We start from the raw sequence: 397,113 nt of genomic DNA, 5'->3' as shown, positions 1-397,113 counted from the left end.
CTGAGATTCCGTCAGTAGCGGCGAGCGAAAGCGGAGCAGCCCAATTAAGCCGGCAACATCTAGTAGAACACGTTGGGAAACGTGGCCATAGCGGGTGATAGCCCCGTATACGAAAGACAAGTTGGTGAATCGAGTAGGGCGGGACACGTGAAATCCTGTCTGAACATGGGGGGACCATCCTCCAAGGCTAAATACTCGTTGTCGACCGATAGTGAACCAGTACCGTGAGGGAAAGGCGAAAAGAACCCTGGTGAAGGGAGTGAAATAGAACCTGAAACCGTGTGCATACAAGCAGTCGGAGCATATGTAGATATGTGACGGCGTACCTTTTGTATAATGGGTCAGCGAGTTACATTCAGTGGCGAGGTTAACTGATTAAGGAAGCCGAAGCGAAAGCGAGTCTGAATAGGGCGTTGAGTCGCTGGGTGTAGACCCGAAACCGGGCGATCTATCCATGGGCAGGTTGAAGGTTGAGTAACATCAACTGGAGGACCGAACCCACGCATGTTGAAAAATGCGGGGATGACCTGTGGATAGGAGTGAAAGGCTAAACAAGCTCGGAGATAGCTGGTTCTCCCCGAAAACTATTGAGGTAGTGCCTTGTGGATTGACTTACGGGGGTAAAGCACTGTTTCGGCTAGGGGGTCACACCGACTTACCAAACCGATGCAAACTCTGAATACCGTAAAGTTTTACCACAGGAGACACACGGCGGGTGCTAACGTCCGTCGTGAAGAGGGAAACAACCCAGACCGCCAGCTAAGGTCCCCAAATTACAGTTCAGTGGGAAACGAAGTGGGAAGGCGAAGACAGCTAGGAGGTTGGCTTAGAAGCAGCCACCCTTTAAAGAAAGCGTAATAGCTCACTAGTCGAGTCGTCCTGCGCGGAAGATTTACCGGGGCTAAACTGTATACCGAAGCTGCGGATGCACGCGAAAGCGTGTGTGGTAGGGGAGCGTTGTGTAGGCTGATGAAGGTGTTTTGAGAAGAATGCTGGAGGTATCACAAGAGCGAATGCTGACATGAGTAACGATAATGCGGGTGAAAAACCCGCACACCGAAAACCCAAGGGTTCCTGCGCAACGCTAATCGGCGCAGGGTGAGTCGGTCCCTAAGGCGAGGCTGAAAAGCGTAGTCGATGGGAAACAGGTTAATATTCCTGTACCGAACAATATTGCGATGGGGGGACGGAGAAAGCTAGGCCAGCACACTGTTGGACGTGTGTTTAAGCGCATAGGTTGAATACCAAGGAAAATCCGGGTATTTAAGACTGAAACGTGATGACGAGTCTCTACGGAGACGAAGTGGTTGATGCTCTGCTTCCAGGAAAAGCCTCTAAGCTTCAGATATTGTTTGACCGTACCCCAAACCGACACAGGTGGGTAGGATGAGAATTCTAAGGTGCTTGAGAGAACTCGGGTAAAGGAACTCGGCAAAATGATACCGTAACTTCGGGAGAAGGTATGCCTCTGACGGTGAATAGCTGTTGGAGGCCGCAGAGAATAGGCCGCTGCGACTGTTTATCAAAAACACAGCACTCTGCAAACACGCAAGTGGACGTATAGGGTGTGACGCCTGCCCGGTGCCGGAAGGTTAATTGATGGGGTGCAAGCTCTTGATCGAAGCCCCGGTAAACGGCGGCCGTAACTATAACGGTCCTAAGGTAGCGAAATTCCTTGTCGGGTAAGTTCCGACCTGCACGAATGGCGTAACGATGGCGGCGCTGTCTCTACCCGAGACTCAGTGAAGTTGAAATCGCTGTGAAGATGCAGTGTACCCGCGGCAAGACGGAAAGACCCCGTGAACCTTCACTACAGCTTGACACTGAACATTGAAATACGTTGCATAGGATAGGTGGGAGGCTATGAAGCAAGAACTCTGGTTTTTGTGGAGCCAACCTTGAAATACCACCCTGCGTATTTTGATGTTCTAACGACGGTCCCTGAATCGGGATCTCAGACAGTGTCTGGTGGGTAGTTTGACTGGGGCGGTCTCCTCCTAAAGAGTAACGGAGGAGTGCGAAGGTGGGCTCGGTACGGTCGGAAATCGTACCAAGAGTGCAAAGGCAGAAGCCCGCTTAACTGCGAGACAGACAAGTCGAGCAGATACGAAAGTAGGTCTTAGTGATCCGGTGGTTCTGAATGGAAGGGCCATCGCTCAACGGATAAAAGGTACTCCGGGGATAACAGGCTGATTCCTCCCAAGAGTCCATATCGACGGAGGAGTTTGGCACCTCGATGTCGACTCATCACATCCTGGGGCTGTAGCAGGTCCCAAGGGTATGGCTGTTCGCCATTTAAAGTGGTACGCGAGTTGGGTTCAGAACGTCGTGAGACAGTTCGGTCCCTATCTGCCGTGGGCGTTGGAGATTTGAAGGAAGCTGTTCTTAGTACGAGAGGACCGGAATGGACGAACCTCTGGTGTACCAGTTGTCATGCCAATGGCATTGCTGGGTAGCTATGTTCGGAAGGGATAACCGCTGAAAGCATCTAAGTGGGAAGCCCCTCCTAAGATAAGATCTCCCTAGACCTTAAAGGTCTCTAAAGATCCGTTGAAGACGACGACGTTGATAGGCTCCATGTGGAAGTGCAGTAATGTATGCAGCTAAGGAGTACTAATTGATCGTGAGGCTTGATCATACAACGCTCAAGTTATTTTGAAGCTTAAAGAATTACGTTGAAGTATCGGTAAGAAAGTGATCGATACATAAATTGAAGTAACCGGTTTTCCTGACATCCATAGAGCTGTGGTCCCACCTGAATCCATGCCGAACTCAGAAGTGAAACGCAGCATCGCCGATGGTAGTGTGGGGTCTCCCCATGTGAGAGTAGGTCAATGTCAGGTTTTTATTCGAAGCCCCTGTAGTAATACAGGGGCTTTTTTATTTATTGCTTTTTGTTAAGTTTAAAATCTCTTACGTTTATGTTCTAATTTTTAGAGCTTAGAGCTTAGAGCTTAGAGCTTAGAGCTTAGAGCTTAGAGCTTAGAGCTTAGAGCTTAGAGCTTAGAGCTTAGAGCTTAGAGCTTAGAGCTTAGAGCTTAGAGCTTAGAGCTTAGAGCTTAGAGCTTAGAGCTTAGAGCTTAGAGCTTAGAGCTTAGAGCTTAGAGCTTAGAGCTTAGAGCTTAGAGCTTAGAGCTTAGAGCTTAGAGCTTAGAGCTTAGAGCTTAGAGCTTAGAGCTTAGAGCTTAGAGCTTAGAGCTTAGAGCTTAGAGCTTAGAGCTTAGAGCTTAGAGCTTAGAGCTTAGAGCTTAGAGCTTAGAGCTTAGAGCTTAGAGCTTAGAGCTTAGAGCTTAGAGCTTAGAGCTTAGAGCTTAGAGCTTAGAGCTTAGAGCTTAGAGCTTAGAGCTTAGAGCTTAGAGCTTAGAGCTTAGAGCTTAGAGCTTAGAGCTTAGAGCTTAGAGCTTAGAGCTTAGAGCTTAGAGCTTAGAGCTTAGAGCTTAGAGCTTAGAGCTTAGAGCTTAGAGCTTAGAGCTTAGAGCTTAGAGCTTAGAGCTTAGAGCTTAGAGCTTAGAGCTTAGAGCTTAGAGCTTAGAGCTTAGAGCTTAGAGCTTAGAGCTTAGAGCTTGGAGCTCATAACCATCATAATTTGGAAAATAATTGAGGAGTACATTATGTTGTTTAAAAAAACTTTAACTAAAGCAGTGGGAGTGTTGGTCTTATTGGGCTTATCGGCTGCGGTATCTGCTAAGGTCAATATCAATACGGCTACGGTAGAAGAACTGTCTCAGCTCAAAAATATTGGCGAGGTTAAAGCTAAAGCAATTGTAGAGTATCGTGAAGCTAATGGAGATTTTGCCAAAATTGAAGATATCGTTTTGGTTAAAGGAATAGGTGAGGGCATTTTTTCTGCACTGAAAGAGGATTTAAGCGTTGAAGGCGAAACTTCTTTCGAGGATGTTCAAAATTTAAAATAGTTTTAGGCTACTAACCTAAGGCACAAAAAGTTTTCTAAAAGACTATCTGATCCTTATCAGATAGTCTTTGATTTTTTGGGAGGCAGATTCAAGTGTGAAGTGCAACGCGTCCAAAGCTAGCTTTAACCTCCAATGGCGTCATAAAACCTATAGTCAAGGAAATAAAAAAGAGCTTAGATTCTCAAGCTTGAAGTGCAACGTTTATATAGACAAGAGAGAAGATGTAAGATGTGCAGTGTTGCACTTGCTCATCAACTCTTATCTATCAGAACGTTATGAAACACTATACATATCTTACACAAGAACAAAGGTATAAATATCCGTGCTTAAGAAAAGCGCTTATTCATATAGCGAAATAGCCAATATCGTGGGCTGCCATAAATCTATAGTCGGAGAAGTGAAAAAGTAGTACAAGGCGGCGAGCTGCAGACAGTACAAGAGCGTACGGCAAGGCGAGCCAACGCCGTAATACTTTTTCACTTCTTTGACTATACCATCAGCCGAGAGATTAAACGCAATACAGGTAAAAGAGCTTATCGACCGCTGCAGGCTCAAGAAATGGCACAAGATCGTAAAAAGCAAAACGCTTATCAACTCAGTGATTTTGCCAAAGCCTACATCAATCATCTGATTGAGAGAAAATATTCTCCCGAACAGATGACAGGGCGTCTTAAACGACTGGGTTGGCAACATGTTCCCAGTCATGAAAGCATTTATCGCTATATTTATGCAGACAAGAAATCAGGCGGAGACTTATATCGTCATCTGCGTAGTCAGAAAACCTACCGCAAACGTGGCTTCAAAGCTCATGACAGACGCGGACACATTCCCAACAGAGTAGATATTTCAGAACGCCCGGAAATAGTAGAACAGCGTAGGCGCTTAGGGGATTATGAAGGTGATACGGTCATTGGTTATAAGCACAAAGGAGCATTAGTGACTCTTGTAGAAAGAACAACAAGAGAAGTCAAACTCAAAGCATTGAAGCATCGTAAAGCCGAACAAGTGGCACAAGCTTGTATAGAGATACTTAATGCTGAAAAGGTTTGCACGATTACTTTTGATAATGGCAAAGAATTTTCTCAGCATGAACAGATAGCTGAAGCACTCAATGCCGAGATATTTTTTGCCGGACCTTATCACTCTTGGGAGAGAGGGAGTAATGAGAACCTCAACGGATTGATTCGGCAATTTTTGCCGAAGTCTGTGAGACTCGATAATCTCTGCGCTGAATACATCAAAGAGATAGAGGACAATTTGAATAATCGTCCTCGTAAGGTGCTAGGCTTTATGACGCCATTGGAGGTTAAAGTTAGCTTTGGGTGCGTTGCACTTCATATTTGAATCTGCCCTATATGAGTAAGCGCTTTTCTTGAGCACGAATATTTGATACCTTTGTCTTGTGTAAGATGTGTGTAGTATTCATGACGTTCTGATAGGTGAGAGTTGATGAGCAAGTGCAACACTGCGCCTCTTACATCTTCTCTCTTGTCTATTAAATGTTGCACTTCAAGCTTGAATCTAAGCAGCTTATTTATAGCATAAGTCAGCGATGAGATTTTATTTTGAAGTATAGAGAGCAGAAGATAGCTTTGATATTTAAAAATTTTGAAGGAATAGATATGAGTACACCTATGCAAAAACTGCATAAGCATGGTCTGAATTCCGCGGTTTTTCTGATTTCGGCAGGATTGATTGCATGTATTAGTTTATTTGCAATTTTATTGCCTGAATTAGCGGATAAGACTTTTAAAGCACTACAAGCGATGATTGTAGATAATGCCAGCTGGTATTATGTGTTAACGGTTGCTTTAATTTTATTATTTAGCGTTTATTTAGGATTGTCTCGTTTAGGCAATATCAAATTAGGACCGGATCATTCACGTCCGGATTACAGCAATCTCTCTTGGTTTGCGATGCTGTTTTCTGCCGGTATGGGAATTGGTTTGATGTTTTTTGGTGTCGCTGAACCTGTCATGCACTTTTTAACGCCTCCGCATGGTGAGGGCGGCACGATATATGCGGCACGTCAGGCGATGCAGTTGACGTTTTTCCATTGGGGTTTACATGCTTGGGCGGTGTATGCGGTAGTGGCTTTAATTTTGGCTTTTTTTGCTTACCGTCATAATTTGCCGCTGACTTTACGTTCGGCTTTGTATCCGCTGATTGGCGATAAAATTTACGGACCGATTGGCCATGCAGTGGATATTTTTGCTGTGGTAGGTACGCTCTTCGGTTTGGCAACTTCTCTTGGTTACGGCGCTTTACAGGTGAATACGGGAATTAATCATCTGTTCTCTTTTGTTCCGGTCGGAACGGCAAGTCAAGTGATTTTAATTGCAGTGATTTGTGCTTTGGCAACGATCTCTGTGATGTCGGGTTTGGATAAGGGAGTGAAATTTTTATCCGAGTTAAATTTGGGTTTGGCAGTGGTATTGATGCTGTTTGTGTTGCTTGCCGGATCAACCGTATTTTTATTACAAGCCTATGTACAGAATGTAGGTTCTTATATTTCCAGCATTGTGAGCATGACGTTTAATCTTTATGCTTATGATAAAACCGATTGGTTTGGCGGTTGGACGATTCTCTATTGGGGCTGGTGGGTAAGTTGGGCACCATTTGTCGGTTTGTTTATCGCGCGTGTTTCACGCGGTCGGACTATTCGCGAATTTGTGTTAGGTGTCTTATTTGTGCCGGCGGGTTTCACTTTCTTATGGATGACCGTGTTTGGCAATTCCGCGATTGATATGATTTTAAATCAAGGGAATGCTATTTTGGGTCAAGTAATCGAGCAAGATGTTTCGTTGTCGCTGTTTGCCTTTTTAGAGCAATTACCTTTATCCGGCATATTTAGCTATGTGGCACTGTTGATGATTGTGGTGTTTTTCATCACTTCCGCGGACTCGGGTGCCTTGGTTATGGATATGCTTTGTTCGCATGGTAAAGGAAGCAAGGGCGTGCGCTATCGCCTATTTTGGTCTTTAGGTGCGGGCATGGTGGCAATTGCCTTGTTATTAGCCGGCGGACTCGGTGCTTTACAGACAATGGCGATTGCTAGCGCTTTACCTTTTGTTACTGTGTTGATGGTAGCGCTGTATGGTCTGCTGAAAGCTTTGAATATTGATGCGCAGAAGCAGGAGATTTTGCAGCAGAATTTAAGTATGCCTTTGCCTGCTCAAGGAGACGGTGTGTGGCGCGAGCGTTTGCAGCTTATTATGGATTTTCCGAGCCGCCAAACGGTCAGCCGTTTTATTGATACGACGGTTAAAAAAGCCTGTGATAATGTTGCGGCAGAATTACGTAATTTAGGCGTGGATGCGCGAGTGCTGAATGAAAAAAGCGGCAGCGTAGTGTTGCAGACTAATCATGGCGATGAAATCGATTTTATCTATAAAGTGCGTGTGGCAGGACATGCGCAGCCCGGTTTTGTGCAAAATGAAGATGAAGACAGCGAAGCTGAAATCAATGATACGCAGACCTACTATCGTGCTGAAGTACATTTGGGTGAAGGCGGTCAGGATTACGATATTATGGGATGGAGCACTGAAGGCGTTATTAATGACATCGTCGCTCAGTATCATCGCCATATGCACTTTTTACATAGCCTGCGTTAAGAAAATATCTATATTATTTCATTTGTAACAATGGCGTGAAATAATATGACTTGCCTATAAATCAACCGCCGATTAGGCGGTTGATTTTTTTGGAGGTGTTATTTGAAAGTATCGCAGCTTTGCATATCGCCACTTTGCAAGCCTCGAGCAAACCATTCCATACGTTGCTGCGCGCTGCCGTGGGTAAAATTTTCGGGATTGATGCTGCGTCCTGCCGAAGCCATGATGCGATCATCGCCTACTGCGGACGCTGCTTGCAAACCATGTTCCAAATCCGCACGACTGACATTAATATTATACTTGCTTAAATTTGCCGCCCAAACGCCGGCATAGCAGTCTGCCTGCAATTCAAGAGCAACGGAAATAGCATTGGCTTGTGCTTTATTGCCTGCTTGGCTCATCGCTTTGTGCGCTTGCGGCAATACGCCTGTCAGGTTAGAAATATGATGACCGAATTCATGGGCAATGACATAAGCAAGGGCAAAATTGCCGACGACTTCCGTATTATTGCTTGCTCCCATGCGGCGCATGTCTTGAATAAAATTCAGATCAATATAAATACCCTGATCGGCCGGGCAGTAGAAAGGACCGGTCATACTGCTTGCAGTGCCGCAGGCGCTTTGTGTTTGATTGCTAAACAATACCAGTGTGGGTGCGCGAAATTGAATGCCGTAACGGCTAAATTGCTGCTGCCAGTGATCTTCATTGGCGCCAAGCACCACTTTTACAAATTGTGCCTGTTCTTGGCTTTTGGCGTCGCTAGGAGCGCTTTGTTCGTATTGCGAAGTACCGCCGGTATTTTGAACTAAGCCTAACATGGTGTTTAAATCCACACCAAAGAAGAGACCGATTAAAATGATAACGATGCCACCTAAGCCGATGCCGCCGGCTTTCATACCGGCGCCGCGTCTGTCTTGCACATTATTGCTGCGTCTGCCGCCTTTCCAGTCCATATGTTTTCCTTTTTGATGAAAAGGCTTAGTGTAGCATAGGCTTGCTGAATCAAAGACTGAGTTTTGCGGTAGAAGATTTATGCCCGCACCGCTTTACCGATGAATAGGACTTAAGAAAGATTTTTAGCTAAAAGGGTAAAGGTATCCACTTCGCCGATGTCGGTTTGTACCTGCCAGCCGCTGCCTTTTGCCGCCGGAACGATTTCGCAGTTTTTGCGGTCAAAAAGACTGCCGATGGTGATTTCGCGGTTGCCGCCGGGGCTGATGATTTCCACACGGTCGCCGCTTTGGAAATGGTTTTTGGCTTCAATGGTCGCCAAGCCTTTTTCCGCATCATAGGCGATAACTTCGCCGACAAATTGCTGAGTGGCGGCATTGGACGAGCCTGTGGCGTAGTTTTGCTGGGCTTTGATTTGGCGGCGCACGAAAAAGCCGTCCGTATAGCCGCGGTTCGCCAGCCCTTCCAGTTTTTCATTCAGATCGGGATTAAAATCGCGCCCCGCATAAGCGTCGTCAATCGCTTGGCGGTAGAGTTGAGCGGTGCGGGCGGCATAGTAATGGGATTTGGTGCGCCCTTCAATTTTCAGGCAGTCCACGCCGATTTTTACGAGTTCGCCGACGTGTTCAATCGCGCGCAGGTCGCGGCTGTTCATGATGTAGGTGCCGTGTTCGTCTTCGGTGATTTCCATATATTCGCCGGGGCGATTTTCTTCTTCCAGATAATAAACGCCGTCAGCCAAAGGGTGGCGTTCACGGCTGTCCGTGATGCCACTCAACGAATCGGGAGAGAAGATTAAATCGGGGGTGGGGATGAATTCGCCTTCTTCTTCCTCGGTGCTGGCATGGGTTTTGTATTTCCAGCGGCAGGCATTGGTGCAAGTGCCTTGATTGGGGTCGCGGTTGTTGAAATAGCCTGAAAGCAGACAGCGTCCGGAATACGCCATACATAAGGCACCGTGGACAAATACTTCCAGTTCCATATCGGGGCAGCGTTGGCGGATTTCGGCAATTTCTTTCAGCGAGAGCTCGCGCGACAGAATGACGCGGCTGACGCCGTTTTGCTGCCAAAATTTCACGGTCGCCCAATTCACGGTATTGGCCTGCACGGAGAGATGAATGGACATATCGGGATAGGCTTCTTTGACAATCATAATCAGCCCGGGGTCGGACATAATCAGCGCATCGGGCTTGGCGGCAAGCGAAGGCGCAAGATCGCGCAAAGCGGTATCGAGTTTGTAATTATGCGGCTGGGTATTGACCGTGAGATAGAAATGCTTGCCCAAGGCATGCGCTTCGTCAATGCCTTGTTTGAGGTTTTCATCCGTGAATTCATTGCCGCGCATGCGCAAGGAATAGCGGGCGGAGCCTGCGTAAACAGCGTCGGCGCCATAGGCAAAAGCATAGCGCATGGTTTTGATTGAGCCGGCTGGGGCAAGGAGTTCAACGGTTTTAGTCATGATGTGTGTCTGTGATTAAAAAAATGGCGACGGTGTGCGCGAGGTCTGCTGTTCGGCGGCAAACAGCGCTTGCATGGCTTGAAAGTAAGCGGTGATGCGGCTGTCGTCAAAGCCGGCGCCATAGGCAAGGAAAGGTGGATTTTGCAGATGTTCGCGCGCGCCATACTCAATGGCGGCGAGCTGCGGAAAGTAGCGAAGACCACCGCCGGCTTCGCTAAGCAAAATATCGCCCGCCGCAATATCCCATTCGCTGCCGCCGAGCGACAGTTTGACGTAAAAATCGGCATCGCCTTCCGCCATTCGGCAGAATTTCAGCGCGCTGGCTTGGCTGACATGCCGATATTCGCCAAATTGCGATTGCAAAAAATGATGCACGCGCTTGCTGACATTGATGCCGGCAGTCAATAGACGCGGTTCTGCGGGATTGAAACGGCGGCAGTGCAGGCGTTGCGGCGCTTGATTCGGGCTTACTTTATACGCGCCCATGCCTGCGCCGGCATACCAATAGCAGCGCTGAGTGGGAGAATAAATCAAGCCTAAAATCGGTCGGTGCCGGTAAATGCGCGCAATCGCAATGCAAAATTGATCGCTTTGGCGGATAAATTCCTTTGTGCCGTCAATGGGGTCAATCAGCCAATAGTCTTCAAATGACTGGTTTTGGCTGGAAAGATTTTCTTCGCTGACGACGGGAATGGACGCAATCTTGACCAAGCCTTCGTTGAGAATGCGGTCGGCGGCAAGATCCGCCTGCGTTAAAGGGGATTTGTCGTCTTTAATGACAATGCCCATATGATCTTGATGACCATAGAATGACAAAATCGCCGCAGAAGCGTTTGCACACAATGCGGCGATTTGCGAGATACAGTCTTGAAATTCAAGTGCCTGCATGTTTTCCTTATTCAGCGGCTTTTTTAGTATCAAGTTTTTCTTTGATACGCGCTGCTTTGCCTTCCAATCCGCGCAGATAATATAATTTCGCACGGCGTACGTCGCCGCGGCGTTTGACGCTCACGGAATCAATCAAAGGACTGTGCGTTTGGAAAACGCGCTCGACGCCTTCGCCGTGAGAGATTTTGCGCACAGTAAAAGATGAACCTAAACCACGGTTTTTCTTAGCGATAACTACGCCTTCAAAAGCCTGCAAACGTTCACGGTTGCCTTCGCGTACTTTGACTTGTACGACAACGGTATCGCCTGGATTGAATTCAGGTAAATCGGTTTTAAATTGTTCTTGTTCAAGGGTGTCGATGATGTTGCTCATGACGGCTCTCCAGAAAAATGGGTTTCAGCTAAAAATTCATTTAATAAATTTTGCTGCGTCCGGCTGAGATTAAGTTCAGCAAAAATATCAGGACGCAGTAAAAACGTTCTGCCCAGTGCCTGTTTCATGCGCCAACGGGCGATAAGCGCATGATTGCCACTGAGCAGTATTTCAGGGGCGCAGATTTTATCAGCAATTTCAGGGCGTGTATAGTGGGGGTGGTCTAAAAGTTTATCGTGGAAGGAATCCTGACAGGCGGATTGTCCGTCTCCCAAAACGCCGTCAATCAAGCGGCAGACCGCGTCGGTAATGACCGCAGCGGCGATTTCGCCGCCGGATAAGACAAAATCGCCCAGAGAAATTTCCGCATCAATATGCTGATCGATAAAGCGTTGATCAATACCTTCGTAGCGTCCGCACCAAAAGGCAAGGCGGGGTTTGCCCGCTAATTGCGCGGCGACTTCATGCGTAAAAGGCATGCCCTGCGGGCTGAGATAGACGTGAAAAGGGCGTTCTGCTTGCGCGTTTAACTGCGCCGCCATTTGCGCTAGCGGCACATATTGCATCACCATGCCGGGGCCGCCGCCAAAGGGGCGGTCGTCAATTCTTCCGTGGCGGTCTGCGCTGTATTGGCGCGGATTATGATAGGAGAATTGCAGGATTTGCTTGTCAATGGCGCGCCCGATGACGCCTTGGCTGAACCAATGCGCAATTAATTCGGGAAAAATGCTGATGAAATCGATGTGCATCGTTGTTTATTGGGCGGGATTGTCGTTTGACCAATCGCTTTCCCAGTCCACATGCAGGATTTGCTTGTCAAAGTCGGCGGAATCCACATAGATGCCCACTACCAGCGGAATCAGGAGTTCGGCGATTTTTTTGTCTGCGCCTGTTTTAATGACGAGGACGTCGTTGGCGCCTGTTTCGAAAATTTCTGCGACGCTACCTAAGATTTGCTGCTGGCGATTGACGACGGTCAGTCCGATTAAGTCCGTCCAATAAAATTCGTTTGCCGCAGTCGCAGGCAGTTGCTCGCGTTTGATGCTTAGATTGAGACCGATAAGCTGCATGGCGGCATCGCGGTCGTTATAATTGGTGAAATGCGCGACAATCGATTTGCCTTGCTCGCGCCCGGTATTGAGCTTGAGGGTAAAGCTGTCGCCATTGGGGCGGGTGGCGATGAATTCGCGGTAGCCTAAAATGGCTTCACGGGGTCGGCAGTCTGAGTGCAGTTTCACCCAGCCGCGAATCCCGTGAACACCCACAATACGCCCCAATGTAATTTGAGCGTGATTGTGTTTCATTAGGCTTGGTTAGCCGCTTTGTATTGTTTGACTAAGCTTTTGACGCGATCGCTTAATTGCGCGCCGCGCGATTGTAAGAATTCGATGCGCTCAACATCTAGGCGCAGTTCAACTTCTTGACCGCGCGCAATAGGGTTGAAAAACCCAAGACGCTCGATGAAACGGCCGTCACGAGCATTGCGGCTGTCAGTTGCAACTACATGGTAGAACGGACGTTTTTTAGAGCCGCCACGCGATAGTCGGATTGCTAACATAATATTTTCCTTGTATGGATTGTGTAAAAAGAGGGCGTATTATACGGAAAAGAGATGAAAAATAAAGTTTTTCAGGCATAAAAAAGCGAATATCCGAAGATATTCGCTGCGGTTTTCAAATCAGCTCAGCTTATTTAACTTGTGATTTAGTGAAAACGCGGTCGATTTTAGCTGCATTTTGTTGCGCTAAAGCCAAAGCTTGTTGTGAAGTTTGGTTAGCTTGGATAGCAGCGGCACGAGCTTCTTCAACTGAAGCGCGAAGTGCAGTCAAGTCAGCATTTTTTTCAGGTTTACTGGCGCAACCAGCGAAAACAACGGTAACAGCAGCTAAAGCGGCAATTTTCATAGAAGTTTTCATGTTCATTCCTTTTAAAATTTGTTTGAGGTGTCAGTAATGACGTTTGATATTCTACACATAATTTTTTTGGCTTCCAAGTTTGTCCAATAAATTTTTTTTAATTTTAGGCGCTAAGAGTGCGGAAACGTCGCCGCCCAGCTTGGCGGATTCGCGCACCAGACTTGAGGATAAAAAAGCGAAGCGTTCGGAGGGCAGCATGAACAGGGTTTCGATTTCATCGGCTAAATGATGGTTCATGGCGGCGAGGCGGTATTCGTATTCGAAATCGCCGACACTGCGTACGCCGCGAATAATTAAGGAGATGTTATGTTTACGGCATAAATCGACGAGCAGACCTTCATAGGGCAATACTTTGACGCGCGCGCTTAAGCCCAGTTCTTCAATGATGTCCTGCGCCATGGCGCTGCGTTCTTCAAGAGAAAAAAGGGTCTGTTTGTGATGCCCCGCCGCGACGCCGATATAGAGTTCTTCGCAAAAGGCGGCGGCACGTGTGATGATGTCTTGATGCCCGAGGGTCATGGGGTCGAAGGTGCCGGGATAGAGGGCTTTAGTCATCGCTGCGTCCGAGTAGTCCGAAATATACTTGTCCCGCACGGGCGGATTTCAGCCATTGCCAGCCTGTTTTGAGGCTCAGGTTTTCGAGTTTTTCCGCGCTTTCCACATAAATTTTGCCATAGGGTTTGAGCCAAGCGTCGCCGGCGAATTTGTCTATCGCAGCTTGATGAAGATGGGCGTCAAAGGGCGGGTCTAAAAAGATTAGGTCGTAACGCGTGGGGCTGTTGCTGAGCGTGAGAGCATCGCTTTGCAGGGTGCGGGCGTGTCCGATATGCCATTCTTGCAGGCAGTTGCGGATGGCGGCGAGGGTTTGGCTGTCGTTGTCGCAAAATAAGGCGCTGCCTGCGCCGCGCGATAGGGCTTCCAAGCCCATGGCGCCGCTGCCGGCAAAGGCGTCGAATACCGCCGCGCCGGCGATTTCGTTTTGCAGCCAATTAAAGACGGTTTCGCGGACGCGTTCCGGACTGGGTCGCAGACCGGGGCGGTCGAGAATGGGAATCCGGCGGCCGCGGTGGCTGCCGGCGATGATGCGGATTTTATTAGTGAGCGGACGTTGATTAGGCATGATGTTCCTGTAAGAGTTGGCGGGCTTCGCGGATGCAGGCGGCGGTAGTTTCCCAATCGATGCAGCCGTCGGTAATCGAGATGCCGTAGGCAAGTGCGGCGGGGTTGTCGCCGAGTTTCTGCGTGCCGCCGTGGATATGGCTTTCGAGCATGACGCCCAAGATGTCTTGGTTGCCGGCGGCGATCTGCTGGATGACGTCTTTCATGACCAGCGGTTGGCGTTGCGGGTCTTTATTGGAGTTGGCATGCGAACAGTCGATGATGAGATTGGCGGGCAAGCCTTTTTGATGCAGGGCGGCGGTGCATAGCGCGATGTTGACGCTATCGTAATTCGAGCCTTGATTGCCGCCGCGCAGCACGATGTGTCCGTGCGGATTGCCTTTGCTGCGCGTAATCGCGATTTGTCCGTTGGCGTCGATGCCTAAGAAGCTATGCGGACGCGAGGCGGATTCGATGGCATTGATGGCGACATCCAGCGAGCCGTCGGTGCTGTTTTTAAAGCCTACGGGGGTGGATAAGCCGGAAGACATTTCGCGGTGGGTCTGGCTTTCGGCGGTGCGCGCGCCAATCGCCGTCCAACTAATCAAATCGCCGATATATTGCGGCGAAATGGGATCGAGCGCTTCCGTGCCGGCAGGCAAGCCCATTTCATTGATGTCGATCAGCAGTTTGCGCGCGATATGCAGTCCTTTTTGCATGTCGAAGCTGTCGTTTAAATCGGGGTCGTTAATTAAGCCTTTCCAGCCTACCGTGGTGCGCGGTTTTTCAAAATAAACACGCATAATGATAAGAAAGGTGTCTTGCACTTCATCGGCGAGGGCTTTTAGGCGGCGGGCGTAATCCAGCGCCGCCTCGGGGTCGTGAATCGAACAGGGCCCGACGACGATGATTTTGCGCTTGTCTTTGCGGTCTAAAATATCGCAGACGGCTTGCCGTCCTGCTAAAACCGTTTGGCGGCAAGTATCGCCGGCCGGATGTGCGGCGTATAAATCATTGGGCGAAAGCAATGTTTCGTGACTGCTGATGCGGAGATTGTAAAGAGATTTGTCCATAATTTATGCGTGATGAAAAAAGTGTTTAGTGTAGGGAAAAGCGGCAAAAATGCAACGCGCAGTGCGCAATGCGGATGCGGAAATGGTAAATAAGCGGCGGTGCGATGCGGCGAACTGCTAAAATAGCGGCTTTTGCTAAATTGGGGCAAGCCATGGAAAATATCGTCATTCGCGGTGCGCGCACGCATAATTTAAAGAATATCGATGTGGAGCTGCCGCGAGATAAATTGATTGTCATCACGGGTTTGTCCGGCTCGGGCAAGTCTTCTTTGGCTTTTGATACGATTTATGCCGAAGGGCAGCGCCGCTATGTGGAGAGTTTGTCGGCCTATGCGCGGCAGTTTTTATCGGTGATGGATAAGCCCGATGTCGATCATATCGAGGGTTTGTCGCCGGCGATTTCCATCGAGCAGAAGTCCACCAGCCATAATCCGCGTTCGACGGTCGGCACGATTACCGAGATTCACGATTATTTGCGGCTGCTGTTTGCCCGCGTGGGCGTGCCGCATTGTCCGCATCACGGGATTGCTTTGAATGCGCAGACGGTGTCGCAGATGGTGGATCAGATTATGGCTTTGCCCGAGGGTAGCCGTCTGATGTTGTTAGCACCGCTGGTGCAGGGACGCAAGGGCGAGCATACGGAATTGCTGGCGGAGATGCGCCAGCAGGGCTTTGTGCGATTGATGATTGACGGCAAGGTCTATGATATGGACGCTTTGCCGGGTATTGATGCCAAGCGTAATCATGATATTGCGGTGGTGGTGGATCGTTTTTCCGTTAAGGCGGGGATTGAGCAGCGCGTGGCGGAGTCTTTGGAGACGGTTTTATCTTTGTCGGAGGGGATTGTGCAAGTCCTGCCGATGGAGGGGACGGATTTGGCACCGCGCACTTTTTCCGCACGCTATGCCTGTCCTGAATGCGGTTGGTCGCTGAAAGAGTTAGAACCGCGGATGTTTTCTTTTAATAATCCGCATGGCGCCTGCCCCGATTGCGATGGTTTGGGTGTGAATGTGTTTATTGATCCGGCGAAGGTGGTGGCGCACCCCGAATTGTCGATTGCCGCCGGTGCGGTGCGCGGCTGGGATCGGCGCACGCCTTATTTTTATCCGCAAATGCAGGCACTTGCCGCGCATTATCAGTTTGATATCGAAGAGTCCGCATTTCAGGATTTGCCGCAGAAAATCCGCGATGTCGTTTTATACGGCAGCGGCAAGGAGAAAATCCGTCTGCCTTCTTTGGGACGCTATGGCACAAAGAAAGAGCGCGAGGCGGTATGGGAAGGCGTGGTAGTGTCGATGAACCGCCGTTACCGCGAAACGGAAAACAGCCAAGTGCGCGATGAAATCGCCCAATATTTGAATAATCGTCCTTGTCCTACCTGCGGCGGCGGGCGTTTGAATGAAGCGGCGCAGCATGTTTTGGTGGAAGGCGTGTCTTTGCCGCAGATTAACCGCCTGTCGATCGGCGAGGCTTTGGATTGGGCGCAGAATTTGCAATTAAGCGGCGCACGCGGCGAAATTGCGGAAAAGATTTTAAAAGAAATCCGCGAACGCTTGGGTTTTTTGGTCAATGTGGGGCTGAATTACCTGACGCTCGCACGCAGTGCGGAAACGCTTTCAGGCGGCGAGGCGCAGCGCATTCGTCTGGCATCGCAAATCGGCGCGGGTTTGGTCGGCGTGATGTATGTGCTGGACGAACCGTCTATCGGCTTGCATCAGCGCGACAACGAACGCCTGCTCAATTCCCTTTTGCGTCTGCGCGATTTGGGCAATACCGTGATTGTGGTCGAGCATGACGAAGACGCGATTCGCGCAGCGGATTACGTCATCGATATCGGGCCGGGGGCGGGCGTGCATGGCGGCGAAATCATGGCGCGCGGCACGCCGGCGCAAATCGCCGCCAATCCGCAATCGCTGACCGGACAATATCTCAGCGGCGCGCAAAATATCGAGATTCCCGACAGCCGCCGCCCGATAGACCCCGAGAAAGTCGTGCGTCTTGAAGGCGCAAGCGGCAATAATCTGAAAAATGTGGACTTGCTGCTGCCGGTCGGTCTGTTTACCTGCATCACGGGCGTCTCCGGCAGCGGCAAATCCACCCTGATTAATGACACCTTCTATAAAGCCGCCGTCCAAGCGATTAACCGCAGCCTCGAAGAGCCGGCGCCTTATCGCCATATCAGCGGCTTGGAGCATTTCGACAAAATCGTCAATATCGACCAAAGCGCCATTGGGCGTACACCGCGTTCCAATCCCGCCACCTATACCGGCATTTTTACCGGCATCCGCGAACTCTTTGCCGATACCCAAGAAAGCCGTGCGCGCGGTTATCAAGTCGGCAGATTTTCTTTCAATGTTAAAGGCGGACGCTGCGAAGCCTGCCAAGGCGACGGCGTGATTAAAGTAGAAATGCACTTTCTGCCCGATATCTTCGTTGCCTGCGATGTCTGCGGCGGCAAACGCTACAACCGCGAAACGCTGGATATTACTTACAAAGGCAAAAACATTCATGAAGTGCTGGAAATGACTGTCATCGAAGCGCATGAATTTTTCGCCAATATCCCCGCCCTGCAACGCAAACTGCAAACCCTGCTCGATGTCGGTCTGTCCTACATCAGCCTCGGGCAAAATGCCGTAACCCTCTCGGGCGGCGAAGCGCAAAGAATCAAACTTGCCAAAGAACTCTCCAAACGCGACACGGGACGCACCCTCTATGTGCTAGACGAACCCACGACGGGGCTGCATTTCCATGACGTCAAACAACTGCTTGCCGTCTTGCACCGCCTGCGCGACGGCGGCAATACCGTGGTTGTCATCGAACATAATTTGGACGTCATCAAAACCGCGGATTGGATAGTCGATTTAGGGCCGGAAGGCGGCAGCGGCGGCGGAGAAATTATTGCCGCCGGCAAACCTGAAGCCGTAGCGAATCAAGCCGTCAGCCATACGGGACGTTTTTTAAAGCCCATATTGGCAAAAGCGGGGCGCAATAAACACCGATAAGCCGAAGAGGAATTCATCAAAATTTCCTTACTGGTTGAAACCCCTCCTTTAGGGAGGATAATCTTGTGGGAGAGGTGTAACCTCTTCCAATTCAGGGCAACACACAGAGCGACGCTTTATGTGTCGCTCTGTGTGTTGAAACATATGATGCTTTATGTTCTTAAGACAGCATGGTCGGTGATATTTGGTGGCTCATACCTTTTTACGACCGTACTTTTTCGCTCTTCAGCGTGTCTGCGGTCTATCTGCTTAGCATTGGACGTTTGCCTTTGAAACGGCGGTTTGGTTCTGGGCGCTGTATTTGGCGATGCGCGGCAAAGACGGTCGGAATAAATAGTGAAAAGAATTTATCTCACTGTTTTGTATAATGATTTGATTATACGGCGAAGCGCCGTCACTCCTTATTTATCTGAAACTATTGGGCATAAATTCTTATAAGTACATGAGAAAATATGCCATAATGCTGTTTTTTTCAATGAACAAGAGGAGAAAAGATGAGTAAAAACACAATTATCTACACCCACACCGATGAAGCCCCTGCTTTAGCCACCCAGTCTTTTTTGCCGATTATTCAGGCTTTTGGCAAGCAAGCCGATATTGAATTCAAACTGGCGGATATTTCTCTGGCAGGGCGGATTGTCGCCAATTTCCCCGAATATTTGACCGAGCAGCAGCGGATTAGCGATGATTTGGCGATGCTGGGCGAATACGTTTTGAAGCCCGAAGCCAATGTGATTAAATTGCCCAATATTTCTGCGTCCATGCCGCAACTGAATGCAGCAATTGCCGAATTGCAATCAAAAGGTTATGCCGTACCCAATTACCCTGCCAATCCGCAAAACGATGAAGAAAAAGAGATTCAAGCGCGTTATGACCGCATCAAAGGCAGCGCGGTAAACCCTGTTTTGCGCGAAGGCAACTCCGACCGCCGCGCCCCCAAAGCCGTGAAAAATTTCGCCAAAAAATACCCGCACAGCATGGGCGCGTGGGCAGCAGACAGCCAATCTCATGTATCCACCATGTCAAGCGGTGATTTTTTTCATAACGAACAATCGGTTACTGTAGAAGAACCCACCACTGTGAAAATCGTGTTTACCAATGCTTCAGGCAGTCAAGCCGAATTGCGTAAACCTTTGAATTTGAAAGCCGGTGAAATCATTGATGCCACATTCATGAGCAAAAAAGCCTTGGTGCAATTTTTGCAAGAACAAGTGGCTGATGCCAAAGCCCGCGATGTGTTGTTCTCATTGCACATGAAAGCGACCATGATGAAAGTGTCCGACCCGATTATTTTCGGACACGCGGTTAAAGTGTTTTTCGCGCCCGTGTTTGAACAATTCGGCGACAAACTGGCTGAAATCGGCGTGAACGTGAACAATGGTTTCGGTAATTTGTTGGCAAATTTGGAAAAATTGGACGAAAACACCCGTGCCCAAGTTCAGGCTGCCATTGATGCGGCTTTTGCGGCTGCGCCCAGCTTGGCGATGGTGGACAGCGATAAAGGCATTACCAATTTGCACGTGCCCAGCGATGTGATTGTGGACGCGTCCATGCCCGCCATGATTCGCAATTCAGGCAGAATGTGGGACAAAGAAGGCAAAGCGGTGGACACCAAAGCCGTGATTCCCGACAGCTCTTACGCAGGCATTTATACCGCCACCATCAATTTCTGCAAAGAAAACGGCGCATTTGACCCGACCACTATGGGTTCTGTGCCGAATGTGGGCTTGATGGCGCAAAAAGCCGAAGAATACGGTTCGCACGACAAAACCTTTGAAATTGCGGAAGCAGGCAAAGTGGAAATCATTGATGAAAACGGCAAGGTTTTGACTTCGCACCATGTGGAAGCAGGCGACATTTGGCGTGCTTGCCAAACCAAAGATGCGCCAGTTAAAGATTGGGTGCAACTGGCGGTGAACCGTGCGCGTTTGAGCAACACACCGGCCATTTTCTGGTTGGACGAAAACCGCGCCCACGACGGCGAACTCATTAAGAAAGTCAACACTTATTTGGCGGATTTGGATACCAATGGTTTGGATATTCAAATCCTTGCGCCCGAACAAGCCTGTTTAGCCAGCCTGAAACGCATGAAAGACGGCTTGGATACCATTTCCGTAACAGGCAATGTTTTGCGCGATTACAACACCGATTTGTTCCCGATTTTGGAATTGGGCACCAGCGCGAAAATGTTGTCCATCGTGCCATTGATGAATGGCGGCGGTATGTTTGAAACAGGCGCGGGCGGCAGCGCCCCGAAACACGTTCAACAATTCAACGAAGAAAACCATTTGCGTTGGGATTCTTTGGGCGAATTTTTGGCCTTGGCGGTGTCTTTGGAACATTTGGCGCAAAAAACAGGCAATGCCAAAGCGCAAGTATTGGCAGACACTTTAGACGCAGCCACCGAGCAATTGTTGCTAAACGACAAATCGCCCAAACGCAAAGCAGGCGAATTGGACAATCGCGGCAGCCATTTCTACATTGCCCTATACTGGGCGCAAGCCTTGGTAGCGCAAGACAAAGATGCCGAATTGAAAGCAACTTTTGCGCCTGTTGCCGAAAAATTAGCAGCGCAAGAAAGCAGCATTTTGGCGGAATTGGCAAGCGGCGCAGGCAAAGCGGTGGACATCGGCGGCTACTATTTTGCCGATGCCAAACAAGTTGCCCAAGCCATGCGTCCAAGCGCGACTTTGAATGCCGTCATCGACGTGCTCTAAATCCGCTCAAACTTCGCAAGCAGCCTGCATTCAGGCTGCTTTACTTTATTCCGAACGAAAGAAACGCCATGCCGCAAATCCAATGCCCCCACTGCCACACCGCTTTTACCATTGACGAAAGCGGCTACAACCACATCGCCGCACAAATCCGCAATCAGGAATTTCAAGCCGAAGTGCAGCAAGCCCTTGCCCGCGAACAGCAGCGCCATCAAGAGCAATTGCAGTTGAGTCAAGAACGCGCCCAAAGCGGCTTCGCGCAAACGCTCGCCGATAAAAATCAGGAACTGGCGGTCTTGCAAGAACAATTGAAACAACTCAACGCGCAACTTGCCGCCGCCCAGCAGCAGCAAGCCTTGGCGGTCGAGCAAGTGCAGCAGCGTCAGCAATTACACATTCAGGAACTGCAAGCCAAACTCGCCCAAGCCGAAAGCGAAAAAAACCTCGTCCGCAAAGATGCCGAACAGCAAATGCAGATGCAACTCAATGAAAAAGAACGGCAAATTTGGGCATTGCAAAGCCAGCAGCAAAATACCGCCGCCGAACGTCAACAAGCCCTGCTGGCATTGGAAAACCGTCTACAACTGCAAGAAAAAGAACACGAACTCGCCCAAAGCAGCCTGAAAGAACGCCACCGCGACGCGCTGCTGCAAAAAGACCAAGAAATCGCCTTTTACAAAGACTTCAAAGCTCGCCAATCCACCAAAATGATCGGCGAAAGCCTCGAACAGCATTGCGAAATCGAATTCAACAAACTGCGCAGCACCGCCTTTCCGCTCGCCCAATTCGGCAAAGACAATGACGCACGCTCGGGCAGCAAAGGCGATTACATCTACCGCGAATACGACAGCGAGGGCATCGAAATCGTCTCCATCATGTTTGAAATGAAAAACGAAAACGACGCAACCGCCAGCAAAAAGAAAAACGAACACTTCTTCAAAGAACTGGACAAAGACCGGCGCGAGAAAAACTGCGAATACGCCGTCCTCGTTTCCCTGCTCGAAGCCGACAGCGAACTGTATAACAGCGGCATCGTCGATGTCTCCTACGCCTATCCGAAAATGTACGTCGTGCGCCCGCAATTCTTCATTCCCATCATCACCCTGCTGCGCAACGCCGCCGCCAATGCCCTGCAATACAAACGCGAAGCCGCGCAAATGCGCAGTCAAAACATCGACATCAGCAATTTTGAAAACGATTTGAACGACTTTAAAACCGCCTTTGCCCGCAACTACGACCTCGCCAGCCGCAAATTCCAAACCGCGATTGAGGAAATCGACAAAACCATCACCCATCTGCAAAAAACCAAAGACGCGCTACTTTCCTCCGAAAACAATCTGCGTTTGGCGAACAACAAAGCAGAAGAATTGAGCGTGAAAAAACTGGTGCGCAAAAACCCGACCATGAAAGCCAAGTTTGCGGCATTGGTGCAGCCGCAAGAGTCGGAAGAGGATGAAGAATTGTCATGACCCGAATTAACCTCGTGCCGCCCGAAGAATTATGCGATCAACATTTGCTGGCGGAGCATCGCGAGCTGACGCGGATTCCCAATGCGGTGGCGCGCGGCAAATTCAGTCTCAAAGGGCAGCCCGAGGATTACAAACTCGGCAAAGGGCATGTGCGCTTTTTCTTCAATAAACTCGACTTTTTGCACAAACGATACGCCGCCTTGCATGCCGAATGTCTGGCACGCGGTTTCAAAGTGCAGAATTTTTGGCCGCAAGATTTACCGCCGCAGGCGGATTTATGGCAGGACTACGTGCCGACCGATGCCGCATTAGCCGCCAGTCGCGCCAGAATCCGCGAGCGTATGCCGGCGCAAGCGCGCTTTACGCCGCATAGGAACAGCGATTGACGGATGTTTCCCTATTAAGCGCACTGGCATTATCCGCCTTTACTTCCGCCACCATTTTACCCGGCACCTCCGATGCCGCCTTCGCCGCTTTGCTGTGGCAAAAGCCTGAATTGGCTTGGGCGGCTTTGCTGATTGCGGGTGCGTTCAACAGCTTGGGTTCCATCACTTCTTATGCTCTAGGGCGTATCGCCGCCCGTCATTACCGCGCGCGGATTTCGCCTAAGGCATTGACGATATTGAAACGCTACGGCGCCAATCTGCTGTTTTTCTCGTGGCTGCCCGTAATTGGCGATGCCTTGCCGCTTGCCGCAGGCTATTTGCGCCTGTCTGTATGGCATTGCGTTTTGGCGATTACGGCGGGCAAGTTTTTACGCTACGGCATTATAATGACGGCTGTTTATTAGTGTGGCAGGCTGAGGATGAGGGCTTTGCCATTTACGCGACGGCAGGGCGTTTGCAGGCGGGCGAAGCATTGCTGCTGTGCAGCGACGGTTTGACAGATGGTATTTCAGCAGCGGATTTGCCACTTCTGTGGCAGGAGCATGAGGCGCTGTTGGACAAGAGGCATTGCGTTTGGCGGTAAGAAACAGCAGATTGAATCCGCATTTTGACGATTGTTCGGTGGTCTATAGTCGGAGAAGTGAAAAAGTAGTACAAGGCGGCGAGCCGCAGACAGTACAGATAGTACGGCAAGGCGAGCCAAGTCCGTAATGCTTTTTCAATTCTTCGACTATACGTGACGCTGTCTTAGATTGTCGCACGGTGGCATAAGGCGGTAGAATGGCAGCTCATTTCAAATAGGAGGACAGCGATGAAAAAATGTGTATTAATAGGTGCATTATTGGCAGGATTGGCGGCGCAGGCGGAAACTGTCATGCCTACTGCTATGCTGCGCGAAGATATTATCGTGCCGATGGCTTTGTTGGACGTGGAAAACGGCAATAAAATCGTCGGCGAAGTGCGCATCAGCTACAACAATTACGGCGCGCTTTTCCAGGCTGAGATCGAAGGGCTGCCGCAGGGGATTTACGGTTTCCATGTGCATGAAAATCCCAGCTGCGACCCTGCGGAAAAAGACGGCAAAATGGTGGCGGGTTTGGCTGCCGGCGGCCATTGGGATCCCCAAAATACCGGCGCGCATTTAGGTCCTTGGAATAATGGCGGGCATTTGGGCGATTTGCCGGCTTTGGCGGTAGATGCCGAGGGCAAGGTGCAGCCTGTGCTTGCGCCGCGCATCGAGGATATTGCGGATTTATACGGACGTTCTTTAATGATTCATGCCGGCGGCGATAATTACAGCGATCATCCTGCTCCTTTGGGCGGCGGCGGTGCGCGCAAATATTGCGGCGTGATTGCAGAGCCGACAGCTAAGTCTGAATAAAACTTAGCAATTAAGAGGGCATAAAAAAACGGGCGTATTGCCCGTTTTTTGTTTGATAGGAAATTTCCGATTACAGCGGAAGCGCTTGTCCGTTAAGCGTGGCTTTGCCGTTTTTGAGGCTAAAGTCCAGCACATAATGTCCGTCTTCTTTTTTCAAGAAGCCTTTGGCTTGCATTTCCATCATTGCCGCCATGCCGGTGGCTTGCGGAATGGTTTCAGGCACGCGTACAAGGGCTTCGATGTCGAAATCTTGCAAAAATGATTCGTCGCTCATACTGCTGCGGTTTTTATGACTGCCGTTATCGGCGGCAGCGGCAACGGCTTTGATGTCGATTTTCGCGGTTGCTGTGCCGGCTTCCGTCTCCACGGCGGTATTGAGGTGCAGTTCGGTTTGGTTTTGCGCGGCATTGTCTATCAGGCTTTGCAGGAAGGCTTCGTCAATGATGCTGTCGTCATAGCCGGCGGCTTGCAATTTCTCTAAGGTATCGGCGCTGATGTTGTTGAAATCCACAGTTAGGGTGCTTTTGTTGATTTTCACGCCCGAGATGCCGGCAAGGTCTTTCAGGAAATCGGTAATCGGCTCAATGCCGGCGCTGATTTGCACATTGTACAAATCGCCGTTCTTCATGGTATTGGTGCCGAGATAAGCCTGTTTGAATTCAAAAACGTGAGTCTCGTCGGAGGTGATTTTGATGTCGTTCAAACGATGGTCGATTTTGCCGAGATATTGGGGGAATTGCGGATCGAAGCTGAGTTTTTCGCCGAGTGTTTCCGTATTGCCGATGTGCAGCGTGACGCCGTCAGGCGTCGTTAAATGAATGGCGCCGGTTTTGAAGTTCATATCGCCGTCGGCGCTGATGTTGCCGCTGCCGCTAATCGGCTCCAGTTTTATTTGCTCGACGCCGTTTTCTACAAAGCGCAATATGCCGGATTGCAGTTGGATGTCCGCAGGGTAAATAGGATTGTCTTTCAAATCTTCCTGCAGGAAGGTGGCGGTGTAGCTCAGACCTTCATAATGGAATTCTGTGCCGTCTTCTACGAGCGCAACCGGCTTGATGCCGATTGTTTGTTCGACTTTATTATCGGCAAATAACACGGTATTGAGTTCCAGATGATCTAGGATTTTCGCTACGTGCGCGCTTTCTTTATCGCTGAGTTCGAGGCGGGCTTTTAAGGCGTCATCCACAATGAATGTGCTTGTGATTTTCGCCACAATGCCTTGCTCGGCAAGCGCGTCCGAGTGGTCGATGCTGTTTTTAGCGCTAACTGTTATCGGCGAGCTCAGGCTTTCTTCTTCCGCAATGAGGACGTCGCCGAATTCAATCGTGATGTTTGTGTCAGCGCTGGAGCTTTGTTCGCCGCGCTGGTAGCTGAGAAATTCGCTTTTCAGGCTTTTGAAGATGGGGTTGGCTTTACCGAGGCTGGCTGCCAGTATTTGATTAGTGCGAGCATTGAGGTCTTTGAAGCGGCTTTCTGCGGCTTCGGCTTGGGCGGCGCCGGTTAAGGCTTTAAGGGCAGCTTTTTGTTCTTGCTGTACGGCAGGCGTGCTGCTGCCGCTGTTGTTACTGTCGTTTTTGCTGTTGTTGTCGCAGGCGCTGAGGGCGGCGATAAGCGCGGCGCAAAGTAGGGTTTTTTTCATTGGTTTTCCTTAATAAAAAATGCCGCAAGCGGCGAAAATGTTTCTCAATGTTGAGAAAAACAATAACTCGCGCCTAGCTTAGCAGATTGCCTTGCTAAGGCAAGCGGATTTAGGGGATTTCTGCCAAATAGTCACGCAAAGTATACAGCAGTTCGTGGGCGGCTTTGGGGCTGAGATTGTCGGGGTTGACGGCTTGCAGTTTGTCGATGACGCATTGTAGGGCTTCGGGGATTTCGGCAGGCTCGGGCGTTTCGAGGCTGCTGAAGAGTTGTCCCTGCATTAAGCTGCGCTGGGCGCGTTCGCGCTCGCCTTCCAATTGTCTGAGTTTGCTGCGCGCTTGATGTAAGACGCTGCTGGGGACGCCTGCCAGCCGCGCCACTTGTATGCCGTAGCTTTTGCTTGCCGCGCCGTTTTGCACTTGATGTAAAAAGGCGATGTTGTCTTGCTCTTCAATCGCGCTGAGGTGGATGTTGTGAATGTTGCGGTGTTCTTCGGCTAATGCGGTGAGCTCGAAATAGTGGGTGGCAAAGAGGCAGAGGGCGTGATTGTGGCAGGCAAGATGCAGGGCGCTTGCCCATGCCAGCGAGAGTCCGTCGAATGTGCCGGTGCCGCGCCCGATTTCGTCCATGATAACAAGGCTGTGTGCATCGGCGTTGTTGAGGATATTGGCGGTTTCGCTCATTTCGACCATGAAGGTGGAGCGTCCGCCGGCCAAATCGTCGCTGGCGCCGATGCGGCTGAAGATGCGTTCGATGCGTCCGATGAGGGCGGATTGTGCCGGCACGAAGGCGCCTGCGCAGGCAAGCAGCGTAATCAGTGCGGTTTGGCGCATGTAGGTGCTTTTGCCGCCCATGTTAGGGCCGGTCAGCATGAGTAATTGGCGGCGTGTGTTGAGTGCGGTGTCATTGGCGATAAAGGGCGCGTCACTGAGGATTTCCACCACGGGATGTCGTCCTGCTTTAATCGTCAGGGCGGCTTCTTCGACAAATTCCGGACGGCAATAGTGTTGTTCGGCGGCGATTTCGGCAAAGCCGCCGAGACAGTCGATTTCAGCAAGGGCTTGGGCGAGGCGGTAGTGCGCTTCGCGTTGTCGGTCGAGTTCGGCAAGCAGGGCGGCGTATAGGGTTTTTTCCAATTGCAGGGCTTGTTCGCGGGCGTTTAAAACGCGGTCTTCCAAGGTTTTGAGTTCGTCTGTGATGTAGCGTTCGCTGTTTTTCAGGGTTTGACGGCGAATCCAGTGGGCAGGGGCAAGAGCGGCTTGGCTGCGCGGAATGTCGATGTAAAAGCCGTGGACGCGGTTAAAGCCGAGTTTGAGCGTGTTGATGCCGCTTTTTTCCCGTTCGGCGATTTCCATATCCGCCAAAATGCTTTCGCTGTGGGTGGTGAGATGATTGAGTTCGTCTAATTCGGCACTGAAGCCGGGGGCGAAAATACCGCCGTCTTTAAGCGTCAGCGGCGGTGTTTCTACCAATGCCTGTTGCAGTTTTGCGGCGCTGTCTGTGTGTTGCAGCAGTTGCTGATGATGGGCTTGCAATAGGGCGCTGCGGCTTAGGGCAGGCTGAATTTGCTCGGCAATGGCAGGCAGTTGCAGAAAGGTGTCGCGCAGATGGGCGAGTTCGCGCGGTCTTGCACTGCCCATGGCGATACGCGTGGTGATGCGTTCGATATCGGCGCTGTGTTTGAGTTGTTTGCGCAGGTTTTCGCGCGATTGCTGCATCAGGGCTTCGACGGCGTCATGGCGAGCGATAAGCGGTGCGCGTTCGGTTAAGGGCTGATTCAGCCAGCGTTTGAAGGTGCGGATGCCGGCGGCGCTTTGGCAGCGGTTGAGTACGCCGATAAGGCTGCGTTTGCTGTCGCCGCTTAAGGTGTATTCGATTTCCAGATTGCGTCTGGTGGTGGCGTCAATCAGGATATGGCGGCGGTCTTGCTGTTTTTGCGGCGGATTGAGCGGCGGCAGGCTTTGTTTGTGGGTGTCGTGCAGATATTGCAGGAGACAACCGGCGGCAGGCAGGGCGGGGTCGCTCGCCTGCAAGCCGAAGCCGTCCAGATTTTGCAGCTGATAATGCGCGAGCATAAGACGCAAGGCGCTGTCGGCGTCAAAATACCAGTCGGGCTGGCGTTGCAGGCGCGCCAAATGCGCTTGCTGCGGCAGACGGCTGCGTTCTTCAATCAGGATTTCCGCAGGGCGCAGGCGTTCTAGTTCGCTCAACAGCGCGGCTTCGTCCAGTGTGTCGCTCAGATAAAAATCGCCGCGCGTAATATCGGCGGCGGCATAGTAATAAGTACCGCTTTTAGGCTCTTGAACGATGGCAAGCAGGGTATTGTCGCGGCTGTCGTCCAACAGCGCTTCATCGGTTAAAGTGCCGGGGGTAATGATGCGGGTTACGGCGCGTTCTACCGGCCCATTGCTCTGTGCAGGGTCGCCGATTTGCTCGCAAATCACCGCCGATACGCCGAGTTTGACCAATTTGGCGAGATAGTTTTCCAAAGCATGCACCGGCACGCCCGCCATGGGAATCGCTTCGCCGCCGCTTTTGCCGCGTGCGGTCAGCGTAATACCGAGCAGACGGCTGGCTTCTTTGGCGTCTTCGTAAAACAGTTCGTAAAAATCGCCCATGCGATAAAGCAGCAGGGTATGCGGAAAGTCTTTTTTAATACCAAGATATTGCTGCATCATCGGGGTGTGGTCGCTCATGACAGTCCTTAAAAACGCTGAAGGGATAAGCGCGGCATTGTATAAGAATGCCGGCGTATGAGGCAAAGGCGCTTTTTAGCGCGGCTCGAGATGTTCGGGCAGAGAGAGAATGCGGATGTGCCCGCCGATCCAGCTGTTACTGCGGGTTTCTAATACATACAGCGCTTTGCCGAAAGAGGGATAAGTGGGACAGGGCTGATGCAGGCAGGGTTGGGCATGGGAATAGCGGACGAGCAAGACGCCTTGAGCATCGTAAAAGCGGATGTCGAGCGCGGTAATGGTGTTTTTCATCCAAAATGAGGTGTCATTAGGTCGCGGAAACAGAAAGAGCATACCTTGCCAAGGCGCCAGCCAAGGGCGGTGCATCAGACCGCGGTTGCGGGAGGGGGTGTCGGCGGCAATGGCGACCTGCCATATACGCTCGGCTTCATCAATGATGAGTGCTTGAGGCGGTTGCGCAATCAGGCTTCGAAAACAGCCGAGCAGTATCGTCAGCAGTATGACGGCGCCTCGGTATGGTAGAAAAGTTGGCATAAATGAACCTGTCAAATGTGGGAGACGGCATTATAGTGCAATGCCTGCGGATGAGTTGTGCTGCATGATGTGGCGGGCGGTGCGTTCGTCGCTGACCAGGCGGTTGGCGTAGCCGTATTTGAGGGTGGTGTGTATGGCGGCGGCTTTGTGGCTGCCGCCGGCAATGAGCAGGCGTTCTTCTTTGTGGCGCAGGTCGGGTAGTCGGATGCCGATGGTGCGGTTATTGAGATCGGGGAGGCAGATTTGTCCTTCGCGGTTGACAAAGCGGGCGCAGATGCTGCCGACGGCATGTTGCAGCAGGTGGGCGATTTCCGTATCGCTGAAGAGTCCCGAGCTGAAGAGGGGACTGTCGGCTTCGGCGGCGCCGACGGTAAAGACGGCGATGCGGCATTGTTTGCCGCTTTCCAGCACGCGGCGGATCGGGTTTTCTTTTTCCATCAGGTTTTTGGTGTGCAATTGGTCGAAAACGCAGGGCAGATTGAGGGTTTCGCCTTCGGCTTGAAAGGCTTGGCAGATGCGGTGGATGCTTTGGGCTTCGTTGAGGTTTTGCTGCATTTGGGTGTCGCTGCCGCGCAGTTGCACGACTTTGACCTGTTTGCGGTTTTGTCTGACGAGGGCTTTCGCCATGGCTTGTATGGTGTTGCTCCATTCGATGCCGATGCAGTCGCCGTCGCGCACCAGTTTTTCCAGCATGCGGGCGGCGGCTTTGCCGAGTTCTTGGCGCAGGCGGTCGAGGTCGTGCTCCGGCGGGCTGGGAATTAGGCGGACTTCGTCTAAGCGGTAGCGCTCTTGAATACGTTCGGCGAGTTCGTCCGTGTGTTCGCGCGGGTCGCAGATGCGGATTTGCACGAAGCCGAGGTCTTGCGCATGTTGCAGGAGTTTGGCGATGGTGGGGCGAGAGAGTCCCATAATGGCGGCAATGTCCTGCTGCGATTTGCCGCTTTGGTAGTAGAGTTTGGCGACATCCAAGGATTGGATGTCGCGTTTGCTGAGAGAATGCTCTTTAGCCATGCTCAGACGATGGCGGCTAATGCGGGATAGTCGGCAACAAAGGCGGCGCGCTCGTGGTAGGAGCTTTGCGTGCCTAGGCGGGTAACGGAGTCCGCGGCATAGCGGTTGGCGGCTTCGATGGCTTGCGCAATATCGCCCGTTTTCACATAAACATGGGAAAAGCAGCCGATAAAGGCATCGCCTGCGCCGGTGCTGTCCTGCGCTTTGACCGTGACGGCGGCAAAACGCCGTTCCTGCCCCTGTCCGTCAATCCATAAAGCGCCTTTTGCGCCGAGGGTAACGATGACGTTTTTCACGCCGGCGCGATGTAGGGCATGGGCGGCGTTTTTGATGTCGTCTTCATTATCGACCGGCATGCCTGTGAGCAAGGAAAGTTCGCTTTCATTGGGAATGATGAATTCGCAGCTTTTGACTTGTTCCAGTATCAAATCCGGTTGGGCGGGAGCGGGATTGAGCAAGACGGGGATGTTGTGCTTTTGCCCGAAACGAATCGCGGCATAGACGGTTTCCGTAGGAATTTCCAGTTGCAGCACAATCAGTTTGCATTTGAGGATGTCTTCTTCCGCGTTTTCGATATCCGCCGGACTGAGCAGATTATTCGCACCTTTTACGATGATAATCGCATTGCGCGATTCCGGATCGACAAAGATAGGGGCGACACCGCTGGAGGCTTCGCTTTTTAAGATGTAGCGGGTATCGATACCGTGTTTGCGAAAATTTTCAATGGTATTGTCGGCAAAAACGTCATTGCCGACGCGGGTCAGCATCAGAACTTTTGCGCCTAATTTGGCGGCAGCAACTGCCTGATTGGCGCCTTTTCCGCCGCAGCCCATTTTAAAATCGGGGGCTTCGATGGTTTCGCCCTCCGCCGGCATACGCGTGATGTAAGAAATGAGATCGACCATATTCGAACCGATAACGGCAATATCCATGATTACTCCTTAATTCCGGTGTTAACGCTGAAGCGGCGGCTTTCGCCGGCTTCGAGCCATTGCAATGTGCCTGCCGCTTCAGCGGCTTTGTAGCCTTCGGGGCGTGCGGTAGCAGGCAGCACAAAAGCGGCGACTTTTTGATCGGGATTGTGCAAAATCCAGCGTGTGGCGTGTGGGAATTCCCGGCTGGAAAAGCGCGTGCTAAAGGCAGTGCCATTGTCGGGATACTGCAATTCAAATTCCATCATCTCGCCGTATTGCGGCAGATTATCGGCGAAATAGACGATTTCCGGATCGTAGCATTGCGTTTTGTCCAACACATTGGCATCAATGCCGCCCTGCAAAATGGCTTCGTTGAAGGCTTGCCATTCAGGAGTCGGATGCAGGTGCGCCGGAATGCTGCGGCGCAATTGCAGGGCGTCGTCGGGAATATTTTGCCGCATGACGGCCTTGTCGATATAGGCGTAGTTCATATGGCACATATAAATCAACGGCATTTTTTGATAGGCAGAGAGGTTTTCTACCTGCATATTGATGTCGAAGCGCGCGCAGTCGGCGGCAAGACTGACGGAGGGACAGGCGCGGTAATGGTGCCCGAAACCGCGTACATATTCATATTCGCTGACTAGCTTGATGCGCTCGCCGTCGATGCATAAATAGGCGCAGTCCATTGCCGCGCAGGGAAATTCTCCGTGCAGCGGATGGTTGTCTTCGGGGGCAGGGCAGCCGCCGCTTAACAAGCCGGAATGGAAGGCAAAGCAGCCGTAAGTATCGACGATTTCCTGAGCGCGCTGCGGTTTATCAAACATATTGCCCATGCGCAGAGAATGTCCGTCAAAGACCGCATTCCAAATCATTTGTCCCATAAAGGGCAGGATTTCGATGTAACCGCGCGAATTTCGAATGGTCAAGCCGGCAATGTCTTGCGGGTAACGTTTTGTGCTGACGGAAAATTTTTCCGATTGCACAATGATTTGTTCTTGTGTTTTGAAGAGTTCCGGATACAGGTGCAAACGATACATGATTCACTCCTTTTAATTCAAAGCAGAACGGCTGAGGCGGTATTCTTGGTAAAAATATAGCCCTACCGCGATAAAACACAGCAAAGATACGGCAAATGCCAATTGCATTGAGCCTAAGCTGTCGGAAACAAAACCTTGAACTACCGGCACGACCGCACCGCCGATAATCGACATCACGATAACCGCGCCGCCGGTTTCCGTATGGCGTTTGTCGCTGATGGCATCCAAAGAGCGGGCATAAATAGTTGCCCAGCAAGGTCCGAACATGGCGGAAACGAAAATCGCCGCCCATACGGCGCTCATATTAGGCACGCAAATCACATAGAGCAAAGCTAAAGACCCTAAGAGGGAATAGCTCATTAAGACTTTATCTTCGTTGAATTTGGTCATCAGAATATTGGCGAGGAATTTGCCGAGGAAAAAGCCGACGAAAGCCCACACCATATAATTGGACGCCACGCGCTCATTCAGGCTGCTGTCGATTTGCAATGCCAATCGAATGGTAAAGGACCATACGGCTGTCTGCATGCCCACATAAAGGAATTGCGTCATAATGCCGCGTTTAAAGCGGCGGTTGCCGGCGAGATAGCTTAAGGTTTCGCTGATGCTGGCTTTGGATTCATGCGCGTCATGATCCAAGGGTTTGCAACGCGGAAACTGCGTAATCGCCACCACCGCCAACAGCAGCAGCAAGACCATGATGATAAATTGATAAGGCTGCAAAGTGCGTTGCAACATCTCGGCGGCAAATTGGCGCTGCGCCTCGCCTTCTAAAGCCTCCATTTGTTTGTGCAGGGCATCGCCGTCAGTGAAGATCAGATATTTGCCGAGCAAAATGCCACAGATAGAGCCGATGGGATAGAAAGTTTGCGAGATATTGAGGCGCAAAGTAGCTTTTTCTTTGGGTCCGATCATGGAGGAGTAGGTGTTGCAAGAGGTTTCCAAGAAAGACAAGCCCACTGCGATGGCAAATAAAGCCGCTAAGAAAACGGAATAAGTCGCCATATGCGAGGCGGGGAAAAAGAGCATGCAACCGCCGATATAGCAACTTAAGCCGATTAAGATACTGAGTTTATAGCTCCATTTGCGAATTACCCGACTGGCGGGAATGGCGAGCAAGAAATATCCGCCGTAAAAAGCGCTTTGCACAAAAGCGGAAGCAAAATCCGACAGGGTAAAAATCGATTTGAACTGCGTAATCAAAATATCGTTCAAACTCGCGGCAATACCCCACATCGGAAAACAAATCGATAACAAAATGTATTGAAACAATGGGGTGCGATTGAGATAGCCGTCCGGTAATTGCTCAACATTAGCTCTAATAATCATGACCTGTTCCTCCTTCTCCGCCCAATAATGCCACGCCGGCAGATGCACCGATGCGGTTCGCACCAGCCGCAATCATTGTCGCGAAATCTTCTGCGCTGCGAATGCCGCCGGAGGCTTTAACGCCGATGTCCGCGCCCACGCATTCGCGCATCAATTTCACTGCTTCGACAGTAGCGCCGCCGCTGGAAAAGCCTGTGGAGGTTTTGACGAAATCGACTTTCGCCGCTACCGCCGCTTGGCAGGCGCGACGGATTTCTTCTTCGCTGAGCAGGCAGGTTTCTAAAATGACTTTCACCAATGCGCCGTTAGCGGCTTGTACGACGGCTTTCATATCCGCTTCAACGCCCGCCCAATCACCGGCTTTTGCCAAGCCGATATTCATGACCATATCGACTTCGTCCGCGCCGTTTTTGACGGCTTCTTCCGTTTCAAAGGCTTTGAGGCTGCTGGTGTTCGCACCCAAAGGAAAGCCGATGACCGTGCAGACTTTTACATCGCTGCCTTGCAGACGTTGCTTGGCAAAGCTGACCCAAAAGGGATTGACGCAGACGGAACAAAAATCATGTTGCAGGGCTTCTTGGCATAATTGCTCGATTTGGGCTTGAGTGGCTTTGGCTGCCAGCAGGGTATGGTCGATGAATTTGCTTTTGCTCATAATTTTCTCCAGATAAAACGTGTGCTTAGGGTTGATTTTTACATATGTAAAAGATTACTCTTAAACATATGTAAAAAATATAAACTGCCGTAGGATTTTTCGCAAGCGCTTTGATAAAAATTTGTGTGTTTCAGAATAGAAATTGCCGCGCGATAAACCCTGCTTTATTACGGCGAATGCGCTAAGATGCCCTTTTCCACCATCCATGAAGAGCCAATGAAAACCTTAGCGGAACTACGGGCGCAGATTGATGCGCTAGACCAAGAGATTCTTGCCAAATTATCGCAACGCGCCCAATGCGCGCAGGCGGTGGGTGAGGTGAAAAAAGCCGAAGAGGGCGATAATATCGTCTTTTACCGCCCCGAGCGCGAGCGGCAGGTGCTCAACCGTTTGCAAGCCTTGAATCAGGGGCCTTTGCCCGATGCGGAGGTGGCGCGCCTGTTCCGCGAGATTATGTCCGCCTGCTTGGCATTGGAATTGCCGCTCAATATCGCTTATCTCGGGCCGGAAGGCACGTTTACGCAGGCGGCGGCTTTAAAACAATTCGGGCATTCCGTGACGACCAATGCCAAGCGTAGCATTGAGGAAGTGTTTAAGGCGGTGGAGACGGGCGATTGCCAATACGGCGTGGTGCCGGTGGAAAATTCTACCGAAGGCATGGTAACGCATACCTTAGACACGCTGGCACTTTCGCCGCTCAATATTTGCGGGGAAGTGCTGCTGCGCATCGAGCAGAATCTGCTCACGCATGAGGAGCATTTGGAGGCGGTGAAAGTGGTGTATTCCCACAGCCAATCTTTGGCGCAATGCCGCGTATGGCTGGCGGAGAATCTGCCCAATGTGGAAACCGTGATGGTGGGCAGCAATGCGGAGGCGGCGAAACGCGCGGCAAAAGAACGCCATAGCGCAGCGATTGCAGGGAAAATGGCGGCGGAATTGTATGAATTGCCTGTCCGCTATACCCATATTGAAGACAATAGCAGCAATACCACGCGCTTTTTAGTCATCGGGCGGCAATTTATCGAGAGCAGCGGCAATGATAAAACCTCGATTTTGGTTTCCTCGCATAACCGCCCTGGTTTGCTGTACAAATTGCTTGAACCGATTGGGCGGCACAATGTCAATATGACGCGCATCGAATCCCGCCCCAGCAAGCAGGGCATGTGGGAATATGTTTTTTTCATTGATTTGGAAGGGCATCAGAATGCGCCCGAAATGCAAGCATTGTTTGCCGAAATCCGCGATCAGGCGAGTTTGTTTCGGATTTTGGGCAGTTATCCGAAGGCGGGATAGATGGAAAAACAGCAAAAGTTAGCGGTATTAATTGATGCCGATAATGCCTCTGCCGCAGTAGCGGAGGAAATGTTTGCCGAAATTGCTAAATATGGCATCGCCAGCGTAAAGCGCATATATGGCGACTGGAGCAGCCCCACACTTGGCGGCTGGCAGAAAATTCTATTGAAATATGCCATTGTTCCTATGCAGCAATTTGCCTATACCAAAGGTAAAGATGCTACCGATATGGGGCTGATTATTGATGCGATGGATCTGCTTTATAGCGGGACATTTGACGGATTCTGTTTGGTATCGAGCGACAGCGATTTTACACCCTTGGCATCGCGTATCCGTTCAGCGGGGCTGACGGTGTATGGCTTGGGTAAAAAATCAACTCCCGAGGCGTTTCGCAATGCCTGCGATAAGTTTGTTTATGTGGAAAATTTGCAGCCAACACTAAATTCTGTCGCACAGGCGGTAATAGCGCCCCCAGTATTACCGGAAACTGCTGCCAATGCACCGATCACTCGGCAACCTATTGAAGGCGGATTAAAATCCTTGCTTTTTCAGGCTCTAAAAAATACTGCCGAAGACAGCAGCTGGTCATCAGTAGCACGGATCGGCAACTATTTAAATCAAACACATAGTGATTTTGATCCGCGCAGTTATGGCTATGTAAAGCTCTCTTCTATGCTAAAAGCCTTGGAAGGGGTGCAGCACCGCTATGATGATAATAACCGCAGCCAGATGTATTTCCGAAAAATTCCTTGGTCGGATTTTATTCCTAAAATTATCGAAGCACATCAGAAATTTGCAGATAAGAACGGGCGGGCGGATATCGCCACTATGGAAAAATACCTTCAGCCGCGTCTGGATATTGCCGCCTACGGCTTTGCGGATTTAAACGAATTGCTTGAAAAAATGCATCGCGCCAAAGTGGAAAACGGCAGAGTCAGCATATCGTTAGAAGAGAAAAAAGATGAGCAATAATGGTAATTTAGGCACGGTTGCCTTTATTGGTATCGGCTTAATCGGCGGTTCATTGGCTTTGGCATTGCGTCAGGCGCAGGCGGCGGAGCGGATTATCGCTCTGGATAATGATGCGCGAGCCTTGGCGGCGGCACAGAATTTGGGCGTGATTGATGCGCCGGCGCAGTGGGCGGATTTGGCGGCGGCAGATGTGATTGTCTTGGCAACGCCGGTCGATGCTTTGTTTGCCGTCTGTGAGCAATTGGCGGCATTGCCGCTGAAAGAAACCGTCGTGATGACCGATGTGGGCAGCACCAAGGCCTCTGTCTTGAGCGCGGTGGAACAGGCATTCGGCACCGTGCCGCCCTTTTTCGTGCCGGCACATCCGATTGCGGGACGGGAAAAAAGCGGCGTTGCGGCGGCAAGCGGCGATTTGTTCCTGCGCCGCAAAGTGATTTTAACGACCTTGGCGCAGACCGATAACCGCGCTTTGGGCGTGGTCAGCCGTTTATGGCATAGCGCAGGGGCTTTGATTAGCCAAATGTCGGTGGCGGAACATGATGCGATTTTGGGCGCGACCAGCCATCTGCCGCATGTTTTGGCGTATCTGTTGGTCGATATGCTCGATCAGGATTTGCAGCATGAGGCGATTTTTTCCTATGCGGCGGGCGGTTTTCGCGATTTTACCCGCATCGCTTCCAGCAGTCCCGTGATGTGGCGCGATATCTGCCTGCACAATCCGCAGGAAATCGCCGTCTTATTGCAGCAATACCGCCAGCGTTTGCAGCAATTCGAGCAACTCTTGGCGGCAGGCGACGGCGAGGCAATCGAGCGGATTTTCGGCCGCGCCAAAGCCGCGCGCGATGCGCATTATTTGTCGGAAATATAGCGGCGGATAATGGTTTGCAAGATGTCAGCCGCTCGGTCATAGGCGGCTTAAGCTATAGCTTCTTCAGATTAAAATGAGACAATAAAAATTTTCAACATATTGAAAAACATTTCAATATGTTGTGTTAAGGCGTATCATTTTAATCTGAAGAGACTATACAATGCCGCTTTTTTCACAGGGACACTATGCAACAGACCACTATCGCGCCTTGGCGCGGCAACTCGGCGCTTTTATTTTCGCGCCCAAGGTTTAGCTCTTTATTCTCATTGGCTCTTCTCAATGAAAGTAGCGCTGGCACGATTGAAGATCCGCAGCCCGTCATCACGCCTAGTGTAGAACCGCTTTCCCTGACGGCGCAAGACATCGCCCGCCTGCATCAGGAGCTGGCGGAAATCAAAGCCCTGCTCAAAGAACGACAGGCGTGATTGATATGTTGAGTGAAGCGCTTCAATATGGGAATCTTGCATTCGCAGTTGCCGATAACATAAGATGCCGCTTCTATTTCCCACAGGAGCACATATGAACCCTTCGACTATTCTGCAATACATCAAAAAAGAACTCTGCGACGGCTGGAAACCCTTTGAATTGTTTTGGTTAGCCGTCTTTCTCATCGCGCAAATCGTCGCCTTTATCCTGCAGCCCGACTCATGGCTTGCCATGATTTCGGGCATTGCCGGCATATTGTGTGTCGTATTTGTCAGTAAAGGCAAAATCAGCAATTACTTCTTCGGGCTTATCTTTGCCTACACCTATTTCTATGTGGCGTGGAAAGCCAACTATCTGGGCGAAATGAACACTGTGCTTTATGTTTATATCCCCGCGCAATTTATCGGCTATTTTGTCTGGAAAGCCAATATGCAGAAAGACGGCGCGGGCGAAGCGGTTATCGCTAAAAAACTCGCTCTCAAAGGCTGGCTTATCCTGATTGCTACTCTTGCCGTCAGCACCTTCTTATTCGTGTTGGCGCTGCGGGCGGCGGGCGGTAGCTCCACAGGACTGGACGGCATGACTACCATGATTACCGTCGCCGCCCAGCTGCTGATGATACTGCGTTACCGCGAACAATGGATTTTATGGATTACGCTCAATATTTTATCCATCATTCTCTGGGCGGAAAATCCGGCTATGTATTTAATGTACATCGCCTATCTGCTGAACTCCGCCTACGGCTACTATAATTGGACGAAACTGCAAAAAGCCTAAATCGACAAGCGGAATTTCTACGGTGTAAACCGTATTAAGAAGAAATCGCTGCCAAAACGGCTTAAGCCGATGCTGCATTCAGATTGCCTGAACAGCCGCGATAAATGCGGCATCGGCGGCGCAATTTTTTTCGTGATGCGTTATGCTGCACGTTTTTCATCAAAATTTCCTTACTGGTTGAAACCCCTCCCTTTAGGGAGGATAATCTTGTGGGAGAGGTGTAACCTCTTCCAATTCAGGGCAACACGTAGGGCGACGCTTTATGTGTCGCTCTGTGTGTTGAAACATAAAGATAGGAAGAAATGGCTTTAACATGGAAAAGTTCGCCGGTAGCGGCGCTTGAGGGTGCATTGCGCGTGCCGGGGGATAAATCAATTTCGCATCGTGCGATTATGCTCGGCGCTTTGGCGGAGGGACGCACGGAGGTCAGCGGTTTTTTGGAGGGCGAGGATTGTTTGGCGACGATGCGCGCTTTTCAGGCGATGGGCGTGCCGATTGCGCATCATGGTCAGGGGCGCGTGAGTATTGACGGGCAGGGTTTGCATGGTTTGAAAGCACCGGCTCAGGTCTTGGATGTGGGCAATAGCGGCACGAGTATGCGTTTAATGGCGGGGGTTTTGGCAGGGCAGGCTTTTGACAGCGTTTTGGTCGGCGACAACTCTTTGATGAAGCGTCCGATGCGCCGCGTGACCGAACCTTTGGCTTTGATGGGGGCGTCGATTGAAACGACGGAGAGCGGCACCGCGCCTTTGCGGATTCAAGGTCGCCCTTTGCAGAGCATTGATTACACTTTGCCGGTGGCAAGCGCGCAATTGAAATCTTGTCTGTTGCTCGCCGGTTTGTATGCGGAGGGCGAAACGCGGATTACGGAAATCGGTATCAGCCGCGATCATAGCGAGCGGATGTTGGGCGGTTTCGGTGTGCAGATTGCCCAATCGGGCGCAACCTTGAGCATTCGCGGCGGGCAGACTTTGCGCGGCTGCGAAGTGGTCGTGCCGGGCGATGTGTCTTCGGCGGCGTTTTTTATTGTCGCCGCTTTGATTGCCGAGCGCGGCGAGGTTTTGATTGAAAATGTGGGCATGAATCCGACGCGTTCGGCGGTTGTGGAGATTCTGCAAATGATGGGCGGCAAGATTCTGATTGAAAATGCACGCGAGGCGGGCGGCGAGCCGGTGGCGGATTTGCGGGTCTGCGCTTCCGCTTTGCAAGGAATTGAAATTCCAAAACATTTAGTGCCGATTGCCATTGATGAGTTTCCGATTTTATTTGTCGCTGCCGCTTGTGCGGAGGGTGAAACCCTTGCCGGCGATTTGGCGGAATTGCGCGTGAAAGAGAGCGATCGTTTGGCGGCGATGGAGGCAGGGCTGAAAGTTTTGGGTGTGGATTGCCAAGCAGGACAAGACAGTATGCACATTCGCGGCAAAGGGGGCACGGCATTTTCAGGCGGCGTGATTGACAGCTTGGGCGATCACCGCATTGCCATGAGTTTTGCGGTGGCGGCTTTGCGTAGCGCGGCGGCGATAGAGATTCGAGATTGCGATAATGTAGCGACTTCTTTTCCGAATTTCCGCGATTTGGCGCAGGGTATCGGTATGCAGATTGAGGTAAGCGATGCGTAAGATTGTAACGATTGACGGCCCGAGCGGCGTCGGTAAAGGCACAATTTGCCAGCGTTTGGCGCAAACCCATGATTTGGCGTATTTGGATAGCGGCGCTTTGTATCGTCTGAGCGCTTTGTTTGTGCAGGCGGCAGGTTTGACTGCGGCAGGCGAAGCGGAGCAAGCGGCTTTGCTGGCGCAGATGAAGGTACATTTTGAAGTGCAGCCCGACGGCGTGGCGGCTTTTTTAGACGGGCAAGCTGTGGGAAGCGAATTGCGTTTGGAAAGCACGGGGCAATTGGCTTCGCAATTGGCGGCAAAACCGGCGATTCGCGCCGCTTTGCTGGGCTTTCAGCGCCAATTTGCCGCCGATAAGGATTTGGTGGCGGACGGTCGCGATATGGGTACGGTCGTCTTTCCCGAGGCGGCTTTGAAGATTGTTTTGGAGGCGAGCGCGGAAGCGCGTGCAAATCGTCGTTATAAGCAGTTGATAGCGAAAGGAGAAAGTGTTACTCTAGCCGCCCTCAAAAATGAGATTGCCGAGCGCGATGCGCGCGATCGCAATCGTGAGGTAGCGCCGTATGTGCCAGCTGCTGATGCGGTGCTGATTGATACTACCGATTCATCGGTAGATGCGGTGTTTGAACAGGTCAATGCCCTGTTTCAGGCGCGTTTTTTTTAATTTAACATTGATACACAGGTCCAGATTACATGGCAGAATCATTTGCAGAACTTTTTGAAAAAAGTATTGAAACAACCGAGCTCAAGCCCGGTGCGATTATTAAGGCGGAAGTCATCGAAATCGGTAAAGAATTCGTGGTACTGAATGCCGGTTTGAAATCGGAAGGTTTCATTCCCGTCGCGCAATTTACAAACGACAAAGGGGAAATCACCATCAATATCGGTGATGAAGTCGAAGTCGCTTTAGAGGCATTGGAAAATGGCCACGGCGAAACCCAAATTTCTCACGAAAAAGCGCAACGTATCCGTACTTGGGAAATCCTTGAGCAGAAATTCCGCGATGAAGAAACCATTACTGGCGTGGTATCTAGCCGCGTGAAAGGCGGCTTTACCGTTGATGTGGAAAGCGTTAAAGCCTTCCTGCCGGGTTCATTAGTCGATGTGCGTCCGGTTAAAGACCCCAGCATCATCGAAGGCAAGGAAATTGAGTTCAAGATCATCAAACTGGATCAAAAACGCAACAATATCGTGATTTCTCGCCGCGCAGTACTGGAAAAAGAGTACAAAGAAGAGCGCGAAGAAGTCTTGAAAAATCTGCAAGAAGGCGATGTGGTCAAAGCAGTGGTTAAAAACCTCACTGACTACGGTGCATTCTTGGATTTGGGCGGCGTTGACGGCTTGCTGCATATCACGGATATGGCATGGAAACGTGTGAAATATCCTTCCGAAGTGGTAGAGATCGGTCAAGAAGTGGAAGTTAAAGTCCTGAAATTTGACCGTGAGCGCGGTCGCGTTTCTTTAGGTATGAAGCAATTGGGCGACGATCCTTGGGCAGATATTGCACAACGTTACCCGGCCAACTCTACTTTGAGCGGCAAAATCACCAATATTGCCGATTATGGCGCTTTCGTTGAAATCGAAGACGGCGTAGAAGGTTTGGTACACGTTTCTGAAATGGATTGGACGAACAAAAACGTTAACCCGCGTAAATTCGTTTCTGTCGGTCAAGAAGTGGAAGTGATGATTTTAGAAATCGACGGCGAACGCCGCCGCATCTCTTTAGGCATGAAACAATGCCAGCCGAATCCATGGGAAGAATTCGGCAAGCATCATAATCAAGGCGAGCATGTCAAAGGTCAGATTAAATCGATTACCGATTTCGGTATCTTTATCGGCTTAGACGGCGGCATTGACGGTTTGGTGCATTTGTCTGATTTGTCATGGGACGAAAGCGGCGAAGAAGCCGTGCGTGCTTATCAAAAAGGTCAGGAAGTCGAAGCGATTATCCTCGGCATCGATGCTGAGCGCGAACGCATTTCTTTAGGCGTTAAGCAATTGAAACAAGACACCTTCTCTCAATTCACCTCAGCCAATGGCCGCGGTGCGATTGTCAAAGGTAAAGTTATTGAAGTCGATGAGCGTCAAGCAGTTGTTGAATTGGCAGAAGGCATTAACGGCATTCTCAAAGCTTCCGAAGCCTCGATTGAGCGTGTGGAAGATTTAAGCAAGCTCTTAAGCGTCGGTGATGAAGTAGAAGCTAAAGTGTTGAACGTTGATCGTAAAAACAAAAACTTAAGCCTCTCTGTGCGTGCCAAAGACGTGGCGGAAGAAAAAGCGGTCATTCAAGACTATACGCGCAAAGAAAGCCAAGCCGGCACTTCTTTGGGCGATATTTTCAAAGAGTTGGAAAACTCTGATAACTAATCTCATCGTGGCAAAGCGCTCTATGGCGCTTTGCTTTATATAAGGAAATCGCATGACCAAATCCGAGCTGATTGAACGCTTGAGTTTGAAGCATCCGCAGCTAAAAGCGCAAGATGTGGAAGAAACAATCAAGCTGATTATTGAAAAAGTATGCCAAAGCCTTGAAAAAGGCGACCGCGTAGAAATCCGTGGTTTTGGGAGCTTTTCTTTGCATTATCGTGAGGCGCGCACTGGCCGTAACCCTAAAACGGGCGAATCAGTGAAAGTGCCTGCAAAATCTATTCCTTATTTCCGTGCAGGCAAAGAACTGCGTGAGCGGGTAGATGAAAGCTAAGCGAGGAATGAAAAAACCATCGCTTTCTTTATGGCAACGCCTTTTTAAGGCGTTGTTTTTATTTTGGCGGCGGACAAACGGCAGTGCAAGAAAACAAAGCGGCAGTTGGCCGATTTTTGTGTTTAGCGGCATCGGGCTATTGCTTATCAATGCCTGTTTTCCGAGTGCGAAACCTTATGATCAAGCCTTTGAGGCATCGCCGCAGAACATTGATTGCCGTCTAGATCGCGTGTTAGACGGCGATACGGTCACTGCTTATTGCCAGAACCGCTATCTTTCTATTCGATTGCTGGGCATTGATGCGCCGGAAAAAGGGCAAATCCCTTGGGGCGAGCAATCACGACAAGCCTTGCAAAGGCTGATGAGAACAGAATTTAGCCTCTTGTCGCAGGGCAAAGACATTTATCAGCGGCAATTGGGCGTGATTATGGTGCAAGGGCGGGATATTAATTTGGCGATGCTTGCGCAAGGACAGGCGGTGCTTTATCGCAGCAAAGAGACGCCGACAGCTTATGCGGCGGCGGAAAAAGCCGCGCGCACGCAGAAAATCGGCGTGTGGGCGCAAAAAGGTGCGCAGCAAAATCCTAGCCGTTGGCGGAGAGAACATCAGTAGCATAGGTTTTAAGCATTTTTGTATAGTCGAAGAATTGAAAAAGTATTACGGACTTGGCTCGCCTTGCCCTACGCTCTTGTGCTGTCTGCGGCTCGCCGTCTTGTACTATAGTCGATTCATGATAAATACGAACATTATATTTTTAACCTTAGCTTAGGTGTTTATGCCGGAAAGCACACGCCATGATAAATTGTGTTGGGTGTAAATATCTAAACCACTAATTTATAAGGAAGTAGGTCGGATTCTTGAATCCGACAAATTGATATTTTAAGTAATGTCTAATACAAGTATCTGACCTACCCGATTGAAAAATGATTGATTTTGCCATGAATTGACTATACTTTTTCGCTTCTCCGCCTATAGTCAATTCATGACAAAGGCGAATGCTTGAACTCAGATTCTCTATTTTTAATCCGATAGCTAAGTCGAGAGCTGTTCTGAATAGGCGATAATTGATTATTTCTCCGCTTTTCCGACCATATCGTCTAACCATACGGCAAGACGGGCGTATACAGGCTCAGGATTAATTTCATGAAAAATCTCATGATAATAACCCTCAAAACAATGCGCCTGCACCAGCGGAGGACTCTTGCGGGCAAATTCCGTACTGCCTTTGGCATCGACCAAAAAATCCGCGCCGGCATAAAGCAGCAAAGTCGGCACTTGCCAATCTTGGGCATGCGCTCTCGCCGCCTCGCCGGCAGCCAAAATAAAGCCCGACAGACTGCCGCTGATTTTTTTATGGCACAAAGGGTCGTTTTTTAATTGAGCATTGACCTCGTCGCGATGGCTGACTTTCATCGACAAATGATGCGTAATCACCAAATGCGGCGCCAGCGCCTGCAAAGCGCGGCTACCCAGCTTTGACAACACCGTCATATGCGTTTTCAAAGCCGGCGAGGACAAGACGGCATAATCCGGCGCTTCTTCGCCGCCCTGATATTGCACCAGATAATCCGCCACTACCGCACCGCCCATACTGTGTCCGAACAAAATCAGCGGCAAATCGGGTGCTAAGCGGCGCAGCTCCTGCCGCATACTGCGCAAATCTTCCACCAGCCGTTGAGGAGTATCGAGATCGCCGCGCCTGCCTTCGCTTCTGCCATGCCCGTATTGGTCATAAGCAAAAACATTCAGCCCCATGCGCAGAAAATGCGAAATAATATCCTCATACCGCCCGCTATGCTCGCCGATACCGTGCACCAGTAAAAGCTGCGCGCGCGGATGCGTCGCCTGAAACCGCCGCCAATACAGACGATGCCCCGCCGCTTGCGGCAAATAGCCGCCATCTGAATCATGATTCATAAAACTATCCTTGCAATCTCACGACAAACGCCGCACTATAAGCCCAGACAATTATTGTATAGGAGAAATCATGGCGAATTTGCGCATTTTTCTTAATCTATTATGGGTCATTTTAGGCGGTCTGATTATGGCGCTCGGCTGGGCATTCGCAGGCGTATTGATGGTAATCACCATCATCGGACTGCCTTGGGCACCCGCCTGCTTCCGCATCGCGCGCTTTACACTCTGGCCTTTCGGCTATCAAGCCGTAGCGCGCGAACAGCATATTGCGGCGGAAGCCGTGGGCTGCTTGGGCAATATCATCTGGCTGATATTGGCAGGCTGGTGGCTGGCATTAGGACATCTGACACTGGCAATCGGCTATTTCGTCAGCATCATCGGCATACCCTTCGGCTGGCAGCATGTCAAAATGCTGCGCATCTCCCTCGCCCCCATCGGCATGAAAATCGAAGCCATACCCGAGCAAAATTAGGAAAACAGCATAATGCGACAGCTCTTGTTCGACACAGAGACTAATTAAAAATTCTCTCAATATGAGTTGAAAACAACCATAACACCAAAACAAAACCATTAAAATGATTATTTTTACTACAAAAACAGGATAGTGCGAGGCAAAAACCAATACCCTAAAGCATCTTGAATTTCGGTTGGTAAATGCGCTAAAATAAGCTTCCTTTTGATTTAGACTCTGATAATCAAGATAAGCAAATCAAAATACAGTATCATGAATCATCTTTTCCTTATAATGATGGAAGGGGGTTCATAAAAAAATAAAGATTTATATTGGAGAATACTTTTTTATTATAGTCTTTGTACATAGTATAAAAATTAGATTTAGGTAAATGGATACATAATCTACAATAAAAATGCTTAAATATAGTATTTCTAGCTTATATATATAAGCTGGAAATCAAAATATAATCATTATAAATTAAACTAAGTTAATTTTATCTACCTTTGATAGAAATGACAAAAGTTTTTTATTTCGATATTAGTAACGATTATCGTGGTTCATTGATGTAGTTTATGACAAATAGCACTGCACTAAATCATAAATTTTTATGGAGTATTTTATAACATATACCCTATTGTCTTTTAAAAAATATTAACTGTATTTATGACACAAAATTATCTTCTTTATTCCTTTAAATTGAAATATCTTTTTAATAGTAATTTAGGAACCATTCATGCACAAAAATGCCTTAATTTTTCTAATGTTAATATTAGTAGGTTGTTCGCCCGAATCAGAAAGCAATGTTGAACCTTCTAAACAAACTCAAATAAATCATAATATTGTGCCGACAGATAATGCTGATTGGGCTTTAAAAAATGCAGATATTATTTTTTCCAGCACAAAAATAGATAGCAAAGGAAATCACATTGAAGAAATGGGAAATTTTACTGAATACTCTGCCTTTTTTAATAAAAAAGGGCAATTTAAATTAGAAATTGATTTAGCAAGTGTTAATACAAATATTATTATCCGTGACCAAAGAATTAGAGACTGGTTATTTGAAACAGAAACTTTTACAACAGCCTCTATTACATCCAATTTAGATGCGGAACAGATAAATCAATTAAAACTTAACGAGTCAATTCAAATTACACAGCCAATTACATTAGATTTACATGGTATACAATCTAATTTAGATGCAGATCTAATAATCACTAGAATTGAACCATCAATATTATCAGTAAAAACGAACCAACCTGTTATACTAAGCGTAGCAAATTTTGGCATGAAAGATGGTCTACAAAAAATGACAGAAGTTATGAATTTATCTGAAATACTTCCCGACATTCCCATTACATTTAAAGGTGAATTTTTTCGTCCATTATGATTAATTATCAATGTGATTATTCTACGCAAGGTTAAATTTTATGAAAAAAATTATTTTTATATCTCTAATTGCTTTAGTGTTTAGTTCTTGTAAAGATAAAAACATAGAGAAGAATGCTACTATCCCAGAAAGAGAAAACTTATCTACGCAGGAGATAATTAAAGTTGGGTTTATTTCATCTGCAACAGATAATGCACCGTTAAATTATGTTGATGAGCATGGTAAGATTCAAGGGTTTGAATATGATATTTTACAGGAAATTGCAAAAAGAAACAGTTATAAGTTTGAATATAGGTATCAACCAAAAAGTCATTTATTTGATAGCTTAAGAAATAAGCAATATGATATTTTATCAGGGAGTATCGGCATTACTGAAGAAAGAAAAAATCAATATGCAATGACTATTCCTTATTTAGATGCATATCCAATTACAATTATTAGCAAGGATAGAAAAATTAAATCACTTAAAGACTTAAAAGACAAATCTGTTAGTATAAAAAACAGCCCTATGGATGGTTTTTATAATATATTACACACCTACAAAGAAAGTGAAAAATTAGACATCCACTATACAGGTAGTGATTGGCTTGCTATTAAAAATGTAATCAAAGATGAAACAATTGCAGCAATTAGCAACTCTTTTGTAATACCTTATTTTGTTGAGAAATATTCTGATAAAAACACTCCTTTGTATTTTTCAATTGATTATAATTACCCACAGGAATATTATGGGTTTTTATTGAATAAAGAAAATTCTCAATTAGTAGAAAATATAAACAAAGCCTTGACAGATATGAAAGCTGATGGAACTTATCAAACTATTTTTAAAAAATGGTTTTGAACATTCTGACCCCATATATTATTTATAATTAATCATATAGTCGGAGAAGTGAAAAAGTACAAGGCGGTGAGTCGCAGACAGTACAAGAATGTACGCGCCTTAGCGCGTAGCTAATTGGAAAATCATGGCTTCCGCTTGGCAGGCAAAGGCGAAACCGGCTTTCAATCGGTAGCCTTCCTCTGTGGCTTGAATCTCGCTGCTGATTTGGCAAGGCTCGCTTTCGGCGGCTCTGGCTTTTTGGGTGAGAAAATCGAGCGCAGCTTGCGCCTGCGCCTGTTCGGCAAAATGCTGATCGATTTCTACCAGGCATTCGCTGCCGTCAATGATGCTGCCGATTTCTACGCAGCAGCAGCAGTTAATCACTTCTTCCGGATTGCTAGTTTCGCTCATTGTATGCTCCATGATGTAAAAATGTGCTCCGAGGGCTGATTATACTACTTTTCAGCACCGATTGCGGAAATATTTTATGAAATATGAGACTGTTTTCATCCTTATTGATAAATCATTGTTATTGATTAAAGATTTCAAGACAAGGATTTTTCGCGCAAAAAATTTTTTGTCTGGTGTTTGACAAGGCTTTTTTTAGCCATAATAATTTAAATACGATAAATATTTTACTTTATGGTTTTCGGCATGATGCCGATTTTTTTCTTTCGAAAGAGTGCCGTAATTGCCATGATTACGACAGCATGGATTTCTCAAAAATGCGGGTGACTTCGCAGATGGTGATGCGTCGCGCGGCGGAAAACAATACCAGCTGTATCGATTGCCATAAGGGCATCGCGCATCAATTGTCCGATATGAAAGGAGCGCATAATCCTTTGTTTGATACTTTGGTGTCTGCCGCACACGGGTTGACGCTTGAAAATCAGCAGTAATATTACAACGTCTCGCCGCAGGATTTGTTTGCCGACGAGGCTTTAGGCAAGAATATCGGCGCTTTGGAAATCGCTACGCCGGTGAAGGTCTTGCAATCCAAAGGCGATGCGGTGCAAATCGAGCTGGATTTGTGGCGTAAAAACAAAGGTTTCGGACGGGTGTTGTACAGCAATTTCGGTTTAAATATTACCGCAGCAATTTTGGATAAGGATTTCGCCACCGCTGACGGCAATATCCGCATCAATGAGAGCAAAGAAGACGAGCTGACCGGTTTGGAATGGCAGCAAGACGCAAACCGCGCCACGATAATAGCAATTACCAAGGCTACAGCGCCACCATTCCTGTGGCGCGCGTGATTGATGCCTTGCTTGAACCGGGCAAAGAAATCCGTTTCAACGGACATACCGTCAAACTGCCGCCGTATAAAATGGCAATTTTTTCCGGTTGTAACCAATGGCATCGCCATCAAGACCGCAACCGCATGAAAAAAGCCTATTTGGAACTGGAAACCGTCGTCGCGGTGGACTACAACTGGACGGCAACCTGCCGCTTTGCGGATTTGGTTCTGCCTGCCTGCACGCCCTACGAGCGCAACGACATCGACGCCTACGGCTCTTACAGCAACCGCGGCATCATCGCCATGCAAAAACTGGTCGATCCGCCCTACCACTCGCGCTCCGACTTCGACATCTGGCGCGAATTCTGCAAACGCATGGGACGCGACGAAGAATACAGTCGCGCCATGAACGAAATGCAATGGGTCGAGCATCTTTACGAAGAATGCCGCGCCGACAACGGACGCAAAGACTTCCACATCCCGCCCTTTGAGGAATTCTGGCAAAAAGGCTACGCCCTATTCCCTGAAGGCAAACCTTGGGTACGCCATGCCGACTTCCGCGAAGACCCTGAAGTCAATGCCTTGGGTACGCCTTCGGGATTTATCGAAATCTACAGCCGCAAACTCGCCTCATTCGGCATGAGCGACTGCAAAGGACACCCCATTTGGATGGAAAAAACCGAACGCTCGATGGGCGGACGCCAATCCGACAAATACCCGCTGTGGCTGCAATCCGCACACCCCGACACCCGCCTGCACTCGCAAACCTGCGAATCGGAAACACGCCGCGCCATTTATACCGTGCAAGGACGCGAACCCATCTACATCTCGCCTGAAGACGCCACAAAACGCGGTATTCAAAACGGCGATTTGCTGCGCGTCTTTAATGACCGCGGACAATTGCTTGCCGGCGCAGTCGTCTCGGACGACTTCCCCGCTAATGTCGTGCGGATTCAAGAAGGCGCTTGGTACGGGCCGACAGGCGCGGAAATCGGCGCTTTGGATACCTCGGCGACCCCAATACCCTGACCATCGACATCGCCGCCTCCGAACTCTCGCAAGGACCGAGCGTCAACACCTGCCTCGTGGAAATTGAAAAATACACAGGCGAAGCGCCGACAGTAAGCGCATTCGGCGGGCCGACGTATGTGAATTTACAAGGCGAGGTTGTAGAACCGCATTAATCGCAACATAACAGCGGGCATCTGCCCGCTGTTTTCTGTCAAAATCCAATCCACTCACATGAACGACAATAAACCGTACACAACATTTGAAGACAGCTTTTCCCTCATCGCCGCGCAACGCGCCCTCATCTACCAATGGTTTGCCGACTGGCTAGCCGTCGAACGCAGCGCGGCGGACTTAGCCCGCTACCAAAGCCCTGCCGCCGCCCAACTCTGGGAATATTTCGCAGCCTGCGGACTGGAGCAAGAAAGCCGACACATGCAGCAAGCGCTTAATGAAGCCCTCAGTTTTCCGGACCGCCGCTTGGAAATCGCGGCGGATTTTGCCGCCGCCTTCCTACTCGCCGCCGACTACTGCGCCACACCTTATGCCTCTTGGTATGTGGAAGCCGATAAAAAACTCTACGGCGATGCGGAAAAGCGCATGCGTGCATTTCTACGAGAACAGCAACTGCAAATTCATAGCGATTTCAAAGAACCTGCCGACCATTTGGCGGTCTTTCTGGCGGTCTTCGCCCATTGGCTGCAAACAGAACGGCAAGCGCCGACAAACGCCGCCGCAGAACAAGCCCGCTTTCTCGAAGAAGCCCTGCTTAATTGGCTGCCGCTATGGGAAGTGCGCTGCCGCCAACTGCACTTGAAAACCAAAGTCTATCCCGCCCTTGCCGCGCTTTTGCTCGCCTTTGTGCAAGCTGACAAAGCCTATTTGCGCGGAGAATAAGGGCTGTTTTGGAGAGTTAAAAACTACTGAGCATAGTCTTGTTTTGTATGTTTTTTCGGCTTCTCTGAGGATAGTTTATGCAAACATGAAAAATGCTGCGCTTAAGCTTTCTCTGATATGAGATATGCTTAAGCGCAGCAGTAATTAAGTCTTTGGGCTAGAGAGCGTCGAAGAATTGAAAAGTATGAAGGACTTGACTCGCCTTGCTGTGCGCTCTTGTACTGTCTGCGGCTTGCCGCCTTTACTAATTTCCACTTCTCCGACGATAGTTTGCGTCTTATTTCTGCAGGGCAGATACTTTTATCTCTACCTTCCACTCGGGTTTGGCAATTAGGGCTTGCACGCAGGCACGCGCAGGCGCATTGTTTGAATCCACCCAAGCATCCCAAGCAGCATTCATTTCATCATAATCTGCCATATCCGTTAAAAAAATAGTGGCTTCCAGCAGATGGCTTTTATCCGAACCGCATTGTTCAAGCCATTGATCAATTTGTGCTAAAACTTCTTCTGTCTGGGTTTTGACGCTTGCATCCAGACTTTCCGGCACCATGCCGGAGAGAAAAATAAAACCCTTTGCCACTACGGCTTCCGATAAACGTTGATTGCTGCCGAGTCTTTGAATTGTGCTCATACTTACTCCTTATCTTTAGCGCTTAGCGGGGGATTTCTGCTTCGCGCTTAAACCATTGCTGATAAATTTTCTGATAACTGCCGTCATCAATCAATTGCTGCAATCCGGCATTGATTTTATCGCGCAAAGGAGCGTGCTGCGGCGAAATAATGAAATACAGTTTGTATTTTTTATAACGCGCACCTTCTAATTCATGAATACTGAAAGTCAAATTAGGAAATTGTGCGGCATAATATTCGCTTGTTTCACGGCTGCCTAATAAAGCCTCCGCTTTGCCTCTTGCAAATTCTCTAAAGGCGAGAAAACTGGTTTTTTGCAGATTGAGTTTGCTTTTATCATCGGCGAATAAAGTCAGCAAATCTTCGGCATAACTTGTGTCATCTTGCGTGGTGACGGTTAAATGGCTTAAATCGGCAAGATGAGCGATTTTTTGCGTATTAGTTTGAGTCATGACCACATCATGACCATAAGCATAGGGGGCAGAAAGTAAATTATTTCCTTCTTCATCTTCACCAAAACCCGCCGCGCCGATATGATGGTTGCCTGCCTCAAGACCTGAAATAATTTCATTCGTAGGTCTAGCAATAAACTCTATAGTAAAGCCTTGTTTTTCGGCAATTGCTTTTAAAATATCTACGTCAAAGCCGATGGGAATGCCATTTTCATCGGAAAAATCAAAAGGCGGATAATTCGGCTCGACGAGTGCGGTGTAGCTTTCACCTGTCGTCTGCGCCGATAAGGAAAACAGGCTGAAAGCCAAGGAAGTTGCCAGTAATCTCTTAAACATATTCATTCTCCATATTAAATTTGAAATTAATAATCAATAATATTTTTAGCATTCTAAAAAAGAAAAGTCAATCGATTAGACGGTGGATTTATTATTGTCAAAATAATATAGTCTTTAAAAGGTTTTTATTTCAATAAAAATAATTTGAATCTATTTTGCACTTGATATAAATCAAGTGCTGAAAAACCTGTTATCATTTATGATAAATCGACTTATTTAGCTTAGGATTGTCATGATTATCGAGCGCGGACAGATTCAGCAGGGCGGCAAATGGCGCGGCGCATTGTCTTATGTGTGGGGGATTTTTCCTGCCCTTGCCACGATTGCCGGCGTGTTTGCGCTGTGGCATTTGTCTTACGAGCATTTGGGCGCGCTGATTTTGCCGACGCCTTTGGACGTATTGCGGCGCGTGTTCGGCATTTTGCAGGAAACCTTAGGGCGGGAAACCATTGCCACAACGATGTATCACGGCGCTTACGGCTTGTCTTTGGCAATCATATTAGGCATTAGCGGCGGTTTATTGGCGGGCATGAGCCGCACTTTAGCGCTCTTGCTGCGTCCTTTGATTACGCTGTTACTGGGTATGCCGCCGATTGTCTGGATTGTACTGGCGATTTTCTGGTTCGGCATGGGCTCGACCAGCGCAATTTTCACGGTAGCGATCACGGTTTTGCCGATGCTCTTTGCTGCGGCGATGATGGGCATGATGAGCATGAGCGAAGAATTGAAAGAAATGCTGAAAGTGTATCGTCTGCCTTTTGCGGCACGCCTTAAGCAATTGTATTTGCCGCATTTAAGCCAGCAATTGCTGCCGGCTTTGATTGTTGCCACCGGTTCGGGTTTGAAAATTACCGTGATGGCGGAGCTTTTGGGCGGTAATCAAGGCATCGGCTCGGCATTGGCAAGTGCGCGCGCGATGTTGGACACCACCGACGTCATGGCTTATGTGATTATCATCATCTCATTGATTATGTTTGTAGAATACGCGCTCTTAGAACCGCTGAAGCGTTGGATTCTGCCTGTCCGCAGTCGGGGAAATTAAGATGCTTATCGCTAACGCTATTAGTATAGAACTCATGACCGCGCCGATTATCGACAATCTGTCGTTTCAGATTGCGCGCGGCGAATGTCTTTGCTTTGTCGGGCCGTCCGGCTGCGGCAAAACCACCGTCTTGCGCGCGATTGCCGATTTGCAAACCCTGAAAAACGGCAGTATCAGCCATGATTTTCAGCGGCTTGCCTTTTTATTTCAAGAACCGCGCCTATTGCCTTGGCGTAATGCGCTGGAAAATGTGGCGATTGTCGCGCCCGAACGGCAAGCCGAAATTGCGCCCTTATTGCAGCGTTTGGGCTTTTCCGCATCGGATTTTGCCAAATATCCGCATGAACTTTCGGGCGGTATGCGTCAGCGCATCGCCTTGGCGCGGGCGCTGATTATCGAACCCGATTTGCTCTTAATGGACGAACCCTTTTCCGCGCTTGACCATCAATTGCGTCGCCAATTGCAGCAGCTGATTGCCGAAAAAATCAGTGCCGGCATGGCGGTCTGTTTGGTCACCCATGACCGCGACGAAGCCGTCTTGCTGGGCAGCTGCATTCTGCGTTTGGACGGCAAACCCGCCACCGCGCTGCAAAGCCTGCATTTGGATATGCCCTATGCCGCGCGTGATGAAGCATGGATACGCCGCCAAGTGCAAAGCCCCTTTTTCGCCCATATCCGCAGCGGTGAGGAAATTCCCCTGCTATCCGATGCCGAGGATAAATCATGAATCATTATTGGCAGAAAAGCCTGCAACACCCTTTCCGCCTGTTTTTCCCCTTGATTAGCTTTGCCGTGCTGATTGCCCTGCTGCCTTGGCTGGCACTCAGTTTTCTACCGAGTCAGGCGGCACATTTTCCCCTGCATTGGCACGCCTTTGCCTTTGTTCATCTGACAGGCGGCGCGGCATTTACGGGGTTTCTGCTGACCGCCTTGCCCGAATGGACGGACGACCGCCGCAAATTGCACGCGCACAGCATCCGACTGCTCGTTTTATGGGGCATCGCTTTGTGCGGACTGTGGCAATTAAGCATCGGCGCATGGCTGATTGTGCCCTTTTGGGTTTATCTCTTCGCCTTAACCGCTTCTTTTGTTTGGCGTAATAAAGACAGCCGCCAGCTTAGCCTCTTATTCTGTCTCAGTCTGATTATCGCGCTGGCGATAGCTTATGCCGCTAACGGCGAAGGACGCTATCTGCATGCCGGCGTGGACGCCATGCTGCTGGCGGTCGCGATTATCAATTTTCGCGTGGCGCGGGCAATCGGCAACCAAGCCCTGGAAGACGGCGGACGGCTGGACGAACGTTTTATCCCCAATCCTTATTATAAAAATCTTTCCTGTTTTTGGCTGGCGGCAGCGACCGCATCCGGCCTAGCGGCAAGCCATAGCGTGCAAGGCTGGCTGTATCTGGCGGCAGGCACGGCATTTGTCGCGCGTCTGCATGATTTTCATCATCTGCGCCTGCTGCGCTTTGCCTATGTGCGCGCGCATTATGCCGTCAGCCTAAGTTTGGCACTGGGTTACAGCGCTTTGGGCGCGGTACTGCTTTTGGCACCGGCTTACAGCAGTTTTGCGCGGCATTTTTTGGCAATCGCCGTCTATCTGTTGATGATTTTGACCATTATCAGCATTGCGGGACAGCGACACAGCGGCGTAAAACTGCATTTTCATAGCGATATCCGCCTTGCGCTCACGCTGCTGCTTATCGCCGCCTGCGCGCGCGGCATCTATTCCGCCTTTGAGCCGAATATAAACGGCATCTACCGCCTGCCTGCCGTGGCGATTGCTGTCGCTTTTATCGTTTATTGCCTGCGCTATCTGCGTATTTTTGCCCGCAATGAACCGCGTTAGTAAGGATTGCCTGGGCAACTTATTGTCCAGGCAGTTTGATACACGCCGCGTTATTTTATTTTTTCAGGTCGGATTGAATCCGAGAACTATGGTTTAAGCAATGTCGGATACGAGTATCCGATCTATAGTCGGAGAAGTGAAAAAGTGAGCAAAGGGACATTTTAGGTGCTGTTTTCGAGTTCTTTAGCCCTAAGGGACAAAATAGGTGCTATCTAGCGTTTTTTAAGCAAAATAATCTTTTATAAACTTAACCTTATTGTCCTTTCCCATGCCGCAATGACAAGCTAAAAGTCTTTTCAGATCACCAAATTTTCCTTCAAGCAAATTGGTGGTTTTTGGCAGGTTTAACTCCGGATAATCTTCAAAGGTAAAAAGCCAATGCAGATTGCGCCTCAGACTGTTATAAGCACTTCTTAAACGTTTGTGCCTATAGTGTGATTTACCTGTTTCGGGATTTGAGCTACGTTCGTTGAGAAAGTCTTTATGCTGCTTATGCCAGTTATTCAAATGCTCTTCAAATGCCGCTTTGCTGCTGTTTTTTAGGCTTAAGGCAAGTTGTTTTAAATCTACTGCCACTGCTGTTTGAGGTTTTCTTGTCAGATAACGGTTAATGGTTTTGACTTGGTGGAATTGACAAAGCTGTATGGGAATATCGGGAAATAATGAGGTTAATCCTCTTCTGCCATCGCAGATAATACTCTGAATATGTATTCCTTTTTCTTGTAGCTCTCGTATGGCTTGTCGATACAATGCATTGCTTTCTGATTTAACCTCGCTGACCGATAAGGCTTGTCGGCTGATGCTGTCATACAGCACCATCACACCAAATTTACGTCCAAAGTAGGTAGTATCCATGATGATATTGACTGATGAAAAATGCCGTTGTTCAGGCTCTCTAAGTTGGGCTTGTTTGAGATATCTAGCAATGGTTTTACGGCTGCAGGAAAAACGTTGGACGAGCTCTTGCATGCTTTGTTTGCCGCTACTATAAAGTGTCCACAACTCTTGAGGGTTAAGACGCTTTTTGCTGCTAAAACGCTTACCGCATTGCCGGCATTTGTATCGTTGCTGATGATTTTGTCTGCCGTCTTTTTTGACCTGTTTTGAGCCACAGAAAAAGCATTTTTTGTGTTCAAAGCTTTTGACCTCGCTAAAAGCCTTACAGAATAAGGTTTTTCAAACTTTTTAGCACCTAAAATGTCCCTTTCCCCGAAAAAGTAGTACAAGGCGGCGAGCCGCAGACAGTACAAGAGCGTACGGCAAGGCGCGCCAACGCCGTAATACTTTTTCAATTCTTTGACTATACTATAGTCTCTTAAGGTCAACATGAGATTATGCCAAGCACTTCTCCTGACGAAATGTGCATCTCTAAATCCCATTTTGACCTTAAGGTACTGTATTTATTGCATCGCTATTTCTTTGTTTGCCAAATAGGCGCTAAAGTCTTTGGCGCGCATTTCGCCGATGATGCGCCCATTATCGGCGGCGAGGCTTTGGCTGTGCGGCGGATAGAAGATGACTGCCGGCGGCGCGACAAGGTTCATTTCGCGAAATAGGGCTTTGTGTTCTTCGGTATAGGCGGTAACGTCTATTTTTAGCAGGCGGTAGGGGGCGAGGCTTTGCGCAAATTCGGGATTTTGCCAGATGTCGCGTTCCCAGACTTTGCAGGCGACGCACCAGTCGGCATAAAAATCCACTATCACGGGCTGGTTGCTGTCCGCCATTGCTTGTTTGAGCGCGGCGGCATCGTTAAGCTGCACAAAGGGTGCATGATAGTTTTGCGGATTGCCTTGATGCGCAGATGAGGAGGGCGCAAGGGCGTTTTGTGCGGCGATAAAGGCGGCAAGCAGGGCGAGATAGCGTAAAAAAGCAAAGAGATGTCGGGCTTTGCCGGCGGCACTGCCTTGCTGCACCTCAAAGAAGACGGCGAGTGCCAGCGCGAATAATGCCCATAAGCCCCATGCCCACAGTGCCGGCAGGATGCGAGTAATCAGCCATAGAGCGATGGCAAGCATCATAATGCCGTAGATTTGTTTGATGACAATCATCCAATTGCCTGCTTTAGGCATAAAGCGGCGCAGCATGCCGGCAAAGAGCAGCAGCGGTAAACCGGTGCCGATACCGAAGACAAAGAGGGCAAGCGCGCCGTGGGCGGCGGTGGTTTGTGTGGTGTAGATGAGTAAGGCGGTGAGTACGGGGGTGGCGCAGGGGCTAACGATTAAGATGGATAATGCGCCTAGGATAATTGCGCCGAGGGCGGAGCCGCTCTCTTGTTTGCGGCTGATGCGGTCGATTTTTTTCTGTAAGAAGCGCGGGGTTTGCAGGGTATAGACGTCGAACATGGACAGCGAGAGCAGCACGAAAAATGCCGCGACGATGAGGATGACCCAAGGTTTTTGCAGGGCGGCTTGCAGATTGAGTTGGTTAAACAGTCCGAATACTGCGCCGAGCAATGCCATTGCCAAGCCCATGCCCAACACGTAGAGACTGATGAGAGCGTAGCTTCTGGCGCTGCTGCTGTTTTTGCCGACTACAAGGCTGGTCACAATCGGAATCAGCGGATATACGCAGGCGGTAAAGCTCAGCCCGATGCCTAAGAGCAGCAGCCAAGGCAGGGTTTGCCAATAATTGGCGGCAAGGCGTTGTCCGAGCGCGTCTTCTTGACCGGAGGGCGGGACGGCGGCAGGCGTTGCGGCGGCAGCGGGGTTTGCCGCGCTTGAGGACGGAGTAGTCGGAGCAGCTGCGGTGGAAGCTGAGTTGGCGGCGATTTGTTGCTGCAAAAAGCCTTTATTGCTGACAGGTGCGGCGGCAATGTCGCTGCCGGCGGCAAGAGAGAGTTGCCATTTGTCCGGCGGATAGCAGATGACGCCGTCTTGGCAGCCTTGGGCGTGCAGCGTGAAACTGTCTTGCGGATGGGGGTGCTGAATTTCAATCAGAACAGGATGTTGCTCGTCATAGATTTGTACCAGTCCGAAGAAGGGGTCTTGTTTTTCCTTGCTCGGGCTGAAGTATAGCTGCATGTCATCAAGCGCAGGATCTTCAAGGCGCAATTTGTCGGCATAGAGATAGTAGCCTGTAGGAATATCAATGCGGATATCGGTTTGATAGCCTTGTTCCAGCGGTGTTTGGCTAATCTCGGGAATGAATACGGATTTAAAAGGGGCGATGTCCTGCGCCCAAGCGCCGAAAGCAGACAAAATATAAAAGACGATTAGCAAAAAAGTATGGCGAATTAGATGCATGGCAGACTCATCAAGATAATAATAAAGGCAGGGTTTCAGCCTGCGAGGGGTGGCTATGATAGCACAAGGCTTTTGCGGCAATTGGTGAAAAGAAGACTTTCATAAACACAAAAAGGGCTAAACGCCCTTTTTGTATCATTGCTGTAAAGCTTGTTAATTGGCTTTTTGCTGCACGAGGCTTTGGGTTGCCGCCGGATCGACTGAGCAATCTTTGAGCATGATGTTGTCTACTTCTTCTTGTTTGCCATTGACTTCGATCATTTGGCGGCGAGTAAGCATGATACCTTGTGCTTGTCCGATGTTTTGCAAAGTGGCGCGTTCGGTCGTCCAAGTCACGCCGTTGCCGAAAAAGGTGTTGATGGTATCGGTATTCGGCGCGTCTTTCACTAATGCTAAGGCAGGAGATGTAGATTCGCCAATTGTCAGCTGAGCGGCAACCGGCTCGCCATTCACCATGCCGTAACCCGCGACTAATAAAGGCGCTACTTTGCCGTCGCTGCCCCTGCATTGATAAGCTAAATGTATGACTTGTTCAAAAGTAGGAACCTGCTGATTCGGGCTTGCCGCATCGGCAGGTGTGACTACTCCTGCTTTGTCATCATGATTGGATGAAGCACAGCCGGCTAAAGTCGCAGCAATGGCTGAAGCGAATAAGAAAGAATATTTCATATCTTGTTTCCTTTATTAAATTGGGCTTTACATTATAGCGGCATTTGCCTATTTGCAAAGCCGGAATTGCTATTTGCTCATGCCTGATTTGCCCTGCATTTCAAGCAGCAGCATCAGGCAGGTTTGCGGCGGCTCGGAGCGCGGTTTCGGCGCTGTCGGTTTTGCCGGCTTAGGATTAAGAATGGCATTACTTTGGTCGCGTATCCATTTGTCTAAGCCCTCATTGCAGCCGTCGCCCGCCGGTACGGGTTTTTGACTTTGACACAATTCATTGTTTGCCGGACAGCGCAGACGCACATGAAAATGCCCGTCATGTCCGCCCCAAGGACGGATTTTGCGCAGCCAATCTCGGTCCGTTTCCGTTTGGCAAAGATGCTGTTTGATAATGGAATTGACAAAAATGCGGTCGGTATCGGGATGCGTGGCGATTGCATACAGAGCTTGGCGGTAAGCGGGTTTCCAGCGTTCTAATCTCATGATGCCTTTGGCTTTATCGACCACAGTCGGGGCTTCATAGTCTTTATCGGGAATTTGCCCTTGTTGTACGCTGGCGAAATACACATCAACATCCAGCCCGTTTTGATGACTGACATGGGCATAACTCATCAATCCGCCGATCGGCTGGCTTAAATCGCCGATCAGCATGGCTTCGCCGGTCGTTTGATAGACAAATTGCCCCATGCTTTGCACCAAGGCAATGGTTGAGGGCTGACCGTAGAAACGGTTGCGAAAACGGCGGATATCGAAATAGCCGATGCCTTGCTCGGGCAGAATTTGCGCACCGAATTGGCAGCCGTTGGAAGCACTGCCGACCGCCATCGGCGCATGAGAACTGGGGATTTGAATGCGGCTCCAATCATTAGGAACTTCTTTATAAGCGGCTTGGGCTTGCAAAATATAGGCGGCAGCGAAGAGGAGGGCGGTTTTTTTCATGATATTTGTCTTAAACTGTTAGGATGAGTGAATAAAGAATAATCGCGTTTGTCGACGATTGCCAGAGAAAGCATAGATTGGCGGCATAAGATATAGTTAAGCAGTCTGTATGGATTAGTCTTTTGGGGATAATGCGGTAGATCAAAATTTCCTTACCGGTTGAAACCCCTCCCTTTAGGGAGGATAATCTTGTGGGAGAGGTGTAACCTCTTCCAATTCAGGGTAATACGTAGAACAACGCTTTATGTGTCGCTCTGTGTGTTGAAACATTTTTGGGCTAGGATATACTTTATTTGAAAGCGGGTTTTCTGCTTAAATTTCGGACGTTTTTTAATTCTCTTGGGAAACATTGGAGATCATTATGGCGGCAATTACTGTCAATATTCGCACGGACTCATCAGTAGTCAATTCATTATCTATCACAACAAAAGTGGCCGCAGCTTCTGTGGTTCAGGCACAAAAAGGTATGCAATATGAATTGTTGGATCAAACGACAGGTTTGGCGCCAAAACATATCGTAACCATGCGTTCGGGTAATGATTTGCTGATTACATTTGAAGGTAGCGATGTGTCTCAGCCTGATTTGATTATCCGTGATTATTACGATCCTGCCGTATATTCATCGGAGAGCGCCATCATCGGACGCTTAGAAGACGGCAATTTTTATCCGTTTACGCCGGAAAGCGGGCAGGTTAATGATTCTGTAAACCTATTGGCAGAACAAGTGGCAAAAACCCAGCAATTGACAACTATACAAACTCCTATGGTCGCTGCGAGTTTTAATCCTGCTTGGATTGCCGCGCCACTATTGGCTGGCGGCATTGCTCTTACCGTGAAAGATAAAAATAACAATGATAATGCAGTGTCAGATAGTCTACAAACACAAATTGCCACCGCTAAGGCAGCGGTTCAAGCTGCGCAGGCGGCACAAAATACGGTAGAAAAAGTGCTTTTAGATGCTCAGGCGGACGGATTAATCACAATAGCGGAAAGACAAGCCATTGAAAATGCAAATAAGGCACTTGTCGATGCAAGTAAAATAGCGGCAGATGCGGTGCGTAAATTGCCAAATGATGCAATAAACGGTGCGGATAGCAAAGACAGTTTGAGTGCACAAATTAATAAAATTACTCCTGTCGCTTTGCCTGAGGTCAATGACGCTAACGATAATGGCATCAAGGATGCAGACGAAAGCGAAGCGGAAAAACTCCAAACAGCACAAGAAGCGATATTAGCCGCCGAGCAAGCTATGCAGGAAGCGCAAGCAATGTTTGCTCAAGTCAATAGGGATAATCTGATCAATCCAGATGAAAAAGCAGCGGTAAAAGCAGTAAATGCTAAAGTTACAGAAGCCAAAGATAAAGCCCAAGCTGCGATAAATCTTCTAGCAGACAGTACAGAGAAAACCGCCTTGCGAGAACGTACGGATAAAGTTGCAACAGTAACTGTTCCTGCGATCAATGACCAAGACAGCAACGACAAAGATGACGCAGCAGAAGCGGCGGAAAAACTGCTGCAAACAGCAGAAACAGCAGTAGCGGCTGCCGAACAAGCGGCAAAAGAAGCACAAACAAAACTGACTGAAGTCAGTGCCGACAATTTGATCAATCCAGATGAAAAAGCGGCGGTAGAAGCAGCGAACGCTAAAGTTGCAACAGCTAAAGCGGAAGCACAAAAAGCAATAGATGCTCTAACAGACAGTGCAGAGAAAACCGCCTTACAAGGACGCGCAAATGCAGTCAAAACAGTAACTGTTCCTGCGATCAATGACCAAGACAGCAACGACAAAGATGACGCAGTAGAAGTGGCGGAAAAACTGCTGCAAGAAGCAGAAACAGCAGTAGCCGCTGCCGAACAAGCGGCAAAAGAAGCAAAAGATAAACTGACTGAAGTCAGTGCCAACAATTTGATCAATCCAGATGAAAAAGCGGCGGTAGAAGCAGCAAATGCCAAAGTTACAGAAGCCAAAGATAAAGCCCAAGTCGCGATAAATCTTCTGGCGGATAATGCAGAGAAAACTGTCTTACAAGAACGTATGGATAAAGTTGCAACAGTAGCGGTGCCGAGTGTCAATGACCAAGATGGCAACGACAAAGATGACGCAGCAGAAGCGGCAGAAGCGGCGGAAAAACTCCAAACAGCAGAAACAGCAGTAGCCGTTGCCGAACAAGCGGCAAAAGAAGCAAAAGATAAACTGGCTGAAGTCAGTGCTGACAATTTGATCAATCCAGATGAAAAAGCGGCGGTAGATGCAGCAAATGCTAAAGTTGCAGAAGCTAAAGATAAAGCCCAAGTCGCGATAAATCTTCTAGCGAATAGCGCAGAGAAAACCGCCTTGCAAGAACGTGCAAATGCAGTCGAAACAGTAACTGTTCCTGCGGTCAATGATGCTAATAATAATGGCATCAAGGATGCGGACGAAAGCGAAGCGGAAAAAATCCAAACAGCAGAAACAGCAGTAGCCGCTGCCGAACAAGCGGCAAAAGAAGCAAAAGATAAACTGGCTGAAGTCAGTGCCAACAATTTGATCAATCCAGATGAAAAAGCGGCGGTAGAAGAAGCAAATGCTAAAGTTGCAGAAGCTAAAGATAAAGCCCAAGTCGCGATAAATCTTCTAGCGAATAGCGCAGAGAAAACCGCCTTGCAAGAACGTGCAAATGCAGTCGAAACAGTAAGTGTTCCTGCGATCAATGACCAAGATGGCAACGGCAAAGATGACGCAGTAGAAGCGGCAGAAGCAGCGGTAGCGGCTGCCGAACAAGCGGCAAAAGAAGCAAAAGATAAACTGACTGAAGTCAGTGCCAACAATTTGATCAATCCAGCTGAAAAAGCGGCAGTAGAAGCAGCAAATGCTAAAGTTGCAGAAGCTAAAGATAAAGCCCAAGTCGCGATAAATCTTCTAGCGAATAGCGCAGAGAAAACCGCCTTGCAAGAACGTGCAAATGCAGTCGAAACAGTAACTGTTCCTGCGGTCAATGATGCTAATAATAATGGCATCAAGGATGCGGACGAAAGCGAAGCGGAAAAAATCCAAACAGCGCAAGACGTGGTATTAGCAGCCGAACAAGCTATGCAAGAAGCGCAAGCAATGTTTGCTCAAATCAATAGTGATAATCTGATCAATCCAGATGAAAAAGCGGCGGTAGAAGCAGCGAACGCTAAAGTTGCAACAGCTAAAGCGGAAGCACAAAAAGCAATAGATGCTCTAACAGACAGTGCAGAGAAAACCGCCTTACAAGGACGCGCAAATGCAGTCAAAACAGTAACTGTTCCTGCGATCAATGACCAAGACAGCAACGACAAAGACGACGCAGCAGAAGTGGCAGAAGCAGCGAAAAAACTGTTGCAAACAGCAGAAACAGCAGTAGCCGCTGCCGAACAAGCGGCAAAAGAAGCAAAAGATAAACTGGCTGAAGTCAGTGCCAACAATTTGATCAATCCAGATGAAAAAACGGCGGTAGAAGCAGCGAACGCTAAAGTTGCAACAGCTAAAGCGGAAGCACAAAAAGCAATAGATGCTCTAACAGACAGTGCAGAGAAAACCGCCTTGCAAGAACGTACGGATAAAGTTGCAACAGTAAGTGTTCCTGCGATCAATGACCAAGACAGCAACGACAAAGATGACGCAGTAGAAGCGGCAGAAGCAGCGGTAGCGGCTGCCGAACAAGCGGCAAAAGATGCAAAAGATAAACTGACTGAAGTCAGTGCCAACAATTTGATCAATCCAGCTGAAAAAGCGGCAGTAGAAGCAGCAAATGCTAAAGTTGCAGAAGCTAAAGATAAAGCCCAAGTCGCGATAAATCTTCTAGCAGACAGTGCAGAGAAAATCGCCTTGCAAGGACGTATGGATAAAGTTGCAACAGTAACTGTTCCTGCGATCAATGACCAAGACAGCAACGACAAAGATGACGCAGCAGAAGCGGCAGAAGCGGCGGAAAAACTGCTGCAAACAGCAGAAACAGCAGTAGCCGCTGCCGAACAAGCGGCAAAAGATGCACAAGCAATGTTTGCTCAAGTCAATAGTGATAATCTGATCAATCCAGATGAAAAAGCGGCGGTAGAAGCAGCAAATGCCAAAGTTACAGAAGCCAAAGATAAAGCCCAAGTCGCGATAAATCTTCTGGCGGATAATGCAGAGAAAACTGTCTTACAAGAACGTACGGATAAAGTTGCAACAGTAGCGGTGCCGAGTGTCAATGACCAAGACAGCAACGGCAAAGATGACGCAGCAGAAGCGGCAGAAGCAGCGGAAAAAATCCAAACAGCAAAAGCAGCAGTAGCCGCTGCCGAACAAGCGGCAAAAGAAGCAAAAGATAAACTGACTGAAGTCAGTGCCAACAATTTGATCAATCCAGATGAAAAAGCGGCAGTAGAAACAGCAAATGCTAAAGTTGCAGAAGCTAAAGATAAAGCCCAAGTCGCGATAAATCTTCTAGCGGATAGCGCAGAGAAAACCGCCTTACAAGAACGTATGGATAAAGTTGCAACAGTAAGTGTTCCTGCGATCAATGACCAAGACGGCAATGGCAAAGACGACGCAGCAGAAGCGGCAGAAGCAGCGGTAGCGGCTGCCGAGCAAGCGGCAAAAGATGCACAAGATAAACTGACTGAAGTCAGTGCCAACAATTTGATCAATCCAGATGAAAAAGCGGCGGTAGATGCAGCGAACGCTAAAGTTGCAGAAGCTAAAGATAAAGCCCAAGTCGCGATAAATCTTCTAGCGAATAGCGCAGAGAAAACCGCCTTGCAAGAACGTGCAAATGCAGTCGAATCAGTAACTGTTCCTGCGGTCAATGATGCTAATAATAATGGCATCAAGGATGCGGACGAAAGCGAAGCGGAAAAAATCCAAACAGCGCAAGACGTGGTATTAGCAGCCGAACAAGCTATGCAAGAAGCGCAAGCAATGTTTGCTCAAGTCAATAGTGATAATCTGATCAATCCAGATGAAAAAGCGGCGGTAGAAGCAGCGAACGCTAAAGTTGCAACAGCTAAAGCGGAAGCACAAAAAGCAATAGATGCTCTAACAGACAGTGCAGAGAAAACCGCCTTACAAGGACGCGCAAATGCAGTCAAAACAGTAACTGTTCCTGCGATCAATGACCAAGACAGCAACGACAAAGATGACGCAGCAGAAGCGGCGGAAAAACTGCTGCAAACAGCAGAAACAGCAGTAGCCGCTGCCGAACAAGCGGCAAAAGATGCACAAGATAAACTGACTGAAGTCAGTGCCAACAATTTGATCAATCCAGATGAAAAAGCGGCGGTAGAAGCAGCAAATGCCAAAGTTACAGAAGCCAAAGATAAAGCCCAAGTCGCGATAAATCTTCTGGCGGATAATGCAGAGAAAACTGTCTTACAAGAACGTATGGATAAAGTTGCAACAGTAGCGGTGCCGAGTGTCAATGACCAAGACAGCAACGGCAAAGATGACGCAGCAGAAGCGGCAGAAGCAGCGGAAAAAATCCAAACAGCAAAAGCAGCAGTAGCCGCTGCCGAACAAGCGGCAAAAGAAGCAAAAGATAAACTGACTGAAGTCAGTGCCAACAATTTGATCAATCCAGATGAAAAAGCGGCGGTAGAAGCAGCAAATGCCAAAGTTACAGAAGCCAAAGATAAAGCCCAAGTCGCGATAAATCTTCTGGCGGATAATGCAGAGAAAACTGTCTTACAAGAACGTATGGATAAAGTTGCAACAGTAGCGGTGCCGAGTGTCAATGATCAAGATGGCAACGACAAAGATGACGCAGTAGAAGCGGCAGAAGCAGCGGTAGCGGCTGCCGAACAAGCGGCAAAAGAAGCAAAAGATAAACTGACTGAAGTCAGTGCCGACAATTTGATCAATCCAGATGAAAAAGCGGCGGTAGAAGCAGCGAACGCTAAAGTTGCAACAGCTAAAGCGGAAGCACAAAAAGCAATAGATGCTCTAACAGACAGTACAGAGAAAACTGTCTTGCAAGGACGTGAAAATGCAGTCAAAACAGTAACTGTTCCTGCGATCAATGACCAAGACAGCAACGGCAAAAAAGACAGTGAAGAAACCACCACATCAACTAGAGTGGTCGGCGATAGCACTGGAGATGGACAGGCTGATGAAGCTGGCAAGCCAGTGATAGAGATTCTAGACAGCAAGCTAGACAGCAAGGAAGGAAAAATTCATAAAGTACATTTAGTGTCAGGGACTGAAGATCAAGCGCAGGTGAAGATTAGTTTCCCTGAGAATGCAGGTTATGCCGCCGGGCAAACAATTATAGTGACACGAGATGATACGAAAATTGTCAAGCGCCCTTTAACTAAAGAAGAGGTGGAGAAAGGACTTTCTATTCCTTTCGAGCTGAGAGGTAACGCTCAGGAAGGCCTGACTAATAAGATTGCTGTAAAAGTAATTGATGCCGATGGTAATGAATCACTGAAAAGCGAAGCCAAGACGATCGTGGATATTCATGTGCCGGGTGATAGCACAGGAGACGGTCAGCCTGATGAAGTCGGCAAGCCGAAAATTGAAATTCTGGATGGTGGTGATGGCTTAATTGAAAATTCAGATGTTAAAAATGGAAAAGTGACTATTAGAATTACATTGCCGAAAAATGCCGGTTATTCAGTCGGTGATAAAATTAAATTGACTGATGAAAATGGCAAGCCATGGGAAGGAAGGAATGAATATGGCAAAAAAGGACCTGTTCTTAATAAAAGCTTAAAATCTGAGGATTTAAAAAAAGATGTTATTGAAGTGCAATATGAAGCAGCAACGGGTGATACAAAATATGTTTTTAAAGTAGAAGTTACTGATGAACAAGGTAATAGTACCCATGCTCAAAGTGAGTCCGTGCGTTACGCGCAAAAGAGCAGCGGTTCGCCTAGTGTCGTTATTCAAGATAATATAGGCAAAACGGATGAAACGAGTATGGAAGGTAAGATTAGATCAACAGATCTGGAGAACGGAAAAGCTATTGCTAAGATCAGTTTCTCGCATATTAAAAAGTTGACAGACTGGGATTATAAGGTGGGAAATAAAATAGTTGTCAAACATCATGGTGGTGATGTTTTACTTGAAAAACAACTAAGCGAAGAAGATTTCAGAGACGGACTTAAAGTTGAATTTACTCCGCATGCGAAAGGAAAAAGCAATACGATAATTGCTGAAGTGACGACTGTTGATGCTTCAAACATGAAGCCATATGCTAGAATTGGGGTTGATAAATCCGTGACTGATTATGACCCTTCTAGCTTAAGCGACTCCGGTATGGGAAATCGTTTATCTGGGAAAGCCGTTTATCTGTCATATAGCGCCGATAAAAATAATGCTCTAGAAGATGATGCGCTAAGTATCGGCGAAAATTTTGATAATAATGCTGCTATTGATATGGGCAATAAACAGCATATGACCAGTTTTGAAGGCAATATCCTTGGCGGCTCACCGATTGACTCTAGTTCAAAAAATCACAACGCAATAAGTTTAAATACACACGACAAGGCTGTTGATACTATTTTGCTTGGTGCAAAAGCGTTAAACGGCGAAACCCTTATAGGTAATGAAACCTCATTTAGCCGTTCGACCTCAGATAAAGCCTTAGCAGCTAATTCGGTTAATATAGATAAAGCAAAAATGATTGATTTGGCAGAGATGAGCGATAAGGATTTATCAGCTGAAGCAGATGATATCAATGCCATATCTTATACGGCATTATTGAATAAAGGCAATGATGCTTTTGCTTTGGCTGAGTTTAAAGATAATTCCGGAGAAAGTATCACAAATTACCATGCTTACTCAAATAATGCAGGTGGTAATATTTTGGATATTCAAACAGGTATTAATATTATATAAATCTATTAAAAGCTTAAAAATAATCCGCCTCTAAGTAGGCGGATTTTTATAGGCGAGATAATCATGTATTTGCTTATGATATAGTCCAAGAGTTCAAAAAGAGTCACAGTTTTGATTCACTTTACCGTACTCTCTATCGTCGAAGAATTGAAAAAGTATGACGGACTTGGCTCGTTTTGCCGTACGCTTTGTATTGTCTGCGGAGCGTCGTCTTGTACTATTTTTCTACTTTTCTGAGGATATTTTCACAGGATTTTGGAATGGAGTTTTCCTTTTTGCACCTGCCAATGCGCTTGCCAAGCGGCATTTTTTTCCTCGAATGCGCCCTTCAAGAGCAGGGGCGGGCGGGCAAGGAAGTCGAGGACGGCCTGCGGGTTTGCATGCTCAAGCGGCAGTTGCAGGCTGAGGCTGGAGTCTTCCAGCAAGGTTATCAGGCTGCCGCGTTGGCGCAGGGCAATCAGTTGCAAGGCATTGTTAAATTGTTCTTTCAGGATTAGGCGCGCTTGGATTTCCGCTTGGGGCTGGGTGGGGTAAAGGATAAGGTCGGCGTCGAGTTGCCAGTCTTGCGCGATGAGTTTTTGCAGCGCTGGCGGCAGGTTTGCAGGGGCGCTGTTTGGTCTTTGGCGGTTTGTGCTGTGCAGATGTGCGTTTAGGCGCAAAGGCGGCAGTTCGCCGCGCATCATAAGGTTTTCGGCTTGCAGATGCGCTTCTTGCGGCTGGAGCACAGAAAGGCGCAATACGGCGCTGCCGGACTGCTGTCCTGCTTGGCTGCGGATATCGGCAATCAATTGCGCTTGCAGGTTGATACGGATATGTCCCTGCACAGGCTGGCGGATGAGATCTTCGGGCATGGCTTCATGCTGCCAGTCGAGGCGGATAAGGTTGGCGCCGGCGCTGGAGAGTGCACCGTGGCGAATGTGCATGCGGATGTGGCTTAGCGATTGTCCGCGCTGCGAAATCTGCCACAGGGCTTGCGATTGCCAGTAGCCGCGCTGGTAGCTGTGCAGCTGTAGCTCGATGCCTTGGCGGGCAAGTTGCTGCTGCCATGCAGGCAGTTGCGCGGCGATGCGTTTTTCGATGAGGATACCGGCAAGCGGCGGCGAGACGAGCCAGATACCGAATAGGATAAAGACGAGGACGAGCAGACAGCGACGCAAGATTTTCATAGGCACGGCTCGCAGCATTGTCCGGCGGCGATATTGGCAAAGGTTTGGCGCAGGATATGCGGGGCGTAGCGGCTGATTTCCTGCGGCGTGATGGCAAGGGGTTTGACGAATAGGTCAATCAGCCCCGAAAGGGTGCAGCCGATTTGAATAAGAGCTAGGGCTTGATTGGTATTGTCGGGGATTTCCGCTTTAGCGCAGGCGCGCTCGATGAGTTCGCGCAGTTGCTTTTCCCAGATATTGCCGTAGTGCTGCATCATTTGGTAAATATCGCTGTTTTCCGCAGCAATGCCGCGTTGGGTATGGCAGAGATGCACCAAGCGCAGGCGTTGCGGGTCGTGAAAATGGCTGAAAAGCACGATGAGGGTTTCGCAGCTTTCCTGCCAGCTGTTTTCATGGTGCAGGGCTTGCGCCATTTTTTGGATGTGCGGTTGCAGATAATATTCGCCCAAGGCACGCAGAATGTCGCTTTTGTCTTTGAAATGCCAGTAGATTGCTCCTCTTGTCAAGCCGACTTGCTTGGCGATTTGCACGAGCGTGGTGGCGGTATAGCCCTGCTCGTCAAAAAGTTGCAGGGCGGTATGCAAGATGTCTTGGCGGGTTTGCTCGGCTTCGGCTTTGGTACGGCGCATGGGGTTTCCTAAAAATTTTGGCGCATTATAGGGATTTATCAGAAAAAAGCCATACTAACATACAAGAATGAATGTATAATAGCCGCCGTTTTTCCGTCGGCTGCGGAATTTTCTTTTTTACTTGATTGTTTTCTTAGGGGAAGTTTATGAGATATGGGCAGAAACCGTCTATTGCGGCATTGGCTTTAAGCATTATGTTGGCGCTGAATTCAACGCAGGTTCTGGCGCAGGGCACGCCGCCACCGCCGATGGTGGATGTATTGACAGTGGCGCCGCAAACGGTGGTGCTGACGGAGAATCTGCCCGCACGTTTGGAAGCCTCGCGCGAGGCGGTGATTGTGCCGCGCGTTAGCGGTATTGTGCAGGAGCGATTGTTCCAAGAGGGAGCTTTTGTGCGTACCGGCGAGGTGTTGTACCGCTTGGACAGCGGCACCTTTGATGCGGCTTTGAATACGGCGAAAGCGGGCTTGGGTCAGGCGAAGGCGGCTTTGGGACAGGCGCAGGCAAGCCGCGATCTGTATCGCGCCACGGTTAACCGCTATGCGCCTTTGGTAAAAGCCAATGCGGTATCGCGGCAGACTTATGACGAGGCGAAAGCCAATTTGCAGGTGCAGGAAAGTAATATTGCCGCCGCGCAGGCCCGTATTGCCGCCGCGCAGGCCAATATTGAAAGTGCGCAAATCAATTTGAGCTATACGGAAATCAAATCGCCGATTAGCGGTGTTATCGGACGTTCGGCGGTAACAGAAGGCGCTTATGTGGTGGCTTCGCAAAGCCAAATGGCGGAAGTACGCCAGTTGAATCCTCTGTATGTGAATATTACGCAATCCGCCGGCACTCTGATGAATTTGCGCCGTAATCTGCAAAGCGGCGCGGTGCAGTCCGGCGGTACAAATGAAATCGAGATTTTGCTGGAAGACGGCAGCACTTATGCGCATAAAGGGCGTTTGCTGTTCGTCAATCAGACGGTGGATCAAAACACGGGCGAAATCAGTATCCGTGCGGAAGTACCCAATCCCGAGGGCGATTTGCTGCCGGGGCTGTATGTGCGCGTCAGCGTGCCGCAGTCGAGCATGAATCATGCCTATTTGCTGCCGCAGCAGGCGGTAACGCGCGGCGCTACCGATACGGTGCTGGTGGTTAATGAAGACGGCAGTTTCCGTCCGCAGCTGGTCAAAATCGCCGGACAGCAGGGTAGCAGCTGGATTGTCAGCGAGGGCCTGGAAAGCGGCATGAAAGTGATTGTCGAAGGTCAGGCAAAATTGATGATGGGCGCGAAAAGCGTGCAAACCCGCGAATGGGGCAGCACTGATAAGCAGCAAGAAGCAGCACCTGCAGCGGATGCTGCGCCCACAGAGAATGCCCAAGCGGCTGAAGCTGGCGAACCTGCTGCGCAAGCGGTTTCAGGTGGCAGTTTGCCTAAGGCGCGCGATTTAAGCGCTGAGTAGGGCAAAAAGTAAGCAAGGATTATCATGGCTAGATTTTTTATTGACCGCCCTATTTTTGCTTGGGTATTGGCGATTTTCATCATGTTGGCGGGACTGTTTTCCGTCACTAAATTACCGATTGAGCAGTATCCTAGCGTTTCCGCACCTACTGTGAATATTTCTTTCTTTTATACGGGGGCAAGTGCGCAGACGATTCAGGATTCGGTAATTTCCATCATCGAAGAACAGATGAACGGCGTGGAAGGCTTGGATTATATGGTTTCGCAGGCCTATTCCAGCGGCGCCGGCTCGATTGCCCTGACTTTTAAATCCGGCACGAATGAGGATTTGGCGCAGGTCGATGTGCAGAACAAGCTCTCGCAGGTTGAGGCGCGTTTGCCGCAGTCGGTGCGCAATACGGGGATTACGGTCGAAACCAGCGGTTCTTCTTTCCTGCTCTTTACGATGTTGTTCGCCGAAGAAGGCAGCAATAAAGACATTAAAGAAATTTCCGATTATGCGGTGCGCACGGTCAAGCCCGATTTGCAGCGTACCGAAGGCGTGGGCAGCGTGCAGGTTTTCGGCTCCGAGCAGGCGATGCGCGTGTGGGTCGATCCGCAAAAACTGAAAAATTACGGCCTGTCTTTTGCCGATGTGTCCGCCGCGATTGCTTCGCAAAACGTGCAAATCAGCGCCGGCAGTTTGGGTGCTTTGCCGGCGGTGGAAGGACAGCAGTTTACCGCCGCGATTAACGTTTTCGGGCAATTGGAAGATGTCGATGCCTTTGAAAATATCGTGGTGAAATACGAGGGCAGCGGTGCCGCAGTGCGGATTAAAGACGTGGCGACGGTGGAAATCGGCAATCAGTCCTACTCCACTGTCGCGCGTTTGAACGGTCGACCGGCAGTCGGTATCGGCGTGCAGCTGACTTCCAGCGGTAATGCGGTGGCGGTAGCTCAGGAAATCCGTCAGAAAATGGAAACGATGGCGCAGTATTTTCCCGAAGGCATTGCTTGGGATATTCCTTACGACACCTCGCTGTTTATCAATCTGTCTTTGAAAAAAGTGTTCTACACGCTGCTTGAGGCGGTGGGCTTGGTATTTGTTGTGATGTATCTGTTCTTGCAGAATATCCGCTATACGATTATCCCGACGGTTGTGGTGCCGATTTCGCTTTTGGGTGCGGTGGCATTGATGTATCCGCTGGGGCTGTCGATTAACGTGCTGACGATGTTTGCGATGGTACTGGTTATCGGGATTGTGGTGGACGATGCAATTGTGGTGGTGGAAAACATCGAGCGTCTGATGGTGGAAGAGGGTTTGACGCCTTATCAAGCCGCGCATAAGGGTATGACGCAAATCACCGGCGCAGTTATCGGCATTACCTTGGTATTGGTCTCGGTCTTTATTCCGATGGCGTTTTTGACCGGTGCGCAGGGCGCGATTTACCGCCAGTTCTCTTTGGTCATGGCGGCATCGATCGGCTTCTCCGCTTTCATGGCATTGTCTTTGACCCCTGCGCTCTGCGCCACCCTGCTCAAGCCGGCGCGCGAAGACCATCACGAGAAAAAAGGCTTTTTCGGTTGGTTTAACCGCGTGTTTAAAAAGATTACCCGCGCCTATCAGGCCAGCGTGGGCAAGATGATTCGCCTCAGTTATTTCATGATGCTGGTCTTTGTGGGACTCACCGCAGGAGCTTTGTTCCTCTTTCGCATGATTCCGACTTCTTTCCTGCCGACCGAAGACCAAGGCAACGTCTTGGCAACCTATCAATTGCCTTCGGGGGCGACGCAGGAACGCGCGCGCGCCATGTTGGAAAAAGCTGAGAGCATGATTAGAAGCGAACCGGCGGTGAAAAATATGGTGTCGGTATTGGGCTTTAGCTTTTCGGGGCAGGGACAGAATATGGCGCTGAGCTTTATGACGCTGAAAGATTGGAGCGAGCGTACCGGCGAGGGGCAGGACGCTATGTCTTTGTCCGGCAAATTCAACGGCATGTTCCAGCAAATCAACGAAGCCTTTATTTTTGCTCTGACGCCGCCGGCGATTCCGAGCCTGGGCGTGTCTTCAGGTTTTAGCATGTATTTGCAGGATCGCAACAACCAAGGACATGCCGCTCTGCTTGCCGCGCGCAATCAAATGCTGGGCATGGCGGTGCAAAGCGAAGTTTTGACGGGCGTGCGTCCCAGCGGTTTGGCGGATGCGCCGCAATTGCGCATCGATATTGACCGCGACGCCGCTTTCGCACAAGGCGTGCCGCTCTCTGCCATTGCCAGCACCTTGGGCAATGCGCTCGGCTCGAATTATGTGAATGACTTCCCGAATCAGGGACGTATGCAGCGCGTCTATGTGATGGCGCAAGCCAAATCGCGGATGCAGCCGGAAGATATTTTGGCGCTTACCGTGCCGAGCAGCACCGGCAAACTCGTGCCGCTGTCCAGCGTCGCCAGCTTGCATTGGATTACCGCCGCCGAGCAAATGACCCGCTATAACGGCTTCAGCGCCATGGCGATTGAAGGCGGTGCCGCTCCCGGCAAATCGACGGGCGAGGCGATGGCGGAAGTCCTAGCCTTGGCGCAGAAATTGCCGCCCGGCTTTGCTGTGGAATGGACGGGGCAGTCTTTAGAAGAAGTGCGCGCGGGTAATTCCGAGCTTTTTATCTACGCCTTCTCGGCGCTGGCGGTCTTCCTCTGCTTGGCGGCATTGTATGAAAGTTGGTCGGTGCCTTTTGCGGTATTGCTCGTGATTCCCTTGGGGATTTTAGGTGTGGCGGTGGGTAACTACTTTCGCGGCTATGAAAACGACATTTATTTCAAAATCGGCATGATTACCGTGATGGGACTGTCAGCGAAAAATGCGATTCTGATTATCGAGTTCGCCAAAGACTTGCAATTGCAGGGTATGACCAAAGTTCGCGCGGCGATGTCGGCAGCGGCGTTGCGTTTCCGCCCGATTATCATGACCTCTTTCGCCTTTATTGCCGGCGTCGTGCCGCTGTATTTCGCCAGCGGCGCCAGCTCCGCCAGCCAACGCGCCATCGGTACGAGCGTATTATGGGGTATGTTGATCGGCACCGTTCTCGCCGTCTTCCTCGTGCCGATTTATTATGTAGTGGTGCGCAAAGTCTTTGGCGGCGGTCATGATGTGAAAGACAAATATGTCAAAGCGGCGCTTGATGTAAACAAAGGACAAACAGCATGAACAGCTTATTAAAAACCCTGCCTCTGGCGGTCTTTCTGAGCGCCTGCTCATTTATTCCCGCCTATGAACAGCCCGAAGTCGATCTGGCTTCGGCTTGGATGCAACTGTCGATTGAAGAACATGGCGGAGAAAACGTGCAGGCCCTAGGCTGGCGCGAATTCTTCCAAGACGCGCAATTGCAATCTTTAATCGAAACCGCTTTGGCACAAAACCATGATTTGCGCAAAGCCGCCTTGAACGTGCAATTGGCGGCGGAACAATACGGCATCGCCGAAGCCAACCGCCTGCCGGTGGTCGGCATCAGCGGCAATGCCAACCGCAGCCGCACAGGTTCGGGCGCATCACCGACAGGACAAGAAGTCTATGCCGACAGCTTCCGTGCCGGCATCGGCATTAACAGCTTTGAGCTGGATTTCTTCGGACGCGTTCGCGCTCTGTCGGAAGCCGCCTTGCAGCAATATTCGCAAACTCGGGAAGCCCGCGATGCGGCGCAATTGTCCATCATCAAAGCCGTGGCGCAAGCCTATTACGGCGCGCGCATCAGCAAAGCCTTGATGGACTTGTCGGAGCAAGTATTGGCGGCGCGCGAAGAAACCGCCAAACTCGCCAAAATGCAATTTGACGTCGGCTTGATTACAGGCGTGACCCTGCACAGCTATGAAAACGCGATTGAAAGCGCGCGCGCCGACTACTACGGCTACCAGCGCAACTATCAGCAAGCCCTCAATGCCTTAAGTCTGCTAGTCGCCCAGCCTTTGGAACGCCTGCAATTGCCGGCAGCCAATGATTTGTCGGCGCAATTTGCCGCCGTGCAAATGCCGGCAGGCATCCCGTCCGCCGTCTTACAGCAACGCCCCGATGTACGCCAAGCCGAATTCGCCCTCAAAGCCGCCAATGCCAATATCGGTGCGGCGCGCGCGGCATTATTCCCCGTCATCAGCCTCACAGGCAGTGCCGGCTACGCCTCTGCGGAACTCAATCAGCTGCTGCAAGGTCCTAACAGCGTGTGGAGCATCGGACCGGCGATCAGTCTGCCGATTTTTAACCGCGGGCAACTCAATGCCAATGTACGCATCAGCGAAATCAGTCAGCAAATGGCGGTGGAAAGCTATCAATCCGCCGTGAAAACGGCATTCCAAGAAGTCGCCGATACTTTGGTGGCGCGCGAATCCTACGCCAAGCAATTTGCCGCCACCCAACGTGCGGTCAAAGCGCAAAATGAAGTGCTGCGCTTGGAAAAAATGCGTTTTGAAGCGGGCGTCACCGACGGACTGACCTTGATTGATGCCGAACGCACCAATTTCACCGCCCAACAGGGACTCTTGGCAGTGCAACTCAGTCTGCTGCAAAACATGGTGAATTTATATACCGCCATGGGCGGCGGCTTGCAGGAATACGGCGTACAAATGCCGGTCGCCGAAGGCGAGAGCGCTGCGCCGATTATCGACCCCGTTCAATCGCTTGCGCCGATGGAGCAAAGCGCAATACCGGTGCAGACGCAGCAGCCCTCTGCCGCTGAAACCGCCGTGCCGCAGGGCGCAGTTAGGATTAAACTCTAATCTCTCGGCAAAAACGCGCTTCGGCGCGTTTTTTTATGTCTGCGGGTTTGTTATACTGCTCATCTTTTCAGAAACCTTTTATTCTTATGCGATTTATTACCGCTTTTTGCCTTTGCGCACTCTCCTTATTCATGCTCAATCCCGCTTGGGCGCAAAGCGCCGCCGCTGACAATAAAGAAGCCCTGTCTGTATTGGCGAATGTCTTGGAAAATCCTCAGCAGCGCGAGGAATTAATCAAGCAATTAAGGGCGGTTGCTAAAGAAGAGATACAGACAGAGGATGTTGCGCAAACGGCGGAAAATGAGCCGAAAAGCGGCAAAGCGGAACCGACACCCTCGACAGATGCCGAACAAAGCGCGGAAGAACAAAGCAGCGAGGCGGCTACTGCCGAAGCCGAAGCCTTGGTTAAAGTGACCGAAAACACGCGTGCGGCTTTGAGCAAGGCGGCGAGTCTGCCCAGCCGCATTGCCGATTACACGGGCGAACTGGCCGGACAAATGGGCGCCCGCGTCAAGCGCAGCTGGGAGGGTTTTCGCGATATTTTCAGCGGACGCGATTATCGTTTGAGCAATTTGGATTGGTCAGCTTTCAGCGCGGCTTTGCGCAATGTGGGGATTGTGATTGTTTCGGTGCTGTGCATTTACCATGGTTTACGTAATCTGACGCGGGGCTTGCGGCGAAAGCTCAATGACTGGGCTTTGCGCAGCGAATGGTCGCAGCTCTTGGTGCGCAAATTGCTCGCGATCGGTGCGATTATCTTGGGCGACGGTTTGCTGCTCTTAATCACTTATGCAGCGGGCAATGCGATTGCTTTGTATGCGGTGGGCGAAACGGGGCGTTTGTCGATACAGGCGGCTTTGTTTATGAATGCTTTTGTGATTATCGAATTGCTGAAAATCGGCATCCGCGTGATCTTTACGCACCGTTTTGCCGGACTGCGTTTGCTGTCGGCGGAAAATCAAACGGTGCGTTTTTGGTATCACTGGATTGCAACCCTGCTGAATTTGCTAGGCTATGGCTATTTGGTCGGCATTCCATTGATTGAAGCGCATTTGAGCTACAATCTCGCCCAACTTTCTTCTACCATCATCGCGATTGCCGCGTTTTTATACGGCGTCTGGGTAGTGATTTCGCGGCGTAAAAGCGTACGCGCCGAGTTGCTCAAAACAAGCGAGCAAGTAGAATTTCCGATTACGGCTTTCTTAATCCGCCTTTTGGCTTATCTCTGGCATTGGTTGGCGGTGGCATATTTTGTGATGCTTTTGGTGGTGACGCTGCTGCGTGCGGAAAAATCTCTGCCCTTTGTGCTGCAAGGCACGCTGAAAACCCTGCTGATTGTCGGCGGCTGCGGCTTGATTGCCAATTTAATGACGATTTACATGAAGCGCGGCATTCGCTTGCCGCAGCATATTCAGCGCAGTTTGCCGGGCATTGAGCGGCAGATAAATGCCTTTGTGCCGCTGATTTTGCGGATTGCGCGGACGGTGGTCTTTGCGGTGGCTGTGCTGAGCGTATTGGGCGCATGGAATTTGATTGCCTTCGATGCTTGGTTGGCCTCTGATGCGGGGCGGGTTTTTGTGGACAAATGGCTGGGTGTGGTCTTGATTTTATTATTCATGCTGCTGCTGTGGATTGTCTGTTCCGCCTTTATCGAACACCGCCTCAGCCCGAATACGGGGCGCGGCGCGCCTTCGGCTCGTGAGCAAACCCTCTTGTCGCTGCTGCGCAATGCCTTGGCTTTGTTCTTTTTTGCGATTAGCCTGATGATGGTCTTATCGCAAATCGGCATCAATATCGGACCTTTGATTGCCGGTGCGGGGGTCTTGGGTCTGGCGGTGGGCTTTGGTGCGCAGACCTTGGTTAAAGACGTGATTACCGGCATCTTTATCCAAATCGAAAACGCCATGAACGCCGGCGATTTCATCATGGTCAATAATATCTCCGGCACGGCGGAAAAAATCTCCATCCGTTCCGTGTCCCTGCGCGATTCGCAGGGCGTTTATCATCTCATTCCCTTTTCCAGCGTGACCACCGTGTCGAATTACACGCGCGGCTATTCCTTCCACGTTAATGATTACGGCATTGCCTACAATGAAGACATCGATCATGCCTGTGAAGTGCTTAAAGCCGCCTTTGACGAACTGGCAAAAGGCGAACATAAACGCAGCATCTTGGAGCCGATTAATATTCTGGGCGTGAGTGAGTTAGCGGAAAGCTCGGTCAATATTCGTGTACGCATCAAAACCCTGCCGGGCGAACAATGGGTCATCGGACGCGCCTATAACCGTTTGGTCAAACTCTATTTCGACAAAGCCGGCATTGAAATGCCTTATCCGCATCAAACTATTTACTGGGGCGAAATGAAAGACGGCAGCGCGCCGCCGCTGCACATCGTGCGCGAACAGGCACAAATGCGCAAAAGCGAAGCCGAAATCGAAGCCGAGCAGAAACGCATCGAAACGCCTGAAAATGCCGAGCCGCCCGCCGTGCTCAAACATCAAAAAGCAGAAGACAGCATTCCGGATGTGGACGGGAAAATGTAATGAGGCAACATGCGCTCAGCATTTGGCTTGCCGAAGGACAAGCCAGCCAACGCGATATGCTTGCCAGTCTGCAAGCACTGAAAAGCCATGCGCCGCAAGCGCTGAAGATTATCGCCTCGCACCGTCATCATCGCCCTGAAATCACCGATATGGCGGATATTGCCTACCAAGAACCGGAAGCTGAAGCCGAACGCATCGATTTTGTTCTGCAACAAGCCCGGCGGCATCAAACGCGCGTATTACTCAGCGGACGCAACGGCAAAGCCTATGAAGCACAGCGTGCGGCATTTGCCCAAGCCGGCATTCGTCTATTCACAGGCGCGCAGAATGAAGACAGTCTACATCTGATGGACAATAAAGCCGCCTTTGCCGCCTTCTGCCAAGCGCGCCATATTCCGGTCGCCGGCGGCTGGGAATTTCACAACATAGAAGAATTGCAAGAACTACTGGCGCAACACGGACAGCAAGCCCTATGCGTAAAACCCGTTTCCGGTATTTTCGCGCAAGGCTTTTGGCGGCTGGATAGCGGCGATGAGACTTGGGATAGCTTTAGCCATCTCTATCATACGGAAGCGAAAAAAATTCATTTGCCGCAATTCATCCAAGCCTATCAAGACAGCCTCATGGTGCAAACCCGTCCCATCCCCATGCTGCTCATGCCCTATCTTTCAGGACGCGAATACTCGATTGACGTACTGTGCGAGCGCGGCGAAAGCCTGTTGGCGATTAGCCGCTACAAAGAAGGCAGCGTACAACATATCGGCGCCGACGAAAGCGTCTTGCCTTTAGTCGAAGCCGTCATTGCCGCCATCGGCTGCGACGGCATTGTCAGCGTGCAAAGCAAAGGCGATGCGCAAGGCAGGCAGCATATTTTGGAAATCAATGCCCGTCCCTCGGGCGGCATTAGCTACGGCAATCATAGCAGCGTGGATATCACGCAAACCGCCTTTGCCTATTGGCTGGGCTGGTTGAGCAAAGCGGAAGTCAAGGCGCGGCAGGAGCAAATCCAAACCTGCTGCGTCCGTCCGATTAGCGGCAGCGTTAAGATTTCAGGCTGAAGAAAATAGCTCCCGCTTAGCACTGCTTGTATAGTCAATTCATAGAAAAATTAATTTATTTTCAATCGGGTATAGTCGGAGAAGTGAAAAAGTAGTACAAGGCGGCGAGCCGACACTGTAATACTTTTTCAATTCTTCAACTATGCAGTTCTCTACAGGCAAGTTTGGACGTATCAACTGGAGAATATAATACCTTAACTTCAAAATGAGACTTAGAGATACACATTTTGTCAGGAGAAGCGCTTAGAATAATCTCATTTTGAAGTTAAGAGACTATAAATTGGCATCGCGCGGCAGAAAAGACGGCTGCGGATGGGGTGTTGTGTTTATACCCGCACTAAATTCATCAAATGTTCAAAGGAATAACGTGTTGATTTTCTACCGCTACTTTCTTCGGTAACCGTCAAAAGCCCTTTTTCATGTAAGGCTTTGCTCAAGCGATTGGCAGTTGCCGGCGGCAAATCGGTTTTTTCCGCCAAACTGCTGTTGCGAAATACGGGATAGGTGAAGATAAAATCCAATACCGTCAGCGCATGTTTGCTGGCTAAAACTTGGCTGAATACCTGCTTCATTTCTTCATAAAGCTGGCGGATATTTTCCGAGATGTGCAGATTACGCATCGACTGGCTTTCTACCGCCTGTAAAAAGAAAATTATCCACTCATTCCAGTCGCCCGTCTGCGATACCTGCCGCATTAAATCCACATAACGGTTTTTATGTTCTTCAAAATATCCGCTGATATAAAAATGCGAGCAAAGGGACATTTTAGGTGCTGTTTTCGAGTTCTTTAGCCCTAAGGGACAAAATAGGTGCTATCTAGCGTTTTTTAAGCAAAATAATCTTTTATAAACTTAACCTTATTGTCCTTTCCCATGCCGCAATGACAAGCTAAAAGTCTTTTCAGATCACCAAATTTTCCTTCAAGCAAATTGGTGGTTTTTGGCAGGTTTAACTCCGGATAATCTTCAAAGGTAAAAAGCCAATGCAGATTGCGCCTCAGACTGTTATAAGCACTTCTTAAACGTTTGTGCCTATAGTGTGATTTACCTGTTTCGGGATTTGAGCTACGTTCGTTGAGAAAGTCTTTATGCTGCTTATGCCAGTTATTCAAATGCTCTTCAAATGCCGCTTTGCTGCTGTTTTTTAGGCTTAAGGCAAGTTGTTTTAAATCTACTGTCGCTGCTGTTTGAGGTTTTCTTGTCAGATAACGGTTAATGGTTTTGACTTGGTGGAATTGACAAAGCTGTATGGGAATATCGGGAAATAATGAGGTTAATCCTCTTCTGCCATCGCAGATAATACTCTGAATATGTATTCCTTTTTCTTGTAGCTCTCGTATGGCTTGTCGATACAATGCATTGCTTTCTGATTTAACCTCGCTGACCGATAAGGCTTGTCGGCTGATGCTGTCATACAGCACCATCACACCAAATTTACGTCCAAAGTAGGTAGTATCCATGATGATATTGACTGATGAAAAATGCCGTTGTTCAGGCTCTCTAAGTTGGGCTTGTTTGAGATATCTAGCAATGGTTTTACGGCTGCAGGAAAAACGTTGGGCGAGCTCTTGCATGCTTTGTTTGCCGCTACTATAAAGTGTCCACAACTCTTGAGGGTTAAGACGCTTTTTGCTGCTAAAACGCTTACCGCATTGCCGGCATTTGTATCGTTGCTGATGATTTTGTCTGCCGTCTTTTTTGACCTGTTTTGAGCCACAGAAAAAGCATTTTTTGTGTTCAAAGCTTTTGACCTCGCTAAAAGCCTTACAGAATAAGGTTTTTCAAACTTTTTAGCACCTAAAATGTCCCTTTCCCCAAAAATGCGGTTCGGAAATGATCTGGTTCTGCCATAGCATCAAGGTAATCAGCATTCTGCCAATCCGTCCGTTACCGTCTTGAAAAGGATGTAAAGCTTCAAATTCCAAATGGCTAACGGCTGTTTTCAGCAAAATCGGATTGCTGTCTTGATTGATATAATCAAATAAACGCTGCAAACCATCGGCTAATTTTTCAGGGGCAATAGGAATAAATAGAATTTTTTTGTTCAGCGTATCGGCTAAATAATTCTGCTCGGTTTTAAATTGCCCCGGCGATTTTTTGATTAGCAAATTATTGCCGGGCGCTTTTTTTCGTAGTCGGCGCTGTCATATGTTTCAAAGGCGCGGATAATCGCCGATTGGCTGTCTTGGTCGCGGCTGCTGTTAATCGCTTCGCGTTGCTGAAGATAATGCGGGTGGCGGGCGAAGTACCAATGCAGGTGTTTGCGGGCAATCAGTGCGCTGATATGTTCGGGGTAGAGTTGGTGCAGGTCGCGGATGTGTGCCTGAATATCTTGATAAGGCTGATAGGGTGGCGCTTGCCATTTGGGATCGACTTGGCGGCGGATTTCGGCAAAAAGCCAAGGATTGCCTTGTGCGGCGCGCCCGATCATTACGCCGTCAAAGCCGTAGTCTTGAATCAGCTGCTTGGCTTGTGCGCTGCTGCCGATGTCGCCGTTGACAATAACCGGCAGGCGGTTTTGCGCTTTCAGGGCGGCGATTTCCCGATATTGCGCCTGCCCTTTGAAGCGTTGCGCGCGGTGGCGTCCGTGTACGCTGATGGCGGCAATGCCGCAGTCTGCGGCTATCGCGCCGACGGTAAGCAGATTGATGTTATTGGCATCAAAGCCGATGCGCGTTTTCAGCGTTACCGGTATGGATACGGCTTTGACGGTGGCGGCAAGGATTTTTTCGACCATCGGTAAATCGCTGAGTAAGGCGGAGCCTGCGTTTTGCTGTCCGACTTTTTTGGCGGGGCAGCCCATATTGATGTCGATGACGTCTGCGCCGCGTGCCTGCATGAGTTGCGCCGCTTCCGCCATAAACAACGGATCGCCGCCTGCCAATTGCACGATTTTGGGGAAGGCGGGATTGTCGTCGAATTGCATACGGGTCTGGCTTTGTGCGCTGTTGAGCAATTCAGGACGCGCATTGACCATTTCCGCGACCGTGAAATGGCAGCCTTGCTGCTGGCAGAGGCGGCGAAAGGGTAGATCGCTGATGCCTGCCATGGGTGCGAGGACGACAAGCGGGGCGGTAAAGGTAAATTTGCCGAGAGTGATCATGAGTTTATCGGTGTTGATGGAGTGGATAATGGCGGCGGAGGCTTACATTTTGCATGATGGGTGTTTTCATGCCGCGCAGCCGTTGGCGCTGTAGAGTTGCGTGGCAGCCGGCAAAAAGCGTGTCGGCTGCCGCGAGCAAGATTGCGCATCAGACGGTTTGCCGCAGTTCCAGCAAAATCCAGCCTTCGCGCTCGTCCACGCGCCGCACGCTGTAAGCGTCGCCGTAGCGAGCTTCGATATCGGCTTGTTGGCGTTCCAGTAGTCCCGCAAAATACATGACTGTATTGCTTTGCAGATGTTGCTGGAATTGCGGGCGCAGCAAGCATAGTGGCTCAAGCAGGATGTTGGCGATTAATATATCCACGGCGGGTGCGTCGGCAGGATTGGCGCAGAGGTGTATTTTCTCGCCGACGTGGTTTTTTTCCGCATTATCGGCGCTGGCAATCAGGGCTTGTGGGTCGATGTCGGTTTGATAGACGGCTTTTGCGCCCGCCAATGCCGCTGCGATGCCTAAGATGCCGCTGCCGCAGCCGTAGTCATAGACGGTTTTGCCTTGCAGATCGGCTTTATTGACGAGGTAGTTAAGGCACATGGCGGTGGAGGGGTGTGTGCCTGTGCCGAAGGCTAGACCGGGGTCGAGACGCAGGACAATGGCATTATCGTCTTCTATTTCATGCTCGGTGGCGGCGACCCAAAAATGTTCGCCGAAGCGGATGGGTTGGAAATAATCCAGCCAAGCGCGCACCCAATCGCTGTCTTTCACGAGGTGTTCGGCGATGGGATAGTCTTCGCCCAAGCTGCTGCGCAGGGCGGCAAGCACGGCTTGGCGGTCGGCATTAAGGTCATAAAGTCCGGTAACTTTGGTGCTTTGCCATAGGGGCGTGCTGCCGATCGGCGGTTCAAAGATTTCTTCTTCGTCTGCCGCTTGATAGGTAACGGCAAGTGCGCCGCTGAGTTCTAAAGCGGTTTCCAGTAAAAAAGCTTCGTCTTCGCTGTGTGCGGTAAGGCTGAGTTCCAGCCATTGCGGGTCTTGCATTATTGTCCTTTATGTGTGGCGATCGGCTCGCCTTTGCCTTCTTCAATGAGTTGTCCGGATGCGTCAAAGTGCTGCCAGCGGATAATGCGTCCGTCTTGATAGAGCAGGCGGCTCATACGGCTGCCGTCAATGCGGTAGCCGTCCGACCAACCTTGGGCGATGCTGGTTTTGAGCGCGGTGTGGGAATGGAGTTGTCCGTTGGGATAATAAACATCGGCATAGTCGTCTAATATGCCCTTACGGATGACGGTTTTCATCAAAATTTCCTTACTGGTTGAACCCCTCCCTTTAGGGAGGATAATCTTGTGGGAGAGGTGTAACCTCTTCCAATTCAGGGCAACACGTAGAGCGACGCTTTATGTGTCGCTCTGTGTGTTGAAACATATAAGATTTTTTCAGAGCGATGAGTAAAAAGCCCCTGCAAGCAGGGGCAGTCAATCAGGCAAGCCCGAGTTTGTGTTCCAAATAATGAATGTCCATGCCGCCTTGTTTGACGGTGTCGTCATTGAGCAAATCTTGGTGCAGCGGGATATTGGTTTTGATGCCTTCAATCACCGTTTCGGAGAGGGCGACTTGCATGCGCGCGATGGCGGTGTCGCGGTCTTCGCCCCAAGAGATGATTTTGCCGATCATGGAATCATAATGCGGCGGCACGCTGTAGCCGCTGTACAGATGCGATTCTACGCGGATACCCAAGCCGCCCGGCGCATGAAATTCTTTGATTTTTCCCGGCGAAGGAATGAAGCTGCGCGGGTCTTCGGCATTGATGCGGCATTCAATCGCATGGCTTTTGATGCGGATGTCTTCTTGCCGATAGGAGAGCGGCAGCCCTGCGGCGATGCGCAATTGTTCGCGCACAATGTCCACGCCGGTAATCATTTCCGTGACGGGATGTTCGACTTGCACGCGCGTATTCATTTCGATGAAATAGAATTGTCCGTTTTCATAGAGAAATTCAAAAGTACCTGCGCCGACATAGCCGATGCGTTTGCAGGCATCGGTGCAGATTTTGCCGATTTCGGCGCGCTGTTCGGCGCTGATGCCGGGTGCCGGCGCTTCTTCCAAGACTTTTTGATGGCGGCGTTGCAAAGAGCAGTCGCGCTCGCCCAAATGGATAGCGTTGCCGTGTTTGTCCGCCAAGACTTGGATTTCGATATGGCGCGGGGTTTCAAGGAATTTTTCCATATATACCATGTCGTTGCCAAAGGCTTGCTTGGCTTCGGCTTTGGTCAGCTTGACCGCTTCCACGACTTCTTCTTCGCTGCGCACCACGCGCATGCCGCGTCCGCCGCCGCCGCCCGCCGCTTTCACAATCACGGGATAGCCGATGCTTTTGGCGATGTGTTTGATTTCGGCGGCGTCATTGCCCAAAGGCCCGCCCGAACCCGGCACACAGGGAATGCCGGCGGCTTTCATGGCTTTAATCGCTTCGACTTTGTCGCCCATCATACGAATGGTTTCGGCTTTCGGGCCGATAAAGGTAAAGCCCGATTCTTCGACGCGTTCGGCAAAATCGGCGTTTTCCGATAAGAATCCGTAGCCGGGATGAATGGCTTCGGCATTGGTCACTTCAGCAGCGGCGATAATGCTCGCCATATTCAGATAGCTTTCCGATGAGGCGGCAGGACCGATGCAGACCGATTCGTCGGCAAGCAGCACGTGTTTTAAATCGGCATCGGCTTTGGAATGCACGGCGACCGTTTCAATGCCTAATTCGCGGCAGGCACGCAGTACGCGCAGCGCAATCTCGCCGCGGTTTGCGATCAAGACTTTGTTAAACATCTGCGCCTCCTTATTCAACAATGAATAGCGGCTGGTCGTATTCTACGGGTTGACCGTTTTCCACCAAGATTTCTTTGATTTTGCCTGAAAATTCCGCTTCGATGCGGTTAAACATCTTCATGGCTTCGATAATGCAGACGGTATCGCCGGCTTTAACCGTTTGTCCGACTTTGACGAATACATCGGCATCGGGAGAGGACGAGGCATAGAAAGTGCCGACCATCGGCGAACGGATGGCTTTGCCTGTCATAGCAGGTGCGGCTTTGCTGTCTTCAGCGGCGATGCTTGGCGTGCTGACGGCGGCAGCCTGCGTGCCGGCGGCGATGATTTGCGGCGCGGCGGCATATTGCACGGGCATGCTTTGCATTTGATTGACGTAGCGGCTAATACGCACGCTTTCTTCACCCTCGGTAATTTTGATTTCGGCAACGTCCGAAGCCTCTAGCATTTCGATCAGTTTTTTAATTTTACGGATATCCATGATGCCTCCTATTCGGCAGACTGTGTGAGATGTTGGTGAGCGGCGATGAGGGCCAATTCATAGCCCGTCGCGCCGAGACCGCTAATCGTTCCGACGGCAATATCGCTGAAATAGCTGTGCCGGCGGAATGCTTCACGGCGATGAATATTGGAAAGGTGCACTTCAATAAAAGGAATATCGACGGCTTTGAGCGCATCGCGCAGGGCGACGCTGGTATGCGTGAAAGCGGCGGGATTGAAAATAATGAAATCGACTTCATGCCGTCCCGCTTCGTGAATCAAATCAATCAGCGTACCTTCGTGATTGTGTTGAAAAAATTCGATGTCGAGCTCAAAGGCTTCTGCTAATTCGTCCAAGCGTTTTTCAATGTCGGCGAGCGTTACGCTGCCGTAGTGCTGCGGCTCTCGCGTGCCGAGCAGGTTTAAATTCGGGCCGTTTAAGACCAATATTTGCGCCATAAATGCGGTCGCTCCAAAATTATCGTTATCAAGAAAAGCGCCGCATTATACCTGAAAGGCAGAGCGGCATGGGTTATCTTACTTGTTTTTTATCTGTTTTTTTTACAGCCCTCTAGGCAAAATATGATGAGGACTTGAGCGGAGGGGGGATAGTCGCAACTTTGTATCATCATGCCCGAATGTGAAAAATCGCGGCTTAAACCTTGGGCATAAAGTGCTAAGCGAAGCTATGAAAAAGACGGAGCTTTGGAGTAAGATAGTCCGCCGATTTGAGCCGAGATGTTTATGTCCTCTTCCCTTGAGCAAGCGATTTCCGATAGCGTCCGCCAATATTTAGCCACCCTTGAAGGCGAGGAACGCGCGGAAAACCTGCACGCCCTCATCATCGGCGAATGCGAACGCCTCCTCATTCAGCAAGCCCTGTATTACAATCAAAACAACCAAAGCCATGCCGCGCTATGGCTGGGCATTACGCGCAACACCTTAAAAAAGAAAATGTTGGAATACGGACTCTACGAAGCGCCGCTGCAAAGCCTGCCGAGCAAAAAACGCGGACGTTAGCGTAAAATACGCTTTGCTATACAGAAATCTAGCTGTTTAAAGATAATCTATGAAAATCAAATAAGTACTTATGGATTATTTATCAAGTATATATATAGTCAATTCATGGCAAAATTAATCATTTTTTCAATCGGATAGGTCGGATACTTGTATCCGACATTACTTAAAATATAAACTTGTCGGATTCAAGAATCCGACCTACTTCCTTATAAATTAGTAGTTTAGATATTTATATCCAACACAATTTGTCATGCGAGTGCTTTCTGGCATAAACGCCTAAGCTAAGGTTAAAAATATAATGTTCGTATTTGTCATGAATTGACTATAGTTTCTTCAGATTAAAATGAGACAATCAAAATTTTCAACATGTTGTTTTAAGGCGTATCATTTTAATCTGAAGAGACTATATTTTTCTCTCAAGCAAAAATTAGGCTAAAATTTATATTTTCTGTTATCTGATAACATCAGCCATATCCGGCATATCGATACGGTATTTTAATCAGTCATATATTCTGAACTAAGAGGTTTCCATGCTATTGAGCGACATGATTTCCAAACAACGCGTCATCTTTGCCGAGCAATTTGCCGATTGGCGGAGCGCTGTCCATCATGCCTGCAGCGTACTGTTGACCGACGGCAGTATTCAGCCCGCCTATGTGCAAGCCATCATCGACAGCATTGAAAAGCACGGCGCCTATATCGTGATTGCCCCCGACATCGCCATGCCGCACGCCCAAGGCAATGCGGAAACGGTTGCACGCAGCGTGGTAAGTTTTATGAAAGTCGAGCGACCTGTCATTTTTGATGCCGATGACCGCAGCAAAGACGCCAGACTGTTTTTCACGCTTGCCGCACAAGATTCCAACAGCCATTTGGAAAACATGGCTGCTCTTGCAGAAATGCTGGATAATGAAGCCCTGATTGCGGATTTACTCGCCGCCAATCAGATTGACGATTTGCGCCGCATTTGCGCGCAGTATCATATTTAGGAGAACGTATGAACCAACTCGAAGCCCTGAAACAAATGACCGTCGTGGTTGCCGATACCGGCGACATCGAAGCGATTAAGCAATACCAGCCGCAAGATGCGACTACCAATCCCTCGCTGATTTTAAGCGCCGCCGCACTGCCGCAGTACGCCGCGCTGATCGATGAAGCCGTCGCCTACGGCAAAAGTCAAAGCAATGACTTTGAAGAACAATTAGCCCATGCGCAAGACAAATTGGCGGTCAATATCGGCTTGGAAATTCTTAAAATCGTACCAGGGCGCGTTTCTACCGAAGTGGATGCCCGTCTTTCTTATGACAGCGACAAAACCGCTGCCAAAGCGCGCCAATTAATCCGTTTATACAATCAAGCCGGCATCAGCAATGAGCGTATTTTGATTAAAATCGCCTCCACATGGCAGGGTATTCGCGCGGCAGAAATCTTAGAAAAAGAAGGCATTAACTGCAATCTCACTCTATTATTCTCGCAAGCCCAAGCGCGTGCCTGTGCGGAAGCCGGCGTTTATCTCATCTCACCTTTTGTCGGGCGCATTTTGGATTGGTACAAAGCCAATACCGGCAAAGAATACAGCGCGGAAGAAGATCCCGGCGTCTTATCCGTCAAAAGCATTTATGATTACTACAAAGCGCATGGCTACAAAACCATCGTCATGGGCGCCAGCTTCCGCAACCGCGGCGAAATTACCGCCATTGCCGGCTGCGACCGCCTGACCATTGCCCCGCCCCTCTTGGCAGAATTACAAGCCAGCGAAGAAACCCTGCCGCGCCAATTAGAAGACAAAGGTGCCTATCAGGAAAAACCCGCAGCTTTAACGGAAGCGGAATTCCTGTGGCAGCACAATAGCGATGCAATGGCAGTGGAAAAACTTGCCGAAGGTATCCGTAAATTCGCCGCCGACCAAGAAAAATTAGAAAACTTGCTGCGTGCAAAATTCTAATTCTCTCAAAACCCAGTCTCCGTTATCGAGCGATAGCGGAGGCTGTTATCGTATATTCAAACTCGCAGCCACAGAATTTGTGCATACATACCGATTCTTTATATCCTTTTACCGCACAGAGAGGAAATCATGTCTTTTTTCGAACAGTTAAAAACACAAGCCCAGCAAGAATGGCAAGCCTATACCCAACATGAATTTTTACGGCAATTGGCGCAGGGGACGCTTGCCGAAGAAAGCTTTCAACATTATTTGAAACAGGATTATTTATTTCTGCGACACTTTACCCGTGCATGGGGGTTGGCAATTTACAAAAGCCGTCGTATTGAGGATATGCGCTACGCGCAAGCAGGTATCAATGCCATGTTGGATACGGAAATTGCCTTGCATATCGAATATTGCAGACAATGGGGTATTAGCGAAGAGCAGCTGCATCAAGAACCGGAAGCCAGTGCCTGCGTGGCATATACGCGTTACGTACTGGATTGCGGCGCAAGCGGCGATTTGCTGAGTTTGCATGTTGCTTTGCTGCCCTGTTTGATTGGTTATGCGGAGTCGGTCGACTGGATATTGGCGCAAGCTTTCACTGTCTTAGAGAATAATCCTTATCGTCCGTGGATTGAAATGTATGCAAGTGCCGAATACCGAGAAGCGGTGGATTATGCCAAACGGCATTTGGACAAACTGGCTGCGGATATCACAGCGGCGCAGCAGCAATCTCTGCTTACGGTGTTTAAAACGGCAACACGCATGGAAGAAGCTTTTTGGGAAATGGGATTGCAGCGTTTGATGTGAGTGATATAGCCGGGGAACTGAAAAAGTATCGGGGGCGGTTTGTTTGACTTTGTGCTCTGTACGGTCGGTGCCTTGTATAGTTGTTCACTTCTCCGGCTATAGCGATTATTTGATTAGCTGTTTTCTTCATCCTTCTGAAAACGCTTTTGATTAAATAAAAAAGTGTCGATGACGTTTTGAATATGCAGGCGCATGGCTTCTCGCGCTTCGTTTGGATTACGCTTTTGCAGTGCGATTAAAATAGCCAAATGTTCTGCTTGGGAACGCAGCGGCATATCTTGCGGTGTGAAAAAATGCTGCAAACGTGAAAACATCGCACCATAGCCATGCCCTAAAAATATTCGCAAAATAGCCGCATAGGCATCGTTCCCGGAGGCTTCGGCGATGCGTATGTGGAATAAGCGGTCGCCAATGTGGATAGTCGAACCGTCAAAATTATCACGCACATTCAGTAAATAAGCATCTTGAATTTGGCTTAAATCCTGCTCGCTCATATTTTCTGCCGCCAAAGCAGCGGCTTCGGGCTCAATCAATAATCTTGCATGTAATAAAGAAAAGGGTGAAATCTCTTCTTCTTCATTCAGATAGGGGGCGATGTCTGGGTCGGTAGCCGTTTGTATATGCGGTATTTTTTCTTCTTCCGCCATTTGCACATAAATGCCGCTTCCGAGTTTGACTTGCACCCAACCTTGTATTTCTAAGGCAATGACGGCTTCTCGAATGGATGTACGGCTAACGTTGAGTTGCTTGGCCAATTCACGTTCAGGCGGCAGGGCACTGCCTACAGGATAGATGCCTTGTCTAATGTTTTCCTTGAGTTGCCGAGCAATATTTTTATAGAGACGCATAGTGCTACCTTTGGTTTGACCGCCTGCATTATATCTTGAGATATTGGTCTGATAAAAAAATATTGTACAGACCAAATTTTTTGTTTATATTAAGCCTCATCAAATATCAGCAGAGGTAAATGATGCGTCTTGAAAATAAATTTGCCCTTATCACCGCTGCAGGACAAGGGATTGGTCGCGAAACAGCCTTAGCTTTCGCGCGTGAAGGAGCAACAGTGATTGCCACCGATATTAACCAAAGCGCCTTGGAAAGTTTGGTCGCTGAAGATAGCACAGGGCGCATTCAAAGCGCTTTCTTAGATGTGACCGATGTCGCCGCCATTCAAGCATTTTGCCAGCAATATCCGCAGACTAATGTCTTATTTAACTGCGCGGGCTGGGTGGCGGCAGGCGATGTTTTGCAGGCGAGTGCGGAAGATATGAACCGCTCATGGCAGATTAATGTGATGTCGCAATTTCATTTAATCCAAGGCTTATTGCCGCATATGCTCAAAAATGGTGGTGCTTCGATTATTAACATGGCTTCGGCGGCATCGAGTGTGAAAGGGGTGGTCAATCGTTTGGCCTACAGTACGACTAAGGCAGCTGTAATTGGTCTGACCAAAGCCTTGGCGGCAGATTATGTGACACAGGGTATTCGGGTGAATGTGATTTGCCCCGGTACGGTGGAATCGCCATCTTTGCATGAACGTATTGCCGCGCAAGCCGTACAACAAGGGCGCAGTGCTGATGAGGTGATGAAGGATTTTGTGGCGCGTCAGCCGATGGGCAGAATTGCTAAAACCGCTGAAATCGCCGCGCTGGCGGTGTATTTGGCTTCAGATGAGTCGGGATTTACGACAGGGGCGCAGCATATTATTGACGGCGGTTGGTCAAATTAAAGGAGTTTTAAAATGAAATTAGTGCGCTATGGTGCAGAAGGTCAAGAGAAAGCAGGGCTGATTGATGAGAACGGTCAATTGCGCGATTTATCCGCCATTGTGGCAGATATTGATGGACAGGCTTTGGCGCGGCTTGAGGAATTAAAGCGCTTAGATCAAAGCGCTTTGCCCTTTGTTGAAGGCAATCCGCGTTTGGGTGCCTGTGTGGATAAGGTCGGTAAATTCATTTGCATTGGTTTGAATTACTCCGATCATGCCGCCGAAACAGGTGCGACGGTACCTGCCGAGCCTGTGGTATTTAACAAATGGACAAGCGCCATTTGCGGACCCAATGATGATGTGTGGATTCCGCGCGGTTCGGAGAAAACCGATTGGGAAGTGGAATTGGGCGTTGTAATTGGAAAAACGGGTAAATACATCAGCGAAGAAAGCGCTTTGGATTATGTGGCGGGTTTTTGTGTGATTAATGATGTTTCCGAACGCGAATATCAGCTGGAGCGCGAAGGTACTTGGGATAAAGGCAAAGGCTGCGACCGTTTCGGTCCGATGGGGCCTTATTTGGTGACCAAAGATGAGGTGAAGGATTTTAATAATTTAGCTATGTGGCTCGAGGTTGATGGCGTTACTTATCAAAACGGTAACACCAACACCATGATTTTTAAAGTGCCCTATTTAATTCATTATTTAAGCCAATTCATGACCCTAAATGCAGGCGATGTGATTTCAACAGGCACGCCGCCGGGAGTGGGCTTGGGGCAAAAACCGCCTGTGTATTTACGCGTAGGACAAACCATCCGATTGGGTATTGAAGGCTTGGGCGAGCAACGCCAGAAAGTGGTCAATGACCCTGCCGCCGTCTAAAGGCAAAGCAAAGCGCTTTGGGCATTTTTGAGGAAAAATTATGAGCATAATTATTGATTTGGAAGTATTTGATATTCGCTTCCCCACCTCGCAACACTTAGATGGCTCTGATGCCATGAACCCAGATCCCGATTATTCCGCCGCGTACGTCATTTTAAAAACCGACGGTCAGCATCATGGGCATGGCTTAACCTTCACCATTGGACGCGGTAACGATATTTGCTGCGCCGCGATTTTAGCGATGCGCCATTTGGTGGTGGGTTTGAGCTTAGAGGAATTCAAACAAAGTCCTGCGGCGGTGTGGCGCAAATTAACCTCAGACAGCCAATTGCGTTGGATTGGCCCCGACAAAGGCGCCATGCACTTGGCAACAGGGGCTGTGGTCAATGCGCTTTGGGATTGGTACGGCAAAGAAGCAGGCAAACCCGTCTGGCAGCTGGTTTCTGATATGAGCGCGGAAGAATTGGTTAATTGCATTGATTTTCGATACTTAAGCGATTGCATCACGCCTGATGAAGCGCTTTCATTGCTCAAACAGCGTGACAACGGCAAAGCCGAACGCCGCACCACTTTGCTCGAAGAAGGCTATCCCTGCTACACCACGTCTGCAGGTTGGCTGGGCTATCCCGATGACAAACTCCGCCGTTTGTGCCAAGAAGCCATTGATGCAGGCTTTAATTATGTGAAACTCAAAGTCGGGCGCGATTTGGAAGACGATAAACGCCGCGTGCGCATTGCGCGAGAAGTTTTGGGCGAACAGCGCCATTTGATGATTGATGCTAACCAAATTTGGGAACGTCAGCAAGCCATTGATTGGGTGAAGGAATTGGCATTTGCCAAACCTTGGTTCATTGAAGAGCCGACTAGCCCCGATGATGTGGAGGCGCATCGTGCAATTCGTCAAGCCGTGGCGCCGATTCAAGTGGCAACGGGCGAGATGTGCCAAAACCGCATTTTGTTCAAACAATTTATCATGCGCGAGGCGATTGACATTGTGCAGATTGATGCTTGTCGCATTGGTGGCTTGAATGAAGTCTTGGCAGTGCTGTTAATGGCGGCGAAATATGGCTTGAAAGTCTGTCCGCACGCAGGCGGAGTCGGGTTGTGTGAATATGTGCAACATCTTTCCATGATTGATTATCTCTGCTTCTCGGGCGATAAATCAGGACGCGTCACCGAATACGTTGACCACCTACATGAGCATTTTATCGAGCCATGCCTGATTGAAAACGCCGCCTATATGCCGCCGAAATTGGCAGGTTTTTCGATTGAGATGAAAGCGGAGAGTTTGCACGGACAGTATTCAAAGCGCTTTGGGCAGTAAGTCAGGATTGGCGCCATGAAACTCGATGCCCATCGCCATTATTGGCGTTATAACGCGCAAGAATACAGCTGGATTACGGATGCTTTGGCGGCGTTTAAGCGTGATTTTTTACCTGAAGACGCTGCCGAGTTGGACAAAGCGCTTGCGTTGGACGGCGTGATTGCGGTGCAAGCGCGTTCTAGTGAGCGTGAGAACGATTTTTTGCTGACCTTAGCGCAACAAGGCTCAATTCAACATGACACGGTTCGGGCAGCGCCGATTATGGGCATTGTCGGCTGGGTGGATTTGTGCGCGGCGGCGGTGGGCGAGCGTTTGGACGTTTACCGCGCCCAGCCGTTAATACGCGGTTTTCGTCATTTGGTGCAAGATGAAGCCAATCCTAGCGCGTTTTGGGCGCAGGCGGATTTTAATCGCGGTCTGCGTGCGCTTCAGCAGCGCGGTTTTGTTTATGACGTGTTGGTCAAACAGGCGGATTTGGCGGCGGCGGTGGCATTTTGTGCGCGCCATGACCAAGCGCTTTTGGTGCTTGATCATCTTGGCAAACCTCAGTTTCCAAATGGACGCCAAGATTTACGCCAAGATTTCCCTGCTTGGTATCGGCAGATGCAAGAATTGGCGCAAATGCCGCATGTGGGCGTGAAGATTTCGGGTTTGTTGCTAGAGGCGGGTGCGGGTTCGACTTGGGAGACGGTCAAGCCTTACGTTGAAAGCGCTTTGACATTGTTTGGCGCGGCGCGTTGTATGTTGGGCAGTGATGACCCTGTGTGTTTGTTAAGCCATAGGCGCGGCGAGGTGCTTGAATTTTGGCATAGCGCTTTGGCAGGCTTGAGCGCTGCTGAGCAAAACGCTTTGAGCGGAGAAACGGCGGCACGGTGGTATGGCATTGGCGGACTGGGAGATTAGCGATGGATTTGTTTTTAAAAGATAAGGTTTTTATTGTCACGGGCGGCGGCGCCGGCATTGGCGGCGCGATTACGCAAACCTTGATTGATGAGGGCGCGAAGGTGGCGGTGGTGGCGCGTTCGGCGATTCATGAGGACGTTGCCAAGCGCTTTGGCAATCATTTCATTCATGTTGTTACCGAGTTATCCGATGATGAGGCCTGCGCAGGGGCGGTTGCGAAAAGTATTAAACACTTTGGGCGGTTGGACGGTTTGGTCAATAACGCAGGGGTGAATGATAACGTGAGTCTTGAGCATTCGGTGGCTGACTTTCGCGCCTCATTGGAGAAAAATTTGACCCATTATTTCGCCATGATGCACCACGCTTTGCCACATTTGCGTGCCAGCAAGGGCGCGGTGGTCAATATCGGCTCAAAAACGGCATGGACAGGGCAGGGGCAAACCAGCGGTTACTGTGCCGCCAACGGCGCACGCGCGGCGCTTACGCGCGAATGGGCGGCGGCGTTGTTAGATGACGGCATTCGGGTGAATATGGTGGTGCCGGCCGAGGTGATGACGCCGCTTTATCGGCGCTGGATTGATAGCTTTGAGAATGCCCAAGAAAAGTTAGACAGCATTATCTCGAAAATCCCACTGGAAAAACGCATGACCACGCCTGAGGAGATTGCGGCAATGACGGTGTTTTTACTCTCTAGCCGTTCAGCGCATACCACAGGGCAGCAGATTTTTGTTGATGGCGGTTATACCCATCTCGACCGCTCATTAACGTAATTTCAACCACAATAGAGGAGAATAATCATGAAAAAATCCGCTCTTGCATTGGCATTAGTCGCCAGCTTGGCACAGGCTGAGGTCACTATCGGCTTGGACCAACCGCGCAACGATACCGATTTCTGGACGGCGTTTGCACATTATGTGCCGCAAAAAGGACAGGAATTGGGCGTAAAATTGTTTAATACGTCGTCCAACAATGATGCGCAAAAAATGATTGCCAATACCCAGCAGATGTTGCAATCCAATGTGAATGCGATTGTGCTGGCGCCGCAAGATACCGCCGCCACCATCAGCGCTTTGAACAGCGCCGAGCAAAAAGGCGTGCCGGTGGTGACGGTAGATACCCGTCCTGATGCGGGCAAAGTGTATATGGTCGTGCGCGCCGATAATAAAGCCTATGGCAGCAATGCCTGCATTGTCTTGGGTGAAAAATTAGGTGGTAAAGGCACGGTGGTTGAGTTTCAAGGTGCGCTCAATTCCATCAACGGGCGCGACCGCTCCGAAGCCTTCGCTGCGTGCATGAAAGAAAAATATCCGCAGATGAAAGTGATTGAAGTGCCGACCGATTGGAAAGCCGAACCTGCGATTGCAGGTTTGCAAACCGCTTTGGCAGGCGGCGAGGTCAATGGCATTTATATGCAGGCGGGCGGTGTGTATTTGCAGCCGACTTTGGCATTTTTGCGTCAGCAAAACAAACTCGTACCCGCAGGGCAGGCAGGGCATATTGTGATTGTTTCCAATGACGGCATTAAATCGGAGCTGGAGGCGATTGCGCGCGGCGATATTGATGCCACCATTTCCCAACCTGCCGATGGTTATGCGCATTGGGCGATTTTCTATGCCAAAGCCGCCGCTGAAGGCAAAACCTTCCAAGTAGGTCCCACCGAGCACGGCTCCAATATCGTGCAGCCGCGTGAAGGTTTGTTGGAGGACCAAATCGCCGCGCCTGTGGTGAGCGCAGATGGCGCGACCTTGGGTGAATTGCAGACGGTGAAGTTTGATGATAAATCGCTGTGGGGTAATAACTAAGTCCTAAAGTTCAAGCGCTTTGTGCTTTTCACGCAAAGCGCTTTTTTGAATCAATAACAAAGGAAGCGATATGACAACGGAAAACTCTCAAACTGCCGCAGTGCCTTTAGTTGAAGTGCAGGGGGTGGTCAAGCGCTTTGGTAAAACGACGGCTTTAAACGGCGTAGAATTAAGGGTTCATGCCGGCAGAACTCATGCCCTTGTCGGGCGCAACGGAGCCGGCAAATCCACCTTGGTTTCCATTTTGACGGGGCTGAATGCGCCCGATGAGGGTTGGGTGAAATTCAGCGGCGAAGCCGCACCCGCACTTAATGATGTTAATGCTTGGCGATCGCGGGTGGCTTGTGTCTATCAAAAACCGACCATTTTCCCTAATCTGACGGTAGCGGAGAATCTGCTTATTAATCGGCAAGACTTGGGCAAACGCCTGATTTCTTGGCGTGAAGTAAATCGTGAAGCGCAAAAAATTCTTGATGCTTGGGATATTTCTGTTGATGTGCATTTGGAGGCAGGACTCTTGGATGTGGAAAACCGGCAATTGGTAGAAATCGCGCGTTCTCTCTCTTATGGCGCGCGTTTTATCATTTTGGACGAACCCACCGCCATGCTCGAGGGCAAAGCCATTACGCGTCTTTTTGAGCGGATGCGCAAATTGCAGGAGCAGGGCGTCACTTTCTTATTTATTTCCCATCATTTAACCGAAGTATATGACATCTGCCACGATGTGACCGTATACCGCGATGCAAGGCATATTGTGACGGCACCGGTCGCCGAATTTCCGCAAAAACAGATGATTGAAGCCATGACGGGTGAGCGTTATGAAGACAAAGTGTATACGCCGCGCGAATTACCTGATGAGCGTGTATTGGAAGTGTCGAATTTAAGTCATCGGTTCCGTTTTAACAATCTGAATTTTGCAGTGAAAAAACGCGAAATGGTCGGTTTGGTCGGCTTGGGCGGCTGCGGCAAAGTAGGCTTGGCGGAGACTATTGTCGGCTTGCAAAGTGCGGTCGGCGGCGAGATTTATATCAATGGCAAAACATATGCGCGTGACAGCGTGCGTGCCGCGCTTGATGCGGGTATTGGTTTTGTGCCGCAAGACAGGCATCACGGCGGTTTTGTGCCGGAAATGAGTATTGAAGAAAATGCCACCATGACCATTTTGCCTGAGCTTTCCAGTGCTAAATTGGGCATCATTGACCGCCAAAAACGCTTCAATTTGGCTTCGCAATGGATTAAAGCCCTTGATGTGAAAACTTATGGCGCTGAGCAGGAAGTGGCAGGATTGAGTGGTGGCAATCAACAGAAAGTCGTACAGGCGCGTGCCATGGCAAATGAACCGCAGCTGCTTGTGATGATTAATCCTACCGCCGGTGTGGATATTAAAAGCAAACATACGCTGCTTGACTATGTGGCGCAGGAAGCGGAGCGGCGCGAGATGGCAGTGATTATCGTCTCTGACGATTTAGACGATGTGCGCGGCTGCGACCGTGTGATTGTAATGCAGCATGGCAAAATGGCGCATGAATTCAAGCAAGGCTGGAACGATAATATGCTGATTGCCGCGATGGAAGGCATGCTCGAAGCAGACGAAGCACCCTATCAATTTGTGCCGCAGGCGGCGCAAGAACAAGCACAACACATATAGAGGAAAATGTATGAGTACCACAACCCCGAATCAAAGCAGTCCATCAAGCGGATTTCGTTGGAGCAGTTTGCGCGATTTTGTCTTAGTTCCGCCCATTTTGCTGATTTTGCTGATTGGGCATTTGACCACGGATAATTTTCTGACATGGGGTATTTTGAAAATTCCCATTGAACAAGCCACGCAAATTGGCATTTTAGTATTGGCGCAGGCGATGGTGATTATCATCGGGCGTATGGATTTATCGCTGGAATCGACCTTTGGACTGGCGCCGGCGATTGCCGTTTGGGCGGTTGCCGGCATTGGCTTTGCGCCGAATGTAAGCGGTGCTTTTTTGCCGGATTTTTTGGCATTGCCGGTCGTATTATTGGTCGGCGCAGCGGTGGGCTTGATTAATGCAGTGATGATTGTCAAATTCCGCCTGAACGGTTTTATCGTCACATTGGGTATGCTCACCGCTTTACGTGGTCTGCAAACCTTCTTAACTGGCGGTGCAAGCTTATACCAATTGCCCAAATCGATCGCAGGCTTGGCGCATTTTAGCTTTTTAGGCATGTCGCTGTCGTTTTGGGTATTTGTGAGCTTGGCGGTGGTATTGATTTTGTTTATGCAGTTCACGCGCCACGGTCGCGCACTCTATGCCGTCGGCGGCAATGCGCCGGCAGCAAAAGCCGCCGGCATTCAAAGTGAAAAAGTGATTATGGGCGTACTCATTGCCGCCAGTCTCATGGCGGCATTGGCAGGCGTACTGTACACCTCGCAATATGCTTCCGTAGGGCAGTCGCAAGGATCGGGCTACATTTTCACGGTCTTTGCCGCATGTGTGATCGGCGGCATTTCTTTAAACGGCGGTCGAGGCTCAATCTTTGGCGCAGTCACAGGCATTTTACTGCTTAAATTTATCGACCAATTATTGCGATCATTGCAAGTCTCAGGCACGGTGATTGAGTTTATTACGGGAACATTTATCTTATTTGCATTGATTATTTCGCGTATTGCTTCAGGCAAACCGCAGGATTAATGTGCTAAGCGCTTTGAGAATGCTCAAAGCGCTTTTTTTATGGTTAGGAAACAGCTATGCAAGAATTTGTCTTATTACTAGATTTAAAAAACGATCCGCAATTAATCGCCGAATATGAGCATTATCATCAAAAAATTTGGGCACAAGTATATGCCCATTTACGCAGTGCAGGCATTGAAAGCATGAGCATTCACCGCTTTCAAAATCGTTTGGTGATGCTTGTCACAGCGAAACCGGCGTTTACTTGGGAGCGTTTACATCAAATGGCGGAGCATAATCCTGATGTTCAAGCATGGGAAGAATTAATGGATACCTATCAACAGCGCTTTGATGGTGTGGCTGGTAAATGGCAATTGGCGGCAGAGATTTTTGATTTGGAGAAAAATCATTAGTCTAATTCAGCTGTTTATGAATGGTCTGAAGTTTTAGGGCAGCCAATCTAATAATGTTCTTTTATTTTCCGAGCCGCGTGGAGGTACTGCGTTTAAACATTCGCCGCTTAATACGCGTTCATATTTTTCCAGATAGTCTTTTGTCATACGCATGGCGCTGAATTTTTCTCGCGCATAGTCATGGCAATGTTGCCGATTAAAATCTCCCCAATATTGCATGGCATGGCGTAATTCGCTTTGGCTGTTAGATAAAAATCCCATTTCAGGAGATACGATTTCAGGTAGTGAGCCATAGGGCGTAGCAAAAACAGGTGCGCCGTAATATAGGCTTTCCACTACAGCCAAACCAAAAGGCTCATGCCACAAAACGGGAAATAGCAAGCCTTTAGATTGTGGTAAATAACGCGATTTTTCCGCATTACTGACCATACCAAAAAATCGGGCTTTAGGCGTAAAGGTAAAGCGCAACCCCATTTTGAGGTTAAATCGATAACCGCCGAGTACATATAATTTTTCATCAGACAAAGATTTAACCAAATCAATTGCGCCGCGAACGTTTTTGACTTTCCATGCAGCTTTTGCAAGAAAATGGAAAAATTTTTGTGATTGCTTTAAATCGGGTTTGTCATAATCTTCCCAATCCAAACCGTTATGGACAAAGCATTGTCCGCCGAAGCGTTGCGCATGATTTTGGGATATAAAAATGGTGTTGCGCTGCAATTTAGCATCATTGTTGTATATATTGCCGTGTAATGTGAACACATAAGGCGTAGTTAATTTTTCCATACCGACTGCACCGCTATGAAAATGCACTATGTCAATATCTTGTGGTAAATCTTGACTGATATCGTGAATGCTGTCATAGGGAATAATTGGTGCGAATGGACAATGAGAACCTTGTTTGACGATAAAAACTACTTCATGTCCTAATTGGACTAAAGCTTTTCCCAAGCCCCAAATAACGCGCTCTGTACCGCCATATTGATGAGCAGGAATAAAGCTGTTTTGTACAATTGCAATTTTCATTTTGTAACATCTTTTTCAAATAATTTAAAAGTCTAGCTTATATAATAGACATCTCAAAATCAATTTTTAGAAACTTGCCCATCTGCCACTGATGGTTCTGATAGTAACCGTCAGTGGCAGATGGTTTTTTATTGCGCCGCGAGAGCGATGGTTGCCAAGGTCAGGCGGCAGGAGAGCAGCATGATGCCGAGGGTCAGCGAGGCGCAGCGGAAGGCTTTGATGTCTTGCACGCTCGGCGGCGTGATTTGGGTATTGTGCGGGTCGATGTCATTGTCTAATTGCCATATCACCCTCTACTAGACTAAACAACAACACAAAAACGCGCTATTTTATACCAATTGCAGACAAGTATTTACGTTAGAAAAATAACAAAAGCGCTTTATCTAAATTCTATCTTTGTAGATTGGCAATGTTTGGGTATACTAGCGCGCATATTTTCAATATGCCTTCAATACTATGAAATCTTTTTCCCCCGTTCTCACTTTATCTGCGGCATTGATTATTGCCTTTACCATTATTGGATTTTTCTTCCCTACCGCCTTTGGCAACGTTGCTGCCAGCACCTATGATTGGGTTGCAAGCACATTTGGCTGGGTATTTATGCTATCGGTATTCGTATTTGATGTCTTTTTAATTGCGATTATCTTTACACGCTACGGCAAACTCAAACTCGGGCGCTTTGATGAAGAACCAGAATTTGACACCATCTCATGGATTGGCATGTTATTTTCAGGAGGTCTTGGTGTGGGGATTGTTTTTTGGGGCGTCGCTGAACCAATGACCCATTATCTAAATCCACCCATGGTTGGCATTGAGCCTCAATCTATAGAAAGCGCGCGCCTTGCTATGGGCTATACCTTTTTCCATTGGGGCGTTTCCCAGTGGTCAATTTTTGCCATTGCAGGTTTAATTATCGGTCTGTTTCAATTTCGCATGAAACAAGATGGCTTGATATCCACTTCGCTCGAATCTGTTTTTGGTAAAGACTATGGCGGTAAAAAAAGATATTTTATTGATATTTTAGCTATTTTCGCCACAGTTGTCGGAATTGCCATTTCACTAGGATTAGGCGTTTTGCAAATTAATGGTGGTTTATCACAAGTGTTTGGACTCCCTAAAAATACTTTGGTTGAAATCATCATCACCATTGTGCTGGCTATTATTTTTATGATTTCTGCAACCACTGGCTTGCATCGTGGCGTCAAATTTCTATCTAATCTAAATATCTTTATCGCCTTTGGATTGACCGTTTTTGTCGTTATTCTTGGACCAACCACAGTTATCTTCAAAGCATTTGTAACAGGCATTGGAGACTACCTCAGCCACTTTATCGAATACAGCCTACGTCTAGACCCATACCAAATCAAACAAAACTGGGTTGAAAAATGGACCGTATTTTATTGGGCATGGGTTATTTCTTGGAGTCCTTTTATTGGCGCTTTCATCGCACGTATCTCGCGCGGGCGTACCATTAGAGAGTTTGTTATAGGCGTATTGATTGTCCCGCCAATGATTTCCTTTATTTGGATTGCAGCTTTTGGCGGCAGCGCCATCTTCATGGATTTATATGAAAGTGGACAAATCGCACAAATTGTTGCTCAAGATAACACCCAAGCGATGTATGCATTTTTGCATGCTTTACCTATACCGCTAATCACCTCAACAGCAACTATCATTTTAATTGCAACATTTTTGATTACCTCTGCCGATTCCGCCACCTATATTTTGGCGAGCATGAGCAGTGGTGGGTCGTTACAGCCTAAATTTAAAATCAAAATGTTTTGGGGCGTATTGCTTGCTTTAATTTCTTTGGCTCTATTGGCTTCCGGCGGACTCAAAAGCTTACAATCTGCCGCGATTGTTGCAGGGCTACCTTTCACCATCATTCTAATCATCATGCTTATGGCGATTATCAAGGTGTTAAAATTTGAAGCAGATATGGTTATTCCAATTCAAATGCCCACACAGCGCCCAAATCAAGATGAAGTGGATAAAATTGCTGCCGAGCTACTCAAACAGCAACAAGAGAAAAACTCTAATTAAACCCATAGAAAAGATGAGCTGGTAACCTCCAGCTCATCTTAATTTTAAAATGTCTATTTATACCCAAACCTATACCTCCCCTGTGGGCGAACTTCTATTAGGGGAATATAACTATCAGCTTTGTTTATGTGATTGGCACAATCGCCCTAAGCATAACGCCTTTATCAAGCGTTTAAGCGAGCGCGCACAGCAAAGCATCATTAATCAAGACACCCTGCTCTTACAACATGTCAGACAGCAATTAGAGGAATATTTTACTGGCAAACGTCATAAATTCATTTTACCTCTACGCCCTATCGGCACAGCTTTTCAACAGCAAGTCTGGCAAGCGCTACGCTATATTGACTACGGGAAAACCAGTTATTATCAGCAAATTGCCTATAATATTGAGCGCCCCAATGCAATTCGTGCTGTTGCCAATGCTATTGCTGCCAATCCGCTTGCCATCATTATTCCTTGTCATCGCATCATTGCTAAAAACGGACAGCTGCAAGGTTTTGCTGGCGGAATAAATACCAAAGAGCAACTCCTAAATCTTGAGCAACAATACTGCGCCTCTTAAATCGTTGCTTTTATCTCCATAAAAAAAACCCCTAAAACAAATATTGCCTTAGGGGTACAAGCATAATCAACAACTTTTTATTCTAAACAACTTACAATAGAGGGCGTTCAGAAATCTGTGTCAGTTCAATCAAAGGCTCATCACCTTATCTAAGCACCCGGGGAAATGGATAGACAACTGCATCATAGTTTGTCCCCAATTGTTGATAGGTCATGTCCATTTCTCACCGGCATTTAGCATAGCCACATACAGTAATCTAAGCAAGCTGTTTTCATTGGGGAAAGCCCCTTTAGTTTTAGTCAACTTACGAAACTGGCGATGCAGCGCTTCAACCGTATTGGTGGTATAAATGGGTTTCCTGACTGCCTCAGGGTACTTAAAATAAGCCGATAGTAAATGCCATTTCTCTCGCCAAGAAGCTATCACCGCAGGATATTTACTGCCCCAGAGTCTGTCGAGTTCATCAAGGGCCAATTCGGCAGATTCTTTATTAACCGCCTTATACACAGGCTTTAAATCACACATAAAGGCTTTTTGCTCCTTGCTGGCTATGTAACGAATACTGTTACGGATTTGATCAATCACGCACAACTGTACCTCGGTATTAGGAAATATCGCCTCAATGGCTTCAGGGAAGCCTTTTAAACCATCAACACAGGCAATAAGAATATCTTCTACGCCACGATTGTGTAAATCCATCAGCACAAACAGCCAATAATTGGCGCCCTCACTTTCAGAGCAGTAAAGTCCAATAAGCTCTTTATGCCCCTCAGTATTGAGGGCTAACAGTGTATAGACTGCTTTATTGACATAGCGTCGCTCATCTTTGACCTTATAGTGAATAGCATCAAGCCATACGATACGATTGTCTATTTCAGGGCTGAGCTTAGTTTGGTGTTTCTTGACTAAGACAGGCTCAAATTCTCCATTGCGGTCACGAGGAGTTTCAAGTTCGAAGCTGCCAAGTGCCGATTTGACCGTCTTTTTACTGTAACCGTTACGGCGGTTATTACTATTGAGATTCTGCCCAAGATAACTTTCTATTTCAGCTGATAAAGCTGCTTCAGTAAGTTGTTTAATAAGCGGGGCTAGGACCCCATCACTGCCTGTGATGGGCTTACCTGATTGAATGGCTGTTAAAGCTTCGTTAAAGTCAAAGTGTTGCATAATGTCATTCCTTGTTTTCTGGATAGTTTATGGGAGTGACACAGTTTTTTGAACACTACCTGAAAAAACATAAAACATCAAAACCAAAGCTACTGGCACAAAACCAGTAGCTTTGGTTTATCTTTAATGCACACTCATCAAAACGAATACCCCACCTGAAACCCCGTTACCCATTTCTTCGTCTGAAAATATTCAGGTTTCTTCACTGCACGACTGGCAAATAAATCATAGTGTAAATTCCCACCCACTTTCATTTGCCCACGCACACCAATCGTTGCACCGGCCAAAGTTTGTCCCAACAACCATTTTGCCGATTGTCCCGAAACATGTCCCACATCTGCGCCTACATACAGTTGATGCCCTTGTTTAAACCGCCAACTCAAATCATTGCGCCAATACCAACCACGTTCCGCAGCCAAACTCATTTCACCATCAAAACCACGCACGGTGTAACGCCCACCAATGGCGATTTTATCTTGTGGTGTTAACGGCGTTTTATTCCATTGTGCTTGAATGGTTGTGTCGTAAGCAAAAGATTGTTTGCCGATTTGAAAGGGGATATTCACATCCGCGTTGGCTGTCCAAATCTTCATACGCGAAGTGCCTTCGCCAAATAATTCCTCAGGCGCACGCAGAGCATCACTCATACCTGTCCCGCGTTTGTAAGCAATCTTAAATTGAGCCGTACTGTTACCAATGTATTCTTTATGGCTTAACTCGGTCAACCAACCTGCCGTTCTACGGCGTTGCACCGTAATCTCCGCATCGTCAATATAGCTTTGTGTTTCGCGTGTCCATAATTTCGCACCAACATGTGTTTTGCGTTTGGCATCGCGGTAGATTAGGCGGTTGAAACCCAAATCGGTGTTGTAACTTTTGCCGTTGTAATCATACGCTGCGCTTAATCCTGCTACGGCTTGATGATAACGGTAGCCGCTGTGATTGAATGCCCATGTCCATTTGCCAAACGGAACAGAGTAATGCAGCGCATAATTATGTGTACCACCTTTTTTCAGGCTGCCTGAACTGTCTGCTGCATCGGGCACATTACCAATGGAACGTCCATAGTTCACATAAAACAAATCGCTTAATCCCAATGGATTATCCGCCGAGAAAGTAATATTGCCTTGATATTTACCTGTTGCCTTTGTACCCGAATCATCTATCCCCACACTCAAACGATAAGGCAACAATCTTTGCTGCCATTTCACCAGTACCGTACTTTGATTGGGTACCCCGTCCACCGGCACAATTTGAATATCCGCTTCTGCTGTCGGAATGCGTTTTAAATTCTCCAAACCCTGTTCCAAATCACGCAAATTCAAGATGCCGTCTGAACGCGTGGGAAATTCATTTTGAAACGCCGCAATGCGTCCAGCATGAGTTTGATTCGCTTGCGACATATCCACTTCAATATTTTTAAGATAACCTGCCAACACCGTTAAAACCAGCTTACCGCTATTTAAATCCTGTGGCGCAGCCAAAATGCGCGTGGTGGTGTAACCCCGTCCAATCAAAATATTTTGCGCAACCGTCATAATGTGATTGATGTCGCCCGCATTCAAACACTTGCCAGCCTGAAAACCTGTTTCGCGCAAGGCACGTTTTAGGGCAAACTGAAACCGAGCATGGTGTTCGCCTTCCAAAATCACTTCATTAATGGCAAAACATGGTTGGTCGTCTGCATCGCCGATAGATTGACTCACTGATTCATTAAAGCGTCCGCCATTCAAACGCACATCCGTTTCAGGCTGCATGGTTTGGCGCAACTGCTCTTCGCGTTGGCGTTGCTGAATATCTTGCTGCATACGGATTTCGGCGGGGTTGGGGGCGGCCAACAAAGCCGCAGGAGCCATCATGCCTGCCGATAAGCAGCACCAAGACAAAAAGCGAATATTAGGCAAATAGGATAAAGGAAGTTTCATGGCATGGTCGCAAAATCAATAAAATCATCAATGGGCATTCAATACACGATTGCATCAAGTTTTAAAAGTTAAAATTCTCAAACCCTTATCGCTCCCTTTATGATACAAGGCGCGTACAGTCGTATTGGGAAATAACCGGCGTACCGCTAAGCGCATTTGATGACTGTGTCCCAATGGCGCAAACCATTGAATCAGCCAAATATTGTCGCCACAGTTCCAATCGCTGTTGTCGCGCAAATGGCGGTCGGATTGCAAATAATGCGCCTGTGCCACTTCATCAAAATAGGCCCACGAAATATAACCGATTGGTTGAGAACCCTTGCAAAACAAAGCGAATTGCCCGTTTTTTAACACAGGCAACACATACGTCATCATCTCCACAATAGGCACTTGGCGATGCGTAGGCGACTGATACCATAACCAAGTGATGGCACCAAGTGCTTCGCTTTCGTTCCATTGTTCATTGGGGTAGAGTTTAGGGGAGATGATGTTTAAGGGTGGAGTGATGGGCATATTTTAAGTTAGGGTTAGTGTTGGTTAAAACAAAAAATGGTTTCAGGCAGTCTGAGATGAAATATTTCACGTTAAAACATAGCCTTAGCATATGAGACTGAACTGCGTGAGCAACGAGTTGCCCATCCTTGTATCTTTCCAAATGTGTGGATAAAAACGTATTATGCACACAAAAACCAAACAGAGCAGGAAATTGAGTCCAACCTAAGCGCAATGACGCTGTAACGTAGATGAACCTGCTCTGTTTCCCATCAGTTTAATCTGAATAGTATCCAAGTGCGCGATTTGGCTCGCAGACACTGCATGAACAAGGAAAGACACCATGGTGGACAGCATTCAACATATCATAGGCGTTGATGTTTCTCAACAAAAATGGGACATTGCCTACCTTAAAGACATCCGCAAACGCAGCATCCGCAGCAAAATTTTGGACAACAATCCCGATGGCTGCCTGAAATTCATTGAATGGATTGAGAAAAACATCACCACTGATTTATCTACCGTTCATGTGATTATGGAAGCAACAGGCGTTTATCACGAGTTGTTGGCATATTTTTTACACGATAAAGGCATCAAAGTCAGCATCGTTAATCCCAAGTACATCCTTGATTTTGCCAAATCTCTGGGTACGGTGCACAAAACTGACAAAAGCGACAGCAAAGTGATTGCCTTATACGGTGCAACGCCCACCATAGATATTGAACTGTGGCAGCCTGAAGCGACCCACATTCGCCAGCTTAAAGCCAAATTGGCTCGTTTGGACGCTTTGAAAGCCGATTTACAACGTGAAAATAATCGCTTACATTCAGCCCAAATCGCCAATACACCCGAGAAAGTGTTGTTGTCATTGAACCAAATGATTGCGGCTTTGGAACAAAATATTGCCGACTTGCAAAACGATGTGGATAATCACATTGACCAACACCCTGATTTAAAAAACGATATTAAGCTATTGCAAAGTATTCCTGCTGTGGGTAAAGCAACTGCCTTAGATATGGCGGTATTGTACCGCAGCCGACAATTTACCGGCGCAGCACAAATGGCAGTCTTTTGGGGCTTAATTCCCAAAGAAAAACAATCGGGTCAATTCAAAGGCAAAGTCATGTTGAGCAAACGTGGCAACAGCAGAATGCGGGCTTTACTGTATATGCCAGCCATTGTTGCCAAGCGTTACAATCCTGATATTCAAGCCCATTATGAGCGCTTGTTGGCGCGTGGTAAAACAAAAATGCAAGCGATTGGGGCGAGTATGCGCCGATTGGTACACATTTGTTTTGGTGTACTTAAACATCAAACCGTTTATCAAGCCCAAACTGTGTGAATTTTTTTACAATATAGGCTTGACTGGGAAGATAGTATCTACCATTTACCATTTTGTGTTAATTGCACAGGCTACGCTGGCTATAACACATCGGCGTAATCATTTTGCAAACAAATGCCCATACTGTTTATCTTTATGAATATCATATTTACCGCTATGGTAAATACATTGAGAAGAAATATGTTGCCCAATTTCACTAAATGAGACTTCGGTAATAGATTTATATCCTAATTGGTTGCCTAATTCATGCAAAACAAAGGTGCGATTTTCAGTTGTGCATGTATCAACTGCTTTTACCCAGCGTGGATTAAGTTTGGAGCAATTCCAATTTGCACAACTGCCAAAAAAGCAACTAGAAAGGATTATTGAGCAAAATAATATTAACATTAGATTAGAAATGTTTTTCTTCATATTTTTCTCCATTTGGTTTATTGGGAACTACTAACTTGGGAACTGCATGATTGATATATTTCCCATCATTACCCATTTTAGGAACTCCCCACTTTTCCGTATAATCTTTCCAAGCTTCCGTTAAAACAGGTTCGCCATTTTTCTCAACAACATTTCCATTTTCATCCCTTTGATACTGTTCAGGCACTTCCGCAAAATAACTGCTGTGTGAATAGCAAGGTAGGGTGGGCAACTTGTTGCCCACCCTACCTTGCTCCAACGAAAAAAAATTATGTCCATATCAATGACCACTAATTTTCATAATTGCTTGGATAAAATCATGATCGACTATATCAGCAATAGCAAACGGTGCAGCGACAGGAATGGCGACAGCAGTTACCTTGTCGGAAATAGTTTCATCATTTTTAGATTTTACTAACTTATTCATAATCTTTATCTTTCGTTACCAATGGTCTTTTTGAATATCCTTTATTTTCCATACAAAAATAACTATTTCTTAAACAATTGTTAGCAACAGGTGAATTATTCAATATTTTTCTAATTTCTTGTATATAGTTTCCCTTTTCATTTGGAAAATTATATTTTTTTATTTCTTCTGGACAGGAGATAGAAAGACAGTATCGAATGTCTTCAATTTTTGTTTTATCATCTACATTGTTTTTAATATAAAAATCAACATCATATCCTTTATGGTGTGTATATCCTTTCGGAGTGCAACTGGTTACTGCAAATAAACAAGGATTACAAGAAGTTGTCATTACCATTATAAAAACAATAATGACAACTTTAAAACAACGCACAAACATAACTGTTAATCTAATAACCTTTATCCAAAAAACAACACTTATATCCTTTATTTTCTACCATACAATTATAAACAGATTGCACGCAATTATTCATTGCATCATCATATTTTTTTGTTTTTCTATAATTAAGTTTTTGTCTTTCATCAACATACTGTGCAAAATGACCAGTATCATCTAATAAATTACCATTTTTAATTTCATAAGGACATACAGATTGTGCAATACAACTTTCAAAATCCTTTCTTTTTTCTATTTCATTTTTCTCATTATGGCTAAACATTTCCAAGTCAGAACCCACATATTTTGAACACGAGACTACTGGCATTGGTCCGCAACTTTCACAAGAACATAGTGTAATCATTGAAAAAATGATTACATTCCAACGAAAAAAAATTATGTCCATATCAATGACCACTAATTTTCATAATTGCTTGGATAAAGTCGCTATCAACTATATCGGCAATAGCAAATTTAATGGTTTTTATTTAACAATTTCTCCATTTCTTTTTTATAATCTATTTTCTGAAATTCTGCGGTTTTTTGATAATAATCATAACCACCCAAAGAACTCAAACAAATAATGTGCATATTTCTAACTGCATTATAAGCCAATTCCTTATCATTTCTTGGAATACCTTTTTCTTTAAGTATGAAAATGTAATTATCAAAATCTTGCGGAATATTTAATTCCCGTATATTGGAAAAATACATATTAGCACAATATTTAATATCACTCCTAACTTGATTTATGCTTTTATTAGGATTTTTTCTAATAACATTTTCAATATCAGAACTTACAGGACAATGAACGCTTTGTGGGGCAACAAAGCATTTTTCATTATCAATAGTTGTGTAATAACAGCCCTGCATTATCAACAATACAAGGGCTGTTGATAATAATCGATACATAAGCTAAACCTTAATGACCGCTTATTTTCATAATTGCCTGTATAAAGTCGCTATCGACTATATCGCTAATGGCAAACGGAGCGGCAACTGGAATTGCTGCAACGGTAATTTTACTTGACCAATATTCATCTTTTTTATTGTATGTATCTCGACCTGGCGTAGTATTACCGTCTTTGTCATAAAAGCCCCACATTTGACCGCCAATATAATCATGAGTGCCAGCAAAACCTTCTACGACTGTATCTCTCATGCTTCCAATATTATATTCACCGAAAAATGTTCCTTTTTTTCCTTGAATACCACCAGTTGCACCAGAAATCTTTTTAAATCCGTCTGGATTATCAGTCGGACTTATAACATTTTCAAATTTTGGAAACTTCTCATCACCTACATAGGTTAATGTTCCATTTGGGTTTTTTACACATCTCGTATCACCACAAATAACATCTAAATCAACTCGAACACCGCCCAACTTCACGCCGTCAAAGTAATCGCTATCGTAAGAAACATTGCTTAATAAGACTTTGCCGTTTTTATCGACAATGCCAGGAAATTTGCGTGAATTATCCAAAGTTTCTCGGCGTAATTTTGTAGCAACGCCTTGCAATAAGCCCTGCGTAATCGCCGTATCAGGGTCTAACGCCACAATACCAACAACGGTTTCCAAAATCCGTTTTTGATATTGCAGGTTATAAATTTTGTCATAAAGTTTATCTTGTTCCGCCTGATAAATTTCCCATTCTTTTGAATTAGGGTCAGAAAAGTCTTTTTTCTTCTCCAATTCTTTGATTTCTTCTCGCAATTTCGCTTGCTTGGGTTCATAAACTTGGGCAATCGTGGCTTTGGCGTTTTCGCTGAAATCTTTGGTAACTTCGACTTGAATGTTCAGTTCTTTCAAAACTTTTTCTTTGTCGAAGTTATTTTTCAGGCTGCCTATATGCTCTGCGTAGTTTTCCACAGTTACATCGGTTTTGATTGCACCGATTGTTTCATCGGCAGTTTTGCCTGTGAGTTCTTTTTGCTTATTCTCATCAGCAATCACAATATTGGCGGTGTTAATGCCTGAATGTGTTACTGAATGCTGGCTTTCACTGTCGTGTCCGATACCTGTTTGAGTTTTCAGCGAACCCATAGCAACGGTTTTGCTTTCGCCAGTCGGCGTGCCATCAGGTTCGGTTAGGTCAAAAGTTTTATTGCTACCCAAAGTCATCAGTTTTTGTCCGCCAATTTCTTTGGGCATACTCTCACCGCCGCCCATTGAGCCGCTTAAACCAACGCCAAACGAACTGCCCGAATATTCCGACTTATTCGCCAAGTCTTCAAAGGTGAGCGTACCCGTTGTAAAACGGTTTTTGCCATCGTCTTCCGATTTTTGGGTGGAAGTAATCAAACCGCCTTTCAAATCGGTGTGGTTCTGCACATTGATTTGATAACCGTCTTCTCCGGCATAAATACCGCTTTGTTCGGTGACGGAAGCGTGGTCGGCGTTGATTTTGCTTTGGCTGTAATTGCCGCCGGCACTGAAGCCGTAGCCTACGGTCACTTGGGCACTGGCGTTTTGTTGTTTGCTTTGATAGGTTTCGCTATCTTGTACGCTTTGAATACTTAGGTTTTTGGCATGAACTTGTACGCCTTTGCCGATGACTTGCGCGCCTTTTAGTGTGGTATCGCCACCGCTTTGGATAATGGTTTGGCTGCCTTTGTCGCCAATATGGCTATGGTGGTGTGTTACGCTGTCGCCATTGCCGTAGCCTTTGCCGACATTGCCACCTGCGGTAATGCCTAATGACCAGCCTCCTTGTCCGAATGATACGGCGACACCTGCATTCCAGCCGCTGCTTTTGTTGTTGCTGCGTTCTCTGCTGCTTTGTTCGGCGGATTGGAGTGTGATGTTGTTATCGGCAATCAGGGTGGTACCTGCTTTACCCGCTACATCTGAACCTGTTATGTTGATGTTGGATTGTTCTGCTGCACCTGCGGCGATTAATGTGGTTTTACCGCCTGCTTGAATTTGACTTGCTTGGGCTTGGCTTGCTTGAATTTGGGTGGTTTGTTGGTTTTTTTGCTCGCCATAGGTAATGGAGATGCTGACTTGGTTGGCATTGGTTGTCCCGTTGGCTAAGTTTTGTGCACTCTTACCTGTTTGATAGGCTTGCCAGCCTGCATTGGCAGCTGCCATGGCATTGACACGACCATTTTTGCTTTGTCCGACTTGTTTGCTGCTTTGTGCGACGGCAATAGCTTGTTGTGCCAAATCGGTAACGGGCGAACTGAATGCCACCGTTAAGCCTTTTTGTTCATAGGTTTGGGTGGTATTGCTGTTTAATTGGTTGTGTGCTGCTTGAATGTCTATGCTTTGGGCATGGATGGTGTTGTTGCCTTCCGGGCTGGAAACGGTACTGCCGATTTGTTGATAGTGTTTACCTGCCATAATGGCGGTATCGCCTTTGATGCTGCCTATGGTGCTGCCTGTATGTTCGGTGCTTTGGGATTGGTTTTCTTGTGTGTTTGTCTTGCTGCCAATCGTGAAGCCGATACCTGCACTCATCAATCCTGATTTTTTGGTTTGATGATAGGTTTCGCTTTGATTATGGGTTAGGGTTGTGCCAATGTGAACATGATTGCCTGCTTGGATATGGGTGCCACTGTCAGAAATGACATTGCTGCCCTTTATGTTGGCGTCGTTTCCTGCCTGCAATACAACTTGTTTGCCGTCAAAAGTGCTGCTTTGAGCGGTTTCGTTGTGGCTCTGGGCTTTGTCGGTAATAACCAATTTATTGCCACCGCCACTTCTGCCTTTGTGTTTGGACGCATCATCAACATGGGTCGTATTGATGCCTGCGCTGATGTTGATGTCATTTTTGGCAGACACAGCGAGTGTACCGTTTGCGCTGCTGACTTGGGCAGCTTTGGCATTGAGGTTGTTGCCTGCTAACAGGGTAACATCACCTTGCGTTTGAATATTGCTACCAATTTCGTTAGTTGAACCGCGAATAACATGGTTATCAGCATCAAAATGGGTTTCTTGATGTTTGCCGGTTTGTACGGTATCCAGATTGATGTTGCGCCCTGCTTGCAGCTGGGTTTGTCCTTGCTCTGATTGATTGCTGATTTGACTGGCAATGATGTTGATGTCCTTACCAGCTTGTGCTGCTAAAACACCTTTTTCTGTGCCCGTGATGTAAATACCTGCTATTCGGTCTAGCAAGCGTAGGGTGGGCAACTTGTTGCCCACGCGGTTTGATGCACACCACATCATTTTATTTTTCAGGCAGCCTGAAATCAAATATTTCACATTAAAACATCATTTTATGTGTATCTGATTGAACTGCGTGGGCAACAAGTTGCCCACCCTACGCTTGCTGTGTTGCGGTTGAAGATGACTTTGTGTAAGCGGTTGTTCATTTTTGGAGCTTTCCTTGTGGTTTTAGGCTTTCAGGCTGCCTGAAAGTTATCATTAACGCGTGGGCAACAAGTTGCCTACACTATGTTTGCTTTGTTATTTATTTTCGTTTTTGTTTTATCCATTTTTCGTAATAAGGATTAGCGGATTCTTTGGGGAAATTGTGTTTATTTTCTTCTGTCATTTTAATTGCGTTACCGTGACTATCTCTAATTAAATCACCTTTTTTATTCATATAAAAACCGTGTTCGTTAATTAAGTATGGTGTAGGCGGTTCAGCAAAATAATCATCATTATTAACCACGCAAGCAGTTAATAAAAAAGAAAAAATAATAAAATAAATCGATTTCATTTTGTTGCTCCTGTATTGTCAATTTTCAAGTTACATTTCAATTAAAATAAAACGATATAACTACGCATAACATTATCGCATTGTTTGGGTTCATCTTTTGTGCAAATACTACCTTTTTGAGTTATTGTATGTCCATTCAATATAAAAGCAGTTTCAGATTGATAGCCTTGTTCATTAAAACACCTAACGATATTTGCCATTTGTGTAGCGTAATCATATTTTGTTCTATCTGAATACTTATGTTCGCATTTATCCTTAATAGGCTTAAATTTTAGATAGCGTTTTCTTTGTTCAAGCGACAAACTTTCGTAATAATGCAAGTCAGTATCCGAAGTTTTATAAATTCCATCACTTGCTATTTCTTTGTCTGGAAACAAAAAATAACCGCCATTCCAAAATCTTGTTAGTGGGTCATCAAACAAAACCCCACAGCCTGTTAATAACAAGCAGACTGAAAAGAAGTATTTTTTCATTATCGCTCTCCCTGTTGTTTTTTTGTTCTAACTGGAACTGGAAGAGACGGATTATCACCTGACACCTTGTTATGAGTTTGTCCTTTTATCCATTTCTGTTCAAAATCATCTAAATATGGATTTGGAACTTTTGTTGAATATTCCAATTTATTTTCTTCCGTCATTTTTATAGGATTTCCTGAATTATCTTTTATCAGGTCGCCATTTTTATCCATATAAAAACCGTGTTCATTTACAAGGTATGGGGTTGGTTTTTCTGCAAAATAACTGCTGTGCGAATATAAGAACCATTTATCTTCAACTCCGCCTGTTGGTTCATTTCCACCAACAATATGCTTACTACGCAATGCAACTAATGGAGTTCTACCAACAAAATCTGTGTAATGTGTTGTGGCAGAAATATTAAAATCTTTCCTACCATATTCGTTCATGTAGTTTGTATAATCATCTACATTTGCCGCACTACCGAAGAATTGAACATTGTTATACGGTAAAGGCAGATTATGTCTGACTGAATATTTATCAGAAACACTTCGAGTTAAACCGCCACGACTATGATTGTTACTATCAATCTTATAACCTTTACTTTCTGCATATTGATTTAATTCAAGGTTCGCTTTTTGTGCAGAAGTTAAAGGCAAACGACCGCCTAACAAATCGTTAGTTTTATCATAAGCGGCATACAAAAGTTCAGAAATAGAATTGCCTGTTGGCGGATTGTAGATAAGCAAAATACCTTCCTTATCTACTTCCCATTTTTGTTGCTTAATCCCATTTTTTAGAGCGTCATTTCGTGGGTTCAATATACCGTCATTTGTAGTAACGATGCTTCCAGTTACTTTGTTAGGTTCAATCTCATTTAAATCAGAGATTTGCCGTTTATCACCAATCTCAACCATTCCAGTGTAATTTGGATCTTTAGTGTCAATTTCTTGCCCGTTTTTATCATAAATTTTTCTATCCGCCGTATCGTCATAATTTCTATTAGAACAATACAAACTATCGCCGTCACATTTCTCAAACCAAAACTGTCTTGGTCTTGTACCCGCTCGAATGGCTGGATTAGCCACTGCACTACCTGTTACATAAGTTAAAGCCGTGCTATCGCCAATTCCATACAATCCACCTAATGCCAAATCAGTGTAAAAAGCGACTTTTTCCAATTTGTCGGCAGACTTATCCAAAGCCAAAGATTCTGCGGTGTTATAACCGTTTTTGCCGTCAATATAATTTTCTCTTCTTATATCTTCGGCTTTTTGTCTTTTTTCATCTGCTGCTTTGTTGATTTCTGCACGCAAGGCTTTGCGATTACTATCAAACTCCTGTGTAACCTTAACCTGCAAATCAATCTCTGATTGCACTTTGTCTTTATCGAAATTGTTTTTCAGGCTGCCTGAATGTTCGGCGTAGTTGTCGGTTGTTACATCGGCTTTAACAGCCCGTTTCGCTTCTTCCGCCGATATTCCTGTGATTTGCTGTTGTTTTTCGTTATCACGAATGGTGATATTGGCAGTGTTAATGCCTGAATGGGTTGTGGCGTATTGTTTGTCGCTGTCTTTGCCATAGCCCATTGTGCTACTCATACCGCTTTGATTAACGGTATAAATACGGCTGTTTTGATTTGGATTATCGCCCGCAACGCTGCCTGAAACACCCAAACCAATCGCTTCACCCTTATATTCGGCGTGATTCGCCAAGTCTTCAAAGGTGAGCGTACCCGTTGTAAAACGGTTTTTGCCATCGTCTTCCGATTTTTGGGTGGAAGTAATCAAACCGCCTTTCAAGTCGGTGTGGTCATTGATTTGATAACCGTCTTCACCCGCAAATATGCCGCTTTGTTCATTCACAGACGCATAATCGGCGTTGACTTTCGACTTGCTATAACTCGCACTGCCTGAAACGCCGTAACCCATTATTACCATTTTGTTGAATATCCTTTATTATTAAGCATACATCTTGCATTATCCCCAATACAATTTGTCGATTTGACTGCATTATCATTGTATTTATTATCATAATATTTTTTTATAATATATTGATAATTACCCTTTTCATCAGGTAATTGATATAATTTATATATTTCAGGACAAGCAACGGAAAGGCAACTTCTGAAATCATCAATTCGTTGTTCGTAGTCGTATTATTTTTAACAAAATATTCAATATCGTTGTTTGCTCTTATCGTCATATCATCAAAAGGATAATTACAAGACGAAGTTGCAAATAAACAAGGATTACAAGAAGTTGTCATTACCATTATAAAAACAATAATGACAACTTTAAAACAACGCACAAACATAACTGTTAATCTAATAACCTTTATCCAAAAAACAACACTTATATCCTTTATTTTCTACCATACAATTATAAACAGATTGCACGCAATTATTCATTGCATCATCATATTTTTTGTTTTTCTATAATTAATTTTTGCCGTTCATTAACATACTGTGCAAAATGACCAGTATCATCTAATAAATTGCCATTTTTAATTTCATCAGGACATATAGATTGTGAAATACAACTTTCAAAATCTCTTCTTTTTTCCATCTCTGATTTTCCCTTATGGCTAAACATTTCCAAGTCAGAACCTATATATTTTGAACACGAGACTACTGGCATTAGTCCGCACCTACCGCAAGAAGTCAGTGTCATCATTAAAACAATGATGACACTCAACCGATAACAACACATATCAATGACCAATAATTTTTTCATTATTACCATTTTGTTGAATATCCTTTATTGTTAAGCATACATCTTGAATTTGCACCAATACAGTTTATATATTCTATGTTATTCGTTTTTTCTATAACATACAGATAATTACCTTTTTCATCAGGTAATTTATACAACTTATGTATTTCAGGGCAAGTAACAGCAAGGCAACTTCTAAAATCTTCAATTCTTTGTTTATCAGTTGTGTTATCTTTTACATAATATTCAATATCGCTATTTATAGAATATTTATCAAACGGATAATAACAATACGAAGTTGCAAAAAAGCAAGGATTACAAGAAGTTGTCATTACCATTATAAAAACAATAATGACAACTTTAATATAGCATTTCATAACAACTACCAATATATAGATAATCAATGACCAGTAATTTTCATAATCGCTTGGATAAAATCATGATCGACTATATCAGCAATAGGCTGCCTGAAACGGTAATATCTTCTTCTGATTGGATATTCAACTTGCCTGCGGCTTGAATTTCACTGCCAACACTGTAATGGCTGTGGTTTGGGATTGTAGTGCATAAGCCACTTTAAGGGCGTTTGTTGCGGCTATTTTTATGCAATCATATTGATTGAATAATCCGCATAAACTAACCGCTATACCATTATCCGTAGCACTTGATTTGCCGTTGTTATGGGAATTTTCTGCAACAACAGCCATTAAGCCTGTGTTGCGGTTGAAGATGACTTTGTGTAAGCGGTTGTTCATTTTTGGAGCTTTCCTTGTGGTTTTAGGCTTTCAGGCTGCCTGAAAGTTATCATTAACGCGTGGGCAACAAGTTGCCCACCCTACGCTTGCTTGTACATCAGCTTGTTCCATTTGTTGGGCAATTCTGTTCAAAACCGAAGCATGGAAGTCATGGGGCATATCTTGGGCTTGGTAGTTTGGGTTTGCCATGCGTTCTAGCGAGTGGATTAATTGTTGGTTAATCATATCGCGGTAATTTTGCTCGGCTCGTCTTGCCAATGCATAACTGCTTTGCATGGAAGTGGGTTGTTTCGGATAGGTTTGGAGTTGGCTCATGGCTTTGTTCCTATTGGGTAAATTTTATTAAAACAAGTGGTTAGCAAACGGACGTTTTATTCATTAAGTGGAATGCTTACTTAATGGGATTGTTTCAGGCAGCTTTTGATTACTTTTTATCATGAAGAATTCAATGTAACAAAAGTTGATTTGAATGAAAAAGTATTTTAGGCAGCCTGAAATGAAATTTAATAAGAATGCGTGGGTGCGAGCACCCACCCTACGCTTGCTTGCCGTTACCGCAATCATTGTAAACGTTTAGGGTTACGGCTTAATTTGATTGCTTCCATTGTAAATTGGGAAGCGGGATTTTAAGTTTCGCAGGAAGTCTAATCATATTTATTTGAATTGAATTCTTTTATTCTGTTGTTGGATGAAAATAGTATTTTTGATGAAAAACCCATGACTAATATAGTATATTCCTTATCATTATTTATGAAGTAGCAATTACCATATCCTGCAATGTTTTTATCCCAAAAATCACAATATGATTCAGTAGTAAAATCAGTTTTTTTTGATATGAAGTCAAAATTATTTGGGTAATATCCATATGCAAGGTAATATTTATCCATGTTCCATATTAAGAAATCAATCCTTTTTTCTAACATTTTCAGATTAATTTGCAATAGTGAGATGTATAAAACCATACTAATGGTTATTATTTTAAAATATATCATTTCATTTCCCAATGAATAGAGGTTTAGTTGTTTTATTGACTATGCCTGAATGTACACCTAAATCTTCTGTTGGTAATGATGAATAATTAGGTGCTGTTTTAGGGTCTTGTGCTTTTAGTATATGGGTGAAGTAATGATTTATTTGTTCTCCAAAAGTTTGTTGTGTTTTAGGATTAAAATATTTTGCTCCAAAAATTGCACCATACTTATCTGATGGTAAATCTTCATATGAATAAGCAGAGTGTTGTGATTTAAAAGAATCCATTTTTTCCTGAATATATCCATATTGGATTGCCTCGTTAATGGCTTTATTTTGGATTTCTTCTGATGATATGCGTCTTACTTGTCCATAATTAGATGGTAATGTCCAATCTATGTCATTCTTTCTTTGTAAGTTGATTTTTTCTTTATATGCCACAGATGCATAAAATAGGAAATGTACCATATCAATCCACCCACCTTCACTTGTATATATATATCTGCCTTCTAATAAGTTAAAATAAGGAGTAACATTGGGAGTATAGTCCCAATCAGTATTACTTAATCGTAACATAGCATTATGAGCAGCTTCTCCTTTGGTCTGTCCCATTTTTGAAGGGGTATTGTTGAATACATTGATGAATGTATTAATTGTACCTGTTTGTTTTTGATTGACTGCATTATTCTCCACCGCATTTTCCGCATTCAGTCCACCTTGCACCGCATTGACTGTTGAGTTGCCAACAACTGCCCCTGTTGCCGCCCCCAGCAAATTTGTAATCGCTGAAACAGTCTCTTTCTGCTCGGCTGTCAATTCATTGGCTTTGCCTGTTCCATATAAAAATTGACTTATTCTCGGTGCAGCCACTTCTGCCCCACCTGCGCTAATCGCTCCTGCTAGGGCGTTATTGTCTCCTGCTGCTGCAACCGCCGCTCCCAATACCGCATGGGCAAGAATATGTGCGCTCGTTCCTTCTGCGTTTTTTCCTTTAAAGTGTTGCCCAATTTCATACGACAACGCTGGCGATGCGGTCGCTGCCACAATACCTGTTGCACTTTGGGTCGGCGCAGTTAAGCCTGAGGCAATGCTGTTGAGCAACACTTGCCCTCGTTGCCAGTTGGCTACTTTGCTGTCGTATTCCGTTTGGCTGATTTCGCCTTTTTCCAGTTGTGTTTTGAGTTGGTCAAGGTGGCGGTTGATTGCGGTATTGGCTGCCTGAACATTGCGGTTGAAGTCTTGGCTGACTGTTCTTTGTAAATCCAGCTCGCTTTGCACTTTGTCTTTATCAAAGACGTTTTTCAGGCTGCCTGAAAGTTGTTCGGCGGTGTCTGTATTGGTGTCGGTATAAATATCGACTTTGCTTTGCTCTGCCGTTTTGCCCGTCAGCCGGATTTGTTCGGCTTCATCGGTAATGTGAATGTTTCGGGTGTTGATGCCGCTGCGGGTAACACTGCTTTGGTTGTCGCTGTCTTTGCCGTAACCGACAGACGAACCGGTGCCGTTTTTATCGGCTACGGTTTTCAGGCTGCTTTGGGTGTTTTGTTCTCCTTGCCCCAATGTTTTGCCGCTTACGGCAACGCTGGCACCCAATCCGAAACTTTTGCCTTGGTATTGGCTGTGGTTTTTGATGTCGCTGTGGGCGAGTGTGCCGGTGCTGAATCGATTTTTGCCTTTGTTTTCTGCGCTTTGGGTACTGGTAACAATGCCGCCTTTGAGGTCGGTGTGTTGGGCGATGTTGATTTGATAGCCGTCTTCTCCTGCATAAATACCGCTTTGCTCGGTTACCGAAGCATGATCGGCTCGGATTTTGCTTTTGCCATAACTGCCGCCAGCACTGGCGCCGTAGCCTACGGTCACTTGGGCACTGGCGTTTTGTTGTTTGCTTTGATAGGTTTCGCTATCTTGTACGCTTTGAATACTTAGGTTTTTGGCATGAACTTGTACGCCTTTGCCGATGACTTGCGCGCCTTTTAGTGTGGTATCGCCACCGCTTTGGATAATGGTTTGGCTGCCTTTGTCGCCAATATGGCTATGGTGGTGTGTTACGCTGTCGCCATTGCCGTAGCCTTTGCCGACATTGCCACCTGCGGTAATGCCTAATGACCAGCCTCCTTGTCCGAATGATACGGCGACACCTGCATTCCAGCCGCTGCTTTTGTTGTTGCTGCGTTCTCTGCTGCTTTGTTCGGCGGATTGGAGTGTGATGTTGTTATCGGCAATCAGGGTGGTACCTGCTTTACCCGCTACATCTGAACCTGTTATGTTGATGTTGGATTGTTCTGCTGCACCTGCGGCGATTAATGTGGTTTTACCGCCTGCTTGAATTTGACTTGCTTGGGCTTGGCTTGCTTGAATTTGGGTGGTTTGTTGGTTTTTTTGCTCGCCATAGGTAATGGAGATGCTGACTTGGTTGGCATTGGTTGTCCCGTTGGCTAAGTTTTGTGCACTCTTACCTGTTTGATAGGCTTGCCAGCCTGCATTGGCAGCTGCCATGGCATTGACACGACCATTTTTGCTTTGTCCGACTTGTTTGCTGCTTTGTGCGACGGCAATAGCTTGTTGTGCCAAATCGGTAACGGGCGAACTGAATGCCACCGTTAAGCCTTTTTGTTCATAGGTTTGGGTGGTATTGCTGTTTAATTGGTTGTGTGCTGCTTGAATGTCTATGCTTTGGGCATGGATGGTGTTGTTGCCTTCCGGGCTGGAAACGGTACTGCCGATTTGTTGATAGTGTTTACCTGCCATAATGGCGGTATCGCCTTTGATGCTGCCTACGGTACTACCTGTATGTTCGGTGCTTTGGGATTGGTTTTCTTGTGTGTTTGTCTTGCTGCCAATCGTGAAGCCGATACCTGCACTCATCAATCCTGATTTTTTGGTTTGATGATAGGTTTCGCTTTGATTATGGGTTAGGGTTGTGCCAATGTGAACATGATTGCCTGCTTGGATATGGGTGCCACTGTCAGAAATGACATTGCTGCCCTTTATGTTGGCGTCGTTTCCTGCCTGCAATACAACTTGTTTGCCGTCAAAAGTGCTGCTTTGAGCGGTTTCGTTGTGGCTCTGGGCTTTGTCGGTAATAACCAATTTATTGCCACCGCCACTTCTGCCTTTGTGTTTGGACGCATCATCAACATGGGTCGTATTGATGCCTGCGCTGATGTTGATGTCATTTTTGGCAGACACAGCGAGTGTACCGTTTGCGCTGCTGACTTGGGCAGCTTTGGCATTGAGGTTGTTGCCTGCTAACAGGGTAACATCACCTTGCGTTTGAATATTGCTACCAATTTCGTTAGTTGAACCGCGAATAACATGGTTATCAGCATCAAAATGGGTTTCTTGATGTTTGCCGGTTTGTACGGTATCCAGATTGATGTTGCGCCCTGCTTGCAGCTGGGTTTGTCCTTGCTCTGATTGATTGCTGATTTGACTGGCAATGATGTTGATGTCCTTACCAGCTTGTGCTGCTAAAACACCTTTTTCTGTGCCTGTGATGTAAATACCTGCTATTCGGTCTAGGTGGGTGCTGCTGCCTTGTGTATTTTGACTGCCGGCGGTGGTGCTTTGGCTGTTGATGTTGTTGCCTGCTTTTAACCATAATGCCTGTTCAGCAGAAAGGTTACCGCCAATATTGTTGATGTCTTGTGTGGCAGAAATGGCTGCTTTTTGTGCATGAACATGCCCAGCGATATTGTCCAGTGTATCGGTGTTGATGATAAGCGCATTGCGCCCTGCAATCGTGCCTGAGTTTTTCAGGTTGCCTGCAACGTCTATTTGTGCATTGTTGCCCGAGAGCAATGCACCTTTACCGTCTATGTCGCCATTTTTCACACGCACATAAACCTGTGGCACCAATACGGTTTGCGTACTGCCATCAGGGAGCTTAACTTCTTTGTGTACCAACCAAACGATGTCGCTGGTCAGCTGTGCAACTTGCTCGGCACTTAATGCAATGCCAACCGTGAGGTTCATTGTTTGAGCAGCAGTGACACTGTTATCCATCAGGGATTTGAATTGTTCTTCGTCGTTTTGATAACCGTCTAAACGACGATGTCCTGTTAGCTCTGTGATTTGTTCATTGATTAAGCGTTGCTCGTAATAACCATCACCCAAACGTTTATGTAGGTTGTTGGGGTCCAGTTTAAGACTACCCAACATGTAGTCGCTCCCTAACCATTGACGGTAGTTGGCAAAGCAAGCGTAGGGTGGGCAACTTGTTGCCCACGCGTTTTAATTTGGGTTTTAAGTGCATTGTTGTTTTCCTTAACCAACTTGGATAAATTTTCGCCACATAAAATAGTTTATTGACAAACCCAATAAACTGATTTCAGGCTGCCTGAAATTGATTAAACGCGTGGGCAACAAGTTGCCCACCCTACCTTGCTGATAAAGCCAAGAACCATAAAGCGTCCGTTTGCCGTGCCGCTTGTTGTGCCAAGCGTTCCGTTGCTTCTTCGGTGCTAATACCTTGTTGTTCGGCAAATTTTTCTGCATTTTGTTTAATCCAACGCCGTTCATCAGGGTGCAACTGCCGATTATTCCAATCCGCATTAGCCCCAGTAAAAGCACCAGCAGTGCCGCCTGTGGTGTAGCCAATCGCTAAACCGCTAACGGTATCCACAACAGGTTTCAGGCTGCCTGAATTATCGGCAACTTGGGCAATAATCGGAGCAGATAGCGAAGTTACCCCAGCACCCACTGCTCCGCTTATATCGCCCGTTAAACAAAAATTGCTATTTTCATCTCAATTCATAAGTGAATTTTTTGTCAGAAGGATATTGTGGATTATTTTTGCAAATTTCTTCAAAGAAAATTCGTGTTCTTTCAAAAATTTCAATAATCATTTTATATCTTTCTAATATTTTTGCAGATATATCAGAATCATACCAAATCAAATGTACTGGCATATCCAACATACCAGTTAAAACATCCCACAGAGCATCTAAATTATGTCCATAAAATGAACAATCTGCATATTTATTAAATTGACGATGAAAATCCATTTCATCTTTAATTTCTTTACCAAAAATTTCTATTTTCATCATTATTTCCATTTACCAATAAAAAGTGGAGCGGATTGATAATGGTCAGAAGTAACATACAACAATCCATCATTGGAATACAAGATTCTTGAAGATTGATTTTTACGAGAACGACTATAATCAACACCAATATCAGCTTCATACCAAACTCGTCCTGCCGCATTTGGTAAAATATTTTCGTTATTATGAAAAAGATCACCGCCGATTGCTTTGCCTGGGTTCGTGTTATTTAATGCTTTGCCACCAGACCAACCATTCGTGATTGCTTGTTGTTTCGTAATATAATAATTCGGCAACTGTCCAGTTGTTCGCAAACTTTCCACCACTTCATTTGCCGCTTGTGTAGTTTTCAGGTCAAGGTTCAATTTTGCCCCAGTAGCAATATTCGCCGCACCGTTTGAAGTTACAGGCGGCGTAGTTGCCACACTTTGCGAATTGTTCGCTTTTCCTGCCGAATGACTACCAGTTGTAATTTCAGGTTGCCCTACCATTTCCCCGTCAAGCCCTGCATTGATTTCCGCCTGTTTGGCTTTTCTTGCATTTTCAGCGGCTTCTTGTGCGGCTTTTTTCTCGGCTTGTTCAACAACGGCTTTCTTGGCAGTTTTAACCGTCGCACCGCCTAATTTACCTGCACCTGTTGCAGTTAAAGCACCTTCGGTTAAATTGCCAGCAAGAATAAATCCTTGTGCAGTTCGAGTATCTTGACCATACAAGCGTTGCAAGTCGTGTCTTTATTGCTTTTACTCTTTCAGGCTACCTGAAAGAGTAAAACAGCGAAAGTTTTTAGGTTTTCGCTGTTTGTTTTTAATTTAATTGAATTTTCCTAATGGTATATGATCCCAATTAAAAGGAGTAAATAACACTGAACGATTGTTATCAATAGCAAATTGCAATAAATTCAAAAGTTCTTGCATATCTTTTTGAGTAACTAATTGTTTTTCAATTAGTTCATTAATTTCCTTTTGAATCTTTGATAACTCGTCATTTGAATATTCATCTTGATCAACAAGACTTAATTGAGATAGTAATACATCATCTATTTCGTCATCATACATAATCCTTTTAAAAACATCCAAAGGAATATCTATACGCATAGAACCATTATCAGAATTAAAAATTCCGTATGGATTAGAAACGATTATTGAATACGAAGACACCGTTATTCTCCTATCTAACTTTTGTGCGACCTGGATAGGTATTTACCAAATTACCTTTACTATCAGTAATAACAGTTAAGGTAGTTGTCAGAGCAGGACCACCTTGTGCGTATCTATCTATACCAATAGTTCTGCCTGTATCAACATTCCGAATATAGTTACCAGAACTTGGTTCAAAATAAGCAGGAGTTCTAACGGTATTTTTATCACTTAATATACCGATAACTTCATCTTTTGAAATGGTAAATTTTGATTTATTTCTTGTCGAATCATTACCATGATTTTTCCAAGCATAATTCAATCCACTACTATTTGAACCGTCCCCATTTCTAACATTGATACGAGTAGCAACAGCCCCCTGACCAATCACAGGCTGCGTAGTTGCCGCACTTTGCGGATTGTTCGCTTTTCCTGCCGAATTACTACCAGTTGTAATTTCAGGTTGCCCTACCATTTCAGCATCTTTGCCAAAATTGATTTCCGCCTGTTTGGCTTTTCTTGCATTTTCAGCGGCTTCTTGTGCGGCTTTTTTCTCGGCTTGTTCAACAACGGCTTTCTTGGCAGTTTTAACCGTCGCACCGCCTAATTTACCTGCACCTGTGGCGGTTAAACCTGCTTCGGTTAAATTGCCAGCAAGAATAAATCCTTGTGCGGTTCGAGTATCTTGACCATACAAGCGTTGCAAGTCGTTTTCTTTCATCGAAGCCGCACCTGTGCCGATTGCCGTTGCATTCTCTACAAAACCGTCTTTCACGCCAACAGCACAATTTATTGGGTGTAAAACACAATCCACTGTGCCAGTAACAACCGCTTTACCAGTGTTATACGCAAATTTCCCTGTGTTTTTCGCCGCTTGTTTCGGGTCATTTATCAGCGTATCCGCCGCCGATTTCGCTTTGTCCGCAACAATTTGTTTGGCTCTGTCGTTGATTTTGTTGTTGTCGCCTTTGATTAAATACTTATCGTAATAATCCAAGTCCATTCTTGCGTCAGGTGCATAGCGTTGTGGCATTGTGAAATCTTTGCCTTGCGTGGTAAAGAATTGTTGTTGCTTACCGCTCTCGTTGCTGAATGTTTGATTGGCTGTTGCTAAAAAATCCCTTGCAACTTGGTCTTCACCACCTGATAAAGCCAAGAACCATAAAGCGTCCGTTTGCCGTGCCGCTTGTTGTGCCAAGCATTCCGTTGCTTCTTCGGTGCTAATACCTTGTTGTTCGGCAAATTTTTCTGCATTTTGTTTAATCCAACGCCGTTCATCAGGGTGCAACTGCCGATTATTCCAATCCGCATTAGCCCCAGTAAAAGCACCAGCAGTGCCGCCTGTGGTGTAGCCAATCGCTAAACCGCTAACGGTATCCACAACAGGTTTCAGGCTGCCTGAATTATCGGCAACTTGGGCAATAATCGGAGCAGATAGCGAAGTTACCCCAGCACCCACCGCTCCGCTTATATCGCCCGTTAAAACACCACCGCCCACAGCGTGTAAGCCCGCTCTGTCTAAACCGCCTTCTTTGAATAAATCATAACGGGCTTTGTTTTCCGTTAAATAACTATCCACTTCGTTTAAGGCTTGATTTAAGCGAAGAATTTCTTCTGGGTCATTGCTTTGGTTAATTGCTTGTTCTAACAAATCCTTTTGCAGTAATTTGTTTTCATACTGTTTAACTTTACCCAAATAATCAGACGCAAAAGCAACACCTTGTGCAATCATCGGTGCGGCTTGTTTGGTTACTTCAACCTGCAAATCAATCTCTGATTGCACTTTGTCTTTATCGAAATTGTTTTTCAGGCTGCCTGAATGTTCGGCGTAGTTGTCGGTTGTAATGTCGGTTTTAACCGCTTTAAGCGTTTCTTCCGCTGTTTTGCCTGTGATTTGTTGTTGTTTGGCTGTATCGGTAATCACAATATTAGCGGTGTTAATCCCTGATTTGGTTACGGAAGATTGGCTATCAGAATCGCTTGCATAGCCAATACCGTTGTGCGATACGCCTGTTTTATTCGACACTTGCATAATATGGCTATTATCAGGTGCATTGCCTTTAACGCTGCCTGAAACGCCAATACCAAAGCCACTGCCGCTATATTCCGACTTATTCGCCAAGTCTTCAAAGGTGAGCGTACCCGTTGTAAAACGGTTTTTGCCATCGTCTTCCGATTTTTGGGTGGAAGTAATCAAACCGCCTTTCAAATCGGTGTGGTTCTGCACATTGATTTGATAACCGTCTTCTCCTGCATAAATACCGCTTTGTTCGCTTACGCTTTGGTGGCTTGCGTTGATTTTGCTTTGGCTGTAATTGCCGCCGGCACTGAATCCATAACCTACGGTCACTTGTGCGCTGGCGTTTTGTTGTTTGCTTTGATAGGTTTCGCTATCTTGTACGCTTTGAATGCTTAGGTTTTGGGCATGAACTTGTACGCCTTTGCCGATGACTTGCGCGCCTTTGAGTGCGGTATCGCCGCCGCTTTGGAGAACGGTTTGGCTGCCTTTGTCGCCAATATGGCTATGGTGGTGGGTGATGCTGTCGCCATTGCCGTAGCCTTTGCCGACATTGCCACCTGCGGTAATGCCTAATGACCAACCGTCTTGTCCGAATGATACGGCGACACCTGCATTCCAGCCGCTGCTTTTGTTGTTGCTGCGTTCTCTGCTGCTTTGTTCGGCGGATTGGAGTGTGATGTTGTTATCGGCAATCAGGGTGGTACCTGCTTTACCCGCTACATCTGAACCTGTTATGTTGATGTTGGATTGTTCTGCTGCACCTGCGGCGATGAGTGTGGTTTTACCGCCTGCTTGAATTTGACTTGCTTGGGCTTGGCTTGCTTGAATTTGGGTGGTTTGTTGGTTTTTTTGCTCGCCATAGGTAATGGAGATGCTGACTTGGTTGGCATTGGTTGTCTCGTTGGCTAAGTTTTGTGCACTCTTACCTGTTTGATAGGCTTGCCAACCTGCATTGGCAGCTGCCATGGCATTGACACGACCATTTTTGCTTTGTCCGACTTGTTTGCTGCTTTGTGCGACGGCAATAGCTTGTTGTGCCAAATCGGTAACGGGCGAACTGAATGCCACCGTTAAGCCTTTTTGTTCATAGGTCTGGGTGGTATTGCTGTTTAATTGGTTGTGTGCTGCTTGAATGTCTATGCTTTGGGCATGGATGGTGTTGTTGCCTTCCGGGCTGGAAACGGTACTGCCGATTTGGGTGAATTGTTTGCCTGCAACAATGGCGGTATCGCCTTTGATGCTGCCTACGGTACTACCTGTATGTTCGGTGCTTTGGGATTGGTTTTCTTGTGTGTTTGTCTTGCTGCCAATCGTGAAGCCGATACCTGCACTCATCAATCCTGATTTTTTGGTTTGATGATAGGTTTCGCTTTGATTATGGGTTAGGGTTGTGCCAATGTGAACATGATTGCCTGCTTGGATATGGGTGCCACTGTCAGAAATGACATTGCTGCCCTTTATGTTGGCGTCGTTTCCTGCCTGCAATACAACTTGTTTGCCGTCAAAAGTGCTGCTTTGAGCGGTTTCGTTGTGGCTCTGGGCTTTGTCGGTAATAACCAATTTATTGCCACCGCCACTTCTGCCTTTGTGTTTGGACGCATCATCAACATGGGTCGTATTGATGCCTGCGCTGATGTTGATGTCATTTTTGGCAGACACAGCGAGTGTACCGTTTGCGCTGCTGACTTGGGCAGCTTTGGCATTGAGGTTGTTGCCTGCTAACAGGGTAACATCACCTTGCGTTTGAATATTGCTACCAATTTCGTTAGTTGAACCGCGAATAACATGGTTATCAGCATCAAAATGGGTTTCTTGATGTTTGCCGGTTTGTACGGTATCCAGATTGATGTTGCGCCCTGCTTGCAGCTGGGTTTGTCCTTGCTCTGATTGATTGCTGATTTGACTGGCAATGATGTTGATGTCCTTACCAGCTTGTGCTGCTAAAACACCTTTTTCTGTGCCTGTGATGTAAATACCTGCTATTCGGTCTAGGTGGGTGCTGCTGCCTTGTGTATTTTGACTGCCGGCGGTGGTGCTTTGGCTGTTGATGTTGTTGCCTGCTTTTAACCATAATGCCTGTTCAGCAGAAAGGTTACCGCCAATATTGTTGATGTCTTGTGTGGCAGAAATGGCTGCTTTTTGTGCATGAACATGCCCAGCGATATTGTCCAGTGTATCGGTGTTGATGATAAGCGCATTGCGCCCTGCAATCGTGCCTGAGTTTTTCAGGTTGCCTGCAACGTCTATTTGTGCATTGTTGCCCGAGAGCAATGCACCTTTACCGTCTATGTCGCCATTTTTCACACGCACATAAACCTGTGGCACCAATACGGTTTGCGTACTGCCATCAGGGAGCTTAACTTCTTTGTGTACCAACCAAACGATGTCGCTGGTTAGCTGTGCGACTTGCTCGGCACTTAGTGCAATGCCAACCGTGAGATTCATGGAACGTGCAGCGCTTAAGCCCTTATCCATTAAGGCTTTGAATTGTTCTTCGTCGTTTTGATAACCATCTAAACGACGATGTCCTGTTAGCTCTGTGATTTGTTCATTGATTAAGCGTTGCTCGTAATAACCATCACCCAAACGTTTATGCAGGTTGTTGGGGTCCAGTTTAAGACTACCCAACATGTAGTCGCTCCCTAACCATTGACGGTAGTTGGCAAAGCGTGGGTCGGTTTCAACAAGGTAACCTTTATTGGCTGGGTTAATGATGTACAGACTGCTGCTGGGCAATTGGGTAAAAGGATTGGGCGAATGAGGTAGCGAAATACCGTTGTTTTGTGCGGTACGGATATTATTCCAGTTGCTTTTCGGCAGAGCTGTACCTTGGCTGGGCGCATGATGGCTTAATGCTTTGCTGTGCGATTCATAGGCAAACGAACCCAGTGAAATGTTGCGGGTGATTTCTTCTGGTAAAGTGTAATTTTGTACGCTATGGCCTGTTCTATCCCGTCCTTTACGACGCGCACGCCAGTAGTTGTGCAATTTGCCGTTTTCACTGAAGACTTTCTTTTCGCCAAAAGTTTGCTCATTGTGCAAACCGTCTTTATCTGTTTGTACCAGCAGATTGCCGCCTGAAATGATTTGGCTGTCGGTATTGAAGACTTCTTTACTGTCAATGGTTAAGTCGCTGCCTGAAATGATTTTGGCAGGTGCAGTTTGGGTAACTTGGGTTTCTTGGGTTACTTTTTCATAATCGTATTTGTGCCAATTTTCATGTGTTGCCCCATCGGGGGTGCGCAAGTGGTCTGATTCATCGTTATAAACAAACCAGCCTAATTCATGTTGCGTGCCTTCGCGCAATAATTCGTGTCGTCCAAATGCTTCGTAATCCACAATATGCTCACGCCCTGTTTCTACCAATTGCGTTTGCAAGTGTTCATTGGTATTGCGCAGTGTTGCTACGCCTAATCGCATTTTGCCTGCTGATTCAATGGTTGCGCTGGCATTGTGTATGCTTTGGGCTTTCCCTGTGGCTTGACCTTGAGCATCCAATGCACCGCCAATTGCCATGTCATTACCGCTGTAAATCAGGCTGTTTTCACGGTTATTTAATTGACGGATGCCTAAATTCAGGTTTTCTCGTGCAGCAATGGTGGCACCTGTGCCGTTTTCATCTTGATTGTCTAAACGCGTGGCAGTAATGGCAATATTGTCGCCATAAATCCGACCTGTGCCGAGATTATGTACTTGTCCAGTTTGGATTTTGGTTTGTTGTCCGTCAATCAAGCCGCGGTTGGTTAAATTGTGCTGCGCGGCGATGTCTGTTGTACCGCCTGATTGGATGCTGCTTTGCGCTGTATTATCAAGGTTATTTGCTTGAATCTGAATGCGTTTGCCAGCTTGTAAGGTGTGTAAATTTTTCAGGCTGCCTTGTGTGCTGAATGAAAGTTCATTGCCCGCTATGATGTTGCGCTCTACATGGAAATCATCTTTTAGCGCAATATCGAGCTTATTATCCGCTGCAAGCGTGCCATTGTTGGATAAAGATTTTGCCTGAATAGCAACATCACGACCTGATTGAATCTTGCCATTCGTATTATCAATGGCAAGGGTATGCTGCTGGTTATCGTTAATGCTCAGTTGTTGATTGCTTGCGATTTCGCCATTTTGGTTATTCAGGCTGCCTGATACGGTTAATTGCGCATTTTCAACAGACAAAAGTTTGCCTTGTTGGTTTTCTACCTTTTGGCTACGGACAGTCAGTTGTTCTGTGCTTGTAATATTGCCGTTTTGATTGAGCAGTTGCTGACTTTGGATATCGGCTTTATCTACGGCAATTTGACCTTGGGTATTGTCTAAAATCTGCCCTTTTGTTGCCAGTTCTCCAACAGCAATATTGCCCGAGTTGCGTAAGCTGTTTTGACTGGCAATACGACCACTTTCGCTAAGAATATGACCTGCATTATCTAAATGACCGACATCAAGATTTAAATGCTTGGCTTGAATTTCTGCTTTCTGCGTATTATTCAGGCTACCTGAAACCGCTAAATCTGCTTTTCCTGCCGACAACAATTGACCATTGGCATTATTCAGCTGAGCGGTTTCAATCGCTAATTGTTGGCGTGTTGTGATGTTGCCGTTTTGATTATTGAGATTGTCGGTTTGAATATGGGCTTTATCACTGAGAATCGTCCCATTGTGATTGTTAAATGCCGAACCTTTGGCGTTTAACTGATGAATATCTATTTGCCCTGCATTGTGCAAATCTTGCTGAGCGGTAACATTTGTTTGACCATTGGCAATGATGCTGCCTGAATTATTCAATGCACCACGAGTTTGGATTGCCCCATCAGCAAAGATAGGTGTATTTATAGTTGAAGAAGTAGAAATGCTTGCGCTACCCGTACCTGTTGCCGTTGTCGGTGCGGTAGCGGATGAGTGAGAAGGTGTATTGTGGTGATTGCCTGTATGGTTGCTTGAGCCATTTGATGCAGTCGGTGTTGTATCCGGCAAACCGATTTTGCCGCTGTTGCTTAATTGACCATTGGCTTGAATATGAAGTTTTTGCGAACCTGTTTGTGCAATCGTCCCTTGATTATTCAGTGTATCGGTATAAACAGCCAAACGCGCTGCCTGAATATGGCCTGATGTTTCGTTTTTCAGGCTGCCTGCATTGTGAATGTCTAATTCACCAGAAGATAATACTGTGCCGGTGTTTTGAATGGATTGGCTTTGAATTTGTGTGCGTTGTTGTGAAGCAATCGTACCGCTGTTGTGCAGTGTTTGACTGTTGAGATGGATTTGATGTTCGCCGTTTGGGTTATCGGCATTATTGGCGGCAATCGTACCGCTATTAACCAACTGCCCTTTGGCATCTATCGCCACATTGCCTGCTGTGGCAAACAATTGCCCTTGATTGCGAATACCAGCTTGTTCAGCCGTACTGATTAAAGTGATTTTGTTGGCATACATCCCGCCCAATGCGCTGGTATCAATGGCAAATACGGGAGAGGTTTGAGATGCTGAACCAGTTGGCGCATGTGATACAACTGTATGCGTATCACCCGTTGCCGCCACATCATTTTGTCCCGCAATAACACGAATATCTTGTCCCCATACGGGCGCATCAATTTTGGCATGTTCACTGAGTATGCGTGTGTAATCCGTATCCCGTGTATCCAAACCTTGCCCATGAACGGCCACTTCGCCCGAACGGACTTGAAAGCCTGTTAATGCACCTGCTTGATATTGCGGTACACCTGTCGTCAAAGTCGCACGAGACGCATTGATAAAACCGCCGCCATTGACCGCAATACCGGCAGGATTGGCCATCACCACTTCAGCACGTTTACCGCCGACTTCAATATAACCATTCAATTGCGAAGGATGGCTGCTGTTGATTTGATTGACAATCACCCGAGCCTCGCCGGTTGCCAACCAAGGATTACCTTGTATCCAACCGCCCAGTTTTGTTTGTACATTGCCACGACTGTTGTTTAAAATCGCCCCTTTGCCGTTCACATCAAACTGCTGGTACTGATTGACAGAAACCCCTGCCGAAGTAGGGGTTTGAATATTGATTTGCGGTGTGCCGTTGCCTGTTTGCAAAATCGTGGCTTGTTGGGTTTTGGGCGCATGTTTATCAGCAACAATGCCTTGCGCATGGGTGATGCTTGCTGTACCTAAAGCCAAAAATAGGGAAAAGCTCAATAGGGAAATAGAGAATGCGCGAGAACGAAGGGCAATACTGCCAATAGGATTGGTTTCAATATGAACGCTGCTTGAATCGCTATCAGCACAGCTTTTACCCTTGCGCTTGGCGGTTTCGGCAACAACCATCATACAGCCGCGTTTGCGGTTGAAGATAACGCGATAAAGGGTTTTATTCATGATGAAACTCCTTAAATAACTTAAATTAGTTCAATATTGAGAACATGGCTAGAACATTACGGTTGTCATTCAATTAAGCAATTGGACTTTCTGTTAAACATGTTTTATAAACAGCAAGCGTAGGGTGGGCAACTTTGTTGCCCACGCGTTTTAATTTGGGTTTTAAGTGCATTGTTGTTTTCCTTAACTAACTTGGATAAATTTTCGCCACATAAAATAGTTTATTGACAAACTCAATAAACTGATTTCAGGCTGCCTGAAATTGATTAAACGCGTGGGCAACAAGTTGCCCACGCTACCTTGCTTGCTATATTGTTTCAATAAAATTCCAAGTTTCTTCTTTTAGTTTCATCAGAGTTGCACATTCTTTAATGATTTCTAAATCTTCTTGAAAAATTTTTACATTAAATTCATATAAATTTGAACAGAAATTTTCCAATGCTATTGCATATTCACCATACTCAACCAATTCTATTTCATCATTGATGAAATAAGGTAAATCTGTTTTTGAAAATTGTTCTTTATATTTATCAAAAATAAAAAGTAACTTGTTTTTTATTTTTAAGTTCCTAACTATGCGGGCAATCATCATTCTCCCCTTTTCCATTCAATCATTTGTCTTACCAAGCTTAGCAACTCAATTCGTTCTTCTTCTGCCAATTCCTGCAACAAATCTTCCAATTCCCTAGCTTGGTCGCGCACCCGAGTGCTGCCTTCATGCAATAAATCTACCGTTTCACAACCAAAAATTTCCGCTAGCTCAACCATTCGTTCCACCGTCAAACCAATATTGCCACGCTCCAAACGTGATATGGCATCAAGGCTTAAATTCAAACGTTCTGCCAACTGCGCTTGCGTCAAACCGACCGCTTTGCGTTGCTTGGCAACCGCTTGACCAATGCTTTGTTTGATAGTGGATTTCACGAGCCATTCCTCTGCTTCTATTAAATCTCTTACTATCCAACATTCAAATCGCCACAAGAACGGCTTTATATTCTTTTAAAAGAACATAAAGCCTAAAAATCGTGTATCATAATGACATTTTTTTTACAAAATAAGTTTGGAATGCGACACAACCGCGCAAGCTGCCTGAATATACTGTTGTTACCTTAATAAGCAATTGGAACATCATGAGCAAACACGAAAAACTTGCCTACCGTCTATCCATCATTCTATGCCGTCTGAATACAGGCGAACGTTTAGACTACACCAACTTGCCGAAGAATTTCAAATCAACATCCGCACCATTCAGCGCGACCTCAATGAACGGCTGGATTTTTTAGCATGGAACGAACACGGCGGACGCTATTACAGCTTGGACAAAGCCAAACTCGGGCATCTTTATCCGCAAGACATTGAACGTTTTGCCCGCTTTTGCAGCATACAAGACCTGCTGCCTGAAATAGACCGCACCTTTTACCAAGAACACTTAACACAAAGCATACAAATCAAAGGTTTCCAATACGAAGATATTAAAAACAGGCAGCCTGAATTTGATTTAATTCGCCAATCCATTGAAAACCGAAACACCATTGAATTTCACTACCGCAAAGCAGGACATGAAAAAGGTAAATATTACACACTGGAACCTTATTCATTGCTCAACCGCAACGGCATTTGGTATGTCATCGGCATAGATTGTGAAGCAGGCAAGCAAAAAACATTCTGTTTCACACAAATGACCAGCATAAATAGGCAGCTTGAAACCTTTGAACCCACAAGCCCCATGATAAGAGCCAGCAAATGGCGAGGGCATAGACAAAGAGTATCGTAATGTCGGGCAGTTTGTTGCCGATATATTCGATTTTTTGCAGCCAATCGCGCTGAGATTTCTGTTCCATTTGTTTTCCTCCTGAAAAATGGTGGCGGAAAACTATAACAAAATGGATATAATTTTTTAATGTTTTTTCTAGTTCATTGTTTTGTTTCTGTTTATGCAGATAATTGCGGGGCGAGATAGTATTGCTGCGTGCTGTCGCAGTAGCGGCAGCGCATCTGCATGCCGTAAAGCGCGTCCAAGGCTTGGCTGCGCGCCAGCTCGGCGGCAGGGCATTCGCCGAAGACTTGTCCTTCTTTGAGCATCACAATGCGGTCGGCTTGGTTTATCGCCAAAGCAGGGTCGTGCAGAATGGCGATGATGCTTAAGCCGCGCATTTTCAATTGTTGTAAGAGGGCAAAGAATTGATATTGATGATGAATATCGAGATGGTTGGTGGGTTCGTCCAAAAGCAGCCATTTGTCGCTTAAATCAGCATCGAGGACGGGCAGCAGTTGTGCGAGGACGCGCGCAATATGGGCGCGGTGCTGTTCGCCGCCCGAGAGTTCGGCGCTGCTGCGCTCTCGCAATGTATTGAGCGACATGGCGTTCATTGCCCAGTCGCAGACGGCTTGGTCTTGTTGCTGTGCCGCCTGTGTGCGGTAGGGTTCGCGTCCCAAGCGCACCAGTTCGGCAACCGAGAGCGGAAAGGCGATGCTGCTGTGTTGGCTGAGCATGGCGCGTTTTTGCGCCAGCGCCAGTCCGCCGAATTGAGCAAGGCTGTGTTCTTGATGAAAAATCTGCGCGGCGCTGTGGCTGTGGTTGCCGCTTAGGGCATTGAGCAGAGTGCTTTTGCCGGCGCCGTTCGGCCCGATGATGGCGGTTAATTGTCCTTGTGCAATATGTAGTTGCGGTACGCAGAGCACTTCGCGTTTGCCTTGTGTGATGCGAAGATGATGAAGTTTCAGGATAGTGTTCATAGGCGTTTTCCGCTTTTCCAGACCATGAGCGCGAGGAAGGGCGCGCCGAATAGGGCGGTAAAGATGCCGACCGGTATTTCCGCAGGCGCGGCGAGACTGCGTGCGAGGGTGTCGGCAATCACTAATAAGATAGCACCGCCGAGCAGGCTGCTCGGCAGCAGGTAGCGATGATTGCCACCGCCGGCAAGGCGCATCAGATGCGGAACGACTAAGCCGATAAAGCCGATTGCGCCGACGCAGGCGACGCTGCAGGCGGTCAGCAGGGCGACATGGAAGACGAGGCGGCGTTTGATGTGTTTGACGGCAAAGCCGATATGTTCGGCATCGGCTTCGCCGAGCGTGAAAGCATTAAGCGCGCGGTGTTCGCGCCAAATCAGGGGCGCGGAAAAGGTGAGGGCGGCAGCAAGCAGCGCCACCATCGACCAGTTAATGCCCGCCAGTGAGCCCATGCTCCAAAATGTGAAGCTGCGCAATTGGTTGTCGTCGGCGATATAGACCAAAATACCGGTCATGGCGCCCGTGAAGGCGGCAATGGCGATGCCGATGAGCAGCATGATGGCGATATGTAATTGCCCTTGGCGGCGCGAGAATTGATAGAGCAGAAAGGTAACCGCCCAACCGCCGACAAAAGCGGCGATCGGTAAGGCGTACAGCATCAGGGATTTGGGTATCAGCGGTTGAAGGATGACTAAATATAATGCCGCCGCCAGTCCTGCGCCGGAGGATACGCCGATAATGCCCGGCTCGACTAAGGGATTGCGGAACAGTCCCTGCATGGTCGCGCCGCTAATAGCTAGGGCGGCGCCGATTAAGACGGCCGCCAAGAGTCGCGGCAGGCGGATTTGCCAGAGGATATAGGCGGCGTTTTGGCAGGATGCCTCGCCGCACCACCACGCCTCAAGCGGCAGTCGGCTGGCGCCGATATGGGCGCAAATCACAAGGCTGATGAATAATAAAGCAAGCAGGCTACAGAGGAATTTCACGGCGTTTTCTCATAGTAAATGCGCTAGGCTTTTGCCGAACATCATCAGGGCGAGAAGGGCAAGTATGCCTAGGCTTAAGCGGCGGAACAGGGTAAAGGGCATGCGTTTGCGCAGGCGGATGCCGCAGAGCAAGGCGGCAACGGCGGCGAGGGTGGGCAGAAGCAGGGTCGCGGCGATATGCGGCAGCGCGATAATCTCGTGCCATAAGAGGGCGATTTGCACGATTTTCGCCAGTCCGAAACAGAGATTCGCCGCCTGCGCGATTTCGTTTTTATCCTGACTGAGGGCGAGCAGATACATCATCAATACCGAGGACATGGCATTGGTCGCGCCGCCGATGATGCCGGCAAACAAGCCGTAGGCAAGGGTAAATGACTGCGTATTCGGCATTGCCAAGACGATGTTGCGCCGCGCGCAGAAGATGTAGAGCGCAATCAGCAGCGAGAGCAGGCATTGCAGCCATGCGGAAGGCAGAATCAGCAGTAATTTGACGCCGGCGAAACTGCCCAGCGTGGCTGCCGCTGCCAGCGGCGCATAGCGGCGCAGTATGGGAAGCAGCGCGCCGCCGCTGAACATGCTGATGAGATTGACGAGCAGGATCGGCAGGGCGCTGAGTACCACCGTCTCTTTCATACTGAGGGACAGGCTGAGTATGGCGGTCAAGACAAGGGGAAAACCGATGCCCGCCGCGCCGTGCAAAAGGGCGGCAAGGGCAAAAATGCTGGCGAGGATAAGCGGCGGCATGGCGAAACATCACGCGGCAAATACCGCATGGTTTTGCTTTTCGGCTTAGTCGCGATGCGCTTGTGCCAAGGCGACCAGTGCATCGCGCACGGCATTGGCATCGGTGGCAGGCTGCTCAAAGGGCTGGAAATACAGTCCGTCGCCGTATTTGAGGGTGCAGCCGTAAGGATTGACCGCCGTCATCAGCACCTGCGCATCGTCGGGAATATTTTGCGGCGCATCAGGCAGATGGCGGAGATAGCCGCGCATGGCATCGTGATGGTCTTCGTTCATATGCGTGATGATGCGTTCGCAAATATCGGGCGCTAAGGCGGGGTGGCTGAAAGGTGCATCGGCGCTGACCCAGCGAATATCGCCGAATCCCATGATGATGCGGAATTTTTTGCTGTGCAGACGGAAGAAGCTGAAATGGTGCGTGGCATCGTAATCCTGTGCCTGCGGATAGTGGGCGAAATAGCGCGCGCTAATGGCGGGGATTTCCGCTTCAGGCACGGGCAGTAAATCGCCGATGGCGCTTAAGCGCCACTGGTTTTGCACATCGCCATGCGGACGATGTTCGCGCATAAACAGACAGGCTTTAGGATTGTGCAGGGCGTTTTGCGTATGCTCGGCGATATGCCCGATGAGTAGCACAGGGCGGTAGGCATCGTCTAAAACATAGGGCACGACCGAAGCGGCAGGATAGCTCGCCAGCGGCAGTTCGTCGCGGTAAATGGTGGAAAGGGTGCCGGCAAATTGCGAAAACCAGATGTTGCGTAAATCCTGCATGGCTTTGAGTGTGGTGTAGCGGTCTTCGGGCGCACGTTTGATGCCTTGTGCGGCTTTGGCTTGCGCCTGCGGGCTATGGGTAAAAAAACGGTCGTTCATAGGCTTATCCTTTAATGTGTGATGTCGGTGCGCAAACAAGGTGCGGCGGTTTTCAACATGGCGGCGGCATAGCGGGCAGTATAAGCGCTAAAGCCCAGCGCATCTAAGATATTGACCGCAAACACGCAGCCTTTGCGCCCTGCCGCCGTGTTGCTGAGTAGGGCATATTGCGGATGCTCAACGGCAAGCGGCTCAATCGTGATGGATTTGCGCGCCCCTTCGCGGCTGGCAAGGAAAATCACATCAGCATCTAAGGCGACTAATGCTTCGTTTGCCAAAGGTTTGTTGCCTTCGGCATCAAAGCGGTTTTCTAGCCGCAAAATCTCTAAAAGATGCGCACCTGCACTGTTGCGACCTTGCCCGAATACGCCTTGCGTGCCAGTGTCGATAAGCACCAATGCACTGTTTCCCGCATATTGTGCGGCAATGGCGGCAAGCGCTGTTTCATCGGCAAGAATCTCGGCAATCAATTCTTCGCCGGCAGCTTGTGCGTCTAAGGCTTCGGCAATCAGGGCAATATCGGTGCGAATCCCTTCAAGACTTTGCTCGTCTTTCAGGGCTAATAGGCGTACGCCGCTGGCTTTGATTTGCTCGGCTACCGCCGGCGGGCCGGCATCGGGCGCCATCAGAATTAAATCCGGCTGCAAGGATAAGATGCCCTCGGCGGATAATTGGCGGCGGTAGCCGATTTTGGGCTTGTCTTCCATGACATCGAGCGGACGCATGGAAGTAGTATCCACGCCGACCAATACATCGGCTTTGCCTAATAAGGCGACCACTTCCGAGGCATTGCCGGCGGTGGAGACGACGCGCTGCGGCATCTCGGCTTGGGCGGCAAAAACGGCTGCCGCCAATAAGGAAAATATTAAGTTTCTCATGAGATTCTCCAAAATATAATTAAGTAAATTAAAAATCCTATTATTTCATAAGCTTAACTTCTTTCTTTGTAAATTTTTGCCTTGCCAAAAAAGTAACCAAAAAAAGCAACCCCGTTGCGGCGGTTCGCTTTGCGAACTGCCTTCGCCAATTTGAATTTTTCGGCGCGTGCCAGACTCGCTGGCTCAAACATGGTACGCTGATTCCCGAAAAATTCTGCATTGTCTCAGCGCCGCAAAGGGGATGTGGGAGGCTTCGTGAAATCATTTCGTTTACTTGTTCTTGCTTGTTTCTTTGCTAATTGGAGATGTATAGCCTCTTAAGGTCAACATGAGATTATGCCAAGCACTTCTCCTGATGAAATGCGCATTTCTAAATTTCATTTTGACGTTAAGGTACTATATAGATAACTGCCTGAAAAAGATTATTGCTAAGTTGTTTATGATAAATCATGGCAAAAAGCCGAAACTTTTTGCCATTGAGTTCAAATAATAGTTGTTTGCTTAGAAATCATAGCGAATCGAAGCACCGAACCAGCGACCGGGGGCGGAGTAGATTTGCTGATCGCGGCTGTTGCTCAAGGTTTTGGCATCGCTCCAAGGGATGTAGGCTTTGTCAAAGGCATTGAAGATGCCGGCGCGGACAGTCAGGTCCGGAATCGGGCGGTAGTAGCCTGTGAGGTCAAAGACGCCGTAGCCGCCTGTGGGTAGATAGCCGCTGCTTGGCAAATCTTTACTTTTTTTCGCACTAGCGAAATGCCATTTGCCTGCCACGCCCCAGATATCGCTAGGCGCATCGTATTGCAGACCGAGATGACCGGAAAGCGGTTCGATATTCGCCAGCGCTTCGCCGCTTTGACGGTCTTTGCCTTTGGCATAAGCCAGCGCCAATTGGGTGGACAGTCCGTTTAAAGCTTCGCTGATGGCGCCGAAATCCATTCCTGCGGCAAGCTCGGCACCGTAAATTTCCGTGCTGGGCAGATTGATGCTCTCATATTCGCCCAAGCCGGCTTTATTTCTGCCTTTGAAATGCTCGGTTTTGATGAAGTTTTTATAGCGGTTGTAAAATAGGCTTAAATCATGATGGAAAATGCCGTTGTCGCTGCGCCAGCCCAGCTCGATACCGCGGCTTTTTTCAGGTTGTAAAGAAGGATTGGCAATGTAGGAATATTTTTGGCGTAAGTTTTCAAAGCCAAGATTGGTTTCTTTGAAACTAGGTACGCGAAAGCCCTCGGCATAGTTGGCATACAGGCTGTGTTGCTCGTTAATGTCATATAAAGCGCCTAAGCGGAAGGAAAATTCTCCTTCGTTAAATTCTTTCAGCTTGAAATTGCTGCCCGCGCTATTCCAGAAAATCGCATCGGGCTTGGTTTTGAGGCGGTAATAGTCGTAGCGGATGCCGGGGATTAAAGAAAAGCCGCTGTCGCCGAAACTCAGGCGGTTTTGGGCAAAGACGCCGATTTGGCTAATCTCGCTATCAGGCGCGTTTTTATCATGTTTAATAGAGGGGGGTGTTGCACCAAATTTGTCGTAGCCGTAACGCAGCATCGAAACGTCTTTTCGATTGATATTCATGCCGTACACCCAATCTTGGCTGATATTGCCTGCAATATGTTTATGCAATTGCAATTCGCCGCCGATTTCTTTGACTTCATAATCGGATTGACGGAAACGGTCGCCTAAAATATTGCCCGCATTTCTGCCGTTCATAATACTGTTTTGCTGCGATGCTTGTTTTTGGGCGAAAATCTGCCAATGTCCGCTATCCGCCCATGCTTGATGAATTGTAAAATCATGGCGCAAAGCCAGTGATTGGCGTTTTTGTTCGTCTTCTGCGCGATTGCTGTTGTAGTTATACAGATTAAACGTCGCCATATTGACAGGATTGCCCGTATCTTTCAGGAGATTGCTATCATGCTCAAAGCGGTAATCCGAGACTTTGAGGCTGAAGGTATGATTTTCATTGGGTTTAAAGCGCAATTGTCCTTGAATATTGCGGCTTTTATTGTCTTCAGGATTCGGGCTGCTGCGGCTGGCGCCGATGGCGTCATTACCATGATGATTCTCGCGTTCATGTCCCTGCGAAAAACCGAGACTCACCAAGCCGTCCCATTGCGGCGATAGGGCGAAAGCCAAGGTTGCGTCTTGGGCGAAAGTATTGCTGTCGCCGTGATAGCTTGCCCCGACGCTGCCGCCGAAACGTTTGTCTGCTTGCAGATAATCATCCGGCGTCTTGCTTATAAAACTTACTACGCCGCCCACGGCATCAGAGCCGTGCAAAGAAGAAGCGGGGCCTTTGATGATTTCCACCTGCTTCATATTGTTTAAGTCCAAATATTGGCGACCGGCGGTTTGAAAAGGCCCGAAGCTGAAATAATTGGCGATTTCCTGACCGTCAACCAAGAGTTTGACGCGGTTGCCGCTCACGCCGCGAATCGTCACATCGCTTAAACCGTAGCGACCTTGTCCGTCAAAAGACACCCCCGGCACGCTTTCCAAGGCATCTTCCACGCTTAATGCCAGATGATTCTCCAGCGTTTTGTCGTTGATCACCGTAATGTTATTGGCCAATTTGTTCAGCGGCGAATATTCCCGCGAAGAACTGACGGTAATCGGATTCAGCTCGATGGAGGTGGTAGTATTAGTTTGTTGAGAAAAAGCAGGTGTATAGAGTGCTGCGCACACAGCGGCGGTCAATAAAGAAGGGCGAAACATGGCAGTCCTTTAATGGTTTGGAAATGAGAAGTGAATTTTAAATCAAAACCCTAATGCAATTCAATCCTATTATTTATTTATTTGGGATGTCAATATAGCAAGCCTAGGTTGGGTAAGGATTTGCTCATCTTATAGTCTCTTCAGATTAAAATGATACGCCTTAAAACAATAAATTGAAATATTTTTCAATATGTTGAAAAATTTTATTGTCTCATTTTAATCTGAAGAAGCTATTATAGTACCTTAACTTCAAAATGAGACTTAGAGATACACATTTTGTCAGGAGAAGCGCTTAGAATAATCTCATTTTGAAGTTAAGAGACTATACTTTGTGTGATTATTCCGCTTCTCTGGCTGTAAATGATGTGCGACCGCCGTTTGGGCGGTCGTTTTTTAGCGCAGATGGAAGTTAATCGGTACGGTGATGGCAACGGCTTGTCCGCTCGGTGGGGCTTTGTAGCTGCCGACGGCTTGTACGGCTTGCACGGCGGCTTGGTCAAGGTCGCTGTTGCCCGAGCTGCTGCTGATGCGTACGTTGTTGATGGCGCCGTTGGCTTGCACGGTAAAGGCGACGCGAGCGGTGCCGGTTTTGCCGGCTCTTTGGGCGTTGCGCGGATAGCGTTTTTTGCGTTCGATGGCGGCTTGCAGTCCGCCTTGCCATGAGCCCATGCTTTGTCCGCCACCGCTGCTTTTGCCGCCATGATTACCGCCGCCGTTGCTTGCTTGTGCGGCTTTGGCTGCTGCTGCGGCAGCGGCTCTTGCATTTGCTTCTGCTTGAGCGCGTGCGGCGGCTTCGGCAGCTGCTTGCGCTGCGGCACGTTGTGCGGCTTCAATGCGGCGGCGCTCTGCGGCGGCTTGTTCTTTAGCCGCTTGTTCGGCACGTTCGCGTTTTCTGGCTTCGGCTTGTTCGCGTTTGCGTTGGGCTTGCGCTTCGGCTTGGCGTTGGCGGCGTTCTTTTTCTCTTTGTTCGGCAATGCGTTTTTCGCGTGCAATCTGTTCTTGGCGCTGTTTTTCGGCAATGCGTTTTTCGCGTGCAATCTGTTCTTGGCGCTGTTTTTCGGCAGCGGCTTTTTGGCGTGCCGCTTCTTCCGCCGCCGCTTTTTCTCTTGCGGCTTGTGCTGCGGCTTCTGCGGCGGCTTTTTCTCTTGCCGCCTGTTCGCGTGCGGCTTGTTCGGCGGCAGCCTGTGCCGCTGCCGCAGCGGCGGCTTCGGCTGCTGCTTTTTCGCGGGCGGCGGCGACCGGATCGACGGAGGTAAATTGGATTTGCGCGACTTGATCCCAATCTATGAGGCTGGGCGGCGAGGGAATAATGACAACAATGGGTTTTGTATTGATAAAAAAATAATAAAAAATTCCAAAATGTAAGGTTAAAGCAAAAGAAAAAGTTAGAAAGTTACGCATAATTAGTGATTTTCGGTCAGTACGCTAATATTTTTGAGGTCGTATTCTTTTAGCCGGCTGCTGAGCTGCACAAAGAAATCAAATGATGCATTGCGGTCGATTTTTAGCAGGATAGGCTGGTCTTTTGGCCAGTCCGCCATGTTTTTTTCGATGCTGTCTAAATTGCTTTCGCTGTCGTCTAAATATAGTTGACCGTTTTCGCTAACGCTGATGATGCGTGGCAGGCTGTCGGTGGCGACTTCTTCGGCATTGTCCGCCGCCGGCAGACTAACGTCGATTTTGCCGTTTTTGCTGAAGCTGGCGGTGAGCAGGACGATGGCGAGCAGCACCAGCATGATGTCGATAAAAGGGATGACGTTGATTTGGTCGAATTTTTTCATGGTCTTTCCCTAGGCAATCAGGATTGCTGCGCCTGCAGGGAGAGCCATTGCAGGCGGCGGACTTGGGCTTTGCGCGTGAGGATGTTGTAAAAGACGATGGCGGGGATGGCGACTAAGATGCCGAGGGCGGTGGCTTTGAGGGCGAGGGCGAGTCCGACCATGATTTGGGCGATGTCGATTTGTCCGCCTTGTTGTCCGATTTCGTAGAAGGTCAGCAGGATACCGACGACGGTGCCGAGGAGTCCGACGTAGGGGGCGTTGGAGCCGACGGTATAGATGGGGGTCAGTCCTTTTTCAAGGGCGATGTCGAGTTGGTGTTCGTCGGCATAGTCTTTGAGGTTCATGCGCCAGTAGAAGATGGCGCGTTCTAAGGTTTTCCATAGCATGATGAAGCTCATTAGGCCGAGAATGGCGAAGATGATGTGGTCGATGTGGGTTTTTAGGAAGTCGAAGTAGTTTACATTGTGAAAGTTCATGGCTTTTCCTATTAGTAGTAAAGACAAAGGCGTTGCGCTTGGTGTTCAAGCGTGTCAACGGGGATTTGGTAGAGCGCCGAGAGCCGCTCTGCGGTCAGGACTTCGGCGGTGCTGCCGTGGTGACGGATTTGTCCTTTCGCCATGGCGACGACGTAATCGGCGTAGCGGGCGGCGTAGTTCACATCATGCAGGACGAGTACGACGCGTTTGCCTTGTTCGTCGACGGCGCGGCGCAAGATGAGCATGAGTTCTCTGGCATGGCGCATGTCGAGGTTGTTCAGCGGTTCGTCCAGCAGGATGGTGGGGGTGTCTTGGGCGAAGACCATAGCGGCGAGGGTGCGTTGGCGTTGTCCGCCCGAGAGGGTGTCTAAAAAGCGGTCGGCGATGTTTTCAAGGCTGAATTCTTGCAAGATGCGCGCGCAGATGTCGCGATCTTGGGCTTTGGGCCAGCCGCGATGGTAGGGAAAGCGTGCCATGATGAGGAGTTCGCGTACGCGCAGGCGGCTCATGATTTGCGTGTGTTGCTGGAAGATGGCGATGTGTTTGGCGAGTTCGCACGTGTCGGTGTGGCGGATGTTTTTGCCGTCAATGATGATGTCGCCGTTTTGTAGCGTATTGAGGCGGGCAATGAGCGAGAGCAGGGTGCTTTTGCCGGCGCCGTTCGGCCCGATGAGGGCGATGAGTTGGCGCTCGGGCAGGTCGAGGGAAATGGGCTGTAAAATGGGTTTTTTGTCGATGTGGTAATCGACGTTGCGGATTTCAATCATGTTTGTTTCGCCTTGCGCAGAATGAGGACTAAGAAGAGCAGTCCGCCGATAAATTCCACGGCGATGCTGAGTGTGCCTGCCATATTGAGCAGACGTTCGAAAACCAGTTGTCCGCCGAGTAAGATGCAGAAGGAGATAAGGGCGACGGCAGGAATGAGTATGCCGTGTTGTACGCAGGGGAAGAGGCGGTAGGTCAGGGCGCTGGCAAGCAGTCCGAAAAAGAGCATTGGTCCGACGAGTGCGGTGGCAATGGCAACGAGGAGCGAGAGCGCCAACATGGCGAACATGACGCAGCGTAAATAGGGCAGACCGAGATTGATGGCACTGTCGCGGCCTAATGCCAGCACGTCCAATTCATGGCGCATTTTCCAGAGAAAGGCGCAGCTGAGCAGGCAGGGCAGGGCGGCAATGCCGATGAGTTCGACGCGGGCTTGGCTGAGTTGGGCGAAACTGGCGCTTTGATAGACGGCATAGGCAAGCGGGTCGAGCATGCGCCCGATAAAGCCGCTCATGGCGCGGCAGAAGCCGGAAAAAATCACGCCGATAAGCAGGAGACGGAACAGGTCGCCGCGCAGTCTGTCCAGTAGATAAATGAAGAAAAAGCTGGAAACGAGCATGGAGATGATAGCGCTGAGTCCGAATTTGGCATAGGGCGAGAGTTGCGTGTACAGCGGTGCGCCGACCAACAGGATTAGCGAGGCTTGCAGGAGGCGGTAAATGCCGTCGATGCCCATGAGTTGCGGCGTGAGCAGGCGGTTGCCGCTGAGGGTTTGGAAAACTAAGGTGGATACGCCGCCGCAAATCGAGAGTAGGGCAATCACGGCGAGTTTTTCCGCGCGGATTTGCAGGGCAAAGAGGCTGAGATTTTTAGGATAAAGCCAAAACAGCAGGGCGAGCAGCAGGGCTATCGCGGCGCAAATCCATAGGCGACGGTGTGATGCCGGCATTATGCGCCTCGCTTTAAGAGTAGGAACAGGAATAAGCCCGAGCCGAGGGTGCCGTAAATCAGGCTGACGGGGATTTCATAGGGCGCATTGACGGTGCGCGCCAGTAAGTCGCATAGTAATAATAAAGCCGCGCCCGTCCATGCCACCCAAGGCAGGGCTTGGCGCAGATGGTCGCCGCAAAAACGCCGCACGATATTAGGTACAAGTAAACCCAAAAAGGCAATCATGCCGACGGTGGAGACGATGAAAGCGGTCATCATGGCAACCAGTAAGATGCCGATGACTACTAATTGGCGGTAATTCAAACCGAGGGAATGGCTGGCTTTTTCGCCCATGCCGATGATACTGAGTTGATCGGCAAGCAAATAGAGCAATGCGATGAGCAGGGCGCAGCCCCACAGCCATTCATAGCGTCCGTTTAAGACGGCGGAAAAATCGCCGTTCGTCCAGACTTGCAGGACTTGCAAGAGTTCGTATTGATAAGCAAAAAAAGTCATGCCAGCTTCGAGAATGCCGGCGTAAATCATGCCGACCAGCGGCAGCAGCAGCGGGTCTTTAAAAGGTAGGGCGCGGGCAAGGCGAATAAAGGCAAACATGCTGAGCATGGCGCAGAGGCTGGCAAAGCCCATGCGCGCGAATAAAGGCCATTGATTAAAGAAGATCATGCTAATCAATAGTCCGATTGCCGCGCCCTCGCTCGTGCCAGTGGTATTGGGTTCGACAAAGCGGTTGTGCACAATCATTTGCATCACTAAACCGCCCACCGCCAAGCCCGCGCCGCTTAATAATACGGCAAGGGTGCGCGGTAGGCGGCTGATGAAAAAGACTTCGTCGCCGAAACGGCTGTCTTGAACCACGCCTGTATGCACAGACAGATAAACCAGCACCGCTAAAGCGACAATCGCTGAAGCGACGGCGGCTCGCGGAGCGGCGATAAATTTACGCATCGATGGGCAATGCCTTATTTGCCGCCTTTGGCTTTCAGGGCATCACGGATTTCAGTCAGGCTTTGTTCTAATGCGCTGATGCCACCGACGGAAATATAGATGTTGCGCGGATTTAAATACACGATACGGTCGTTTTTGCCGGCATTGGTATTCTTAACCAAAGGCGTGTCTAAAACTTTTTGTGCCGGTTCAAGGTCTTGCGCGCCGATTGCTGCCGCGCGGTCAATCACGAAAATCCAATCGGGATTGTTTTCGGCGATGTATTCAAAGGAAATAGGATTGCCGTGCCCTTCGGTGGTTTTAACTTTATCTAAAAGTTCCAAGCCCAAAGTCGGTTCAATCCAGCCGATACGTGAATCTTTGCCGTAAATGGAAAGTTTCGGACCGTTGACTAATACCGCTAAAACTTTACCCTGACCTTTCGCCAATGCTTTGGTTTCATCACGCAGGGCATGGAGTTTTTCCGTCAGGGCTTGGGCTTCTTCCTGTTTGCCGAACAATTCGCCCAAATTCTGCATCCGTGCAATCGCTTGTTCGTAAGCGTTTTTATTATCTAAGGTTAAATCCACGGTCGGGGCGACGCGGCTGACGTCGTCGAATTTTTTAGCGCTGCGCACGCCGACAAAAATCAAATCCGGCTTGACTGCCGCCAAGGCTTCCAAATCCGGCTCGAATAATGTGCCGACGGTTTTGGCGTCTTTGAGGGTGTCTTCTTTCATGTCGGGCATGGCATCGACTTTCACGCCCAAGGCGGTCAAGGTATCGATAATGCCGGGATCGTAGGCGGCAATGACTTTCGGCATTTCGCTAATCTCAACGTCGCCGCGCGCGGTATGTACAGGCAGGGCAAAGCTCGGAATGGCTGCCGCTAAGATGACGGCGGCAAGGCTTTTACGCAACATAGTAACCTCTTATCGGTCTAAAAAAGAGAGCTAATGATATTGGCTCGCATTATCTAAAGCAAGTAAAACCTATCTTGGAAATTATTTTTAAATGATTTTTCCTGACAAGAAAAAAGCCGCTGTATCAGCGGCTTTCCTTATTGATAAGACCATTCGCAGCCTGTCGGGCTGTCTTTGAGTATCACGCCCTGTTCGGCAAGCTGCTGACGGATTTCGTCCGCGCGGACATAGTTTTTAGCGGCTTTGGCGGCGGCACGCTCGGCAATCAATGCTTCGATGGCGGCGGCATCTAATGCGCAGCTACTCGCTTCGCCTTTTAAAAAGACGGCGGCGTCTTCTTGCAAAATGCCCAGTCTTGCGCCCAAGTGTTTTAGGGTGGCGGCAAGCGCGTTTTCGCCGCTGTTGATGCGGCGCGCCAGTTCAAAGAGGACAGAAAGGGCTTTGACGGTGTTGAGGTCGTCGTTCATCGCGGCGCAGAAGGCGTTCAGGCTTTGCGCATCGATTTCCGCTTCGCAAGTTTTGCCGTCTAAGGCGGAATACAGGCGCGTCAGGGCTTTTTTGGCTTCGTTCAAGCCGGCATCGGAATAGTTGAGCGGTGCGCGGTAGTGGGTTTGCAGCATGAAAAAGCGGATGACTTCGCCTTTGTATTGCTTTAATACGTCGCGCACGGTAAAGAAATTGCCCAGCGATTTGCTCATTTTTTCATTGTCGATTTGCACAAAGCCGTTGTGAACCCAATAGTTGACGTGGCGGTGTCCGCAAGCCCCTTCGCTTTGCGCGATTTCGCATTCGTGGTGCGGGAATTTCAAATCCATGCCGCCGCCGTGAATGTCGAAATGTTCGCCGAGACTTTGGTTGCTCATGGCGCTGCATTCGATATGCCAGCCGGGGCGACCTGCTCCCCAAGGGCTGTCCCAACTGGGTTCGCCGGCTTTGGCGGCTTTCCACAGCACGAAATCCAGCGGATCTTCTTTGGCTTCGTTGATGGCGATGCGTTCGCCGGCGCGTAAATCTTCAAGGCTGCGGTTGGCAAGTTTGCCGTAATCGGCAAATTGGCGGACGCGGTAATACACGTCGCCGTTTTCCGCCGCATAGGCATAGCCTTTTTCAATCAGCGTAGCGATTAATGTCTGCATGGCGGCAATGCTCTCGGTGGCTTTGGGTTCAAGATCGGGACGTTGGCAGCCGAGCGCGGCTTCGTCCTCATGCATGGCGGCAATAAAGCGGGCAGTTAATTGCTCGATGCTTTCGCCGTTTTCCGCCGCACGTGCGATAATTTTGTCGTCGATATCGGTGATATTGCGCACATAGCGTAAATCGTAACCGCTGGCGCGCAGATGGCGGGCGAGGGTATCGAAGACGACCATCACACGCGCATGCCCGATATGGCAGAAGTCATACACCGTCATGCCGCAGACATACATGCCGGTTTTGCCTGCAACCAGCGGTTGATAGAGTTCTTTTTCTCGAGTGAGACTATTATATAAGCGCAGCGCAGCGTGCATATTCATTCCTGTTCTTAAGCGATTTTGATAGTATAAGCGGTCATTTTAACAAAGACAGGTTCGATTATGCGTAAGGTTTGCTTATTGGTATTGGCTTTATCGGCGGCGGCGCATGCCGCGCCTTGGGTGGAAATGCGCACCACGGAAGGGACTATCCTTTTGGAATTAAATGAGAATGAAGCGCCGAAGACGGTGGCGAATTTTCTGCAATATGTCAAAGACGACTATTATGCCGGCACGATTTTTCATCGCGTGATTAAAGGTTTTATGATTCAGGGCGGCGGCTACGACAGCGATTATGCCAAACGTCCTACGCGCGGCCCGATTGCCAATGAAGCGCAGAACGGTTTGAAAAACCTGCGCGGCACGATTGCTATGGCGCGTACGCAGGACCCACATTCCGCCACTTCGCAATTCTTTATCAATCAAGTGGATAATCATTTCTTGAATGCCGGCGGCACGGATAATTACGGCTATACCGTCTTCGGACAAGTCGTGGAAGGCATGGAAGTCGTGGATAAAATCGCCAATACCGCCACGGTGGCGGCAGGACCTTTTGCGCAAGATGTGCCGACCAAGCCGATAGTGATTGAATCGGTCAGCATCATCGAACAATTGAACGCTGAGGAAGCAAGCGCCGCAGACAGCAGCAAAACACCGTAATTTTTTAAAGGAGCATATATGATTCGTTTTCATACCAACAAAGGCATTATCGATATCGAGCTTGATTTCGAGCAGGCGCCGAAAACCGCGCAAAACTTCCAACAATATGTAGAAGAAGGTTTTTATAACGGCGTGATTTTCCACCGCGTGATTCCCAATTTTATGATTCAGGGCGGTGGTATGGAGCCGGGATTGAAAGAGAAAGCTACGCGTCCTTCGATTGAAAATGAGGCGGATAACGGGCTGAAAAATGACCGCGGTACCATTGCTATGGCGCGTACCCAAGACCCGCATTCTGCCAGTGCGCAATTTTTTATCAATCTGAAAGACAATGATTTTTTAAATCATAGCGACAAATCTCTGCAAGGCTGGGGCTATGCGGTGTTCGGCAAAGTCGTGGCAGGCATGGACGTAGTTGATGCGATTGCGACCGTGAAAACAGGGCGCATGGGCTATCACAGCGATGTGCCGACAGAAGATATCATCATCGAACGCGCAGAAGTGCTGTAAATATGGCGGTGTTTTTTCTTGCCGATGTGCATTTGAGCGAAAAAACACCGGACATCACGGCGGCTTTTCAAGCCTGCCTGCACCGCCTCAAAGCAGATAAGCCTGAGGCGGTGTTTATTTTGGGCGATTTATTTGATGCTTGGTTAGGCGATGCGCTGGCAGATGAATTGGCTTGTCGCATTGCCGAGGAAATTCGCGCTTTGAGTCTTCTCTGTCCGGTCTTTTTCCAACGCGGCAACCGTGATTTTCTTTTGGCGGCAGCATATTGCACGCGTTCGGGCATGAATTTATTGCCTGATGTGTATTGTTTTGAATACGCAGGAAAAACACTTTTGCTCATGCACGGCGATTTGCTATGCACGGACGATATCGCCTATCAGAAAATGCGCCGCATTCTGCGTCATCGTTATTTTTACCGCTTTGCGGCTTGCGTGCCGCGAGCATTAGCGCGGCGGATTGCCGCCTTTTTGCGCCGCCAAAGCCGTGAGCGTACCGCGGCAAAAAGCGCAGAGATTATGGACGTAAACGCTGCCGCCCTGCAGGAAATGATGCAGCGTTATCAGGCGGATGTTTTGATTCACGGACATACGCACCGCCCTTGCGTGCATGCGCTTGAAAAGGGGCGACAGCGCATTGTTTTGGGCGACTGGCGGCCGCAGGGCGAAATATTAAGATTGCAAGCCGATGAGGAAGAACTGCAAATGGATTTTGCCATGTGCGAGCTGATACTTTGAAATCATTCTTTATCACCGAAGAAGTACTATGGACGCATTTATGAATATCAAAACGATGGCGGTGCTGTTGATTGCTATTGTTTTGTGTATGGTTTTTATTGCTAAATCCCTAAAAGGGAAGAAGGATTTCTATGCCTTGCAAGCACAACGCGTGCAAGGCGGCGGTTATCGGAAACAGTCTTTATTAAATGAAACGGAAAAACAAGCCTATAAAGCCATTTTAGATGCCGGAGCCGAGAGAAAACTGCGTGTTTTTGCACAGGTATCGCTTGGCGAAATTCTTAGACACCAAGATTATCGGCTTTACAAAGATATTATGTCCAAACGCGTGGATTTTCTGCTGACGGATGCGCAATTTAATCCTGTCATGGCAATTGAAATCCACGGCTCAGGGCATTATGGCAATCATGCGGAGCAGCGCGATCAGATTAAACAATCGGCGCTCGGCAGCGCAGGTATTGAGTATGTGTCTGTCATTACGAACGGCGCGCGAGTCTATCAAGAGGTTTTTCAAGTCTGTCAGCAACATTTTAGTCGTTTATAAGCAATGAAAAACAATAAGATGTAAAAAATCATGCCGAGAATATGCGCCTTAAACGGCACAATATCTATACTTTCACTTTTCACACTATGGAGAACCTCATGATTACTGCTCAAGTATTACGCGACTGGCTGAACCATTGCGACCAAGACCTGCACGCCGCCCAAGATCTCTTAACCGATCTCGACCGCGAAATCGGCGATGCGGATCACGGCTTGAACATGGCGCGCGGCTTCGGCAAAGTTTCGGAAAAACTAGCAAGCGCAGGCGAACTCGGTCTTGCCGACGTTCTGAAAACCACAGGCATGACCCTGCTCTCCAGCGTCGGCGGCGCCAGCGGCCCGCTCTACGGCACCTTCTTCATCAAAGCCGCGCAAGCCGTCGGCGATAAAAGCAGCCTCGCCCTAGGCGATCTCGCCGCCCTCTTCCAAGCCGGTACACAAGGCATCATCAGCCGCGGACGCGCCGAAGCGGGCGACAAAACCATGTGCGACGTCTGGCTGCCGGTCAGCGACTATTTAAGCGGACTGCCTGCTGAGGGCGACCTCACAGAAGCCCTAAAACAAGCGCAGCAACGCGCCGAAGCCGCCGCCGAAGCCACCATTCCCCTGCTCGCCAAAAAAGGACGCGCCAGCTATCTCAACGAACGCAGCATCGGACACAAAGACCCCGGCGCCGCTTCCACCGCCATCATCATTGCGGCATTAGCCAAAGCGGTGCAGGCATGATCGGCATTGTCTTAGTCTCGCACAGCCCTAAAATCGCCGAAGGCTTGGGCGATTTAATCCGCGAAATGGCGCCGAATTGCCCGCTTGCGCTTGCCGCCGGCGTGGACGACCCCGAGCACCCCATCGGCACGGACGCCGTCAAAATCATGAGCGCGGTCGAAAGCCTGATGAGCGACGAAGGCGTCGTCATTCTCGTGGACTTGGGCAGCGCCATCTTAAGCGCGCAAACTGCGCTGGATTTACTTGAACCGGAAATTGCCGCCAAAACGAGCATCGCCGCCGCGCCCTTAGTCGAAGGGGCGATTAGCGCCGCGATTGCCGCCGCCAACGGTGCCGACCGCGACAGCGTATTGAGCGAAGCCGCCGGCGCCCTCAAAAGCAAAGAAAGCGAACTCGGATACACCGCCGCCGAAGCGACGCAAAGCACCGCCGACAATGCCGCGCTCGTCGAACAGGCGCAGCGCATCAGCGTGCGCGTCGAACCGGCACAGGGCTTGCACGCCCGCCCTGCCGCACGCATCGTTGCTGCTCTGCGCGATTTTGATGCCAAACTGATTTTGGAGAAAAACGGACGCTTTGCCGATGCCCGCAGCCTGAATGAAATCGCCGCCTTGCAAGTGCGCCACGGCGAAGACGTCATCCTGCATGCCGACGGCAAAGACGCCGCCGCCGCCCTTGCTTGCTTTGCCGAACTTGCCGCGCAGCATTTCGGCGACAAAATAGAGAGCAGCGCAAGCGCGCCCGCCAATCCGTCGCCCGCGGCAGATAAACGCCGCATTTGCGGCATCATCGAGCGCAAAGCCGCCATTGCCTTGCCGGAAATTCCCGCCCTTGAAGGCAAGGCGGCGCAGGACAAACTGGCCCAAGCCGCCGCCCACAGCAAAGCTGCTCTACAGGCGCGACAAAGCCAAGCCGAGCAAATCCTTAATGCCGAACTGGCGGAAATCTTTGCCGCCCACGCCTTTTTACTGGAAGACCTTGTCATGCAGGCGCAAGACCTGCTCGAGCAAGGCACGCATCTGGCGCAGGCATGGCAATCCAGCTGCGCCGCCGCGCAGGCGGATTTCCAATCGCTCAGCGACCCCTATCTGCGCGCGCGCGACGCCGATATCGTCGATCTTGCCGTGGAAATGGCATTCGCCTTGGCGGGCATTGCCCGTCCGCACTATACGGCGGACAGCAGCGAAGATGCGATTTGGGTCTTGGAAGAACTGCTGGTCTCGCAAGTGCTGGAACTGCCTGCGCACGTTAAAGCCGTTTGCCTGCGCGAAGGCAACAGCAGCAGCCATGCCGCCCTATGCTGCCAAGGCAGAGGCATCGCCTATCTGCCCGAATGGCCGCTAGAAATCGCGGATGTGCCAAGCGGTAGCCGATACTGCTTGGATATTTAATCTGAAAACCGTAGCGCTGCCGCATGATCACGGCAGCGCTGTGTCCACTATTGTTCTGAGGAAATGCCCATGTCTATCGTGCAACGCTATTTGGCGCATATAGAGCAGCGCTATATAAACAGTGATTATGCGGATTATTGGCAGAATTTTATTCGTCATGCCAAAGGCGCAGATGAGCGTCGGATACAGCAATTGCGGAATACATTTCCGCTGATACCGGCATCCTTAATTGAATTGCTGAGATTCTGCGACGGCTCAAAAAACGACGAATATCTTGACGGCTATTTGTTCGGCTATCCTTTGTGGGATCCATATGATAAATTTGAACATTTTGATAGTGCCTGTTATTTAAACAGCAGCGATGAAATGCTCAATAACGGTATGCTGAATAATTTGAAATTATATATAAACGGCGACGTCGTTCCGCCTTGGGGACGCGATATTGATGATAAAGTCACTGATAAAGCAGAAGAATTAAATTGCTTATACTTTGCTGCCGTTTTTAGCCAAGACAAACCTGCGGATTTATTCATTGATTTTTCCCCCTCTGAGAAGGGAAGTGTCGGGCAAGTATTCGTATATTTTTACTATGACGAAGAAATCAGGGTATTGGCGGATAGTTTTGATGCCTATTTGCAAGGCCTCATGGCAGCCAATTTTCCTTTTATTGACTACATTTTTCCGAATATAGACGGAGAAGTGGAAAAGTAATACAAGGCGGTGAGCCAAGTCCGTAATACTTTTTCAATTCTTCGACTATAAACATCTGTAGCCGTAAACGCTGCAGCACTTCGAGGCTGGAAAACTGCTGCGCCCCGCCGTCTTTCTTCTCGAGAATCACGATCTCAAAGGGCGGTATTTGCTGCGATGCGGAATCCGGACTGGCAAAATCTCCGTATGTCTTATGTTTTTTGGACTTGTCGCAAAGGTTTTTTTTCATTTCTGGCTAAGAAATATCATGGGTTTATCTAATTTCTTTGTCGGGGTGTAAAAAAAAGTTTGACAGTCTGCGGCAAGCTGCTTAAAATGCGCCCCCACAACGCGGGAATAGCTCAGTGGTAGAGCACAACCTTGCCAAGGTTGGGGTCGCGAGTTCGAGCCTCGTTTCCCGCTCCAAATTCCAAAAAGCCGCAGAGATGCGGCTTTTTTAATCAACTCACATTGGCTGGGTAGCAAAGTGGCCATGCATCGGATTGCAAATCCGCGGACGCCGGTTCGATTCCGGCCCCAGCCTCCACTATACCCAAAAAGCGACTTATTTAAGTCGCTTTTTTTATTGGTTTGACAATTCAAGGCGTAAAAAGCACCGCGGCAGTGAATGCGGCGGTGCTGTTGCGCTTTTTCACTCATGCTTGCGCATGGGCTTTTTTATAGTCTCTTAACTTCAAAATGAGATTATTCTAAGCGCTTCTCCTGACAAAATGTGTATCTCTAAGTCTCATTTTGAAGTTAAGGTACTATATTTGAGTGCGTTGATGTCGCAGGCGGCGCGGAAGAGGATGTCGACGCCGGCAATCAGCGAGTCTTCATGGATGTCGAAGCGTTCGTGATGGTGTCCGGCGGCGAGTTCGGTGCCGACGATGCAGTAGCTGGCTTCGCCGCCTCGGTCTTGCACGCGTTGCACGAAGTAAGCGGCGTCTTCCGAGCCCAGCGAGCTGCTTTCTTCTTCAATCACATGGCTGAAATGGGGCGATTGGGTGGCAAGGGCGGCGAGACGTTTTGCCAGTGCGGGGCTGGGTTGGCAATGAATGCTGCTGCCGACCAGTCGGATGTCGTATTCCAGCGCGTACATATCCGCGGCGGCGGCGATGATGCGCCGTGCTTGGGCTTCCACATAGTCATTGACTTCGGCATCGGCGCCGCGGGTTTCGATTTTTAGACTGGCATGGTTGGCGATGATGTTGCGTCCGTTGCCGGCATGCAGTTCGCCGACGTTGATGCGCGATGCACCCGCGCTGTGGCGCGAGATGGCGTGCAGATTCAGCGCGGCGGTCGCGGCGGCGAGCAGGGCGTTTTTGCCTTCCTGCGGCGCGGCACCGGCATGGGCGGCGACGCCTTTGAATTGCACGTCCAATTTAGAGGTGGCGAGGAAGCCGCTGGAGGCGGCGACAAAATGCCGGTGGGCAACGCCCGTGCCGAGATGGACGGCGATGAAGTAGTCGGCATCATCGACAACGCCTGCCTCGACCATGGATTTTGCGCCGCGCACGCCTTCTTCGGCGGGTTGGAAAATTAGGCGCAGTTTGCCGCAGAGGCGGTCTTTGTTTTGCATGATGAGATGCGCCAGCGCCAGCCCCATGGCACTGTGTCCGTCATGGGCGCAGGCGTGCATCGAGCCTTCCTTAATCGAGCGGAAGCCCAGTTGCTGCGGACGGTGTGCCGCTTCGCTGCTTTCGAGAATCGGTAGGGCGTCCATATCGACGCGGAAAGCGGTTGTCGGTCCGCTTTTGCCGGTATCCAGTTCGGCGACGACGGCGGTAAAGCCGTCTTTGAAATGGGCAAAAAATTCAGGCTGTGCGCCGTTTGCCAATGCCCATTCGGCATGGGCGGCGGTGGTAGCGGCATCAGGTTTGCCCATGATGGCGTCTTCGCGCATCACTTCGCGCCCGAGGCGCAATGCGTAGCCGAGTTGATGTAGTTCTGCCGCGATGCGGGAGGCGGTGCGCATTTCCAAAAAGCCTTGTTCGGGGTGGCGGTGAAAATCGCGCCGCCAAGCGATGAGTTGTTGTTTGAGATTATCGTTCATCAAAATTTCCTTACTGGTTGAAACCCCTCCCTTTAGGGAGGATATAGTACCTTAACTTCAAAATGAGACTTAGAGATACATATTTTGTCAGGAGAAGCGCTTAGAATAATCTCATTTTGAAGTTAAGAGACTATAATCTTGTGGAAGAGGTGTAACCTCTTCCAATTCAGGGCAACACACAGAGCGATGCTTTATGTGTCGCTCTGTGTGTTGAAACATATTGATTCCTTACAAATAAGATTCCCCTCCGCAGAGGGGAATGATTTTAGAGGTGCGCGCCGACGCCGGGCCCGAAGGGAATGCCGAGATAGAAGAAGATGAGTATCAGCACAATCCAGCTGGCGAGGAAGATCAGCGAGTAGGGCAGCATCAGGGAGATGAGGGTGCCGATGCCCGCGCGTTTGTCGTATTTCTGCATAAAGGTCAGGATAATGACCATGTAAGGCATCAGCGGCGTGATGATGTTGGTGGAGGAGTCGGCAATCCGATAGGCAGCTTGCACGAAGCCGGGGTTGTAGCCCAATGCCATAAACATCGGAATGAAGACCGGCGCTTCCAATGCCCATTTCGCCGAACCCGAGGTAATCATAAAGTTCAGGGAAGCGGTAAAGATGATGTAGGCGATAATCAGCTCGATGCCGGTGAAGTTGATGTCTTTGAGGAAGCTGGCGCCGTTGACCGCAATCCATGTGCCGATGTTCGACCAGGTGAAGAAGGCGATAAATTGCGCGATGACGAAAATCAAGACGATGTAGCCTGCCAAATCGCGCACGCTTTCGCTCATGTAATTGACCATGTCATTGCTGGATTTGATTTTGCCGATGGTAATACCGTAGGTAACGCCGACAATCAGAAAGAAGCCGAACAGAATCGGAATAATGCCTTTGAGGAAGAGCGGTTGCGGGGTCAGGCTGAAGTCGGGATTGCGCAGAATGCTGCCTTCCATCACAATCGCTACCGTGAAAAAGACAATGTACATCAAGCCGGCAATGCAGGCATTGCGCAGGGCTTTAGGTGCTTTGGGCGAGTCTTCTTCCATTTCCACGTGCACTTCTTCGCCTTCATAGCGCCCTAAGCGCGGCTCGATAATGCGGGTGGTAATAAAGCCTGCCAATAAGGTCAGCATAAAGACGGAGGCGATGTTGAAATACCAGTTGGCAACAGGTGTGACTTCAATATTGGTATCCACGATTTTTGCCGCTTGGGTAGATATGCCCGCCAAGAGCGCATCGGTGCCGGCAATGAAAAGGTTGGCGGTAAAGCCGGCGCTGGAGGCGGCATAGCCGACTGCCAAGCCTGCCAAAGGATGACGCCCGACTTTATAAAAAACCATTGCCGCAATCGGCGGAATCAGGAGCATAGCGGCATCCGAGGCGATATTGCCCATAATGCCGACAAAGGCTATCGAATAGGTCAGCAGGGCAGGCGGAGAACGCATGATGGAACGGCGGATGGCGTAGTCGAACAAGCCGACTTTTTCCGTCAGCCCGATACCCATCATCATAACCAGCACCAAGCCTAGGGGGGCAAAACCGGTGAAGTTTTTCAGCAGCGAGGTCAGCATGTATTCCACGCCTTCGCCGGAAATGAGGTTTTTAATCGGCAGCACTTCGCCTTTGCCGGGGTGGACGACGGATAAGCCCTGACTGCTCATCAACCATGAGGCGAGCATGACGATTAAGGTCAAATAGACAAAGAGCATGAAAGGGTTGGGCAGTTTATTGCCTATAAATTCCACCGCATTGAGAAAGCGGTTGAAAAACCCTTGTTTGGTTTTAGTTTCTGTCATCGAGGAATCTCCTATTTATTTAAGGTTGAGGGACGTATATCGGCGGGAATCGGGTTGCGGTAAGGATTTGCCGCTTGGAAGCAGGCAAATTCCGCCTGAATTTTTTCAAGGACGGCGGCATTCTGTACGGCTTGTACGCTTGCCAATGCCATAGCCCCGGCAGCACGCAGCATGGCTTTGTGCGCATTGAAAGAAATGCCTTGGCTGGTCATTTGCCAAGTGTGCAAAGCGGTGCCGAGTGCGGCGGTGGAAGTGGTCAGTTGCGCCGTCGGTACGACCCAGCTCACGTCCGCCACATCGGTCGAGCCTGCCATCGCTTCTTCAGAGGCGACATAGGGCGAGATGCTGTCGGAGAGGTATTTGCCGGCGAATTCGCTGCCGTCGCCCACATAGCCGAAGCTGCGCATGAGTCCGAGATAATTCCGGCGCTCGCCTTCCGTGAGGGAGTCGTAAATTCCTTTAGCGAAAGCAATTTCTTCCGCATTGGGCGCTTCGACGCCGATGCCGTGCAAACTCTCGAACAGCAGAGCTTCTAAAGCGCGGTTGCCGATATAATTGGAACAGGCTTTGTCGAAACGGATGCTGAGCTCGGTTTCGGTCATCAATGCCGCGCCTTGAGCAACCTTAATCACGCGCTGATAAATCTCTTCTACTTGCGCCACTTGCGGTGCGCGAATCAGATATAAGACTTCCGCATCCGCCTGCACCACATTCGGCGAAATACCGCCGGTATTGGTTACGGCGTAATGAATGCGCGCCGTCGGAATGATGTGTTCGCGCAAATACTGTACGCCGACATTCATCAACTCCACCGCATCCAAGGCGCTGCGCCCTAAATGCGGCGAGTTGGCGGCATGGGAAGTGATGCCCTTAAAGCGGAAATAAACTTGATAATTTGCCAGCGAACTCAGGCTCATAATGCAGTTGGCGGGCGAAGGATGCCAAGTGAGGGCGAGATGCGTGCCTTCAAACACGCCTTCGCGCACCATAAAGGTTTTGCCGGAGCCGCCTTCTTCGCCGGGGCAGCCGAAGAATTTGACCGTGCCGGAGAGTTGATTGGCTTCCAAATAGGCTTTGGCGGCGCAGGCGGCGGCAAAGGCGCCCGTGCCTAAGAGATTGTGTCCGCAGCCGTGTCCGATACTGCATTCGGGGGTGGCTTGGTAAGTCGTTTGATTCGGCACCTGTCCTAAGCCGGATAAGGCGTCGAACTCGCCGAGAAAACCGATGACGGGCGCGCCGCTGCCCCAAGTGGCGACAAAAGCCGTCTCGATGCCGCCCGCCTGCCGCTCGACTTCAAAACCCATGTGTTCGCATTGCGCCGCCAAATAGGCGGTAGACTGATATTCTTCAAAACGTGTTTCAGGATGCCGGAAAATATATTCGCTGACTTCTGTAAAATAATCATGATGTTGCTGTAAATATTCTTTAATGAAATTCAGGGCGTTCATCTGTGCTCCTATAAATTGTTCACGTTTTAAGCGGCGCGATTGTAAGATGAGGATGAAGGATTTGTAAAGAATCGCCGTGCTTAAAAATGCGGTGAGATTCGTGGCTAAGTCATTAGTCGCTGAAGAAGAAATGCTGCATTTGCACAATAAAACAAGATTTATTTAACATCATGAAAATAAATGGTTTTATATTTTGTGCGTTTGCACAAAATATAAGTAAAAATAAATTGATGCAAAATTGCTAAGCCGTATTGAATATTCACTGAACTTATTGCAAGATGAAATTAGAGCAATGCTTGAGCAACAATAAAAACAATAAAGCGGCATTTCTCAAGGCCAATAATTGCCAAGTGATAAAGAGGAAGGGCAATGCCTGCACTGCAAGCAAAACGGTGCAGGCATTTGTACCGTCGTCAAAGCAAAATTCTCCGTCAAAACCTCAAAAACCCGCCAAATAAGCAATTGCCTAAATCGGCAAACGCAGTACAATAACCGCTTTGGATTTTGCGCGCGGCGCAGTAAGAAAGGATAAATATATGGTGGCGATTACTCTCCCTGACGGCAGTATTAAGTCATTTGAAGGGGCGACAACGGGCGCGGCGATTGCCGCTTCCATCGGTGCGGGTTTGGCAAAAGCGGCGATTGCCGTGCAAGTGAACGGCGAATTGCGCGATTTGAGCGATGACATCCGCGAAGATGCCGCCGTATCCGTCATTACCGATAAAGATGAAGCCGGTGTGGAAATTATCCGTCATTCTACCGCCCATTTATTGGGGCATGCCTTAAAGCAACTGTATCCGCAGGCAAAAATGGTCATCGGGCCGGTGATTGAAAACGGCTTTTACTATGACATCGACAGCGAACATCGTTTTAGCCCCGAAGATTTGATCGCTTTGGAAGAACGTATGCAAAGCCTTGCCGCCACAGGTTACGGCGTGCAAAAAGTATGGACGCCCGTGAAAGAAGCGCGCGAAATTTTTGCCGCGCGCGACGAAGATTTTAAAATCCGTCTGATTGATGATTTTGACGACGGCGTTAAGCAGGTCGGACTCTATCATCATCAGGAATATATCGATATGTGCCGCGGGCCGCATGTGCCGGATATGGGCAAAATCAAAGCCTTTAAACTCACTAAATTATCAGGCTCTTACTGGCGCGGCGATGCCAAAGGCGAGCCTTTGCAAAGAATTTACGGCGTCGCTTTTCGCAATAAAAAAGAACTCGATGCCTATTTGGCGCAATTAGCCGAAGCGGAAAAACGCGATCACCGCAAAATCGGCAAAGCGCAGGATTTATTCCATTTGCAGGAAGAGGCGCCGGGCATGGTCTTCTGGCATGCCAAGGGCTGGACGATTTACCGCGAAATCGAAAACTACATGCGGCAGAAATTGCGCAAATACGGCTATCAGGAAGTGCAGGGGCCGCAAATTCTTGACCGCAGTTTGTGGGAAAAATCGGGGCACTGGGATAAATTCGGCGGCAATATGTTTACTTGCTGCATTGACGAACACGACTATGCGATTAAGCCGATGAACTGCCCGGGGCATGTGCAGATTTTCAATCAGGGCTTGCGCAGCTACCGCGAATTGCCGCTGCGCTATGCGGAATTCGGCATTTGTCATCGCAATGAGCCTTCCGGCACTTTGCACGGCATTATGCGCGTGCGCCGCTTTGTGCAGGATGACGGACATATTTTCTGTTCCCGCGCCCAAATCCGCAGCGAAATCGAAAACACCTGCCGCATGGTTTATGAAGTCTATCAAGATTTCGGCTTCACGGAAGTAGAGTTGGCGCTATCCACCCGTCCTGAAAAACGCGTAGGCAGCGATGAGATTTGGGACGAAGCGGAAACCGCGCTTAAATTAGCCTTGGAAGCACAGGGCTTGGATTACCGCCTACAACCGGGCGAAGGCGCGTTCTACGGTCCGAAAATCGAATTCACTTTAAAAGACAGCATCGGGCGGCGTTGGCAATGCGGCACCGTGCAGCTTGATTTCTCCATGCCGGAGCGTCTGGGCGCGCAATATGTGGATGAAAACGGCGAAAAACAAACGCCGGTGATGATACATCGTGCGGTATTGGGTTCATTGGAACGCTTTATCGGTATTTTAATCGAGCAATACGCCGGCTGGCTGCCGGTATGGCTGTCGCCTGTGCAGGCCGTCTTGATGCCGATTACCGACGCGCATGCCGATTATGTGGCTGATGTTGCAAGTCAAATGTTCGAGCAAAATTTGCGCATTGAAAAAGATTTGCGTAATGAGAAGATTAGCTATAAAATCCGCGAACACACGCTCGCACGCGTGCCTTTTTTATTGGTCGCAGGCGAGAGAGAAAAGGAAGCCGGCACGCTTTCCGTGCGTACGCGCGAAGGCAAAGACTTGGGTTCTATGGCGGTGCAGGACGTTATCGCCATGATTCGCCGGCTAATCGACAGCAAATCACAGGAGATTAGCAATAGCTAAGCAAAACGAAACGCGAGTTAATGAAGAGATTCGCGAATCAGAGGTTCGTTTAATCGACGCCGACGGAGAACAACGCGGCGTCGTTTCTATCGAAGAGGCTTTGGACGCTGCTTATGAGCAGGATTTAGACTTAGTGGAAGTGGCGGCAAGCGCCAAACCCGTAGTCTGCCGTATCATGGATTATGGCAAATACCGCTTTGAACAGCAGAAAAAGCAACAAGAAGCGCGCAAAAATCAAAAGCGCATTCAAGTTAAAGAGGTCAAGTTCCGTCCCGGAACAGACGAGGGAGACTATCAGGTCAAACTACGCAACCTGACCCGTTTCCTCGAAAGCGGTGATAAAGCCAAAGTAACGGTGCGTTTTCGCGGTCGTGAAATGGCGCATCAGGATCTCGGTCGTGATTTGCTCAGCCGTATTGAAGCGGATTTATCCGAAGTCGGCACGGTGGAGCAGAAAGTAGGCATGGAAGGTCGCCAAATGGTGATGGTGCTTGCTCCGAAAAAATAACGGCTCGCTTTATAAAAGGCTGCACGTTTTGTGCAATATATTTTTACGGCAAACAATGCGGAGTCAATAATGCCAAAATTAAAAACCCATCGAGGTGCGGCTAAGCGCATCAAAAGAACCAAAAACGGTTACAAAGTCGGTCATGCTCATGTCCGTCATATCCTGACCAAGAAATCAACCAAGCGTAAGCGTCAATTGCGTGGCACGATGCAAATCCACGAAAGCGATGTGAAAGCAGTTAAACAAATGATTGGTTAAGGAGAATTTAGATGGCAAGAGTTAAACGTGGTGTGCAGGCGCGCGCTCGTCATAAAAAAGTATTAAAAGCAGCAAAAGGTTATTACAACGCTCGCCGTAAGGTATTTCGCGTTGCCAATCAAGCGGTAATTAAAGCGCGTCAATACGCTTACCGTGACCGCAAAGCGAAAAAACGCGAATTCCGTCAATTGTGGATTGTGCGTATTAACGCGGCTGCCCGTATTCATGGCTTGTCTTACAGCCGTTTTATCAATGGTTTGAAAAAAGCAGGCATTGCAGTAGATCGTAAAATTCTTTCTGAATTAGCGGTATATGACAAAGCGATTTTCAGCGCTTTGGCAGAAAAAGCAAAAGCGGCTTTATAAGCGATTGCTTGACTGAGTAGTCTTAAGGCTAAATTCCATTATGGGATTTAGCCTTTTTGTTTTGTATGGACAGATAACTATAGGTTTTTAGGCGGAGATTTGTTGGCGCTTTTGAACAGGACTTTGACTACAGATTTGATTGGAGATTTGCTACAATCCGCGCCTTTACAATAACAAACGGAAATTCTTGTGAGTGAATTAGCTGAATTAGAAGCGGGTTTGCAGCTTAATCTGCAAAAGGCTTTGCAGGCGGTGGCAGAAGCGGCGGATATGGCGGCGCTTGAGGCGGTAAAAAATACTTATTTGTCTAAAAAAGGGTATTTCAGCCAGCAGTCGCAGGCAATGGGCAAAGCGGATGCGGCTGTGCGTCCGCAGATGGGGAAAATCATCAATGAAGCGCGCGAGTCTTTCAGCAACGCTTTGAATGACAGGCAAGAGCTCTTGCAGGCGCAGGAGTTGCAGGCGCGTTTTGCCGCGCAGCAGGTGGATATTACTTTGGCGGGGCGGCGCGGCTTTAGCGGCGGTTTGCATCCGGTGACGCTGACGCGGCAAAGGATTGAGGATTGGTTTGCCAAGCTTGGTTTTACGGTGCGTACCGGTCCGGAAATTGACGATGATTATCATAATTTTACTGCTTTGAATATTCCCGAGCACCATCCGGCGCGCGCGATGCAGGATACTTTTTATTTTGATGCACAGACGGTCTTGCGCACGCAGACTTCAAATGTGCAAATTCACACTTTGGAAAACGAGCCGCTGCCGCTGCGCATTATTGCGCCGGGGCGCGTGTATCGCAGTGATTCGGATATGACGCATACGCCGATGTTTCATCAATGCGAGGGCTTGGTGGTCGATACGCATTCTACTTTTGCCGATTTAAAAGGTTTGCTGGTGCATTTTTTGCGCGATTTCTTCGAGCGCGAGGATTTGCAGGTGCGTTTCCGTCCTTCTTTTTTCCCTTTTACCGAGCCTTCCGCGGAAGTAGATATTGCTTTTTTCGATGAGGGCAGCGAGGCGGAGGCAAAATGGCTGGAGGTCTTGGGCTGCGGCATGGTGCATCCCGATGTCTTGCAGAATATGGGCATTGATATTGAGCAATATCAGGGCTATGCCTTCGGCATGGGTATCGAGCGTTTGGCGATGCTGCGCTACGGCGTGAAAGATTTGCGGATGTTTTTTGAAAACGATGTGCGCTTTTTGCGTCAATTCCAAAATGAATTCTGAGGGTTAAAATGAAAATAAGTAAGGATTGGCTACAAGCGGATTTCGCTATTGCCGCAGAGGCGCAGGAATTGAGCAAGCGCTTGACGATGGCGGGATTGGAAGTCGATGGTTTATTGCCTGTCGCTGCTGAATTCAGCGGTGTGGTGGTCGGCGAGGTGCTGGATTTGGTCGCGCATCCTGATGCGGATAAATTGCGTGTGGCAACGGTGAATGCCGGCGGGGAGCCTTTGCAGATTGTCTGCGGGGCGCCGAATGTGGCGAAAGGCGTGAAAGTACCGGTGGCTTTGATTGGTGCGCAGTTGCCGGGATTGGCGATTAAAAAATCCAAACTGCGCGGCGTAGAGTCTTTCGGTATGTTGTGTTCGGCGCGCGAATTGGGCATGAGCGAAGACCATAGCGGTTTGCTGATTTTGCCTGCCGATGCACCGGTGGGCGAAGATTTGCGCCGCTATTTGTCGCTGGAAGATGTGATTATCGATGTAGATTTAACGCCGAACCGTGCTGATTGTTTTTCGATGCGCGGCGTGGCGCGAGAGGCGGCGATGCTGCTGGGACAGGATTTGCCGGCGGATTTTGCCGCCGAGCAGCTTGGCGTACAGCCTGTGGCAGTGGAAAGCGGAGAGACGGTGGCGATTGGCAATCAAGCGCCGCAGTCTTGTCCGCAGTATTTCGCCCGCGTGATTGAGGGCGTGGATAATACGCGCCCGACACCGCTATGGCTGCAAGAACGTCTGCGCCGCGCGGGTTTGCGTACGCATGATCCTCTGGTAGATGTGACGAATTATGTGATGCTACTCTTGGGTACGCCGCTGCATGCTTTTGATGCGGCGAAAATCAGCGGCGGCATTGTGATTCGTCAGGCGCAGGCAGGCGAGAAATTGATGCTGATTAACGGTAATGAAGCGGTATTGGACGAGAAAGTTCTCTTAATTGCCGATGCGGAAAAGCCTCTAGCAATTGCCGGCGTGATGGGCGGACTTGACAGCGCCTGTTCGCCAAACACGCAGAAAATCGTCTTGGAAGCGGCATGGTTTGAGCCGGTAAGCATTGCCGGCAAAGCGCGGCAGTTTGCATTGTCAAGCGATAGCGCCCAGCGTTTTGAGCGCGGCGTGGATTATGCTTTGCAGCGCGCGGCAATGGAATTGACAAGCCGTCTGATTATCGAGATTTGCGGCGGTCGGGCAGGGGAAGTGGCTATGGATGTGCATCCGCAGTATTTGCCTCAGCGTCAGCCGATTACATTAAGAGAAAAGGTGATTGCTCGCCGTATCGGCCGCAGCTATGAGACGGCGACGGTAGAGAAAATTTTTACGGCTTTGGGTTGTCAAATTGCACAAGCGGCAGAAGGCTGGCTGATTACGCCGCCTACTTGGCGTTTTGATTTGGCGATTGAGGCGGATTTGATTGAAGAAATTGCGCGAGTTGATGGCTATGATGATGTTCCAAACCGTCTGCCGCAGGTCGATTATCAAAAAGACCGCCAGCCGCCGCGCCCTGATACGCATGTCAGTACGCAATTGTTGTTCTTAGGTTTCCAAGAAGCGATTACCTACAGCTTTATCGATCGCGCTTCACATGCGGCGTTTTTTGCCGATGCGCCGACCGTGAATCTGTTCAATCCGATTTCCGCGGAAATGGCGGAAATGCGCTTAAGTCTTCTGCCGGGTTTGCTCAATACCGCCGTTTATAACCGCAACCGTCAGCAAAACGAGCTGCGTTTGTTCGAGCTGGGCAACGTTTTTCATCCGCGCGGCGACAAGGCGGTGGAATGCGCGCAAATTTATCGCGTAGCGGGCGTGATGAGCGGGCTGGTACGTCCGGAGCAATGGGGCGAAAAAGCGCGTGCGGTGGATTTCTTTGATGTTAAAGGCGTGGTGGAGCAATTGCTGGGCGATTTGCCGGTGCAATATCAACGCAGCCAAGCCGCCTACCTGCATCCGGGGCAAAGCGCCGATATTTATTTGGCAGGACAGTTAATCGGGCAAGTGGGAATTTTGCATCCGCAGATGCTGAAAACACTGGGAACAAAAGGCGGCGATTTCGCGGTCTTTGAGCTGGATATGCAGGCATTGCCTACGCAATATACGCCGCAATTCCGCGCAATTAGCAAATATCCTGCGCTGCGCCGCGATTTGGCATTGGTGCTGGATAAAACGGTCGATGCGGCGGATATATTGGACTGTTTACGCAAAGAAGCCGCAGGACTCTTACAAGAAGCCTTTGTTTTTGATGTCTTCACAGGCGGTAATCTGGCGGAAAACAAGAAAAGCCTGGCTTTGGGACTTATTTTGCAAGACCAAGAAAAAACCTTGCAAGATGAAGAAGTTGAAGGTATTATTACGCGCCTTGTGCAAGCAGTAAACCGCACCTATGGTGCTGAATTAAGGTAGAAAAATATGACACTTACAAAAGCAGATATCGTTGAATCCATTATTACTCAAGTCGGCTTGGCGCGTCCTGATGCGCGCGAAATGGTCGACGAACTATTCGAAGAAATCCGCACCTGCTTGGCTTCCGGCGAAGAAGTCAAATTATCGGGTTTCGGCAATTTCGAACTGCGCGAAAAAAGCCAACGCCCCGGTCGTAATCCGAAAACCGGCGAAGAAATTCCCATTACCGCCCGCCGCGTCGTGAGCTTTAAAGCCGGACAAAAACTCAAAGCGCGCGTAGCAAATAGCAGACCGCGCTAAACTGAGTTAAGACGCTGCTTCGGCAGCGTTTTTTATTGCTATAACGGCTTAAATATCTGTATAAGAGTTTTGCTTTTGCCAAATATAGTCTCTTAACTTCAAAATGAGATTATTCTAAGCGCTTCTCCTGACAAAATGTGTATCTCTAAGTCTCATTTTGAAGTTAAGGTACTATAGAAATATATAGTCAATTCATGAAAAAATTAATCATTTTTTTCAATCGGGTAGGTCGGATACTTGTATCCGATATTACTTAAAATATAAATTTGTCGGATTCAAGAATCCGACCTAATTCCTTATAAATTAGTAGTTTAGATATTTATATCCAACACAATTTGTCATGCGAGTGCTTTCTGGCATAAACGCCTAAGCTAAGGTTAAAAATATAATGTTCGTATTTGTCATGAATTGACTATAGAATCATATAGTCGAAGACTTGAAAAAATTATGCCCTTGGCTCATCTTGCCGTACTCTCTGCGACTTGTCGCTTTATACTGATTGTCACCTTTCCCGAGTATAGTTATCAATTAAAGAGTGCTTAACGAATATGCTAAGTATGTTCTATAATAGCGACAGAAATAGTGGGATTACTATTTTTATTATAATTTCAGTAAATTGAGGGAAATGCATGCGGGAATTAGAAATCCTTGCGCAGATTGAGAATCACCATTTATTTGCTCCCTTAAATGCCGAGCAAAGGAAAAGCCTGCTTGCCAATAGCCGTGTGCAGCAGTACCAAGAAGATGCGCTTATTTTTAATAAGAATGAAGCGACTTCTGCTTTTTTCTTTATTTTGGAAGGGGCGGTGCGTCTGTATTTCAGTGCACCAGATGGCAAGGAGAAAACCGTCAGGATTTTTGAAAAGGGCAGCAGCTTTGCCGAAGCCCTGATGTTTATGGCGCGCGATAGCTATCCCGCCAATGCGATGGCAGTGATGCCGAGCAAATTATTAGTGGTTAATAGCCATTTTTACCGCAAGATGATTAGCCAACATGCGGATTTGGCGGTCGCCTTATTGGCAAAATGCTGCGAGCATATTCATTTGCTCAGTCAGCAGATTGAGATGCTGAGCGTTTTAGATGCACGCAGCCGTTTTGTGCAATATATCCGTCAGCAATTGCCCGTCAATGCCGGCGACGGCTATCGTTTGTATATCCCTATGCCGAAAAAAGATTTGGCGCAGTATTTGGCTATTCGGCCAGAAACCTTGTCGCGGCTGATTCGCCAATTGGAAAACGAAGAGATTTTACAATGGCAGCAGCAGAATTATGTGGTCGTGCAATCGTTGGCAAGACTGCAGGAGTAGTGAAATTTTTTCATCGTGCAGTTTTTTTGCTCATGCAAAAAACATCCGTGCAAAATTTCAAAATTTAGATAAAATACGCTGATTTTCATTCTTTTATTTCTATGCAAAGCAAAAAACACCAATGTGCGATTGTCTGCGCGTCCACTTCTTCTTTAGATGATTTTGAAGGTAAGCCTAAAAATATTCAGGTCTTGCGTTTACATGTCCACACGCCGCCTAATAATGATTATTTAGACGGACAAAATCTGCGCGCGCAAAGCTTTTACCGTTGGATGCAAAATAACCCTAAATTATTGCCTAGCACACAGCCGCCTGATATGGAATCTATTGTAGAAACGTTTGAATATTTGGCCAAAAAAGGCTATACCGATATTATCGTGCCGACGATTTCTTCTACCTTGAGCCGCACTTATGCCGATGTGAGCGATATTGCGCGTTTGATGCGCAAGCAGGTTACCGTCCATGTGGTAGATACCGGCACTGTCGGCATTATGGAAGGCTTGTTTTCTCTAAAAGCCAATCAAATGCTTAATGAGCATTACACGCCTTTGGAGATTGTGCGGCGTTTAACGGTGATGGCGCGGCAGATGCACATTTTCTTTGTTTTGGATTCCACGCAATATTTGGTGAAAAACGGGCGTATTTCCACGATGAAAGGCGCTTTAAGTACGATTTTCAATATCAAGCCTATTTTGCATTTCCATAACGGTTCGCTCAAGCAGGCCGGCAAAATCGCTAAAATTGAAAATGCGATTGAGCATTTAATGAAATTGGCGAAAGAAACGCAGGAAGGGCGGCGCGCGCAAATTATCGGCATGTATAGCGGCGATAGTGCTTTATACAAAAGGCTGGAAGATCAATTGCAGCGCAGCTACGGGGTAAAAGTGCCTGCTTATCCGATTACACCGGTTGTGGGTGCGCATATCGGTCCGCGAGCTATCGGCTTAGGGTTGTGGGTGCATGATCACAGTGATATTAAAGGTTTATAGCCGAAAAACAGGAGATAGATATCAGGGGTGATAAAGCCCATGCACGAAATAATTCAGCGTGAAGACTATCGGATATATCAGGGTATCTAATAAGCTGAGTTGCGTTTCTTGGCTGATAAGAAAGGGAATCACGAGAAAACGGGCGAGCAGGTAATAGGTGATGAGTACGATGATCCATAAGAGCCCCTTTTTCCACAAATAAGCCCAAATAAGAGTACTGGCATTGACGGCGCTGTGGCGGGCAATGGTCTGTGCGATGTCTTGCGCACTGCGCGAACCGAAGAACTGATGCCAAAGGTTATCGGTTTTCTGCGCTGCTTCTGCGGCGGCGATTTCATAAACGCGTTCGTAAATGCGCGCTTCCAGATAGATTTTGAGATTGAGGCGATGGCTGCGGTAAATATCTTTGAAAAAGCGCAGATAGTGCAGAGATTGCCAAATGCCCTGCAAGAGCGAGATGAAATAGCTTAGAGCAATTAAAAATACGGCCGCAGCGTGGCTGAATAATACGGGAATGAGCAAAACTGCGGCAATCAGCAGCAAGCTATTGATACTTAGCCTGATGAGTGCATGTTTAAATTGCCGGCTGAGTAGACTTTGCACTTCTTGCACCGCTTCTTCGCTGCCGCGGGCGATGCCGGCGGCAATGCCTTCTTCTTCTTGTTCGGTAACAAAATGTTTGGCGATGTTGGTCGTAGCAAAGATGGCGAGCGGAATCAGAAAATGCAGCATGGCGGCGGTATTGAGAATAGAAGTTCAGCCACTATAGTTGAAGAATTGAAAAAATGACACAAGGTGATGAGTGGCAAGCATTACAGAAATTAAAGCAAGGTGAGTCGAATCTGTAACTCTTTAAGTGGATATTCAGGCAAAAAGGCTGCATAGAGGCAGCCTTTTTGTTTTGTCTTAAATGCTGGGTTTGGTGTTTTTCTCCGCTTCCAGAGCATCGCGTTCGGCTTGTTTGTATTCGGGATTTTGTAAATCCAGATGTGTATCCATCATGCTGGCAAGGGTAAGCGTGGGTTTTTTATGCGAAGAGCATTCGTAAGCAAAGACTTTTTCAGGTTCTTGGCACCAGCGCCAATAATTGCTGTCGCTGCCGCCCAAGGTAGGTTCGCCGTATTTTTCTTTGGCGGCGGCTTGCAGAGCGGCGAGGTTTTCATCGGTGCGCGGCAGGGAGTACATGATGCGGCTGACGACAATGCTGTCGCGTTTGCCGTTGAGTGTGTCGGTGCTGAAATAGACGTTTATGCTTTGCTTGCCGTCTTTGAGTCTGAGGTTTTTAGCGATTTTGGTTTTGTAGTCAAAGGGGCTGCCGCCGGTTTCTAATTTGCCCATTTCTCCGTTGGGATATTTTGCCGCTAAGGCGGCTTGCGCTTCTTCCACGCTCATGCCCAGACGTACGCCGGCGACGTCAAACTGCGTGACGTCGGGTTTGTTGTCCAAATCCGCCGCATGGGCGAAGGCGCTAAGGGCTAAACTTAAGCTTAATAAAGTTTTTTTCATAGTTTCTCCTTGTAAATAAACGCGGCATTATAGCAAAGTCTTATGCGGCTGCCGCATTAGCGCTGACAATGCGGGCAGAAGAAGCTGTTGCGTTGCCCAATGCTTTGTTTTTCGATAACGGCGGCGCAGTTCGGGCAGGCTTCTCCGGCGCGTCCGTAAACGTTCAGGCTTTGTTGGAAGTAGCCGTTGGTGCCGTCGGGTTGCACAAAGTCGCGCAATGTGGTGCCGCCAAGGGCGATGGCGCGTTGCAGTTCGGCTTTGACTTGTTGCACGAGTCGTTCGGCTTCGCTGGGACTGATGCTGTTTGCAGGACGGTTAGGGTGGATGCGGGCTAAAAAGAGGGCTTCGCTGGCGTAAATATTGCCGACGCCGACCACGGTTTCTTGGTTCATGAGATGGGTTTTGACGGCGCTTCTGCGTTTGCGGCTGCTTTGGTAGAAGTAGTCGCCCGTGAAGTCTTGGCTTAAGGGTTCCGGCCCGAGGCGGGCGAGTTGTGGCGGGGTTTGACGCGGGTCGATAACAGCGAAGCTGCCGAATCTGCGAGGGTCGTGAAAGCGCAATTGTTGGGTGTTGTCGAGGGTGATCAGGATATGGTCATGGGTTTTGCGCGGCGCGGTCAGCGGTACGATGCGTAGGCTGCCGCTCATGCCGAGATGGATCAGCAGGCTGGTGTCGGCTTTGTCGCTGTCGATGATGAGGTATTTACCTCGGCGACGAATGGCGGTGAATTGGCGCGCAATCAGTTGTTGCAGAGCTTGCTTGTCTACGGCTTGGCGCAGTTTCGCTACGCGGCTTTCAATTTGGGCGATGCGGTGTCCGATGAGATGGGGTTCGAGTCCGGCGCGGGTGGTTTCGACTTCTGGCAGTTCGGGCATGATGATTCTCAGTGTTGGTCAAGCCAATAGGATAGAGGCAGGGATAGACGCGGTTTGAGTTGCTCGTGGCAGAGGTAAACGCGGTCTTGATGTTGCAGATAATGACTGCGGTTAAAGGGGTTGTAGGCGCCGAATATCCAGTCGTCCCCGCCGTTAAAACGCAGGGTAATCGCCGCTTCTTCGGGCGGTAGTTTGGCCGCCGTTGCAGGATAGGATTGCGGGCAGCCGTGGCGAAGTTGTTCCAGCCATGCGGCGAGTTTGGGCGCGGTTTGTCCTTGATGCTGCCAATCGTTTTGAGCTTGGAAGCTCAAGCGGGTGTCGGCACGGATGATTTCCAGACTGTGCAGCGGCTCGGGCAGGGGCAGAGCGGTATCGCGGAGCTGTGTTTCATAGCGATAGAGTCCTGCGCAGAGCAGGGCGGCGCCGAGCCAAAAGAGCCAAAGAGCGGTGATGCTTTTCATGTCATGAGAGACGGTAGCGGCGGATAAAGCGGCGGCGTAGATACAGGTCGAGGAGTAACACAAGACATGGGAAACCGAGGAGCAAGCCTGCCCAGAGGAATTCTTCGCTGCGCTTGAGGTTAATGAATTGGTCGCCCAGTAGGGGGCGGGCGATGGTTTCGCTGCCGCCGGTGTCGGCGATGTGCGAGACGATGGCTTGGGCGAGGGCTAGGTTGCCGCCGCGATGTAAGGCGGCAGCGGTGAATAGGTCGCTATCGCCCAGTATGAGCAGGGTTTGGGTTTTGCCGTTGATGTCGCGGCTGAGCAGATAAGCAAGTCCCAGCGGTCCTGCCTGTTCGTCCGCATCCGCATTGTGTTCGATATGTCCTGTGATGGGGGCAGTTTCGTTCCAGCTGCGCGGCGAGGATTGGAGCAGAAGATGGCGTTGCCAGCCTTCGGCGCTGCCTGCCTCGTCCGCAAAGGCGACGCTGCCCGCAAGCAAGGGCAATTGCGTGAGTTCGGCGGTAATGGGATGTTGATTGTTCGTGGCGGCAGGGATGACACGCGGATCGGCAAGCCCGATTTCTTGTCCTGCCGTATCGACGACTACGCCGGGCAGGACGCGCAGTCCGCTGATGGCCTGCAAGACGGAAGGCAGGAAATGTTGTTGGGTATCGGTGCTAAAGACGAGATTTCCGCCTTGGCGGAGGTAGGTGTCGATGGCGGCGTTGAGATGCGCGCTATTATGCGCATCGGGGTCGGCGATAAAGGCAAGATCGGCGTTTTCGGGCAGGTTGATATGGCGTTTTAAATCGATGCTGACGATATTCAGCTGCGGGCTTTGCAAGACGGCATATAAGTCCCGCCACGAACCGCCGATGTCGGCAAAGGGTGCGCGTTCGCCGTTGCCTTGCAGATGCACGATTTGCCGCGTTTCTGCGCCTTGCAATGTTAAGATGCTGCGCGCAATGCCTTCGGGCGAGGCGAATTCCAAACGTTCTCCCTTATCGCCGACTTGCACATAAATTTGCCCGATGCGGCTGATGTCGTGATTTTTTACGGCGACGGGGTCGGTGTTGGGATCGATAATGCGCAATTGCAATTGCGGTAGATGTTGGCGCAGCGGAATCAGGCTGTCTTCAATGGCGCGGATGAGGCGGGGATTGCGGTCGATATAGGCATAAATCTCAATCGGCGCCTCAATTGCCGCCAATTGGGCGCTTTGCCGCGTATTGAGCGTGAGCAGGGGTTGTTCGCGCAGCGTGATGCTGCTGCGCAAATTCAGCGATAAATAGCCGCCGCCAAGCAAAACAGCCAACATCAATACAAAAAGCAGAGAACGGGAAAGCAAGCGCATGAGCAGTTATACTGAAGCAAAAAAGGATATTGTAATGGAAAAAGCGCCGCAAGGGGCGGAGGATATTGCCGCTTTATTGGATTATTTATGGCTGCAAGAAGGTTTGGCGGATAGCAGTTTGCACAGCTACCGCAGCGATTTGCAATTGGCGCAGGCGTATTTGAGCGTGCCTTTGCGCGAGGCGAGTCGGGAAGAATTGGCGCAATGGCTGGCGGCGATGCAGGAAAGCGGCAAATCGGCGGCAACGCGCGCGCGCATGCGTGCCGCCTTAATGCGTTTTTATCGCTTCGCCCTTGCGCAGAATTGGCGCGAGGATAATCCCGTCACAGAATTGGGGCGGGCGAAAATCCGCCGCCAATTGCCGCCTTTATTAACGGAGGCGCATGTGGAAGCCTTATTAGCCGCGCCCGATGCGAATGAAGCCTTGGGTCTGCGCGACCGCGCGATGTTGGAAATCCTCTATGCCTGCGGTTTGCGCGTAAGCGAATTGGTCGGGCTGCAATTGCGGCAAGTCGCCATGGACGCGGGGTATCTGCACATTATCGGTAAAGGCAGCAAAGAACGCTTGGTACCGATGGGCGAAATGGCATTGGCGGCATTGCAGGAATATTTGCGCCGCGCGCGTCCGTCATTGCTTAACGGACGCAAAAGCGAAGCGGTCTTTGTCACGGCAAGAGGCACGGCGCTGACAAGGCATGCCTTCTGGCATCGGATTAAATTACATGCCGCAAACGCCGGACTGGATGCGGAAAATTTGTCGCCGCATACCCTGCGCCATGCCTTTGCCAGTCATTTATTGGCGCATGGCGCGGATTTGCGCAGCATACAACTGCTATTGGGGCATAGCAGTCTCTCGACCACGCAGATTTACACCCATATTGCAGACGCCAGATTAAAGCAAATTTTTCAACAGCATCATCCCCGTGCTTAAAAGGGAAATACGCCGCAAAATGACGTTCTCTTAATTTTGCATAAAAAGCCGCTTTTTCAGCGGCGGAAAGCGTTATCATGCGCCAATGAAAACATCTAGTAATATCGCTGCCAATATCCTATTAAGTATCTTGAGCTTAAGCTTTTCTGCGCAAGCCTTTGCCCAAAATCATACGCTCTCGCCGCCGAATCAACGAGTGGAAAATTTACTCAATTACGGTGTCGATTTGCCCTTTTTAGGTCGCAATAGCAATCTCACGCCGGTGCCTGCCGTTCCTAAGCAAGAAAAACAAAATGATAGACAAACAGAAGTGCCGGCACATATTTGGCCTGAGTTTACCAATCAAGCTGAATTTCATACCTTATTGCCGGATTTGACTCATTTGCAAGCTCTGATGCATAACCCTGAAGAATTGGAGGAAATCAGCCTGAGTCCGATTGCCGGTTTGTATCAGGTAGTTATCGCTAATGACGTTTATTATCTCAGCCGCGACGGACGTTATCTATTTGAGGGCAACCTATTGGATTTGAGCAGCAGGGAAAATTTATCCGATCACCGTCGCAATCAAATGCGCAGGCAATTGCTGTCAGAACTTAACGAAATCGACGTCATCGCTTTCGCACCTAAAAAAGCACAGCATCAAGTTACGGTTTTTATTGATGTGGACTGTCCTTATTGCCGTGTCATCTATGACAAAGCCGATCAATATAATGAATTGGATATAGAAATGCACTTTGCGCCCTTCCCGCGTAACGGGCCGAATTCTACAGCATATGGGCAATTATCGGCGGTATGGTGTGCATCCGATCGCAAGCAAGCCATGCAGCAAGTCAATCAAGGATTGGCTTTATCAGCCGTTAATTGTCAGGAATATATTAAAAAACCGCATGTTGTGGGGATGAAAATGGGCGTTAACGCCACCCCGACCTTCGTGCTTGAAAACGGCAGCCTCATCCGAGGCTATGTTGCACCGCAAAATCTTGCTCGTTTATTAGAGAATCAATAGCAAAGGAGTGCGCATAATTATGCAAAGCAGGGGGGGGTAAAAATCCGCTCAATCGCAGCTGAGAAGACATTTAAAACAGCGTCTGCCGCCGCAGCATTGCATTGCTTACGCTTTTTCAATTATTCAAACGGCGCAAAAATAGAAAAGACGTGTGATAAATCTTGCTATTAAGGCAAAAAACATGTAGCATTTGCGCCCTTATTTTTCGTGTTCGGAGAAACTTATCATGTTTAAAACTTTTAGCGCTACGCCAAGCAGCGTAAGCCGCGATTGGTATGTGGTTGATGCTGAGGGGAAAACCCTAGGTCGTTTAGCAACTGAAGTTGCCCGCCGTTTACGCGGCAAACACAAGCCGGAATTCACCCCGCATATCGACACCGGCGACTACATCATCGTTGTCAATGCAGATAAAATTGCAGTAACAGGCAAAAAAGGCCAAGACAAAATGTATTACAGACACACAGGATTCGTGGGTAATATGAAAAGCGCCAATTTTGACCAAATGCAAGAACGCCGCCCCGGCAAAGTCCTCGAATTGGCGGTTAAAGGTATGATGCCTAATGGTCCCTTAGGTCGTGCCCAATTGAAAAAATTGAAAATTTATGCCGGTGCAACACATGAACATGCGGCTCAGCAACCAATCGCGCTTGAAATTTAAGGATTAACAATGTCAGAGCAATATTACGCCACAGGACGCCGCAAAACCTCATCAGCGCGCGTATTCCTTCGTCGCGGCAGCGGCAATATCGTTGTGAACCAAAAACCGTTAGATGAGTATTTTGGTCGCGAAACCTCACGCATGGTCGTTCGTCAGCCATTAGAAACCGTGGATATGAAAGAAAACTTTGATTTCTACATTACCGTTTCAGGCGGCGGCTCAAGCGGTCAAGCCGGTGCGATTCGTCACGGCATCGCGCGTGCTTTGCGTGCTTATGATGAAAACTTGCGTGAACCTTTGCGCTGTGCGGGCTTCTTGACTCGTGATGCGCGTGAAGTAGAGCGGAAAAAAGTCGGCTTGCACAAAGCCCGTCGCGCAACGCAATTCTCAAAACGTTAAGCGATTATTCCGAACACAGCCCGACTTTCTTTTATGGGAAGTCGGGTTTTTGTTTTATAGTCGATTAAAATTGCAATGATATGCGATTAATGCCTGAACATTGATGCAAGAGGCTTTATACTGAAGTGCTTTTTTCATAGGGGAATGATATGCGAGGATTCATGGTAGCGGCGACAGCCGTTTTGCTCTTAAATGCCTGCCAAAGCGGACAATCAGGCAATATTGCACAGGCGGTAGATCTTAAGGAAAAAACGACAGCTGTTGCGCAGACGGCACAAACTGTCCGAGATTTTGAGGATTGGAAGGCGCAATTTAAACAGCGTGCGATTGCCGCAGGTTATCAGCCGCACATGTTGGCAAGACTGATTGATGCGGCGCAGGAAAATCCGCGGATTGTGGCGCAGGACAGAAAACAGCCTGAATTTGCCAAAATGCCTTGGGAATATCTCGATTCGGCGGTAACGGCAGGACGGATTCAAAAAGGACGCGAACATTATCAGGCAAATGCCGATTTATTGAATCGTTTTGCACAGCAAAGCGGTGTGCCGGCAGAAATCATTACCGCCATTTGGGGGATAGAAAGCGGCTTCGGGGCAAATACGGGTAATGCGGATTTGGTCAATGCATTGGCGACTTTGGCTTTTGAGGGGCGGCGGCGCGAATTTGCCGAGCAGCAATTATTAGCCCTCTTGGATTTATTGCAGCGCGACGATGTGGAATGGTCGCAATTGCAGGGCTCTTGGGCGGGCGGCATGGGGCATACCCAGTTTATTCCCGCCACATGGCGGCAATACGGCAGCGACGGCGACGGCGACGGCAGACGCAATCCTTGGCAGAAAGCCGATGCTTTGGCTTCGACGGCGCATTATCTCGGCTCCAGCGGTTGGATACGCGGTCTGCCTTGGGGTTATGAAGTACAGTTGCCGCAAGGTTTTGACGCCCAATTAATCGGGCAATCCTTGCCGCTGAGCGATTGGGCGCGAATGGGCTTGGTCAGTCTGAGCGGAGAGAATTTTGCTGCACTTAATCAAGCGGCGGAATTATGGCTGCCGGCAGGGGTGAATGGTCCTGCCTTGTTGCTGACGAAAAATTTTCGCGTGATTCGCGTATATAACAATTCAAGCAGCTATGCTTTGGCGGTGGCTTTATTGGGCGACGGGATTGCCGGACGCGCAGGTCTACAAAGTGCTTGGCCGCGTCATGAAAAAGCTTTATCGCGCGCGCAAGTGCAGCAATTGCAAAACCGTTTAACGCAAATAGGCTATGATACGAAAGGCAGCGACGGGATTTTAGGCAATAATACGCGCAATGCTTTTGCTTTGTGGCAGGCGGCAAACGGACAAGTACCGGACGGCTTTATTTCGCAAGGTAGCGCGGCATCCTTATTGCAATAAGAATCGAGCTCTTTGCAGCATTCGATGTAAAAAGTCTGCCTTTGTCGGGCATAAGTGCCCGAGCTGCCGTTAATTTAATTCATGTCTCAAAACAGAGCATTATTTGAAAAGACCTAATGTTTCAAGTATGCGTCTTTGTCATGAATTGACTGTGCGTACAAGTAAGCTTAGCCAAGTCCTAGTGCTTTTTCAGTTTTTTGACTGAAAACAAGACTTGCATTGGGGTTTGTGTAAAGGTCTTCGATGAAAAAGATTGCAGATGCTATAGCCGAAGAATTGAAAAAGTATGACGAACTTGACTCGTCTTGCCCTACGCTCTTGTACTACTTTTTAACACTTCTCCGACTATGTAAAGCCTTTCGCCGAATGGATTAATACGCATTCTGCAGCAAATCAAAATTAATCTGCTGCACGCTCTCAATGCCGCGGAAATATTGCTGCGCCTCTTGAATATCCTTGTCCTGCGCAATGCCGATAATCATCGTGGAGAGCATCGGATAATCGCTTAAGATGCTTGCGCCGTATTCCTCAACCGCGGCAAGCAACGCGGCATTACCGCTTTCTTCGTCATAACGGATAATCAAGCTATGCTGATCATAAGCAGGAATGGGGCGGTTCAGCTCGGCAGGAGCGGAAAAATAGCCGTCGAAATATTGGCAGGCGCTAAGGCATAGGGCGCCGCCGAGTAAGAGCATCACACGCATGATTCTTTCCCAAAACTAAAAAACGAATTATACCGCGTCCGCGCTAAGGGCAAAGCCTTGCGCCGATTTTTGCATTGCTTCGACCATATCGGCGAAAAAAAAGCCCAAGCACAGGGCTTGGGCGCTAGGCTATTCAGCCAATTCTGCATGGATTTCCTGTAAGGAGCGGACTTGTTCCTCGCTTTGCTCACGCGCCAGCGCGGTAGCGATAGCCATACCGCCCGCCATTGTGGTGGTGTAATGCACTTTGTGCATCAGGGCTTGACGGCGGATGTCGTAGGAATCGGCAATCGACTGCTTGCCCTCGGTCGTGTTGATGATGAGGTCAATCTCGCCGTTGATGATGTGGTCAACGATATGCGGCCTGCCTTGGGCGACTTTATTCACGCGTTCGCAGGCAATGCCTTGGGCTTGCAGGGCGGCGGCGGTGCCGTCTGTAGCGACTAATTGATAGCCCGCCCCCAAGAGCAGACGCGCGGCTTCGGCGGCTTTGTTCTTATCTTTGTTTTTCACAGAGATAAAGACGCGTCCGCCTTGTTTGGGCATGCGTTCGCCCGCGCCGCGCTGCGCTTTTTGGAAGGCTTCGGCAAAGCTCTCGCCCACGCCCATGACTTCGCCGGTGGATTTCATTTCCGGCCCGAGAATGGGATCGACGTTTTGGAATTTGGCAAAGGGGAAGACGGCTTCTTTGACGGCATATTTTTTCACGGCAATCGGTGCGTGAATGCCTTGTTCCGACAGACTTTGCCCTGCCATGCAGCGAGCGGCGATTTTTGCCAGCGAACGCCCCGTTACTTTCGAGACGAAAGGCACGGTGCGCGAAGCACGCGGATTGACTTCCAAGACGAAAATGTCTTCGCCCTGCACGGCAAATTGCGTATTCATCAGTCCGACGACGTTCAAGGCCAATGCCATTTCTTTGGCTTGACGCGCAATTTCATCGGCGATATGGGCGGGCAGGCGATAGGGCGGCAAAGAGCAGGCGGAATCGCCGGAATGTACGCCGGCTTCTTCGATATGCTCCATGATGCCGCCGACAACTACCTGTTTGCCGTCGCTGATGACATCGATATCGACTTCTATCGCATCGTTTAAGAAGCGGTCGAGCAAAATCGGCGCATCGGGGGAAACATGGATGGCTTCCTGCATATAATGCTCAAGGTCTTGGTCGTTATAGATAATTTCCATAGCACGACCGCCCAAAACATAGGACGGACGCACCACCAAGGGATAGCCGATTTCTTGGGCTTTTTGCAGAGCGGTCGCGGTGTCGCTGGCGGTACGGTTCGGCGGCTGGCGCAGATTCAGGGTTTGCAGCAATTGCTGGAAGCGTTCGCGGTCTTCGGCGCGATCGATAGCATCGGGGGAGGTGCCGATGATGTTTACGCCCTCGGCTTCCAAAGCACGCGCCAATTTCAGCGGCGTTTGTCCGCCGTATTGCACGATGACGCCGTCGGGCTGCTCCACACGCACGATTTCCAGCACGTCTTCTAAAGTCAGCGGCTCGAAATAGAGGCGGTCGGCGGTGTCGAAATCGGTGGAAACGGTTTCGGGGTTGCAGTTCACCATAATGGTTTCGATGCCGTCTTCTTTGAGGGCTAAAGCGGCATGCACGCAGCAATAGTCGAATTCAATTCCTTGTCCGATGCGGTTCGGGCCGCCGCCTAAAATCATGATTTTGCGCTTATCGCTCGGCTCGGCTTCGCAGAATTCTTCATAGCTGGAATAGAGATAGGCGGTGCTGCTGGCAAATTCCGCCGCACAGGAATCCACGCGCTTATACACCGGCAGCACGTTTAAGGCACGGCGCAATTCCCGAATTTCTTTTTCGCTTTTGCCTGTGCATTGCGCCAAAGTCGCATCGGAAAATCCCGCACGTTTATAGGCATATAGATTGCCGGCATCTTGCAAATCGACGGCGCCGCCGCGCAATGCCATTTCCATATCCATCATTTCCGCCATTTGCGCCAAGAACCAAGGATCTATCGCCGTGCTTTGATAGAGCTGCTCCACGCTCCAGCCTTGGCGCAACGCCTCCGCCACATGGAAAATCCGCTCGGGAGTCGGCGTAGAGACCAAACCTTGCAAGTCTTCCCCCGCCGTATCCATACGGCTGAAGCCCAAATGCCCTTCTTCCATAGAACGAATCGCTTTATGCAGCGATTCTTTAAAGGTGCGCCCAATCGCCATCACTTCGCCCACCGCTCGCATCTGCGTATTTAAGCGGCGGTTGGTCTGTTTGAATTTCACAAAATCAAAACGCGGAATTTTAACTACCACGTAGTCAATCGCCGGTTCAAATGAAGCAGGCGTAACGCCGCCGGTGATTTCGTTTTTCAGCTCGTCGAGGGTGTAGCCCACCGCCAAACGCGCCGCCACCGAAGCAATCGGGAAGCCGGTGGCTTTTGATGCCAAGGCGGAAGAACGGCTGACGCGCGGATTCATCTCAATCACAATCATGCGACCGTCTTTGGGATTGACCGCAAATTGCACATTAGAACCGCCGGTTTCCACGCCGATTTTGCGCAAAATGGCTATCGAAGCATCGCGCAGGACTTGGTATTCCTTATCGGTCAAAGTTTGGGCGGGGGCGACGGTAATCGAATCGCCGGTATGCACGCCCATCGGATCGAAATTCTCAATCGAGCAGACGATAATCGCATTGTCGTTTTTATCGCGCACCACTTCCATTTCAAACTCTTTCCAGCCCAGCAAAGATTCTTCGAGCAAGACTTCATTGGTCGGCGAAAGCTCCAAGCCGTAAGCGGTAATCTCTTCAAATTCATCTTTATTGTAAGCAATGCCGCCGCCCGAGCCGCCTAATGTAAAAGAGGGACGGATAATCACGGGAAAGCCCAATTGCGCCTGCGCCGCACGCGCTTCTTCCATCGTATGCACGGCAAAAGATTTGGCGCTTCCCAAGCCGATTTCATCCATCGCCTGCTTGAACAAATCGCGGTCTTCGGCGGTTTCAATCGCCTTCACCGAAGCCCCGATCAATTCCACGCCGTATTTCGCCAATACGCCATGCTTTGCCAAATCCAAGGCGCAATTAAGCGCGGTTTGCCCGCCCATGGTCGGCAAAATGGCATCAGGACGTTCTTTTTCAATGATTTTTTCAATCGTCTGCCATTGAATCGGTTCGATATAAGTCGCATCCGCCATTTCAGGATCGGTCATAATCGTGGCAGGATTGGAATTGACCAAAATAATGCGAAAACCTTCGCGCTTAAGCGCCTTGCAAGCCTGCGCGCCGGAATAATCGAATTCGCAGGCCTGGCCAATCACGATTGGTCCGGCACCGATGATAAGGATGGATTGAATATCGCTTCTTTTAGGCATAATGTAGCTCTCTCTATTAACAATTTTAATTTCACGGATTCAGTTGGCGTAATTTTTCTAGCCAAGAATGAAAATGTTTGCATTTATTTTCTATTTGATTTAACCCAATTGCTTTTGCCAATAATGGGGCATGGCGTGTTTTATAATACTTTGGTTTTAAAATACTGTTCAAGCGTTTGGACGGGACTGTTTGCGGACTATTATTGATATGCTCAGGCGAGTCGAATTGATCAAGCACTGCTTGTAATGATGAAATATTATTCTCCCAGCTTCTTTCAACATTTTGAAATTTACCAACGTCAGAAAAGAATAGCGCTTCTAACTCATGAGGCTGGATATGCGCAATAAATTTCTCTGGCTGGCAATTTAATTTAGCCACTACTTCCCTATGCAGAGCGGTTTCTAAAACTGCTATCTTTTCATAAATATCATTTTTCTGCATCGCTTTATCATAATCAGGAAAATCTGTTTTTAATTGATAAAAATCCAAAAAAGTCGTTACTATGCAATCTTGTTGATTTGTAAAGCTACGAATATTAAATAACAATCTCTCAAAACTAACCGCCCCGCCTTTTTGAGTTTTAGATGTCGGCACAAGAATTGGTGTCAAATATATTTGTATATTGGCAAGCGCCGGCGCGATCACTTCCTTAATTACGCCCTCCTCACTTTGTCCTTCAACCAAAGCATAAATCCGTATCACTATGGTCTTCCTCCCAAAAGGTTGGTTTCCCATAATTCCCCCAAAGCATAATCTTCCAGCCAAGCGGCTAATGTTTCATTATTCAATCGTTCAAAACTAGAAACACCCTCTTTTTGATTAACCACAACTACATCATTGGGTTCAAAATAATTAACTAAGCTCACTGACTGCGTAGAAATAATAATTTGTTTTTCTTCAGCAATCTGCTTAATCACATCAGCTAGAATTGCAATTGCATAAGGGTGCAAACCAAGCTCAGGCTCATCAATCAAGAGCGTGTCGGGTAATAAATCAATCGGCTGCAATAATAAAGTCATTAAACAAATAAAGCGCAAACTTCCATCTGATAATAAATGGGCTTTCAAAGGCGTATCTTGCTGTCCTTTTTGAAACCATTCCAGTTCCACTAATTCTACATTTTTACGAATTACAAAATTATCAAAAAATGGTAAAACCAAACGAATAGTAGAAACAATTCTTTGATACTCAGTAGGATATTTATCATATAGCATATATAAATATGCCGATAAATTTTCCCCGTCTGTTTTTAATATTAAATTATCATTGATAGCAGATTGTCCTTTAACTCTTGCAGTATCACTGGTATCATGAAAATGATAGATTTTCCAACGAGAAATATTATGTTTTATATAGTTTCTAAAACCGTTTAATTCTTCTAGATTATCTCTAGGATTTGGCAATATCAAAGTTTCATCTTCCCATAACAAACGATTATCATTGCTTGGCAATAATCTATGCTCCAAACTATTGCCATCAAATTCAAACTTTAGGACTATTTCATCTGTTATTTTTCTGCCAAAATGTAAAAAACTATCCACCCCTCCCTGTTTCTGCACATAAAGCTGAAAATCTTGACGGCGAATATTATTTAATAGGTGAAAAATACTAATAAAATTACTTTTTCCAGCACCATTTATGCCAATTAAAACATTTAGATTATTTAATTTGAAATTTTCTAAAGATTTAATAGATTTAAAACCTTTTACAGTTAATGCATGTAATCTCGTCATTTATTTATATTCCATTTCTTAACATTACAAGACGATGCAAACCATATATAGCTGCTGCAATATTCTACAATTATTTTTATAAGCAGTATTTTTTCCACAAATAAAGAATAATTAAGTGCTGTTTTCGCTAAATTGTGGTTATTTATGCGGCTAATTTGGAATTTGTCTTGCATTACATTTCCGCCGTCCATAATTTAATCGCAAATCCGATAAATAACACGCCGACTGCAGCCATGCCCAGTGCGGCAAGTTTGCGCCTTGTGCGAAAGGCTTGTACCAAGCGGTCGCCGGTAAAGGCTAATACGTTGAGATAGGCAAAGCTAATCAGCTGCAACAGTATCGCCAGTACCAAAAAGCTCAATGCCGGATGCGGATAAGTCGGATCAACAAATTGCACGAAAAATGAGAGGAAAAATAAAATCGCTTTGGGATTGGTCAGGCTCAAGGCAAGGGCGCGTTTGAAGACGTGTTTGGGTGGCGTGCGCTCGCCCGCCTCCCTCTGTTCCCGCAAGCGGTTTTTCCACGTCTGTGCCGCACCTTTGAGCAATTGCCAGCCGATATAGGCGAGATATAGACCGCCTAAGAGTTGCACGCCGTGAAAAAGCACAGGGTAGAGTTTCAGCAATGTACCTGCGCCTAAGACGGTCGCCAACATGAGCAGGCTGTCGCCCAATAAAATGCCGAAAATGCTGCGGTAGGCGGTTTTCACACCGTATTGTCCCGCCACGCTCAGGCAATACATGGAATTTGGCCCCGGAACCAAGATAATCGCGGTCGTGCCAATCAGATAGGCGGCGAGGTCGGTAATCCCAAACATGATGCACTAGATGTTTTTGAACATATCAATGCTGGCGCGCATATTGGCGCATGGCATTGGTAAAGCGCGAGAAGAGGATTTCCGCATCGCGCGGACCGGGGCCGGCTTCGGGGTGTCCTTGGAAGGCAAATACGGGTTTGTCCGTCCAAGCCAGCCCCTGCAATGTGCCATCGAATAAAGAGCGGTGCGTGGCAATCACATTGGCGGGCAGGCTGTTTTCGTCAACAGCAAAGCCGTGGTTTTGTGAGGTAATCATGACGCGTCCTGTCTGTGTATCCGCTACAGGATGATTGGCGCCGTGGTGTCCGTGCTTCATTTTGAGGGTTGTGGCACCGCCCGCCAAGCCCAGCAATTGATGTCCCAAACAAATGCCGAAAATCGGTATATTTTTCTCTAAAAAGACTTGAATGGCGGCGATTTGCGCTTTCAGCGGTTCGGGGTCGCCCGGCCCGTTGGATAGAAAAATGCCATGCGGATTCAGCGCCAGCGCTTCTTGTGCGGAGCAATCGGCAGGCATAAGCGTAATGCGGCAGCCGGTATGTGCCAATAGGCGCAGAATATTGCGTTTAATGCCGAAATCGTAGGCGACGACATGCAAATCGCCCGATTGTTCGGGATAGCTGTCGCTTGCCACCTCCCAAATACTTTCTTGGCTGTAGGGGCTGATGTCCTGTACGGAAACCTGCGTGGCAAGTGCCTGTCCTGTCATGCTCGGATGATTGCGGGCGGCGGCAACTGCGGCGGCTTCATCGATGTTATCGCCGCACATCAGGCAGGCATTTTGCGCACCTTGCGTGCGCAGACGGCGCGTCAGCTCGCGCGTATCGATATCCGAAATGGCGACAATGCCTTGTTCTTTCAAATAATCCGACAACGAGCTTTCGGCACGCCAAGAGCTGTAAAAACTCGGCGCATCGCGCACCACCAATCCCGCCGCTTGGATTTTGCCCGATTCCACATCTAAGCCGTTCACGCCCGTATTACCGATATGCGGATAGGTTAAGGTCACGATTTGCCCTAAATAAGAAGGATCGGTTAGGATTTCTTGATAACCCGTCATAGAGGTATTAAACACCAACTCGCCGCATTGCTGCCCTTCGGCACCAATCGCCCGCCCATGAAAAATGCTGCCGTCAGCCAGCGCAAGGATTGCTTTCTGCATGATATCTCCGCCGAATTTTTGATAAACCTGCTTATTTTAGCGGAAGCCTTTCGGCTTTGCCGAAAATTATTAGTTTATTTCCGATTTCTTATGTTTACCCGGCAAGGAAGCGTCGGCTGCAGAAGACAAAAAATAGTTTTATGTGAACTTATCGTTAATGCTTATAAAAAATTAGAGATATAAAAGTTTTCTTTTGTTGTTTTTCTGTGAAAAAAATAAATTTTGAATGGGTGTTTCTTGTTATAAACAATAGTGCTAAAATTCTGATAAGGTAATACATGAGAAAGATGGAGGCATCTAATGAGCGTTTTGACACAGAAATCCTTTTCCCTCACACAATATGGCATTACACAAACAGCATTTCGTAATTTGCCGCCGGCTGCTTTATACCAACAAGCGCTGCAGCATGATTCGAAAGCCGCGATAACTTCTAATGGCGCTTTAGTCGCTTATTCAGGCGAAAAAACAGGTCGTTCGCCTAAGGATAAACGAATTGTAGAACATACTGATTCTTCACAGAATATTTGGTGGGGAGATATCAACATCAAATTAAGCGATGCTTCTTTTATGGCAAACCGCGATATCGCAACCAAATTTTTAAGCAATGCCGAAACGCTCTACATATTAGACGGTTTTGCCGGTTGGGATGCGCGTTATCGCCGTAAAATCCGCGTTATAACCACGCGTCCTTACCACGCACTCTTCATGCACAATATGCTTATCCGCCCGACTGAAGCGGAATTAGCCGAATTCGGCGAGCCGGATTACGTTATCTTTAATGCCGGACAATGTCCTGCAGATGAAAGCGTCGAAGGTGTCAGCAGCAAAACTAGCGTTGCGCTTTCTTTCGAACGCAAAGAAATGGTAATTCTAGGTACGGAATACGCCGGTGAAATGAAAAAAGGCGTATTCACCATTATGAATTATCTCATGCCTTTAGAGGGAGAATTCCCTATGCATTGCTCCGCAACTGTTGAGCGTAGCGGCGAAACCTCCACCATACTTTTCGGCTTATCCGGTACAGGTAAAACCACCTTATCCGCCGACCCGAACCGCGATTTGATCGGCGATGACGAGCATGTTTGGACAACTGACGGCGTATTTAATATTGAAGGCGGATGCTATGCCAAAGCCATTGACTTATCGGCAGAAAAAGAGCCTGATATTTACGGCGCGATTAAATTCGGCGCAGTATTAGAAAATGTAGTGCTTGATGAAAATCATCATGTGGATTTTAGCGATACCAGTATCACGCAAAATACTCGCGTCAGTTATCCGATTGAATTTATAAGTAATGCACGCATTCCTTGTGTTGCAGGACAGCCTAAAAACGTTATATTCCTGACTTGCGACGCCTTTGGTGTTCTGCCTCCTGTGGCAAAACTCAATCCGGCACAAGCGATGTATCACTTCATTTCAGGCTATACCGCCAAAGTTGCCGGAACAGAAATGGGAGTAACTGAGCCGCAAGCAACCTTCTCCGCCTGTTTCGGTGCGCCCTTTATGGTTTGGCATCCTGCAAAATATGCGGAACTGTTAGCGGAAAAAATTCGGGAGCATCAAGTGGATGTTTGGTTGGTGAATACCGGCTGGGCCGGCGGCGCTTACGGTAGCGGTGAAAGAATCAAATTAAAATATTCTCGCGCCATTGTCGATGCCATCAATACAGGCAAGCTCAAAGATGCTCCAAGTATTACTGATCCGCGTTTTGGTTTTGAAATTATTACCCAATGTCCTGATGTACCTTCCGATATTTTGCAGCCGCAAAATGCTTGGTCAAATCAGGAAGATTATGTCAAACAAGCAAACGATCTCGTCGAACGATTTGAGAATAATTTCAATAAAAACTATATCAATCAAGCGAATGACGAATTGAAATCGGCAATGCCGAAAAAAATCGTCTAAGGCGAACAGGATGAAGATAGTCTGCAAAAGCGAATTTTGCAGACTATCTCACTGCTAACAATAGAAAAATTACAGAAACATAAGCAAAAGTTATCACGACTGAGATTGAACATTGCTATAATGCGTCTCCCTTATTTGTGAATTAGGACATTAAAGCCATGTTAATACTGACGCGAAGGATTGGTGAAACCATCATCATTGATGATGAGATCCAAGTGACAGTACTAGCGGTTAAAGGCAATCAAGTTCGTTTAGGAATTGAAGCACCAAATCATATTGCTGTTCATCGAGAGGAAATCTATCAGCGGCTTTTACAAGAAAATACTGAAGAGATCGCAAAAGATTAAGATAATATGAAGCCGCAAGTACAAAAAGAAAGTTGCCACTTTACGGCAGCTTTTTTTTTGTATATAATTAGCCACCTCATTACGGAGAGGTGGCCGAGTGGCTGAAGGCGCTCCCCTGCTAAGGGAGTATAGGGCTTATACCCCTATCGAGAGTTCGAATCTCTTCCTCTCCGCCACTAACGATAAAAAGCAGCTTACTAAGCTGCCTTTTTTATTGCTGTTTTTTAAAGATTGGAAGCGAAAAATGCTTTAATCACATAGAATTACAATCATTTAATTGGTTTCTATTCGTTTCTCAAGGTTTCTTAAAGTTTCTCAAAGTAACATTTCAAAAAAGGCAAAAAGGGGAAACAAAGGGGAAACAAATTTTTTGCGATATGCTCTCTTCTGTCTCAGAAAACTGAATAAACATGAAGCTAAGAGAGATCGTTGTCAAACAAGCAAAGCTTCCTCAAAAAGCCAGGAAAATCTTCGATGGTGGTGGTTTATTCCTATACCTGACTCCTAGCGGAAAATATTGGTATTACCGCTATCGCTTTGCTGGCCAAGATAAAGTCATGCCACTGGGCAAGTATCCACAGATGAGTTTAAAAGAAGCTCGCATCGCGCATATGGACGCCAAAATGAAGCTGAGCCAAGGAATTGAGCCAGCTTATGAAAAACGTCGCGCAAAACAAGAAAAAGAACGTTATTACAGCAATTCTTTTGAAGAAATTGCAAGAGAATGGTATCGGCACGTCGCGCCTGAATGGAAAAATCCCAAACACGTGCAGCAAGTCATCAATACCCTAGATAGTGTAGTCACAATACCCTTAACTACATCGCCATAATCCGAATCTCCACCGCTGCCACGAATGAAGCTGCCCGCTTCGCATAACGCGTTGCAATACCCCGCCAGCGCTTAAAATCTAAAAAACGGTTTTCTACCAAATGGCGGTAACGATACAGATAGCGGTCAAACGGTAACGCTTGCTTACGGTTTATCTTGGATGGAATAAGCGCTTCCATTCCCAAAGAAGCAGCTAAATTCCTGATGGCATCGGTATCATAGGCCTTATCCGCGATACCGTCCCAAAAAGTGTGTCTTTTTGCAAGAAAGTCAGCATAGGCAGTTTAGCTAAAAAGTAATGAATCTGCAAAACGGCTCAATGGGTAACGGTAAGTTGTTTCACCCATATCAATAGCAGTTTTACTCATCAGCGTTAATACAGAATCTACATTGGGCATGCTGTTGCGTATCTTTAAAGTGCGTTTAAAGGATTTGTTCAACCGCTCAATTTGATTGGTGGTGTAAATCATATTTTGTATCTCGTTTTCATAATGCAGATAGGTTAAATAGTAGCTTAGCTTGTCCTTATCAGCCAATATGGCAAGAGCTTGCGGGTAGTATTTCTTCCATTTCTGATAACAGGCTTTAGCACGTTCAGTAGATGCCGATAAACTGTCATGTTTGCCCACACAGAAGACGTCTTTTAAATCTTGTGCCAGCTCCGCTCTATGGCTGGTTTTGCTTTGACTGAGTAGGCGTCTTTTCAGGTGCAGTACGCACTTTTGTATGCGCCAGGCAAAGTGTTTTTCAATCCTCTGATCCAGCCCTTTCAAGTCATCGATGATAGCTAACTCAATGCGCTGTATCCCTCTTTCTTTCAGGTCTTGGCAGATGCTGTCCCAAGTGCCGGCAGATTCTGTGGGGGCGTTGTAGATACCGAGCACCTCGCGGGTTTTGTCCAGCTTCACGCCGAGCACAACATAGTACGCTTCGCTAGAGACGGTCTCACGTTTGGTTTTGACGTAGGTGGCATCCAAATAGATGATGGGATAATGAGGCTCTAGCGGTCGTTCTCGAAAGGCTTTCATGTCCTCATACAGGCTTTCGGTGATGCGTGATACCGCGCTTTTGGAAAGCTTTTTGCCATAGATGTTTTCAGTAATGCCTTCGATCTGACGGGTAGTTAAGCCGTTGGCATATAACTCAAAACACAGCTCATTCAGCATATCCTGCTGCTCACGCATGACTTCTAGCAGAAGAGGCTTAAATTGTCCTAAACGATCTCTAGGAATCGCTAACTCAATCTGCTCACCAATACCCAGTCCGCGTAGACTTCGGTAGCCATTAGCTTTATTACCATGGCAATGATTTGAGACTAAAAAGTCCTTGCGCTCGGCTTTCATCAAGCTGTTCAACATAATAGATAGTAGCGTATTGATGCCATTGGGCTTGTTGGTAAAATCATGACAAATTTCTTGTAGCTGCTTTGGGCTTAGTTGTAAACTGTTCATAGGGTCTCTCTCTTTTTTGGATTGCGTTTGCTAAAACATTCTTACAAAAATTTGAGAGACCTTTTCTTTTGCCTCTCATCAGACACACTTTATGGGGCGGTATCCATAAGAATTAAGCAATGCCAGAAATCTGGACGTTTTCAGCATAAATAGATTTTTGGGTTGAATGGCTATATCAGCAGTTTTACGCCTTGGGCGCTGAGTTGCTCTTGCAAGGCGGTTTCGGGTTCGCTGTCGCTAATCGCGAGATTGATGCCTTGTGCTTGAATCAATGTTGCCAAATCCGCATCGGCAGACGCGGCAACGCTGCTGATTTGCAGACCCTGCGTGAAATAGGCGAGTTCCGGGCTGAGTAGCAGGGCGACAGGTTCTTGCTCCAAATTGCTTAAAAATTGCTCCATGTCGTTTCTAAGGCTAATCAGGCTTTTTTGCGCTTGTTCAAGCGCGGCTTCCAATTTGAGATTGGGCTCAAAGGAGCTGATTTCGCGCGCTAAGTTGCTATACATCAGGCTCAAGTTGTAAGGGTCGAACCACACGGGGTGCTGCAAAAATTCCTGCTCGATTTTGCTCACGCCGGCGCGTTCGCCGTCAATCGGGGTCGCAAGGTCTATGGGAATGATGCGGATGTTGTGGCGGCGGCTGAAGGGATAGAGGTAATCTTGGGCGAAGATGCTGCGCACGGTCAGTACGATTTCGGATGCTTGACTGAGTTCGGTAAGGGCTTCTTTGCCGCGGCCTTGCAGATAATTGAGTTGGCGCGTAGCGGGCAGGTTGTTTGGCACAGCAGAATGCAGCTTCACGCTTTGCGCGGCAATCGGTTCAGCTAAAAGATGGCTGGCGATGCCGGTGGCAATCGGGTGCGCGCTTAAAATGTCTAGGGCAAAACCAGAGGCACTAAGTCCGCTTAAGGCTATGGAAAGGAATAATTTTTTCATTTGATTCTCGCAAGTTGTTTAACAATCACTAAGAGCATAAAGCAGCTGCCGGCAATCAGGATAATCGCGCCGCCCGAAGGGGCGGGAATGTCGTAGGCAATCGCTACCGATAAAAAGAAAAATTGCCGCATCGAGCCGGCAATCAAACGTGCGGCAGCGGCAGGGATAACTAGCAAGGCGCCGACTAATATCGCGCCGATGATTTTCAGCGCGGAGATGGTTGCCAAAGTAATTAGGACGATGAAGAGATAGTCCAAAAGTATGACTTTGACTTTACGCACTTTCGCCAATTGTGGATTAAAGCTGATGAGCATCAATTGGTTGTATAGTCGAAGAATTTAAAAAGTGACACAAGAAGGCAAATTGCAGGCGATACAGTGAGTACGGAAAAGTGAACCGAAGTTGTAACTCTTTTTAAATTCTTTGACTATAATTAAAGCTTAAGAGCAGTACGGTGATTAAGGCGGTGCCCATGAGTATGTATAACCAACAAACCTTGAAAAAATACCAACCATCCCCATATCTCCATCACCATTCACTAATCACTACTTCAAATGGCTTATTCACTAGAAATCAGACAAAAAGCCTTGGCTTATTATGACAAATGCAAGAACATTGACCTTGTTATAGAAGCTTTTGGTGTATCAAGACACACCGTGTTTCGTTGGAGACGACAACTTAAAGAAACAGGCAATCTGTCTTGTAAAAAACCCACCAACAGACCCAGAAAGTTTGACAGAAAAGAGCTTCTTGCTTACGTAGAAGCAAATCCTGACAAATACCTACGTGAAATTGGTGAAGTATTTGGGTGTAGTGATATGGCAATCCATAACGCACTCAAAGCAATGAACATTACTCTTAAAAAAAGACCACAACTTACTTCGAGCAAGACCCAAACAAAGTCAAAGACTTCCAAGATAAATTAACACAACTACAAGCCACGTCCAAACAAGGTTACGAGCTTGTCTATATAGATGAGACAGGCATTGACACTTACCTGCACCGTGACTCATGCAAGAAGCCTAAAAGGTCAAAGAGCCTATGATAAAGTCAGTGGCAGACGCTATCAACGAGTCTCCTTAGTGGCAGGACAAATAGGCAACAAAGCCAAAAACTTGATTGCTCCACTCATCTACAACAATACAATGACAAGTGCTTTGTTTGAAACGTGGTTTGAACAAATGCTACTGCCTTGTCTTAACAATCACACCAAACAAACAGGCAAGCCTTGTATCATCATCTTAGATAGTGTAGTCACAATACCCTTAACCACATCGCCATAATCCGAATCTCCACCGCTGCCACGAATGAAGCTGCCCGCTTCGCATAACGCGTTGCAATACCCCGCCAAGGCTTAAAATCTAAAAAACGGTTTTCTACCAAATGGCGGTAACGATACAGATAGCGGTCAAACGGTAACGCTTGCTTACGGTTTGTCTTGGATGGAATAAGCGCTTCCATTCCCAAAGAAGCAGCTAAATTCCTGATGGCATCGGTATCATAGGCCTTATCCGCCAACAGCTTTTCTGCTTGTATGCCCGCAATAAGGTCTTCGGCAAAGCGGCAGTCTGCCGCACTGCCTTCGCTCAGCACAAACCTTAGTGGCATACCGAGTGCACCCACAGCCAAATGCAGCTTGGTATTTAGCCCCCTTTTGTACGGCTCATCGCTTCATTGCCGCCTTTTGCACCTGCCGCATGGGGATGAACTTTGATATGGGTAGCTTCGATCATCAGCCATTCCATGTCTTTTTCTCCCGAGAGAGTCAGCATGAGCTTTGTCCAAACCCCTTTGTTGCGCCAACGGATAAAGCGGCGGTGGGTATTACTCCATCCGCCGTAGTCTGGCGGCAGATCCCGCCAAGGTGCGCCTGTACGCAGTATCCAAAAGACGGCATTGATGAATTGTCGGTTATCGCGGGCTTGACCGCCCCTGCTGCCTTTGCGTCCGGGCAGGTGGTTTTCAATAAGGCTCCATTGATGGTCGCTTAGGTCGTGGCGGCGGTGGGCTGCTTGGTTCATAGCATTATTGGGCATTGTGGGTAGGATTGAATTATCTCATGTTTTGGATTGTGACTACACTATCTAGACAATGCAAGATTTCACAGAATGAAACACTTGCAAGAGCTTATCAATAACACACCATATGAACACATCATCTTACCATTACCACCTTACTCACCTGAGCTAAACCCAATAGAGCAAACTTGGGCAACGATTAAAAGATGGCTTAGAAGTCATTTGTCAGAGTTTGATACAATCGAAGAAGGTTTGAAGTGTTATTTCGGGGTTTGGTGAGTATATTATTCACGGTTCACGCACCACCAACGTACCTGCTTCTTATACGCAATATTTAAGCAAATTCTTCCGCCGCCATTTTGATCTACAGGGCACACCAATTCGTATTTCCTACCGGGATAAACACAATCCTTATGGCAATCGCAGCTGATAGTATGGCTAGCACTTTTCACGCTGAAAAATAATTCAGTCGCGCTGATAAAACTTTCATTTTATCAGTGAGATCACCGCAGTTGCTTGCTTGGATTGCAGTAGTTTTTATTCGTTTGCGAGATAGGCGGCAAAGCTATCTGTCATGCGGCGTTTATAGCCGCCATTTGCTTGGCGGATGAGCAGCATCACTGCCAGTTGCTGCTCTTGTGCGATTTGCCATGCTTTTTCTTCACCTTGTACAAAGAGCCCGGTGGCGATGCCATCAGCACGCATGGTAGTTTGGGCTAAAACGGAGAGTGAGGCAAGACGTTGACGCTGGGCTTGTCCTGTCTGTGGATGGATGGTGTGGGTGTAGGTATCTGATTGTTCTTGGTAGAATTTTTTATAGTCGCCAGAGGTGGCAAGGGCGATATTGCTGAGTTCGAGGACAAGATTGGCTTGGTGGCTGCTGGGGTCTTCTATGGCGATGCGCCAATTTTTACCAATCACGTTTTTGCCTTTGATGTGCAGTTCTCCGCCAATTTCTACCATATAGTTTTCAATGCCTTGGCTGTTGAGATAGGCGGCGATTTTGTCCACGCCAAAGCCTTTGGCAATGGATGAAAGCGTGAGTTGCAGGGCGGCATCAGTTTTGCGCAGTGTGTGGGTTTTGCCGCCTGTGTAGATGAGTTTGTACATGCCGCAGGTCTGCAGAGCGGCAGCGATGGCTTTTGCCTCGGGCGCGTGTTGATGTTTATTAGATCCAAATCCCCATAGATTGACGAGTGCGCCAATGCTGACGTCCAATCCGCCTGCCGTGACTTGATGCAAGACGATGGCTTCTTGCAGCACTTGGGCAAATTCGGCGGAGATTGCCATGTCGCAGTGCGCAGGGGCGCGGTTGAAATGGCTGATTTCCGAATCGGGGCGGAAGACGCTCATTTGCCGATTGACTTCTTCGAGCAGAAATTCAATGCCTTGTTTGAGTTTTTCAGGCGGCATGAGCTTGTGCTCGGCTTGCCAAACGTATTTGACGCTATAGCTGCAGCCCATGGTGAGGCCTTCGATTGTGACTTCATAATCTTGTTTGTCCATAGAGTTTTCCTTCGGAAATATAGCCACTATTATTCACATTCATTAAGACCGCTTGCACATTTTTACCGCGCATATCACTTTGAGTGGTATCGGCGGTGGGCACAGAGCTGCTATTGTCTTTATCCAAATCTCAATCATCATCTTTATTGCTTGAAGCAATACTTGCTGAGCCTGCCGAACCCGAACCTCCACTCACGCCGTTCACTGCACTGGCTTTGCCGAATTCTGCCGCCGAGACCACCGAAATGCCATTGCCCGTATCATAAGCGCCAATGCGACTATTGGTGCGCGCCAAACTGGCTCTTAATTCTGCTTCAGCTTTGATGTTGCCGGAGTTTTTCACTTGATCGATGGTTGATGATCACATCATTAGGATTGGTCTGCGCTGTCCAGCCATAAGCATCAATACCATTGGCAAGACCTTCGTTGATAATGCTGCTCCACCATTCATCTTTGCCTTCTGTACCGGTGGCTTGGGCGGCGGCTTTGCTATCTTCCAGCTTCTGCCAGCTAAACTCGTGCGTCCCCAAATTATAGCCGGCATTATCGGCTTTGGTCTGTGCCGTGTGACCATCATCATCTTTAGCATTGCTATACCAGACCATGCGCACTGGATTGCCTGAGCGATTCATCACACCAAGGGTATGTTGGCTGATTTTGCCGCCGCTCAAGCTGTCGAATAGATGAGCGCTTTCACCGGCTTTGACGGTGGCGGTGTCGGAATCGTGTTCAGGACCATTAATCACCGTCCATGCCGCCGAGCTGCTTAGTACTGCCAAGACAGATAAAGCTAAGCCTTTGATGATAAAGCGGGGTGATGCAGCAGTATTGCTATTGCTGCCGGCTTTGCTGCGCCCTTTGGCAAGTTCGGAGGCTACTGTCCATGTGCCTAAAGTGCGATTAAAGACAATCTTATAAATTTTGTTCATAAAAAATCCATATAAAGACCAAAAGAAAGCGCGCAGCAGTCGCCGCCTATGTCTTAACATAGGCTAAACAATTGTAAAAATAGATAAAAATCTCAATGACTTTTTTCGATTTTTCTTTGTCTTGCCTTGCTTCGCACTATTGATGCACTTGAGAATCAAGAAAATCAATAACAAATTATCTTAGTCAAAAATGAGAATGATGACAATAAATATATGTCTTATGAATTGAGTTTATTATTGATTTCAGATTGGGAGAAGATTTTGTAGCAGAAGACGTGTTTTAAATTGTAATCAATACAACATATTGCAATTTTTCTGATTGCTATTGCTTGTAAAGGCAAGAAGTGTGAAGTCATTAGTCTTAATGAGAATAAGATAGAAAATCAATTGATAATTACTATGACTAAGGATAAAATTTTTACGGTGAGGGTTTATTAATGCTTTAGACAGTTATACAGCATCCTATGCGAAGCGATGTTTAAGTAAAAATAAAAGCGAGACAGTCCGCGCAAAAGTTTTCATGAAGGATTGTTGAAAATTTCAATATATTTATTTGATACAAGGAACTGCGTATGCAATTAGACAAAAAATTTATGCTCAACAGCTTGAGCCTCAGTATTTTATCTGCCTTGGCAATGCCACAAGCTTGGGCATATCAACAAGGTGAGGGTGAGATTGCCAGCGTGGCGGCGGGGGAAAAAGTCTCCGCCGCCGCAGACTTAAGCGCAAGCCAAGCAACGGCGGTGGTGACTGGTGAGATCAATCGCTCCGGCAATCCCGTGCGCGTGATTTGGTATGGCAATGCGAATGAAAAAGATGGCAAAATTGCGCAAAAAGGCGCGGATAATCAGGGGCTAATTATCAGCAGCTTGACAGCGAAAGGTGCTGATACGGCGGCTGGTTTATGGGGCAATGTGATTATTGAAGGGCAGGGCAATGGCATCGATGTCTTGGGCTGGTCAGCGCATAATAATCGCGACAGTGTCGCTTATGATTTGAGCCAAATCAGCAATCAGCGCCTGATTGATAGCCAAGTGGACTTAAGTGGCGGCAAAGCGGAGACCTTTGGCGCGGTGAAAAGTTTTGCTACAGGAAATGGTATTTCCATTGTGGCGGCGGTGGATTACGGTCCGGGAGATCCCAATGCACAAACCATTGATGGCATGAGCGGCAGCACGCCTTCAGTGATTGCCGCCGCCGATACGGCACCCACAGGTGCAATTTATCGTGAGCAACGTGCCGCAAAAACTGATGAAAGCAGCACTTATGATTTCTTAGCCAAACCCAAAAATGCACAGGTGCAGGTGGCGGCACTCAATAATACTGGCAGCATTCAGGCATCGCTGCATTCCAGCGCAAATGCAGTGACAAATCAAAATGATGATTTCCGTGCTTATGCGGTCAAAACCGTTGCTTCGGGCAATGCTGCCGCTTTGACGACTTATGTGTTTACGCCCCGTTCGGGCACTTGGGGATTTGGCGAATATGCCGAGAGCTCGGTTAATCATCACAATACTGCTCAGCTTGAGCGGCTTGATAATAGCGGCATGATGAGCGCTCAAGCCAGCTTAAGTGGCTCTCAAACACCTGCTTTTACGCATGATATTTATACGTATACCAAGGCGGCGGGTAATGGCGTCTCAGTGGCGGCACTATCGAATAATGATATGCTCAATGCCTATTATGTCAGAGCCAAAGGTGGCGCAGAGCATCGCGCAGAAGCGCGGATTGACGCGGTGGACAATCAGGGACGTATTAGAGGACAGCTCCAGCAAATAGCGAATAATAATTCCACCGTAGAAAATGGTGCGGCTTCCATTGCGGAGGCTTTTGCCTCGGGCAATGGCTTGAGCGCTTATGCTGAAAGCACTTCTGTGCGCAATCAACATACGCATGCGGCGATTGGCAAAGTCAATAATCTTGGTGAAATCGCAGGAGCGGCGCATGTGGTGGTGGAACCGGACAAGGCCACGGGTGATTTGAGCATAGAGACTCGCGGTGTGGGAAATGGGATTAGCGCCTATAGTGTTAAATATCTATCCAAAGGCAGTGCAGAAATCGGCGCGATTGATAATCAGGGCATTATCAAGGGTAGCATCAGCGCCAAACCAGGTACTTCAGCCCTAGCTGCCAATCACGATATTCCTGAAGAAGAAGTGAAATTATTTGTTGCCGATGCAAACACTAAAAATAAATATGCCAATCATGTGCCGAAAAATCCACCGAATTCCAGCGCTTTTTCCGGCACTAAAACCGCTTACCGCGCAGATGCAGAAATTTTTGCCAGTGGTAATGGCATTGTCGGTTTTATTGGCGAGAGCGCAAATTCAGATGTGAGGCAGGGGACTACACTGGGCACAATTGATAATCGCGGTGTAATTAGCGGCTATGCTAATTTGGCGCATGGATTTAAATCCAGCGGCGGCGTATCTTCAAGCGGCTATCAAGAAGTGGAATTTCTCCTCACTGGCACGGGCATCGCCGCAGATCGCAATATTACTGAAAACATCACTAATATGGGTTTGATCTCAGGCAATCATGCAGCGATTATCACTAAAGGCGACGCAGGTTTTGGGAAAAATAATTACAGTAAAAGCAGTTATCTAGCAGAGCTGCAAAATTATGGCTTAATGGCAGGCACGATGATCGCCGGGCATTATCATAAAGATAAAGATGGTAGAAATATGATCACTGTTGCCAACAATGCCATGCGCCAGCCTTGGCAATATTATGAATCGAGCAAAGAAGTGCTGGAGAATTTCGGCACACTGATTTATTTAAAACAAGGCTTATCGGTTGAAACCGTTCAAGAAACCGATGCGCGCGGACGCTTAAAATGGGTGGATAAAACCATTCGCCATGATGATGCACAAACCATTGATCGCATTGTGCTCGGCGCGGGCGGCAAGCACAATATTGCCGGTACGGAATACCAAATTATCAATGGCACGTTAGATGCTAGCGGCAAAGACAGCAGCTTTAGCGCCAGTGGCGATTTAAGCAAAAGCATCATCAACGGCGCGGGTATTGCCACTGGCGCACTCGCCGCACACAACGATCTGCAATTAAACAATGTGATTGTCAATGGTTATAAGACAGGGCTGTATCTAGGCGATGGCGTGACGGTCAATGCGCAAGCAAGCCTCTTTAACAGCAATGGCTTTGTGGTCAATCGCAATCAAACGCCCAAGGCCGTTTTGGGCAGCACAGGCAATAATACGCTCAATTTAAGCGGCAACAGCTTCGTCAATGGCGATATGTTTTTTGCCGCCGGCGATGACAAATTATGGATTGCCGATGCAAACGTAAAAATCAACGGGCGCTTGATTGATATGGGCGATCATGATCAAGGCGATACGATTACTTTCGGCACAGCAGGCAACAGCGCGAGCACGCCAATCAAAGTCGATTACGCCATCAAAAATGCGGAAAATTTGCTGATAGATGCGCCAACACGCTTCACCGCCGATGCCCGCATCACAGGTGCAAATCTGCTTACTATCAACGACACACTCATTTACGAAGTCAACGGCGACAAAGACCATGCCTTGTACGATGACAATCGCGCTACACCTTTGAATCTAAACGGCAAGGGCAAATTCAGCTTTGATATTGCCGATGAAGACAGCGAACTCGGCAATAAAGTGCATTTCGGCGGTAAAGGACTCAGCAATAATGGTGTTGAATTCACCACCACCCGCGCCTCTAAATACGCGGAAATGGATAGCGATGGTGTAGTGATATTTAAAGATAAACCTGTTACACCGCAGCCACCTGTAAACCCAACACCGCAGCCGCCTGTAAACCCAACACCGCAGCCGCCTGTAAACCCAACACCGCAGCCGCCTGTAAACCCAACACCGCAGCCACCTGTAAACCCAACACCGCAGCCGCCTGTAAACCCAACACCGCAGCCGCCTGTAAACCCAACACCGCAGCCGCCTGTAAACCCAGCACCGCAGCCGCCTGTAAACCCAGCACCGCAGCCGCCTGTAAACCCAACACCGCAGCCGCCTGTAAACCCAGCACCGCAGCCGCCTGTAAACCCAGCACCGCAGCCACCTGTAAACCCAACACCGCAGCCACCTGTAAACCCAACACCGCAGCCACCTGTAAACCCAGCACCGCAGCCGCCTGTAAACCCAACACCGCAGCCGCCTGTAAACCCAACACCGCAGCCGCCTGTAAACCCAACACCGCAGCCGCCTGTAAACCCAACACCGCAGCCACCAGTGAACCCAGCACCGCAGTTTAATACTTTTGTAAGCCCATACAGCGATGCTTACAACAGTTGGCTAAGTTCGCGCACCGTTGCAGGCAACCCCAATTTCTTAGCCGCATCTGAAAGCTTGAAAGACAAAAACTATGCGCAAGCCAATGCTGCGATTAATGCCTATCTTGGAGCAGTCGTTGAGCACAATATTTATGGCGCCGTGCCGCAACATGCCGTATTACGCCTGCAGCATTTCCGTCAACACAGTCTTGAGGGCGGCAAACGTCTGCAAGCAGGGGAATATCTCACCAAAGTAGGCTTAGCTACTGCCAGAGAAGACTTCGACAATATCGCCGCAGACCACGCTAGCACACAATTAGCAACAGCCGGCTTGGCTTATGGCATCAACGATCAATTCACCATTACTGCCAACGCCGGATTAAGCCGCGACAAACTCACAGGTTTTCAAGACAGCCGCTTAAAAGGCAATTCTATCTATGGCAGCGTGGCGGCAATCACAGGCGTGGATAATTTCACTTTCACGACCGGGCTTGCCTACGCACATTCGGATTTATCAGGCGAACGCTACACCGGCAACGGCTATGATAACCATCGCTTTGATGCCGATGTAAAAACAAACAGCTTCAGCCTCTTTGGCGAAGCCAAATACCGCCTGCCTTTGAATGAACAGTTTAGTCTTGAACCCAGAGCCGGCTTGGCGCTTAATCATGTACGCATAAATGCGCAAACAGAAAACGGTGCAGGCGCGCTCGGCTTGGCGAAATATTCAGACAACACATTGGAAGCATCCGTGGGCAGCAATGTTGTCTATACCATGCCTTTGGCAGCAGGCAAGCTCAATGCCGAACTTGGTCTGGACTATGTACATACCGCAGGCAAAGCACCGATGATTGCTACATTTAAAGACGGCAGCAACTTCGCCCTGCGTACCGCTTCGCAAGACAATCAATTGCGCATTGGTGCAGGGCTTGAATATGTCAGCCCCACAGGTTTAAGTCTCAAAACCGGACTTGCTAACAGCTTTGGCGATGGTGGCAAAGACCTGAACGCTTTCTTTAAAATTGGCTTTAAGTTCTGAAGCTTAGATAGTGTAGTCACAATCCAAAACATGAGATCATTCAACCTCACCCACAATGCCCAATAATGCCATGAACCAAGCAGCCCATCGCCGCTTTATCCGTTGGCGCAACAAAGGGGTTTGGACAAAGCTCATGCTGAGCCTCTCGGGAGAAAAAGACATGGAATGGCTAATGATCGATGCCACCCATATCAAAGTTCATGATACCGCCCCATAAAGTGTGTCTGATGAGAGGTAAAAGAAAAGGTCTCTCAAATTTTTGTAAGAATGTTTTAGCAAACGCAATCCAAAAAAGAGAGAGACCCTATGAACAGTTTACAACTAAGCCCAAAGCAGCTACAAGAAATTTGTCATGATTTTACCAACAAGCCCAATGGCATCAATACGCTACTATCTATTATGTTGAACAGCTTGATGAAAGCCGAGCGCAAGGACTTTTTAGTCTCAAATCATTGCCATGGTAATAAAGCTAATGGCTACCGAAGTCTACGCGGACTGGGTATTGGTGAGCAGATTGAGTTAGCGATTCCTAGAGATCGTTTAGGACAATTTAAGCCTCTTCTGCTAGAAGTCATGCGTGAGCAGCAGGATATGCTGAATGAGCTGTGTTTTGAGTTATATGCCAACGGCTTAACTACCCGTCAGATCGAAGGCATTACTGAAAACATCTATGGTAAAAAGCTTTCCAAAAGCGCGGTATCACGCATCACCGAAAGCCTGTATGAGGACATGAAAGCCTTTCGAGAACGACCGCTAGAGCCCCATTATCCCATCATCTATTTGGATGCCACCTACGTCAAAACCAAACGTGAGACCGTCTCCAGCGAAGCGTACTATGTTGTGCTCGGCGTGAAGCTGGACAAAACCCGCGAGGTGCTCGGTATCTACAACGCCCCCACAGAATCTGCCGGCACTTGGGACAGCATCTGCCAAGACCTGAAAGAAAGAGGGATACAGCGCATTGAGTTAGCTATCATCGATGACTTGAAAGGGCTGGATCAGAGGATTGAAAAACACTTTGCCTGCCGCATACAAAAGTGCGTACTGCACCTGAAAAGACGCCTACTCAGTCAAAGCAAAACCAGCCATAGAGCGGAGCTGGCACAAGATTTAAAAGACGTCTTCTGTGTCGGCAAACATGACAGTTTATCGGCATCTGCTGAACGTGCTAAAGCCTGTTATCAGAAGTGGAAGAAATACTACCCGCAAGCTCTTGCCATATTGGCTGATAAGGACAAGCTAAGCTACTATTTAACCTATCTGCATTATGAAAACGAGGTACAAAATATGATTTACACCACGAATCAAATTGAGCGGTTGAACAAATCCTTTAAACGCACTTTAAAGATACGCAACAGCATGCCCAATGTAGATTCTGTATTAACGCTGATGAGTAAAACTGCTATTGATATGGGTGAAACAACTTACCGTTACCCATTGAGCCGTTTTGCAGATTCATTACTTTTTAGCTAAACTGCCTATGCTGACTTTCTTGCAAAAAGACACACTTTATGGGGCGGTATCTTCTTATGATTTATTTTTAACGCTGCGCTGTGCCGTACTTTCTTTGCGCTGCCAAAGAAAGTACGCAAAGAAAGGCAGCCCCTTGCCTTGCTCCGCTACGCGGAGTTCCCTTGCCAGCTTGAATTTTTCGGCGCGCGTCAAAACGCTTCGGACTTCGTTAATCGCTCAAACAGTGACGCGCTTGTTCCCGAAAAATCCTGCGCTGTCTGTGGCAAGGCAAAAGGGGATTTTAAGTGCTCCGTAACTGGTTTTGTGGAAATTTGCAGTTTCGCTGGTTCTGCGTAGCGAGTTTTGCTCAAAACTTTGCTTTCTTTGCTCTTCGTAGGAAATTACGTCTTGTTTTAAAGTTTAACGGCTATACTTCCGCGCCTACGCGCCGAAAACCCGATCGAGCAACTCAGCGGCTACTATCAAGATTTGCAAAAACTCTTGCAAAATCCCTAAGTTCAGCGGCTGAGAGAATTTTCTCTCAGCCTTAATCTGGAGCGAGGGCAGCGCTAAATTGGCTTTCTTTGAGCCAGTTTAATGCCAGATGGCGGTTGATCTCGTCATTATTCTGGGCATCGGCTTGGCTGCCAAGGCAATGTTCGCAGACAGAATCACATTCATCAGGGCATTCTAAGCGTTTAAATGAGCGCTGTAATAATTCATGAATAGGCGCTACCGCGGCTAAAACAAAGCCTGCACCGCCACTGGCATGGTCGTAAATTTGCATCACGATACGTCTTTCCTCGCTTGCTAATGCCCTATCTTCTTTAACCGTATAGCCCATTTCTGCGCAGGCAATGCCGAGATACGCAGCGATTTCATTGCGTAATGCCAAAGCTAAGGTGCGCGCGATAGATTTTTGCTCTTTTTTGAGCCATTGGCGTTTTTGCGGATTTTTTAATGCCAGCTCTAACACATCGGTATGCAGGCGATAGCCCAAATGGATATTGCTTTGCACATGGCTGCTGGCACAGTTTTTCTCTTTATCTGGACGAGTTGAACCGCCGCCGAGGTTTGCATGGTAAGTGTCTTTAAATTCTTGTGGTAGCTCATTTTTGCTAGTCATGGATTTAGCGCGACCGCAGCATAAGCACACCGCAAAGCCGTGTTCAAATTCTCCTGAAGAATGATGAAAAATTTCTCCGTTGCCATAGCATATTTCTCCGCAGTTGCCTGCTAGTGGGGCTTGCTGCCCGTAGACTTGCACTAAAGGAGCTTGAGCTTTGATAAATTTCTGTACAGTGACATCATTACTAGGGCTGGTAAAGAAATCGACCAAAAAGCCTTGAGGCGCAAGAACAGTCTTTTTGTATTTGGGATTAATTTTGGTTTCGCAACGCGGGCAGATGATGGCTTCATGATGATATTTATAATTGCTGAGCCCTGATGCACCACAATTTCCACATCGCCATGCAGTGTCTAATTGCTGAATGGCAACTTTTTCGTTGTTACCGGTTTTGCTGCGTAAATCAATGCCTGCACTACGGTAAACATTGCCATCAATTGCTATTTCTTCTCCCGGCGCATATTCACGCAAGGCAATGTCTAGGCTGCGGCTGGGAGAGGTTTTGCGCACAAAGAGATTGTCTTCGCGTTGTTTATCGTTTTTCTTGTCTTGTTCGTTAATATTGCGAATGCTAAAACTGGCAAGATTGGTGGGGAAGCCATAGCCGGGCAAAAAGCCGTGAGAGGCAAGGTGGGTAAGCAGGTTTTCACTTTCATGGCGTTGTTTTTCCAGTTTGACGGCGCGCTGATATTGCGGGATTTGCACACTATTTTTGATTTGTTGCTCAATTGCCCGCTGAGTAGTCTGCCAAGCCTTAGCAAGTTGCTCTAATTGTTGAATGGCTTGTTCTTGAATCTCTTCTAGCGGGCGCTCTGCCAAAGCAGTATCGCGAACAAGCGCCTTGAGTGTGTCATGCAGGGGCTGAGACTGAAGTGCTTTAATATGCTGGGCAAACTGCTGCCAAACGTCGGCTTCCTGATTAAAAAACCAGAAGGCATTGATTTTAGTGTTATCTTCGCTTGCCGTATTGTAGTGTTGTAAAAAATCCGCCAATAACAGCGAATGCACATGACGAGCGACAATTTTGGCGGAGTTGAGTGAGACTTGTGGCGCGGCTATCGCATGAGTGAATGCCCATCGCGGATGACGGAAGACATGATGGTTATGCGGATCAGCTTTGCAAAGGGTATAAGCTACGGCGGTAGATTCATTGCGTCTGCCGGCGCGCCCCGCCCGTTGTAGATAATTGGCAGGATGCGGCGGTACATTATTCATCACTACTGCCGCCATGCCGCCAATATCAACTCCCATTTCCATGGTGGTGGAACAGCTTAAGACATTGATTTTGCATTTTTTAAAGCGTGTTTCATAATCTTGCAGTTTGTCTGCGGTAATTTGCGCAGAATGCTCTGCCACGCGGTAATAAAAACCGCCCTCAACCGTTTGAGCATGTAAATTGCTCCACAGACCCTGTGTGCGCAAGCTATGGATTGTAGGATTTTCTGCCATTTGGCGGCGCATTTGTAAATATCGTGGGGTGGCGCTAGCATCGGTGCGCAATTGAAGATAATCAGGCAGCGCCACACGGCGGCAAAAATATTGCTGCGCATCCAGTGTATCCCAATGGCGAGGCAGATAAGGGCTGACGCCACGCAAACTGCTATCGATGAAACGGTGGGTAATGGGGCATAGCCAGACGTTTTCAGGCAATGCAAAGGCAGTGTTTTCCATGGGCAAATAGAAAGTGTCATTATCACGTCGGAGTATCCCAACTTGATTGAGTTGCTCCCATGCCGTTTTCAGCCAAGCATTAATGTTATCTTGTGTGCTGGCTGCATCAATGGAAAAACCGCAAACCGCTTGCAGAATTTTAATCGCCCGCGCTTGCTGAGTTTTGGAATTAAATTTTGGCCAATGCCTTAAGTAAGAATCCGATTTTCTTTGTGAATCTGGGGGTAAAAGCCGCTTGGCAAATATTTTGGAACCAATCCAACGTTTCTGATCAATTGAAATATCGATACAGCTATTTGCGCGGACGAAAAAATCTAAGAGCATTTTTAAAAAGTTGCGCCAATCTTCTAAATCCAGCCGTTTCTTACCCTGATCTGCTTGTGTCACAACCTCTCTTTCTGTCCAGCCTATGGGCGGGTTGTTGATTTTAGCTAAGTTTGGATAGATGAGGCTGACCATGCCGAGAGTTTCTAAACTATTGGCATATTTAGGGCGGCGGGCAAATTCACGTAAAAGAAGCAGCTCTGCCAAATTTTTTTTACCATCGGAAGAGGAGAAAAACGTATTAATCTCTTGGTTATAGGGCAGGAGATGCCTTACAAGCTCGTCTTTTTGTGCCAATGATTGAATCATATCTTTCCATGCTATACGCACAGGAGGTGGTCGCAGTTTTTCCCGGGCAGCATAGAGAGTATCTAAGATCGGCTTTGAGAGGTGTTCTGGAATTTCAGAGCTGTTTTTTAATTCCGTAATTTGTCTCTCTATCTTTTCTCTCTCTTGTTTATTTTGTGGGCTTTCTGTTTGCTGTTGAGCATGATCCAAGAGAAGCTCAAAGACTAAACCGCGTGTTTTAGAGTATTCGGCTTGTTGCTGCATTTTAATCGCTATGCGTGCCGTGCCTTGGCGGCTGTCGGTGAATGTAATCAGGCGTTTACCATGTGCAGGCAACTGAGATGGGTGATCGTCTGCACTAGCACTCGCACAAAATTCCAATACCGTCGGTACTGTTTGCGTTACATAAAAAGGCGTACCCAGATAATGATGACGGTAAAAAGTTCTTTGACTTCCCTTATGACCGCAGACCGCGCAATGGGCATCATCCGCCAGACGGATATAGATTAGGCAATTATTGCCCTGAGGATTGCCAATTTCCGCGCTGTCTTTATTGAGCTTCTGCTGGTTATAGGTGTTGATATGGTCTTTTGCGCTGCCAGGAGCAAGCAGCATATAGTCACTCTTGTGCGTGCGTTTATCTGTTTGAGGATTAAGCTCTGCTTCATCATCGTCATCCTTCTCACTGTTTAAGCTAAATTCATCGGCAACAATCGGTGTGCATTGTTTGAGCTTGCCATCCTGTTCTTGCGCCAATAGATGAAAGCTGCCGCAATCATGGCATGAGACCATTTCATAGACCGGTGCGCCGCAGTCGCAACGATGGCGGCGATGGAGATAGATTTGCCCAAAATCCTCTGAGGATAATTCCGGAGATTTGCAAGGACAATGTTTATCCACACAAGCCCATAAGCCATGCAGCATAGATTGAAAAAGATGCATACGCAGTTTTAAAAAGACTTCACCTTGTGGCGAATAGCTTTGGCTCATCAAGTCTAGCCAAACCAAGATTTGCGCTTGCTGTTGGGTCAAACTGCCTGAGAGCAATGCGCGGCAGCGTTCAATGAGCTGATTGAGACTTAAAGGTTGAGGCGATTGTGTGAGTTCTTGGCGGATAAGGCTGGCAAGTTGATGATTTTTTAAGGCGGCGTAACGGCTGTCACTTGGCAGTTCTTGCAATTCTGCCAAGCTTTGTTGCCCTGTGCCAAGGGGGAAAGATTCAAAATGGCGTTGCCCCGAAATGACGGTGATCTGCTCTTTAGGCACGCCAGCTAAATCGGAGAGATAGCTTTGTAATGCCTGCTCGGCTTTTGCATCGGCAATGGTGGCAGAGGTGGCGATAAAGCGGATTTCATGCGATTGCTTACCAAAGGCTTGCACCACGCGGCGGAGTAATAAGGCGATTTCGGCAGCTTGTGAGCCGATATAGCTGTGCGCTTCATCAAGGACAATCCAGCGCAGGGATTGGTTCTCTTTGGATTTTTGCACAATAGGGGCATCTGCTTGGCGCACCAACATATATTCCAACATGGTGGCATTGGTCATCAATATTGGTGGTGGCTCTTGGCGCAGCTTTTCCCGTGAGAGCACTTCATGCGGGCGGTCATGATCACGAGTTTTCGCTTTTTCGCGTGTATTGCCGTTATATAGACAATAGCGAATACCGCCTTCCAGTGGGCTGAGCCAAGCATCTAGGCGTTCTTTTTGCGAATTGATTAGTGCATTGAGTGGATAGAGAAATAGCGCTTGTACGCCGACCAATCTCCCTTGCTGCTGATGTTGGCGCAAAAGATCTTCTATGATGGGAATCATAAAACATTCTGTTTTGCCCGAGCCTGTGCCGCTGGTGATGATGGCAGATTGCGCTTGCGGAGCTAATAAATGCCGCCATGCTTTTAATTGATGGCGGTAAGGATGCGTTTCAGGAGGAAAGGCGTAAGTTTTTTCCGCATTAGCTAAAATCTCGAGTAGGTGAGGAGAGAGCAATCCTTCTGAGGATAAGTCTTGCAAAGTCTGCTCCGCCGTTTCCCAGCCAAATGTGTGTTCAAGTACAGGGTCGGCAAGAAAACAGTTGCGGTGTCCCAGTTCGTCGCTCATTTCTTGGCGTAAATGCTGCAATATTTTCTGATTGCGGATTTCTAATACGCCCAAAGTGGATTCTTGCAAGCGAAGCAGGCTTTGCTTGATGAGTGCGAAGAGGCTGTGTTCGGTAGTTTGATTATTCATAATGATTGTTCGATAAGATAAGAAGTGAAGGTGCTGCAATTGCGCTCAAACCATTCCGGGCTCAGATGATAGACTTGATAAAACAGATCCACAAATGCTGCATCAGAAATATCGGCAGGGCGGATGTCTTCAATGTGCGCCAGACCCACTTTCACACAAGCGATAAAAAATGGCAAAAAGACCAAGCTGCGGTCTTCGGTGAACTCTCTTTGCCTTAATCTCTTTATCAGTTGCAGCATGTCTTCCGGTAAAGAGAGATTAGCTGTGTTGAGCCATTGTTCAATTGTTTGATTAAGCTCGGTGCAGAAAGCTAAGTTGTGACTGCGGATGCGGTTATAGAGATAGTTATAATGGCTATCAGGTGCCGGATTGCGCATTTCTTCAAATTGCTCATATATGACGACTCTATCAGCGACTCTCTCCTGAGTTTGTCGAACGCGCAGATAGCGGCGCAAAATCTCGCTATTACAGAGAATGTTGAGCGGAATCTGCGTCTCATCAATAGCGGGTAGATTGTTTGCTTCAATGCCAATCTTGCTGAGGATGCTGTGCAAATATGTGCTGTAACTGTGGAGTGCTTTCTGCCAGACTGGTAGCGGTAGCCATTCCCATACCACGGCGAGCTCTTCCCGCATGCGTTGGCAAAATTCTTGATCTAAATTCAGTCTCAAGACGGCTAAAGCCAATGCTTGCTGAGATTGGGCTAAAGCCCGCCACGGTTCAAAAGCAGATAGCGGCAAATGTGCGCAATCATTCTTTTGTAATTGTTCGAAATATTGCCAAGCACTATGAGCAGGATCATTTTTCATGCGCTCAATAACGGCGGCGATAGGTTTAGGATTATCTTGGGGATGATAAGCACAGATGGCTTTTTCTAAGCTTTCTGTCCATACAAGATGGTTCTTAGTTTTATCGGCATAATTCAAGACCTTGGGGCAGAATCTGATTGCTGAATCCGCCGCCGGATAAACAAAATATATGCCTTGCTCTGCCGGCAGCTGATAGTGATTGTCTGCGTCGGCATCGAGTCTCTGCTCAGGCAGTTTCGGCTTATCGAGGCGTATCACGCACACCATAAGATCCGAGCAAGGTACCAGGCTGTTGTTGCTGTATCGTATGCTAAATCTATGCGGATGTTCGGCAGATTCACCGCTGTTATTTTTTACAATCAACGCATCATCGTAACGCTGAATGCTTAAGCTGATTAATTCTTGTCCTGAGGAAATGAGTGCTAACTTGATGGCAGCATCCTGTTGATTGCTGCACGATAAGATATGTAAAAAAGAATCTCGCAGAGCAAATAGCCCCACTTGCTTATTTTGTTTGGATAAGTGGTAATCAATGCTGCGTTGAATCTTTGTATCGATTGATAAGCAATAAGTTAGAAGCATTTTATGCGTATTGCTTAAGGCAATATCAATGCGCTTGCCCATCAGTTGATCTAATCTGACGGTTTTTTGCTCCATATAAATATCATCATGCAAGAGTTGAGCAGTTTGATAAGGAAAAGATAAGACTACCGGTGCATAGCCTTCAGTATTGAGCTTAAGCTCAATAGCAGCAGGAGGCATGCCTCGTGGTTTTTTGAAATACCACTGATTGTGTTCGCCACTAATCTCAAAGTCCTGCGGGGCGGATGTTTGCACTTGCAGCTGTGCAATGCCATTTAAGGATAATTCGGCACCTGTTTTATGACTAGTTGCTGCTTTCCAAGTGTAGGCTATATCTTTAGGTAATACACTGATATGGCGGCGTAATAATAATGTCTTGTCACTATAAAATCCGACCATAAACCGACCATATACTTCATAAGGTGGGCGAAGCTCTTGATTGCTAATTCGGATATGAGTGCAAGGCAAATGCGCCGGGCTGCGTAATTGAGGCCAAGCGCGATAAATAGGGCGGGAATCTTTATCTAAAAAATCACATTCTTGTCCGTATAAATACACTGGTTGTGATAACGAGGTTTTATACTGCACTTCAATACATTGACCTTCAAAATCGTAAGCTTTTAGACCCGCATTATGATGAAACCAGCTTTGCCCAGTCTGCGGATCTTGATACAGACATTCAATTGCTTCATTAACGGAAAATCCTTGTGGCAAAGCAATTAAATAGGGCTGATTGCAATGAGTAAATTCACTATTCGAGATTAGCTGCCAATCTTGGTTGCGATGTTGTTCAATAAATAAGCATGGCGAATCAAAACTGATAGCAGAATCCGCTAAGATCTCGCTGTGTAGCAATATTCCATCAGCATAAAAACGGATAGATAAAGGTAATTCTGTTTTATCTCGATCAAATTCATAATGCAGCTGATTGAAGTTTAGGATTAATTCATTAGAATCTTCACTTAAATTAGCGAAAATCTTGCCGCCAATCTTTGGTAGCTGATGTTCGCCCTCATAGATTTGCCATTGTAAAAATGTTTTTCCTTGATAATTCTTAAGAGGAATTAAAAATTCTTGCGGCATCTTCAAACGCACAAATAAAGTAAATTCATCTTTGCGAACATGATGAGAGTAATGAATGTGTTTTAGTATATTGGCTTTGTATTCATTTGTCGCATTGCTTAAGCATTGATTGATTAAGTCATCCGCCTGTTTTTCAGGTAAGGCAAAAGGAAAACGATCCCGCCAATTGATTTGCTGTTGGTCTAAATAGGCGGCAGGGTTATCTTGTTGTTCTAATTCAAATGTTTCTGCCAACTGCATTAGCGTGCGCACCGTGTCGGCAAATAATGTCATGATGCTTTCTTCACGCAATGCTTGAGCTAAGATGTCCTGTTTTGCTGTCAAATAATCCTCTAAAGGGCGATTTTCTTTTAAACTTTGTTGATAATACGCTAAACCGTAATTAAAAATCTCAGCAAATTTATTATCTTCTTTTGTTAATAGTGGAATCGGTAAACCACCTTCGGCAAATAAAGTGCCTAAATATTGCGTTAGACCGGATTCACTTATTCGATAATTTCGTCCCCAATATCTTAAGCCATTGCGAATCAGCTCATAGCGCTTTTGGGGATTTTTAAATGGTAAATTAAGTTTTTGATCAAAAAACTCCCAAGACCAGTTACCTCCCTCATATTCGCGGCGGTAAATTTCACTAATAATTAGGCAGTAACAAGCGCCACATTCAGAAAAGCTTGGATTATTTGCACTAGGCATACTGTGTAAGCGTACAAATAGATTCTTTAAAGCAATATATTCTGTTTGATTGAGCGTATAAGCATACAAAGCACGTCCATCTGCACAATTGGATAGCTCCTGACGTTGAGCAAAGAAGTTTTTTAGCCAATCGCCAAAAACAGAATCTGAAAATTTTACGGAATCAGCGGTTTCTGCGTAATTCAGGCTTAATTGTTCACTGTCTACAATAATTTGCTGCTGAAGAGTGATTTGTGTTTGTAGACTGGCTAATTCAGACGTTTTACGGGCACTTTCCTCTTTGAGTTGATATATTTGCTTTTCTGTTGCTTGAGTGATTTGCGCTTGGATATTCTCCAGATATTTTTCTTGTTGTTCAATTGTTTGAGGTAGCTTAAATAAGCTTTGCTCTTGCTGAGCTTGCGTTTGCGCGGTTTCTGTTATTTTCGTGAGTACTGTTGTTAATGCTGCAGTTTTCAGCGCTTCGTCTTCCGCCAATGCTTGTATTTGCTGTTCAAGTTTCTGAGCGGCTTGTGTTTTCTGCTCGATTTCTTGAGAGAGATTAAGCACAGTTTGCTCTTGCTGAGCCTGTGTTTGAGCGGCTTCTGTTATTTTCGTGAGTACTGTTGTTAATGCTGCAGTTTTCAGCGCTTCGTCTTCCGTCAATGCTTGTATTTGCTGTTCAAGTTTCTGAGCGGATTGTGTTTTCTGCTCGATTTCTTGAGAGAGATTAAACACAGTTTGCTCTTGTCGCGCTTGCGTTTGTGCGGCGGCTTCTATTTTTTTATTTAGTTTTTCTAATGCGATAGATTGCGCTGCAATGCTGTCTGTTAATGCGGTTTTTTGGGATTGCTGTTGCTCAATATGATGCTCAATAAGCGATAATTCTTGGTTTAATTGAGCTATTTGTTCTTGTTGCCATTGTAATAATTCTGTGGCTTCAACGAGATATTTTTGAATATGTTTTAATTCTTTTTGTTTTTCATTCTGTGTTGCGTGTAGTTCTAATAGATGGGCTTTAATTTGCGTTTCGGTCTGCGATAAATCGGCTAAGGCCTGTTTGATTGTGCGAACTTGTGTTTGATGCGCTTGTTTGCTCTTAATAATATTGTCTTTTTCTGCTTGAACGCGTTTATGCCAAGCTGTTTCTTTTTTGAATAAGGCTTGTTCTCTATCTGCCAATTGGGCTTCTTTTTGCTGCAAACGCTGTAAGGTTGCGCGGAGTTTTTCTGCAAAGCCTTGCTCTTTTTCCTTGAGTTGTTCTTGCTTAAGGCGCAGAGAGATTTTTTCTTCGGAAAGTAATTTTTTCTCTAATTTTTGTTGTGTATGCAAGGATTCTACTTGATTTCTGAGCTTTTGATTATCTTGCTGGGTTTTTTCAAGTAATAGGCGTAGTTTTTTGCTGTTAGAGAACATGGTAATTAAGGTGGTTGGGCAATTAAAAGTCTTTAGTTTTATCGCTTTTGCTATCTTAATTATACTAATCTTCTTCTATCAGGTGTAAAAAATCCGCCTGTTAAGCGGATTTTTGATTAGCGGCTTTCGCCGGTACTGTCTTCGCCGTAATACATTACGCCGATTTTGATTTTTTCGCGGCCTTTGCTGATGCGCCATGCGTTGGTGTCGCGCAGGGAATAGACGTAGCCGCAGTATTCCTGCATGTAGAAGCTCTCGCGTTTGCTGATTTCGATCATGCGTTGGCTGCCGCCGCCTTTGCGCCAGTTGAAGGTCCAGTATTGCACGTCCGGGATACCGTCCCAAAAAGACACACTTTTTGGGACGGTATCGATACGGAATGGCATATACCAGCCGAACGCATGAAAATGAAACGTCCGCATATCGTTCCCTTATCTGATTGGGCATTGGCGGTATTAGCCGAATTACGCCAACTTAACCGCTATAACAGTCCTTATTTTCTGACAGGCAACCGCAATAAGCCAATCAGCGATATGACCCTATCCAAAGCAATGAAAAGAATGGGCTATGATGGATTGCCGTAGCTTATCGGTTTAAGCAATGATTGTTAAAGTATTAATTGAATCAGCATGCTGTAGATGCTGTTTCATTACATGGTCATGGTCGGCAAGCCGGTATTGAGCATTTTACCAAGTGCGTTTTCAATGGCTTCACGAATTTTTGGGGCTTCTTTTCCACGCAGTTGGACGCCGATGCCCGGAACGCGTTTGACGGCGGCTTTAGGCGGGTTCAGCCATACGATGCGTCCGGAGGCGGCGAATTTGCCAAATTCTTCGGGCAGTTTGAGAAAGACGAAGACTTCTTGTTCTAGGCTGAAGTTTTCTTCGGTGGGATAGAATAGTCCGCAGCCGTCCACATAGGGCATGTAGGATTGATAGAGGCTGCGAGTGTCTTCGAAATCTAGGCGGATGACACCTTTTTTCAGTTTGGATTGGGCTTGTTGCTGTTCACTCATAGGATGGGATTCCTTGTTTCCATGTGATGTAAAAGTAGGGTTTTGCTTTGTAATGACCAGTTTAGCGGCTGGCGCTTGCTGCGGCGCAGTTTGCACAGCGCGGCATAGAGGTGGTGTATGCGGTGGATATCAATCTGCGCGAGTTGCTCTATGTATTGGGCGGAATTTTGCCAATTTTGCGGGGTGCTGTCTAGTTGTATCCACGCGATGAGGCGTTCGCATTGGTAGCAGAGGAGGTCTAATTGTTCTTCCTGTGGATAGTTGTCCAGCATTTGCAGGAATTGCCGCTGTTGTTTCGGCTGCGCGCAGTAGCGGATAAAGTCGGCAAAGAGCGCAAGGGGATTGGCTTGTTCGCGTTGTGCGTAGGCAAGGAAGGGGTTGTTGCGATAGAGGGCTAAGAGTTGTTCGGCTTCTGCGCTGTCTATGCCTTGCGTGATGAGCCAGTCTCGAGCTTGCGCAGGATCGGCTTGGGGTACTTGGTAGCTTTGCGAGCGGCTTAAGATGGTGGCTTTTACGGCGCGACGCGAGGGGGCGCTGAGGATAAAGTGGTTATGCGGACTGGGTTCTTCTAGGGTTTTGAGCAGGGAGTTGAGGGCGCTTTCAAAGTATTTGTCGATATTTTTTAGGTAGATGAAGCGGTGTTTGCCGATACTGGGGGTATTGCTGAGTTTGGCGATGAGTTCGCGCACGGCTTCTATGTTAAGGGTGTCGTGGGCGATGATGATGTCCGGATGGGTGTTTGCTTGGCGCAGGCGGCAGGGATGGCATTGTCCGCAGGCTTTGCCTTGGCTTCTGTTTTCGCAGAGGCTGGCGGCGATGAGTTGTCGGGCTAGAGCATCGGCATTGTCTTGCTGTGGGTCGATGAGCAGCAGACAGGCGGTGGGTTGCTCAATGGCTTGTTGCAGTTGTGGGGCGGCGAGGCTTGTCCAAGGGTAGTGCGTCATGAGCGGCAGAGTTCTTGCAGCAGGGGACTGATGCGGGCAAAGACTTGCTCGGGGCTGCCGCCGGCATCGATGAGTTGCACATGGGATTGGGTTTGGGCACGTTGGCGGTAACCTGCGTCTATGCGTTGGAAGAATGCGCGGTTTTCTTGTTCGAGGCGGTCGGGGGCTTGATTGCGTTTGGCAAGGCGTTCGGCGGCTTTATCCGGCTCAATCATGAGTATGAGGGATAAATCGGGCTGAAATTCGCCTTGTATGTATTGTTCCAATTGGCGGATGAGAGCGCTGTCGATGCCGCGTCCTGCACCTTGATAGGCATAGGTGGCGTCATTGAAGCGGTCGCTGAGTACCCATTCGCCGCGTGCAAGTCGCGGGAAGATTTCCGTTTCCAGATGTTGGCGGCGGGCGGCAAAGATGAGGAGGAGTTCGGTTAATTGGGTGGGTTGTAGTTCGGGGTCGAGAAAGATGGCACGGATTTTTTCGCCGACGGCGGTGCCGCCCGGTTCACGAGTGGTATAGAGTGTTTTGCCTTGGGCTTGCAAATAGTCGCGGATATGGGCGATTTGCGTGGTTTTGCCCGCGCCTTCGTTGCCGTCGATAGTGATGAATTTACCTTGCATTAGGGGCTTTCCTTTTGGCTGCGGCGGTAGGTTTGCACGGCTTTTTGATGTTCTTGGTAGGTAGCGCTGAAGGTGTGTCCGCCTGTGCCGTTGGCGACAAAGTATAGGCTGTCGCCGGTTTGCGGATTCAGGGCGGCTTTGATGGAAGCGGCACTGGCGAGCGCAATGGGGGTAGGGGGGAGTCCGTAACGGGTATAGGTGTTATAGGGGGTGTCGGTTTGTAGGTCACGGCGCGTGAGGTTGCCTTGATACTGTTCGCCTATGCCGTAGATGACGGTCGGGTCGGTTTGCAGACGCATGTTTTGCTGCAAGCGGCGATGGAATACGCCGCTGATTTGGGCGCGCTCGCCGGCTATGCCGGTTTCTTTTTCAATGATGGAGGCGAGAATGAGGGCTTCATAGGGGCTGTTGAGAGTGCCTTTTGCCGCTCGTGTTTCCCAAGCCTGCGTAAGGGTATTTTGCAAGGCTTGGTGCATGTGCTTGAGGAGGTCGATGTCGCTGTCGCCGTAGTGGAAATGGTAGGTGTCGGGGAGAAATTGTCCTTCCAGACTGCCGTTGATGCCTAGTATGGCGGCGATCTCCGCTTCGCTTTTGCCGCTGAGTTCGTGTTTGAGTTCTGTGGTGGCGGCGATTTGTCGCAGCAGGTCGGCACTGCGTTTGCCTTCAATGATTTGGAATTGTAAGACAATGACTTTGCCTGTTTGCAGATTGTTCAGCAGGTCTAGGGTACTCATATTCGGCTCGATGCGATAGTCGCCGGCTTTGATTTGCGCCGCGCCGCCGTTTAAACGCGCATGCAGTATCAATGCCCAAGGATGCTGCAGTCCATGGGCTTGCAAATCATGGGCAATGCGGTTGATATTGCTGCCTTTCGCAACATGCAGTATGGCTGTGCCGCTTGCTTGCAAGGGCGCATTCAAGCTTTGCTGATAGAGTTTGTAGCCGTAAATTGCTGCGCCTATGCCTAGCAGGAAGAGCAGGAGGAATAGGCGGCGTAACAGGCGGATAATCATGTTTAGACGCGGCGGAAAATGAGGGTGGCATTGGTGCCGCCAAAGCCAAAGGAGTTCGACATGGCGATATTGAGCGCGGCGTCGCGTGCCGTATGCGGACAGTAGTCTAAATTGCAACCTTCGCCGGGATTGTCTAAATTGATGGTGGGCGGAATTTTGCCGTCTCGCAGTGCAAGAAGGGTAAAGACGGCTTCAAGTCCGCCGGCAGCGCCAAGCGCGTGTCCCGTCATGGATTTAGTACTGCTGACGACGGTACGGTAGGCGGCATCGCCCATGGCTTGTTTGATTGCTTGGGTTTCCGCTAAATCGCCAATCGGCGTGGAAGTGCCGTGTGCATTGATGTAGTCGATTTGTTCAGAATTGATTTGGGCATCGCGTAGGGCATTGCGGATGCAACGTGCCGCGCCGTTGCCTTCGGGGTGGGTAGCGGTAATATGATAGGCGTCGCCGCTCATGCCCATACCTATGATTTCGCCGTAAATTTTAGCTCCGCGTGCTTGCGCGCTGTGCAAGGATTCCAATACCAGTACGCCGGCGCCGTCGCCAAGTACAAAGCCGTCGCGGTCTTTGTCCCAAGGGCGGGAGGCTGCTTGCGGGTCGTCATTGCGGGTAGAGAGGGCTTTGGCAGCGGCAAAACCGGCGATTCCCATATCGTTGCCCGCCATTTCCGCACCACCGGCAACCATGACATCGGCATCGCCTAATTGGATCATACGGTAGGCTTGCGCAATCGAATGGGTGGCGCTGGCACAGGCGGTTGCGGTTGCGAGGGCAGGACCTTTTAAACCGAATCGGATGGACAAATTGCCGGAAATCATGTTGATAATGTTAGCAGGAACATAAAATGGAGAAACGCGTCTGGCACCGCCGTCAAGGAAATCTTTATAGCCGGAGAGCATGCCGGGCAAGCCGCCGATGCCGGAGCCGATAATAATGCCGCTGCGTTCGGCAAGGGCTTCGTTATGGGCAAAGTCTATGCCGCTATCTTGAATGGCTTGAATTCCTGCCGCCATGCCGTAATGCACGAAGGTATCCATTTTGCGCGCTTCTTTGGCAGAGAAATATTCGTCGCTGTTAAAATCAATGACATTCGCACGGAAGCGTACAGGTAATGCCGAAGCGTCGTAATCGCTGATGGGGCGTACGCCGCTTTTGCCTGCCAAAATATTGGCCCAAGCGCTGTTCACGCTGCTACCCACAGGGCTGATAATCCCCATGCCTGTTACTACTACCCGATTCAGGGCGCGTGAAGTCATTTCATTCATCAAAAATATTCCTTAACTGATTCGTGCCTTGCTATTGAAGGAGATACCGCGCTAAGAGCGCAAATGCTTAACTGTCGGATATATTGTTATATTACCGTACAGTAGCGATAAATAAAAAAAAGCCACGGCATGAAGGACACTTCCGTGGCTTTTGAATTCGGATAATGCCCGAGATTAAGCCTGATTGGCTTTGACGTAGTCAATCGCTGTTTGTACAGTCGTAATTTTTTCTGCGTCTTCATCGGGAATTTCGCAGTCAAACTCTTTTTCAAGGGTCATGACTAATTCCACTAAATCTAAAGAATCGGCGCCCAAATCATCAATAAAATGGGCTGCCGGTTTTACTTGTGCTTCGTCAACGCTTAATTGTTCAGCGATAACTTTAATGACACGTTCTTCAATGTTGCTCATGTTTTTTCCTATTGGATTGATAAAAATTTTCCGCATTATACCGAAATAATGCGTCGGTGTCAGAGCCTTTTGCATGAAAGGCATTACAGCATGTACAGCCCGCCGTTCACATGCAATGTTTCGCCTGTGATGTAATTCGCGCCGGCTAAAAATACTGCTGCTTGGGCAATATCTTCCGTCTGTCCGAGTTTTTCTAAAGGCACTGAAGCCAATAAGGCTTGGCGTTGCGCTTCGGGCAGGGTGTCGGTCATATCGGTGGCGATAAAACCGGGGGCAATGACGTTTACCGTAATGCCGCGGGAACCTAATTCGCGCGCTAAGGATTTGGAGAATCCGATAATGCCTGCTTTGGCGGCGGCATAATTGGTTTGCCCAGCATTGCCCATCACGCCAACTACGGAGGCAATGTTGATGATGCGTCCGAAACGCGCTTTCATCATATCGCGGCTTGCCGCCTTGCTCATACGGTAGATACTGCCCAAATTGGTGTTAATGACATTATCCCATTGCTCTTGCTTCATACGCATCAATAAGCCGTCGTCCGTAATACCGGCATTGTTGACCAAAATTTCCACGCTGCCGAATGCTTGTTTAATCTCGGCAAAGATTTGCTCAATTGCCGCTTCGTCATTGACATTTAATGCCATGCCTTTGCCTTTAAGGCCTGCGGCTTGAATGGCGTCCGTGATTTTTGCCGCGCCGCTGTCTGTAGTGGCGGTGCCGATGACGGTTGCGCCCGCCTGACCCAAGGCGAGTAGGGTAGCTTTGCCGATACCGCGGCTTGCGCCGCTGACTAAGGCGATTTTTCCTGTTAATACATTCATTTATTTATTGCTCCAAAAAGCTGCGCAGACCTTCTAATTGGTCCGGGCTGTCAAAATTGCCGGCACTGATACGGTTGTCGATACGTTTTGCCAATCCGCTCAATACTTTGCCGGGACCGACTTCAATCACTTTATTAACGCCGGCCTCGCCGAGCGCCGTAATACAATCCGTCCATAAAACGGGTTCATATAATTGTGCACCTAATGCGGCTTGGATGCCGTAGCGGTCTTTGTGTTGTTTGGCATCGACGTTGAAAATCACAGAGATTTTCGGTTCCTGCCAATGAATTTGGTCTAAGAAGAGGCTGAATTTTGCAGCAGCGGAACGCATCAGCGGTGTATGGGACGGTACGCTGACCGGCAATAAGACCGCGCGTTTGGCGCCTGCGGCTTTGGCAGCGACAATTGCTGCATCAACAGCTGCTTTTTTACCGCCGATGACGACTTGACCGGGAGAGTTGTAGTTTGCCGGATAGACTTCTCCACCTTCGATACCGCTGCATACTTCGCGTACCACTTTGTCTTCCAGGCCTAAAATTGCCGCCATTGCGCCTTCGCCGAAGGGAACGGCTTCTTGCATAATGCTGCCGCGTTGATGAACCAAAGCGACGGCTTCGGCAAAAGGTAGGGCTCCGGCAACTGTTAAGGCGCTGTATTCGCCGAGAGAATGTCCGACTAAAAATTGCGGGCTAATCGCTAATTCTTGTTGCAGCACTTCATAGGCGGCATAGCTGGCGGTCAGCAGAATCGGTTGGGTGTAAATGGTGTGATTGAGTTGGTCATCAGGGTTTTCCTGCACGATGGTCCATAAATCTTTGCCGATAATATCGCTGGCTTCTTGAAAGCGTTGCAGGACTTGCGGAAATTGCTCGCTGAGCGCTTTAAGCATGCCGAGGGATTGCGAACCTTGTCCCGGGAAGATGAGGCCTAACATAGAATCTCCTTTTAGTAGCTGAGAATGCAACCGCCCCAAGTGAAGCCTGCACCGAATGCTTCAAGCAGCACTTTGTGCCCGCGCTGAATTTTTCCGCAACGGATGCCGTCGTCTAAGGCAAGTGGCACGGAAGCGGCAGAGGTATTGGCGTGTCGGTCAACCGTTACAATAACTTTCTCCATGGGCAAATTCAAGTGTTCTGCGGTGGCGGCAATGATGCGTAAATTCGCTTGATGCGGCACGAGAAAATCAATGTCTTGCGCTTGCATTTGGCATTGTTCGAGCAGTTCGCCGACTAAACCGCTAAGACTTTTTACCGCTACTTTAAAGACTTCGCGTCCTTGCATTTGCACATAAGAAGAGCGTTGCGCCAAATTTTCATTAGCAGCGCCGGCACCTTTGTCTATTAATAGCAGCGGACCGTGAGTGCCGTCGCTATGCAGGCTGAATCCGTAAATGCCGGGGGTTTCACTAGCCTCGACAATAACGGCACCGGCACCATCGCCGAATAAGACCGCCGTATTACGGTCCTGCCAGTCCACATGACGACTCAGAACATCAACGCCAATGACTAAAGCGCGCTGCGCCATGCCGCTTTGGATGTAGGCATTTGCCGTAGCCAAAGCAAAAATAAAGCCGGAGCAGGCAGCGGAAACATCTAAGGCGGGAATCGGGCGGAAAGGCAGCCTTGCCTGTAATTGCGAGGCATTGCTGGGAAAAACATATTCCGGCGTGCTGGTGCCGATGATGATGAGATCGATGTCTTGCGCCCCATAAGGACTGGCGGCTAAAGCCTCTATCGCGGCTTGCTCGCACATATCGGTGCTGCTTTCATTATCCGCGACAATATGACGTTGCTTAATGCCGGTGCGGCTTTGTATCCACTCGTCAGAAGTATCCATCATGGCGGATAAATCGTGATTGCTAAGCACTTTTTGGGGCAAATAGCTGCCGGTGCTGACAATGCGGGTATAAATCATGCGGGTTTTTCTTCTTCTAGGGAAGGGAGGAGGGTTAATTGCGTACGGATGCGTTCTAAAATACCGTTGCTTGCCGCTAAATAGGCGCGGCTGATGGCATTGGCAAAAGCGAAAGCATCGGCATTGCCGTGGCTTTTGACAACAAGTCCTTGCAAGCCTAATAACATGGCGCCGTTATAAATACGCGGATCCATCGTGCCTTTGAGTTTTTTCAAGATGGGCAATGAGCAAAGTGCGGCTAATTTGGTCAACAGATTGCGTTTGTATTCGCGTTCCAGGCTTAATTGAATGAATTTGGCGATGCCTTCAACCGATTTCAGCGCCACATTGCCGACGAATCCGTCACAGACCACAACGTTCAGCCCTTGTTTGAGGAAAATGTCGTTACCTTCGATGTTGCCGATGTAGTTGATAGGCGCTTGGGCAAGCAGTTTGCCTGCTTCTTTAACCGTATCATTGCCCTTAATCGCTTCTTCGCCGATATTGAGCAAACCGACGGTAGGCTGCGGATTATTATCCAATGCTTTGGACAGCTCGGAACCCATGATGGCGAATTGTTCCAATTGCTCGGGTTTGACATCGACGTTGGCGCCGAGGTCTAAGCAATGGACGTGTCCGTGCATTGCCGGCAGGGTGGCGCAAATCGCCGGACGCGAAATACGGGGGAGCATTTTGAGGATGTAGCGCGCGCTTGCCATTAATGCGCCTGTGTTGCCCGCGCTGACGCAGGCTTGGGCACGACCGTCGCGCACCATTTCAATGGTGCGCCACATGGAAGAGTCGTTTTTATGCCGTAATACATTAGCCGGCAGTTCGTCCATCGCCACAATTTGCGAACTGTGCAAAATCTCACAGCGATTTTTGTCTAATTGGGCGAAAAGAGCGTGCGTTTGAATGGCTTGCTCGTCGCCAACCAAAAGTAAATGCAGCGCCGAATGCTGCTGTTGAGCAATTTGCGCTGCTGCCAGTGTGCTGTCTAAGCCAATATCGCCACCCATTGCATCAATGGCGATAGTGACTGTGTTTGTCTGTGTCATCGCGAAGACGCTGAGACTTATTCTTCGTCTTGGAAGTCGAGTGTATCAGCAGGTTTGACAATGGCTTGGCGGCCGCGGTAGAAGCCGTCTTTGCTTACATGATGGCGTAAGTGGCGTTCGCCGCTGGCGCTGTCGGTTGAAATGGTGGCGAAGCCTAAAGCATCGTGGCTGCGGCGCATGTCACGTTTTGAAGGGGTTTTGCGGTTTTGTTGAACTGCCATGGTTTACTCCTTGTTATTCATTAAATCTTTCAGTTGTGCAAAAGGACTTTGCGGCGCTTCAGCTTCAGTTTGAGCGATGCGGCTTTGTTCAATCGGCAACTGGCAATTGTCGTGCTTGGCAATCATGGGCATTGCCAATAGCACTTCTTCTTCTAAAAACCACGCCAAATCAATTTCTTCATCGGCGCAGACGAGTGTTTCTCTACCGTCTTCGATTTGCTCTTCTTGGGCTTCGGAGCGCAGAAGAAGGTAGTCGAAGGGCAAGTCCGCCTGCCACTGCATCGCTTGTAAACATCGTTGGCAAGTCAAACTAAGCGATACGTTAAGCTGACCTTTGAGGTATGCTTTGTTGTCATTATCGCAATAGCCTTCTATATAAACTTGCATCGGTTTGTCCGCTTCCGCCCAAGCTTTGAGCTCTTGGCTCTGATGAAGATCAAAAGCACCGGAAACGATTCTGCGGCTGCGGGCAAAAAGCCACGGTTCGATGAAACGAGGCAGGGACTGGTCGGCAGGATGGCGCATCATACATTCAACTCTTTGAAGTGTCAAAAATCTCTTAGCTGTGGACGTATTGGTCGATATAGACATAGGCAATATCGGAAATTTCCCGCATGCGGTTGCTGCGTTCGGTAATCCAGCGGCTGTAATTGCTGGCGGAATTGCTTTTCTCGATGATGCCTGTGAAGGTATAGGGGCGCAATTGTCCAAAGCGGTTACGGTAGGCAATGATACCGAAGTTTCCGCATAAACGCGAGGTCGAGCCGGTTTTGTCGTAAACGCTGAGAGTCTCGGGGATGTGTTGGGTGTTGACGCTGATGCGATCGTGGTTTTTGATGCCCATCATTTCTTTTAAGAGGCGGGCACCCGGCATTTGCTCATGCCAAAGGGCGTATAAAAAGCGGCTGTAATCGGCGGCGGAGGCTTTGTTGCGGTAGGCTTTGCCGCCGGCAGGGATATTTTCCACGATTTGGATGTCGCGGAAGATGTCGGGGGCGTGTTTGCGCAGCATCCATTGTACGCTCTTGGGTCCGCCTACGCGGCTGAAGAAGTGGTTGGTGTATTCGTTGTTGCTGTCGACGATCATGGCGCGCATTTCATCGATAATGCGGCTGTTGAGCGGATAGGCGGCGGCATTTTTGAGGTAGTGGCAATAAAGATAGGCTTGGATGACCATGGGTTTGACCATGCTGGCACTTTGCATCGGGCGGTTTTCATTGATGCCTGCGTAGCTTTTTCCTGTGAGAATGTCGGTAATGTGCCAAGCGGTTTTTTCGTCTGCGTCGATCAGTCCGTTTTGGCGCATTTCGCTGACCGCCGCTTGGATTTGCGCGTTTAAATCCGCCAGCAGGCTTTGCATGATGATTTGCGCGCGCGCAGGAATCAGCGGGCTTGCGGCAAGCAAGGCGGCGCTTTTGAGGAATTGTCTTTTGCTTAATGCCATGGTCTTGATAAAAAATGAAAGCACGCAGTCTAGCAAATTTTTACTGCGTGGGGGAGTGTTGCTGTTTCAGTAGGTATTGCAGGTAGTTTTGCCGCCAAGCAGGTCCGGGGTCGCTTTTGCGTTGCGGGGCGATGTGGCTGTGGTGGGTAATGTGTTCTAGGCTGAATGTCGGGTGACGAGCGTGCAGGGCGGTGATGAGTTGCGCGCAGCTTTGGTATTGGCGTAGGGTGTAGGGGATGTGGTCTGCACCATTGAGTTCAATGCCGAGAGAGAAGTCGTTGCAGTTTTCTCGTCCTCGGTATTGTGATTGTCCGGCATGCCAAGCGCGTTTGAGGGTGGAGACGTATTGCGTGATTGCACCGTCGCGGGCGATGAAGAAGTGCGCGCTGACGCGCAAATCGGCAATGTCGTCAAAGTAGGGATGTATGTGGCGCTCATCCGCGAGTTTGCCCAGAAAGAGGGCGTCAATGTATTGGCTGCCGAAATTAAGCGGCGGCAGGCTGATGTTGTGCAAAACGCAGAGGCTGATGTCTTGGCTGTCGGGGCGTTCATTGTAATGAGGAGAGGGAAGGTGGTGGCAGTCGGGGGTTTGCAACCAGCCTTGGGCGTCAATAAAAAACGGCTTCATGTTGAGAATTTGCTGTGGTTTTGCACAAATTTTATCCACAGGCGGAGATTTTTTAAGCATGGCGGCGGTTTATTCCAAAGCAAGAAATAAATTTGAAAGAATTACAATAGCCTGTTTTATGCTATTGTTTTTAAATAATTTATTTTTATCTGCGCAATTTTTGCGCAAGCACTTAAGCCTCGGTTGCCGTTTAAAAAAAATCGTGCTCGGGCGGAGTTGTCCAAGGTTATCCACAATTCGCGTGGATAAGTGAATAAGGCTTAATCTTAGAAAAAATACCCCGCATCGCGGGGCAAAGAAGAGGATTTTCATGTGAATTCGAAAAGGGCTTAGGGAAGCAGATTGTCGTCCGAGCCTTCATTGATGCTCTCGAAAAGGAAGGTGGACATGTAGCGTTCTGAGCCGTCCGGCAGCATGACGAGCAAAACGGAGCCTTCTGCGGCTTTTTGCGCGAATTGCAGGGCAGCGTTAAAGGTTGCGCCGCCAGAGATGCCGGTTTGGATGCCTTCTTGAGTGGCAAGGGCTAGGGCGCTGTCGCGGGCTTCTTCATCGCCGACGGGAATCAGATGGTCGTAGATATTTTGATTCATAGTTTCGGCAATGAAATCGGGTACCCAGCCTTGGATTTTATGCGGCGCCCATTCTTTGCCCGCGAGTAATTGGGCGTTGACGGGTTCGGTGGCGACGATTTCCAGTTGCGGACGCGCTGCTTTAAGGACTTCGCCCGTGCCTGAAATAGTACCGCCTGTGCCGTAGCCGCTGACGAAATAATCGAGGCGGCGGCCGGCGAAGTCGCGCAGGATTTCAGCGGCGGTGGTTTCGCGATGATATTGCGGGTTGGCGGGGTTGGCGAATTGATTGGCGAGGAACCAACCGTTTTTCTCGGCTAATTCTTTGGCGACGCGCACCATGCCTTGTCCGCGTTCGGCGGCAGGGGTTAAGATGACTTTGCCGCCGAAGCTGCGGATGAGTTTGCGCCGTTCAACCGAAAAGGTTTCTGTCATGACGGCGACGAAAGGATAGCCTTTTGCCGCGCAGACCATTGCCAAGGCAATGCCCGTATTGCCGGAGGTGGCTTCCACGACGGTTTGTCCCGGTTTTAAGAGTTCGCGGCGTTCTGCGTCGGTAATGACGGCATATGCCAAGCGGTCTTTGACCGAACCGCCGGGATTGCGCGATTCCAATTTGACGTACATTTCCACGTGTTTCGGTGCCAGACGGTTGATACGCACGATCGGCGTGTGTCCGATGGTATCGAGAATATTGTTGTAAATCATGGGAACTCCTGCTTGTTGATAAGTAGGCTTATGTTAGTGGATTTGCCGTGAAGGCGTAAAGAGTATTTATTTATAGTCTTATAGCGTCAGGTTATGGGCTTTATTATGCGATTTGGTTATGAAATCCTGTTGAGCGGAGAAAAATGGAGCTTGAATGCGCTTACAAATTTTTGATTGGGTATTGGATTTGCATGATTTTGCACATTGTTAACAGCGTATCTGTCAAATAAGCGAAAAGAATATGAAATTACGACAACTGCAATGTGTGTGGGCGGTAGTGCATAACGGCTACAATGTAACGGCCGCCTCGGAGGCTTTGCATATGTCGCAGCCGGCGGTCAGCAAGCAGATTAAGATGTTTGAAGATATGTTGGGTATGCAGGTCTTTAAACGCAATAGCAAAAGTTTTACCGGTTTGACGCCTTTGGGCGACGCTTTAATGCCGGAAATCGACCGCGTGTTATTGGGGATTGAAAATATTCGTCAGTTGGGCTTGCGCTCTCAGGAAGAGCGTTTTTCGCAACTGCACATCGCCACGACCAATACTTTGGCGCATTACCGCCTTTCTAGCACCATGCCTTATATGCAGCGGGCTTATCCGAATATTCCGCTCAATATCATGGAAGGAACCAATAGCCAGATTTTAGAGTGGGTACAAAATCAAGAGGCGGATTTCGCTTGGTTTTCCGCCTTATCTTTAGCTCCCTATGCCGGTGAGTTACGGCAATTGATTTATTTGCCGGCGATGAGTTGGAATTTAGTCTTAGTTGTGCCTAAAAATCATCCTTTGGCGGCAAAAGGTCCGCAATCTTTGGCGGATGTGGCGAAATATCCTTTGATTACTTATGTCACCTCGCATAAGGGTTCTTCGGGCTTAGCGAGCGTGATGGCGGAAGCCGGTTTGCAGCCGCGAATTATTGTTACCGCGCGCAGCGCGGATATGATGAAAAGTTATGCCCGCCGCGGCATGGGGGTTGCCGTGATTGCGGATATGGCATATGACCATGAATTGGATAAGGATTTGATCATGTATCCGCTCTCGCCCTGGGTGGGGCAGTTCCAAACCTATCTGACTTGGCACGAAACCAAGCGTTTGCGCGCCGTACATTATGATTTTATTGAACAAATTGTGCCTGATGCAGATAAAAACGCCGTACAAAGCCATATTCGCCGCATTCAAATCGGTAAGGATCCTGAAGGTTGGGTAATTTAAACGCAGTACGCAATGAGTTACGCAGACGACGGCAAGCGATTGCAGGTATGCTGCGTCAGCAAAAAAGCGCGGCGGCGGCGCAATATGCGCAGCAATTTTTGGCGCAATTGTCGCAGGCTCAGCATATCGGCGTGTTTTTATCTTTGCCGGAAGAAATCGATACTAGTGTCTTAGTAGATACTTTATGGCGGCAGAAGAAATCTCTGTATTTGCCCGTGGTTAAAGAAAAGCAGGCGGCGCTTGCTTGGCGGGAATATCGCCGCGATACAGTTTTGATAAAAGATATTTTCGGTATCGCGACGCCATCTGATGCAAGCGCTGAATGGCAGGGGGATTTTGATGTCGTCTTAGTGCCTTTGGTCGGCGTTGATGTAAAGGGCAATCGTCTGGGTATGGGCGGAGGCTTTTATGACCGCACATTTGCCGATAAAATACGCGGGCATCGTCCTTGGCTAATCGGCTTTGCTTACGAATGTCAGTTAATTGATCATATCCAGCGGCGAGACTGGGATGTGCCACTAGATGCTCTCGCCACCGACGCACAGTTGTTGCATTTTATTTAAGGAGTTTTTATGAGTCTTAAGCGTGATCTTACCCGTATCAGTCATCACACCAAAATCGTTGCCACTCTCGGACCTGCCAGTAGCGAAGTGGATATTCTCGAGCAGATGATTCGTGTGGGCTTGAATGTGGTGCGGTTTAATTTTAGTCACGGTACTGCCGCTTTCCATGAAGAAAATGCGCGCAAAGTCCGCGAAGCCTCAGAGCGCGCCGGTCGTCAAGTAGCCATTATTGCGGATCTGCAAGGCCCTAAAATCCGCGTCGGCAAAATTGAAAACGGCCGCATTGATTTGGTCGAAGGCGATACGTTTATTTTAGATGCTGCTTATAAAGGCGAAGGCAATCAGCAGCGCGTAGGTTTGGATTATGAAAATCTGCCCAATGATGTGGCGCCGGGCGATATTTTGCTGCTAGATGACGGCTTATTAACACTGACAGTGAAAAAAGTGGACGGCAGTCAAATTCATACCATCGTTGAAAACAGTGCGCCGCTGAAAAGCAATAAAGGCATCAATAAGCAAGGCGGCGGTTTGTCGGCACCGGCTTTGACCGAAAAAGACATGGAAGATTTGAAAACCGCATTAGCCATCGGCGTGGATTATGTGGCGATCAGCTTCGTAAAATCGGCTTCGGATATGGAATTGGCGCGTCAGTTGGTCATGCAAGGCAGCTCTTCTGCACATAATGTTCAACCGGGTTTGATTGCAAAAATCGAACGTGTGGAAGCAATTCAAAACTTAGAAGAAATCATTAAAGCCAGTGACGGCATCATGGTAGCGCGCGGCGATTTGGCGGTTGAAGTCGGCAATGCCGCCGTACCTGCTCTGCAAAAACAAATGATTTCAATGGCTCGCAAATTACGCCGCTTTACCATTACTGCTACTCAGATGATGGAAAGCATGATTGTCAATCCGGTACCGACCCGTGCGGAAGTGTCCGATGTGGCGAATGCCGTATTAGACGGTACTGATGCGGTCATGCTGTCTGCCGAATCGGCGGTGGGTAAATATCCTTTTGAAACCGTGCGTACTATGGCGATTATCTGTCAAGCGGCGGAAAAAGCGGAGTATCCTTTGGAAAACATTGATATGAATATCAATTCGGCCAACCGTATCGACCATGTGATTGCCGAAGGCGCAGTATATGCGGCGCGCAAAATCAATGCCAAAGCCATTGTGGCTTTGACTGAAAGCGGTACCACGCCTTTCCAAATGAGCCGCTACGGCGTGAATATTCCGATTTACGCACTGACTTCCAATGTCAACGTGCAGCGTAAAATGGCGATTTACCGCGGTGTACGTCCGATGATGTTGGATGTGAGCAAAGACCAAGAAACCGCCATTCAAGAAGTGGAAGCGCATCTGCAATTCCGCGGCGTGGTAGAAAGCGGCGATTTGTTCGTGATCACCAGCGGTATGCAAATGCATCAGCAAGGCGCTACCAATACTTTGCAAATTTATCGCGCTAAATAATCGTATAATTCTGTGCAAAACGCCCCCTTCGCGGGGCGTTTTTGCTAGAGAAGGAAAAACCGGCATATGCCGGCTTTTTCTATTGATTGTTGATGAACGAGGCGGATTAAGGAATGCTTATGCCGCCTTTTGTTTTATAGTCGAAGAATTGAAAAAGTATTACGGCGTTGGCTCGCCTTGCCGTACTATCTGTACTGTCTGCGGCTCGCCGCCTTGTACTACACTTCTCCGACTATAGTCATCGCTATATCTTTAGACTAAAGCAACGCCGCTTAAGTCAATAAAAAGCCCGGCAATCGTAGCACTCATCAGGTTTGCCAAAGTACCGGCGATAACAGCTTTCATGCCCAAACGCGCAATATCGGAGCGGCGGTTAGGTGCCATACTGCCGATGCCGCCGATTAAAATCGCAATCGCGCTTAAATTGGCGAATCCGCACAAAGCAAAAGTGATGATGGCTTTGGTTTTATCGCTAAGCATAACCGCAGCATCGGCTTGCAAATATTGGGCAAATTCCAAATAGCCGACAAATTCGTTAACGGCTAATTTCATGCCGATCATTTGTCCGGCAATGCCTGCTTCACTCCAAGGTACGCCGATTAAATAGGCAAGCGGTTGGAAAACATAGCCTAGTAGCACTTGTAGAGTCAGTCCTTCTATGCCGAATAATCCGCCGATACCGCCGATAATGCCGTTAATCAATGCAATCATGGCGATGAAGGCGACGAGCATTGCGCCCACATTCACCGCTAATCTCATGCCCGCACTAGCACCATTGGCAAGCGCTTCGACAATATTATGCGGTTTTTCTTCATCATGCGATTCTTCTAAGGTGTCTCGGAAGGCTTCTGTTTGCGGATACAATAGTTTAGCAAACAGCAGACCTGCCGGAGCCGCCATAAACGAAGCGGCGATCAAATAGGTTAAAGGCACGCCCATGCCCGCATAACCTGCCAATACCGAGCCCGCAATCGAAGCCGTGCCGCCTACCATAATGGCAAACAATTCGGATTCTGTCATACGGCTGACAAAGGGCTTAACGACTAGGGGCGCTTCCGTTTGTCCGACAAAAATATTGGCTGCCGCAGACATGGATTCGGCTTTTGACGTGCCTAGGGCTTTTTGCAAACCGCCGCCTAAAACTTTAATAACCCATTGCATGACGCCGATATAATACAGCACGGAAATTAATGCGGAGAAGAAGATAATCACCGGCAATACTTTAACCCCAAAAATAAAGCCGACGTTTGAAGGATCGGCCAATCCTCCGAAAATAAAATTAATGCCTTCGTTGCCATATGCAATTACCGCACTGACGCCGTTAGCCATTGCCAACAGCGCATTGCGTCCTGCCGGCACGTATAAAATCAAAGCTGCAAAAGCAGTTTGAATGGCTAATGCACCTAATACCGTTCTAAAATTAATAGCCTTTTTATTATTAGATAATAAAAAACCGATTCCTAAAAGAACAAATATACCTAAGATACTAATTAATATACTCATAAAAACCCCATCGGATAATCAATAAATCGTCGTCACTCTCTGAATACCGCATTTTTTTGCATAAGCCGACAGTTCGTCGGTTTCTTCTATGCTAGGAACGAATTTTTCTAACCCATCGGCATCTCTGGCTCCTTTCGTATGAACACGGATAATTTTTAGCAATACATCAGGATATGTTTGAAGCAGTGATGCCGCTTTATGAATTAAAGATTTGGCATCAAAAAATTGATTGATAAATACCAAGCGAACTTCTTCAATTTTTCCTTCAGGTAACAGTTTGGATAAATTATATAAATTTCTTTGCAAATTCTCCGGTCTTATATGATGTTTATCGGGGAAGAGGTTTTCCGGCACGATTCCTTGATGATTTTTGCGGTCTAAACATAAACTTTGCAGCCCCATGCCATCGCCTTTTAAATCAAATAAAAATTTATCTGTTACGGCAATTAAGGGTTTGATAACTTCATAGTTGAAAAATCCGCTGCTGTCTAAATAACAAGTCAGACCTTCTTTTTTCAATGCTTCAAATAAAGGAATAATTTGCTGATAATGAATAGTCGGTTCTCCGCCGGAAATCGTTACGCCTCGAATAAACGGCACGGCTTCCATGACTTGTTCATATAGATATTGCAAACTGCCCGATTGGGCATCTTTTGAATAACGGGGAATGGTTTCCGGATTATGGCAATACAGACAGTTTAATTTGCAGCCTTGCAGGAAAATGCTGGTTCTATTTCCTTGCCCTTCAACATTGGAAAAGGGAATGATTCGATGCAGAGGCACAAATATTTCAGACAGCATTGCCATGAAATTATCGTTACGCGCCAATATTTATATTGTCTTCATCACGCAATTGGCGATCAAATACTTTTGCGCAATCATCAGTTCCTGAGCCGTACCATGTGGTATCGCGCAATACCGCTTCGCCTTTGCGATATTTTTCCACTTCGCTTTTCTTAACCAAATATCCGGTTACGCGGATTAAATCGGTATTTTTTAAATAAGTTGTGATATAGCGATAACCATTGGCAAAAGAACCATCAATAATATCAACGACGGCATCCAAATGATCGATGTAAGTTTGATCAAAAGCGAATAAATCTCCCGTTCCTGACGGGAAATATTTATGAAATGGCGCAGATTGTTTTAAATGCGCCAATAAGGTCGGCTCTTCTCCAACGCGGATGCGGTGCGCAGGCGTATTCATTTTATCTTCGGCATGATTATTAGCGCCGACTTGTGCATGCAACAAATATTGGTTATTGGTGCGTTCCACATATAAGCCGGTATGCGCATCATTGACTTGCTGCAATGTATCCATGATTAAGGTGGCGATTTCGTCTCCGCGCTTGCTTTGTCCGAAAGTTTCGTTGATTCCTTCTTGTTTGAGCAAATAATTAACGGCATCCGCCAGGCCGACAATAGCAATCATGCTGGTGAAGTTACTTCTTTTAATAAAGCCTTCTTTTGCTAAAAAGCTACTGCTGAAAAAGTTGCTTTCTTCTACAAGGAATTTATGCCGTTTGTCCATGGTAGAAAGCGCAAGATTTGCAACTTTCGGTAATAATTGATGAATCATTTCGTCAAGATTTTGGCAAGCACGCGCAATCGTTCCCAAACGCAGACGGGTGAGCGTATAAGCGCCGCCGCATTCCGGCAGCGCGTTATAGCAGCTGGCAATGCCGTAATCATCGCCTAAATCTGCGCGGTAATAGGCATCATTGGCAAAAGAGGGTTTAGAAACTAATAAACAGGCTTTAGCAGCCAATTCGGCAAATTCGCGTGACGTTTTTTCTTTATCATAGCGAATACTCATATTAGGCGTGGTGTTTTCTAATTCAATTACTGCTTTTAATATCAAACGCCCCGCTTTAGTATCATTTGGGCCGACATTAGCATGGCAGAATGAATCAGGAATGGTTTTATCGATATGATTTAAAAATCTCTTGATTTTGATATAGTCCTGTTCTTCATTTGTAATAAAAGGATCTAATAATACATCCAATCTTCCGATATAGACCGGATAAGTCGTGATGGAAGGGACGTGAGAATATAAAATCAGCAAGCCGTCTAAAGCCTCGTCTAAGTCTTTAGGCGCAGGCAAGTCCAAAAATTCACAACCTTTGCGAATGTAAACCTCATAGTCCGGCAAAATATAGCGCGGGCGGTAAATCGCATAGCCTTCATTGAGGTCGCAGATCATTTGGTTTTCGATATGTTCCCACTCTTCCTCGGTGTAGCCGAGCAATTCGGTGGGCTTAAACAGGCGTTCGGCGATGTTCGCCAAACACATCACTTTTTGCTGATAGGTCAGATTGTTGGCTTTAACAGTATCTAAAATGTCTTGTAATGATGCTTGCATGATTAATCCTCTACATAATCAAAGTGTTAAAATGTGCTGCAATATTTTTCCAAAGGCATATTAACAAATTTATAGAATAAAGAACAAGTAATGTTTTCTTGGAATGTAGAAAAAACCACAATATTTTTCACAGAAAACCTCAAAAAATCTCATTTCTTTCTGCTTGCATAAAAAATGAGAAAAATTAATTCTCTACATTTCAATGTTGAAGAACAAATTTCATCAAAATTTCCTTACTGGTTGAAACCCCTCCCTTTAGGGAGGATAATCAAATTGGGAGAGGTGTAACCTCTTCCAATTCAGAGCAACACGTAGAGCGACGCTTTATGGGTCGCTCTGTGTGTTGAAACATGCTAAAAGACCTGAAAAATCTTATCCTATAAGACTTTTAGAGAGCTTAACAAAGCTTTGACCGCAAAGACCGCTGTTTGCGGCTGATAACTAGCGCTTTTCGAAGGAGAAAACACATGAATTTATCCCCTCTGTTACTTACGGTTTGCTTAAGCCTTGCTTGTTTACAAGCATCTGCCGCAGCTAATAAAGCAACTGCTTCAGTAAAAGAAGCAGCCGAAGCGCAGCAACGCATCGAACTGATGCAAAATTTTGAATATAGCGATGAAAAACAATGCTATGCTGTGATTGTGCCGGGCGAGGAGGCGCGGCCTATTTTGAATTTGCTTGTCGCCTCTTACGGTCTGCCGGATTTCGATAAAGCCGCATTGCAAAGCGCTTTAGAAGCCGCAGTCGCGCGCGGCTGCGATGTCAATGAGCTGGGTCATTCCGGCTTAAGTCCTCTGCATGAGGCGGTCTTGTTTAACGAGCCGGAGCTTGTGCGCTTTCTGCTTGCCCATGACGCGGATATCGAACAAAAAATTCAGCGTCCCGACAGCGCAGTTCATGAGTTGAATGCTCGGCAGTTTTTAGACAAACTCCTCTTGCTTGCCGCCGAAGGTAAGGGCGATATGCGCGATCGCAGTGCCGTGCAAGCCGCCTTGGCGCAGGCAGAAAAAACGCGGCAAAATCAAGAAAAATAAATCATTATCAGAGATTTAAAGTATTGTCTAGCATTTTTACCTGCCGCAGCCTATGCTATACTGCGTCGCTTTCGGCATAACTTTCAGAAGATTAGGATAGAACTATGCGTACAGAATTTGACCTCATCGTTGTCGGCGCCGGTCCAAGCGGATTGAGTTTGTGCCGCGCATTAGCCGACAGCGGCTTAGATATCGCCGTGATTGACCCACATTCGGCGGAAGAGCTGAGTAATCCGCCTTTTGACGGACGCGAAATCGCGCTTACCCATCCCTCAAAACATATCTTGGAAAACCTAGGCATTTGGCAGGGCTTTGCCGAAGATGAGATTTATTTCTTGCGCGAAGCCAAAGTCGTCAATGGCGACAGCCCGTATCAACTGCATTTCGCTCTGCCGCCGACCGACAGCAAAAAGCGCCCGATTGATACGCTCGGCTATTTGGTTTCCAATCACAATATCCGCCGCGCCGCCTATGCCGCCGCGCAAAAACAACATAATCTCCATTGGTTTTTGCAGGAAAAAGTCGTGCATAGCACCAGCGACGCGCAGCGTGCCAGCGTTACGTTATCTAATGGTACGCAATTGCATGCCCCATTATTGGTTGCCGCCGACAGCCGTCTTTCTAGTGTGCGCCGCCAAATGGGCATCGTCTGCGATATGCATGATTTCGGGCGTACCGTCTTGGTTTTCCGTCTTGAACACAGCATCAGCAATGACCATACCGCCTTTGAATGCTTCTTCTACGGCTCGACTCTAGCCCTGTTACCGCTTACAGACCACATCACTAACTGCGTGATTACCATCGACAGCCGCAAAGTACACACCTTGACTTCGCTCGCACCGCAAGCCTTAGCCGACCATGTTGCCGCGCAAGTGCAGCACCGCTTCGGCGAAATGCGTTTAATCAGCGAAGTTTGCGACTATCCGCTGATGGGAACCCATGCCCGCCGTTTCCACGCCACACGTTGCGCCTTGATTGGCGATGCCGCCTGCGGTATGCATCCTGTTACCGCGCACGGCTATAATCTGGGGCTGCAAAGTCAGGAAATTTTGGCGCGTCTGATATTGCGTCAGCACGGACAAGGTAAGGACATCGGCGCGGATAATATGCTCGCCGCCTATACCCGCCAGCATCAAAGAAATACCCTGCCGCTCTATCACGGCACGAATTTGATTGTAAAACTCTTTACCCGCGAAACGCCGATAGCGAAAGTTGTGCGCGGCGGCGTATTGCGTGTGAGCAATAAACTGCCCTTTTTGAAGACCATCATCACGCGGCAGCTGACCGGTTAATTGCTCTATGATTCTCTGTTATGATGAAAAAGCGCCTGTAAAGGCGTTTTTTCATGCCGGATTACTTGGTGAGGTTTCGGCGGTGTTTTCCCGTGCTTGCCAGCGGTAGGGAAGAATAAAACATAAGAGATTGAGTAGAAATAGCCAGCCGTAGCGCGTTTCAAAGGAATGGGCGGTCATGATTTGGTATTGAATCAGCCATGGGCGGAGCAGCGAAAAAATAAAGTGCGCGCTATTGATGAATAAGACTATCCATGCCAAAGGCAGGATGTTCATCGACTGCTGCAAGCGCGGCATCATTGGCGCGCTTTTCTTTTTTATCATGTTTGCTATTTGTGCTATTTCTTCTGCCATTTCATGATGATATATAAAAGAATGATGTTTGCTTTCGATGAAGATGTTTTCGGTTTTGCGATTCCTAAGATGAAAATGCCAGCCTACGCGGCGACCACGGCCGCTGATATAAGTGTTGTATGCTTCTATTTTTGATAATTCATGCCAATCGAAATGCGTGTTGAGTGTTTTTCGGGCAAAGCTGATTTGAGTCGGAAAGAACAAACGTTTTCGAGTCGCAAGGCTGATGCCTTGAGCATTCAGGCTGACCACAGGATAAGCGGACATGAAAAAAATAGCGTATAAACGCTTGAATATTTTCCTTAACATTAAGGCGAAAATCATCAGCAAAATCCATGACGAGCCATCAAAAGAGGGCAGCGTGATATCGGCGAACAGATTATCCGGCAATAGGCTTTTCTCTTTGTAAAAGCGTTCGATGCTCAGATAATTGTCTGTGTTTGCCGCGGTATCGGCTGCGTGAAAATGTATCGTCTTAAAAAATATTCTGTAAACAATATAGCTGATGCCAAACCAGCAAAATACCCCAAAATTCGTGTTGCGAACCAGTTTCGGGTGTTTATACCAAGAATAGCAGGCGGAAGCATTGTGATAAAAATCCTTATCATATTGCTCATCGGAAACAGGAGTATGGGATGGTGTGGTCATAAAATTTCTTTAATCCTTACAAATACCTGATGCCGATAAAAGCGCATGCAATCATTCAACATCAATAGACAAGCTATGGTATCGCATCTTGCGGCGGCTGTCTTTCTCTCACGCTCAGGGTAGATAGCCGATGTGGCTCTTGCCATATCGGTATTATCGTCGTTTTTCCTTTGCAGAAAACCCTGCATTCTAAAACTTGATTACTACTGAAAAAAGCAAATTTTTTGGTAAACCAATTTGGGATAATAAAGATTTTCATTTTGTTTTTTGCTAGAATTTGCTTTTCTCATCATGACGACAAGCTAATGATTGCAAATAAACGTTATTCATCACAACAAGTTGCGCCGCATGCTTTTGCCGAGCGGCGTTCATTGCAGCCTATTTGGGGCGGAGTCCCTGTGGCGGCGGAAGAATGGCAAACTTTGTTTCGGCAGGAAATCGTCCGTCCTTTAGAGCAAGATGCTTTGGCATATATCCACATTCCTTTTTGTGCCAATCATTGCGTATTTTGCGGCTTTTACCGCAATCCTTGGCATGATGAGCAAAGCGCGATATATGTCGATAAGGTCATTGGGGAGCTGGCGCAAGAAGCGCAAATGCGTTCGGGCAGCGGCAAAATTCGTGCAGTGTATTTTGGCGGCGGCACGCCCACCGCTTTGCATACTGCGGATTTAGTACGCTTAATTGAGGCTTGTCAGCGTTATTTGCCCTTGGCGGAGGATTGTGAATTTACACTTGAAGGGCGGATTCGTCATTTTGATTTAGATAAAGCACGGGCATGTATTGCGGCGGGCGTGAATCGTATTTCGATTGGCGTGCAAACCTTTAATACGGAAATTCGGCGCAAACTGGGGCGCAAATTCAGCGGCGACGAAGCTTATCAATATTTAGAACAATTGGCGCGTGAAAAAGTGGTCTTGGTAGCGGATTTAATGTTTGGTTTGCCGCGTCAAGATGATGCCGTTTGGGCGCAGGATATTGCACGCGCCTGCGCCCTGCCTTTAGCGGGACTGGACACTTATGCTTTTAATTTATTCCCGCAATTGCCGATTAACCGCATGATTGAAAATGATAAGTTTCCGGCGCCGCCCTCTTTGGCGGAGCAAAGCTGCCATTATGCCTATGCGGTAGAAACCCTAATGGAAAACGGCTGGCTGCAAGTCAGCAACAGCCATTTTGCCCGCCCTGATGGTGGGGAACGTAATTTATATAACACGCTGGTGAAATCTAATATGCCTTGTTTGGCATTCGGCTCTGGGGCAGGGGGAAATATTGGGGCGTATAGCTATATGGTGCAGGCTGATTTGCAACAATATCTTGATACGCCTTCAGGCGAGAAAAACATTCTCTTTATGAGCCGCCACGGCGAACATAAAGCCCTGCTTGCTCAAGTGCAGCATGATATCGAGCTTGGGCAAATTGACAGTACATTATTTAAACAGCATCCTCATGCTTTGCGGCAAATCCAAGCATGGGCAAAGCAAGATTTACTCAGTATTGACCAAAACGGGCTGGCGCATTTGCATACCAGCGGACGTTTTTGGTCGCCCACCATGACGCGCAAGCTCATGATGAGCCTTTCTTCTCCCTCTGAACAAGGAAATATGATGACTTTAAACGATGAAAAACGTGCGCAATTGCGCGACAGTCTTGCCAAAAGACCGGGACAAATTTTGGAAATGCTCGCAAATGAATACCAATGTTCCCTAGCCGATGTTTTAGAACTTTTGCCCGAAGGTATGGCGCGCAAAATCGGCAGCGAACATTTTGTTGCGATTATGGGCGCGATTGCCGAATGGGAGCATCCGATTACCTTTATTACCCATACGCCGGATGTGATTATGGAAGTCAGCAGCCGTCTGCCTAAAGGACGTATCGCACGCGGCTTTTATAATTTTGAAGAAGGCGAAGCGGGCGGCGTGCACGGGCATATTTATCATGAGCATTGCGCGGCAATCTATCTCTTGGAACGCCCCTTTATGGGAACGGCAACCATGTCGCTGAATTTTATCAACCATAAAGGCGGCGCGATGTTTAAAATTTTTGTGGGACGCGATGAAAACGGCAAACTGCGTGAAGAACAAATTACTGCGATGCGTGAATTATTTAATCGTTTGGAGGCGTAAATGAAGCTGATTTTTGGTGCAAACGGTCGTAGCGGTCGCGCATTATTTGAGCAAATCGGCAATCATGAAAGTATTGCCCTTGTTCGCCGCATGCCGGAAGACGATTTCTTCAGCAGTCGCGGCATTCGCACGGCAATTGCTGATGCTTTGGATGAAACAGCGGTTGCCGATATTATTAAGGAAAGCCAAGCCGAGATGGTCATCAGCCTCATCGGAGGGAAGAATGCGCAGGGCGAGCGCTGTGATTTTATCGGCAATCAGCATATTATCAATGCCTTGACTGAACATTCGCCGCAGACATATTTTATCTTGATTAGCAGCATGGGCTGCGGTGAGCAATGGGAGCATATGCCGCCGATGGTGCAGGAAATGCTAGGTGAAGCGTTGGAAGCCAAAACACAGGCGGAAAATCTGCTGAAAAACAGCGGATTAAATTATTGCATTCTGCGCCCTTGCGGATTGAACAGCCACAAAGATAATCCCTTCCAACTCCGTGAACGCTTAGAAGACGTGCCGCCCGGCTATATGAGCCGCGCGGGGCTTGTCGCCGCGATTGCGCAGATCATGGCGGATAAACCTGAGAGGAAAATTTATACTTTGAGTTCTTATTAGGCCGTTTAAGAGAACAATAAGCCTGATTATTGTTATTCATATAAAATAAAAACGGCAGCCGAAGCTGCCGTTTTTTGCGCTTATTGCTTAATGCTTATTGCTTAATAGCGGGTAACGAGGGCAATCGGTTCTTTTTCATTGTTTTCGTCAGCAGGTAAGAAAACCACTTCGCCGCCGTTATGGCTGACTAATTCAATGATTTCTCCCACTGCATCGTCAGTAACCCCGGCTTTGGTCGCATCTTCTTCCACTTTAAGACTGAGTTCTTTTTCATCAATCGTGGCAGGCACGCGATAACCTTGGCGAACGATAAGGCTTAAGGCATTGCCTTCGAAAGCTGCGCGGTAGATGGCTTGCAAATCCGTGCGCAGAAGATTTTCATTGCGTGCTTTCTCTAAAGCGGCTTTAGCTTCTTCATAGCGCTTGCCTTGCTGTTCTTGAACAAGCTCTTGCACACCGTCAATGAAGCTTTGCGGATGTCCGTCTTCCAAATTCGGCAAATGGCTGAGTTTGCCGATGATGATGTTCGGATTGTCGCATACTTGCTCATAAGCGCCTAAGTTTTGCGTCTCGCCTACCAGAATGACCGGCAGCGGCGATTGATTGTAGAATTGTTGCAGGCTCTTATCGACACGGTTAAAGAATTCTTTCAAATATTTGTCATCATCCGCCGAGCCGGTGCGGTCTGCTTTGCTACCGGTAGGCAGGCTGGTATTGTTAATCGGGAAAGTCAGTTCGTCCATTTGCTGTTGACGAAGGCTTTCGGCGGTAATTTCTTTGACCAGACGATTGTTCGCACCTTCGATGAGACGCGCTTTATCACGTGTAATCAATAAAATGTAGTAAGCGAAAGATTGAGAAAGGTGGCGCATAAAGCTGCGGGTAGCGAATTTTTCGCCGATATTGACGCGTGCATCAACGTCAAAAGGCAGACGGATGGCTTGCGCTTCTTCACTAGTTGCAAAAATAGCTAAAGAGTCAAGGTTGTAATTGTGATCCCAGTCCGCTAATTGCGCTTCGATGTTTTCCAGTACGGCTTGTGCGATGCGTTTGTCGTATTCTGCGGTAATGCGTTCTTCGGCAATTTTAAGTTGGTTTTTGATTGCGATGGCATCTTGTTGATTGTCGGGGAAGGTGCGATGTGTGGGAACAAAAATACTCACTGCCGGTTGAGCATTTACTTGGCGTAATTCTTTTAAGGTATTTTTAATAGCTAACATATCTATTCCTTTAAGTTGATTTCACTTGTCTGTTGACGGGGCTAATGTAGCAAGACTAAGCTAATGTAGCAAGACTAGGGCGCTTTAAAAAGTTTTGATACGTTAATATTAAACTTAAAACACAAATGTTTATGGATAATGCTTGTTGATTTTTGATAAATGCAGTGAAAACAAACAGGATTTATGCCTCAAAAAGAGGCATAAATTGTTCGCAGGCTTCTTTTCTTACCAATAGGCAAGATTTGAGGTAAGAATTACAGCTTGCGGCTATAAATCAATACGGAATAAGGCGCGATTTGAATTGCCGCACAGGCATTGAATCCGTCTCTTGCCGCGTTTTCTGCATAGATATTGCCGCTAGGCGTGTCGGCGAAATCATCGCTGTAAATAGCGGCATCGGAATTAAAACGCAGCGTCCATTCGCCGCTTTCCGGAAAGCCGATGAGGTAATTGTTGTGTGCTTGGTGGCTGCAATTGGCGATAATCATCACATCGTCGCCTGCGCCGTGTTGATCCCAACGTTGGAAGGCGATGATGTTATCGGCTTCGTTGAGATGGCTAATGGCAATATGTTGCCCGCACAGTCCGCGCGTGTTGCCGTATCGATTCAGACGCAGGCGGATTAGATCGCGGTACATGCGAACGATGCCGTGATAGTCTTCGCGCAGATCCCAATCCAGCGGTACGTCGTCGCGAAACCATTCGCCTTGCAGGAATTCTTGTCCCTGAAAAATCATCGGAATGCCGGGAGCAGTAAAGAGCAGGGCGGCGGCGAGGGTGGAACGTTTTTGCGCATACCAGCCTTGCGGATCATCGGGGTGGATTTCCTGCGGCACACGCGCTTTGCCGTTGGCGACTTCATCATGCGATTCGCTGTAAATCACGCGACTGCAAGCGTCATTGCCGTAGCGGAAGCTCAGGGCGGCGGCGAGAGCGTGCATGGAGCGTTCTTGATCTTGCGCGGCGGTGACGAAAGTCCGAATAGGATGGACGAATTGCGCGTCCCATTGCGAGTGGAAACCTGCACCGCCGGCAGCAGTATCGGCGGTGATGGCTTCGTTGCTGTGCAGGTCTTCGGCAATTGTAATGCGGCCGGGAAAGGCTTGGCGCACCGAAGCATTGATTTCTTGCAGCAGATGCCAACCTTCGGGAATCGCCTCGCCGCCGGCATCGGTGCTGTGGATATAGACCGTCATATCGTAGCGCAGTCCGTCAAGATGATAATCTTTTAGCCACATCATGACATTATCATGAATGAATCGGCGTACTTCTTCGCGCCCGTAATCGGGGCGCGTATCGCCCCAAGGGGTTTGCGAGCGGTGGTCGTTATAAAAATAGATACCGCCTTTGTCGTTTTCCTGCCAGCCGTCAAACTGCCACAAATCCAAATCGCTGGGACCGAAATGGTTATAGACCACGTCAAGAATGACGGCGATGCCGCGACGATGCGCTTCTTTGACTAAGCGCTTAAAGCCGTCTGGACCGCCGTAAGCACTTTCGACCGCAAAAAGATGTGCGGGATTGTAGCCCCAAGACAAATCGCCGGCGAATTCGGCAATCGGCATGACTTGAATCACATTAATGCCGAGTTTTTGCAGATAATCCAAGCGTTTTAAGACCATGTCGAAATTGCCGACTTCGTTTTCGTCTTCTCTGTAAAAAGAGCCGACATGCATTTCGTAGATGACGAGTTCATTATGCGCAGGCAGCGTGAAATGATCATCTTCCCAATCAAAGGCGGCGGGATCGTAAATCACGCCGTTGCCCACCGAATTGGTCACTTGCCGAGCATAAGGGTCGATGCGCGAAAGCTTTTGTTCGCCGTTTGTGATGCAGTAGCGGTATTGCTGCCCAAGTGCGGCGCTTGCGACTTCGCCGTACCAATAGCCATTGCCTTCATGGATTAAAGGATTAGCACTTTCCGACCAATCATTAAAATCGCCCGTCACGGCAAGCGCATCGGCATGCGGCGCCCATACGCGGAAAAAAATGCCGCCTGCAAAAGGCAGCGCGCCCATGCCGGATTGATGTGTGGTTTGTTCTGCCATGACTGTTCCTTTAAGCCTTGTTTTAACGGCGATAGCGCCGCACTTGAGAGTGCCGAAGAATTAAAAAGTATTTGCCTTGCCGTATGCCTACTATAGCACAGCGGCAATCGGGCGCGATAAGGTGAAGCGGATTTAAGCAGCGGCTGTTTGCAGATACCGCTGCTAAGCGAAAGGATTGATGGCGACCATATGAGGAAAAGCGGCCAGAACTTCCGCCTCATCTTTCGCCAGATACAGCAATTTCAAATTCGGGCCGGCATCGGCGGTGAAATAGAGCGGCAATCCCTGCGCACGCAGGGCATGAATACGCGCAATCTGACGGAAACTCTCCGCTTGCAGATAAATCAACGCAGGACGCGCTGCCATCATGCTAGCATGCATGGCAAATGCATTCGATTCGGCGGTTTGCGCAAGCAGATGAAAATCTCGATTGGCAATCGCTTCTTCAATTGTTTGCAAATCCGCTTCAGCACAGGCCGCCCAAGGTGCATACAGCGGACTAGTCGCTACCGTATGATTCATACCGTCGCGACTGGAAACGCTTTTTTCCGCCGTATCGATTTCCAATAAACCGATATGCAAATCCTGCCAATCGCTAGTAATCGGCATTGCATAAGAATCGCTGCCGTCCGCCGCTTCGCCCTTTTGCCATTTGACAAAACCATGCCAGAGAGAACGCGCGGCGCTGCCGCTGCCAATCCGTGCAAAACTCGACAAAATGCGGCTGTCCAAATCCAATTGCCACAAATCCGCTAAAGCTAAAGTCAGCGCGGCAAAACCGGAGGCGCTGGAAGCCAAACCTGCGGCGGTGGGAATCGTATTACTACTCTCAATCAGCAAAGAAGGTGTTTGTCCGCGGCGGAACAAACGGATAAATGCCTGTGTCTTGCGGTAAAAAGCACTGTCGGGGCTGATGTTTTTACCATTCAAAACCATCATATCCTGCGGCGCATCAATCGCAATGACCGTCGTATGCGTACCGAGCGCGCCTAAGGAAATCGATAAACTGCCGTTCATCGGCAAATTTAGCGCCGCATCGCGTTTGCCCCAATATTTAGACAAAGCGATATTCGCCGGCGCATAAGCCTGTCCGCTATCTTTGGCTTGAAGATGCGGCGGTAAAAATCGATTGAAATACTCTTCTTTAGTCATAATCTTGCGTAGAAATATTGAAAGAATGCAATTGTGCGCGGATAGCTTCAAGATTATCGCGCTCTCCGCGCAAATGAAAGCGGCAGGAAATCCCCATCTCTTGGCTGATAATGTCCAGCTGATGCTGCTGCACCGCCTGCATCAAACGATGCACCTGCGCATACTCCGCCACCGCCACAAACTCCGCCTTCGGCACAATCGGGAGAAAACGCCCCTGCTTAAGCGCATCTTGCGCCGCCTGCTTATAAGCGCGGATTAAACCGGATACCCCGAGCAAAGTACCGCCGAAATAGCGCACCACAATCAGACCGCAATCGGAAACCTCAAAAGACTGTAATTGATGATAAATCGGCAGCCCCGCCGTACCGCTAGGTTCGCCGTCATCATTAACACGGTACTGCTGCCCATTCTCGCCCAAACGCCAAGCATAGCAATGATGACGCGCTTTAGGATGCGCCTGACGCAAATCTGCCAAGCGTTTGCCAAACTCATCTTCCTGCCGGCAAGGAAAGGCGAAAGCTAAAAATTTACTGCCCTTTTCCTGATACAGTCCTTCGCAGGCGGCTGAAAGCGTCAAAGCATAAGTCAATTTTTATCCTTTATTCTCTGTGTTTTCCTGCGAAACATGCTACATTAGAGGCGCACAAAGATACAAGGAGCGTGTATGAAAATTCGTGTTTTATTATTAACTTCAGTCTTATCTCTCAGCACCATGGCGCAGCAAAGCCTATCAAACGATGTCCGCGTCCAAGCGCGCCACAGCGAAGAACTGCGCGTCATGCCCGAAGGTAGTCCTGCCATGACGCCTAAAGCCTATGAGCAAAGAAGCCGCATTCCAGTCAAACAAATCAGCTTAAATGCGCAAGGTGCGGCGCGTTTGGTCGGCTCCGTGCGCGGACTGGGCATGGACACCTATCAATTCAGCGGCAATGCCGGCGACGTCATTCGTATCATCAGCGCCAAAGCCACTGCGATGGAATTTGCCATTTTCAGCCCCGAAATGGGCATGCGCTTCGGCAATTATCAAGTATTGCCCTACACCGGCGTATATGAACTGCGTATTGTCAATAACCGCAAAGACTCCGCACGCAACCGCAAAGCGCGACATTACGACGTCACCTTTACCTTGCAACGCCCAAGCAAATAATCCGTTTCAAAACCGCCTCGATAGGCGGTTTTTTTACAATACGCCCTATACAGGTTTTTATCATAAGCGGAATATCCAAAACATCAGAAAATATAGTCGATTAAAATAAAAATGAGACAAGGCGAGCCAACGCCGTATCATTGCAATTTTAATCGACTATAGAATCAAACAATTACTTTGAACTGCGCCTATAAAATAGTAAAAGAATTTTGCCCCTAGCGCCGAGTGGCACCGCGATAAAAATACGATAGCGCAGCAGGGAAATGCCGCCGAGCAATATTGACATTATGCGGACTCCGTAAAGATGCTTAAGGCGGTTTCTAAGCTAAATCTCACGCATTTGGAAACTAATAACACAAGATAACGGCAGTACCATTGCATGCAGCAAAATAATCGAAGAATTGAAAAAGTATTACGGCGTTAGCTTGCCTTGTCTCATTTTGACGTTAAGTCACTATACCAAGCCGAATATCGCTAAGCACATAACTATTTTTCTATTTTTTATAGCATTATCGTTTTTCATTATGCTACAATCCGAGCATCCGTAAATTATTACTTAATTTACATAAAAATTTAACTTTAGCGATAATCGAATAGGTGGAAAAGTAACGCGACGTAAGTAGTACGGTGATTAGGGCAAGTCAGCAAACACCGTGATGTTTTTCAATTCTAGGGTTCTAGGAGGATGAGCGATAACAAAACGAGTAAATAGTAACAACGCAGCAAAATTTTCTTCTCGCTACTAATTAATTTCGTAAAACAGAATATATAGTATCTTAACGTCAAAATGGAATTTAGAGATGCATATTTTGTCAGGAGAAGTACTTGGAATAATCTCATTTTGATATTAAGAGACTGGAGATTATAGTTATAATAACAAGATGATAGATCAAATATAAAATAAATAATTTTTGGAGTCAATATGTTTAAATTTTTATTATCCTATATTACACTTGAGGATTGTTCAAAAGATGATTTAAAATCGACACTTATTATTTGGGTAATAATATTTCTAGTTTCAATTTATGCTGAAATTTCAATTAAACCATCAGAAGAATATCGTGAATATATAGGAAAAACAATAGTATTCAAAGGTCCTTTTAACATTTCTTATTCAAAAGGTAGTGGGAGAATACCTTCAGAATTCATCATTCATAGCAATATTATGCCGGCAAGGTTTTCATCGAGTTGTTCTGGAGTAGAGTTATATGACTTTTGTAGTAAAAAAAAGAGAGTTCCATATAAATTTAACGAAGAATACGAACTAAATTATTATGTAAGGAGTATTTACAAAGATAGATTTTGGGGATTGATAAGCAGCGTTAAAAAGAATGGAAATTATATTTTTTACAACAAACGTCTGAATGAATTTGTTTTTTTACAAAAAGCATGGGAGTTTTTCTATATTTTTTGGTATCCAATTATTTTTTGGTATATTTTTATTTCTTATAATAGAATTAAGTCAATCTCAAAAAAGGAGAATAAATCATGACTGTTTTAGCTGTTTTCTTTGATTCAGAAAGCATCAAAATCTAATATGTTTAATGTAATACCATCAGAAAACTTTATACCTGCTGAGTTAGGCATTCCCAACCTGAATCTCACACATTGATAGTTCAAATGCAAAACCAATAATTTTTGGAGTCAATATGTTTAAATTTTTATTATCCTATATTACACTTGAGGATTGTTCAAAAGATGATTTAAAATTGACACTTATTATTTGGGTAATGATATTTCTGTTTTCAATTTATAATGAAATTGTATATAAGCCATTAGAGGAATATCGTGAATATATGGGAAAAACAATAGTATTCAAAGGTCCTTTTGACATTTCTTATTCAAAAGGTGGTGGGAGAATACCTTCAGAATTCATCATTCACAGCAATATTATGCCGGCAAGGTTTTCATCGAGTTGTATTGGAGTGGAGCTATATGACTTTTGTAGTAAAAAAAGAAGAGTTTTATATAAATTTAATGAAGAATACGAGCTGAATTATTATGTGAGAAATATTGAAAAATCCAGATTTATCGGATTGATAATTAGCGTTAAAAAGAATGGTGATTATATTTTTCAAAATAAACATTTAAATCGATTCCTTCTTCCAAAAAAAATATGGGACTTTTTTTATATTTTTTGGTATCCAATTATTTTTTGGTATATTTTTATTTCTTATAATAGAATTAAGTCAATCTCAAAAAAGGAGAATAAATCATGACTGTTTTAGCTGTTTTCTTTGATTCAGGGGATGCCAGAATCTAATATGTTTAATGTAATACCATCAGCCAACTTTATACCTGCTGAGTTAGGCATTCCCAACCTGAATCTCACACATTGATAGTTCAAATGCAAAACAAATAATTTTTGGAGTCAATATGTTTAAATTTTTATTATCCTATATTACGCTTGCTGATTGTTCAAAAAAGGATTTAAAGTCCATACTTTTCGTTTGGATAATCATGCTTTTTATTTTTATTTATGCTGGAATTTCAAGCAAACCTTTAGAGCAATATCGTAAATATGTAGGGAAAACAATAATATTCAAAGGTCCTTTTGAAATTTCTTTTTCAAAAGGTAGTGGAAAAATACCTTCAGACTTCATCATTCATAGCAATATTATGCCGGCAAGGTTTTCATCGAGTTGTATTGGAGTAGAGCTATATGACTTTTGTAGTAAAAAAAGGAGGGTTTCATATCAATTTAATGAAGAATACGAACTGAATTATTATATAGGGAGTATTGAAAAAGATATATTTGTTGGCTTAATAAGCAGTGTTAAAAAGAATGGGGATTATATTTTTCAAAATAAACAATTAAATGAATTTATTTTTTCTCAAAAAATACAGAATAATTTTTTTATATTTTCTTATTTTATTATCTTTTGGTATATTTTTATTTCTTATAATAGAATTAAGTCAATCTCAAAAAAGGAGAATAAATTATGACTGTTTTAGCTGTTTTCTTTGATTTAATGGGAAATAGTGCATCTACTTTAAACAATTGGGTAGGTAGTACAGTAAGATATGAAAAAGGTGAAAAAACTCATATTGCTGTTATACAGGGAATTGCATCAGGATCTGATATGTTGAATGCAATGTCGTCAGGAATAGATGGTTATGATTCATCAATTAAAAATCGTCTAGGAAAAATTAGCAATATTGCAAATGCAGGTGTTGTTATTTTAAAAATTATTGGCAAAGAAAATTTAACATGGGGAGATGCAGCAACCTTGGGTATTACTGCAATATCTCTTATAGGAAAATTTACTCCGTTAGGAATGCTTGGTACGGCATTAAATTTTGGCTTAAATGCTTTTGCTCTCTATGATAATTTAAGTGATTTTGCAAAACTCAACCGCACAGGCAAATATCAAGTTTACGATCCCCTAAGCTTAGACCTAGACGACGACGGTATTATAGAAACCACCGCTATCGAGGGCTTGAACAGTACATTATTCGATCATAATAACGACGGTATCCGCACAGCTACCGGTTGGGTGAGTGCTGATGACGGTTTATTGGTCTTAGACCGCAATGGCGACGGCGTGATTAATCACGGCGGCGAACTCTTCGGCGACAATACCTTGCTAAAAGACGGCAGCTTGGCGCCGACAGGTTTTGCCGCATTAGCAGAACATGATGATAATGGCGATGGCAAAATTGATACGCAAGATGCGGTGTTTGAACAGCTAAAAGTTTGGCGCGATTTAAATCAAGACGGCATCAGCCAAGAGGGAGAACTCTTTACGCTTGCTGAGTTAGGCATTCAATCGCTAGATTTGAACCATCAAGCGGTCAATCAAAGACAGGGCAATGGCAATAGCGTAGCGCGTTTAGGCAGCTATACCAGTACAGACGGCAGCACACACAAAATGGGCGATTTGCTATTTGACAGCAACTCTATGATTAGCCGTTTTACAGATGAAATTGCGCTTAGTGCCGAACAGCGGCAAGCGCCGAAGTTGCTTGCCGCATAATATAATTTTTCTTTCTATTCAATACAATTCTCTCTCGTCAATAAAATTGCGCATCTAGTTTATAGTCTCTTAACCTCAAAATGAGCTTATGCCAAGCGCTTCTCCTGACAAAATACGCATCTCTAAATATCATTTTGACGTTAAAGTGCTATACCAAGAGACGAACTATCAGTAAGCACATAACTATTTTTCCAATTTTTTATAGCATTATCGTTTTTCATTATGCTAGAATCCGAGCATCCGTAAATTATTACTTAATCTACATAAAAATTTAACTTTAGCGATAATCGAAGAGGTGAAAAAGTAACGCGATGTAAGCAGTACGGTGATTAGGGCAAGTCAGCAAACACCGTGATGTTTTTCAATTCTAGGGTTCTAGGAGGATGAGCGATAACAAAACGAGTAAATAGTAACAACGCAGCAAAATTTTCTTCTCTCTGCTAATTAATTTTGTAAAACAGGAGATAGTATGCCGATAATAAAGAAAATAGAACCACCTTTCAAAACTGTTGAGGAGGCAATTGCTGTTGCTAATCAACATAAGCCTTATGAGTACTTATGGAAAGAAGGATATGTGAATTTTTATGTTTTTTCTGAACGATATAAACCAGGAGAGTTTCAAAAAAAAGTTTCAGAATATGTTGATAATGCATTAGTATATTATGGAGCGATATCTTTATTTATATTTCCGTTTTATATTTGCTTATGCTCTTTAATTTTTCTGTTTGATTATCAAGAAATAAATTATAAAATCTATCTTTTTTTAAAATCTCTATATATTCCTATTCGTGACCCTTATGGTCGGAATTTTAGTTTCCTTATTAGTTTTTTTATTAATTTACTTTTATTTAACCACATGAGAAGAAGTTATAATTTTTCTATTCTAATAAAATCAACAAAAATAAATCATCCTGTTAGATATTTTTTTTGCAGTATAATGATGTTAATCATGATTTTTTTATTTGTTATTGCATCATTTATTACTATGCCAGAAAAAGCAGATCCTTGCACAAGAGGTTCACTATGTTTTCTGAATTCGGATTCAATGTTTCTATATGCTTCAACAATGTCTTTTATAATTTTTTTGGTATAGGGTATTTTATATATTCGCTAATTTATATAAGATTAGATTTTAGAAATGTAGAACCAATAGATGTGTCAAATTAAAAATGTAGGAAAAAATATGAAAGACGAAATAAGAAATTTTTTCGATATTACATGGAAAAATACAATACTCTCAGAAAATGGTTTAGGTTTAATTGTTACTAATTATTCAACATTAGCAACTGAGTTTTATGAAAAAAGGTTAGCTAGTATTTTAAATAATCCAGCAGTTTTTTCTAACAAACCTCAAAATTCACATTAAGCAAAAAAAGCTAGTCTAGAACCTGGACTATATTGAAACACGATTATTGTTACAAAAGCTAGGAAATATTAATTCATGAAAAATATATTATTAACTACTTTTTCAATTACACTTTTTATTTATTCTAACAATGTTGTGTATTCAAAATCCTATTCGATAGAAGAAAAAAAAGAAGAGCAAACTTTTTACGATATAGATTCTATATATAATATTCAGTTTAAAAAAACCATTCCATTGACTAAAGATGAAATAATTGAGCAAAAGCAAATTTCTTTCAGTCATCAAAAAGTTAATGCTATTTTTTTTCCTGAGTTGGATAAAAATTATCCTTATAAACATTATTATAATGATTTAATCATTAAAGATGGTTTATATTACCTATTAATAAACAGCGATTACAATGAGGATTATTTTTTAATTAATGTTGAAAATGGAAAACTTGTTAAACAAGAAAAAGATATCGTTTTAAAATATGATAGTGATGGACTTCCTTATACCATATCTGATTCAATCAGAGATAACTCTATTATTGTTGATGATTTTAACATGCGGCATGAATATGTTTTTATAACCCCAAAAACTTATTTACCTTTTTGTCAAGATGTAAAAGATTGTTGGAATTTTACTGATTATGATATTAACTATTTTACTAGCATACCTTTCCTAGAGAAAACGCCTCGTAGCTTTGTTATGCAAGATACCACTTACGATAAAAGCGAAGAATCTAATGAGGTATTGAAAATAGGGTTTTATGCTTTTTCTAATTCATTATATTACCCTGAATATTCATCAGCTAAAAGCATTGTTATCCATAACCCAACTACTCTAAATCACTATTTCGAAAATGATGAATCTAATAAAATTTTAGCAGCAGATATTATTTCAAGAATTACTAAAATATGGCGCATTGATCAGCAAGAAAAAGAGCGTTTTTTAGTTTGGTTTGATTTTGAACATCCTTTTTTGTTTATGATTTTTGATATAGAAAGAGGTTTGGACATTCCTGAAAATCATTTAGAAAATATTTATTTTATTGAATATAAAACGATGAGACAAAACTTTGGTAATTTTCACGATCCGATTTTGAGAGCAGAAAAATTATCTGAATGGCTCAAAAATAATTATTAATTTTTAAAGGTAAATGCTATGGCTTATGAATTATCACTTTCTAGCAAAAAATACGTTCTTTATGTTAATAAATATATGGAAAATGCTTCAGCTGCATTAGGGAAAGGAAGTTACTATCATGCTGAATTTGCAGCCAAAGGTAAAAGCGGGCTTTCTTTTGGTGTTATGCAAAATGATGTAAGGACAAATGCTTTTGCAAGAGAAAAATTTATTTATATTTTAAATAAAGAAGGATTTAAGAATCCTGAAATTGATAATATTATTAAAAGTGCTACACAGCAAGCTATAAGTAAACAAGAATTTATTAAAAATATAGGTGTAGATAATTATAATCGGATTAACGAGGCATTGGAAAAAAATAAAGATATTGTAGATCAATTAGATACAAAAAGCGCTCAGAGAATACTGAAAAGTATAGAAACTGCAATTGAGACAATTGGTGAACGTGGTGTATTTAATCAATCGCATCCTGATTTCTATCAAGCCATTGCTAGGATGGGGCATTGGAGTAATCAAACAGGAGGATTAAATGAATTTCAAAAATACTTTGTAAAGATGGAAAAAGAGCCTAGTATCCAAGACATCAAAGATTACTTAAAAAATCAACGTAATTTTGATATTGAAAACAATCATCAGGCTCAAGATTATAGTAAATGGGAGAAAAGAATGGAGCAAGCGCAAAAATATGCTTTTGATCAGCAGAAACTAGACACTTTAGACTCTAAATTTCTTCTTCCTTGGGAACAAACACAAGATTCAGACTGGAAAGTTATCCCGTCCTATTCTACTGATAGATGTAATTTTCTCTGGTATGATTTAGAACCTTTCCGCAAATTAACTCCATTTCGCTATAGCAAAGTCTATGCCTACGACCCACTTACCTAGACCTAGACGGCGACGGTATAGAAACGACTTCTATTGAAGGACTGAACAGTACATTATTCGATCATAATAACGACGGTATTCGCACAGCTACCGGCTGGGTGAGTGCTGATGATGGTTTATTGGTATTAGACAGCAATGGCGACGGCGTGATTAATCACGGCGGCGAACTCTTCGGCGACAATACCTTGCTAAAAGACGGCTCGCTTGCCGCTAACGGCTTTGCTGCTTCAGCAGAATTTGATGATAATGGCGATGGCAAAATTGATGCGCAAGATGCCGTATTTGAACAACTAAAAGTTTGGCGCGATTTAAATCAAGACGGCATCAGCCAAGAGGGAGAACTCTTTACGCTTGCTGAATTAGACATTACCAGCCTAAATCTCGCGCATTTGGAAACTAATAATAGACAAGGTAAGGGCAATACGATTGCACGCACCGGCAGCTATACCGATAGCGAAGGCAAAGAACATCTGATGGGCGATTTGTTATTTGATAGCAACCCTATGATTAGCCGTTTTACAGATAAGATTGCGCTTAGTGCCGAGCAGCGGCAAGCGCCGAAGTTGCTTGCCGCATAATACAATTTTTCTTTCTATTCAATACAATTCTCTCTCGTCAATAAAATTGCGCATCTAGTTTATAGTCTCTTAACCTCAAAATGAGATTATGCCAAGCACTTCTCCTGACAAAATATGCATCTCTAAGTCTCATTTTGACGTTAAGTCACTATATAGTCAATTCATGACAAAGTTGCACACCTAGAAAATATCAAGCTTTACTATTGTGCGGGCTAACATATAAAAACTGTGTTTTTATTTGAGCTGAATTGACTATACCAAGCCGAATATCGCTAAGCACATAACTATTTTTCTATTTTTTATAGCATTATCGTTTTTCATTATGCTACAATCCGAGCATCCGTAAATTATTACTTAATCTACATAAAAATTTAACTTTAGCGATAATCGAAGAGGTGGAAAAGTAACACGATGTAAGCAGTACGGTGATTAGGGCAAGTCAGTAAACGCCGAATTTACGGGGTATAAGGCATACTGCACGATTTGCAAAAATTGGCATGAAGTCATTTTTGGCGAATACCAGATAAGCCAAAAATTTCTTGAAAAATTAAGTCAATAATATTAAAACATTTTACTCTTGACAGAGAAAAATATTAAGCATAGAGTGATGAAAACAGAAGATAATATCTTGTATAAAAATGTTTAAAAAGAGAGAGAATTATGCGATTAATTAAACGTAGAGAGCCGCCGTTTAAATCTATTGAAGATACTAGGAAAATGGTGCATGATTTCGAGGTGAAAAAAGGCAGCTATGAATTTATGCCAAAATATAAGTTTGAACGTGAAATCAAGGAAAAAATAACAAAATATGTAGATAGCATGTTTATTACATATGTAAAATTACTTTTTATCAGTTTTCCAATCTATCTTGCTTTGGCATCTCTGATATGGTTTTTTAATTATAAAGAAATCAATTATCAGATTTATTTGTTTTTGAAGTTTTTCTATCTTCCTATGCAGCATCCTTATGGTTGGAATCTGAGCTTTGTGTTAAGTTTTATCATTAATACATGGATATTTATTGAGGTGAAAAAGGCATATGATTTCTCTTTGTTAAAAGAGATTACTATGGTTAAAAGACCAATAAAATATATAATTAGTATTTTATTTTTTATCTTACTTTTGTTTTTTATTTTAATTTGCGCATTTTTATTTACATTAACCAAACAAGGAAATGCTTGTACAATGAGAGATTTATGTATTCTATATTCAGACTCTATGTTTTTACATAGTACTACATTATTGTTTATGGCATTTTCTGGTATTTATTTTTTAATTTTGACTATTTGTATTTTGAAATTTAGCTTCAAATATGCTGAAATTAATATTTTGTAATTTTTATGTATAACCAACAAACCTTGAAAAAATACCAACCATCCCCATATCTCCATCACCATTCACTAATCACTACTTCAAATGGCTTATTCACTAGAAATCAGACAAAAAGCCTTGGCTTATTATGACAAATGCAAGAACATTGACCTTGTTATAGAAGCTTTTGGTGTATCAAGACACACCGTGTTTCGTTGGAGACGACAACTTAAAGAAACAGGAAATCTGTCTTGTAAAAAACCCACCAATAGACCCAGAAAGTTTGACAGAAAAGAGCTTCTTGCTTACGTAGAAGCAAATCCTGACAAATACCTACGTGAAATTGGTGAAGTATTTGGGTGTAGTGATATGGCAATCCATAAAGCACTCAAAGCAATGAACATTACTCTTAAAAAAAGACCACAACTTATAAAGAGCAAGACCCAAACAAAGTCAAAAACTACCAAGACAAATTAACCCAACTACAAGCTACGTCCAAACAAGGTTATGAGCTTGTCTATATAGATGAGACAGGCATTGATACTTACCTACACCGCACTCATGCAAGAAGTCTAAAAGGTCAAAGGGTTTGTGACAAGATAAGTGGCAGACGCTATCAACGAGTATCCTTAGTGGCAGGACAAATAGGCAGCAAAGCTAAAAACTTGATTGCTCCACTCATCTACAACAATACAATGACAAGTGCTTTGTTTGAAACTTGGTTTAAACAAATGCTACTGCCTTGTCTTAATAATCACACAAAACAAACAGGCAAGCCTTGCATCATCATCTTAGACAATGCAAGATTTCACAGAATGAAACACTTGCAAGAGCTTATCAATAACACGCCATACAAACACATCATCTTACCATTACCACCTTACTCACCTGAGCTAAACCCAATAGAGCAAACTTGGGCAACGATTAAAAGATGGCTTAGAAGTCATTTGTCAGAGTTTGATACAATCGAAGAAGGTTTGAAGTGTTATTTCGGGGTTTGTTGAGTATAAAATAGAGGTTCTATATGGATAAAACTAATGTGATAGAGAAGTTGAGAATTTGTCAGAAATAATTGTCAATAATCTGTTTCCAGATATTGAACGTGGCACAGGTCTTGGTGTGATTATTCCAAATGCAGCAAATATTCCAAGTGGAGTTTATGAAAGACAAGTTAGTAAAATATTTGATAAGCTAAATCTTAAAAATCAAGATAAAACTATTGGAAAAGCCTTAGACCTTTTAGAAGGTATGGTGAATACTAAAACCTTTGAGAATATTGCTAAACAAGCAAGTGCTGAAGTTTGGGAGGCGGCTGCAGAAAATCTCGCTAAATCAGGGAATAAATCGGAAGCACTTGCAAAATTAACTTCTGAAACTTATGAAAGTTTATCAGCAAAAATTGCCAATAATAGTCAGATAATCGCTGATGCAGCTGCCGATATGAGTAAATTAAGTAAATTGGCGAGCGGATTAAACCTTGTTGGCAAGCATTTCGGGTCTACTGTGGCTGGGATTGACTTGGCGATGGCTATTCGCAGTGATGACCTAAATGCGGTTGTCAAAGCGGCGACTCTAACAGCTGTGGGTATGGTGCTAATGCCCACTATCACTATGGCAGGAGCCTCATTTGTAGCAGCAATAGTTGCTACGACAGTTGTTACTGCTTTTTTGGCAGCTTCTTGGGACTTTTTTAAAATAGGCGATTGGTTAGGGATTACAGGAGAATCTTTTCTTGAAAGAGTAGAAGAAACTTTAGATATTTTAGGCAATTTATGGGATGAGCTTCCGGATTCTAATTTTAAAGGTTTTGGCTATTACCTCTGGGACGAATTAACAGGAAGCAATACCCTTGAAAAATACATTAATGACGTTAACCGCACAGGCAAATATCAAGTTAATGATCCCCTAAGCTTAGACCTAGACGGCGACGGTATAGAAACCACCGCTATCGAGGGCTTGAACAGTACATTATTCGACCATAACAAAGACGGTATTCGCACAGCTACCGGCTGGGTGAGTGCTGATGACGGTTTATTGGTCTTAGACCGCAATGGTGATGGCGTGATTAATCACGGCGGCGAACTCTTTGGCGACAATACCCTGCTAAAAGACGGCTCGCTTGCCGCTAACGGCTTTGCTGCTTTAGCGGAATTTGATGATAATGGCGATGGCAAAATTGATGCGCAAGTTGCGGTATTTCATCAGCTGAAGGTCTGGCGCGATTTAAATCAAGACGGCATTAGCCAAGAGGGAGAACTCTTTACGCTTGCCGAATTAGGCATTACCAGCCTGAATCTCGCACATTTGGAAACTAATCACAGACAAGGTAAGGGCAATACGATTGCACGCACCGGCAGCTATACCGATAGCGAAGGCAAAGAACATCTGATGGGCGATTTGTTATTTGACAGCAACCCTATGATTAGCCGTTTTACAGATGAAATTGCGCTTAGTGCCGAGCAGCGACAAGCGCCGAAGTTGCTTGCCGCATAATATAATTTTTCTTTCTATTCAATACAATTCTCTCTCATCAATAAAATTGCGCATCTAGTTTATAGTCTCTTAACCTCAAAATGAGATTATGCCAAGCACTTCTCCTGACAAAATACGCATCTCTAAGTCTCATTTTGACGTTAAGTCACTATATAGTCAATTCATGACAAAGTTGCACACCTAAAAAATATCAAGCTTTACTATTGTGCGGGCTAACATATAAAAACTGTGTTTTTATTTGAGCTGAATTGACTATACCAAGCCGAATATCGCTAAGCACATAACTATTTTTCTATTTTTTATAGCATTATCGTTTTTCATTATGCTACAATCCGAGCATCCGTAAATTATTACTTAATCTACATAAAAATTTAACTTTAGCGATAATCGAAGAGGTGAAAAAGTAACGCGATGTAAGCAGTACGGCGGTTAGGGCAAGTCAGCAAACACCGTGATGTTTTTCAATTCTAGGGTTCTAGAAAGATGAACGATAACAAAATGAGCAAACAGGGTAACAACGCAGCAAAATTTTATTCTTGCTGCTGATTAACTTTGTAAAACAGGAGATAGTATTTCGATAATTAATAGAATAAAATTGCTGTTCAAATATCTGAAAATTTGTTAATTCATAAAAGGAGCTAAAATGAAGAAAAATGAAAATGATTCTACAGAATCAAATGCAGAACTTAAAAAACCGCCTGAGACTAAAAAGCAAAGAAATATAAGAATTATGGAAAATATAAACACGGTATTAATTATATTCACGGCGTTTTTTATTTTCCCTAGGTATTTATCAGATTTTGCTAATAATCTTATGAGCAAATATGATACATGGTATTTCTATATATTAGCTTTTGGCTTTTATTTCCTCCTCCTTCGGACTAAATATAGAGAGTTAAAAGATAATTATTATTTTTTTCAATTTATTGATACTTTATATTTCTATTTTGTAGCTTTTACGGTTTGGTTAAAATATCTTGAATTGGAAAGAGATGTAAACTTAATTCCCATCAAATGATTATAGAGAGGTTATTATGGCAAAAATTCTATCTTTAATAGATATTCAATCTAAGTCTTCAAAGGAAATTCAACCTTTAATAGATGCATTTACATTAAAAAATAATTCCGGAGCTATTTTAAATGATATAAAGCAAACTATATTTTCTACAGATCCTAATGCCTCATTAGCTGCAGATATTAATACTAAATTAGCTTATGCTGCGGTTGCTGATGCAGTACTGTCAATTGGGAGCATGGTTTCAAATTCTAAAAGGGTGGAGCTAGCTTCTGCTGGTTCACATTTGTTGCTTTCTAAGGTCGCTGTAGATGCAGCAATTCATAATGCATTTAATGGCGATACGGATAAAGCCTTATCTAATATTTTGGTAGCAATATCAGGGATTGCTTCAGCTGGTTCAACAGCATTAGGAAAATTTAATGTTCCAGTTCTTAAACAAGTCAGTGTTATTTTAAACAATATAGCAATTGGTGCAGGGCTTACTGCAACTCTAATTGATGAGATTTCAGAACCCATAAAAGACATTATGATTTTAGGAATGGAAGCAACAGCTGAAGCAATAAATGCTTTAAATAAAATACGTAATGAGCTTATTGATATGGCTAGTTCTGGTATAGAAAAAACTGTTGAATGGCACGAAAAAATTACTGGACAATTAACAGATATTATGATGAAGATATCTGGAGTGGAAGCAGAGTTAGAAGCGTTATCTGAAGCAGCCGAGAAAGTAAATGCTGAACAAGAGCTACCCCCAGCTATTAAAATACAAGATGTTCCTGTATGGAAAGATATTGTTTACTTTGATGTAGACGGCAATATTAAGATTTCTGGATATTTTATAATGAAATCAGCCATTTTTGAATGGAAAAATGGAGAATGGGTTGTGGTGTTAACACTTGAAAAGTACATTAATGACGTTAACCGCACAGGCAAATATCAAGTTTACGATCCCCTAAGCTTAGATCTAGACGGCGACGGTATAGAAACCACCGCTATCGAGGGCTTGAACAGTACATTATTCGATCATAATAACGACGGTATCCACACAGCTACCGGCTGGGTGAGTGCTGATGACGGTTTATTGGTCTTAGATCGCAATGGCGACGGCGTGATTAATCACGGCGGCGAACTCTTCGGCGACAATACCTTGCTAAAAGATGGCTCGCTTGCCGCTAACGGCTTTGCCGCTTTAGCGGAATTTGATGAGAATGGCGATGGCAAAATTGATGCGCAAGATGCGGTGTTTCATCAGCTAAAAGTTTGGCGCGATTTAAACCAAGACGGCATCAGCCAAGAGGGAGAACTCTTTACGCTTGCCGAATTAGGCATTACCAGCCTAAATCTCGCGCATTTGGAAACTAATAATAGACAAGGTAAGGGCAATACGATTGCACGCACCGGCAGCTATACCAGTACAGACGGCAGCACACACAAAATGGGCGATTTGCTGTTTGACAGCAACCCTATGATTAGCCGTTTTACAGATAAGATTGCGCTTAGTGCCGAGCAGCGGCAAGCGCCGAATTTACGCGGTATGGGTAGATTGCGCGATTTACAAGAAGCGGCGGCGCTTTCTGAGCAATTGGCTGAAAGCTTAAAGGCTTATTCTGAGGCGGATAGTAAAGAAGCGCAAATGGCTTTGCTCACTCGTTTAATCGCTCAATGGAGCGATACGGATCCTAATCAAATAAATATTGATGATATTAAATTATCTAATGATTTAGTGATGTCAAATAGGAGTGAAGGCAGCATTGCTTTAACGCCCACGCAAATTGCCGCATTGCGCAAGGGTATGACGCTAGATGTGCAAACTCAAGCTGATTTTGAGGCGGCACGCGCTAAAATTGCCATTCTTGATGCTTTTACAGGCGAAAGTTCGCACACTTTGTATTTCGGTACGGCAGCACAAGCTCGGCATATTATTGATACGGTTAATAAAGCCTTTGATTCTTTATCTGAGCATGTTTATCAAGGTTTATTATTTCAAACGCGTTTAAAGCCTTATTTGAATGAATTGTCATTCAAATTTGAAAATAGTGAATTTGTGTTGGATTATGCGGCTGTTGAAATGCGATTTAAGCAGGTTTTCGCTGAAAATCCGCAGAAAGCTTTTATTGATTTAGGCGAATTGTTAGCTTTTGCCAATATAAAAGATTGGCATCAGGGTATGGCTTTATTATCTGATTTTGCTCATCAAGGCAAAGAGAACGGGCAATTACAAGATTGGCTGGCGATATTGGGCGAAAGGGCGATTACTGCGTTGTCCGAGCAAAATGGCGATGAGATGAGTAATATTTTACGAGCGGTGGGCTTGCTGGGGCGTGATGTGTTAAATGGCAACGGGGGCGATGATCATTTAATTATCGGCAGCGCAACGGCGGTAGTAGATGGCGGTTCCGGTTCGGATCTGTATGAGTTTTATCAGGGCTTCGGTATGACTACTGTTCACAATCACGATACATCAGATAATCGCTTTGATGTGATTCGTTTGCATGGTGTGAGCAAAGATGCCGTTTCTTATACGCGCGAAGGTGATGATTTGATTATTCGTGTGGCAGGTGAAGCCAACAGCATTACCGTAGCGAAGATGTTTGCCGGCGATGTGTTAAGCCGTCATATTGATGCGATTGAATATGAGGGCGGTCAAATCACTTTGGCAGAAATCAAAGAAGCATTATTGCGTGGGACTGATGGTAATGATGTCTTACTTGGCTATGGCGATGATGATACGGTTTACGCCGGCGCAGGAGATGATCGTATTCGAACTTTTGCCGGAAACGATACCATCTATGCCGGTGCGGGCAATGATGATATTGATGCCGGAAATGGTAATGACATCATTTATTTGGAAGCAGGTAATAATCGTGCTTATGGCGGTGATGATGACGACGTTATTCATTCAGGCAGCGGCAATGATCATTTAGAGGGCGGTATTGGCTCGGATACTTATGTTTTCGCCAAGCAATTTGCTCAAGATGTGGTTTTGAATTTTAATCCGCGACAGCAAGATAACGATATTTTGAAATTCACTCATGCCAAATTAAATGATGTTCGGATTTCTCGTCATGAAAGCGATTTATTAATTGCGCAAAATGATGGACAACAAGTTAGTGTACAAAACTTCTTTGATCAAGACGGTAAAGGCGATTATGCCGTTCAAGAGCTTCAGTTTGCCGATGGCAACACGCTAAATACCGAGCAATTGCGCCAGTGGGTGATTAGCCCCACTCGTGGCGATGATAGAATTTATGCCTATGCAGAGGGCGGCAAACTCTATGGCGGTAACGGCAATGATACTTTAATCGGCAATCAAGGCAGCGATTACTTGGCGGGCGGAAACGGCAACGATACGCTGATGGGCGGTAAAGGCGATGATCGATTAGAAGGCGGTATGGGCAACGATACTTATCTATTTAATCTAGGCGATGGCAAGGATCGCATTTATGACAGCTTTGGAAATGATGTTTTACAATTAGGCAAAGATATTGCCAAACAAGATCTGTGGTTTGCGCGTATAGGATCTGATTTATCCATTCAAATTTTGGGCAAAAACGACAGCATTACGGTGGAGAATTGGTTTAATTTCATTCCGCGTCAGATTGAAAGTATTCAAACTCATGATGGTGCGCAGATTCATGTAGCGGCTGTGAATCACTTGGTTCGGGCGATGGCTGCTTTTGTTCTCGAGCAAGGAAATAGCTTAAGTATGCCCGAGCAGATGAGAGAATATTCAAAACAGCTTTTAGCCGGTCATCAATTTTGGCAGCATCAAGATACAACAGCGGCATTTGTGATTTAGTCCTAAAAATAAGCATAGCTTAATTAACAATATGCCCTCTGAAAGAGTTTCAGGGGGCATTCATTATGCAATCTATAGTCGAATACTTGAAAAAATACTATGTCGCTAGCTCGCCGCTTTGTCTTGCTTTTCTATTTTTTTGAAGAACTTTGAACTGCTTGCTAGCGTTTTTCCGCTTTGAGGTCGCGGTTGCTGAGGCTGCTGACGACTTGCTCGAGGCTGAGTTCGCCGATGAGCAGGCGGTGAACGTGTTCGACAATCGGCATATGGATTTGATGGCGGCTGGCTAATGCCCATGTGTCGTGTGCCGCGCCTTCGCCTTCGACGACTTGCCCGATTTCGGCTTTGGCTTGTGCGGCGCTTTTGCCTTGTCCTAGGGCGAGTCCGAAGCGGCGGTTGCGCGATTGGTCGTCGGTGGCGGTTAGGACGAGGTCGCCGAGTCCCGCCAGTCCTGCCAGTGTTTGGGCTTGCGCGCCCAAATGAGCGGCGAGGCGGGTGATTTCATGCAGTCCGCGCGTGATGAGGGCGGCTCTTGTGTTCGCGCCGCCGCCGATGCCGCCGCCGATGCCGCCGCCGATGCCGTCGGCAATGCCGGTGGCGATGGCGATAACGTTTTTGACGGCACCGCCGATTTGCGCGCCGATGAGGTCGTTGTCGGTGTAGCAGAGGAAGTTGCTGCCGTGGAAGGGGCGGGCGAAGGCTTGGGCATCATGCGGTTCGGGCGCGGAGATGGTAACGGCGGTGGCTTTGCCGGCGGCGACTTCTTTGGCAAAGCTCGGGCCGGCAAGCATGGCGTGCGGGTGGGATTTGCCTAGGATGTCGTTGAAGACTTCCGAGAGCAGACGTCCTGTGCCGTGTTCAAAGCCTTTAATCGCCCATAGGATTGGTGTGTCGATGCGCAGCTGCTGCAATTGCTTGAGCAGGGGCGCGAAATGTTGGCTGGGTATGACGAGTAGGATGCTTTCGGCCTGATGCAGGCTGGCGGCAAGATCGGCGTTAGGGTTCAGGTTCGGCGGAAAGGGGATGTCAGGCAGGTAGCGGCGGTTTTGTCCGTCTGCTTGCAGTTGGGCGATATGTTCGCTGCGGTGTCCCCAGAGTCGGACTTGGTGTCCGTTATTGGCAAGGCGCAATGCTAATGCTGTTCCCCAGCTGCCTGCGCCTAAAACGGCGATGCGGCTCATGGTTTTGCTCCTATGGTCTTTCGATGCGGTTTGAAAAGCAAAAAGCCTGCATCAGCAGGCTTTTTCTGTGGCGGATTAGGCTTCGCCGCTTTGTGCGCCTTGCTCTTGCATGGCGGCTTGTTGCAGGTTTTGTTGATAGATGACTTCAAAATTAATCGGCTGAATGTACAGCGATGGGAAGCCGGCACGCGTGATGGCGCTGCTGATGACTTCGCGCGCATAAGGGAAGAGGGTGGTGGTGCAATAGACGTTGAGCGCGTGGCTGAGTTGCTCCTGCGTCAGTCCTTTAATTTCAAAGATACCGTTTTGCGCGACTTCAATCAGGTAGATGGTTTTTTCGTCGCCTTGGTTTTTCGCCGTTACCGTTAGGCGGACTTTAACCGCAAAATAGTCTTCTTCGGCAAGGGCTTTGATGTCGTGATTGACGCCCAGCGTGATTTCCGGGTTGAGGTTTTCATTAAAGATTTCAGGTGCGTGCGGCACTTCAATCGATAAATCGCTGACGTAGATTTTGCGCAGGTCAAGGGTGACGGGTTGATTGTTTTCTTCGCTCATAGCGTTTCCTTATTGATAAAGTGAATGAAAAATAAGCTGCGATTGTACCTTATAAAAAGACAAACAGCAGTAGAGAACCTAAAAATAAGCGGTAAACCACATGCGGCCACATGCCGATGGTGTCTAAAAAGCGTAAGAAAAGGCTGATGCAGAAATAGGCGGAGGCAAAGGCGGTGCAGTAGGAAAGCAAAATGACTTGCCAGCTGAAGCTGCTGTCAGATTGCAGGAGTTTGAGCAGTCCGTAGGCGCCGGCGGCGGCGGAAATGGGAATGGAGAGCAGGAAGGAGAAGCGGGCGGCGGCTTCGCGGCTAAAGCCCATCGCCAGTCCTGCGGTAATGGTAATGCCCGAGCGCGATGTGCCGGGGATAAGGGCGATGGCTTGCGCCAGTCCGTAGAATAGGGCTTGTGTCGTTGTGGTTTGCGTTAAGATGCGGATTTTTTTGCCGTAATAATCGGCTAAGCCAAGCAGGATGCCGAAGCCGATGGTGGTGCAGGCAATCAGAATGGGACTGTGCAACAGGGTGTCGACATGGTCTTTTACCAAAAAACCGACCAATAGAGCGGGAAATGTGGCGATGATGAGTTGGTTGCCGAGTTTGGCGTATTGCTCAGGATCGGGGACCTTGTGGGCGCGGAATTGCCAGCACCAATGGTAGAAAATTTGAATTAAATCGCGCCGGAAATATAAGAGAACGGCGCTTAATGTGCCTAAGCCCGTGAAAGCGTCAAAGGCAACGCTGGCTTCCGGCCAGTTGAGCAGGTCGCGGGTGATGACCAAATGACCGGAGCTAGAAATGGGCAGAAATTCAGTCAGTCCTTGAATAAGAGACAGCACAAAGGCTTGCCATAAATCCATGTGTTTTCCTTGAGAGATGCGATAAAGCGCGTTATTGTACGCATTTTCTATTCTTTGAGCGAGGATTGAGCATGAATTGGCAGGAGAAAATCGCCGTGCATCAGGCGGTGTTTGCGCAATTGGGCGAGCAAGAAGCGACGGTGGAAGCGATGGGTGCGATTATCGTGCGGAGTTTGCAGTCGGGCGGGCGGATTTTCATGGCAGGCAACGGCGGTTCCGCCGCCGATGCCCAGCATTTTGCCGCGGAATTAACCGGTCGCTTTGTGACCGAACGCCGCCCTTTGGCAGGCATTGCTTTGACCACCGACACTTCCGCCTTAACCGCCATTGCCAATGATTACGGCTATGATGAAGTCTTTGCCCGCCAATTGGCAGGACTGGCACAGGCGGGAGATGTGTTTGTGGGGATTTCCACTTCGGGCAATTCGCCTAATGTGCTGAAAGCCTTAGCGGTAGCGCAGGAAAAAGGCGTGCATACACTGGGCTTAAGCGGTCGTGACGGCGGCAAGATGGCGACGCTGTGCGAGCATTGTTTGGTTGTGCCGAGCCGGATTACCGCGCATATTCAAGAGGCGCATATTTTTGCGATTCATCATTTATGCGCTTTGGTGGATCAGGCTTTTCCGGTTTCTGCATCAGAGTCATAAATGTCTGTATTGACAGAGGAAGACGGGCGTATGAGATGGCAATTATTTGTGCGCCCCAATTGTTTTTTATGCGCGCAGGCCGCGCAATTATTGGCAGAAGCGGGTATTGCCGCGCAGCGGCTTGATGTGGACAGCAATCCGCAGTGGCAGGCGGAATACGGCTTGTTAGTACCGGTCTTATATGACAGCGATGAGCAAAGAGAGTTGATTTATCCCTTTGATGTTGAGGAGTTGCGGCTCTTTGCCGGCTTGCCGTCGCATCAAAGCTAAGCTTTTTGATAGCCGATCATAGTAGAAAACTTTGCGTTATTTTTAATCGGCTATCAAGGAATAGGCGTTTATTGTCCGTAATAGGCGTTTTTGCCGTGTTTGCGCAGATAATGTTTATCCAGCAGGCTTTGCTGCATCGCGCCCAATTGCGGATTGACTTGTAAAGAAAAGAGATTCATATAGGCGATTTCTTCCAGCACTACCGCATTATGCACCGCATTATCGGCGTCTTTGCCCCAAGCGAAAGGCCCGTGGGAAGCGACTAATACCGCCGGCACCTGCATCGGATCAATGCCGCGTTCGCGGAAGGTTTCCACAATCACTTTGCCGGTTTCCAATTCATATTCGCCCTCGATTTCCGCATCTTTCATTAAGCGCGTGCAAGGGATGCTGCCGTAAAAATAATCGCCGTGCGTGGTGCCGAAGGCGGCTAAATCACGCTGTGCCTGCGCCCAAACGGTCGCATGACGCGAATGGGTATGCACAATGCCGCCGATGTGTTCGAATTGGCGGTAAAGTTCCAAATGGGTCGGCGTGTCCGAAGAAGGTTTTTTATTGCCTTCCACCACTTTGCCGCTTGCCAAATCGACCACGACCATGTCTTCAGCCGTCATAACGTCGTATTCCACGCCCGAGGGCTTAATGACGATAACACCGCGTTCGCGATCCACCGTGCTCACGTTTCCCCATGTAAAGGTAACCAAATGGTGTTTGGATAAGGCCAAATTGGCCGCCAAGACTTCTTCTTTCAATTGCTCTAGCATGTCATACCTCCTTCTTGCATTTTTGCTTCAATCCAACGCCGCGCTTCAATGATTTCCGCGACCGGCTCTTCGGCTTTTTCCGTCCACATTTCAATCAGGAAGGCGCCGCGATAATTCAGTTTTTCCAAGGTCTTAAAGACATGGACGAAATCCACGCAGCCTTCGCCGAAAGGCACGTCGCGGAATTGCCCTGCGCAGGTATCGGTGACTTTAAAAGTGTCTTTCAAATGAATGGCGGAAATCTTGTCGATACCGAGGGTTAGCTCGCCGGCGACATCGTCATTCCAAGCCGATAAATTACCCACATCGGGATAGACCGTAAACCACGGCGAGCGGATTTTTTCTTCCCAAGCCTTCCAGCGCGTAATCGAACTCATGAATTTCGTATCCATGATTTCCACTGCCAGCGTGATTTGCATAGATGCCGCGCGTTCTACCGCCCATTGCAAACCCTCTTCAAAACGCGCAATCGTGCCTGCATCTTGTTCTTCATAGTAAACGTCATAGCCCGCCAATTGGATGGTGCGGATGCCGACATCACTTGCCAACTGCAAAGCCTTTTCCATGATTTCATAAGCTTTTTGCCGCGTTTGCTCGTCGCGACTGCCGAAAGGAAAACGGCGGTGCCCCGACAGGCACATCGACGGCACGGTAATGCCCGTTTCGATAATTGCGCGCAGCAAATCCAAACGTTGCGCCTTTGTCCAATCTAAGCGCGCCAGACGTTCGTCGGTTTCATCAACGGACATTTCTACGAAATCAAAGCCGCAGGCTTTTGCTAGTGATAATCTGTCTTGCCAAGTCAGATGTTTAGGCAGGGCTTTTTCATAAATACCCAATTTATGTTTGCGCATTTCCTCTCCATGTAAATATTTCAAAGGATCGTCAAGTATTCTTGCATAAGATTGCTCGGAATCTGAGCCAAACAGGCATGAGCAGTCTGTTTGGCTCAAGGTGTTTAAGCGGATGTTTCGCTATTGCTTTTTTCCGGCACTAAACGGTGATAAGCCACCAAACCGCCGATAATGGCAAAGATGACAAGGCTAATCAGCACCGCACCCACGCCTGCGAGTTTGCCCATCAAAATGCCCACCACGCCGAAATCGGTATCGGAGAAAGTGGTGGCGGCAAAGCCCAAATCGCCTAAGACCGGCAATAGGAAAACGGGTAAGAAGCTAATCAAAACGCCGTGTACGAAAGCGCCGACAATCGCCCCGCGCCGTCCGCCGGTGGCATTGCCGAAGACGCCTGCGGTCGCGCCGCAGAAGAAATGCGGCACCACGCCCGGCAGAATTAATACCCAATTGAGCATGCCCAGCATTGCCAAGCCGACCAAACCGCCGACAAAACTGGATAAAAAGCCGATTAAAACGGCATTGGGCGCATAGGGGAAGACAATCGGGCAATCCAAAGCAGGCTTGGCATTCGGCACCAAGCGCTCGGAAAAGCCGGTAAAGGCGGGTACGATTTCCGCCAAAATCAGGCGTACGCCTTGCAAAATGATGAATACCCCTGCAGCAAAAGTAATCGCTTGGATAATGGCGAAGACTAAGAAATTCTTGCCGGCGCTTAATTGGGTTTGCACGAATTCAGGACCTGCGGCAATCACCAAAATCAGATAAATAATCGCCATGGTGATGGAAATCGAGACCGAACTGTCGCGCAAGAAACTCAAATTTTTCGGTAAATTCAATTCTTCGGTCGATTTCGAGCCTTTGCCGATCCATTGTCCGATAGCGCCCGCCAGTACATAGCCCACCGTGCCGAAATGCCCGAAGCCGACATCATCGCTACCGGTGATTTTGCACATATATTTTTGCGCAATGGCAGGGAAAAACGCCATGACAAAGCCCAACCACAGCGAGCCGACCAAAACCAGCATAAAGCTCTTCAAGCCCGCCACGCTGAGAATCACGGCAATCATGCACGCCATATAGAAGGTATGGTGACCGGTTAAAAAGATATATCGCAAGCGCGTAAAGCGCGCGATTAAGATATTCGCTACCATGCCGAAGGCCATAATCAAAGCGGTTGCCGTGCCGAAGGATTTCAATGCCATCGATACCACCGCTTCATTATTGGGAATAATGCCCTGCACGCCGAAGCTGCCCTGCATAATCGCGCCCATCGGGCTCAAAGAACTGACCACCAAGCCCGCCCCGCCGCTTAAGACGAGGAAGCCTAAAATCGTTTTCGTGGTTCCGCGCACCATATCGGCGGCGGATTTTTTCTGCGCGATTAAGCCTACTAAGGCGACCAAACCGACCAATACGGAAGGTTCGCTGAGAATATCGACAATAAATTTCAGCATGGCTAAGCCCCTTGAGCAGAGAAATAGGCTTTGAGTTTTTCTTCGTATTCCGCTGCGCTGACGAGATTTTTCATCTTAATGATTTTTTGCGGATCTAAGCTGCTGCTGCCGGCAATATCCTCGCCCATCACGAACAGATCGGCATCTTCATTGCCGGTTACCGATAAATCCGAATGTCCGACTTCTGCCTCAATTCCCAGATTTTTCAATGCCTTTTTTAAATTCATTTCCATTAAAAAACTACTGCCCAGACCATGGGCGCATACTGCTAAGATTTTCATCCTACCTCTCCATGTATGCGGCATTGCCGCGTTAAACAAAAAGCCTCGAATTGACCTGCAATTCAAGGCTTTATTTTAAAACGATTTGCGGCGGCGTTTGGCAAAAGACGGTACTTTGCGTTTAGGCTGCGCGGCAGGCGGCGTCGGCTTGGCGTGATTATCGCTTTGCGGCGGTGAGAAATCCGGTTTGCGTGCCAATAATTGTGCATCAAAGCCCGCCAATTCTTCCAATGCCGCCTGATAAACACGGCGTTTAAAATGCACCACTTCCAAGGCAGGGCGCCAAAAATCCACCCATTGCCACTGCTCGAATTCCGGCGAGTCGTTCACATTCAAATTCACCATGCTTTCCGCGGCTTTCAAACGCAGCAAAAACCATTTCTGCTTTTGCCCGATACATTGCACCATGCCTTGCCGACGACGGCGGCGAAAACGCAAAGGCAGACGATATGCCAGCCAAGATTTTGTTTGCGCAAGTAATTCTACATGTTCGGGCAATAAGCCCGTTTCTTCGTTTAACTCGCGATACATCGCTTGTTCGGCAGATTCGCCGGCGACCATGCCGCCTTGCGGAAATTGCCAAGCATTTTGCCCGACACGCCGCGCCCAGAACACTTCGTTGCGCGCATTGATGATCACAATGCCGACGTTGTAACGAAAGCCCTGCGCATCAAAAATATTGTCATCATTATTTTGTATATTCATACGTGTATTGTTCCATAAGCCCGGCAAACTGACAAATTTTTGTTTTCGCTTTCTTTTTTTCTGCTTTATTATCAATCATGCAGTTCTATATCCGGCGATTTCATGGCGGAGAAGCGAGGCCTTGGAAGCAGAAAATCGCTGTCTTTCTTAGCCGCCGAAGTTCTGCAGTATTGTTTTAGTGTTTTCGGATTATTGTCCGCGCATAAAGAGCGCGCCCAGTTGTTCTTCGCTGAGTTGCGTCCATGTGGGGCGACCGTGATTGCATTGTCCTGCGGCGGGTGTGTTTTCGATGTCGCGTAGGACTTGGTTCATTTCCGAGAGCGAGAGTTTGTGATGAGCGCGGATGGCACGGTGGCAACTCATAGTGGAAAGAATTTGGTCTTGCAGGCGTTCTATGGCGCGGCTGTGCGGATATTCCGCCAGTTCATTAAGCACGTCTGCGAGAATGGCGGCGTTATCGGCTTTTTTCAGAAGTTCCGGCACGCTGTCAATCAGCAGTTCTCCGCCTTCAATCCGCCATTGGTAGCCGAGCGCGGATAGCCATTGGGTATGTTCGGCGAGCAGGTCTTCTTGCATCGGGTTAATCACAAGCGTTTGCGGTACAAGTAGTTTTTGTGCATTGCCTTGGCGTTTTTGTCGGAGTTGGGCTTTGAATTTTTCATAGATGATGCGTTCATGCGCGGCGTGCATGTCCACAATGACTAAGCCTTGCCGATTTTCCGCCACAATAAAGATGCCGTGGATTTGCCCTAGGGCGAAGCCCAGAGGGTAGTCGCCCGCTTCTTCTTGGGGCGGTGTTTCTATTTGCGCCGCTGTTTTGGGACTTGCCCATTGGTAGTAGCTTTTCGTTTCTTGCAAGCTGGGGCGGCTAGGGCGCGGTGAGTCCTGATGGTAGTCGCTGCTTTTTTGCCATGCAAGACTTTGCGGACGCATGCTTGGCGGCGGAGGAGTCGCAGGGCTGCTTGGTTTTGTCTCTTCTTGGGCGGCAGGAATGATGCTGATGTGCTGCGGGCGCACGGCGCGCAGGCTGTGATGCAGGGTGCTGAAGATGAAGTCGTGCGTGAGCGCGGCTTCACGGAAGCGTACTTCGTATTTCTGCGGATGCGCGTTTACGTCTACAAGCTCGGGGTCGATGTCCAAATACAGGACGAAGATAGGCTGGCGACCGTGGTAGAGCATGTCTTGATAGGCTTGCTTGATGGCATGCACGGTGATTTTGTCGCGCACCATGCGTCCGTTGACGAAGAAAAATTGTTTGTCGCTGTTATTGCTGTGGTAGGTAGGCAGTCCGACCCAACCATGCAGGCGCATGCTGCTTTTTTGATTGTTGATTGCTACGGCTTGTTGCAAAAATTCGTCGCCGAGTACGGAATTTAAGCGTTCGGCGGGCGTGCTGCCGCCGTAGTCGGCGATTTTTTTGCCGCTGTCGTGTAAGGTAAGGCGGATATTTTGCTGCGAGAGGGCGATGCGCGCCAGCAGTTGCATGATGTGCTGGCGTTCGGTGCGTTCGCTTTTGAGGAATTTTTTCCGCGCCGGGGTGTTGTAGAACAAATCGCGGACTTCGATGGTTGTGCCGACAGGATGGGCGACGGCGCCGATGTCCATGCTGAGATGCGGCGCGATTTTCGCGCCGTGTTCGGCTTGATGATGGCGGCTGCTTAGGGTGGTTTTCGAGACGGAGGCAATGCTGGGCAGGGCTTCGCCGCGAAATCCCAAGGTCAGGACGCGTTCAAGGTCTTCAAAGCTGCGGATTTTGCTGGTGGCATGAGTGGAGAAGGCGAGCGCGAGGTCTTCGGCATGAATGCCGCTGCCGTCGTCGCGGACGCGAATCAGTTTGCTGCCCGCTTCTTTGATGTCGATGTGAATATGCTGTGCGCCGGCATCAATTGCGTTTTCGACTAATTCTTTGACGACCGAGGCGGGACGTTCGATGACTTCCCCTGCCGCGATTTGGTTAATCAGGGCAGGGGAGAGTTGTCGGATTCGAGGCATTAACGCGCCGCGTTGACGGTTTCTAGCAAGGCTTGCGCTTGAGCGGCGTTAGCGCTGCTACCGTCAGGGTTTTGCACGATTGCCACCGCCACATTGCCTTGATCGGCTAGGCGGACAAGGTATTGCGGCTGCTGTTGAGCGGGTTCGTCTTTGGAGCCCCAGAGGCGGGCAAAAAAGCTTCGCTTGACTTCTGCTGTCGGCGGGCTATAGCGGACGCGGTAAGTGCCGGTTTCGTATTGCGCGTTTTCAATCGCAAAACTGGCGCGGTCAAGCGCAATGCCGAGTACGCGCCAGCTTTGGGCGTAGTTGCCGTAAATGGCGAGCGCCGGCTGTCCGTCGGCAAGCTGCATCAATTGGGTATGCCCGATGCTACTGGTCGCAGGAGCGACACCGGATTGGGCTTGCGCGATGCCGGCATTTTTCTCTAACTCGGCTGAGATAAAGAGGGCGATGCGGCGCGTCATTTCCAATTGCAATTCAGGGTTGATGGTGTCGGAAAGCTGCCATGTGAAGCCTGCCGGCTCGCTCGCCAGTCCGTAGTCACGCGCGGCGACTAATTCCGATTGGGTGTAAATCAGGGCGATATCCGTGCCGCCTTGTGCATTGCGACTAAAGCGCAGGCGGTAGCGGTCGCGTTGGTCGGAATCGCTTAAGAAGCCGAGCAAATTATTTAAGAAACCGCCGATGCCGGCGCTGGGTTTGCTAGAAGCGTTTTCCAGCCAATCGGTTTCCATAATGCCGATTTGCGGATTGTCGGTAGCTAGGCGCACGCCGTTGTTCTGCCAGTAGCGTTTGACGATTTGCCATGCGCTCGAAGGATCGGCGGCGGTGCTGATATAGGGCAGGGCGCCGGCGGATTCGATGACTTGCACATTGTATAAGGTCGGCAAGACTTCAATGTAGCCGCGGGCATTGCGTTGCACGCGTGCTTGCTCGTAATCGCGGTAGGAAGCGACCGGCGCAGGGCTCATGTCGGAAATGCCCGCTTGGCTATCCAAACTGGCATTGCTGAGATTGGGCGGCACTTCGATTTTGCGCCCGATATTGCTTTGGCGGTAATCCGGCGCGCGGTCAGGCAGATTGTCTAGGATGGAGCCTGTGGAGCAGGCGGCGAGTACGACTGCGGAACTTGCAATTAAGAGTTTGTTTTTCATCTAAATTCCTTTTCGGTTGAAACTCCGCCATTTATGGCGATAGAATTTTATTGGGAGCGGTAGTAAGCGTTTCCAATTCAGGGCTGTGCCGTGTCCTGTGTGTTGAAACATAAATATCCTTTGCTTTGCTAAGCTGCGCGGAACGAAAACGATGCGCAGATTAGCATATTGCTTTTGTCGGCGGTAGTCTTAGATTAAGCCCGCTTGCCGCAGGGCGGCTTCCATTGGCGCCTGATGGGTTTCGGCAAAGGGAAGAAGCGGCAGGCGGATGCCGCCTTGGATTTTGCCCATGCGCTGCATTGCCCATTTGGCGGGGATGGGATTGGCTTCGACAAAAAGCTGCGTATGCAGGGCGGCAAGGCTGTCGTTGATGGCATTTGCCGCTTGCGCTTCGCCTTTAAGGGCGTGGCGCATCATGGCGGCCATTTGCGCGGGAGCAAGGTTGGCGGTAACGGAAATCACGCCGTCAATCAGTCCTTCGTTTGCCGCTTCGCAGCAGATGCCATCTTCGCCTGAGAAAATTTTAAAGTCGCTGCCGCGCGGGAAGAGCGGCAGCAATTCGCGCAGACGCGTCAAGGGCGTGGCTTCTTTAATGCCGACGATATTTTTGATTTTTGCCAGTGCGCCGGTGGTTTCGGGCAGCAAATCGCAGCCGGTGCGGCCGGGAACGTTGTACAGAATGACCGGCAGCGGCACGGCGTGGGCGACTTGCTCGAAATGGGCATAGAGTCCGCGTTGCGGCGGTTTGTTGTAATAGGGGGTGACTTGCAAAGTGGCATCACAGCCGCCGTGGTAGGCGGAGAATGTCAGCTCGATGGCTTCGCGCGTGGCATTGCCGCCTGCGCCTGCGATGACGGGAACGCGTTTTTTAACCATTTCTACGGTAAAGCGAATCACGGCTTTGTGTTCGTCAAAATTCAGCGTAGCGGACTCGCCGGTCGTGCCGACCGAGACAATAGCATCGGTGCCGCTTTGGATATGCCATTCAATCAGTTGCTCAAGACTATCCCAATCCACTGCGCCGTCTGTATGCATCGGCGTGACCAATGCCACCATAGAACCTGAAAACATAGAGAATTCCTATTGCAATAAAAAAACGCATGGTATGCGTTTTATGCCTTGAAAATCAAGGGGTATAAAATATGTTTTCGGCTAATGTGCACAAATGCTAGAAATGACGATAAGTTTATACGATAGGATATGAAATTCGTTACAATCACGCCTTTATTTAGTGAAGAGAGGACGAACATGAATCTAAAAACCCTAAGCGTCGCCTTGCTGCTGGCCAGCGGCAGCGGTTTTGCCGCCAATGAGATTCTCAGCAATGCCGCAGATCGCCAGAGTTTGGCGGTGGCGATTTATAACGACGGGCTGGCGCTGATTCGCGAAAGCCGCCAATTGAATCTGGCGGAAGGCGAGAATCAAATTGCTTTGCGCGACGTGTCGGGCATGATCATGAGCGAGACCGTGTCTTTAAAAGCGGGCGATGCCGACGTGCAATTGCTCGAGCAAAATTTTGACTATGATTTATTAAGCGAGGCTTCTTTGTTAGACAAATACGTCGGCAAAGAAGTGAAGGTCATCAGCCGCAGGGCAAACGGCGAGGAAAGCAGCGAAAAAGCGACCTTGCTGGCGTATAACGACGGCAGCATTGTGCTGCAATACGCCGACCGCATTGAAACGGGCTTGGCGGAAAACGCGCGTTTGGCTTTTGCCGAGCTGCCGGTGAATTTGCGCGATCGTCCTACTTTGAATCTGCGTTTGCAAAGCGCGACGGCGGGCGAGCAAAAAGTGGATGTGGCGTATTTGAGCACCGGTTTGCGCTGGCAGGCGGATTATGTGGCGAATTTGAGCGCCGATGAAAAAACGCTGGATTTGGCGGGCTGGGTAACGCTGAACAATCAAAGCGGCACCCGTTATGAAAACGCGCAATTGCAATTGATTGCAGGCGATGTGAACCGCGCGCCGCCCGAGGTTTTGCGCCGCGCTTATGCTGCAGAGGCAATGATGATGGCGGCAACGCCCGCCGCAGCCCAAATGAGCGAAGAGGCTTTGTTTGAATATCATCTGTACACGCTGAACCGCCCCACGACCATACAAAATAATCAAAGCAAGCAAGTAGCGCTCTTAAGCGGCAATCAGATTCCCGTACGCAAAGAATACCGTCTGCAGGGCAGCGATTATTGGTATTATCGCGCGGTAGAAAATGCCGAACTGGGCGAAGAACGCAAAGTGGCGGTCTATGTGGAATTTGACAATAAAGAAGAAGCGCAATTGGGCTTGCCGCTGCCTAAAGGCGTGGTGCGCGTATATAAAAGCGACAGCCAAGACCGTGCGCTTTTCATCGGCGAAGACCGCATCGCCCATACCGCGAAAAATGAAACCGTACGCCTGAAATTGGGCGATGCCTTTGATGTGAAAGGCGTATGGAAACATCTTTCTACCGAACCCGTGAGCAGCGCACAATTGGTCGGCAAGCTCTTGGGCGGCAAAGGCAAGGCTTATGATATTAAGGTATCGATTAGCTTGAGCAATGCCAAAGAAGAAGCGGTAAGCGTGAAAATAGTAGAGCCGATTCCCGGCTTCTGGGAAATGCAAAGCGAAAGCCATCCGCATCAGAAAGTCGGTGCGAATTTGGCGCAATGGAACGTGCCTGTGCCTGCCGAAGGCAAAGCGGAGCTGAATTACACCGTGCGCGTACGCTTTGATTAAGGAGCTTTGATGGCAGCAATACACTTTGCACCGGCGGCAATGAGGGGCGGAAAAACTTTCCGCCCCGAAGATTTGCAAGGCACTTGGACGGTGCTGTATTTCTATCCCAAAGATTCTACCCCCGGTTGCACCACCGAAGGGCTGGATTTTTCCGCGCTGGCGCCGCAATTCGCCGCTTTGGGTGCCGTGATTTACGGCGTATCGCGCGACAGTCTTGCTTCGCATGAAAAGTTCATGTGCAAACATGGCTTTGCTTTTGAATTAATTAGCGACGGCGAGGAAAGTTTATGTCGCGCATTTGACGTGATTCAGGAAAAAATGAATTTCGGCAAAAAATATTTCGGCATCGTGCGCAGCACTTTTCTGATAAATCCGCAGGGCGAGATTGTACGCGAATGGCGCAAGGTCAAAGTCGCCGGACATGCCCAAGAAGTCTTGGCGGCATTGCAGACGGCGCAGAATCTGTCTGTATCTTGAGATTTTTATATAATTTTGTGCAGTCAGAGTATCTCTGAAAAGCTTGTGATTTTGAAGTGGGAGAGTATAAAGAATCAAGCTGTCTTTGCATGTAGAAGACGCAAAGACAGCTTTTTAAGAGCTTATTTGAACAGTGAATAAATAATGTTGGAAATGGCTACCAAGCCCATAAATACCACAAATACATTGCTGAGTTTGCCGCCGAATTTGTGCATCGCAGGAATTTTGCGGATGGCATACATCGGCATAATGAACAGAATCATCGCAATAATCGGTCCGCCTAAGGCTTCAATCAAGCCCAAGATGCTCGGGTTGATGATGGCGACAATCCACAAGGTCAGCATGAAAAATACCGCAGAAATCAAATTCAGTTTTTTATGATCGATTTCGCTAGCGGCTCCTGTATCGCGGCGCAACTTGATAATCAAGCCTTCCAAACCTTCGCGCGCACCTAAATAATGACCAAAGAAGGAACTGGTGATTGCCAAGAATGCTACCAAAGGTCCTAAATAGGAAATAAAGGGGCTTTCGAATTTATTGGCTAAGAAAGACAGAATGGAGATGTTTTCCTGTTTCGCCTGTACCAATTCGGCAGGGGTTAAACTCAATACGCAGCTAAATACAAACAGCATTACGAATAAGAGCAGAATGCCGGCGGTGCCGAAGAGCGATTTGCGCACATGTTTATCCGTGGTTTGCGCGTCGCCGTATTCGCGCTGATTAGAAATTGCAAAAGTAGAAATCGCCGGTGAATGGTTAAACGAGAACACTAATACAGGAATGGTCACCCACAGCGTATTGATAAATGCGCCGGTATCAGGCACTACGCTTAAATTGTTTAAATTCCATTGTGGAATTAGGAATAAAGATAAGCCGAATAAAATCAGTACCAAAGGATAGACCAACCATTCGGTCACCTTCAATACGAATTTCTCGCCCACCATGAGTACGCCGATCATAGATGCAATCAGCACGCCGGAGAGCAAAGCACGCGGCAGTTCGCTCATGCCCAATTGGTTAACCCAAAAGGATTGCGCGGTATTGGTAATGCCGTTGCCGTAAATCAGCAGAATAGGGAAAATCGCAAAGAAATACAGCAAGGTAATCAGTTTGCCGGCAGTTTTGCCGAAATGCTCTTCTACTACTTCAGTAATATCGCTGCCTTGTTTGGATGAAGACAAAACAAAACGCGCCAAACCTAAATGCGCCAAATAGGTCATCGGTCCGACGATAATTGCCATAATTACTAAAGGCCAAATGCCCTGCATACCGGCATTAATAGGCAAGAACAGCACGCCTGCGCCGACGGCCGTGCCGAATAGATTTAGCATCCAGCGCAAATCAAATTTATTGCATTTGCTATCGGGTTGCACATTCATCATAAACCTCCTAAAGTTGAAGAAATAATGCCTTTTAAAACAATATGATTTTAAATAAGTCAGATACTTTTTTAAATATCTGACGGCGAGGCGAATGGTAGCTAGTGATTAAAAACTTGTCAAATATTAACTTTTTTAGGCTATTTTTGGAGGTTTTTCACTCAAAATCAGAAAGAATTTCTATGATGACAATCTGATTAAAATCAGTTCATTGTTTAATTTAATGTGGAAAATTTAGTTGATTTGACTTTAATTTAACTAAAATTAAATTAAAAATAACATGTCTTTAACAGTTATGTGCTTTTGCTGATTTTTGTGTGTGAAAATATGGTGTTTTTGTGAAAAAATATTCTTAATCAATTGCTTGTTTTTATTTTGGCTTGCTTTTTCATCGTCAGAGCTTGCAGACGGAGTTTGCAGAGATGCTTATGGTCAAATAATTGAAATTATATTAATGACTTGCTTTAATTTATACTATTTTAGATAAAAAGCCGCTGATGAAGCGGCTGCTGTTTCGCACATTTATTTATTTTGCTTTCTTGCCCAATAGGTAGCGAGTAATGCTCCCGAAATATTGTGCCAGACGCTAAAAATGGCGCTAGGTACGGCAACTGCTGGAAAGAGCGCAAAATGCGCTTTAGCCAATGCCACGCCTAAGCCTGAATTTTGCATACCGACTTCAATAGCAACCGTCTTCTGTGCGTCATAGGGCAATTTGGCGAATTTTGCAACGCAAAAGCCGAGTAAATAGCCTAATCCGTTATGCAATATGACAACCCCTAAAATGATTACTCCGTTTTGTATGATTTCTTGACGGCTGACGGCAACAACACCTGCAATAATTAAGGCAATAGAGGTGACGGAAACTAAAGGCAATGCCTGAGCGGCGGCTTCAGTTTGTTTGCGGAAAAGTTTATGCGCCACAACGCCTAAGAAAATCGGCAGCAATACGATTTTGAGGATAGAAATAAGCATATTGGCGGCATTGATTTCTAACCATTGATTGGCGAACAGCCAAAATACCGCCGGCGTCAGCAGAGGGGCAAGCAGCGTCGTGATGGAGGTCATGCCGACAGAAAGAGCGATATTGCCGCGCGCCAAATAAGTCATGACATTTGAAGAAGTACCGCCCGGGCAGGAGCCGACTAGAATCAACCCTGCGGCAATTTCCGCCGGTAGTGCAAAGACTTTAGCTAAAACAAAGGCGATACCGGGCATAATCATGAATTGTGCAACAATGCCGATGATGACGGCTTTCGGATGTGTGGCGATGATTTTAAAATCGCTAGGCTGCAAGGTCAGCCCCATGCCAAACATAATGATACCTAAAAGATAGATAATTATCGGCGTGACCCATAAAAAAGCATTAGGAGCGAAAAATCCTAAGCAGGCAAAAATAGCCGCCCAAAGCGCAAAGGTTTTACCGACAAACCGGCTGAATTGCTGTAGTGTTTTCATAGAGAAATAATGTCCTAGAGAAAAAACCTGTCAGCATACTACAAAAAGCATCATCATGCGCATTTAAGAAAGCTGCGCGAGACAATCAGCACAAGAGAATTTTTCCATAGGCAAAAATGCGCTAGAATTTTTAATAATAAGCTATGCTATGAATGATAAAAAAATTTCTTTTTGTTGCTATAGGTTTATGAATATGATGAGATTAATCAATGTTTTTCTTGTATTTTCTTTGGCTGCGTGCAGCAGCAATCCTTCCGCTGTCGGCGATGCGCCTGCAACGGCGGCGGTAGTCGATTTGCCGCCTTATATGGGAACTTGGTATGAAATGGCACGTTTGCCGATGCCTTATCAGGAACAATGTGTTAGTGAAGTGCAAGCGCACTATCGTCTTAATAAAGACAATAGCGTAAGCGTGGAAAATTCTTGCCGCTATCAGACAGGCACAATCAGCCGTGCAGAAGGTTTGGCAACAGTTGTGGACGATAGCGGCGCGAAATTGCAAGTGAGTTTTTTGCCTAAATTTATCCGCTGGCTGCCGATGGGGAAAGCGGCGTATTGGATATTGCGTATTGATGAAGATTACCGCCATGCTTTAGTGGGTACGCCGGAACGCAAATATTTATGGATATTATCGCGCAGCCCGAATATGGATGATGATGTATTGCAAAGCTATATCGATAGCGCTCAATCGCAAGGCTATGACACCGCTAATCTTATTCGTAATCCTTAAAAATATTTGCATTTGGGTAAATATCGTTTTTAAGTACGGTTTATAATTTTATATATTATAGTTTAATATTTTTCTTTCGGCTCTACATTTTTGAAATCTAATCTGATGTAAATTAGTGAATATATAAGATAACCTATTCCAAAAAAGTTTATGAAAGACATCGTTGAAGCATATAGAAACCTGAGTTCGGGATAAGCCACCTCTATTTAGCAGCCGCCAAAGCATTCTTCCCAAACATCTGCGGCTTATACGCAAACAAGCAATATGCCGTTAATCCAGAAATCAGACTCAACAAAAATCCCTTCTCTAAACGATGGCGAGTATGTTCAATTTGGTATAGATTCTTTAACTGATCAAAAATTGTTTCAACAGCACATCTTTGTTTTAACAACCTTTTTTGTTCAGGACTTTGGGGCGGGGATTTCATATTCTTTTTCTTGCCTGTCAGTAAAGTGATGTTGTATAGTCTCTTAACTTCAAAATGAGATTATTCTAAGCGCTTCTCCTAACAAAATGTGTATCTCTAAGTCTCATTTTGAAGTTAAGGTACTATATCTCTTTTCTAAGCAATCGCTTAACTCTTTGCTGATATAGCCTCTATCCCCAACCAACAATCCAAACAGTTTGTTTGCCATTTGTCGTAAGCCTTTACGGTCATCAACATTGCCTGGCGTTAGGCAGAAATTGACTAGCTCTCCTACATGATTAAACACTGCATGAAGTTTGAATCCATAGAACCAACCCATGCTGCTTTTGCCACGTTGAGCAATGTTTTTAAACACTTTATGCCTATGAATTCGACGATTGTGGCAAACAGATAAGATGGTGGAATCCACGATACTGATGCCTGTACATTTCCCCATTTGAGTACTGAGAAAAACCAACATAGCAGGTAATGCACGTTGTGCTAATTCGATAAATCGATTGTAGCTTGGCATGGTGGGGAATGCTGTTTTCCAAATGGTTTTAATTTGCCATAGATAGTAGCTTTTGAAATCACGCATGCGGATATGATGGAAATAGATCCATACGGTAATGATTTCGGAAGTACTGATAGAGGCTTTTCGGTTTCTGCTGTTGGGTTTGCTGATGAGTGTGCGGTTAAAGTCTGCTTCAAATGTTTTACAAAAATCATCTACTTGGCAGAAAAGTGTTGTAAGATGTTCCATGTTAAAGGGCTTTTGTGATGGTTTGTTTTGTCAAAACAGTAGATTATCACAATTGCTCTTTATTTTTTAGTGGGGTGCTTATTCCGAACTCAGGTTATTTGTAAGACAGCGTTTTTATTGACTTATCTTGCGAAATCTTTATGATTGGCTAAATTTTTATACATCAATAATCCACATAAACCATGTTCGGAAAATTTTCAAGCCTATGTATTCTAATAAATCTTTCTATCTCTTCCGCCTTTGCGCAGCAACTTTTCCCGATTATTGAGCAAGAGCAGCTTCAGTTGCAGGAGCAGCGTGAAGCCGCATTGCAGCAACAGATGCAAAGTGCTCGAGAGGTACGCTTTGACATCCCGCCGCCGCAAAGCACACCAAGCCTTCCCCAGGACGAAACCCCTTGTTTTCCCATTGAGCAAGTGCTTTTAGACGGCGAAGAGGTAGACACATTCGCCTTCGCCCTGCACCAAACCTTGACACAAACCCGATTCAGCCCCGGCATGTGTCTGGGCAGTCAAGGCATCAACAGCTTGATCAGCGGCGTGCAAAATGCCCTTATCGCCCGCGGCTACACAACCACCCGCGTGTTTGCCGATTCTCAGGATTTGCGCAGCAAAGTGCTGACCTTAATCGTCGTGCCCGGGCGCATCGGGGCAATCCGTGTAGATACCGAGCATAAAGAACGCACCCATGCCGGGCGCGTTGCCGCCTTTCAAAACGAAATTCCGGCCGCCGCCGGGGATATTCTCAATTTGCGCGATTTAGAGCAGGGTCTGGAAAACTACAAACGCCTGCCGACGGTGGAGGCCGACATTCAAATTATTCCCGGCCAGCAAGCCAATCAGAGTGATGTGGTGGTGCAATGGCAGCAGCGCGAATTCCCCTTGCGTGTTTCGCTTGGCGTGGATGACGCCGGCAGCAAGGCTACCGGCAAATACCAAGGCACGGTGACTCTTGCTTTTGATAACCCGCTGGGCTTGAGCGATCTGTTTTATGCCTCCTACACCCGCGAATTAGGGCATAAAGACCGTTTTACCGACGCCGACGGCCACACCACCAGCAGCGGCAGCAATAGCTACAGCTTCCACTACTCCGCGCCCTTTGGCGACTGGACATGGTCATGGCATCACAGCCGCTACCGTTATCATCAGGCAGTGGCGGGCTTATCGCAAAACTACGACTACAACGGCATCAGCCGCACCTTTGAAGTGGGCACGCAACGCTTGCTTTACCGCGATGCCAGGCGCAAAACCCATTTGGGCGGGAGATTATGGCAGCGCAGTACGCACAGCTTTATCAACGATGCCGAAATCGGCGTGCAACGGCGCAAAACAGCCGGTTGGGCACTGGATTTAACACACAAAGAATACCTCGGACCAGCCACGCTAAACCTGGCTTTATCCTATAAACGCGGCACAGGCCGGGCCGACAGCCTGCCCGCACCCGAAGAAGCCTTTGGTGAAGGCACCTCGCGCATGCGCATACTCACTGCCGATGTGGGGCTGAACCTTCCCTTCAGCCTTGGCGGACAAGCATTTGTTTACGAAGGCAAAATCCATAGCCAATGGAATCAAACCCCGCTGACCTCCCTAGACAGGCTCTCTATCGGCAATCGCTACACCGTGCGTGGTTTTGACGGCGAAATCACGCTTTCCGGCGATCGCGGCTGGTATTGGCGCAACGATTTGGCCTGGCAATACCTTCCCGCGCATCAGCTTTATCTCGGTGTAGATACCGGCCATGTTTCCGGGCAATCGGCCCGCTACCTAGTCGGCAACAGCCTGACAGGAGGCGCTTTGGGTTTTCGCGGCCAATTCCAAGCCGGCGGCGCGCTTTATTACGACGCCTTTATCGGCGCGCCTCTGCACAAACCCGCCCAATTTCCCGGTAAATCCCCGGTTTTTGGTTTTTACTTCAACTACTCTTTCTAAAGACAGAACATGAACAAGCGTTTTTATCGAGTGATCTTCAGCAAAGCCCGTTCCATGCTGATCGCCGTAGGAGAAACCGCCCGCAGCAGCGGCAAAAGCCGCCGCCAACAAGCGGGCAAAGCGCTTGCTCTGCTGCTTTTGATGCCCATGTTCTCCCATGCTCAAAACATCAGCGTAGATACCAACGCCCCGCTTCATCAGCAGCCCACACTTCTGCAAACCGCCGGCGGCATGGCGCAAATCGATATCCAAACCCCCCACCGCTGCCGGCGTATCGGTAAACCAATACATGCGCTTTGACGTTGACGGACAAGGCGCAATCATAAACAACAGCCGCCACAACACCGCCACACAGACAGCCGGCTGGGTGCAGGGCAACCCCTGGCTGGCGGGAGGCGAGGCTGCGGTCATCGTCAATCAAGTGAACAGCAGCGCCCCATCGCAATTACAGGGTTATGTGGAAGTTGCCGGACGGCGAGCCGAAGTCGTTATGGCCAACCCCTCCGGCATCGCCGTTGACGGCGGCGGCTTTATCAACGCCGCCGGCGTCACGCTCACCACCGGCGAAGCGGTGATCAACGCCGGCCACTTGGAGAGCTTTCGCGTGCGCGGCGGCACGGTCTCGATCAGCGGACAGGGGCTGGACAGTGCCGACGCCGATTACACCCGCGTGTTATCCCAGGCGGCGGAAGTCAATGCCGGCATTTGGGGCAAAGACATCACGCTGGCCACCGGGCAAAACGACATCAAACTGAATAACGGCGATTTGAGCGTGCAAAAGCATCAGGGCCAAGGCTCGTCGCAGACAGTAGCCATTGACAGCGGCGCCTTAGGCGGCATGTATGCCGGCAAAATCTCCCTTATCAGCACCCAAGAAGGCGTAGGCATCCATCAAGGCGGAAGAATCTATGGCGGAGAAGTGCGAATTTCCGCCGACGGAAAACTGGAAAACAGCGGAGAAATTAATGCCGAACGCCTGGAGCTTGACACCGACACCCTGGACAACCGCGGCAGCATCGCACAACACGGCGCACAAGCGCTGGAGATCAACACCGCCGCCCTGAGCAACGCTGCGAGCGCCACCTTTAACGGCGCCACTGCCGGCGCCGCCAACAGCGGTACAAGCAGCACCGCCAGCAGCACTTCCGCTGCCAGCGGCGCTTCCGCCGTCAATAGCGCCGCGGCAAGCCCTGCAAACAGCAAGCTATCCCTGGCAGAAGGGCGCATCACCACCCGCCAACTGGATAATCACGGCGACATCAGCGCCGCCGGCGGCATCAACCTCAGCACCAGCCAAAGCTTGGACAACCGCGGCGATCTGCGCCTCAACCGCCTTGACAGCCGCGGCCTGCGCCTTGACAACCAAAACGCCCGAATCACCGCAGGCCAATTCAATGCAGAAGCCTTGAGCTTCAACAACCGCGGCGGGCAGATCAACGCGGCAGATTTTTCTTTACAGCTCAAGCAAGATCAAGCGCTCTTCGGCACCATCACCAGCAGCAACAGCAGCAGCCTGCGCAGCGGCGGACACATAGAAAACCGCGCGCAACTCAGCAGCGCCGGCACGCTGAGCTTAGACAGCCGCAGCCTGGACAACTACAACAGCCTCTCGGCACAACACACCCGTATCCGCACAGATACGCTCAATAACCGCAGCTTGATTGACGGACAAAGCACGCGCATCGACGCCGGAAAAGTCAACAACCTCGGCACAGGGCGGATTTACGGCGACCATGTGGCAATCGGCGCTGCCGAGGTTAATAATGCGCCGGAAAACGGCACAACGGCGACCATCGCCGCCCGAGAACGCCTGGATATCGGCGCCAAGCACATCCGCAACGAAGGGCAAAGCCTGATCTTTAGCGCCAACACACTGGCCATCGGTGGCGCCTTGGATGCTCAAGGCCATGCCGTCGGCTCGGCGCAGAGCCTGATTAACCGCGCCGCCGTCATCGAAGCGCTGGGCGACGGCCATCTCAACATCGACACCCTGCATAACCTCAATATCGGGCTCAGCAAACAGACGTATATGGCAGGCAGCGAACAGGGCATCCGCGAATATGCCGTTATCGGCACCCTGCAACGTTACCGCGAAGGCGCAGACGGATACTGGGACCGCCGCTCGGGCAGCAAAGACCAAAAACACGCCTACTTCCGCTTAAACGACGGCACCTCGGTGCAAGGCGAATATTGGCATGTATGGGAATATGACATCCACACCCATCGCGAAACCCTCGATCCCGGCATAGCAGGAGAAATCCGCTTAGGCGGCGATCTCCACGCCCAAGGCAAGGACTGGCTCAATCATGACAGCAAAATCCTCATCGGCGGCAATGTGTACGGCATCGGACAAGGCGTGCTGAAAAACACCGCCACCCAAGGCATTCAAACGCTCACCCACAGCGGAGGCCAATACGACTCTTTGCACCGGCGCGGCTGGTATTCCCTAAAACGCCGCGACCGCCGCTATGAAAGCAACCATGCCCCCTATCTCTACTCCCAAACCAGCACCTACGCATTTGACAACAGCCCTCACATCTACCGCGTCAATGCCCCCAATGCCGCGCAAGGGCAACACATCAGCACCTTAAACACCGCCGCAGTAGCCACTGATACGGCCTTGCCGCAAAGCAGTTTGTACCGCATCAGCCCCAACCATCCCAACTACCTGATCCAAACCGACCCCGCCTTTACCGACTACCGCCAATGGCTGGGCAGCAACTATATGCTCGACGCCCTCAACATCGATGCGAGCATGCATAAGCGCTTGGGAGACGGCTTTTACGAACAACGCCTAGTTAACGAACAAATCGCCCGCCTCACCGGGCAACGCCGCTTAGACGGCTATGCCAACGACGAAGAACAATTCAAAGCGCTGATGAACGCCGGCATCAGCTGGGCGAAAACCTTCAACCTCACCCCCGGCATCGCCTTGAGCGCCGAACAAATGGCACAGCTGACTAGCGACATCGTCTGGCTGGAAAACCAAACCCTCACCCTGCCCGATGGCAGCAGGCAAACCGTGCTGGCACCGAAAGTCTATGTCGCCGGCGGACAAAGCGGCAGCAGCGCCGCCACCGGGCTGATCAGCGCGCAAAACCTCTATCTGCAAACGCAAAGCCTGGAGAACAGCGGCAGCATCACCGCCCGCCATCAGGCGCAGATCAACGCCGCCGACATACATAACCAAGGCACAATCAGCGCCGCCGACCTGAGCCTGAGGGCGCAAAACCGCATCGCCAATGAAGGCGGAATCATCGCCGCCCGCGACAATCTGCTGCTGCAAGCCGCCAACATCGACCTGCACAGTACCACGGCTTCCACCGCCACCGCCCAGAGCAAACACAACGGCTTAGACCGGCGCAGCAGCGTAACCTTAAGCGGCGGACAAGGCGGCAATTTAAGCATTATCGCCACCGACAGCCTCGACCTGCGCGCGGCAGACGTGCAAAACGACAACACCGGCGCCGCCACCCTTCTCCACGCCGGCAACAGCCTTAACCTCGACACCTTGAGCGAGCAACGGCAGCTGCAGCGGGAAAACGACGCGCAGAACTACCGCCGCGAACACAGCGAACGCGACATCGGCAGCACCATCGCCGCAGCCGGCGACATCCTGCTCTCCAGCCAAGGCAGGCTGAACCTGCGCCAAGCACAGATCGACAGCCGCGACGGACAAACCATCCTGCAAGGCAAAGACATCAACATCAGCGAAGGGCGCTACCGCGGCGAAACAACGGCAGCCGCCGGCACCAAAAGCAACCTGGGACTTTCCAGCGAACGCACGCAAACCTATGCCGGCGAAACCTTCGACTATGCCCAAGGCAGCCAAATCAGCGGCACAAGCGTCCTTATCGCGGCCCAGAACAACCTCAACATCCGCGGCAGTGACATCGCCTCGGACAACGCCACCGTCCTTAGCGCCGGTAACGACATGACCGTCAGCGCCGCCGAAGAAAGCTACCGCCGCGACTACGACCACCAAGTCAAAAGAAGCGGCCTGATGGGCAGCGGCGGCATCGGTTTCACGATCGGCTCGCGCCAACAAACACTGGAACAGGCACAGCATAGCCTCAGCCACAGCGGATCAAGCATCGGCAGCCTCCACGGCGACACAATCCTGACAGCCGCCAATCACTACCGCCAGCACGGCTCCACCATCGCCGCTCCAGAAGGCAACACCAGCATCCGCGCCGCCGACATCGACATCGCCGCCGCCCTAGACTGGCAACAAGCCGACAGCCGCCACGCCTACAAACAAAGCGGCCTGACCGTCGCCCTCAATGTGCCCGTCATCAATATGCTGCAAGGCATGGCCGACACCCTCTCCAACGGCAAGCGCGCCGCCCAAAGCGGCAACGCCCGCATTCAAGCCATGGCGGCCGCCAACCTGGTCTGGCAAGGCTACCAAACCGGACAAACCCTGGGCGAACTTGCCCAAGACCCCTCCCAAGCCGCCAAAGACATCAGCCTCTCCATCACCTACGGCGAACAAAAAAGCGAACAACAGCAGCGCAGCTACAGCACACAGGCGCAAAGCAGCACCATCTACGCAGGCGGGCAGACCCTCCTGAGCGCCACCGGCAGCGGCGACAGCGGCAACATCAGCATCAGCGGCAGCGACATCGGCGGCGCACAAGGCACCGTCCTCACCGCCGCCAACCACATCCGCATCCAAGCGGCCGCCCAAGAAGGATGGGAACGCAACAGCAACAAAAGCAGCGGCTGGAACGCCGGCCTTGCCGTCAGCTTCGGCTCAAGCGGCATGGCCTTCGGCTTCACCGCCGGCGGCAATATCGGCAAAGGCTACGGCAACGGCGACAGCAACACCTGGCAGCACAGCCGTATCGGCCACGCCGACAGCGCCACCCTGCTCACAGCGCAAAACAGCCTCGCCCTGCGCGGCGGCCAAATCCACGGCCACAGCATCGACATCCAAGCCGCCGACCTCAACATCGAAAGCCTGCAAGACAGCCTGCGCTACAGCGGCAAACAGGAAAACCTCGGCGGCCAAATCACCATCGGCTACGGCGTCTCGGGCAGTGCCAACTACAACCGCAGCAAAATCAATGCCGACCACGCCGCCGTCAGCGAACAAAGCGGCATCTTTGCCGGCGACGGCGGCTACCGCATCGACATCGGCGGGCATAGCGAACTTATCGGCGGGCTGATCACCTCCACAGCCGCTGCCGAAGCGCAAGGGCGCAACCGCTTCAGCACTGCCACCCTCTCCGCCCGCGACCTGCACAACCGCAGCCACTACGAAGGCAGTAGCATCGGCCTCTCCGGCGGCATGAGCATCGGCGGCGGCGACGTCATGCCCGAGCAAATCGGCAGCATGAAGTTGATGCAGATGGGGCAGCAAACATCTGCGAATACCGTCCAGCAAAGCAGCAGCGCCGGCAGCGACAACGGCAACAGCATCGGTTATGGAGAAGCACAAGACCGCCAACACAGCCGCACCTACAGCGGCATCAACACCGCCAACCTGCACCTCGGTGCGGCACATACCGCCCCCGAACTGCGCCGCGACACCAACACGGAAGACGCCCAAGGCAGCAGCGGGGCGCTGATCAACCGCTTTGATGCCCAAAACGTACAGGCAAGTCTTGACTTGCAAAGGGAAGTTACCCAAAGTTTCTCACGAAACGCTCCGCGAATCATGGCCGACACGGCCCAACAACTGGGTAACGTCAGCGAGTACGAACACAAACTGCTGGAACAAAGCGCCCTGCAGCAAGCTCTGGCGCAAACGGATGACCCTACCGTACGGGCGGAACTCAGTCTCCGGTTGGAAGGCGTACAGCAATACCTTGGTGACAACTACAGCCGCTACAACCTGTGGAAAGAAGGCGGCTCCGGGCGTGCCGTCCTGCAAGGACTGGTCGGCGGCCTTCTTGGCGGTGATCTCGGCAGTGCAGTGTCTTCAAGCAGCACCTCCCTTGCCGCCCCCCTGCTGCAAGAAGCGGGTAGTCACAGCGGCACAGTGGGCAAAACCCTGATAGACCTCGGTGCCGCCGCCGTCATCGGCAGCCTTGGTGGTAAGCCGCAAACCATTCTAGCTGCCACGGCAACCGATTGGAACAATCGCCAGCTGCATCCGCAGGAAATCGACCTCATCCGCGCACACGCCCCCGACTTCGCCCAAAAACAGGGTATCAGCGAAGAACAGGCTGCAGCAGAACTGGCGGCAACCGCCTTATCGCAAATTGACAAACAATATGCCTATCTTGCCGACAGCACGCAGCATTATGCGCAGGCACAGCAATACCTGAAACAACTGGGCGCAGGGCAAACAATATTTACTGACAGCTATAGCAGACAGCAAACATTGTTCGATGAACGCGGTCATAGCGGCAATTTCAACAATTTTGCGATGAACAGCGAATACGTTTTTGATAATAAAGAACTCTATAACCGGCTTCCGGCAATCTCACCTCTCTATCAAAACAACTTCGGCTCGGAAATCCTGTGGAGAGCGGGGACTACGGCGCTTCATCAGGCAGGTCTGGCACCGGCAGCCGCACAAAAAGCCCTGCTTGATGATCTGGTTTCCGAACGGGAACAACTCATCGGGCAGCAAAACGCCGCCGCCTCGCAGGCATGGCAAGAAGGCAGGCAAACCTTAATAGACGCCAACATATTTAACCACTTTAATTACAGACTTGAAGGCATCAATCAAGGAAAAGTCAGCCCTGAAACCACTGACCAACGTTTGCTGACACAGCAGCGTTTGAGTAACGCAACCGACAGCTTCACCAATCTCTATAGCGCTGCCGAAAGCGAGCTAGACTGGGCGGAACGTAGCCGTTACCAGCAGGAAAACAGCCTGCTGCTGGGCATGGAAGGATTGGCGGCATTCGGTGCGATAGATAACGCCTTAGGAGCGGCAGCAAGAACAGGCGGCAGATTGGCCGCCCAAAGTGCTAGACAATCGGCAAACCAACTTCAAGGCTTTTTGAATGAAGCGATTGCCCGCGGCTGGGATGGACGCCTGGATAACTACCGCTACGATCGAAACAGCGGCACATTTATCGGCCCCAACGGCGGCACAATCATCCCGACCGGAGAGCTTGACGTACTGGGCAATCCGGTTTTCCGCAGGATAAACGCCGCCGGCAAGCCGGGGGCTCATCTGACGGTTTCGTTTAATGAAAACGGACAGGCTGTTCAGGGAAGCGTGATTCGGAACCAGCCGGTAATTAACATTCAGGACTCCAATGCCCGCCATTATCAGGCGGTACACAATGTGTCGGAACATTTCAGGAATAACGACATCACTTTTAGTGGTGAAGTTACCCTGCGCAACATTGATGATCCCGCCATTGCCGCTAGAATTGATGGCGTTATCGGCGGCGAAGCGAATGCCAGAATCCCCGTTCCTAATGGCTATATCGCCATTGACCTGTCAAGCAATCGGCAAGTCAGCCACATTACGCTGGATTCACAGGGAAGAGCGGGCATTGAAGTCAAAACCGGCAACGCCGGTTTGCAGCGCAACCAGTCGGAAGTCTATCAAAACTGCATTAAGGGTTGTGCAATAAGTGTTGGAAAAAATGCTGAGGATGCCCGGCTTTTTGAAGGGGCAGTTCCCAGAAGCATATATTTGTTAAGAGAAGTTGGAGAATAAAATGAAACTGCTCAGTAGAAAAGACGTTGCCCCCATCTGCAAAAAAATTGCATCAGAGCATGAAGGTTGGGTTTATATATCAGAAGAGTTTAGGCATAAAATCAGCAATCACAGCACCATTTATATTATGCCGTTATGGGCATTTAAACTGTCCGCTCAACCCAGTGTTTGGCTGGAAAACAAACAAACTACCAAGCTAATCAAACAAGTGAGAGAAAAATATTATGGGGGGGGGTATCCGATTTCCACCATGAGGATTCTCCGCCCAGGCGCAACGCTCAAGACGCAGGTTTATCAGGAGTTTGTTTATGACCTGATTGCCGCCGAACGCTATATCCGCGATTTTTTTGCCCGCGGTTTGAGGGTTATCGAAAAATATTATAACTATAGTGATGAAAGGGAGTTATTGGAGAATATACCGTTTCAGTCGGATGGGGGGAATGCAGAAAGGTATTGTTATACCAGAATTGTATTAGGTGATTTTGAGTTTGTTGAGAGTTTTATTAATGATAAAATAAAAACAGATGTTCCCAAAAGAGAAAAGTTTATCAGCATTGCAAAAGAATTACTGCCCGTCTGGAAAAAGAATTATCAGGAAACCGGAAGTGTCTTTGGTAAGAAATAGGTTCGGAAGTCTATCAAAACTGCATTAAGGGTTGTGCAATAAGTGTTGGAAAAAATGCTGAGGATACCGGGCTTATTGAAGGGGCAATTTCTAGAAATATGTATTTATTAAGGGCATATTCCTGGATATGAACATCGTCGTCTAGTGCTTGCCGCTAATCAAAAAGGAATGACGCAGCAACAATTCAATGATTTTGTAAATAGCCATCCAGAATATTTCAGGTTAGAGAATAGCAAAATTAACCGAGGACACTCTGGTGAAAAACCAGGAATTGATGACATTGAATCAATCATTAGAGACATTAATAAATTCTTTGAACAAGGTAAATAATTATGAATTACGATATGAGTGGTGTAGAAATATTAGAAGCATTAGATGTAGGAGACACTGTTAAAGTTGAAAAAATTATAAAATCGAATCCCCACAGAAGTTTATTAGAAGTTACAGAAAAAGAAAAATGGAATTGGTTACATAAATCCTTGATGGGATTTAACCCTATTAACCCCCCTAAAAGCGTAATAGAATTTCTTATAAGAAAAGGTATCTCCATTAATGCTCAGGATATTTATGGCATGACGCCATTGCACTATGCTATGCGTGCACGTAATGCTGAAGCGGTGATTGCCCTACTAGAAGCGGGGGCTGATCCTAACATTCCTAACCAAGATAGAGCAATACCTTTAGCGATGATTAGAGCAATGCCCGAAAGGCTAGATATATTAGAACTTATGCTAAAAAAAGGAGCGGATATTCATTTTCATAATGGTGAATATGAAGTTCTTGAAGGTATTAAAAAAAATAGAGGAGATGAAGCCATTTTTAAACCTGTTATTGAGATGATGGAAAATTTTTCTCAAAAAAAAAGCAGAGCCTAATGAAAGAAGCAAAAAATAAGGGGCTGAAGCCAGCATCCCCGTCTCTAATGGCTATATCGCCATTGACCTGTCAAACAATCGGCAAGTCAGCCACATTACGCTGGATTCACAGGGAAGAGCGGGCATTGAAGTCAAAACCGGCAACGCCGGTTTGCAGCGCAACCAGTCGGAAGTCTATCAAAACTGCATTAAGGGTTGTGCAATAAGTGTTGGAAAAAATGCTGAGGATGCCCGGCTTTTTGAAGGGGCAGTTCCCAGGAGCATATATTTGTTAAGAGAAGTTGGAGAATAAAATGAAACTGCTCAGTAGAAAAGATGTTGCCCCCATCTGCAAACAAATTGCCGCAGAGCATGAAGGTTGGGCTTATGCCGCAGAAAGCTTTAGATATAAAATCGGCAATCACAGCACCATTTATATTATGCCGTTATGGGCATTTAAACTGTCCGCTCAACCCAGTGTTTGGCTGGAAAACAAACAAACTACCAAACTAATCAAACAAGTGAGAGAAAAATATTATGGGGGAGGGTATCCGATTTCCACCATGAAAATTCTCCGCCCGGGCGCAACGCTCAAAACGCAGGTTTATCGGGAGTTTGTTTATGACCTGATTGCCGCCGAACGCTATATCCGCGATTTTTTTGCCCGCGGTTTGAGGGTTATCGAAAAATATTATAACTATAGTGATGAAAGGGAGTTATTGGAGAATATACCGTTTCAGTCGGATGGGGGGAATGCAGAAAGGTATTGTTATGCCAGAATTGTATTAGGTGATTTTGAGTTTGTTGAGAGTTTTATTAATGATAAAATAAAAACAGATGTTCCCAAAAGAGAAAAGTTTATCAGCATTGCAAAAGAATTACTGCCCGTCTGGAAAAAGAATTATCAGGAAACCGGCAGTATCTTTGGCAAACAATAGGTATAATCTATTTTCAAGAATGTTTTGCCTGTATCAGCACTTACGCCCCTTCACAAACCCGCCTCATTTCCGAGCGAAAAGCCCGTTTTCGGTTTTTATTTCAACTATTCTTTCTAAGGACAGAACATGAACAAGCGTTTTTATCGAGTGATCTTCAGCAAAGCCCGTTCCATGCTGATCGCCGTAGGAGAAACCGCCCGCAGCAGCGGCAAAAGCCGCCGCCAACAAGCGGGCAAAGCGCTAAACCGCCGGCGGCAATATCGGTAAAGGCTACGGCAACGGCGACAGCAACACCTGGCAGCACAGCCGTATCGGCCACGCCGACAGCGCCACCCTGCTCACAGCGCAAAACAGCCTCGCCCTGCGCGGCGGCCAAATCCACGGCCACAGCATCGACATCCAAGCCGCCAACCTCAACATCGAAAGCCTGCAGGACAGCCTGCGCTACAGCGGCAAACAGGAAAACCTCGGCGGCCAAATCACCATCGGCTACGGCGTCTCGGGCAGTGCCAACTACAACCGCAGCAAAATCAATGCCGACCACGCCGCCGTCAGCGAACAAAGCGGCATCTTTGCCGGCGACGGCGGCTACCGCATCGACATCGGCGGGCATAGCGAACTTATCGGCGGGCTGATCACCTCCACAGCCGCTGCCGAAGCGCAAGGGCGCAATCGCTTCAGCACTGCCACCCTCTCCGCCCGCGACCTGCACAACCACAGCCACTACGAAGGCAGTAGCATCGGCCTCTCCGGCGGCGGCGCCATTGGCGGGGAAACGCTCGGCCAAGGCAGCGCCGCCGACAATCCCCATCTGATCAACCAAGGCGGCGGCCTCAGCGGCAGCGACAACAGCATCGGTTATGGAGAAGCACAAGACCGCCGACACAGTACCACCTACAGCGGCATCAACACTGCCAACCTGCACCTCGGTGCGGCACATACCGCCCCCGAACTGCGCCGCGACATCAACACGGAAGACGCCCAAGGCAGCAGCGGGGCGCTGATCAACCGCTTTGACGCCCAAAACGTACAGGCAAGTCTTGACTTGCAACGCGACATCAGCCAGGAATTTTCCCGCACCCGCGGCGCCGTGCGCCAGCTCATCAATACAAAAGTCGAAGCCGCCGAGCAATCAGGCGACAAACAGCAAGCCGCCCAACTGCAAAAACTCGGCGTCGCCCTGGATATGCTCGCCTCGGGGCTATCCACCCCCAACGGCAACGGCCTCATTGGCAGCATCGCCAATACCGGCGCCCCGCTGCTGACCTACCAACTTGGCCAAATAGCCAAAACCAAGCAAGCCGAAGGCAGCACCGCCCATATCGGCGCTCATGCCGCCCTTGCCGCGCTGACAGCGGCATTAGGCGACAACGACCCGCTTGCCGCCGCCCTATCGGCAGGCGGCAGCGAAGCCGCCATCCCGCTGATCGCACAAAGCCTCTACGGCACACAAGACCCCGCCAAACTCAGTAGTGCGGAAAAAAGCCAACTTGCCGACATTGCCCAACTCATTGGCGCGGGCATCGGCGGCATCGCAGGCGGCGGAAATACCGCAGTCGCAACGGCAGCCGATGCGGGCAGAAGGGCGGTGGAGGGGAACTATCTAAACGTACCCGAAGCTCAAAGGAGAAATGCCCTATTGGAAAAATACGCTTGGCTGGATTCCCGGGCACAAAGAGCATGGTATCAATCGGTTGGAACAGAGGAAGAGAAAGCCGCCATTTACGAATATCTTCAGATAGAGAATCTTGATCGGAGTAGAAACGTTGAATTTAACAAAGCTTACGATAATTGCAGAATTAATGCTGACTGTGAAAAATTCCACTACCTACATGTAACCCAGCGGACTTTGTGGAATGCTCCCGGAATCGAGCTCTTTAAAGAAGATATGCGAAATAATAATATAGATAGCAATTGGGAAAAGTATCCTGATAGCAAGAATGCCTTCCATAATTTTTCTGAAGACGGGAAGAGCGTTGCAAGAAATGCAGACGGTACTTTTGTTAATACAAAGTACATCCATAGAAACGGACAATATGAAGTGATTGTGGATAGGAACAATAATATTGTTACCTTGCCGTCTAGTGCTGGAACATTTAATTACTATCCAGAGTCAGAAGGAATAGGACATATAGATTATGATGTAGATCCGTGGATGGATTTTGGTAGTGGTAACGGAGATAACACGACATATGATAGTAGAAAAAGTAATTCTGAGTGGTATTATAGAAATTTTCTTGGAGAGTTCTCATTTGGCCCGAATGTTGATGCAATAAAAACATTTAATTCTACAGATGAAAAACAAGGTAGAGACAAATGAATTTACGAAACAAAATAATTGCTGAGATATTAACTTTTATATTGTTAGATATTCACACTGTTTTTTGTTTTATGATGTTTTCTGTCTTAACTAATGCGGAGGTTAAAAGTGCTATTATTAAATCAACACCACTTTTTATATTTTCTTACATTATTATTTTTTTTATATTTTATATCAATATAACAAGAAAACTTTATACGGAAAAACCTTATATTCGATTGGGGGTTTTAATTATGTTTCTATTTTCGCGTTTATTTTATTTTGGTTTTTCCACGGTTGTACATTTGTATTAATAAAATGCATAACTATAGCCGTTAAACTTTAAAACAAGACGGAATTTCCTACGAAGAGCAAAGAAAGCAAAGTATTGAGCAAAACTCGCTACGCAGAGCCGGCGAAACTGCAAATTCCCACAAAACCAGTTACGGAGCACTCAAAATCCCCTTTTGCCTTGCCGCAGACAGCGCAGGATTTTTCGGGAACAAGCGCGTCACTGTTTGAGCGAAGCGCAGCGTAGTGAGTTTGACGTGCGCCGAAAAATTCAAGCTGGCAAGGGAACTCCGCGTAGCGGAGCAAGGCAAGGGGCTGCCTTTCTTTGCGCACTTTCTTTGGCAGCGCAAAGAAAGTACGGCACAGCGCAGCGTTAAAAATAAATCATAAGAATTAAGCAATGCCAGAAATCTGGACGTTTTCAGTATAAATAGATTTTTGGGTTGAATGGCTATACAATCAAAGCAGTTTTTTCCAAAGCAAGTAGAAGAAACGAGTTTTTTGTTAAACAAATATTCTCAAGCAGCTCAATATCAGTCACCTCCGTTTAATTTAAAAAATCCGTTTAGCAGAGAAATGTTCACAGGAGAAAATTTGCCAAAAGGGAATAATTCAGATTTTGCTAAAGGAATTTTGACTGGATTAAAGGCAACTGCTTGGGATAATCGTGCTGCTGCAACAGGTGGCGCACAATTTGGCATGCCTGTTGGCACATTCAGCTATAACCAATACGAGCAAGAAAATCCATATCAGCCTAATACGCAGCAAGAATTTCTAGGTGCTACCTATCTTTTTCCTCTTGCTACAGCGGCAGCTGGAAAAGTTTCTGCAACATCTATACCGAAACTAACCAAACCATTTGGCCAAAGAGTATTTAATGGAGTAGAATTACATCACAAATTACCAGAACCTGCTAGTGGCTGGGATTACACACCAAAATTATTAAGTAATGGTACTCCCAATCAAGTCAATTCACACATAAATGGCTTTCGCGCAGAATTGCGCTTAGCTAATGAATTAGCTAATTCCGACAGAGTTGTATTGAAATATGGAGACAAAATAGGCGCACATGGCAGTGATGTACTGACCGTTAATCTTAAAACTGCTGAAGTAGAATTATGGGATAGCAAATTCCGTCAGGCACCAACATCAGGAAAAGTTTCCCCTACCTTTACTAAAGAGCCAGCATTAGGAAAAGCAATAGAAGAAGCAGAAAAATTGGTTAGAAAATCGAATACTCTTCCGCCTAGAATAAAAGCAATGGCATTGCAAAATTTAGAAAAAAGGAACGTGACGACCTATACAGTCGGTCAAGGAGGGGTAAAATCATCTGAAATCCGTAAAGTGATCGACAGCAAATTACAGCCTTAGGAGTAATCAATGAAATTCTCAGTTGCAGAAGAAATAGAGCTTTATACCGGCTTTATGTATGATTTTTGTTTTAACCTTAGAAATCCAGAGAATAATGATTTTTTAGGTAATTACGGTTCTCATGATATAACAGATGTATTAAATGCCACACTGGTTAATTTAGGGGAGCGCTATGCCCCTATTTTAGAGCGCGGCATCAATTGGTTATGCCATGGGATTGAACACAACGAGGGCATAGGTCCCAACCATAATGAAAGTATCGCCTTTCATCAAACCAATTTACATATCAGTTTAGCCTTGGGTTTATGGTTGCGCGATAATCAAGATGATTTAAGCTTGTGGAATAGGGTATTGGATTTTCATCAACAAAGTCTCTTGAATCCGGATATCTATCCTGAAAGCCAAATGCCCACCGCCCAATTGGCTGATTGGGGCATGCGTTGTTTATTGGCGCAAGAATATGAGAAAGGTATTGAAGGATACCGCCAATATCATCCGGCTGATATTTCGACAAAACATCTCCATATGTCGGAGGCGAAGCTGGCTTATGCTTATTGCTTGCATTACGCTGAGAATCAATTTTCATATGATGAACTATTTTCTGCTGCCAGAAAATTATTAAATAGAAAAATGGAAAATGATTGGCTGTGTAAAGGACAAACCAAATATGCCACAATATGGCTGAAAATTGTCTATGCTCATGAACAAGCCGATTTGTTACCCAAACAAATTCTCTGGAAAGCCTATGACCATATGCCTAAGGTAGAAAAACCCGAGTTTGCAAAGTGACAAAAATGCAGTATTAATGATGATTTCCGCTACTATATTGGTAGTTTACGAAGCAGAAAAATTGGTTAGAAAATCGAATACTCTACCGCCTAAAATAAAAGCAATGGCATTGCAAAATTTAAAAAAAGGGAACGTGACGACCTATACCGTCGGTCAAGGAGGGGTAAAGTCATCTGAAATCCGTAAAGTGATCGACAGCAAATTACAGCCTTAGGAGTAATCAATGAAATTTTCGGTTGCAAAAAAAATAGAGAGCTATACCGGCTTTATGTATGATTTTTGTTTTAACCATACAAATCCGGAAAATAATGATTTTTTAGGTAATTACGGTTCTCATGATATAACAGATGTATTAAATGCCACACTGGTTAATTTAGGGGAACGCTATGCCCCTATTTTAGAGCGCGGCATCAATTGGTTATGCCATGGGATTGAACACAACGAGGGCATAGGTCCCAACCATAATGAAAGTATCGCCTTTCATCAAACCAATTTACATATCAGTTTAGCCTTGGGTTTATGGCTGCGCGATAATCAAGATGATTTAAGCTTGTGGAATAGGGTATTGGATTTTCATCAACAAAGTCTCTTGAATCCGGATATCTATCCTGAAAGCCAAATGCCCACCGCCCAATTGGCTGATTGGGGCATGCGTTGTTTATTGGCGCAAGAATATGAGAAAGGTATTGAAGGATACCGCCAATATCATCCGGCTGATATTTCGACAAAACATCTCCATATGTCGGAGGCGAAACTGGCTTATGCTTATTGCCTGCATTACGCTGAGAATCAATTTTCATATGATGAACTATTTTCTGCTGCCAGAAAATTATTAAATAGAAAAATGGAAAATGATTGGCTTAGCAAAGGGCAAATCGAACATGCCACAATATGGCTGAAAATTGTCTATGCTCATGAACAAGCCGATTTGTTACCCAAACAAATTCTCTGGAAAGCCTATGACCATATGCCTAAGGTAGAAAAACCCGAGTTTGCAAAGTGACAAAAATGCAGTATTAATGATGATTTCCGCTACTATATTGGTAGTTTACTGATAGAGTATGTGATGAAAAGCAACCTGTCCGTAGTGCGAAGGAAAGCCATTTTATTGACTTATATTTCAGCATAAATATTACATAAAAGATGTAGGAAATATATTAATTGGTATGAATGCTGCTGTTTTAGGACAATCATTTTCTGATTTCCAAAAAGCAAGCGGAGCTTTGCAACAAGATGGAAAGACAGGTGTGGTATTACATACCATTACTGGAAAAACTTATGGTACTGCTCCTATGTATGGTGAATTGCCGTATCAGTATTACAAATCTAAGTATGGTTATGAGTTAGGACTGGAAAAAATTGAAACAGAAAAGAGACTAAAAAATCTAATTCCTAACAAAGTACCAACCGTTGGAGAATTATTCAATGCAATTCCTTAACAAAGTAGATTTTATAATAATTGTTCTTGTGATATTTATCCCAATATTGTTTTCTATAATTTTTATATTTAAATACATAAGAGTGACCTTTTTAAAATATGTATTCTCTACTTTTTTTATACTTGCTATATGTATAGTTTTATACATTATGTATTGTTATATCAATCCCAAAAAATTAACCCATTATTGCATTGATAGAGAATGCATTTCTATTGTTATTCGATATGGAGATAGTGGTATCAATTCTCCGATTTATTTAAGAATTTATGATAAGAAAATTTTCGCAAGACTTCAATTAGAAATAAATGATTATATTGAATTTATATTCGAAGGAAATGTATTTGTTTCCAACATCCTATTTGATAATAAAATCAATATATTGTCTTCAAGTTTAGTAGAGTGGACAAATAGTGTTGCAGATAACGTTTATTTTTCAGATAAAATACTTGCAATAGACTCATTTCCTGATGGGTATATTGAAATTAGCGATTTATGGAGAGATTATGGAAGTAAACTGATGTACTAACTATTGTAAGTTCTAGTGTTTGTCAATGTTATTAAAAATATCCATTAATTATACAAAATATATAAAATTAACCTGAGTTCGGGATAAGCCACCTCTATTTAGCAGCCGCCAAAGCATTCTTCCCAAACATCTGCGGCTTATACGCAAACAAGCAATATGCCGTTAATCCAGAAATCAGATTCAACAAAAATCCCTTCTCCGAACGATGGCGAGTATGTTCAATTTGGCATAGATTCTTTAACTGATCAAAAATCGTTTCAACAACACATCTTTGTTTTAACAACCTTTTTTGTTCAGGACTTTGGGGCGGGGATTTCATATTCTTTTTCTTGCCTGTCAGTAAAGTGATGTTGTATCTCTTTTCTAAGCAATCGCTTAACTCTTTGCTGATATAGCCTCTATCCCCAACCAACAATCCAAACAGTTTGTTTGCCATTTGTCGTAAGCCTTTACGGTCATCAACATTGCCTGGCGTTAGGCAGAAATTGACTAGCTCTCCTACATGATTAAACACTGCATGAAGTTTGAATCCATAGAACCAACCCATGCTGCTTTTGCCACGTTGAGCAATGTTTTTAAACACTTTATGCCTATGAATTCGACGATTGTGGCAAACAGATAAGATGGTGGAATCCACGATACTGATGCCTGTACATTTCCCCATTTGAGTACTGAGAAAAACCAACATAGCAGGTAATGCACGTTGTGCTAATTTGATAAATCGATTGTAGCTTGGCATGGTGGGGAATGCTGTTTTCCAAATGGTTTTAATTTGCCATAGATAGTAGCTTTTGAAATCACGTATGCGAATATGGTGGAAATAGATCCATACGGTAATGATTTCGCAAGTGCTGATAGAGGCTTTTCGGTTTCTGCTGTTGGGTTTGCTGATGAGTGTGCGGTTTAAAGTCTGCTTCAAATGTTTTACAAAAATCATCTACTTGGCAGAAAAGTGTTGTAAGATGTTCCATGTTAAAGGGCTTTTGTGATGGTTTGTTTTGTCAAAACAGTAGATTATCACAATTGCTCTTTATTTTTTAGTGGGGTGCTTATCCCGAACTCAGGTTAGGTTAAGGCATAACCGCCAATAAATTGCCGTTTGCAATCTTTGCATTGGTAGTTTTGTTTGCCATAGTTTTTTTTGCCGTTTTTCTTTATACTGTCACCTAGACAGGCTGGACAGTTGATGTATAGTGTGATTTGCATTTCACTATTTTATCAATTTCTCAGCTTGTTTTGTATTAGCATACTTTTTGATGCACTACCCTCAGGTTAAGTAATATTTCGTCTATATTCAAACCGAGACTTTGCCGCCGCTTGAGCGGTGATGAGTAAAAAGCAAAGCAAGGTTTGAGCGCTTCTCCGCCGCCAAGCGGTTTTTACTTTATGAAGGAAATACCATGTTTCATAGCAAAAAAATTTTACAAGTACTTTCTTGTGCTTTGTTATTCAGTAGCTTAACTGCTCAAGCACAAACGCCCGGTCATTATCAAATGCTGCGCGTATTGCACGTCGAGCCGCTCAGCTATATGAGCGATGAAGGCAAAATTGCAGGATTTGAGAGCGATTTAATCGCCGAAATCAAAAAACGCTCCGGCTTGGATATTCGCGAAGAAGTGATTGGCAGCATCAGTCAAGGCTTTGATAGCCTGCAGGCAGGCAAAGCAGATGTGATGGCGGCAGCTTTGAGTATCACCGCCGAGCGCGAAAAAATCTTTCTCTACAGTGAACCGTATTTTATTGGCAGCCCTTTAACTATTGTCACCAAAGACGAGAGCATCAAAACCTGGCAAGATTTAAAAGATAAAACCGTGATGGTGCAAGGCGGTTTCACACATGAAAAATGGCTGAAAGAATTAAAAGCTGAGCATGACAACGACGGCAGCATTAAAAGCGTGCCTACCAGCTTTTTGGCGGTCAAAGACGTCATTCGCGGCAAAGCCGATGCCACCATTAACGACGATATTATCATTCTGGGCTATGTCAACACCTATAAAGAATATAATTTAAAAAGCGTGATTGACAATACGTTCGGACAAGATCGGATTGCTTTTCTAATTAATAAAAATCATCCGGAACTCAAAGAAAAAATGGATAAAACTATTAAAGAAATGAAAGCCGACGGCACCATTGATGCCTTATTGAAAAAATGGTGGGGCGATTTATTTGTGAAATAAGCATTGCCTATCCATTCAAAACCAAAAATGCACCTGAATTCGGGTGCATTTTTATTGCGTCGGGTATAAATACCAACCTATAATAACCTGAGTTCGGGATAAGCACCCCACTAAAAAATAAAGAGCAATTGTGATAATCTACTGTTTTGACAAAACAAACCATCACAAAAGCCCTTTAACATGGAACATCTTACAACACTTTTCTGCCAAGTAGATGATTTTTGTAAAACATTTGAAGCAGACTTTAACCGCACACTCATCAGCAAACCCAACAGCAGAAACCGAAAAGCCTCTATCAGTACTTCCGAAATCATTACCGTATGGATCTATTTCCATCATATCCGCATGCGTGATTTCAAAAGCTACTATCTATGGCAAATTAAAACCATTTGGAAAACAGCATTCCCCACCATGCCAAGCTACAATCGATTTATCGAATTAGCACAACGTGCATTACCTGCTATGTTGGTTTTTCTCAGTACTCAAATGGGGAAATGTACAGGCATCAGTATCGTGGATTCCACCATCTTATCTGTTTGCCACAATCGTCGAATTCATAGGCATAAAGTGTTTAAAAACATTGCTCAACGTGGCAAAAGCAGCATGGGTTGGTTCTATGGATTCAAACTTCATGCAGTGTTTAATCATGTAGGAGAGCTAGTCAATTTCTGCCTAACGCCAGGCAATGTTGATGACCGTAAAGGCTTACGACAAATGGCAAACAAACTGTTTGGATTGTTGGTTGGGGATAGAGCTATATCAGCAAAGAGTTAAGCGATTGCTTAGAAAAGAGATACAACATCACTTTACTGACAGGCAAGAAAAAGAATATGAAATCCCCGCCCCAAAGTCCTGAACAAAAAAGGTTGTTAAAACAAAGATGTGTTGTTGAAACGATTTTTGATCAGTTAAAGAATCTATGCCAAATTGAACATACTCGCCATCGTTCAGAGAAGGGATTTTTGTTGAATCTGATTTCTGGATTAACGGCATATTGCTTGTTTGCGTATAAGCCGCAGATGTTTGGGAAGAATGCTTTGGCGGCTGCTAAATAGAGGTGGCTTATCCCGAACTCAGGTTATTACGGCCTTGGCTTATCTTGTACTGCTTTTCCACTTCTCCGGCTATAGCAAAACGGCAAGCAAATTTGGCGCTTGCCGATGTGTCTTTATTGCGGACGCTAGCGCATCAGTTCTTCTCATGCGTAGCGCTTGTTTTACGATTCTTTTTTCAGCAGGAAGATGCCTTGCGTGAGAAGGTGGACAAAGGCTTGTTTGGCTTCGGGGTCGAAATCTTCAGGGTTGCAGTTGATGAGCAGGGGCTTTCCTGCCCATTCGGCGATGATTTCCCAGTGGTTGCCCATGTAAACGGCGCTGCTGATGGTGCAGGCTTGCGCGGCTTCGCCCGTGTTGCTGAGACGGACGGCTTCCGGTCGGATGCCGATGAGGCATTCGCCGTCTTCGATGTTGAAGCCGGCGGCTTGCGGGAAGGGCAGGCAGTAGTTGTTGATGCAAATTTCGCCTTGTTTGAGTTCGCCTTCAAAGATGCTGCTTTCGCCCATGAAGTTGGCAAGGAAGAGGGAGTTGGGACGCAGATAGAGTTCTTTAGCGGGAGCTTTTTGCATGATGTTGCCTTTGTCCATGACGATGACTTCGTCCGAGACGGCAAAGGCTTCGCTTTGGTCGTGGGTGACGTATAAGGAGGTAATGCCGAGGCTTTGTTGCAGTTGGCGGATTTTTTCGCGCATGGAGCGGCGCAGGTTGGCATCTAGGTTACTGAGGGGTTCGTCAAAGAGTAGGACTTTGGGTTTGAGGATGAGGGCGCGGGCAAGGGCGACGCGCTGCTGTTGTCCGCCTGAGATTTGGTCGACGTAGCGGTTTTCAAAGCCTGCCAGATCGACGAGTTCCAAGGCTTCTTGGACGCGTTGGCGGCGTTCTTGCGCGGCGATGTTTTGCATGCGCAGTCCGTAGGCGACGTTATCGCCGATCGACATGTGCGGGAAGAGGGCATAGGATTGGAAGACGATGCAGATGTCGCGGTGTTGGATGGAGGTTTTGGTAACGTTTTCGCCGTCGATGAAGATTTCCCCTCTTGTGGGGCTTTCCAGTCCTGCGACTAGGCGTAGGACGGTGGTTTTGCCGCAGCCTGAGGGGCCGAGCAGGGTAACCATTGAACCGCGTTTGATGTTGAGCGAGAGATCGTCGATGACGACGTTTTTGCCGAAGGTTTTATTGATGTTTTTTAGTACTAAGAAGTCTTTATCCATTTTGTTTACCTGTTTTAGTTCATGGTTTTGGCTTTGGAGCGGCTGATGCGGGTATCGCCGACGATCCAGTCAAAGAATAAGATGATTGCCATCATGACGACGATGAGTATCGAGCCGTAGGCAATGGCGATGCCGTATTCGCCGTCTTCAACGCGGTTGAGGATGTAGGCTGTCGCCACGCGGGTGTCGGCGGTAACCAAGAAGACGATGGCGCTGACGGTGGTCATGGCGCGCACGAAGCTGGTAACTAATGCCGAGAGCAGGGCGGGCTTTAAGAGCGGCAGGACGACGTAGTAAATGGTTTTTAGGGAATTGCCTTTTAAGGATAGCGAGGCTTCGTCTAAGGATTTGTCGAGTTGCCCTAAGCCTGCAATGGCGGCGCGCATACCGATAGGCAGATCGCGCATGACCATGGAGATGATGATGATGACGCCTGTGCCGGTGATGTAGAGCGGGGCGCTGTTGAAGGCGAGGATGTAGGAGACGCCGGCAACGGTGCCGGGGACGGCAAAGCAGAGCATGGTCAAAAATTCTAGGGATTTTTTGCCTTGGAAGTCTTTGCGTACCACGATGTAGGCGATGAGCAGTCCGAACAGGGCGGTTAGCGGGGCGGCGATGCCAGCATAGAGCAGGGTGTTGAGCAGGGAAGGCCATGCGCCGTCGCTGAGGCTTTGTCCGAAGAGCAGGCTGTAGTTTTTCAGCGTGAGGCTGTAGTCCACGCCCCAGTTGACGGTAAAGCTGCCGTAGAAGATGCTGCCGTATAAGACCATGTTGAAAATGACCCAAAAACCGAGCAGGAAGATGATGAGGTATTTGAGGCTGGGCGGCAGGTCTTGCACGTCGCCGCGGTAGGATTTACCGGAGACGGTTACGTAGGAACGGTTGCCAATCCACAGATATTGCACGATAAATACCAGTAAGGAGAAGATGAGCAATATCGAGCCGAGGGTGCTGGCTGAGGCGTAGTCCAATTGCGAGCCGGCAATGTAGAAGTAAATTTGCGTGGCGATAACGTCGAAGCTGCCGCCTAATACTAAGGGGTTACTAAAATCTGCCAGCGATTGAATGAAGACGAGCAGGAAGGAGTTCGCCAATGCAGGACGCAATAAGGGGAAGATGATGCGAAAGAAGGTTTGGTAGCGGTTGGCGCGCAAGGTATAAGAGGCTTCTTCGATGGAGGGGTGAATGGATTTTAATGCGCCGTCAAGCACCATAAAGGAGAGCGGCGTAAAGGCGAGGATTTGCGCAATCGCAATGCCGTTAAAGCCGTAAAGCCAGTTGGTTTTGGTAAAGCCGAAGCCGGTTAAAAATTCCGTGACATAGCCTGAGCGTCCGAGCATGAGGGTAACGCCCAAGCCGACTACAAAGGGCGGGGTTACAATCGGAAGAATGGAGAAGATTTTGCCGATGAATGCCGTGCGCTGCGCGATGCGAGTGGTATAGAGGGCGAAAGCCAAGCCGAAGACGGTGGAGATGATGCCTACAAATGCGGATAAAAACAGCGAGTTGCTAATCACGCGGACAATATAGCTTTGGTTCAATATGCGCAATACTTGCTGGGGCGCGAAGTTATCCCCGTCGTAAAACATGGAAATCAAGATGGCGACGGTGGGATATACGATAAAGAAGAAAATCAATAAGATGATAGAGATAAGCGAGGCGATGATGAATTTGTCGCCCTGCATGATTTTTAAATTCGCTAAAGCGACGGTGGCAATGGCTGTGAGGCTGATGATTTGAACAATCACGGCATATCCCATGCTGACTTTCAGCCATGTGGCGGAAATAAAGGTAAACAGGCTGATGCCGGCGACCAGTATCAAATCTAATTTCGCTTGTTTTTCGACGGCATATTTCAATTTGGGCGTGAATAAAAAGCTGAGCAGGGGCAAAAACCACAGAATGCTGATATTAAGAGATGACCAGCCCATGGCTTCGTATAATTCGTCGGCGGTGGCTTCGAACAGACCATAGTCCAATGCGCGCGACGGTAATGCCATAAATGCCAGCAGGGCAAGCGAGATCCAAAAAACGGGCGAAGCGAAAAAGGAAGATTTTTTGGCGTGCATGATTCCTCACAGATAGATGTTCATTAAAAGAAAGGAATATCGCCTTAAAGCCGATATTCCTTTCCGATACAGCGATTATTTAGCTAATTTTACCTTATCCAGCCATTTTGAAATTAAACGCTTGCGTTCTTCGCTTGAGCCGTATTTGTCAAAATCATAATCAATCAAATTGATGGATTTGAAATCTAAAGAATAGGGCGATTGCTGCGCTTGCGAATTGGTAAGGATTTGATGGGTTTCGCCTTTTTGCCATGAAAGCTCCTGCGCTTCTTTTGACAATGCCCAATCGATAAACAGCTTGGCATTTTCCTGATTGCGCGCGCCTTTAATCAGGCTGACGCCGCCGATTTCATAGCCCGTGCCTTCGCAGGGTACGACCAATTCGACCGGCGCGCCTTTTTCTTGCTCGATGGAATGTTCGTGCAAGAAGCCGATGCCGATGGAGGCTTCGCCGCGGGCGGTGTTGCGCGTCGCCGTATTGCCCGATTTGGTGTATTGCGATACGTTTTGATGCAAGGCGCTTAAATATTTAAATGCGGCGTCTTCGCCCCATAATTGAATAAAGGTTGCCAATGCGGTGTAGGCGGTTCCCGAGCTTTGCGGGTCGGCGGATTGGATTTCATTTTTAAAGCGTGGGTCGGTTAAATCTTTCCAGCATTTGGGTACGGGAAGATTTAATTTCGCCAAGCGTTCGGTATTGACGCCGAAACCTAATACGCCGAGATAAATCGCCGAGGTGTAATTGCCTTTTCTTTTGGCGGGGTCTTTTAGCTCGTCCGGAATATATTGCAGATTCGGCGATTGATACGCCTCGAGCAAGCCCATTTCGCCGGCTTGGGAATGCGGGTCTAATGTGCCGCCATACCAAACGTCGCCTTGGGGATTGCCTTTTTCCGCATCAATTCTTGCCAAGATGCTGCCCGTGCCGCCGCGGATAAAGCTGGTTTTGACCTTGTATTTGCTTTCAAATGCCAGCACTTCCTGTTCGCACATCGTATTTTGCGCGCTGCAGTAAACCACCAGCCGCCCTTCGGCAGCAGCGGTTGAGGATAGCAGAGCACCGGCAATCGCCAGTACCGACAGGTGCAGGCAGAATGGTATTGCTTTCATGTTGCGCTCCCGTTTATTTGGCGAGCTTGACTTCATTGACCCATTTTTCAATCAGGCGTTTGCGTTCTTCGGCGACGCCGTATTTTTCAAAGTCGTAATTGATTAAATTGAGCTGGCTCGGGTCGAAGGCGGTGGGCGATTGTTCGGCGGTGGTATTGGTCAGGATTTGATGGGCATTGCCTTTTTTCCAAGCGGTTTCCTGCCCTTCCGCCGATAAGACGAAGTCCACGAAGAGTTTGGCATTATCGACGTTGCGCGCACCTTTGATGATGCTCAAGCCGCCGAGTTCATAGCCTGTGCCTTCGCAGGGAACGATCATTTCAATCGGTGCGCCGCCTTGTTTTTGCACGGCGTAATCATGCAGGAAGCCGATGCCTACGGTAGCTTCGCCGCGCGCGGTGCTGTTGGAGGGTGTGATGCCGGATTTGGTGTATTGCGAGATATTGGGATGCAGTTGTTTAAAGTATTCAAAAGCTTGTTCTTCGCCCCACAATTGCACGAAGGTGGCGATGGCGGTGTAGGCGGTGCCGGAGCTTTGCGGGTCGGCGATTTGGACTTCGTCTTTTAATTTAGGATTGCTGAGGTCTTTCCAGCATTTCGGCATGTCTTCGATGCCTAATTTTTTCAGACGTTCGGTGTTTACGCCAAAGCCCAAAATGCCCATATAGACCGCCGAGGTGTAATTGCCTTTGGTTTTGGCAGGGTCTTGGAAGCGTTCGATGATTTGGTCGATAAGCGGTGAGCGATAGGCTTGCAGCAGTCCCATTTCAGCGGCTTGTGCCTGCGGGTCGAGCGTGCCGCCGTACCATACGTCGGCTTGCGGATTGTTTTTTTCCGCTTCGATTTTGGCAAAGGTGCTGCCCGAGCCGTTGCGGATAAATGAGGTTTTTACATCGTATTTTTCGCTGAAGGTTTTTGTGATGGCTTCGCACATTTCATTGGTGGCGCTGCAATAAACGACTAGGCGACCTTTGGCTTGTGCGGGGGCGGATAGCGCTAATCCGGCGGCTAAAACGGCAGAAGCAATTGAAAAAGAGACGACTGTTAATTTCATCAAAATTTCCTTATTGGTTGAAACCCCTCCCTTTAGGGAGGATAATCTTGTGGGAGAGGTGTAACCTCTTCCAATTCAGGGCAACACACAGAGCGACGCTTTATGTGTTGCTCTGTGTGTTGAAACATGATTGTGACCTCTGATGGTAAATGCGTTAATCCTGCATGTTTATTTGCGCTCGACGCTTTTTATGCGGCAAAACGCAGGCGCCAAGCGGATAAAATGCTGTTGTAGTGTAGCTTAATCGCGTGTCTGTGCCTAGTGTTTTGCGGTTTGTTTTAGTGATGTTTTACGGTCATTTTTGTGCAAAAACGCACTATTTTTGTATATTTTGTAAATAGTTCACAGGGAATGCGGTTTAAATCAAAAATGCGGTCGCCAATCCCAATAATGCTAAAAATCCGATAATGTCCGTGAAGGTCATGAGGAAAATAGAGCCTGCCAAGGCGGGGTCGATTTTCAGGCGGTTGAGAATCAGCGGGATGACGACGCCGACAAAGGCGGCGGTCATGAGGTTGATGAACAAGGCGGCGAACATGACGGCGGCAAGGGCAGGGGCGCCGAACCATAGGTAGGCGATGAGGGCGGCAACACTGCCCCAGACGATGCCGCTGATGCTGCCGATGAGCAGTTCGCGCAGGATAAGCGCTCTGGCGTTGGCGCCTTCGATTTGCCCCAGCGCGATACCGCGGATGATGATGGTCAGCGATTGGGCGCCGGCATTGCCGCCTAAGCTGGCGACTACGGGCGCAAGGGCGGCAAGGGCGACGATTTGTTCTATCGTGCTGCCGAAGGCATTGATGACGGTGGCGGTAATCAGGGCGGTAAACATGTTGACGCCCAGCCAGATGCCGCGTCCGATGGCGGCTTTGTGAATGGGGGCGAAGGTATCGACTTCTTCGTCCATACCGGCGGTTTGCATGAGCAGGCGTTCGCTGTCTTCTTGGATATAGTCCATGACGTCGTCGGCGGTAATCCGTCCGACTAATTGGTTGTCGTCGTTGACGACGGCGGCGGAAATCAAATCATGTTCGCGGAAGGTACGCGCGACTTGCTGCCCTGTGGTGTTGAGGTGTAGGCTCACAGGGTCGTATTTCATGATGTCGGTCATGTGGAGCTGGTTGTCGGCGGTCAGCAATGTGGTGAGGAGGACTTCGCCGAGCAGGCGTTCGTCGCGGTCAACGACAAAGATTTTATTGGTGATGCGCGGCAGTTCTTCCATGCGGCGCAGGTAGCGGATAAGGGTTTCCACCAGCGTTTCGGGGCGCACGGAAATGGCGTCGTTATTCATCATACCGCCGGCGCTGTCTTCATCGTATTCAAGAATTTGTGTGAGGCGGGCGCGCTGGACTTCGTCCAAAGAGGAAAGCAGTTTGATGGCAACGTCTTCAGGCACGTCTTGCAGGAAGTCTACCAAATCGTCTTCCTGCATCGATTCGGCGGTTTGCAGGAGCTCTTCATGGCTCATTTCATCGACAATATCTTCCAAGACGCTTTCCGAGAGATGCGCCAAGACTTCGCCGTTATATTCGTCGTCCACCGTTTCCCAAACTTGCTCGCGCTCGATCGGCGGCAGGGATTCGAGCATACGCGCGATTTCCGCCGGTTTGAGTTCATTAACGATTTCGCCGACTTCCGCCAAGTCTTCTTCGTGCAAGGCTTCGCGGATTTGGCTTAGCGGAGTGAGGGGAAGAAGGTCTTCTTCTGGGATTTGCTGTTCTGCTTGCATACGACACCTGTGGATAAAATAAAGCACTCTTGCTTAAGGCGCGCATATGCTAAAGAAATCAGCCGAAAAAGCTAGTGTTTTCGCAAAAATTTGCGGCTTAATGATTTGCCTTGGCGCGCAATGCGGTATTGAGCGTGGCGGCGGTATAGCTCTGATTGCCGATAAATAGACTACAGCTTGCGCCGCGCTTGAAATAAAAGTCGGCGGAGGGGATATGTTCGGGACAGTATTGGTGCGCAAAAGAGAGTTCGGGCATGAGCGAGAGGGTGTAAATCGGCGTATCGGGATAGGCGGCAAGCAGGTCGGCAATGCCGCCGAGGGCGTGGCGGCTATCGTGGCTGATGATAATGGCTTGCGGACGCTGAAAGCGTTGGCGCAAAACAGGCAGCAGATAGCGGCGTGCATCATTGCGTTCGCGATATTGATAGGCGGTATTCAGCAGAATCGGCGCGCCGCTGGGCGGATAGAGAATAGCGGCGGGAATGCGCGATGTTGTCAGCACATAGTCGCTGCGCGAGAACAGCGGTGGCAGGGCGCAGGCAAGAGCGAGCAGCAAAGACAGTAGTGCCGCGCGTTTGGCGGCGGCAAGCAGACAAAGACAGGCAATGCTTGCCAGTACGCCGCTAGGCAACGGCATTTGATAAATCGGTTCGATATAGGCGAAAGGCATTTGCGCAGCAAGTTCGATGGGGCGTAGATAAATGTCTAAGGCAGCGGCGGCAAAGGCGCTTAAGGCGGGCAATACAAGCGCGGCAAGTAGCAGGCATAAGATGACCGCCAGCCAAGGCACGACCAGTAAATTTACCGCAATGCTGATGAGAGAAATGCCGCCGAAAATGCTCCATAGTAGCGGCGTCAGCACAAGCGTAATCCCGCCTTGTATAGCAAGCCATTGCCGCCATGCGGCGAGATGTTTGACCAGACGCAGCGTGAGTATCACGGCGGCAGTTGCACAAAAAGACAGCCATATGCTGAAGCTGAATAAAGCCAGCGGTTCAATAATCACAATCACAAATAAAGCATAGCCGAGGGCAAGCATGCCGTTGCCGAAAGGCAGATTGAGCCAGAGCAATAAGAGGCAGGCAAACATAATCCAAGCACGCAAAATCGGCGCTTGCGCACCGCTAATCAGTACAAAAGCCAATCCGCCGAATAAAGCGGCGCAGAGCGCCAGACTATGCGGCTCGATGCAATAACGCAGGCGGCTGAATACGGTCAGCATTTTAAACAGCCAATAAAAAACGCCCATCATCACGGCAAGATGCAAGCCTGAAATGGCAAGCAAATGACTGGTGCCGCTGATTTGCAATTGCCCGCGCATACGTTGGCTTAGCAAACTGCGGTCGCCGATTAGCAGGGCGCGTACCCAAGCGCGATGTTGCGGAAAACGGGCGTCAATTTGGCGGGCAATCGCGGTGCGGTAGGCGCTTATCACAGGCATAGCGGCAGTTTGCGGACGCAGCTGCTGCGGCAAATGCGCATAAAGTCTGCGTTTGCCGGGGCGAATCTGCAAAGTAGCGGCGAAACTGTCGCCAATCGCATAATTGGTGTCGCGCAAATAATGGCTGACATGCAGGGATTGACCGCGCAATGGAGGACAATCGCCCGCCATCAGACGCAGCGGCAGAATTTGTCCCAGCGGCAGATGGCGACGGGGAAAATTTTCTACCTGCCAAATGCCTGTGCAAGCAAATGACTCCTGCTGACTGGGCAAAGCCATATCCGCGCGCCACAGCCCTAAGACAAAGCAGGCGCACAATACGGCAAAAACGCGGTAGCGGCGCAACAGACTTAAGCCGAAACAGCACAAAAGCGGCAGCACATAAGCGGAAGTCTGACCCAGCAGTGGGGCGGGGATATGCCAAAAATCGCGACTTAAGACACCAAGCAAAAGCATCGCCAGTGTCGCTATATAGCGGTAAAAACGCAAATGTGGATATGACGATGAATTAAATCTTGGCATGGACAAACCTAAAGGATTTTTTTTCGCTATCATAACGAGAATTAACTGCCCTTGCCCGCCTTATCGCCGCTAAAGGAAAATTATGAAATTCTTTTTTAAACGCATTTTGCCTGCGCCGGAAAAACTCATTGCCAACCGCTTATTGCATTGGTTATTGAAAAAAATCGGCAATGCCTACATCTGGCAGATCAATCGCCGCAGCATTGCCGGCGGTTTTGCGACAGGGCTGTTTTTCGGCTGTCTGCCGATTCCCATACAAATTCCTTGTGCGGTAGCGGCGGCGGTATTTATGCGTTTTAATGTGCCGATTGCCGCTTTTTCGACCTTGTTCAGCAATCCTTTTACCATGCCGATGATTTTTTACGGCAATTATCAAGTCGGCTGCTGGTTTTTGGGCGGACGTGAAGGTTTGAGCGAATGGCATTTTACGGTGGCGAATCTCAAGCAATTGGGCGGTCAAATCCTGATACCGCTGTTTACCGGCTCGGTTTTGGTCGGCACCTTATTGGCAAGTATCGGCTATTGCGTGATTTACTATCTGTGGCAATGGAAACTGGTGCAGGTTTTGAGTAAACGCAAAAACTGGCATGCAAAATTGCGCCTACACCGCGCACAAAGACGCAAAAAACCAGTTTCTCATAAACATTGAAAGATTATTGGATTCGACTTTGTGTTGTTTTTCCACTTATCCATTCTATTGGGAATGTGTTATGTTTCAACAGCTAGGACGACAGATAAAGCGTCGTCCTAGCTGTTGTTCTGAATTGGCTGTGTTTATAGTTTCTTCAGATTAAAATGAGACAATAAAAATTTACAACATATTGAAAAATATTTCAATATGTTGTTTTAAAGCGTATCATTTTAATCTGAAGAGACTATACCGCCGCTCCTAATGAAATTCTACCGCCATAAATGGCGGGCTTTTAACCGAAAAGGATCCAGATGAAAAAAATTTATCTTCTCCGTCATGCGCAAAGTGCCGCTAATGCAGGCAAAAGTAGCGATATTGTCAAATATGCCAATGCCGATATTCCGATTACCGAATTGGGACAAAAGCAGGCGGAACAGTTAAGCATGTGGTTGTCGGAACATGTTGAGGACGTGAGAGAAATTTTTGTTTCCTCGTATTTGCGTACCCGACAGACCGCCGCGCCTTATGTGCAGGCTCTGCAAATCTCGCCTATTGTATTGCCTGATTTGCATGAATTTAATTATTTGTCCTTTGCCCATCTTCATGGCAAAACCTTTCAGGATTTGAGAAGTCGCTCGGAATCTTATTGGGCGCGAGATGATGCGGATTTTAAAGATGGTGATGACTGCGACAGTTTTGCATCGTTTTTCAATCGAATCCGCAATGTGCGCCGCTATTTTGCGGAAAAAGAGGATGGCGTTTATGTGGTGTTCGGGCATGGCTTTTGGATTGGCGTTTTGCTGTGGCAATTGATCGGGCGTTTTTCGGGCAGTCCTGATATGCAAAAATTCCGCGAATTTGAATTATTGGTGCGCCCGAAAAATACCGATGTTTATTTGTGGCAGATAGATGGCGCGGTGGAGAGCATTGCTAAAGTGAGAAATACAGATGCTGATGTTGATACGCTGAGGGATAAAAGCGAGCATTTGTGATTTTGAGTAGCCGTTTTATTTGAACATACCCCATAGTTGTTTAAATGCCTAATTTTGGAGCATATATATGTCCCATATTTACCTAGTTATTTCCGATAATGAAATTAAAAAAATCACCCAAGAAAGACTTTTAAAATTTCATCATATAGATAGCAATCAATCCAATAAATACGGCTATTATAGATATGATGAAGGTCTCTGTCAGATAATACGTGATGATATTTATTGCATTCATAATAAGCTAATTGAGCTATTACGTAATTACAGCAAGCAATCCAAAAAATTATTTTTTGCAAAATTTCTTCTGCTCAACAGAAAAAATGAAAACGATATGTTTAATCTCTCCTTGGCAAAAATTGACAAATGTGATTTCATCAAACTAGAAATTTTGGATAATAATTCATACCTACAGTTAAACACTATTTATCAAATATCTTAGGGATTTAAAATGTGTAAACTTACTCTTTATTGTATATTGTTGCTGAGTTTGTCAGCCCATGCTAATCTCTCTTACGGTCGATGACCTATTAGCGGATAAAAACCGCTTTAAACTCGATACGGATTTGAGCTATTATAACCATCATCGCTTATCTGTTGCTATGCAGGGGGCGAGTTATCGTTATGTTCTTAAGTTTGAGGATTTCGCCGGCTAAACAGATATTGGTGCAGGATAGGCATGGTGTCGGAGGCGAATATTTGCTTACGTCTGCTGTTTATTGTCGGAGACATGTTACAAGACGGCGATCCGCAGACAGTAAAGACCTTAGACCAAGATGAGTCAAGCCCGAAATAATTTTTCAATTCTCCGAAACGGCAGCTGTATCGTACGCAAAGACGCATACAAACTACTCAAGACAATGCTGTTAATTCACTGTGTTTTCACAGTAAAATCTTAATCTTACCATATTGCAATTTTCCTTTTGCCATGCTTCAATGTGCAAGCTGTTTGCAGCGCATTACATAGAAAAGGAGAAACTATGTTGATTTTTTTATTCTGCGTAGCTTTGTTAGTCACAGGCTATTTTATTTACGGATCGATTGCCGAGCGGATTTTCGGCATTAAGCCCGAGCGCGCGACACCTGCCCATGCGCAGGCGGACGGCGTGGATTATGTGCCGATGTCTAAAGTCAAAATCTGGTTGATTCAATTATTAAATATTGCCGGCACCGGTCCGATTTTCGGCCCGATTTTAGGGGCTTTATACGGGCCTGTAGCAATGCTGTGGATTGTGCTCGGCTGTATCTTTGCCGGCGCGGTGCATGATTATTACTGCGGCATGATTTCCGTGCGCAATGGCGGCGCTTCCATTCCGCATATGGCAGGGCGTTATATCGGCCTACCTGTTAAGCATTTGATTAATGTTATCGCGCTCATTTTATTAGTCTTGGTCGGCGTAGTTTTTGTGGTCTCTCCCGCAGGTTTGCTGACACAATTAACCGAACAAATCTTAGGGCGCTCCGGCGAGTTGGTGCAGAAGGGTAATTCGGCGCATGATTATTTAGTCACCACTTGGGTTTGTATTATTTTTGCTTATTACATCATCGCCACTTTGCTGCCGATTGATAAGATTATCGGGCGCGTTTATCCGCTTTTCGGTGCTTTATTGATGTTTATGACGGCCGGTATGCTTTTTGGCTTGCTCTTTGAAGGCATTCCGCTTTTCCAAACCGTGGGGCTTGATGAAGGCATGGGCATCGGCGATTTCTTTAAGAATTTTTATCCGGCTGAAAACATGCCGATTTTCCCCTTGATTTTCGTCACCATTACCTGCGGTGCCATTTCCGGTTTCCATGCCACGCAAACGCCGATGATGGCGCGTTGTATGCAAAATGAGCGCGAAGGACGCTTTATTTTCTACGGCGCGATGATTACCGAGGGCGTGATTGCCCTGATTTGGTGCATGGTGGGTTTGAGTTTTTATGATGATGTGCAAATGCTCAATGAGGCGATTAAATCGGGTACGCCGTCCAAAGTTGTATATGAGGCGGCGATTAGTATGCTCGGCACCTTCGGCGGCATGTTGGCGGTCTTGGGTGTAGTGGTGCTGCCGATCACTTCCGGCGATACCGCATTTCGCGCGGCGCGTTTGCAGATTGCGGAATTTTTCCATATCGAACAAGGCAGCGTGAAAAACCGCCTGATGCTGACCCTGCCTTTGTTTGCAATTGGCATTGCTTTGACGCAAATAGATTTTTCCGTGTTATGGCGTTATTTCGGCTGGGCGAATCAAACCACCGCGACGATTATGCTGTGGACAGCCGCCGCTTATTTATACCGCCACGGTAAATGTCATTGGATTTGCACCGTTCCGGCCATCTGGATGACGGCGGTCTGCGGCACTTATCTTGCCTTTGCCAAAATCGGCTTCGGATTGAATTGGACGGTTTCGCTGATTTTCGGCGTTATTGCTACGATTGCCGTGACCGCCGCATTTTTGATTGTCTTAAAACCCAAACACGTCTTAAATAGCGACGATTAATCTTTTCTTAGTAAAACGCCTCTCTGCGAGGCGTTTTTTATCGTCGAAGAAGTGGAATAGTAAAGGCGGCGAGCCAATACCGTAATACGTTTTCAATTCTTCGACTATCTCAGCGAATATCGGTATCTGTGCTGAGAGGCGGATTGATTTCCACCGAAATATGCACGATTTCTTCATGAATAGACAGGGCTTGGCGGATATGCGCCGGGCTGAGGTCTTTTGTCGCGTTGTTTAAAGCGATAATGCAGGCGAATTTGCCCTTGCCGACTTTCCACACATGTAAATCAGTTACGATGGCTTCAAATGATGCCAGCACCTCGCGGATTTCTGCAACGACAGGCGCATCCATCTCCGCATCCAATAAGGTTTTGCCGGCTTGGCTGAGTACGTTCCAAGACCATTTGCCGACCAATAATGCGCCGATAATGCCTAAGACGGCATCTAAAAAATCCCAGCCGAAATATTTGCCGGCAATCAGCGCGATAATGGCGAAAACGGAGGTGGCGGCATCGGCGACAATATGCAAAAACGCCGCTTTTTGATTTAAATCTTGCTCGTGATGATGATGGTGGTGATGCTGTTCGTGATGCTCGTGCTTATGCTGATGATGGCTGTCGGTATGTAACAGCCATAGGCAGACGATATTCACCACCAGACCGAGTACGGCAATCGAAATGGCTTCATTATAATGAATCGCCAAAGGATTGAAGAGGCGCTCAATCGAGTGAAAACCCATCATGAGGGCAACACCCATCAGGGCAATGGTGCTGCTGTAGCCGGCAAGAATTTCGATTTTCCATGTGCCGAAGCAAAAACGCGGATCCTGCGCATAGCGGCGCGCCGCCCGATAGGCGAGATAAGCCACGCCCAATGCCAGCATATGCGAACTCATATGCCAGCCGTCGGCAAGCAGCGCCATTGAATTAAATAAGATACCGCCGACGATTTCAACCAGCATCATTGCGCCTGTGAATAGCGTAGCGATAAGAACTTTTTTCTCGGCAAGCGGATTGCCTTCATCAAAAATATGCGAATGCGATGCTGACATTTTCTTCCCCGAATGATTTTCCGATGCCTGAGATGATATTTGTTTAAATTTATGAAAAACAATTGCTTGAAATCGTCTTTCACGGAACGGAAAGCCGATGACATACATTATTATAATGCGCTTTTGAGATGCTTCACAAGACAGATATTAAGCAGGGCGATATTTTGCGCTATGAGTAGATGAAAAGCATGTATCGAGGTGCTATAATTTTTCATTTCTACTGCGGACGAATTAGGGATATAACATGAGAGAATTACTTTGTGCGGCGGTAGTTTCCGTCTTTTTAAGCGCTTGTACTACAATGTCATTTTCAGATAAACACAAGCTTTATGAAGTGCGCATGATGAACGGCGATTCTCTTTACACGCGCAGCAAACCCCAACTAGATGGCGACGGTTATTACCGCTTCGATGATGTGGATAATCAACACTATATTATCAATGACAATCTGGTGCTCTTTATCGAAGCCAGCGAGTTTGCCAAATAATGTCGTTAAATCACGTGCAGCGCCGCATTCCTGTGCCGATTAGTTGTGAATTTTTCCCTACCGCCACCGAGCAGGGCGGGGAAAATTTGGCGAAGGTGCGGCGTGCTTTAGCTGTTTTTGACTGCGAATATTTTTCGGTCACTTACGGCGCCGGCGGCAGCACGCAAGAGCGTACTTTGAAATTGGTGCGGCGCATTTGCGAAGAGGACGAGCGTCCCGTGATGCCGCATTTGACCTGCATCTCGGCGACTTATGCCGAACTCGAAGCCCTCTTGGATACTTATCAATCGATTGGCATCAAACGCTTATTGGCTTTGCGCGGAGATGTGCCGCCGGGCAGCTTTTATATGGGCGAATTGGACAGTGCGGCGGATTTGGTGCAGCTTGTGCGCAAAAAATGGGGCGATACGGCGCATATTGTCGTGGCGGCATATCCTGAAAAACATCCGCGCGCCAAAACCCCGCACGATGATTTGGAAGCCTTGAAAATCAAATCCGAAGCGGGAGCGAATGAGGCGGTTACGCAATATTTCTTTAATGCCGACGCTTTTTTGCGTTTTCGCGACGAGGCTTGTGCGATGGGGATTGAGATACCCTTGGTGCCGGGGATTATGCCGATTACCAATTACCGCCAATTAGCCCGCTTTTCCGATGCCTGCGGCGCGGAATTGCCGCGTTGGATTCGCAAACGTTTGGAAGCCTATGAACATGATGTCGAGGCTTTGCAATTATTCGGCACGGAAGTGGTGGCGTCTTTATGCGAACGTCTCGTGAAAGAAGGAGCGCCGGCTTTGCATTTTTATTCGATGAACCGTTCGCAAGCTATTTTAGCCATAGGGCGTGCTTTATCTTGGATTGACTGATGGCGCGCAGCATTGGGCGTTCTTCTTTGGTATTTGCGGCAATGACGCTGATTTCGCGCGTCTTGGGTTTATTGCGCGACATCTTGGTCGCGCGCTATTTCGAAGCCGGCATTACCGATCCCTTTTTTGCCGCCCTGCGCATTCCCAATACCTTAAGGCGTTTTTTTGCTGAAGGCGGCTTTGCCAATGCCTTTGTGCCGGTTTTCTCTGCGACCAAGGCGGAGCATCCCGAGCAGTTAAAAGATTTGCTGCGCCATACCAGCGGCACCTTGCTGGGTTTTTTGTTAGCGATTACCACCGTCGGCGTGATTTTTTCAGGCGCGATTATTTATGCGGTTGCCAACGGATTAAGCGCCAAACCTGAGCAGTTTGTATTAGCGGAGCAGATGCTGCGGATTATGTTTCCTTATATCCTGCTGGTTTCTTTAACCGCGATGGCGGGCGGCGTGTTGAATACTTATGGGCGTTTCGCCATTCCTGCGCTGACGCCGGTCTTGCTCAATATCGCTTTGATTAGCGCCTGCCTGTGGCGCGCCTATCGGGGCGATGCGGGCGATGTCGGCATGGAATTGGCTTGGGCGGTCTTAATCGGCGGCATCTTGCAGCTTGCTTTGCAATTGCCCTTTTTATACCGTTTGGGCTTATTGGTCATGCCCAAATGGGGCTGGAAGCATAGTGGCGTGCGCCGCATTTTGCGGCTGATGCTGCCGACCTTGTTCGGCTCTTCTGTCGGGCAATTAACCATTTTAGTCAATACGTTCCTTGCTTCGCATTTGCTCACGGGCAGTATTTCTTGGCTCTATTACACCGACCGCATGGTGGAATTGCCGATTGCCCTCATTGGCGTGGCATTGGGCACGGTCATTCTGCCCAAATTAAGCGCGCTGAAAGCCCTTGATGACGAGCAGCGTTTCGCCTATACACTGGATTGGGCTTTGCGTTGGGGCATCTTAGTCGGCTCTGCCGCTTCGCTGGGTTTGACCGTTTTGGCGCCCTCGATTTTAGCCACGCTCTTTTACGGCGGCGAATTTACGGCGCAAGATTTATTGATGACGACCTTAAGCCTGCGCGCCTACGGCATTGCCGCCGTGTTTTTGATTTTAGTCAAAGTCTTGGCGCCGGCTTTTTATGCCCGCCATGATATGCGCACGCCGGTACGCGCCGGTATTTGTGCGATGGCAGCGAATTTGCTAGCCGCGATTGTCTTAAGCCGTTTTTACGGACATGTGGGCTTGGCAGCCGCCAGCGCCTTGGCGGCGGTGGTCAATGTCGGCTTGTTGCTGTATTTCCTGTGGCGGCAGGGGATTAGAATTAAAACCGCCTCTCTGGGCTTTGTGTTCAAACTGCTGGCGGCGAATGCGGCGATGGGATTGTGCCTGCTGTATCTGCAGGGCGATGCCGGACAATGGCTGGAATGGACGCGCTTCGAGCGCCTGTGGCATTTGCTGCTGTTAATCGCCGTCGGTATCATGACCTACTTTGTCGCACTCTATGCCTTAGGTGTGCGTAAACAACAGTTTATTTTAGGAGAATAATATGCGTATTTGCTTGCTAACGGCTTTGGGTTTAAGCTCCGCCGCTTCTTTCGCGCAGCAACCTTTGTTTCAAATCGCCGCTCCTGATGCAATGGCGGCGGCAGAACAAGCAAATCTCGGACAAAGTTCAGCGACAGAGCTGAGCCAATCGCTGGGCGATGCGCAGATTGACGCGCTGCAAGGCTTGACGCTCACGGAAATCCGCATCTTAGGCATTGAAGACGAAAAACAATTGAACAATGCGGAAGTCTTTTTAGGCTTAAGCCGCGTGAAAGGCGAAGCGATTAGCCAGCCCGCCTATGTGAATTATCTGATTGACAACGGCGCTAAGGAAATCGCCTTATCGCAGCAGCCTTTCGGCTTTTACCAAAGCGAAGTGCGCAGCGAGCGCCATATTCAGGAAGGCAATTTGATTGTGACTTATCACGTCAATCTCAATGCGCCGACCACCATTCGCGCCGTGGAAGTCAATGTCAGCGGCATGGCGGCGGATGATCCCGAATTTCAGCAATTATTGACGGAAAACCCTTTTCGCGAGGGCGAAGTCTTAAGCCATGAGCAATACGAAACCTATAAAGCGCGCTTTTTGGAATTGGCGGTGGCGCGCGGCTATTTTGACGGACAATTCACCAGCAATGTGGTAAAGGTCAATACCGACACTCAAAACGCCGACATCGCCCTGTTTTATGACAGCGGACAGCGTTTTGATTTCGCCAATGTCAATTTCACGCCGGCGGCGGAAAAAGACGGCAGCACTAGCCCGATTCCTTTAGATGAAGATTTGCTGCAACGCTTCGTGCAATTCCAAACCGGGCAGGCGTATTCGGCGAAAGAAGTCGAGCAATTGCAGCATGATTTGCAGGGTAGCGGCTATTTTAAACAAGTCTTGGTCGGCGGACGTCCGGATACGCAGAGCAAAACCGTGCCGGTGGAAGCGCAATTAACCATGAACAGCAATAAACGCTATTTGTTCGGCATCGGCTATTCCACCGACAGCGGCGTGCGCGGCAAAATAGATTTTGACTGGCGCTGGGTTAATTCGCGCGGACACACTTTCTCTAGCAGTCTCTATGCCTCGCAAAAACAAAGCTCTTGGGACAATATTTACCGCATTCCGGCGGCCAATCCCACCACCGATTACTATTTCCTGCGTTTCGGCGGCTGGATTAAAGAAGACGATTACGACACCAAACGCGGCTTCATCGAGGGTGGCTACAATTGGCGCAAAAATCAATGGGAGTACCGCGTATCGGGCACCGCCGCCTATGACAAATTCTCGATTGGCAACGATCGCGGCGAAATTACGCTGACTTATCCGCAATTCCAAGCGACTTACAGCTCTACGGACAACCGCCTCAACCCCGATAGCGGATTTCAGGCGCGGATTGGCGTCTTAGGCGGCGTTGAAGGCGTCGGCTCCGATGTGAGTTTTGCCCAAGCCAATGTCAATTTCCGCTATATTCAATCCTTAAACGCGCAAAACCGCCTGCTCTTCCGCTTCGACGGCGGCAGCACATGGACGGATAATTTCCACCGCCTGCCGCCGAATTTGCGCTATTTCGCCGGCGGCGATCGCAGCGTGCGCGGCTATGCCTATGAAAAAATCGGCAACTACGACAGCAGCGGCGATAATATCGGCGGACGACATTTATTGGTCGGCAGCGTACAATACGAATATTTCTTTAAACCGGATTGGGCGGTAGCGGCATTCGTCGATGCCGGCGATGCCTTTAATAACAATCCCAAAGCGCATATCGGCGCGGGACTGGGACTGCATTGGCGTTCTCCTGTCGGTCCAATCAATATTGATGTCGGACACGGTTTTGACAAAGACGTCGGCGATAATTACCGCCTGCATCTCACCATTGGAACGGAGTTGGATCTCTAATGCGTTTTCTTATCAAAAGCCTGAAATGGCTGTTCTTAACGATTTTACTGTTAGCGCTGCTGTCTGCGGTGCTAGCGTTTTATTTGCTCGGCACGGAAAGCGGCTACCGCCAAGTGCCGAAATTGCTGAATCAATTCACGCCTTTTCAGCTAAGTTACGAGACTTTAGAAGGCAAATTATGGGGCAGACAGCAATGGCGCAATCTGCATCTGACTGGTCCTGAGGGTTTGGATTTTCGCGCCGAAGCCTTAATCATCGATTTTGCCGGTAATGAACTATTTGGCAAACGTCTGCATCTGCCGCTTCTGCAATTAAGCCACAGCACCTTGCAGTTGCCGCAGGGCGATAATTCCCCTTCGGAAGAAAAAAACCATGCCTCGCTTGAGAGATTGCCGGAAATTCAATTGCCGCTGCAAATCGATATTGATGCTCTGCGCCTCAGCGAATTGGAGATACGGCAGGGGCAAGAGGAAATCATCACGCTTCACGATGTGCAAGGCGCCTTGCACGGACAAGACAGCGCGCTGGAATTGACCTTACACAGCGCTTTGAGTCAGGGCAAAACGGCGGACACGCCCGCCGCTTTTGCGGCGACGGCGGATGTGAGCGGCAATCTGCGCTTAAGCGGCGCCTATCCGCTGACACTCAAAGGTGAGGCTCAATTGCAATTGCCTGAGAAAGCGCCGCAAGAATTTGTCTTGGAGATTGGCGGCAGCCTCTTGCAGCCCGCATTGCACCTGCAAGCGGAAGGTTGGCTGCAAGCCTCAGTGGAAGGTGCGGCGGATATTGATTTGGCGGCGAAGACTTTAACAAGCGAATTACATTGGCAAGATATTGCGTTGTCGGAGCAAGGTATTGAAATCCCACAGGGAAATATCGCATTATCAGGGGCTTTTGAGGATTTGCATCTGGCGCTTGACAGCCAAGTGCGAGGTGAAGGGATGCCTGATCTGAAGCTAAGCGGCAATGCCCATCTTTCGCCGCAGGCGCTGCGCGATGTGCATTTGCTCGTCAATACCTTAGGCGGCAGCATCGATTTGCAGGGTTTTGCCGAATTTGGCGAAGGTCTGAATTGGCAGGCGGATTTGCGCGTGCAAAACTTGGATGGGCGACAATACGATGCCGAACTGGATGCGGCATTGAACGCACATATTCACACGCAGGGACAGCAAAGCGCCGCTGCGCCGCTATCGGCGGAATTTGCGATTGCGCAATTGAACGGGCATTGGCAGCAGTATCCGATTGCCGGCAGCGGCGATGTGCGGATTGAGGGCAGCGATATTCATGTGCGCGACCTGCTCTTGAATTTGGCGGATAACCGTGTGGCGGTGAACGGACAAGCCAATGCGCAGGAAATTGATCTGCAGGCCGAGATTGATGCCGCAGCCTTGGGACGCCTGCTGCCGAATATCAGCGGCGCGGTGCAGGGGGCGGTACATGTAGGCGGTGCGGCGGCCAATCCTGCTATTGAAGCGGATTTGCAGTGGAAAGATTTGCTGATACAAGATAATAAGGAAACATTAGTGCAATCTTCTGCCGGCGCCGTTCAAGCGCAAGGCAATATGCAGGATTTACACTTAACACTGCAAGGTAAGGCGCAGGGACGCGATTTTCCTGCCTTAGATGTGGCAGGCACTGCCGTATTGGCGCAATTGCAGGCGGTCAAAGACATTGATCTTGTCGTCAATACCATGGAAGGCAAGGTCGCTTTGACAGGAGAGGCGGCTTTTGCGCCCGAGATTACTTGGGACGTGGCGGCCACATTGGAGCAGCTGCGTCCGAAATATTATTTGCCCGATATGCAAGCGCAAATTAGCGCGCAGCTGCAAGCCACAGGCGGTATTGATGCGCAGGGCAATCTGCATACGCAAGCGGATGTGCGCGATTTAAGCGGTACTTGGCAGGGGCAGAAACTGGATGGCGCTTTAACAGCGCAAGTGCAGGGTAGCGAAGTCAGGCTCGAGCATATGGACGTGCAGGTCGGCGATAACCGCATCAGCGGTCAGGTGCAATTGCAGGAACAAGCCTTGCAGGGCGATATTGAGTTGCAGGCGCTGAACTTGGCGCAGCTGCATCCGCAATTGCACGGCGTGCTGCGCGGCAGTCTCAATGCCGGCGGCAGTACTCAATCGCCTGTAGTGAAGGCGAATCTTAAAGGCGAGCAATTGGCTTTTGCCGATAATCGCGTGGCGGCGGCGGAAATTGTCTTGGATACGGGCTTGCAAGCAGGCGCGGCTTTTAATAATCAGATTGTTTTAAGCGGTATTGAAGCGGCGGGGCAGAAATGGTCGGCTTTGCGCTTGGATACCCAAGGGACGTATCAAGAGCATCGCTTGACGCTGAAAAGCGAAGGCGGCGAATATAATCTGAATCTGCAGGCGGCAGGCGGATTTAGCGCCCTCGATGCTTGGGCGGGGCAGGTAAATCAATTGGAGGCGCAGGTGCAGGATTTGCGTTGGCAGCTGCGCCGCCCGACGCAGATTGCCGTATCGCCGCGCGAGGTGTCTGTGCGCGATGCCTGTCTGGCAGATCAATATTCGGCCTTTTGCCTGAATCTGGCGCATCAAGAACAAACTTCAATCAACTATGCGATTGATCAAATCGATCCGCGCAGTTTTGCCGCCTTCATCCCCGAGAATGTCAAATTAGACACCCTGCTCAAAGGCGAGGGCAAATTAAATATTAATGCTCAGGGCGTGATTCGTGGTCAGGCGGATTTACGCTTAACGCCGGGCAGTATCACTGCACAAGTGGAAGGACAGCCGCCGATTGTGCTGAAGCTGAAAGAGGCGGTGTTGAATACCCAATTTAACGAACAGCGCAGCCGCAGTCTGCTCAATATCGATTTTATCGATACCGGCAATGTGCGCGCCGATGTGAGCATCAGCAATTTCCAAAATCCGCAATTAAGCGGCAATTTGACGATGTCGATTCCCGATATCGGCAAATTCCAGCACTTTATTCCGCAGGTTTCCGAATTAAAAGGGCGTGTGCAGGGCGATTTGCAATTTTCAGGTCCTCTCAGCCAGCCGCAGGCCAGCGGCGAGCTGCGTTTGGAAAACGGCGCGCTGCAAATTCCTGAATACGCCACGGATTTGAAGGATATCCGCCTACGTCTGTCCGCCCGTCGCGACGGCAATATCGCTATCGACGGAAATATCGGCACTCCAAAGGGCAGTCTGCAGGCGGACGGTCTGCTGCGCTTGCAGCCCTTAAACCTTAATCTGAAACTCAACGGCAAAGATATGCTGTTGGCAAATTCTAAAGAAATGCGTCTCTTAGTAACGCCGCGATTCGATATTCGCATCGACCCTAATAGCGGCGTGACTATTAAAGGCGATGTTCTGATTCCTGAGGCGGAGATTGCCATTCCCGATACGCGCAGTGCGGTAGCGGTTTCCGAAGACGTGGTGATTGTGAATAATCAGACCAAAGACGATGTGCCTTATGTCGCCCCTGCCGGTTCGCCGTTGCAAGCCGATATTGCCCTGCGTTTGGGCGATAAAGTGTTTTATAAAGATCCGAATATGAATATCCGCCTGATGGGCGCGATTGATGTATTAGTACGCCCTGCGCAGCCGATTCGCGGGCGCGGACGAATCGAGGTCGCCAGCGGTTACTATGAACTCTATGGACAGGAGCTGAATATTCAGCGCGGCTGGGTGACATTTTCCGACGATATTAGCAATCCTTCGATTGACATTATTGCCATGCGCAAAGTGGAAAATGTGGAAGCCGGCGCGCGGATTAGCGGCAGCGTGAAAAGAATGCGTTTGGATTTGACATCCGACCCTGCAATGCCGGATTCGGCGGTCTTGTCCTATCTGATTTTCGGACGCGCGCCCGACAGCGGCACCGACAGCACCGCCTTATTGCAAAAGGCGGCGGTGATCGGCACCAAAGGACTGTTCCCTGACGATTTGGCGCAGAAAACCGGCTTGGACGTCTTCGATTTGGGCGTAGGCGGGCTTAAAGCCGGTAAATATCTGATGGAAGATTTATATGTGGGTATGAAATCGGATTTCTTTTCCGGTTTGACGCGATTTTTAGCACGTTATCGAATTACCGACCGCCTGAGCGTCGAGGCTTCGTCCTCACAATTGGACGGCAATGCGGTGGATGTGATTTATGAATTTGAAACGGATTAGGGGCGGCGGATGAACTACTGGCTGATGAAAAGCGAGCCGCAGAAATTTTCCTTACAGGATTTGCAGGCGCGACCGCAGCAGACCGAACCTTGGGACGGAGTGCGCAATTATCAGGCGCGCAATTACCTGCGCCAAATGGCGGTGGACGATTTGGCGTTTTTTTATCATTCCAACAGCAAGCCTTCGGGCATTGCCGGTATCATGAAAATCGTGCGTGCCGCCTATCCGGATGACACGCAATTTGATCCGCAAAGCTATAAATACGATCCGCGTTCGCGTCCGGAGCGGCCGATTTGGGATTTGGTGGACGTGCAATTGGTACGCACCTTTATGGAGCTGCTGCCCTTGGCGGCTTTGCGGGCAGAACCGGCTTTGGCGGAAATGATGTTGCTGCGCAAGGGCAATCGCCTGTCGATTACGCCCGTGCAGGCGACGGAATGGGAAACCATTGTGGCAATGGCAGGGCAGGCAGATGACAGAAGCCGCGATTGAATTGAAAAACGTCTGTTTCTATCGCGGCAAACATGCGATTTTCGAGCAGCTGAATCTCAGTATTCCTACCGGCGAGATGATTGCCGTGATGGGGCCTTCCGGCACCGGCAAAACCACCTTGATGCGCTTGATTACCGGACAATTGCAGCCGCATCGCGGCGAGGTTATCGTCTTCGGGCAGCATTTGGCGGATTTGTCGCGCCGGCAATTGATGCAGTTGCGCCGCCGCATGAGCATGATGTTCCAATCCAATGCGCTATTCAGCGATTTGACGCTGGGCGAAAATATTGCTTTTCCTTTGCGCGAAGTCTTGAATTTGCCGCCTGAATTGATCGCCATCATGGTGGAGATGAAATTGCAAACAGTGGGCTTGGGCGGTGCGGCAGGTTTGATGCCGGCGCAATTATCCGGCGGTATGGCGCGGCGTGCCGCCTTGGCGCGCGCGATGGCAATGGATCCGCAATTGATGATTTATGACGAACCTTTTACCGGTCAAGACCCGATTACGCTGGGCGTATTAAGCCGCCTGTTGCGCGATTTTCATCAGGCATTGGGCATGACGAGCCTAATCGTCAGCCATGATGTGGCGGAAGTCAGCCGCATTGTCGATAAAATCCTGCTGCTCTCCGGCGGCAATATCTTGGCTTTCGATACTCCCGACGCTTTGTATAGCAGTAAAGATCCCTTAATCGCGCAATTTATGCACGGCAAGGCGGACGGGCCGATTCCCTTCCATTATCCCGCCGCAGAGGATTATCGCAGTCGCCTGCTCGGCAAGGAGAGTGAACGATGAAATGGCTGTTCGCTCTCGGCGACTTTAGCCTATTTGCGCTGCGCCTGTTGCGTCATAGCATGATGCTGTGGCGGCGTCCCTTGGCATGGCTGCGCGCCGTGTATCAGGCGGGCGTTTTGTCTTTGCCGATTATCGTGGTGTCGGGCTTGTTTGTCGGTATGGTCTTGGCTTTGCAGGCCTATGTGAATATGGCGACTTTCGGTGCGCAAACCGCTACCGCCACTTTAGTGGCTTTGGCATTGATGCGCGAATTGGGTTCGGTGGTCAGCGCTTTGCTTTTTGCCGGACGCGCCGGCTCGGCGATTACGGCGGAAGTCGGTTTGATGAATACGACCGAGCAATTGGCTGCCATGGAAATGATGGGGATTGAGCCGCTGGCACAGGTCGGCGTGCCGCGTTTTTACGGCGCTTTGCTTGCCATGCCTTTATTGGCGATAGTCTTTGTGGCGGTGGCGATGTTGGGCGCCTATATAGTCGGGGTCTGGCATTTGGGCTTGGACGGCGCGATGTTTTGGGCGCAATTGCAGCGTGGGGTAGATTTTTATCACAATCTCTTTTTGGGTGTTGTGGTCAAGTCCTTTGTCTTCGGCGCTTTGTGCGCGGCAATCGCGGTGCATCAGGGCTTTGTCGCGCCGCCGACCGCACAGGGTTTGGCGAATGCGACCACGCGTACGGTGGTATTATCTTCTTTGGCGGTATTGGCAGCGGATTTCTTGCTGACCGCAATGATGTTTGGAATGTGAGATGAAAAATCAAAAAACAATCACGATAGCGGTCGGCGCATTTGTTTTCTGCGCCCTGACCGGTTTATTCTTTTTAGGCTTTAAAGCCAGCAGCTTGGGCAGTTTCCGTCCGCAGAACGTGTATCAAATCCGCGCCAATTTCGGCGATGTCAGCGGTTTGAGCAAGAATGCGCAAGTCAGTTTGGCGGGCGTGCAAATCGGACGCGTGGGCGAGATTAGGCTCAATTTAGCGCGCAATGAAGCGGAGGTTTTGCTCAATATCGACGGCGCGGCGCGGCTGCCTGTCGACAGCGCGGCGCAGATTCTGACTTCGGGTCTGCTGGGCGAACGCTATATCGGCATCAGTTTGGGCAGCAGCAGCGAAACGCTCAAAGACGGCGATACGTTGCGCCGCACTGGCGGGGCTTTGGTGCTGGAGAAGGCTTTGCAGCAGTTTATGGGCGGCAAGGGCGGTTTTTATCCGGAGAAGTCTTATCATGTGACGGCGCGTTTCAGCGATGTCAGCGGTTTGAATCTTGATGCGCCGGTGACGCAATCGGGGGTGCAAATCGGGCGTGTGAGCGCGATTCGCTTGGAGCAGCAGAGTTTCCAAGCGATCGTAGAGATGGAAATTGCCGCAGAATACGGGCATATTCCTTTTGACAGCAGCGCCGATATTGTCAGCAGCAGTTTGCTGGGCGGCAAATATGTGGCGATTAGCGTCGGCGGCGACAGCCAATTTTTGACAGACGGCGATGAATTTCAATTCAGCAATTCATCGGTGGTCTTAGAACGTGTGATTCAACAGTTTATTAGTAATATGACAATGCAACAGTAAGAGAGGAAAAATGAAAAAGTTTCTATTAGTTAGCATTTTAGCTGCCGTGAGCGGCGTCGTGTTCGCGCAAGCCACGCCGGAAGGCGCAAAAGCGATGATTGAAAGCCAATCCGGCGAGATTTTGCAGGAATTACGCGCCAATCAGGCGACTTATCAAGGCAATCCGGCGGCATTCAATCAGTTTATCAACAGCCGCGTGGCACCGAGTCTGGCATTTGACCGCATGGCGGAAATTGCGCTAGGGCGGCATTTGCAGGCGGTGCGCGATGCGGGCAAATTCGAGGCGTTTAGCGCCGCTTTCCGTGAGTTATTGATTCGCGTGTATTCCAAAAGCTGGACGCAGTACACTAATGCGCAAATCACGATTTTAGGTTTGCCGACGGTGGATAAATACAACCGCGCTCGCGTGCGTGCGCAAATCAAAGACAATGCGGGCAAGCAGCATGCGATGGAGTTTGCCCTGTGGTATGACGGCGGCGTATGGAAACTCTACGACGCCACTTTTTCCAATATTTCTTTGATTAGCGGTTATCGCAGCACTTTCGATACCGAGATTCAGAAAAATGGCGTTGATGCCTTAATCGGCAAAATGCGCACGATGGAATAAGCGTGTTTGCCGACATCAGCAACGGCTGTCTGCGCTTGCCCGAGCGTCTGTGCGCACAGACATTGGCGGGGCAGGATTTTTCCCAAGCCCCTGTCTTGCCGACGCAATTACTGGTGGATGCCCAAGCTTTGCGCGATTGCGACAGCGCCGGCATCGCCGCCTTATTATGGCTGCTGCGTCATGGGCGGCAGCAGGCGGTTCGGATTGTTTGGCAGGGTTTTTCGCCGCAGTTGCAACAACTGCTGCATTTATATGATGTAGATACACAAGGATTATTAAGCGATGCAAGAGCAGCTAATTGAAGCACGGATTCGTGCCGCCTTGGGCGATGATGCCCAGATTGAACTCTCCACTTTTGACGGCGTGCATTATTCGGCGGTGGTCAAGGCGAAAGCCTTTGCCGGTCATTCCCGCCTTGAGCAGCACCGCATGGTCATGAAAGCCTTGGAAGATGTGATTAGCAGTAATGAGGTGCATGCCCTGCAACTCAAAACGCAGGCGACTTCATAATGGAGCAACTCAAAATCATCGGCGGCAAAGGCTTGGAAGGCGAGATTGCGATTAGCGGCGCGAAAAATGCGGTATTGCCGATTCTCGCCGCCACTTTATTGGTGGAAGGCGAAACCGTGATTGACAATGTGCCGCGTCTGCGCGACGTGCATACCTTAATCGAGGTTTTGAACGCCATGGGTGCCAAGGCGGCGTTTACCGATGAGAATCAGGTAACAGTCGATGCCAGCCATATCGACAATCCCGTTGCGCCTTATGAATTGGTCAGAACCATGCGCGCCAGTGTCTTGGTGCTCGGGCCTTTACTGGCGCGTTTCGGCGAGGCGAAAGTGTCTTTGCCGGGCGGTTGTGCGATCGGTGCGCGTCCTGTGGATCAGCATATCAAAGGCATGCGCGCTTTGGGCGCGGAAATCGATATTGAAGAAGGCTATATCCATGCCAAGGGTAAATTAAGCGGACAGCGTTTCGTGATGGACGTCGTTACCGTAACCGGCACGGAAAATATCCTGATGGCGGCGGTTTTGGCAAAGGGCACGACGATTTTGGAAAATGCGGCGCGCGAACCCGAGGTCAGCGATTTGGCGCATTTGCTCAATGCCATGGGGGCGAAAATCAGCGGTATCGGCACGGCGACCTTGACCATCGAAGGGGTGGAAAAACTGCATCCGGTGCGCTATTCCACCTTACCCGATCGGATTGAAACCGGTACGCATCTGATTGCCGCCGCCGTTACGGGCGGACATTTGCTGCTGCGCCGAACCACGCCGACTTTCCTCGAAGCGGTATTGGAAAAATTAGAAACGGCGGGCAGTCTGATTAAGCGCGGCACAGATACGATTGAAATCGATCACCGCAACCGCCCTTTAAAAGCCGTGAGCATTCGTACTGCGCCGTATCCGGCTTTTCCCACCGATATGCAGGCACAATTTATGGCATTGAATTGTCTGGCGGAAGGGGCGGCGACAATGGTGGAAACCATTTTTGAGAACCGCTTTATGCATGTGCCGGAATTAAGCCGCATGGGCGCGGATATTTTTGTCGAAGGACATACCGCGACCACGCGCGGCGTGGCGAAATTAAGCGGTGCGCCGGTCATGGCAACCGATTTGCGCGCATCCGCCTGCTTGGTTATTGCCGCCTTGGCTGCCGAGGGTGAAACTCTCATTGACCGCATTTATCATTTAGATCGCGGCTATGACGGTATCGAGAAAAAATTGCGCGCGGTAGGAGCAGACATTGAACGCATCCGCAGTTAAGCCGAATCAGGGGCAGGACATCGTCATCGCCCTGTCTAAGGGCAGAATTTTGCAGCAAACCTTACCTTTGTTGGCGGCGGCGGGCATTTCGCCGCTGGAAAACATCAGCGAGAGCCGCAAATTGATTTTCCCTACCACGCTGGAAAATGTGAAATTGCTGGCGGTGCGCCCTTCGGATGCGCCGACCTATGTCGAATACGGCGCGGCGGATTTCGGCATTGCGGGCAAAGACGTCTTGCTGGAATCGGATTGCCAGAATTTATTGGAAATGGTGGATTTGCAGATTGCCGCCTGCCGTTTGATGGTGGCGGTTAAGCAGGGGCAGTCCCTGCCTGCGCAGCATATCCGCGTGGCAAGCAAATATGTGCGCAGCGCGAAGAATTATTTCGCCGCGCAGGGGCGGCAAGTCAGCGTGATTAAACTCTACGGCTCGATGGAATTGGCACCTTTGGTCGGTCTGGCGGATTGCATCGTCGATTTGGTGGATACGGGCAAAACCCTGCAAGCCAACGGCTTGGAAGCGGTGGAAACGGTGTGCGAAATCAGCTCGCGCCTGATTGTCAACCGCGCGGCTTTCAAGCTCAAACAGGCGCAGCTTGCCCCGATTATTCAAAGCATTGAACAAGCGGCACACAAAGGAAGATAAATGGAGATTCGCAGATTAGACAGTCGGGCGGAGGATTTTGCCCAAGCGATGCAGGATTTGCTGGCGCAGAGCAGCGTCAGTCAAGACGAAGTCAGTACACGCGTGGCGGACATCATCGGCGATATTCGCGCGCGCGGCGATGCCGCTTTATTGCATTATGCCGCCGTTTTGGACGCGACAGAAGTCGATGATGTACGGCAATTGCGCCTGAGTGCGGAGACTTTGCGAGCCGCTTGGGAAGGCTTGGACGCGCCAACTCAAAAAGCCTTGCAAACCGCGCATGACAATGTGGCGGAATACGGCGAGCGGCAGAAATTGCAGGATTGGTCTTATACCCGTTCCGACGGCAGTATCTTGGCGCAGCAAGTACGTCCGCTGGACAGCGTGGGTATCTATGTGCCGGGCGGTAAAGCGGCTTATCCGTCGTCCGTGATTATGAACGCGGTGCCGGCGAAAGTGGCGGGTGTGGCGAGAATCGTGATGGTCGTTCCTACGCCGGGCGGGGTGGCGAATCCTTTGGTTTTGGCAAGCGCTTATTTATGCGGTGTCGATGAGGTCTGGACAATCGGCGGTGCGCATGCAGTCGCTGCTTTGGCTTACGGCACGCAAAGCCTTGCGGCGGTGGATAAAATTACCGGTCCGGGCAACCGCTATGTGGCGGAAGCCAAACGACAGGTCTTCGGGCAGGTGGGAATCGACATGATTGCCGGCCCTTCCGAAGTGGTGATTATTGCTGATGATACGGCGCAGGCGGATTGGATTGCCGCCGATCTCTTTGCTCAAGCCGAGCATGACGAAATGGCGCAATCGATTTTGCTGACACCGTCGGCGCAACTGGCGGAGCACGTGCAGAAAAGTATCGCCAAATTGCTGCCGCAGCAGGCGCGCGCGGCGATTATTGAGCGTTCTTTGGCTGAGCGCGGTGCGCTGATTGTCTGCGAAGATATCGCCGAATGCATTGCTTTATCGAATCATATTGCGCCCGAGCATTTGGAATTGATGTTTGAGCAGGCGGCGGATTATGTGCCGCATATCCGCCATGCCGGTGCGATTTTTGTCGGCGAGCATTCCAATGAAGTGTTCGGCGATTATTGTGCCGGTACGAATCATGTCTTGCCGACCTCGCGCAGTGCGCGTTTCGCTTCTGCTTTAGGCGTCTACGATTTCCAAAAACGCAGCAGCGTCCTGCAATTATCCCGTGCAGCGGCAGGGCAGCTCAGCCCGATTGCAGAACATCTCGCCAAAGGCGAAGGCTTGTTTGCGCATGCCTTATCCGCGCAATTGCGGGGCGGCGATGCGTAAAGAGGCGATTTTTAGTCCGGCGGTCTTAGGCAGCAAAGCCTATGCGGTGGCGGAAGTGCCGGCGGATATGCTCAAATTGGATGCAATGGAAGCGCCGCAGGATTTTCCTGCGCATCTGCGTGAGGCTTGGTTGCGCACTTTGGCGGATGTGCCTTTAAACCGCTATCCGCCGGCACGCGATTTGGTTTTGCAAGCGCAATTGCGCCACATATTCGGTATCGATGACGATTACGGCCTGCTCTTGGGTAACGGTTCCGACGAGCTGATTCAAATCTTATTGATGGCTTTGCGTAAAGATGCTGTGGTGCTTGCGCCTGCGCCAACTTTTGTCATGTACCGCATCGTATGCGATTGGCTGGGGTTGCGTTATCGCAGTATCGACGTACTGCCGGATTTTTCATTGGATATGCCGGCGATGTTGGCGGCGATTGCGCAAGAACAGCCGGCGCTGATTTTTCTGGCTCAGCCGAATAATCCTACCGGCAAAGCCTATCCCGAAACGGATATACGCCGCATTGCAGAAGCGGCGCAAGGATTAGTCGTTATTGATGAAGCCTATTTGGCTTTTAGCGAAGGCAGCATGCAGGCGCTATTGGCGGAATATGATAATCTGCTGATTTTGCGTACCTTATCCAAAACCGGTTTTGCAGGACTGCGTTTCGGTTATTTATTCGGTGCTAGAGAATGGACGGCGCAATTGGATAAAGTGCGTCCGCCTTATAATGTGAACGTGCTGACGCAGGCAAGCATCTTGTTTGTTTTGCAGCATTATGAGGAAATTGCCGCCCAAGCAGCGCTAATCAAGCAGGAACGCGCCGCTTTTTGTACCGCTTTGGACGGCTTGAGACATTGCAGGTATTGGTCGTCGCAGGCGAATTTTGTCGTCTTGCGCACGCCGAATGCCGATGCTTGGTTTGCGCAATTGAAAGAGCGGGGGATTTTGGTTAAAAATCTGCACGGCGCGCATCCCTTGTTAGCCGATTGTCTGCGTTTAACGATCAGTCAGGCGCAGGATAATCGGCTCTTGTTCAAAGCCTTGGAGGAACTTGATGCACAGCAATGAATTATTGAGCGCGCTGGATAATTTTTTTCAAAGCGACAAAATCAAAGATTATGCGCCCAACGGTTTGCAAATCGAGGGTAAAAAAGAAATTCGCCGCATTCTGACGGCGGTTAGCGCCTCGCAAGCGGCGATTGAAGCGGCGATTGACTATCAGGCGGATGCTTTATTTGTCCATCACGGCTATTTTTGGAAAGGCGAAGCACCGCAATTGACAGGGATTAAATATCAACGCATCAAAGCTTTGCTGGCGCATGATATCAATTTGATTGCCTACCATTTGCCGCTGGATCTGCATCCGCAAGTGGGCAATAATGCTTTGTTCGGACAAGCCTTGAGCGTGCAGAACATTCGCCAATCCGAGCAGGAAAAACTGCTGTGGCATGGCGACATCGCCGCACAATCTACCGAGGAATTGCAGGCGCGGATTAGTCGGGTATTGCGGCGTCCTGCGCAAATGGTCGGCAGCATCGACGCGCCGATTCGGCGCATTGCTTGGTGCACAGGGGCGGCGCAAGATTATTTGGCATTGGCGGCGCAAGAAGGCGCGCAGGCTTTTTTGAGCGGCGAATATGCCGAACGCACTTTCCATGAAGCCCATGAATGGCACATCGGCTATTTTTCATGCGGACATCATGCGACGGAGCGTTTCGGCGTTGAGGCAATGGCGGAGCGTTTTCGTCTGGATTATGCCTTGGAAAGCCGTTTTTTTGATGAGGACAACCCTTTTTAGCAGGAGGAATAAGCTAAATTTTGTGTGGGCAAACAAATTCTTCTTAATGAATGTTTGCTAATTTTCAGATGGTCTTTATAATAGATTATTGGCAATATAGCCGTATTGATCATCGCAATCGATGCGCGGAGAATTATCATGAGTAATGTTTCATCTTTAGAGCCGGTTTATGATCCGACTCAGAGACCGGAAAATCCAGCCCGCCGCAAGATGCTGATTGCAGCCTCAACAGGTGCAACAGTCGTCGGCGCAGGATTTGTCGCGGTTCCTTTTTTGGCCAGTTGGCTGCCGAGCGAGCGAGCAAAAGCCGTCGGTGCGCCGGTGGTGGTGGATATCAGCAAACTAGCCGACGGTGCTTTGCAAACCGTCTTATGGCAGGGCAAAGTGGTGTATATCCTGCGCCGCACCCCTGAAATGGTGCAATCCTTGGCTGAGGCGGCGCCCAGTTTGCGCGATCCCGATTCCGCAGAATCCGTACAGCCGGAATACGCTAAAAATGCTTTCCGCTCAATACGCGAAGACGTAATCGTCATGCTTGGCGTATGCACGCATTTGGGCTGCGCGCCGATGTTGCAAAGCAAAGAGCAGGGACGTGCCGCCCGCGGCGACAATTCATGGGTAGGCGGTTTCTTCTGTCCTTGTCATGGTTCTTCATTCGACTATGCAGGGCGCGTATTCAAAGGGGTTCCGGCGCCAATCAATCTGCCTGTGCCGCCTTATCATTTCACAAGCGATAATGTCGTTGTCGTAGGCGAGGAGGCAAGCAATGGCTAAGGTAATTAACCCGCATAAAACCACCGGATTCTTAGGTTGGATTGACGATCGTTTTCCGCTTACCGTATTGTGGAAAAACGAAATGTCGGAATACTATGCCGCCAAAAACTTCAATGTATGGTATGTGTTCGGTGTTTTGTCGATTGTCGTTTTGGTCAATCAATTGCTCACAGGCATTTGGTTGGCAATGTTTTACAAGCCTAGCGCGGCGGAGGCTTTCGCCAGCGTCGAATACATCATGCGCGATGTGCCTTACGGCTGGCTGATTCGTTATATGCACTCGACAGGGGCTTCCGCCTTCTTCGTAGTGGTCTATCTGCATATGTTCCGCGGATTGATGTACGGTTCTTACCGCAAACCGCGCGAATTGGTTTGGCTGTTCGGCTGCCTGATTTTCCTATGCCTGATGGCGGAAGCCTTCATGGGTTATCTGCTGCCTTGGGGGCAAATGTCTTATTGGGGCGCGAACGTCATTATCTCGCTCTTTAGTGCCATTCCTTTAGTCGGCGATGCGATTGTGACCTTTGTGCAAGGCGATTTCTATATCTCTGACGCCACATTGAACCGCTTCTTCTCTATGCACGTTATTTTGATTCCTCTGGTCTTAGTGATGCTGGTGGCGGCACATATTATTGCCTTGCATGAAGTCGGCTCGCTCAATCCGGACGGCATCGAAATCAAAGAACATAAAGCGCCTAACGGCATTCCTTTGGACGGCGTGCCTTTCTATCCGCATTTGGTCACGAAAGACTTGGTGGCATTAGGCGTATTTCTGTTTATTTTTGCAGGCGTGATTTTCTATATTCCCGAAATGGGCGGCTATTTCCTCGAGCATGCGAATTTCGAACCCGCCAATGCGCAAGTTACCCCCGAGCATATTGCGCCGGTATGGTATTTTGGTGCTTTCTACTCGATTTTGCGTGCCATGACTTGGGATTGGTTCGGCGTGCCGGCAAAACTGTGGGGCGTAATCGCGATGTTCGGCGCGGTGTTTATGATTTTCCTTCTGCCTTGGTTAGACCGTTCGCCGGTGAAATCCATTCGCTATAAAGGTCCGATTTTTAAAGCGGCGCTGGCGATTTTCACCTTTGCATTTATCGTGCTGACCTATTTGGGTACGCAATCGCCGACAAATGCGGTGAAACTATGGGCGCAATGGATGACTTTGATCTATTTCGCATTTTTCTTGCTGATGCCAATTTACAGCAAGATGGACAAAACTAAACCAGTTCCACAAAGGGTGCGTTACTAATATGAATATCAAAAAAATATTACTCACGCTACTTGGCGTGACCATAATCGGACAGGCAATGGCGGCAGGTGGCGGCGGTTATCCGCATGAATCCTTTACTGCCAATATCAATGACCAGCAATCTTTGCAGCGAGGCGCGCGTTACTTTGTTAATTTCTGTGCCGGTTGTCATGGCTTGGAATTTCAACGCTATAACCGCATGTTCAAAGATTTAGGTATCGACCCTAAAGTCGGCGAAGAAAATCTGATTTTCACAGGCGTCGGTGTCGTTGAACAAATGCACAGCGCGATGCAAAAAGAAGAGGGGGCGAAGTGGCTAGGCACGGCGCCGCCGGATTTATCGCTGACTGCCCGCGCGAAAACAGGGCAGTATGTGTATAACTATCTGTTGGGTTTTTATGTGGACGACAGCCGCCCATTAGGTTTTAACAATTCGGTCTTCCCGGGGGCGAGCATGCCTAATCCGCTCTGGCAGTTCCAAGGTCTGCAAACGCCGGTCTATGAAGAGCATGAAAGCTGCATCGACGGACAATGTTCGACCACGAAAGAAATCGCCGGTTTTGACTTGATTCAAACAGGCAGCATGAGTCCGGGAGAATATAAGCAGTTATCTTACGATATTGCCAATTTCTTAACTTATGTCGCTGATCCTTCGGCGCTCAACCGTGCGGCAATGGGGCCTTGGGTGCTATTGTTCATGGTCTTATTAACAATCGTGTTCTATTTCCTCAAGCGGGAATATTGGCGAGATATTAAATAATCAGGTACAGACATTTCATGAGTATTGTCAGTCAAAAACGCGGTGGGCTTGCTCTGGTGAGCAGCCCCAAATATATTTCAAGTCATCGCATCCGTTTAGTCAGTTATGCCAAAGATTTGGAAATTGATTACATTGAAGTGGATGCTGACAATTTGCCGGAAGACTTATTGGAAATTAATCCGAGCGGTCGTCTGCCGACTTTGTTTGATCGGAATTTGGTTCTGATTAATGATCGCGTGATTTCCGAATATTTGGACGAGCGTTTTCCGCATCCGGCGCTGATGCCGATTGAAGCGGAATTGCGGGCGAAAATCCGTTTGTTCGGTTTGGAAATCGAAGCACAATGGTATGATTTGGTTAATCAATTGGAGCATGAGAAACTCAGCCCTGCCAAGAAAAAGGCGTATCAAAAGACTTTGCGCGAGCAGATTGTGCAGTTCTCGCCGATGATTAAAAACAGCCATTATATTATCGGTCAGGAATTGTCTTTATTAGATTGCTGCATTTTGCCTGTCTTATGGCGTTTGCAGCATTTGGAAATCGATTTGCCGAAAAATGCTTTTACACAATCTCTGTTTAAATATATGGATTTCCATTTCAAACAGGAATATTTCAAAAAGGCTTTGTCTAAATATGAGGCGGGATTGCGTCCCGAATATGTGCTATGACGCCAATGAGCGACCAAAAGCCTTATCTTTTGCGCGCCATTTATCAATGGCTGGTAGATAATGACTGCACGCCGCATTTAATCATTGCTTATCCGAATAAAGGTTGGGTGAGTGGCGTGCCGGAGCATCTGCTGCAAGACGAGCAGTTGGTGCTCAATATTTCCCCTAGCGCTTCGCCTGATTGCCAAATTGAGAATGATGCGGTCTATTTCAGTACGCGTTTTTCAGGGCAGCCGCATCGGGTTGCGGTGGCAATGCCGGCGATTGCCGCCTTATTGGCACGTGAGAATAATCAGGGCTCTTGGTTTGAATTGGCGCCCGATGTGGCGGAAGGTCCGAAGAATTCCCCGATAAAAGAGGAAAAGAAAGCAGCTGCCGATAAATCTAAGGCCAGTCATTTAAAAATTGTCAAATAAGCGGCCTTGCCGCTTTTTTTATTACTGTGGCGCTAAAGCAAGGGCGATATTATAGTTCTTCAGATTAACATGAGATGATAAAAAATTTTCAACATATTGAAAAATATTTAAATATGTTGTTTTAAGGTGTGTCATTTTAATCTGAAGAGACTATAGTCGGAGAAGTGAAAAAGTAGTACAAGGCGGCGAGCCGCAGACAGTACAAGAGCGTACGGCAAGGCGAGCCAACGCCGTAATACTTTTTCACTTCTTTGACTATATATCTTAGAATTGAAAAAACCTAAGGCTGCTCGTCTTGCTATGCCTTTTCTACGGTTAGCACACCTCCCGCTGTGTATCAATTTCTGTTTCTCTGATTGGGATTTAGTCGGCATAAATTGCGGTAAGTGTGAGTGTAAAACGGTATAATGCGCCATTTTTTGAGGGTGGCGTGCAGCAGCAGATTTTAGTATTCGGCGAACCTGTGAAGACTTTGCCCAAAGATTTGTATATTCCGCCCGAGGCGTTGCGGGTTTTGCTGGAAACCTTTGAAGGGCCTCTGGATTTATTGCTTTATCTGATCCGTAAGCAGAATATGGATATTTTAGATATTGAGGTCAGCCTGATTACCGAGCAATATTTGGCGTATATGGAGATGATGCAAGCCCTTGATATCGATTTGGCGGCGGAATATTTGCTAATGGCGGCGACTTTAGCCGAGATTAAGGCGCGCATGATGCTGCCGCAACGTCATGATGCGGAGTCGCAGGAGCCTGATCCGCGGGCGGAATTGGCGGATCGTCTCTTGATTTATGCACAGACCTTGCAATTGGCGGAGCGTTTGGCGGATTTGGCGCGCTTGGATGCCGGTTTTGCTTTATCGGCGCAGCAGGCGCCGGCAGGCATTGTGCCGATTATTAAGCCGGCACGCGATGTGAATAAATTGCAGCAGATGTTGGCGGCGATTTATGAACGGCAGGCTTTGCGGCGTGCGCATGAGGTGGAGCGCGAGGCTTATTCTTTGGCGGAACGCGTGGAAATGATGGAAAATCGTTTGCAGCATCAGACAGGTTGGCATGCTTTGCAGGGCTTTTATCATTCCGATGAAGGGCGTCCGGGCTTGGTGGTCAGTTTGATGGCGATGCTGGAATTGGATCGCGCGCAGGTGTTGGAGTGGCGGCAGGAAGACGCTTTTGCGGAGGTGTTATTACGTGCGAGGCAGGCGGCATGAGTTTGGCAAATCGCATTGAGGCATTGTTGTTTACCCGCGATACGGCGTTAACGGTTAATATGCTGGCCATCGCTTTGCAGGCGCAGGAAGCGGAGATTGAGGCGTCTTTGCAAGACTTGGCTATGCGTTACGAGAACTCGGCGATGCGCTTGGCGAAGGTGGCAAGCGGTTGGCGTTTGCAGTTAAGAGAAGCGTATTTCGCCGATATTTTAGCTTTGGCGGAGGCGCAGCCGCCGCGGTTTTCACGCGCCTTTTGGGAAACTTTGGCGTATATTGCTTATCATCAGCCGGTTACGCGCGCGGAGATAGATGCAGTGCGCGGGGTGGTGACAAGCAGCGGCATTTATCGCCAATTATTCGATTTGGAATGGATTGAGGTTGTCGGGCGGCGTGAGATGCCCGGCCGTCCGGAGTTATTGGCGACAACGACGGTTTTTTTAGATGATTTTGGCTTGGCAAGTTCGGCAGATTTGCCGCCGATGCCGAATTTGACGGCTTTAGAAGGAAATGAAGATGAAACAAGAGTATGAACGCATTCAGAAATTTCTCGCAAGCCGCGGTATTGCTTCGCGGCGGCAGATAGAAGTGTGGATTGAAGAAGGGCGTTTGCGCGTGAACGGCAAGCCGGCGGAGATTGGTCAGCGCGTGAGCGGGCATGAGAGTTTTAGCCTTGACGGGCGGACGCTGCGTGTGGCGGCGGAACAGGAATCGCCGCGTATGGTTTTGATGTATCACAAGCCTGTGGGCGAGATTTGTACACGCAAAGATGAAGAAGGGCGTCCGACGGTTTTCCGCCGTTTGCCGCGTATTCATCAGGGGCGCTGGGTGGCCATCGGGCGTTTGGATATCAATACCGCCGGTCTGCTGCTCTTTACCAATGACGGCGCTTTGGCGAATAAATTGATGCATCCCAGTACCGAGATTGAGCGCGAATATTGGGTGCGCGTGGCAGGGGAAGTGAATGAAGAAACCTTGCAGGCACTGCGCAAGGGCATGATGTTGGAAGACGGCTTCGCCAAATTTGACGATATTCAGCCTTTGCAGACTTTGAATGATGACGACACACAATACAACCGCTATTATTCCGTGGTGCTGAAAGAAGGGCGCAATCGCGAAGTGCGCCGTCTGTGGGAAGCGGTGGGCTGTCAAGTCAGCCGATTAAAACGCATTCGCTACGGCAATGTGAGCTTGCCGAAATCTTTGCCTGCCGGCAAACATCGTTTGCTTGAGCCGCGAGAATTGTCTGATTTAATGGCATTAGTGCGTACTAAGCCTGTGCGTGATAAAATGCCGCGTCCGCGCTAAGTCTATAAAAACACTTGGAGAATCATCATGAGTGAAGCAGAATCCCCGATTGTTCATAAGCCCAATGCGATGGGTGTTAAGCGTAAAGGGGCGGATAAAATCCGTCAAATTCCGATTAATGTCGAGCATGTCGGGCAAGAGCGTTTGCGTAAACCGAGTTGGATTCGGGCGAAGTTTCCCGGCGGGCCGGAGGTTGAGCGGCTTAAGGGTTTGATGCGCGAACAGAAATTACATAGCGTCTGCGAAGAGGCGAGTTGTCCGAATTTGGGCGAGTGTTTTCGTGTCGGGACGGCGTCTTTCATGATTATGGGCGATATTTGTACTCGTCGTTGCCCCTTTTGCGATGTCGGGCATGGGCGTCCGAATGCTTTGGATGAGAATGAGCCGCGCCATTTAGCGGAAACGGTCAGCAATTTGGGTTTGTCGCATGTGGTGATTACTTCCGTGGATCGCGACGATTTGCGCGACGGCGGTGCGGCGCATTTTGCCGCCTGTGTCCGCGAAATCCGCGCGTTGGCGCCGCGCATGACGATTGAGATTTTGACGCCGGATTTTCGCGGTCGCGAAGAAATCGCGCTCGAGATTCTGCTGCAAACGCCGCCGGATGTGTTTAACCACAACATGGAAACCGTGCCGCGTTTATATGAGGCGGTGCGTCCCGGCGCGCATTATGGCAATTCATTGAAATTATTGAAAGACTATAAGGCGGCCTGTACGAAAAAAGTGATTTCCAAATCGGGCGTCATGGTCGGATTGGGAGAAGAGAGCGATGAGATTTTGCAAGTGATGCAAGATTTGCGCGCGCATGATGTCGATATGCTAACTATCGGGCAATATCTCCAGCCCTCTCAGCACCATTTGCCGGTCAAGCGTTATTACACGCCTGAAGAATTCGAGATGTTTGCCGCCAAAGGCAAGGAAATGGGCTTTATTCATGTCGCCTCCGGCGCGATGGTGCGCTCTTCCTATCATGCCGATATGTCGGCAAAAGAGGTCTTGTAGTGATTATTGGAGAAATGGAAAGGCGGTACAAGACGAGTTAGTGCTGTAAGTTTTTTCAATGATTCGAGTGCCAAACCTATGTTTGCTTAAGAGAAAATAAATAAGGACAAAATATAGTCAATTCATGACAAATACGAACATTATATTTTTAACCTTAGCTTAGGCGTTTATGCCGGAAAGCACTCGCATGACAAATTGTGTTGGATATAAATATCTAAACTACTAATTTATAAGGATTAGGTCGGATTCTTGAATCCGACAAATTTATATTTTAAGTAATGTCGGATACAAGTATCCGATCTACCCGATTGAAAAAAATGATTAATTTTGCCATGAATTGACTATAAAACTTGTCCTTATTTATTCTGAGCATTGCAAAGAAATAAGAGGGTATCGGCTTTTATTTTTCTCTAGGGTTTGTATAGTATCTTAACTTCAAAATGAGACTTAGAGATACGCATTTTGTCAGGAGAAGCGCTTAGAATAATCTCATTTTGAAGTTAAGAGACTATATCTGCCGTTTTGATATTGTACATGAAGCTTTTAGGGAAAAGGCGTGTTTTCCAAGCGTTGAATGAGTTTGCGTATTCCTCTTTCCATAATTTGAATTTCTTCTTCGCTGAGGTCTTGCCACATATGTTTGCGTACTTCGGAGAGTTGCGGCGTGATTTGTTCCATGAGTTTGCGTCCTTCTTCCGTAATGCGCAGTTTGACGCTACGGCGGTCTTCGGCGCTAATTTCGCGGACGACCCATTCGGTCGAGACTAGACGATCGCCCAAGCGTGTGGCGCCGGTGCGCGTGATGCTTAATATATCGCTGATTTCTGAGGGTGTAAGGTAGCCTCTGAGCGAGCCGTAGAGCAAGGTGAGCGTAAAATATTCCAAGGTGCTCATATCGTATTGCGCCAACCATGTGTCGTAATAATGATAGGCGGCGCGGCTGAGGGTTTGCAAGAGGCGGAAATTGAGCAGGGTGCCGGGTTGGTAGTCGTAGTCGGGAATATGTTCGCGAATATTTTTTAACGCATCTTCAAAAGATTGGAGGGAGAGATCTATCATAATAATGTCTTCTTTTTGCGGTGGTATGTTTTCTTATTTTGGAAAAAAAGCCGCCTTGGGCGGCTTTGGGATTATTTTTCACGGAAAATAATGCGTCCTTTGCTGAGGTCGTAAGGCGTCATTTCGACTTTGACCTTATCGCCGGTGAGGATGCGGATATAGTGTTTGCGCATGCGGCCGGAGATGTGGGCATTGATTTGGTGTCCGTTTTCCAATTCAACGCGAAACATGGTGTTGGGTAGGGTTTCAATGACGGTACCTGTCATTTCAATATTTTCTTCTTTAGACATTTTTTCCTGTGTATTAATAAAAAGCCGCGCTATTTTAAAAGCGTAAATAGAAAATATCAAATTTTTTCAGTTAAAAATTGCTTCAGCATGATATGCTAAGTTTTTGATTTGCAGGAGCGTAAGATGAGCGATAGTTTACACACGGCTTTATATGATCAACATGTGCGCTTAGGCGCAAAAATGGTGGATTTTGCAGGATATGCCATGCCTGTGCAGTATGGCGGCGGGATTTTGCAGGAGCATTTGCATACGCGCGCGCAGGCGGGTGTGTTTGATGTTTCGCATATGGGGCAGGTCTTGCTGAAGGTCAGCGCGGCGGAATTGGAGTCGGTGTTTCCTGTGGATACGGCGGATAAGGCGCTTGGGCAGCAGATGTATTCCTTCCTGCTGAATGAGCAAGGCGGCGTGGAAGATGATTTGATGATTACGCGCCGCGAAGCGGATTTTTATGTGGTGCTGAATGCTTCGCGCAAGGATAATGATGTGGCGCGTTTGCGTGCGGCTTTCGGTGAGGAACGGGTGCAGTATTGGCAAGATCGTTCTTTATTGGCTGTGCAGGGGCCGGCGGCGGTAGATGTTTTGAGTCAATGGCAGCCGCAGGTACGCGAATTGGGCTTTATGCGCGGTGGGGAGTATTTGTTTGACGGCGTGGCTTGCTGGGTCAGCCGCTCGGGTTATACGGGCGAGGACGGTTTTGAAATCTCGATTCCCGAGGCTTTTGTCGAGACTTTTTTTGCGCGTTTGCTGGCGGATAGCCGCGTGCTGCCGATTGGTTTGGGCGCGCGCGATTCGCTACGTCTGGAAGCGGGTTTGTGTTTGTATGGGCAGGATTTGCGCAGCGATGTGTCGCCTTTGGAAGCGGGCTTGTTATGGGCGATTGCTAAATCGCGCCGTCCCGAGGGGGCAAAAGCAGGTGGCTATTGGGGCAGCGAGGCTTTGGCGGCGCAATTGGCGACAGGTGCGGCGCGCAAACGCGTGGGGCTGCGTCCCGAGGGCAAATTGCCGGTACGCGCGCATACGCCTTTATTTGATGCGCAGGGCAATGCGGTGGGCGAGGTAACGAGCGGCGGTTTTGCGCCCAGCGTGAATGCGCCGGTGGCAATGGGTTTGGTGAGTGCGGAGGCGGCAGCTGCGGGAACGGTATTGCAGGCGCAGGTGCGTGGCAAATTGTTGCCGATGCAGGTAGTGAATATGCCTTTTGTGACAAAACGCTATCAATCTTAAGGACGGTTATGCTTTGGTGGAATTTATTGCGCGAGGATTTTCGCACGGTTTTTGAGCGCGATCCGGCGACGCGCAGCGTGTGGGCGGTTTTATCTTTGCACTCGGGTTTTTGGGCGGTGGCGGCGTATCGCCTGCAGCATGCGATCTGGCATAGTGGTTGGCATTGGCTGGCGCGTTGGTTGTCGCTCTGGAGCCGCTGGTTTACGGGGGTGGAGATTCATCCTGCGGTTAAAGCCGGCAGACGCCTGTTTATCGATCACGGCATGGGCATTGTGATTGGCGAGACGGCGGAATTAGGCGATGATGTCAGTATTTATCAAGGCGTTACCTTGGGCGGCACTTCTACCGCCTTGGTACAGGGCAAACGCCATCCCACGATTGGCAATAATGTGATTATCGGCGCCGGCGCGAAGGTGCTGGGCGCGATTACGGTTGCGGATAATGTGCGGATCGGGTCGAATGCGGTGGTGGTCAAGCCCGTACCTGCCTATACCACGGTGGTGGGTATTCCCGCCAAGGTGGTGGCGAGCCGCGAAGAAGAATGTAAGAAATTTGAAGCCTATGCGCAGGGCGGCGATGTGGTTGATCCGGTATTGAATGCGATTGAGCAGCTTAGTCAGAGAATCGAGGTGTTGGAGGCGGAGAATCGCGCTTTGCGCGCTGCCGTGGATAAAGCACATGACTGATTGGGCGTATTTTGATTACAGTGCCAGCACGCCGCCGGATGCGCGCGTTTTGGCGAGATTTCAAGAGTGTGCGCAGCGTTATTTTGCCAACAGCGGTGCGGCGCATGATTTGGGTTTGGCGGCGAAGCGGATTGTCGAGCAGTCGCGGCAGGAATTTGCACAGGCAATCGGCGCGCAGGCGGCGGAAATTGTGTTTACCAGCGGCGCGACGGAGGCGGATAATTTGGCTTTAAAAGGCGCCTGTCTGTATCAGGGGGCGAAAAATCCGCGCCTGATTAGCCTGCAAAGCGAGCATAAAGCTGTGATTGATACTGCCGGTGCATTGGCGGCAGCGGGTGTGGCGGTGGAATTTCTGCCCGTTCAAACAAGCGGTTTGCTGGATTTGGCATTGCTGGAACAGGCATTGCAAGCCAAGCCGACGACATTGGTCAGCGTGATGGCGGTCAATAATGAAACCGGTGTGGTGCAGCCTTTGGCGGCGATTGCGCAATTGGCGCATCGTTATGGGGCGAAATTGCATGTCGATGCGGCGCAGGCTTTGGGCAAAATGGCGGTCGATGTGCGGGCTTGGGATGCGGATGCGGTGAGTTTTTCGGGACATAAAGTCTATGCGCCGCAGGGAATCGGGGCTTTGTATGTGCGGCGTATGCCGAAAATGCGTCTGGCGGCGCAATTGCATGGCGGCGGTCAGGAACGTTCGAGACGTTCCGGCACTTTGCCCTTGCCTTTGATTGCCGCTTTTGCGCAGGCGGTGCAGTTGTCGGCGCAGGAATTGCCTTCGCGCAGCGCGCTTGTGCGTGCTTATGCCGAAAAATTATTAGCCGCTCTGCCTGCTGTTATGCAACATAATGGTAATCGCGATTGGGATTTTGCTCTTGAAAAGGGCGGTGCGTTGCCGCATATTTTGAGCATTGATACGGCGCGTCCTGCGGCGGAAGTCTTGGCGGCGGCAAATGCGGCGAAATTGGCATTGTCGGCAGGTTCGGCTTGTCAATCGGCAGCAGATGAGGGTTCGCATGTTTTGCAGGCAATGGGTTTGCAGGCGGCAGCGAATCGTTCAATCCGTATTAGTCTTTCGCATTTGACGCAGGCGGCGGAAATCGAGCGTTTGGTGCAATTTTTGCAGGAGTTGAGATGATTTATTTGAGTGAGGCAGCGCAGCAGCGCGTGCGCCGCTTTGTGGCGAAGCAGGCGGGCGCGATTGGCGTGCGTGTGGCGGTGAAGCGTTCCGGCTGTTCTGGCTATGGCTATGATATCGAAGTGATTGAGGGCTTGGCGGAAAAGGATGTGGTGTTCGCTTATCCCGAATTTCAGGTGGCGGTGGCGGAGGCGGATTTGCCGCTGTTGCAGAATTTACAGATTGATGTGAAAAAAAACGGTTTGAACGAAAGTTTTAGTTTCGATAATCCGCAGGCGCAGAGCACTTGCGGCTGCGGTACGAGTTTTAGCATATAAGGAAATATTATGTCTTTGAAAGAACAATCGATTGACGGTGCAAAGCGTGTGGCGCATATGTACACACCCGCGGCATGGAAAGCGCATAATTGGCTGTGGCGGATTGCTTTGCTGTTGGGTACGCTCTTGGCGTTGATATTGGTACTGATGTTTTGGTGGAGCCGTGAGCCTAGCGAATTTTCGGTCGAAGAGGCGGCGACGGCTTACATTCCGGCGGATGCTAAACCGGTGGTGGGTTCTTATTTGGTCGGCACCAGTATCAAAACTTTAGATATTATGCTGAACAAACCGGGCGGATTTTTGAAAAACGATGTGATGCCGCCGGGCGTGCTGATGGATAATATCCCGCAATGGGAAGCCGGTGTGCTGACGCTGATGCGCCAAACCAGTTTGATGTTGAAGGACGAATTTAGCCGCTCGCAATCGCAGTCGACGCAGCCGGAAATGTTGGCGCAGGCTAATGGCGCGCTGAATATCGATTTTGACAAATGGATGTTCCCCAGTGCCGAAGACGAGTATGAAAAAGCGCGGCAGAAATTAATCCAATATGCGGTGGAGTTGAGCGACGGCAATCCGAATAATGCCCAATTCTTTGCCCGTGCGGATAATTTGGCAAATTATTTCGGCTTGATATCGCGTAATTTGGGTGATATTGCCCAGCGTTTGTCGGCAAGCGTGGGCGATGCGGTGGTCGCGCAAAGCGCCGCAGGCGAGGCAATCGCCAAGCCGAATACGGTGGCGGTGCGTCAAGAGCGAACGCCGCGCTTGAAGGTGGATAACAATTTCTATTTTGCGCGCGGCTACACATGGGCGCTGCTGCATCAATTGCGCGCCATCCGTCATGATTTTGCCGTGACACTGGAGCAGAAAACCGCTTTGGCTTCTTTGGATCAAATCATTGCCGAATTGGAGAAAGCGCAAAAACCGGTTTGGAGTCCGATCATTTTAAATGGGCGCGGTTTCGGCTTTACCGCCAATCATTCATTGGTCATGGCATCGTATATCTCGCGTGTGAACGCCGCTTTGATTGATATTCAAGCTTTGCTGCGGGCGGGATAAGTATGTCGGTATTTGATCAACATAAAAACGGCGTCGCGCCTCAGTTTGCCGATATTGAAGCGCAGGGTGCGCAAATGCGTGCCGCGCGTCAGCGGATTGCGGAGGCATTGGCGGATTTGGCGGTTGCCCGCGCTTTTGACGAATATCAGCGCGCCAGCAGGGCAGGGCAGATTGAAGTCACGGATTTGGACGGCGACTGGATTTATCCGCTGGCGCATTATGCCGCCGAAGAACGTCAATCCGATGAAGCTTTGCGCCTGCTCAACGGCTTTAGCCACCTCCATGCGCAGCACGACGATGTGGTGAAAAATTATGTATTGGCAGCGGAAATTATGCAGCGCGATTTCGGACAAGATGCGGATGCCCTGCAATTATTGCAGCGTTTGGCGCAGCAATATGCCGAGCATAAAGATGTCGCTTTAATTCAACAACTGCAATCGCGTTTGGAGGCACAATGAAAGGTTTATGGTTAATGCTTGCCTGCGGATTTTGCAGTGCCGCTTATGCACAGCAGCAGACGGATACGCAGGAATTGGCGCGCGCGCTGGATGTCTTAATCGCCGCTTATAACGGTGCGCAGCAGGAAATCGCCCGGCAAGAGGGTAAGCCGGCGGCGACGATTTCGCCGCAGCAAAGTCAAGCCTTGCAGACAGAAGTGAATGAGGCGCTGCAAACCTTGACGGGATTTGCCGATAATCTGCGCCAAGGGCAGGTCAATCAGGCGGCGGATTATTTGCAGAATTTGCAGGCGCAAATCAACCGCGCAAGCGGAAATCATGGGCAGCAATTGGCAGAAGCCGCGCAATATTTACGCCGCGGCGGTCATGTGTATCAAGAATGGCAGGCCAAGCAGGGCATATCGGATATTACTCAGGCAAACGCCGCGCAAATCGAAGATTTAGTCAATGCGGCGCAAAAAGAATTGGCGCAGGGCAGTCAAACGGAGCGCAAAATTGCTCAGGCGGTATCCGGTTTATGGGGCGTGTTGAAAGTCTTTGATAAAGTTGCCAATGCCCCCGAACCTTATGCTGCAGAGCAACAGGCAATGCAGCAGGAAATCGCCGCTTTAAAAGCCTTGGCGGAACAGCAGGGCATTTCAGGTGCTGCGCACAGGCAGGCGGAAGGATTACTGCAATTGCTAAAACTGCGGGCAGCGGAGCATAGCATCAATATGATTGAACCGCAGGCGGATAAGCAATTATTGCACAGCTTGGAAGCGGTCTTGCGTCAGCCGCAGGCGATATTCAGTCCTCAGCAATTTGCTGCCGCCGAGCGCTTGTTGGCACAATTGGGCGATGATTTTCGCGATAGCCACCGCTTGTGGAATGCGCAGAAAAATTTATTGATACGACAATAAATAAGCGGAAATTCCAAGAAAAGGCTTGACCTCTTTTAGGCAAGGTATATAATTGCCGCCTCTTGGCCCTGGTGGCGAAATTGGTAGACGCAAGGGACTTAAAATCCCTCGGTAGAAATACCGTGCCGGTTCGAGTCCGGCCCTGGGCACCAGAATACGAAAACCGCTGAATCGCTTCAGCGGTTTTTTTTCTGCTCAGAATAAGCGATAATCTCGGTTCATTTTGCGCTGAGGCTTATCTTTCATGTATTGGAAAAAACCCCTTCTTCTCGTGTTGCTGTGTTGTGCAAGCATTGTGCAGGCGGCGACTGTCTCTAACATCCGCTATAACCGCATGCCGCAGAAAGTGCAGCTGGTTTTGGATACCGATGCGGCCATCCCTTTTCAGCAATTCAGTTTGGCGAATCCGCCGCGCATCGTATTGGATTTTAAAAACGTTCATCGCAGCGGGCGGGCGGGATTAGTCGTCAATGAGGGTGCGGTTGCCGGCGTGCGTTCGGGAATGCGCGATCCGAATACCTTGCGCGTCGTCATCGATTTAATCGCCACTGCCAAAGCAAATATTTATACCCTGCCGCCCGATCGGCAGGACGGTAATCGTATTGTGGTGGATGTGTATGATTTTGAGAGCAATCCTGCATTAACCCTCACTTCTATCGATGAAAGCATGCCGAATGTGATTTTTTCAGGCGCGGCTTTGGAAGATCAAGGTAGTAGTGCGACTGCAAACACCCAAGCCAATCAAAATCCCATTGCAAGAGTTGCTCCTAATCACAACGCTCAGCACAATGCTGTCGCTGCTGCTTTGCCCCCCGCAACGATTGCCGCTCCTGCGCAAACGACCGTGACCATTGAGCGGGAAGTTACCAGTAATGGTTTGGTACAAAGAAAAGTGGAAGTCAGTACCCCGCCTTTGATTAATAAGCGCGATATTGTTGTTTGTATCGATGCAGGGCATGGTGGAAAAGATCCCGGTGCCATTAATCAAACATTGAATCTGCGTGAAAAAGATTTGGTATTAGCAATTTCTAAACGCTTGCAAAGACAATTGGATACCATGCCGGGTTATAGGGTGGTTATGACGCGTAACAATGATATTTTTATCCCGCTACGTGAGCGAACAAATATTTGTCGGCGAGCCAAAGGAGATTTATTCGTATCTATTCATGCCGATGCCGTCGAAAGAAGCGAGCCTAGCGGTTCCTCGGTGTATATCTTATCCACTACCGGTGCCACCTCGCAGCTGGCACGCTATCTTGCCAATTCTGAAAACGCAGTAGATTTAAAATGGGGTGTTGATGTAGAGAAATATGATGACGATATACAGGCTGCTTTATTGAACATTCAGCAGGAAGCGACTTTGGAATCCAGCAATATTCTGGCAAGCAAAACCATATCGGAGTTGGGCAAAATCGGGAAAGTACATAAAAGACATGTAGAACGGGCGAATTTCACCGTTTTGCGCTCGCCGGAAATACCTTCCATGCTAGTGGAAACCGCCTTTATCTCTAATTTGAGCGATGCCAAATTATTAGCATCGCAGGCCTATCAAGAAAAATTAGCGCGTGCGATTGCCGGCAGTATCGATGCCTATTTCCGCGAGCATCTGCCGCAGCACATGCTTTTGGCTAGATGATAATGAATATCATTTATTTTACTTGCAAAAAACTGACATTATTTGTCAGTTTTTAAATTTAAAAAACGCTGACTGCCGTTAAACGTCAGTGTAATGTCTAAAATAGCTGGCGGTAAGTAATCACCGCCTTTTTCAGGCCATTCAATAAAAATCCAATCGGCGCGATTTTGCCATTCATCCACATCAAGATAAAGTAATTCATCTGCTGAACTTAAACGATACAAATCGGCATGAATGGCAATTTTCTGATTGGGTAAAACGTATTCATTGACCAATTGGTAAGTTGGGCTGTTTATAATATCCTGATATCCTGAGTTTTTTAGCCACTCTTGAACAAAAGTGGTCTTGCCTGCGCCTAAATCGCCACGTAAGTAGATAACCGCTTGAGGATAAGTTTGAATAAATTGAGCGGTCATTTTTGATAACTTTTTGATTTCATTTACATTTATTTGATTCATGGCTTTTCCTTAATCTGTGCGTCCAGTGTATCGCATAAACGGGATATTTTTTTATGCTTTTTTGGAATAAGAGTAAGATTATGAAAAATAATGAATTATAAAACATGGTATTAAATTCGCTTTTGAGCGAATGCCCATTTAGGCACATTCAAATTAGTTATTACAGAGGTTATTATGGCAAGAATTGACTTAAGCTCATTGACAGATATTGACGGTTTCAAAGCAGTTGCATTAGTAGATTCAGACAGTGGTCTGGCTTTGGCAACCGAAGGTTCAGGCATTGATTTGGAATTGGCTGCAGCCGGTAACACGGAAGTATTAAACGCAAAACGTCGCGTTGCCGCTTCTCTTGAATTGCATGACGATATCGATGATATCCTTATCTCATTAGGTAAAGGATATCACTTGATTCGTCCATTAGAGCGTAACAGTAAATTATTCTTATATTTGGTATTGGATCGTTCGCGCGCGAACTTGGCGATGGCTCGTCACCAATTGCGCGGCTTCGAAAAAGATCTTGATTTTTCATAAAAACTTGTATATTGGAACCTCCCATTTATCCATGGGAGGTTCTTATATTGATATTAAGCCACTACGGAATTCATCATGTCTGACAAAAAACGCATTTGCTTACTGGGTTTTGCTCAAGAAGCGGAACAAAAAATCAAAAATATTATTCAAAAAAATGTTGGTTCGCAAACTTTTGAGTGGGTGCCCGCAAATGATAAAAATTTAGATGGCGTAGTGATTAATGCCGGTTTTCTAGAAGCACCCCAAATTCAAAAATATATCGGCATGATTAAATGTCCGATAGTATGTGCGCATGCTAATGCGGAGGGAGCAAATTTGGCTGGTCGCTCACAATTTCACAGCATAGCATGGACAGACGAGCAGGCAGATGCTCAACTGTGGACGGCAAAATTAATGGGTGAAACCATTGCCGACCCGATCGTAAAAACAGAAACTGTTAATCAAACTCAAACAGCAAAAACGCCGAATAAAACCGCATCACACATGTCAGCTGATGCAAATGGCGATATATTGAAAAAAATACGCCGCAGTGAAAATATTGTTTTGCATGCGATAAATGGCGATAATTCTACTTGGATTAAGCCTGCGGAAGGTTTGGTCTATATCAATTATCCGCGTGAGAATGTTCCGGGTTATGATTTGTGGAAATGGAAAGAAGTTAAAACTAATGAAATCCCCGCATCAGCACGTCAATTAAGAATTGATGTATGGTTATTTGAAACCTTATGGCAATCTCATCTGGACGGCGCTGAGCATATCAATAAAAATGCGCATTTTCGTTTACTGCGTTGGCCACAGCCTTTAGGGCGCAACGGACGTACGGAAGCTTTGCGCTTGGCTGCTTGTGTACAATCATTCCCTATTGATATTAAAATGTTGCAAGAGAAGACGAATTATCCTTTAGAGCAAATTAATCGTTTTCTTTTTGCAAGTATTTCATCAGGATATATTGAAGAAGTAATTGATCCTGTAAAACAAACAGTTGCACAACGCCCACAAATGGATGAAGCAGAAAAACGAGAAAAACGTAGCTTATTGCAGCGTTTTCGTGCGAAACTTGGTCTTTAATGAGTCACATTTAAGTAGAAAATATTTATATGAAAGAGTTTAAAATTATTTTTGCCGGGAGTATGGGTGCTGGTAAAACGACAGCTATCCAGTCCTTATCCGATAAGGAAGTTGTTTCCACTGATGTTGAAAATACTGATACAAAATCGCACAGTAAATTATTGACTACCGTAGGCATTGATTATGGTCAAATTCTATTGCCGCCGGATGTTAAAATCGGTTTATACGGCACACCGGGACAAGAACGCTTTGAATTAGTATGGCGGATTGTTACAGAAGGCGCTTTGGGCGCTATTATTCTTGTGGATTCTTCAAGCACTAAAGCTCCTGAAGAATTGCCTTATTATGTCGAATATTTCCATAAGCATAAAATGGATAATATCGTAGTAGGGCTTACGCATACTGATTTGCCCGGCTACTTATCTCAAGAGCAAGCCTTAGAGTCATTAGCAAAGAAAAAACTTCAGTTCCCTGTATTTGAAGTAGACTCAAGAGAGAAAAACGATGTATTATTACTTGTTGAAACTTTAATTGCCTCTATTGAAGCTCAAATTTACTAAGGAAAGAATATGGCTACACTTGAACAATATCGCAACAGTGCCTTCGTAAAATATTGCGAAATGGCATTGGATTCATTTTTATCAGAAACGCATGGCGTAAAACATGTGCTATTGGCTACTCCAGACGGCTTTTCAATTGCTTCGCAAAGTAGCGACGGCGGCACCTATAGCGCAGAAAACTTGGCAGCTGTCGGAAGTACATTGTTTTCACTCGGCAGTTCGGTAGGCGAGCAAATGGGGCAGGGCATGTGTCGCTCAATTACCATTGATAATGATAAGGGTAAGGTTTATATCTATTCTATTGATGGCGGAAAAGGTAAATCTCTGATTCTTTTGATTGAAGCGACTCAGCAGTCGATGCTTGCACATATTTTGCACGGTTCGCGCAAATTAGCCGAATCGATTAGCAAGCGTATGTCATTGATCGGATAGTTATCATATACTCAAAATAAAATAAGGGCTGCAAAAAGCAGCCTTTATTTTTTGTTGAAAACAGGCTTTTATAGTCGATTCATGACAAATACGAACATTATATAAGGATAGGCTTGTTCGCCGCCGGCTTGCCCCATTGCCATTTCGCTGGCGACTTTGGCAACCGACAAGCCGATGACGATAATCACAGGCTCGATGACCACCGGCGGCAATAAGCGGTGTACCGCCGCTATAGTCGGAGAAGTGAAAAAGTAGTACAAGGCGGCGAGCCGCAGACAGTACAAGAGCGTACGGCAAGGCGAGCCAACGCCGTAATAGTTTTTCAATTCTTTGACTATAGTCCGCGCCATTTAATCAGGGCGGCAAAGATATAGTCTCTTAACTTCAAAATGAGATTATTCTAAGCGCTTCTCCTGACAAAATGTGTATCTCTAAGTCTCATTTTGAAGTTAATGTACTATAAAATACATAAATCCGGCGGCAAACAGCCCGAACATGGTGCCGCCCATACCCCATTCGTTGAGCGCGTAAATAATCGGAGCGATAAAAGCGAAAGAGAAGCCTAAAAAATCGGCACTTTTCGCTTGGTCAATAATTGAAACAGCAAAGTGCCGATACCTGCGCCGAGTAGCGCCATCGAAGGATTAAGTCCGGTGAGCAGCGAGACGAGAACCATTGCGCCGAAAGCGACGAACAGAATTTGCGCACCGGCGACAGCCTGTTTAAGTGTTTGCATAAGTATTCCTTTTGCTAAAAAGCGCTCGCCTTCCTGCAATATTGCGACGGAATTTGTAGGAAAGGCGGTAAATTATAGCGGTTTGCTGACAAAAAAGGGCAGTTTTTCATTGAGCATAAGGCTAGGCATCATCGGTATTTCAGGCTATGATAGCCACCTTTTTATAAATAGAGTAAGACCATGTTCCGCTATGTTATTCGGCGCTTATTCGTCGCCGTGCCGACTTTGCTTATTATCATCACGATGGCATTTTTCATGATTCGGGTCGCCCCAGGCGGGCCTTTTGATATGGAACGCACCTTACCACCTGAAATTCAAGCCAATCTTAATGCCATGTATCATTTGGACGAACCGCTATGGCAGCAATATCTGCGCTATTTGGGCAGTATTGTGCAGGGCGATTTCGGGCCTTCTTTCCAATATGCCGACCGCACGGTAACGGAACTCATCGGCTACGGTTTTCCCGTCTCGATGAAACTCGGCTTAACCGCCGTATTGATTGCCGTGCTTATCGGCTGCCTACTGGGCACAATTGCCGCTATCCGCCAAAACAGCGTGATTGACTATTCCGTGATGACTGCCGCCATGACAGGCATCACCATTCCCAATTTCGTGATTGCACCCTTGGTGATTTTGATTTTTGCCGTTTATTTGGGCTGGCTGCCGGCGGGCGGCTGGGGAAATTCATGGAAGCAAATGGTCTTGCCGGTGCTGACTTTAGCCTTGCCGCAAATTGCCTATATCTCGCGCCTGATGCGCGGCTCGATGATTGAAGTTTTGCGCGCCAATCACGTCCGCACCGCGCGCGCCAAAGGATTGTCCGAAATGCGGGTTATTCTGCGCCATTGCTTAAAACCGGCATTGATGCCGGTCGTCAGCTATCTGGGACCTGCCTGCGCAGGGGTGCTGACCGGCTCGGTAGTCATCGAACAGATTTTCGGCATTCCCGGCATCGGACGCTATTTCGTCCAAGGCGCGCTCAATCGGGATTACACCCTTGTGCTGGGCGTGGTCGTTTTTTACGGTGCCTTGATTGTGCTGTTTAATTTATTAGTCGATTTGGCCTATGCCTATCTTGACCCTAAAGTGAGATTGTCATGAATCATAGTGAAAGCCTGTTACAACACGCGCTGCGCCGCTTTTTTTCCAACAAAGCGACGCTTGCCGCACTGATTTTGCTGATTGCCTTAGTACTATTGGCAATCCTAGGACCGCATCTGCGCCCCTATGAAATCGATGAAATCTTTTGGGATGCCTTTCAAGCACCGCCTTCTATAGAAAGCGGACATTGGTTCGGCACCGATGCCAACGGACGGGATTTATTTGTCCGTACCTTATACGGCATGCAGATTTCGCTTTTGGTCGGACTCTGCGCTACCAGCGTCAGCTTATTAATCGGCGTTAGCTACGGCGCGATTGCCGGCTATGCCGGCGGGCGTACCGACAGCATCATGATGCGGGTCGTCGATGTTCTGTATTCCATGCCCTTTATGTTCTTTGTGATTCTGCTGATGGTCTTTTTCGGACGCAATATCTTTTTGATGTTTGCCGCCATCGGCGCGGTGGAATGGCTTACCATGGCGCGGATTGTGCGCGGTCAGGCAATCAGCTTGCGGCATAAAGAATTCGTGCAGGCGGCGGAAGTCTTGGGCGTGCCGACCGGCGCGATTCTGCGCCGCCATATCGTGCCGAATACGCTCGGAACGGTCGTCGTCTATGTAACGCTGACCATTCCTTTGGCAATTTTGACCGAAAGTTTTCTGAGCTTCTTGGGCTTGGGTGTGCAAGAACCCATGACTAGCTTAGGCGTGCTGATTTCCGAAGGCGCCAAGCAGATGGAAAGCGCGCCGTGGCTGCTGGTCTTCCCTGCGCTATTCCTTGCCGCGATGCTGTTTTGTTTTAATTTTATCGGCGACGGACTACGCGACGCCTTCGATCCTAAGGAGCGTTAAGATGTCGCTATTACGCGTTGAAAACCTCGACATTACCTTCCGCCAAGCGCGCCATCACGTGCATGCCGTGCGCGGCGTATCTTTCAGCGTCAATAAAGGCGAAACCCTTGCGCTGGTCGGAGAAAGCGGCAGCGGCAAATCTGTAACTTCTTTATCGATTGTGCGTTTATTGCCTGAAAATACCGGCGTTTATAGTCCTGAAAGCCGTATTGAATTTGACGGACTGTCTATTTTGGAAGCCGACAACGAGCAATTGCGCGCCTTGCGCGGCGGACGCATCGGCATGATATTCCAAGAGCCGATGACCTCGCTGAATCCCTTTATGAAAATCGGCGAGCAACTCTGCGAAGCCCTTGCCGCGCATCAGAAAAACATGAGCAAAAGCGCGCAATGGCAGCGTGCCGAAGAAATGCTAGGCAAAGTACGTATTCCCGAGCCGGCGCGCCGCCTCAAGCAATATCCGCATGAACTCTCGGGCGGACAATTGCAGCGCGTGATGATTGCCATGGCGCTGATTAACGATCCCGATTTGCTGATTGCCGACGAACCGACTACCGCTCTTGATGTGACCATTCAAGCGGAAATACTGGATTTGCTGAAACAGTTGCAGCAAGAAATGGGCATGGCGATTATCTTCATTACCCACGATTTGGGACTGGCGGAGCATTATGCCGACAGCGTCTGCGTGATGCGCTTGGGCGAGATTTTAGAACGCGGCAATATCAAAAGCGTTTTTGCTTATCCGCAGCATGAATACACCAAAGAGCTGATTAATGCCGTGCCCAAAGGCATGAAACAGCCGGTAGCGGCAGATGCCGGCATTTTATTGCAGGTGGATCGTCTGCAAGTGCAATTTGTGACCGAGCGGCATTTTTTTGGCAAAGCCAAAACGCATTTTCATGCCGTTGATGATGTCAGCCTGCTGCTCAAGCAAGGCGAAACCTTAGGCATTGTGGGCGAAAGCGGCAGCGGCAAATCCACGCTGGGCAAAGCGATTATGCAAATGCTGGATTATCAGGGCAATGTGGCATTTGAGGGGCAGGACATCCGCAGTTTGGAAGGCAAAGCCGCCAAACATTTGAAAGCGGATATGCAAATGGTCTTCCAAGACCCCTTCGGCTCCCTGTCGCCGCGTCTGACCGTCGGACAAATTATCGGCGAAGGCTTATTAGTCCACCGCCCCGAACTCAGCGGTAAACAACGGCGCGAACAAGTAGCGGCGATGCTGAGCGAAGTGGCGCTTTCGCCCGATATGATGAACCGCTATCCGCATGAATTTTCCGGCGGACAAAGACAGCGTATCGCGATTGCGCGTGCCATCATCGTGCAGCCGAAATTCGTATTGCTAGATGAACCGACTTCCGCGCTGGACCGCTCCATTCAAGTGAAAGTCGTGGAACTCTTACGCGGTTTGCAGCAAAAATACGGTCTGAGCTATCTCTTTATCAGTCATGACCTTGCGATAGTGCGCGCCATGAGCGATCGCGTGATTGTGATGCAAAAAGGCAAAGTCGTCGAAACCGGCAGCGCGGAACAAATCTTCCATCAGCCGCAAACCGAATACACGCAGCGCCTTATCAATGCGGCTTTTGATTTGTAAAACATTAGCATAAAAAAACTCGACCTGGTCCGCGAGAACGAGTATGCACAAGTTGCTCTAAGCGTGTCGAGTGTTGTTGGCGCCTTATTCTAAAGAGCTGTGCACGGATTTGCAAACAAATTTACTGCCACAAATACGGCGCAATCCGCACCTTATCAGTAAATACCGCCTCACTGACAAATTGCGGCGCAGATAGCAGTGCCGCAATTTGATCCGCCACTAAAGGCGCAAATGCCAATTTAGTCGGATACGCCGTAATATCCTTGCCATTTTGCGTCACGGTCGGCAAATCAGGACGTTTGCCCTCTGCTGCACCTTCGGCGCGATTAAGCGCCACGCAAATATAACGGCTGTCGTCATTAATATAAGACAAGAGCTGCGCATCTTGCGCCCACCACGGTAAAGTCTCTAATAATAGGCGACGAACTGCCGCAATTTGCGCATCCCTTGTGCGCCCCACGCCTTCCTCCGCAGGCTGTCCGCCAATCCAATACACCTTATCGCCCTCTGCCTGCTGCCAATCAAACAAATGTGTCGTAATCGTGATTTTGGGTTTGTCGCTCATGCCTAAGCAATGCCCAAAAATGTCAGGCACAGATTGCGGCAAACGCAGAGCCACCATATTTAAAGGACGAATTTGCTGCGAAGCCGCGCTTAATTCGCCATTCGCCTCGCCTGCCGTATAAATCCAATGTGTCGGCAAAAATTGTCTGTCGCCGATGAATAAGACATCGCCGTCGCGCTGCCAATTTGCGTCAGTTAAGATAAAATCGGCATATTGCTCGGCAAAACAATGGAGTATAGACACAATATCCAACACGGGCTCTGCCAAAGCATAAGCATGACCGCCGAAATGCGGCGGCAAAAATGCAGGCAATTCCGCATCATTTAAACGCTGCATGCGGCTGCGCATCAATTTGCCGGCAAAAAAAGCCGTTAATTTTCCGCCGGCAGTCTGAGTCGTCCATAAATACTGATGCGCGGAAAGCATATTGGCAGCAGATAAATCCGCCGCTTCTTTGCCCTGCAAAGCCGCCTGCCAGCGCGCCGGCATCTGTGCAATCGCTTGTGCTGCACCGGTCAAACTGCCTTGCAACGCGTATTTTGTCCCGCCGTGAATAATCCCTTGGCTGGCTAAGGTTTGTTTTGCACCAAGCCCTTCGCGTTCAAGCAAAATCGCGGCATAACCGCCTGCGCGCAAAGCCGCTAACGTCCATAAACCTGCAATCCCACCGCCAATAATTACCGCATCAAGCCTTTGCATAGCCCATCCTTTCGCTTAAAAAGCGCATCATAGCATCATTTGACGCGCCTATTTTTTGTTGCTACATTGTCTAAACATTATTAGTCAGGAGTATTTATGATACGCATACAGAAATGGGGAAATAGTGCGGCTATGCGCCTGCCTGCACAAACCCTAAAGCAATTAGGGCTCAAAATAGGTGATACTTTGCAAGCAGAAATATATGATGATGCTTTGATTATTCGTAAACGAGCAAAGTATCAATTGCAAGACTTGCTGGCGGAAATGGATGCTGATTTGCAACGTGCCGAAGGTTGGGATGAATTGACAGAATGCGGCAGTGAGTGTGTGAAATAATGACTTACATTCCTGAAAAAGGGGACATTATTCATCTCCAATTTGATCCTGCCAGCGGTACGGAAATGAAAGGCAGGCATTATGCACTGGCTTTATCGCCGAAAGTTTTTAATCAGGCGACAGGTTTGGCTTATGTTTGCCCGATTTCGCAAGGCATGGCTGGCGGAGCGAGAAGCCTTGGAATGCTATCTACCTTGCAAGGCAGCGGCACGCACACGCAAGGTAACGTGCATTGCCATCAACTCAAATCAATCGATTGGCGCATACGCCAAGCCGTCTTTAAAGAGAAGGTGCCTAATATGGTCATAGAAGATGTCATGGCGCGTTTGCAAGCAATACTATTTGATGAATACTGAAAATAGAATGATAGCCTAAAGGCTTGTAATCCATAAAGCAGCACAAAATGTCATTATGTCGGTATCTATAGTCGGAGAAGTGAAAAAGTATAGTCGGAGAAGTGGAAAAGTATAGTCGGAGAAGTGGAAAAGTAGTACAAGGCGGCGAGCCGCAGATAGTACGGCAAGGCGAGCCAACGCCGTAATACTTTTTCAATTCTTCGACTATAGTACAAGGCGGCGAGCCGCAGACAGTACAAAAGCGTACGGCAAGGCGAGCCAACGCCGTAATATAGTCTCTTAACTTCAAAATGAGATTATTCTAAGCGCTTCTCCTGACAAAATGTGTATCTCTAAGTCTCATTTTGAAGTTAAGGTACTATACTTTTTCAATTCTTTGACTATACTGCCAATGCTTCGGCAAAGAGAAGTAAATAAGATGAGTATTATAGGAAAATCATAGACGGCAAAAGTGTGGTATACCAAAGTGCATAATTTTAACACACTGAATTAAAACATAAAAATAAACTTGGCACGCGTAAGGCATAAGTATATTCGCTAGGCAACTAGCTTCAAACAAGTAGTTAATTTAAATTTGTAATGTATTAATTCTCTAGGAGAGAAAAATGAAAAAATCAATTCAAAAAGGTTTCACCCTTATCGAGCTCATGATTGTAGTCGCAATCATCGGTATTTTGGCTGCTATCGCATTGCCTGCATACCAAAACTATATGCAAAAATCAGCTAACAATGCTTGCTTAGGCGAAGCTAAATCATACGTAAACGGTGCAGTAGCTGAAATTGCAACTGATGGTAAGATTACTTCTGAAAGTTATGCAACCAAAGCTTCTGCTTGTAAGAGCTCATCAGCAGGGGCTGCTACCTTAGCTAAAGATGCCACAACTATCGGCACAGCTGCGTTAGTATTTGAACCTCAAGACCGTGGTGCAGTAGCTGCTAAAAGGAATACTACCTGTGATCCAGTTACTGCAACTTGTAAGCTGGCAGATGCAGCAGCAAATCCATAATAATTAGTTCTTTAGAAAAGAGCAGCATAGCTGCTCTTTTTTATTACTTAATGAAAGTGCTAATAAATGGTGACTATCATGATTGAAGTTAAGCAAAAAGGCTTTACGCTGATAGAGCTTATGATTGTGGTGGCGATTATCGGTATCTTAGCGGCCATTGCTTTGCCTGCTTATCAAAATTATATGCAAAAAGCCGCTAACAGTGCCTGTTTAGGCGAAGCTAGGGCTTATATGAATCAGGCTATTGGCGAAAAAGGTATTGGTAGTGCGATTGGTGTATTTAAGAAATCCGCTTGCGAATCTGGTCAAGATCTTACTATAGCCATGACAGATGCCGATAAATTGACTTTTATGCCGCAGGTGCGCGGTAATGGTCAAATGCGGCAGAAAAGTGAATGTATGGCGATTTCCGGTTCTTGTACTTTGATTGATGCGCCGATACCTTAATCGTAAGGATATTTTTACCTTGAAAAGAGCGGCTTGCCGCTCTTTTTGTTTTTATAGTCTCTTAACTTCAAAATGAGATTATTCTAAGCGCTTCTCCTGACAAAATGTGTATCTCTAAGTCTCATTTTGAAGTTAAGGTAAATAGATGTTTCTTTCGCTTGAGCTAAATTGTTCGGCTGTTTTTCAGCATGGTTTCCGCATGTTTGCGCGAGGTCTCGCTGTCGGCGGAGCCGAGCATGCGGGCGAGTTCGATAATGCGGGCGGCTTTGTCTAGTGGGATGACGCGCGTTTGGGTGCTGTGTTCGTCGCTGGTTTTTTCGATGCGGAAGTGATGGGCGGCGTAGGCGGCGACTTGCGGTAGATGTGTGATGCACAATACTTGCCGCGTTTGGCTGAGTTTTGCTAATAGTCGTCCGACGGTATCGGCGACTTCGCCGCCGATACCGGCATCGATTTCGTCGAAGATGAGGGTATGGGGGACGGCGTTGTCGTCCAAGCAGGCGACTTCTATGGCAAGGCTGATGCGCGAGAGTTCGCCGCCGCTGGCGACTTTTGCCAGTGATTGCAGTTGTTGTCCGGGGTTGGCGCAGAGCAGGAAGTGAATGTCGTCAATGCCGTATGCGCTCGGTTTTTCGCTTGGGCTGATGTGGACGGAGAATTGGGCTTTTTCCATGCCGAGTTGGCGTATCCATTCTAGGGTTTGCGCCGCCATGTTTTGCGCGGCTTGGTGTCTGGCTTGACTGAGGTTTTCGGCTGCTTGGCGGTAGGCTTTTTCCGCGGCTTGCAGGGCGGCGCTGCTGTTTTCGCCGCCTTCGCTTTCGGCGCTGAGGCGTTGGTGTTCTTCGGCGAGTTGCTGCCAGCGGCTGCCGAGTTGTTCGGGTTCGATGCGGTGTTTGCGTGCGAGGCTGTGCAGGGCGCTCATGCGTTCGTCTAATTGGGCGAGTTGTTCGGGGTCGTGTTCGATTTTGCCGAGTTGGCGCGCCAGTGCGTCGGCGGCTTCATCGGCGTAGATGGCGGCTTGGTTGAGGAGTTCCGCGCTTTCTTGGAAGTTGCCGTGCAGGGCGGCGAGTTGTTCGGCTTGTTGGGCGAGTTGGCGCAGCAGGGCGGCGGCGCTGTGTTCGTTTTCATAGAGGGCGTCGCTGAGTTGTCCGCCTTTGCTGAGGATTTCGTCTGCCGAGGCGAGGAGGGCATGTTGTTCCGCCAGTTCGCTGAATTCATTGTCTTGCGGCGCGGCTTGCTCGAATTCTTGCAGTTGGTAGGCGCAGAGTTCGAGGCGTTCGTTCAGGCTGTCGCGAGCTTGCTGCCATGCCTGCCAAGCGGCTTCTTGCTGTTTCCATTCTTGGTAGCGTTGTTGCACGGTCTCGACTAGCGGGTCGAGTTTGCCGAAGCGGTCGAGGCGGCGGCGTTGTTCGGCTTGGTGGAGTAGGGCTTGGTTGGCGTGTTGTCCGTGAATGTTGACGAGTTGTTCGCTAAGTTGTTTGAGCAGGGCGGCGGTAACGGGTTGGGCGTTGATGAAGCTTTTGCTGGCTTTTTCGCGAATGGTGCGGCGAATGAGGGCGGCATGCGGTTCGTCTGCATCCGCCAGTTCGTTGTCGGCAAGGTGTGCGGCGAGGTTTTCAGGGATTTGGCTGAAGGCGGCGTGTATGTCGGCTTTGTCGGCGCCGTGGCGGATCATGCCGGCATCGGCTCTGTGTCCGAGTAGGAGGGAGATGGCGTCTATGAGAATGGATTTGCCGGCGCCGGTTTCGCCGGAAAGGACGTTAAAGCCGCTTTTGAAGTGGATTTCGCTGTGTTCGATGATGGCAAATTGGCGGATGGAGAGGGTGTCTAGCATAGGTTTTTGCGGTGGGCTGGAAGGAGCGGATTATATAGTCTCTTAACTTCAAAATGAGATTATTCTAAGCGCTTCTCCTGACAAAATGTGTATCTCTAAGTCTCATTTTGAAGTTAAGGTACTATATCATCTGTGATTGTGGTTGTTTTCTGGGTTCATGCCCCAGTTGAATTTTTGCCGCAGGCGGCGTTGGAATTGGTAGTCGGCAGGGTGAAGGACGTGGATATGTCCGCCGTGGCGCGTGATGATGCGATCTTGCGCGGTCAGCAGGAATTCTTCTTGTCCGTCAATGGTGAGTTGGATGTTGTGCGAGTCTTTGCCGGGCAGGACTTCGATTTCGCGGTCGCCGCTGAGTACGACCGGACGATGGGTCAGGGTGTGCGGACAAATGGGGGCGACAATCATGGCATTGAGGTTGGGTTCGAGAATCGGGCCGCCGGCGGAGAGGGCGTAGGCGGTGGAGCCGGTGGGGGTGGAGAGGATTAAGCCGTCGGCGTAGTAGTGGCAGAGGAATTGTCCGCCGGCATAAGCATTAAGCTCGACCATGCGCGCCATGGTGCGTTTGTGGATAACGACTTCGTTCACGGCGACAAATTGGGCGCGGATAGTTTCGCCTGAGCGGATTTCGATCGATAGCAATTGTCGGCTTTCGCGGCAGTAATGTCCGTCTAGCACGGCGCTTAATTGGCTTTCCAATTCGGCGGCGGAGAGGTCGGCGAGAAAGCCCAGTCGTCCTGCATTGATGCCGATCAGCGGTATATGTTTGCTTTGCAGGGCGCGTGCGGCATAGAGAAAGGTGCCGTCGCCGCCGACCACTATCGCCAAATCCAGCGCGTCTTGCCATTGTTTCATCGGGCGGCTGTGGGGGTGGTCTTTGAGGGTGTCGGGCATGGTGTTGCTGTCGAGCGTATAGGCGATGCCGCGCGTTTCCAATAGGGCAATTACGCGGTTGATATTGGCTTCGCTGTGGTCGGCGCCGTATTTGCCGATAATGCCGATGGTGCTGAATTGGGTGGCGTTCATCAAAATTTCCTTACTGCTTGAAACCCTCCCTTTAGGAGGATAATCTTGTGGGAGAGGTGCAAGCTCTTCCAATTCAGGGCAACACGTAGAGCGACGCTTTATGTGTCGCCTTTATGTGTCGCTCTGTGTGTTGAAACATAAAATGGTCGTTAAAAAATAAGGCGTAATTATATAGACAAACGACGGTCTTATGTCAGCAATCCTTTGCCGATGAGCATACCAAGCCGGCAGGCGGCGATACCGCCGAAGAGATGTGCGGCAAGATGCAGTAGGGCGTAGCTTTGGCTGCTGTGCGCGAGTTTGAGGAAATCGAGGATAAAGCTGGAATAGGTGGTAAAACCGCCGAGAAATCCGCTGATGAGGAATATAGTCGGAGAAGTGAAAAAGTAGTACAAGGCGGCGAGCCGCAGACAGTACAAGAGCGTACGGCAAGGCGAGCCAACGCCGTAATACTTTTTCAATTCTTTGACTATAAGCGCCAAGCGGGATTGTCTAGGCGCAGCAGCAGGCGTTCGGCGGCAATGCCGATAAGCAGACAGCCTAAGAGGTTGACGGCTAAAATCGCCCAATGGCTGTGCAGATGGAAGATTTTGCCGAATTGCGTACTGAAGCCGGCTCTGGCGCATGCACCTAAGCCACCGCCGATAAAAATAAGAATAAAATGTTGCATAAGGGGGATTTTTTGTTAATTTAACCGCCCACTATAGTCGGAGAAGTGAAAATTAGTACAAGGCGGCGAGCCGCAGACAATACAAGAGTGTAGGGCAAGGCGAGCCAAGTCTGTAATACTTTTTCAATTCTTTGACTATATAACGAAAAATCCGCGCTGCGGCGCATGTTTCAACACGTAGAGCGACACATAAAGCGTCGCTCTACGTGTTGCCCTGAATTGGAAGAGCTTGCACCTCTCCCACAAGATTATCCTCTCTAAAGGGAAGGGGTTTCAAGCAGTAAGGAAATTTTGATGAAGGAATTGCGATGTTTTATCTTGTGATTGCCTTGCTGATTTGGGCAAGTTCTTTTACGGCGGGCAAATATGCTTATCAGATGTTTGATCCCGCTTTGGTGGTGGAATTGCGCCTGCTGATTGCCATGCTCTTCAGGCGAGCGCATGACCTTGCTGACCGCCTTAGGCAGTGTATTAGTCATTGCTTCGGCGGCGGCTTCGACCCTGATCCCGATTCTGCGGCAAAAACCGCAAGCAGGAAAATATAGTACCTTAACTTCAAAATGAGACTTAAAGATACACATTTTGTCAGGAGAAGCGCTTAGAATGATCTCATTTTGAAGTTAAGAGACTATAATATGGAAATTTTCTTAGTCGGCGGTGCGGTGCGCGATGCCTTGTTGGGCTTGCCGGTACATGACCGCGATTATGTCGTGGTAGGCGCAAGTGTTGAAGCCATGTTGGCGGCAGGTTTTCGGCAAGTCGGGCGGGAATTTCCCGTGTTTTTACACCCCGACAGCGGCGAAGAATACGCATTGGCGCGCACCGAACGCAAAGCAGGGCGCGGACATCGCGGCTTTGCCTTTGCATTTAGTCCGAACGTCTCTTTGCAGGAAGATTTGCGCCGCCGCGATTTAACCGTTAATGCAATGGCGCAAGACAGCGCCGGCAACATCATCGACCCTTACGGCGGACAAGCCGACCTTGCCGCGCGACGCTTGCGCCATGTATCGGAAGCTTTTATCGAAGACCCGCTGCGCGTGCTGCGCCTACTACGCTTTGCAGCGCGATTTGCCGAATTAGGTTTTGACATTGCTGAAGAAACATGGAATTTATGCTGCCAAATGGCGCAGGCAGGCGAATTGGCGGAGCTAAGCGCCGAACGCGTTTGGCAGGAAAGCGAAAAAGCCCTGCAAACCGCCGCCCCGCAGCGCTATTTTCAAGGTTTGGCGGATATGAACGCCATGAACGTACTCACCGGCACGGCGATTGCTCATGATTGGAACAAAGCAGCCGCCGCCTTAGCCGCTGCTGCGGCGCGGACATCGAATCCGGCAGCGCGTTTTGCCCTGTGGACGCAAGGCAATGCCGAGCTGATTGCCGCCTTGAAACAGCAATTGCCGCTGCCGAAAATCTATAGCCAATGGCTGGAACGCCTGCAAAACATCGGTCATGATTTTGCCGCTTGGGAACAACTCGGGGGCGAAAAACGCCGGCAACTCTTAAAAGCCTGCGCCGCCTTGCGCGACAACGGCTTTCTGCGCGAATACCTGCAAGCGACAGGCATTGCCCAAACATTGCAAATCCGCATTATCGCGGCGCAAAGTGCGATGATGCAAGGCGTCGATGCCAAACATCTTGCCGCGCAGGGCTTGGCAGGCGCGGCATTAGGCAAAGCCCTGCAAGCCGCGCAAATAGCAATCTTGGCAAAATATTGAAGTGCTGCGGTAAACAGGGTTTTATACATTTTTAGACATCGTTTGTATAATTAGTCATGCCATGTATAATTTTGACTAAAATCGCTAACATGGGCAATCTTATGAAAGACGCTTTATTTTTTCACCGCACAGACTATGCGCAAAAACTGCTGAACAGCCTTAAAGACGGCATCACCCATGCCGTAACATTATTTGCGCCGCGGCGCATGGGTAAAACGCAATTTTTATTGCAAGACATTGCGCCGCTGGCAGAGCAGCAAGGCTTTAATGTGTTTTATTTTTCCTTTATGGATAGCCATCATCCCATTAGCGATTTTCAGAGCGCTTTATATCAATTTGCCCAAAACATCCAAGCAGGCAATAAAGCCAAAACCTTTTTAAGCGGCATCAGCAAAATTGATATTCTGGGCATTGGTCTTGAGCGTGAAATAGCATCAAATGAAGCGCCGCGTCTATCTGATATCATTGCTGTGATTGCAAGCGACAATCGACCAAGCCTGCTCTTGCTTGACGAAGTGCAAGAGTTGGCAAGACTGTCTGATGCAAAAGGACTTATTCGCAGTCTGCGCACGGGCTTGGATGTGCATCAGTATCAAATAAAAACCATCTTCACCGGCAGCAGCACCAACGGCTTGCGCGCCATGTTTAATGATAACAAAGCACCGTTTTTTCATTTTGCCCATGCCTTAGATTTTCCCTTATTGGGACAAGAGTTTACGGATTTTCTTGCAGAAATTTATTATGAAAGAACCGGTAAACCTATAAATACTGCCGCTTTATTCGAACTATTCCAAAGCCTGCATCATACGCCTATGTATTTAAGGGCAATTATCCAAGATATGATTATTAACCCCTCAATAAGCCTTAGGGAAGCGGCAGAAAAAAGAATGGCGCAACTGGGCGAACAAGACAGAGAAGCAGGGCAATGGCAGCAGATGAAAGCATTAGAAAAAGCCATTATCCGTGATATTGCCAAGGGCATTGAAGTGAATCTGTACAGTCAGGAAAATCGCCAAAAATACGCCGCTTTATTAGGCGTGGGGCATGTCGGTAACAGCAGCGTGCAAGGCGCAATCCGCCGCATGGAGCGGCACGACTGGATTAGCCGCGATGCCGGCGGTAAATGGATCGTGAACAATCCCTTATTGGCAACATGGATTAGAGAGAATAGCGCCTCGTGTGCTGATTGTGCCGATTGTGATAGTCTCTTAACTTCAAAATGAGATTATTCTAAGCGCTTCTCCTGACAAAATGTGTATCTCTAAGTCTCATTTTGAAGTTAAGGTACTATAAAGATGATTTTGTAGCCCTCGTGCAAACAATAAAAATCTTTTGGAATGTTTTTTGCTAGACTATGTCAGTTGGCTAAGCTGCGGAAGTTTGCAGCATCCCCCAACGTTTAGCTCAGCGATTAATCGCTGAATCTTTCGAGACAGGAGTTCGTCTCAAACTTAAGGAGTCACTATATGCAACACACAAGCTTTGCACCGCTCAAACTCAGCGCAGCGGTTATGTTGGCGTGTTTGAGCTTTGCTGCCCAAGCGCAAACCGCTAATAAAGTCGAGAAGACCGATAAAGAGGTTCCCGTATCGCCCTTTGCTTTTTTAAACTTGAATTTACAAGCCAGCGAAAGCTCCAGCGGCACTTTCAATATTCCGCCGCGTTTAATGATTTTATTTGATGACTCAGGTTCAATGGGTGAAGGGGTTCAAGGTTTGCCTCATGGTTCGCCATGGGTGAATTATACTCGTCAAGGTGGTGTCCATCAGAGAGTGCTACATGTTTCACCTAGAGGTGCTCAAACTCTAAAGGCTAATAGAAGCTGTGTTACAAATAAGGATTATCCCAATGTAGGGGCTGATGCGTATGATTTTGGGGGAAAATATGGCGTAAAGTTAGATGTTCCTTCCTATCATCCAGCCTATGGTAATGTGCTTTTTCCATCTTTTTGTTTTGCTTGTAAAGATGGCAGCAAGCCTAACATCAATTTTGGTAGATGGTGGGAATATGAATTGGTAGATTCTTCTGGAAGAATTAAACAAGGTAATAGTATTTCATGCGGTCGTACCACCTATCGTCAAGGTACTCAATTATTCGACCCTAATTCAAAAGCCATTCCAGTGCCGATGCCAACAAATGTGATTGTCAGTACATATTCACAAGGGGTTTCTCCTGAAGAAAATACTCGAATGGGGGTGGCGCGTAAGGCATTGACGAATATTGTGGACCGTTATAAAGATGATTTTTCTTGGAGCTTGATGTCTTTATGGGGTACGGAAAAAAGATTAACGCAATTCTTGCCTGTTAATGCAGTGCCTTATTTTGCTGACCATGCTGGTGATACAAGGGTGCATGAGTTTACCAAAGCTGGCACGGCAAACGATTATACCGCCTTTAAAGATAGAATTAAAAGATTGCGCCCTGGTGGATATACACCAACCACAACACGCTATTTGCAAGCGGTAGATTATCTTATCAGCACCAAAGAGTATATTTGCCAAAATGATTATGTGATTATTTTCTCTGATGGTGATGCGAATGTAGAAACTATTAATGATAGACAATTCTACACCTATCAACATCGCGATTTTTATGGCAATTTGCCCTATAACTATCAGATCAGCGGATCTGGTTCACAAAATGGCATCGCATTTTTTAGCCGCATTTTAGATGGTCGCTCAAGTGGGAGATATGGCCAATCAGGCGATACCAAATCTTCGCGTTTTTCTTATTATTCATCATCAAATTCTTATATGAAGACACTTTTTGCTGGCAATGATAAGGATAATACCCAATGGGACGGCTTTGAACATAACGGAGAAATGTATTTTGAAAAGCAACCGATTAAAACTTTTTCGATTGCTTTCGGCGGCGGCACTTCTGCACAAGGTAATGCTTATTTAAGAGATGCTTCTAGTAATAATAAGGTATATAACGCGGCTAATGAAAGAGAGTTAAGCTCTGCTTTTGAAGAAATTCTGGGAGAGATTAATAAGGATAATGAAGAACATAAGCCAAATTTTGAGACGGGATTTAGTGCATCTTCAGCGGCATTTGCTGGCGCTGGAGATCAAAAATTAGACCGTTTAGCAGCACAATTGACACTCAATCCTCAAACTTGGTCTAGTGAGTTTAAGTTTCTCAAGCTAGATAAGCAAGGTAAGCAAACGACAGAAAGCGAACCAGCAGACTATAGCACCAATCGCAAGGTGATTATTAGTTATGTGGATGGCAATGGACAGCAGCGGACAGAAGATATGAACACAAGCAGCGGTCATTTATATCCCTTATTTGGTTTTAATGATTCTCAACGCGGTGAATTTCGTCTTGCATTTTTGCCTTGGTATTTACGCAGTGGCTCAACCGATGCCAAGATTGAACAAGCTGCACAATATTTGCGTGATCGCGGAATACGAACTAAGGTGAAACAGTATCGCCAGCGTACGGCGAATGCCAATGCCAAAGATCCTGCGCGTATGATGGCAGATGTGATGGGCGCGCCTGTAGTGGCCTTGGACTACTCAAAAGGACGACCAAGATATATGCTGACAGCGGCAAATGATGGCATGATGTATTTGTTTGAAAAAACAGATTATAATAACAGACCATATACATTGCGGTTAAATTATCTGCCTGCCTCAATGCAAAGAGAAAGCACGGATTTCTCGGATACGGTTGCTAAGGCTAGTGTGGCACTTGCCGAAACCGGTTATGGCTCGACTTTAACCAGTGAGAATATTTCTCAAGATTCAAAACCGCATTTGTTCTTAAATAGCGGCGGCATTCAATGGCGGCAGACCAGTGCGGATAAAAATGGCAATAGTGCCACTTATATTGCTGGCGCCATGGGGCAAGGTGGCCGCGGTGCTTATGTGTTGGCGATTAGTGGTAAGGATCGTGCGGCTGCTACTCCCGTGGGCTTAGACAATCATGAGTCTAATTGGGCTAGAACAGTGCCTATGTGGGAAACGCCAAAAGGTCAAAACAACAAACTAGGCTACACAGTTAGTACACCACAATTTGCCCAAGTGGCGACAAAATTAACTGGAGATGTTAAAGACAAAACCCAGGGTGTGCGTCAGCTGTTATTTTTAGCTAATGGCTATGATGCCCCTGCACGAGTTCTAACCGCACCCACGCTATATATCTATGATGCCTTAGGGCAAGATATGGCTAAGCAGGCGTCGACAGTCAAAACAGGCAATGCTGCGGGAAGCTTAGTGAAAACTATTCCTGTTAAGGACGGATTGAAAGGTCTTTCTACGCCGACTTTGGTGGATATCGATGCCGATAACTTAGCTGATATTGCCTATGCAGGAGATCAGGGCGGTAATCTGTATCGCTTTGATTTGCGCGGCGAGGTAAGCTCTTGGACGGCTCATAAAATCTATAATGGCAAGTCAAGCCAACCTATTACCGCCGCTCCGGCCGTATATAAGGAAAGCAGTGATAGCTATATGGTGATCGTTGGTACCGGTTCGGATATTTATCAAAAGGATTTGGAAGACAAAAGCCAGCAGGTGGTTTTAGGTATTCGCGATAAATTGACAGAAAAAACGCCTAAGCCGATCGAGCAAAGCGAATTGGTAGAACAAAAGATTTTGGGTACTACAGGCACAAGCGGAACAGGGGGTGATAAAAAAACCTTACGCTATCTCACGCGCAAAACAGTTGCCGATGGTAGCCCCGGTTGGATGTTAACCTTAGGTTCTGATGGCGAACGCGTAGTTACGCAAGCAAGCGTGATTAACCGTACGGCGGTATTTACTTCGCGCGTGTATACCACGAAGAAATCTTCTTCTGCCCCAAATACCTCTTCTCAAAGTAATAATGCGTATAGTTGTAAGATTAATAAAACCAGTACCAAGTCCGAGTCAACCGGTTGGTTATTTGCTGTTGATGTAAAAACAGGTAGTAATCCGCTAGAAGGCAGCGCTTATTTCAAAGACTTGGGTGAGCAAAGTAAAACCTCTTTCAACGCTAACGAAAAAGAAGCAATTGAGGGCGATGAAGCTTTAAAAGTTGCTGCTTTGCAAATTGATGGTTTATCTTCAGGCGCAACGCTTAACTCTTTCGAAGCATTAGCCCGAACTGTCAAAGCTGTAAACGCTAACGGTGCTTTCGGCTCAGGACAGGATTTAGCTATTGATGCCGCACAAGGCAGAAACGATTGCGTAGAGCATGGGGATTACACAGTGGGAGTGGTTAGCTCAACGACAGGTTATGAGTCTACAGGCCTTGAAGCATTTAAATGTCCTACAGAAGGCGGACGTTTGATTCGACTCAATAGCCGACCAATTATTGAATGACCAATTATTGAATAATGCTTCTTAAGCAAAAATACTTTGGCGGCAGTTCCTGCCGCCCAACTGAGGAAAACTATGAAAAAGAAAAATTTATCTTATTTTGCCGGTAAGCGGCAAAATGGTATGAGTTTATTAGAAGTTATTGTTTCTTTTCTTGTTGTGGGTTTAGGTTTGGGCTTGCTAGTGTCTATGCTAGGCGCAAGTAATCGCTATGGTGCTACCGCGGAATATCGCGCCAATGCTATGCGTGAAATTCAAACTATCGTAGACGCCATGAGAGCCAACCGCATGGGCTTAGCGGGCTATCAATTTGGTAGTGGGCAATGGGAGGATAATAACTACTCATTATCCGTAGCCAAAAAAAATCCTGAAGTTAAATGCGCATCTGCTGAATGTACGCTTGAAGAAAAGCTAAAGCAAAGAGCAGAGTCGCAGGCCTTAACGCGAGCACAACGTGAAATGACAACTTGGCTGAGAAATGTGAATAATTCTGTGCCGGCAGGTCAAGGTTCGATTCTTAGGCAGCCTGATGGTAGTTATATTGTCAGAGTGAGATGGCAAATCGGTGAAGAAAATCAGCGGCAAGATGATGAAACAAAAAATGAACTTATTGAGTTAAGAGTAGTGATTTAGGAGCGTAAAATGAAATTAAAACAAAAGAAACAGGCCGGTGTCTCCTTATTGGAACTAATGGTATCGCTCACTATCGGCTTGATTTTACTATTGGCTTTAAGCTCGGTTTATCTTACGGCAAATCGTTCAAATAAAACACGCAGTATGAATGAAATACTTGATGAAACGGCAAGACAAGTTTTTGAGCGATTAACGGCAGATATTAATATGGCAGGTTATGTAGATGTGTTTGATAATCAAATAACCGCACAAAAATTAGTGGCGCCAAGCGATGAAAAAGTGCAAATAATGTACGGTCGTTTATCTGGAAAAGGCACTGTAAAAACGCCTTTTCAATCAATTTTTGGCGAGAATGGTTTAGAAGGTACTGATAGAACGCTTACCCTACGTTATCAAGCCGCAGCAAGTGCTGCTCGCGGCGATAAAAGCAGTTTACGTACTTATACAGATGCAACAAACGTAGATGCTGCTGTTCATGCAGGTACTGCTCTAAATTGTATTGGTAATAAGGTTCAAGCTGATGTTTTGCAAAATACGCCGATAGTCGTTAATACATACTCTTTCGACGACAATAATGGCACTTTTTCTTGCTTAGGAGAGCCGCTTGTAAGCGGAATCAGCGATCTGCAATTCAGATATTTAGTGACTGAAGGCGTTAGTGATACATCTGCTACTATGAAAGATAGTTATGCCGGCATGTATGTGACAAATACATTAAAAGCTAATGAAGTAGTGAGTTCCCAACGTCCTTTGGGCTGGGCGGGAGTTACGGCAGTAGAGGTATGTTTGGTCGTTGGTGCAGAGCCTTTAAGCGGTAATGTTCAAGGAAATTGGATGGAATTGCAGCCGACAATACCAACTTGTGAATTTGATGCAGATGGTAATTTTGGTAATGAAGCAAGACGGGTAAATGATCAGAAGCTTTATCGTGCTTATATTAAAATTATCAATATTCCTAATGCCGTATATTTTACAAATTAAAGGAGTAAAATATGAATTTAAAACCGAAAAAACAGGAACAGGGCATCGTATTATTAAGTTGCTTAATCTTTTTGTTATTGCTGCTAAGTATGCTGCGTTTTACTTTAACCAGCGCCTCAATGGAGGAAATGAAAGCGGGGGCAGATTATGATCAGATGCGTGCATCAGAAGCCGCGGCAATTGCTATGCGTGATGCGGAATATGATATTAAACGGATGTCTAATCCAAGTAATGGTAAAAGTGTTTCTTTGGAAGATGCCAATGAAAAGGATGCAGGAAAGCAAATGGCACTAGCTATCGCTTATTGGTCTGACCCGGCCAAATTTGCTAATCGAGCAGGCGTGTATGATGGCGATGCTAGGCAGGTTTGTCCTGATAAACCTTCTTATGCTTGCTTATTAGATTGGGGAGATACGGACGGTAAACCTGATTGCTCAAAATTAGTCTGTTTTGGTGATCAGAGTAATTCAACAACCTTATCAAATGAACAGGGCGCATATATTATCGAACGTTTTAAAGGTGACGGCGCTACTTTGGGTTTAAGTGACGCTCATGATAAGGATGTTATTGTGTTACGTGTGACGGCAGTTGGTTATAGCATAGCTAATGGGAATGCTGCGCGCAGCAAAACCGTATTGCAAAATACTTATTTGCTAACAGGGAAGTAAATGTCATGAATAAAAAATCACAGGGATTTACGCTTTTAGAGTTAATTGTCACTATCGCTATTATCGGTATTTTAGCCGCAATAGCAGCACCCAGTTTTAGTCGCATGATGGCTGGAAATCAATTGCAAACGGCTGTCGGAGAATGGCGCACGGCGTTTTATTTAGCACAAAAAGAGGCAATCCGGCGTAAAACGCGAGTACAAATTTGCCCGAGTACTGATGGTGAAACATGTGCTTCTGATTCGAAAAATTATAAAGTCGGTTGGATTGTTCGGGATATGGATGCTAACGCTAATAATTTGATTCGGGATTTTCCGCCGACCTTAAAAGGAAATGATGAGAAAATTACGTTGAATTTTAATGCCGGAGGTGGCGTTAAACTTATATTTTTAAATAATGGTCGGCTTACTGGTAATTTTGTTGGTGCAAATTTTACAGCTGAGAATAAGAAATTTGATAATCTGCAAATTAAATTATGTATTAGCAGTGCGGGTCGCATTCGAAATGTTGAACAAAATTCTGATTGTAACTAGAGATAAATATGAATACACAGTTGAAAGATAGAAAAAATCGTGGTTTTACTTTAATCGAAATAATGATTGTTGTTGTCATTATTGGAATATTGGCTGCGATAGCAGTGCCAAGTTATCAACGCTATATTTTGCGTTCCCATCGTGTTGAAGCGCGTAATATGTTGCAAGATATTGCGCAAAAATTAGAGCAAAATTTCAGTGTGACACGAACTTATAATAAAACCTCTAATGGGGGAGATATAAATAATGATCAATTGTCTACTTGGGGTTTGCATCGTTCTCCAATGAACGGCACACAGCGTTATGCAATCACTTTTGCAGCAATTGATGCGACAAGTTTTAAAGTCCAAGCTCAAGCTGTGGGGCCGCAGCTTAAGGATACAGAATGTAGCGTGTTTGCTTTAAGCAATACGGGCGCTAAAACAGCAAACGGTCAAAATGCACGAGCCCCAGAGTCGATAAACTGTTGGGGTGGTTAATTAGCCTTAATCTTATAATATTAGAAATATCGGATATATTATCCGATATTTTTTTATCAAAATTTCCTTACTGGTTGAAATCCCTCCCTTTAGAGAGGATAATCTGTGGGAGAGGCGTAACCTCTTCCAATTCAGGGCAACACACAGAGCGACGCTTTATGTGTCGCTCTGTGTGTTGAAACATTTTTTAAATAATTTTAATAGTAAGATGCGGCGTTGATTGGCTTTGGCGATGCTGATTTGCCATTGTTCGTCCAGTTCGAGGGTTTCGCCGTTATTGGGCAGTCTGCCGAATTGCTGGGCGATGTAGCCGCCGATGGTGTCGGCGGTGTCGTCCGGGAGTTTGGTATGGAAGCATTGGTTAAATTGTTCGATTTCCATAAGGGCTTTGACGTGATAGCTGCCGTCTGCCAGTTGGCGGTATTGGGCATCGGCGATTTCATCGTGTTCGTCGTCTATTTCGCCGACGATTTCTTCGATGACGTCTTCTATGGTGATGAGTCCTGAGGGGTTGCCGTATTCGTCGATGACGACTGCCATGTGGTTGCGGTTGGTTTTGAATTCACGCAGCATGGCGTCTAGGGCTTTGCTTTCCGGCACGAGGGTGGCGGGGCGCAGTACGGTAAGGTAGTTTTGCTCTTGTTCGGGCTTTAAGAGCATAGGGAGAAGGTCTTTGCTGATGAGTATGCCTAATACTTGGTTGAATTCTTCGTTTACGACCGGGTAGCGGGAATGCCCTGATTCGATGATGACGGCGAAGACTTTTTCTAATGACCAGTTTTCTTGAATGAGCACCATTTGTCCTCTGGGAATCATGATGTCGCGCACTTGGGTGCTGTTTAGGTCTAAGAGGGCTTCCATCATGGTGGCTGTGTCGTCGCTAAATTGCGGATAGGCGCTGCGGTATTCTTGCAGCAGGGCTAGGAAGTGTTGGCGAGGGTTGCTCGGCTGGCTATGGTCGCTTAGTAGGGCCGAGAGTTTTTTTAGCCAGCCGTTTTTCGATTCGCTTTGTTCGTCGCTCATGTTTTGCAGTGGTTGTTGAGATGGGCTTATTGTACCTGTTCTTTTTCGGATTTGCGCATTTCTGCGTATAAGGCTTCTGCCATTTGGATGGTTTCTCTGTCCATTTTGCGTCTGGTGGAGGTGTAGCTTTTGGGTTTGCCGTTTTCCATGACGGGTTGTATGGTGGCGTGTACCCAGTAATAGCCGCCGTCTTTGCGCAGGTTTTTTAGGTGTCCTTCCCAAATTTTGCCTTGGCTGATGGTTTCCCATAGGTTTTTAAATACGCTGCGCGGCATGTCGGGGTGGCGGATGATGTTTTGGCTGCTGCCGATGAGTTCTTCTTTACTGTAACCGCTGGTAACGATAAATGCTTGGTTGGCGTGGGTGATGAAGCCGTCTGCATTGGTGCGTGAGATGATGCTGATGTTGTCGCGCAGGATGTAGTGCTTAGGGCCGACGATGAGGTTGCGCGGTTCGGTGTTGTAGTAAGCAAAAGGGATGATTTTATGGTTTTCCTCTCTTGAAGGAAGGGACATGGGAGGAAGATGTTGCATTATTTTTGCCTAAAGCGATAAGGGAAACCAAGATGGTAATAAACAATCAAAATTAATGCAATGGCTTAATTTTTACTTTGTTTAGTGAGTGCTTGCTTGAAAGGAAGTCGTTTGAAGCCCTATTGCCGAACTGAATAAAAATTCATGTATGTCGTGGTCTTTGCGCTTGAAATCGCTGCCGACGCCCTAAGATAGGGTGTAGTATTTTTTAACTTTAAGGACTTAACAATGAATCAAAAATTTACGGCGAGATTTCAAGAAGCCTTAGCTGCCGCGCAATCTTTGGCGGTGGGCAGAGATCATAATTATATTGAGCCGGTGCATGTTTTATTGGCATTGCTCAATCAAGAAGGCGGCTCCAGCGCCAATATTCTGCGGCAAGCGGGCGTGAACGTAGCGGCTTTGCGCAGCGAATTGGAGCGGATTTTGGCGGATTTGCCGCGTATCAGCCAAGCTAACGGACAAGTGAATGTATCGCCCGAAACCGCGCGTCTGCTGAATTTATGCGACAAACAGGCGCAGCAAAACGGCGATGAATATTTGTCTTCCGAGTTGTTTTTGCTTGCCGCTTTGGAAGAAAAAGCGGCGGTGGGCAAGGCATTGAAAGCGCAGGGCGCGAATAAGGCGGCATTGGAAAAGGTCATTCGCGAGTTGCGCGGCAATGCGCCGGTAACCGACGAAAACGCCGAAGACAAACGCGAGGCACTGAAAAAATATACGCTGGACGTTACGCAACGCGCTTTGGACGGCAAGATTGATCCTGTGATTGGGCGTGATGAAGAAATCCGCCGCGCGATGCAGATTTTGCAACGCCGCAGCAAAAATAATCCTGTGCTGATCGGCGAGCCGGGCGTGGGGAAAACCGCGATTGTCGAGGGTTTAGCGCAGCGGATTGTCAATAATGAAGTGCCGGAGAGTTTGAAAGGCAAACGTCTGTTGTCGTTGGATTTGGCGGCTTTGCTGGCAGGCACGAAATATCGCGGCGAATTTGAAGAGCGTTTAAAAGCCGTCTTGACGGATATCGGCAAATCCGAGGGCAAAATCATTCTGTTTATTGATGAAATTCATACCATGGTCGGGGCGGGCAAAACCGAAGGCTCAATGGACGCCGGCAATATGCTTAAGCCTGCCTTGGCACGCGGCGAATTGCACTGCATCGGCGCCACCACGCTGGACGAATACCGCCAATATATGGAAAAAGATGCGGCATTGGAGCGGCGTTTTCAGAAAGTGCAGGTCGATGAGCCGACAGTAGAAGATACGATTGCGATTTTGCGCGGTTTGCAGGAACGCTATGAAGTCCATCACGGCATTCAGATTACCGACCCTGCTTTGGTGGCGGCGGCGCAGTTGTCGCACCGCTATATCAGCGGACGCAAATTGCCCGATAAAGCCATTGATTTGATTGATGAAGCGGCGGCGCAAATTCGTATGGAATTAGACAGCAAGCCGGAAATCATGGATAAAATCGACCGCCGTCTGATTCAGCTGAAAATGGAGCGGCTGGCTTTGGAAAAAGAAAGCGATGCGGCTTCCAAAAAACGTCTGCAAGATTTAGAAAACGAAATCAGCGCGCAGGAAAAAGAATATGCCGATTTGGAAGAAGTTTGGAAAGCGGAAAAATCGCAAATTCACGGCACGGCAGGCATTAAAGAGCAAATGGATAAATTGCGCGTCGATCTGGAAGCGGCGAAACGCAAGGGCGATTTTGCGCGAATGAGCGAAATCCAATACGGACAACTGCCCGAATTGGAAAAACAATTACACATTGCGGAAAACGCCGAACAAGAACAGCGTCATCAACTGGTGCGCAGCAAAGTCGGCAGCGAAGAAATCGCGCATATCGTCTCGCGTTGGACGGGCATTCCCGTCAGCAAAATGATGGAAAGTGAGCGCGAAAAACTTCTGCATCTGGAAGCCGTGCTTAATGAACGCGTGGTCGGGCAGAAAACGGCGGTGGAAGCGGTGGCAAATGCCATTCGCCGCAATCGCGCAGGACTTTCCGACCCCAACCGCCCGATTGGTTCTTTCCTCTTCCTTGGACCGACAGGGGTGGGCAAAACCGAACTCAGCCGCACCTTGGCGCAATTTATGTTCGACAGCGAAGACAATATCGTGCGCATCGACATGAGCGAATTTATGGAAAAACACAGTGTGGCGCGGCTGATTGGTGCGCCTCCGGGCTATGTGGGCTATGACCAAGGCGGCTATCTGACCGAAGCCGTGCGCCGCAAACCTTACAGCGTGGTGCTGTTTGACGAAATCGAAAAAGCGCATGGCGATGTCTTTAACATCTTGCTGCAAGTGCTCGATGACGGACGCTTGACCGACGGACAGGGGCGCACAGTCGATTTCCGCAATACCGTTATCATCATGACCTCAAACCTCGGCTCGGATTTGATTCAAGCCATGGGCGATAAAAGCTATGAGGAAATGAAAAATGCGGTGATGGAAGTAGTGGCAATGCATTTCCGCCCCGAATTTATCAACCGCATTGACGAAACCGTCGTTTTCCACGGCTTGGGCAAAACGCATATGGGCGCGATTGCCAATATCCAATTGGCACGCCTGCAAAAACGCTTGGCAGAGCGCGATTTGCAATTGGACATCAGCGCCGATGCTTTGGCGTATTTGGTCGATGCCGGCTATGACCCGACCTTCGGCGCAAGACCGCTGAAACGCGCTATTCAAACCCTGATTGAAAATCCGCTGGCTTCCGCCATCTTAAGCGGCAAATACCCTTCAGGCACGCGCATCAAAGCGGATTATCAGCCCGAAAGCGGGATTGTGTTTCATTAAAATTTCCTTACTGGTTGAAACCCCTCCCTTTAGGGAGGATAATCTTGTGGGAGAGGTGTAACCTCTTCCAATTCAGGGCAACACGTAGAGCGACGCTTTATGTGTCGCTCTGTGTGTTGAAACATAATAAAGGCGAATGCTTGAAATGAGACTTGCTCTATTGTTTAAAGCGATAGGCAGGTGATGCCGGTTCAAGGCACTGGAACATAGCCTGTTTTTTCAATCAATTCTTTGCCTTGCGGCGATTGTATCCATTGAATCAATTGCTGCGTTTCTCGGCTTTCATTGCCTAGGGTGACCGCATAGAAATCATAGGTAAAGGGATAGCTTTTATTGCGGATGTTTTCATGGTTGGGGGCAATATTGTTGATGCTGAGGCGTTTGATTTGTTTTTCCTGCACCAGTTGCGAAGAATAGAGCAGGAAGGAAAAGCCTATCGCATTGGGGAAATTGCGGTAATCCGCGACTTGGCTGATGATGCCGTCCATGCCGGTGGGAATGTCTTCTTTCGGCGCTTTCATTAGCGCGATGTCGCCCATGATTCTTTGCAGGGCGGTTTGTGAGCCGGAGTTTTCCGGACGTTGGAAGGCGCGGATAGCTTCTTTATTGCCGCCGACTTCCTGCCAATTTTTGATGTTGCCGGCATAAATTTGTTGAATTTGCGCGATGCTCAGATTGTTCACGGGATTGCTTTGATGCACGAAAAAGACAAAGGCTTCTTGCCCGATGGGATATAGCTGAAATTGCAGTCCTTTGCTGTCGGCAAGGGCTTGATGGCTTTTAGATGGGGCAGGAACAAAGATGATATCGACTTCGCCGTCTAGCAGGCGTTGATAGGCGGTGCCGGTTTTGCTGGATTGGATTAGGCGGTTCAGCTCTTCGTATTCCTGTGCCAATTGCGGCGGATAGACGGTCTGCACAAAGGCGGCATAGAGGGGATAGAGAGCGGTGGAGCCGTCTAGCACGGGCAGATTGTCTTTGAGTTGCAGATCGGCAGGGTGTTCAAGAACCGCCAGTTTGTCGGAATAGAAAGGTTCGTATTCGCGCAGTTCGAGTTCTTTTACAGCGGCGACGGCGCGATAGCGTGCATTACGCCATTCTTTTATGGCGACATAAGTCATGCCCAGACCCAGGATACAGGCGCATAGCGTGGCAATACCTTTGATGAGTCTGCGATCTTCGGCATCGAGGCTGAAGAGTATCCACAAACTGATATACAAGGCGATGAGGCTTATCGGCATTATGAAGCTAAATAAGATGTTATAGCCTATAAATATCAGCAAAATGAATAATAAAAAGCAGGCGATAACTAAGGCTATTAAGCCCAGTCCTAAAAGGATATGCCAAATGTTGTGATGGATTTTCATATGTTTTCCTGTGGAATTAATGTTGTTAAATCGCGCTTATCTGCCAGTCAATCGGCGTTTTGCCTTGAGTTTGCAGATAGTCGTTGGCAAGGCGGAAGTGGTTGCAGCCGAAGAAGGCGCCGCGGGCAAGCGGCGATGGGTGGGCGGCGGTAAGAATGCAATGTTTGTCGGCATCAATTAGGGCGGCTTTGCTTTTGGCAAAATTCCCCCAGAGCATGAAGACGAGTCCGCTGTGGGCTTGGTTTAAGGTACGGATGATGTCGTCGCTAAATTCCAGCCAGCCGATTTGGCTGTGGCTGGCGGCTTGTCCCGCAAGGACGGTGAGTGAGGCATTGAGCAGCAGCACGCCTTGCTGCGCCCAGTATTGTAGGTCGCCGTGCGCGGGAATGCGGTAGTTTGGGTATTCCATTTGCAGTTCTTTGTAGATGTTTTTGAGCGATGCCGGCACGGCAATGCCTCGCGGCACGGAAAAGGACAGCCCCATCGCTTGTCCTGCGCCGTGATAAGGATCTTGCCCGAGAATGACGATTTTTACTTGCTCGAAGGGCGTTTGTTCAAAGGCGTTAAAGATGAGGCGGTTGGGCGGATAGACGGTTTTACCCTGCGTTTTGGCATCGAGCAGGGCTTGTTTGATGCGCTGAAAATAGGGGCGGCTGAAGCAGGGATAGAGGGCTTGTTTCCAAGAGGTTTCGATGCGGACGTTGTCTGGATTGATGTGCATAGTGTGTAAAAATAGGTATTAAGAAAGAAGCTAAAGTCTAGCAAAAACCTCTTCTTTTGTATTTTTCTGCGGAGCATGTCTTGGGTAATTGTCGCTCGTATTGGGGTTGCTGCTTGTAATTATTATTTAATTATATCAATTAAATAGATTATTTTTGCGCTGCCTGCAGAAAAGATTATTGAAGATGTTTTCGTTAGAAAATAATTTATAAATCAGTGTTGTATATTTGTTTTTGCAGGATAATAGGCATTAATTATAAGTCCAACATGAGAATGGGGTAAAATGATTTGCCCTAAAGATTTATGAAGAAAAACTTAAAATATGACTTAATTTCATTTTGTTATAATATAAGATTTTTGTAATCCATGATGATACTGTGATTGCTCTTTTTTATTTTGATTCGTTTCAATAAAAAGGAAAAGCATGTTTAAAAAATTATTTGTGAGTTTATTGGTAACGTCTCTTCGATATCGGAGAGTTAGATTGAGTGAGCAGTGAAGGCGATACGGCAATTGTAGCTTAGGCTTTGATTTATTTAGTTTTATAAGTTTATTTTGGCTTTGAAAGAAAAAACTATCTTTTTCTGTTCTGTTTTCGGTATGATAGTCTTCTTTTAAACACAGGAGTAAACGATGAAGAAAGCATTAGCCCCTTTATTAATTGCCGCCTTGGTCAGCGGTTGCGTCAGTAATATGACGGAAAACCAACGCGCAGCAATCGGCGGCATGATTGGTGCGGTAGCCGGCGGTGTGACAGGTCATCAGATTAATGATAACAATGGTCGCTATGTCGGCGCGGTTGTCGGTGCTTTAGCAGGTGCGGCGATCGGTAATTATATGGATCAGCAGCAGCGTCAGTTGCAGCAGCAAATGCAGGGCACCGGCGTGAATGTCACGCGTGTGAATGAAAGTACTTTACAGCTTAATATCCCCGGAGATGTCTTATTTGCGACCAATCAATACCAAATTCAGCCGAATTTCTATCAAACGCTGAATAGCGTGGCGCAGACGATGAATCAATATCCGCAAACCGTGGTGCATGTGTATGGCTACACGGATAATGTAGGCAATGCCAACTACAATCAGGGTTTGTCTGAGCGTCGTGCCAATTCGGCGGCGCAATATTTATCTAGCCAAGGTGTGAATCCGCAGCGTATTGTAGTACGTGGCTACGGCGAAAATTATCCGCGCGCTTCTAATGCCAACGCAAGCGGTCGTCAGCAAAACCGCCGCGTGGAAATCTTTATTAAGGCGATTTCCGAGCATAATCCGCAAGCAGCCTATCAAACGGTTTACTAAGCGAAATGCGGTTTTTTCAGGCTTTGCAACAATGCAAAGCCTTTTTTATTGGGTAATAGCTTCGGGATAACGGCGAAAGTATAGTCGGAGAAGTGAAAAAGTAGTACAAGGCGGCGAGCCGCAGACAGTACAAGAGCGTACGGCAAGGCGAGCCAACGCCGTAATACTTTTTCAATTCTTTGACTATAGCGGGTAAGTGGCGGCGGCGGTGGCAAGCCCCATGGTGGTGAAAATTAGCCAAGGCAGGACACGGATATCGTGCTGCAGCTCCGTCCTAATTGTCGGGCAATCTCGGACTGTTTTTTGCCTTGAGCGAGCAGAATCATTATGCTTTCCCGTTCTAAAAGCGTAAGATGTCGGTAAGAAGCGTTCATTTTAAAGTCCTTTTTTGTTGGGGAACAAAATGATACTCTATTGTGAATGCTTCTTTTTTGTACTTGGATTGTAAATTCAGGAACAAAAAACGTAGTAAATAATAACGGTTTTTGACAAATATCAATAGCAAAATATTTACAAAAGCATTATTATTTACAAGCCAGTTTGGCATTGTTATTTTTATGGGAGATCCAATATGAAAAAATTACTTCTTGCAGCAAGCGCTGCATTAATTATGCAAGCCAGTTCCGCACATGGCGTTTGGGTAACACCTCATTTTGGTGAATTATCCGTAGTTTACGGCATGGGGGTTGCAGATGATGCTTATGAAAAGGAAAAATTAGCGTGGGTCAATGGTTATGACGAAAAATTTGCCACCAGCGAAGTCGTGGTAAGCAAAAAGCCAAGCCATAGCACCATTGATGCTAAAGATGCAGCCGTGTTAACTGTATTCTTCAATAATGGTTTTTGGGAGAAAGGTGAAAATGGTCGCTGGAAAGAAGTCGCAGAGAAAGATATCAGCAAACCAGTAGATACTTCTACTTCTCTTAAATATAACATTTCCGTATTAAAATCATATCAAGGCGAAATGAAGCCGTTTGCAGAATTACCTGTACAAGTTATTCCTGAACAAGATCCTTCAGCGGTGAAACAAGGTGAGCAGCTTGTCGTTACGGTTTATGTTGATGGCAAACCTGCTGCAGACGTGCCTGTTACTAATGATTACATCAATAATTTTGCGGAAAAACAAAAAACAGATAAAGACGGTAAAGTGACGCTGACCGTGCGTAATGACGCATTAAATGTAATTGCTGCACTGGTAAATCACCCAACGCCTGATGATGCCAAAGCGCATTTACAACGTAGCGTAGCAACCTTATCTTTCAAAGCCGCAAAAAAATGATAATTCATCATTCCTAACCATTGATTCACATCAATGCAAAAGGTACTGTTTTTCAAATAAAATTTCTTTTTTCTGCTCGTAATAGTTCGGAGAAGTGGAAAAGTAGTACAAGGCGGCGAGCCGCAGACAGTACAGATAGTACGGCAAGGCGAGCCAACGCCGTAATACTTTTTCAATTCTTCGACTATATAAGGCGGCATAAGCGGATTTGCCACAATAAACCCGCTCGGGGATATCGGTTTTGAATTCCGCATCTCCGATAAAAACAACGTCAGAATGAATTTTTTCTCTCGGAATGGCTAAGAGATCGGCAATTGCCTGATAATGTTTGTAATTTTGATGTAGCGGATTTTGAAAGCGGTATTTTTTTCCCTTGAATTATCAAACCAAGTGCAATAGTTTTTTAAAGTAGACTTCATAAGGTGTTTTCCAGCCTAAACACTTTCTCGGTCGTAGATTTAATTTGTCAACGACCGATTGAATATAATCATCGCTCCACCGGTTTATATCCTGTTGCTTGGGGAAAAACTCCCTGAGCAACCCGTTTGTATTTTCATTTGTCCCCCTTTGCCACGGCTGATGCGGCTCGGGGAAATAAAAAGCTGCGCCTAATGTTTGCGTAACTAAACTATGTTTGGCAAATTCCTTGCCTCTGTCCGGCGTAATTGACCGTAATTTATGCGGTGTAAGCAGTATTATCTGTGGCAACCTGTTATTTTAGATAGATATTTGGATAAATAACAAAGAAAAAGCAAGTAAATACTTGCATCATTTAGTAGGATAACCTATGATATGCGTATCAGCAAGGCGCTGATAAAGTAAACCCCCAGCTTTCGATGGGGGCTTAGAAAGGATTATCCGATGAATGCAGTCATCAAAATAATCGTTCTACTAACGCTACTGATGCTGTCGCAAACAGCTTGGTAACGAGAACGGGTGAGGCAGCCGCCTCACCTCTTTCAATCATAGCAAATAAATAGGGAAAAGCAAATGGCAAAAACACGCAATCAAATACAGGCAGAAAGCGATGCACGGCGAGATGTCAAGCTAAAAGCCTTTAAACTGCCGATAGCCGTCGTCGAGGAATTCGAGCGTATCGCCACAGAGCAAGGCTTGGCAAATAATGCCTTATTTATCGCCGCCCTAGAAGCCTATAAAAAACAAGAGAATATAGCATGAACCTTTATCAGCAGTTTAATCAGCTTTTTGCCGCTCACCCACGCGCCACGGCAAAAATCACGGGCAATCGCGGTGGTGGTGTGCTAGTGGCACAAACGCCCAACGGCACGGAGGTTATCTTGCACGGCAGCGCCGAGACGGGAAAACCGTCTATTACGATGTGGCGACAAAAGAGGTGCTGAGCGAAGCGCCGGCGGTGGTTTATACTGAGTTTGGGGTATAGTTTTTGCGCGTCTTTTGTTTGCAGCAATGCAAAATTAATGCGTGCTGCGCTTAATATTCGATGCAAAATTAACGCGCGGAAAATGCAAAAATGCGCCGCGCCTTACATATCATCGCCTCTTTCACCAACAATGCTTTTTTGCCTGCAATCTTTTTCACCAACTCAAAACGGCTTTTGCGTTCCGTCAGAGTAAGCAAACAGGCACCGCCTGCGACACCCAATACCGTATCCGCTTCCCAATGTCCGAAACGGCTGCGGTTTTGAGCTGAAATCCCAGGTAGTGTTCAAAAAACTGTGTCACTCCCATAAACTATCCAGAAAACAAGGAATGACATTATGCAACACTTTGACTTTAACGAAGCTTTAAAAGCCATCCAAGCAGGTAAGCCCATCACAGGCAGTGATGGGGTCCTAGCCCCGCTTATTAAACAACTTACTGAAGCAGCTTTATCAGCTGAAATAGAAAGTTATCTTGGGCAGAATCTCAATAGTAATAACCGCCGTAACGGTTACAGATTTATACCACCAATACGGTTGAAGCGCTGCATCGCCAGTTTCGTAAGTTGACTAAAACTAAAGGTGCTTTCCTCAATGAAAACAGCTTGCTTAAATTACTGTATGTGGCTATATTAAATGCCGGTGAGAAATGGACAAGACCTATCAACAATTGGGGACAAACTATGATGCAGTTGTCTATCCATTTCCCCGGGCGCTTAGATAAGGTGATGAGCCTTTGATTGAACTGACATAGATTTCTGAACGCCCTCGTTCGAGGGAAAGGTCGAGCCGTGTAAGTATATTCTGATTGATGACACTCTCACGATGGGCGGCACACTTGCGGCATTACGTGGGCATATCAATAATAATGGAGGCCAAACCATCGGTATGATGGTCATATGCGCTCAGCAACGCTCATTGCAACTTGCGCCAAGTAAAGAAATTTTGGATAATATACGCTCCAAGCATGGTAACGATATAGAAGAATATTGGAACAAGGAATTTGGTTATGGCATCAGTGAACTCACCCACTCAGAAGCAGAGCACGTTCGATCAATCCCGAATGCTCACAGCCTCAGAACTCGAATCACTCAAGCAAAATATGTGGGCGGCATCCAGTTGGATAAAGGAGCAGCCACTTCCGAAGAACAAAAAGCGATTTCGCTTGCCCGCATAACAAAGTCTCTTCAAGCAATACCCTATAGCACCAAAGAACCATTAGCAAAGATCCGCGAGCCTAAGCGCTCCTTATCAAGGTAATTACCCAGTCCGGAAACAGCAAACTAGAATGGAATCGAAAAAATCACACAATCCAAAGTCAGACACGCCTTTGCCGCCACTGATGTTAACTCCATCCGAAATCGAATCGCTCAGGCAAGACTTGCAGCAGGCGTCCAAATGGATGCGCCAGCAGCTGATCGAGGAAGAGCAGAACCTATCAAAGAAGAATTTAAGCCGGTAATACTGGATTATCAGTGTTTGAGAGACTGCTTTTTGTTTTGACCAATATCAACACCAAGTGTGTTTGCTTGGCGAGCCATATAAAGCTTTTGTGCGCTGCTAATCATTGATTTACGTGCATCGATAATCTTTTTTTCGTCGTCATCTAGGCGCGATTTGTCCATATTCACCAAACGCGCAAAATGGCTTTTGAAGCTTTGGCGTGCTTCGTCCAAGGGCAAACACCCCTTTGGCGATTTTTAAGTAAGCTGTGCGCTTCATCTACAGCTTTATACTTCTGAGGGTCATCAACAATAGCCAAATGCTTTTGTATTACGCTCATTTCGTTAATCGCTGCTTTAAGGCTTCCTTCCATAATCGTACTATTACTGTGTCGCTCCAAGTCATTGGTAATAATTTCCTTTTCAGTGGAAATCATATCTTGCAAATCACCTGATTTAGCAACTTCTTTAATATGGTTTAGTAGCCTCTGACGCGAGGCAGCCAGTTTTTTTGCTGAGCTAGTAGCTTTCAAATTTACCATTGCCGTGTCTTCCACGGCAAGAAGACGAATTAGCTTTTCTCGATTATCGCTCACACACTACGCTCCAACCATCCTTCTCCTAGCTCCCGATCTGCGTTGGTTGTATCAATATTATATTTACGCATAAATTCCACACCAAGCGCTCGCTTGATCGTTTTTAATGCTGTGGTAGGCATCTGTGCAGCAGCCAGCCAACGCCAAGCCAAATCTTCATCCCCGGCATCACCAGCTTCCATTGATTCAGCCAAACAGACAGCATTCATACCACCTTCTTGAAATAGCGTTTCACGCTCTTCAGCAGATAAGAAACTTTTACTTGGATAACGTTGATTCATTTTCTCAGTTTGTTCAATCATATCTATTCCTTTTGTTTTATAACGACCTGACCAGTCTTTCCTCAAATCTCTATCGGCATTCGACGTATCAAAACCATGTTGGCGGATAAAGTAAGCACCATACCAAAGAAACCGGCTCAATACTGCAAAAACATAGATTACAGAAAATTTAACAAAATATCGCGATTTTGCCCTGAAATGCCCAAAATAGCCAAAAATGCAGGTCATAGGTCAGGAAAGTAGTTACATCAGTTACAGGATTGAATTATAGAAACTTGAATTGTCAAACCAAGTGCAATACTTTTTTAAAGTAAACTTAATAAGGTGTTTTCCAGCCTAAACACTTTCTCGGTCGTAGAATTAATTTGTCGACGACCGATTGAATATAATCATCGCTCCAACGGTTTATATCCTGTTGCTTGGGGAAAAACTCCTTGAGCAACCCGTTTGTATTTTCATTTGCCCCCCTTTGCCACGGCTGATGCGGCTCGGGGAAATAAAAGGCTGCGCCTAATGTTTGCGTAACTAAACTATGTTTGGCAAATTCCTTGCCTCTGTCCGGCGTAATTGACCGTAATTTATGCGGTGTAAGCAGTGTTATCATCGCCTCTTTCACCAACAATGCTTTTTTGCCTACAATCTTTTTCACCAACTCAAAACGGCTTTTGCGTTCCGTCAAAGTAAGCAAACAGGCACCGCCTGCGACACCCAATACCGTATCCGCTTCCCAATGTTCGAAACGGCTGCGGTTTTGCGCTGAAATCGGGCGTTCCTCCAATGTATGCGAAATCGTGATTTTTCCACGCTTTTCAAGATGATTTTTTCTCCGCCTTGTTCTGCCTTTATGGCGTAATTTTCGGCTTGCTTTGCCTTCGCCGATATCCAGCCAACCTTGATGAATCGCGCGGTAAATCGTATTGAAACTGATTGATAAATCAGATTTTTCAAATTCTAAGCGCTTACTGAGCTGTTCGGGCGACTACTTGCCGTCCAACACCTTGCTTTGCACCAAATGACGATATATAGTCAAGGAAATCAAAAAGAGTTACAAATCCACAAGAAGTAAAAGAATAGTTTATCGATGCAATTTAATCGCCAATCCTTGCGTTTACGTTTAAGCCAAGCCCACATTTTCTCGATTGGGTTCAGATCCGGACTGTATGGCGGCAGCCATAAAATATGATGTCCCGCATCTGCAATAAGCTCTTGGGTATCCTGTCTTTTGTGAAAGCTGGCATTGTCCATAATAATGACGCTGTTTTCAGGCAATTGTGTTAACAGCAATTCTTCTACCCAACAATGAAATACATCACTATTAATACTGCAATCGTAAAGCCCTACCGCAAACAACTTGTTCTTATGTATTGCCCCAATAGCATTGCTTTGATTCTTGAGTTGCCAGTTGTACTTTCCTAAACAAGGACAGCCTTTGTGGGAATAGCCGTAAGCTCTGTTCTCATGAGATTTAAAGCCGCTTTCATCTAAGTAAATCAGGGTTCTGTCTTCAGCTTCAAATGCCGCTAACTGCTTAAGAAATAATAGGCGCTGTAGTTTGTCTGCTTTCGGATGAATTAAGGTCTTTTTTTTCGAGTAATGCCGACACGTTTTAATGCTATGGCAATAGCTCTGTCGCTACAGTTAAAGCGTCTTGCCCGTTCATAGCAATAGTCATCAGGATAAGCTTGGACGTCAGCCATTAAAGCTTCATTATCGATTTTTGCCGGTTTGCGTTCGTACTTCTTGCGTTCTATGCTTTTCTTCCAACGTTGAATAGTTGTTGCGCTGAGTCGATATTCTTCAACAAGCTTTCTGTAGCTATGACCTGATGCCAGCTTGTTCAATATCATTTGTCTGTAATCTTTTGAGTATGCCATAAGTTTTAGTGTAACTGTTTTTTGATTCCTTGACTATAGAGCACCACCCGGTGCTGGCGGTGGATGCGCAGGCAGAGTGGCTTGTTGCCCTTGAGCACGGTGATGGTGCCGGGGTCGAGGCGTGAGGTCAGCACGGCGCTCATTTGGCCGCGACAGAGGGCAAGCGCCTTCTTCAGCCCCTCCTGGTCGATGGGGCCTTCTGGTGCGAAGCGGTCGGCCAGACGGAAGATCAGCTCGCTGTCCACCTCTGCGTAGCGCGGCAGCCTAAGGCGGCGGAACAGATAATCGGCGTTGTAGATGGTGCCGTTGTGAGTGCCGATGACGATCCCGGCCCGGATGGGATGGTTGTTGCGGTTGTTGAACTCGTTGCCCCGGGTGCGCCAGCGGGTATGTCCCATGAGGATGGTGGTCTCGTTGTCGACCTGTCCGAGCAGCTCCTGGAACGGCTTCTCGTAGACCAGCTCGTGCGCCCGCATCGGCCGCTTGAAGATGCGGTGGCTGCCGTCTGTCTTGAGCCAGGCGAGACCGGAGGCGTGCGGGCCGCGCTCCTCGCTGTGTAGCAGCATGCGGATGAAGAGCTCGCACAGGTAATCCCGCTCGTCGGGCCTCCTGCGCTTGCGGCCGAAGATGATGCCTACTTGTCCGCACATGGAGCCGGGTCCTCCTTGCCGCCGAAGTTCTTGCCGAGCGGTCTCGTCCCCTCGAGGACGAAGGCCGCGTATTCGCGCCGGTGGTCCGCCAGCCACTCGGCCACATCCGGGTAGCCCATCTCGGCGGTCAGCCGGGTCACCTCCGGGTGATCGAGCATGTTGGTGCGCCCGGATAGCCGCACCGTCTCCAGGGCTTCGAGGAAGCGTTCCGGCCAGGGATCGCTGGCCTTGTCGTCGGGCAGGAACTCGATCAGGCCGTGCCGCGCCAGACGGGTGAGAAACTCGGCGGCCGCAGCGGCTACTTCCTCCGGCAATGGCTGGGGCGGCCCGCCTTCGATGCCGGAGAGCACCTCGGTCATGTAGTCCCGGGGCGCTCGGCTGGCGGTGAACGGCGTCTGGCCGCGCATCAGCTCGACAACTTCGAGGCAGTCGGCGGCTTGCAGGGTTTCCCCGCTGCCGGGGATCGGTTCGCCGTCCAGCGTGGTGGAGCGGATCAGAATCTTCATGGGGCACCTCCTTAAACAGTGAGGACGGGAACTTGCCCGGCCTCGTTGGTGAGAGTGGTAGTTTCGGTTTCGTCCGGAAGGACGTCCTCCGGTTTGGGCCGTCCGTTCTTGAAGGCGGCGTCGCCGGGCATGTTGGTCATCAGATGTTTACGGGCGGTCTTGAACTCGTCGCCGATCAGGCCGAGGTGGAGCAGGAAGACCCGGAAGTCGTACTTGGCGCTCTGGGGGTCGAAATCCCGCTTGCGACTGGAAGCGGCCCGGCCGTTGAGCGCCTTGGCGGCGACGGCGAGGCAGAACTGCAGGTAGGCCTTGATCCGTCCCGCGTGGAGGGTCGCCTCGAACCAGCGGAACTCCACCGTGCCCCGATACCAGACGTTGTGCAGGTTTACCCTGTGGTAGCGGTTGTTGTCGTAATGCTGGGGCTGGCGGTTGTGGTAGCCGTACCAGATGCGGTTGAGTCGGTCGCGGCTGATGCCGAGGGCGTGGAGAATCAGCGGTTCCTGCTTGTAGATGATCTTGGCCAGGTTCCCCAAGTGCCTGCCGTCGAAGGGTGCGGCGTCGATGTGGATGTGAATGCCGCACTGGCTGTTGATCTTGCCTCCGACGCGGCGGATGGCCCGGACCACCTCCTGCAGTTGTGGGATATCGTCGTAACCGAGCACCGGGCTGACCACCTCGGCCCGCAGATGGGCCGGGACGCTGGTCAGGCGGCTGATCGAGGGCATTCGCGGCAAGCTCGAAGCGGACGCGAAGCAGCCGGACATCACCTGGGCGAGCGTCGGCTCCCTCGACCACGTCGAGGAACTGCTGCGGGAGCTGGACGAGTTCCTGTCCTGAACACACCGGGCCACTGATAAAGGAGACATCGACATGATCGAATGCACCGTGCATCAAGCTGCCGAGGCTTTCATCGGCTACCTGCGGGAATCCGGAAAGAAAGAGCGGACCCTTTATACCTACCGGAAGGATCTCGACGTGGTTGAGGTCTTCTTCGGCGCGGATCGCCAGCTCGCAGAGATCCGGCTTCCCCAGGTCGGCAAGTTCTACAAGTCGGATCTGCTGCTCAAACTGCCCGACGGCAAGGACCGGGCCGAGCGCACCATTGCCAAGACCGTCCGGGTGTTCCGCATGATGATGGTCTGGGCCAGAGAATCGGGGCGCATCGAGGAACTGCCGCTGCCCAAGAGCACGCCCATGGGCCACAGCCGGGTGAAGGAGTCCAGCGATAAGCAACCGAACGGCTGACCTCGACCTGACGGGCGCAACGGAGGCGTTCTGTGCCCGCTTGTCGGCCGAAGGACGCTCCCCGGCGACCATAGCCGCATACCGCCGGGATCTCGCCCTGGTGGTCCGCGTGGCCGGGGAGTTGGATCCGGGCATCGTCTGCCGGGAAGTCACGGCCGGGCTCCTCGACCAGGTGTTCTCCGTTGATGCGGTCACCGAGAGTGAGCGAGGCCCATGCTCGGCGGCCTCGCTCCATCGGATGAAGGCGGCGGTGCGGGCCTTTTTCGCCTGGGCTGTCGAGGCTGGCGTGGTCGATGACAATCCGGCCCGGTCCATCCGCATGCATCGGTTACCGAGAAAGCTGCCGGTTTTCCTGACCGCCGCCGAAAAGAAACGTCTGCTCAAGGAGCTCAAGGGGCGGACCGAGTTCTCCGCGCTGCGCGACCGCGCCATGATCGAGGTGCTGCTGAGCACCGGGATCAGGCTTGGCGAGCTGGCCGCGCTCGACATGGATGACATCGACCTCGACGCCAAGCATCTGCGGGTGCGGGCCAAGGGGAATGTGCCGCAGGTCAAGTTCATCAAGACCGACCCCCGCACATTGCTGCGCCGTTACCTGGCCGAGCGTCGTCGACACGGCCGCCCGGAAATGGAAGCCCTGTTCCTGTCGAACCGGGACGGCAGACTCTGCCAGCGGCAGATAGCCAACCGGCTCGCTCACTGGCTACGGAAGGCCGGGATCGAAAAGGAACTGACGCCGCACGGGCTGCGGCATACCTTCGCCACCCACCTCTACGGCGCGACAAATGACCTGCTCGTGGTGCAGCGGGCCTTGGGGCACCGGGACGTGTCCACCACCCAGATCTACACCCACCTCGTGGACGGTCAGCTCGAGGAAGCCCTCGAGCGCCTTTGATCCTTCCGGACCCGACGATGGGAGCGGCCTCGGCTGTTCCTGTCTGGCAAGGGTTTGGCGTGCGGTGGTCATCCACCGCAAGAGACAGCGGTGATCATCGCACCACCGCAAAAGAAAAGGACGCCCGAGAGCGTCCTGCATGATTTTCCGAGCCACCGCTGAGGCGACTCGAGCGTTTCAGATTGACAGTTGACCTGTTTTCGGACTATATTTGGTCATGCAAAGGAGGATGGATATGAAGCTATCGAGCCAAATCAAGCCGATCAGTTACCTGAAAGCCCATGCCGCAGAAATCGTGCGCAATCTGTCGGGGCAAGGAGAACCCCTGGTCATTACTCAGAATGGCGAAGCCAAGGTCGTGATGCAGGACATCGAAAGCTATGAGCAAACCCAGGAAACCATGGCCCTTCTGAAGATTCTCGCGCTCGGCTCGCGTCAGATCGAGGAAGGCAAAGTCCAGCCCGCCGGTGATGTCATTCAGCGGCTTCGAGACCGGAGCAAGAGTCGCTGATGGGTTTCCAGGTATATCTGACCGACGATGCGTCACGTGATCTGGAGGAATTGTACGACTATATCGACTCTCACGACGCGCCGGGAAAAGCGGATTACGTTCTCGATCAAATAGAGAAAGCCTTTTCGAGCCTCTCCGAGAACCCGGAACGAGGAGCCTATCCGAAGGAACTGCTGACCATCGGGCTTCGCGAGTACCGTGAGATTTTTTTCAAACCCTACCGCATCATTTACCGGGTCATGGCCGAAAATGTCTATGTCTTGGTGATTGCCGACGGCCGCCGCGATATGCAGACCTTGCTGCAACGTCGTCTATTACAGGCATAACTCTCCAGTTCTCCTTCATTTCCCCCTGTTCGCCCTAATCCAATACTCGAAGTTCTTGGTGTGGGCGTTGCGCTGCCGGTCGATGTCGAACCCGGCGTCCCGGATGACGTCCAGGTCGTTGCTGATGCGCCGACCGAGCTGGCGGGTGATACCGCCCCATAAAGTGTGTCTGATGAGAGGCAAAAGAAAAGGTCTCTCAAATTTTTGTAAGAATGTTTTAGCAAACGCAATCCAAAAAAGAGAGAGACCCTATGAACAGTTTACAACTAAGCCCAAAGCAGCTACAAGAAATTTGTCATGATTTTACCAACAAGCCCAATGGCATCAATACGCTACTATCTATTATGTTGAACAGCTTGATGAAAGCCGAGCGCAAGGACTTTTTAGTCTCAAATCATTGCCATGGTAATAAAGCTAATGGCTACCGAAGTCTACGCGGACTGGGTATTGGTGAGCAGATTGAGTTAGCGATTCCTAGAGATCGTTTAGGACAATTTAAACCTCTTCTGCTAGAAGTCATGCGTGAGCAGCAGGATATGCTGAATGAGCTGTGTTTTGAGTTATATGCCAACGGCTTAACTACCCGTCAGATCGAAGGCATTACTGAAAACATCTATGGTAAAAAGCTTTCCAAAAGCGCGGTATCACGCATCACCGAAAGCCTGTATGAGGATATGAAAGCCTTTCGAGAACGACCGCTAGAGCCTCATTATCCCATCATCTATTTGGATGCCACCTACGTCAAAACCAAACGTGAGACCGTCTCTAGCGAAGCGTACTATGTTGTGCTCGGCGTGAAGCTGGACAAAACCCGCGAGGTGCTCGGTATCTACAACGCCCCCACAGAATCTGCCGGCACTTGGGACAGCATCTGCCAAGACCTGAAAGAAAGAGGGATACAGCGCATTGAGTTAGCTATCATCGATGACTTGAAAGGGCTGGATCAGAGGATTGAAAAACACTTTGCCTGCCGCATACAAAAGTGCGTACTGCACCTGAAAAGACGCCTACTCAGTCAAAGCAAAACCAGCCATAGAGCGGAGCTGGCACAAGATTTAAAAGACGTCTTCTGTGTGGGCAAACATGACAGTTTATCGGCATCTACTGAACGTGCTAAAGCCTGTTATCAGAAATGGAAGAAATACTACCCGCAAGCTCTTGCCATATTGGCTGATAAGGACAAGCTAAGCTACTATTTAACCTATCTGCATTATGAAAACGAGGTACAAAATATGATTTACACCACCAATCAAATTGAGCGGTTGAACAAATCCTTTAAACGCACTTTAAAGATACGCAACAGCATGCCCAATGTAGATTCTGTATTAACGCTGATGAGTAAAACTGCTATTGATATGGGTGAAACAACTTACCGTTACCCATTGAGCCGTTTTGCAGATTCATTACTTTTTAGCTAAACTGCCTATGCTGACTTTCTTGCAAAAAGACACACTTTTTGGGACGGTATCCAACAACGGTCAAGGTATCCATGGCCAGAACCAAAATGGTCGCCCCGCTGAAGGGTGTCATCCGCTGCGGCCACTGCGGCTGCTCGATGGGACCGACCTACGCCCGCAAGAACGGCCGCCACTACACCTATTACATCTGCCAGAAGGACAGCAAGCGGACCGTGAGCCGGTGCCCGCTCAAACGGATTCCCGCCGGAGACATCGAGCAGGCGGAGCGGGAGCGGCTGTTCAAGCAGAAAGCCCAACTCGAGATGGAGCTGTCGCAGGCGAGGGAGCAGGCACTCGAACTGATGAAACCCAGCAGCGATCAGCCGGGCAAGGCTGAGATGCTCACGACCGTCAACCGTCAGGCGGTCGAGCTCTCGAAACAACTGACGCACGTGAGCGAGCGCTGCAGAGCCTACCAGGGGAACAGCATCACGGAGCAGGATGTCTCGGAGGCCTTCCAGAATGTCGAGGGCTTCTGGGAAGACCTTTTCCCGGTGGAGCGAAACCGGCTCATCCGTCTCCTGGTGGACAAGGTGGAGATCCGGGAGACCGGAATCGATATGGAGCTGCGCACCAACGGGCTGACAACGCTCATCGCCGAGCTGGCCGGTCTGGCATGCGAAGTCACTGAACGGAGAGCAAGCCGATGAAAATGAAGCCGACCATTACCGTAGCCGACAACGGCAACCTGCAGTTCCACATCCCGATGCTGATCCGGCGCATGCGTGGCCGCAAGACGGTCATCGCTCCCCAGGCCCTGGATGGAGATATCCCCGGGGCGCAGGAGCCGGTGCAGTCCGCCGTCCTCCAGGCACTGGCAAGGGCCTTTTCCTGGGCCGACATCCTCGAATCCGGCCAGATCAAGTCCATCAGCGAGCTTGCCCGTACCCTCGACGTCGATGGCTCGTATGTGGCCGCATCCTCAAGCTGACGACTCTGGCCCCCGACATCGTCGAAGCCCTGATCAACGGTGAGGAACCCAACGGGCTCTCGCTGGCCAAGCTGACCCAGACCTTTCCCGAGGACTGGGCCGAGCAGCGCCGCCAGTTCGGCTTCACCACCGACTGACGACCGAACCGGAGACCACCCCAGAGAGCCGACCATCAGCGTCGGCTTTTCTTTTTTAGGGCTTTGGAAACCGGAGTTGACCACGCTTCTTTTCACGGCCGAAGCGGACGATTTCGAAAAAAACGTCCGGTTGCGGCATCGAGCGATGACCTAAGACAACCGCCAAAAACGGCAACAAGCCGCAAACCCATATCAATCAAGGATGTAGCTTCCCGGACGAGCTTCGGACTTGGTCCGGAGAAAACAGAGAATCAGGGGCCAAACAGAGAAAGAAAGGCGGGAGGATGGGGAGAATCGATGGTGCGGAGAGGTGCTTTGGAAAGATGTGAAACGGGCGCAACCCCTTTAGAAACAAGGTGAAAAAGAAAACCCGTCACCCCGGAGAATGACCCCAGAGAGACGGGTTTGTCTTTTCTAATTGGTGGAGGCGGGGGGATTTGAACCCCCGTCCGCGAATCCTCAACTTTCGGTACTACATGCTTAGAGCCATTAATTAAAATTTAGCCTTCAAGCAGCCAATGGTCAGGCATCTTTCCGGCGATTCCGCTAAGTTTAACCCTTATGCGGCGGACGCACATAAGAGCGATTCTGCTGAGATGTCGTTCAGGTCAAAAACGCAGACTTTTTCGGCTGAACGTTAGCGGGGATTAAGCCGCTAAAGCGTAGTTGTCGTCGTTTGCAACTATTGTGTTGAAAGGGTTTTACGAGGTTCTTTCATCCTCGACATGCACCTAGAGCCTTGCAATCCCCGTCGAATCCAAGAACGCCCCCGGTAAGTCGCGTATTCTAGCATAGTTTGCGGTTGTGGCAATTCTTAAATTTATAAGGGTGAGGGACCGGTGGAAGGTGTCCAAGGCTGACGGCGGTAGGCGTCTTCGCTGTAGTTGTAGTCTATGACACGCCCGTTGGCAAGGGAGATGACGACTTGTAAATTACGGTTTTCTTCGCGCGTGGTCATGCTATTGGCTGCAATGGCACCGCCGGCTGCCGAACCGATCATGGTGGCAATGGCTTGTCCGGAGCCGTCGCCGACTTGATAGCCTAATGCGCCGCCGGCAATACTGCCGATAAGTCCTGCAATGGGTTGTTTGATTTGATCGTTTTGGCTGTAGCGATAAAGCAGGGTACGGGTGCCGTTTCGCATATCGGTATGGACGGCAACCGGCTCGCCGAAGGTTTGGCGGATTTCTTGTTCGGTGGTGAGGTGGCGGGTGATGCTTTGTACGCTGTTATAATTGATTTCTTTTCCTGCTTGGCAGGCGCTGAGCAGAAGAGCGCAGGTGAGTGTGACAATGTGTTGTTTTTTCATAATTTTGTCCTGATTGTAAAAAGCTTATTATCGCATGAATTGTGCTGTTGTCGGAAGTTGTTGATGATTTTTGGTTAGTAAAATGAAATTTTTCAAAAGTTTTGAGTTTATCGCTTTGATTGCGACTTTGATGGGAATTTCCGCTTTCGGTATTGATGCGATTTTGCCGGCTTTTCCTGCTTTCGCGCAAGATTTTGCTTTGCATGGGGAAAGGGCAAACGATGTGCAGTTGGTGGTGTATGTTTTTATGTTCGGCTTTTCGATTATGCAGCTGTTTTTCGGTGTATTGGCGGATTTTTTCGGGCGTAAATATCTGCTTTTATGCGGGCTGACGGTTTATGTGATGGCTTCGGTTTCCGTGTTGTTTATCGATTCTTTTCAGGCTTTGCTGTGGGCGCGGTTTTGGCAGGGTGTCGGTTTGGCGGCACCGCGTGTTTTAACGCAGGCAGTAGTGCGCGATGCGGTTTCAGGACGGGAGATGTCGCGGATTATGTCTTTTTCTATGATAGTGTTTTTGCTGGTGCCGATTTTGGCGCCGTCGATTGGGCAATTGACTTTGTCTTTAGGCAATTGGCATAGTGTTTTTTATTTGTTTGTTTTGGTAGGAATTTTGACCTTTTTATGGGTGGCGCTGCGTTTACCCGAATCTTTGCCG

At 48.0% G+C, this 397,113-nt stretch carries 361 protein-coding genes, 4 tRNA genes, 2 rRNA genes, 1 other RNA gene and 34 pseudogenes (2 of these 402 only partly in view); 218 read left to right on the top strand and 184 right to left on the bottom strand.

Going from position 1 to position 397,113, the window contains the following annotated elements:
* The 6 genes and pseudogenes from DYC63_RS03390 to DYC63_RS03365 all read left to right on the top strand — a co-directional run.
* Positions 1-2,638 (top strand): 23S ribosomal RNA (locus tag DYC63_RS03390) (it extends 220 nt beyond the left edge of the window).
* Between the two features lie 89 nt (positions 2,639-2,727).
* Positions 2,728-2,843 (top strand): 5S ribosomal RNA (gene rrf / locus DYC63_RS03385).
* A gap of 768 nt (positions 2,844-3,611) precedes the next feature.
* A complete protein-coding gene (locus DYC63_RS03380; protein WP_115217937.1) occupies positions 3,612-3,914 on the top strand; it encodes a ComEA family DNA-binding protein in 303 nt (100 codons plus the stop codon).
* A 275-nt stretch (positions 3,915-4,189) separates the two neighbouring features.
* Positions 4,190-4,299 (top strand): annotated as a pseudogene (locus tag DYC63_RS13685) (helix-turn-helix domain-containing protein); the annotation flags it as partial.
* Positions 4,296-5,258, top strand: coding sequence for an IS30 family transposase (locus tag DYC63_RS03375; protein WP_115217936.1), 963 nt, complete (start codon positions 4,296-4,298; stop codon positions 5,256-5,258). The pseudogene DYC63_RS13685 and the gene DYC63_RS03375, both read left to right, overlap by 4 nt.
* Before the next feature lie 278 nt (positions 5,259-5,536).
* Positions 5,537-7,528, top strand: a complete 1,992-nt coding sequence (locus DYC63_RS03365) for a BCCT family transporter (RefSeq protein WP_115217934.1) — start codon at positions 5,537-5,539, stop codon at positions 7,526-7,528.
* A gap of 98 nt (positions 7,529-7,626) precedes the next feature.
* On the opposite strand, the gene ypfJ is transcribed toward DYC63_RS03365, so the two are convergent.
* From ypfJ to DYC63_RS03310, 11 genes are all read right to left on the bottom strand, one after another.
* Positions 7,627-8,481 (bottom strand): KPN_02809 family neutral zinc metallopeptidase, encoded by an 855-nt coding sequence (ypfJ, locus tag DYC63_RS03360; RefSeq protein WP_115217933.1) that lies wholly within the window; start codon positions 8,479-8,481, stop codon positions 7,627-7,629.
* Between the two features lie 110 nt (positions 8,482-8,591).
* A complete protein-coding gene (gene trhP / locus DYC63_RS03355) occupies positions 8,592-9,938 on the bottom strand; it encodes a prephenate-dependent tRNA uridine(34) hydroxylase TrhP (RefSeq protein WP_115217932.1) in 1,347 nt (448 codons plus the stop codon).
* 15 nt (positions 9,939-9,953) lie between these two features.
* Entirely contained in the window at positions 9,954-10,826 is an 873-nt protein-coding gene (locus DYC63_RS03350) for a 3'(2'),5'-bisphosphate nucleotidase CysQ family protein (RefSeq protein ID WP_115217931.1), read from the bottom strand.
* Positions 10,827-10,833: 7 nt separating this feature from the next.
* Complete coding sequence (rplS, locus tag DYC63_RS03345) at positions 10,834-11,199, bottom strand: 50S ribosomal protein L19 (RefSeq protein ID WP_115217930.1); 366 nt, start codon at positions 11,197-11,199, stop codon at positions 10,834-10,836.
* The gene (gene trmD, locus DYC63_RS03340) at positions 11,196-11,948 is read right to left on the bottom strand and encodes a tRNA (guanosine(37)-N1)-methyltransferase TrmD (protein ID WP_115217929.1); all 753 of its coding nucleotides are present in this window, start codon (positions 11,946-11,948) and stop codon (positions 11,196-11,198) included. Before trmD ends, rplS begins: the two co-directional genes overlap by 4 nt.
* 6 nt (positions 11,949-11,954) lie before the next feature.
* Positions 11,955-12,503, bottom strand: a complete 549-nt coding sequence (rimM, locus tag DYC63_RS03335; protein ID WP_115217928.1) for a ribosome maturation factor RimM — start codon at positions 12,501-12,503, stop codon at positions 11,955-11,957.
* Complete coding sequence (gene rpsP, locus DYC63_RS03330; RefSeq protein WP_115217927.1) at positions 12,503-12,757, bottom strand: 30S ribosomal protein S16; 255 nt, start codon at positions 12,755-12,757, stop codon at positions 12,503-12,505. The genes rimM and rpsP overlap by 1 nt, the downstream gene beginning before the upstream one ends.
* Positions 12,758-12,887: 130 nt before the next feature.
* Positions 12,888-13,115 (bottom strand): alanine-zipper protein, encoded by a 228-nt coding sequence (locus tag DYC63_RS03325; protein ID WP_115217926.1) that lies wholly within the window; start codon positions 13,113-13,115, stop codon positions 12,888-12,890.
* A 51-nt stretch (positions 13,116-13,166) separates the two neighbouring features.
* Entirely contained in the window at positions 13,167-13,670 is a 504-nt protein-coding gene (coaD, locus tag DYC63_RS03320; protein WP_115217925.1) for a pantetheine-phosphate adenylyltransferase, read from the bottom strand.
* Entirely contained in the window at positions 13,663-14,235 is a 573-nt protein-coding gene (gene rsmD / locus DYC63_RS03315) for a 16S rRNA (guanine(966)-N(2))-methyltransferase RsmD (protein WP_115217924.1), read from the bottom strand. Before rsmD ends, coaD begins: the two co-directional genes overlap by 8 nt.
* The gene (locus DYC63_RS03310; RefSeq protein ID WP_115217923.1) at positions 14,228-15,289 is read right to left on the bottom strand and encodes a 3-deoxy-7-phosphoheptulonate synthase; all 1,062 of its coding nucleotides are present in this window, start codon (positions 15,287-15,289) and stop codon (positions 14,228-14,230) included. The genes rsmD and DYC63_RS03310 overlap by 8 nt, the downstream gene beginning before the upstream one ends.
* A 149-nt stretch (positions 15,290-15,438) precedes the next feature.
* On the opposite strand from DYC63_RS03310, the gene uvrA reads away from it, so the two are divergent.
* From uvrA to DYC63_RS03270, 7 genes are all read left to right on the top strand, one after another.
* The gene (gene uvrA / locus DYC63_RS03305) at positions 15,439-18,288 is read left to right on the top strand and encodes an excinuclease ABC subunit UvrA (protein WP_115218047.1); all 2,850 of its coding nucleotides are present in this window, start codon (positions 15,439-15,441) and stop codon (positions 18,286-18,288) included.
* Positions 18,289-18,782: 494 nt separating this feature from the next.
* Positions 18,783-21,005, top strand: coding sequence for an NADP-dependent isocitrate dehydrogenase (locus tag DYC63_RS03295; protein WP_115217921.1), 2,223 nt, complete (start codon positions 18,783-18,785; stop codon positions 21,003-21,005).
* A 68-nt stretch (positions 21,006-21,073) separates the two neighbouring features.
* Positions 21,074-22,471, top strand: coding sequence for a DUF2130 domain-containing protein (locus DYC63_RS03290; protein ID WP_115217920.1), 1,398 nt, complete (start codon positions 21,074-21,076; stop codon positions 22,469-22,471).
* The gene (locus DYC63_RS03285; RefSeq protein WP_115217919.1) at positions 22,468-22,857 is read left to right on the top strand and encodes a pyrimidine dimer DNA glycosylase/endonuclease V; all 390 of its coding nucleotides are present in this window, start codon (positions 22,468-22,470) and stop codon (positions 22,855-22,857) included. The genes DYC63_RS03290 and DYC63_RS03285 overlap by 4 nt, the downstream gene beginning before the upstream one ends.
* A complete protein-coding gene (locus DYC63_RS03280) occupies positions 22,854-23,261 on the top strand; it encodes a YqaA family protein (protein ID WP_115217918.1) in 408 nt (135 codons plus the stop codon). Before DYC63_RS03285 ends, DYC63_RS03280 begins: the two co-directional genes overlap by 4 nt.
* Positions 23,261-23,440, top strand: a complete 180-nt coding sequence (locus DYC63_RS03275; RefSeq protein WP_115217917.1) for a hypothetical protein — start codon at positions 23,261-23,263, stop codon at positions 23,438-23,440. The genes DYC63_RS03280 and DYC63_RS03275 overlap by 1 nt, the downstream gene beginning before the upstream one ends.
* Before the next feature lie 228 nt (positions 23,441-23,668).
* On the top strand, positions 23,669-24,238 hold the full coding sequence (locus tag DYC63_RS03270) for a superoxide dismutase family protein (RefSeq protein ID WP_115217916.1): 570 nt from the start codon (positions 23,669-23,671) through the stop codon (positions 24,236-24,238).
* A gap of 70 nt (positions 24,239-24,308) precedes the next feature.
* Here the strand turns inward: DYC63_RS03270 and DYC63_RS03265 are convergent, their stop codons facing one another.
* The 8 genes from DYC63_RS03265 to deoC form a co-directional block, all read right to left on the bottom strand.
* A complete protein-coding gene (locus tag DYC63_RS03265; protein WP_115217915.1) occupies positions 24,309-25,877 on the bottom strand; it encodes a DUF945 family protein in 1,569 nt (522 codons plus the stop codon).
* 109 nt (positions 25,878-25,986) lie between these two features.
* Positions 25,987-28,572: a DNA mismatch repair protein MutS gene (gene mutS / locus DYC63_RS03260; protein WP_115217914.1), complete on the bottom strand. Its 2,586-nt coding sequence runs from the start codon at positions 28,570-28,572 to the stop codon at positions 25,987-25,989.
* Positions 28,573-28,647: 75 nt separating this feature from the next.
* Positions 28,648-29,106 (bottom strand): DUF192 domain-containing protein, encoded by a 459-nt coding sequence (locus DYC63_RS03255; RefSeq protein WP_115217913.1) that lies wholly within the window; start codon positions 29,104-29,106, stop codon positions 28,648-28,650.
* A gap of 30 nt (positions 29,107-29,136) precedes the next feature.
* Complete coding sequence (locus DYC63_RS03250; protein WP_115217912.1) at positions 29,137-30,117, bottom strand: sugar-binding transcriptional regulator; 981 nt, start codon at positions 30,115-30,117, stop codon at positions 29,137-29,139.
* Between the two features lie 2 nt (positions 30,118-30,119).
* Positions 30,120-31,049, bottom strand: coding sequence for a ribokinase (rbsK, locus tag DYC63_RS03245; protein ID WP_115217911.1), 930 nt, complete (start codon positions 31,047-31,049; stop codon positions 30,120-30,122).
* A 2-nt stretch (positions 31,050-31,051) separates the two neighbouring features.
* Entirely contained in the window at positions 31,052-32,071 is a 1,020-nt protein-coding gene (locus DYC63_RS03240; RefSeq protein ID WP_115217910.1) for an aldose 1-epimerase family protein, read from the bottom strand.
* A gap of 12 nt (positions 32,072-32,083) precedes the next feature.
* Positions 32,084-33,400, bottom strand: coding sequence for an L-fucose:H+ symporter permease (gene fucP / locus DYC63_RS03235; RefSeq protein ID WP_115217909.1), 1,317 nt, complete (start codon positions 33,398-33,400; stop codon positions 32,084-32,086).
* Complete coding sequence (gene deoC, locus DYC63_RS03230) at positions 33,390-34,055, bottom strand: deoxyribose-phosphate aldolase (protein WP_115217908.1); 666 nt, start codon at positions 34,053-34,055, stop codon at positions 33,390-33,392. Before deoC ends, fucP begins: the two co-directional genes overlap by 11 nt.
* A 186-nt stretch (positions 34,056-34,241) precedes the next feature.
* On the opposite strand from deoC, the gene pheA reads away from it, so the two are divergent.
* From pheA to DYC63_RS03180, 10 genes are all read left to right on the top strand, one after another.
* Positions 34,242-35,348, top strand: coding sequence for a prephenate dehydratase (gene pheA / locus DYC63_RS03225; RefSeq protein WP_245888002.1), 1,107 nt, complete (start codon positions 34,242-34,244; stop codon positions 35,346-35,348).
* The gene (locus tag DYC63_RS03220) at positions 35,349-36,320 is read left to right on the top strand and encodes an NYN domain-containing protein (protein ID WP_115217906.1); all 972 of its coding nucleotides are present in this window, start codon (positions 35,349-35,351) and stop codon (positions 36,318-36,320) included. It begins immediately after the preceding gene.
* Positions 36,310-37,188: a prephenate dehydrogenase gene (locus DYC63_RS03215; RefSeq protein ID WP_115217905.1), complete on the top strand. Its 879-nt coding sequence runs from the start codon at positions 36,310-36,312 to the stop codon at positions 37,186-37,188. The genes DYC63_RS03220 and DYC63_RS03215 overlap by 11 nt, the downstream gene beginning before the upstream one ends.
* A 185-nt stretch (positions 37,189-37,373) precedes the next feature.
* The gene (locus tag DYC63_RS03210; RefSeq protein WP_115217904.1) at positions 37,374-37,613 is read left to right on the top strand and encodes a hypothetical protein; all 240 of its coding nucleotides are present in this window, start codon (positions 37,374-37,376) and stop codon (positions 37,611-37,613) included.
* Between the two features lie 94 nt (positions 37,614-37,707).
* On the top strand, positions 37,708-38,391 hold the full coding sequence (gene pnuC / locus DYC63_RS03205; RefSeq protein WP_115217903.1) for a nicotinamide riboside transporter PnuC: 684 nt from the start codon (positions 37,708-37,710) through the stop codon (positions 38,389-38,391).
* A gap of 302 nt (positions 38,392-38,693) precedes the next feature.
* Complete coding sequence (aroA, locus tag DYC63_RS03200; RefSeq protein ID WP_115217902.1) at positions 38,694-40,010, top strand: 3-phosphoshikimate 1-carboxyvinyltransferase; 1,317 nt, start codon at positions 38,694-38,696, stop codon at positions 40,008-40,010.
* Positions 40,003-40,671: a (d)CMP kinase gene (gene cmk, locus DYC63_RS03195; RefSeq protein ID WP_115217901.1), complete on the top strand. Its 669-nt coding sequence runs from the start codon at positions 40,003-40,005 to the stop codon at positions 40,669-40,671. Before aroA ends, cmk begins: the two co-directional genes overlap by 8 nt.
* 29 nt (positions 40,672-40,700) lie before the next feature.
* Positions 40,701-42,374: a 30S ribosomal protein S1 gene (rpsA, locus tag DYC63_RS03190; RefSeq protein ID WP_112863939.1), complete on the top strand. Its 1,674-nt coding sequence runs from the start codon at positions 40,701-40,703 to the stop codon at positions 42,372-42,374.
* A 52-nt stretch (positions 42,375-42,426) separates the two neighbouring features.
* On the top strand, positions 42,427-42,708 hold the full coding sequence (locus DYC63_RS03185; RefSeq protein ID WP_115217900.1) for an integration host factor subunit beta: 282 nt from the start codon (positions 42,427-42,429) through the stop codon (positions 42,706-42,708).
* Positions 42,709-42,715: 7 nt separating this feature from the next.
* Entirely contained in the window at positions 42,716-43,321 is a 606-nt protein-coding gene (locus tag DYC63_RS03180) for a thermonuclease family protein (RefSeq protein WP_172459390.1), read from the top strand.
* A gap of 456 nt (positions 43,322-43,777) precedes the next feature.
* Here DYC63_RS03180 and DYC63_RS03175 read toward each other — a convergent pair whose 3' ends face one another.
* Positions 43,778-44,626, bottom strand: a complete 849-nt coding sequence (locus tag DYC63_RS03175) for an alpha/beta hydrolase (RefSeq protein ID WP_115217898.1) — start codon at positions 44,624-44,626, stop codon at positions 43,778-43,780.
* A gap of 70 nt (positions 44,627-44,696) precedes the next feature.
* Between DYC63_RS03175 and DYC63_RS03170 the strand changes: the two genes are divergently transcribed.
* The 3 genes from DYC63_RS03170 to DYC63_RS03160 all read left to right on the top strand — a co-directional run bounded on the left by DYC63_RS03170 (position 44,697) and on the right by DYC63_RS03160 (position 47,308).
* The gene (locus DYC63_RS03170) at positions 44,697-45,098 is read left to right on the top strand and encodes a YccF domain-containing protein (protein ID WP_115217897.1); all 402 of its coding nucleotides are present in this window, start codon (positions 44,697-44,699) and stop codon (positions 45,096-45,098) included.
* Positions 45,099-45,813: 715 nt separating this feature from the next.
* Positions 45,814-46,467: a YceI family protein gene (locus DYC63_RS03165; protein ID WP_115217896.1), complete on the top strand. Its 654-nt coding sequence runs from the start codon at positions 45,814-45,816 to the stop codon at positions 46,465-46,467.
* A 40-nt stretch (positions 46,468-46,507) separates the two neighbouring features.
* The gene (locus tag DYC63_RS03160; protein ID WP_115217895.1) at positions 46,508-47,308 is read left to right on the top strand and encodes a substrate-binding periplasmic protein; all 801 of its coding nucleotides are present in this window, start codon (positions 46,508-46,510) and stop codon (positions 47,306-47,308) included.
* Positions 47,309-47,407: 99 nt separating this feature from the next.
* On the opposite strand, the gene DYC63_RS03155 is transcribed toward DYC63_RS03160, so the two are convergent.
* The gene (locus DYC63_RS03155; protein ID WP_115217894.1) at positions 47,408-47,698 is read right to left on the bottom strand and encodes a YfcZ/YiiS family protein; all 291 of its coding nucleotides are present in this window, start codon (positions 47,696-47,698) and stop codon (positions 47,408-47,410) included.
* 173 nt (positions 47,699-47,871) lie between these two features.
* Here DYC63_RS03155 and DYC63_RS12855 point away from each other — a divergent pair, with 173 nt between their 5' ends.
* From DYC63_RS12855 to torD, 4 genes and pseudogenes are all read left to right on the top strand, one after another.
* Positions 47,872-48,186, top strand: coding sequence for a NapC/NirT family cytochrome c (locus tag DYC63_RS12855; protein ID WP_218564535.1), 315 nt, complete (start codon positions 47,872-47,874; stop codon positions 48,184-48,186).
* Positions 48,187-48,210: 24 nt separating this feature from the next.
* Complete coding sequence (locus DYC63_RS12850) at positions 48,211-48,543, top strand: hypothetical protein (protein WP_218564534.1); 333 nt, start codon at positions 48,211-48,213, stop codon at positions 48,541-48,543.
* Positions 48,477-49,708 (top strand): annotated as a pseudogene (locus DYC63_RS03145) (molybdopterin dinucleotide binding domain-containing protein); the annotation flags it as partial. The gene DYC63_RS12850 and the pseudogene DYC63_RS03145, both read left to right, overlap by 67 nt.
* Before the next feature lie 58 nt (positions 49,709-49,766).
* The gene (gene torD / locus DYC63_RS03140; RefSeq protein WP_115217893.1) at positions 49,767-50,429 is read left to right on the top strand and encodes a molecular chaperone TorD; all 663 of its coding nucleotides are present in this window, start codon (positions 49,767-49,769) and stop codon (positions 50,427-50,429) included.
* 277 nt (positions 50,430-50,706) lie between these two features.
* Here the strand turns inward: torD and DYC63_RS03135 are convergent, their stop codons facing one another.
* On the bottom strand, positions 50,707-51,060 hold the full coding sequence (locus DYC63_RS03135) for a RidA family protein (protein WP_115217892.1): 354 nt from the start codon (positions 51,058-51,060) through the stop codon (positions 50,707-50,709).
* A 22-nt stretch (positions 51,061-51,082) separates the two neighbouring features.
* Positions 51,083-51,847, bottom strand: a complete 765-nt coding sequence (locus DYC63_RS03130) for a substrate-binding periplasmic protein (RefSeq protein ID WP_172459389.1) — start codon at positions 51,845-51,847, stop codon at positions 51,083-51,085.
* A gap of 232 nt (positions 51,848-52,079) precedes the next feature.
* Between DYC63_RS03130 and DYC63_RS03125 the strand changes: the two genes are divergently transcribed.
* The 3 genes from DYC63_RS03125 to DYC63_RS03115 are packed head-to-tail and all read left to right on the top strand — an operon-like array spanning position 52,080 to position 54,737.
* The gene (locus tag DYC63_RS03125; RefSeq protein WP_115217890.1) at positions 52,080-52,889 is read left to right on the top strand and encodes an ABC transporter permease; all 810 of its coding nucleotides are present in this window, start codon (positions 52,080-52,082) and stop codon (positions 52,887-52,889) included.
* A gap of 1 nt (position 52,890) precedes the next feature.
* Complete coding sequence (locus DYC63_RS03120) at positions 52,891-53,616, top strand: ABC transporter ATP-binding protein (protein ID WP_115217889.1); 726 nt, start codon at positions 52,891-52,893, stop codon at positions 53,614-53,616.
* Positions 53,613-54,737 (top strand): NnrS family protein, encoded by a 1,125-nt coding sequence (locus DYC63_RS03115; RefSeq protein WP_115217888.1) that lies wholly within the window; start codon positions 53,613-53,615, stop codon positions 54,735-54,737. The genes DYC63_RS03120 and DYC63_RS03115 overlap by 4 nt, the downstream gene beginning before the upstream one ends.
* Before the next feature lie 222 nt (positions 54,738-54,959).
* Here the strand turns inward: DYC63_RS03115 and DYC63_RS03110 are convergent.
* Positions 54,960-55,850, bottom strand: a pseudogene (locus tag DYC63_RS03110) (IS256 family transposase, variant Zn-binding type); the annotation flags it as partial.
* Between the two features lie 98 nt (positions 55,851-55,948).
* Here DYC63_RS03110 and DYC63_RS13680 point away from each other — a divergent pair.
* Positions 55,949-56,047 (top strand): annotated as a pseudogene (locus DYC63_RS13680) (IS30 family transposase); the annotation flags it as partial.
* 90 nt (positions 56,048-56,137) lie between these two features.
* Here the strand turns inward: DYC63_RS13680 and dsbD are convergent.
* The 3 genes from dsbD to DYC63_RS03090 all read right to left on the bottom strand — a co-directional run bounded on the left by dsbD (position 56,138) and on the right by DYC63_RS03090 (position 59,581).
* Entirely contained in the window at positions 56,138-57,979 is a 1,842-nt protein-coding gene (gene dsbD, locus DYC63_RS03100; protein ID WP_115217885.1) for a protein-disulfide reductase DsbD, read from the bottom strand.
* 153 nt (positions 57,980-58,132) lie between these two features.
* Complete coding sequence (locus DYC63_RS03095) at positions 58,133-58,648, bottom strand: hypothetical protein (protein ID WP_115217884.1); 516 nt, start codon at positions 58,646-58,648, stop codon at positions 58,133-58,135.
* A gap of 69 nt (positions 58,649-58,717) precedes the next feature.
* On the bottom strand, positions 58,718-59,581 hold the full coding sequence (locus DYC63_RS03090; protein ID WP_115217883.1) for a penicillin-insensitive murein endopeptidase: 864 nt from the start codon (positions 59,579-59,581) through the stop codon (positions 58,718-58,720).
* A gap of 361 nt (positions 59,582-59,942) precedes the next feature.
* Here DYC63_RS03090 and DYC63_RS03085 point away from each other — a divergent pair, with 361 nt between their 5' ends.
* Positions 59,943-67,406 carry a GA-like domain-containing protein gene (locus DYC63_RS03085; protein ID WP_115217882.1) on the top strand — a complete coding sequence of 2,488 codons (7,464 nt, stop codon included), beginning with the start codon at positions 59,943-59,945 and terminating at the stop codon, positions 67,404-67,406.
* A gap of 245 nt (positions 67,407-67,651) precedes the next feature.
* Here DYC63_RS03085 and DYC63_RS03080 read toward each other — a convergent pair whose 3' ends face one another.
* Together DYC63_RS03080 and DYC63_RS13325 are read right to left on the bottom strand one after the other, a co-directional pair.
* A complete protein-coding gene (locus tag DYC63_RS03080; RefSeq protein WP_172459388.1) occupies positions 67,652-68,572 on the bottom strand; it encodes a DUF945 family protein in 921 nt (306 codons plus the stop codon).
* Positions 68,569-69,201, bottom strand: coding sequence for a TetR/AcrR family transcriptional regulator (locus tag DYC63_RS13325; protein WP_115217880.1), 633 nt, complete (start codon positions 69,199-69,201; stop codon positions 68,569-68,571). The genes DYC63_RS03080 and DYC63_RS13325 overlap by 4 nt, the downstream gene beginning before the upstream one ends.
* 146 nt (positions 69,202-69,347) lie before the next feature.
* On the opposite strand from DYC63_RS13325, the gene DYC63_RS03070 reads away from it, so the two are divergent.
* From DYC63_RS03070 to DYC63_RS03050, 5 genes are all read left to right on the top strand, one after another.
* Entirely contained in the window at positions 69,348-70,649 is a 1,302-nt protein-coding gene (locus tag DYC63_RS03070; RefSeq protein WP_115217879.1) for an efflux RND transporter periplasmic adaptor subunit, read from the top strand.
* A gap of 24 nt (positions 70,650-70,673) precedes the next feature.
* A complete protein-coding gene (locus DYC63_RS03065) occupies positions 70,674-73,829 on the top strand; it encodes an efflux RND transporter permease subunit (protein ID WP_115217878.1) in 3,156 nt (1,051 codons plus the stop codon).
* The gene (locus DYC63_RS03060) at positions 73,826-75,388 is read left to right on the top strand and encodes an efflux transporter outer membrane subunit (protein ID WP_115217877.1); all 1,563 of its coding nucleotides are present in this window, start codon (positions 73,826-73,828) and stop codon (positions 75,386-75,388) included. Before DYC63_RS03065 ends, DYC63_RS03060 begins: the two co-directional genes overlap by 4 nt.
* Before the next feature lie 131 nt (positions 75,389-75,519).
* Positions 75,520-77,931 (top strand): mechanosensitive ion channel domain-containing protein, encoded by a 2,412-nt coding sequence (locus tag DYC63_RS03055; protein WP_172459387.1) that lies wholly within the window; start codon positions 75,520-75,522, stop codon positions 77,929-77,931.
* A complete protein-coding gene (locus DYC63_RS03050) occupies positions 77,931-78,989 on the top strand; it encodes an ATP-grasp domain-containing protein (protein WP_115217875.1) in 1,059 nt (352 codons plus the stop codon). Before DYC63_RS03055 ends, DYC63_RS03050 begins: the two co-directional genes overlap by 1 nt.
* Before the next feature lie 326 nt (positions 78,990-79,315).
* Here DYC63_RS03050 and DYC63_RS03045 read toward each other — a convergent pair whose 3' ends face one another.
* The 9 genes and pseudogenes from DYC63_RS03045 to aroQ all read right to left on the bottom strand — a co-directional run bounded on the left by DYC63_RS03045 (position 79,316) and on the right by aroQ (position 85,848).
* On the bottom strand, positions 79,316-79,753 hold the full coding sequence (locus DYC63_RS03045) for a Fic family protein (protein ID WP_218564531.1): 438 nt from the start codon (positions 79,751-79,753) through the stop codon (positions 79,316-79,318).
* 62 nt (positions 79,754-79,815) lie between these two features.
* Positions 79,816-80,706 (bottom strand): annotated as a pseudogene (locus DYC63_RS03040) (IS256 family transposase, variant Zn-binding type); the annotation flags it as partial.
* Positions 80,707-80,787: 81 nt separating this feature from the next.
* Positions 80,788-81,084: pseudogene (locus DYC63_RS03030) on the bottom strand (Fic family protein); the annotation flags it as partial.
* Positions 81,085-81,089: 5 nt separating this feature from the next.
* A complete protein-coding gene (gene dusB, locus DYC63_RS03025; protein ID WP_115217872.1) occupies positions 81,090-82,091 on the bottom strand; it encodes a tRNA dihydrouridine synthase DusB in 1,002 nt (333 codons plus the stop codon).
* Between the two features lie 148 nt (positions 82,092-82,239).
* Positions 82,240-83,127 (bottom strand): 50S ribosomal protein L11 methyltransferase, encoded by an 888-nt coding sequence (gene prmA / locus DYC63_RS03020; protein ID WP_115217871.1) that lies wholly within the window; start codon positions 83,125-83,127, stop codon positions 82,240-82,242.
* Entirely contained in the window at positions 83,127-83,384 is a 258-nt protein-coding gene (locus DYC63_RS03015) for a toxin-antitoxin system YwqK family antitoxin (RefSeq protein ID WP_115217870.1), read from the bottom strand. The genes prmA and DYC63_RS03015 overlap by 1 nt, the downstream gene beginning before the upstream one ends.
* A 181-nt stretch (positions 83,385-83,565) precedes the next feature.
* A complete protein-coding gene (accC, locus tag DYC63_RS03005; RefSeq protein WP_115217868.1) occupies positions 83,566-84,909 on the bottom strand; it encodes an acetyl-CoA carboxylase biotin carboxylase subunit in 1,344 nt (447 codons plus the stop codon).
* Between the two features lie 10 nt (positions 84,910-84,919).
* Positions 84,920-85,390 (bottom strand): acetyl-CoA carboxylase biotin carboxyl carrier protein, encoded by a 471-nt coding sequence (gene accB, locus DYC63_RS03000; protein WP_115217867.1) that lies wholly within the window; start codon positions 85,388-85,390, stop codon positions 84,920-84,922.
* A gap of 8 nt (positions 85,391-85,398) precedes the next feature.
* Positions 85,399-85,848 carry a type II 3-dehydroquinate dehydratase gene (gene aroQ, locus DYC63_RS02995; protein WP_115217866.1) on the bottom strand — a complete coding sequence of 150 codons (450 nt, stop codon included), beginning with the start codon at positions 85,846-85,848 and terminating at the stop codon, positions 85,399-85,401.
* A 285-nt stretch (positions 85,849-86,133) separates the two neighbouring features.
* On the opposite strand from aroQ, the gene DYC63_RS02990 reads away from it, so the two are divergent.
* The 4 genes from DYC63_RS02990 (at position 86,134) to tenA (ending at position 89,146) form a co-directional block, all read left to right on the top strand.
* A complete protein-coding gene (locus DYC63_RS02990) occupies positions 86,134-86,409 on the top strand; it encodes a helix-turn-helix domain-containing protein (RefSeq protein ID WP_172459386.1) in 276 nt (91 codons plus the stop codon).
* Between the two features lie 530 nt (positions 86,410-86,939).
* Positions 86,940-87,398 carry a PTS sugar transporter subunit IIA gene (locus DYC63_RS02985; protein WP_115217864.1) on the top strand — a complete coding sequence of 153 codons (459 nt, stop codon included), beginning with the start codon at positions 86,940-86,942 and terminating at the stop codon, positions 87,396-87,398.
* 8 nt (positions 87,399-87,406) lie between these two features.
* Positions 87,407-88,354: a transaldolase gene (tal, locus tag DYC63_RS02980; RefSeq protein ID WP_115217863.1), complete on the top strand. Its 948-nt coding sequence runs from the start codon at positions 87,407-87,409 to the stop codon at positions 88,352-88,354.
* Between the two features lie 129 nt (positions 88,355-88,483).
* Entirely contained in the window at positions 88,484-89,146 is a 663-nt protein-coding gene (gene tenA / locus DYC63_RS02975; RefSeq protein WP_115217862.1) for a thiaminase II, read from the top strand.
* 113 nt (positions 89,147-89,259) lie between these two features.
* Here the strand turns inward: tenA and DYC63_RS02970 are convergent, their stop codons facing one another.
* Positions 89,260-89,994, bottom strand: coding sequence for a FadR/GntR family transcriptional regulator (locus tag DYC63_RS02970; protein ID WP_115217861.1), 735 nt, complete (start codon positions 89,992-89,994; stop codon positions 89,260-89,262).
* A 122-nt stretch (positions 89,995-90,116) separates the two neighbouring features.
* Between DYC63_RS02970 and DYC63_RS02965 the strand changes: the two genes are divergently transcribed.
* From DYC63_RS02965 to DYC63_RS02925, 9 genes are all read left to right on the top strand, one after another.
* Entirely contained in the window at positions 90,117-90,875 is a 759-nt protein-coding gene (locus DYC63_RS02965) for an SDR family oxidoreductase (protein WP_115218046.1), read from the top strand.
* Between the two features lie 12 nt (positions 90,876-90,887).
* The gene (locus DYC63_RS02960; protein ID WP_115217860.1) at positions 90,888-91,736 is read left to right on the top strand and encodes a fumarylacetoacetate hydrolase family protein; all 849 of its coding nucleotides are present in this window, start codon (positions 90,888-90,890) and stop codon (positions 91,734-91,736) included.
* Between the two features lie 40 nt (positions 91,737-91,776).
* Entirely contained in the window at positions 91,777-93,060 is a 1,284-nt protein-coding gene (locus DYC63_RS02955; RefSeq protein ID WP_115217859.1) for an L-fuconate dehydratase, read from the top strand.
* Positions 93,061-93,075: 15 nt separating this feature from the next.
* Positions 93,076-93,963, top strand: coding sequence for an amidohydrolase family protein (locus tag DYC63_RS02950; RefSeq protein WP_115217858.1), 888 nt, complete (start codon positions 93,076-93,078; stop codon positions 93,961-93,963).
* Between the two features lie 2 nt (positions 93,964-93,965).
* The gene (locus DYC63_RS02945) at positions 93,966-94,733 is read left to right on the top strand and encodes an L-fucose dehydrogenase (RefSeq protein WP_115217857.1); all 768 of its coding nucleotides are present in this window, start codon (positions 93,966-93,968) and stop codon (positions 94,731-94,733) included.
* Between the two features lie 27 nt (positions 94,734-94,760).
* Entirely contained in the window at positions 94,761-95,765 is a 1,005-nt protein-coding gene (locus DYC63_RS02940) for a sugar ABC transporter substrate-binding protein (protein ID WP_115217856.1), read from the top strand.
* A 70-nt stretch (positions 95,766-95,835) separates the two neighbouring features.
* Complete coding sequence (locus DYC63_RS02935; protein ID WP_115217855.1) at positions 95,836-97,413, top strand: sugar ABC transporter ATP-binding protein; 1,578 nt, start codon at positions 95,836-95,838, stop codon at positions 97,411-97,413.
* 10 nt (positions 97,414-97,423) lie between these two features.
* Positions 97,424-98,431, top strand: a complete 1,008-nt coding sequence (locus DYC63_RS02930; protein ID WP_115217854.1) for an ABC transporter permease — start codon at positions 97,424-97,426, stop codon at positions 98,429-98,431.
* A gap of 56 nt (positions 98,432-98,487) precedes the next feature.
* A complete protein-coding gene (locus DYC63_RS02925; RefSeq protein WP_115217853.1) occupies positions 98,488-98,823 on the top strand; it encodes an L-rhamnose mutarotase in 336 nt (111 codons plus the stop codon).
* Between the two features lie 33 nt (positions 98,824-98,856).
* On the opposite strand, the gene DYC63_RS02920 is transcribed toward DYC63_RS02925, so the two are convergent.
* Together DYC63_RS02920 and DYC63_RS12565 are read right to left on the bottom strand one after the other, a co-directional pair.
* Complete coding sequence (locus tag DYC63_RS02920) at positions 98,857-99,849, bottom strand: glycosyltransferase (protein WP_115217852.1); 993 nt, start codon at positions 99,847-99,849, stop codon at positions 98,857-98,859.
* A gap of 128 nt (positions 99,850-99,977) precedes the next feature.
* A complete protein-coding gene (locus DYC63_RS12565; protein ID WP_172459385.1) occupies positions 99,978-100,139 on the bottom strand; it encodes a hypothetical protein in 162 nt (53 codons plus the stop codon).
* Between the two features lie 166 nt (positions 100,140-100,305).
* Between DYC63_RS12565 and DYC63_RS02915 the strand changes: the two genes are divergently transcribed.
* Together DYC63_RS02915 and DYC63_RS02910 are read left to right on the top strand one after the other, a co-directional pair.
* The gene (locus DYC63_RS02915) at positions 100,306-101,892 is read left to right on the top strand and encodes a BCCT family transporter (RefSeq protein WP_115217851.1); all 1,587 of its coding nucleotides are present in this window, start codon (positions 100,306-100,308) and stop codon (positions 101,890-101,892) included.
* 49 nt (positions 101,893-101,941) lie between these two features.
* The gene (locus tag DYC63_RS02910; protein ID WP_115217850.1) at positions 101,942-102,454 is read left to right on the top strand and encodes a methylated-DNA--[protein]-cysteine S-methyltransferase; all 513 of its coding nucleotides are present in this window, start codon (positions 101,942-101,944) and stop codon (positions 102,452-102,454) included.
* 129 nt (positions 102,455-102,583) lie between these two features.
* On the opposite strand, the pseudogene DYC63_RS02905 reads toward DYC63_RS02910, so the two are convergent.
* The 3 genes and pseudogenes from DYC63_RS02905 to DYC63_RS02895 form a co-directional block, all read right to left on the bottom strand.
* A pseudogene (locus DYC63_RS02905) lies at positions 102,584-103,624 on the bottom strand (IS256 family transposase).
* A 134-nt stretch (positions 103,625-103,758) separates the two neighbouring features.
* Positions 103,759-105,546 (bottom strand): ShlB/FhaC/HecB family hemolysin secretion/activation protein, encoded by a 1,788-nt coding sequence (locus DYC63_RS02900; protein WP_115217849.1) that lies wholly within the window; start codon positions 105,544-105,546, stop codon positions 103,759-103,761.
* A 54-nt stretch (positions 105,547-105,600) separates the two neighbouring features.
* A complete protein-coding gene (locus DYC63_RS02895; protein WP_115217848.1) occupies positions 105,601-106,059 on the bottom strand; it encodes a protein-lysine palmitoyltransferase in 459 nt (152 codons plus the stop codon).
* A 322-nt stretch (positions 106,060-106,381) separates the two neighbouring features.
* Here DYC63_RS02895 and DYC63_RS02890 point away from each other — a divergent pair, with 322 nt between their 5' ends.
* Positions 106,382-107,380 (top strand): IS110 family RNA-guided transposase, encoded by a 999-nt coding sequence (locus DYC63_RS02890; protein ID WP_115217847.1) that lies wholly within the window; start codon positions 106,382-106,384, stop codon positions 107,378-107,380.
* 99 nt (positions 107,381-107,479) lie between these two features.
* Here DYC63_RS02890 and DYC63_RS02885 read toward each other — a convergent pair whose 3' ends face one another.
* The 25 genes and pseudogenes from DYC63_RS02885 to DYC63_RS02770 all read right to left on the bottom strand — a co-directional run bounded on the left by DYC63_RS02885 (position 107,480) and on the right by DYC63_RS02770 (position 133,615).
* Positions 107,480-107,791 carry a hypothetical protein gene (locus tag DYC63_RS02885; RefSeq protein ID WP_115217846.1) on the bottom strand — a complete coding sequence of 104 codons (312 nt, stop codon included), beginning with the start codon at positions 107,789-107,791 and terminating at the stop codon, positions 107,480-107,482.
* Positions 107,772-108,023: a hypothetical protein gene (locus DYC63_RS02880; protein WP_174892109.1), complete on the bottom strand. Its 252-nt coding sequence runs from the start codon at positions 108,021-108,023 to the stop codon at positions 107,772-107,774. Before DYC63_RS02880 ends, DYC63_RS02885 begins: the two co-directional genes overlap by 20 nt.
* Before the next feature lie 48 nt (positions 108,024-108,071).
* Complete coding sequence (locus DYC63_RS12560) at positions 108,072-108,218, bottom strand: hypothetical protein (protein WP_172459345.1); 147 nt, start codon at positions 108,216-108,218, stop codon at positions 108,072-108,074.
* Positions 108,211-108,597 carry a hypothetical protein gene (locus DYC63_RS12360; RefSeq protein WP_147284918.1) on the bottom strand — a complete coding sequence of 129 codons (387 nt, stop codon included), beginning with the start codon at positions 108,595-108,597 and terminating at the stop codon, positions 108,211-108,213. The genes DYC63_RS12560 and DYC63_RS12360 overlap by 8 nt, the downstream gene beginning before the upstream one ends.
* 10 nt (positions 108,598-108,607) lie before the next feature.
* Positions 108,608-109,000 (bottom strand): hypothetical protein, encoded by a 393-nt coding sequence (locus DYC63_RS02875; protein WP_172459383.1) that lies wholly within the window; start codon positions 108,998-109,000, stop codon positions 108,608-108,610.
* Between the two features lie 68 nt (positions 109,001-109,068).
* Positions 109,069-109,506 carry a hypothetical protein gene (locus DYC63_RS02870; protein WP_115217844.1) on the bottom strand — a complete coding sequence of 146 codons (438 nt, stop codon included), beginning with the start codon at positions 109,504-109,506 and terminating at the stop codon, positions 109,069-109,071.
* 10 nt (positions 109,507-109,516) lie between these two features.
* A pseudogene (locus DYC63_RS02865) lies at positions 109,517-112,711 on the bottom strand (hemagglutinin repeat-containing protein); the annotation flags it as partial.
* Between the two features lie 298 nt (positions 112,712-113,009).
* Entirely contained in the window at positions 113,010-113,261 is a 252-nt protein-coding gene (locus tag DYC63_RS02860; RefSeq protein ID WP_115217843.1) for a hypothetical protein, read from the bottom strand.
* A 41-nt stretch (positions 113,262-113,302) separates the two neighbouring features.
* Positions 113,303-113,734 carry a hypothetical protein gene (locus DYC63_RS02855; RefSeq protein WP_002233314.1) on the bottom strand — a complete coding sequence of 144 codons (432 nt, stop codon included), beginning with the start codon at positions 113,732-113,734 and terminating at the stop codon, positions 113,303-113,305.
* Complete coding sequence (locus DYC63_RS02850) at positions 113,734-115,647, bottom strand: hypothetical protein (protein WP_218564527.1); 1,914 nt, start codon at positions 115,645-115,647, stop codon at positions 113,734-113,736. The genes DYC63_RS02855 and DYC63_RS02850 overlap by 1 nt, the downstream gene beginning before the upstream one ends.
* Positions 115,648-116,133: 486 nt before the next feature.
* Entirely contained in the window at positions 116,134-116,451 is a 318-nt protein-coding gene (locus tag DYC63_RS02840; RefSeq protein ID WP_147284917.1) for a hypothetical protein, read from the bottom strand.
* A gap of 2 nt (positions 116,452-116,453) precedes the next feature.
* Positions 116,454-116,762, bottom strand: a complete 309-nt coding sequence (locus DYC63_RS02835; protein WP_218564526.1) for a hypothetical protein — start codon at positions 116,760-116,762, stop codon at positions 116,454-116,456.
* 168 nt (positions 116,763-116,930) lie between these two features.
* Positions 116,931-117,185 (bottom strand): ESPR domain-containing protein, encoded by a 255-nt coding sequence (locus DYC63_RS02830; protein WP_115217840.1) that lies wholly within the window; start codon positions 117,183-117,185, stop codon positions 116,931-116,933.
* A 30-nt stretch (positions 117,186-117,215) separates the two neighbouring features.
* The gene (locus DYC63_RS02825) at positions 117,216-117,500 is read right to left on the bottom strand and encodes a hypothetical protein (protein ID WP_115217839.1); all 285 of its coding nucleotides are present in this window, start codon (positions 117,498-117,500) and stop codon (positions 117,216-117,218) included.
* Positions 117,501-117,829: 329 nt separating this feature from the next.
* Complete coding sequence (locus DYC63_RS02820) at positions 117,830-118,177, bottom strand: hypothetical protein (protein ID WP_115217838.1); 348 nt, start codon at positions 118,175-118,177, stop codon at positions 117,830-117,832.
* 1 nt (position 118,178) lies between these two features.
* Positions 118,179-119,024, bottom strand: coding sequence for a VENN motif pre-toxin domain-containing protein (locus DYC63_RS13675; protein WP_425452117.1), 846 nt, complete (start codon positions 119,022-119,024; stop codon positions 118,179-118,181).
* 345 nt (positions 119,025-119,369) lie between these two features.
* A pseudogene (locus DYC63_RS02815) lies at positions 119,370-122,351 on the bottom strand (hemagglutinin repeat-containing protein); the annotation flags it as partial.
* A gap of 181 nt (positions 122,352-122,532) precedes the next feature.
* A complete protein-coding gene (locus DYC63_RS02810; RefSeq protein WP_115217837.1) occupies positions 122,533-122,856 on the bottom strand; it encodes a hypothetical protein in 324 nt (107 codons plus the stop codon).
* A 40-nt stretch (positions 122,857-122,896) separates the two neighbouring features.
* Positions 122,897-123,199: a barstar family protein gene (locus tag DYC63_RS02805; RefSeq protein WP_218564524.1), complete on the bottom strand. Its 303-nt coding sequence runs from the start codon at positions 123,197-123,199 to the stop codon at positions 122,897-122,899.
* Positions 123,200-123,201: 2 nt separating this feature from the next.
* On the bottom strand, positions 123,202-123,921 hold the full coding sequence (locus DYC63_RS02800; protein ID WP_218564523.1) for a ribonuclease domain-containing protein: 720 nt from the start codon (positions 123,919-123,921) through the stop codon (positions 123,202-123,204).
* Between the two features lie 87 nt (positions 123,922-124,008).
* A complete protein-coding gene (locus tag DYC63_RS02795) occupies positions 124,009-124,293 on the bottom strand; it encodes a hypothetical protein (RefSeq protein ID WP_115217835.1) in 285 nt (94 codons plus the stop codon).
* Between the two features lie 1,783 nt (positions 124,294-126,076).
* Positions 126,077-130,765 (bottom strand): annotated as a pseudogene (locus DYC63_RS13670) (hemagglutinin repeat-containing protein); the annotation flags it as partial.
* Between the two features lie 693 nt (positions 130,766-131,458).
* Positions 131,459-132,691, bottom strand: a pseudogene (locus DYC63_RS13665) (two-partner secretion domain-containing protein); the annotation flags it as partial.
* A gap of 307 nt (positions 132,692-132,998) precedes the next feature.
* Entirely contained in the window at positions 132,999-133,280 is a 282-nt protein-coding gene (locus tag DYC63_RS02775; RefSeq protein WP_218564521.1) for a MafI family immunity protein, read from the bottom strand.
* A complete protein-coding gene (locus tag DYC63_RS02770) occupies positions 133,280-133,615 on the bottom strand; it encodes a helix-turn-helix domain-containing protein (RefSeq protein WP_245887997.1) in 336 nt (111 codons plus the stop codon). Before DYC63_RS02770 ends, DYC63_RS02775 begins: the two co-directional genes overlap by 1 nt.
* Before the next feature lie 250 nt (positions 133,616-133,865).
* On the opposite strand from DYC63_RS02770, the gene DYC63_RS02765 reads away from it, so the two are divergent.
* Positions 133,866-134,465 carry a helix-turn-helix transcriptional regulator gene (locus tag DYC63_RS02765; RefSeq protein WP_115217833.1) on the top strand — a complete coding sequence of 200 codons (600 nt, stop codon included), beginning with the start codon at positions 133,866-133,868 and terminating at the stop codon, positions 134,463-134,465.
* Between the two features lie 158 nt (positions 134,466-134,623).
* Here DYC63_RS02765 and DYC63_RS02760 read toward each other — a convergent pair whose 3' ends face one another.
* The 15 genes from DYC63_RS02760 to cysS form a co-directional block, all read right to left on the bottom strand.
* Positions 134,624-135,427: an ABC transporter ATP-binding protein gene (locus DYC63_RS02760; protein WP_115217832.1), complete on the bottom strand. Its 804-nt coding sequence runs from the start codon at positions 135,425-135,427 to the stop codon at positions 134,624-134,626.
* Positions 135,424-136,410: a FecCD family ABC transporter permease gene (locus tag DYC63_RS02755; RefSeq protein ID WP_115217831.1), complete on the bottom strand. Its 987-nt coding sequence runs from the start codon at positions 136,408-136,410 to the stop codon at positions 135,424-135,426. Before DYC63_RS02755 ends, DYC63_RS02760 begins: the two co-directional genes overlap by 4 nt.
* A gap of 9 nt (positions 136,411-136,419) precedes the next feature.
* A complete protein-coding gene (locus DYC63_RS02750; RefSeq protein ID WP_115217830.1) occupies positions 136,420-137,154 on the bottom strand; it encodes a sulfite exporter TauE/SafE family protein in 735 nt (244 codons plus the stop codon).
* Between the two features lie 45 nt (positions 137,155-137,199).
* Positions 137,200-138,021, bottom strand: a complete 822-nt coding sequence (locus DYC63_RS02745; protein ID WP_115217829.1) for a HugZ family pyridoxamine 5'-phosphate oxidase — start codon at positions 138,019-138,021, stop codon at positions 137,200-137,202.
* 11 nt (positions 138,022-138,032) lie between these two features.
* The gene (locus tag DYC63_RS02740) at positions 138,033-138,899 is read right to left on the bottom strand and encodes a heme/hemin ABC transporter substrate-binding protein (RefSeq protein ID WP_115217828.1); all 867 of its coding nucleotides are present in this window, start codon (positions 138,897-138,899) and stop codon (positions 138,033-138,035) included.
* Positions 138,900-138,952: 53 nt separating this feature from the next.
* Entirely contained in the window at positions 138,953-139,090 is a 138-nt protein-coding gene (locus DYC63_RS12545; protein ID WP_172459381.1) for a hypothetical protein, read from the bottom strand.
* Positions 139,091-139,400: 310 nt separating this feature from the next.
* A complete protein-coding gene (locus DYC63_RS02735; protein WP_115217827.1) occupies positions 139,401-141,611 on the bottom strand; it encodes a TonB-dependent hemoglobin/transferrin/lactoferrin family receptor in 2,211 nt (736 codons plus the stop codon).
* A 393-nt stretch (positions 141,612-142,004) separates the two neighbouring features.
* Positions 142,005-143,012 (bottom strand): energy transducer TonB, encoded by a 1,008-nt coding sequence (locus DYC63_RS02730; protein WP_115217826.1) that lies wholly within the window; start codon positions 143,010-143,012, stop codon positions 142,005-142,007.
* Positions 143,013-143,014: 2 nt separating this feature from the next.
* The gene (exbD, locus tag DYC63_RS02725) at positions 143,015-143,392 is read right to left on the bottom strand and encodes a TonB system transport protein ExbD (RefSeq protein WP_115217825.1); all 378 of its coding nucleotides are present in this window, start codon (positions 143,390-143,392) and stop codon (positions 143,015-143,017) included.
* 17 nt (positions 143,393-143,409) lie between these two features.
* Positions 143,410-143,868 (bottom strand): TonB-system energizer ExbB, encoded by a 459-nt coding sequence (gene exbB, locus DYC63_RS02720; RefSeq protein WP_115217824.1) that lies wholly within the window; start codon positions 143,866-143,868, stop codon positions 143,410-143,412.
* 11 nt (positions 143,869-143,879) lie between these two features.
* Positions 143,880-144,635, bottom strand: coding sequence for an iron ABC transporter ATP-binding protein (locus DYC63_RS02715; RefSeq protein ID WP_115217823.1), 756 nt, complete (start codon positions 144,633-144,635; stop codon positions 143,880-143,882).
* Complete coding sequence (locus tag DYC63_RS02710) at positions 144,632-145,582, bottom strand: iron chelate uptake ABC transporter family permease subunit (RefSeq protein ID WP_115217822.1); 951 nt, start codon at positions 145,580-145,582, stop codon at positions 144,632-144,634. Before DYC63_RS02710 ends, DYC63_RS02715 begins: the two co-directional genes overlap by 4 nt.
* Positions 145,582-146,529 carry an iron chelate uptake ABC transporter family permease subunit gene (locus DYC63_RS02705; RefSeq protein WP_115217821.1) on the bottom strand — a complete coding sequence of 316 codons (948 nt, stop codon included), beginning with the start codon at positions 146,527-146,529 and terminating at the stop codon, positions 145,582-145,584. The genes DYC63_RS02710 and DYC63_RS02705 overlap by 1 nt, the downstream gene beginning before the upstream one ends.
* 14 nt (positions 146,530-146,543) lie before the next feature.
* A complete protein-coding gene (locus DYC63_RS02700) occupies positions 146,544-147,431 on the bottom strand; it encodes a siderophore ABC transporter substrate-binding protein (RefSeq protein ID WP_115217820.1) in 888 nt (295 codons plus the stop codon).
* Positions 147,432-147,568: 137 nt separating this feature from the next.
* Entirely contained in the window at positions 147,569-148,936 is a 1,368-nt protein-coding gene (gene cysS, locus DYC63_RS02695; protein WP_115217819.1) for a cysteine--tRNA ligase, read from the bottom strand.
* Between the two features lie 66 nt (positions 148,937-149,002).
* Between cysS and DYC63_RS02690 the strand changes: the two genes are divergently transcribed.
* The 9 genes from DYC63_RS02690 to DYC63_RS02650 all read left to right on the top strand — a co-directional run bounded on the left by DYC63_RS02690 (position 149,003) and on the right by DYC63_RS02650 (position 154,740).
* A complete protein-coding gene (locus DYC63_RS02690; RefSeq protein ID WP_342769713.1) occupies positions 149,003-149,599 on the top strand; it encodes a peptidylprolyl isomerase in 597 nt (198 codons plus the stop codon).
* Positions 149,600-149,617: 18 nt separating this feature from the next.
* Positions 149,618-150,109 carry a peptidylprolyl isomerase gene (locus DYC63_RS02685; protein ID WP_115217818.1) on the top strand — a complete coding sequence of 164 codons (492 nt, stop codon included), beginning with the start codon at positions 149,618-149,620 and terminating at the stop codon, positions 150,107-150,109.
* Between the two features lie 2 nt (positions 150,110-150,111).
* A complete protein-coding gene (locus tag DYC63_RS02680) occupies positions 150,112-150,843 on the top strand; it encodes a UDP-2,3-diacylglucosamine diphosphatase (RefSeq protein ID WP_115217817.1) in 732 nt (243 codons plus the stop codon).
* 40 nt (positions 150,844-150,883) lie between these two features.
* Complete coding sequence (locus DYC63_RS02675) at positions 150,884-151,387, top strand: DUF2726 domain-containing protein (RefSeq protein WP_172459380.1); 504 nt, start codon at positions 150,884-150,886, stop codon at positions 151,385-151,387.
* Positions 151,388-151,485: 98 nt separating this feature from the next.
* On the top strand, positions 151,486-152,112 hold the full coding sequence (gene dhaL / locus DYC63_RS02670; RefSeq protein WP_218564520.1) for a dihydroxyacetone kinase subunit DhaL: 627 nt from the start codon (positions 151,486-151,488) through the stop codon (positions 152,110-152,112).
* Positions 152,109-153,503, top strand: a complete 1,395-nt coding sequence (dhaM, locus tag DYC63_RS02665) for a dihydroxyacetone kinase phosphoryl donor subunit DhaM (protein ID WP_115217814.1) — start codon at positions 152,109-152,111, stop codon at positions 153,501-153,503. Before dhaL ends, dhaM begins: the two co-directional genes overlap by 4 nt.
* A gap of 69 nt (positions 153,504-153,572) precedes the next feature.
* On the top strand, positions 153,573-154,214 hold the full coding sequence (locus DYC63_RS02660) for an SMI1/KNR4 family protein (protein WP_172459379.1): 642 nt from the start codon (positions 153,573-153,575) through the stop codon (positions 154,212-154,214).
* 330 nt (positions 154,215-154,544) lie between these two features.
* Positions 154,545-154,619, top strand: a tRNA-Gly gene (locus DYC63_RS02655).
* Positions 154,620-154,666: 47 nt separating this feature from the next.
* Positions 154,667-154,740, top strand: a tRNA-Cys gene (locus DYC63_RS02650).
* Between the two features lie 201 nt (positions 154,741-154,941).
* Here DYC63_RS02650 and DYC63_RS02645 read toward each other — a convergent pair.
* From DYC63_RS02645 to DYC63_RS02635, 3 genes are all read right to left on the bottom strand, one after another.
* Positions 154,942-156,249, bottom strand: coding sequence for an amidohydrolase (locus DYC63_RS02645; protein ID WP_115217812.1), 1,308 nt, complete (start codon positions 156,247-156,249; stop codon positions 154,942-154,944).
* A 265-nt stretch (positions 156,250-156,514) separates the two neighbouring features.
* Complete coding sequence (locus tag DYC63_RS02640; RefSeq protein WP_115217811.1) at positions 156,515-158,038, bottom strand: AbgT family transporter; 1,524 nt, start codon at positions 158,036-158,038, stop codon at positions 156,515-156,517.
* Positions 158,039-158,049: 11 nt separating this feature from the next.
* The gene (locus tag DYC63_RS02635; RefSeq protein WP_115217810.1) at positions 158,050-159,486 is read right to left on the bottom strand and encodes an amidohydrolase; all 1,437 of its coding nucleotides are present in this window, start codon (positions 159,484-159,486) and stop codon (positions 158,050-158,052) included.
* Between the two features lie 278 nt (positions 159,487-159,764).
* On the opposite strand from DYC63_RS02635, the gene DYC63_RS12540 reads away from it, so the two are divergent.
* The 10 genes from DYC63_RS12540 (at position 159,765) to DYC63_RS02590 (ending at position 169,292) form a co-directional block, all read left to right on the top strand.
* Positions 159,765-159,944 (top strand): hypothetical protein, encoded by a 180-nt coding sequence (locus DYC63_RS12540; protein ID WP_172459378.1) that lies wholly within the window; start codon positions 159,765-159,767, stop codon positions 159,942-159,944.
* Positions 159,945-160,022: 78 nt separating this feature from the next.
* Positions 160,023-161,951 (top strand): threonine--tRNA ligase, encoded by a 1,929-nt coding sequence (gene thrS / locus DYC63_RS02630; RefSeq protein ID WP_115217809.1) that lies wholly within the window; start codon positions 160,023-160,025, stop codon positions 161,949-161,951.
* On the top strand, positions 161,944-162,459 hold the full coding sequence (gene infC / locus DYC63_RS02625; protein ID WP_115217808.1) for a translation initiation factor IF-3: 516 nt from the start codon (positions 161,944-161,946) through the stop codon (positions 162,457-162,459). Before thrS ends, infC begins: the two co-directional genes overlap by 8 nt.
* A 69-nt stretch (positions 162,460-162,528) precedes the next feature.
* Positions 162,529-162,717, top strand: a complete 189-nt coding sequence (rpmI, locus tag DYC63_RS02620) for a 50S ribosomal protein L35 (protein WP_115217807.1) — start codon at positions 162,529-162,531, stop codon at positions 162,715-162,717.
* Positions 162,718-162,728: 11 nt separating this feature from the next.
* Positions 162,729-163,082, top strand: coding sequence for a 50S ribosomal protein L20 (gene rplT / locus DYC63_RS02615; RefSeq protein WP_115217806.1), 354 nt, complete (start codon positions 162,729-162,731; stop codon positions 163,080-163,082).
* A gap of 189 nt (positions 163,083-163,271) precedes the next feature.
* On the top strand, positions 163,272-164,306 hold the full coding sequence (gene pheS, locus DYC63_RS02610) for a phenylalanine--tRNA ligase subunit alpha (protein WP_115217805.1): 1,035 nt from the start codon (positions 163,272-163,274) through the stop codon (positions 164,304-164,306).
* Between the two features lie 8 nt (positions 164,307-164,314).
* A complete protein-coding gene (pheT, locus tag DYC63_RS02605) occupies positions 164,315-166,696 on the top strand; it encodes a phenylalanine--tRNA ligase subunit beta (RefSeq protein ID WP_115217804.1) in 2,382 nt (793 codons plus the stop codon).
* Positions 166,697-166,702: 6 nt separating this feature from the next.
* Positions 166,703-166,996, top strand: coding sequence for an integration host factor subunit alpha (locus DYC63_RS02600; RefSeq protein ID WP_115217803.1), 294 nt, complete (start codon positions 166,703-166,705; stop codon positions 166,994-166,996).
* A gap of 629 nt (positions 166,997-167,625) precedes the next feature.
* Positions 167,626-168,303 carry a Crp/Fnr family transcriptional regulator gene (locus tag DYC63_RS02595; RefSeq protein ID WP_115217802.1) on the top strand — a complete coding sequence of 226 codons (678 nt, stop codon included), beginning with the start codon at positions 167,626-167,628 and terminating at the stop codon, positions 168,301-168,303.
* Between the two features lie 101 nt (positions 168,304-168,404).
* Positions 168,405-169,292, top strand: a complete 888-nt coding sequence (locus DYC63_RS02590; RefSeq protein ID WP_115217801.1) for a DegV family protein — start codon at positions 168,405-168,407, stop codon at positions 169,290-169,292.
* A gap of 21 nt (positions 169,293-169,313) precedes the next feature.
* Here DYC63_RS02590 and DYC63_RS02585 read toward each other — a convergent pair whose 3' ends face one another.
* The 5 genes from DYC63_RS02585 to DYC63_RS02565 form a co-directional block, all read right to left on the bottom strand.
* On the bottom strand, positions 169,314-170,024 hold the full coding sequence (locus DYC63_RS02585; RefSeq protein WP_115217800.1) for a hypothetical protein: 711 nt from the start codon (positions 170,022-170,024) through the stop codon (positions 169,314-169,316).
* A 174-nt stretch (positions 170,025-170,198) separates the two neighbouring features.
* Entirely contained in the window at positions 170,199-170,798 is a 600-nt protein-coding gene (locus DYC63_RS02580) for a hypothetical protein (protein WP_115217799.1), read from the bottom strand.
* 56 nt (positions 170,799-170,854) lie between these two features.
* On the bottom strand, positions 170,855-171,673 hold the full coding sequence (mutM, locus tag DYC63_RS02575; RefSeq protein WP_115217798.1) for a bifunctional DNA-formamidopyrimidine glycosylase/DNA-(apurinic or apyrimidinic site) lyase: 819 nt from the start codon (positions 171,671-171,673) through the stop codon (positions 170,855-170,857).
* 8 nt (positions 171,674-171,681) lie between these two features.
* The gene (locus tag DYC63_RS02570) at positions 171,682-172,134 is read right to left on the bottom strand and encodes a hypothetical protein (protein WP_115217797.1); all 453 of its coding nucleotides are present in this window, start codon (positions 172,132-172,134) and stop codon (positions 171,682-171,684) included.
* 1 nt (position 172,135) lies between these two features.
* Complete coding sequence (locus tag DYC63_RS02565; RefSeq protein WP_115217796.1) at positions 172,136-173,470, bottom strand: Gldg family protein; 1,335 nt, start codon at positions 173,468-173,470, stop codon at positions 172,136-172,138.
* 34 nt (positions 173,471-173,504) lie between these two features.
* Here DYC63_RS02565 and xerD point away from each other — a divergent pair, with 34 nt between their 5' ends.
* The 5 genes from xerD to DYC63_RS02540 all read left to right on the top strand — a co-directional run bounded on the left by xerD (position 173,505) and on the right by DYC63_RS02540 (position 177,858).
* Positions 173,505-174,401: a site-specific tyrosine recombinase XerD gene (gene xerD, locus DYC63_RS02560; protein WP_115218041.1), complete on the top strand. Its 897-nt coding sequence runs from the start codon at positions 173,505-173,507 to the stop codon at positions 174,399-174,401.
* Between the two features lie 85 nt (positions 174,402-174,486).
* Positions 174,487-175,407: a DsbC family protein gene (locus tag DYC63_RS02555; RefSeq protein ID WP_115217795.1), complete on the top strand. Its 921-nt coding sequence runs from the start codon at positions 174,487-174,489 to the stop codon at positions 175,405-175,407.
* 226 nt (positions 175,408-175,633) lie between these two features.
* Positions 175,634-176,065 carry a 50S ribosomal protein L13 gene (gene rplM, locus DYC63_RS02550; RefSeq protein WP_115217794.1) on the top strand — a complete coding sequence of 144 codons (432 nt, stop codon included), beginning with the start codon at positions 175,634-175,636 and terminating at the stop codon, positions 176,063-176,065.
* A 9-nt stretch (positions 176,066-176,074) separates the two neighbouring features.
* Entirely contained in the window at positions 176,075-176,464 is a 390-nt protein-coding gene (gene rpsI, locus DYC63_RS02545; protein ID WP_115217793.1) for a 30S ribosomal protein S9, read from the top strand.
* Positions 176,465-176,613: 149 nt separating this feature from the next.
* Entirely contained in the window at positions 176,614-177,858 is a 1,245-nt protein-coding gene (locus DYC63_RS02540) for a lytic murein transglycosylase (RefSeq protein WP_115217792.1), read from the top strand.
* A 371-nt stretch (positions 177,859-178,229) separates the two neighbouring features.
* Here the strand turns inward: DYC63_RS02540 and DYC63_RS02535 are convergent, their stop codons facing one another.
* The 6 genes from DYC63_RS02535 to carA form a co-directional block, all read right to left on the bottom strand.
* Positions 178,230-178,562, bottom strand: a complete 333-nt coding sequence (locus DYC63_RS02535) for a hypothetical protein (RefSeq protein ID WP_115217791.1) — start codon at positions 178,560-178,562, stop codon at positions 178,230-178,232.
* A gap of 129 nt (positions 178,563-178,691) precedes the next feature.
* A complete protein-coding gene (gene carB / locus DYC63_RS02530) occupies positions 178,692-181,904 on the bottom strand; it encodes a carbamoyl-phosphate synthase large subunit (protein WP_115217790.1) in 3,213 nt (1,070 codons plus the stop codon).
* Between the two features lie 31 nt (positions 181,905-181,935).
* Positions 181,936-182,607: a DUF4276 family protein gene (locus tag DYC63_RS02525; protein WP_115217789.1), complete on the bottom strand. Its 672-nt coding sequence runs from the start codon at positions 182,605-182,607 to the stop codon at positions 181,936-181,938.
* Positions 182,607-183,638 (bottom strand): AAA family ATPase, encoded by a 1,032-nt coding sequence (locus tag DYC63_RS02520; protein WP_115217788.1) that lies wholly within the window; start codon positions 183,636-183,638, stop codon positions 182,607-182,609. Before DYC63_RS02520 ends, DYC63_RS02525 begins: the two co-directional genes overlap by 1 nt.
* 172 nt (positions 183,639-183,810) lie before the next feature.
* Complete coding sequence (leuE, locus tag DYC63_RS02515; RefSeq protein WP_115217787.1) at positions 183,811-184,455, bottom strand: leucine efflux protein LeuE; 645 nt, start codon at positions 184,453-184,455, stop codon at positions 183,811-183,813.
* 25 nt (positions 184,456-184,480) lie between these two features.
* Entirely contained in the window at positions 184,481-185,620 is a 1,140-nt protein-coding gene (gene carA / locus DYC63_RS02510; protein WP_172459405.1) for a glutamine-hydrolyzing carbamoyl-phosphate synthase small subunit, read from the bottom strand.
* Positions 185,621-185,917: 297 nt separating this feature from the next.
* On the opposite strand from carA, the gene pckA reads away from it, so the two are divergent.
* From pckA to DYC63_RS02490, 4 genes are all read left to right on the top strand, one after another.
* Positions 185,918-187,522 (top strand): phosphoenolpyruvate carboxykinase (ATP), encoded by a 1,605-nt coding sequence (gene pckA, locus DYC63_RS02505; RefSeq protein ID WP_115217785.1) that lies wholly within the window; start codon positions 185,918-185,920, stop codon positions 187,520-187,522.
* Positions 187,523-187,680: 158 nt separating this feature from the next.
* A complete protein-coding gene (csrA, locus tag DYC63_RS02500; protein ID WP_115217784.1) occupies positions 187,681-187,869 on the top strand; it encodes a carbon storage regulator CsrA in 189 nt (62 codons plus the stop codon).
* A gap of 83 nt (positions 187,870-187,952) precedes the next feature.
* A tRNA-Ser gene (locus tag DYC63_RS02495) sits at positions 187,953-188,045 on the top strand.
* A gap of 234 nt (positions 188,046-188,279) precedes the next feature.
* Complete coding sequence (locus DYC63_RS02490; RefSeq protein WP_115217783.1) at positions 188,280-188,699, top strand: tyrosine-type recombinase/integrase; 420 nt, start codon at positions 188,280-188,282, stop codon at positions 188,697-188,699.
* On the opposite strand, the pseudogene DYC63_RS02485 reads toward DYC63_RS02490, so the two are convergent.
* The 4 genes and pseudogenes from DYC63_RS02485 to DYC63_RS02470 form a co-directional block, all read right to left on the bottom strand.
* A pseudogene (locus DYC63_RS02485) lies at positions 188,686-188,934 on the bottom strand (IS5/IS1182 family transposase); the annotation flags it as partial. The gene DYC63_RS02490 and the pseudogene DYC63_RS02485 overlap by 14 nt on opposite strands.
* A 48-nt stretch (positions 188,935-188,982) precedes the next feature.
* On the bottom strand, positions 188,983-190,149 hold the full coding sequence (locus tag DYC63_RS02480) for an IS256 family transposase (RefSeq protein WP_115217781.1): 1,167 nt from the start codon (positions 190,147-190,149) through the stop codon (positions 188,983-188,985).
* A 170-nt stretch (positions 190,150-190,319) separates the two neighbouring features.
* Entirely contained in the window at positions 190,320-191,084 is a 765-nt protein-coding gene (locus DYC63_RS02475; protein WP_115217780.1) for a hypothetical protein, read from the bottom strand.
* Positions 191,081-191,419, bottom strand: a pseudogene (locus tag DYC63_RS02470) (metal ABC transporter permease); the annotation flags it as partial. The pseudogene DYC63_RS02470 and the gene DYC63_RS02475, both read right to left, overlap by 4 nt.
* Before the next feature lie 219 nt (positions 191,420-191,638).
* On the opposite strand from DYC63_RS02470, the gene DYC63_RS02465 reads away from it, so the two are divergent.
* On the top strand, positions 191,639-192,010 hold the full coding sequence (locus tag DYC63_RS02465; RefSeq protein WP_115217778.1) for an IS630 transposase-related protein: 372 nt from the start codon (positions 191,639-191,641) through the stop codon (positions 192,008-192,010).
* A 328-nt stretch (positions 192,011-192,338) separates the two neighbouring features.
* Here DYC63_RS02465 and DYC63_RS02460 read toward each other — a convergent pair.
* A protein-coding gene (locus DYC63_RS02460; RefSeq protein ID WP_115218040.1) for an IS5 family transposase occupies positions 192,339-193,105 on the bottom strand; the annotation gives its coding sequence in 2 pieces (ribosomal slippage) (positions 192,339-192,730 and positions 192,730-193,105; 768 coding nt in all).
* A 63-nt stretch (positions 193,106-193,168) separates the two neighbouring features.
* Between DYC63_RS02460 and DYC63_RS02455 the strand changes: the two are divergent.
* Both DYC63_RS02455 and DYC63_RS13320 read left to right on the top strand, forming a co-directional pair.
* Positions 193,169-193,381, top strand: a pseudogene (locus tag DYC63_RS02455) (transposase); the annotation flags it as partial.
* Entirely contained in the window at positions 193,365-193,532 is a 168-nt protein-coding gene (locus DYC63_RS13320) for a hypothetical protein (RefSeq protein WP_342769716.1), read from the top strand. The pseudogene DYC63_RS02455 and the gene DYC63_RS13320, both read left to right, overlap by 17 nt.
* Before the next feature lie 107 nt (positions 193,533-193,639).
* Here DYC63_RS13320 and DYC63_RS02445 read toward each other — a convergent pair whose 3' ends face one another.
* The 4 genes from DYC63_RS02445 to DYC63_RS02435 are packed head-to-tail and all read right to left on the bottom strand — an operon-like array spanning position 193,640 to position 195,537.
* Complete coding sequence (locus tag DYC63_RS02445; RefSeq protein ID WP_115217776.1) at positions 193,640-194,608, bottom strand: FAD:protein FMN transferase; 969 nt, start codon at positions 194,606-194,608, stop codon at positions 193,640-193,642.
* The gene (locus DYC63_RS12535) at positions 194,589-194,735 is read right to left on the bottom strand and encodes a hypothetical protein (RefSeq protein WP_172459376.1); all 147 of its coding nucleotides are present in this window, start codon (positions 194,733-194,735) and stop codon (positions 194,589-194,591) included. The genes DYC63_RS02445 and DYC63_RS12535 overlap by 20 nt, the downstream gene beginning before the upstream one ends.
* Positions 194,736-194,738: 3 nt before the next feature.
* On the bottom strand, positions 194,739-194,903 hold the full coding sequence (locus DYC63_RS12530) for a hypothetical protein (RefSeq protein ID WP_172459375.1): 165 nt from the start codon (positions 194,901-194,903) through the stop codon (positions 194,739-194,741).
* A gap of 19 nt (positions 194,904-194,922) precedes the next feature.
* Positions 194,923-195,537 carry an ESPR domain-containing protein gene (locus DYC63_RS02435; protein WP_172459374.1) on the bottom strand — a complete coding sequence of 205 codons (615 nt, stop codon included), beginning with the start codon at positions 195,535-195,537 and terminating at the stop codon, positions 194,923-194,925.
* Between the two features lie 572 nt (positions 195,538-196,109).
* Here DYC63_RS02435 and DYC63_RS02430 point away from each other — a divergent pair.
* The 4 genes and pseudogenes from DYC63_RS02430 (at position 196,110) to DYC63_RS12350 (ending at position 202,617) form a co-directional block, all read left to right on the top strand.
* Positions 196,110-200,849: an autotransporter outer membrane beta-barrel domain-containing protein gene (locus tag DYC63_RS02430; protein WP_115217773.1), complete on the top strand. Its 4,740-nt coding sequence runs from the start codon at positions 196,110-196,112 to the stop codon at positions 200,847-200,849.
* An 85-nt stretch (positions 200,850-200,934) separates the two neighbouring features.
* A pseudogene (locus DYC63_RS12355) lies at positions 200,935-201,060 on the top strand (IS5/IS1182 family transposase); the annotation flags it as partial.
* A 95-nt stretch (positions 201,061-201,155) separates the two neighbouring features.
* A complete protein-coding gene (locus tag DYC63_RS02425) occupies positions 201,156-202,322 on the top strand; it encodes an IS256 family transposase (protein ID WP_115217369.1) in 1,167 nt (388 codons plus the stop codon).
* 7 nt (positions 202,323-202,329) lie between these two features.
* Positions 202,330-202,617, top strand: a complete 288-nt coding sequence (locus tag DYC63_RS12350) for a hypothetical protein (protein ID WP_172459373.1) — start codon at positions 202,330-202,332, stop codon at positions 202,615-202,617.
* A gap of 231 nt (positions 202,618-202,848) precedes the next feature.
* On the opposite strand, the gene DYC63_RS02420 is transcribed toward DYC63_RS12350, so the two are convergent.
* The 3 genes and pseudogenes from DYC63_RS02420 to DYC63_RS02410 all read right to left on the bottom strand — a co-directional run.
* Complete coding sequence (locus tag DYC63_RS02420; protein WP_115217772.1) at positions 202,849-207,936, bottom strand: DEAD/DEAH box helicase; 5,088 nt, start codon at positions 207,934-207,936, stop codon at positions 202,849-202,851.
* The gene (locus tag DYC63_RS02415) at positions 207,933-212,498 is read right to left on the bottom strand and encodes an STY4851/ECs_5259 family protein (protein WP_115217771.1); all 4,566 of its coding nucleotides are present in this window, start codon (positions 212,496-212,498) and stop codon (positions 207,933-207,935) included. The genes DYC63_RS02420 and DYC63_RS02415 overlap by 4 nt, the downstream gene beginning before the upstream one ends.
* Before the next feature lie 116 nt (positions 212,499-212,614).
* Positions 212,615-212,830: pseudogene (locus DYC63_RS02410) on the bottom strand (epoxyqueuosine reductase QueH); the annotation flags it as partial.
* Between the two features lie 69 nt (positions 212,831-212,899).
* Here DYC63_RS02410 and DYC63_RS02405 point away from each other — a divergent pair.
* On the top strand, positions 212,900-213,082 hold the full coding sequence (locus DYC63_RS02405) for a hypothetical protein (RefSeq protein ID WP_115217770.1): 183 nt from the start codon (positions 212,900-212,902) through the stop codon (positions 213,080-213,082).
* A 65-nt stretch (positions 213,083-213,147) separates the two neighbouring features.
* Here the strand turns inward: DYC63_RS02405 and DYC63_RS02400 are convergent, their stop codons facing one another.
* From DYC63_RS02400 to cysK, 15 genes are all read right to left on the bottom strand, one after another.
* Complete coding sequence (locus DYC63_RS02400) at positions 213,148-213,513, bottom strand: PilZ domain-containing protein (protein ID WP_112863877.1); 366 nt, start codon at positions 213,511-213,513, stop codon at positions 213,148-213,150.
* Entirely contained in the window at positions 213,510-214,457 is a 948-nt protein-coding gene (locus tag DYC63_RS02395; protein ID WP_115217769.1) for a DNA polymerase III subunit delta', read from the bottom strand. The genes DYC63_RS02400 and DYC63_RS02395 overlap by 4 nt, the downstream gene beginning before the upstream one ends.
* Positions 214,454-215,074 carry a dTMP kinase gene (gene tmk / locus DYC63_RS02390; RefSeq protein ID WP_115217768.1) on the bottom strand — a complete coding sequence of 207 codons (621 nt, stop codon included), beginning with the start codon at positions 215,072-215,074 and terminating at the stop codon, positions 214,454-214,456. Before tmk ends, DYC63_RS02395 begins: the two co-directional genes overlap by 4 nt.
* Positions 215,074-216,087, bottom strand: coding sequence for an endolytic transglycosylase MltG (mltG, locus tag DYC63_RS02385; RefSeq protein WP_115217767.1), 1,014 nt, complete (start codon positions 216,085-216,087; stop codon positions 215,074-215,076). The genes tmk and mltG overlap by 1 nt, the downstream gene beginning before the upstream one ends.
* A gap of 2 nt (positions 216,088-216,089) precedes the next feature.
* Positions 216,090-217,352, bottom strand: coding sequence for a beta-ketoacyl-ACP synthase II (gene fabF / locus DYC63_RS02380; protein WP_112863871.1), 1,263 nt, complete (start codon positions 217,350-217,352; stop codon positions 216,090-216,092).
* A 174-nt stretch (positions 217,353-217,526) separates the two neighbouring features.
* A complete protein-coding gene (gene acpP / locus DYC63_RS02375) occupies positions 217,527-217,763 on the bottom strand; it encodes an acyl carrier protein (RefSeq protein WP_112863869.1) in 237 nt (78 codons plus the stop codon).
* Positions 217,764-217,846: 83 nt separating this feature from the next.
* Positions 217,847-218,587: a 3-oxoacyl-ACP reductase FabG gene (fabG, locus tag DYC63_RS02370; protein ID WP_115217766.1), complete on the bottom strand. Its 741-nt coding sequence runs from the start codon at positions 218,585-218,587 to the stop codon at positions 217,847-217,849.
* A 4-nt stretch (positions 218,588-218,591) separates the two neighbouring features.
* Positions 218,592-219,521, bottom strand: a complete 930-nt coding sequence (gene fabD, locus DYC63_RS02365) for an ACP S-malonyltransferase (RefSeq protein WP_115217765.1) — start codon at positions 219,519-219,521, stop codon at positions 218,592-218,594.
* 11 nt (positions 219,522-219,532) lie between these two features.
* A complete protein-coding gene (locus tag DYC63_RS02360; RefSeq protein ID WP_115217764.1) occupies positions 219,533-220,501 on the bottom strand; it encodes a beta-ketoacyl-ACP synthase III in 969 nt (322 codons plus the stop codon).
* Positions 220,498-221,538: a phosphate acyltransferase PlsX gene (gene plsX, locus DYC63_RS02355; protein ID WP_115217763.1), complete on the bottom strand. Its 1,041-nt coding sequence runs from the start codon at positions 221,536-221,538 to the stop codon at positions 220,498-220,500. The genes DYC63_RS02360 and plsX overlap by 4 nt, the downstream gene beginning before the upstream one ends.
* A 17-nt stretch (positions 221,539-221,555) precedes the next feature.
* A complete protein-coding gene (gene rpmF, locus DYC63_RS02350; RefSeq protein ID WP_115217762.1) occupies positions 221,556-221,759 on the bottom strand; it encodes a 50S ribosomal protein L32 in 204 nt (67 codons plus the stop codon).
* 3 nt (positions 221,760-221,762) lie between these two features.
* Positions 221,763-222,287 (bottom strand): YceD family protein, encoded by a 525-nt coding sequence (locus tag DYC63_RS02345; protein ID WP_172459372.1) that lies wholly within the window; start codon positions 222,285-222,287, stop codon positions 221,763-221,765.
* Positions 222,288-222,318: 31 nt separating this feature from the next.
* Positions 222,319-223,203 carry a serine hydrolase gene (locus DYC63_RS02340; RefSeq protein WP_115217760.1) on the bottom strand — a complete coding sequence of 295 codons (885 nt, stop codon included), beginning with the start codon at positions 223,201-223,203 and terminating at the stop codon, positions 222,319-222,321.
* A 40-nt stretch (positions 223,204-223,243) separates the two neighbouring features.
* Positions 223,244-223,831, bottom strand: a complete 588-nt coding sequence (ampD, locus tag DYC63_RS02335; RefSeq protein WP_115218039.1) for a 1,6-anhydro-N-acetylmuramyl-L-alanine amidase AmpD — start codon at positions 223,829-223,831, stop codon at positions 223,244-223,246.
* A gap of 329 nt (positions 223,832-224,160) precedes the next feature.
* A complete protein-coding gene (gene cysK / locus DYC63_RS02330) occupies positions 224,161-225,108 on the bottom strand; it encodes a cysteine synthase A (RefSeq protein ID WP_115217759.1) in 948 nt (315 codons plus the stop codon).
* Positions 225,109-225,349: 241 nt separating this feature from the next.
* On the opposite strand from cysK, the gene DYC63_RS02325 reads away from it, so the two are divergent.
* From DYC63_RS02325 to pyk, 3 genes are read left to right on the top strand one after another with little or no spacing between them, the layout of a single operon-like run.
* Positions 225,350-226,321, top strand: coding sequence for a LysR substrate-binding domain-containing protein (locus DYC63_RS02325; protein WP_115217758.1), 972 nt, complete (start codon positions 225,350-225,352; stop codon positions 226,319-226,321).
* A complete protein-coding gene (locus tag DYC63_RS02320) occupies positions 226,309-226,884 on the top strand; it encodes a 5-formyltetrahydrofolate cyclo-ligase (protein WP_115217757.1) in 576 nt (191 codons plus the stop codon). The genes DYC63_RS02325 and DYC63_RS02320 overlap by 13 nt, the downstream gene beginning before the upstream one ends.
* A 9-nt stretch (positions 226,885-226,893) precedes the next feature.
* Positions 226,894-228,354: a pyruvate kinase gene (pyk, locus tag DYC63_RS02315; protein WP_115217756.1), complete on the top strand. Its 1,461-nt coding sequence runs from the start codon at positions 226,894-226,896 to the stop codon at positions 228,352-228,354.
* A 252-nt stretch (positions 228,355-228,606) separates the two neighbouring features.
* Here pyk and DYC63_RS02310 read toward each other — a convergent pair whose 3' ends face one another.
* The 3 genes from DYC63_RS02310 to DYC63_RS02300 are packed head-to-tail and all read right to left on the bottom strand — an operon-like array spanning position 228,607 to position 232,219.
* Positions 228,607-229,857 carry a NupC/NupG family nucleoside CNT transporter gene (locus DYC63_RS02310; protein ID WP_115217755.1) on the bottom strand — a complete coding sequence of 417 codons (1,251 nt, stop codon included), beginning with the start codon at positions 229,855-229,857 and terminating at the stop codon, positions 228,607-228,609.
* An 18-nt stretch (positions 229,858-229,875) separates the two neighbouring features.
* Positions 229,876-230,664: a 4Fe-4S cluster-binding domain-containing protein gene (locus DYC63_RS02305; RefSeq protein ID WP_115217754.1), complete on the bottom strand. Its 789-nt coding sequence runs from the start codon at positions 230,662-230,664 to the stop codon at positions 229,876-229,878.
* Positions 230,665-230,674: 10 nt separating this feature from the next.
* Positions 230,675-232,219: a YjjI family glycine radical enzyme gene (locus tag DYC63_RS02300; RefSeq protein ID WP_115217753.1), complete on the bottom strand. Its 1,545-nt coding sequence runs from the start codon at positions 232,217-232,219 to the stop codon at positions 230,675-230,677.
* Positions 232,220-232,686: 467 nt separating this feature from the next.
* On the opposite strand from DYC63_RS02300, the gene DYC63_RS02295 reads away from it, so the two are divergent.
* Complete coding sequence (locus tag DYC63_RS02295) at positions 232,687-233,253, top strand: ankyrin repeat domain-containing protein (protein WP_115217752.1); 567 nt, start codon at positions 232,687-232,689, stop codon at positions 233,251-233,253.
* A 104-nt stretch (positions 233,254-233,357) separates the two neighbouring features.
* The gene (gene ubiM / locus DYC63_RS02290) at positions 233,358-234,545 is read left to right on the top strand and encodes a 5-demethoxyubiquinol-8 5-hydroxylase UbiM (protein WP_115217751.1); all 1,188 of its coding nucleotides are present in this window, start codon (positions 233,358-233,360) and stop codon (positions 234,543-234,545) included.
* 51 nt (positions 234,546-234,596) lie between these two features.
* Here the strand turns inward: ubiM and DYC63_RS02285 are convergent, their stop codons facing one another.
* Positions 234,597-235,547, bottom strand: a complete 951-nt coding sequence (locus DYC63_RS02285; protein ID WP_115217750.1) for a hypothetical protein — start codon at positions 235,545-235,547, stop codon at positions 234,597-234,599.
* 305 nt (positions 235,548-235,852) lie between these two features.
* On the opposite strand from DYC63_RS02285, the gene hutW reads away from it, so the two are divergent.
* Both hutW and DYC63_RS02270 read left to right on the top strand, forming a co-directional pair.
* A complete protein-coding gene (hutW, locus tag DYC63_RS02275) occupies positions 235,853-237,673 on the top strand; it encodes a heme anaerobic degradation radical SAM methyltransferase ChuW/HutW (protein ID WP_115217748.1) in 1,821 nt (606 codons plus the stop codon).
* The gene (locus DYC63_RS02270) at positions 237,674-238,285 is read left to right on the top strand and encodes an SDR family oxidoreductase (RefSeq protein WP_115217747.1); all 612 of its coding nucleotides are present in this window, start codon (positions 237,674-237,676) and stop codon (positions 238,283-238,285) included.
* A 101-nt stretch (positions 238,286-238,386) separates the two neighbouring features.
* Here the strand turns inward: DYC63_RS02270 and DYC63_RS02265 are convergent, their stop codons facing one another.
* The 4 genes from DYC63_RS02265 to DYC63_RS02250 all read right to left on the bottom strand — a co-directional run bounded on the left by DYC63_RS02265 (position 238,387) and on the right by DYC63_RS02250 (position 243,294).
* Positions 238,387-239,505, bottom strand: coding sequence for an AOC03_06830 family ribosome hibernation factor (locus DYC63_RS02265; protein WP_218564519.1), 1,119 nt, complete (start codon positions 239,503-239,505; stop codon positions 238,387-238,389).
* Positions 239,506-239,759: 254 nt separating this feature from the next.
* Positions 239,760-241,553, bottom strand: coding sequence for an alpha-amylase family glycosyl hydrolase (locus DYC63_RS02260; protein ID WP_218564518.1), 1,794 nt, complete (start codon positions 241,551-241,553; stop codon positions 239,760-239,762).
* Positions 241,554-241,715: 162 nt separating this feature from the next.
* Positions 241,716-242,705 carry a diphosphomevalonate decarboxylase gene (gene mvaD / locus DYC63_RS02255; protein ID WP_115217746.1) on the bottom strand — a complete coding sequence of 330 codons (990 nt, stop codon included), beginning with the start codon at positions 242,703-242,705 and terminating at the stop codon, positions 241,716-241,718.
* Positions 242,698-243,294, bottom strand: a complete 597-nt coding sequence (locus DYC63_RS02250) for an IMPACT family protein (protein WP_115217745.1) — start codon at positions 243,292-243,294, stop codon at positions 242,698-242,700. Before DYC63_RS02250 ends, mvaD begins: the two co-directional genes overlap by 8 nt.
* Before the next feature lie 75 nt (positions 243,295-243,369).
* Here DYC63_RS02250 and DYC63_RS02245 point away from each other — a divergent pair, with 75 nt between their 5' ends.
* The 15 genes from DYC63_RS02245 (at position 243,370) to DYC63_RS02170 (ending at position 260,407) form a co-directional block, all read left to right on the top strand.
* Complete coding sequence (locus tag DYC63_RS02245; RefSeq protein ID WP_115217744.1) at positions 243,370-243,852, top strand: hypothetical protein; 483 nt, start codon at positions 243,370-243,372, stop codon at positions 243,850-243,852.
* A gap of 922 nt (positions 243,853-244,774) precedes the next feature.
* Positions 244,775-245,344 (top strand): hypothetical protein, encoded by a 570-nt coding sequence (locus tag DYC63_RS02240; protein ID WP_115217743.1) that lies wholly within the window; start codon positions 244,775-244,777, stop codon positions 245,342-245,344.
* A 157-nt stretch (positions 245,345-245,501) separates the two neighbouring features.
* Positions 245,502-246,071, top strand: a complete 570-nt coding sequence (locus DYC63_RS02235; RefSeq protein WP_115217742.1) for a hypothetical protein — start codon at positions 245,502-245,504, stop codon at positions 246,069-246,071.
* 157 nt (positions 246,072-246,228) lie between these two features.
* Entirely contained in the window at positions 246,229-246,798 is a 570-nt protein-coding gene (locus DYC63_RS02230) for a hypothetical protein (RefSeq protein ID WP_115217741.1), read from the top strand.
* A 332-nt stretch (positions 246,799-247,130) separates the two neighbouring features.
* Positions 247,131-247,829, top strand: a complete 699-nt coding sequence (locus DYC63_RS02225) for a hypothetical protein (RefSeq protein ID WP_115217740.1) — start codon at positions 247,131-247,133, stop codon at positions 247,827-247,829.
* Between the two features lie 469 nt (positions 247,830-248,298).
* Positions 248,299-248,922, top strand: coding sequence for a hypothetical protein (locus DYC63_RS02220; RefSeq protein WP_115217739.1), 624 nt, complete (start codon positions 248,299-248,301; stop codon positions 248,920-248,922).
* Positions 248,923-249,012: 90 nt separating this feature from the next.
* The gene (locus DYC63_RS02215) at positions 249,013-249,195 is read left to right on the top strand and encodes a hypothetical protein (protein ID WP_115217738.1); all 183 of its coding nucleotides are present in this window, start codon (positions 249,013-249,015) and stop codon (positions 249,193-249,195) included.
* 75 nt (positions 249,196-249,270) lie between these two features.
* A complete protein-coding gene (locus tag DYC63_RS02210; protein WP_115217737.1) occupies positions 249,271-250,323 on the top strand; it encodes a hypothetical protein in 1,053 nt (350 codons plus the stop codon).
* 18 nt (positions 250,324-250,341) lie between these two features.
* Positions 250,342-251,208, top strand: a complete 867-nt coding sequence (locus tag DYC63_RS13660) for a hypothetical protein (RefSeq protein WP_115217736.1) — start codon at positions 250,342-250,344, stop codon at positions 251,206-251,208.
* A gap of 98 nt (positions 251,209-251,306) precedes the next feature.
* Complete coding sequence (locus DYC63_RS02200; protein WP_147284911.1) at positions 251,307-251,786, top strand: hypothetical protein; 480 nt, start codon at positions 251,307-251,309, stop codon at positions 251,784-251,786.
* Between the two features lie 660 nt (positions 251,787-252,446).
* Positions 252,447-253,121, top strand: coding sequence for a hypothetical protein (locus tag DYC63_RS02195; RefSeq protein WP_147284910.1), 675 nt, complete (start codon positions 252,447-252,449; stop codon positions 253,119-253,121).
* A gap of 81 nt (positions 253,122-253,202) precedes the next feature.
* Positions 253,203-254,101 (top strand): IS630 family transposase gene (locus DYC63_RS13655; protein WP_425452112.1). Its coding sequence is split into 2 segments (ribosomal slippage): positions 253,203-253,518 and positions 253,518-254,101, totalling 900 coding nucleotides; the frame shifts between segments, so codons are not numbered across the junction.
* A 55-nt stretch (positions 254,102-254,156) separates the two neighbouring features.
* The gene (locus DYC63_RS13650; RefSeq protein WP_147284909.1) at positions 254,157-255,590 is read left to right on the top strand and encodes a hypothetical protein; all 1,434 of its coding nucleotides are present in this window, start codon (positions 254,157-254,159) and stop codon (positions 255,588-255,590) included.
* 643 nt (positions 255,591-256,233) lie between these two features.
* Positions 256,234-256,608 carry a hypothetical protein gene (locus tag DYC63_RS02175; RefSeq protein ID WP_115217730.1) on the top strand — a complete coding sequence of 125 codons (375 nt, stop codon included), beginning with the start codon at positions 256,234-256,236 and terminating at the stop codon, positions 256,606-256,608.
* A gap of 16 nt (positions 256,609-256,624) precedes the next feature.
* The gene (locus DYC63_RS02170) at positions 256,625-260,407 is read left to right on the top strand and encodes a calcium-binding protein (RefSeq protein ID WP_147284908.1); all 3,783 of its coding nucleotides are present in this window, start codon (positions 256,625-256,627) and stop codon (positions 260,405-260,407) included.
* Positions 260,408-260,568: 161 nt separating this feature from the next.
* Here the strand turns inward: DYC63_RS02170 and DYC63_RS02165 are convergent, their stop codons facing one another.
* The 3 genes from DYC63_RS02165 to DYC63_RS02155 all read right to left on the bottom strand — a co-directional run bounded on the left by DYC63_RS02165 (position 260,569) and on the right by DYC63_RS02155 (position 262,999).
* Complete coding sequence (locus tag DYC63_RS02165) at positions 260,569-261,588, bottom strand: NAD(P)H-dependent glycerol-3-phosphate dehydrogenase (protein ID WP_115217728.1); 1,020 nt, start codon at positions 261,586-261,588, stop codon at positions 260,569-260,571.
* 75 nt (positions 261,589-261,663) lie between these two features.
* Entirely contained in the window at positions 261,664-262,143 is a 480-nt protein-coding gene (gene secB, locus DYC63_RS02160; protein ID WP_115217727.1) for a protein-export chaperone SecB, read from the bottom strand.
* A gap of 49 nt (positions 262,144-262,192) precedes the next feature.
* On the bottom strand, positions 262,193-262,999 hold the full coding sequence (locus DYC63_RS02155; protein ID WP_115217726.1) for an undecaprenyl-diphosphate phosphatase: 807 nt from the start codon (positions 262,997-262,999) through the stop codon (positions 262,193-262,195).
* A gap of 71 nt (positions 263,000-263,070) precedes the next feature.
* Between DYC63_RS02155 and DYC63_RS02150 the strand changes: the two genes are divergently transcribed.
* Entirely contained in the window at positions 263,071-263,646 is a 576-nt protein-coding gene (locus tag DYC63_RS02150) for a D-sedoheptulose-7-phosphate isomerase (RefSeq protein ID WP_115217725.1), read from the top strand.
* Positions 263,647-263,916, top strand: a complete 270-nt coding sequence (locus DYC63_RS02145; RefSeq protein ID WP_245887991.1) for a glutaredoxin family protein — start codon at positions 263,647-263,649, stop codon at positions 263,914-263,916.
* 68 nt (positions 263,917-263,984) lie between these two features.
* Here the strand turns inward: DYC63_RS02145 and araD are convergent, their stop codons facing one another.
* From araD to dapA, 8 genes are all read right to left on the bottom strand, one after another.
* On the bottom strand, positions 263,985-264,680 hold the full coding sequence (gene araD / locus DYC63_RS02140; protein WP_115217723.1) for an L-ribulose-5-phosphate 4-epimerase: 696 nt from the start codon (positions 264,678-264,680) through the stop codon (positions 263,985-263,987).
* Entirely contained in the window at positions 264,674-265,534 is an 861-nt protein-coding gene (locus tag DYC63_RS02135) for an L-ribulose-5-phosphate 3-epimerase (protein WP_115217722.1), read from the bottom strand. Before DYC63_RS02135 ends, araD begins: the two co-directional genes overlap by 7 nt.
* Positions 265,535-265,638: 104 nt before the next feature.
* On the bottom strand, positions 265,639-266,991 hold the full coding sequence (locus DYC63_RS02130) for a PTS ascorbate transporter subunit IIC (RefSeq protein ID WP_115217721.1): 1,353 nt from the start codon (positions 266,989-266,991) through the stop codon (positions 265,639-265,641).
* A 2-nt stretch (positions 266,992-266,993) separates the two neighbouring features.
* Positions 266,994-267,272, bottom strand: coding sequence for a PTS sugar transporter subunit IIB (locus tag DYC63_RS02125; protein ID WP_115217720.1), 279 nt, complete (start codon positions 267,270-267,272; stop codon positions 266,994-266,996).
* 75 nt (positions 267,273-267,347) lie between these two features.
* Entirely contained in the window at positions 267,348-267,950 is a 603-nt protein-coding gene (locus tag DYC63_RS02120; RefSeq protein WP_115218036.1) for an RNA pyrophosphohydrolase, read from the bottom strand.
* 216 nt (positions 267,951-268,166) lie between these two features.
* Positions 268,167-269,969 (bottom strand): DNA mismatch repair endonuclease MutL, encoded by a 1,803-nt coding sequence (gene mutL, locus DYC63_RS02115; protein WP_115217719.1) that lies wholly within the window; start codon positions 269,967-269,969, stop codon positions 268,167-268,169.
* The gene (bamC, locus tag DYC63_RS02110) at positions 269,969-271,123 is read right to left on the bottom strand and encodes an outer membrane protein assembly factor BamC (RefSeq protein WP_115217718.1); all 1,155 of its coding nucleotides are present in this window, start codon (positions 271,121-271,123) and stop codon (positions 269,969-269,971) included. The genes mutL and bamC overlap by 1 nt, the downstream gene beginning before the upstream one ends.
* A gap of 189 nt (positions 271,124-271,312) precedes the next feature.
* Positions 271,313-272,194 (bottom strand): 4-hydroxy-tetrahydrodipicolinate synthase, encoded by an 882-nt coding sequence (dapA, locus tag DYC63_RS02105; protein ID WP_115217717.1) that lies wholly within the window; start codon positions 272,192-272,194, stop codon positions 271,313-271,315.
* 177 nt (positions 272,195-272,371) lie between these two features.
* Between dapA and DYC63_RS02100 the strand changes: the two genes are divergently transcribed.
* On the top strand, positions 272,372-273,835 hold the full coding sequence (locus tag DYC63_RS02100) for a DUF4139 domain-containing protein (protein WP_115217716.1): 1,464 nt from the start codon (positions 272,372-272,374) through the stop codon (positions 273,833-273,835).
* 9 nt (positions 273,836-273,844) lie between these two features.
* Complete coding sequence (locus DYC63_RS02095) at positions 273,845-274,312, top strand: peroxiredoxin (RefSeq protein ID WP_115217715.1); 468 nt, start codon at positions 273,845-273,847, stop codon at positions 274,310-274,312.
* A 122-nt stretch (positions 274,313-274,434) separates the two neighbouring features.
* Here the strand turns inward: DYC63_RS02095 and DYC63_RS02090 are convergent, their stop codons facing one another.
* Both DYC63_RS02090 and DYC63_RS02085 read right to left on the bottom strand, forming a co-directional pair.
* Positions 274,435-275,691, bottom strand: a complete 1,257-nt coding sequence (locus DYC63_RS02090) for a serine/threonine transporter (protein WP_115217714.1) — start codon at positions 275,689-275,691, stop codon at positions 274,435-274,437.
* Between the two features lie 522 nt (positions 275,692-276,213).
* On the bottom strand, positions 276,214-277,149 hold the full coding sequence (locus tag DYC63_RS02085; RefSeq protein WP_115217713.1) for a bile acid:sodium symporter family protein: 936 nt from the start codon (positions 277,147-277,149) through the stop codon (positions 276,214-276,216).
* Between the two features lie 193 nt (positions 277,150-277,342).
* On the opposite strand from DYC63_RS02085, the gene DYC63_RS02080 reads away from it, so the two are divergent.
* Positions 277,343-277,879, top strand: coding sequence for a lipocalin family protein (locus DYC63_RS02080; protein WP_218564516.1), 537 nt, complete (start codon positions 277,343-277,345; stop codon positions 277,877-277,879).
* 202 nt (positions 277,880-278,081) lie between these two features.
* Here the strand turns inward: DYC63_RS02080 and DYC63_RS02075 are convergent.
* Positions 278,082-279,048: pseudogene (locus DYC63_RS02075) on the bottom strand (IS982 family transposase).
* A 182-nt stretch (positions 279,049-279,230) separates the two neighbouring features.
* Between DYC63_RS02075 and DYC63_RS02070 the strand changes: the two are divergent.
* The 16 genes and pseudogenes from DYC63_RS02070 to DYC63_RS12520 all read left to right on the top strand — a co-directional run bounded on the left by DYC63_RS02070 (position 279,231) and on the right by DYC63_RS12520 (position 297,738).
* Positions 279,231-280,976, top strand: coding sequence for a ShlB/FhaC/HecB family hemolysin secretion/activation protein (locus tag DYC63_RS02070; RefSeq protein WP_115217711.1), 1,746 nt, complete (start codon positions 279,231-279,233; stop codon positions 280,974-280,976).
* A gap of 9 nt (positions 280,977-280,985) precedes the next feature.
* Positions 280,986-281,276: an ESPR domain-containing protein gene (locus tag DYC63_RS02065; RefSeq protein WP_115217710.1), complete on the top strand. Its 291-nt coding sequence runs from the start codon at positions 280,986-280,988 to the stop codon at positions 281,274-281,276.
* A complete protein-coding gene (locus DYC63_RS02060; RefSeq protein ID WP_115217709.1) occupies positions 281,266-288,606 on the top strand; it encodes a two-partner secretion domain-containing protein in 7,341 nt (2,446 codons plus the stop codon). The genes DYC63_RS02065 and DYC63_RS02060 overlap by 11 nt, the downstream gene beginning before the upstream one ends.
* A gap of 1 nt (position 288,607) precedes the next feature.
* The gene (locus DYC63_RS02055; protein WP_115217708.1) at positions 288,608-289,231 is read left to right on the top strand and encodes a hypothetical protein; all 624 of its coding nucleotides are present in this window, start codon (positions 288,608-288,610) and stop codon (positions 289,229-289,231) included.
* A gap of 117 nt (positions 289,232-289,348) precedes the next feature.
* Positions 289,349-289,561, top strand: coding sequence for a GH-E family nuclease (locus tag DYC63_RS02050; RefSeq protein WP_115217707.1), 213 nt, complete (start codon positions 289,349-289,351; stop codon positions 289,559-289,561).
* 2 nt (positions 289,562-289,563) lie between these two features.
* Positions 289,564-290,106 (top strand): ankyrin repeat domain-containing protein, encoded by a 543-nt coding sequence (locus DYC63_RS02045; protein WP_115217706.1) that lies wholly within the window; start codon positions 289,564-289,566, stop codon positions 290,104-290,106.
* Positions 290,107-290,399: 293 nt separating this feature from the next.
* Positions 290,400-291,023, top strand: coding sequence for a hypothetical protein (locus DYC63_RS02035; protein WP_115217704.1), 624 nt, complete (start codon positions 290,400-290,402; stop codon positions 291,021-291,023).
* A 126-nt stretch (positions 291,024-291,149) separates the two neighbouring features.
* Positions 291,150-291,290 carry an ESPR-type extended signal peptide-containing protein gene (locus tag DYC63_RS13645; protein WP_115217703.1) on the top strand — a complete coding sequence of 47 codons (141 nt, stop codon included), beginning with the start codon at positions 291,150-291,152 and terminating at the stop codon, positions 291,288-291,290.
* Positions 291,283-291,429: pseudogene (locus DYC63_RS13640) on the top strand (hemagglutinin repeat-containing protein); the annotation flags it as partial. The gene DYC63_RS13645 and the pseudogene DYC63_RS13640, both read left to right, overlap by 8 nt.
* A gap of 684 nt (positions 291,430-292,113) precedes the next feature.
* Positions 292,114-293,343, top strand: coding sequence for a VENN motif pre-toxin domain-containing protein (locus tag DYC63_RS02020; protein WP_115217702.1), 1,230 nt, complete (start codon positions 292,114-292,116; stop codon positions 293,341-293,343).
* 717 nt (positions 293,344-294,060) lie between these two features.
* Positions 294,061-294,984, top strand: coding sequence for a hypothetical protein (locus tag DYC63_RS02010; protein WP_147284906.1), 924 nt, complete (start codon positions 294,061-294,063; stop codon positions 294,982-294,984).
* A 9-nt stretch (positions 294,985-294,993) separates the two neighbouring features.
* Entirely contained in the window at positions 294,994-295,773 is a 780-nt protein-coding gene (locus DYC63_RS02005; protein ID WP_115217699.1) for a hypothetical protein, read from the top strand.
* A 16-nt stretch (positions 295,774-295,789) separates the two neighbouring features.
* Complete coding sequence (locus DYC63_RS02000; RefSeq protein WP_115217698.1) at positions 295,790-295,987, top strand: hypothetical protein; 198 nt, start codon at positions 295,790-295,792, stop codon at positions 295,985-295,987.
* Positions 295,988-295,996: 9 nt separating this feature from the next.
* Positions 295,997-296,776, top strand: a complete 780-nt coding sequence (locus tag DYC63_RS01995; RefSeq protein ID WP_115217697.1) for a hypothetical protein — start codon at positions 295,997-295,999, stop codon at positions 296,774-296,776.
* A 163-nt stretch (positions 296,777-296,939) separates the two neighbouring features.
* A complete protein-coding gene (locus tag DYC63_RS01990) occupies positions 296,940-297,212 on the top strand; it encodes a hypothetical protein (protein WP_115217696.1) in 273 nt (90 codons plus the stop codon).
* Positions 297,213-297,360: 148 nt separating this feature from the next.
* The gene (locus DYC63_RS12520; protein ID WP_172459368.1) at positions 297,361-297,738 is read left to right on the top strand and encodes a hypothetical protein; all 378 of its coding nucleotides are present in this window, start codon (positions 297,361-297,363) and stop codon (positions 297,736-297,738) included.
* Between the two features lie 94 nt (positions 297,739-297,832).
* Here DYC63_RS12520 and DYC63_RS01980 read toward each other — a convergent pair.
* Both DYC63_RS01980 and DYC63_RS01975 read right to left on the bottom strand, forming a co-directional pair.
* Positions 297,833-298,709, bottom strand: a pseudogene (locus DYC63_RS01980) (IS982 family transposase).
* A 97-nt stretch (positions 298,710-298,806) separates the two neighbouring features.
* Positions 298,807-298,944 (bottom strand): annotated as a pseudogene (locus DYC63_RS01975) (IS1/IS1595 family N-terminal zinc-binding domain-containing protein); the annotation flags it as partial.
* Positions 298,945-299,138: 194 nt separating this feature from the next.
* Here DYC63_RS01975 and DYC63_RS01970 point away from each other — a divergent pair.
* Entirely contained in the window at positions 299,139-299,915 is a 777-nt protein-coding gene (locus DYC63_RS01970; protein WP_115217694.1) for a substrate-binding periplasmic protein, read from the top strand.
* A 180-nt stretch (positions 299,916-300,095) separates the two neighbouring features.
* Positions 300,096-300,970, top strand: a pseudogene (locus DYC63_RS01965) (IS982 family transposase).
* 161 nt (positions 300,971-301,131) lie between these two features.
* Here DYC63_RS01965 and fbpC read toward each other — a convergent pair.
* From fbpC to DYC63_RS01935, 6 genes are all read right to left on the bottom strand, one after another.
* Positions 301,132-302,181 (bottom strand): ferric ABC transporter ATP-binding protein, encoded by a 1,050-nt coding sequence (gene fbpC / locus DYC63_RS01960; protein WP_115217693.1) that lies wholly within the window; start codon positions 302,179-302,181, stop codon positions 301,132-301,134.
* Positions 302,182-302,195: 14 nt separating this feature from the next.
* Positions 302,196-304,250, bottom strand: a complete 2,055-nt coding sequence (locus DYC63_RS01955; protein ID WP_115217692.1) for an ABC transporter permease — start codon at positions 304,248-304,250, stop codon at positions 302,196-302,198.
* A 75-nt stretch (positions 304,251-304,325) separates the two neighbouring features.
* Complete coding sequence (locus DYC63_RS01950) at positions 304,326-305,360, bottom strand: ABC transporter substrate-binding protein (protein WP_115217691.1); 1,035 nt, start codon at positions 305,358-305,360, stop codon at positions 304,326-304,328.
* A gap of 13 nt (positions 305,361-305,373) precedes the next feature.
* Positions 305,374-306,414, bottom strand: a complete 1,041-nt coding sequence (locus tag DYC63_RS01945) for an ABC transporter substrate-binding protein (RefSeq protein WP_115217690.1) — start codon at positions 306,412-306,414, stop codon at positions 305,374-305,376.
* Positions 306,415-306,772: 358 nt separating this feature from the next.
* Entirely contained in the window at positions 306,773-308,143 is a 1,371-nt protein-coding gene (gene mgtE, locus DYC63_RS01940; protein WP_115217689.1) for a magnesium transporter, read from the bottom strand.
* Between the two features lie 97 nt (positions 308,144-308,240).
* Complete coding sequence (locus tag DYC63_RS01935; RefSeq protein ID WP_172459367.1) at positions 308,241-310,106, bottom strand: ComEC/Rec2 family competence protein; 1,866 nt, start codon at positions 310,104-310,106, stop codon at positions 308,241-308,243.
* 82 nt (positions 310,107-310,188) lie between these two features.
* On the opposite strand from DYC63_RS01935, the gene DYC63_RS01930 reads away from it, so the two are divergent.
* The 5 genes from DYC63_RS01930 to DYC63_RS01915 all read left to right on the top strand — a co-directional run bounded on the left by DYC63_RS01930 (position 310,189) and on the right by DYC63_RS01915 (position 314,209).
* Positions 310,189-310,755, top strand: a complete 567-nt coding sequence (locus DYC63_RS01930) for a DUF2062 domain-containing protein (RefSeq protein ID WP_115217687.1) — start codon at positions 310,189-310,191, stop codon at positions 310,753-310,755.
* A gap of 293 nt (positions 310,756-311,048) precedes the next feature.
* The gene (locus DYC63_RS01925) at positions 311,049-311,729 is read left to right on the top strand and encodes a histidine phosphatase family protein (RefSeq protein WP_115217686.1); all 681 of its coding nucleotides are present in this window, start codon (positions 311,049-311,051) and stop codon (positions 311,727-311,729) included.
* A 67-nt stretch (positions 311,730-311,796) separates the two neighbouring features.
* Positions 311,797-312,168, top strand: coding sequence for a hypothetical protein (locus DYC63_RS01920; protein WP_115217685.1), 372 nt, complete (start codon positions 311,797-311,799; stop codon positions 312,166-312,168).
* A 58-nt stretch (positions 312,169-312,226) separates the two neighbouring features.
* Positions 312,227-312,382: a hypothetical protein gene (locus DYC63_RS12515; protein ID WP_172459366.1), complete on the top strand. Its 156-nt coding sequence runs from the start codon at positions 312,227-312,229 to the stop codon at positions 312,380-312,382.
* A gap of 324 nt (positions 312,383-312,706) precedes the next feature.
* Positions 312,707-314,209 (top strand): carbon starvation CstA family protein, encoded by a 1,503-nt coding sequence (locus DYC63_RS01915; RefSeq protein ID WP_115217684.1) that lies wholly within the window; start codon positions 312,707-312,709, stop codon positions 314,207-314,209.
* A gap of 109 nt (positions 314,210-314,318) precedes the next feature.
* On the opposite strand, the gene dmeF is transcribed toward DYC63_RS01915, so the two are convergent.
* Positions 314,319-315,257: a CDF family Co(II)/Ni(II) efflux transporter DmeF gene (gene dmeF, locus DYC63_RS01910; protein WP_115217683.1), complete on the bottom strand. Its 939-nt coding sequence runs from the start codon at positions 315,255-315,257 to the stop codon at positions 314,319-314,321.
* A gap of 244 nt (positions 315,258-315,501) precedes the next feature.
* Here dmeF and DYC63_RS12345 point away from each other — a divergent pair, with 244 nt between their 5' ends.
* The 27 genes and pseudogenes from DYC63_RS12345 (at position 315,502) to lipA (ending at position 340,524) form a co-directional block, all read left to right on the top strand.
* On the top strand, positions 315,502-315,744 hold the full coding sequence (locus DYC63_RS12345; RefSeq protein ID WP_147284905.1) for a hypothetical protein: 243 nt from the start codon (positions 315,502-315,504) through the stop codon (positions 315,742-315,744).
* Positions 315,744-316,607: a methylenetetrahydrofolate reductase [NAD(P)H] gene (gene metF / locus DYC63_RS01905; RefSeq protein ID WP_115217682.1), complete on the top strand. Its 864-nt coding sequence runs from the start codon at positions 315,744-315,746 to the stop codon at positions 316,605-316,607. Before DYC63_RS12345 ends, metF begins: the two co-directional genes overlap by 1 nt.
* A complete protein-coding gene (murJ, locus tag DYC63_RS01900) occupies positions 316,607-318,142 on the top strand; it encodes a murein biosynthesis integral membrane protein MurJ (RefSeq protein WP_115217681.1) in 1,536 nt (511 codons plus the stop codon). Before metF ends, murJ begins: the two co-directional genes overlap by 1 nt.
* A gap of 1 nt (position 318,143) precedes the next feature.
* Positions 318,144-320,030, top strand: a complete 1,887-nt coding sequence (locus tag DYC63_RS01895; protein WP_245887986.1) for an autotransporter assembly complex protein TamA — start codon at positions 318,144-318,146, stop codon at positions 320,028-320,030.
* Complete coding sequence (locus DYC63_RS01890; protein WP_115217680.1) at positions 320,030-324,178, top strand: translocation/assembly module TamB domain-containing protein; 4,149 nt, start codon at positions 320,030-320,032, stop codon at positions 324,176-324,178. The genes DYC63_RS01895 and DYC63_RS01890 overlap by 1 nt, the downstream gene beginning before the upstream one ends.
* A gap of 9 nt (positions 324,179-324,187) precedes the next feature.
* On the top strand, positions 324,188-324,670 hold the full coding sequence (locus DYC63_RS01885; protein WP_115217679.1) for an EVE domain-containing protein: 483 nt from the start codon (positions 324,188-324,190) through the stop codon (positions 324,668-324,670).
* Positions 324,651-325,463: an ABC transporter ATP-binding protein gene (locus DYC63_RS01880; protein WP_115217678.1), complete on the top strand. Its 813-nt coding sequence runs from the start codon at positions 324,651-324,653 to the stop codon at positions 325,461-325,463. The genes DYC63_RS01885 and DYC63_RS01880 overlap by 20 nt, the downstream gene beginning before the upstream one ends.
* Positions 325,460-326,206 (top strand): MlaE family lipid ABC transporter permease subunit, encoded by a 747-nt coding sequence (locus DYC63_RS01875; protein ID WP_115217677.1) that lies wholly within the window; start codon positions 325,460-325,462, stop codon positions 326,204-326,206. The genes DYC63_RS01880 and DYC63_RS01875 overlap by 4 nt, the downstream gene beginning before the upstream one ends.
* A gap of 1 nt (position 326,207) precedes the next feature.
* Positions 326,208-327,023, top strand: coding sequence for an outer membrane lipid asymmetry maintenance protein MlaD (mlaD, locus tag DYC63_RS01870; protein ID WP_115217676.1), 816 nt, complete (start codon positions 326,208-326,210; stop codon positions 327,021-327,023).
* A gap of 10 nt (positions 327,024-327,033) precedes the next feature.
* A complete protein-coding gene (locus tag DYC63_RS01865) occupies positions 327,034-327,630 on the top strand; it encodes an MlaC/ttg2D family ABC transporter substrate-binding protein (protein WP_115217675.1) in 597 nt (198 codons plus the stop codon).
* A 2-nt stretch (positions 327,631-327,632) separates the two neighbouring features.
* Complete coding sequence (locus DYC63_RS01860) at positions 327,633-327,932, top strand: STAS domain-containing protein (RefSeq protein ID WP_172459365.1); 300 nt, start codon at positions 327,633-327,635, stop codon at positions 327,930-327,932.
* Positions 327,913-328,140: a BolA/IbaG family iron-sulfur metabolism protein gene (locus DYC63_RS01855; RefSeq protein ID WP_115217673.1), complete on the top strand. Its 228-nt coding sequence runs from the start codon at positions 327,913-327,915 to the stop codon at positions 328,138-328,140. The genes DYC63_RS01860 and DYC63_RS01855 overlap by 20 nt, the downstream gene beginning before the upstream one ends.
* On the top strand, positions 328,140-329,396 hold the full coding sequence (gene murA, locus DYC63_RS01850) for a UDP-N-acetylglucosamine 1-carboxyvinyltransferase (protein ID WP_115217672.1): 1,257 nt from the start codon (positions 328,140-328,142) through the stop codon (positions 329,394-329,396). Before DYC63_RS01855 ends, murA begins: the two co-directional genes overlap by 1 nt.
* The gene (gene hisG, locus DYC63_RS01845) at positions 329,377-330,042 is read left to right on the top strand and encodes an ATP phosphoribosyltransferase (RefSeq protein WP_115217671.1); all 666 of its coding nucleotides are present in this window, start codon (positions 329,377-329,379) and stop codon (positions 330,040-330,042) included. The genes murA and hisG overlap by 20 nt, the downstream gene beginning before the upstream one ends.
* Positions 330,043-331,344, top strand: coding sequence for a histidinol dehydrogenase (gene hisD / locus DYC63_RS01840; RefSeq protein ID WP_115217670.1), 1,302 nt, complete (start codon positions 330,043-330,045; stop codon positions 331,342-331,344). It abuts the gene before it with no gap.
* A complete protein-coding gene (hisC, locus tag DYC63_RS01835) occupies positions 331,307-332,407 on the top strand; it encodes a histidinol-phosphate transaminase (protein ID WP_218564514.1) in 1,101 nt (366 codons plus the stop codon). Before hisD ends, hisC begins: the two co-directional genes overlap by 38 nt.
* On the top strand, positions 332,394-333,137 hold the full coding sequence (locus DYC63_RS01830; RefSeq protein ID WP_115217669.1) for a Nif3-like dinuclear metal center hexameric protein: 744 nt from the start codon (positions 332,394-332,396) through the stop codon (positions 333,135-333,137). The genes hisC and DYC63_RS01830 overlap by 14 nt, the downstream gene beginning before the upstream one ends.
* A gap of 138 nt (positions 333,138-333,275) precedes the next feature.
* Positions 333,276-333,911, top strand: a complete 636-nt coding sequence (gene petA / locus DYC63_RS01825; protein WP_115217668.1) for a ubiquinol-cytochrome c reductase iron-sulfur subunit — start codon at positions 333,276-333,278, stop codon at positions 333,909-333,911.
* Positions 333,904-335,163, top strand: coding sequence for a cytochrome b (locus tag DYC63_RS01820; RefSeq protein WP_115217667.1), 1,260 nt, complete (start codon positions 333,904-333,906; stop codon positions 335,161-335,163). Before petA ends, DYC63_RS01820 begins: the two co-directional genes overlap by 8 nt.
* A gap of 1 nt (position 335,164) precedes the next feature.
* On the top strand, positions 335,165-335,923 hold the full coding sequence (locus tag DYC63_RS01815; protein WP_115217666.1) for a cytochrome c1: 759 nt from the start codon (positions 335,165-335,167) through the stop codon (positions 335,921-335,923).
* A gap of 17 nt (positions 335,924-335,940) precedes the next feature.
* Complete coding sequence (locus DYC63_RS01810) at positions 335,941-336,591, top strand: glutathione S-transferase N-terminal domain-containing protein (protein WP_115217665.1); 651 nt, start codon at positions 335,941-335,943, stop codon at positions 336,589-336,591.
* Positions 336,592-336,596: 5 nt separating this feature from the next.
* On the top strand, positions 336,597-337,007 hold the full coding sequence (locus DYC63_RS01805; RefSeq protein WP_245887984.1) for a stringent starvation protein B: 411 nt from the start codon (positions 336,597-336,599) through the stop codon (positions 337,005-337,007).
* 151 nt (positions 337,008-337,158) lie between these two features.
* Positions 337,159-337,266, top strand: a pseudogene (locus DYC63_RS13635) (IS30 family transposase); the annotation flags it as partial.
* Positions 337,267-337,437: 171 nt separating this feature from the next.
* Positions 337,438-338,217: a segregation and condensation protein A gene (locus tag DYC63_RS01800; RefSeq protein WP_115217663.1), complete on the top strand. Its 780-nt coding sequence runs from the start codon at positions 337,438-337,440 to the stop codon at positions 338,215-338,217.
* Positions 338,214-338,747 (top strand): SMC-Scp complex subunit ScpB, encoded by a 534-nt coding sequence (scpB, locus tag DYC63_RS01795; RefSeq protein ID WP_115217662.1) that lies wholly within the window; start codon positions 338,214-338,216, stop codon positions 338,745-338,747. The genes DYC63_RS01800 and scpB overlap by 4 nt, the downstream gene beginning before the upstream one ends.
* Positions 338,731-339,522 carry a pseudouridine synthase gene (locus tag DYC63_RS01790; protein ID WP_115217661.1) on the top strand — a complete coding sequence of 264 codons (792 nt, stop codon included), beginning with the start codon at positions 338,731-338,733 and terminating at the stop codon, positions 339,520-339,522. The genes scpB and DYC63_RS01790 overlap by 17 nt, the downstream gene beginning before the upstream one ends.
* Positions 339,523-339,549: 27 nt before the next feature.
* Positions 339,550-340,524: a lipoyl synthase gene (gene lipA, locus DYC63_RS01785; RefSeq protein ID WP_115217660.1), complete on the top strand. Its 975-nt coding sequence runs from the start codon at positions 339,550-339,552 to the stop codon at positions 340,522-340,524.
* 543 nt (positions 340,525-341,067) lie between these two features.
* Here the strand turns inward: lipA and DYC63_RS01780 are convergent.
* Positions 341,068-341,583, bottom strand: coding sequence for a MarR family winged helix-turn-helix transcriptional regulator (locus DYC63_RS01780; RefSeq protein ID WP_115217659.1), 516 nt, complete (start codon positions 341,581-341,583; stop codon positions 341,068-341,070).
* 71 nt (positions 341,584-341,654) lie between these two features.
* Positions 341,655-341,873 (bottom strand): translation initiation factor IF-1, encoded by a 219-nt coding sequence (infA, locus tag DYC63_RS01775; protein ID WP_115217658.1) that lies wholly within the window; start codon positions 341,871-341,873, stop codon positions 341,655-341,657.
* A 123-nt stretch (positions 341,874-341,996) separates the two neighbouring features.
* Here infA and gcvT point away from each other — a divergent pair, with 123 nt between their 5' ends.
* The 9 genes from gcvT to DYC63_RS01730 all read left to right on the top strand — a co-directional run bounded on the left by gcvT (position 341,997) and on the right by DYC63_RS01730 (position 349,290).
* Positions 341,997-343,097, top strand: coding sequence for a glycine cleavage system aminomethyltransferase GcvT (gcvT, locus tag DYC63_RS01770; RefSeq protein ID WP_115217657.1), 1,101 nt, complete (start codon positions 341,997-341,999; stop codon positions 343,095-343,097).
* An 8-nt stretch (positions 343,098-343,105) separates the two neighbouring features.
* Entirely contained in the window at positions 343,106-343,783 is a 678-nt protein-coding gene (cysE, locus tag DYC63_RS01765; RefSeq protein WP_115217656.1) for a serine O-acetyltransferase, read from the top strand.
* On the top strand, positions 343,776-344,921 hold the full coding sequence (locus tag DYC63_RS01760; protein WP_115217655.1) for a cysteine desulfurase family protein: 1,146 nt from the start codon (positions 343,776-343,778) through the stop codon (positions 344,919-344,921). Before cysE ends, DYC63_RS01760 begins: the two co-directional genes overlap by 8 nt.
* Entirely contained in the window at positions 344,918-345,238 is a 321-nt protein-coding gene (locus tag DYC63_RS01755; RefSeq protein ID WP_115217654.1) for a HesB/IscA family protein, read from the top strand. Before DYC63_RS01760 ends, DYC63_RS01755 begins: the two co-directional genes overlap by 4 nt.
* 9 nt (positions 345,239-345,247) lie before the next feature.
* Positions 345,248-346,297, top strand: a complete 1,050-nt coding sequence (locus DYC63_RS01750; RefSeq protein WP_115217653.1) for a DUF2333 family protein — start codon at positions 345,248-345,250, stop codon at positions 346,295-346,297.
* A 2-nt stretch (positions 346,298-346,299) separates the two neighbouring features.
* Positions 346,300-346,755, top strand: coding sequence for a hypothetical protein (locus tag DYC63_RS01745; protein WP_115217652.1), 456 nt, complete (start codon positions 346,300-346,302; stop codon positions 346,753-346,755).
* On the top strand, positions 346,752-347,654 hold the full coding sequence (locus tag DYC63_RS01740; RefSeq protein ID WP_115217651.1) for a hypothetical protein: 903 nt from the start codon (positions 346,752-346,754) through the stop codon (positions 347,652-347,654). The genes DYC63_RS01745 and DYC63_RS01740 overlap by 4 nt, the downstream gene beginning before the upstream one ends.
* Positions 347,655-347,719: 65 nt before the next feature.
* A tRNA-Leu gene (locus DYC63_RS01735) sits at positions 347,720-347,806 on the top strand.
* 92 nt (positions 347,807-347,898) lie between these two features.
* Complete coding sequence (locus DYC63_RS01730; RefSeq protein ID WP_115217650.1) at positions 347,899-349,290, top strand: N-acetylmuramoyl-L-alanine amidase; 1,392 nt, start codon at positions 347,899-347,901, stop codon at positions 349,288-349,290.
* A gap of 38 nt (positions 349,291-349,328) precedes the next feature.
* On the opposite strand, the gene tsaE is transcribed toward DYC63_RS01730, so the two are convergent.
* Positions 349,329-349,748 (bottom strand): tRNA (adenosine(37)-N6)-threonylcarbamoyltransferase complex ATPase subunit type 1 TsaE, encoded by a 420-nt coding sequence (tsaE, locus tag DYC63_RS01725; RefSeq protein WP_115217649.1) that lies wholly within the window; start codon positions 349,746-349,748, stop codon positions 349,329-349,331.
* A gap of 174 nt (positions 349,749-349,922) precedes the next feature.
* Here tsaE and DYC63_RS01720 point away from each other — a divergent pair, with 174 nt between their 5' ends.
* From DYC63_RS01720 to DYC63_RS01705, 4 genes are all read left to right on the top strand, one after another.
* Complete coding sequence (locus DYC63_RS01720; RefSeq protein ID WP_115217648.1) at positions 349,923-350,279, top strand: roadblock/LC7 domain-containing protein; 357 nt, start codon at positions 349,923-349,925, stop codon at positions 350,277-350,279.
* 75 nt (positions 350,280-350,354) lie between these two features.
* Positions 350,355-351,347 (top strand): hypothetical protein, encoded by a 993-nt coding sequence (locus DYC63_RS01715; RefSeq protein ID WP_115217647.1) that lies wholly within the window; start codon positions 350,355-350,357, stop codon positions 351,345-351,347.
* A 29-nt stretch (positions 351,348-351,376) separates the two neighbouring features.
* Positions 351,377-351,907 carry a GTP-binding protein gene (locus DYC63_RS01710; RefSeq protein ID WP_115217646.1) on the top strand — a complete coding sequence of 177 codons (531 nt, stop codon included), beginning with the start codon at positions 351,377-351,379 and terminating at the stop codon, positions 351,905-351,907.
* A 9-nt stretch (positions 351,908-351,916) separates the two neighbouring features.
* Positions 351,917-352,339, top strand: coding sequence for a roadblock/LC7 domain-containing protein (locus DYC63_RS01705; RefSeq protein WP_115217645.1), 423 nt, complete (start codon positions 351,917-351,919; stop codon positions 352,337-352,339).
* A 101-nt stretch (positions 352,340-352,440) separates the two neighbouring features.
* On the opposite strand, the pseudogene DYC63_RS13630 reads toward DYC63_RS01705, so the two are convergent.
* Positions 352,441-352,599: pseudogene (locus DYC63_RS13630) on the bottom strand (solute carrier family 23 protein); the annotation flags it as partial.
* Here DYC63_RS13630 and DYC63_RS13625 point away from each other — a divergent pair.
* A pseudogene (locus DYC63_RS13625) lies at positions 352,558-352,680 on the top strand (IS30 family transposase); the annotation flags it as partial. The pseudogenes DYC63_RS13630 and DYC63_RS13625 sit on opposite strands and share 42 nt — an antisense overlap.
* Here DYC63_RS13625 and DYC63_RS13620 read toward each other — a convergent pair.
* Positions 352,677-353,015, bottom strand: a pseudogene (locus tag DYC63_RS13620) (solute carrier family 23 protein); the annotation flags it as partial. The pseudogenes DYC63_RS13625 and DYC63_RS13620 overlap by 4 nt on opposite strands.
* Positions 353,016-353,255: 240 nt before the next feature.
* On the opposite strand from DYC63_RS13620, the gene oppB reads away from it, so the two are divergent.
* The 3 genes from oppB to DYC63_RS01680 are packed head-to-tail and all read left to right on the top strand — an operon-like array spanning position 353,256 to position 356,627.
* Positions 353,256-354,176, top strand: coding sequence for an oligopeptide ABC transporter permease OppB (gene oppB, locus DYC63_RS01690; protein WP_115217644.1), 921 nt, complete (start codon positions 353,256-353,258; stop codon positions 354,174-354,176).
* Positions 354,173-355,027, top strand: a complete 855-nt coding sequence (locus tag DYC63_RS01685; protein ID WP_115217643.1) for an ABC transporter permease — start codon at positions 354,173-354,175, stop codon at positions 355,025-355,027. The genes oppB and DYC63_RS01685 overlap by 4 nt, the downstream gene beginning before the upstream one ends.
* A 1-nt stretch (position 355,028) precedes the next feature.
* A complete protein-coding gene (locus tag DYC63_RS01680; RefSeq protein WP_115217642.1) occupies positions 355,029-356,627 on the top strand; it encodes an ABC transporter ATP-binding protein in 1,599 nt (532 codons plus the stop codon).
* A 121-nt stretch (positions 356,628-356,748) separates the two neighbouring features.
* On the opposite strand, the gene DYC63_RS01675 is transcribed toward DYC63_RS01680, so the two are convergent.
* Positions 356,749-357,891, bottom strand: a complete 1,143-nt coding sequence (locus DYC63_RS01675; RefSeq protein WP_115217641.1) for an FAD-dependent oxidoreductase — start codon at positions 357,889-357,891, stop codon at positions 356,749-356,751.
* A gap of 96 nt (positions 357,892-357,987) precedes the next feature.
* On the opposite strand from DYC63_RS01675, the gene DYC63_RS01670 reads away from it, so the two are divergent.
* From DYC63_RS01670 to DYC63_RS13485, 4 genes are all read left to right on the top strand, one after another.
* Positions 357,988-358,227, top strand: coding sequence for an AbrB/MazE/SpoVT family DNA-binding domain-containing protein (locus DYC63_RS01670; RefSeq protein ID WP_115217640.1), 240 nt, complete (start codon positions 357,988-357,990; stop codon positions 358,225-358,227).
* Positions 358,227-358,583 carry a type II toxin-antitoxin system PemK/MazF family toxin gene (locus DYC63_RS01665; protein ID WP_115217639.1) on the top strand — a complete coding sequence of 119 codons (357 nt, stop codon included), beginning with the start codon at positions 358,227-358,229 and terminating at the stop codon, positions 358,581-358,583. The genes DYC63_RS01670 and DYC63_RS01665 overlap by 1 nt, the downstream gene beginning before the upstream one ends.
* 605 nt (positions 358,584-359,188) lie before the next feature.
* On the top strand, positions 359,189-359,590 hold the full coding sequence (locus DYC63_RS13490; protein WP_115217638.1) for a prepilin-type N-terminal cleavage/methylation domain-containing protein: 402 nt from the start codon (positions 359,189-359,191) through the stop codon (positions 359,588-359,590).
* A gap of 78 nt (positions 359,591-359,668) precedes the next feature.
* Positions 359,669-360,037 carry a prepilin-type N-terminal cleavage/methylation domain-containing protein gene (locus DYC63_RS13485; protein WP_115218033.1) on the top strand — a complete coding sequence of 123 codons (369 nt, stop codon included), beginning with the start codon at positions 359,669-359,671 and terminating at the stop codon, positions 360,035-360,037.
* 163 nt (positions 360,038-360,200) lie between these two features.
* Here the strand turns inward: DYC63_RS13485 and recN are convergent, their stop codons facing one another.
* The 4 genes from recN to DYC63_RS12505 form a co-directional block, all read right to left on the bottom strand.
* On the bottom strand, positions 360,201-361,871 hold the full coding sequence (gene recN, locus DYC63_RS01650; RefSeq protein ID WP_115217637.1) for a DNA repair protein RecN: 1,671 nt from the start codon (positions 361,869-361,871) through the stop codon (positions 360,201-360,203).
* Positions 361,872-361,997: 126 nt separating this feature from the next.
* Positions 361,998-362,894 (bottom strand): NAD(+)/NADH kinase, encoded by an 897-nt coding sequence (locus DYC63_RS01645; protein WP_115217636.1) that lies wholly within the window; start codon positions 362,892-362,894, stop codon positions 361,998-362,000.
* A 188-nt stretch (positions 362,895-363,082) separates the two neighbouring features.
* Positions 363,083-363,289 carry a fluoride efflux transporter FluC gene (locus DYC63_RS12510; protein ID WP_425452116.1) on the bottom strand — a complete coding sequence of 69 codons (207 nt, stop codon included), beginning with the start codon at positions 363,287-363,289 and terminating at the stop codon, positions 363,083-363,085.
* 74 nt (positions 363,290-363,363) lie between these two features.
* Positions 363,364-363,564, bottom strand: a complete 201-nt coding sequence (locus DYC63_RS12505) for a fluoride efflux transporter FluC (RefSeq protein ID WP_172459363.1) — start codon at positions 363,562-363,564, stop codon at positions 363,364-363,366.
* 308 nt (positions 363,565-363,872) lie between these two features.
* Between DYC63_RS12505 and DYC63_RS13615 the strand changes: the two genes are divergently transcribed.
* From DYC63_RS13615 to DYC63_RS01595, 9 genes are all read left to right on the top strand, one after another.
* The gene (locus DYC63_RS13615) at positions 363,873-364,109 is read left to right on the top strand and encodes a hypothetical protein (protein ID WP_218564512.1); all 237 of its coding nucleotides are present in this window, start codon (positions 363,873-363,875) and stop codon (positions 364,107-364,109) included.
* Positions 364,110-364,199: 90 nt separating this feature from the next.
* Entirely contained in the window at positions 364,200-365,279 is a 1,080-nt protein-coding gene (locus DYC63_RS13295) for a tRNA nucleotidyltransferase/poly(A) polymerase-related protein (RefSeq protein ID WP_115217634.1), read from the top strand.
* 101 nt (positions 365,280-365,380) lie between these two features.
* Positions 365,381-366,502, top strand: a complete 1,122-nt coding sequence (locus DYC63_RS01625) for an ATP-binding protein (RefSeq protein ID WP_115217633.1) — start codon at positions 365,381-365,383, stop codon at positions 366,500-366,502.
* Between the two features lie 243 nt (positions 366,503-366,745).
* On the top strand, positions 366,746-370,588 hold the full coding sequence (locus DYC63_RS01620; protein WP_115217632.1) for a PilC/PilY family type IV pilus protein: 3,843 nt from the start codon (positions 366,746-366,748) through the stop codon (positions 370,586-370,588).
* Between the two features lie 72 nt (positions 370,589-370,660).
* Entirely contained in the window at positions 370,661-371,218 is a 558-nt protein-coding gene (gene pilV, locus DYC63_RS01615) for a type IV pilus modification protein PilV (protein ID WP_115217631.1), read from the top strand.
* A 9-nt stretch (positions 371,219-371,227) separates the two neighbouring features.
* A complete protein-coding gene (locus DYC63_RS01610) occupies positions 371,228-372,199 on the top strand; it encodes a prepilin-type N-terminal cleavage/methylation domain-containing protein (protein ID WP_115217630.1) in 972 nt (323 codons plus the stop codon).
* A gap of 11 nt (positions 372,200-372,210) precedes the next feature.
* Positions 372,211-372,867 carry a pilus assembly PilX family protein gene (locus tag DYC63_RS01605; protein ID WP_115217629.1) on the top strand — a complete coding sequence of 219 codons (657 nt, stop codon included), beginning with the start codon at positions 372,211-372,213 and terminating at the stop codon, positions 372,865-372,867.
* 5 nt (positions 372,868-372,872) lie between these two features.
* Entirely contained in the window at positions 372,873-373,400 is a 528-nt protein-coding gene (locus DYC63_RS13085) for a GspH/FimT family pseudopilin (RefSeq protein WP_115217628.1), read from the top strand.
* Positions 373,401-373,408: 8 nt separating this feature from the next.
* Positions 373,409-373,879, top strand: a complete 471-nt coding sequence (locus DYC63_RS01595) for a type IV pilin protein (protein ID WP_115217627.1) — start codon at positions 373,409-373,411, stop codon at positions 373,877-373,879.
* 156 nt (positions 373,880-374,035) lie between these two features.
* Here the strand turns inward: DYC63_RS01595 and DYC63_RS01585 are convergent, their stop codons facing one another.
* Both DYC63_RS01585 and DYC63_RS01580 read right to left on the bottom strand, forming a co-directional pair.
* Positions 374,036-374,902, bottom strand: coding sequence for a CorC family transporter (locus tag DYC63_RS01585; protein ID WP_115217626.1), 867 nt, complete (start codon positions 374,900-374,902; stop codon positions 374,036-374,038).
* Positions 374,903-374,928: 26 nt separating this feature from the next.
* Entirely contained in the window at positions 374,929-375,435 is a 507-nt protein-coding gene (locus DYC63_RS01580) for a PAS domain-containing protein (RefSeq protein WP_115217625.1), read from the bottom strand.
* Positions 375,436-375,663: 228 nt separating this feature from the next.
* Here DYC63_RS01580 and clpB point away from each other — a divergent pair, with 228 nt between their 5' ends.
* A complete protein-coding gene (gene clpB / locus DYC63_RS01575) occupies positions 375,664-378,234 on the top strand; it encodes an ATP-dependent chaperone ClpB (protein WP_115217624.1) in 2,571 nt (856 codons plus the stop codon).
* A 191-nt stretch (positions 378,235-378,425) separates the two neighbouring features.
* Here the strand turns inward: clpB and DYC63_RS01570 are convergent, their stop codons facing one another.
* Together DYC63_RS01570 and ung are read right to left on the bottom strand one after the other, a co-directional pair.
* Entirely contained in the window at positions 378,426-379,475 is a 1,050-nt protein-coding gene (locus DYC63_RS01570) for a PstS family phosphate ABC transporter substrate-binding protein (RefSeq protein ID WP_245887983.1), read from the bottom strand.
* A 151-nt stretch (positions 379,476-379,626) separates the two neighbouring features.
* Positions 379,627-380,322: a uracil-DNA glycosylase gene (gene ung / locus DYC63_RS01565; protein WP_172459362.1), complete on the bottom strand. Its 696-nt coding sequence runs from the start codon at positions 380,320-380,322 to the stop codon at positions 379,627-379,629.
* A gap of 632 nt (positions 380,323-380,954) precedes the next feature.
* On the opposite strand from ung, the gene DYC63_RS01560 reads away from it, so the two are divergent.
* Together DYC63_RS01560 and DYC63_RS13610 are read left to right on the top strand one after the other, a co-directional pair.
* A complete protein-coding gene (locus tag DYC63_RS01560; protein WP_115217622.1) occupies positions 380,955-381,620 on the top strand; it encodes a YiaD family glycine zipper/OmpA-like lipoprotein in 666 nt (221 codons plus the stop codon).
* A 79-nt stretch (positions 381,621-381,699) separates the two neighbouring features.
* A pseudogene (locus DYC63_RS13610) lies at positions 381,700-381,810 on the top strand (IS30 family transposase); the annotation flags it as partial.
* A gap of 61 nt (positions 381,811-381,871) precedes the next feature.
* Here the strand turns inward: DYC63_RS13610 and DYC63_RS13075 are convergent.
* Positions 381,872-381,994, bottom strand: a pseudogene (locus tag DYC63_RS13075) (helix-turn-helix domain-containing protein); the annotation flags it as partial.
* A 197-nt stretch (positions 381,995-382,191) separates the two neighbouring features.
* Between DYC63_RS13075 and DYC63_RS01550 the strand changes: the two are divergent.
* Complete coding sequence (locus DYC63_RS01550) at positions 382,192-382,899, top strand: DUF4198 domain-containing protein (RefSeq protein ID WP_115217621.1); 708 nt, start codon at positions 382,192-382,194, stop codon at positions 382,897-382,899.
* A gap of 381 nt (positions 382,900-383,280) precedes the next feature.
* On the opposite strand, the pseudogene DYC63_RS01540 reads toward DYC63_RS01550, so the two are convergent.
* Positions 383,281-383,598 (bottom strand): annotated as a pseudogene (locus DYC63_RS01540) (IS30 family transposase); the annotation flags it as partial.
* Positions 383,599-383,889: 291 nt separating this feature from the next.
* Here DYC63_RS01540 and DYC63_RS01535 point away from each other — a divergent pair.
* Together DYC63_RS01535 and DYC63_RS01530 are read left to right on the top strand one after the other, a co-directional pair.
* Positions 383,890-384,078, top strand: coding sequence for a ribbon-helix-helix protein, CopG family (locus DYC63_RS01535; protein WP_115217619.1), 189 nt, complete (start codon positions 383,890-383,892; stop codon positions 384,076-384,078).
* Positions 384,075-384,260: a hypothetical protein gene (locus DYC63_RS01530; RefSeq protein ID WP_115217618.1), complete on the top strand. Its 186-nt coding sequence runs from the start codon at positions 384,075-384,077 to the stop codon at positions 384,258-384,260. The genes DYC63_RS01535 and DYC63_RS01530 overlap by 4 nt, the downstream gene beginning before the upstream one ends.
* Before the next feature lie 148 nt (positions 384,261-384,408).
* Here DYC63_RS01530 and DYC63_RS01525 read toward each other — a convergent pair.
* Positions 384,409-384,573, bottom strand: a pseudogene (locus tag DYC63_RS01525) (IS30 family transposase); the annotation flags it as partial.
* A 64-nt stretch (positions 384,574-384,637) separates the two neighbouring features.
* Between DYC63_RS01525 and DYC63_RS01520 the strand changes: the two are divergent.
* From DYC63_RS01520 to DYC63_RS12500, 4 genes and pseudogenes are all read left to right on the top strand, one after another.
* The gene (locus DYC63_RS01520) at positions 384,638-384,868 is read left to right on the top strand and encodes a hypothetical protein (RefSeq protein ID WP_115217617.1); all 231 of its coding nucleotides are present in this window, start codon (positions 384,638-384,640) and stop codon (positions 384,866-384,868) included.
* Positions 384,808-385,038 (top strand): annotated as a pseudogene (locus DYC63_RS01515) (transposase); the annotation flags it as partial. The gene DYC63_RS01520 and the pseudogene DYC63_RS01515, both read left to right, overlap by 61 nt.
* Before the next feature lie 85 nt (positions 385,039-385,123).
* The gene (locus DYC63_RS01510; protein WP_115217616.1) at positions 385,124-385,558 is read left to right on the top strand and encodes a hypothetical protein; all 435 of its coding nucleotides are present in this window, start codon (positions 385,124-385,126) and stop codon (positions 385,556-385,558) included.
* A 28-nt stretch (positions 385,559-385,586) separates the two neighbouring features.
* Entirely contained in the window at positions 385,587-385,760 is a 174-nt protein-coding gene (locus tag DYC63_RS12500) for a hypothetical protein (RefSeq protein WP_158008690.1), read from the top strand.
* A gap of 10 nt (positions 385,761-385,770) precedes the next feature.
* On the opposite strand, the gene DYC63_RS12805 is transcribed toward DYC63_RS12500, so the two are convergent.
* The 9 genes and pseudogenes from DYC63_RS12805 to DYC63_RS01470 form a co-directional block, all read right to left on the bottom strand.
* Positions 385,771-385,923: a hypothetical protein gene (locus tag DYC63_RS12805; protein ID WP_218564510.1), complete on the bottom strand. Its 153-nt coding sequence runs from the start codon at positions 385,921-385,923 to the stop codon at positions 385,771-385,773.
* A gap of 2 nt (positions 385,924-385,925) precedes the next feature.
* Complete coding sequence (locus DYC63_RS12800; protein WP_218564509.1) at positions 385,926-386,336, bottom strand: hypothetical protein; 411 nt, start codon at positions 386,334-386,336, stop codon at positions 385,926-385,928.
* The gene (locus tag DYC63_RS12340) at positions 386,333-386,845 is read right to left on the bottom strand and encodes a hypothetical protein (RefSeq protein WP_147284904.1); all 513 of its coding nucleotides are present in this window, start codon (positions 386,843-386,845) and stop codon (positions 386,333-386,335) included. Before DYC63_RS12340 ends, DYC63_RS12800 begins: the two co-directional genes overlap by 4 nt.
* A gap of 88 nt (positions 386,846-386,933) precedes the next feature.
* Positions 386,934-387,596 (bottom strand): annotated as a pseudogene (locus tag DYC63_RS01495) (IS30 family transposase); the annotation flags it as partial.
* A gap of 56 nt (positions 387,597-387,652) precedes the next feature.
* A complete protein-coding gene (locus DYC63_RS01490; protein WP_245888008.1) occupies positions 387,653-388,189 on the bottom strand; it encodes an IS630 family transposase in 537 nt (178 codons plus the stop codon).
* The gene (locus tag DYC63_RS01485) at positions 388,189-388,491 is read right to left on the bottom strand and encodes an IS630 transposase-related protein (protein WP_112863885.1); all 303 of its coding nucleotides are present in this window, start codon (positions 388,489-388,491) and stop codon (positions 388,189-388,191) included. The genes DYC63_RS01490 and DYC63_RS01485 overlap by 1 nt, the downstream gene beginning before the upstream one ends.
* Positions 388,492-388,496: 5 nt before the next feature.
* Entirely contained in the window at positions 388,497-389,141 is a 645-nt protein-coding gene (locus tag DYC63_RS01480; RefSeq protein ID WP_245887980.1) for a glucosamine 6-phosphate synthetase, read from the bottom strand.
* Complete coding sequence (locus tag DYC63_RS01475; RefSeq protein WP_115217613.1) at positions 389,126-389,647, bottom strand: DUF5049 domain-containing protein; 522 nt, start codon at positions 389,645-389,647, stop codon at positions 389,126-389,128. Before DYC63_RS01475 ends, DYC63_RS01480 begins: the two co-directional genes overlap by 16 nt.
* An 11-nt stretch (positions 389,648-389,658) precedes the next feature.
* Positions 389,659-390,354, bottom strand: a pseudogene (locus DYC63_RS01470) (amidoligase family protein); the annotation flags it as partial.
* 163 nt (positions 390,355-390,517) lie between these two features.
* Here DYC63_RS01470 and DYC63_RS01465 point away from each other — a divergent pair.
* The 7 genes and pseudogenes from DYC63_RS01465 to DYC63_RS01435 all read left to right on the top strand — a co-directional run bounded on the left by DYC63_RS01465 (position 390,518) and on the right by DYC63_RS01435 (position 395,149).
* On the top strand, positions 390,518-390,892 hold the full coding sequence (locus DYC63_RS01465; protein ID WP_115217612.1) for a hypothetical protein: 375 nt from the start codon (positions 390,518-390,520) through the stop codon (positions 390,890-390,892).
* Entirely contained in the window at positions 390,873-391,787 is a 915-nt protein-coding gene (locus DYC63_RS01460; RefSeq protein WP_115217611.1) for a tyrosine-type recombinase/integrase, read from the top strand. Before DYC63_RS01465 ends, DYC63_RS01460 begins: the two co-directional genes overlap by 20 nt.
* A gap of 235 nt (positions 391,788-392,022) precedes the next feature.
* On the top strand, positions 392,023-392,298 hold the full coding sequence (locus DYC63_RS01455) for a type II toxin-antitoxin system Phd/YefM family antitoxin (RefSeq protein WP_115217610.1): 276 nt from the start codon (positions 392,023-392,025) through the stop codon (positions 392,296-392,298).
* Positions 392,298-392,624: a type II toxin-antitoxin system RelE/ParE family toxin gene (locus DYC63_RS01450; protein WP_115217609.1), complete on the top strand. Its 327-nt coding sequence runs from the start codon at positions 392,298-392,300 to the stop codon at positions 392,622-392,624. Before DYC63_RS01455 ends, DYC63_RS01450 begins: the two co-directional genes overlap by 1 nt.
* 251 nt (positions 392,625-392,875) lie before the next feature.
* Positions 392,876-394,042 carry an IS256 family transposase gene (locus DYC63_RS01445; protein ID WP_115217608.1) on the top strand — a complete coding sequence of 389 codons (1,167 nt, stop codon included), beginning with the start codon at positions 392,876-392,878 and terminating at the stop codon, positions 394,040-394,042.
* Positions 394,043-394,101: 59 nt separating this feature from the next.
* A pseudogene (locus tag DYC63_RS01440) lies at positions 394,102-394,731 on the top strand (recombinase zinc ribbon domain-containing protein); the annotation flags it as partial.
* Positions 394,728-395,149, top strand: a pseudogene (locus tag DYC63_RS01435) (hypothetical protein). The pseudogenes DYC63_RS01440 and DYC63_RS01435, both read left to right, overlap by 4 nt.
* 419 nt (positions 395,150-395,568) lie before the next feature.
* On the opposite strand, the gene ssrA reads toward DYC63_RS01435, so the two are convergent.
* Together ssrA and DYC63_RS01425 are read right to left on the bottom strand one after the other, a co-directional pair.
* Positions 395,569-395,920: a transfer-messenger RNA gene (gene ssrA, locus DYC63_RS01430) on the bottom strand.
* A gap of 49 nt (positions 395,921-395,969) precedes the next feature.
* Positions 395,970-396,458: a hypothetical protein gene (locus DYC63_RS01425; RefSeq protein ID WP_115217606.1), complete on the bottom strand. Its 489-nt coding sequence runs from the start codon at positions 396,456-396,458 to the stop codon at positions 395,970-395,972.
* A gap of 82 nt (positions 396,459-396,540) precedes the next feature.
* On the opposite strand from DYC63_RS01425, the gene DYC63_RS01420 reads away from it, so the two are divergent.
* Positions 396,541-397,113, top strand: partial view of a multidrug effflux MFS transporter gene (locus tag DYC63_RS01420; RefSeq protein ID WP_115217605.1) — the beginning only. Its footprint extends 636 nt past the window's final position; only the first 573 of its 1,209 coding nucleotides appear in the window; its start codon is at positions 396,541-396,543; its stop codon lies off the right edge, out of view.

It is taken from the genome of Suttonella indologenes, from assembly GCF_900460215.1.
Classification (GTDB): Bacteria; Pseudomonadota; Gammaproteobacteria; order Cardiobacteriales; family Cardiobacteriaceae; genus Suttonella; species Suttonella indologenes.
The sequence above is the reverse complement of the archived record's forward strand: the minus strand, read 5'-3'. Positions and strand labels throughout refer to the sequence as shown.

Coding starts and splice junctions, on each gene's coding strand:
- DYC63_RS03380 (WP_115217937.1), top strand. CDS start 3,612: ATGTTGTTTAAAAAAACTTTAACTAAAGCAGTGGGAGTGTTGGTCTTA.
- DYC63_RS03365 (WP_115217934.1), top strand. CDS start 5,537: ATGAGTACACCTATGCAAAAACTGCATAAGCATGGTCTGAATTCCGCG.
- ypfJ (WP_115217933.1), bottom strand. CDS start 8,481: ATGGACTGGAAAGGCGGCAGACGCAGCAATAATGTGCAAGACAGACGC.
- trhP (WP_115217932.1), bottom strand. CDS start 9,938: ATGACTAAAACCGTTGAACTCCTTGCCCCAGCCGGCTCAATCAAAACC.
- DYC63_RS03350 (WP_115217931.1), bottom strand. CDS start 10,826: ATGCAGGCACTTGAATTTCAAGACTGTATCTCGCAAATCGCCGCATTG.
- rplS (WP_115217930.1), bottom strand. CDS start 11,199: ATGAGCAACATCATCGACACCCTTGAACAAGAACAATTTAAAACCGAT.
- trmD (WP_115217929.1), bottom strand. CDS start 11,948: ATGCACATCGATTTCATCAGCATTTTTCCCGAATTAATTGCGCATTGG.
- rimM (WP_115217928.1), bottom strand. CDS start 12,503: ATGAAACACAATCACGCTCAAATTACATTGGGGCGTATTGTGGGTGTT.
- rpsP (WP_115217927.1), bottom strand. CDS start 12,757: ATGTTAGCAATCCGACTATCGCGTGGCGGCTCTAAAAAACGTCCGTTC.
- DYC63_RS03325 (WP_115217926.1), bottom strand. CDS start 13,115: ATGAAAACTTCTATGAAAATTGCCGCTTTAGCTGCTGTTACCGTTGTT.
- coaD (WP_115217925.1), bottom strand. CDS start 13,670: ATGACTAAAGCCCTCTATCCCGGCACCTTCGACCCCATGACCCTCGGG.
- rsmD (WP_115217924.1), bottom strand. CDS start 14,235: ATGCCTAATCAACGTCCGCTCACTAATAAAATCCGCATCATCGCCGGC.
- uvrA (WP_115218047.1), top strand. CDS start 15,439: ATGGAAAATATCGTCATTCGCGGTGCGCGCACGCATAATTTAAAGAAT.
- DYC63_RS03295 (WP_115217921.1), top strand. CDS start 18,783: ATGAGTAAAAACACAATTATCTACACCCACACCGATGAAGCCCCTGCT.
- DYC63_RS03290 (WP_115217920.1), top strand. CDS start 21,074: ATGCCGCAAATCCAATGCCCCCACTGCCACACCGCTTTTACCATTGAC.
- DYC63_RS03285 (WP_115217919.1), top strand. CDS start 22,468: ATGACCCGAATTAACCTCGTGCCGCCCGAAGAATTATGCGATCAACAT.
- DYC63_RS03270 (WP_115217916.1), top strand. CDS start 23,669: ATGAAAAAATGTGTATTAATAGGTGCATTATTGGCAGGATTGGCGGCG.
- DYC63_RS03265 (WP_115217915.1), bottom strand. CDS start 25,877: ATGAAAAAAACCCTACTTTGCGCCGCGCTTATCGCCGCCCTCAGCGCC.
- mutS (WP_115217914.1), bottom strand. CDS start 28,572: ATGAGCGACCACACCCCGATGATGCAGCAATATCTTGGTATTAAAAAA.
- DYC63_RS03255 (WP_115217913.1), bottom strand. CDS start 29,106: ATGCCAACTTTTCTACCATACCGAGGCGCCGTCATACTGCTGACGATA.
- DYC63_RS03250 (WP_115217912.1), bottom strand. CDS start 30,117: ATGGCTAAAGAGCATTCTCTCAGCAAACGCGACATCCAATCCTTGGAT.
- rbsK (WP_115217911.1), bottom strand. CDS start 31,049: ATGGATATTGCCGTTATCGGTTCGAATATGGTCGATCTCATTTCTTAC.
- DYC63_RS03240 (WP_115217910.1), bottom strand. CDS start 32,071: ATGTATCGTTTGCACCTGTATCCGGAACTCTTCAAAACACAAGAACAA.
- fucP (WP_115217909.1), bottom strand. CDS start 33,400: ATGATTATTAGAGCTAATGTTGAGCAATTACCGGACGGCTATCTCAAT.
- deoC (WP_115217908.1), bottom strand. CDS start 34,055: ATGAGCAAAAGCAAATTCATCGACCATACCCTGCTGGCAGCCAAAGCC.
- pheA (WP_245888002.1), top strand. CDS start 34,242: ATGCCCTTTTCCACCATCCATGAAGAGCCAATGAAAACCTTAGCGGAA.
- DYC63_RS03220 (WP_115217906.1), top strand. CDS start 35,349: ATGGAAAAACAGCAAAAGTTAGCGGTATTAATTGATGCCGATAATGCC.
- DYC63_RS03215 (WP_115217905.1), top strand. CDS start 36,310: ATGAGCAATAATGGTAATTTAGGCACGGTTGCCTTTATTGGTATCGGC.
- DYC63_RS03210 (WP_115217904.1), top strand. CDS start 37,374: ATGCAACAGACCACTATCGCGCCTTGGCGCGGCAACTCGGCGCTTTTA.
- pnuC (WP_115217903.1), top strand. CDS start 37,708: ATGAACCCTTCGACTATTCTGCAATACATCAAAAAAGAACTCTGCGAC.
- aroA (WP_115217902.1), top strand. CDS start 38,694: ATGGCTTTAACATGGAAAAGTTCGCCGGTAGCGGCGCTTGAGGGTGCA.
- cmk (WP_115217901.1), top strand. CDS start 40,003: ATGCGTAAGATTGTAACGATTGACGGCCCGAGCGGCGTCGGTAAAGGC.
- rpsA (WP_112863939.1), top strand. CDS start 40,701: ATGGCAGAATCATTTGCAGAACTTTTTGAAAAAAGTATTGAAACAACC.
- DYC63_RS03185 (WP_115217900.1), top strand. CDS start 42,427: ATGACCAAATCCGAGCTGATTGAACGCTTGAGTTTGAAGCATCCGCAG.
- DYC63_RS03180 (WP_172459390.1), top strand. CDS start 42,716: ATGAAAAAACCATCGCTTTCTTTATGGCAACGCCTTTTTAAGGCGTTG.
- DYC63_RS03175 (WP_115217898.1), bottom strand. CDS start 44,626: ATGAATCATGATTCAGATGGCGGCTATTTGCCGCAAGCGGCGGGGCAT.
- DYC63_RS03170 (WP_115217897.1), top strand. CDS start 44,697: ATGGCGAATTTGCGCATTTTTCTTAATCTATTATGGGTCATTTTAGGC.
- DYC63_RS03165 (WP_115217896.1), top strand. CDS start 45,814: ATGCACAAAAATGCCTTAATTTTTCTAATGTTAATATTAGTAGGTTGT.
- DYC63_RS03160 (WP_115217895.1), top strand. CDS start 46,508: ATGAAAAAAATTATTTTTATATCTCTAATTGCTTTAGTGTTTAGTTCT.
- DYC63_RS03155 (WP_115217894.1), bottom strand. CDS start 47,698: ATGAGCGAAACTAGCAATCCGGAAGAAGTGATTAACTGCTGCTGCTGC.
- torD (WP_115217893.1), top strand. CDS start 49,767: ATGAACGACAATAAACCGTACACAACATTTGAAGACAGCTTTTCCCTC.
- DYC63_RS03135 (WP_115217892.1), bottom strand. CDS start 51,060: ATGAGCACAATTCAAAGACTCGGCAGCAATCAACGTTTATCGGAAGCC.
- DYC63_RS03130 (WP_172459389.1), bottom strand. CDS start 51,847: ATGTTTAAGAGATTACTGGCAACTTCCTTGGCTTTCAGCCTGTTTTCC.
- DYC63_RS03125 (WP_115217890.1), top strand. CDS start 52,080: ATGATTATCGAGCGCGGACAGATTCAGCAGGGCGGCAAATGGCGCGGC.
- DYC63_RS03120 (WP_115217889.1), top strand. CDS start 52,891: ATGCTTATCGCTAACGCTATTAGTATAGAACTCATGACCGCGCCGATT.
- DYC63_RS03115 (WP_115217888.1), top strand. CDS start 53,613: ATGAATCATTATTGGCAGAAAAGCCTGCAACACCCTTTCCGCCTGTTT.
- dsbD (WP_115217885.1), bottom strand. CDS start 57,979: ATGCATCTAATTCGCCATACTTTTTTGCTAATCGTCTTTTATATTTTG.
- DYC63_RS03095 (WP_115217884.1), bottom strand. CDS start 58,648: ATGAAATATTCTTTCTTATTCGCTTCAGCCATTGCTGCGACTTTAGCC.
- DYC63_RS03090 (WP_115217883.1), bottom strand. CDS start 59,581: ATGAAAAAAACCGCCCTCCTCTTCGCTGCCGCCTATATTTTGCAAGCC.
- DYC63_RS03085 (WP_115217882.1), top strand. CDS start 59,943: ATGGCGGCAATTACTGTCAATATTCGCACGGACTCATCAGTAGTCAAT.
- DYC63_RS03080 (WP_172459388.1), bottom strand. CDS start 68,572: ATGAAAATCTTGCGTCGCTGTCTGCTCGTCCTCGTCTTTATCCTATTC.
- DYC63_RS13325 (WP_115217880.1), bottom strand. CDS start 69,201: ATGCGCCGTACCAAAGCCGAAGCCGAGCAAACCCGCCAAGACATCTTG.
- DYC63_RS03070 (WP_115217879.1), top strand. CDS start 69,348: ATGAGATATGGGCAGAAACCGTCTATTGCGGCATTGGCTTTAAGCATT.
- DYC63_RS03065 (WP_115217878.1), top strand. CDS start 70,674: ATGGCTAGATTTTTTATTGACCGCCCTATTTTTGCTTGGGTATTGGCG.
- DYC63_RS03060 (WP_115217877.1), top strand. CDS start 73,826: ATGAACAGCTTATTAAAAACCCTGCCTCTGGCGGTCTTTCTGAGCGCC.
- DYC63_RS03055 (WP_172459387.1), top strand. CDS start 75,520: ATGCTCAATCCCGCTTGGGCGCAAAGCGCCGCCGCTGACAATAAAGAA.
- DYC63_RS03050 (WP_115217875.1), top strand. CDS start 77,931: ATGAGGCAACATGCGCTCAGCATTTGGCTTGCCGAAGGACAAGCCAGC.
- DYC63_RS03045 (WP_218564531.1), bottom strand. CDS start 79,753: ATGTCCCTTTGCTCGCATTTTTATATCAGCGGATATTTTGAAGAACAT.
- dusB (WP_115217872.1), bottom strand. CDS start 82,091: ATGATCACTCTCGGCAAATTTACCTTTACCGCCCCGCTTGTCGTCCTC.
- prmA (WP_115217871.1), bottom strand. CDS start 83,127: ATGCAAGACCCGCAATGGCTGGAACTCAGCCTTACCGCACACAGCGAA.
- DYC63_RS03015 (WP_115217870.1), bottom strand. CDS start 83,384: ATGAAAACCGTCATCCGTAAGGGCATATTAGACGACTATGCCGATGTT.
- accC (WP_115217868.1), bottom strand. CDS start 84,909: ATGTTTAACAAAGTCTTGATCGCAAACCGCGGCGAGATTGCGCTGCGC.
- accB (WP_115217867.1), bottom strand. CDS start 85,390: ATGGATATCCGTAAAATTAAAAAACTGATCGAAATGCTAGAGGCTTCG.
- aroQ (WP_115217866.1), bottom strand. CDS start 85,848: ATGGCGCAAATATTGGTCTTAAACGGCCCGAATTTAAACCTGCTCGGC.
- DYC63_RS02990 (WP_172459386.1), top strand. CDS start 86,134: ATGTCCTCTTCCCTTGAGCAAGCGATTTCCGATAGCGTCCGCCAATAT.
- DYC63_RS02985 (WP_115217864.1), top strand. CDS start 86,940: ATGCTATTGAGCGACATGATTTCCAAACAACGCGTCATCTTTGCCGAG.
- tal (WP_115217863.1), top strand. CDS start 87,407: ATGAACCAACTCGAAGCCCTGAAACAAATGACCGTCGTGGTTGCCGAT.
- tenA (WP_115217862.1), top strand. CDS start 88,484: ATGTCTTTTTTCGAACAGTTAAAAACACAAGCCCAGCAAGAATGGCAA.
- DYC63_RS02970 (WP_115217861.1), bottom strand. CDS start 89,994: ATGCGTCTCTATAAAAATATTGCTCGGCAACTCAAGGAAAACATTAGA.
- DYC63_RS02965 (WP_115218046.1), top strand. CDS start 90,117: ATGCGTCTTGAAAATAAATTTGCCCTTATCACCGCTGCAGGACAAGGG.
- DYC63_RS02960 (WP_115217860.1), top strand. CDS start 90,888: ATGAAATTAGTGCGCTATGGTGCAGAAGGTCAAGAGAAAGCAGGGCTG.
- DYC63_RS02955 (WP_115217859.1), top strand. CDS start 91,777: ATGAGCATAATTATTGATTTGGAAGTATTTGATATTCGCTTCCCCACC.
- DYC63_RS02950 (WP_115217858.1), top strand. CDS start 93,076: ATGAAACTCGATGCCCATCGCCATTATTGGCGTTATAACGCGCAAGAA.
- DYC63_RS02945 (WP_115217857.1), top strand. CDS start 93,966: ATGGATTTGTTTTTAAAAGATAAGGTTTTTATTGTCACGGGCGGCGGC.
- DYC63_RS02940 (WP_115217856.1), top strand. CDS start 94,761: ATGAAAAAATCCGCTCTTGCATTGGCATTAGTCGCCAGCTTGGCACAG.
- DYC63_RS02935 (WP_115217855.1), top strand. CDS start 95,836: ATGACAACGGAAAACTCTCAAACTGCCGCAGTGCCTTTAGTTGAAGTG.
- DYC63_RS02930 (WP_115217854.1), top strand. CDS start 97,424: ATGAGTACCACAACCCCGAATCAAAGCAGTCCATCAAGCGGATTTCGT.
- DYC63_RS02925 (WP_115217853.1), top strand. CDS start 98,488: ATGCAAGAATTTGTCTTATTACTAGATTTAAAAAACGATCCGCAATTA.
- DYC63_RS02920 (WP_115217852.1), bottom strand. CDS start 99,849: ATGAAAATTGCAATTGTACAAAACAGCTTTATTCCTGCTCATCAATAT.
- DYC63_RS02915 (WP_115217851.1), top strand. CDS start 100,306: ATGAAATCTTTTTCCCCCGTTCTCACTTTATCTGCGGCATTGATTATT.
- DYC63_RS02910 (WP_115217850.1), top strand. CDS start 101,942: ATGTCTATTTATACCCAAACCTATACCTCCCCTGTGGGCGAACTTCTA.
- DYC63_RS02900 (WP_115217849.1), bottom strand. CDS start 105,546: ATGAAACTTCCTTTATCCTATTTGCCTAATATTCGCTTTTTGTCTTGG.
- DYC63_RS02895 (WP_115217848.1), bottom strand. CDS start 106,059: ATGCCCATCACTCCACCCTTAAACATCATCTCCCCTAAACTCTACCCC.
- DYC63_RS02890 (WP_115217847.1), top strand. CDS start 106,382: ATGGTGGACAGCATTCAACATATCATAGGCGTTGATGTTTCTCAACAA.
- DYC63_RS02885 (WP_115217846.1), bottom strand. CDS start 107,791: ATGAAGAAAAACATTTCTAATCTAATGTTAATATTATTTTGCTCAATA.
- DYC63_RS12560 (WP_172459345.1), bottom strand. CDS start 108,218: ATGAATAAGTTAGTAAAATCTAAAAATGATGAAACTATTTCCGACAAG.
- DYC63_RS12360 (WP_147284918.1), bottom strand. CDS start 108,597: ATGTTTGTGCGTTGTTTTAAAGTTGTCATTATTGTTTTTATAATGGTA.
- DYC63_RS02875 (WP_172459383.1), bottom strand. CDS start 109,000: ATGGACATAATTTTTTTTCGTTGGAATGTAATCATTTTTTCAATGATT.
- DYC63_RS02870 (WP_115217844.1), bottom strand. CDS start 109,506: ATGTATCGATTATTATCAACAGCCCTTGTATTGTTGATAATGCAGGGC.
- DYC63_RS02860 (WP_115217843.1), bottom strand. CDS start 113,261: ATGAAATCGATTTATTTTATTATTTTTTCTTTTTTATTAACTGCTTGC.
- DYC63_RS02855 (WP_002233314.1), bottom strand. CDS start 113,734: ATGAAAAAATACTTCTTTTCAGTCTGCTTGTTATTAACAGGCTGTGGG.
- DYC63_RS02850 (WP_218564527.1), bottom strand. CDS start 115,647: ATGGGTTACGGCGTTTCAGGCAGTGCGAGTTATAGCAAGTCGAAAGTC.
- DYC63_RS02840 (WP_147284917.1), bottom strand. CDS start 116,451: ATGAAAAAATTATTGGTCATTGATATGTGTTGTTATCGGTTGAGTGTC.
- DYC63_RS02835 (WP_218564526.1), bottom strand. CDS start 116,762: ATGACAACTTCTTGTAATCCTTGCTTTTTTGCAACTTCGTATTGTTAT.
- DYC63_RS02830 (WP_115217840.1), bottom strand. CDS start 117,185: ATGAACAACCGCTTACACAAAGTCATCTTCAACCGCAACACAGGCTTA.
- DYC63_RS02825 (WP_115217839.1), bottom strand. CDS start 117,500: ATGAGCCAACTCCAAACCTATCCGAAACAACCCACTTCCATGCAAAGC.
- DYC63_RS02820 (WP_115217838.1), bottom strand. CDS start 118,177: ATGATATATTTTAAAATAATAACCATTAGTATGGTTTTATACATCTCA.
- DYC63_RS02805 (WP_218564524.1), bottom strand. CDS start 123,199: ATGAAAATAGAAATTTTTGGTAAAGAAATTAAAGATGAAATGGATTTT.
- DYC63_RS02795 (WP_115217835.1), bottom strand. CDS start 124,293: ATGCGTATAGATATTCCTTTGGATGTTTTTAAAAGGATTATGTATGAT.
- DYC63_RS02775 (WP_218564521.1), bottom strand. CDS start 133,280: ATGATTGCCCGCATAGTTAGGAACTTAAAAATAAAAAACAAGTTACTT.
- DYC63_RS02765 (WP_115217833.1), top strand. CDS start 133,866: ATGCCGTCTGAATACAGGCGAACGTTTAGACTACACCAACTTGCCGAA.
- DYC63_RS02760 (WP_115217832.1), bottom strand. CDS start 135,427: ATGAACACTATCCTGAAACTTCATCATCTTCGCATCACACAAGGCAAA.
- DYC63_RS02750 (WP_115217830.1), bottom strand. CDS start 137,154: ATGCCGCCGCTTATCCTCGCCAGCATTTTTGCCCTTGCCGCCCTTTTG.
- DYC63_RS02745 (WP_115217829.1), bottom strand. CDS start 138,021: ATGAACGACCGTTTTTTTACCCATAGCCCGCAGGCGCAAGCCAAAGCC.
- DYC63_RS02740 (WP_115217828.1), bottom strand. CDS start 138,899: ATGAGAAACTTAATATTTTCCTTATTGGCGGCAGCCGTTTTTGCCGCC.
- DYC63_RS12545 (WP_172459381.1), bottom strand. CDS start 139,090: ATGTTTGAGCCAGCGAGTCTGGCACGCGCCGAAAAATTCAAATTGGCG.
- DYC63_RS02735 (WP_115217827.1), bottom strand. CDS start 141,611: ATGTTTCGCCCTTCTTTATTGACCGCCGCTGTGTGCGCAGCACTCTAT.
- DYC63_RS02730 (WP_115217826.1), bottom strand. CDS start 143,012: ATGCGTAACTTTCTAACTTTTTCTTTTGCTTTAACCTTACATTTTGGA.
- exbD (WP_115217825.1), bottom strand. CDS start 143,392: ATGAAAAAATTCGACCAAATCAACGTCATCCCTTTTATCGACATCATG.
- exbB (WP_115217824.1), bottom strand. CDS start 143,868: ATGAACTTTCACAATGTAAACTACTTCGACTTCCTAAAAACCCACATC.
- DYC63_RS02715 (WP_115217823.1), bottom strand. CDS start 144,635: ATGATTGAAATCCGCAACGTCGATTACCACATCGACAAAAAACCCATT.
- DYC63_RS02710 (WP_115217822.1), bottom strand. CDS start 145,582: ATGCCGGCATCACACCGTCGCCTATGGATTTGCGCCGCGATAGCCCTG.
- DYC63_RS02705 (WP_115217821.1), bottom strand. CDS start 146,529: ATGCGTAAATTTATCGCCGCTCCGCGAGCCGCCGTCGCTTCAGCGATT.
- DYC63_RS02700 (WP_115217820.1), bottom strand. CDS start 147,431: ATGTTGCGTAAAAGCCTTGCCGCCGTCATCTTAGCGGCAGCCATTCCG.
- cysS (WP_115217819.1), bottom strand. CDS start 148,936: ATGCACGCTGCGCTGCGCTTATATAATAGTCTCACTCGAGAAAAAGAA.
- DYC63_RS02690 (WP_342769713.1), top strand. CDS start 149,003: ATGCGTAAGGTTTGCTTATTGGTATTGGCTTTATCGGCGGCGGCGCAT.
- DYC63_RS02685 (WP_115217818.1), top strand. CDS start 149,618: ATGATTCGTTTTCATACCAACAAAGGCATTATCGATATCGAGCTTGAT.
- DYC63_RS02680 (WP_115217817.1), top strand. CDS start 150,112: ATGGCGGTGTTTTTTCTTGCCGATGTGCATTTGAGCGAAAAAACACCG.
- DYC63_RS02675 (WP_172459380.1), top strand. CDS start 150,884: ATGAATATCAAAACGATGGCGGTGCTGTTGATTGCTATTGTTTTGTGT.
- dhaL (WP_218564520.1), top strand. CDS start 151,486: ATGATTACTGCTCAAGTATTACGCGACTGGCTGAACCATTGCGACCAA.
- dhaM (WP_115217814.1), top strand. CDS start 152,109: ATGATCGGCATTGTCTTAGTCTCGCACAGCCCTAAAATCGCCGAAGGC.
- DYC63_RS02660 (WP_172459379.1), top strand. CDS start 153,573: ATGTCTATCGTGCAACGCTATTTGGCGCATATAGAGCAGCGCTATATA.
- DYC63_RS02645 (WP_115217812.1), bottom strand. CDS start 156,249: ATGAACGATAATCTCAAACAACAACTCATCGCTTGGCGGCGCGATTTT.
- DYC63_RS02640 (WP_115217811.1), bottom strand. CDS start 158,038: ATGACAGAAACTAAAACCAAACAAGGGTTTTTCAACCGCTTTCTCAAT.
- DYC63_RS02635 (WP_115217810.1), bottom strand. CDS start 159,486: ATGAACGCCCTGAATTTCATTAAAGAATATTTACAGCAACATCATGAT.
- DYC63_RS12540 (WP_172459378.1), top strand. CDS start 159,765: ATGAAATTAGAGCAATGCTTGAGCAACAATAAAAACAATAAAGCGGCA.
- thrS (WP_115217809.1), top strand. CDS start 160,023: ATGGTGGCGATTACTCTCCCTGACGGCAGTATTAAGTCATTTGAAGGG.
- rpmI (WP_115217807.1), top strand. CDS start 162,529: ATGCCAAAATTAAAAACCCATCGAGGTGCGGCTAAGCGCATCAAAAGA.
- rplT (WP_115217806.1), top strand. CDS start 162,729: ATGGCAAGAGTTAAACGTGGTGTGCAGGCGCGCGCTCGTCATAAAAAA.
- pheT (WP_115217804.1), top strand. CDS start 164,315: ATGAAAATAAGTAAGGATTGGCTACAAGCGGATTTCGCTATTGCCGCA.
- DYC63_RS02600 (WP_115217803.1), top strand. CDS start 166,703: ATGACACTTACAAAAGCAGATATCGTTGAATCCATTATTACTCAAGTC.
- DYC63_RS02595 (WP_115217802.1), top strand. CDS start 167,626: ATGCGGGAATTAGAAATCCTTGCGCAGATTGAGAATCACCATTTATTT.
- DYC63_RS02590 (WP_115217801.1), top strand. CDS start 168,405: ATGCAAAGCAAAAAACACCAATGTGCGATTGTCTGCGCGTCCACTTCT.
- DYC63_RS02585 (WP_115217800.1), bottom strand. CDS start 170,024: ATGCTGCATTTTCTGATTCCGCTCGCCATCTTTGCTACGACCAACATC.
- DYC63_RS02580 (WP_115217799.1), bottom strand. CDS start 170,798: ATGAAAAAAACTTTATTAAGCTTAAGTTTAGCCCTTAGCGCCTTCGCC.
- mutM (WP_115217798.1), bottom strand. CDS start 171,673: ATGCCCGAACTGCCAGAAGTCGAAACCACCCGCGCCGGACTCGAACCC.
- DYC63_RS02570 (WP_115217797.1), bottom strand. CDS start 172,134: ATGAAAAGCATCACCGCTCTTTGGCTCTTTTGGCTCGGCGCCGCCCTG.
- DYC63_RS02565 (WP_115217796.1), bottom strand. CDS start 173,470: ATGCGCTTGCTTTCCCGTTCTCTGCTTTTTGTATTGATGTTGGCTGTT.
- xerD (WP_115218041.1), top strand. CDS start 173,505: ATGGAAAAAGCGCCGCAAGGGGCGGAGGATATTGCCGCTTTATTGGAT.
- DYC63_RS02555 (WP_115217795.1), top strand. CDS start 174,487: ATGAAAACATCTAGTAATATCGCTGCCAATATCCTATTAAGTATCTTG.
- rplM (WP_115217794.1), top strand. CDS start 175,634: ATGTTTAAAACTTTTAGCGCTACGCCAAGCAGCGTAAGCCGCGATTGG.
- rpsI (WP_115217793.1), top strand. CDS start 176,075: ATGTCAGAGCAATATTACGCCACAGGACGCCGCAAAACCTCATCAGCG.
- DYC63_RS02540 (WP_115217792.1), top strand. CDS start 176,614: ATGCGAGGATTCATGGTAGCGGCGACAGCCGTTTTGCTCTTAAATGCC.
- DYC63_RS02535 (WP_115217791.1), bottom strand. CDS start 178,562: ATGCGTGTGATGCTCTTACTCGGCGGCGCCCTATGCCTTAGCGCCTGC.
- carB (WP_115217790.1), bottom strand. CDS start 181,904: ATGCCTAAAAGAAGCGATATTCAATCCATCCTTATCATCGGTGCCGGA.
- DYC63_RS02520 (WP_115217788.1), bottom strand. CDS start 183,638: ATGACGAGATTACATGCATTAACTGTAAAAGGTTTTAAATCTATTAAA.
- leuE (WP_115217787.1), bottom strand. CDS start 184,455: ATGTTTGGGATTACCGACCTCGCCGCCTATCTGATTGGCACGACCGCG.
- pckA (WP_115217785.1), top strand. CDS start 185,918: ATGAGCGTTTTGACACAGAAATCCTTTTCCCTCACACAATATGGCATT.
- csrA (WP_115217784.1), top strand. CDS start 187,681: ATGTTAATACTGACGCGAAGGATTGGTGAAACCATCATCATTGATGAT.
- DYC63_RS02490 (WP_115217783.1), top strand. CDS start 188,280: ATGAAGCTAAGAGAGATCGTTGTCAAACAAGCAAAGCTTCCTCAAAAA.
- DYC63_RS02480 (WP_115217781.1), bottom strand. CDS start 190,149: ATGAACAGTTTACAACTAAGCCCAAAGCAGCTACAAGAAATTTGTCAT.
- DYC63_RS02475 (WP_115217780.1), bottom strand. CDS start 191,084: ATGAAAAAATTATTCCTTTCCATAGCCTTAAGCGGACTTAGTGCCTCT.
- DYC63_RS02465 (WP_115217778.1), top strand. CDS start 191,639: ATGGCTTATTCACTAGAAATCAGACAAAAAGCCTTGGCTTATTATGAC.
- DYC63_RS02445 (WP_115217776.1), bottom strand. CDS start 194,608: ATGGACAAACAAGATTATGAAGTCACAATCGAAGGCCTCACCATGGGC.
- DYC63_RS02435 (WP_172459374.1), bottom strand. CDS start 195,537: ATGAACAAAATTTATAAGATTGTCTTTAATCGCACTTTAGGCACATGG.
- DYC63_RS02430 (WP_115217773.1), top strand. CDS start 196,110: ATGCAATTAGACAAAAAATTTATGCTCAACAGCTTGAGCCTCAGTATT.
- DYC63_RS02425 (WP_115217369.1), top strand. CDS start 201,156: ATGAACAGTTTACAACTAAGCCCAAAGCAGCTACAAGAAATTTGTCAT.
- DYC63_RS12350 (WP_172459373.1), top strand. CDS start 202,330: ATGCTGACTTTCTTGCAAAAAGACACACTTTATGGGGCGGTATCTTCT.
- DYC63_RS02420 (WP_115217772.1), bottom strand. CDS start 207,936: ATGAATAATCAAACTACCGAACACAGCCTCTTCGCACTCATCAAGCAA.
- DYC63_RS02415 (WP_115217771.1), bottom strand. CDS start 212,498: ATGTTCTCTAACAGCAAAAAACTACGCCTATTACTTGAAAAAACCCAG.
- DYC63_RS02405 (WP_115217770.1), top strand. CDS start 212,900: ATGAAAATGAAACGTCCGCATATCGTTCCCTTATCTGATTGGGCATTG.
- DYC63_RS02400 (WP_112863877.1), bottom strand. CDS start 213,513: ATGAGTGAACAGCAACAAGCCCAATCCAAACTGAAAAAAGGTGTCATC.
- DYC63_RS02395 (WP_115217769.1), bottom strand. CDS start 214,457: ATGACGCACTACCCTTGGACAAGCCTCGCCGCCCCACAACTGCAACAA.
- tmk (WP_115217768.1), bottom strand. CDS start 215,074: ATGCAAGGTAAATTCATCACTATCGACGGCAACGAAGGCGCGGGCAAA.
- mltG (WP_115217767.1), bottom strand. CDS start 216,087: ATGATTATCCGCCTGTTACGCCGCCTATTCCTCCTGCTCTTCCTGCTA.
- fabF (WP_112863871.1), bottom strand. CDS start 217,352: ATGAATGAAATGACTTCACGCGCCCTGAATCGGGTAGTAGTAACAGGC.
- acpP (WP_112863869.1), bottom strand. CDS start 217,763: ATGAGCAACATTGAAGAACGTGTCATTAAAGTTATCGCTGAACAATTA.
- fabG (WP_115217766.1), bottom strand. CDS start 218,587: ATGAATGTATTAACAGGAAAAATCGCCTTAGTCAGCGGCGCAAGCCGC.
- fabD (WP_115217765.1), bottom strand. CDS start 219,521: ATGTTAGGCCTCATCTTCCCGGGACAAGGTTCGCAATCCCTCGGCATG.
- DYC63_RS02360 (WP_115217764.1), bottom strand. CDS start 220,501: ATGATTTATACCCGCATTGTCAGCACCGGCAGCTATTTGCCCCAAAAA.
- plsX (WP_115217763.1), bottom strand. CDS start 221,538: ATGACACAGACAAACACAGTCACTATCGCCATTGATGCAATGGGTGGC.
- rpmF (WP_115217762.1), bottom strand. CDS start 221,759: ATGGCAGTTCAACAAAACCGCAAAACCCCTTCAAAACGTGACATGCGC.
- DYC63_RS02345 (WP_172459372.1), bottom strand. CDS start 222,287: ATGATGCGCCATCCTGCCGACCAGTCCCTGCCTCGTTTCATCGAACCG.
- DYC63_RS02340 (WP_115217760.1), bottom strand. CDS start 223,203: ATGGCATTAAGCAAAAGACAATTCCTCAAAAGCGCCGCCTTGCTTGCC.
- ampD (WP_115218039.1), bottom strand. CDS start 223,831: ATGAAGCCGTTTTTTATTGACGCCCAAGGCTGGTTGCAAACCCCCGAC.
- cysK (WP_115217759.1), bottom strand. CDS start 225,108: ATGATTTACAACAATATTCTCGATACCATCGGACACACGCCGATCGTG.
- DYC63_RS02325 (WP_115217758.1), top strand. CDS start 225,350: ATGAAATTACGACAACTGCAATGTGTGTGGGCGGTAGTGCATAACGGC.
- pyk (WP_115217756.1), top strand. CDS start 226,894: ATGAGTCTTAAGCGTGATCTTACCCGTATCAGTCATCACACCAAAATC.
- DYC63_RS02310 (WP_115217755.1), bottom strand. CDS start 229,857: ATGAGTATATTAATTAGTATCTTAGGTATATTTGTTCTTTTAGGAATC.
- DYC63_RS02305 (WP_115217754.1), bottom strand. CDS start 230,664: ATGGCAATGCTGTCTGAAATATTTGTGCCTCTGCATCGAATCATTCCC.
- DYC63_RS02300 (WP_115217753.1), bottom strand. CDS start 232,219: ATGCAAGCATCATTACAAGACATTTTAGATACTGTTAAAGCCAACAAT.
- DYC63_RS02295 (WP_115217752.1), top strand. CDS start 232,687: ATGAATTTATCCCCTCTGTTACTTACGGTTTGCTTAAGCCTTGCTTGT.
- ubiM (WP_115217751.1), top strand. CDS start 233,358: ATGCGTACAGAATTTGACCTCATCGTTGTCGGCGCCGGTCCAAGCGGA.
- DYC63_RS02285 (WP_115217750.1), bottom strand. CDS start 235,547: ATGACCACACCATCCCATACTCCTGTTTCCGATGAGCAATATGATAAG.
- hutW (WP_115217748.1), top strand. CDS start 235,853: ATGATTGCAAATAAACGTTATTCATCACAACAAGTTGCGCCGCATGCT.
- DYC63_RS02270 (WP_115217747.1), top strand. CDS start 237,674: ATGAAGCTGATTTTTGGTGCAAACGGTCGTAGCGGTCGCGCATTATTT.
- DYC63_RS02265 (WP_218564519.1), bottom strand. CDS start 239,505: ATGTTAGCTATTAAAAATACCTTAAAAGAATTACGCCAAGTAAATGCT.
- DYC63_RS02260 (WP_218564518.1), bottom strand. CDS start 241,553: ATGGCAGAACAAACCACACATCAATCCGGCATGGGCGCGCTGCCTTTT.
- mvaD (WP_115217746.1), bottom strand. CDS start 242,705: ATGACTAAAGAAGAGTATTTCAATCGATTTTTACCGCCGCATCTTCAA.
- DYC63_RS02245 (WP_115217744.1), top strand. CDS start 243,370: ATGAAAATTCGTGTTTTATTATTAACTTCAGTCTTATCTCTCAGCACC.
- DYC63_RS02240 (WP_115217743.1), top strand. CDS start 244,775: ATGTTTAAATTTTTATTATCCTATATTACACTTGAGGATTGTTCAAAA.
- DYC63_RS02235 (WP_115217742.1), top strand. CDS start 245,502: ATGTTTAAATTTTTATTATCCTATATTACACTTGAGGATTGTTCAAAA.
- DYC63_RS02230 (WP_115217741.1), top strand. CDS start 246,229: ATGTTTAAATTTTTATTATCCTATATTACGCTTGCTGATTGTTCAAAA.
- DYC63_RS02225 (WP_115217740.1), top strand. CDS start 247,131: ATGCTTGGTACGGCATTAAATTTTGGCTTAAATGCTTTTGCTCTCTAT.
- DYC63_RS02220 (WP_115217739.1), top strand. CDS start 248,299: ATGCCGATAATAAAGAAAATAGAACCACCTTTCAAAACTGTTGAGGAG.
- DYC63_RS02215 (WP_115217738.1), top strand. CDS start 249,013: ATGAAAGACGAAATAAGAAATTTTTTCGATATTACATGGAAAAATACA.
- DYC63_RS02210 (WP_115217737.1), top strand. CDS start 249,271: ATGAAAAATATATTATTAACTACTTTTTCAATTACACTTTTTATTTAT.
- DYC63_RS13660 (WP_115217736.1), top strand. CDS start 250,342: ATGGCTTATGAATTATCACTTTCTAGCAAAAAATACGTTCTTTATGTT.
- DYC63_RS02195 (WP_147284910.1), top strand. CDS start 252,447: ATGCGATTAATTAAACGTAGAGAGCCGCCGTTTAAATCTATTGAAGAT.
- DYC63_RS02175 (WP_115217730.1), top strand. CDS start 256,234: ATGAAGAAAAATGAAAATGATTCTACAGAATCAAATGCAGAACTTAAA.
- DYC63_RS02170 (WP_147284908.1), top strand. CDS start 256,625: ATGGCAAAAATTCTATCTTTAATAGATATTCAATCTAAGTCTTCAAAG.
- DYC63_RS02165 (WP_115217728.1), bottom strand. CDS start 261,588: ATGAGCCGCATCGCCGTTTTAGGCGCAGGCAGCTGGGGAACAGCATTA.
- secB (WP_115217727.1), bottom strand. CDS start 262,143: ATGAGCGAAGAAAACAATCAACCCGTCACCCTTGACCTGCGCAAAATC.
- DYC63_RS02155 (WP_115217726.1), bottom strand. CDS start 262,999: ATGGATTTATGGCAAGCCTTTGTGCTGTCTCTTATTCAAGGACTGACT.
- DYC63_RS02150 (WP_115217725.1), top strand. CDS start 263,071: ATGAATTGGCAGGAGAAAATCGCCGTGCATCAGGCGGTGTTTGCGCAA.
- DYC63_RS02145 (WP_245887991.1), top strand. CDS start 263,647: ATGTCTGTATTGACAGAGGAAGACGGGCGTATGAGATGGCAATTATTT.
- araD (WP_115217723.1), bottom strand. CDS start 264,680: ATGCTAGAGCAATTGAAAGAAGAAGTCTTGGCGGCCAATTTGGCCTTA.
- DYC63_RS02135 (WP_115217722.1), bottom strand. CDS start 265,534: ATGCGCAAACATAAATTGGGTATTTATGAAAAAGCCCTGCCTAAACAT.
- DYC63_RS02130 (WP_115217721.1), bottom strand. CDS start 266,991: ATGCTGAAATTTATTGTCGATATTCTCAGCGAACCTTCCGTATTGGTC.
- DYC63_RS02125 (WP_115217720.1), bottom strand. CDS start 267,272: ATGAAAATCTTAGCAGTATGCGCCCATGGTCTGGGCAGTAGTTTTTTA.
- mutL (WP_115217719.1), bottom strand. CDS start 269,969: ATGCCTCGAATCCGACAACTCTCCCCTGCCCTGATTAACCAAATCGCG.
- bamC (WP_115217718.1), bottom strand. CDS start 271,123: ATGAAAAACAAACTCTTAATTGCAAGTTCCGCAGTCGTACTCGCCGCC.
- dapA (WP_115217717.1), bottom strand. CDS start 272,194: ATGTTTTCAGGTTCTATGGTGGCATTGGTCACGCCGATGCATACAGAC.
- DYC63_RS02100 (WP_115217716.1), top strand. CDS start 272,372: ATGAATCTAAAAACCCTAAGCGTCGCCTTGCTGCTGGCCAGCGGCAGC.
- DYC63_RS02095 (WP_115217715.1), top strand. CDS start 273,845: ATGGCAGCAATACACTTTGCACCGGCGGCAATGAGGGGCGGAAAAACT.
- DYC63_RS02090 (WP_115217714.1), bottom strand. CDS start 275,691: ATGAATGTGCAACCCGATAGCAAATGCAATAAATTTGATTTGCGCTGG.
- DYC63_RS02085 (WP_115217713.1), bottom strand. CDS start 277,149: ATGAAAACACTACAGCAATTCAGCCGGTTTGTCGGTAAAACCTTTGCG.
- DYC63_RS02080 (WP_218564516.1), top strand. CDS start 277,343: ATGATGAGATTAATCAATGTTTTTCTTGTATTTTCTTTGGCTGCGTGC.
- DYC63_RS02070 (WP_115217711.1), top strand. CDS start 279,231: ATGTTCGGAAAATTTTCAAGCCTATGTATTCTAATAAATCTTTCTATC.
- DYC63_RS02065 (WP_115217710.1), top strand. CDS start 280,986: ATGAACAAGCGTTTTTATCGAGTGATCTTCAGCAAAGCCCGTTCCATG.
- DYC63_RS02060 (WP_115217709.1), top strand. CDS start 281,266: ATGCGCTTTGACGTTGACGGACAAGGCGCAATCATAAACAACAGCCGC.
- DYC63_RS02055 (WP_115217708.1), top strand. CDS start 288,608: ATGAAACTGCTCAGTAGAAAAGACGTTGCCCCCATCTGCAAAAAAATT.
- DYC63_RS02045 (WP_115217706.1), top strand. CDS start 289,564: ATGAATTACGATATGAGTGGTGTAGAAATATTAGAAGCATTAGATGTA.
- DYC63_RS02035 (WP_115217704.1), top strand. CDS start 290,400: ATGAAACTGCTCAGTAGAAAAGATGTTGCCCCCATCTGCAAACAAATT.
- DYC63_RS13645 (WP_115217703.1), top strand. CDS start 291,150: ATGAACAAGCGTTTTTATCGAGTGATCTTCAGCAAAGCCCGTTCCATG.
- DYC63_RS02010 (WP_147284906.1), top strand. CDS start 294,061: ATGGCTATACAATCAAAGCAGTTTTTTCCAAAGCAAGTAGAAGAAACG.
- DYC63_RS02005 (WP_115217699.1), top strand. CDS start 294,994: ATGAAATTCTCAGTTGCAGAAGAAATAGAGCTTTATACCGGCTTTATG.
- DYC63_RS02000 (WP_115217698.1), top strand. CDS start 295,790: ATGATGATTTCCGCTACTATATTGGTAGTTTACGAAGCAGAAAAATTG.
- DYC63_RS01995 (WP_115217697.1), top strand. CDS start 295,997: ATGAAATTTTCGGTTGCAAAAAAAATAGAGAGCTATACCGGCTTTATG.
- DYC63_RS01990 (WP_115217696.1), top strand. CDS start 296,940: ATGAATGCTGCTGTTTTAGGACAATCATTTTCTGATTTCCAAAAAGCA.
- DYC63_RS12520 (WP_172459368.1), top strand. CDS start 297,361: ATGTATTGTTATATCAATCCCAAAAAATTAACCCATTATTGCATTGAT.
- DYC63_RS01970 (WP_115217694.1), top strand. CDS start 299,139: ATGTTTCATAGCAAAAAAATTTTACAAGTACTTTCTTGTGCTTTGTTA.
- fbpC (WP_115217693.1), bottom strand. CDS start 302,181: ATGGATAAAGACTTCTTAGTACTAAAAAACATCAATAAAACCTTCGGC.
- DYC63_RS01955 (WP_115217692.1), bottom strand. CDS start 304,250: ATGCACGCCAAAAAATCTTCCTTTTTCGCTTCGCCCGTTTTTTGGATC.
- DYC63_RS01950 (WP_115217691.1), bottom strand. CDS start 305,360: ATGAAAGCAATACCATTCTGCCTGCACCTGTCGGTACTGGCGATTGCC.
- DYC63_RS01945 (WP_115217690.1), bottom strand. CDS start 306,414: ATGAAATTAACAGTCGTCTCTTTTTCAATTGCTTCTGCCGTTTTAGCC.
- mgtE (WP_115217689.1), bottom strand. CDS start 308,143: ATGCAAGCAGAACAGCAAATCCCAGAAGAAGACCTTCTTCCCCTCACT.
- DYC63_RS01935 (WP_172459367.1), bottom strand. CDS start 310,106: ATGCCAAGATTTAATTCATCGTCATATCCACATTTGCGTTTTTACCGC.
- DYC63_RS01930 (WP_115217687.1), top strand. CDS start 310,189: ATGAAATTCTTTTTTAAACGCATTTTGCCTGCGCCGGAAAAACTCATT.
- DYC63_RS01925 (WP_115217686.1), top strand. CDS start 311,049: ATGAAAAAAATTTATCTTCTCCGTCATGCGCAAAGTGCCGCTAATGCA.
- DYC63_RS01920 (WP_115217685.1), top strand. CDS start 311,797: ATGTCCCATATTTACCTAGTTATTTCCGATAATGAAATTAAAAAAATC.
- DYC63_RS12515 (WP_172459366.1), top strand. CDS start 312,227: ATGCTAATCTCTCTTACGGTCGATGACCTATTAGCGGATAAAAACCGC.
- DYC63_RS01915 (WP_115217684.1), top strand. CDS start 312,707: ATGTTGATTTTTTTATTCTGCGTAGCTTTGTTAGTCACAGGCTATTTT.
- dmeF (WP_115217683.1), bottom strand. CDS start 315,257: ATGTCAGCATCGCATTCGCATATTTTTGATGAAGGCAATCCGCTTGCC.
- DYC63_RS12345 (WP_147284905.1), top strand. CDS start 315,502: ATGAGAGAATTACTTTGTGCGGCGGTAGTTTCCGTCTTTTTAAGCGCT.
- metF (WP_115217682.1), top strand. CDS start 315,744: ATGTCGTTAAATCACGTGCAGCGCCGCATTCCTGTGCCGATTAGTTGT.
- murJ (WP_115217681.1), top strand. CDS start 316,607: ATGGCGCGCAGCATTGGGCGTTCTTCTTTGGTATTTGCGGCAATGACG.
- DYC63_RS01895 (WP_245887986.1), top strand. CDS start 318,144: ATGCGTATTTGCTTGCTAACGGCTTTGGGTTTAAGCTCCGCCGCTTCT.
- DYC63_RS01890 (WP_115217680.1), top strand. CDS start 320,030: ATGCGTTTTCTTATCAAAAGCCTGAAATGGCTGTTCTTAACGATTTTA.
- DYC63_RS01885 (WP_115217679.1), top strand. CDS start 324,188: ATGAACTACTGGCTGATGAAAAGCGAGCCGCAGAAATTTTCCTTACAG.
- DYC63_RS01880 (WP_115217678.1), top strand. CDS start 324,651: ATGACAGAAGCCGCGATTGAATTGAAAAACGTCTGTTTCTATCGCGGC.
- DYC63_RS01875 (WP_115217677.1), top strand. CDS start 325,460: ATGAAATGGCTGTTCGCTCTCGGCGACTTTAGCCTATTTGCGCTGCGC.
- mlaD (WP_115217676.1), top strand. CDS start 326,208: ATGAAAAATCAAAAAACAATCACGATAGCGGTCGGCGCATTTGTTTTC.
- DYC63_RS01865 (WP_115217675.1), top strand. CDS start 327,034: ATGAAAAAGTTTCTATTAGTTAGCATTTTAGCTGCCGTGAGCGGCGTC.
- DYC63_RS01855 (WP_115217673.1), top strand. CDS start 327,913: ATGCAAGAGCAGCTAATTGAAGCACGGATTCGTGCCGCCTTGGGCGAT.
- murA (WP_115217672.1), top strand. CDS start 328,140: ATGGAGCAACTCAAAATCATCGGCGGCAAAGGCTTGGAAGGCGAGATT.
- hisD (WP_115217670.1), top strand. CDS start 330,043: ATGGAGATTCGCAGATTAGACAGTCGGGCGGAGGATTTTGCCCAAGCG.
- hisC (WP_218564514.1), top strand. CDS start 331,307: ATGCCTTATCCGCGCAATTGCGGGGCGGCGATGCGTAAAGAGGCGATT.
- DYC63_RS01830 (WP_115217669.1), top strand. CDS start 332,394: ATGCACAGCAATGAATTATTGAGCGCGCTGGATAATTTTTTTCAAAGC.
- petA (WP_115217668.1), top strand. CDS start 333,276: ATGAGTAATGTTTCATCTTTAGAGCCGGTTTATGATCCGACTCAGAGA.
- DYC63_RS01820 (WP_115217667.1), top strand. CDS start 333,904: ATGGCTAAGGTAATTAACCCGCATAAAACCACCGGATTCTTAGGTTGG.
- DYC63_RS01815 (WP_115217666.1), top strand. CDS start 335,165: ATGAATATCAAAAAAATATTACTCACGCTACTTGGCGTGACCATAATC.
- DYC63_RS01810 (WP_115217665.1), top strand. CDS start 335,941: ATGAGTATTGTCAGTCAAAAACGCGGTGGGCTTGCTCTGGTGAGCAGC.
- DYC63_RS01805 (WP_245887984.1), top strand. CDS start 336,597: ATGAGCGACCAAAAGCCTTATCTTTTGCGCGCCATTTATCAATGGCTG.
- scpB (WP_115217662.1), top strand. CDS start 338,214: ATGAGTTTGGCAAATCGCATTGAGGCATTGTTGTTTACCCGCGATACG.
- DYC63_RS01790 (WP_115217661.1), top strand. CDS start 338,731: ATGAAACAAGAGTATGAACGCATTCAGAAATTTCTCGCAAGCCGCGGT.
- lipA (WP_115217660.1), top strand. CDS start 339,550: ATGAGTGAAGCAGAATCCCCGATTGTTCATAAGCCCAATGCGATGGGT.
- DYC63_RS01780 (WP_115217659.1), bottom strand. CDS start 341,583: ATGATAGATCTCTCCCTCCAATCTTTTGAAGATGCGTTAAAAAATATT.
- infA (WP_115217658.1), bottom strand. CDS start 341,873: ATGTCTAAAGAAGAAAATATTGAAATGACAGGTACCGTCATTGAAACC.
- gcvT (WP_115217657.1), top strand. CDS start 341,997: ATGAGCGATAGTTTACACACGGCTTTATATGATCAACATGTGCGCTTA.
- cysE (WP_115217656.1), top strand. CDS start 343,106: ATGCTTTGGTGGAATTTATTGCGCGAGGATTTTCGCACGGTTTTTGAG.
- DYC63_RS01760 (WP_115217655.1), top strand. CDS start 343,776: ATGACTGATTGGGCGTATTTTGATTACAGTGCCAGCACGCCGCCGGAT.
- DYC63_RS01755 (WP_115217654.1), top strand. CDS start 344,918: ATGATTTATTTGAGTGAGGCAGCGCAGCAGCGCGTGCGCCGCTTTGTG.
- DYC63_RS01750 (WP_115217653.1), top strand. CDS start 345,248: ATGTCTTTGAAAGAACAATCGATTGACGGTGCAAAGCGTGTGGCGCAT.
- DYC63_RS01745 (WP_115217652.1), top strand. CDS start 346,300: ATGTCGGTATTTGATCAACATAAAAACGGCGTCGCGCCTCAGTTTGCC.
- DYC63_RS01740 (WP_115217651.1), top strand. CDS start 346,752: ATGAAAGGTTTATGGTTAATGCTTGCCTGCGGATTTTGCAGTGCCGCT.
- DYC63_RS01730 (WP_115217650.1), top strand. CDS start 347,899: ATGTATTGGAAAAAACCCCTTCTTCTCGTGTTGCTGTGTTGTGCAAGC.
- tsaE (WP_115217649.1), bottom strand. CDS start 349,748: ATGAATCAAATAAATGTAAATGAAATCAAAAAGTTATCAAAAATGACC.
- DYC63_RS01720 (WP_115217648.1), top strand. CDS start 349,923: ATGGCAAGAATTGACTTAAGCTCATTGACAGATATTGACGGTTTCAAA.
- DYC63_RS01715 (WP_115217647.1), top strand. CDS start 350,355: ATGTCTGACAAAAAACGCATTTGCTTACTGGGTTTTGCTCAAGAAGCG.
- DYC63_RS01710 (WP_115217646.1), top strand. CDS start 351,377: ATGAAAGAGTTTAAAATTATTTTTGCCGGGAGTATGGGTGCTGGTAAA.
- DYC63_RS01705 (WP_115217645.1), top strand. CDS start 351,917: ATGGCTACACTTGAACAATATCGCAACAGTGCCTTCGTAAAATATTGC.
- oppB (WP_115217644.1), top strand. CDS start 353,256: ATGTTCCGCTATGTTATTCGGCGCTTATTCGTCGCCGTGCCGACTTTG.
- DYC63_RS01685 (WP_115217643.1), top strand. CDS start 354,173: ATGAATCATAGTGAAAGCCTGTTACAACACGCGCTGCGCCGCTTTTTT.
- DYC63_RS01680 (WP_115217642.1), top strand. CDS start 355,029: ATGTCGCTATTACGCGTTGAAAACCTCGACATTACCTTCCGCCAAGCG.
- DYC63_RS01675 (WP_115217641.1), bottom strand. CDS start 357,891: ATGCAAAGGCTTGATGCGGTAATTATTGGCGGTGGGATTGCAGGTTTA.
- DYC63_RS01670 (WP_115217640.1), top strand. CDS start 357,988: ATGATACGCATACAGAAATGGGGAAATAGTGCGGCTATGCGCCTGCCT.
- DYC63_RS01665 (WP_115217639.1), top strand. CDS start 358,227: ATGACTTACATTCCTGAAAAAGGGGACATTATTCATCTCCAATTTGAT.
- DYC63_RS13490 (WP_115217638.1), top strand. CDS start 359,189: ATGAAAAAATCAATTCAAAAAGGTTTCACCCTTATCGAGCTCATGATT.
- DYC63_RS13485 (WP_115218033.1), top strand. CDS start 359,669: ATGATTGAAGTTAAGCAAAAAGGCTTTACGCTGATAGAGCTTATGATT.
- recN (WP_115217637.1), bottom strand. CDS start 361,871: ATGCTAGACACCCTCTCCATCCGCCAATTTGCCATCATCGAACACAGC.
- DYC63_RS01645 (WP_115217636.1), bottom strand. CDS start 362,894: ATGAACGCCACCCAATTCAGCACCATCGGCATTATCGGCAAATACGGC.
- DYC63_RS12505 (WP_172459363.1), bottom strand. CDS start 363,564: ATGCAACATTTTATTCTTATTTTTATCGGCGGTGGCTTAGGTGCATGC.
- DYC63_RS13615 (WP_218564512.1), top strand. CDS start 363,873: ATGTTTTATCTTGTGATTGCCTTGCTGATTTGGGCAAGTTCTTTTACG.
- DYC63_RS13295 (WP_115217634.1), top strand. CDS start 364,200: ATGGAAATTTTCTTAGTCGGCGGTGCGGTGCGCGATGCCTTGTTGGGC.
- DYC63_RS01625 (WP_115217633.1), top strand. CDS start 365,381: ATGAAAGACGCTTTATTTTTTCACCGCACAGACTATGCGCAAAAACTG.
- DYC63_RS01620 (WP_115217632.1), top strand. CDS start 366,746: ATGCAACACACAAGCTTTGCACCGCTCAAACTCAGCGCAGCGGTTATG.
- pilV (WP_115217631.1), top strand. CDS start 370,661: ATGAAAAAGAAAAATTTATCTTATTTTGCCGGTAAGCGGCAAAATGGT.
- DYC63_RS01610 (WP_115217630.1), top strand. CDS start 371,228: ATGAAATTAAAACAAAAGAAACAGGCCGGTGTCTCCTTATTGGAACTA.
- DYC63_RS01605 (WP_115217629.1), top strand. CDS start 372,211: ATGAATTTAAAACCGAAAAAACAGGAACAGGGCATCGTATTATTAAGT.
- DYC63_RS13085 (WP_115217628.1), top strand. CDS start 372,873: ATGAATAAAAAATCACAGGGATTTACGCTTTTAGAGTTAATTGTCACT.
- DYC63_RS01595 (WP_115217627.1), top strand. CDS start 373,409: ATGAATACACAGTTGAAAGATAGAAAAAATCGTGGTTTTACTTTAATC.
- DYC63_RS01585 (WP_115217626.1), bottom strand. CDS start 374,902: ATGAGCGACGAACAAAGCGAATCGAAAAACGGCTGGCTAAAAAAACTC.
- DYC63_RS01580 (WP_115217625.1), bottom strand. CDS start 375,435: ATGCAACATCTTCCTCCCATGTCCCTTCCTTCAAGAGAGGAAAACCAT.
- clpB (WP_115217624.1), top strand. CDS start 375,664: ATGAATCAAAAATTTACGGCGAGATTTCAAGAAGCCTTAGCTGCCGCG.
- DYC63_RS01570 (WP_245887983.1), bottom strand. CDS start 379,475: ATGCCGATAAGCCTCATCGCCTTGTATATCAGTTTGTGGATACTCTTC.
- ung (WP_172459362.1), bottom strand. CDS start 380,322: ATGCACATCAATCCAGACAACGTCCGCATCGAAACCTCTTGGAAACAA.
- DYC63_RS01560 (WP_115217622.1), top strand. CDS start 380,955: ATGAAGAAAGCATTAGCCCCTTTATTAATTGCCGCCTTGGTCAGCGGT.
- DYC63_RS01550 (WP_115217621.1), top strand. CDS start 382,192: ATGAAAAAATTACTTCTTGCAGCAAGCGCTGCATTAATTATGCAAGCC.
- DYC63_RS01535 (WP_115217619.1), top strand. CDS start 383,890: ATGGCAAAAACACGCAATCAAATACAGGCAGAAAGCGATGCACGGCGA.
- DYC63_RS01530 (WP_115217618.1), top strand. CDS start 384,075: ATGAACCTTTATCAGCAGTTTAATCAGCTTTTTGCCGCTCACCCACGC.
- DYC63_RS01520 (WP_115217617.1), top strand. CDS start 384,638: ATGCAACACTTTGACTTTAACGAAGCTTTAAAAGCCATCCAAGCAGGT.
- DYC63_RS01510 (WP_115217616.1), top strand. CDS start 385,124: ATGGGCGGCACACTTGCGGCATTACGTGGGCATATCAATAATAATGGA.
- DYC63_RS12500 (WP_158008690.1), top strand. CDS start 385,587: ATGGAATCGAAAAAATCACACAATCCAAAGTCAGACACGCCTTTGCCG.
- DYC63_RS12805 (WP_218564510.1), bottom strand. CDS start 385,923: ATGGACAAATCGCGCCTAGATGACGACGAAAAAAAGATTATCGATGCA.
- DYC63_RS12340 (WP_147284904.1), bottom strand. CDS start 386,845: ATGACCTGCATTTTTGGCTATTTTGGGCATTTCAGGGCAAAATCGCGA.
- DYC63_RS01485 (WP_112863885.1), bottom strand. CDS start 388,491: ATGGCATACTCAAAAGATTACAGACAAATGATATTGAACAAGCTGGCA.
- DYC63_RS01480 (WP_245887980.1), bottom strand. CDS start 389,141: ATGTGCGGACAAGTAGGCATCATCTTCGGCCGCAAGCGCAGGAGGCCC.
- DYC63_RS01475 (WP_115217613.1), bottom strand. CDS start 389,647: ATGAAGATTCTGATCCGCTCCACCACGCTGGACGGCGAACCGATCCCC.
- DYC63_RS01465 (WP_115217612.1), top strand. CDS start 390,518: ATGATCGAATGCACCGTGCATCAAGCTGCCGAGGCTTTCATCGGCTAC.
- DYC63_RS01455 (WP_115217610.1), top strand. CDS start 392,023: ATGAAGCTATCGAGCCAAATCAAGCCGATCAGTTACCTGAAAGCCCAT.
- DYC63_RS01450 (WP_115217609.1), top strand. CDS start 392,298: ATGGGTTTCCAGGTATATCTGACCGACGATGCGTCACGTGATCTGGAG.
- DYC63_RS01445 (WP_115217608.1), top strand. CDS start 392,876: ATGAACAGTTTACAACTAAGCCCAAAGCAGCTACAAGAAATTTGTCAT.
- DYC63_RS01425 (WP_115217606.1), bottom strand. CDS start 396,458: ATGAAAAAACAACACATTGTCACACTCACCTGCGCTCTTCTGCTCAGC.